Below are 418,389 nucleotides of genomic sequence, written 5' to 3'. Positions count from 1 at the left end.
CGCCGGCTGGTCCCCCGGCTGGTCCCCCGGCTGGTCCCCCGGCTGGTCCCCCGGCTGGTCCCCCGGCTGGTCCCCCGGCTGGTCCCCCGGCTGGTCCCCCGGCTGGTCCGTGGACCGATGCGCAGACGGATCCCCAGATCGATCGGTCGGGCGAGGCTGTTGGGGGGCGGCGTCGGGTCGGCGCGCTGCCTGAACGGGCCGACGTCGGCACCGGACCGAGTCTCGCCCGCGGCGTCGCCCATGCGCTGCTGGTCCGTCCGGAAATGAGCGTGATCGGCGCGCTGCTGTTCCTGCTCGCGGGCCTCACCGGAGCGCAAGGAGCGGTGACCGGCCTGGTCTGGGGCCAGGTCGTAGAAGCTCTACAACACGGGCGAGCGCCGTCGTGGCTCGCCGTCGCCCTGGTGGCGACGCTGCTCGCCGCACCGCTGATGATGGCCGAAGGCCTCCGGCGTTATCCGCGCCGGTGGGTCGAGGTGATGCTGCGGACACGGATGTCGGTGCTCTTCGCCCAGACCAGTCAGCACCGCCTGCCCCGTACGCCGCCGGGCGAGGTGGTCGCCCGCTCCATGGATGCGGGCCGGATCGGCGCCTACGGAGACCGCTGGGTCGACTTCGTCAACGGCCTGGTGATCGCCGTCGTCACCGCCCTGCTCGGGGGTACGTGGCTCGCTGGCGCTGTGCTGCTGGCGGTGATGGTCTCCTCGGCGCTGACCTCGACCGTGGGCCGCCCCGCCGCCGGTCGGTCAGCGGCCGCTGCGTCGGCGGCTCGAGCCCGTTTCGGCCGTGTACTCGTGTCCGCGCTGGACGCGGCCCGGACGATCAAGCTGGCGGCCGCGATGCCGCAGGTGCACACCCATCTGCGGCAGGTCGACCGCGGCCGGGTGGACGCTGCGGTGCGAGAGCACCGAGTGCAAGCCTTCCTGAACGGAGTCCCTGTCGTGATGGTGCAGATCGGCGTCGTGTCGGCCTGGGCGGCGTACATGGGAAACCTCTGGGGCCTGGCCACCGCACTGCTGGTCGCGAATGCCGTCAACGGCTTCGACTACTTCGGACGGGTCGCCAGTTCTGTCGTCACCGACGCGCCTGGTGCCCGGGCCTGGCAGACCGAGACCAGCCGCCTCGCCGGCGGTGCCGACCTGATGGACCTTCCGCCCGGTGTCGACCTGGTCGCCGGCGTCGCTCCCGGACCCGGGCCGGTGCCGCGCACCCGGCTGCACCAGCTGGACCTGGTCGGCCTCAGCGCGATCCACGACGACGGCACGATCGGCGTCTCCGACGTCAACCTGACCGTCGAGGCCGGGGAGCTGGTGCTGTTGGTAGGCCAGGTCGGTTCCGGCAAGTCCAGCCTGCTGGCCGCGCTCGCCGGGCTGATCGATCATCGCGGCCAGATCCGCTGGAACGGCGAACTCGTCGACGACCCGCAACTGTTCCTGCGCCCGGGCCAGGTCGCGCATGTTGCCCAGGTACCCCGGGTGCTGTCCGGCACCTTCGCCGACAACGTGCGGCTCGGGCATGCCCGTGCGTTCGAGGGTCCGGTCGCCGGTGCCCGCCTGGACGCCGATGTCGTTGACGCCGGTGGCGCGGACGCGTTGGTCGGCCATCGCGGCGTACGACTGTCCGGCGGACAGGTGCAACGCCTCGCGCTCGCCCGCGCCCTGGCAACAGATGCGGAGCTGCTGCTCGCCGACGACGTGTCCAGCGCGCTGGATGCCGGCACCGAGATCGAGCTCTGGAGATCCTTGCGGGAGCGCCGCGCGACGGTTATCGGCGCGACCTCGAAAAGGGCTGCGCTGGCGCAGGCAGATCGGGTGGTCGTACTGGTCGACGGTGCGGTCGTGGCGGTCGGTCCTTGGTCCGAGCTCTCCCTGCGTTGGTCCCACCTGGCCGGCTGACCCCGTACCGCTAGTGACCGGGCCGGGGCCGGAGCTTGAAGATCAGGATGCCGAGGTGTTTGTTCATCCACTCCTGCTTGTGCGGGTAACGACGGCGGGCCTCCGCCGGCAGTTGCGGCTCGAGCGCGGTCTCGATCCAGAGTCCGGCGGCACTGAACTCGTTGATCAGGTCAGAGATCGTGTACGCGCGCTTCGTGAGGATGATGTCGTCGTTCCAGCCACTGCGGTACGAGAATTCGTCGGTGGAGAAGTACTCCTCACCTAAGGAGGTCCCGTTCCGTTCGGACCGTTCGACGGCGTATCGGATCGGTTGTGTTCTGGTCAGCAGGATGAATCCGTCGTCGGTGAGCATCGCGCGGGCGGCCTGCAGGGTGCGGACCGGATCTTTCGCATAGCCGAACGACTGCAGGAACAAGATCCGGTCGAACGTGCGGCCGGCGAGTCCGGGGACGGAATCCAGCTCGGACAGATCGCCCTGGATCAACTCCAGGCCGGGTGGCGGAGCGCTCAGGAAGTTGCCGCTGATGTCGACTCCTACCGAAGCGGTCGCACCGTCGCGAACCAGCTCGGCAAGCTTCCCGCCGTTGCCGCAACCGACGTCGAGCACCGACCGTCCGGCGACATCGCCCAGAAGCTCTCGCTGCGCGGGCCATTCGACAAGCCGGTCCAGCGAGTCCTCCTTGGCTCGAGCCCGCTCGTAGTCCGGAGCGAGCTGCAGCCACGGCCGGCTCGGATCGGCCGCGGGAGTCGGTGATTCCTCTGAGTTCGCCACGAGACAGACCATAGTCCGTCCCGCCCCTGCCTCACCGCAGGGTTGAGGGCCTGGAGAGCGAGTCCACAATATTGACGAAGGCGTCGCGGGCCGGGTCTTCGACCTCTTTCAGAGCGGCCAGTGCACAGGTGGACGGTGGCAGGTCGCGGAGCGGGATCGTGAGCACGTCGGGATGCTGGAAGTGTTCTGCGAACGGTGCGACCGTCGGGTGGACGAGGCGGCCACGGGCCAGGAGATACAGAAGCTCGGCATTGTCGTCGACGGCCGCATCGACGAAGCGGATCTTGCGTCCGGACGGTGTGGTGGACGGGCAGGTCGCCTCAGCGGCTTCGGGAGTCAGCCCGTACGGTCGTCGAACCTCATGATCCGCGAGGTCCTCGACGGACAGGTCGGTGCGGCCGGCGAGCGGATGGGTACGGCCGATCATCACGACGCGCTGGTCGTCCGTGCTCAGCACCGGGCCGACGACGATGTCCGGCTGGTCGAGCGGCAGGCGCGTCACGACCAGGTCCACCTCGCGACGACGTAGCGGGCCGAGTCGATCGTTGAACGGTGTGGTGCTCAGCTGCACCGTGGCGCCGGCGTAGGTCGTCTCGAACTGCTCGATCGCGCGACTCAGGACGTCCACGCCCGAGGCGGCGTTCAGCAGTCCCACTCGCACGACACCAGGGCCGGTCCCCCGGAACGTCGCCGTACGCAACACCCGTTCCAGGCCGTTCACCGCAGGACGGAGTTCGGCGTACAGCGCGGATCCAGCTTCGGTCAGTTGGACGACGCGGCTGGTACGGCGGAACAGCTCCTGACCGCCCAGCTTCCGCTCAAGGGCTCGTACGGTCTGGCTGACCCGCGAGGTCGTGAGGCCGAGACGCTGCGCGGTGCGCCCGAAGTGCAGCTCCTCGGCGAGCACCAGGAACACGCGGAGTTCGCGCAACTCGACGTCCGGCATCGTTGAGCGATGCTACACGTTCCGTGCTGCAGATCGGCGTTGATAGCACCCGCCGACGCTGCGAGGGTCAAGGCATGGACTCCGGCAAGGCGATCACGGTTGGCGTACTCACGCCGCACGCAACAACCGGCCCGGACGCGGAACTGCCGGACATGGCACCAGGCCGAGTCCGCGTCGAGGTCTCGAGGATCCCAGCCGGACCAGCGACCGCTCCGGGCAACACACCTGAGGAGCTGCGCGCTCAGGCGCGGGTCGCAGTACTGGACGAGGCCGCGTCCGTGCTGCTACCGGAGGCTGACGTACTCGCGTTCGCATCGACGGGATCGGGGTATGCGCTCGGGTACGACGCGGAGTCCGAGCTCGTGGAGCAGCTCCGGGATCGGTGGAACCGGCCGTTCTATTCCACTTGTTTGTCGGCGGTGGCAGCGCTGCGGTCTCGCAACATCGAGCGAGTCAGCCTTGTTCATCCGCCGTGGTTCGGGTCTTCGCTCAACGACCTAGGTGCCGAGTACTTCCGGAGTCAGCGCTTCGAGGTCGTGGACGCTCGGATGGCGGAGCTTCCCGACGATCCGGACGATGTTCAGCCGGCGATGGTCGTCGACTGGATTGCTCAGAATCTCTCCCCCGACGCTCAAGCCGTATTCCTCGGCGGGAACGGCTTTCGAGCTGCTCGCGCCATTCATCCATTGGAACGCCGGACCGGACGCCTCGTACTGGAAGCGAACCAGGTCCTGCTGTGGTCCATTCTTCGAAACAAAGGAGAAACAGCTCATGCGAGACGTCATTCTCTACATGTCGATGTCGCTCGACGGATTCGTCGGCAGCGATCGTGAACACCCCGGAATGTCGATTCCCGAAGGCGACGAACTGACGCGGTGGAAGCTCGACCGGATCAGGACGGCCGGGGCGCATCTCATGGGCCGTACGACGTACCAGGAGATGGCGTCCTACTGGCCGCAGTCGGACGACGTGTACGCGGCCCCGATGAACGACATACCGAAGATCGTGTTCTCCAAGACGCTGACCGATGCGGAGGCCGCGTGGCCGACGACGCGGGTCGCCCGTGGTGAACTCGGGGCCGAGATCGCGGCGATCAAGGAGGAGCCTGGTGCTGACGTGATCGTGTGGGGCGGCAGGCGGTTGGCCGGTGCGCTGGCTGCGGCGGACCTTATCGACGAGTACCGGCTGCTGATCCAGCCGCTGGTGCTGGGTGCCGGGCAGGCGCTGTTCGATCAACTCCCGGACTCGCGGCACCTGAAACTGGTCGAGGCTCTACCGTTTCCCAGCGGCATCGTTGTACACGTCTACCGGCGCGCAGATCAGCCGAGGCACACGCAGAACGGGTGACCGTGTGACGCCATCACCGGTGTAGGGCTGCATCTTTGGAGGGTAGGCGGAAAGGTGGGCGGGTGGTCCAGGTTGACCAGCGCCAGAGCCATTCGAGGGGGCCTTTGGGGTGGTGGCGGAGCCAGAGGGTGGAGCAGAGGGACTGGGTGGTGAGGATGGCGGCGGCGATCAGGACGACGTCCCGGGTGGAGATGGTGTGCAGGTCGAGGACCCGGATGATCGTGAGGACCAGGATCGTGGCGGAGAGGTAGTTCGTGAGTGCCATTCGGCCCAGGGGGCTGAAGATCGCCTTCAGGACGGGCCGGAGCGGGGTTCGCAGCAGGATCAGCAGCAGACAGATGTAGAACGTCGCGACCACGAGGCCGCCGGCGGCGAGTGCGAGCGAGAACGTGCCGTCCTCCGGCTGTAGTCGCGTTTGCCAGATCAGCAGCGGTACGGCGAGCAGCGCCAGCGTGAGCGTGACCGCCGGCAGGGCCCGGCCGGGCTTCTCCCCCGCGGTGACGCGGTCGACGATGCCGAGGCGGACGAGCGCCGAACCGGTCAGGAACAGGCCGGCAGTGAGTGAGAACCTGCCGTCGCCGGTGATCAGCGAGACGAGAAGCAGGAGCGGTCCGAGGACGGCGACCGCGCGCGGTGGGAGCCAGGTCGACGGCAGGAGGACGAGTAGGCCGATCACGGCGTACGTCGAGAGGATGTCGCCCCACCAGAGCAGCAGGAAATGTGCGGCGCCGATCGCCAGCAGCGTGAGCAGCCGGCGTAACAGCAGCACCCGTGGACGCGGCACCCGGCCGGTGACCGAGCGCAGCAGCAGCGCGAACCCGATCCCGAAGAGCAGCGCGAAGATCGGCATGAACCGCTGTTCGACGAACAAGCCGAGCCAGGTCGCGCCGTCCGACTCCCCCGACGCGGTGATCGTGCGTCCGCCGGAGATCGGCTGGACGTTCGCGAGCAGGATCCCGCACAGCGCGAAGCCGCGGATCACGTCGAGCGCGAGGATCCGCGGCTGTCCGGATGAGGTAGGCATGCCCCAACCCTGGACGGCACGAATCGGCGGCGGCAGCGGCCGGAAGTACGTTCGGACCGTACTTTCGGCCGGTTCTGACCAGAACCGGCCGTTCCGTACGCTGCAGGTGTGCGCTTTGCGAGAACGAGTACGGACGTCGCGCTCGGTGGTGTCGTACTCGCGCTGCTCGGATACTCGGCGTACCAGCTCGCGACGGTCTGGGGGCCGCAGTACTGGATCCTCGACGCGGTGGCGGGAGCTGTTGTCGGGGTGATCGCCCTGGTACGGCGGTTCGACCGGTGGCGCGCGGCGGTCGCGGGCCTGGGGGTCGCGGTCGTCACGATCGTCGTGGCCTGGACGGCTGGGCTGCCCGCTGAGCCGGGGCCTGCGATGGCCGTAGGGCTTGCGGTGCTCGTCGGCTCGGGAGTCGCCGCGCTTCCGGTGGCACAGGCTACTGCCGTGGCAGGGGGTGGGCTGATCGTTGCCGTCGGCAGCTTGTCCATCGGTCACAGCTCGGGGATCGGCACCGTGAACGCCATCGGCTGGCTCGTCGCGGTCCTCGCCGGAGCGGCAACGCGGATCAGGGACGTACGGCGGCGCGCCACCGCCGAGCGGATCCGTCAGGACGAGCGGCTCGAGCTGGCGCGAGAGCTGCACGACGTCGTCGCGCACCACATCTCCGGCATCGTCCTGCAGGCGCAGGGCGCGCGCCTCGTGGGAGGCCGGACGCCCTCGCAGTACGACGAATCACTCGCCGGGATCGAGGTCGCCGGAGCCGAGGCGCTGGCGGCGATGCGGCGGATGGTCGGCCTGCTCCGGAGCGACGACCTCGTCGCCGGCCCGGTCCGTCTCGACGAGCTCCGGGAGCTGGTCGCGCGCTTCGAGGGGCCTGCAGTCGAACTTCACCTTCCGGCAACCGAACCGTCCTGGCCGCCGGAGGTGATGATCACCGTCTGCCGGGTCGTGCAGGAGTCGCTGACGAACGTCGCCCGTCACGCAGCACATGCCGCGACTGTGACGGTCCACGTCACGCAACAGCGCCGCGCGGTGGCTGTCGAGGTGGCGGATGACGCCGAGCCCGCGGGACGGCACCAACGCGCAGGCTACGGACTGATCGGTCTCCGCGAGCGCGTCGAGGCGCTGGGCGGAACGCTCGAAGCCGGCCCCGGGAAAGCCACGGGCTGGGCAGTCTCGGCCTCAGTGCCGCTGGAAGCAGCCCGATGACGATCACCGTGCTGCTCGCCGACGACCAGGCGATGGTCCGCAGCGGTCTGCGGCTGATCCTCGAGAACCAGCCCGACATCCGCGTCGTCGCCGAGGCCGCCGACGGCGTCGAGGCGATCGCCCTCGCTCGCGACCTGCGTCCGGACGTCTGCCTGGTCGACATCCGGATGCCGCGTCTGGACGGCGTCGCGGTCACCCGCGCACTGGCCGGTCCCGACGTACCCGAGCCGCTGAAGGTCGTCGTCGTGACGACGTTCGACCTCGACGAATACGTGTACGGCGCGCTCCGGGGCGGCGCGGCCGGGTTCATCCTGAAGGACGCCGGCCCGGCCATGCTCACCGAGGCGGTCCGGGCCGCGTACGCCGGGGACGCACTCGTCTCCCCCTCCGTCACCGTCCGGCTGCTCCGCCGGCTGACACCTGTCGGTCCGGCGGCCGGCACTCCCCTGTCGGATCGTGAGGTCGACGTGGTCCGCGCGATCGCCCGCGGCCGGACGAACCACGAGATCGCCGCCGAGCTGTTCATCTCGCTGAGCACCGTCAAGGGACACGTCGCAGGCATCCAGAACAAGCTCAAGGCCCGGAACCGAACCGAGGTCGCCGTCTGGGCCTGGCAGTCGGGACTGGTGTAGACCACCCTTTGTGAATGCGATCACGAGCTGCGATGATCTGCGCCATGACCAGCGACGGCGCAGTGCGGCGGGGGCGTGTGCGCGGGTGGCTGGACGGTATGCGCGACACCTGGGAACCGCCGCGGGCAGGGGATCTGGCGAGCCCGTTCCGCTTCCTCATCTGGCTCACGCGAGAACAAAAGCGCCGCGTCGGCTGGGCCGCCGCGCTGGGCAGCAGCTGGATGGTCGGCCTGACCGTACCGCCGTGGGTCCTGTCCAGGACGGTTGACGACGGCCTCGCCGCCCGGGACATCAGCGCGCTGGCCTGGTGGGTCCTGCTGCTGCTCGGTGTCAGCGTGCTCAACGCACTCCTCGGGATCGCACGGCACCGCACCATGACGAAGATCCGCATGGACGCGTCGTTCCGCTCCGTCCGTGCGACCGTCTGGCATACGTCCCGCCTGGGCGCGTCGCTGTCGCGGCGAATGAGCGCGGGCGAGGTGGTGACGGTCGGGATCAGCGACGTGTACACGGTCGCGCAGGCGTTGACGGTCACCGGGCCCGGCGTCGGTGCGGTGATCGCGTACGCCGTGGTCGCGGTCGTGCTGTTCACGATCTCCCCGCTCCTGGCGGCCGTCGTACTCGCAGGCGTGCCGCTGCTCGCGGTCGCGGTCGGCCCGTTCCTGCAGCGGATCGAACGCACGGGCGGGACGTACCGGGTACATCAAGGCCATCTGACGACTCGCCTCGTCGACATCCTCGCGGGCCTGCGAGTACTCAACGGCCTGGGCGGGAAGGCGTTCGTCGCGGAGCGGTACGGACAGGAGTCGCAGCGGCTGATCGGGCACGGGTACCGGGTCGCCGGTCCCGCGAGCTGGGTGGGCGCGTTGTCCACCGGGCTGCCGGCGTTGTTCCTTGCCGCGGTCGTCTGGCTGTCGGCGCGGATGGCTGCCACCGGTGCGATCACCATCGGGGACGTGGTCGCGGTCTACGGGTACGTCGCCGTACTGGTCGTCCCGGTCTCCGCGTTGATCGAGAGCGGCGGAGACATCGCGCGCGCCCGCGTCGCGGGTCAGCGGATCATCGATCTGCTGAATCTGCCGGTGCCGCCCGAGAGCCAGGGCGCGGTCCCGCCCGGATGCGGTCCGTTGGCAGATCCCGAATCCGGGGTCGTGGTTCGGCCGGGTGTGCTGACCGCGTTGGTGTCGGCCCGGCCGGCGGAGGCGGTCGCGGTGATCGAGCGGCTCGGGAGGTTGACGGCCGCGGCGGGTGTCACCTGGGCGGATGTGTCGATCGACGGCGTGGACCGTGCGCAGTTCCGGCGGCGGTTGGTTGTCGCGGACAACGATGCCGAGGTCTTCGCGGGCACCGTGCGTGAGGTGGTCGCTGGGCGGTTGGACGCGGACGACGACCGGATCCGAACGGCGCTACGGGTCGCGGTCGCCGAGGATGTCGTCGAGGCACTGCCCGGTGAGCTGGACGCGCCGATCGCGGCGGGTGGGACCGATCTTTCCGGTGGTCAACGGCAGCGCATCCGCCTCGCCCGTGCGGTGTACTCGGCCCCCGACGTCCTGCTCGCGGTCGAGCCGACCTCGGCGCTCGACGCGAACACCGAGGCGGCGGTCGTCGACCGCATCCGCGAGGCCAGGCGCAACAGGACCACGGTCATCACCACCTCGTCGCCGCTGGTACTCGACCGCGCCGACGAGGTGGTCGTTCTCGCCGACGGCAAACTGTCCGCCGCCGGGACGCACGCGGACCTCCTGCGCGGCGACCCGCACTATCGCGACCTCGTGTCCAGGACAGCCGATGAGTAGACAGTTGCCGGTCGCCGGTCCGGCCGAGGTCCGGGCAGCCGCGCTCCGGGATCTGGGTGCCGATCGTCGTGCGGTTGCCGGGGTCGTGCTCGTCAACGGGCTCGCGTCGGCGGCGGGCCTGGCGGCGCCGTGGTTGCTCGGGCGCATCATCGACACGATCCGCGCGGGCGGCGGGCTCGGCACGGTCGATCGGCTTGCCTTCGCGACGCTGGTGTTCACGGTCGTACAGACCGTTCTGTCGTGGTGGGTGTTGAAGATCGGCTACCGGTTCGGCGAGCGCACGGCGGCCCGGGTGCGGGAACGCTTCCTCTCCCGGGCCCTCGCGCTGCCGCCACGCGAGGCGGATCACCTGCCGGCCGGAGACCTGATCGCCCGTGGCAGCACCGACGCGTCGCTGGTCGCGTCCACCCTGCGATCCGCCGTACCCGAAGTACTCGTAGCTCTCATGCACGCGCTCTTCCTGATCGTCGCGGTGCTCCTCCTGGACCTCCGGCTCGGCCTGTGCGGCCTGATCTGTCTCCTCGGCGCCGGCGCGGCTGTGCGCTGGTACCTGCGCCGCGCGCGACCGGCGTACCTCGCCGTGGCAGCCACCGGAGCGGACCTGGCCGACGCGGTCGTCAGTACGGCGAAGGGCGCCCGTACGGTCGAGCTTCTCGGGCTGGAACGCCGCCGTTCCGAGGTCACCGAGTCCGCCGTTGCCCGCGCAAGGACCGCCCGGCTCGACGCTCTCTGGCTACGGACGGTCTTGTTCCCGTGGGTCGACGTCTCGCTGGCATTGCCCGTGGTCGGCGTACTGCTGGTCGGCGGCGCACTGTACGCCGACAACCTGGTCAGCCTCGGCGTCGTCGTGACCGCGACCGTGTACCTGCGGCAGTTGGTCGGCCCGCTCGACACCCTCATGCTCTGGATCGAACAACTCCAGGGTGCCGGGGCGTCGTACGCGCGGGTCGAGGGTCTCGCGGACGTCCCCGAACCGCAGCCGGCCGTTCCGGCGCGGGAGCTCGGCGACCGGATCCAGGTGCACGACGCGCACTTCAGCTACACCGGCGCCCGGGACGTACTCCGCGGCATCGACCTGCTCGTGCAGCCCGGCGAGCGGCTCGCGATCGTCGGTACGTCGGGCGCCGGGAAGTCGACCCTCGCCCGCCTGCTCGCCGGTCTCGATCGCCCCCGCACCGGGTCGGTGACGATCGGCGGTACGCCGGTCGCGGACCTGCCGCCCGAGCAGCTGCGGGAGCACGTCGTACTGATCACCCAGGACCATCACGTCTTCCACGACACGGTCCGCGACAACCTGCTGATCGCGAAACCCGATGCGACCGACGAGGAGCTGTACGCCGCGCTCGACGCCGTCGGCCGCCGGGGCGAACTGGACACCGAGGTCGGCACGGACCTCGACGACGCCGCCGCGCAGCAACTGTCCCTCGCCCGGGTCGTCCTCGCCGATCCGCACACGCTGATCCTGGACGAGGCGACTGCCCTCCTGGATCCGAAGACGGCACGCCGAACGGAACAGTCGCTGGCAGGTGTACTGCGCGGCCGGACGGTGATCGCGATCGCGCACCGGCTGCAGACCGCACATGATGCCGACCGGATCGCGGTGATGGAGGACGGCAGACTCGTGGAGCTCGGGACCCACGACGAACTCGTCAGCGCCGGCGGCGTCTACGGGCAGCTCTGGCGAGCGTGGCACGGAGACCCTGCCGAGCGGTAGAAGGGTCTATGGACTTCTCGGGCCTGTCTGAACAGATGCAGGACCACGGGCTGCCGGGTATGGCGGTCGGTGTCTGTACGGCGGACTCCGTGCTGTGGTCCGGCGGCTTCGGCGTCACACGAGCCGGCGGGGACAGACCGGTCGGGACCGACACCATGTTCAGCGTCCAGTCGTGCTCGAAGATGTACACCGCGACCGCGGTGCTGCACGCCGTACAGGAAGGACTGGTCGAGCTGGATGTGCCGATCGTCCGGTATCTGCCGGAGTTCCGGGTGCGCAGCCCGTTCGAGGAGCATCCGGAGCGGCGGATGACGCTGCGGCACCTGCTGAGTCATACCGCGGGCTTCACCCACGAGGCGCCGGTCGGGTCGAACTACCTGGTCGGGCGGGAGTCGTTCGAGGCGCACTGCCGGAGCATCTCGGAGACCTGGTTGCGGTTTCCGGTCGGGCGGCACTTCCAGTATTCGAACCTCGGGATCGACCTGGCCGGGTACGTGTTGCAGCGGCGCAGCGGGTTGCCGTTCCACGAGTTCGTCCGGCGGTCGTTGCTCGGCCCGCTCGGGCTGGAGCGGACGTCGTTCGACGCGCGGGTGATCGCCCGCGAGACCGACCGGGCGATCGGGCACTCGACGGGGTACTCGCGGTTGCCGGTCCGGGTGCCGATGGTTGCCGCGGGCGGGTTGTACACGACCGTCACCGACGCGTGCCGGTACCTGCAGTTCCACCTCACGCAGGGCGAGGCGCTGGCCGAGATGTACGAAGGGCGCGGGTACGGGCTGGGGATCGCGCTCACCAAGGCCAACGGTGTTCCGGTGCGCGGGCACGGCGGGGGCGGGTTCGGGTTCCTGTCGGACATGCTCTGGGCCCCGGAGGCGGGAGTCGGGGTCGTTGTGCTGACCAACTCCACGGCTCATCCCTTGCAGTGGAAGCTCGCCACCGACATCTTCCGGGAGCTGGTCGGCGAGAGTTCTCCCCCGCCCGCTCCCACGCGATCGGTGGCGCCCGCCGAGTCGATGGCGGGCAGGTACGACCAGGTGACGGTCGTCGTCGACGGTGAGCAGGCCTTCCTGGTCGAGGGCGGTGAGCGGAAGCCCGCGGTGTTCGTCGGCCCGCGCGAGTTCCGGGTCGGCGACGAGTCGTACCGGCTGCACGACGGGCCTCCGGCGTACCTGGAGGCGGTCGAGGGCCGCTGGGTCTGGTACCGCAACGACGTACCGGAGCCGGCACCCGCCGCGCCCGACGGGCCGTGGAACCGGAACTACGCGATCCACGTTTCCGGGGTCCGGGACGGGACGGCGCGGTTGCGGAAGGAGAACGGCGTCCACTTGTTCGACCATTGGGGCGGCGGGACCTATCGGCTGCGTGAGTACCGCCCTGGGCTCTACCTCTCGTCGCACGGGGAGATGCTCGACCTGACCCGGACGCCGCCGACGTACGCGAACGTGCGGCTGCACGAATTGTCGGATCCGCGTGCTTGAGTTCGTTGTCCAGGTGTGGCCAGGCGAAGGGAGACGACGATGTTCTCGACGAAGCGGTTGACGCGGTTGCGGGCGGTGCTCGAGCGACGGGTCGAGTCCGGTGCGGTCCCGGGCGTCCTGGCGGTGCTCGCGCGTCGCGGTGAGGTGCACGTCGAGTCGGTGGGGACGCTCGCCTTCGACGGCGGCAGCCCGGCGATGGCGACCGACACGATCTTCCGGACGGCGTCGATGTCGAAGCCGATCGTCGCGGCCTGCGCGATGACGCTGATCGAGGACTGCTCGCTGCGCCTCGACGACCCGATCGACGACCTCGTACCCGAGCTGGCGAACCCGCGGGTCCTTGCCGATCCCGCCGGGCCGGTCGACGACACCGTCGCGGCGGCGCGGCCGATCACCGTGCGGGACGTACTGGCGTTCACGCTCGGGACCGGCATGGTTCCCGACGAGGCGCCGGTCGCCGGCGCCCTGAACGCCCTCGGTGCGCCCGCGCTGGACGAGTGGGTGGCGCGGCTCGGCAAGGTCCCGCTCGTCCATCAGCCCGGTGAGCGGTGGCTGTACGACACCGGCTCCGATGTCACCGGCGTACTGATCCAGCGGGCCACCGGTCAGACCTTCGGGACGGCGCTGCGGGAACGGATCCTGGAGCCGCTCGGGATGAAAGACACCGGGTTCAGCGTCGAGCCGGCCAACTTCGGCCGGTTCGCGACGGCGTACGACGTGGAGGACGGTCCGGACGGGGCCGTCGTCGAGGACGTGCCGGAGACCGGGCGCTGGAGTGCCCCGCCGGTGTGCGAGAGCGGCAGCGGCGGGCTGGTGTCGACGGCCGAGGACTACCTCGCGTTCGCGTCGGCGCTGCTCGCGGGCGGCACCTACCACGGCACGCAGGTGCTGTCCCGGGCGGCGGTGACGCTGATGACGAGCGATCAGCTGACGCCGGAGCAGCGGGCGGTGTCCGGGTTCTATCCGGGGTACTTCGCGACCACGAGTTGGGGTCTGGGACTAGGGATCGTCACCGACCGCACCCGGCTTGGGCCGTCGGCCGGGAGTTACGGGTGGAACGGGTTCTACGGCACGAGCTGGTACAACGATCCGGCCGAGGAGCTGACCGCGATCCTGATCCAGCAGCGCGCGCACGCCGGCGATGCGACGCTCGCGTTCCAGCGGGACTTCTGGACCGGTGTGTACCAGTCGCTGACCTAAGGAACGGCAAAACCTGACCTGTCCTGCCGGGTCTCCCCGTTCTTCGGTCGTATCGTCCGAAGGAGTGCCGGCTCACACCGAGCCGGAGATTCACGAACGGGGAACCTGATCCATGCGTAGGTCTGTACTGACTATTGTCCCACTGCTGCTCGTCGCGCTGTTGCTCGGCGGCTGCGGCGGCTCCACGAAGAACAACAGCTCCGCCGCGACCACGCCGTCCGCGGGCGCGAGTGAGCCGACGGCGGGCAGCACGCCCTCGACGTCGACCGCGGCTGACACGTGTCCGGCGAGCAACACCAAGTCGTTCGCGAAGACGAAGTTCGTCGCGCACGTCGGGCTCGCGGCGGGCAGCTTCCACCGCTGGATCTGGAAGCCGTACAAGGCGGGCACGTTCGCGAAGGGCGCCCACGGCCGGCTCAAGGCGACCATCAAGGCAGGCCTGACCGCGGCGTTCATCGCCCACGAGGTCAAGATCGCCAGCGAGGACGTGAACGCGAGCCCGGCGCTCTGCAAGGTGCTGAAGAAGCCGCTGGTCGCCCTGGGCAACCAGTTGGACGGGCTGAAGAGCAAGATCACCGGCGGCGACCTGTCCAGCCTGGACGGCGTCAACACCGCGATCGCCGGCGTCACGACGCTGAGCGACAAGAACGGTGCCCAGATCACCGAAACCTCCCAGAACTGAGGGTCCCCTCCCCCTCGACCGCCGGCCCGGCGGATACTCCGCCGGGCCGGCCGTCACTCTTTTGTCCGCAAGAATGTCGGACTCGGGTGGTGCGGTTCGTTGGGTGGGTGTACGCAGTCTTGTGAAGGGAGATGGGGATGCAGTACCTGATTTCGGTGATCGATCATCGGACCGCGTCGGCGACCGCGGAGGAGATGACGGCGATCGACGCGTTCAACGAGGAGTTGGTGGCGGACGGGCACTGGGTGTTCGCGGGCGGGCTGAGCGCGCCGAGCGACGCCACGGTGATCGACGCGCGGGGTGACGGGCAGCCGATCTTCACCGACGGGCCGTTCCTGGAGTCGAAGGAGTACCTGGCCGGCTTCTGGGTGTTCGAGGCGCCGGACCTGGACGTCGCGCTGAAGCTCGCGACCGCCGCGTCGAAGGCGTGCAACCGGCGGCTCGAGGTGCGGCCGTTCCTGTGAGCGACTGCGAGTGATTGTGAGTGAGATCGAGGAGACGATCACCCGGGCACACCGCGAGGAGTGGGCGCGGGTGGTCGCCTCGCTCGCCAAGCGGTTCGGGGACCTGGACATCGCGGAGGAGTCGGCCGCCGAGGCCTTCGCGACCGCGGTCGAGCGCTGGCCTGTGGACGGCGTACCGCCGAACCCCGGCGCCTGGCTGACCACGACCGCGAACCGCAAGGCGATCGACCGGATCCGCCGCGAGAACAAGCGCGACGACAAGCAGAAGGAGGCTCAGATGTCGTACGACGACCAGCCGGAGCCTCTCGGGGTGATCGACGACGAACGGCTCCGGCTGATCTTCACGTGCTGCCACCCCGCCCTGGCGATGGAGACCCGGGTCGCGCTGACGCTGCGGATGGTCGGCGGGCTGACCGTGCCGGAGATCGCCCGCGCGTTCTTCGTCCAGGAGACCGCGATGGGCCAGCGGATCACCCGGGCGAAGGCGAAGATCAAGGCGGCCCGGATCCCCTATCGGGTGCCGGCCGCGGAGGATCTGCCGACCCGGGTGTCCGGCGTACTCGCGGTGCTGTTCCTGGTGTTCAACGAGGGCTACCTGGCGACGGGACCGGACACCGATCCGGTGCGGGGTGAGCTGACCGGCGAGGCGATCCGGCTGACCCGGCTGATCCGCGCGCTGCTTCCGGCCGACGGCGAGGTCGCCGGCCTGCTGGCGCTGATGCTGCTCACCGAGGCACGCCGTACTGCCCGGGTCTCGCAGACCGGTGAGCTGGTAGCTCTCGACGAGCAGGACCGCGGCGCGTGGGACACCGCGATGATTGCCGAGGGCCATCAACTGGTGCGGGAGCGGATCGCGAGCCGGATCGCACCCGGCAGATACCAGCTCCTCGCGGCGATCAACGCCGTGCACACCTCCGCCCGCGACGTCCGCGACACCGACTGGTCGCAGGTCGTCGCGCTCTACAACCAGCTCACGCGGATCGACCCGTCCCCGATCGTCACGCTGAACCGGGCGATCGCGGTCGCGGAGCTGGACGGTCCCGAGGTCGCGCTGGCGATCGTCGACGGGCTCGCCGACAAGCTGTCCGGATATCACCCCTACCACGCGACCCGTGCGGACCTGCTCCGCCGGCTGGGCCGGAGCCGGGAGTCGCGGGCGGCGTACGACGCGGCGATCGAGCTGTCCGGCAACACCGCCGAGGTGGCCTACCTGACCCGGCGGCGCGATCAGCTGGGCTGAGGGGGTTGCCTCCGCATGCCTTACTATGAGGTAATGGATTACCACATGGTAAGGAGATGGTGATGGCTGATGTGACCCGTGGGATCACGATCCCGCGTCCGCCCAGTGTCGTCTGGCGGCAGTTCGGGACCGAGGAGGCGCTGCGCCGGTGGCTCTCACCCACGCTGACGATCGACCTCCAGGAAGGCGGCGCGTACCGGATGCTCGGCGCCGACGGCGAGACCTGGATCAGCGGCGTCGTCCTCGAACTCGTCCCCGAGGGACGGCTTGTGCTGTCGTGGCTCGAGGAGGACGCGGGCTGGGTACATCCCGGGCGCCTGGTCGTCGAGCTGAGGGCGGCCGGCGACGGTACCGAGGTGGCGCTGACGCACGACGGGTTCGCCGGTATCGGTACGGCGACGTGGCGGCGGACCCGGGACGCGTACGTGCGCGGCATGACCGAGCATCGCGTGCTCGAACAGCTCGCGGACGCGGTGAGCAGCGTTGCCTGACGAGTCCGCAGACCCGTTCCGGGCGATCGCGGACCCGACGCGGCGGCGCATTCTCGAACTGCTGATGGAGCGCCGGTCGCTGACGGTCGGCGAGCTGGCGGCAGAGTTCCCGGAGCTCGTCGCGTCGGGGATCTCGAAGCACCTGATGACGTTGCGCGCGGCGGGACTGGTGGTCGCGGTGAAGGCGGGGCGGCATCAGCACTACCGGATCGACGACAGCGGTCTCGACGCGGCGTTCGGGGCGTGGATCTCGCAGTACGAGTCCTACTGGTCGAACGCGCTGACCAAGCTGCGCGATCTGTCCGTGGACGACTAGACCCGCCCGTAGCGGGCCAGGCAGTGCCAGACGTACTTGATCGCCTGCGGCGGGTGTCCGCGCGCCGCCTCGCCGAGCAGGTACGGCGTCAGCTCGGTGCCGATCTCCCGCGCCAGCGCGACGGTCTCCGGACCGCGGTACGCCGGGTCGAACGTGGCCGGCGTACCGCGGAAACCGGGGTGGTACTCGACCGGGCAGCGGAGCTCCCGAGCGGCCTCCTCGACCGGGGTGCCGATGAACGACGGGTCGAGAACCAGCGCGTCGACGTCGTTGGCGAATTCGACGGGTCCGTGGATGTGGGCCTCGACGTAGTCGTCCAGGTCGTCGGATCCGGCGGCGTCCGCCAGTCCGCACAGGCGGGCCAGAGACTCCCGGCCGCCGTAGTCCTCGGGGTCGCGGGCGGAGTCGGGGAAGCAGAACGTCGCCCGTTCGATCAGCTCGGGCTTCAGTCGCAGGTACGACGACCCGAAACGGATCGCGCCGCCGTAGACATCGTTCCGCCGGTTCCACACGCCGTACACCGGCCGAGCTGCTCCAGGCTCGTCGTCGTACCGTCCGGCGAACAGCCGACTCTCCCACCGCCAGCGATCCCCGCCCGGGAACGCGGTCAGCCCGCCGTTCGAGATCCCGGTGGCGAACTGCGACCGGTAGAACCCGTCCCCCACCATCGACTCGACCACCGTCCCCGAGCCGTGCGGCCAGTTCGGATGAAACTGCACGGCCAGCATCACGCCGGCCCCATCTCGTGTCCTTCCGCGTCGACTGCGACGAAGCGGAGTTTCCGGTCGTGCCGGCCGACGGCCAGCCAGTGCGTGAACGCGACCCTGGCGGTCACCGGCATGTCCAGGCGTGGATCCTCGACCAGGTCGAACCACGCGAGGTCGCCCTCGGAGCATTCCGCCGGCACGACCGCCTCCGCGTCGAGTTCGGCGGTGAAGTAGTACGTCGTGCGGATCTCGGTGCCGGTGTCGCGGACGGCGACGTACCGGAGGGCGAGGTCGGCGAGTTGCTCGGGGGTGATGCCGAGTTCCTCGTGCAGTTCGCGGAGTGCGGCGGCGGTCGGGTCCGTGAGTTCGGCGGGTTCGAGGTGGCCGCCGATGCCGACCCAGGAGTCTGGGATCGCGCGTGAGCCGCGGCGGTACAGGAGCAGGACTCGACGGTCACGCACCAGGTACAGGGACGTCAGGTGGCGGGCGGAGTGCATTTGTCAGACGTTGACGTCGAAGCCGAGGGTCAGGTCGGAGGCGGCTTGGCCGGCGCGGATTCCCCAGTTGGTGGTGGGGAGGTCGCGGACGAGGATCGTGACGTGGTCCGGTGGGATGCCGAACGGCTTGAGGTTGGTGACGATCGCGGTGTAGAGCGCACGTTTGGCGTCGATCGAGCGGCCGGCGAAGCAGTCGATGCTGACGAGCGTGAAGCATTCGGGCTGGGTCAGCCGCGGCGAGCAGGCGAACCGGTGCGGCGCGTGCACCACCAGCCGGACGTCCTTGTCCTGCGGCGGGATCCGGAACGCGGTGACCAGCGCGTTGTGGACCGCGTCGATCAACCCCATCTCGTCCGCTGCGGAGTACTCCCGGCGGACCTCGATCTGTGCACTCGGCATGACTCCAGATCCCACCACGAAGCAGCCTCCCGCGGCGAACGGAATATGTCGGTGCCGCCCAGCACACTCGTTCCCCATGAAGATCCCACGCGGCGCGGCCGTTGTCCTGCGGTCCGGCAAGGTCCTGATCATCAAGCGTTACCTCCGGCAGGAGTCGGCCGCGGAGTGCGTGATGTGCGAGTACGCCGACGCGCCGGGGCCGGAGTGCCGCGGCCATCGGTACGCCGTACTCCCCGGCGGGCACGTCGAGGAAGGTGAGTCGGCTGCCGCGGCCGCGCTCCGAGAGCTGACCGAGGAGACGACCCTCACCGGCACCGTCGACCAGCTGCTCTGGACCGGCACCCACAACGGCCGTCCGGCGTACTACTTCCGGATCAAGGACGTCACCGGCGTAGCCGAGCTCTCCGGCGACGAAGCCGCCGCACACTCACCGACGAACCACTTCGACCTGCACTGGGCCGGCGCCGCCGAACTCCAATCGTCCGGCATCTACCCGCCGGACCTCCTACGGCGGTTGGCCGAGCTCTGTGATTAGCGCAGAAATGTGCGGAGAAGTCTGGACGAATTTCCCTGGAAGATTTATCCTGGCCGAATGCAGAATTCACAAGGAAATGTCTCTCTACAATTAAACCTATCATCGGAAAGTGCGGAAAGCAAGTCCGGGGAATTCTGGCAACTCGGAGCGGATCGGGTCCGCCGGATCGGTTTCGGCGCGAAGCGGCTCGCCGGGTCCGGTCTGCCCGACGGTGCGGACCTGCAGGAGCGGGCGATCGCGCTGCTGCGGCGGGTCGTCGAGCTGGGCGTGAACCACATCGACACCGCCGCGTTCTACCCGAGCCACGGCGCGGCCGGCGAGACCGCGTTCGAGAGCCTGGACTGGGCGAACGACGTGATCCGGCGCGCGCTCGCGCCGTACCCCGACGACCTCGTGATCGCCACCAAGGTCGGCCCCACCAAGAACGGGCTCGCGCGGCCGGACGAGCTGCGCGGGCTCGTCGAGGCCGACCTGCGCGCGCTCGGCGTCGACACCCTCGATCTCGTGTACCTGCGGCAGATGCGGCTGGAATCCATCGCCGAGCATTTCGGCGTACTCGCCGAGCTCCAGGCCAAGGGCATGATCCGGCAGCTGGGAATCTCGAATGTCCGGCTGAAGCATTTGCACGAGGCCCGGGAGATCGCCCCGGTGGTCGCGGTGCAGAATCGGTACAGCGTCGGCTTCGGCCGGGTGAACGACGAAATCCTGCAGCTGTGCGGCGAGCTCGGCATCGCGTTCGTCCCGTTCTTCGCGGTCACGGCGGAGTCGCGCGAGGCAGGCGGCGTACCGACGTCGGACCCGGTGCGGGAGATCGCCGCGCGGCACGGGGCGACCGACGCACAGGTCCGGCTGGCCTGGACGCTCAGCCGCGGTCCCCACGTCCTGGCGATCCCGGGAACATCCAGCGAACGTCACCTCGAGGAGAACCTCCGAGCCGCGGACCTCGACCTGTCGCCGGACGAACTGGCTGCGCTGGATTCGGTGATCGACTGACACGCCGGGTGCCCGGGGAGGACGCTCCCCCGGGCACCTACCATCGTCGGATGCTCAGGACGGTGCTGTTCGATCTTGACGGGACGCTCGTCGATCACGAGTCGGCTGCTGCCGCGGCGGTTGTGGTGTGGGCGGCGGAGTACGGCGTGGTCGGTCCGGAGGTTGCCGCGGAGTGGGCCTCGGTGTCGGACAAGCACTACCGGCGTTATCAGCGGCGGGAGCTGACGTTTCCGGAGCAGCGGCGCTTGCGAGTGCGGGAGTTCCTCGGGCTGGAGGCGAGCGACGCCGAGGCGGACGAGATGTTCGAGAGCTACACACGGCGGTACGAGGCGGGCTGGACCGTGTACGACGACGCCGTACCGGCGTTGCGGGCCGTCCGTGCCGCCGGACTCGGCGCTGTCGTCCTGACGAACGGGAACACGGCGCACCAGACGTTCAAACTCGAGCGGATGGGGCTGACCGCTGAGATCGACGAACTGATCACCGGCGAGCAGTTGCCCGCGACCAAGCCGGACCCGCGGGCGTTCGTCTACGCACTCGAGCGGGTCGGTGCAACGCCGGACGAGGTGGTGATGGTCGGTGACTCGCTCGAGAACGACATCCAGGGGGCGCGGGCAGCCGGGATCCACGCCGTACTGATCGACCGGAAGGACGCACACGCCCACACCGGCATACCGCGGATCCGGCTGCTGACCGAGGTGCTGGAGAGCGTCAAAAGCTGACCTCGTCGGTCTTCTTGACCGCCGCGGTGCGGCCGGGTGCGCGGTGGCCGGACCAGTAGAGGTTGGTGTGGGCGATGACCTTGTCAGGGGTCGGTGCGCCCCACTCGGAGAGATCCTCGGTGGTGTGCGCGTCGCCGACCAGCGTCACGTCGTACCCGCGGACCATCGCGCCGTGGATCGTCGAGCGGATGCATTCGTCGGTCTGCGCGCCACTCACCACCAGGTGACCGATACCGGCGCGCGCCAGCACCTCCTCCAGGTCGGTTGCCTCGAACGAGTCGGCGTAGGTCTTGTGGACAAGCGCCTCCGAATCGTGGCGGGACAGCTCCGGCACGAACTGCCACTCGTCGGTGCCCTTCGCCAGGTTCTCCCCGGAGTGCTGGATCCAGACGACCGGGACTCCCCCGGCCCGGGCCTTCCCGACCAGGGTGGCGACGTTCGCGACCACCCGGTCCCGCTCGAACGCCTCGCCGACGACACCGGTCTGTACGTCGACCACCAACAGCGCCGTGTTCGGCCGATCAGTCAGCGTGGACATGCGCCGCTCCTTCCTCCTGAAGATGTACGACGGAACGCTATCCGCGACCTCCGACAATTCCGGACCGCAACCGCAGCCGGACCGTCGGTACGTCGCCGTCGTCCAGATCCTCCGCCCGCCGCACCGAGGCCTTCACCGGCAGGATGTACCGGCCGTCCTTCGGGAACATCGACGTCGCCCACACGCTCCCGCCGATCTCCGCGGTCACCGGGATCATCCCCCAGCCGTAGGAAACGTGCCCCGCCTCGGCCTCGAAGTACCCGCACTCCTCCTCCGGCACGGTCACGAAGTACCACGGCGCCGGTCCCCGCCAGTACCAGATCTCGCCCGCAAACTCGATCTCGTTCACAGCCACCCGTCCAGTGCTCCGAGGAAATCGTCCACCCGCCCGTACCACACAGAATGCCCTGCCCCGGGGATCCCCCGGACGCAGAAGCCCAGCCCTTCCAATTCCCGGGCGCGCTCCGGCGACACGTAACGGCTCGGGTCCGCCCGCACCACCAACGAGGGCACAGTCGGACGACCAGTCGCCCGACGGGCGTACGAACGCTCCAGAGCGACCGCCGTCTCGACGTCGAACCGCTCCGCCGCCTCAGCCTCTACCCGGCAGTCCTCAGCCGACCAAGCGGGACGGGTGGCCCGCAGATGCGCCTCCGTCCGGGCGGCCCGCGACCGGGCGAAGTGCTCACGCAGCTCCGAGGCCGACCTGCTGGAAGGCTCACCGCCCTCCAGCGGTACGTCGACGTACACCGCCCGCTCAGGCCGCAGCCGCGCCAACGCCTCCCACAGGACGATCGCACCGAGCGAGTGCCCGATCGCCAGTGCGGGACGGCTGCCCGCCGCGACGACGGCATCGACAAAGTCCTCCATGGTCTCGCCCGGAGCCGCTGATCCGTGCCCTGGCAGGTCGACGGCGACCACGCGACAGCCGTGGCCGGCGAGCGCCGGACCGACCTCGTGGTACTGCGTTGCCGCGCCGAGCATGCCGTGGATCAGCACCACAAGCCGATCGCCTGAGCCCCAGGTGAGCATCAGCCGAGAGTGCTGGCGGCGAGGAGGCGTTGGGCGAGGGCGTGCGAGGCAGCCTGGAGTTCAGGGCCGGCGAGGATCCGGTAGGGCGCCTGGATGGCAGTCAGTTGGGTCGCGTACCAGTCCGGGTCGTCGGTGCTGGCGAGCAGGCGGGTGTGCGTGTCGTCGATCGGTTCGAGCCGGCCCATGCTGCGCGCGATCCAGCACGCGGCGTCCTCGCGTGGGGCGTCGATCTCGACCTCGATCGGATACTTCCAGCCCATCGCCAGGTGCTCCTCGACCATCGCCAGCGGATCGAGGTCGACGGGTGCGGTGAAGTCGGCGGGTTGCGGCTCGACGCGGGTGATCTTGTCGACGCGGAGGACCCGCTGCGCGTCCTTGGCGTGCGACCAGCACAGCAGGTACCAGCGCCCGCGACGTACGACGACCGCCCACGGGTCGACCTCCATCGGGAACTCACTCTGGTGGCGCCGGTACTGGATGGTGACCCGCCGGTGCCCGGTGCTGTACGAGACCAGCGCGGCGGTGATCTCCGGATCGGGAGTCCGTACGCCGGGATCGGGGCCGCGGGCGCTGACCCGGCGGACCGCGTCGGTGGCGCGGGCGACGGGCTCGGGCAGCACGCGGACGATCTTGCCGAGCGCGGTCTCGACCGGGTCCGCCGTACCGCGCGGACCTTCGAGCACCGCCATCACGAGGCCGAGCGCCTCGGTGGTGCTGAACATCAGCGGCGGCAGCCGGAGACCGCGGCCGACCCGGTAGCCGCCGTACGGCCCGCGCGTCGACTCGATCGGGATGTCGGCCTCGCGCAGGATCGCGACGTACCGGCGGGCGGCGCGCTCGGAGACGCCGAGCTTGTCGCCGAGTTGCTCCGCGGTGATGCCGGGCCGGTTCTGGATCAGCTCCAGGACCGTCAGGGTGCGCGCGGTCGGGCTCACGTCGTACGCCATCGTCCACCATGTTCCGGAAGAAGTCCGTCCGGTGCCGAGAGTAGCCCAGTCTGGGAGGATCGACGCGTGCGGGCGGATCGGTTGGTGGCGGTGCTGTTGCTGATGCAGGCGCGCGGCCGGGTGACCGCGGCCGAGGTCGCGGCGGAGCTGGAGATCTCGGTGGCGACCGCCCGTCGCGATCTCGAGGCGCTGTCCACCGCCGGCATCCCGGTCTATCCGCAGCCCGGGCGGAACGGCGGCTGGCAGCTCGTCGGCGGCGCCCGTACCGATCTCAGCGGCCTGTCCGCGACCGAGGCGCAGGCGTTGTTCCTGCTCGTCGGGCCGGCGGCGTCGATCGCCCCGGACGCGAAGGCCGCGCTCCGCAAGCTGGTCCGCGCCTTGCCGGACACCTTCCGTGAGCACGCGCAGGCGGCAGCAGAAGCGGTCGTGATCGACTCCGCGCGCTGGGGCGAGCACGTGAAGGAACGCCCGGAGCTGGTACGTCAACTCCAGGACGCCGTCGTACGCCGGGAACGCGTCCGATTGGTCTACTCCGGCCGCGGGCGCGATCCGTCCGAACGCGTCGTCGAACCGCTCGGGCTCGTCGACAAGGACGACGTCTGGTACCTGGTCGCGGGGACGGCCGACGGCCGGCGGACGTTCCGGGTCGACCGGGTCGCGACCGCCGAACCGACCGGTGATTCCTTCGAGCGACCGGACGACTTCGAGCTGTCATCGGCCTGGGCCGAGATCGTCGAACGGATGGAGGAACGCCGATCGGGGCTGACGGCAACAGTGTTGATGGACGAGCGGTTCGTGTGGGTGATGCAGGACCGGCTCGGCCGAAACTGCGAGCTGGACGGGACGGTCGGCGACCGGGCCCGGGTGAAGGTCACCGCGCCGACGCCGTTGATGATCGCGCAGCACCTCGCCGGCTGGGGCGGGTCGATCGAGGTCGTGGATCCGCCGTCGGTGCAGGCGGAGCTGGCACGTCTTGGCCGGGAATTGACGAACCGCTACACCCGGATGGACCACCCGGGTGAGTAAGGTGCCATGGTTCAGCGTGTCCCGATCAAGCCTCAGGAACCATTCGTGACGACATCCCCTCCCCAGCCGCCACCAGGCCCGTACTCAGGTCAGCCGGACGGTTACGGCCCGCCACCGCAGCAGTTCCCGCAGTACGGCGAGCCCCGGCCGCAGGACCACCAGCAGCAGGCTCCCCAGTACGGCCAGCAGCAGTACGCCGGTCAGCCGGGCCAGCAGCAGGCCCCGCAGTACCAGGCCCAGCCCGGCCCGTACCAGCAGCAGTACGCCGGTCAGCCGGGCCAGCAGGCTCCGCAGTACGGCCAGTACCAGCAGCCCGGTCAGCAGGACCAGTCGTTCCCGCAGCCGGGGTACGCCCCGCCGCAGGGACAGACGGTCTGCCGGTTCTGCGGCGGCTACCCCGCCGCGCAGGCCACCGTCCGCGGTCACCAGGGGCTCATCATCCTGATGCGCTTCCTCCGGCTGCAGGGCCCGTTCTGCCGGACGTGCGGTATCGCGTCCGTCCGCGACATGACGTCGAAGAGCCTGTGGCAGGGCTGGTGGGGTATCGGCTCGTCGATCATCAACCCGATCACGATGCTGATGAACATCGGCCCGATGCAGAAGTTCAAGAAGCTCCCGGAGCCGGCTCCCGGTCCGGGTCAGCCGATGAACCCGGGCAAGCCGCTGTTCCAGCGCCCGGCGATCCTGATGCTGCTGTTGCCGGTCGCGTTCGTCGCGCTGCTGATCGTCGGCAACCTGAACTCGGTCGAGAACAAGGCCCAGGTCGGCTCCTGTGTCGTCAACAAGGGCACGTCGAGCAACCCTGACGTGAAGGTCGTCGCCTGCAGTTCGTCCGACGCCGAGTACCGGGTCATCGACAAGCTCGACTCGACGGACGAGAGCCAGTGCGGTGACGACGCCGACGCGACGTACGTCGACGAGAAGTCCGACTACACACTCTGCCTGGCGAAGGTCAAGTGAGCACGGCGGGGTCCCGGCAACGGGACCCCGCTCAGTTCCATCAGTTGTAGTAGCCGTCCACGGGCACCCGCGCCTCGTCGTAGAGCGCAGGGCCTTCCAGCGGCACGCCGGTGAAGCCGCCGGTGGTCTTGAGACCGTTCAGTTGCTCGCCCGACAGGGCGAACACCACGTGGCCCAGTCCGGACCGCGCCAGGGCGCCCGAGCACATCTCGCACGGCTGGCAGCTCGTGTACATCGTCGTGCCGGCTGCTACCTCCGGCGTCAGGTTCTGCGCTGCCCACACCGCCAGCTTCAGCTCCGGGTGGAAGCTGATGTTGCCTTCGGTGATCGTCGTGTTGTGCTCCTCCGCGAGCACGTCGCCGCCCGGTCCGACGAGCAGCGACCCGAACGGCGGGTCGCCGGCCTCCCGCGACTCCGCGGCCAGCGCGATCGCTCGGCGCAGGAATCCTTCTGCTTCAGGTGTCACGTCGTCTCCAGTTCTCCGCAATCATTGCCAATGCCTGCCACGCCGTCTCCGGCCGTTCGGTCTCCGCCGGGTCGCCGACGAACGGGTCCAGCACGACGCTCCCCGCGCCGAGCTCCCGGAGTACGGCGAGGTCCTGGAGCACCTGGTCAATCGATCCTTCGCCCGCGATCCGATCAGCGTCCGGCAGCGGCTCGCCGGTCAGCCGGAGCAGGATGCGCGGTGCGAACCCCGGCACCGGCCGGCCGAGCCCGTCCGCGATCGCCCGCATCCGCGCCAGGCCCGCCCGCAACTCGGCAACAGTCTGCCGCAACGGATGCCACGCGTCGCCGTACCGCACGCTGCGCCGGAGTGCCGGCGTACTGCTGCCGCCTACCCACAGCGGGACCAGGCCCTGCAGCTCCGCCAGCACCTCGTCGGTCAGACGTCCCCGGGCGGCGTGGTCCGCGCCGAGCGCCTCGAACTCCTGCCGCGCCCAGCCGACCCCGACGCCGAGCACGAGCCGGCCGCCGCTGAGCGCCTCCAGGTTCGCGGTCATCCTTGCCGTGAGCAACGGATGCCGGTACGGCGCGATCAGGACCGTGGTGCCGAGCCGGACCCGGTCGGTGATCCCGGCCAGCCAGCTCAGTGTGGTGAACGGCTCGTAGAACGGCTCCGGATACTGCTCGGCGACGTCCGGCGTGATCACGACGTGGTCCGACACCATGAGCAGGTCGTACCCGAGTCCTTCGACGATCCGGGCCCAGTCACGTAGCCGGGCCGGGTTCGTCCCCGGCCCGAAGTTCGGCACATTCACCCCGAGTTCCATGCCGACCAGGCTATCCAGGCAAACACCCGCTCCTGAAGAGACTCCTCCCGGCATATGCCTCTACAGGCCGTGGAATCACCGGTAGATTGGCCGTATGACCGAGAGTCTCGATCTGACCGACTGGACGATCCTCGACGAGCTGCAGTCCGATGCGCGGTTGTCTCTGACCGAACTGGGCCGCCGGGTGAACCTGAGCGCGTCCGCGACCACCGAGCGCGTCCGGCGGCTGGAATCGATCGGCGTGATCACCGGGTACCGCGCCGAGGTCGACCTGACGAAGGTCGGCTACCCGGTGCTGGCCGTCGTCCGGCTGAAGTACCCCGGCAACAAGCACGAGCCACTGCATCGGCTGCTGGCCGAGCGCGGCGAGATCCTCGAATGCCTGCGGACCACCGGCGACGACTGCTACACGCTGAAGGTGGCCGCGGCCTCGATGCCGCACCTGGAGGAGCTCGTCAACGAGCTGACCGCCTTCGGCAGTACGACGACCAACCTCGTCTACTCGCAGACACAGCGGTACCGCGGACCACAAAAGCCGGTGACCGACCACCCCTGAGGATGAGAACGTGAGCCGATGCTGACCGTCCTCGGTATCCGCGTCTCCCCCGATCTGCTCGACCGCTGGGTCGACTGGCTCGCCCCCGACGAGCAGCCGTTCTTCCTCACGCCGAAGCAGGCGAACGCGTGGAAGCTCGGCACCGACGACCGCGAGCCGAGCCGCGAGGACCGCGACACGTACTGGATCTACGCGATCGACCGGAAGGCGACGCGGACCGCCTGGCTGAACGAGGCGGCGTACGGCGAACTGCCGAAGGCGACCCGCGCCGGCCTGGTGCGTGCGCAGGTCGACCACGGGCGTGGGTCCGTACCGACGGTGCTGAGGTGGGCGGGTGTTGTCGGGCACGGGATCAGGCAGCAGGCGGACGGGCATCGGTTCGTGTGGTGGAAGTCGTTGCTGGGCGATCCGAAGGCTGTTCTGCCGCAGATCGTCAGCGATGACCTGGGGCCGAGCCGGCATGCGGAGGTCCGGACGTGGCCGCGCCAGTTGCCGCGGGTGCGGGAGCTTGCCGGCACGTTCGCGGACGGGAGCGGGCCGAACTGTTTCGGGACGGTGATGGCGGGGTGCGGGGTCGAGGGTGCCGAGCACGTGTGGATGGTGCGCGAACCGTTCGAGGAGTGGCTTGCCGCGCACACCGAGCGCGGGGGCAAGGACGACGAACCGGGCACGGTTCTCGTCTGGCGGAACTCCGCCGGGCTCGTGGAGCACGCAGCGCTGACGATCGGCGGCGGCTGGATGTTCCACAAGCCGTCGCAGTCGTGGAAGTCGCCGCGCAAGATCCGGACGGTGGCCGAGGTGAAGCGCGCCACGCGGACCGCCGGCTGGCGGCTCGAACGCCATAGGGTTGTGCTGTGAGGCTGCTTGTCACCGGCGCCGCGGGACTGCTGGGGCGTGAACTCCTGCGTGCCGCGGCACAGCACGACGTCGTCCCGGCGTACCACTCGCAGCCGGTCCAGGGCGGGGTGCAGTTCGACGTACGGCGGCCCGACCAGGTACGCGACGTGATCCGCGAGGTCGCGCCGGACGCGATCGTCCACGCCGCGTACAAGCAGGACGACTGGGCGACCACCGCCACCGGTGCGGCGAACGTCGCGCTCGCGGCCGAGGGTGTGCGGCTCGTGTTCGTCTCGACGGATGTGGTGTTCGGGCCGCGCGGCACGCCCTGGAACGAGTCCGAGCCGCCCTGCCCGACCACGCCGTACGGCGCCGCGAAGGCTGCCGCGGAAACGGCGATCCGCGCACTGCGGCCGGACGCGGTCATCGCCCGTACGTCGCTCATCGTCGGATCGGACGGCGCTTCGGAGGAAGAACGCCGGGTACGGCGCCTTGCGGCGGGCGAACCGGGCGCGTTCTACCGCGCCAACATCCGCTGCCCGATCCACGTCACCGACCTTGCCTCCGCGCTGCTCGAACTACTCCTCCTGGACGTCGCGGGGATCACCCACGTCGCCGGCCCCGAACCGCTCAGCCGCCACGAACTCGGCCGCCTGATCGCCGCGCGGGACAACCTCGACCCCGACGCGCTCCCCTCCGAACCAGGCACCCCGTCCGACATCCGCCTCGACAGCAGCCGTACCCAGGACCTGCTGCGCACCCGCCTGCGAGCCCCGTCGGAATTCCTCAGGACCGCAAGCTAGCCGTCGCCGGCAGGAGTTCCCGGGCGAGTTCTTCGAGCGCCGCGGTGATCGCGGCGAGGCGAGCGGGGTCGTCGGTGCCGAGGGCAGCGGCCAGCGCGGGCCCGATGGTGGTGGCCCGGACCTGGGCGAGCCGGTCGGAGACGGTCGACGCCGGGCTGACCAAAGCACGCCGGCGGTCGGCCGGATCGGTGGTGGTGACGACAGCGCCGGCCTCCTTCAGCCGGGCGACCGCGGTCGAGACCTGGCTCTGCGGCAGGCCCGTCCGCTCGGCGATCTCCCCCACCGCGCTCTCCGGATGCCCGGCGACGTCGCTCGCGACGACCAGCACCGTCCGCGCGCTCCCGGCGTACCGGCCCGCACCGCCCGGCGGCTCCGGCAACGCGTCCTCGCCGATCTTCATCAGCACCCGCCCGAGCAGGAAGAGCTCCACGCCGTTCACGCCCCGCAATCTACATCACATTCGATACATCTTGATAGATGTATCGAGACAGATGTACTTTTCCGGACATGACGACGATCGAGGTTCCCGGCGCACTCCTCCACTACCGGCTCGAAGGCACCGGCCCGCTGCTGCTGATCTCGCAGAGCGGTGAGGGCGACGCCGACCGTACGACCGACCTCGCCCGGCACCTCGTCGACGAGTACACGGTCCTCACCTACGACCGCCGCGGGCTGTCCCGGAGCAGGACGTCCGGCGGCGCCACGATCGCCGACCACGCGAACGACGTTCATCTGCTGCTCGCGCACCTCACCGACGAACCCGTTGCCATGCTGGGCTGCAGCCTCGGGGCCGTCATCGGTCTGCACGTGACCGTCAAGCACCCGGACCAGCTGCACACACTGATCGCGCACGAGCCGATCGCGCCATGGCTCCTGCCCGACCCGGCGCCGCACCGCGACGAACTCGCCGAGTTGCGCGCGCACTACCTGGCCAACGGCCTCCAGGCCACCGTCCCGCGGATCGCGCGCGCACTCGGCATCGACCCGGCGGACGGCGAACCAGGCCGCACCGAATTCCCGATGGACGCGAACCGGATCGCGAACTTCGACTACTTCATCCGGCACGACTTCATCGCCGCCGCCGGCGACGAACTAGACCCTGCCGGGCTCGCAAACGTCCGCGCACGGATCTTCGCGGCCGCCGGTACGACGACGCCGCACACGGTCTTCGACTACCAATGTGCGAACGTCCTGGCCGACCTGCTCGGCCGGCACCTCGAGACCTTCCCCGGCGGCCACAACGGCAACCTGAGCCACCCGAAGGCCTACGCGCAGCGGCTGCGCGACGTGCTCAGTCGTTGACCGTGGTGGTGACCGGGGTGCCGAGCTCGACCGTGCGGCTGACGGTGCACAGGCGGTCGTGGGACATCTTCACCGCGCGCGGGAGCGCCTCGCGGGCCTTGTCGCCGTCCTCGCCCTCGGGGAAGTGCACGGTGAACTCGATCGCGAGGTTCTGCATCCGGTTGCCCTCGTCGGCGTCCCGGATCTTGTCGCCCTTGACCACCGCGCTGAACTCGGTCGGCTCCGCGCGCCGGCTGACCACGACGTCCACGTCGATCGCCGAGCAGGTGCCGATCGCGGCCAGCAGCAGCTCGACCGGGGTGAAGTCGGTGTCCTCGCCGCCGGAGCCGACCCGGATGCTGCCGCCGCGGGCGTTCTTCACCTCGTAGCTGCTGTTCGCCAGGCGTTCGAAGCTGACCTGGCGGAGTGTGTCTGCCATCGTCCCGTCACATTCTGTTGCTTGTGGCAACGTTAGAGGTTCTGCAGGGCATCCCGGACCGGGGTGTCGCCGGCCACGAGTTCGAGGGTCCGGCCGATCGCGGCCGGGGTGTCGCAGAGACCGGCCAGCACCAGCGCGACGTCGTCGCGGCTGATCCGGCCGTTCCCGGTCTTCTCGGCCAGGTACACCGTGCCGGTGCCCGGGTCGTCGGTCAGGCCGCCCGGCCGCAGGATCGTCCAGTCCAGGTCGCGGGCGCGCAGGTCCTCCTCGGCCGCCCACTTCGCCTTCAGGTACACCGTGAACGTCGAGTCGTCGGTGAGCGAGCCGGCCCGGTCCGCGCCCATCGAGCCGACCTGGAGGTGCCGTCGTACGCCGGCCTGCTCGGCGGCGTCCGCGAACAGCGCGGCCGCTCCGCGGTCGACGGTGTCCTTCCGGGCGTCCCCGCTGCCCGGACCGGCGCCCGCCGCGAAGATCGCCACGTCGGCGCCACGCAGTACGCCGGCCACGGCCGCCGCGTCCGCCTGCTCCAGGTCGAGGACGGCGGCCTGTCCGCCGGCTGCCACGACGTCGGGCTCGTGGTCCGGGTTGCGGACGATACCGACCACCTGGTGACCGCCGGCGCTCAGCAGCCGGGTCAGCCGCAGCGCGATCTGTCCGTGTCCACCTGCAATGACGACTCGCATACCTGCACACTATCTCCGTGCCCACCACAGCAACCATCGACGGGACGCGGATCGCCTATCAGGTTCGTGGCGAAGGGCAACCACTTGTGCTACTGGCCGGCCAGTCGAACAACCACACGTGGTGGGACCCGGTCCTCGCGGACTTCCAGGAACACCAGCTGATCACCCTGGACTGGAGAGGCACGGGCGACAGCGACAAACCGGATGAGGTCTACACGACCCGCGGCTTCGCCCAGGACGTCACCGCCGTACTGGACGATCTCGGGCTGAGCACCGCCCACATCTACGGGACCTCGATGGGTGGACGTGTCGCGCAATGGCTCGCCGTCGACGCACCCGAGCGAGTCGACAAGCTGGTCCTCGGGTGCACCTCACCGGGAGCGGCCCACGGGTACGAACGCAGCCAAGAGATCCGCAAGGCACTCGCGAACCCGGCGAAGACAGACAGCGTGCTGCTCGAACTCATGTACACGCCGGCCTGGCTGAAGAACCACCCCGGGCCGTACTACGTCCTGGGCGACAAGACCATGCCGTCGTACGCCAAAGGCCGCCACCTGGTGGCGAGCAACAAGCACGACGCCTGGGACCATCTGCCCGAGATCCAGGCGCCGACGTTGGTCCTGCACGGCACCGACGACGTCTTCAGCCCGGTCGCGAACGCGCAACTCCTCGCCCGCCGGATCCCCAACGCGCGTGCCGAGCTGATCGAGGGCGCCCGGCACGCGTACTTCCACGAGTTCCGCGAGATCGCGAGCCCTGCGGTACTAGCCTTCCTGGCCGCCGCGGAGGACCGGCCGTAGCGCGTCGAGGACTCCGGCGTCCTCGATCGTGGAGGGCACCGGCTCGTCGCGGCCGTCCGCGATCCCGCGCATCGTCCGGCGGAGGATCTTCCCGGACCGGGTCTTCGGCAGCGCCTCCACCACCGACACGTCCCGGAACGCCGCCACCGGCCCGATCTCCCGGCGTACGGCGGCCACCAGTTCGTCCCGCAGTACGTCCTCGGTCACCGTCGCACCCGCCTTCAGTACGACGAACGCCCGCGGCAGCTGTCCCTTCAGCGGGTCGTGCACACCGATCACCGCGCACTCGGCGACGGCCGGGTTGGACGCGACGACCGCCTCGATCGAACCGGTCGACAGCCGGTGGCCGGCGACGTTGATCACGTCGTCGGTGCGGCCCATCACGAAGATGTAGCCGTCGTCGTCGATGTACCCGCCGTCCCCGGTCAGGTAGTACCCGTCGTACTCCTTCAGGTAGCTGTCGACGTAGCGCTGGTCGTCACCCCAGAGCGTCGGCAGCGCTCCCGGCGGCAGCGGCAGCTTGATCGCGATCGCGCCCTCCTCGTGCGGCAGCAACTCCTTGCCGTACATGTCGAGGATCTGCACGTTCCACCCCGGCATCGGCACGGTCGCCGAGCCCGGCTTGGTCGGCAGCGGTTCGAGCCCGCGCGGGTTCGCGGCGATCGGCCAACCGGTCTCGGTCTGCCACCAGTGGTCGACCACCGGTACGTCGAGGTGCTCGTGGGCCCAGTGGTACGTCTCCGGGTCCAGCCGCTCCCCCGCCAGGAACAACGTCCGGAACGTGTCCATCGGGTACTTCGCCAGCTCGGCCGCCTCAGGATCCACCTTCTTGATCGCCCGGATCGCGGTCGGCGCGGTGAACAGCGCCTTCGCGCCGTGCTCGGAGATCACCCGCCAGAACGCGCCGGCGTCCGGCGTACCGACCGGCTTTCCCTCGTACAGGACCGTCGTCGCGCCGACCAGCAGCGGCGCGTAGACGATGTACGAGTGGCCGACCACCCAGCCGACGTCGGAGGCGGTCCACCACACGTCGCCCGGGCCGATGTCGTACACGTTCCGCATCGTCCAGGCGAGCGCGACCGCGTGCCCGCCGTTGTCGCGGACCACGCCTTTCGGGCGCCCCGTCGTACCGGAGGTGTAGAGGATGTACAGCGGGTCGGTCGCGGCGACCTGCACCGGGGCCGCAGGCTCGGCGCCCGCGACCAACGAGGTCCAGTCCAGGTCGCGCTCCCCCAGGTGCGCCTCGGCCTGCGGACGCTGGAAGACGATCGTGTGCTCGGGCCGGTGCGACGAGATGGTCAGTGCCTCGTCGATGATCGGCTTGTACTCGACCACCCGGGACGGCTCGATCCCGCAGGACGCGGCGACGATCACCTTCGGGCCGGCATCCTCGATCCGGGCCGCGAGCTCACGTGGCGCGAAGCCGCCGAACACGACCGAGTGGATGGCGCCGAGGCGGGCGCAGGCGAGCATCGCGACAACCGCTTCCGGGATCATCGGCATGTAGACGATGACCCGGTCGCCTCTGCCGACACCGAGGGAGTGCAGTGCGCCGGCGAACCGCGCGACCTCGTCGCGCAGCTGGGCATAGGTGAAGCTGGTGGAGCCACCGGTCACCGGCGAGTCGTAGATCAGCGCGGTGCGCTCGCCGTCGCCGGCGTCGACATGGCGGTCGAGGGCGTTGTACGACGTGTTCAGCTCGCCGTCCGGGAACCACCGGAAGATCGGAGCGGCACTCGCGTCCAGGGCCCGGGTCGGCGGCCGCGTCCAGGAGATCGCCTCGGCCGCCTCCAGCCAGAACCCGTGCGGGTCGTCCAGACTCCGGCGATAACTCTCGTCGTACGCGCCCATGGGCAGGGCCTCCCAACCGTCGGCTGCTCCCCATCGTGGCAGGGTTGTGGCATGACGGTAAGTGTCGACGACGTCCAGAGGGCCGTACAGCGGATCGCCGGCCGGGTGCGGCGTACCCCGGTGATCGAGGTCGCGCCGGGCGTGACCTTCAAGCTCGAGCTGTTGCAGCACACCGGGTCGTTCAAGCCGCGGGGCGCCTTCAACCGGTTGCTGACCGCAAAGGAGAACGGCGAGCTGGGCGGTCCGGGCATTGTCGCCGCTTCCGGCGGGAACCACGGGCTCGCGGCCGCGTACGCCGCGCGGGAACTCGGCGTGCCGGCCCGGATCTTCGTGCCCGAGACGACACCGGCCGCGAAACTCGGCAAGCTGCAGACGCTCGGCGCGGACATCGTGCAGGTCGGCAACGAGTACGCCGAGGCGTACCAGGCGGCGCTGCAGGCGCAGAGCGAGTCCGGTGCCCTGCTCGTGCACGCGTACGACCAGCCGGAGGTCGTCGCCGGTCAGGGCACGGTCGGTCTGGAGATCCTCGAACAGGTCGGCGACTTCGACACCGTCCTGGTCGCCGTCGGTGGCGGTGGCCTGATCGGCGGCATCGCGACCGCGATCGGCGACAACGCCCAGGTCGTCGGCGTGGAGCCGGCACTGGCCCCCACGATGAACCGCGCCCTGCACGCAGAGCAGCCCACGGACGGACCGGTCGGCGGTGTCGCCGCGGACTCGCTGGGCGCACGCCGCCTGGGCGATCTCGCCTTCCACGCGGTCCAGGCCCATCACGTGCGGTCGGTGCTGGTCGACGACGAGTCGATCGTTGCCGCCCGCAAGCAGCTGTGGACGACGTACCACCTCGCCACCGAGCACGGCGGGGCCGTCGCCTGGGCGGCGCTCGCCTCCGGCGCCTACGAACCGGCCGACGGCGAGCGGGTCGTGGTCGTCGTCTGCGGAGCCAACACCGACCCGGGCACGCTCACTTAGTCCGGGGCTGCTTGTCGTCGGCGAGCACCCACGCCGCGAACAGACCGGCGATGCCGCCGCACAGGTGTCCCTGCCAGGAGATGCCGTCCTGCGGCAGCAGACTGGTCAGCAGGGCGCTCCCCCACACCATGATCACCACGATCCCGATCAGCACCTGACCGAGCCTCCGGTTGAACAGCCCCCGCACGATCAGGTACGCCGCGTACCCGAAGACCAGGCCGCTCGCGCCGATCGTGATCACGTTCGGCGGGGAGATCAGCCAGGTACCGAAACCGCCGAGCACCGTGACGATCGCGGTCACCGCGAACAGCCGGGACGCGCCGCTGACCGCGATCAGCACACCAAGCGTGACCAGCGGCAACGTGTTCGAGATCAGGTGCCCGAACCCCATGTGCAGGAACGGGGAGGTCAGGATCCCGACCAGGCCACGCGGTTGCCGGGAGATGATCCCGTACTGGTTCAGCTCACCGTTCATCCCGGCGTCGACGACCTCGATGAGCCACATCAGCCCGACCAGCACGGCGAGCAGCTTCAGGCCACCGCCGATCTTCGCCGTGTCCACACTCCGCCCGGTCCGCTTCGCCGGCGTCTGGGAGCTCATATGTCTACGATGCCGCATCCGGCCAAGTCTCAGGCCTTGACAGGCGCGGCGACAGCGGAACGTGACGTCTGCGATACTGCGGGTGGCACTCGTCGAGTGAGGGGGAACGATGCCGATCGCTGTCTACGTCCTTGGCCTGAGCATCTTCGCGCAGGGTACGTCGGAGCTTATGCTCGCCGGCCTGCTCCCGGAGCTGGCGGCGGACCTGCACGTCTCGATCCCGCAGGCGGGGCTGCTGATCTCCGCGTTCGCGGCCGGCATGCTGGTGGGCGCCCCGGTGCTCGCGGTCGTCACGCTCACCTGGTCCCGGCGTACGGCGCTGCTCCTCTTCCTCGCGGTCTTCGCGCTCACCCATGTCGCGGGTGCCCTGACCACCAGCTACGCGGTACTGCTCGCGACCCGGATCGCCGGCGCTTTCGTGTACGCCGGGTTCTGGTCGGTCGCCGCGGTCACGGTCGTGGCGCTGGTCCCGTCGAACGCCCGCGCCCGCGCGATGAGCGTCGTCACCGGCGGCCTCACGATCGCGACGATCATCGGCCTGCCGCTCGGCACCGTCCTCGGTCAGCACCTCGGCTGGCAGTCGGCGTTCTGGACCGTCGCGGGCCTGTGCGTCCTGGCGATGGCCGGCGTCGTCACGACGGTTCCCGCCGGCCGCCCCGACCCCGCCACGGCACCGCGCCTCCGCGAGGAGCTCCGGGCCCTCCGCAGCACCCGCCTCTGGCTCGCCTTCACCACCACGGCGCTGGTCACCGCGACGATCCTGATCATCTTCAGCTACCTGGCTCCGCTCCTCACCCAGACCACCCACCTGCCGGCGGCAGCGGTCCCGGGCGTCCTGGCGCTCTACGGCCTGGGGTCCTTCGTCGGGATCACCGCCGGCGGCCGGTTCGCCGACGCCCTCCCCTTCCACACGCTGTTCATCAGCATCACGGGACTCGTCGCCCTGTCCGCCGTACTGGCCCTCACCGCGCACGTCGCCGTCCTCGCGATCGCCGTCGTCGTCTTCCTGGGCGCCTTCGGCTTCGCCGCGAACCCGGCCCTGAACGCCCGCGTCTTCAGCCTCGCCGGAGACGCGCCGACGCTCGCCACCGCGACGAACTTCTCCGCGTTCAACGTCGGCATCACCGCCGGGCCGTGGCTCGGCGCCCTCGCGATCGACGCCGGTGCGGGCTACCCGGCCCTCGGCTGGATCGCGGTCGCCACCGGGCTGGCCGCGCTCGGGACAGTCCTGGTCGCGGCGCTGGTCAGTTCACCGGTCCCTGCGGATCGAGGTGTGTCGGATCGAAGTCGGCGTGCCGCTTGAACACGTACTTGTTCAGCAGCCAGGTCAGCGCCCACAACCCGACGCCGACAAGCATGAGCCAGCCGGCGATCTTGTAGTCCGCCGAGTCCCGCCCGGAGAACGGGCTGGCCAGGTACACGCACAGCACGACGCCCAGCACCGGCAGCGCGGTCGGCGCGTGGAAGTGCTTGTGCTCGACCTTGTCCCGGCGCAGCACCAGCACGGCGACGTTCACGACCGCGAACACGCACAGCAGCAGGAACGCCGTCGTACCACCGAGGGCCGCGAGGTCGGCGTACCCGATCAGGAAGAACGCGAGCAGCGTGGTGAACAGGATCGCGATGTACGGCGTCCGCCGCTTGTGCAGGACCCGCCCGAGCGGGCCGGGCAGCACGCGCTCGTGCGACATCCCGTACAGCAGGCGGCTCGCCATCAGCATGTTGATCAGCGCCGAGTTCGCCACCGCGAACATCGTGATCCACGCGAACACCTCGAGCGGGAAGCCGGGAGCACCCGCCTGGACGACCTTCAGCAGCGGCGTCGCGCCCTTGTTCAGCTCGTCCGGCGCGACCAGCGCGACCGCCGAGATCGCGACCAGTACGTAGATGACGCCGGTGATGCTCAGCCCGATCAGCATCATCCGCGGGAAGATCCGGACCGGGTCCTTGGTCTCCTCGGCCATGTTCACCGAGTCCTCGAACCCGACCATCGCGAAGAACGCGAGCGCCGTCGCCGCGGTCACCGCGCCGAACGGCGACTCGCCCTCCGGCACGTGGAAGTCCGTCAGCCGGGAGGTGTCGCCGTCGCCGCCGAGCAGCGCCCAGGCGCCGACCCCGATCACGATCAGCAGGCCGCTGAGCTCGACGCAGGTCAGCACCACGTTCGCCTTCACGCTCTCGCCGACGCCGCGCAGGTTCACCAGCGCGATCAGCGTCATGAAGCCGAGCGCGGTGATCATCAGCAGCGCGCCACGATCCGGGTCGAGGTGCACGGCGGTGAAGAAGTTCGCCGCGAACGCCTTCGACGCACTGGACGCCGACGTCAGCCCGGAGCACATCACCGCGAACGTCAGCAGGAACGTCAGGAAGTGGATCCCGAACGCCTTGTGCGTGTACACCGCCGCGCCGCCGGCCTTCGGGTACTTCGTGACCAGTTCGAGGTAACTGGTCGCGGTCAGCATCGCGACCACGAACGCGCACAGGAACGGCAGCCAGACCGCGCCGCCGACCTCGCCGGCCACCTTCCCGGTCAGCGCGTACACGCCGGTGCCGAGGATGTCGCCCACCACGAACAACAGCAGCAACCCCGGCCCCATCACCCGCTTGAGCTCAGGCCTCTCAACCACGACAGAGTCACTCATCGCGCCTCCCTGACGTCAGTGCGTCACCCCATCGTCGCATCTGAGAGCCACCTGAGAGTGCTGCCGCGCGCGTTGGCCCCGGTGATCGCCCGACCGCCTGAGAGCATGGCGCCCGTGATGCATCTACGACTGATCGTCCCGCCGGAGCGCAGCGAGCACGTCCTGGACGCGCTCGTCGACGACCCGCGGGTCACCAGCATCGTGCGGCTGCCCGGTGCGGCCCGGCGTCCCGACGGCGACGTGGTCGAGTGCGACGTGACCCGCGAGGCGACCTCCGACATCCTCACGTTCCTGAAGGCCGAGGGCCTGTACGACGAGGGCGCGGTCGCGCTCTCCGCCGTCGACTCGGCCCCGTCCCGGAACGCCCAGGCCGCGGAGAAGGCGGCACCCGGCGCGCCCGACGACGCGGTGATCTGGGACGCCGTCGTCGACCAGGCCTACAACGAGGCCGGCGGCTCGTGGGTGTACTACGCGTTCCTGACGCTGGCGACCATGATCGCGTCGGTCGCCGTGGTCACCGACTCCTCGATCCTGGTCGTCGGCGCGATGGTGGTCGGCCCGGAGTTCGGCGTGGTGGCGGCGCTTGCCGTCGGGTTGTTCCTGCGGAAGGGCGGACTCACCCGGGCGTCGCTCGTACTGCTCGTCAAAGGTTTCCTGCTCGCGATCCTGCTGACCGCGATCGCCGCTCTGCTGGCCCGTGCGGTCGGATGGGTCGACGCGACCGACGTGACGGCCGCGCGCCCGCTGACCGGGTTCATCTGGCGGCCGGACAGGTGGTCGGCGGTGGTCGCCGTACTCGCCGGATGCGCCGGGGTGCTGTCGCAGACGGCGGGCCGGGGGAACGCGCTGGTCGGGGTGTTCATCTCGGTGACCACGGTGCCGGCCGCCGGTGACCTGGCCTTGTCGCTCGCGCTCTGGGCGCCGCACCAGATCGGCGGGTCCGCCGCGCAGCTCGGGATCAACCTGGCCGGTATGACGGTGGCCGGGGTGCTGACGCTGCTGCTGCAGCGGGTCGTGTGGCGGAGTTATCTGCGCGTCAAGCGCAGGACGGGCGCGCGCGTTGAGGCTTGACCGGGCGTCCCCTGTCCGGTCCGCGCGCGCCCGGCACGTCAGATTTACCCCACTCGGGAGGGTGCTGCACCTGTTCGGGTGCTGACGTATCTCGGCCATGACGTGAAGTCGCCAAACCGGTCGAGCCCGTCCGGGGAACGAGATAGCCTGATCGGATGCTGGAGTCCGTGGGGGTGGAACCGCCCGACGAGGAGGCCTACCGGGCGTTGCTGTCGGCGCCCGGGTGCGAGATCCAGCAGCTCGCCGACCGCCTCGGCCGGGACGTCCAGGACGTGGTCGCGACGGTCGGCCGGCTCGAGAAGCTGGGCCTGCTCACGAGTACCGCCGACGACCCGGTCCGGCTGCTGCCGACCCGTCCCGACGTCGCGGTCGACGCGTTGGTCGCCGTACGGCGGGCCGAACTCGACCGCGTCCGCGCCGAGGCCCGGGTGCTGCTGTCCGAGCTGAGCACCCAGGAGCGGTACCGGCCGGAGAACCTCGTCGAGGTGATCGTCGGGCAGGAGGCGATCGCGGCCCGCTTCACGCAGCTGCTCAACGGGACCCGGAACCAGCTGCTCGTCCTCGACCGGCCGCCGTACGCCGCGCAGGCCGAGGAGTCCGACAGTACGGTCCGTGGACTGCTGGGCGAGGGGGTCGTCGTGCACGGCATCTACTCCCCCGACTCGCTCGACATCCCGGGCGGTGTCGACGAGGCGTTCAGCGCGGCCGACGCGGGCGAGACCTCACGGGTGCATCCGCAGGTGCCGATGAAGCTGGCCGTCTTCGACGGGAAGATCGCGCTGCTGCCGTTGTCGGTGGACCAGCTGGTCGACAGCGCTCTCGTCGTCCATCCGTGTGCGCTGCTGGATGCGCTGACCGAGATGTTCTGGCTGCTGTGGGACCAGGCCGTTCCCGTCGTACCGGCGGCCAAGGCGGACCCGACCGACGCGCGCCTGATGACGCTGCTCGCGGCCGGTTTCAAGGACGACGCAATCGCCCGGCAACTCGCGCTGAGCAGCCGCACCGTCGGGCGGCGGGTGGCCGAACTGATGGAGACGCTGGGCGCCCGGACCCGTTTCCAGGCCGGCATCCAGGCCCAGCGCCGCCATCTGCTCGAGGACTAGCCTCCGGGACTAGCAGGTGCCGAGCATCTGCTGCAGGGCGGTCTTCTCGGCCGACTGCAGGGACAGCTTGTAGGTGTACTTCACCCAGATCCACTCGCGGGCGTAGATGCAGTGCACCGACGTGTTCGGCGGCTTCCACGCCGACGGGTCGGAGTCGCCCTTCGACCGGTTGCTCGACGCGGACACCGCGATCAGCTGCGAGATCGTCAGGTTGTTCGCGAACTCCTGGCGCTTGGCCGTGGTCCAGGCGTTGGCGCCGGACTTCCAGGCCTCGGCGAGCGGCACAATGTGGTCGATGTCGATCCCCGACGAGTCGGCGATCCAGGTCGAGTCGTACACGCTGTACCACTTGCCGGCCGTCGGGTGGCAGCTGCTGTCGACGGTGACACCGGTCCCGTCGCGCTTCAGGACCTCTTCGCGGGTGTCGCAGGTCCCGGACTGGATGATCCAGTGCGGGAACAGGTCCCGGCTGTAACCGGTCATCGAGCCTTCCGCCTTGACGGTGAGACTCGCCAGCTCGGTCGCCGCCGTACTCGCCGACGGCGGCGTCGGCGGATAGGCGAGCGCCGGCCCGGCACTCAGGAACCAGGCCGTGGTCGCGGCCACGGCGGTGATCAGGAACGTGCTGATGCGTCGCATTGGTCAGGCCTCCGATGGGTGGGGCGGGTTTCCCCCTGACGTGCTGCCTCAAAGCCTTCCCCGATCACACGCGGTGAGAAACCACTCACCGGTGAAAGCCCCGTGAACTACGGGACCAAGGCCCCTGCACCGCGGCGCGCGGTGATGCGACGTTGAGCCTGGACGAGCGTCGTGCTCGCCCTCGTCGGGATGGAGGGACGGAGCTGTGACAAGAAGCCTTGTCAGCCGCTGGCTGAGGATCTTCGGAGCGGCGGTCCTGGCGATCGCCGGAGCGACCACGTTGACGCCGTCGTCCGCGCAAGCCGTCACCACCGCGTACCGCGTCGAGGCGCGGCTGGCCGCGCTCGGTTACCCGACCGGAACGGTCGACGGCGTCGTCAGCACCCGCACGCGGCAGGCGTTGTGTGCCTGGCGGGAGACGCACGGACTCCCGGTCGGCCGCTACGGCCTGACCAGCCGTGACACGTCGTCGGTGCTCGCGGCAACCAGGCGCCCGTACACCTCACGCACCAACGGCCTGTACGTCAACAAGACCTGCCAGGTCCTGTACCAGGTCGTCAGTCACTACAACCGGCGGATCGTCTGGGTCTCGACCGGCATGCGCGGCTATGACACCCCGAACGGCACCGGGCGGGTCTGGCGCAAGTGGGCCGGGTGGCACGAGAGCAGCCTGTACGGCGGCGCGTGGATGTACGACTCGATCTACTTCCGCCGCGATCACCCGGGGATCGCGATCCACGGGTCGGTCACGAACACGCTGGTGCACTCCTACCCGGCCAGCCACGGCTGCGTGCGCACCTGGCGGCCGACCGTCCACTACATCTTCCGGGAGACACCGATCGGAACGAAGGTCGTGGTCTACGGCCGTTACTGATCTACTACTGGTCCGCTACTGATCTACTAGCCCTGCTCGACCACGGTCAGCGTCCAGCCGCCGGCCGCTCGGTCGAGCTCGGCGTTCCAGCGCTCGTTCACCAGCTTGTGCAGCGACTTCGCGGTCCCCGGATCCTTGCCCGACTCGAGCAGGTGGCGGGCGACCAGGCCGCGGGTGTGCTTGGCGTTGTGCGAGACGACAGTGCGTACGCCGTTCCGCTCGCGGACCACGTTCACCGACACCCACTTGTCCGCCTGCGCGCCGCTCGGCCGCCACGCCGCGACGTACGTCGAGGAACGGCAGTCGACGATCACCCCGTCGACGTCCTTGAGCGCGGCGTTCAGCGGATCGCGCCAGACCGAGGCCAGCGGGCCGTGGCCGGGCAGCGTCGTACCCATCGACAGCCGGTACGGCGGGACGCGGTCGGCCGGGCGGAGCGCGCCCCACGCGGCCGAGATGACGAGCAGCCGGTTCGCGGCGCGGCGCTTCGTGCCGGCGGAGAGCGTGGCGTACCCGAGGGCGTCGTACAGCACGCCGGAATACAGCTCGGAGACCGGGACCGACGGCTCGGTGCGCCAGCGGGTGTTGCGCTCAACCTCGTGCCGCAGCGAGGCGCCGACCTCGAGTACGTCGTGGGCGTCGGCGGAGGCGGACACCTTCGCCAAGGTCTCGAGCACCTGCTCGCGGACCGGGTTCAGCTCCGGAAAGGACAGCGTCGACAGGTCGACCGCGCGACCGCGGGCCCGCCCGGTCTTGCCCTCGGAGGGCGGCAGCAGAATCAGCGTCACGTCAGCTCGTCCAGCGCGGCGAGGTCGGCGGGGGTCGGGTCCCAGGTGCCGGCGGCGACGTTCTGGGCGATCTGCTCGGGCTTGGTCGCTCCGGCGATCACCGACGCGACCGCGGGCTGCGCGGCCAGGCCGCCGATCGCCACGTCGATCATCGTCAGGCCGCGCTCGGCCGCGAACGTGTCCAGCGCCTCGAGCTTGTCGAAGTCCGCCCGCGCCAGCCGCTCCGGCTGCGATGCCAGCCGGGTGCCCTCGGGAGCCGACGTACCGCGCTTGTACTTGCCGGACAGCAGACCGGAGGCGAGCGGGAAGAACGGCAGGATGCCGATCCCGAGGTGCTCGCAGGCCGGCACCAGCTCGTCCTCGACGTCACGCTCGAGCAGCGAGTACTGGTTCTGGGCGCTGATGAAGTGCTCCAGGCCGTTCGACAGCGCCGTCCAGTGCGCGTCCACCACCTGCCAGCCCGCGAACTGCGAGCTGCCGAGATACCGCACCTTGCCCTCGGCAACCAACTCGGAGAGGGCGGCCAGGGTCTCCTCGATCGGCGTCACCGGGTCCGGGAAGTGCAGCTGGTAGAGGTCGATCCAGTCGGTGCCGAGCCGTCGCAGGCTGGACTCGACTGCCTTGCGGATGTACCGCCGGGAGCCGCGGACGCCCCAGTCCGGGCCGTTCACGCCACCCATGTCGCCGCCGAACTTGGTCGCGATCACGACCTCGTCGCGGCGCGGACCGAGCGCCTTGCCGAGCAGCTCCTCGCTGAACCCGTGCTCGCCGCGGTAGATGTCCGCGGTGTCGAAGAGCGTGATGCCGGCGTCGATCGCGGCGTTCACGACGGCCTCGGTCCGGCTGGCGTCCAGGCGCCGCCCGAAGTTGTTGCAGCCGAGTCCGACCACGCTGACGGTCAGTCCCGAGTCACCCAGTTGGCGGTACTCCATATTGCCCATGGGGATCAGCCTAGTCACCGCATACAGTGGCCCTCATGCCGAGTCTCACCGTCGACGGCGCCCGTGCTCGGGCCGCCGCGCTCTCCGTCCAGTCGTACGACGTCGACCTCGACCTCACCCAGGGCGAGCGGACGTTCGGGTCCACCACGACGATCAGGTTCACCGCCACCGAACCCACCAGCTGGGTGGACGTGAAACCCGACGCGCTGACCTCGGTCACCCTCAACGGCTCGGCCGTCGACGTGGCCGGACTGAACGACGGACGGCTCGAACTCACCGGCCTGCAGGACGAGAACGAGCTCGTCGTGGTCGCCACGATGGCGTACTCGCACGACGGCGAGGGCCTGCACCGCGCGGTCGACGCCGCCGACGGGCTCGCCTACACGTACGCGATGTCGTTCCTGGACGCCGGCCCGCGGATCTTCGCCTGCTTCGACCAGCCCGACCTCAAGGCGCCGTACCGGCTGAAGGTCACCGCTCCGGAGGAGTGGATCGTGCTCGGCAACGGCGCCGCCACCCAGGTCTCCCCCGGCCGCTGGGAGCTCGCCGAGACCAAGCCGCTCTCGACGTACTTCGTCACCGTGGTCGCGGGCCCGTACCACCAGGTCACCGACGCGCATGACGGGATCAACCTGAGCGTCGTCTCCCGGCAGTCGCTCAAGGACGCGCTGGACCGCGAGGCCGCGGACATCTTCGAGGTCACCAAGCAGTCCTTCGACGAGTACCACCGGATGTTCGGCTACCGGTACCCGTTCGGTGAGTACCACCAGGCGTTCGTGCCGGAGTTCAACGCCGGCGCGATGGAGAACCCGGGCTGCGTGACCTTCCGCGACCAGATGGTGTTCCGCTCCGCTGTCACCGACGGCGAGCGCAGCCAGCGGGCCCGGACCATCGTGCACGAGATGGCGCACCAGTGGTTCGGCGACACCGTGACGATGAAGTGGTGGAACGACCTCTGGCTGAACGAGTCGTTCGCCGAGTACATGGCGCACCGGGTCTCGACCGCCGCCACCCGGTACAGCGACAACTGGATCGACTTCGCCTACATGCGCAAGTGGTGGGGCCTGCAGGCCGACCAGCGGTCGTCGACGCACCCGGTCGCGGCCGACGCGGTCAAGGACGCCGCCTCGTCGCTCGACGACTTCGACGGCATCTCGTACGCGAAGGGCGCGGCGACCCTCAAGCAGCTCGCGGCGTACCTCGGCGACGACGTGTTCCTGGCCGGCGTCAACGCGCACATCGCGGCCCACGAGTTCGGCAACGCGACCTTCGCGGACCTGGTCGGCAAGTGGACCGAGGCCGGCGCGACCGGGCTCGACGACTGGGCCCAGGCCTGGCTGCGGACCCCGGGCCTCGACACCTTGACCGTCGTGCGTACGGCGGACGGGATCAAGCTGCACCGGAAGGCACCCGAGGCGTACCCGGCCAGGCGGCCGCACAAGCTCGCGGTCGCCGGGTACGACGCGGACGGCCGCCGCACCGATGTCGACGTACTGGTGGATGCCGACGAGGTCGACGTCGACCTGGACCCGTCGGTCGCGGTGGTGATCCCGGATGCCGGCGACGACAGCTGGGCGAAGATCCGGCTCGACGCGGACAGCCTCGCGAACCTCACGGCACTGCTGCCGAAGATCGACGACGGCGTCACGCGGGCCGTCGTACTGAACAGCGTCCGGGACTCGGTCGCCGACGCCGAACTGGACCCGAAGGCCGGGTTCGACGTCGTGCTCGGGATGCTGCCGACGGAGACCAGCGACATCGCGGTCGGGACGCTGCTGAACTGGTCGATCAGCCACCTGCTCGGCGTCTACCTGCCGTACGAGCCCTATCGCGGGCAGCTGGCCGACGTACTGCGCACGCGGCTCGAGACCGTCGAAGCCGGGACGAGCGTGCAGTTGTCGCTGACCCGCGGGTTCGTGCGGTTCACCGACGACGTCGACCGCTTGAAGGGCTGGCTCGCCGGCGACGGCGTACCGGACGGCGTCACGATGGACGCGGACCTGCGCTGGCTGGTCACCTTGCAGCTCGCACGACTCGGGGCGATCGGCGAGCCGGAGATCGACGCCGAGCTGCGGCGCGACTCGTCCTCGGAGGGCGTCGTACACGCGACCCGGTGCCGCGCCGCGCTGCCGACCGCGGAGGCGAAGGAGCGGGCCTGGGCGCAGATCATCACCGACGCCGACCTGCCGAACTACGAGCTGTACGCCGCGTGCGAAGGGTTCTGGCACCCGGCGCAGGCCGAGCTCACCGCGCCGTACGTCGACCGGTACTTCGCCGAGATCGCGGGAACCGAGAAGCTCCGCTCCGGCTGGGTCGTGGCGAGCAGCGCCAAGCTCGCGTTCCCGCGGTACGCGATCGAGCAGCGGGTCGTCGACCTGGCCGGCGGGCTGATCGCGGACGAGTCGGTCGCGGCCGGCATCCGGCGTTCGGTGGCCGACAGCGCGGACGACCTCAAGCGCGCGCTTTCGGTCCGTTCGGCGTACGGCGACTGACCCCGTCGTCAGCCGTCACGCCGTGTTGTGACTAATGTGACTGGTGTGACCAGGAGGACCCTGGTGACCAGGCAAGATGTGTTTTCGTGACCTAACCTCCACAATGACAGGGCGGCACGGCGCGCCGGTCTTGGTCAGGTCCGGCGTCCGGGAGAGACTGTCTAGAACCGCACAGGAGAACAAGGTCAATGCGCGAGGCGAGGCTCGTCGGTCTGAGTCAGGATGGGACCCAACTCATCCTGGCGCTGGCAGAGACCGGCGAGGAGTTCGCCGTTCCGGTCGACGACCGGTTGCGTGCGGCCCTCCGCGGCGACCGTGCCCGACTCGGCCAGCTGGAGATTCAAATGGAGAGCGCGCTGCGCCCACGAGACATCCAGGCTCGTATCCGCGCCGGCGAAAGTCCCGAGGCGGTCGCGGCGGTCGCCCAGATGCCGATGGAACGCGTGATGGCGTTCGCCGGACCGGTCCTGGCCGAGCGGGACCACATCGCTACCCTCGCGCAGCGCGCGTCCGTCCGTCGCCGGGGCGGCGGCGACGCACCCACCCGCAACCTCGGTGCCTGGGTCACCGACCGGCTCCGGCTCCGGCACGTCGACCCCGCGTCGGCCGAGTGGGACGCCTGGCGCCGCGAGGACGGCCGCTGGGCGGTGCGCGTCTCGTACTTCGTCGAGTCCGAGGACACCGACGACTCCGGCGAGGAGCAGAAGGACGAGAAGATCGGGATGTTCGCGTACGACGCTCCCGGTCGGTACGTCGTACCCGATGACGACGAAGCGCGCTGGCTGGTCGGCGAGCAGGCGCAGGTGCTGCCGACGCCGGTCCAGCCGCAGCCTGGGGAGCGGCGGCTGGCCGCGGTCGCCGACATCGACCCGCTGATCGCACCCGACCACGGCGCCGACAGCTACGAGGCAGGCTTCGAGGACACCGTCGCCCTCCGCCGCCGAAACCACCCGGTTTCCCGCGACGACACACGCGGCTTCCCCGCTGACGGCTCGGGCTACAGCTCCCAGCGTGAAGGTTCTCAGGGCTACGGGTCCCAGCGTGACGGCTCTGGCTACGGCTCCCAGCGCGACGGTTCCCAGAGCTACGGCTCGCAGCGTGACGGGCGCGAGGACTACCCGCGTGAGGTCTCCCGCGCGCCCCGCGACCCCGAACGCGGCCCGCGCCGGGTCCACTCGGTCCCCAACCCCGACGAAGAGCCCACGCTGATCGATGTCCCCGTCGACCAGCCCCCAGCTCCCCGTCCCTCGGTCCGCGCCGTCGAACGCCCCACCACACCCCCCACCTACGCCTCCCCCGCCACCGAAGCCGGCGACTACCGCGACGACCCGTCCGCCCGCCACGACCGCGGACACCAGGAACAGACCCCCCACGACTTCCGCGACACCCCCAACTCACGCGGCAACCAGACACCACGCGACTACCGCGACGAGCCCGCCGCACGAACCTCCCGCGACGCCCAGGCCCCACGTGACTTCCGGGACGCCCCGTCGGCCGACACCTCACGTGGCGAGCAGGCGCCGCAGGACTTCCGCGACACCCCGACCGCACGGGACGCTCGCGGCGACCAGACACCACGTGACTTCCGCGACGCCCCGTCGGCACGGGACGCTCGCGGTGAGCAGGCACCACGTGATGACCGGGACGCCCCGTCCGCGCGCAACTCTCGCGGTGAGCAGGGTCCGCGCGACTTCCGGGAGGAGCCGTCCGCGCGGGGTTCCCGCGGTGAGCAGGCGCCGGTGGGGCGGGCTGTTCCGTCGCGGACTGCCGAGCCCCGGCGAGCCGAGCCGAACCGTCCGACCGGGCCGCGTCCGACCGCACCGCGCCCGACGGAGTCGCAAGGCAACCGCCCGCACCCCGCCGAAGACGACCGCCCGGCGACGGCCCGCGCGTCCGACGGCAACCAGCAGCCCGAGCCCGCCCAGGCCCGGCCCGCACAGGCCTCCCCGGCGGCCCCCCAGCCGGCGGCGACCGTCGAGCAGCCCGCACTGCCGGACGGCACCGAGGACGCCCCCGCCGAAACCCCGGCCGAGCCGAAAAAGAAGCCGGCCCGCCGAGGCAAGCGCGCCAGCGTCCCCAGCTGGGACGAAATCATGTTCGGCAAGAAAGCCGACTGACAGCAACGCCCCTCGCCGAACAGGCAACGGGGTCTGGGAACAAGCAATAGCTTGTCTCCGGACCCCAGCTGTTGTTCCTAGACCCTCCTGGTCAACTGCGCTTTCACCGTCCGCCGTGGTCTGCGCGCGGGTCGCCGGCCATCTCGCCGTACGCCGTCGTACCGGAGGTCTCGCGCAGGTCCTGGGCGGTGCGGTCCTCGAAGTCGGTCTTGATGATGCCGAACGGCTCCACCTCCATGCGCAGGGTGTCGGAGTACGCCTCGAGCGCGTGCTTCGTCGCGTAGTACCAGCAGCCGAGCGGCAGGGCGATCTCGCCGCCGACGGAGGAGACGTTCACGATCGTGCCGCTCCCCTGGCCGCCTCGGTCGCGACAGACCCGGGCTGCCGAGCACTGGCGGCACACGTTCAGCACCCAACACCACGGGTGAGCGCGCAAGCACCAGCTGGCTGACACATCACGGACACCTGTCTCGCATTGCGAACAGTGTTTGGCTGATCACTCCTGCTGCTGCCATCATTCTTCGCATGCAGATGCTGTGTTGTTGCTGTTGTCGCTGACGCGCGCCGGCTCCCGGCGCACGAGGCCCTGTCCTTTCCGTGGCCCGCCCGCCGACACAGCACTCACAGGAATCCCGCATGAATCTTCCGGCCCTCGCCGACCTGTTCGCGTCCCATGGCCTCCGGCTGCTGCCCGGCTCGTACCCCGTGCCGGTCGAGCTGCTGGTGCAGTTGCCTGACGCAACGATCGCCCGGTTCAGCGCCCGCGGCACGACGCTGCGGCTGCGCACGTACTCCCCCGACGCGCTCACCACGATCACCATCCCGGCCGAGTGCGGCTGCGGCGACCACCACCCGCAGACCGGCCCCGCCCGCGTCACGCTCAGCCGGTACGCCGTACCTCTCGAGGAGCGCGTGATCGACGGCGAACTCGAGCACGGCTGGCACCACCACGAAGCCGGCCTGCTCCGCCTGGCCGACGCGGTACCGCACTTCTTCACCCTCCTCGACCAGCTCCGCGCCCGCGAACTGGTCGGCGTCGCCTGAGCCCGGCCCGACCCCCGGCCGGATGCTTCAGGGGCGGCGGTGGGCCGGCTCGGTGGCGTCGAAGCGGGCGCGGGCCGCGTCGACCTCGGCGAGGTTGGGCGACCATTCGGCGAGAGAGTGGAAGAGCGGGGCGAGGCTGCGACCGAGCGGGCTGATGTCGTACTCGACGCGCGGTGGGACCTCCGCGTGGTACGTCCGGGTGATCAGGCCGTCGCGTTCGAGCTGCCGGAGGCGCTGGGTGAGGACCTTCGGGGTGATGGCGCCGATCCGGCGGTGCAGCTCGACGAACCGCTGCACGCCGTACTCGTTCAGCGTCCACAGAATCGGTGTCGTCCAGCGGCTGAAGACCAGGTCGACGACGGGTGCGATCGGGCAGGCCTGAACAGGGTCAGCAGTGGTCTCGGTCACAAACCCAATACTATCCTCTAGGTACCTACTATCCCCACGCCACTAGCGTGATGGCCATGATCGTGATCACCGGAGCAACCGGCAACGTAGGCCGTCCCCTCGTCCAGACCCTGACCGCACTCGGCGAGGACGTCGTCCCCGTCTCGCGCACCGGCACCGGCCACCGGGCCGACCTCACCGACCCCGGCACCCTGCGGCCCGTACTCGACGGCGCGAAGGCCGTCTTCCTGCTCACCTCCCCCGACTTCCTTGCCCGCGGCAACCTCCAGTCCGTGGTCGACGTACTGCGGGATTCCGGCGTACCGCGCGTCGTCCTGCTGTCGTCCCAAGGCGTGACCACCCAGCGGCACCCGTCCGTCCACGAGGATGCCGTGACCGGATCCGGGCTCGAGTGGACGATCCTGCGGCCCGGGAACTTCGCCAGCAACGCGTTCGCGTGGGCCGAGTCGATCCGCACGCAGCGGGCGATGTTCGCACCGTTCGCCGACGTCGCGCTGCCGGCCGTCGACCCGCAGGACATCGCCGAGGTTGCCGCGGCCGCTCTCCGCGAGCCGGGTCACGCGGGCGCCGTCTACACGCTCACCGGCCCAGCCGCGATCTCCCCACGCCAGCAGGGGCAGGTGATCGAGGAGGCTCTCGGTACGCCGGTCCGGTTCACCGAGCTCACCCGCGACCAAGCCCGTGCCGGCATGCTCGACTTCATGCCGGAACCAGTCGTCGAGGCCACCCTGGATGTGCTGGGCTCACCGCTTCCCGCTGAGCAGGAGGTCAGCCCTGACGTCGAGAAGGTCCTCGGCCGCCCGCCGCACAGCTTCGCCACCTGGGTCTCGCGAAACCTGCACGCCTTCCGCTGACAGAGCTAGGCAGGCGACTCTTCGGGCGGAGCGGCACCGGCAGCGGGTGGAGCGGAGAGGGTTTGCAGTTGGTGGCGGAGGGTCTCGGTGACCTGTTCGGCTGCGCGTTGGGCGGCGGTCAGGGCGGCGAAGCGGTCCTCGGCGGACTTCTTCACGTCGGACAGCTGCGTCTGATGATCGGCGCGAAGCTGCTCGCGGTCCGCGCGGTGCTCCGCGCGCAGCGCGTCAAGCTCCGCGCGGTGGCGCTCCCGCTCCTCGCGCAGCTCCGCGCCCAACTGTTCAGCAGTGCGCTGCGCGGCCTGACGCTCCGCCTCCGCCGCGGACCGAGCGGTCTGCGCGCTCTCGAGCTCACTCCGCGCTTGACGGAGCTGCTCTTCCGCGACCGTCTGCGCCTCACGAATCCGCTGCTCAGCCTCGGCCCGCACCCGCTCGACCTCAGCTGAGGCCGCTTCACGGGCCGCGGCAAGCTCCTGCCGAGCCTGCTCCACCTCGACGGCGGCCTTCTCGCTGACGGCCGCAGCGTCCTTCCGCGCCTGCTCCGCCGCCTCCTCGGCGACCATCACGTCCACACGAGCCTCGTCGAGCGCCTTGACAGCCTCCTGGGCAGCCTCGTCCGCCTCGTCCCGAGCGTCCTCGGCTTCGGCCGCCTGTTGCTCGGCCTTCCGCCGACGATGCTCTTCCTCACCTCGCTGCCGCTCGACGTCGGCCAGCTCGGCCTTCGACGCCGCCTGCAACTGCTCCACCTCGGCAGCGACCGCCTCCGCGTCGCCGTACGTCCGGATCGCCTCCGCGATCTGTGCGAGATAGCCCTCCAGCTCCCCCACCAGGCGCGGCAGGTTGCCCTTCATCAGCTGCTCGAGCGTCATCCGGGCCGCCGTCACCGGGCCGGTCACCGGCTCGGCCGGCTCGGCACCCGCCACGTCGCGCCGCACCGGTTGCCTGGCCAGCCGGTTCTTCGCGGCCCAGGCGTTCGCCTTGTTGTGCACGACCGGTTTCCCGTCGACGCCGGCGCCTTCCCGGCCGCAGTACTTCGGCGGCCGTCCCGGAGCTCCGGTATCCACCTGCTTCGGGTTCGCGCAGCTCACGCCCGGGAACTCGCACAGCCCCTGCCGAGTCCGCGCCATCGGCTCAGTCGTCATGTCACCACTCTACGGCATTACGTCGATAAAGTTCTGCATTAGGTTTGGTTTGAATCAACTACTTTAGACACAACCAAACTGAACTGAAGTAGCGCATAATCCCCGTTATGCGCTAGCGTGTTTCGCGTGAGCGATCTGCCGGCAGAGCTGCCGAGACCCGACCTGGCAACAGAGGCAGCCGTACGACGCTCTCTCGGCCGTCGCCGCCCGCTCCACGACCCCGCAGCACAGCCGGTCGACCGCCTGGACCTCCTGATCGACGCACTCTCCCCGGAAGTGACAGCCCTGGTCGTGCTCTGGCTGGGCGGGACGCGCCGCGCGAGCCGCGACACCCGGATCGGGTACGCCGACGACCTCCTGCTCTGGGCCGACTGGGCGCGTCGTGAGCTCGGCCGGGAGCGGTTCGCGCTCGACCTGCGGCGCGGCGACATCACGATGTGGCTCACCTACCAGCAAGACGCCGGCGCCGCCGCATCGTCCGTCTCCCGCCGGTTGTCCGCGCTGTCCAGCCTCTACCGGTACGCCGCCGGCTGGGGCCTGCCCGTGGTGTCACCGATCTCCGACGACGACCATCGGCCGAAGTTCCACCGCGGCCGGCGCGCGACCTCGGCGCGAGTCCTGGACGCCGATCAGGTCGGGGATCTGCTCGCGGCAGCAACCGACGTCCGCGACGCCCTGGTCGTCGGCCTGCTCTACACCGCCGCGCTACGGGTCTCCGAGCTCTGCGGCGCCGACGACACCGACCGCCAGGACGAGGGACGGCGTACCTGGCTCGTCGTCACCCGCAAGGGCGGTAAGGCGGTCCGGGTACCGCTCGAGACCACGGTGGCCGAGCTGCTCGACGCCTACCGTGCGACCCGGCCGGCCTGGACCGGCGAGGGACCAGCTCCGCTGCTGGCGGATGCGACCGGCAACAGACTCGACCGTCACGACGTCACCAGGCTGCTCCGCCGGCTCGCGAAGGCCGCCGGGATCCCCCGCCCGGAGACGGTCGGCCCGCACTCGCTGCGCGCCACCGCGATCACCGACCAGAAGCGCCGCGGCCACAGCGCCGAGGACCTTCAGGAGCTGTCCGGTCACGCCGACGTGCGCACAGTCATGGTCTACATCGACGACGACGGCCGCGCCGAACGCGTCGCCGCCCTCACCGACGACCTGGGCCGGGTCATGGCCGCCGTACCCCACCGGCTGACGTCCCCCTGACCAACGGCAGGAACACGTCGTCGACCAGGGCCGTCATGGTCGACGACGACACGGGCGAGTGGCTGAAGAAGATCTCGTGCCGCATCAGGTTCGTGGGGGCGGTGAGGACCGCGGCAGGTACGTCGGCCGTCGCGATCTCGCCGCGCTCCGCGGCCCGCTTGACGAGCGTCGCCATCACGCCGGTCATCCGGCTGTACACCTCCGGGTCGAGGTCCGGCGCCTCGGCCATCAGCCCGTGGATCGTATCCGGACCGAGCTGCGTGAACCTGTCCGCCATCTGGCGCAGTACTCCGAGGACGTCGCCGCGCAGCGACCCGGTGTCCGGCACCTTGTCGACGATCGAGCCGGTGTGGTGCCGCAGCGCCGCGATCACCAGCTCCGCCCGGTTCCGCCAGCGCCGGTACAGCACCTGCTTGCCGGTCTGCGCCCGCGCGGCGACCGACTCCATCGTCAGCTGCGCATAGCCGGACTCCGTCAACTCCGCCCAGGCGGCGTCGAGCAGGACGACCTCCAGTTCGGCACCTCGCCGGCGTTCCATCGAACCTCCAAAGAGACCTTGCGTCTCCTATCGGTGCGAGTCTACCCTGGCAGCTCATAAGAGACACTGCGTCTCTAAGGAGATTCTCGGATGACCACCCAGACAGACCGCCTCGACCGGTCGGTCCTCGAGCTCGCGGCGGTCCTGGTGCTGGGCGCGCTCGCGCCACTGCTCGACAGCACGATCGTCACGGTCGCGATCCACACCCTCGGCGTCGACCTGCACGCCTCGGTCGCCACGGTCCAATGGGTCAGTACGGCGTACCTGCTGGCGCTCGCGACCGCCGTGCCGATCACCGCCTGGTCCGCGAACCGGTACGGCGCCAAGCGGATGTGGATCCTCGCGCTGGCACTGTTCCTGGCCGGCTCGATGCTCTGTGGCGTCGCCTGGAACATCGGCTCGCTGATCGTGTTCCGGGTGATCCAGGGTGCCGGCGGCGGGCTGATGCTGCCGATCCTGCAGACCATCCTGCTGCGTGCCGCCGGCCGCGAGCGGATCGGCTGGCTGATGGCGGTGGTCACGCTGCCCGCGCTGGTCGGCCCCATCCTCGGCCCGGTGATCGGCGGGGTTCTCGTCGGTCACCTCGACTGGCGCTGGATCTTCTACGTCAACGTCCCGATCTGTCTCGTCGCGATCGTGCTCGCCGTACGCACCCTCCCGCCTGACCCCGCACCCACCGGCGCCGCCCTCGACGTCACCGGTCTACTGCTGGTCTCCCCCGCGCTCGCCGGAATCATCTACGGCCTCAGCCGGGTCGGCGAGCACGGTTTCGGGCACGCCGCCGTACTGGTCCCGATCGCGATCGGCGTGATCCTGCTCGCGGCTTTCGTCCTGCGACGCACCGCTGAGCCGCTCATCGACCTCGCGCTGTTCCGCACCAGGTCGTTCGCGGCGTCGACCGCACTGTTGTTCTTCACCGGCTTCGGTCTGTACGGCGCGATGCTGCTGCTGCCGCTGTTCTATCAGCAGGCCCGCGGCGCGACGGTCACCGCGGCCGGTCTGCTGCTCGTACCGCAGGGCATCGGCAGCTTGATCGCGCGCACCGCCGGTGGCCTGGCGGATCGGCACGGGCCGCGACCGGTGGTACTGATCGGCATTGCGCTCACCACGATCGGCACGGTCCCGTTCGCGTTCAGCGACCCGTCGTACTGGCTGCTCGCGATCGCGCTGGTGATCCGCGGCGCCGGTCTGAGTGCGGTCAACCTGGCGGTGATGGTCGGCGCGTTCCGCGATCTGGAGCCGGCGCAGATCCCGCACGCGAGCAGCACCACCCGCATCATGCAGCAGCTCGGCGGCGCCTTCGGAGCGGCGACGCTGGCGGTCGTCCTGCAGAGCCAGCTCACCCGTCACAGCATCCAGCTCGCCTACGCACACAGCTTCGCCTGGGCCATCGGGTTCACCGTGCTTGCCGCCCTCCCCGCGCTGTTCCTGGGGAAGCGGCCCCGTTAGCCCCGCAGCAACCGGTCGACCAGCCCGTCGATGTAGTCCGGGGACAGCGGATCCAAACCGAACAGGACACGGATGTACATCGGGGCCATCACGTGGTCCAGCACGGCCAACGCATCGGGGGCCTGCTCCCCACGTTCGGTGGCGCGGTCAAGCATGGACTGCAGTTGCCGAGCACGTTCAGCGAGAACCTCGTCACGGGCCCGCAGGCCCTGCTCCCCGGTACTCGCCAAGGCGACAGCGAGGCGGAGCAAGGCCAAGCCTTCCGGCCCCGTGATCTCGCGGGCGACCTGGGCCGCGTAGGTGCGAAGGTCGCCGTCGAGGCTCCCGGTGTCGGGCATCGGTGACTGTGCGTCGAGGCGGGTGATCGCCACGTCGGCGAGCAGGGCTTCGAGGCTTCCCCAGCGGCGGTAGATGCTGCTGTCGGCCACCCTCGCCCGAGCGGCGATGTCGCCGACGGTGAAGTTTCCGTAGCCGCGCTCACTGATCAGCTCGGTGACGGCTCGATGTACTTCCGCACCGACGCGGGCGCTGCGTCCGCCGGGTCGCCGGGCGCGCTGTGGCTCGTCCATGCCCCGAGCTTAACGCAGGTGCGACTTGCTTTTGTGGATCGACATCCTTACAGTCGTTAACGCAGTCGCCGACTGCATTAGGATGGAGAGGAACGCCCGTGGCTGATAACAGCCGATCGAACCGTGCCGTGCTGCTCGCAGTGACCTGCCTCGGCCAGTTCATGGTCCTGCTCGACAACACAATCGTCGGAGCGGCACTGCCCGATATGCAGCGCCGGCTGCACACCCAGCTCACCGGCCTGCAATGGATCGTCGACGCGTACGTGCTGCTCGTCGCCATGCTGCTCCTGACCGGCGGTGTCCTGGCCGACCGATTCGGACGAAAGCGGGTGTATCTGACCGGTGTCGTGGTCTTCACCCTCGCGTCGCTGGTGTGCAGTCTCGCCCCGTCGGTCTCCTGGCTGGTCGCCGGCCGGGTACTGCAGGGCATCGGGGCGGCGGCGTTGAGCCCTGCCTCGCTCGCGCTGCTCGCCAGCGCTTATCCAGTGCCACAAGAACGAGTGAAGGCAATCGGTCTGTGGGCAGGCCTCAGCGGAATCGGCCTGGCGGCGGGTCCTGTGGCCGGTGGCGTGCTCGCCCAGGCGTTCGGCTGGTCCGCGATCTTCCTGGTCAACCTGCCGATCGGCGCGATCCTTCTGCTTGTCGGCCTGCGCAGCCTCACCGAGACCCGGAATCCGGATGCTCCGGCGATCGACGTCCCGGGGACCGTGCTGTCCGTGCTCGGGGTCGGGGCGCTGACGTACGGACTCATCGAGGGCGGCGCCCGCGGCTGGACAGCGCCGCTGATCCTCGGCAGTTTTGCCGCCGCCGTTGCTCTGTTCGCGGCCTTCGTCACTGTCGAAGCACGCCGTTCTGCTCCGATGCTGCCGCTGCGGCTGTTCCGCGAGCGACTCTTCGGCGTGTCCAACACGGCCATGGTCGTGGTCGGGTTCGCGCTGATGGGTTCGTCCTTCTTCTTCTCCCAGTTCTTCGTGTACGTCCAGGGCAGTTCGATCCTGCGCGCCGGCCTGCAGACGCTCCCGACCTCTCTCGCCATGGTGATCGCCAGCCCGTACGCCGGCAGACTCGCCGCCAGGTACGGCTTCCGCGTCGTCGTCACCGCCGGTCTCGCCCTGGCCGGTCCGGGTCTGCTGGCACTCGGCATGGTCCACGCCGACACCGGCTACGGCAACGTGTGGTGGCGCCTGGGACTCGTCGGCGTCGGCTTCGCCCTGACCATGTCTCCGCTGACGGGGGCCGCCATCCAGGCAGTCAGCCCGCAGGAAGGCGGTCTGGCATCGGGCATCAGCAGCACGGCCCGCCAGATCGGCGCGGTGCTCGGCGTCGCCGTACTCGGAGCTGTCGTACGCACCCGGCAGTCCGGCGGAGCCTCGTTCGAGGCGGGCCTCAACAGCGCCTTTCTCGCCGCCGGGGCCGTCACGCTGGCCACCGCCATGTTCACCGGTCTGTGCCTCACCAAGTCCAGGACGGTGCAGCCCGTGAAGCACGCCGTCTTGAATTAGTAACACGCTTGGTTTAACTTATCCGCGCAGCTGCACTTCCGGTCCGCCACCTGGGAGGTTCCAGCATGTCCAGACGCCTGCTCGCGCGGGTTCTCCCCACTCTCCTTCTCACCGGCGTGCTCGCCGTACCGACGGCGCACGCCGCAACCATGTATCCGAGCGGGGTCGGCGCCGACCTCGGCCCGACCCCCACCACACTCGGCGTGAAACCGGCCGCCGGCGACGACCCGGCCGGGCTCCGGACGGGCACCGCCCAAGGACGCACGTACTGGCAGACGAACCAGGCGGCCGGCACCGGCTACCTCGAGTTCGACGTCGATCACGACTACGTCGACGAGATCGGCACCGACAACGTCCTGGTGACGGTGACCTATCTCGACAACGGCTCCGGCACACTCGACCTCCAGTACGACGCGAAGGACAACCCGCGGCAGGACGCCACCGGCGTACCGCTCACGAACACGGGCCAGTGGAAGACCGGCGTTTTCGCGCTGACCGGCATCAGCTTCACCAACCGGCTCGGCGACGCCGACCTCAGGGTCTTCGGCGGCAGTGACGACGTCACGATCGCCGGCCTCCGCATCAGTACGGCGGGCGCGTCGGTCCAGCTCGGCGCGACGCCCGTGCAGAACGGGATCAGCCCACGCGCCGGTGACGACGCGTCGCACCTGATCACCGGTGTCCTGGACGGCCGCCCGTACTGGCAGACCGACCGTACGGCGCCGTCGCCGGGGACGAACTTCTTCTATCTGAACGTCGCCGACACCTACCTGTACGACAACCATGGCCTCGTCCTCGTCAGCATCGACTACTTCGACGAGGGCAACGGGCAGTTCGGGCTGCACTACGACTCCCCCGGCGACACGATCCCGGACAAGTTCAAGAACTCCGAGGTCGTCCGGTACGGCGACACCAAGACCTGGAAGACCTACACGTTCGCACTCCCGGACGCGGTGATGACGAACCGGTCGAACGGTGCTGACTTCCGGATCCACAACGGCGACGGCTCCGCGGACCTGAAGGTCGCGGCGGTCCGGGTCGCCAAGGTCGCGGGCACGCTCGACGTCACCGAAGGTCTCGTCGACCTGATCGCACAGGCCACCCGCGCCGAGCAGGCTGCCCGGGAAGGCACCCGGGACGGGCAGTACCCGGCAGGCAGCCGCGCCACCTTGCAGGCCGCGATCGACAAGGCTCAGGCGATCGCGTCCGCCCCGGGCGTCACCGACGTCCAGGTCAAGGAGGCGCTGACCACGCTGCAGGCCGCGCTGGACACGTTCACCGCGTCGGTCATCGACACGAACTTCGCGGCGGACGGTACGGCGTCCGCGAGTGGCGGGACCGGCGCGGCGAACGTGAACGACAACAACCACGACACGTCGTGGACCGGCGGTGCCGACGCGTGGCTGCAGCTCGATCTCGGCAAACCGCGACCGGTGAACGACGTACGGGTCGAATGGGGTGCCGCGTACTCCCCCGACTACACCGTGCAGGTGTCGAACGACGGGACGAAGTTCACCGCCGTCGGCCGGATCGGCTCGCCGGGCGGCAACCAGATCAGCCGGACCCGGTTCGCCACCACCAACGCCCGGTACGTCCGGGTCGCGATGACCGGGGCCGACTCGTTCACCGTCAGGGAGCTCCAACTGAGACTCGCCCCGGTGGTGGTCCCGCAGCCGAAACTGGTGCAGACCGTCAACCCGACCGAGGACGGCGTGATCGCCGACTTCGACGCCACGCGGTACGGCGCTGATCGGACGGGCAAGCGGGACGCGACCAAGGCGATCCAGCAGGCGATCTACGCCTGCCAGGACGCCGGCGGCGGTACGGTCTGGCTGCCGGCGGGTCAGTACAAGGTGACCGACACGATCGAGGTGCACGCGTTCTGCACTCTCCGCGGCGACGGACGAAGCACCGTGATCGTCGCGGAGCTGACCCCCGGTGACGACGGACCGAGCCTGTTCCGGATCGGCGGCAGCGCGGGCGTCGTCGGCGTCACGACGTACTACCCGAACCAGAACGCCGCCGACCCCGTGCCGTACAACTACACGTTCGAGATCCCCGGCGGCGCCTGGATCGGCAACGAGAACTACATGATGTCGACGGTCTCCGACGTCACGATGCTGAACTCGTACCGCGGGATCGGCGTCAGCACGATGCCGAACGACCACGGCAACGCCCCGAGCTCGGGCCAGGTGCACGAGTCGACGACGATCCGCAACGTCAACGGTACGGTGCTGTTCGAAGGCGCCCGCGCCTACAACGGCGCCGACGTCGGCACCTGGGAGAACGTTGCCTTCAGCAACTCGTACTGGTCGTCCGCACCGGCCGTGTTCCACCCGCCGGCCAGGGCGGCCTTGGACGCCTGGACCCGCGCGCACGGCACCGGACTCGTCCTCGGCGACCTCGAGTGGGACCAGTTCTACCGGGTCGCGGTGTCCGACTACGCGGTCGGCATCCACGTCGTCGCCGGGCAGCGCGCGCAGTTCACGGGCAGCTTCCTGCAGCCGGACATCCGCCGTACCGGGACCGGCATCCTGGTCGACGTGATGGACGACCGCTGGGGTCTGACGCTGGCGGGCGGTCACGTGGACGGCGGGATCACGAACAACTCGCACGGGTACGTGAAGCTCACCGGCACGGAGGTCGTCGGCGCGCAGACCGGCACCATCCACCACATGTCCGGCACGGCACCGGCCTACACGCAGAAGCCGTTGCCGAAGCCGGTGCAGAAGCTGTACGTCGTGGACGCGCCGCACGGGGCCGGATACCTGCCGGCCGCGGACGCGACGCGCGACGTACAGAAGGTGCTCGACCGGGCCGGGCGGGACGGCGGCGGGATCGTGTATCTGCCCGCCGGGTGGTACCGGATCGGCACGCACCTGAACGTGCCGGCGAAGGTCGAGTTGCGCGGGGCGTCCGCTGTACCGAACCGCGACGAGGGCGGGCTGAGCGGCGGGACCGTGCTGCAGGCGTTCGAGAAGGACACCGGCACCGCACTCGTCACGCTGGAGAACCGAGCGGGCGTGCGCGGGCTGCGGGTGTTCTACCCGGAGAACAACCCGGCCAACGGCGTGGTGCCCTATCCGTACGCCGTCCGCGGACACGCCGGCGGGAACTACGTGATCAACGCCGGCTTCCCGAACGCGTGGAACGGCATCGACCTCAGCGGCGACGACGTCGTCGTACGGAAGGTCGCGGGCGCGTTCTTCGACCACGCGATCACGATCGGGGCCGGGCGCAACGGCCGGGTCGAGGGCGTGCTGTCGAACGGGAACGCGGTCACCCGGGTCGGTTACCAGCAGCCGTACTGGATGAACGAGGGCAACATCTTCGAGCTCGTCATCGACAAGTACATGCGGAAGACCGCGAAGATCGTCACCGTCGACGGAGCGCGCGGGCTGACGCTGCTCGACGTGTTCGCGTACGGCTTCCACGACGGGCTGGTGGTGAACGACGGCCAGGTCGAGGCGTTCAACCTCGGCACCGACAACCTGGGCGACGACGGTCACACCGTGCAGGTGGTGAAGGGCGACGTCGAGGCGACGAACCTTGCCCGGTACAACGGCGCGACGCTCAGCGGTACGGCGACCTTGCACAACGTGATGGTGATCAACGTGGTGCAACGCAGCGTCGCGGTCCAGGCGAACGGGAACGGCACCGTCGCGATCACCGGCAACGAGTCCGAGCCCGGAACGTACGAAGTCGGCGCGCAGGTCACAGTGACGGCGGCACCCACATCGGATAGCGTTTTCCTGAACTGGACCGTGAACGGGACCGTGGTGGCGACAACGCCGTCGTACACCTTCACCGTCAGCGCGGACCAGATACTGACCGCCAACTTCACGACGAAGTAGGAGCGAGATGGCTGACACACAACAGCAGCAGGTCGCGATCGTCGGCTGCGGCATCATCGGCCGAACGCACGCCAAGGCCGTTGCGGACCGGCCGGACGCGATCGTCACCGCCCTGGTGGACGGTGACGCCGCGGCCCGGGAGGCCCTCCGGGCGCGGCTGGTCGAGCTCGGCCAGCCGGAGCCGAAGGTGTACGACGACCTGCCCGCGGCGCTGAGTGGGTCGGAGGTGTCGCTGGTCGCGATCTGCACCCCGAGCGGGACGCACGCGGCGCTGGCCGAGCAGGCGCTGGACGAGAAGAAGCACGTCGTGATCGAGAAGCCGCTCGACGTGGACCTGGTCCGCGCCCGCCGGCTCGGCGCCGCGGCCGATCGGGCCGGCAACCACGGCGTGGTGTCGTCGGTGATCAGCCAGCACCGGTTCGACGCCGGCAGCGCGGTGGTCAAGCAGGCGATCGACGCCGGCCGGTTCGGGCAGCTGACGTCGTCCGTCGCCACCGTCGCCTGGTGGCGCAGCGACGAGTACTACGCGTCCGCGGGCTGGCGCGGTACCTGGGCGCAGGACGGCGGCGGCGCGCTGATGAACCAGGGCGTGCACACCGTCGACCTGATGCTGTGGTTCATGGGTCGCCCGGTGACGATCCAGGCGCAGGCGCTGCGTGCGGCGCACCACGCGATCGAGGTCGAGGACACGGTCGTCGCGACGCTGACGTTCGAGAACGGCGCGGTCGGCACCCTGCACGCCACCACGGCGGCGTACCCGGGCGGGCGCACGCGCGTCTCGGTCCACGGCACCGCGGGCGGCGCCGAGATCGAGGACGACCGCCTCAGCCGCCTGAACGTCGACGGCACCGAGCCCGACCAGCCGATCGACGTCGGCGATCCCGGTGGCCACACGGCGCAGTACGACGACATCTTCCGGTCGATCGCCGACGGCACCACGCCGGCGATCACCGTCCAGGACGCCATCGACGCCCTGGCGACAGTACGAGCGGTTTACATCGCCTCGACCCTCCAACGCCCGGTCAAGTTCCTGGACGTCCTGGAGGGCCGCTACGACGACGTAGACGTCTCCCGAGGAATCGGGCTTCCGCCCAACTAGCTCACCGCGAACCCGGCGCTGTCAGGCGCCGGGTTCGCGGTTGTTGAGGATGCGTTGGTACAGGTTGCAGTCTTGCCAGTAGCCGTCGATGTGCAGGTACGTCGGCGCCGTGCCGATCTGCTGGAAGCCCGCGCGCGACAACACCCGCTGCGACGCGACGTTCCCCGTCAGCGTGCTGGCTTCGATGCGGTGCAGCTTCAACTCGGCGTCGGCGATCTCGGCGACGGCTTCCACGGCACGGGTGGCCAGGCCCTTGCCGATCGAGTCGGCCGAGACCCAGTAGCCCAGGCTCGCGCTCCGGAAGGGCCCGGGCACCAGATCGCTCAAGGTGATCGCGCCGACGATCCGCCGGCCCGACGCCAGCACCCACGGCACCACCTGGCCGTTCTTGTGCCGCTCGAGCTGGTACTGCAACCGCTCGACCTGCCCCGCGGTCGTGAACCACTTCTCCGTCCGCACGGGCTCCCAGCGCCGCAGATGCTCCCGGCTCAGGGTCTGTGCGTCGGCCAGGGCGGGAGCATCGTCGAGCGTCGGGATCCGGAGCTCGACCTCAGGCGTCAGTAGGCGGGGTTGAATCACTTGGGCAGCCTACGTGCCTGACTCGATCCCGACACCCGAGGGGTGAACGCGTCATGGAAGATCGTCGAGGCCGCCCCGACCGCGGCCGCGTCCTTCTGCAGCATCGACTCCTCGACCGCGACCTCGCGGGTCTCCCGCGCCAGCGGATGCGCGTTCACCGCGCGCCCGATCTCCGCGAGGAAGATCTCCGAGATCTCCTTCCCGAACGCCGGCCCGCCGAGCACCAGCAGATCGATGTCCAGCAGGTCGACGAGCCCGACAGCACCCTGCCCGATCACCCGCGCCACCTGCCGCACCGCCTTGACCGCGGCCTCGTCCCCGGCGGCCGCCGCGTGGCAGACCGCCTTGTACCGCGACGCTTCGTCGGTCGCCGCCGGGTCGGTCTCGACGTACCCGTACTCCGCCGCGATCACCGGCAACGACGCCGTCGGGTTGCACTCGCGGACGAGCCGCGGCCCGTTCTCGCCGTCCCACTCCCCCACCCGTAGCGCCGCGACCTGCCCGAACTCGCCCGCGTTCGACGTACCGCCGCGGTAGATCGCCCCGTTCAGGAACAAGCCGCTGCCGACGCCGGTGCCGAGGTACAGATAGGCGAAGTCCCGCGCCCGCGCCGACCGCCCGATCCAGCGCTCGCCGATCGCCGCCGCCGTACCGTCCTTCTCCACCAGCACCGGATGGTTCAGACGCTCCTGCAGCAACTGCCGGATCTTCAGCCCGCGCCAGGCCGGTTGCAGCGGCAACGCGAGGAACGACCCGTCCGCGTCGATCGGCCCGGGCACCGCGACCCCGACGCCGAGCATCGAGTCCAGGTCCACCTGGCTGATGCTCAACGCCGCGGTGACGGTCGCCGCGGTCAGGTCCACCAGCCTCGCGGCCTCGAGATCCTCCGCCAGGTCGACGGTCTCCCGGCGGACGATCTTCCCGTCCAGGTCGACGACCGCGACGGTCAGCAGCTCGGGGTCGACGTGGATCCCGACCGCGTGCGCCGCGTTCGACCGCAGCCGGACCGGCGTCCGCGGCTTGCCGAGCCGTTCGGCGCGCTCCTGCGCCTCCTCCACCAGCAGGCCCTGCTGGAGCAGGATGCGCAGGATCCGCGACACCGACTGCTGGGTGAGACCGGTCCGGCGGGAGATCTCGGTCCGGCTGATGATGCCGGCCAGCCGGATCGTCTCGATGATCACTGCCTCGTTGAACGAGCCCAGGTCGTACTGGTTCGCGCCCGCGCGCCGCACCAGCCCCTCGAACGATTCACTCATCTCTCCACCTCCCCGTCTCGTCGCCTACTTGGCCGTGATGGTACTGCCGACCTACGGAGCTTCGAGGGCGCCGTCGATCCGCCGTACGCCGGCCGCCCACTCGTCGTGACCGGACAGCTCGGCCGAGTACTGGGCGGCCGCCTCCAGGTCGACGTCGATGCCCCAACCGGGTGCGTCGTTCGGCCGCAGCCAGCCGTCCTCGATCCGCAGCGTCCCGGGGAACACCTCGTACGTCGCGTCGTTGTAGATGTGCCCCTCCTGGATGCCGAAGGCAACCGACGTGACGTCCAGCGCGACGTTCGCGGCGGCGCCGATCGGGGACGTGTCGCCGGGACCGTGCCAGGCCGTCTTCACGCCGCACAGCTCGGCGAGGTCGGCCAGCTTGCGGGCCGGCGTCAGGCCGCCGATGTCCGACACGTGCGACCGGATGAAGTCGACCCCGTGGTCGCGGATCAGCCGTACGGCGTCGTTCATCGACGTGGTCAGTTCGCCGACCGCGAGCGGCACCGGCGAGGCGGCCCGGACCTCGGGCAGCCGGTCCCAGTTCTCCGGCGCGAGGACGTCCTCCAGGAAGAACAGGCCGTACGGCTCGAGCGACCGCGCCAGGATGATCGCTTCCTTCGGCGTCAGCCGCGAGTGCACGTCGTGCAGGAGCTCGACGTTGTCCGGCAGCGCCTGCCGCGCTTCGGCGAACAGCTCCGGCGTGGAGCGCAGGTAGTCGCGCGCGGACCAGCCGTTGCGGTACGGCGCGTCCGGGTAGAGCGTCGGCACCTGCGGAGCGCCGTACCCGCCGCCGCCCGGCGTGGACATCTGCAGCCGGACGTGCCGCCAGCCCTGGCCGACCAGGGACTTCGCGTGCTCGATCGTGTCCTCGATCGTCTTGCCGCTGGCGTGGATGTACGTGTCCGCGGCCGCCCGCACCTTGCCGCCGAGCAGCTCGTACACCGGCATCCCGGCGCGCTTGCCGGCGATGTCCCAGAGCGCCTGGTCGATCCCGGAGATCGCGTTGTTGGTGACGGGTCCGCCGCGCCAGTACCCGGAGTACGACGCGAGCCGGGTCAGGTCGCCGATGTCGCCCGGGTAGCGACCGACGAGCAGCCGGGCGAGGTGCTCGTCGACGAACGTCCGCACCGCCTTCCAGCGCTGCGTGAACGTCGCGCACCCGAGCCCGTACAGGCCCGGCTCGGTGGTTTCGATCTTCACGACCACCAGCGGGATGCCTTGCGGCGCCGTGACGATCGCCTTCACCTCGCGGATCCGCAGGTCGTCGCGGACCGGCCACGGCTGGTCGAAGTTCGTCGGACTGTGCTGAGCCATTCAAAGCTCCAGGGGAAGGGTTGGTAGGTCCAGTTCGTGCCGGGCCTGGAAGCCCAGCATCGTGCGTACTGCGGTCAGGTCCATCGGCACCTCACGCCCGACGAACCGCCGCAGCCGCGGCACCTCGGGTGCGTACGCGTCCAGCAGGTCCTCGGTCGCGTACGGCGCCGTACTGGTGCCGGCGGCAACGAAGAACGTGTGCGCCCCGGACAGCGGCGCGGTCAGCCCGAGCTCGACGGCGTACGCCGCGTCGCGGGTGTCCAGGTACGTCCACGCCTCGCGCAGCCCGCCGGCCGGGTCCTCCTTGACGTGCGCGGCCATCCGCTCCAGGGCGTCGGCCGAGTTCACGTGCGGGAACCGGAACGCGACCACGTCGACACCCCATCGGCGCCACGCCATCCGTGCGGTGTTCTCGTCGTTCTGCTTGGACAGCGAGTACCAGTCGCCGACGTCGCTCGGCGCCTTCTCGTCCCACGGGAAGTACGCCGGCCGGATCTCGTGCGGGTTGAACGGTACGCCGGTGGCGTTGATGCTGCTCGCGATCACCGCCCGGCCGACGCCCAGCGCACCGGCCTGCGCCAGCACGTTGAACGTCGACACCACGTTGATCGTGTAGACGTCGTACGGCGTGCCGGCCGACGGATGCGCGAGCGCCGCCAGGTGGACGACGTACTCCACGCCCTCCAGGGCCCGCGCCACGTCCGCCTCGGACCGGGTGTCGCCGATCAGCACCCGGTCCGCCTTCAGGTCCGGGTGCGGCACGTTCGACAGCGCGGTCACCTTCGCACCCAGCTCGTTGAGGTGCTCGACCGTGACCAGGCCGATCCGCCCGGCAGCCCCCGTGACCAGCACCCGCCGGCCGTTCAGTGGAGTAGTGAGGGAAGAGGTGCTGAGTGAAGTGTGTAGGTCAGGCTGCAGACGATCCACAGGTCCCCCGTTCCGAGATCAGAAACTGTCGGTTCTGACTGATTGGATCCGTGGCATGTCCAGGTTCCGGATGTATCCCAACAGCGTGCAGCACGCTGGGTTGTCCGAGCAGTGCAGGCACGCGCGCTACGTGTGGAACCTGGCGCTCGAGCAGTGGTCTTTGTGGAGACGCGGTCGACGGCCGGCCCCGAACTTCACCCAGCAGTGTCGGCAGTTGACCGAAGCCCGAGCAGCGTGCCAGTGGCTTCGTGCGGGGTCGCAGACCGTCCAGCAACAAGCACTGCGCGACTTCGATCACGCCGTCAGGAACTTCTACGCCGGGACCCGTGGTCGGTCGACGTGGCGCAAAGCCGGGCAGCGCGAAGGATTCCGGGTCGTGGGAGCTCAGGCGACGCGGGTGCTCAAGCTGAGCGGGAGATGGGCGCAGGTGCTGGTACCGAAAGTCGGCTGGGTTCGATTCCGGCTGTCCCGCCCGGTCCCCGCGACTAAGTCGTACCGCATCACCTGCGACCAGCTTGGGCGCTGGCATATCGCGTTCGCCGTGATCCCGCCGCCGATCGCTGCACCTGGTGGTGGTGCAGTCGTAGGCGTGGACCGTGGGGTGACTGTTTCGGCAGCTCTCTCCACTGGGGAACTGCTGTCGTGCCCTCAACTGTCGGAGGCTGAGGAAGCCCGGCTCAGGTGCCTGCAACGCCGCCTCGCCCGCTCCCGCCCCAACTCCAATCGGCGCCGCAGGGTCAAGACCGCGGTCGCCAAATTGCTCGCTCGAGCACGGGACCGGCGCAAGGACTGGGTGGAGAAGACCAGCACCGATCTCGCGCGTCGATTCGACATCATCCGCGTTGAAGACCTTCGCATGGTCCAGATGACCAGACGACCCAAACCTGAACCCAATCCCGAACAGGCAGGTAAATACCTCCCGAACAGACGCCGAGCGAAGGCGGGGCTGAACCGGGCGATCCTGGCGAACAGTTGGGGGGCCCTGGTGCGTCGTCTCGAGGACAAGGCTGCGGGACGAGTCGAGAAGGTGCAGCCGGCGTACACCTCCCAGACCTGCAGCTGCTGCAGGCACCGCGCACCGGAGAATCGCGAGAGCCAAGCGGTCTTCCGGTGCGTGGCCTGCGGGCACCAGGCGAACGCGGATGTGAATGCGGCAATCAACATCGCGGCCGGACGGGCCGTCAGAGCACGCCGAGAGACGCCGGCACGGGTCCCGCTGAAGCGTGAACCTCAACTCGCTACCTCTCCGTAGTAGTAGTTGGAATCCCTGTCTGAGAGACGGGGAGGACGTCAATCTTTGATGCCTCCGGACATTCCGACGCCGCGCAGGAACTGCTTCTGGAACAACAAGAACAGCACCACAGGTATCAGAACCGCGAGGAACAGTGCGCTCATCTGCAGCGAGATCTCTGTGGTCTTCTGCACACGCGGCAGCGCGACCGAGATCGGCTGCAGGCGCGGATCCGGCAGCACCAGCAGTGGCCAGAGGTAATCCTTCCACGACCCGATCACGGTCAGCAGCGCGACCACCCCGACGATCGGCTTCGACAGCGGCAGGATCAGCGACGTGAACAGCCGCAGGTTGCTCGCCCCGTCGATCCGGGCCGCCTCGATCAGCTCGCGCGGGATCGAGTCGAAGTACCGCTTCATCACCAGGATGTTGAAGGCGCCAGCAGCCTGCGGCAGCCAGACCGCCCAGAACGTGTTCTGCAGGCTGATGTGCAGCAGAGGCATGTCCAGCACGGTCAGGTACAGCGGTACCAGCGAGATCACACCGGGCAGGAACAGCGTCGCGAGCACGGCGCCGGTGACGACCGGGCCCCACTTCGGGCGCAGGATGCTCAGCACGAACGCGCCCGTCGTACAGACGAACAGCGTCGAGATCATCGAGCCGATCGCGATGAACGCCGTGTTGCCGAGGTACGCGCCGATCTGCACCCGGTTCCAGGCGTCCGGGATGTTCTTCAGCTGGATGCCCGACGGCCACAGCTGCATCGGCCCGCTGAGGATGTCCTGGCTGGTCGAGACGCCGGACTTCAGCAGCCAGAGCAGCGGACCGACCCCGGCGACCAGCACAGCGACGAAGAGGACCACCTGGACGGCAGGCAGTCCGAACCGGACCGCGGTGCGCTGACGGTCGGCGGTCGAGATGATTCCGCGTTCGTAGCTCATCAGTTGCTCCAGCGGCGGGTGGCGAAGTGGTAGACGACCGACAGCAGGCACAGCACGCCGGCGAGCAGGACGCTCAGCGCGGTCGCGGCACCGAAGTCGCCGTTGATGAACGCGTACCGGTAGATCAGCAGCAGGATCGACAGCGTGGCGTCGTTCGGGCCGCCGCCGGTGAACAGGAACGGCTCGGTGAACACCTGGAACGTGCCGATCAGCTGCAGCAGCATCATGATCAGGATGATGCCGCGGATCTGCGGCAGCGTGACGTGCCAGACCCGGCTCCAGATCCCGGACCCGTCGAGCTCGGCCGCCTCGTACAACTCCGTGCGTACGCCGGTCAGCGCCGCGAGGTAGATGATCGAGGTGGCGCCCGCCCCGGCCCACGTCGCCTCGAGGACGATCGCGGGCATCGCCAGGCTCTGCGAGTTCAGCCAGGCGTACGGGCCGAGGCCGAACCAGCCGAGGACCGCGTTGAACACACCCGATCCGCTCGGGTCGTAGAAGAACTTCCACAACAGGATCGCGGCCACCGGCGGCACTACGGCCGGCAGGTACGAGAGCACGTTGTACAGCCAGCCTGTCTTGCGCAGTTCGCTGACGAACACGGCCAGGAACAACGGCACCGGGAAACCGAAGACCAGTGCCAGGAACGCGAAGTACAGCGTGTTCAGGGCCGCTTGCGGGAGTTGCGGGTCGGTCAGCACGTAGCTGAAGTTCGCCCAGCCGACCCACTCGGCGGGTGCGACCAGGTTGGTCTTCTGGAAACTCAGGACCAGGCCGCGGACGATCGGGCCCCAGGAGAAGTACAGGAAGGTCAGGAGCAGGGGCAGGGCGAAGAGGATCGCGCTCAGCCCGCCGGAGCGGTACCAGGTCACGAGGGACCTGGCACTGCTCCGGTTCTGTTTGGGTGTGCGTAGCTGGAACATGCGGCTACCGGGCCAGACGCGCGTCGACCTTCGAGGCGGCGTCGCTGACCAGCTTGTCGACGTCCGCGTCCTTCTTGGTCAGCACCTGCTGGACCAACGGGTCGAGCAGCGAGTAGACCTCCTGGCCCTTGTTCGGCGGCTCGGGCAGCAGCTTCAGGCTCGTCGTCGAGTCGATGTAGCCCTGGAACTGTTTCACCGGGACGTTCACGTACGGCTGGATCCACTTCTGGTACTGGTCGTAGGTCTGCTGGCTCAGCGGGCTGATCCCAGGCCGGCCGACGAAGCCCTTGTCCGCGATCGCGGTCTTCGCGTCCGCCACTGCGGCGGCCTCGCCGGTGTACTTGTCGAACTGGTCGAACCGGATCCACTTCAGCGCCGCGACGATCTCGTTCTTGGTCGCCTTCGGGCTGATCATCTTCAGCGTGCCGCCGGTCAGCGTGCCGTGCGGCCCGCCGTCCTGCGGCAGCGCGCCCTCGCCGAAGTCGGCGGGCTTCATGCCGAAGTTCTTCACGCTCATGTCGTAGGCGTCCGGCGCCTGCATGACCATGCCGATCTTGCCGGCCGCGAAGTCCTGCCGGATCTCTTCCTGGTTGTAGAGGAACTTGCTGCCCATCGAGTTGTCGGTCCAGCGCATGTCCTTGAGCAGTTGCAGGGCCTTCTTGGTCGGCGCGTCGTTGAACGTGCTCTTCTTGCCGTCCGCGCTCTCGACGCTGCCGCCCATGCTGTAGGTCATCGTGGTGAGCATCCAGCCACCGGTGTTGTTGGTGGTGAGCTGCGCGTATCCGGCCTTGCCGGTCTTCTCGGCGATCTGTTTGGCGTCCGCGCGAACCTCGTCCCAGGTCGTCGGCGGCTTGTCCGGGTCCAGGCCGGCCTGCTTGAACAGGTTCCGGTTGTAGGCCAGGCCGACCGAGAACACGTCGACCGGCACACCGTAGATCCGGCCCTTGTCGTCCTGGACGATCTTCAGCACGTTCGGGTTCAGGTCCTTGGTCATGTCGACCAGCTTCAGCTCGTCGGTGATGTCCGGCAGCTGCTTGTTCGGGATCATGTTGGCCGGCTCGGTGAAGCTGATGCTCATCACGGTCGGCAGCGTGCCGCCGGCGACCTGCGCCTGGAAGGTCTGCGCCTGCCAGTTGGTCTCGGTCGACTTCACCGTGATGTTCGGGTACTTCGCCATGAAGTCCTTGACCTTCTGGTTGAAGGCCTTCAGGTCGTTCGGCTTGTCCGGGGTGGGCCGGTCCCCGATCGTGATCGTGACCGGTGCCTTCTCGTCGATGTCACCGCCACCGCCACCGCCACCGCCGGCCGCGCCGGGCGTCGTGCCCTTCGCACAACCCGCCGCCAGCAACAGCCCAGCCACTCCGAGGGCAGTACCGAACCGGCCCCACCTGCTCGCAAACGTCATCGGAACTCCTCAGGTTTCCGGATGCCGCCGGTGTGCTCTGAGCCACACACCGGCCAGGTCCCGAGTAAGTTAAACCAAGCGTGTTACTAACTCAACCCTTCGATCACCCCAGCTGCGGTAACGCTTTCGCAACGTCCGAAAAGCGGTGGAGGCGACGGGCCGGCAGGCGCCAGGATGGCGCCATGCACCTGCGACCGGCGACCGCTGCCGACTTCCCGTTCCTACTGGAGATGTTGCTCGAGGCCTGCAACTGGGACGGGACTCCCTGGTACGACGAGGCGAAGGTCCGGGCGGACCCGCACGCGTGGAGGTACCTCGCGGGATGGCCGGCCGACGGTGACTTCGGGGTGGTCGCGGAGCTCGACGGCTCCCCCGCCGGCGCGACCTGGGCGCGGTTGCTCACCGCGGACGAGCCCGGCTACGGGTACGTCGCGGACGACGTACCCGAGCTGACCCTCGGCGTGGCGCCCGGGTTCCGGCGGCGCGGGGTGGCTCGGGCCGTGCTGACCGAGGTGATCGCGCAGGCTCGCGCCGCGTCGTACCGGCGGTTGTCGCTCAGCGTCGACCCGGACAACCCCGCGCGGACCCTCTACGCGTCACTCGGCTTCCACAAGGTCGGCGTCGTCGGGACGTCCGACACGATGGTGCTGGATCTCTAGCCGAAACCGCGGACGCGGAACTGCATGACGCGGTACGGCCAGCCGGCGTCGGTGTTCCACTGGCTGACCGACAGGTGCAGGTCCGACAGCGTCGAGCCAGGGATCACGTACCCGCCGTACAACTGGGCGACATGGTTGTCGTCCTCCGAGCCCCAGGCGCCGCCGTAGATCAGGGTCTGGCGGTACGCCGTGTAGAGGTTCGAGGTCGGCGTGTCCATGATCATCCCGTCGATCCGGTAGTCGCCGGCGTCGAACCAGGTCAGCACCCACTTCCCGCCGAGCGGCCGGAGGCTCATCTCGCCGAAGCTGCCGTTCAGGATCGGGGTCGCCGGGTTGCCCCAGGCCCAGGCGCCGTCGCGGTAGCCCCACGGCTCGTAGGCACCCGGGTTCGCGATCTGCTCCTGGCGGACGCGCTTCAGGATGATCGGCTTGTTGCGCTGGAAGCCGGTCGAGTAGACGTACACGTACCCGTCGTTCCCGAGGCCCCAGGTGAGCAGCTGGAACATCCCGCCGTCGATGTTCGGATCGAACTTCGCGCCGGTGTGGTACCAGCTGGCGCCGGAGTCGTCGGAGCGCCAGATCTCCGTCCAGACGACGTTCCCGAGGCCCTTGTTCACCATCGCGTGCAGGTACATCGACCCGCCGATCGTGATCACGTCGGACGGCAGCACGGTGGAGAACGTCGGGTTGTCGTGCGGGTAGTCCCAGAGCTGCTGCGCCGCGTCACCGCCGACCGCTCCGGACCACTTCACGCCGGTGCTCAGGTCGGAGGTGGTGGACCACAGCGCGACCGGCGAACGCCACCAGCCACCGCCGACGTAGGCGTCCTCGAAGGTGTCGCCGAACATGAACAGCAACCGCCCGTCCGGCGTCCGCGCCGGAATCCCGAGGTCGGTCGCGGCCATCCGGAACCGGTCGGTCAACCCCGGTCCGGTCAGATCGGCCACCTTGTTGGTGACCACTGCCTGGGTACTGCCGAAGGCCCTTCCGGGTACAGCGGCCAGCACCCCGGCACCGACCGCGGCCTTGAGGAACGTGGATCTCTTCATCTGATGACTCCCGGCATCACTAGGGGCGGACAATGATGGGAAATCGATTTCTGATTCACCATCCCGCACCTTCACCGGGAAGTCAACGACGACCGGTCCTGTCGACGTGTCGCAGGTCACTCCCGGCGGGCGGTCACGTGCGGGACCGCGGCGGCATCTGATGGCCGAACGAGTTCTCTACAGGAGGTTGTGATGACGGACGCGGTACAGACCACTGTGCTGGTGACGGGCGCGAACAAGGGTCTCGGGCACGAGGCGGCGCGGCGGCTCGGGCTGATGGGCTGGAAGGTCTTCCTGGGCGCGCGCGACGTGGAACGCGGGCGGGTTGCCGCCGAGAAGCTGGCCGCCGAGGGTATCGACGTCGTACCGGTTCAGCTCGACGTCACCTCCGACGAGTCGGTGGCGGGCGCGCTGGAACTCGTCCGGGCGCACACCGATCGGCTCGACGTACTCATCAACAACGCCGGTGCGCCCGGGCACCTCGTCCATCCCCGCGAGGCGACCCTCGAGGAGCTGCACCCGGTGTTCGACACCAACGTCTACGGCATGGTGCGGGTCACGCACGCGTTCCTGCCGTTGCTGCAGGCAGCGGAGAACCCGCGGGTGGTCAACGTGACCAGCGCCGGCGGGGCGTTCAGCGTCGTCCTCGACCCGGACCAGCCGGCCTCGAAGATGTACGAGCTGGCCTACAGCTCGTCCAAGGCGGCCGCGAACATGCTCACCGTCCGCTACGCCCAGGCTCTTCCCGGAATCAAGATCAACGCCGTGACTCCCGGCGAGACCGCGAAGAAGACCTTCGCGGCCACCGACATGAACAACCACAAGGGTCAGCTGACCGTCACTGAAGGCACCGACTCCATCATCCGGATGGCGACCCTCGGCCCGGACGGCCCCACCGGAACCTTCGAAGACCGCGAAGGCCCGCTCAGCTGGTAACCAGGGTCATTCAGTCCCCGCCCGTGGCAACCGGGCGGGCCGGGTCGGTGATCCACTCGGACCAGCTGCCGATGTAGACGGTGACGGGGAGGCCGGCTGATTCCAGGGCCAGGGCTTCGTGGGCCGCTGTGACTCCGGAGCCGCAGTAGACGCCTATCTCGGCGTCGGGGGTGACGCCGAGGCCGGAGAAGCGCGCGTGGAGTTCCGCGGGTGGAAGGAAGTGCCCGGTGTCGTCGAGGTTCGCGGTGGTCGGGGCGTTCACGGCTCCCGGGATGTGACCCGCGACCGGGTCCATCGGCTCCACCTCCCCCGCGAACCGCTCCGGGGCCCGTGCGTCCAGCAGGATGCCCTTGGTGGCTATGGCTGCGGCGCCGTCGGCGTCCAGCACAGGAAGATGTCCTGGGGTCGCGATGAGACCGCCGACGGCCTCGGCTGTGCTCGCGTCGGCACCGGCGGAGTTGGTGTTCAAGCCAGTTGCCCGAGCCAGTGCGGGGTCGGTTGGCGGTGCTGGTGGGAGGTTGGTGGTCAGGTTTTGGCCGGCTGAGTGCCAGGCGGCGAGGCCGCCGTCGAGGACTCGGACGTTGGTGAGGCCGAAGTAGCGGAAGGTCCACCAGGCTCGGGCCGCGGACATGGAGTTGCCGGCGTCGTAGACCACGACCGGGGTGTCGGCCGCGGTGATGCCGAGGCGCGCGAAGGTCGCCGTCACGGTGGTTGCGTCAGGCAACGGGTGACGACCTGGTCCGGGCGGGCCGGCCAGCTCCGTGTCGAGGTCGACGAAGTACGCGCCCGGAAGGTGGCCGGCGTCGTACGCGTCCCGGCCCGGCGGGCCCGCCAGGTTCCACGTGACATCGGCGAGTACCGGAGCGGGGTCCAGCGCGCGCAGTTCCTCGACGGTGATCAACGGGTTCACGATGCGGCTCCTCCGAACGGCAGGACCTCGGGTGACAGGGTGGCGCGGGCACGGGCCTGGGTGAGACGGCGCCGGTGATGCCGGCGGCAGAGGACCTCGTACGCCGGCTCGTGGTCGCGCGTCTCCATGTCGCCCACCACCAGCTGCTCGCCTTCGGTCACCATTTCCCCACCGATCGTACGGGCGTTGTGCGTGGCTCGCTCGCCGCACCAGCAGAGCGCCTCGACCTGGAGCAGTTCCATCCGGTCGGCGAGCTCCACCAGCCGCGCCGACCCGGGGAACAGCGTGGCCCGGAAGTCGGTGAGGATGCCGAAGCAGAACACGTCGATCTGCAGCTCGTCGACGAGCCGCGCGAGCTGCTCGATCTGCAGCGGGCTGTAGAACTGGGCCTCGTCGCAGACCACGTAGTCGATCCGCCCGCCGTGCGTGAGCTCGCCGACCACGTAGTCCCAGAAGTCGAACTCGCCGCGTACCTCGACGGCCTCGGCGGACAGCCCGAGCCGGGACGAGAGCACCGAGTCGCCGGCCCGGTCGTGGCTGGTGAAGATCCGCCCGAGGCGGCCGCGCGCCTTGTGGTTGTGGTCCATCTGCAGCGCCAACGTCGACTTGCCGCAGTCCATGGTGCCGGTGAAGTACAGGAGCTCAGCCACGGGCGAACATCCTGCCAAGTCAACGGGCGACCGCGCACTCCGGGGTGTGTCGGAGGGGTGGGTTGGGTTCTGAGCCCCGGGTCCGTTTGAATGAATCGTGCGCAAACCCCTGCTTCTCGTCCTGGCGGTCTGTCTGCTGGCCGTCTCCGTCGTCCGGCCGGCCGCCGCGGCGCAGGTACGTTCCGAGGCCGGGTTGCGGGCGTACTTCGTGATCACCGCGCCGGGCCAGACCGGCAAGGTCAGCGGCGCGATCACGCAGAACGGCGGCACGGTGTACGCGACGTACGACGCGATCGGGGTGATCGTCGTGCACTCGACGGCGACCGACTTCGCGGACAAGCTGCGCGGCGTCGACGGCGTACAGAAGGCGGGGGCGACCCGGACCACGGACCTGCCGGCCGAGGTCGGGAACCCGGCGATCCCGCAGCAGGTGCCGGAGGTCCCGACCGCCCAGGCGGAGACCGACCGCGCGGACATGACGCAGATCGGCGCCGACCGGGCCTGGACCAAGAACCCGGGGTCGAAGAACGTCACGGTCGGCGTGCTCGACACCGGCGTGGACGACCAGCACCCGGATCTGAAGGCGAACTTCGACGCGAGCAGGTCGGCGTCCTGCGCCTACGGCAAGGTCGACGCCCGCCCCGGTGCCTGGCGGCCGGTCGGCGAGCACGGTACGCACGTCGCGGGCACGATCGCGGCGGCGAAGAACGGCATCGGGATGATCGGCGTCGCGCCGGGTGTGCGGGTGGCGTCGATCCGGATCGCGGAGCCGGGCAGCCAGCTGTTCTTCCCGGAGAACACGGTGTGCGCGTTCATGTACGCCGCCGACAAAGGCGTCTCGGTGACGAACAACAGCTACTACGTCGACCCGTGGCTGTTCAACTGCCCGAGCGACAAGGACCAGGACGCGATCGCCGAGGCCGTCCGGCGGGCCGTCGCCTACTCGGACTCCAAGGGCGTCGTGAACGTCGCCGCCGCCGGCAACGAGGACTACGACCTGGCGAACAAGACCGACGACAACACCAGTCCGGACGACTCGACCGCGACCGACCGGCCGGTCACCGACGACTGCATCAGCCTGCCGACCGAGCTGCCGAACGTCGTCGTGGTCGCGTCCGTCGACCCGACCAGCCTGAAGTCGCCGTTCTCGAACTACGGCGACAACAAGATCAACCTGGCCGCGCCCGGCCAGGCCGTCTACTCGACAGTGCCGGGCGGCGGCTACAAGGTCCTCGAGGGTACGTCGATGGCGTCGCCGCACGTCGCCGGTGTCGCGGCCCTGCTCCGCAGCGTCAACCCGAAGCTCACGCCTGCCCAGGTCCGGGCCGAGCTCGCCCAGCAGGCCAACGACCTCGCCTGCCCGGCCGGCTCCGCGGGTCAGTGCACCGGCTCGACCGCAGACAACTCGTTCTACGGCGAGGGTCTCGTCGACGCGGCCGAGGCGGTCGGCGCCGCGAGCGCACAACCGCGGGGCGCGCTCTCGGTCGAGCGGCCGTCCGAGCAGCTCGGCTTCGGCGGGATCCCGGCGGTCCCGCTGCAACTGCAGGGTGCCGGCGGCACCGGCGAGATCACTTACACCGCGGTCGGCCTGCCGCCGGGCCTCAGCATCGACAAGACCAAGGGCTGGGTCGTCGGCGTGCTCACACCCGGCTCCGGCCGCTACAAGGTGACCGTGACCGCCCGCGACGGCGAGGCGAAGACCGCGACGACGAGCTTCTTCTGGGACGTCTGGAGCTTCTAGTTTCCGGTGTCGACGAGGAGCGGGATCTCCATCTCGTCCGGGGTGAGCGATCCGTGCAGGCCGATCAACGCGGCTTCCTGCGCGTGCCGCCGGCTGGCGACCAGCGCCAGCGGGCCGAGCGCCGCGACGATCACGTCGCCGAGCCGGGGCGACACCCGCTCCTCGACGACCGGACCGAACCACCCCCGGCCGATCGCCTCGTCGCGCGTCAGCACCAGCGCCTTGTCCCCGAGCCGTGCGCGAAAGGTCGCCAGTACGTCGGCCTCCGCGCCGGGCACGCAGTACAGGTGACGAAAACGGGACTCGCCCCCGACCAGGCTGACGCCCTCGGTCAGCGCGGGCTCCGCGTCGAGGTCGACGCGGTCCTCGGGCGCGACGTCGATCATCCCGTGGTCGGCGACCACGACGAGTACGGCGTCGCGCGGCAGCGCGGACCGGACCCGCTGGGCGAACGAGTCCGCCGCCGTCAGTTCCTTCTGCCACTGCCACGAGTCGCAGCCCTGCTGGTGACCGGTGTAGTCGAGTTGCGAGTCGTACACGTACACCAGCGACGACCGGCCTTCGCGGCTGGCGAACCGGGTCGCGTCCAGCCGGTCCTCGATCGTGTCGGCGCCGCGGTGCATGGTCCCCCGGAAGGCGGCCGCGGTCAGGCCTGACTTCTCGAAGCGCACCTTGCTGACGTTGCGGGTGGCAACGCCTGCGGCCATCGCCCGGTCGAACACGGTCCCGTGCGGCTGCCAGCGCCGCGGATCCACCGGCGCGTCCCACTGCAAGGCGTTCAGCAGGGCGCCGCTCTCCGGGACGATCGACGTGTAGCCGACGATGCCATGCGCGCCCGGCGGCAGGCCCGTGCCGAGGCTGGTCAGGCTGACCGCGGTCGTCGACGGCACGCCCGCTGTCAGGCTGCGTCCGGCGAGGGAGGAGAGGTACGGCGCCGCGTCGGCGTACCGCTGCAGCAGGTTCCACCCAAGGCCGTCGAAGAGCAGCACCGCGTAGCGCGACGCGGGCGGCAGGTCGAGGATGTTGGTCTCCCCCGGCACCGACAAGGCACCGGCCACCGACGGCAGCACGTCGGCGAGGGCACCACCGCCGTACTGCGGGGAAACCGGGGCGATCACGGCACTACCTGCTGGTCGCGAACGAGAGCGCCTTGGCGAACTCGAGCACCTGCTGGATCCCTGCCGGGCCGTCCGCCGCGGCGCTGATCCGCAGCGAGATGTCGTCGGCCGCGACCGAGCCGGTGTAGCCGTGGTCGGCCTCGCAGTTCGGGTCGGCGCAGACGGCCGGCTCGAGGTCGATCCGGTTCACCATGCCCCAGCCGATCGTCAGCACGACCTCGCCACTGCCGGCCACCGCCGGGTCGGCCTTGCCGGAGGCGTAGCCCGCCGGATTCGGCACGACCCGGTTCACGACGACGGCGTTCACCCGGTGCAGCGGGATCGCCTCGGTGGAGGTGGACGCGTACGGCGCGCGGATGAGCTCGTCGGCGGCGTGCTCGTCGGTGTGCCCGACGATCAGCCGGGTCGGGGTCAGCGCCAGGATCGTGATGTGCCGCCGGACCTCGTCCCGGTCGAACGTCGGCTCGTGCTGCAGGACATAGGCCCGGATCGGCTCGTCGGCGATCGCCACCGCGAGCGAATCGGTCACCACGTCGGGGTAGTAGCCGCACCGATCGATCGCGTCGCGGAGGTCCGCCGACGCATCCGCGAGCTCCGGTGCATTCAGGTCACGCATGCCCTCATCCTTGCACGATCGGGGCGCGGAGCGTTCGACCCTACACCGGGCTTGTGGACAACCGCGATCAGTTCGCGCTTGCCCTCCGTAACACCGGAGCGCCGGCGGCACCCGCGACCGCGACCAGCACGAGCCCGACGACCACCTGCCCGAGCAGGAGGAACAGGCCTGAACTCCCCTGCGTGATCACCTTGCCGCCGCTCAGCGCCAGTCCGCAGAAGGCTCCGAAACCGACGACAGGCAAGCCGACACCGAGCACAGGCACGACGGCTGCGAGTCGCGCGGCCCGCTCGATCACCTGCAGCGGTACGCCGGACCTCCGCAGGGCGCGGGCCGGTGCCGCCTGGTCGAGCGCCGTACCGACCGCGCCGGCAGCAGTAGAGGCGGCAACGGTCAGGAACACCAGCGACAGCAGGAGTGCGACGCCGATCCGCATGTCCTGGAAGCTCGTGTTGTCGTTGCCGGACGGCATGAACACCGAGACGAACCCTGTCACGAAGCCTGACAGCACCAGCGCGGCAACGGGCCGGAAGGCGCCCTTCGGGTCGTCCACCAGCCGACGACCGGCCAAAAGCGTCACAGGCCGGTTCGCACTGTTGGCCATCGCCTTGCCCACCAACTGCACCGCCCACGGCCCGATCACTCGTACAGCAAGGGCAGCGAAGCCCACACCGAACAGCAACGGCAGGAACGCTCCACGCAACCCGTAGTACCCAAGAATCGCCGGACCGACCACCAAGAGACCAGCACGGAGTGCGGTGACACCCTTGCGAGTCTGACCGCGTACGACGCCCAAGGGCGTGATGCTGACGCGGCCGAGGCCGATGAGCGCGCTCGTGACGGACAGGATCGGTACGGCGACCAGGACGACCAGGACTGTCCACCACTGCACGGTGATGTCGCCTAGGTACCAACGGCCGCCGCCGAGCGGGATCTGCGCGATCAGCGGGCTCAGCGCCGTGTAGCCGATCAGTCCGACCACCGCGCCGGCAAAGCCGAGCACGGCCTGCTCTACGGTACTCAGCCAGAGCACCTGGCCGCGGGTAGCTCCCGCAAGACGTAGCGCGGCGAGCCGGTGCTCGCGGCGCTTGGCCGCGACGCCCGCTGCCTGCCCGACGAGGCTGAGGATCGGGAACAGCACCAGCATGATGCCGAAGGCGACCGCGATGAGCAGGCCGAGCATGCGGCTGTCCCACGCGTTGTCGTTCCAGCTGCTCAGGTACTGCGGGTGTTCGTCCGCGGGGATCGTCCGGACGCCGCGGATGATGACGTACTCCTCGGGCGACGACAGGCCTTTGCTGCTGATGATGCCGGTCGGCTTCTCGCCCCAATGCTTGGCGACCTCCGGCGACACATAGACCTCGCCGGGCTTCGGCGCGTGGTCGAGGCCGGGCGGTGCGGGCTCGTTCGGCTTCAGCACCACGAGGTCGATCACCGTCGTACGGTGCCCGGCGATGCTCTCGTGGTCGTTCACGTCGAGCATGCCGACCGCGGTTGCCGGGTCTGCCTTGTCCGCGCTCCGCCAGCCGATCCGGTCGGACCGGTGCGAGAGCCCGAGCGACCCCGCGATCAGGAACGTCACCAGCAACGCCACCACAGCCGTCGCACCGAACGCGGCCAGGTTCGCGGCCCGTCCCCCAGGCCCCGGTCGTCGTACGAACCGCAGGCCCAGGTCGGTCATCGGGCTCATCGCACGACTCCGACCGACTCGCTGACGCGGCCGTCGACGATGTTGAGCGTCCGGTGGCAACGGGCCGCCACCGCGTTGTCATGCGTCACGACCACCACCGCGGCTCCGCGGTACGTCGCCGCGCCTACCAGCAGCTCGATCACCTGGGAGCCGGTCGCCGCGTCCAGCGCACCTGTCGGCTCGTCGGCGAACACCACCTGTGGTTCGCCGACGAGCGCCCGGGCGATGGCCACGCGCTGTGCCTGGCCGCCGGACAGCTCACCGGGACGGCGGCCGACCTCGGCCGCGAGTCCTACCTGGCCCAGGGTGTTCCGCGCCCGGGCGATCGCGTCCCGGCGGCTCAGCCCGTCGACCATCAACGGCAGCGCCACGTTCTCGTCCGCGGGCAGCTCCGCGAGCAACTGGTTGTCCTGGAACACGAACCCGAGCCGGCGGCGCCGTAGTACCGTCCGGGCCGCGTCGTTCAGCTGGTCGACCCGTTCGCCGCCCAGCCACACCTCGCCCTGGTCCGGCGTGAGGATGCCGGCGAGGACGTGCAGCAGGGTCGTCTTGCCGTTGCCGCTCGGGCCCATGACCGCGAGCGCCTCGCCGGAGCGGACCGCGACGTCCACCCCGGCCAGGCCGACCACGCTGCCGTAGTACTTGACGAGGCCGTGACCGCTCAGCACTACCTGGGGCACAACCTGGGGACTCTGGAGATTCATACCGCAGAGCCTTCCGCGATCACCGCCCGCGAGCGTCGGACCACGGGCCGGTCTTCGGATCGCCTTCGGGTGCCTTTCGGCGATCCGGCGTACGACTCAGGTCGTAGTACGGAACGCCGAAGGGAACGCGTCCCGGTAGCTGGGGATGACGCCGTCCGGCGTCTGCACGGACTCCGCGCTCAGCATCGCGTGCACGATCGCCCGGCTCAGCGTCCGGGCGCCCGCGGCGTACACGGTCTCCAGCCGGCCGAGCGCCGCCGGGTCGGTGACGCTCAGCCGCGGGCCGTCCGTGGCGGTGGACAGCGCGAAGATGCTGTCGCCGTCGACGAGCGTGTGGATCGGGTCGATCGCCCGCGCCAGGCCGTCGTGCGCGATCATCGCCATCCGCTTGGTCGCGGCCTTGTCCAGCGGTACGTCGGTGGCGACGACCGCGATCACGGTGTTCATCGAGGGACCGGGGATCAGGTTCCGGCCGGGCGCCTTGTCCGGCGGTTCCTCGGTCGGCGTGCGCAGTTGCGCGAACTCGTCGCCGAGCCCGAGCCGGGCTCCGTACAGGTTGCCGTCGGCGTCGATCGTCGAGCCGGCCGCGTTCACGATCACCAGAGCGCCGACCGTCGTACCGTCGTCGAAGCGCACGCTGGCCGAGCCGACGCCGCCCTTCAGCGAGCCCGCCCGGGCGCCCGCGCCGGCGCCGTGGTTGCCCAGGGCAACCGGTCCGCCGGTTGCGGCGGCGATCGCGTCGGCGCCCCAGGACGGCTCCGGGCGGGCCTTGAAGTCGCCGCCGCGCGCCAGGTCGAAGATCACCGCGGTCGGCACGATCGGTACCACATCGCGCTCGCCCTGCCCGACACGGACGCCCTCGCCGCGGTCCTCCAGCCAGCGCATCACCGGGCCGGCCGTGTCGAGGCCGAACGCGCTGCCACCGGTCAGCACGATCGCGTTCGCGCCGCCGTTCGAGTTCACCGGCGAGAGCAGGTCGGTCTCGCGGGTCCCGGGCGCGCCGCCACGCACGTCGACCGCCGCGACAGCGCCTCGAGGGAGGTGCACGACGGTCGTACCGGTGAGGTACGGCGGGTCGAGGCGTTCCACCTGACCTACGTGGATTCCGGGGACGTCGGTGATCGCATTGTGCGGGCCGGGCTGCATATGGACGATCCTAAATCCGGTTGCGGTGCTGTTTAGCGTGAAAGGTATGAACGCCGATCAGTTGTGTGGTCTGCTGGCCGAACCGTCGAGGTTGCGGACGTACTCCGCGATCGTCCTCGGCGCCGCCACTCCGGAGCAGGTGGCCGGGAGCACCGGGCTGGACGCGCCGGTCGTGGTGAAGGCGCTGCAGCGGCTGACCAAAGGCGGCCTGATCACGGCGAGCCGCGACGGGTTCACGGCGGACGCCGGGGTGTTCAAGGACGCCGTACGGGAGAACCGGCCGGAGCGGGTGCCGCTCGATCCCGATCCGGCGCGGGACAACATCCTGCACTCCTTCATCCGGGACGGGCGGCTGACGCACTTCCCGACGTACCCGGACAAGTACCAGGTGGTCCTCGAGTACCTCGTGCAGAACTTCGAGGTCGGCCGCGAGTACCCGGAGTCCGAGGTCAACGAGATCCTCAACCGCTGGCACGTGGACCACGCAGCACTTCGTCGAGGGCTGGTGGACGCCCGTCTCCTGGACCGGGCGAACAGCATCTACACCCGTACTACGTAAGCCGGCGGGCCGGTGTGTCCTGGCGGGGCTTCTCGTTCGGGGCGATGCGGACCCGGGTGTCGAGGACCGTCGTGCCCTTGGCGGAGACCAGGACCGAGCGGAGGTCGAGACGGACGACCTCCTCCAGGTCGAGGGTCAGCCGGGAGACCCGGTGCAGGAGGTCCTCGATCGCGGAGATGTCCACCGGGTCCGAGCCGCGGTACCCGTACAGCAGCGGCGCCGCCTTCACCTCACGGACCATCTCGGCCGCGTCCCGGGTGGTCAGCGGCGGCATCCGGTACGAGCGGTCACCGAGCAGATCGGTCGCCACCCCGGACAGCCCGAACGTCACCACCGGCCCGAACGACACGTCCTCGATCGTCGAGATCACCACCGGCACCCCGGGCGGCGCCATCTTCTGTACGACGAACTGCGCCCGCCCCGGATCCGCCGCCACCCCGAACGTCCGGGTCATCTCCGCCCAGGCCGCCCGCATGTCGTCCTCGTCGTGGATGTGCCGCCAGATGTCGGCCAGGTCCGGGCGCATCCGCCACTGCTCCGCGGTCGCCTTCAGGATCACCTCGAACCCGAGGTCCGCGGCCCGCGCGACCGCCTCGTCGGCGCTCAGCACCGGGAACGCCGGCAGCACCGAGATCCCGTAGAAGCTCAGCAGCCGCTGCCGGTCCGCCTCGTCGAGGTCCCGGCCGGAGGGATGCCGCTGCAGGTACTCCGCGACGAAGTCCTCTGCCCCGGCGGTGTCGATGTCCGGCAGGTCCGGGATCCGGCTGTCCGACCGGCGGCGCCACTCGGCGTACTGCGTCGCCTTCGCCAGCGCACCCACGGCGTACTGCGGGTTCAGGAACGACGGGATCGATCCGCGCGCCGCTCCCCCGTCCTCGTCCGGCACCCGCAGCTCTTCGGGCACGCTGCGGGACGCGAGGAACGTCGACACGACCGGCTTGTCCGAGTCGGCGGCCGCGGCCGCGAGGACCTGGGCGATCTCGCCGCCGCTCGACTGCACCGGCGGCGTGTAGATGACCACGACCGAGTGCACCTTCTCGTCGGAGAACACCTCCGACAGCGCCAGCCCGAAGTCCGACGGGGTCGCGTCGGCGCGCAGGTTCCGCGGCTCCCCCGCGACCTCCAGCCCGCAGCTCGCCATCGAGTCCAGCGCGAGCAGGGTCAGGGCGTCCGAGTTCGACACGATCGCGACCCGGCGGCCCTTCGGCAGCGGCTGGTGCGCGAGCAACTGGGCGACGTCGAACAGCTCGCCGGTGGTGTCCACGCCGATCAGCCCGCTCTGCCGGAACATCGCCTCGATGGTTGCTGGCGGCAACTGGCTGCGGCGGATCATCTGCCCGACCGGCACACCCTGCGTGGCGCGCCCGGACTTCAGCGCGACCACCGGCTTGCGGCCGGCCAGCCGGCGCGAGACCCGGCTGAACTTGCGCGGGTTGCCGAGCGACTCGAGGTACAGCAGCACCACCTCGGTGGCCTCGTCGGAGTACCAGTACTGCATCAGGTCGTTGCCAGAGACATCGGCCCGGTTGCCCGCCGACACGAAGCTCGACAGGCCGAGACCACGACCGACCATGTCGGCCAGGATCGGTACGCCGAGCGCACCGGACTGGCAGAAGAACGCGACCCGGCCCTTGCTCGGCATCAACGGCGACAGCGTGGCGTTCAGCGACACCCCGGCCGCGGTGTTGATCAGCCCCAACGCGTTCGGCCCGATCACCCGCATCCCGTACGAACGGGCCAGCCCGACCAGGTACCGCTGCCGCTGCCGGCCCTCGTCGCCGATCTCCGCGAAACCGCTCGACACCACGACCAGCCCGCGCACGCCCTTCGCCGCGCAGTCCAGGACGACGTCCGCGACCATCTCGGCCTTGACCGCGACCACCGCCAGATCGACGGTGTCCTCGACCTCCCGGATCGTCGGGTACGCCGGGACGCCCTCGATCTCGTCCGCCTTCGTGTCGGTGTTCACGGCGTACAGCCGGCCCGGGAAACCGCCGTCGCGGAGGTTCCGCAGCAACGCGTTGCCGATCGTTCCCTCGCGCCGGCTCGCCCCGATCACCGCCACGCTGCCGGGCGTGAGCAACCGTGCGATCGACAGCGCCTCCGAGCGCTGCTCGCGGGCCTGCATCACGCCGAACGAGGTGTCGGTCGGCGCGATGTCGAACTCGACCATGATCACGCCGTCCTCGAACTCCCGGGCGACCTTGTAGCCGGCCTCGGTGAAGACCGTGATCATCTTCCGGTTGTCCGGCAGCACCTCGGCGACGAACCGGTGGATCCCGTTCTCCCGGGCGGCCTGCGCCAGGTGTTCGAGCAGCAGCTGGCCGAGCCCGCGGCCCTGGTGCGCGTCCTCGATCAGGAACGCGACCTCCGCCGTACTCCGGCCGGTGCCCTCGTACCGCCCGACACCGATCATCTCGTCACCGACGGTGACGATCAGCGCCAGCCGCTGGCGGTAGTCAACCTGCGTGAATCGCGCCACGTCCCGCTCGGACAGCTCCGGGTACGGCGCGAAGAAGCGGTAATACTTCGACTGCTCGGACACCCGGGCGTAGAACGCGACCAGCAGGTCGTCGTCGTCCGGCGTGATCGGCCGCAGATGTGCGGTCGCGCCGTCCCGCAGGACGACATCGGCCTCGTAGTCCGCCGGATAGCCGTCCGGGAGCTCGTGGTCATACTGGTCCGGCACCCGAACAGCGTACTCAAAGGGGCACATCGGAGGGCGGGAATTTGGTCGAGCGGATCGCGCCGGTGCTGGTGTTCCTGATCGCGGTGACGGTGATCGCCGAGCTCGCCGACCAGGCGAAGGTGTTCGACGTCGCGGCGCGGGAGGCAGCGCACCTGGCCCGCGGCCGGGTGTGGCGGCTGTGGCTGCTTGTCGTCGCGCTCGCCACCGGCCTCACGATCGTGCTGTCCCTGGACACCTGCGCGGTGCTGCTCACACCCGTGGTGCTCTCGATGGCGCGCCAGCTCGACATCCCACCGAAGCTGTTCGCGTTCACGACCGTCTGGCTGGCCGGTACGGCGTCTCTGCTGCTGCCCGTGTCCAACCTCACGAATCTGCTGGCGGTGCATCCGTTCCGGGAGCTGGGTGTGAGCTACCTGTCGGTCAGCTGGCGCCCGGCGATCGCCTCGATCGTGATCACCGTGGTCGTGCTCGCCGTGCTGTTCCACCGCGACCTGCCACGGAGGTACGACGTACCGCCGACGCCGCACGTCGAGGACAAGGTGCTGTTCTGGGGCGCCACCGCGGTGTGTGTGCTGCTCGGACCAGCCTTCGTGTCCGGGGTCCAGGTGGCGTACCCGGCCACCATCGGCGCGCTCATCCTGGTCGGCCTGTTCGCGGTACGCCGCCGGAGCGCGCTCAGGTGGTCCCTGCTCCCGGTCAAGCTGGTCGTGACGGTCGTGGTGCTGTTCACGGTTGTGGGCTTCCTGAGCTCGCACGGGCTCGAGGACGTTTTACGGCGCGTAGCCGGGACCACGTCCGAGCTGCGGCTGAGTGCGACCGCCGCGGTGGGCGCGAACCTCTTCGACAACCTCCCGGCGTACCTGGCGATGGAACCGGTCGCATCGGACAGCCCGCACCGCATGATGGCGCTGCTGATCGGTGTCAACTGCGGCTGCCTGCTGACGCTCTGGGGCTCGCTCGCCACACTGCTCTGGCGAGCCCGCTGCGACGCGGCCCGAGTCGAGATCTCCTGGTGGTCTTTCCTCTGGCGCGGACTGATTCTCACGCCACTCGTCGTGACAGGCGCCGTACTCGCCCTCAATAGGTAATGTGCGCTGCATGGCGACGGAGCAGAGCACTTCGGAGGTCACCCGGGAGTTCCGGGCGGCGCGGGACTTCCTGGTGGCGCATCGGGACGACTACGAGACGGCGTACCGGGACTTCAACTGGCCGCGGTTCGAGCGGTTCAACTGGGCGCGGGACTGGTTCGACGCGCTCGCGGTCGAGCAGCCGGAGGTCGCCGCGCTGACGATCGTCGAGGAGGACGGCGAGGTCAACTCGCGGACGTACGCCGAGATGGCCGAGCGGTCCCGCAAGGTGGCCGGCTGGCTGACCGCGGCGGGCCTGAAGCCGGGCGACCGGGTGCTGATCGTGCTCGGCAACCAGGTCGAGCTGTGGGAGACCATGCTCGGCTGTATCCGCGCCGGTGCGGTGATGATCCCCGCGACCACGCTGCTCACCGACGCCGACCTGGCCGACCGGATCTCCCGCGGCAACGTGCGCGTCGTCGTCACCAGCGGCGCCGACGCCGCGCGGTACGACGGGATCGCGGACCACTGCCTCCGCGTCGCGGTCGGTGAGCGGGCCGACGGCTGGATGCACTACCCCGACTCCGAGAGCTACGACGGCCCGGTCCCCGACGTGGACACCGCCGCCGGCGACTCACTGCTGCTGTACTTCACCTCGGGTACGACGAGCCAGCCGAAGCTGGTCGAGCACACGCAGGTCAGCTACCCGCTCGGGCACCTGTCGACGATGTACTGGATCGGTCTGCAGCCCGGCGACGTCCACCTGAACGTCTCCTCCCCCGGCTGGGCCAAGCACTCGTGGAGCAACGTGTTCGCCCCTTGGAACGCGGGGGCGACCGTGTTCCTCTACAACTACACGCGCTTCGACGCCTCGAAGATGCTCGACGTGCTGGCGACGTACGGCGTCACCACGTTCTGCGCGCCGCCGACGGTGTGGCGGATGCTGATCCAGGCCGACCTGTCCGCCGTGGACGTGAAGATCCGCGAGTGCATCTCGGCCGGTGAGCCGCTGAATCCCGAGGTGATCGAGCAGGTCCGGAACGCCTGGGACATCACGATCCGGGACGGGTACGGGCAGACCGAGACCACCGCGCAGATCGGGAACCCGCCGGGCCAGCCGGTGAAGCTCGGCTCGATGGGCCGCCCGCTGCCCGGGTACAGCATCGCGCTGATCGACCCGGCCACCGACGAGATCGGCGACGACGGCGAGATCTGCATCGAGCTGGCGCCCGCGCCGGTCCCGTTGATGCGCGGGTACCGGGACGCGGACGAGCTGACCGCCGAGGTGATGCGGAACGGGTACTACCACACCGGCGACGTCGCGAGCCGGGACGCGGACGGGTACATCACGTACGTCGGGCGCTCGGACGACGTGTTCAAGGCCAGCGACTACCGGATCTCGCCGTTCGAGCTGGAGTCGGTCCTGATCGAGCACCCCGCCGTCGCGGAGGCCGCCGTCGTACCGTCGCCGGACCCGGTGCGGCTCGCCGTACCCAAGGCGTACGTCGTGCTCGCGGCCGGACACGAGCCGTCCCGGGAGCTGGCCGGGGAGATCCTGGCCTTCTGCCGGGAGCACCTCGCGCCGTACAAGCGGATCCGGCGGCTCGAGTTCGCGGAGCTGCCGAAGACGATCTCCGGGAAGATCCGGCGGGTCGAGCTGCGTGCGGACGAGGCGGCCAAGGTCGAGAGCGGGAACGCCGGCCAGACCTACGACGAGGCCGACTTCAGGTAAGTGTCCTTCCACACCGGCCTCGGCTGGTCGGCGCTCGTCGTCCTGCCGTTACTGATCGCGATCGGCGTCGCCGCGTCCCGGTACGCCGGGCTGCGCCATGACAAGGGCATCGTCACGGCCGCGCTCCGGGCCGTCCTCCAGCTCGCGGCGATCGGCGTGGTCGTCGGCGTCGCGCTGCAGCACACGCTCGGAGCGATCGCGTTCGTGCTGCTGATGTTCGGGGTCGCGACGTTGACCAGTACCCGGCGGCTGCACAACACCGCGGTGATCCCGCGCCAGTGGCTGTACTGCGCGGCGGCGATCGGCTCGGGCGCCTTCGCCGTACTGCTCCTGCTCATCCTGCCGGGCGTGGTGCCGCGGAACCCGGCGAGCATCCTGCCGATGGGCGGCATCATCGTCGGCGGCGCGATGACCGCGACCACGCTGGCCGGGCGGCGCGTGCTCGGCGAGTACCGCACCCGGTACGGCGAGTTCGAGGCGGGCCTGTCGATCGGGCTGCTGCAACCGGACGCGTTCAAGCTCGTCGTCGGCCCGGTCGCCGGCGACGCCCTGCTCCCGGCGCTCGACCAGACCCGGACGGTCGGGCTGGTCGCGCTTCCCGGCGCCTACGTCGGCATGCTGCTCGGCGGCGCGTCTCCGGTCGAGGCCGCCGCGCTGCAACTCGTCGTCCTGGTCGGTCTCGTCACCGCTGAGGCGATCGCGATCCTGGTCCTGACCGAGTTGCTCTCGCGCGCGCAGCTTCCGGACGGGCGTACGGTTAGCCCATGAGCGACGACAAGGGCATCTTCAGCCGCATCGACGAGTTGGTGGCCGAGGAGCACGAGCTCCGGACCAAGCACGCGTCCGGCCAGATCGGCGACGCCGACGAGCAGTCCCGCCTCAAGGCCCTCGAGGTCGAGCTGGACCAGTGCTGGGACCTGCTCCGCCAGCGCCGCGCCAAGCGCGAGTTCGGCGCCGACCCGGACGACGCCCAGGCCCGCTCCTCCGACACCGTCGAGGGCTACCTCAACTAGCCCGCCACTCGATCGCGGGGCAGCGGTCCATCACCATCGTGAGGCCCGCTGCCGTCGTCCGGCGGTAGGCGTCCTGGTCGATGACACCGAGCTGGAACCAGACCGCCTTCGCGCTGATCGCCACCGCCTGGTCGGCGACGTCGCCGGCCAGCTCGGACCGTACGAACACGTCCACGCAGTCGACCGGGAACGGGATCTCGGCCAGCGTCGCGTAGCCCTGTTCGCCGTGGACGGTCTCCGCGGACGGGTGCACCGGGACGATCCGCTTCCCGCGGTCCTGCAGGAAGCGGGCCACGCCGTACGCCGCGCGGCTGGTGTTGTTCGACAGGCCGACCACGGCCCAGGTGTCGCACTCGGCCAGGATCTTCCGGATCGCCTCGTCCATCGTCAGCCCCTCAGGTAGGTCAGTACCGCGGACACGCGCCGGTCGAGTCCGTCGTCCAGCTGCAGCTTCGCGAAGATGTTGCCGACGTGCTTGCGGACCGCGGCCTCGCTGACCACCAGCTGCTCCGCGATCGACGCGTTCACCCGGCCCTCGGCCATCAGCGCGAGCACCTCCAGCTCCCGCGGCGTGAGCGCCGCCAGCGGCCCGTCGTTCCGGCGCCGGGCGAGCAACTGCCGCACCACCTCGGGATCAACCACGGTACCTCCGCCGGCGACCCGGTCCAGCGATTCCAGGAACTCCGCGACATGCCCGACCCGGTCCTTCAGCAGGTACCCGATCCCGCCGGTCGTCGTCTCCAGCAACGTCGACAGGTACGCGTCCGCGACGTACTGCGAGAGCACCAGGATCCCGATCGTGGGCAGCTCGGCCCGGATCGCGGCGGCCGCGCGCAGCCCCTCGTCGCTGTGTCCGGGCGGCATCCGTACGTCGGTGATCACCACGTCCGGCGGATCCTTGCGGACCACCGCGAGCAGCGTGTCCGCGTCGCCGACGCTGTCCCGGACGTCGTGCCCGGCGCGGTCGAGAATGCTCGCCAGCCCCTCCCGCAGCAGCAGCGAATCCTCCGCCAGCACGATCGTCAGTCGCCGAGTCGGCACGGGCACTCCATCCGCAGTCGGGTCGGCCCACCGTGTGGGCTGTCGACGTCGAGTGTGCCGCCCAACGCGTCCAGCCTCGTCACCAGGCCCGTCAACCCGGTCCCCGCACCAAGCCGTGCACCGCCGATTCCGTCGTCCTGCACGGTGATCACCAGCCGCCCGCGATCCACCCAGCCGGAGACCTCGCAGCTGGTCGCCCGGGCGTGCTTGGCGACGTTCGCGAGCGCCTCGCTGATCACGAAGTACGCCGCTGCCTCGATCGGCGCGGGCAGCCGGTCCGGGAGCGTGATGTTCAGCGTCACCGGCAGCGGCATCCGGTCGGCCACCTCCCGCGCGGCCGCCTGCATACCGTGGTCGACCAGCACCCGCGGATGGATCCCCCGGACCGCGGCCCGCAGATCCGCCAGCGCCGCTTCTGCCTCGGCATGCGCCTTCACCACCAGCCGTCGCCCTTCTCCCTCGGGCAGATCCAGCTCGGCCAGCCCGAGCGTCATCGTCAGCCCGACCAGCCGCTGCTGTACGCCGTCGTGCAGGTGCCGCTCGATCCGCGCGCGCTCGGTCTCGAACGCGTCCACCAGGTCCAGCCGGGACCGCCGCAGCTGGGCCAGGTTCCGCTGCAGTTCCTCCTGGCGCGGTCCGAGCATCGCCTTCGCCAGCGACGCCTCCGCGCCGGCCAGGACGCCGAGCAGGTACGAGCTGACGGCGTAGAACACCGGGCCGAACAGGACCGTGAACAGGAGCCCTTCCCAGAAGGAGTTCAGCTTCCACGACCACATCGCGACGTCCTCGCCGTCGCCCGCGAGGAACGGGGTCGCGAGGGTGATCCCGAGCACCATCGCGGAGATTCCGCCGATCAGCGCGCTCAGCGGCCAGACGAACACGCCGAACACGAACCCGTACCCGAGCGCCCGCATCGACGCCTGCTCCCGGCGTCGGAACGTCAGCCGCGCCCTAGGCGACAGCCCGGGCGGCAGCGCCGCGTGCGGGCTCGGGATCCCGTCGACCAGCATCAGCCCGGCCCGGCGCCGTTCGACGTACCCGATCGCCGCCCCGAGCAGCGGGAACGCCATCAGCATCAGCACGCCGACCAGGATCGGGCTCAGGACGGCACCCAGCCCGGCAATGCCGACCAGCACACCGATCGACAGCACGCCGAGCGGCACTGACGTCAGCAGGTACGCGTACGACCGCCACGGCCACGACGAGATCAGGTAGCGCGGCGACGCGAGCGCTGCCCACACCGTCTTCTCCACAGGTCAACCCTAGGTGGACGGCAGCCGGTTCAGCGGTAGCGCGTGCGCTACTCCAGGTCTCCCCCGCAGGCCAGCGCGCTGCGCGTCGTACGGCGGTTGGCTGGCAGCATGACCGCTACCGCGCCGACGTACCCGACCGTCGCACCGATCGCGCCGCCTGCCCTGCTGCTGGACGGCATCACGAAGACGTACCGCTCCAAGGCCGGAGCCGTCGACGCGCTGCGAGGCGTCACGTACCACTTCGCGCGCGGCTCGTTCACCGCCGTGATGGGGCCGAGCGGCTCCGGCAAGTCGACACTGCTGCAGTGCGCCGCGGGCCTCGACCAGCCGACCACCGGGAACGTTGTGCTGAACGGCGTCCCGTTGCGCGGACTCAACGAAGTACAGCTGACGAAGCTGCGCCGGTCGGAGATGGGGTTCGTGTTCCAGGCGTACAACCTGCTGCCGTCCTTGAGCGTGTACGACAACGTCGCGCTTCCCCTGCGTCTCACGGGCCGCCGCCCGGCGCGCAACGACGTACTGCGTGTCCTCGACCGGGTAGGGCTGGACGGGAAGGCCAAGCGGCGGCCGGCCGAACTGTCCGGCGGGCAGCAGCAGCGGGTGGCGATCGCCCGGGCGCTCATCACCCAGCCGTCGGTGTTCTTCGCCGACGAGCCGACCGGCGCCCTGGACAGCGGCACGAGCCGGCAGGTCCTCGGGCTGTTGCGCGAGGCAACCGACCGCGCCGGGCAGACCGTGGTGATGGTCACCCACGACCCGGTCGCGGCGGCCTACGCCGAGCGAGTCCTGTTCCTGAACGACGGTCTCCTCGCCGGGCATCTCGATCGCGCGACGCCGGCCCGGATCGCGGCCGCGATGAGCGAGCTGGAACGGTGATGTTCCAGCTCAGCCGGCAGACCGTCGGGCGGCATCGGTCGCTGTACGCCGGATCGTTCGTCGCACTCGCGGTCGGGGTGTTCATGCTCGGGCTGGCCGCGACCACGACGGCGGCCACCATCGCGTACCACCTGCCGGCTTCGGCGACGATCGGCGTCACGACGCTCGGTGAGCCCGCAACGCCCCCGCGTCATGTGCGGGTCGCGCTCGCCAATGCGGACGTGTCCGGGTTGCAGACGGTGCTGAGCATGGTCGGGGTGATCTGCGGGTTCATCACTGTCTTCGTGATCGCCAGCACGTTCGCCTTCGCGGTGGCCGCGCGGCGCCGGGAACTCGGCCTGCTGCGGCTGGTCGGGGCGACGCCGCGGCAGCTGCGCCGGATGATCATCGGCGAGGCGTCGGTGGTCGCCTTCGCCGCGTCGGTGACCGGGGCTCTCGGCGCACAACTGGCGACGCCTCTGCTGCTGCGCAAGGCGTCGTACACGTCGCTGGCACCCGTGAAACTCGAGCCGGCGTCACCCTGGGTGCCGCTCGCGATAGCGGTCGGGGCGGGCATGCTGGTGGCGCTGCTCGGCGCTCGCTCGGCGGCTCGCCGCGCCGGGAAGGTGGCGCCGATCGACGCGCTGCGGGAAGCCGCGCTGGAGCCGCCGCGGATCGGGCCGGTCCGGATCGGGTTCGGGCTGCTGTTCCTCGCCGGGGCGATCCTGATGCTGTCGCTGATCCGGCCGTCGTCCGGCGACGGCGCCGTACCGCTGGCGATGTTCACGCCGATGGTGATGGTGATCGCGCTCACGCTGCTCGCGCCGCTCGTCGTCCCCGTGGTCGGGAGGCTGTGGGCGGCGCCGCTGGTCGCTTGGACCCACGTGTCGGGCCGGTTGGCCCGCAGCAACGTGGTCGCCGCCCCGCGCCGCAGCGCATCCCTCGCCGCGCCGATGCTCGCGATCTCCGCGATCGCCGGCTCGATGGTGCTCAGCCTGAGCTTCGCGGCGGACAGTTCGGCGGCGGCGATCCGTGATGCCGTTCGCGCACCGATCGTGGTCACCGGAGCCGCGCCTGTTGCGGACCCAGGAGTGAGAGCCGTGGATGCCGGGCTGCCGACGCAGTTCGTGCGGATTGCGGTGGACGACGCGCAACTGGAGGACGTCGAGGGGATCGACCCGGCGATCGCCTCGCAGACCCGGGACCTCGGCGTACTCGACGGGGACCTGCGCCGGCTGACCGGCCTGACGGTTGCCGTCAGCAAGGAAACGGCGGGGCTCGAGCACTATCGGGTCGGCGACGAGATCCCGGTCGTGTTCGTCGACCGTACGCCGGCCAAGCTCCGGGTGGTGGCGATCGTGAAGGACGCGTTCGGCGTCAACCCGTCGTTCATGATCCCGCTGGACCTCGCCCGCGAGCACGCGCCGGACGCGAAGGTCGAGCGCAGCTTCGTCCTCCCCGCCGACGGCGTCGCGGCCGCCGACCTGGTGAAACAGCTGCCGCACGCCCAACTCGCAGCGGACTGGGAGGCCGGCCAAGCCTCGGGGCTCCGGAAAGGCAACCAGCTCGGCCTGGTCATGCTGCTCGGCCCGGCGGCCCTCTACAGCGCGATCGCGATCGCCAACACCCTCCTGATGAGCAGCCTGCAACGCCGGAACGAGTTCGTCACGGCCCGGCTCCTCGGCGCCACCGACCGGCAGCTGCAGCGGATGGTGCTCTGGGAATCGTCGCTGGTCGGCGCGGTCGCGCTCAGCCTGGGAGGCGCGATCACCCTCACGGTCGGCATCCTGATCCGCCACGCAATGACCTCCGGGCTGTCCGACGTACCGCTGACCATCCCGTGGGGCATCCTGCTGACCGTCGGCGGCCTCTGCCTGACACTGGCCGTGGCCTCCGCCCTCGCCCCGGCCGCCTACCTCCTACGCTCCGTTGCCGTCACTCACGGTCACGCGGCAGGGATTGTCCGGGGTGGGCGGTAGGGTCCGCTCTGGTCCCGGCTGTGCAGGTTCTGCGGGTCGCGGGCCGGAAATGGTGGTTCACCAGGGACAATGGGTACGGCGCCGGCCCGTCGCGGCGCCCGTACTACTTGATCGAGGAGTTCGTAGACCCGTATGGCACGCCGTACCAGCACCGCGGAACCCGAGGACTTCGAGGAGCACATCCTCGACATCGACGTCGCTGACGAGATGCGCACCAGCTACCTGGAGTACGCCTACTCGGTGATCTACTCCCGGGCCTTGCCGGACGCCCGCGACGGACTGAAACCGGTCCAGCGGCGGATCCTGTTCTCGATGGCGGAGAACAACATCCGCCCGGACCGCGGGCACGTGAAATGCGCTCGCGTCGTCGGTGAGGTCATGGGTAAGTACCACCCGCACGGCGACGGCGCGATCTACGACGCGCTGGTGCGGACCGGGCAGCACTGGTCGATGCGCGTTCCGCTGATCGATCCGCACGGCAACTTCGGCTCACTCGACGACGGCCCGGCCGCGATGCGGTACACCGAGTGCCGGATGGCGCCGCCGGCCGTGGCGATGACCGACGGGCTCAACGAGAACGTCGTCGACTTCAAGGCCAACTACGACGGCCAGGAGGAGGAACCGGCGGTCCTGCCGGCCGCCTTCCCGAACCTGCTGGTCAACGGCGCCGCCGGTATCGCGGTCGGTATGGCCACCAACATGGCCCCGCACAACCTGGTCGAGGTGATCCAGGCGCTGCGGCACCTGATCAAGAAGCCCGACGCGGACCTCGACGACCTGATGCGGTTCGTCCCGGGCCCGGACCTGCCGACCGGCGGCAAGATCGTCGGCCTGGACGGCATCAAGGACGCGTACGCGACCGGCCGCGGCAGCTTCAAGATGCGCGCCACCGCCCGGATCGAGAACGTCACCCCGCGCCGCAAGGGCATCGTGGTGACCGAGCTGCCGTACTCGGTCGGCCCGGAGAAGGTGATCGAGAAGATCAAGACCCTGGTGCAGAGCAAGAAGCTCCAGGGCATCGCGGACGTCAAAGACCTGACCGACCGGACGCACGGCACTCAGCTGGTCATCGAGGTGAAGAACGGGTTCGTCCCGGAGGCGCTGCTCGAGCAGCTCTACAAGCTCACCCCGCTCGAGGACGCGTTCCACGTCAACAACGTCTGCCTGGTCGAGGGCCAGCCGCGGACGCTCGGCCTGAAGCAGCTCCTCGAGGTGTACCTCGACCACCGGTACGACGTGGTCCGCCGGCGCAGCGAGTTCCGCCGGAAGAAGGCACAGGACCGGCTGCACATCGTCGACGGCCTGCTGATCGCGATCCTGGACATCGACGAGGTCATCCAGGTGATCCGGAGCAGCGACGACTCGGCCGCGGCGCGGGCCCGGCTGATCGAGATCTACGACCTGTCCGAGGTCCAGGCGAACTACATCCTGGACATGCCGCTGCGCCGGCTGACGAAGTTCTCGAAGCTCGAACTGGAGAGCGAGAAGGGCGAGCTGGAGCGCGAGATCGAGGCGCTGACCGCGATCATCGACGACCCGGCGCTGCTCCGCAAGACGGTCTCCGACGAGCTCGCCGAGGTCGCGAAGACGTACGGAACGCCGCGCCGCACGGTGCTGCTGGAGTCGTCGGGCGCGACCAAGACGGCCGCCGTACCGCTCGAGGTCAGCGACGACCCGTGCTGGATCCTGATGAGCTCCACCGGGCTGCTGGCGCGGATCGACGGCGTCGAGCCGTTCGGTCCCACCGAGTCGCGGGCCAAGCACGACGCGATCGTGTCGGTGATCAAGAGCACCGCCCGCGGGCAGTACGGGCTGATCACGAGCGCGGGCCGGCTGATCCGGCTGGAGTCGCTCGACCTGCCCGCCGTACCGAACACCGCCAACGCGCCGAACCTGCAGGGTGGCGCCCCGGTCGCCGAGTTCGTGTCGCTGGAGCCGGGTGAGAAGGCGCTCGCGCTGACCACGATGGACCCGGAGTCGGTCGGTGTCGCCCTCGGTACGACGGGCGGCGTGGTGAAGCGCGTCGTGCCGGACCACCTGAGCAACCGCGACTCGTGGGAGATCGTCAGCCTGAAGGACGGCGACGAGGTGATCGGCGCGGTCGAGCTGGCCACCGGCGACGAGGAGCTGTGCTTCATCACGTCCGACGCGCAACTGTTGCACTTCCCGGCCTCCGCCGTGCGGCCGCAGGGCCGGACCGCGGGCGGTATGGCCGGTGTCCGGCTGGCCGCCAAGGCGAAGGTGGTCTTCTTCGGCGCCGTGGACACCGCGCGTGACGCCCAGGTCGTCACGATCGCGGGTTCGTCGTCGGCGCTGCCGGGGACCGAGGTCGGCGCGGTGAAGGTGACGCCGTTCAGCGAGTACCCGGGCAAGGGCCGCGGGACCGGCGGTGTCCGCTGCCAGCGGCTGCTCAAGGGTGAGGACGGGCTGCTGCTCGGGTACGTCGGGGTCGCGCCGGTGAAGGCCAGCGCGAACAGCGGCGCACCGGTCGAGCTGCCGCCCGTCGACATGCGGCGCGACGGCTCCGGCATCCCGGTGGCGCAGCCGATCGCTGCGTGCGCTTCCGATCTGGCAGGCTGACGTCCGTGAAGAGAGTCCTCGCGCTGTGCGCCGTCATCGCCCTTGCGCTCACCGGCTGCAGTGGGAAGAAGGACACCGGTAGCGGAAGCAGCGGCGGCGGTGACGACGCGGTCGCGCTGCTGACCGGCGCGAAGAAGCAGATCGACGACGCGGCCAGCGTGCACCTCGTGCTGGCCGGGCGAGACCTGCCCGCCGACGGGCAGGCGCTGGTCAGCGGTGACGGGGTCGCCACGCACGCGCCGGCGTTCAAGGGCAAGCTGACCGTCCGGACGAACGGCTCGAACCTCGACGCCGAGGTGGTCGCGGTCGGCAGCAAGGTGTACGCGAAGGTGTCGTTCGCTCCGGCCTTCATCGAGCTGTCGCCGAGCCAGCTGGCCGGGCTCGGCGCACCCGACCCGGCCGTGCTGCTCGATCCGGCGAAGGGCCTGACTTCCGTCCTGCCGACGCTGAAGGACCCCAAGGTGAAGGGCCAGACGCGGGACGGCTCGAAGGTGCTGACCGAGGTCACCGGATCCGTCGCGGGCAAGTCGCTGCAGGGCATCTTCCCGAAGGCGCCCGCGGACCAGGACTTCCCGAGCACGTTCAAGATCGACAAGTCCTCGCAGCAGCTGGTCTCGGCGACCATCACCGGGCCGTTCTACACCGGCGCGACCAGCAGCTACGACGTCACGTTGGACAAGTACGGCGAGAAGGTCGAGATCACCGCACCGTGACGCCGGGGGCTGAAGGGATGCCTGTCGCTGTCCGGCCCCGCACCCAGCTGACGCTGGCGTCCGTCGCGGTCGCGTTCGCCGCGGCAGACACCTACGTCGTCGTGCTCGCGCTGCCGGACATGATGTCCGGGGTCGGGCTGTCCGCCGACGAGCTGCAGCGGGCCGCGCCGATCATCTCGGGGTTCCTGCTCGGGTACATCGCCGTCCTGCCGTTGATCGGCCGGATCGCGGACGTCGTCGGGCGCACGCCGGTGCTCGTCGGGGCGCTGCTGCTGTTCGCGGTCGGGTCGCTGGTGACGGCCGGCGCCTACGACCTGCCTCTGGTGGTAACCGGTCGGTTTCTCCAAGGGGTCGGTGGTGGCGGGCTGGTGCCGGCCACGTTGGCGTTGGTGGCCGACCTGTGGCCTGCCGAACGGCGCGGGCTGCCGTTGGGCGTGGTCGGCGCGGTCCAGGAGCTGGGATCGGTCCTCGGCCCGCTCCTCGGCGCCGCCGTACTCGCGGTCGCCGACTGGCGGTACATCTTCTGGCTCAATCTCGCCGTCGCGGTCGTACTCGCCCTGCTGCTCCGCGGATGGCGCCGGCCTCCCCCGTCGGCCGTTGTCGGGGTGCTCGCCTGCGTCGCGCTCGGGCTCACGCTGACGGCACCGCAGGCGCTGGCGTCGGGTGTCACGCTCGGGCTGCCTTTCGTGCCTTTCACGGGTACGTCGCGGTTGTTGACGCCGATCGGTGTCGTCACGCTCGTCCTCGGGTTGCTGTGGCTGGCGCTGGTGCTGCGCCGCGCTCGTCTGACCGTCCTGTCGAAGGTCGACCTCGTCGGAGCCCTGCTGCTGGCGCTGGCGCTGGCGGGAGTTGTGCTTGCTTTCGCGACAGCCGATCCCGAGAAGCAGTTGATGTCGCCGGCCGGGCCGTGGCTGCTCGTCGCGGCCGCGGTCTTCGCGGTGGCGTTCGCGTTCTGGCAGCGGCGTACGTCGGCGGCGATCGTGCCGCGCGGTCTGCTCGGTGCACGGGCGGCGTGGGGTTCGTTGGTGGTCAGTTTCCTGATCGGTTGTGCATTGATCGCCGCGCTGGTCGACGTACCGGTGTTCGCGCGCGCGACGCAGGGCGGCGGTCAGTTGGCGGCGGCGCTGGTGTTGCTGCGGTTCCTGATCGCGCTGCCGGTCGGTGCGGTCGCCGGCGGGTGGCTGACGCGGCGGTGCGGACTCGGGCTGATCACCGGCGCCGGGCTCGGCGTGTCCGGGGCGATGTTCACGGTGATGGCGTTCTGGAGCCGTACGGCGCTCGATCACTGGCCGGCGACCGTCGTACTGCTGGTGTGCGGGTTCGGGTTCGGGCTCGCGTTGTCGCCGGTCAACACCGCGATGCTCGGTGCGACACCGGGCGACAGCCACGGGCTGGTGAGCGCGCTCGTGGTCGTCGCGCGGATGGTCGGGATGCTGGTCGGCGTCTCCGCGCTCACCGCGATCGGTCTGCGCCGGTACTACTCGATTGCCGACGGCATCAAATCGCCGAACGAGCTCTGCCCGTCCTCCCCCGCCCGCTGCCGTCCGTACGTCGACGCACTCCTGGACGCGGCCGTTTCACAAGTTCACGCGATCTTCGCCGGGGCCGCGGTCTGCGCGTTCCTGGCGGCGATCGCCGGCGTCCTGGCGCTCGGGCGACGTGGCGCTGAACACACCTGACGCACACATGATGATCATCATGAGGGACAGCCGTCTCGAGTCGCGTACCGTGTGATCCTGTGAGCCCCGCACCTGCCTCCGGCCTGTGCTCGACGTTCTGTCGGGCGCTGCGGGAGCCGTTGGCCGGTACGGCGGTCGTCGCGGCCGGCTGGGTCGTCGTCGAGCAGCCTGGCCCGTGGGGTGCGAAGGCGCCGACGCAGAGTCACCTCGACCCGGCTTTCGGCGGATCGTTCGACGACCGGTGCAAGAAGGTCGACGTACGGTTCGGACTGATCCGCTCCCCCGGCCGGCACGCTGACGCCGTCGAGCGTTCGCACCAGGTGTTCGTCGCGTCGACCAGGCCCGGCCGTAGCTGGCTGCTCGGTGGCCGGGTCGCGGATCCCGCCGACCTGAACACGCTCGATCTCGCCGCGGTGGCCCGCGGCGACCGTACGGCGGTGGCCGCGTCGCTGCCCGGCCTGACGATTGTCGACAATCCGATTGTGCTCGTGTGTACGAACGGCAAGCGCGACGAGTGCTGCGCCCTCCTCGGGCGGCCCCTCGTGTCCGGGCTTGCCGAGCGGGTACCGGGCCGCGTGTGGGAAGCCAACCATCTCGGCGGTCACCGGTTCGCGCCGACCGCGACGTACCTGCCGGCCGGGACCATGCACGGGCACCTGACCGTCGACACGGCGGTCGAGGTGCTCGACGCCGCCGACCGCGGCCAGACCGTGCTGACCGGGCTGCGCGGCCGGTCCACCTGGACCAAGCGCGGTCAGGCGGCCGAGGCCGCCGTACGCGAACTCACCGGAGAGCTCGCGCTCGATGCGTTGCAGGTGGTCGGCGAGGTTGCCGACACCGTGACTGTCCAGCATGCCGACGGCCGATCGTGGATCGTGCCGGTCACCAGTGCACCAGCAGATCCGCCTCGCCCGGACTCCTGCGGAAAGGAACCGTTCGCCATGTCGATCCTGCAAGCCGGTACCCCAGTGCCCGGAGCCCCGCGATGACCGGGGGCTTCGACGACCTGCTCGCGGCCAACGCGGAGTACGCCGCCGACTTCCACTACAGCGGATTCGACGGCATCGCCCACGCCGGCATCGGCGTCGTCACCTGCATGGACTCGCGCATCCCGCCGCTGGAGATGCTCGGCCTGAAGGCCGGCGACGCGAAGGTCCTGCGCTCCGCCGGCGGCCGCGTCACCGAGATGACGATGACCGGCCTGGTCCTCGGCGTCCAGCTCCTCGGCGTCCGCCGCATCATGATCATCCCGCACACCCGCTGCGCGATGGCCGCGATGTCCGAGGACGCACTCCGCGCCAAGGTGGAACTCGCCGCCGGTAAACCGGCCGGCTACCTCCCCATCTCGGTCATCCCCGACCAGCACGAAGCACTCCGCCGCGACGTCGCCGCCGTCCGCGAACACCCCCTGATCGGCGACGACATCCTCGTCGGCGGCTTCATGTACGACGTCGACACCGGCAAACTCACCCAGATCGACTGACCCACCCGAGCCGATAGCCTTGGCCGGCTGCGGCTTCACCCGACCCTGTGACAAGGCGGCGCCGCGGCCTGGGGGCCGTCTTGAAGGGGTGAGGGCGCTGCGGCGGTGGGGGGAGATTGCGCTGCTGGTTGCGGGCGGGGTTGGCCTGCTCGTGTTCGGCTACTGCGAGCTCGGGTTCAACGGCGCGTTACCGCAGGTCGATCCCCGCCGTCACGGGCTGGGTACACAGGCAGGTTCGGGGCTGGACAGGGTGTGGGCGGTCCTGCTCCTGACCACGACCGCGACGGTCGTCCTGGTCGCGGGGCTGCCGACCGGCAGAGGTCGGTGGAGCCGCGGCTCGATGGCTGCCGCGATCGCTCAGGGCATCGGCGGTGCGGTCGTCGCCGGCTGGACCCTTGTCGTCGCGGAGTTCAGCGCCGCCGCGTACTTCACCGGCACCGACGATGCCTGTACCTACCCCGACTGCTGGCCGGTCGACCAGCAGAAGTGGTGCTTCGTCGTACCGGGTGTGCTCACCGGGGTCGTGATGATCGTGATGGCGTTGCTTGTGAACCGGGTCCCGTGGATCGTCCGGTCTCTCGTTCCGGCGGCCGTCTGGGTCGCCGGGCTGCTGCTTCAGTACTGGATCTGGACCACTTACCTGCTGCCCGTGTTCGAAAGCCCACCCGGATGACGGGCGTCTGGGTGCGAAATCTGATAGACACCCCCTTATGAGACTCCGCCCCAGCTCATTTCATCGTTCGTTGGTTGCCGGCGCGTTGGCGTTGACGGCTGTGCTGTCCGGTGCACCTGTCGCTCATGCGGTGCCGGATGCGGCGCCCGTGTTCCGGGGTGGGCCGGTTACCGGGTGTCTGGATCACTCGGTGGTCGGGACGGTCGAGGAGCAGCGACTCGGCCGTCTGCCGGCGGAGATCCTGCGGCGGTCGGGGTTCGACCGGCAGGTGGCAGCGTTCGGACAACTGCTGTGCCGAGTGCCCGATCGCCGGGCGGCCGGAGTGCTGGTGCGTACGCAGGGCGAGGCTCTGTGGCGGGCGGCGACGTACCGGGCGCAGCATGCGCCGACCGACGCCGACGCACTCCCGGCGACCGACGACCGGGGGCTGTACTGGGCACGGATCTCCATGGCGCTGGCACTCCGCCAGTGGCGGCCCGACTTCGGCATCGGTACGGCGGAACGCGCCGAGCTGATGCGCTCCTTCGAGTACGCCTCCCGAGGTATCACCAGCAGCCGCTTCGCCCCGGGCGTGAAGAAGATCCTCGTCACCGGGTTCGACCCGTTCACGTTGGACGCGGACATCCGGATCGGCAACCCGTCCGGGGCGAACGCGCTCACGCTCGACGGTCAGCGCTGGAAGATCGACGGCACGACGTACGAGATCCAGACCGTGGTCTTCCCGGTGCGCTACCTGGACTTCGACCAGAACATGGTCGAGAACGCCCTGGCTCCGCACTACCGCCCGGGACCGCAGCGGGCGGACCTGGTGATGACCGCGAGCCAGGGCCGGGTCGGGATCTTCGACCTGGAGGTGTTCAACGGGAGGCGGCGTTCGGTCAGTTCGATCGGCGACAACAACAACGTCTGGGGCGGCGGCACGATCAGCGCGCCGGTCGTCTCCCCCAGCATGCCGCCCGGCCCGGAGTGGATCACGTCCAGCCTGCCGCTGGCACGGATGGCGCAGGCCGACGTCGGGCCGTTCCGGACCCGCGTGAACACGTCCGTCCTGGAGATCCCGGCCGGCGGGACCACGCCGGTACGGCGGTCCGACGGCCCCACCGCCGGATCAATCGCGTCCGAGGGCACGGGTGGCGGCTACCTGTCGAATGAAGTTGCCTACCGCAACACTCTGCAGCGCGACCTGCTGGACCCGTCGATGCCGGCCGGGCACCTGCACGTCCCGGTACTGACCTTCGACCTGGCGAACAAGACCGCGATCACGGACCCGACGTACGAGGCCAACCGGGAGGCGATCGTCGCGGGCGCACACGCGGTCCTCAGAGCCGCGCTCTGAATGACCAGAATCCTGATCAGCTGATCAGGATTCTGATCACAGCTTCTGGCCGAGCTGCTCGCGAAAATGTCGACTCTTCGACATTCAGCTCAGGCCGGATGACTACTGAAGTGATCACCGTGCGGTGCAGCGGTGGTCAGTATTGTGTTCATCCAGGATGATCTCGAAGGCTTCGAGCACCGAGTCGACCTGGTGGTCGGCGGCAGGCGTGCCGGTCCCGTTGTGCGTGCCGACGCGGATCGTCCCCAACCCGGCGGCGATCCCGCCGGCGATGTCGTACGCCGGGTGATCGCCGACCATCCAGCCGCCCTCCAGCGTCGCACCGGTCCGCTCGGCGGTCAGCTCGAAGATCCGCGGATCAGGCTTCCGTACGCCGACAGCGCCCGAGACGCACGCATAGTCGACGGCCTTGACGAGCTGCGTGTACTCCAGCTTCAGGTCCTGCTGCGCCGGATCCCCGTTCGTCACCACAGCCACCCGCCACCCGGCCGCCCGCAGCGAACCCAACCCGTCCAGGACAGCCGACCGCACCCACGTGAACAACGGATGCTCCTCGTTGTACGCCGCGATCAGCTCGTCCACCGATGCCGCGATCCCGAACACGTCCCGAGCCATCCCGAACAGCTCTTCCCGCGGTCGGAACCCACCGTTGTCATGAGCAACAAACCACTCGAGGGCGCTCTCGTCCAGCTCGTGGATCTCCACCCACCAACGAGCCCATCGCAGAAACGCCCCGTTCCGGTCGATCAACGTGTTGTCGAGATCGAAACAGGCCAGGCGAGGTCTCACGTCAGACGTCGATGCGGTTCTCGTCGAGCTCGTAGGCGCCCTGGACCAGGAACTCCTTGCGGGGAGCGACGTCGTTGCCCATCAGCAGGTCGAAGACCCGGGAGGCGGCCTCGACGTCGTCGACGGTGATCCGGCGCAGCGTACGGTGCCGCGGGTCCATGGTGGTTTCGGCCAGCTGATCGGCGTCCATCTCACCGAGACCCTTGTAGCGCTGCGGGGGCTCCTTCCAGCGGACGCCCTTCTTCATCAGCTCGGCGGTCTTCCGCTGGTACTCCGCGTCGCTGTAGGTGTACAGGTACTTCTCCTGCCCCTTCTTCGGGTTCGTCAGCTCGAAGCGGTGCAGCGGCGGAACGGCGGTGTAGACCCGGCCGGCCTCCACCATCGGGCGCATGTAGCGGAAGAACAGCGTCGCCAGCAGTGTGCGGATGTGCGCGCCGTCGGAGTCGGCGTCGGCCATGAAGATGATCTTCCCGTACCGCGCCTGCTCGAGGTCGAAGGTCCGCCCGGAGCCGGCGCCGACGACCTGGATGATCGACGCGCACTCGACGTTCTTCAGCATGTCGCCGACGGACGCCTTCTGCACGTTCAGGATCTTGCCGCGGATCGGCAGCAGCGCCTGGAACTCCGAGCTCCGCGCGAGCTTCGCCGTACCGAGCGCCGAATCACCCTCGACGATGAACAGCTCGGACCGGTCGACGTCGTTGCTGCGGCAGTCCGCGAGCTTCGCCGGCAGTGCGGACGACTCCAGCGCGGTCTTCCGGCGCTGCAGTTCGCGGTGCTGGCGGGCCGCGACCCGGGTCCGGGACGCGGCGACGACCTTCTCCAGCACGGCCCGCGCCTGCGCCTTGAACTCGCGCTTGGTCGAGGTGAGGAACGACTCCAGCTCGGACTGCACGACCTTCGCGACGATCCGCGACGCGGCCGGCGTCCCGAGCACCTCCTTCGTCTGGCCGTCGAACTGCGGCTCGGCCAGCCGGACCGTGACCACCGCGGTGAGACCTTCGAGGACGTCGTCCTTGATGATCTCCTCGCCGCTCTTCAGCAGCCGGGTGCCGTCGAGCGCGTTCGTGAAGCTCTTCGACAGCGCGCGCTCGAAGCCGGCCACATGCGTGCCGCCCTTCGGCGTCGCGACGATGTTCACGAACGACCGCAGCTCGGTCTCGTACCCGTCGCCCCAGCGCACCGCGATGTCGACGTCCAGGTCCCGCTCGACATCGGTCGGCGTCATGTGGCCGGCTTCGTCCAGCATCGGCACGGTCTCGGTGAAGTGCCCGGTCCCGGCCAGCCGGATCACCTCGGTGACCTTCTGGTCGGTGGCCAGGAACTCGCAGAACTCGCTGATCCCGCCGTCGTGCTTGAAGGTCTCCTCGGTGACCTCCTCGCCGCGCTCGTCGCGGATCACCAGCTCGAGCCCGGGCACCAGGAACGACGTCTGCCGCGCCCGGGTGACCAGCTCGTCGTAGTTGAAGGTCGCGTCCTTGGTGAAGATCTGCCGGTCCGCCCAGTACCGGATCCGGGTGCCGGTCACCCCGCGCTTCGCCCGGCCCGCCTTGCGCAGGCCCTTCGCCGGCGTGAACCCGGCACTGGCGCCCTCGCCGTCGAACTCGCCGGCGACACCGCGCCGGAACGAAGTGGTCCAGACCGTCCCGCCGCGGTCGACCTCGACGTCGAGCCGCGCGGACAGCGCGTTCACCACCGACGCGCCGACGCCGTGCAGACCGCCGGAGGCGTTGTACGACCCGCCGCCGAACTTGCCGCCCGCGTGCAGCTTGGTGAAGACGACCTCGACACCGGTCATCTTGGTCTTCGGCTCGATGTCGACCGGGATGCCGCGGGCGCGGTCCTTCACCTCGACCGAGCCGTCCTTGTGGAGCACGACGTCGATCCGCTCGCCGTGCCCGGCCAGGGCCTCGTCGACGGCGTTGTCGATGATCTCCCACAGGCAGTGCATCAGGCCGCGGCTGTCAGTCGACCCGATGTACATCCCGGGCCGCTTCCGGACCGCCTCGAGTCCTTCGAGGACGAGCAGGTTGCGGGCGTTGTACGTCGGGTCGATCTCGGTACTGCGAGGCGTCGGGGCGGCCACAGGGCTCCTTCACTGGTTCACGCACTTACTCAGGTCAGCTTATGCGGCCGCACCCCCAAAACCGTGCAGGCACGGGCCGCAGCGGACATGCCGACGGGTACCGGAGATACATGTCGCGGCAGGTATCGATCCGGACTCGATTCGAAGTGGTGTACGACACTCCGAATCCGAGCAGACGGTGACGGTTCCATGGCGCACAGTGAGAGTAGAAGCACCCCGCCTCCGTGACTCACCAGAATTCCGCCGTACCACGAAACGATTCCTTGTCAGCAAACGTCATAGGGGAACAGGTGGTTCGTCTCACATACGGACACGTTGTCCCCACCGGGAAGCGATCCGCGTGTCAGGATGTTGCTATCTGGTGAGTACGGAACTAGATGAGATGAGGCCTCAATGACTACAGCACTCGCCCCGAGTTCGGCCCTGTCGGCCGCGGATCGTTGTGACCGCTGCGGTGCGCAGGCCTACGTCCGAGTCACCCTGACCAGCGGTGGGGAGCTGCTCTTCTGCGCCCACCACGGCCGGGAGCACTCGGAGAAACTGCGCGACATCGCGATCACGATCCACGACGAGACCGGTCGGCTCGAAGCCACCCCGACGATCGCGGTGGACGACGAGCGGTAACCACAAGCAGTTTCCAAACGCGCCAACGACGGCGCCAAAGTCATGAAGGCTTCGATGGCGGTTCATCCCGACGGGTGACCGCCATCCTTTCTGTTCACACCACGGGTACGCCGGGCGCGGGTCCGTGCCGGCGCAGCTCCTGCCAGGCACGTGCCAGCCGGGCGACCGCATCGTCGAGTACTTGCTCCGAGTAGGCGAACGGCACCCGTAAGTAGTCGTCGTGGTCGCCGGTCGGATCCATCGCCTGCCCGGCCACCACCTCGACACCGTGCCGCAACGCGACCTGGGCGAACACGCGCGCGTCGGTGCCGGGAAGCCGGATCCACAGCGCGGATCCGCCGACCGGTACAGACCATTCCCACTCCGGCAGTCGTTCGGTCAGCAACTCCCCCATCAGCTTCTTCCGTACCGTCGCCACCCGCGCCCGGGCGGCCGTCAGCTCACCGAGCCGCGGCAGCAGCCGCGCCGTCAGCGCCTGGTCGATCACCGGGCTGCCGAGATCGGCGAGCGCCTTGTGCCGCGCCAGCCGTTCCGCCAACGGGCGCGACGCCCTGATCCAGCCGATCCGCAGCCCGCCCCACACCGCCTTCGACACCGAGCCGATCGTGAGCACCTCCGCGTCCTCCGGCGCGTACGCCGCCAGCGGGGGCGGAATCTCCGGCCCGGACGGATCCCACGCCGAGTACGCGTTGTCCTCGACCACGACGACGCCGTGCCGTGCGGCCAGCTCCGCCACCTGCCGCCGGCGCGCGGCCGACATCAACCGGCCGGTCGGGTTGTGGAAGGTCGGCATTACGAACAGCATCGCCGGCTGGTGCTCCGCGAACGCCGCGTCGAGCAGATCCGGCCGGATGCCCGCGTCGTCCAGCGGTACGCCGACCACCCGCCCGCCGGCCGCGCCGAACAGGTCGAAGCACCCCGGCCAGCTCGGCTGCTCGATCGCGACCGCGGCGCCGTTCCGCAAGTACATCTGCGTGACCAGTGCGATCGCCTGGTGCGCGCCGGTCGTCACGACGATCTCGTCCGCGGACGTCGGCAGCCCGGACCCGGTGAAGTGCTCGGCGATCCGCTCCCGCAGCACCGGCAGGCCGCGCGGGTGGTAACCGACGTGGCCGAGCAGCTCCGGCAGCTCCGTCGACGCCAGCTCGACCAGCTCCGACGAGAGCTCGGGCAGCCCGGGATCCACGGCGTACGTCAGCGAGATCACCTCGCCCGGGCCGACCGTGATCCGGTGGAACAGCGACTCGCCGGACCCGGACGGCATCCGCTTGTCCGCTCGTGAACGCCCGCGGCCGGCGGCGCGCGCGACCGTCGTGCCGCTGCCGCGGCGGCTCTCCACCAGGCCGCGGGCGCGGAGCTCGTCGTACGCCGCGACGACCGTCGAGCGGCTGACCGCGAGAGCCTCGGCGAGGCGGCGTTCGGCGGGGAGCCGGGCGCCGACCGGAAGCTCGGCGGCGCCGATCAACGCGGCGAGCTCGTCGGCCAGCCGCCGGTACAGGCCGCCGCTACGGCCGGTCAGCCGGTGCCCGATCAGATCGGCCAGCGCCGCTGCGTCACCAGAACGGTCCACTTCTCCTCTTATTGGCTCGGGTGGACTGCTTGTCGGGCGGCCAGGCTAGTACAGCCAAGCAGTCCAACAGGAGGTCAAGTGGGGATCGGGCAGGTCGCAGGGTTCGCCGGAGCGACGGTGGTGCTGGTGGGAATGCCGGGGCCGAACAACCTGTACATCTCGCTGCGCAGTCTCACGCAGGGACGGCGCGCCGGCGTGGTGTCGGCGCTCGCCGTCGAGACCGGGACACTCGTCTACATCGTCGTGACGGCGCTCGGCCTGGCGACCTTGGTGCAGGCCTCGCCGAGGTTGTTCACCGCGATCACGATCGCGGGTGCGTGCTACCTGGCGTACCTGGGGATCCGGCTGCTGCTCGCACCGGCCGCGGAGCACACCGCGGGGATCCAGGCGGCGCCGCTCGGCCGGATCTTCCGCGACGGCGTCGTGGTCAACCTGCTGAACCCGAAGGCCGCGCTGTTCTTCCTCGCTTTCCTCCCGCAGTTCACCACCCGCGGCGCCGGACCCGATCAGCTCCGCACCGAGATGCTCCTGCTCGGCACCGGCACACTGCTGATCGGCATCACCCTCGACCTCTGCTACGCCCTCGGCGCCGACGCCATCGGCCGCCGCTTCCGCTCAGCTCGCACGACGACCCGCCGGCGCAACCGCCTCGTCGCGGCCGTCTACCTAACCCTCGCCGTCGCCGCCGTACTCACGGTCTAACCCGCGACGACCTCGGCGCTGTCGCCTTCCAGGCGGATGGTCAGTACGTCGTCGCCGGCGCGCAAACCCTGCAGTTCGAGGCGTTTCCACGGTGCCGTCGCCGCGGGGTTCACGACCAGCGTGCCACCCGGTACGTCGGGCTCGATGCCCAGCGCCGCGACCAGGACGGCGACCGCCGACGCGGCGGCCCACGCCTGCGGGCGGCACGAGAGCGGGTACGGCGTCGGCGTACGCTCCTCGTCGACCCCGCGGCCGCCGTACAGCTCCGGCAGCCGGTAGCCGAACGCCTCCGCGGCGCGGATCAGCCCCTCGGCGTACGACGACGCGACCTCGGGGAAGCCGGCCGCGAACAGGCCCTGGATCGTCATCGCGGTGTCGTGCGGCCAGACGCTGCCGGTGTGGTAGCCGAGCGGGTTGAAGCGGGTCATTGCCGTTGACAACGTTCGGAGCCCGAAGCCGCTGTTCAGGTCGGCACCCGCGAGTACGTCGGCGACGATCTGCTCCTCGTCCGCGTCGAGCAGGCCGGTGCCGAGCAGGTGGCCCATGTTCGAGGCGCGGCCGGCGACCGGGTTCTTCGCTCCGTCGAGCGCGATCGCCGGGTAACCGTCGACCCAGAACGCGGCCCGGAACCGCTCCTGCAACGCCGCGGCCCAGGTGCGCCACTCGTCGCCGGACTCGCCGAACGCCTCGAGCAACTCCGCGCCGTGGACCGCCGCGGCGTAGGCGTAGCCCTGCACCTCGCACAAGGCGATCGGTGCGGTCGCGAGCGTGCCGTCCGGCCACTGCACGGCGTCGGCGGAGTCCTTCCAGCCCTGGTTCGCGAGGCCGTGGCCCGACTCGTCGACGTACTCGAGGAAGCCGTCGCCGTCGGGGTCGGCGTACTCCTTCATCCAGGTCAGCGCGCGCCGCAGGTTCGGCAGCAGGTCGCGGACCTCGTCGCCCGGCATGCCCCAGCGCCAGGCCTTGTGCAGGGTGCTGATCCACAGCTGGGTCGCGTCGTGCGTCCCGTAATACACCGGCGGAAGGACCAGGCCGCCGCCGTGGTCGGCCACCTCGGCGCGCAGCTCGTGCGGGATCTTGCCCGGCTGCTCGGCGGTGTCGCGGTCGACCTTCGTGCCTTGCCGAGCGGCCAGCGCGCGCAAGGTCCCGGCCGCGAGCGTCGGGTCGACGGGGATCAGCATGCCCGACGAGATCAGCGAATCACGACCGAAGAGCGTCAGGTACCACGGCGGGCCGGCGCCGAGGTAGCGGTCGTCGCCGTCGGCGAGCTGCAGCGCGGTCACGTCCTCGAGCGAGCGGTCCAGCCAGCGCACGACCCGCTGGTCGTCGCACTCCAGCGTGACGTCGTACGGCGTACGCCCGGCCGGCGGCTCGATCGCGAAGCCTGTCGTCGACTTCGGGAACTCCGCGGCGACGTGCAGGGTCAGCGTGAACTCCTCCCCCGGCCCGACACGCGGCGTGGCCGACATGCCCGGGTCCGCGGTCACCACGACCAGCGTGTCGTCGCTCTCCCAGCGGATCCGGCCGGGGCCGTCCGGGAGCGGCGCCAGCTCCGGCAGGCGCGCTGCCGCGCCGCTGCGGACCGCCGCCGTACCGGCCAGGTCGGTGCCGAGGGCAACATCCAGGCGGCAGTCGACCGGCGTCCGGGAACGATTCACCAGCGTGATCCGCTCGGTCAGGCCGGCGGATTCGACCGTGCGGGTCCGGTAGAGCATCACGGTGGGGTCGTGCCGGGTGTCGCCGGCTCCTTCGACCATCGCGACGTACTGGTGCGTCGCGGCGTCCTGCTCGTCGACGTGCACCGGGACCGGCTCCCGGCCGTCGACGGTGACGCTCAACCGGGACAGGATCCGCCGGTCCCGGGCGTACACACCCTCCGCGCCGGAGCCGGTGAGCTGACCTGATCGCGGCGACAGCACCACCCACGGGGCGGCCAGGGCGGTGACGAGTTCGTGCAGCTGGGAGGCCATGGCTCCACCCTAAAGGTCCCGTGGTGCGAGAGAGTTGGGGTATGCAGACAGCCGTGACGGTCCTCGCCGGGATCGCGATCTTCGTCGGGATCGCGGGCATCGTGCTGCCGATCCTCCCCGGCGCCCTCCTCAGCCTGGCCGCCGTCCTGGTCTGGGCGATCGTCGAGCGGAGCCTCACCGGCTGGGTGGTGTTCGCGATCTGTGTGGTGCTGATCGGTGCCAGTCAGGTGGTGAAGTACGTCGTACCCGAGCGCCGGCTCCGGGAGGCCGGGGTACCGCGGCGGTCGATGATCTTCGGCGTACTGCTCGGCATCGTCGGGTTCTTCGTGATCCCGCTGGTCGGGATGTTCGTCGGCTTCCCGCTCGGCGTGTACCTGTCCGAGGCGCAGCGGCTCCGCACCCACGGCGCCGCCTGGACCTCGACCAAGCACGCACTCCGCGAGACCGGCGTGTCGATCCTCATCGAACTGCTCGGCACGTCCCTCGCGGCAGCGGTCTGGCTGGTCGCGGTGCTCTTCCTGGTCTGACCCCGCACCAGCTCGGCCCGGTCCCCGCAGACCTGTTCTTAGCCGATTGCCAGCTGGTTCTTAGCTGTCCGCGCGATGCTGGGACGATGAAGCTCTCACAGAAGCGGTGGCGCCTGATCGGTACGGCCGCCGCGGTCGTGGTGACCACCGCCGCCGGCGGGGTCGCCTGGGCGGCCACCAACGCGGACCCGACTCCGTCCGCCTCACCGTCCGCCTCTCCCTCGCAGCCGAACCAGAACCCGAACCAGAAGCCCGGCGGCGGTCCGGGGCGTGGCGGGTTCCGCGGTGAGTTCGGGCTCGGCGGGGCGTTGCACGGTGAGTTCGTCGTACAGAAGGACGGCGGGGGCTACGAGACCGTCGCGGTCCAGCGCGGTCAGGTGACGGCCGTCAGCAACGACTCGCTCACGGTGAAGAGCGCCGACGGGTACAGCCGGACGTACACGCTCACGTCGAACACGATGGTGAACGCGGCCCGCAACGGCATCGGCGACGTGAAGACCGGCAACACCGTGAACGTGCAGGCCGTCGTCACGAACGGTAACGCGACCGCGGTCCGGGTCAACGACGGGACGGTCCGTCAGGCCGCCGGGCAGAGCTGGGGCTTCAAGCACAAGCCGCGCTGACGGGGGGCCGATCGGGCGTACAGGCGGCGTCCCGGCGACTCACAGGCGATTGCCAGGAAACCTCCAGGGTTCGCACGGTCGCCGGCGGCACACTGTCACTATGAGTCCGCATCTGCTGGTTGTCGACGACGAGCCGAACATCGTCGAGCTGCTGTCCGCGAGTCTGCGTTTCGCCGGGTACGACGTGACCACGGCGACCCACGGCGCGGAGGCGCTGCGCAAGGCCCGGGACGTGGAGCCCGACCTCGTCGTCCTCGACGTGATGATGCCCGGGCTGGACGGCTTCGAGGTGGTACGCCGCCTGCGCGGCGAGGACCGGCACGTACCGGTGCTGTTCCTCACCGCCCGGGACGCGGTCGAGGACAAGGTGCTCGGGCTGCAGACCGGCGGCGACGACTACGTCACCAAGCCGTTCAGCCTCGACGAGCTGGTCGCGCGGGTGCGGGCGCTGCTCCGGCGCTCCGGTCACCGCGAGGAGACCACGACCGAGGCCGCCGTCCTGCGGTACGCCGACCTCGAGCTGAACGAGGACAGCTACGAGGTGTTCAAGGCCGGCAAGGCCGTGCAGCTGTCGCTGACCGAGTTCAAGCTGTTGCGCTGCCTGCTGGAGAACGCTGAACGGGTGATGTCGAAGGGGCAGATCCTGTCCGCGGTGTGGAACTATGACTTCGCCGGTGACGCGGGCGTGGTCGAGTCGTACATGTCGTACCTGCGCCGCAAGGTCGACACCGGCGACCAGAAGCTGCTCCACACCGTCCGCGGGGTCGGCTACGTACTGCGCACCCCGCGAGGCCCCAACTGATGCAACTGAGTCACCGGCGGTTCACCGACCGGTACCCGCTGCGCGTCACCATCGTCGTCGTCCTGCTCGCGCTGGTGGTGCTCGCGCTGGCCGCGTCCGGCGTACTGTCGACGACCATCATGCGCGGCTACCTGATCGACCGCGTCGACGAGCAGTTGCAGCAGACCTCGATGCCGTTGATCCGGTTCCGTCCGGACAACCGGCCGCTGCCGCCGGGGCCCAACCGTCCGCGGCAGATCCCCAACCCGGTCGTCGTGCAGTACAGCGACTCGGAGGGACACAGCGACAACGGGCCGATCGGGACCCGGCTCACCGAGTCGGAGCCGCTGCCGACGCTTCCCGTCCTGAATCTCAACCAGGTGCGCGACCTCAACGGAAAGCCTTTCGACGTGAAGGCCGTTTCCGGCGGTGCGACCTGGCGCGTCCTCGCCGTACCGCTCGACGACGGGACCGGATCGGTGATGGTGGCGCAGAGCCTGCGGGACATGGACCACACGATCAACCGGCTCGTCGGGGTCCAGTTGGCCGCCGGTCTGATCGTGCTGATCCTGCTCGCCGGGGTCGGGACGTTCGTCGTACGGCGCAGTCTGCGCGGACTGGAGGACGTGGAGAACACCGCGGTGGCGATCGCGGGCGGGGACCTGGGCCGGCGCGTCCCGCAGCGGGATCCGCGGACCGAGGTGGGACGGCTGTCGCTGGCGCTGAACCAGATGCTCGGGCAGATCGAGACCGCCTTCGCGCAACGTACCGCGTCGGAGGCGGCGGCACGGCGTTCCGAGGACGTGGCGCGCCGGTCGGAGGAGGCGGCGCGGCAGTCCGAGGGCCGGATGCGGCGGTTCGTGGCGGACGCGTCGCACGAGCTGCGTACGCCGTTGACGTCGATCCGCGGGTTCGCGGAACTTTCGCGGCAGCGGGGCGACACGACCGACTCGGACACCATGCGGCGGATCGAGGACGAGGCCAAGCGGATGGGGCTGCTGGTCGACGACCTGTTGCTGCTGGCGCGGCTGGATCAGCAGCGTCCGTTGCGGATGGAGTCGGTCGATCTGCTGCCGATCGCCGCCGACGCACTCCACAACGCCCAGGCGATCCAGCCGGACCGGCCGTTGTCGCTGACCATCCTCCCGGACTCCGAGGCGCCCGTGGTCGAAGGCGACGAGACCCGTCTCCGGCAGGTCCTCGGCAACCTGGTGAGCAACGCCCTCAACTACACCCCGGTCGACGCTCCGATCACGGTGTCGGTCGGCACGCGCGGCTCCGAAGCCATTCTCGAAGTCAGCGACACCGGCCCCGGTCTCTCCGACGAGCAGAAGGCCCGGGTCTTCGAACGCTTCTACCGAGCCGACACCGCCCGCACCCGCACCACCGGCGGCTCCGGCCTCGGCCTCTCGATCGTCGCCGCCCTGGTCGCCGCCCACAACGGCCGGGTGACCACTACCGACACCACTCCCCATGGCGCGACCTTCACGGTCCACCTCCCCCTAGGTCAGCTGAGGGAAAGTACGCGTGGCTGATTCGCCGTGTTCCAGCACCTGTGCGGCCGGCCCCAGGATCTTCGGGTCGGGGCGGCCTACCAGGTCCTCGTCCTTGTCGGTGTAGTCGTACAGGGAGAGGACGTGGCGCATTGCCTCCAGGCGGGCGCGCTTCTTGTCGTTGCTCTTCACCACCGTCCACGGGGCGTGCTCGGTGTCGGTGTAGTGGAACATCGCCTCCTTCGCCTCCGTGTACGCCTGCCACTTGTCCAGCGACGCGAGGTCCGTCGGCGACAGCTTCCACTGCCGCACGGGGTCGATCTGGCGGATCGTGAAGCGGGTCTGCTGCTCCGCCTGCGACACCGAGAACCACAGCTTGACCAGCTTGATCCCGGACCGTACGAGCATCCGCTCGAACTCCGGCGCCTGCCGCATGAACTCCTCGTACTGCTCCTGGTCGCAGTACCCCATCACGTGCTCCACGCACGCGCGGTTGTACCAGGAGCGGTCGAACAGCGTCATCTCCCCCGCGGCCGGCAGGTGGGCGGCGTACCGCTGGAAGTACCACTGCGTCTGCTCGCGCTCGGTCGGCTTCTCCAACGCGACGATGCGCGCCCCGCGCGGGTTCAGGTGCTCCATGAACCGCTTGATCGTGCCGCCCTTGCCGGCCGCGTCCCGCCCTTCGAACACGATCACCAGCCGCTGCTTCGACCGCTTCACCCAGTACTGCAGCTTGAGCAGCTCGATCTGCAGCAGTCGTTTGTCCCGGTCGTAGATCGCCCGCGGCAGCCGCTCGCCGTACGGGTATCCCTCCCGCCACGTGTCCACCGGCGTACCGTCGGCGCGCAGCAGAACCGGGTCGTCGTCCTCCTCGTCCAGCACGCGGAAGCCGAGCTCTTGCACCAGATCAGGCGTGGTCATGACCCCACCATCCGATGCGATGGTGACCTCCAGATGAACAGGCTCAGAGGCGGCGCAGCTTCACCGTGCAGTCCCGGCGGTTGATCGGTACGCCGTCCCGCATCACCTGGGCCCGGTCGTGCGCGCGACTGACCAGCGTCTCCCACTCGCCCTCGGGAAGCGCGAGACTCTCGATCACCTCGTCGGGTTCCGGGAAGTGGATGTCCGGGTGCGGATTGTGCTCGCCCGGCGGGAAGCCGAGGTGCCCTTCGATCAGCAGTACGCCGCCTGGGGCGACGGCGGCCGCCGCGCGCCGGAGGATGCCGTCGCGCGGCAGCTCGGTCCTGGAGTGCAGGAACTGTGCGGACACCAGGTCGAACTCCCCGTCCGGGAACGAGAGGCCCAGCTCGTGCTGCTGCCAGTCGATGCGGTCGGCCACGCCGGCTGCCTTCGCGTGTCCGGCGGCGCGGCCGAGCGCGACCGTCGAGATGTCGACGGCGGTCACTGTCCAGCCCCGCTCCGCGAGCCAGATCGCGTCGGCCCCTTCACCGCAGCCGAGGTCGAGCGCCCGCCCCGGCGCCAGCCCGGCGACCTCGTCGGCGAACGCGGCGTTCGGCCTGCCGCTCCAGATCTGCTCGTGCTCGGAGTAGAACTCGTTCCAGTACTCGTCCGGCAACTGTTCGGTCGTCATACCGCGATCGTCCGGCACCGCACCGGATCCCGCAAACAAACTTGCCGGACCGGCAAACGTCAACGGACCGGCAGCGGTTCGGCCTTCCCGACCACGAACGCGTAGGTCAGCGCCCCGATCACTGCCACCACTCCGGCGACCGCGAACGACGGCAGGTACGAGCCGTGGTACACGTCCAGCAGCAGCCCGAACACGTACGGGCTGATGATGCCGGCGATGTTCGACGCGAAGTTCTGGATGCCGCCGATCGACGCCACGTGCCGCGACGACGGCGCCACGTCCCCCGGAAGGGACCAGATCCCGGTCGCCGCGATCGCCAGGCTCGCGTACGAGATCGCCAGGAACAGCAGCGCGACGTACACCGACTTCGCCGGCGCCGCGAACACGATCGCCGCGCCGCCGAGCAGCCCGCCGACCATCACGGTCTTCCGGACCCGGGTGACGTCGGCACCGGCCCGGATCCGCCGGTCCGCGACGATGCCCGCGATCCAGCCGCCGGCGATCGCGGTGATGCCCGGCAGCGTACCGAGCGTGCCGAGCTCCTTCAGATCGAGTCCACGGGCGTCCTTCAGGTACGACGGGAACCAGGTGAGGAAGAAGTAGATGACGAAGTTCAGGCAGAAGAAGCCGAGCATCATCCCGCGGACGGTCCGGTACCGGAACAGGTCCCGCCAGCGCACCTGGGCGGCGGCCTCGTCGTCATTGTCCTCCAGGCGCGCGCCGTGGGACGCGATGTACGCGCGCTCCTCGGCGTTCGCGTGCCGGTGCTCCATCGGGTCGCGGTAGTACCAGTACCAGACCGCGGCCAGCATGATGCCCAGCACGCCGAGGACGACGAACGAGAAGTGCCAGCTGACCAGCGCGATCAGGCCGGTCACGACCGGCAGCGACAGCACCGTGCCGACCCGCGACCCGGAGTCGATCACCGCACTCGCGAACGCCCGCTCGTGCGCCGGGAACCAGCGCGACGCGGCCTTGGTGGCACTCGGGTACGCCGGTGCCTCGCCCGCGCCGAGCGCGAACCGGAACGCGAACAGCGACCAGAACCCGCGCGCCAGCGGCGTCAGCGCGGTCACGACACTCCACCACAACGCGGCGAACGTGAACGCCTTCCGGGAGCCGACCTTGTCCGCGAACCAGCCCGCGGCCAGCATCGCTCCGTCGTACGCCCAGAAGAACGCGCCGAGGATCAGACCCTTCTCGGCGTTGCTCAGATGCAGCTGCAGATCGTCCTGGATGAACGGCAGCGCGACGCTCAGGTTCGCGCGGTCCAGGTAATTCAGTGAGAGCCCGACGAACGCGAGCCCTAGGATCAGGTATCTCGTGCGGCTTGCTCCGGGTGGAGCTTTCACAGATGTGGCGGTCACTGTGCGCCTCCGATCGATGGCGGATCGTCGCACGCTACCGCGCCGGCACCCCTTGTGTAGACAAACGTTTCAGCTACTGGAATGAGGCATCGGTGATCGAGGACGGCGAGGAGATCCCGCTGGTGGGCGGCGACGTGACCGAGGGTCTGGTCCGGGTCGGCGACACGGTACGGCGGCCACCCGGCGAGCGGCCGCAACTCGTGGAGGACGTACTGCGGCACCTGGAGAAGGCCGGCTTCGAGGGCGCGCCGCGGTTCCTCGGCGTCGACTCGAAAGGCCGGCATGCCCTGTCGTACATCGAGGGCGAGGTGGCCGGCCGGCCGCGGCCGGCGTGGATCGCCGACGAGGAGCGGATGCTGTCGGTCGCGCGACTGCTGCGGGCGTACCACGACGCGATCGAGCCGTTCGGCGTACCCGGCAATCTGCCCGCACCGATCGAACCACCGGGGCTGCCCGCCCTGGACGATCCGCCGGAGCTGGTCGGGCACCAGGACGTGACGCCGGAGAACGTGGTGTTCCGCGAGGGACGCGCGTACGCGCTGATCGACTTCGACCTCGCTCGGCCGGTCAGCCGGGCGTCGGACTTCGTGAACCTGATGCTGTGGTGGGCTCCGCTCGGTGCGGAGGCCGACCTGGACCCGGAGTTCCGCGGTCTCGACCAGCCGCGGCGGGCCCGGTTGCTCGCCGACGCGTACGGGTTGTCCACCGCCGACCGGAAGCGGGCGCTGCCGTTGTCGATCGCCCGCAACGAGCGCGCCTGGCACACGATGAAGTACCGCGCCGAAACGCTCGGCGGAGGCTGGCAGCGGATGTGGAGCGAAGGCGTCGGCGACACGATCCGGCGGCGCCAGACCTGGCTCGAGGAGAACGCCGGCACCCTCACCGGAGCGCTGCTCGACTGACCTCCGGTTGCCCGAGGCAACGAGCCTCGGGCCACCGGGAAGTCGTCAGCGGGAGATCTTCACCTCGGCGCCGAGCTTCGCCGACTCATAGATCGCGGACAGCATCCTGGCCATCTCCAGGCCCTGTTGCGCGGTCGCGTCGGCGGGGATCTCGCCGCGGCAGATCTGCAGGAAGTGGTCGATCTGGTTCGCGAACCCGACCTTGAAGTCGAACCCGAGCGAGTCGATCTGCGGCTGCACGTGCAGCAGCGTGTCGTGCCGCTCGGTGACCATGAGCAGCTCCGGCTCGATCTCCGCGCCGCCCTTGTCGCCGTGGATCCGCACGCTCAGCTCGTTGCGTGCGTGCAGCGAGTACGACGTGTCCACGTCGAGGACCGCCCCGCCCTCGAACCGGATCTGCGCGGTCGCGTAGTCCTCGACCGTGTTCGGCCGCGCCGCCGAGGCGGCCTTGTACCGGGTCAGGTTCTGGATGTTGTCGCGCGCACCCAGCGGGGCGAACGTCGCACCGGACGCGGAGACCGGCTTCGGCATCCCCATCAGGTACCAGCACAGGTCGATGATGTGGACGCCGAGGTCGATCAGCGGGCCGCCGCCGGACAGTTCCACGTCGCCGAACCAGCCGCCGGGGTTGCCGGCCGTCCGCAGCAGCGTCGCCCGGGCCGCGTAGATGGTGCCGAACTCGCCCGCCTCGAGGAACCGCTTGGTGACCAGCGCGTTCGGCGCGTACCGCCGTACGTACCCGATCTGCAGCGCCTTCCCGGTCTCCTCGACCGCCTTCACCAGCGCCTCGGCCTCGGGCACCGTCACGGTCATCGGCTTCTCGACCAGCACGTGCTTGCCGGCCCGCAGCGCCGCCTCGGCGATCGGGGCGTGCAGCGTGTTCGGCACGCAGATGCTCACCGCGTCGACGTTCGGATCCGAGAAGACCTCCTCCGGGTCGCCGGTCACCCGTTCGACCCCGAACTGCTCGCCGCGCGCCTTCGCCCGCTCCAGATCCACGTCGCACACCGCGACGAGCTCTGCCTGCGGGTTCTTCTGGTACGCGCTCAGGTGCTCGACGGCGATCGAGCCCAGCCCGATCACTGCAATCCGCGTCGTCATATCAGGCGTTGCCTTCCGTCAGTCGGAGGATGTTGGCGAGCGAACGCTCGATGGCAGGCAGCGGCGTCTCCATGCCCTCGAACTCCAGGCTCACCGGTACGTCGGGCTTGGTCGCGGCGAGTGCGAGCAGCCCGGCCACGTCCACGTCGCCGTGACCCGTGACCGTGCCGAGCAGGTAGTCGCCGGCCAGCGTCTTCAGCCAGCCTTCACCGGCCGAACGGCGGATGTGGAAGTCCTTCACACCGATCGACGCCGCGACGTCGATCAGCCCGGCGGCCGTCTTGCCGGGGACCTCGCCGACGCACAGGCCGTTGCCGAGGTCGAGCGTGACCCGAAAGTTCGGGCGGTCCACCTCGTACACCAGGCGGGCCAGGCGCTCGCTGCCGTTCATGAAGAAGCCGTGGTTCTCGATCGTGGACACGATGCCGAGCCCGGCCGCATGGTCGGCGACCGCCCGGCAGCCCTCGACGACCTGCGCGAACGTCGTCTCGAACTCGCCCGGGTCCTGCTCCCGCCAGGCCCACGGCGCGACGTCGTGCCGGAAGATCCGCGCGCCGAACGCGTGCGCGACGTCCAGCTGCCGGCGCAGCCGGTCGACCTCGGCGCTGTCCGCGGTCCGCAGGTCGCCGCTGACCAGGTAGTTCACGATCGGTACGCCGATCTCCTCGGCGTGCTTCGCGGTGTCGCGGACGACGTCCTGGTGCTCCAGGTAGTACTCGCCGTCCATCGCGGCCACCTCGATGTGCCCGGCCGGCGAGGCCGCGACCCAGTCCAGGACACCGATCAGGTCCATCTCGCCGCTCGTCATGAGCTGGCGGAAACAGTACGAGCTGACTCCGAGCTTCACCTGGTGGTCCTCTCCAGAGTGTCGGTAAGGGGGTGGGTGATCCGGTTCCAGGGACTGGGGACGTCCTGGATCCCGTAGATGCCTGACTTCACTTGGTCGAACGCGTTGCCGACCGCCCCGAGTACCACCGCTTCCCGCCCCAGCGCCGAGGCGACGAAGGGCGGGCGCTCGGGGAAGACCAGTTGGTTCTCGACCGCGGCGGCGAGCGGCCGGAGCAGCGCGCCGCTGTCCGCCGCCGCTCCCCCGCGGACGACGACCACCTCCGGGTCGACGACCAGCAGAACGGTCGCGATCCGCGGGGCGATCTGGGTGCAGAAGTCCTCCAGCTCGGCCTGGGCGCCGGGGTCGCCGGCCGCGGCCGCGGTCAGGACTTCCGCGCCCGTCGGACGGGCCGACCAGACGAGTTGTCCGCGCTGGGCGTTGCGGGTCCAGCGCATCCCGCGCTGCGCCCCGAGTTCTCCGGCGAGCCGGTGCCGTCCTTGACGGATGACGCCGTTCAGCACGATCGACACCGACAGCCGGTGCCCGATCTGCAGATAGACGACGTCGGAGTACCCGCGCCCCGCCCCACCACGTTGCTCCGCCAGAGCGGCCAACTTGATGTCGTTGTCGACCGCCACCGGCTGCCCGAGCTCCTTCGCCAGCAACTCCCCCACCGGCAGCCCCACCAGGTGCGGCATCGCGAGGCTCGCTCGTAAACGGCCGTCTGCCTCCACTACGCCCGGCAGTCCCACCCCGACCGCCCGCAACCGCCCGAGGTCGAGCGCCTGACGTGAGCCGGCGGGCTCCGGGGTGGCGGCTGCTGCTTCCAGAGCTTGTGGGATCAGTGAGAGGTCGGCCGTGCCATTCGGAGGTACTTCGGCATAGGCGACCCGGTCGCCTGCCAGGTTGCAGATGATGGCGCGGGCGCCGCGAGGGCCGAGATCGACCCCGGCAACCAGGCCGGCGTCGCGAGCGAACTGAAAGGCGCGCGCCGGACGGCCAGGTCCCGCGGTCGCGGGACTGGTGGCCTCCACCAGCCCCGCGTCGAGGAGGTCGTCGAGGACGGCGTGCACGGTGGGTCGCGACAGGCCGGTACCTTCGCTGATCACCCCGACCGTCCGCGCCTCGTCGGCGTCGGCGAGGAATCGCAGGCACGCGACCTGATTGGCCGCTCGCTCCGCCTGCGCGGCTCCGCGTGCAGTCTCCATCGACCCCAACCCATTTAAGGAACCGGCTTTAATAAAGACGGTAGCAGAATAGTCGAGGCGCTGACAACGACCGTTGCCACCAGCAACCACCCGGCACCGCCGGAGCGGGTCCTAGCGGTGCAGAACGGTGCGTTCCACGACGGTCCAGGCCGTCGTCGTCAGCAGGTAGAGGCCGGCTGCCAGGGGGACGAACGCGGCGGTGAGCAGCGTGCCGTACGGCAGGAGCTGGGCCATTCTTCGTGACAGCGTCGTCGCCGACGGATCGAGTTGCCGCAACTGGAGCCGCGCCGAGAAGAAGGCGACCACGCAGAGCAACGCCGCGATCACCATGTACGCCGGAGTGCCGGTGAGGATCGGCCAGTGCGTACCGAGCGGCGCGCCGAGCAGGCTGCCGCTGATCAGCTGGTTCGACTCCCCCGCGACCACCGCACGGGAGAACAGCGTGTACATCAACCAGAAGAACGGCATCTGCGCGAGCAGCGGCAGGAACCCGGCGAACACCGACGTACCGGTTTCGGCCTGCAGCTTCGTCAGCTCACGCTGCAGCCGCTCGGGATCGCCCCGATGCTTCTCGGTGAGCTGCTTGTACTGCGGCATCAGAGCCGCACGGGCCTGCATCCCGCGATGCGCCCGCAGGCTGAGCGGGACCAGGCAAAGCCGGACGAGGAGGGTGCACAGCACGATCGCGATCACGGCGGCGTACGCGCCGGTCAGCGGCTGGAGTGCGGAGACGAGGGACGTGAGCAAGTGATAGGCACCGGCGACCGGTGCCTCCAGGAAAGAAGGCACAGCAGAACTCCACGAGTCAGTAGGAACAGGTAGCGAGGTGGAGCGCTACTGTCCTGGTGCTCGTGGTCGGGGTCGCCCGGCCGCGTCGGGGTCCCGGAGGGAGAGATAGGCGGTACGCCGGGCGTTGGCCCGGGTGGCGCTCGAACGGGCCGGCAGCGGCGAGACCAACGGGTTCCGCGCCGCCTCCTGGGCGATCTGGACCGCCAGGAACAGCAAAGCCGCCGCCGTGAACACGGCGACGGCCAGCAGACCCGTGTCCGGGCCGAGGGCAGGCATCGCCAGCGACCACACGCCGGCGAAGACCTGCCCCATCGTCATCAGTCCAGGTAGTCCCGGAGCACCTGCGACCGCGACGGGTGCCGGAGCTTCGACATGGTCTTGGACTCGATCTGGCGGATCCGCTCGCGGGTCACGCCGTACACCTTGCCGATCTCGTCGAGCGTCTTCGGCTGACCGTCGGTCAGACCGAAGCGCATCGAGACCACCCCGGCCTCGCGCTCGGACAGCGTGTCGAGGACCGCGTGCAGCTGCTCCTGGAGCAGCGTGAACGAGACCGCCTCGGCCGGCACGATCGCCTCGGAGTCCTCGATCAGGTCGCCGAACTCGGAGTCGCCGTCCTCACCCAGCGGGGTGTGCAGCGAAATCGGCTCGCGACCGTACTTCTGCACCTCGATGACCTTCTCCGGGGTCATGTCGAGCTCCTTGGCGAGCTCCTCCGGAGTGGGCTCCCGGCCGAGGTCCTGCAGCATCTGCCGCTGGACACGGGCCAGCTTGTTGATGACCTCGACCATGTGCACCGGGATCCGGATGGTGCGGGCCTGGTCGGCCATCGCCCGGGTGATCGCCTGCCGGATCCACCAGGTCGCGTACGTCGAGAACTTGTAGCCCTTGGTGTAGTCGAACTTCTCGACCGCACGGATCAGACCGAGGTTGCCCTCCTGGATCAGGTCCAGGAACAGCATGCCGCGACCGGTGTAGCGCTTGGCCAACGACACGACCAGGCGCAGGTTGGCCTCGAGCAGGTGGTTCTTGGCGCGCCGGCCGTCCTCGGAGATCCACTCGTACTCGTCGCGGACCTTGTCCTTGAGCTTGGCGGTCTCGTCGGCGGTCTGCTCCTCCGCGAACAGGCCGGCCTCGATCCGCTTGGCGAGCTCGACCTCCTGCTCGGCGTTCAGCAGCGGGACCTTGCCGATCTGCTTCAGGTAGTCCTTGACCGGGTCCGCGGTGGCGCCGGCCACCATCACCTGCTGCTCGGGCTCGTCGGTCTCGTCGGCCTCGGAGACGATGAAGCCCTGGTCCTCGGTGAGCTCCTTCTCCAGCCCCTTGACCGCATCGGGCTGGAAGTCGGACTCGTCCACCTCGTCGAGGGCGCGCGGCTTGCCGGTTTTCGGGTCGATCGCCAGACCCGCCTCGGACACGGCCTTCTTCGCCGGAGCCTTCTTGGCAGCGGCCTTCTTCGCGGGGATACCGTCCTCCTTGGTGCTAGCGGCCTTCACCGCCGCCTTCTTCGCGGCCACCTTCTTGGCGGCCGGCTCGGTCACTCGGGCGCTGGTCCGCGGAGCCGTACTACGGGCGGTGGCGGCCACGGCCCGGGCCGGCTCGGCGGGAAGGTTCTCGGACGAGCTGGACGACACGAATTACCTCTCGTCTGACGCAGGGTTTGTACGACGGTACGACGTTGTGTTTCGGAGACTTTGGGTGCTGCTGTGTGCGGCTGCTCGCTGGTCAGGCGGCGGCAACAGTCCATTGTAATCCGCGAACCAAGGCCACGCGTCGCGCGACCCCCCGGAGGGGTGCTTTTCCAGGGGGTCGTCCGTCGATCTTTGCTCACCCGTTACGTGTCTGCCGGAGCGGCCGCGCGATCACCGGCCGGCGGACCAGCTGCTGCTCCTGCTTGAACTGCCGGACCTTCACCAGCGACGCCACGTCGATGACGTCGGCGACCGACCGGTAGGCGCCGTCCTCGCCGTACGGCTCGGAGGCCTCGCGCCAGCCGCGCGGCCGGACCTTGAGCTGCTTGCCGAGCAGCGCGACGAAGATCTTCGCCTTCTGTGCGCCGAACCCCGGCAGCGCGGACAACCTGGCCAGCAGGTCGTCACCGGACTTCACGTCGGACCACAGGCCGGACGCGTTCCCGGAGTAGTGCTCGTCGAGGTGCTTGGCCAGGGTCTGGATCCGGGCCGCCATCGCGGTCGGGAACCGGTGCACGGCGGGCGGGCCGGCCACCACCTCGACGAACGCGTCCGGGTCGTAGTGCGCGACCGTGGACGGATCGAACGGACCCATCATCCGCTGCGCGATCGCGACCGGGCCGGCGAACGCCCGCTCCATCGGAATCTGCTGGTCGAGCAGCATGCCCACCAGCAGGGCGAACGGATCTCTGCTCAACATCTCGTCGGCGTCGGGCTGCTGGGCCAGGCACAGCTTCCTGCTGCGTGTCGAAGTCACCTCAGTCCTCCCCTTCGTCGGCCTTCACGGCCAGCACCGGACACGGCGCATCCAGCAGCACCCGCTGCGCGTTGCTGCCGAGGATGAGCTTGCCGACCGGGGACCGGCGCCGCAGCCCGATCACGATGAACTCCGCGTGCACCTGCTCGGCGACGGCCACCAGGTCCTCCGCCGGGTCCAGGCCACGGACCAGTTGCCGTACCTCGTACGGCACGCCGGTCGAGTCCAGTTGCTCCCGTACTTCCGTCAGCGCCGCGTCACTTGCCGCGGCTTCGTCGCTGTCGTAGCTGCGCCCGCCCCGATGCGAGTTCACCACCACCAGCTTGGCGTCCCGCAGCGTCGCTTCCTCCGCTGCCCGCCGAAGGGCCGCACGGCCTTCCGCCTTCGGCACATAACCCACGACGATGGTCGTCATCGCCCTGCCTCACCTCCGGGTGTGTGTCGACCCGTCTCGAACGATACTGCTCCCGACCCCGGACGGCATCCGCTGCATTTGCACCTGTTGTGTCGCACCGGTGACGGAGGGCTGCCGGTGCCCGACTACTACCCGCCGCGGGCCTGCCTAACCTTCCGGTGGCCACACCTTTGCAGGGCTGTCACCAAAAGCGCCACCCCTGTAGTCCGGGTCGTTATCGAACTCGTGACAGTTCTGCCTCAGGAGGCAGCCCGGTACGCCGTTGCCCAGGGCAAGAGCGGGCGCCGGTTCCGCCAGGAGGACCGGGGTTCCGGCGGCCGTGTCCCACGTTGTCGGGGAATTCCTAACCGGTTCAGTCCACCGGCCATTCGTGCACGGGCGTGTTGTCGTGCATGTGGTCGCGGTATCGGCGTAACATCCCGCGCAACGCGTCCCGGCGACCGTGCGAGCCCTGTGTATACAGGCGATGGAAGACGTCCGCCTGCCAGGACGCGCCGTTACGGTTCGTGAGGCAACGCTGTTCGACGATCCCGAGCAGCCGGTCGCGCACCGCCACGTCGACACCCCAGGCGTCGAGACCGCGAACCGCCAACGGCAGCAGGCGTCTGAGCACCAGCTCGGTCGCGCGCGCCGTACCGACGCCGGGCCAGAAGACCTCGGCGTCGATGCCGTGGCGCGCCGCGCTGTGGAAGTTCTCCTCGGCCGCGCTGAACGACATCTGCGACCAGATCGGCCGTTCGTCGTCGGCGAGCGCCCGGACCAGCCCGAAGTAGAAGGCGCCGTTGGCAATCGTGTCGACGACCGTCGGGCCGGCCGGCAGCACGCGATTCTCCACGCGCAGATGCGGTTTCTCCCGGACAACGTCGTACACCGGGCGGTTCCAGCGATAGATCGTCCCGTTGTGCAGCCGCAACTCCGAAAGTGCCGGCGTGTCGCCGCGGTCCAGGACGGCGATCGGATCCTCGTCGGAGGTGACCGGCAGCAGCGCCGGGTAGTACCGCGAGTTCTCCTCGAACAGGTCGAAGATCGAGGTGATCCAGCGTTCGCCGAACCAGACCCGCGGACGCACGCCCTGGGTCTTCAGCTCGTGCGTCCGGGTGTCGGCGGCCTGCTCGAACAACGCGATCCGGGTTTCCCGGAGCAGCTCCTTGCCGAACAGGAACGGCGAGTTCGCACCGACCGCGAGCTGGACGCCGGAGATCGCCTGCGCGGCGTTCCAGTACCGCGGGAACGCCTCGGGCGTGACCTGGAGATGGAACTGGGTCGACGTACAGGCGGCCTCCGGGACGATGCTGTCGGCGGTCACCTGGAGGCGTTCGACGCCGTCGATGGAGATCTGCACGTCCTCGCCGCGGGCGGCGAAGATCTGGTCGTTGAGCAACGCGTACCGCGGGTTGGTGCTGAGCGCCTCACGATGGATGTGCTCGGTGAGCAGCGTCGGCAGGATCCCGACCACCACCATCGACGAGCCGGTCCGGGCGGCCTTGTCCTCGGCGGCGTTCAGGCTGTCCCGGATGTTCGCCTCCATCGTGTCCAGGCCGAGTCCGTCGATCTGCCCGGGCGGCACGTTGATCTCGATGTTGAACTGGCCGAGCTCGGTCTGGAACGCGTCGTCCTCGATCGCGCTCAGCACCTCGGCGTTCTTCATCGCCGGGTCGCAGTGCTCGTCGACCAGGTTCAGCTCGATCTCGATACCGGTCATCGGACGCTCGGGCGCGAACCGGTTCTCGCGCAGCATCCGCGCGAAGGCGTCCAGATTGCGGTGCACCTGCTCCCGGAACGCGGTCCGGTCCGCCCGGGTGAACTCGACCCGGTCGACTTCCTCGCCCATCGCGCCTCCCGTGGTGGCTCCTTCGCTCAGTGTGCCTGAAGGTGCCCGGGAGCGCGCGGTTCAATCGCGTCGTGGCAGAGGGTGTCTCAGACCGGGAACACGATGAAGTCGTCGCGCTCGATCCGGACCGGGTCCTCGCCCGCGGCGGCGAGAACGTCGGCCAGTTCGGTGAGTACGCCGGGCCGCAGCTCGAGCGGGTGCTCGTCCGGGTGCCGGTCGGCGCCCATCGCGTAGTCCTTGCCGGGCTCGGCCGTCATCTCGATGTGCGCACCCAGTACCCAGTCCACAGGATTGCCTGCGGCAACGAACTCCCCGAGCCGCGCGACACTCTCCCGGAACGCCGGCCAGTCGAAGACGTACAACCTGCCCGGATACAACGAGTCGCCGCTGAACAGCAGCCGGGTGTCCCGGTCGTACAACGCGATGTGCGACGCGTGATGGCCGGGGATCGCCAGCACGTCGAGCACCCGTCCGCCGAGGTCGACCTGCCGTACGCCGTGCGGCCAGTCCGCGAATCCGAAGTACCGGGCGACGTCCTCGGCCGACCTGCCGACCGCCTCCGGGAACTCCGGATCACCGCCGACGTGGTCGCCGTGGCCGTGGGTGTGCATGACGACCAGCTCCCGCTCCCCCGCGAGCGACTCGACCAGCGGCCGCAGCGGCACGTCGCCGGTGCCGGTGTCGAGGAGCAGTGCACGGTCGTCGCCCAGCAGCAGGTAGAGGAACGGCCCTTCGAAGCTCGTGCGGAGGGACTGGCGGATGATCGCCGTACGGTCGTCGTACCAGTGCACCTGGTGCTCGGGAGTGGACGGGTCGGTGCCGTCGTCCCAGCGGTCGGGGAAGCTCATACCGGAATTGTCGGTGACAACGGCGACAATTGTCCGGTGCGTGATGATCCGTCGGTGCTGCACGTCGACCTGGACGCGTTCTTCGCGGCCGTCGAGCAGCGGGACAAGCCGTCGCTGCGGGGCAAGCCCGTGGTGGTCGGCGGGATCGGCCTGCGTGGGGTGGTGTCGACGGCGTCGTACGAGGCCCGGCGGTACGGCGTACGGTCGGCGATGTCGACGGCCGAAGCACGCTCGCGCTGCCCGCACGCGGCGTACCTCGGTCCGCGGTTCGAGGTGTACCGGGAGACCAGTCGCGCGGTGATGGCCGAGATGCGGGCGCTGTCGCCGCTGGTCGAGCCGCTGTCCGTGGACGAGGCGTTCGTCGATCTGTCCGCGAGCGGTATCAGCGGGCTGACCGTGGACGACGTCCGGGCGATCGCCGACGACCTCAAGGCCGCGATCCGGAAGGTGAGCGGCGGGCTGACCGCGTCGGTCGGCGCGGGGACGTCGAAGCTGATCGCGAAGATCGCCAGCGACCTGGACAAGCCGGACGGTGTGGTCGTGGTGCCACCCGGGACCGAGGCGGAGTTCCTGGCGCCGATGCAGGTGACCGTGATCCCTGGGGTCGGGCCGGCGACCGCGCAGCGTCTCAGCATGGCCGGCGTCCGGACGGTCGCCGACCTGCAGCAGCTCGACGAGGACGAGTTGATCCGCCAGGTCGGTTCGGCGCACGGCAGCAGCCTGCACCGGCTCGCGACCGCGGCCGACGACCGTCCGGTGGTGAGCGACCGGGAGACGAAGTCGGTCAGCGTCGAGGACACGTTCGAGACCGACCTCATCGACCGCGCGCTGCTCACCGCGATCAGCGACCGGATGGCGCACCGGGTCGCGGAGCGGCTGCGGAAGGCGCAGCTGTCCGGCCGGACCGTCACGGTGAAGACGCGGATGCACGACTTCACCACGCACACCCGGTCCTCGACGCTGGCCGGACCGACCGACGACGCCCGGGTGATCGCCCGGGTGGCGCGCCGGCTGCTCGAGGAGAGCGAGATCGGCGGCGGCATCCGGTTGCTCGGCGTAGGCGTCTCGTCACTGGCCGACTGGATCCAGGACGACCTGTTCACCGAGGACGAGCACGCGGCGAACCCGATCGAGGTCGTCGACCTGCCGACCCGGGCCCGCGACCAGCGCGGGTACTACCCCGGGCAGGACGTCGCGCACCCCGATCACGGGCGCGGCTGGGTGTGGGGCTCCGGGCTCGGCCGGGTGACCGTCAGGTTCGAGACCGCGGACACGCCGCCGGGCCCGGTGCGGACGTTCTCGGTCGACGATCCGGCGCTCACCAAGGTGCCGCAGCCGGGTGCGGATGCAGACGGCGAACCCGAAACCGACCACAATGGGTCAGGTGACTGACGAGCGGCGGGGTGTGTACCCGTTCTGCGCGCCGTGTACCGCGGCGTCGGAGGCCTGGCGTGCCGCCGAACTGACGGGCCCGATGGGCGGCCGGTTCTACGGCCATCGCGACGTCTGCGAGAGTTGCGGGTCCTCGGTGCGAACTCTGTACAACACGGTGTTGTGGGTGCCGGTGTCGAAGGCCGGGCGGTACCGGATCATCCCGACCGGCGGCCGTTCGTACGTCGCCCGCAAGGTGGTCGACGCCCCGGTGGCGGCCGTCGTACGCCGGGAGCCGGTGCCGCTCGTGCATCCCGAACTGGATGCGAGTCCGGAGTTCCGGCTGGCCGAGGCGTGCTGGGCGGAGAACGAACCCGGGCACGCGCTGCCGCATTATCAGGCGGCGTTGGCCGAGCGGGAGAACGTGCTCGCCGCGGACGACCCGGCGACGTTGCGGGTCCGGTTGCGGGTCGCGCAAGGGCTGCTCGCGACGTCGAACTACGGACGGGCGATCGCGTGGTTCGAGTTGATCACGCCGCAGCTGGTGGCGGTCTTCGGGCCGCACCACGAGCTGACGCGTGCGGCGACCGAGGCCGTGACCGGTGCGCGGCTGATGGTCGGCGGGCCGCGTTCGGAGGCGCGGCTGCTGACCGACATTGTTGCCGCTGACATCCATCGGCTCACCGCCACGGATCCGCAGCTGCTGCGCGACCGGGCAGCGCTGGGGAAGGCGTTGCTGGCCGCCGGCGACATCTCCGACGCGGTGGAGGCGCTGATCCAGGTGGTGCGCGACGCCGCACCCGGGCATCCTGACACTGCTGTCTATCGCGCGGCACTGACCGAGGCGTGTGAGGTCGCGGAGGCGCGTGGCAAGAAGCGCGACGTACAGCTGGCCGGGGCCGCGCGGCAGTTGCTCGACCGCGCAGACGTACCGACAAGCAGGTAACGCAGCCGTCGAGGGTGCCACGGCATGACCACGGCGTATCGGGGTACTGGCTGGCTCACCGAGAGGAGAGACAACCGATGCCGAAGATCCTTCCGGCCACCGGCGGCGACGTCGTCGAGATCATCCTGGCCGACCATCGCTGGTTCGAGGAGGCGCTGCGGGAGTTGCGCGACGTCCGCAGCGACCGCTCCGCTGTGCTCGCCGACCTGGCCACCGTACTGATCGCGCACGCCGAGGCCGAGGAGACGAAGGTCTACCCCAGCCTGCGGCGCAAGGACGCCATCGACGCCGACGAGGTCGAGCACTCCGAGCACGAACACGCCGAAGGCAACGAGGCACTGCTCGCGCTGATGGAGGTCGACGACACCGGCAGCGAGGACTTCAGCGCGAAGCTGCACGAGCTGTCCGAGGCGCTCACCCACCACCTCGACGAAGAGGAACGTGACGTCCTGAACCCGGCCCGGACCGACGTGACGGACGAGGTACGGCGTGAGCTCGGCGACCGGTTCGCCGCCGAACGTGCCCGGCTGATCGACGCCGGCTGCGGGGACATCGCGAACGTGCGCAAGGTCGTCGCCGCCGAGCAGCAGAACTAGGACAGGTCCTAGCCACTCACAGCTCCAGCGTGAGCCCCTCCTCGGCGGCGATCACCTCGCCGTCGAACACCGCCTCCGCCTCACGCACCGACACCTGACGGTCCGACCCGGGCCAGAAGTGCGTCAGCACCAACCGCCGCGCACCAGCAGCGCCGTGCGCGGCCTCGGCGGCCGTCATCAGGTAGCTGTCCGAGGCGTCGCCTTGGAGCGTGGCGTCCGCAATGAACAGATCGGTCCCCTGAGCGAGCCTTCGCAGATCCGGCGACGGCCCGCTGTCGCCCGTATAGGCAACAGACACCCCGGGCGCGGACAACCGCACCCCGAAGTTCGTCTTGTAATGCGGCAACTCCACCGTCTGTACGTCGAACGGCCCGATCCTCGTGGTCGACGCGAGGTCGTGCACGTCGAACACCTCGGCCGGATCCGGATGCGGCTCGAGCGCCCGCAACACCTCCAACGTGCCCGGAGTGCAGTGCAGTGGGACGGGCGGCGCGTCCGGTGCTTCGTAGTACCGGACACGTGCGAGCGCACTCACGTCGACGCAGTGGTCCGGGTGCTGATGCGTCACCACGACCGCGTCCACCTCGCCCCGCGGGCAGTACTCCAGCAGCCGTGGCAGTGCGGCGTACCCGAGATCGAGCACCACCCGGAACCCGTCGTACTCCAGCAGGAAGCCGGCGCACGCGCGGCCCGGCTCCGGCCAGGCGCCGCAGGAACCGAGGACGGTCAGCGACCTCACGCGAACGGCTGGTTCGACGGCACGATCTCCTTGCCGAGCGGCAGCAGCGAGACCGGGATCAGCTTGAAGTTCGCGATCCCGAGCGGGATGCCGATCACGGTCAGGCAGAGCGCAATCCCGGTGGTTAGGTGGCCGAGCGCCAGCCACCAGCCGGCGAAGACGATCCAGATCAGGTTGCCGAGCAGCGCGCCCGCACCGGCGCTGGGCTTGTCGACGACGGTCCGGCCGAACGGCCACAGGGTGTACCCGGCAATCCGGAACGCGGCGATCCCGAACGGGATCGTGACGATCAGCAGGCAGCAGATGATCCCGGCGACCGCGTACCCGACCGCCAGCCAGAATCCGGCCAGCACCAGCCAGATCAGGTTGAGAAGCGTCTTCATGCCTCCCAGCGTGCCACCTGACGGGTGTGTTCCCGGACGAGTTCGGCCACAAGCCCGGGTTCGTTCCGGGGTATCCAGTGGCCGCCCCTGATCACCTTCACGGTCAGGTTCGGGGCCCAGCGCGCGACGTCGGTCTGCAGTGGCGTGGTAACGAACGGGTCCGCGTCGGGCGAGACGGCCAGCACCGGTACGTCGGTACGCCGTTCAGCTGGTCGCCGGAGGCGCGGGATGACGTTGGCGCGGTACAGCTTCATGCCGTTGAGGTAGTCGCCGAGTGTGCGGTGGTCGTCGGCCGGTTGCCGTTCGAGGCGGTTGAAGGCGCGTTGTGCCCAGCCTTTGCGCCAGGCGAGCTCGGGGAGGTACGGGAGGTGGAAGTAGAAGATGTACCAGGAGTGCAGCAGTTGTCCGACCGCTGCGCGGCCGCCCCGGCGGAGAAAGTAGCCGGCATGATCGAGTGACGGCCCGGAGATGCTGGTGAAGGACGCGATCCGCTGCTGCAGTGCTGGGTCGGTGACGAAGTGCCAGGCCTGGATCGAGCCCCAGTCATGGGCGAGCACATGCGCTACCCGCCCGTCGAGGACAGCCTGGAAGTCTTCTTGCAGGCTGTCCAGGGCATACGCGGAGGTGCTGCTCGGGTGGTCGGAGTCGCCGGCCCCGCGGACGTCGTACGTGACGACTTCGAAGTCCTCCGCGAGCAGCTCGGCGACCGGCTCCCACAACGCGGCGTTGTCCGGGTAGCCGTGCACACAGACGAGGACCGGAGCACCAGGATTCGCGTAGGTGTAGACGGCGATCCTGGTGCCGTCGGCGCTAGTAGCTGTCGACTTCGAGGGTGGCAAAGGTCATCCCCGCTTTCACCAGGCGGTTGCGCAGCGCCGGGCCCATGGCCGCGGCTGTCGTGGTTTGACCAGCAGTTGCGGGAAGGTCGTCGAGCGCAAGACACAGTGTGCTCTCGCCGAGCATCTTCGCGGTCTCGTCGTACCCGGGATCCCGGCCGGCGACCTCGGTGATCACCTGTTTGCCGCCGCCGCGACCGACGAAGCGGACGTTGAACCACGAGCGGGCTCGCGTCTCCGCGCTCGGCCCGTCACCAGGCTGCAGGCGCTTCAGCAGCGCGTTCCGGACCGGCGGCAGCTGCGCGCCGACGGCCAGCAGTCCCACACCACCGATGCCCGCGGCAACAGTCGGGAGCCGCTTCAGCGCGGCGTAGTGCGAGTACCGGAAGTCCGGACCGTAGCGCTCCAGCAGCCGGCCCGAGAAGGCCACGATCTGCGGATCGATCGTCGGCAGCGGCACCGCCCAGAAACCCTGCTGACGGTGGATCGTTCCCGGCACCGCCCGCGCCTTCCGCCCTTGCAGCCGCGGCTCGGCAGCCCGCCGTGCCCGATGCGCCTCGAGGTTCTGCTTCGGCCGCGAGAACGCCGTGACCGCGGTGTGGAAGGTTCCGCCCGAGGGGCGCCCTCCGGCTCGCACCAGCCCGTCGACCTGGATCGGCACGTTCTCGGGCAACTGCTCCACGGTGAACTGCACCCCGAGGTCGTAAGGGACCGAGTCGAACCCGCAGGCGTGCACGATCCGCGCCCCGGTCTCCGTCGCGCGGTCGTGGTACCGCACGTACATCCGGTCCAGGAACTCCGGCTCCCCGGTCAGATCGAGGTACCCCGTCCCCGCCTCGGCACAGGCCGCGACCAGCGGCTCGCCGTACTGCACGTACGGCCCGACCGTGGTGGCGACCACCTTCGTGGACTCGGCCAGCTCCCGCAGCGAGCGCGGATCCGTGACGTCGGCGTACACGATGTCCCGCCCGAACCGCTCCAGCTTCGACTTGTTGCGCCCGGCAACGGCCCAGCGGAACCCCTGCGGCGCGTTCTTCTCCAGGTACTCCGCGGTCAGCGCCCCGGTGAACCCGGACGCGCCCAGCAGTACGGCGTCGTAGGCGCGGCTCATCGTCCGGCGGCCTTCTCCGCGTCGGCCAGACCTCCGGCACCGGTCGGCCGGGACGAGGCCTCGGCGCCGCGGGCCCGGACGTCGGCGAGCGCCGCCGCGTCGGCCTTCGGGACGCTGAACCGGGAGCCGGCCTCGATGATGTGCGGCAGCGCCCAGCGGACCACCTTCAGCGCTCCGATCCAGCCGGGCACGTGCACGGTCCGCGAGCGCCTCGTGATCCCCTCGACGAACTTGCCGACAGCGAAGTCCAGCGGGTACGTCCTGCTCACCATCGGGATTCCGGTCCGGACCTTGCCGAACACCGGGTGCGTGTCGACGCCGCGCACCATGTCGGTGTCGACGAACGTCATGTGCGCGACGCCGACCCGGACTCCGAGGTGCTTCAGCTCCGGCCGCAGCGTGTCGCCCATCGCCTCGACGCCCGCCTTCGCCACGTTGTACGACGCCAGCCCCGGGATGTGCACGATCGCGGCCAGCGACGACACCAGCAGCAGGTACCCCTTGCTCTCCAGCAGGTACGGCAGCGTCAGGTGCACGGTTTTCCACACGCCGAGCAGGTTCACGTCGATGACCCGCTCCCAGGCCTTGGGGTCCATGCTCCGGGTGAAGCCCGGCGCGGCGATGCCGGCGTTCGCCATCACCACGTCGATCCGCCCGTACCGCTCCGCGACCCCCTCGACCGCCGCTCGCAGCGAGTCGGCGTCGGTCACGTCGGCCTCCCACCAGCCGGCGTCCGGACCGCAGTCCTCGGCCACCTTCTTGAGCTCGTCCGGCTCCAGGCCGACCAGGGCGAGCTTGGCGCCGCCCTGCGCGAGTTTCCGGGCGACCGCGGCACCGATCCCCCGGGAGGCTCCGGTGACGAGCACGACTTGACCGGCCAACGGACGCATCGGGACCTCCAACTTGTTGAGTGGATACTCAACAGTAAGTGCTTGTTGACCATTTACTCAATAGACTGGCCCGTATGACCCGGACCACTGCCCGCCTGCGCCCGGACGAACGGCGTACGCAGATCCTCGAGGCCGCCCGCCGGGTGCTGCTCGCGGACCCGCACCGGGAGCTCACCGTCGAACTGGTGGCCGCCGAGGCCGGGGTCTCCCCCGCGCTGCTGTTCCACTACTTCGGCTCGAAGAAGAAGTTCCAGTACGCCGTCATCGAGGAGGCGGCCGCCGAGGTCGTGCTGCGGACCGCCCCGGACCCGTCGCTGCCGCCGGACGAGCAGCTCCGGACCGGCATCCGCGCCTTCGTCCGCGCCGTCCTCGAGGCACCCCAGCTGTATCGCGCGACCCTGCTGATGTCGGCGGCCGGCGACCCGGAGATCCGGGCGCTGCACTCGGACATGCGGCGCGTGTTCAGCCAGTGGGTGATCGGCGCGGTCGCCGAACGGGGTATCGAGATCACCCCCGTCGTCGAGCTCGCCTGCCACGGCTGGCAGGGTTACGTCGAACAGACCCTGCTGGTCTGGATCGACGACCCGACCGTCTCGCCGGAGGCACTCGAGCATCTCTGCGAGCAGTCGCTGGACGCGATTCTCTCGACTACCTGAAGAGTGAGATGAACAAGTTCTTCCTGATCGTCCACATCCTCGCCGCGATCCTCACTGTCGGCCCGATCACGGTCGCAGCCAGCATGTTCCCGCCGATCGCCCGCAAGCTGCTCACGGCCGACTCGCCGCAGGAGCCGGGCGGCCTGCAGGTCCTGCACCGGATCACCACCGTGTACGCGTGGGCGAGCCTCGCGGTGCCGCTGTTCGGGTTCGCGCTCGCCGGCGGCCTGCACGTGATGGGTGAGGCCTGGCTGATCGTCTCGATCGTGCTGACCCTGGCCGCGGCGCTCGTGCTCGCGTACCTCGTCGTACCGGCGCAGTCCGCCGTACTCGCGGCCGCCGGCGGTACCGCGGAGGAGCGCGGCGCCGTCCTGAAGAAGGCGAAGCTGCTCTCGATGACGACCGGGATCTTCGGCCTGCTCTGGCTGGTCGTGTTCGTGCTGATGGTGCTCAAGCCGGGGCACCACGGAGGGTAAGGTTCCAGCCGTGCTGACGGTTGCCACGGTGAACGTGAACGGGATCAGGGCCGCCTTCCGGCGCGGGATGGGGCCCTGGCTGGAGGACGTCGACCCGGACCTGTTGCTGATGCAGGAAGTGCGCGCGCCCGACGACGTACTGCGGGAACTGCTCTGTGGCGACAAGAACGGCGACTGGAACATCGCGCACGCCGAGCCGGCGATCGACGGGCACAAGGGCCGCGCCGGTGTCGCGGTGGCGTCCCGGCGGCCGATCAAGGACGAGCGCGGCGAGATCGGGCCGGCCCGGTTCGACGGCACCGGGCGGTGGGTCGAGGCGGACGTGATCCTCGACGACGGCTCGGTACTGACGGCTGTCAGTACGTACGTGTTCACCGGCGAGTTCGAGACCCCGCCGCGACAGGAGGAGAAGTACGCGTTCCTGGACGCGATCACCGCGCGGCTGTCCGAGCTGCGCGCCGACGGCCGGCACGTGCTGATGTGCGGCGACCTGAACATCGCGCACCGCGAGGAAGACCTGAAGGCCTGGAAGGCGAATCGCAAGAAGAGCGGCTTCCTGCCCGAGGAACGCGCCTGGCTGGACCGCCTGTTCGAGGCCGGCTGGGTCGACCTCGGCCGCAGGTTCGGCGGCGACGGCCCGGGCCCGTACTCGTGGTGGTCCTGGCGGGGCAAGGCCTTCGACAACGACGCCGGCTGGCGCATCGACTACCAGATCGCCTCCCCCGGACTCGCCGCCACCGCCTCGGCCTGTGTCGTCCACCGTGCCCCGACGTACGCCGAGCGCTGGAGCGACCACGCCCCGGTCGTCGCCACGTACGACCTCTAGGCCGCCTAGGGTGGCGCCATGCCATCGGATCCGCCGTTCGTTCTGCCGACCCCGCCTGTCGCCCGGGCGACGCACGAGGGCCTGGACCTCTACCTGCCGGAAAGTTGGGCGCCGGCACCGGCGGTCCTGCTCGTCCACGGAGTTCCGTACCCGGCCGAAGGGCGGGCTCTGCCCAGTGAGTGGGGAGTCTACCGTGGCTACGCGAGCCAGCTCGCCGACCGCGGCAGCGTCGCCACCGTCGTGAACCACAGCCCGGACGGACTGCCGGACGACGACCGTTCCAACGCCGCACTCGCCGCGGCGGCCACGGCCCTGCGCACGCATCCTCGTGTTGACGGTGATCGCGTCGCCCTGTGGTTCTTCTCCGGCGCCGGCCCGCTGGCTTCGCAGTTCCTGCACAGCCCGCCGGAGTGGTTACGTTGTCTCGCACTGACCTATCCGGTGCTGGGCGACTCCGAGCTGGTCACGGTGCGGGGAATGCATCCGGTCGAGGCGGTCGCCGGTGCCGGCGGGCTGCCGGTCGTGATGACGATCGCCGGCCGGGAACTGCCCGACGTGGCGCCGACACAGCCGCCGTTCGTCGAGGCCGCCCGGGCCGCGGGCGTGCAGCTGCAGCTCATCGAGGTACCCGAGGGCCGGCACGGGTTCGACGTACTGGATCACACCGACGAGTCGCGGGCCGCGGTGACCGCCGCACTGGACGCCGTCGTGTCACTGCTCGCTTAGTTCCGCGGTGCGGTCGCGGGTAGTCTCGCGGCATGCCTGAGACATCTTCTGAGACCCCTTCCCCGGTGCCGCCGGTGGCGGCGCGGAAGCCGGTGGAACGGACGCACCACGGCGACACCTTCGTGGACGACTACGAGTGGCTGCGGGACAAGACCGACGACGAGGTGCTGGGATACCTGCGGGCCGAGAACGCCTACACCGAGGCGCGCACCGCGCACCAGGAATCGTTGCGTGAGGCAATCTTCAAGGAGATCTCGGACCGCACGCTGCAGACCGACCTGAGCGTGCCCGCGCGGCGCGGCGGGTACTGGTACTACTCCCGCACGATCGAGGGACAGCAGTACGCGCTGCACTGCCGGGTGAAGGCCGACGGCGACCGGCCGCCCGCGACCGACGGCGAGATCGCCGGCGAAGAGGTGATGCTGGACGGCAACGAGGTCGCCGGCGACAACGAGTTCTTCTCGCTCGGCACCGTCGACGTCTCCCCCGACGGCCGGCTGCTGGCGTACTCGGTGGATCTCAAGGGTGACGAGCGGTTCACGCTGCGGATCAAGGACCTGGGCACCGGCGAGCTGCTGCCGGACGAGCTGCCCGACGTGCACTACGGCTCGGCGTGGTCCGCGGACAACTCGACGCTGTTCTACACGAAGGTCGACGACGCCTGGCGCCCGTACCAGGTCTGGCGGCACACCCTCGGCACGACCGACGACGTACTGGTGATGGAGGAGCCGGACGAGCGGTTCTGGATCGGCGTCGACCTGACCCGCAACGAGCAGGCGATCATGATCGCGCTCGGCAGCAAGCTGACCAGCGAGGTCTGGCTGCTCGACGCACAGGACCCGGCCGGCGAGCCGGTCGTGGTGGCACCGCGCCGCGAGGGCGTCGAGTACGACGTCGAGCACGCCGGCGACCAGCTGCTGATCACGCACAACGCCGACGCCGCGAACTTCTCCCTGGCGTCCGCGCCGCTGGACTCCCCCGGCGACTGGACGACACTGATCGAGGGCGACGAGACCAGCCGGCTGCTCGGAGCCGACGCGTTCGCCGACCACGTCATCCTGTACCGCCGCCGCAACGCGCTGACCGAGCTCGCGATCATGCGGCGGACCGGCGGTACCTTCGGCGCCCCGGAGGCCTTGGAGTTCGACGAGCCGATCTACACCGTGTCGCCCGGGCGCAACGACGAATGGCAGGACACCCGGTACCGGTTCGGCTACACGTCCCTCGTGACGCCCGGTTCGACGTACGACGTGGACGTGGCGACCGGTGAGCGGCGGCTGCTCAAGCAGCAGCCCGTCCTCGGCGGCGTCGACCTGAGCGACTACACGCAGTACCGCGAGTGGGCGACCGCCCCGGACGGGACCGAGGTGCCGATCTCGATGGTCGCGCGCAAGGACGTCGCGAAGGACGGGAACGCGCCGGTCGTCCTGTACGGGTACGGCTCGTACGAGAGCTCGATGGACCCCTGGTTCTCGATCCCGCGGCTGTCGCTGCTGGACCGCGGCGTGGTGTTCGCGATCGCCCATGTGCGCGGCGGCGGCGAGCTCGGCCGGCACTGGTACGACGACGGCAAGATGCTCACCAAGCGGAACACGTTCACCGACTTCGTCGCGGCCGCCGAGCACCTGGTGCGGGCCGGGTGGACCAGGCCGGAGCGGATCGTCGCGCAGGGCGGCAGCGCCGGCGGCCTGCTGATGGGCGCGGTCGCCAACCTGGCCCCGGAGGCATTCGCCGGAATCGTCGCGGAGGTCCCGTTCGTGGACGCACTGACCACGATTCTGGACCCGTCGCTGCCGCTCACCGTGATCGAGTGGGAGGAATGGGGCAATCCGCTCGCGGACCCCGAGGTGTACGCGTACATGAAGTCCTACTCGCCGTACGAAAACGTCAGCGCGCAGCACTATCCGGCGATCCTCGCGATCACCAGCCTGAACGACACCCGGGTGTTGTACGTCGAGCCGGCGAAGTGGGTGGCGAAACTCCGGGCCACCGCGACCGGTGATTCCGACGTACTGCTGAAGACCGAGATGGAGGCCGGGCACGGCGGCCGCAGCGGCCGGTACGACGCCTGGCGCGAGGTCGCGTTCTCGCTCGCCTGGGAGCTGGACACCCTCGGCCTGAGCTGAATTCGGCCCCGGAAAGCAGGAATTTCCGCCCCTCGACGTGTGTCGTGCAACACATCCGGGGGCGGATTTCTGCGTGGTTTCTCAGGTTCGCCGCGGAGTGTTGCGCCGAATAACGCCACCAGGCCTTGGGACACCGGTTTCCAGCGTGGATTCGCTGCCGGGAACTCTCAGGGAACCTTCAGGGTGTTTACACACTGGTACCGGAATCTTGAACCCTACTCGAGCGTTGCTCTCCATGTAACGACGAAGGGAGTTTCGGTGGCTCGCACGACTCGTGTCCGGATGACGGACGACGGTATCGACGGCAAGGACAGTGTAGGTCTCTACCTGGAAGAGATCGCACGTACTCCGCTGCTGACGGCTGAGGAAGAGGTCGAGCTCGCTGAGACGGTCGAAGCAGGACTCCTGGCGGAGCAACTGCTGGCCGAGGGGCGGGTTGGACGGAAGAAGGGCGGAGCGCCCAAATATGCGACGGAGGACGAGCTGGAGTGGCTGGCCGAAGAGGGCCGGCGCGCACAGCAGCGGTTCGTGACCGCCAACCTCCGGCTCGTGGTGTCGATCGCTCGCCGTTACGGGCGGTCCCAGATGCCGCTGCTGGACCTGGTCCAGGAGGGCAACACGGGGCTGATCCGGGCGGTCGAGAAGTTCGACTACCGGAAGGGATTCAAGTTCTCGACGTACGCGACCTGGTGGGTGCGGCAGGCCATCACCCGCGGTATCGCGCAGCAGGCCCGGGTGGTCCGGCTGCCGGTGCACGTGGTGGAGCAGCTGAACCAGATCGGGTCGGCACGGCGCACGCTGGAGCGCAAGCTCGGGCGGGAGCCGGAGATCGACGAGATCGCGGCGGAGCTGGGCCTGGACGAGGAGCGGGTCACCGAACTGATCCGCATCGGCCGGGACCACATCAGCCTGAACAGCCCGGTCGACGACGAGGGTGAGACCTCGCTGGGTGACCTGATCGCGGCCGAGACCGCGCCGGGTCCGGACCAGCTGGTCGCCGACGCGTCGGACCGCTCGGGCCTGTTCAGCCTGGTCGACCAGCTCGACCCGCGGTCGGCGGACGTGATCCGGCGCCGGTACGGCCTGCACGACGGCCGCCAGGCGAAGCTGGCCGACATCGGCGCGGTGCACGGCATCTCGGCGGAGCGGGTGCGCCAGATCGAGCGCGAGGCGCTGGGCCGCCTCCGCCTGCTGGCAGACCCGACTCTGGCCGCGTAACGCAGTACGCGTAAGACACCCGAAACCCCTCAGGACCCCCGGACCACGACCTGGTCCGGGGGTCCTTCGGTGTCAGGCGGCGGCCGAGTTCCAGGAGTCGATCAGGGCCGGCAGCTCGGACAGCCGCTGGACGGTCGCGTCCGGCGTACCCTCCGTGTGGCCGACCTGCTCGCGCGGGATCGCGCTGTGCGGCAGGTGGGCGGCGCGCATGCCGGCGTTCTGCGCGCCCCAGACGTCGTCGAACAGCCGGTCGCCGACGAACAGGCACCGGGACGGATCCGACACCCCGACCGCGTTCATCGCCGCCAGGAAGGCCTCCGGGTGCGGCTTGGTGTGCGCGATCTCGCTCGTGTAGACAGCCCCGTCGAACAGGTCGAGCACGCCGTCCCGCGCGAAGATCTCCTCGTGCCGACGCCGCGGCCAGATCGTGTTCGACAGCACGCCGAGCTTGAGCCCGCGGCCCCGCAGCGCGTGCAACGTCTCGATCGCGTCCGGCTCGAGGACCGTGTGCGGGTCCCACTGGCGCTCGTACACCGCGAGTGCGTCCGGCGTCATCACGATCTCCGCCAGCGCGCACACCTCCTCGATCGTGCTGCTCCGATGCTCGTCCCGGGACCGCCGCCAGACCGATCCCTCGGCGGCGACCAGCCGGGCGGCCAGCTCGTCGGCGTTCGCCTCGTCGAGGACGGTGGTCACCGCCCGCCAGGTGTCGTGCAGGGAGATGTCGTGCCAGGTTGCCAGCGTGCCGCCCCAGTCGAACAGGACGGCCTCGATCTTCACGTTCGTCACCCGGCAAAGCCTGCCAGAGCCGACCGACAGTTCTCGCGCCCTTTTCGGCGGCTTTTCAGCTCAGCCTGGCGACCTCGCGACGCCGCGCCAGCCAGACGACCGCGAACGCGTACGCCGCGAGGCAGATCACGTCGGACGCCAGCAGCGTCCACGGCGCACCGCCCTGCTGGTTCCACTCGCTGCCGTGCCCCATGGCCAGAGGCAACAAGAACGCGACCAGGTTGTTCGTCGCGTGCAGCGCGATCCCGGACTCCAGTCCCCCGGTCCGCACCGTCAGCCAGCCGACCGTCGCCGCGAAGAGGAACACGTCCGCCATCGCCCACCCGGTGTACCCGTGCGCCGACACGAACAGGGCCGCGCCGATCACGATCCCCGGCCACGGCGACCGGAACAGTCGCCGCAACCAGGACGCCCGGCCCTCCACAGTGTCCGGTCCGTATGCCCCGACCGCCTGGATCACCCAGCCTCGGAACACGAACTCCTCTGCCGCCGACTGGAACGGCACCAGAACCAGGATGAGCAACGCCGGTAGGACGAACGCGCCCAGGCCGATCCAGGCCCCGCCCTCGTCGCCGATCGCGTCCTGCGGCGGGAACACCGCGTCGACGACCAGGCCCATCAGGTACGACAGCACGACGTACCCGAGCGCGGGCAGGCAGCACCAGAGCAGCCAGCGCCAACGGATCCTGTTCAGCACCGAGGCGACACTCCAGAACGGCCGTCGCTGGACCGTCCACGCGGCCAGGCCGACGAGCGGCGTCAGGACCGCCAGCAGCACCAGCGAGAGCGCCAGGTTCTCTGTGTCGCTCGGGAAGATGTCCGCGCCCTTGGGCGTCCCGAACGGACCCGCCACCAGTTCGTGCAGGATCACCCACGCGAGCACCACGGACGTCATCGCGAAGAACGCCGTCGCGGCGAGCAGCACCGAGCCGAGGACCGGGCGCCACCAGGTGTGCTTCGGTGTCCGCGCCAGCCGGTGGTACGGCGTACCGGGAGGAGCCGGGACCACGCGCGGCTCGCGGTACGGGTACGGCATGCCCGGCTGACCGTACGGCTGGGAGTACGGCGGCGGGTAAGGCTGCGTGTACGGCGGTGGGTACGCCTGGGGGTACGGCTGCTGGTACGGCCCCGGCGGAGGTGCTGGGTATCCCGGCTGGGAGTATGGGCCCGGTTGCGGAGACGGCCCGGGCTGTTGCGGGTCCATGACTGGACTCTAGAAGATCGGGCCAACTGGACGGAGGGAGAGCACGGTGGTCACGGAACCGGATCGGGAGACGGACGCGCTGCCGCAGTCCGTGCTGATGCCACTGAGCGGCTCGGCCATCTTTCTCGTGGTGGAGATCGAGCCGGACGGCGAGGACCGGGCCCGGGACCTGCTCGAGCGCCTGAGCGGCCTGGTGCGCTCCGTCGGCTTCCGCGTACCCGCGGGAAACCTGTCCTGTGTCACCGGCATCGGATCGGACGCCTGGGACCGGCTGTTCAGCGGTCCCCGACCCGCCGGACTGCACCCGTTCGTCGAACTCAAAGGCCGGACGCACCACGCACCGTCCACGCCCGGCGACCTGCTCTTCCACATCCGGGCCTCGCACCAGGACCAGTGCTTCGAGCTCGCCGCGCAGATCATGAACGTGCTCGACGGCGCCGCGAAGGTCGTCGACGAGGTGCACGGCTTCAAGTACTTCGAGATGCGCGACCTGCTCGGGTTCGTCGACGGCACCGAAAACCCGACCGGCGGCGAGGCCCGGGACGCAGTGCTGGTCGGCGACGAGGACCCGGACTTCCGCGGCGGCAGCTACGTGATCGTGCAGAAGTACCTGCACGACCTGAAGGCGTGGAACGCACTGACCGTCGAGCAGCAGGAGCTCGCGGTCGGCCGGAGCAAGCTCGACGACATCGAGATGGACGACGCCAAGAAGCCCGGCAACGCGCACATCGTGCTCAACGTGGTCGAGGACGAGGACGGCAACGAGCTGCAGATCCTGCGCGACAACATGCCGTTCGGCACGATCGGCACGCAGGAGTTCGGCACGTACTTCATCGGCTACGCGAAGACGCCGGCCGTCACCGAGCTGATGCTGCGGCGGATGTTCATCGGCGTACCGGAGGGCAACCACGACCGGCTGCTCGACTTCTCCACCGCGGTCACCGGCAGCCTGTTCTTCACGCCGCCGGCGGAGTTCCTGGACGAACTTCCGCCGGCGCCGTGAACCTCATTCCCCGAACAACGGCGCGTCGACCACGCTGCGCCAGCTGAAGTCGAGCTTGTCCCCGAAGGTCGCCGGCACCTTGCCGAGCGAGTTGATCACGGTGGTCGTGCCGTTGGCGTGCCCAACGGCGTACAAGTAGCCGGCCTTCGCGTCCTTGTCGATGCCGAGCAGTAGCGTGCCGTAGTTGCCGCAGCGGGCGGTCTCCAGCGTCTCGAAGCCCTGCCAGGTGCGCGTCCGGACCTGCTTCACGACCGGCTTCATCGGATTGCTCAGCGGGATGTGGATCGTGTACAGCGCGCCGCCCCGCGTCGTGGCCAGCAGCGTGTCGTACGTCGCCGTCCGGCTGAGCAAGGTGACCGCCTTGACCGCCGAGAAGCCCGGGTACGAACCGGCGGCCTCCCAGTGCTCGGTGCCGTCGTTCACCGGGTTGAGGTTCCAGCGGAAGAGCACGCCGTCGTTGCGCAGCGCGTACATCCGCGAGTTGGGGTCGTCGAGGGACCACGAGTGCGTCAGGGTCGTGAAGACGCCCCAGCCACCGCCGATCCGGGTCAGGCTGCTGCTCAGGACCTTGCCGCCGGTGCCCTTCTGCACCCACTGGTGCGCCTGGTACATCACGCCGCCGCTGACGACGTGCCCGTCGAGGGACGTCTGGTCGCCGAAGTCGTCGTCCCAGGTCCACTGACTGCTGAGCGAGACGGCCCGGCCGCCGAACGGGTTCTTCGCCATCACGTCGACCGGCTTGACGCTGATCGGCGACGTCGCGTTCACGTACCGGTCGATGGTGTTGTTGTCGGAGGTGATCCCGCCGGACTGCACGTAGCAGGCGTTCGCGGCCGGCGCCGCGGTCGCCGTACCCATGCCGGCCAGCAGCGGGACCGTCAGCGCGAGGCCGGCGGCCAGGGCGGTCGTTCGTCGCATCGTCATTCCCCGTTCAGTGGCGGATCGGCCCAGGCCACGCTGGTCCAGCGGAAGTAGGTCTGGTCGTCGAACGTCGTCGGCACCTTGCCGAGGCTGTTGATCACGGTCGACGTGCCGTTCGCGTGGCCGACGGCGTACAGGTAGCCGGTCTTGGTGTCCTTGTCGATGCCGAGCAGGAGTACGCCGTACTGCCCGCAGCGCTCGGCGACGAGGCTCTCGAAGCCCTGCCAGGTCCGGGTGCGCACCTGCTTCACGATCGGCTTCATCGGCGACGACACCGGGATGCGGATCGTGTAGAGCGCGCCGCCGCGGGTGTTCGCCAGGAAGGTGTCGTACGTCCGGGTCTGGCTGATCAGGGTCATCGTCTTGACCGCGCTGAAGCCCGGGTACGAGCCGTCGGCCTTCCAGCCGTCGCGCCAGCGGAACAGGGTGCCGTCGTTGCGCAGTCCGTAGTAGTGCGTGTGCGCGAAGTTGGCGGCAGCGCCCTCGTCGTACGTCGACTCCTCGAAATACGTGAACTTGTCCCAGCCGCCGCCGACCCGGTGGAACGTGACCTCGTCGGACGGGACCGCGCCCGTCCGGTAGATGGCGGAGTACATGGTCGAGCCGAGCACGACCTCGCCGTAGTGCGCCCAGTCCTCGGGGACCTCGGGCTCGATCACCCAGGTGCTGTGCAGCCGAGTCAGGCCGGGCGCGAAGCGCTTCGCCGCTTCGATCCGTTTCGTGGACGCGGTCGGCGGGGTGCCGGCCGTGATGCCCTGACCGGTGTGATCGCCGCCGGCGTTCACGGAGCCGAGGCTCAGCTGGCACGCGGCTGTGGCCCGCGCGGTGTTCGTCGGTTGTGCGTTGGCGGGTAGAGGCGCCAGCAGGCCGGCTGTCAGCAGCGCGGCTGCGGCGGTACGTCGGTGCATCGTGATCATCCCCTCGGACGGCTACCGCTCTCCTCACCTCGATGCACGCTAGCTGCGGAAAGTTGCGACCCCCGGACTGTCGGTGGATCGAGGGACACTTGGGACATGTTGCTGATCAAGCTGGTGGAGACCTCGGCGGCGCTGGCCGGGACCCGGTCGCGGCTGCAGAAGGCCGGATTCATCGCCGGATTGTTGTCCGAGGCCACCGATCCGGCCGAGATCGAGATCGTCGTGACCTACCTGTCCGGCGAGCTCCGGCAGCGGCGTACCGGGGTGGGCTGGCGGACCTTGACGGACGCTCCGCCGCCCGCCGCGGAGGCTTCTTTGACGGTGACCGAGGTGGACGGGGCGTTCGCGGAGCTGGCCGGGATGTCGGGCGCCGGCGTGCAGGCGCGGCGCCGGGCCGCGGTGGACGCGCTGTTCGGGCGCGCGACGGAGGACGAGCAGCGGTTCCTGCGGCTGCTGGTCGGAGGTGAGCTCCGGCAGGGCGCGCTGGACGGCGTGATGGCCGACGCCGTCGCGCGGGCGACCGGGATTCCGCTGGACAAGATCCGGGCCGCGGCGATGTTGCGCGGGGCGACGGCGCCGGTCGCGGTCGCCGTACTGACCGAGGGCGAGGCGGGACTGGCGCAGTTCGGGCTGGAGGTCGGGCGCGGGGTGCAGCCGATGCTCGCGCAGTCGGCGACCACGGTCGCGGAGGCGTTGCAGAAGACGGGTACGCCGGCGGCGCTCGAGTGGAAGCTCGACGGCATCCGGATCCAGGCGCATCGCGACGGCGATCGCGTCGTCGTCTACACGCGGACGCTGGACGACATCACCGCGCGCGTGCCCGAGGTGGTGACGGCCGTGCTCGCGCTGGACGCGCGCCAGGTCGTGCTCGACGGTGAGCTGATCGCGCTGCGGGCGGACGGGCGGCCGGAGCCGTTCCAGGTCACCGGGTCACGGACCGCCACCCGCGCGGCGACCGGGCCGGAGACCGTGCCGTTGACGCCGTACTTCTTCGACATCCTGCACCTCGACGGTCAGGACCTGCTCGGGCTCGACGGCGCGGCCCGTCACCAGTGGCTGTCGAAGCTGCTGCCCGAGGAGCGCCGGATCCCGCGGCTGGTGACGTCCGACGCGGAGGCGGGGCAGGCGTTCTTCGACGACGCCGTACGGCGGGGGCACGAGGGCGTCGTGGTGAAGTCGTTGACCGTTCCCTACGAGGCGGGCCGACGCGGATCGGGGTGGGTGAAGGTCAAGCAGACGTTCACCCTCGACCTGCTGGTGCTGGCCGCGGAGTGGGGGCACGGGCGGCGGAAGGGGTGGCTGTCCAACCTGCATCTCGCGGCGCGGGACGAGTCGACCGGTGAGTTCGTGATGCTCGGGAAGACGTTCAAGGGGCTGACCGACGAGCTGCTGCGGTGGCAGACCGAGCGGTTCCAGGAGCTCGCCGTCCGGCGGGACGACTGGGTCGTGTACATCAAACCTGAGGTGGTGGTCGAGATCGCGTTCGACGGGGTGCAGACGTCGCCGCGGTATCCGGCCGGGATGGCGCTACGGTTCGCCCGGGTGATCCGGTACCGCGAGGACAAGCGGCCGGACGAGGTCGACACCGTGCAGACCGTACGGTCGATCCACACCGGACCTGAACCTGTAGTAGAGATCGAGGAGCGCGCGGATGACTGAGGACCCCGAGGTCGTGACCAGGAGGATCGCCGGTGAGGCGATCGAGCGAGACGACCCGACCGGCTGGTTCGAGAACCTGTACGCCGCCGCGGCCGACGGCGAGGCAGTCGTGCCGTGGGACCGCGGTACGGCGCATCAACTACTCGCGGACTGGATCGCCGAGGCCGAGCCCGACGGCACCGGCAAGACCGCGGTGATCGTCGGCGCCGGCACCGGCTGGGACGCCGAACTGATCGTCGACCGCGGGTACGACACGACCGCGTTCGACATCTCCCCCAGCGCGATCGAGACCGCCCACCGCAACCACCCCGCCTCGAAGGCGCACTACGTCGTCGCCGATCTCCTCAACCCGCCCGCGGACTGGCACCAGGCCTTCGACCTGGTGGTCGAGATCTACACCGTCCAGGCTCTCCCCATCCCCCTCCAGCCCGCCGCCGTCACCCACGTCTCCGACCTGGTAGCCCCCGGCGGCACGCTCCTGGTCATCGCCGCCGCCCGCCCCGACGACCAACCCGACACCACCCTCCAAGGCCCACCCTGGCCACTGACCCGAGCCACCATCCGCTCCTTCACCACCCCCGACCTCCACCTCATCCAACTCGACCAGGCCCCCAGCCCCACCGACCCCACCCTCCTCCGCTGGCGCGCCGAATACCTCCGCGACTGATGGAGGTGGTCCCGCCGCTCGTGCTCCGTGCGGAACAGGCAGCAGCCGAGGTCGGGATGCCGCTGCGGCGTACCGGCTCCGGTCCGTCGTGCTGCCTCCCCGATGCAGGTCGGTTCCTGGCGATGCTCGCGGCCGGCTGCACTGGCGGGACCATAGGCGAGTCCGGGACGGGCGTCGGGTACGGCGCCGCCTGGATCGCCTCGGCGATGCCCGCCGACTGCCGGCTGATCACCGTCGAGTCGGACGAGAACCGCGCCGCCGCTGCACGATGGGTGCTCGCAGACGATCCACGGGTCGAGGTGATCCACGGGGACGCGTTGCCGGAGCTGACCAGGCGCGCGCCGTACGACCTGTTGTTCGCAGACGGCGGTCAGCAGCCACCGGAGATCGTCGAACTACTGCGGGTCGGCGGTCGGCTGGTGAACGACGACGTCACGCCCGCGGACCTGTTGCCGGTTGATTCGCCGTACCGGCTGCACGATCCGAAGCGAACGTTCTTCTTCGCCGATCCGCGCCTGATCGCGACCGAGGTAGTGCTCCCCGACCGGCACAACTCGCTGCTGGTCGGCACTCGAACAGCTTGACCCGCATGGGAACATCTGTTCGAAAATGATGTAGAGTTGGGGGTATGGCGGGGCGGAGTGTGGTGGGGCCTACTGCGTTGCGGATGTTGCTTGGGGCGCATCTGCGGGAGTTGCGTGAGCGGGCCGGTGTCACACGGACGGATGCGGGGTGGGCGATCCGGGCCTCGGAGTCGAAGATCAGCCGGTTGGAGTTGGGGCGGGTCGGGTTCAAGGAGCGGGACGTCTCGGACCTGCTGACGTTGTACGGCGTCCAGGACGCGCGGGAGCGGGAGCGGCTGCTGGAGCTGGCGCGGGAGGCGAACGATCCGGGGTGGTGGCAGCGGTACGGCGATGTCACCCCGGAGTGGTTCGACGCGTATCTGGGGCTGGAGGCGACCGCGGAGCTGATCCGGACCTACGAGATCCAGTACGTCCCGGGCCTGCTGCAGACCGAGGGGTACGCGCGGGCCGTCGCACAGCTCGACCCGAGCGGCAGCCGGAGCGACGCCGAGATCGAGCGGATCGTCGCGCTCCGGACCCGGCGGCAGCGGGTGCTCGATCGGGAGCCGCCGTTGCGGTTGTGGGCGGTGATCGAGGAGTCCGTCCTGCGCCGGCCGATCGGCGGCGTCGACGTCCTGCGCCGCCAGCTGGAGGCGCTCCGCGAGGCGATCACCCGGCCGAACGTCACCGTCCAGATCGTCCCGCTGCAGAACGTCGGCCATCCCGCCACCGCGGGCGCGTTCACCCTGCTCCGCTTCCCGCAGCGCGATCTGCCCGACATCGTGTACGTCGAGCACCTGACCAGCGCGCTCTACCTCGACAAGCGCGACGACGTCGAGGCTTACACCCAGGCGCTGGAACTGCTCGCCTCCACGAGCCCGCCGCCGCAGAAGACCGACGAGGCACTCGTCCGGCTGATCGATCGGCTCGATTAGGAGACCTGCCCTAAAGGACTTCCCGATGGACGTGTGGCGCGAGTTCGGGATGGTGCAGGTCGAAGGCGGGCGACTCGGAGCGGATCCGCGGCAGTGCGTCGAAGTTGTGCCGCGGCGGCGGGCAGCTCGTCGCCCACTCCAGCGAACGGCCCCAGCCCCACGGATCGTCCACCTGCACCCGCGGGCTGCGTCGCGACTTGTAGATGTTGTAGAAGAACGGCAGCATCGACGCGCCCAGGATGAACGCGCCCACGCTCGACACCTGGTTCAGCGTCGTGAACCCGTCGCTCGCCCGATAGTCGGCGTACCGTCGCGGCATGCCTTCGACACCCAGCCAGTGCTGCACCAGGAACGTCGTGTGGAAGCCGATGAACAGCAGCCAGAAGTGCATCTTCCCGAGCTTCTCGTCGAGCATCCGCCCGGTCATCTTCGGCCACCAGAAGTAGAACCCCGAGAACATCGCGAACACCACGGTGCCGAAGACGACATAGTGGAAGTGCGCGACCACGAAGTACGAATCCTGCAACTGGTAGTCCAGCGCCGGCGACGCGAGGATCACGCCGGTCAGCCCGCCCAGCAGGAACGTGACGAGGAAGCCGACCGACCAGAGCATCGGCGTGTCGAACGACACCGAGCCGCCCCACATCGTGCCGATCCAGTTGAAGAACTTCACCCCGGTCGGCACGGCTATCAGGAACGTCATGAACGAGAAGAACGGCAGCGCCACCGCCCCGGTCGTGAACATGTGATGCGCCCAGACCGCGATCGACAACGCCCCGATTCCCATCGTCGCGGCGACCAGACCGTAGTACCCGAAGATCGGCTTGCGGCTGAAGACCGGCAGCACCTCGGTGACGATGCCGAAGAACGGCAGCGCGATGATGTACACCTCGGGATGCCCGAAGAACCAGAACAGGTGCTGCCACAGGATCGGCCCGCCGTTGGCCGCGTCGAAAACGTGCGCCCCGAGCTTCCGGTCCGCCTCCAGCACCAGCAGCGCCGCCGCGAAGATCGGGAACGCGATCAGCACCAGGATCGACGTCACCAGCACGTTCCAGGTGAAGATCGGCATCCGGAACATCGTCATCCCCGGCGCGCGCATCGTCACGATCGTCGTGACGAAGTTGACGCCACCGAGGATGGTCCCGAGGCCGGCCATCCACAGGCCCATCGTCCACAGGTCGCCGCCGACGCTGGGCGAGCGCACCCCGTTCGACAACGGCGAGTACGCCGTCCAGCCGAAGTCGGCCGCGCCGCCCGGGGTGAAGAAGCCGCTGATCGTGATCAGCCCGCCGAACAGGAACAGCCAGTAGCTGAACATGTTCAGCCGCGGGAACGCGACGTCCGGCGACCCGATCTGCACGGGCATGATCACGTTGGCGAACCCAATGAAGAGCGGCGTCGCGAACAGCAGCAGCATGATCGTGCCGTGCATCGTGAACAGCTGGTTGTACGTCTCTTCGTTGACGAACTGCAGGCCGGGCTCGGCCAGCTCGGCCCGGATCACCAGGGCCATCACGCCGCCGATCAGGAAGAAGCTGAACGACGTGACCAGGTACAGCTGGCCGATCACCTTGTGGTCGGTCGACGAGAGCACCCGGCCGATCACCAGCCCCAGTGGCCGCCGCCCAACCCCAGCCGCAGTCGATCCGGTGCGCTCGGTGATCCCGGCATGCCCGCTGACGCTGGCCATGCCACCTCCCGAACTAACGCATCCCTTCGATTAGACACCTATCGGCACGACAGCAACACCCCCTCAGCCGAGGGCGCCGAGCAGCACCTTGCCGAACGCGGGCAGGTCGTCCGGCTTCCGGCTGGTGATCAGATTCCCGTCGGTCACCACGGTTTCGTCGACCCACTCGGCGCCGGCGTTGCGCAGATCGGTCTGCAGGCTCGGCCACGAGGTCAGCCGGCGACCGCGCACCACGTCCGCCTCGATCAACGTCCACGGCGCATGACAGATCGCCGCCACCGGCTTTCCGGAGGCGACGAACGCCTTGACGAAGGCAACCGCTTTCGCATCGGTCCGCAGCGCGTCCGGGTTCGCCACTCCCCCTGGCAGGACCAGCGCGGCGTAGTCGTCGACCGAGGCGTCGCCGACCTTCTTGTCCACCGGGCGCGACTCGGCAGCGGTCAGATGATCGAAGGTCTGCACGCTCCCGTCGGCCGGGCTGAGGAGCTCGGCCTTGTACCCCGCCTCGGTCAGCGCCTCCCACGGTTCGGTCAGCTCGACCCGCTCGATGCCCTCGGCAGCTACCAGAAATGCAATCTTTTGCTTCGACATTGTTGAGCGGTGCCCGGTTCACCGCTCAACACACGTGCCGAATGGATCAGCTGACCGTCAGGACCTTCGACGCGGTCTGCGTGCCCTGGTGATCAGCGTCCGCCAGCCAGACCACGCGGTACGTGAACGTGCCACGTGCCGTCGGCTTGATGCCGAAGGCGTACTTCCCGTTGGTCGCCAGCTTCCCGGTCGTCACGGCCACCCAGGTCGTACCCGAGCGCCGCTGCAGGTATGCCGTCGTACCGGCGTGCGGCGGGTTCAGGTACCCGTACAGCACCGCCGATCCGCCCAGCCTGATCGCCGACGGCGTCAGGTACCCGGACAGCGCCGGGTGGACCTGCAGCAGCGCGGTCGTGCTGCGCGTGCCGAGCACTCCGGGACCTCCGTTGTAGCCCCACATGTAGTACGTCGACACCGACGGCTTCTGCGTCACCTTGACGATCCCGTTGGCATCGGTCGTGTACGACCCGACCGTCGACCACTTGGTCGCGGTCTTCGCCTTCGAGTACAGCACCAGCGGTACGCCGGGCAGCTTGCCGCCGTCCAGCCGGGACACACCTGCCGACAGCGTGACCGCGCCGGTGTACATGATCGAGGACGCACTCATCCCGAACGTCGCCTTGGACCCGACCAGCCGGACGTCGACGCCCGGGCCGACCTTGCCCGTCGCGTCCTTGGTCCACACCCGGTACGCGTAGCTGGCCGAGTTCGACAACCCGCTCTGCGTGTACATGCTCGCGGCACCGTTGTAGACCGCCGCACCCGAGGTGGTCAGCGGCGGCGGGGTCGAGCCGACCGCGTTGCGCAGCATCACTGTCGTGTTGGTCGGCTTCGTCCAGCGCAGCGCCGCGGCCGCGACGCCACCCGTCACGCTGAAGCTGCTGACCGGCGCCGGCGGAGCCGTCAGGTTCAGGTAGTTCTTGTCGACGGTCATCTGCACGCCGCCGTTGGTCTCACTGACCTCACCCGCGTACTGGTGCACACGCTGATGGTTGGCCCAGTACGCCGCGTTGATGAACCGGCTCGTGCCGACCGCGGAACCCCAGTGCGCGAACCAGATGTTGTCGGGCCGGGTGTACGCCGTACTCGTGTACGCGCTGTTCAGGTCCGCACCACCCGACGCGGCGCCGACGTACGCGCCGCCCTGGTACCCGCGGGCGTTCAGCTCCTGCGTCCAGCCGCTCAGGTACGACAGCACCGCCGCCTTGCAGGCAGTGGTCGTCGTGTACGCCTCGATGTCGCTGTAGATCGCGCTCCGCTGCGCGAACCCGAGTGCTTGCGCCGCCGCGACCGCGTTGATGGCGGCGTTCCGGCCCTGGACCAGCGCGGTCGACGCGACCGACGACATCCGGCTGTTGTACGTCGTGCACGGTGCCTGCAGGCCGACGTCGATCAGCAGAAACTGCCAGCCCTTGCTCGCGTTCGCCGCGACCCAGTCGGCCGTCAGGTTCGGCTGCGCGCACCCCCGCAGTCCCCCGCTGATGTAGATGCCGACGCCCTGGTACGTCGGGCGCCACGCGTTCATCGCGTCCTGCGACGGTGCCGCGCAGGTGTCGAACCCGTACCCGGCGAAGTTGCCGGTAGCAACAACGGTCGGCGCGACCGCGGCCGGCTGCGCCACCCGTGCCGACGACGTCTTCGTGACCACCTTGCCGGTCCCGAGGACGTCGTTCGCCTCCTGCTCGGTGCCCGGCGCGTAGTACGCCGTCGCCAGCACACCCGCGTCCGCGATCGAGCGGCGCAGCATGCCGTCACTCGACGCCTGCGCGGTGGTGAGCGGCTCCAGGATCAGGCCGGAACTGCGGCCGACCAGGTGTGCCGGGCACTTCGCCTGCGCCGTGCTGCGGCCCAGGTACACGGCCGGCTGGTCAAGCCGGACGCACGCGGTCGGGTCGGCCGCCAGGTCGACCACCGGCCAGCTGGACGGGACAGTCACCTGGTAACCGCGATAGGACACGGTCTTCGTGTCCGCCGCGGCCGCCGGGCCGGCGACAGTGACGCCCGCCACCAGGACGAGGGCGAGTGTGAGCCCCCCAGGTCTGAACAACCTCACAATGTTCCCCAGTCTCATCGTCGGATCGTGCCCCCAAGTGAAGGCGAGCGCCTGCTCCCGTGTCGAAGAGCTTCAGGCACTCGCCTCGATGCGCAGATGGTATCGGGCGCCGTTTTGGATCGAGCGATCTAGAATGTGTTAGGCTCGATGACATGGCCAGACCGAGGACCTTCGACGAGGATCGCGCGCTCGATGCCGCGATGCGGGTGTTCTGGACCTCCGGCTACGAGGCGACGTCCACCCAGGATCTCTGCACGGCCACCGGCCTCGGCCGGAGCAGCATCTACAACACCTTCATCAGCAAGCGCGACCTCTTCGACCGTGCGCTCCGCCGGTACGTCGAGGACTTCAGCACCGCCCAGCTCGAGGTGATCCGGGACGAGTCGCTGCCGATCCGCGAGCGGGTCCGGCGGATCCTCTGGACGGCGGTCGAGCCGGAGCCGGAGGACCCGGCCGGCTGCTTCGTGATCAACACGATCGTCGAGCTCGGCCCGAGAGAGCCCGACGTCGTCGACCTCCTCGACCGCGACCACGAGACCAAGGTGGCCGCCCTGACCACCGCGATCCAGGCGGCCCAGGCGGCCGGCGACCTCGACCGGGAGCAGGACCCGGCCGGTCTGGCGACCTACGTCTTCACCCTCCTCGGCGGCCTGCGGGTCGCCGCCCGGCGCGGCGCGTCCCCGGAGAGTCAACGCCTGGTCGTCGAGGCCGCGCTGAGCAACTTCTGATCCCCTCACCTCCTCGGTCAGGTCTGCCCAGATTTTGCACCGATTGATCCAATATGAGAGAGGACATCATGCCCCGAGCCGTCTACCTGCTCGGCCTGGCGATCTTCGCCCAGGGCACGTCCGAGCTGATGCTCGCCGGTCTGCTCCCCGAGATCGCCGCCGACCTGCACGTGTCCATCCCGGCCGCCGGCCTGCTGATCTCCGCGTTCGCGGTCGGCATGCTGGTCGGCGCACCGATCCTCGCCGTCGCCACGCTCCGCTGGCCGCGGCGCCTCGCGATGCTCGCGTTCCTCGCGGTCTTCGCGCTCACCCACGTGGCGGGCGCCCTCACGTCGTCGTACGGGGTCCTGCTGGCCACCCGGGTCGCGGGCGCCTTCGTGTACGCCGGGTTCTGGGCGGTCGCCTCGGTGACCGCGATCGAGCTCGCCGGACCGGCGGCCCGCGCCAAGGCGATGAGCATCCTCGCGGGCGGTCTCACGGTCGCGACCATCGTCGGGCTGCCCGCCGGCACGCTGCTCGGTCAGCACCTCGGCTGGCGCTCGGCGTTCTGGGCGGTCGCCGTACTGTCGGTGGTCGCGATCGCCGGGGTCCTCGCGACGATCCCGCGTGGGCGGTCCGGCGACCACCCGCAACTGCGCGACGAGTTGAGGAGCATGGTGAATCCGCAGCTGTGGCTCGCGTACGGCACGACCGCGCTGTCGACCGGCGCGATCCTCGTCATCTTCAGCTACCTCGCACCACTGCTGACCGAGACGACCAAGCTGTCCGCTGCCTGGGTGCCGGTGATCCTCGCGCTGTACGGCGTCGGTTCGCTGGCCGGGATCACGATCAGCGGGCGCACCGCGGACCGGCGCCCGTTCGGCACGCTCGCGATCAGCCTGACCGGTCTGGGTGCGGCTGCGGTGGTGCTGGCGCTGGCCGCGGGGACGCCGTGGATCGCGGTCCTCGCGATCGTCGCGGTCGGCACGTTCGGGTTCGCCACCAACCCGGCGGTGAACTCACGGGTGTTCAGCGTCGCCGGATCCGCGCCGACGCTGGCGGCCGCGTTCAACATCTCCGCGTTCAACGTCGGGATCACGGTCGGCCCGTGGCTCGGCGGGCTCGCGCTCGACGCAGGTGCCGGCTATCCGTCGGTCGGCTGGATCGGCGCCGGGCTCGCAGTACTTGCCTTCGGCACCATTCCGGTCGCGGCCCGGGCCGCCGCTCAGCCAGCGTACGAAAGGGCGAGCTCGATGACCGGCGCGTAACCGTCCCGCCGGGCCGCCGTCCAGGTGCCGGCGCCGCCGGCCAGGTCGTCGGTGGTCATCCGGTAGATCAGCGCACGGATCAGCATCTGCCCCCACTCCGGCAGGTGCGCCCAGCGCGCGGCGAGGGCCGGCTCCGCGCCGTACCAGCAGAGGGCGTCCGCGACCGCGACGGCGGACGCCCACGCGGTCGGGCGCCAGTACACCGGCCAGTCGATGATCGCCGGCGGCAGCCCGTCGGCGAACATCACGTTCCCGGGCAGGTCGCCGTGCACCACCTGCGACGTCAGGTCCACCGGCCGCCAGGCGTCGACGAGCGGCCCGACGAGTTCGGCGTACGGCGGGGTGCCGTCGAGCGACTGCTCCCGCCAGGCGACACGGTCGCCGTCGCACCACGGATCGCTCCGGGTGTCGATGAAGTCCGGCCGCGGCAGCCCGGCGACTGCCTCGTGAAAGGCGGCGGCCGCAACGAGTACGTCGTCCTGCCGCCGCAGGTCGGTCGCACCGACCAGCAACTCGTTCGCCTCCCACCCGAAGGCAACCCACTCCCCGCCCACGGTCCGCACCGGCCGCGGCACCCGGAATGCCTCCGACTCGGGCAGAACACTCAGCACCTCGGCCCGCCACGCGCTCTCGCCGTCCGCCCGCTTGAGCACGACCTCACCGGACCGCCAGGTCTCCCCCTGGCCACCTTCCAGCCGCACAGGCGGCTCCGAAACCCCGAACGCCGCCAGAACCTTCTCCTCAGGAGCCTCCACGGCGCCACTCTTTCACGCCGGCGACCTCGGCCTTGAGGTCCGCCCAGAAGTTCTTGTCGGCGTTCACCCGGAATGCGAGCCGGTAGACGGTGGTCTTCTCCGGACCGCGGACCCGGAGCTGTACCTCCGACCGGCCGGGGTGCGCGGCGAGGACGTCGCGGAGCTGGTCGACGGTACGTGGGACGACGTTCGCCTGCATCATCTCCAGCACCACGACCCCGACAGCCGCCAGATCGGCCACCGTCACCTCGGACCCGATCAGCCGCGGTACGTCGTCCCGCTTGTCCAGCCGGCCCTTCACGAACACCACCGCGTCCTGCTGCAGACGCCCCGACACCAACTGGTACGTCGCCGGGAAGAACAGGCATTCCACTGCGCCGACCAGGTCCTCGACGGTGGCGGTCGCCCACGGGTCACCCTTCTTCGTCACCCGTCGCTGGAGCCCGGAGATGATGCCTCCGATCGTCACCACCGCGCCGTCCGGCTGCTCGGCCAGTTGCGCGACGCCAACGTCTGCCCGTTCGGCGAGCACGGACTCCAGGCCGAACAGCGGATGGTCCGAGACGTACAGACCGAGCATCTCCCGCTCCCGCGCGAGCAGCACCGGCTTGTCCCACTCGTCGTCCGGGAAGCTCTCGTCCAGCGAGAACACCGGCGACTCCGCCGTACCGAAGAGGTCGAACTGACCCTCGGCCTCCTTCCGCTTGACCGCCAGCGCGTTCTCGACCAGCTCCTCGTGCCGGGACAGTAGTCCCTTCCGTGTGTGACCGAGCGTGTCGAAAGCACCTGCCTGGATCAGCGACTCGACAGCACGCTTGCTACAGGCAACGGCTTCCACCTTGGTGAGGAAGTCCGGGAACGACGTGTACCGGCCGCCCGCCCGACTGCGTACGATCGCGTCGACGACACCGTCGCCGACGTTCCGTACGGCGGACAACCCGAACAGCACCACGTCGTCGCCGTACGCCGCGAAGTTCGGCAGCGATTTGTTCACGTCCGGCGGCAGCACCTTGATCCCCATCCGCCGGCACTCGTTCAAGTACACCGCGGACTTGTCCTTGTCGTCCTTCACAGACGTCAACAGCGCGGCCATGTACTCGGCCGGATGGTTCGCCTTCAGGTAGGCCGTCCAGTAGGACACCAGTGCGTACGCCGCCGCATGCGCCTTGTTGTACGCGTACCCGGCGAACGGCACCAGCACGTCCCACACCGCCTGCGTCGCCGCATCCGAGATCCCGCGCCGGCGGCATCCGTCCCGGAACGGCACGAACTCCTGGTCGAGCACCTCCTTCTTCTTCTTGCCCATCGCCCGCCGCAGCAGGTCCGCCTGCCCGAGGCTGTACCCCGCGAGGATCTGCGCCGCCTTCTGCACCTGCTCCTGGTAGACGACCAGGCCGTACGTGATCCCCAGTACCTCGCGCAGCGGCTCCTCCAGCTCAGGATGGATCGGGGTGATCTCCTGCTGGCCGTTCTTCCGGAGCGCGTAGTTGGTGTGCGAGTTCATCGCCATCGGCCCCGGCCGGTACAGCGCGGTGACCGCGGTGATGTCCTCGAACTGGTCGGGCCGCATCAGCCGGAGCAGCGCCCGCATCGCCGTACCGTCGAACTGGAAGACGCCGAGCGTGTCACCGCGTCCGAGCAGCTGAAAGGTCGGTGCATCGTCGAGCGGCAGTTTGAGCAGGTCGATCTCCAGGCCCGTGGTGCTCCGCACCATCTTGACGGCGTCGTCGATGATCGTCAGGTTGCGCAGCCCGAGGAAGTCCATCTTCAGCAGGCCGAGCGATTCGCAGCTCGGGTAGTCCCACTGGGTGATCGTGACGCCGTCGCTGTGCCGGACCCAGACCGGTACGTGGTCGACGATCGACTCGCTCGACATGATCACGCCGGCCGCGTGCACGCCCATCTGCCGGACGAGCCCCTCCACGCCCTTGGCGGTGTCGATCACGGTCCGTACGTCGGTCTCGTTCTGGTACATGGCCCGCACCTCGGCGGCCTCGTCGTACCGCGGGTGCTTCGGGTCGGTGATGCCGGTCAGGTCGATCCCGGCGCCGCCGACGTCGGCCGGCATCGCCTTGGTGATCCGGTCGCCGGTCGCGTACGGGAAGCCGAGCACCCGCGCCGAGTCCTTGATCGCGTTCTTCGCCTTGATCGTGCCGTAGGTGCCGATCATCGCGACCTTGTCGGCGCCGTACTTCTCGGTCACGTAGCGGATCACCTCGACCCGCCGGCGTTCGTCGAAGTCGATGTCGACGTCCGGCATCGAGACCCGCTCCGGGTTCAGGAACCGCTCGAAGATCAGGCCGTGCTCGATCGGGTCCAGGTCGGTGATGCCGAGCGCGTACGACACCAGCGACCCGGCGGCCGAGCCGCGGCCCGGGCCGACGGCGATACCGTTGTTCTTCGCCCACATGATGAAGTCCGCGACCACCAGGAAGTACCCGGGGAAACCCATCTGGACGATCACGCCGATCTCGTACTCGACCAGCTGCTGGTACCGCTCGTCCCACCCGTCCGGGTACCGCCGGCGCATCCCGCGCAGTACCTCGTCCTGGAACCAGGTGACCTCGGTGAACCCGTCAGGTACGTCGAAGCGCGGCATCAGGTCGCGCTTGCCGAACATCCCCGCGGTGTCGATGCGCTCGGCGATCGTCATGGTGTTCCGGCAGCCGTCCTGCCAGGCGTCCGAGGAGTCGATCGCGTACATCTCGGCGGCCGGCTTCAGGTAGTAGCCGGTGCCGTCGAAGCGGAAGCGGTCCGGGTCGGCCAGTGTCTTGCCGGTCTGGATGCACAGCAGCGCGTCGTGTGCCTTGGCCTCCTCGGCGTAGGTGTAGTGCGAGTCGTTGGTGACCAGCGGCGGGATGTTCAGGTGGCGCCCGAGGTCGAGCAGGCCGTCGCGGGCGCGGCGTTCGATCGCGATGCCGTGGTCCATGAGTTCGAGGAAGTAGTTCTCCTTGCCGAAGATGTCCTGGTACTGCGCAGCCGCCGCCACCGCCTCGTCGTACTGACCGAGCCGCAGGCGGGTCTGCACCTCACCGGACGGGCAACCGGTCGACGCGACCAGCCCGTCGGACCATTGGGCGAGGCTCTCCTTGTCCGTCCGCGGCCACTTCTGCAGCCAGCCCTCCTGGTAGGCGTCGGACGAGAGCCGGAAGAGGTTGTGCAGCCCGGTCGCGTCGCGCGCCCAGATCGTCTTGTGCGCGTAGCCGCCGGACCCTGACACGTCGTCGCGCTTCTGCTGCGGCTGACCCCAGAAGACGCGTTCCTTCGTACGGCGGGACGCGGGCGCGACGTACGCCTCGATGCCGATGATCGGGGTGATCCCGGCCTTCCGCGCCTGGTGGAAGAAGTCGTACGCACCGTGCAGGTTCCCGTGGTCCGAGATCGCGAGGTGGGTCATGCCGTACTCGGCGCAGGCCGCGAACAGTTCCTTCAGCCGTGCGGCGCCGTCGAGTAGCGAGTACTGGGTATGGACATGCAGATGTGTGAACGAAGGCACCCGGTCTCCACAACCGTCAGTTGTCTGGGGCCTCCATCCAAAGCCGCGGCTGTGGGCGCGATCAAACAACCCTTCGGCTACCTCGACAACCAGGAGTTGTACCGTCTGGTCGCGTGAATCTCGACAGCCTGCGCGCGTTCGTCGCCGTCGCCGAGGAAGGTCAGTTCCGGTACGCCGCCGACCGGCTCCGGCTGAGCCAGCAGGCGGTGTCGAAACGGATCGCGGCGCTCGAGTGCTCGCTCGGCGTCACGCTCTTCGACCGCGTCCCCACCGGCGCGACGTTGACGCGGCCGGACGGGCCTTCCTTCCGCACGCCCACGCCGTACTGATCGCCGCCCGGCACGCGGTCGAGTCCGTCCAGCACGAGGCGCGGCCGTTGCGGGTCGACATCCTCGGCTCCCGGGTGCTGCCCGGCGTGCTGATGGTCGACTTCCACCAGCGGAATCCCGACGTCGCACTCAAGACGCTCGTCCTGCGTGGTCTGGCCGCGTCGCTACCTGCCCTGCAGTCGGGCGAGATCGACGCGACGTTCGCGTACCACCCGGATCCGCTGCCGCCCGGCGTCGAGAGCACGGTCGCGTACCTCGAGCCGCACGAGGTGATCGTCGGCGCCGGGCATCCGCTGGCCAACCGGACCGCGGTGCCGGTCGACGAGTTGCGCCGGTACACGTTCTGGATCCCGGGGATCGTCGACGGCAGCGAATGGGGTGCGTTCTACCAGGAGCTGTCCGCCGAGTTCGGGCTGACCATCGACTCGGCCGGGCCGAACTTCGGGTTCGAGGATCTGATCGGGACGATCGCCGAGTCGAAGTCGGTGATCACGTTCTGGGGCGAGCGGACGCGCGAGGTCGGCCCGTGGCCGCGCGGCGTGCGGCGACTGCGGGTCGTGGACCCGACGCCCGTCTACCCGTGGTCGCTGATCTGGCTCAGCTCGAACCGGCATCCGGATCTCGGCACGCTCATCGAGCACGTACGCCGTCAGCCGCAGCCCGACGTCGACGATCTGTGGCTGCCTCGGCGGCTGCGCGGGTCGGTGCCCGATCAGCGGGCGGACGGCCTCTAGGATTTCGCGGTGACTGATCTCGACCTGTTCGGCGACCTCGACACCGGCGCACTCCCGGAACGGCAGCAGCGGATCCTGGGGGTGATCCGGGACTGGGTGACGCGGCACGGGTACCCGCCGAGCAGCCGGCAGATCGGCGACGCGGTCGGTTTGAAGTCCTCGTCGTCGGTGTCGAAGCACCTGGCCGCGCTGGAGGACAAGGGTTTCCTGCGCCGCAGCCCGTCGGTGTCGCGGCCGATCGACGTGCGGATGTTCCTGCAGGAGACCACGAGGCAGACCACCAGCGACGAGAACGTGCCGGTCCCGGTGGTCGGCGACATCGCCGCCGGTACGCCGATCTCGGCCGTCGAACATGTGGACGACGTACTGCAGCTCCCCCGCGGGCTGACCGGCCGCGGGACCGTGTTCGGGCTCCGGGTCCGGGGCGAGTCGATGATCGACGCCGCGATCTGCGACGGCGACATCGTCGTGGTCCGTCAGCAGGCCGAGGCGCACTCCGGGCAGATCGTCGCCGCGATGATCGACGAGGAGGCGACCGTCAAGGTGTACCGCCGCCGCAACGGCCACGTGTACCTCGAGCCCCGGAACCCGGCGTACGAGGTGATCGACGGCGACAACGCGACCGTCCTCGGCGTCGTGGTCTCGGTCCTGCGCAGCGTCTAGCCTTCGAGGTTCGCCTTCACCCGGGCGAGGTTCGCGGGCATCTCCTTGCGGGACTGCGGTACGACGATCAGCGGGACCAGGAGCTTGCCGATCCCGTGGCCCTCGAACCCCACGTCGATGGTCAGCGTGCTCGCCTCCCGGCCGGCGATCGGTTCGACGCTGACGTTGACGGTCGCCCGGATCGGGCCGTCCTCACCGCGGACCGCCCAGGAGCGCGGCGGGTCGAACACGGTCAGCCGCGAGGTCACGTCGCGCTCGCGGCCGCCGATCTTGCGGGTGGTCAGGCATTTCGCGCCGACCACCGGGGCGCCGCCCTCGAGGTGGCCGGCGGTCACGCCGGACTGCCACTCGGGAAAGTGGTTCGGGTCGGTGACGTACGCGAACACCTCGTCCGCGGTCCGCTCGACCTCGACCTTCGTCACGATCGTCGTCATCGGGTTTCTCCCTCCAGGCGTTCTTGGAGCAGGTCCAGCTGGGCTGGGTTGGTGGTGAGTCGGGCGGCGCGCTCGTCGGCCGCGTGGGCTTCGGTACGGCGGTTCAGGTCGCGGAGGAACTGGCCGCGCGTCGCGTGGAAAAGTGGGTAGGTGTCGAGCTCTGCGGCCAGCGCGTCGAGCTCGGTCAACGCGGTGGCGGAGCCCCGGACGTACGACAGCGCGATCGTGCGGTGCAGGCACGTGACCGGGCTCGGTTGCAGGGTCAGCAGCATGTCGTAGAGGACGAGGATCTGCGGCCAGTCGGTGTCGTCCCAGGTGGCTGCCTCGCTGTGGCAGGCGGCGATCGCCGCCTGCAGCTGGTACGGCCCGGGTGCGTGGTGACGACGGGCAGTACGGGTGAGGAGAGCCGTCGCCTCGGTGATCGCGGCGTGGTCCCAGAGGGTGCGGTCCTGGTCCGCGAGCAGGACCAGGTTCGGCGCGAAGCGGGCCGACGTACGCGCGCGATGCAGCCGGATCAGGGCGAGCAGTCCGGCGACCTCGGGTTCGTTCGGGAGCAGGCCGTGCAGCAGTGCGGTCAGCCATTCCGCGTCGTCGACGAGGTCGCGCGAGTGCGCACGGTCCGCCGTACTGGACAGGTAGCCCTCGTTGAAGAGCAGGTAGATGACCGTCAGTACTTCGGACAGCCGCTCGGGCAGCTCGTCGTCGCGCGGGATCCGGTACGGGATGCCGGCATCGGTGATCTTGCGTTTGGCCCGCGTGATCCGCTGCGCCACGGCCGACTCCGACGCCAGGAAGGCCGCCGCGATCTGCCCGGTCGTCAACCCGCACACCACGCGCAGCGTCAGCGCGATCTGCGCCTCCCGTGCGAGGGCCGGGTGGCAGCAGGTGAAGACCAGCCGCAGCCGGTCGTCTGCCGGTGGCGGTTCGTACGGCTCCAGCAACGCGAGCTTGGTGCGGTAGTTCTCCTGCCGCCGCAGTACGTCGAGACCGCGGCGCTTCGCGACCGTGAACAGCCAGGAGTCCGGCCGCTCCGGGATCCCCTCGACCGGCCAGCGTTTCAGCGCGATCTCGACCGCGTCCTGCACCAGGTCCTCGGCCGCGGCGAAGTCGCCCAGCAGCGACACCAACGCACCCGTCAGCCGGCCCGCGTGGTCGCGGACCACGCGGGCCAGTTCGTCCTGACTACTCACATTTCCGCCACCGGGCGGATCTCGATCACCGGGCAGGCGGGCCAGGTCTTCACCATCCGGAGCGCCTCGTCCAGGTCCTCGACGTCGATCTCGGTGAAGCCGGACACGACCTCTTTGCCCTCGATGAACGGCCCGTCGGTGGTCAGCGTGCCGCCGTCGAGCCGGACCGTCGTGGCGGTCTCCCGGCCCTGCAGCTTGCTGCCGCGGTTGGTGATCTTGTCCGCGTGGTCCTCGAACCACTGGTACACCCGCCGGTACGCCGCCTCCTTCTCGGCCGGCGCCAGCGCCTCGAAGTCCTTCGCGAACTCCTCGGTCTCGATGAACATCAGCACGTACTTCACCCGGACACCTCCTTCAGGCCAGTGTGGCGTACAGATCGACGCCGTTGCCGGAAGGATCCGCGACGGTCGCGTAACGCATTCCCCACGGCGCGTCGTACGGCTCCTGCAGGCTCGCCACCCCGGCCGCGACGAGCTCGGCGTACGTCGAGTCGCGTGCCGTACTCGAAGGTGAGGAACGCCCGGCCCGACGTCGGAGGCGTCCAGTGCGCGGTGATCTTGCGGCGCGCCTCGTCGGTGTCGAGCATCAGGTGCAACCCGTTCGGCAGGTCGCAGCCGGCGTGGTCGTCCGGCATGTACTGGTCCCGCACGAACTCCAGCCCGAGCCGGCGATAGAACTCGATCGCGGCGCCGAGGTCGGAGACCACGACATCGATGATCTTGACGGTGTTGACGGGGGTAGCCACTGCACGTCTCCTCTGCTGAACGAACAACTCTCACTCAGCAGACGATCGGCGTACCCGCGGATCCGACACTCTGACAGGGTGGGATCATGAAACGTCCGCTGTTCGCCCGGATGTACGCCCGGCTCCGGCCGACCCTCGACCAGGCCGGCGCTGCCGAGCACCGCCGCCGGCTGCTCGCGGGTGCGGCAGGAAGGGTGATCGAGGTCGGCGCCGGCGACGGCGGGAACTTCGCCCACTACCCGCCCGAGGTCACCCAGGTCCTCGCCGTGGAACCCGAGCCGTTCCTCCGCGCCCAGGCCCACCGCCAGGCATCGACCGCACCCGTCCCGGTCGAGGTCGTCGAGGGTACGGCGGACCACCTGCCGGCTCCCGACGCCGCGGCCGACGTGGTCGTGGTGTCGCTCGTCCTCTGCTCGGTCCCCGACCAGCAGGCCGCCCTCGCCGAGGCCCGGCGGGTACTGCGCCCCGGCGGCGAACTCAGGTTCTACGAACACGTCGCCGCCGAACCAGGCCGCCTGGCCACCGTCCAGCGGATCGCCGACGCCACCCTGTGGCCGTTGTTCGTCGGCGGCTGCCACACCCACCGCGACACGGCGGCCGCGATCACGGCCGCCGGTTTCGCCATCGAGGACCTGGACCGGTTCCAGTTCCCGCCCGATCGGGTGACGCCGGCCGGCCCGCACATCCTGGGCCGCGCCCGGCTCAGGGGGTGAGGTCGGTGGCGGCGCGGCCCTCCGGGAAGTACAGCGGGACCGAGCCATGGTCGTGCACGATCAGCCACTCGCCGTCGATCCGCTGCCACACCGCGGACCAGCGCACCCACATCCCCGCCTCGGTGCCGTTCGTCAGCGTGCCGCTGATCCGGTTCACGGCGTACGTCACCGCGAGACTGCCGTCGACCAGCACGGTCAGGTCGCGGACCTCGTACCCCAGCGGCGGCCGGTAGACCGTGAACACCTTCTCCCAGTTCTCCATCTTCTTCTCCGCGCCGAGATGCCGCAGGGGCGGCTCGACGTCGAACGACACCAGGTCCGGCGCGAAGACCGTCTTCAGCGCGCCCAGGTCACCGTTCCGGATCCCGTCCAGCAACGTCTCGATCCGCTTCCGGATCTCCTCTTCGGATACCGCGTTGTTCGTCATGCCCGGTACGACGGGACAGGCCCGCGTAATGTCAGACCTGACAGTTCACCGGGCCGTTTCGTCGTACCAGGTATGAGGGAGAGGACCGATATGACCGAGCCCGGCCTGGACGTGATCATGAGCGAGCGACGGCAGCTGATCAACCTGGCGTACCGCCTGCTCGGGTCGCTGGCCGACGCCGAGGACGTCGTACAGGAGACCTACGCCCGCTGGTACGCGATGACCGTGGACGAGCGGCACGCGATCGAGAACCCGGCTGCCTGGCTCACCAGGGTCGCGAGCCGGATCTGCCTCGACCAGCTGCGCTCCGCGCGCGCCCGCCGGGAGCGGTACGTCGGCGAGTGGATCCCGGAGCCGCTGCCCGAGGACGTCGACGGCACCGTCGATCCCGCGGACCGGATCACGCTGGACGAGTCGGTGAACATGGCGTTCCTGGTCGTACTGGATGCGATGACACCGGCCGAACGGGTGTCGTTCATCCTGCACGACGTGTTCCGGTACCCGTTCCCGGAGGTCGCCGAGATCGTCGGCCGGACGCCCGCCGCCTGCCGGCAGCTCGCCTCGTCGGCCCGCCGCCGGATCCGCGAGTCGCAGTCCCCCACTCCGCCGTCGGCGCGGAAGGCGGAGCTGGTCCGGGCGTTCAAGGCGGCCTGGGAGGCCACCGACATCCAGGCGATCGTCAACCTGCTCGACCCGGACGCCACCGCGGTCGCGGACGGCGGCGGCCTGGTGAGCGCGTTCCTCGACCCGATCCACGGCAGCACCCAGGTCGCGCGGCGGTTCACCCAGCTCCCGGTGTTCCGGCACGGCCGGACGATCCTGGAGCGCACCGTCAACGGTCAGCCGGGCCTCGTCATCGAGTTCGAGGGCAAGGTCGAGACCGTGCTCGCGTTCGACTTCGCGGGCGACCTCATCACGAACATCTGGACAGTCAGGAACCCGGAGAAGCTGCGCCCCTGGATGCACTGACCAGCGTCGTCACGGTCTCCTGGGCACACGCCTTGTTGACGCCGATCCCACCGCGCGCGCCGCGTTTGATCCAGCCCGCCACGTAGTGGCCGGGCCGGCCGGCGACGGCGCCGCGGACGTTCGGCACGATCCCCCGGCCGGCGTCGAACGGCAGCCCGTCGACCGGCCGGCCCTCGAACCCGATCGCGGTGAACAGGTTGCCCGCGGCAATGACCTCGCCGGTGTCGAGGGTCAGGCCCGCGGACGTCCAGGCGGCCGGCCGGGCGTGGTACCGCAGCTCGGCCCGATCCCCCGCGACCGCGAGCAGCTCCTGCAGGGCCGGCTCCGTGTACGCCGCCTGCTCCGGTCCGCGGCGGCCGAGCAGCACGACCTCCTTGATCCCGCCGGCCGCGAGCGTACGGCGTACCTCCGCGGGCAGGTCCATCGTCCGATCGCTGAGCAGCACCCGGGCGATGTCGATCGCGACGTTCCCGTTGCCGACGACCACCGCCCGCGGTCCGGTCAGCTCGACCGGCAGCGTCGCGCCCGGCCGGCCGTTGTACCAGGCAACGAAGTCTTCCGCCGTGCAGGCGGCGTCCTCGCCGGCGATCCCCAGCCGCCGGCTCTGCCGAGCACCAACCGCGTGCACGACCGCGTCGTACCCATCGGGCAAGTCGTTCGACCAGCCCCGCAGCGTGGCTGCGTCCGTTCCCGGGCGCCAGTGCACGCGCGGATGGCGGACCAACCGCTCGAAGGACTCGATGATCTGCTTCGTCTGCGGATGATCCGGCGCGACCCCGAACCGCACCAGCCCGCCGAGGTGCTCGCTGCGGTCCACGACGGTGATGTCCGCCGTTGTCCGCAGCAACAGCTCGCGGGTGGCGTACATCCCGGCCGGCCCCGCACCGACGACCAGCACCCGCGCCGGGCCGCCGCCCCACACCTGGTAGGAGACCGGCTCCCAGCTGTCCAGATCCGTGGCCTCCAACGGCTCACGATCCGCGAAGTACGCCGCGTTCCGCTCGACGTCGCCGGCCGCCGACTCGTCGGCCGGCTTCGCCGCGTCGACCGGGCAGATGTCCGCGCAGGCCCCGCAGTCGATGCAGGTCCGCGGGTCGATGAACAGGCTCGCTCCGGTCCCGAAGCCCGGCTCACCCGGCGACGGGTGGATGCTGTTCATGGGGCAGACCGCGACGCAGCTCGCATCCGAGCAGCAGTCGCCCGAGATCGCGAAGGTCACAGCAGACCGGTCCGCCGGTACACGCGGGACGCTGCCGGCGTCAGCAGTCCGACCGAGCCGAGGAAGTCCATCAGGTTCGCGCAACTGGTCCGCAGCAGTGACCGGTGGTGCTCGTTCTGCCGCGCCTCGCGGACCGCCCGCTCCGGATCCAGGCCGACGTTCACGTACACCTCGCGCCCGACCATGCTGGACACGATCATGTCCGCGGCGATCGCGATCACCAGCGCGCTCACCCAGCGCCGGCCGCGGCCCGCGCGCGCCAGCCGCTCCCGGGTCTCCTCGCGCGCGAACACCATGTGCCGTGACTCTTCGACCACGTGGATGTGGTTCACGGTCCGCACCAGCGGCTCGACCCGGCTGTCCCGCATCCAGTCCCGCTGCATCACGTCCAGGACCTCCTCGGCGACCAGGATCGCGGCGTACGCCGACTCGCCGGTCGCCACGGTCTTGAACATCCGGCCGAGCTCGCGGGCCAGCAGCCGCGGCCGGTACGCCGGCTCGACCATCCGCTCGGTCGCCCGCGCGAACATGATCGAGTGCCGGCACTCGTCGGCGATCTCGGTCAGCGCCCACTGGAACTCCGGCGTCCGGGCCGGCTTGTCGTAGATGTCGCGCAGGATCAGCTGCTGCAGGATCATCTCGAACCAGATCCCGGTGGTCGCGACCGACGCGGACTCGTGCCGGGTCAGCTCGCGCTGCTGCGCCTCGGTCAGCTCGTCCCAGTACGGCGTGCCGTACAACGTGCTCCATTCCGGCGACATCCCGTACCCGTCGCCGACCGGCGCGTCCCAGTCGATCTCCGTCTCGGGGTCCCGGGACAACCGGCTCGCCGACCCCAGCAACCGCTCAGCGGTCTGGTCCATCGCACACACCTCCGAGGCGATATGACATCGTCTATGTAACATAACTGATGGTCCACGCTTCTGTCGAGATGCGCGCCGATGTAACGCGCGCTACAGTGTCGCCTGTGACGGATCGATGGCTGGTCTTGCTGGTACGGATCCCGGCGGAGCCCTCGCGGCACCGCGTGGCAGTGTGGCGAGAGCTGCGGAAGGCCGGCGCGCTGTCCCTCGGACAGGGCGTCTGGGCCGTCCCGGAGCTCCCGGTCTTCGAGGCGGCACTGCAGCGGACCGCCGAACTGGTCGCCCGCGCCGAGGGCGAGGTGACGACGCTCGAGGCCGCCGGGAAGGACGAGGCGGACGGCGCCCGGCTGCGGGGGCTGTACGACGAGGCCCGGCGGGCGGACTGGACCGAGTTCCTGGCGGACTGCCGGAAGTTCGAGGACGAGATCGCCAAGGAGATCCGGATCGAGAAGTTCACGCTCGCCGAGCTCGAGGAGGAGGAGCAGAGCCTCGAACGGCTCCGCCGCTGGCACCGCGACCTGACCGGCCGCGACGTCTTCGGTACGCCGCAAGCGGCCGAGGCCACCGCCCGGCTCAAGGACTGCGTCGCCCGCTGCGAGGAGTACGGCGAACTGGTGTTCCGTGCGCTGCACCAGCTTCCGGGTGATGCCCGGTGAAGAAGATGTGGCCGCTGTACGCGGCCGGCTTCACCACCGCGTTCGGCGCGCACGCGATCGCGGCGAACCTCGGCGGCCTGTCGTCCGACGCGGTGAGGTCCTTGATGACACTCGGCATCCTGCTCGCGCTGTACGACGGCGCGGAGGTGCTGCTCAAGCCGGTCTTCGGCACGATCTCGGACCGGATCGGCGCGCGCCCCGTGCTGCTGTTCGGCCTGATCGGGTTCGCGGTTGCCTCCGGCACCTATGTGGTCGCGGACCGGCCCGGCTGGCTGTGGGTCGCCCGGCTCGGCCAGGGTGCCGCGGCGTCGGCCTTCTCCCCCGCCGCGTCCGCGCTCGTCGCCCGGCTGAATCCGTCCGCGAAGCACGGGCGGGCCTTCGGCAGCTACGGGTTCTACAAGAGCCTCGGGTACACCGCCGGGCCGTTGCTCGGCGGTGGGATCGTCTGGCTCGGCGGATTCCGCCTGCTGTTCGGGGTGATGACGGTTCTCGCGCTGGCGGTCGCCGCGTGGGCGTTGGCCGCCGTACCGGTCGTGCCTCCGTTGCCGCGGACCCGGCAGACCGTGGTGGATCTCGCCCGGCGGATCACCGACCCGGCGTTCCTCCGGCCGACCGCGGCGCTGGCGGCGGCGACGGCCGCGTTGTCGGTCGGCGTCGGGTTCCTGCCGGTCACCGGCGCGTCGGACGGGCTCGGGACGATCGCCACCGGAGCGGCCGTTTCCTTGCTCGCGGCAACGGCCGCCGTGGTGCAGCCTCGAGCCGGCCGGGCGCTGGACGCCGGCAAGCTGACCACCCGCAAGGGGATCGCGACAGGCCTGGCCCTGGCGGCCGCGGGCTTCGTGTGCGCGGCGTTGCCCGGTGTGGTGTTCCTGCTGATCGCTGCCGCACTCATCGGTGCCGGGACGGGCGTGATCACGCCGCTCGGGTTCGCCGCGCTGGCGGCGAGTACGCCCCCGGAACGGATGGGTCAGACGATGGGCACAGCCGAACTCGGCCGCGAACTCGGCGACGCGGGCGGCCCACTGCTCGTCGCAGCCGTCGCCTCGATCGCCGTCCTGGACACCGGGTACGTCGTACTCGCCGTCCTGCTCGCGCTCGGGCTGCTCACACTCCGCCGGGCACGAAGCTGAACAGACGCTCACCCTTCACCAGAGGTTCAGGTACGCCGGTGAAGCGATGCACGCCGACGCCGAAGCCGGCCTCCTTGTCCGACACCCACACGTCTTCGAAGCCGACGCGCCCGAACCAGTCGCAGATCGACGGCACCAGGTCCGGCTCCTCGCGATGCCGGGTCCAGATCACCGTCGCGCCGGTCCGGCAGAACATCCGGGCGCCCGCGATCGTCCGCTGGATGTCGGTGTTCGTGATGTTCCCGAAGATGCCGGTGAGCAGCAGGAGCTCGGCGGGCACGAACCCGTCGTACTGATCCGTCAGCGACGCGTCACCGGTGACCACCTCGACGTTCTCCGGCGCCTGCTCCCGCGCGGTCGCGGCCAGTTCCGGATCCAGCTCGACGAGCCGCGCCCGTACGTCGGCAGCCCGTGGATGATCCCGCAGTACGCCGAGCAGGTCGCGGCCCTGTCCCGCGCACAGGCTGATCACCGGGATCGGTCCGGCCGGCGCCCGGTCGAGCGCGTCCCGCACCTGTGCCTGCACGGTCAGCAACCGCCGCGCCAGCTCGGATCCGGGGTCGTCGTACCGCTGATGCCACGCACGCCAATCCATGTCAGCACCCTAAGGCCCGCGAGGCACCATTGATCTGTAACCTCACAGTGACCGACAGGCAGGAACTTCCGGGGCGGATGGATAGTTGTTCTTCCGGAGCCCGTGCGCGATCAGAGGAGAGTCATGGCAAGGCGTGTCGAACAGAAGGCTGCGGCCCGGGAGCGGATCGCCGCGCAGCAGGCCGCCCAACGGCGGGCCGAGCAGCGCCGGCGGCTCCTCCTCGCGGTCGGCGCGGTCGTTCTGGTCGTGGTGATCGTGGGCGGGCTGATCACGATCCGGCTGGTCGGCGGCGGCAAGAAGACCGCCCAGGGTGCGAGCGGCGCGCTCGACCCGGCTCTGGTCACCGCGCTCGGCTCGATCCCGGACACCACGTTCTCCACGGTCGGCAGCTCCGGCGTCACGACGGCGCCGTCGGCGATCAACGACCAGCCGGCGCTGACCGCCAACGGCAAGCCGAAGGTGCTCTACATCGGCGCCGAGTACTGCCCGTTCTGCGCCGCCGAGCGCTGGCCGGTCGTGGTCGCGCTGTCCCGCTTCGGCACCTTCAAGGACCTCGGTACGACGCACTCCGCCGCCGCGGACGTGCACCCGAACACGCCGTCGCTGTCGTTCCACGGCTCGACGTACACGAGTCAGTACCTGTCCTTCACCGGCGTCGAGACCACGACCAACGAGGTCCAGGGCAACAGCTACAAGCCGCTCGACACCCCGACGGCCGAGGACCAGGCGACGCTGCAGAAGTACGACAACGTGCCGTACGTCGCCAAGGACAGCGCCGGGTCGATCCCGTTCATCGACATCGGCAACAAGTTCATCGGCTCCGGGGCGACGTACTCCCCCGACGTGCTGGCCGGCAAGACCCAGGCGCAGATCGTCGACGCGCTGAAGGATCCGTCGAGCCCGATCGCCAAGGCGGTCATCGGCTCGGCGAACGTCTACACGGCGGCGATCTGCAAGATCACGAACAACCAGCCGTCGAACGTGTGCACCAGCGCTGCCGTCACCGGCGCCGCCGGCAAGCTCGGCGCTGCGAAGGGCTGACTCATGACTCTGCCTGTGCGCTCCTCGTCCCGGGCCGCGCTGGGCGTGATCCCGTGGGCGACGCTGGCGGTCTCGGTGGCCGGGCTGGCGGTGGCGGCGTACCTCACCTACGAGCACTTCACCGCCGGCACGACGCTCGCCTGCCCGGACACCGGCGTGGTCAACTGCGCGAAGGTCACCAGCAGCCAGTATTCGAAGGTCTTCGGCATCCCGGTCGCGCTGCTCGGCCTGCTGTTCTTCGTCGGCATGACCGCGCTGTCGGTCCCGCCGATGTGGCGGACGTCGTCGCCATGGCCCGGCCGGCTGCGGCTGATCGGCGTACTCACCGGCGTGGTGTTCGTCTGCTACCTGATCTGGGCCGAGCTCTTCCAGATCAACGCGATCTGTCTGTGGTGCACTGTCGTGCACGCACTGACGCTGGTGCTGTTCGGTCTGGTCATCGTTCGCCTGGCTCTCGTCCCGCCCGCTTCATGAAGTGATCCCACTCCGGGTACCGGTAGCGCATGCGATCGCCAGGGGCCGAGGAGTGGGTGCCGCACGGCGGCGGGATGCGGAAGGTGCGCGAGCTGCTCCCGGACTGCCGTGGATGCGAACTGTGGGAGGACGCCGAGCAGGTCGTTCCCGGCGAGGGCCCGGTCCGGGCCCGGATGATGCTGGTCGGCGAGACCCCCGGTGACCACGAGGACAAGGAAGGGCATGTCTTCGTCGGGCCGGCGGGCCATCTGCTCGACAAGGCACTGGTCGAGGCCGGGATCGACCGCTCGGACGTCTATCTGACCAACGCCGTGAAGCACTTCCGCTTCGAGCGACAGGGCAAGCGGCGGATCCACAAGACGCCGAGCGCCGGCCAGATCACGGCCTGCCACCCGTGGCTGGCCCGTGAGCTCGAGATCGTCAAGCCGGAACTGGTGGTCGTGATGGGATCCGTCGCCGCCCGGAGCCTGCTCGGCACCGCGTTCCGGGTCACCAAGGAGCGCGGCAAGCGGGTCGAGCTGCCGGGCGGGCGGCCGGCGGTCGCGACCGTCCACCCGTCCGCCGTCGTCCGGTCCGACGAGTTCCGGCGGGACTTCCGGCGCTTCGTCGACGACCTCCGCGTGGCGGTCGACCTACTGGGCTGACCAGCGCCAGTCGCGGACCTCCGGGAGATCCTCGCCGTACCGCGTGACGTACGCGTGGTGCCGGGTCCGCTGATCGGCGAAGTACTGGCGGGTCGTGGCGGCACGGGTACCGAGCGACGGCACCCGGTCGATGACGTCGATCGCCAGGTGGTACCGGTCGAGGTTGTTGCGGACCACCATGTCGAACGGCGTGGTCGTCGTACCCTCCTCGATGTAGCCGCGGACGTGCAGGTTCGCGTGGCCGCGGCGGCGGTAGGTCAGGCGGTGGATCAGCCACGGGTAGCCGTGGTACGCGAAGATCACCGGCTTGTCGGTGGTGAACAGCGCGTCGTACTCCGCGTCCGGGAGCCCGTGCGGGTGTTCGGTCGCATCCTGCAGGCGCATCAGGTCGACCACGTTCACGACCCGGATCCGCAGCTCCGGAAGATGTTCGCGCAGCAACGAGACCGCGGCCAGCGTCTCCATCGTCGGTACGTCGCCCGCGCAGGCCATCACCACGTCCGGGTCGCCGGCGTCGTTGCTCGCGAAGTCCCAGATCCCGGCTCCGCGCGCACAGTGCAGCGCGGCCGCGTCCCAGTCGAGCCAGTTCGGCTGCGGTTGCTTGCCGGCGACAACCACGTTGATGTAGTTCCGGGTCCGCAGGCAGTGGTCCATCGTGGACAGCAGCGTGTTCGTGTCCGGCGGCAGATACACCCGGACGACCTCGGCCTTCTTGTTCACCACGTGGTCGATGAACCCGGGGTCCTGGTGCGAGAACCCGTTGTGGTCCTGCCGCCACACGTGCGAGGTGAGCAGGTAGTTCAGCGACGGGATCCGGCGCCGCCACTCCAGCCGGTTGATCGTCTTCAGCCACTTGGCGTGCTGGTTCACCATCGAGTCGACGATGTGCACGAACGCCTCGTACGACGAGAACAAGCCGTGCCGCCCGGTGAGCAGGTACCCCTCCAACCAGCCCTGACAGGTGTGCTCGCTCAGGATCTCCATCACGCGCCCGTCGGCGGCGAGGTGGTTGTCCGTGTCCAGCCGCTCCGCGAGCCACCGCTTTCCGGTCTCCTCGTACACCGCGGTCAGCCGGTTCGACTCGGTCTCGTCCGGACCGAACAACCGCAGGTTGTCCGGATTCAGCCGGAACGCGTCGCGCAGGAACGCCCCGAACACCTTCGTCGGCTCCCCGTCCTCGGCACCCGGCTCCTTGACCGGTACGGCGTACTCCTCGACCGCCGGCAGCTCCAGGTCCCGGCTCAGCACGCCGCCGTTCGCGTGCGGGCTCGCGCCCATCCGCCGCTCCGGGACCAGCTCGACCAGGTCCGGCACGGGCCGGCCGGCGTCGTCGAAGAGCTCCTCGGGGCGGTAGCTGCGGAGCCAGTACTCCAGTTGCCGCAGGTGGTCCTCGTTCGTGCGGACGCCGGACAGCGGGACCTGGTGGGCCCGCCAGGTACCTTCGACCAGTTCGCCGTCGACGGTGTGCGGGCCGGTCCAGCCCTTCGGCGTACGGAGCACGATCATCGGCCACGCCGGCCGGACCGTCCCAAGCTTGACCTCCGCCTTGACGTCCGCCTTGACCTCGGCCTTGATCTCGTCGATCCGGTCCACGCACGCGTCGAGGGTCGCGGCCAGCGCCTGGTGCACCTCGGCCGGCTCGGACCCCTCGACCAGGTACGGCTCGTACCCGTACCCGCGCATCAGCGCCGTCAGTTCCTCGTCACCGATCCGCGCGAGCACGGCCGGGTTCGCGATCTTGTAGCCGTTCAGGTGCAGGATCGGCAGCACGGCTCCGTCCTGCGCGGGGTTCAGGAACTTGTTCGAGTGCCACGACGCGGCGAGCGGCCCGGTCTCGGCCTCCCCGTCCCCCACCACGCACGCGACGAGCAGGTCCGGGTTGTCCGCGGCCGCGCCGTACGCGTGACTCAGCGAGTAGCCCAGCTCGCCGCCCTCGTTGATCGACCCCGGTACGTCGGCCGCCACGTGACTCGGTACGCCGCCCGGGAACGAGAACTGCTTGAACAGCCGCGCCATCCCCAGCTCGTCCCGGGTCGTGTTCGGGTACGCGTCCGTCCAGCTCCCCTCCAGCCAGGTGTTCGCGACCAGGGCGGGTCCGCCGTGCCCCGGCCCGGTCACGAACAGGACGTCGCGCTCGCGCCGCCGGATCACTCGGTTGAGGTGTACGTACAGCAGGTTCAGGCCCGGCGTCGTACCCCAGTGGCCCAGCAGCCGCGGTTTGATGTGCTCGGCGCGCAGCGGCTCTCGCAGCAGCGGATTCGCGAGCAGGTAGATCTGCCCGACGGACAGGTAGTTCGCCGCCCGCCAGTACGCGTCGATCCCGCGTAGTTCGTCGTCGCTCAGCGGTGCCCCGTCGAGGCGCTGCACGTCAGCGCCCGACGGCCCGGGCGAGCTGAGCCTTCGTCATCTTCGACCGGCCCTTGATGTTCTTCTCCTTGGCCTCGTTGTACAGCTGGTCCCTCGTACGGCCCTGCGACCCGCTGTGCGAGCGGAGCCCGCCGCGCCGGCTCGACGAGATGTCGTGCGTCGACGTACGGCTCTTCTCCTTGGACTCCCCGGAGCGGGCCCGTTCCTTGTTCACCGTGCGGGCCGCGATCTCCTCCGCGACGTCCTCGCTGCGGCCTCGGTCCTTCAGGCCGGCCTTGATGTGCTGGTACTGGCGTTCGCGCTTGCGGTTCGATCCTGCGGGCATCGGAACAGACCTCCTTCAGAAGAGATCCACCCAGTACCCGGTCCCGGTCTGCAACATTCAGGCCGGGCCAGGTAGCATGGTCTCTCGATCGCGCACACAGGAGCGGTGAATTCTGAAAGCCGTGTTCCTGGGCACTCTCTGGGCGACCCTCTGGACGACACCGGGTGGCGTCTCGTCGGCGGGTCGGTCCCCGCGCGGTCCGGCGTTCCGCCACGGCCCGGTCGTGGCACGACACAGGAGGAAATGTTGGCCCGACGAGGTCAGCGCCAGTCCGGCGCTACCCGTTCCGCACCCCGTCGCCGCCGTCGCGTCCGCGACGGCGAGTCCGACGGTCTGATCCAGGTCCTCGCCCAGGCGGTCCGCGAGGTCGAGAACGCGGTCACCCGCGGGGCGATCAAGCCGTCGACCCGGACGAAGTTCCAGGTCGTCGCGCTGCTGGTCCGCGAGGAGCGCGCCCGGGTGAACGGCGACGCCGCGGCCACCGAGGCGTACCGCACCGAGCAACTCCGGCGGCTCGACGGGATCGCGACGATCCTGGCCAAGACCGCCGCGCTGGAGCCGTCGCTGCTGGTCCTGCTCGCCGAGGACGCGGTGATCTCGGAGGCGGCAGCCGCGCTCAAGCGGCAGATGATCGAGGAAGCCGGCCTGGAGGCGCCCGAGGAGCCGGAGCCTGCCGAGCCGGAGTCCGTCCCGGAGACCCAGACCCGGCGGGTGGTGCCGCAGGCCGTGGTGTCCCGGCAGCTCGCCAACCCGTTCCTCGCCCCGGACTTCTCCGCTCCCCCGTCCCGCCCCGCCGGTCCGAGCCGGCTGGGCGGCTGGGAGCTGATCGGCCCGTTGCTGCGCTCGTTCGAGCACGCGGCCGCCTCAGCGACCATGACGCTGCCGGACCCGACCTCGCTCCGGCTGGCCGGCGGGATCGACGCGCTCCGGCTCCGCGGCCTCGAGCTGATGCCGCACCAGGCCCGGCTGATCGCCGCCGCCGCGGAGGGGCACCGCACCTTCCTGCTCGCCGACGAGCCCGGCCTCGGCAAGACCGCCCAGGCACTGCTCGCCGCGCAGGCCGCGGACGCCTACCCGCTGCTGGCCGTCGTACCGAACGTGGTCAAGACCAACTGGGCCCGCGAGGCCGGCCTCTGGACCCCGCGCAAGACCCCGACCGTGATCCACGGCGACGGCGACTCGATCGACGGCTTCGCGGACATCGTGGTGGTGAACTACGAGGTCCTCGACCGGCACGTCGGCTGGCTCGGCGACCTCGGGTTCCGCGGCATGGTCGTGGACGAGGCGCACTTCATCAAGAACAAGAAGTCGCAGCGTTCCCGCAACGTCCTGGAGCTGTCCGAGCGGATCCGGGCCCGGACGGCCCGCCCGCTGCTGATGGCCCTGACCGGTACGCCGCTGATCAACTCGATCGAGGACTTCACCGCGATCTGGGAGTTCCTCGGCTGGGTCGACGAGAAGGCGCCGCGCGCCGAGCTGATGGAGAAGCTCGACGCCACCGACCTGACCCCGGCCGACCCCGGGTTCGCCGCGGCCGCCCGGGCCAGCGTGATCGACATGGGCATCGTCCGGCGCCGCAAGGTGGACGTCGCCGCGGACATCCCGGCCCGCCGGATCGCGGACCTGCCGGTCGAGCTGGACGGCGCCGTGGGGCGCTCGATCCGGGCCGCCGAGCGGGAGCTGGCCGACCGGCTGGTCGAGCGCTACCGGACCGCGCTGGAGACGCGCCGGGCCGGTGCCGTCGTGGACGGCATCGACTACGACCTGGTCCGCCAGGTGGCCGGCTGGGAGCGGACCGAGATGGCCGCCAAGAAGACCGGCGACAACGTGTTCAGCCTGTTCCGGCGGATCGGTCAGGCGAAGGCCGGCCTGGCCGCGGACTACGCCGCGCAGCTGGCGCAGAACGTCGGCAAGGTGGTCTTCTTCGCCCGGCACATCGAGGTGATGGACACCGCCGAGGAGCTGTTCGCCGAGCGCGGCATCAAGTACTCCTCGATCCGCGGCGACCAGACGTCCCGGACCCGGCAGAAGAACATCGATGCCTTCGTCAACGATCCCGAGGTGTCGATCGCGGTCTGCTCGCTGCTCACCGCGGGCGTCGGGCTGAACCTGCAGGTCTCCTCGAACGTCGTCCTCGCCGAGCTCTCCTGGACGAACGCCGAGCAGACCCAGGCGATCGACCGGGTGCACCGGATCGGCCAGGACGAGCCGGTCACCGCGTGGCGGATCATCGCCGCGCAGACCATCGACACCCGGGTCGCCGACCTGATCGACGCCAAGGCCGGCCTGGCCGCGATGGCGCTCGACGGCTCCGACGAAGAGGTCGGCTCCTCGGCCGACTTCCAGCTCGAGGCCCTGACCGCACTCCTGACCCGCGCCCTAGAGGCCGCCGCCTGACAACTCGCCCACCGGCAACTCGACGTCCGAACTGTTGGTGGCCGGAGCGAGTGGGCAGGTCCAGTCGGGATTGTAGGCGCAGGACGGGTTGTAGGCGAAGTTCAGGTCGACGACGAAGCGGCCGGTGGTCAGGTCGCTGCCGAGGTCGGCGCCTTTGACGGTGTCGATCAGGTAGCGGCCACCGCCGTACGTCGAGCTGCTCGGGTCCTTGACCGGGACGAAGAGGCCGCCGCCGTACGACTCCAGCCACCAGACGTCGAGGTCCCCGACCGGGAGGTGCAGGACGCCGACGCGGGAGAACGGGATCACACCGTCGGTGGCCGACCGGAACTCCCAGTTGTCGGGCTTCACGTCGGTGTCGAGGGTGGTCTCGAAGCGGTACTGCGGGTCGTACGGAGCGACGGGTGCGCCGCGGTACGTCGCGCGGTGTTCGTCCGGGACCGGGGAGGCCGGGTGGTGCATCAGGAGCTGGTCGCGGCCGGCGACCCAGAGGGCATGGGCTGCGGCGGGGTCCGGCTCGGAGCGGACCGCGTCGTACAGGGCGAAGACCTGGCGGCGCCAGTCGGCGACGGCGAGGGCCGGGGCTGGGAAGTGCACGAGTTCTCCTCGTCAGCTCTTGATCGTCAGCTTGTGAGTGCGTCGGCGGACTTGGTCCAGTACTTGTGGATCTTGTCGAGGTACGACTGCGCCTGCGCGCCCGCTTTCCGGCCGCGGGCGAAAATGCGCATGTTGCCGCCGCCGGCGTTGTAGCCGAGGGCAAGCAACTCGTCCTTGGTGTACAGGTCGGCGCGCTTCGCCGGCAGCCGTTTCGCCAGGTCGTGCAGATGCCAGGCCGCGGCCTGGATCGCCAGCGCCGGGTTGTCCGGCAGCTCCTCCCACTTGCGCTTCGCGAAGTCCCGGCCGCGTTTGGTCTCGTCGAAGGCCGGCTTGTGCATGTTCGCGATCCCGAACGCCGGGTTCGAGTCGACCTCCGCCCATTGCCGCTCGAACTTCGGATCGTGCGGTTTGTACGACTCTGCGTACAGGATGGCCATCAGCAGTTGCGGGTTCACCCCCGCCTGCTTGGCGTACCGCCGGACGTCGGACGCGAAGTGCGCCGGGTCGTAGTCGTCGTACCAGGCTTTCGGGGCCGTGGCGGTCGGCTTCGCGGGCTTCGCAGTGGCGCTCGCCTGCACCGTCGGAGCCGGCTTGCTCGCGGTCGTCCGGTCCGAGCACGCCGCCCAGACGCCGACGAGAAGCACACCGATCGCCGCCCAACCCCACCGTTTCGACACGTGCACTCCTCCAACCTAGCCGTACGACGAACCCCGGCTTGTCCAGAGAACGCAGTTCTGTCCGCGACACGAGCAGATCCGGGCGGATTCGAGCGCATTCGGGCATCCAGACCGCATGATTGAGCCAGGCGGCCGGGTGGTCCGGAGGGGGCGCCCAGTTGGCCGAGGAAAGACATGACCTTGATCGAACCGACGAGCGACACCACGGCGTCGGCGTTCGCGAGCCTTGCCGTCGAGCTCCATGACGCGCCCGGTGTCGACGAGACCGTCGACGCCGTCGTCCAGTTCGCACTGCAGGCCCTGAACTGCTCGTATGCCGGGGTCGCGCTGTTCACGCGCGGCGCGGGGGCCGAAATCGCGGCCGTGACCGATCCGGTGGTCGCGGACGTCTACGAACTGCAACTCAGCACCAAGAGTGGGCCCCTGGTGACGGCGCTCGACGAGCGTGCACCGGTCCTGATCCGGGACACCGGCGTGGACGACCGCTGGCCCGAGTGGGCGGAGAAGGTGGCCGCGCTCGGGGTCCGCAGCGTGCTCGACGTACCGCTGACGACCGGTCGGCAGACGAGTCGCACGGTCGGCGTGCTCGGGCTGTACAGCCCCAAGCCGGACGCGTTCGGGCCCGATGACGAGGCGGTGGCGCACATCCTCGCCCGGCACGCGTCGGTCGCGCTGGCGTCCGCCCGGCAGGAGGCGGCGCTCGCGCAGGCGGTCGACGCCCGGAAGCTCGTCGGCCAGGCGATGGGGATCCTGATGGAGCGGTACGACATCGACGCCGACCGCGCGTTCGCCGTACTGCGGCGCTACTCGCAGGACACCAACACGAAGCTCCGGGACGTCGCCCAGCGCCTCATCGACACCCGGCAGCTGCCCTAACGCGCCAGCGTCGTGCTCGGGAGCTCGCCGTACAGCTCCCGGTACGCCGCGGCCATCCGGCCGTGGTGGTGGAAGCCCCAGCGGGTGGCGATCGCGACCACCGTCTGCTCGGACGGACCCGCGGCCAGCAGCTCCGCGCGTACTTCGGCCAGCCGGAGCCGGCGGAGGTGATCCAGCGGCGTGCAGTCGAGGTGCCGCCGGAACGCCGCCTGCAACGCGCGCACGGTGACACCCGCCGCCGTCGCGATGTCGGCGACTCCGATCGGCTGGTCCAGGTTCGACTCCAGGTACACAAGCGCTCGCTTCAGCGACGCGGGCCGCACGTCCGGCCCGTCGTCCTCCGCGGTCGTCGCGGTGTTCGGGAAGGCCGCGAGGACGCTCGACGCGAGCAGCTGCGCGAGCGAGGCGCGGATCAGCGGGGACCCCTGGACGACCGGGTCCGGGAACGCCTGGTCGCCCAGGTAGGCGATCGTCCGGGACAACTGCCGCGCCGCCTGCCGGTCGTGCGGCCGGTGGGCCAGCAGCCGCACCGGGAGGTTGCCCGACCGGCTGACGCCCGCAACCTGGGTCAGCAGCGCCGGGTCGAACATCGTGATCGTGTACGACGACCTGCAGATCCGGCCGGCGTACGGCCGGTCCGGCGGCGCGAACGACACCAGGTCGCCCGGCCGGAACCCGTCCTGCCAGCCGTCGCTGCCGTGGTCCCGAATGCTGCCCGAGTGCACCTCGCACAGGCAGATCTTGCCGAGCGGATCCGCGTCGTAACTCATCTCGAACCCGATCTGGATCCGGTCCACGCTCACCGAGTCGGCGACCTGCCGGGAGATCCGGGTCCGGACGGCCGAGTCGCCGCCGCCGATCTGCATCTTCGTGTACGCCTGGTTGAGGAACTCCTCCGTCTTCCCGAGATCCGTGCTCTCGAACACCAGCGGCTCCATGGGCCCATCTTGCATGGCGCCAGGCACGAATGAGAACGGAAAGCGCTTGCTAGAATCAGGTGATGATCTACGAGCTGAATCACGTCGGTGGGCGGGTGCGGGATCTCCAGGCGAGCCTGGGGTTCTACGGCGAGCTCGGCGCGGAGGTCGTCGACCGGTTGTTCATGAGCGGGTCCCGGGTCAACCGGGTGCACATCCAGCTCGCGACCGGGCTTGTCGAGCTGTTGCACCACGAGGAGTGGGACCCGGGCGCGACGTACGGCTTGAACCATGTCGGCTTCATGACCGACGACCTCGACGGGGACTACGCGCGGTTGATCTCGCTCGGGTACGGCGAACTCTCGTCGCCGCGGGTGGCCGGGAGCGGGCAGGGGCGGTTGGCATTCCTGTCGGACCCGAACGGCGTACGTGTCGAGCTGCTCCAGCGGTCGGAGGAGTTCCGGGTCGCACCGATCACGTCGGGGCCGGTGCGGGCGCTGTCGTACGTCGGCATCGCGGCGCCGGACGCCGATGCCGCGGCCGAGTTCTACGGGACGCACCTCGGGATGGAGCAGGTCGCGGACGACACGTACCGGCTGGGCCCGGACGCCGTCAGACTCTTGCCGTCAGCCACCACCACGATCGATCACCTCGGTCTCAGCGCCGACGCGCCGCAGCCCACCCGCGAGGACCCGGACGGCAACCGCGTGCACTTCGTCTGAACGCACGGTCGGTGGCTTCCCAAAGCTGACCCGCAGCGGCCTACTCGAGGTCACTTTGTGCATGAGGTCCGTGCCGGTCCGGCGCGGCGGCGCGGATCCGGTGCACAAAGACGAGTCGGCGGACCTGCCCGGCCGGGTGCTGGGCTGGTGGACACTAGGCTGGGTCGATGTTCGACTACGACGCGGAGATGCGGTTCTATCAGCCGCGTTTCCGGGCTGCGTGGGGCATCCGGCGGCTCGATCGGGTACTGGACGTCGGGTGTGGTGGCGGGCAGACCACGCGGGACGCCGCGAGGGATGCGGCACCCGGGGTCGTGCTGGGTGTCGATGTCTCGGAGCGGATGCTCGCGCACGCACGCCGGCGTACGGCCGAGGAGAACGTCAGTTACCTGCTCGCGGATGCTTCGGCGTACGAGTTCCAGCGCTACGACGTGGGGATCAGCCGGTTTGGGGTGATGTTCTTCGGGGATCCGGCAGCGGCGTTCGCGAATCTGCGCCGGGCCTGCGCGCGGATCGTCCTGATGGTGTGGCAGCCGCGCGCTGAGAACGAGTGGGCGCGGGCGATCCCGGCGGCGCTCGGCGGGACCTTCCGGGACGACTCGCCCTTCACGCTCGGCGACCGCGAGCGGACCCGGACCATCCTCGCCGGCGCAGGCTTCTCCGAGCCGACCTTCACTGCGGTCCGTGAGCCGATCTACTACGGTCCTGATGTGCAGGCGGCGTACGGCAACGTCCTTCAGCTCCATGAGCCACAGAACCTATTGGCGGCGCTCTCCCCTGCTGATGCTGATCGCGGGCGGGCGGCGCTGCGGGAGACCCTCGCAGCCCACCACACCGGTGCCGGCGTGCTCTTCGACTCGGCAGCGTGGATCATCGAGGCGGAGTGACCGGGGTCACATTCTTGATCTGTCTATTCGGCGGCGGCCTGGTCGACGCACAGGCAACAGCAAACCTGCGAAGGAGTTCCACACCATGCGTAAGCTGATCACCACCGCGTTCATCTCGCTCGACGGCGTCGTGGAGGGCCCCGGCGGCGAGAAGGAGTACCGGAACGCCGGCTGGACGTTCAAAGACATCCCGTTCGACGAGGCGGCGTACGCGCTCAAGGGCGAGGAGCAGGAGGAGGCCGCGGCGCTGCTGCTCGGCCGGGTCAGCTACGAGGCGTTCGCCCCGGTCTGGCCGACGATGCCCGAGTTCCCCGGTTACCTTGCGATGCCGAAGTACGTCGTCTCGACCACGCTCCAGGAGAGCGATCTGGTGACGAACTGGAACGAGATCAACATCCTCCGCTCGATCGACGACGTCGCCGCCCTGAAGCAGACCGAAGGCGGCCCGATCATCGTCAACGGCAGCGCCACCCTGAACCGCAACCTCTCCGACGCGGGCCTCATCGACCAGTACAACCTGCTGGTCTTCCCGGTCCTCCTCGGCGCCGGCAAGCGCCTCTTCAGCGACGCCGACCGCGACAAGATCAACCTCAAGCAGACCTCCAGCGAGTCCTACTCGAACGGCGTCCAGCGGCTCACGTACGACGTACAGCACTGACGTCGGCGTACTACTGTTCCGCCATGGATCTCGACGTCGCGGTGCTCGCGCAGGAGCGCCTCGGGTTCTCGGCATTGCGACCCGGCCAGGAGGCGGCCGTCCGGGCGGTGGCCGGCGGTCGCGACACGCTCGCCGTGCTGGCCACCGGGACCGGGAAGACGGCGATCTACCAGCTGGCCGGATTGGCGCTCGGCGGCGTCACCGTAGTGGTCAGTCCGCTGGTGGCGCTGCAGCGCGATCAGCTCCGGGCGCTGTCGGCCCACCCGGCCGGGGTCGAGGTAGCCGAGCTCAACGCGAGCGACCACGCCGGTGGGCGGATGGCGCGGGAGATGCTGACGCACAACCGGCCGGGGTTCGTGTTGCTGTCGCCGGAGCAGCTGACACACCCCGACGTACTCGAGTTGCTCGCGGCGTCGCGCCCGCGGCTCGTGGCTGTCGACGAGGCGCACCTGGTCAGCGAATGGGGCGAGGACTTCCGCCCCGACTACCTCCGGCTGGCCGCCGCGATCCGCGCGATGGGCCGGCCGCCCGTCCTGGCGCTCACGGCGACCGCCGCACCCCCGGTCCGCAAGCAGATCGTGCACCGGCTGGAGATGCACGACCCGGAGGTCGTCGTCGGCGGATTCGATCGGCCGAACCTGAACCTGGCGGTGTTCGCGTTCGCCGACGACGACACCAAGCAGCGGCGGCTGCTCAGCCACGTCCGCTCGTCGCGCGGCCCCGGCATCGTGTACGTCGGTACGCATCGGCACGCCGAGGAACTCGCGTCCGACCTGCACACCGCGGGCGTGTCCGCGTCGGCGTACCACGCCGGGCTCTCCGCGAAGGAGCGCCGTGCGGTGCAGGACTCGTTCCTCGGCGGCGGCTGCCGGGTGGTGGTCGCGACGATCGCGTTCGGGATGGGGATCGACAAACCGGACATCCGCTGGGTCAGCCATGCCGAGGCACCGTCCTCGGTCGACGCCTACTACCAGGAGATCGGCCGCGCCGGGCGCGACGGCGACGCGGCGGACGTCGAGCTGTTCTTCCGGCACGCCGACCTCGGCCTGAACCGCTTCTTCGCCTCCGGCGGGGTGACCGACGAGGACCTCGTCGCCGTCGCCACGGCGGTCGACGCCCAGCACCCGGCGAGTATCGCCGACCTCGCGAAGGCGGCCGGTCTGAGCGCAGCGCGTGTCGAGCGGGCGCTCGGCCGGTTGACCGACGCCCGGGTGGTTGCCGTCGGCCACCAGTTCCGCCTGACCACGGGCGTCGACGAGGCGGTGACCGCCGCGGCGGCCGTCGAGCACGACCGGCGGGAGGTCGCCCGGTCCCGGGTCGAGATGATGGCGGCGTACGCGGAGTACGGCGGCTGCCGACGCGAGTGGCTGCTCAGCTACTTCGGCGAACAGTACGACGGGCCGTGCGGGAACTGCGACAACGATCTGGCCGGCCGGACGGCGGCACCGGTCGAGGAGGAGCCGTTCCCGATCGGCAGCCGCGTCACGCACCGCACCTTCGGCCCGGGCCTCGTCGAGCATTACGACGGCACGACGATGACCGTCCTGTTCGATCGCGTTGGTTACAAGGAGCTGCGGACCGCGTTCATGATCCACAACCAGCTCCTGCAACCGGAGGCTTCCGCCTGATCGCGGTACCGCCGGCCGCGGTCAGCGGGTGCTGAGCCAGCGTGCCGCCGCGTTGTAGGTGTCGTCCGGTGTGCGGTTGAAGGCGATCGCCGCGTCCGGTGCGTGCCGGCGGACCAGGTTGATGATCGTCTCGAAGAGGCCGGACTCCTCGTCCGCCCGCCGGATGCCGCCGCCGACGACCACGCACTCCCACGGGCGTGCGGTGAGTGCGGCCGTCACCACCGCCTCGATGTCGTCGCTGCCGTCCAGGCCGACCAGGCACGTCTCCGCGCCGACACCGTGCGCGGCGAAGTCCGCCATCCCGGCCTGGATCCCGGTGGCGACCGGCTCAGGGTCCCACGGACCGGGCACGCGATACGGATCCAGCCCGAGCACCAGCACCCGCGCCTTGCTGTCCATCTGACGAGACTAGCGCTCGAAGGAGAGCAGGGTGATGCTGTGCGGCGGGAACTCGTAGCTTCCGTCGAACTCGACCGTGCCGAGGTCGCGGAGCGCCACCGTGTCCGGCGCGCTCAACGTGTTGGCGGCGAGTACGTCGTCCGCGCTCAGCCGCTTGACCGTGCAGCGAGCGGGCAACGCCTCACCCCGGCCGTCGAGCGTCAGCCCGGCGCGGATCGTGTCCTCGCGATGCCGGTTGATCACCGCGACCCGGATCGCCCGCCCGTCCGTCGTCGCGGACACGTCCAGATCAGGCACCGTCGCCGGCACGCTCCGGAACTCGCCTCGGTGGTCCCGCTCGTCCCCCTGCCGTACGGCGGCCAGCCGACCGGGCGACCGTACGTCGGCAGCGAGCGCGATCGGGCCCAGGTGGTTCTGGTACAGGTCCCACACGTGGTACGTCGCCGCCCGGACCGCGCCGTCGGGCCGCGCAACGATCACGCCGTTCGCGTTCAGCAGGTTCACCGTGTTCGCCATCGTGACCGGAACCTCACGTCCGCCCGCGCGGTGCAGGGCGTGGAAGACGCCGGCATAGAACAGCGCGTCGGCGAGCGTGCGCGGACTCCACCGGTTGACCCGGTGCGCGGGATGCGTGGGCAGCCCGTCCACCACACGAGCGACCGTACCGCCGTCGGCCGACGGTTGCGGCTCCGGCCAGCTCGCGGGCTCGACGTGCCGGATGTTCCACTCGTCCAGCGCGAGGCCGAGCGGACGGTCCACCCCGGCGCGGGCGGCGACGGCGCCGACCAGGTCGGAGTACTCGACGATCTGCTGCTCGAAGTACAGCGACTGGGCCACGATCGCGTCGTACTCCGACGCGCCGTCGACCAGCTGCGTCGTGGAGCCGTACAGGTGGAACGACAGGTAGTCGATCTGGTTGCCGACGGCCCGCAGTACGGCGTCCGTCCAGCCGTCCCGGTCGTCGGTCATGCCGACCGCGACGAACTTCAGCGACGGGTCGACCGCGCGCATGAAGCGGGCGTGCTCGGCCGCGTCGGCTGCGTACGCGGCGGCGGGGCGATGGCCCATCTGCCAGTCGCCGTACACCTCGTTCCCGAGGCCCCAGTACTTGACGCCGTACGGCGGACGGCCGCGGCGGCGGGTGTACTCCGTGTCGCCGGCGTAGTTCGTGTACTCGACCCAGCGGACCGCCTCGTCGACGTCGCGGCAACTGTGCGCGAGGTACGGCTCGGTCCCGACCTCGGCGCACCAGGCGAGGAACTCGTCGGTGCCGAAGTGGTTGTCCTCCTCGGAGCCCCAGGCCGGCTCGAGCCGGCGCGGGCGGGCGGCCCGCGGGCCGATGCCGTCCTCCCAGTGGTACGCCGACGTGAAGTTGCCGCCGGGCCAGCGCACGATCGGGAGGCCGAGCTCCGTGCAGAGCTTGATCACGTCCGTCCGGAGACCGCTGCGGACGTCGTCACCGCCGTACGCCAGCGGTGAGCCCTCGTCGAAGACGCCACCGTCGATGTTGCCGAAGAACGCGGACTCCAGGAAGTGCCCGTAGATCATCGGATCGATGGCGTGTTGCCGGTCGGTGTGGATGTCGATCGTGGCGGCGAAAGTCACAGGACTCAACTATAGACTGCTGCGCATGCCGCCGAACGTCCTGCTCATCTGCACCGACCAGCAGCGCTTCTCCGCATTAGGTGCCGCAGGCAACGAAGAGATCGACACGCCGAACCTGGACCGGCTCGCAAGTCAGGGCGTGTTGTTCGAGAACTGCTACGTCCAGAGCCCCGTCTGCGCACCGTCGCGAGCCAGCCTGATGACCGGCCGTTACGTGCACCAGCACGGCCTTTGGGCGAACGGCGTCGGGCTGCCGGACCACGAGCGGTTGTTCAGCAAGGACCTCGCCGATGCCGGGTACGACTGCGGCCTGGTCGGCAAGTTCCACCTGAACGCGTGCTTCGGCGGGCGGTCCGAGGTGCGGCACGACGACGGGTTCCGGGTGTTCCGCTGGGCGCACGACCCGTACCCGGGGTCGTCCGAGAACGAGTACCACCGGTGGCTGTACACGGTGCGGCCGGACCTGGCCGGCGCCGACCTGGACTACGACTCGCTGCCCGCGGAGATCCACTACAGCCGGTGGATCGGCGAGCAGACGATCGACTTCCTCACCCGCTCCCGCGACCGGTCCAAGCCGTTCTTCTTCGTGGCGAACTTCTTCGACCCGCACCACGGCTTCGGCGCGCCGGAGGAGTACGTACGCCGGTACCGCGAGCGCGAGCTGAGCCGCCCGATCCCGGACGACCTGTCCGGCAAGCCCCCGATCCAGACCGAGGCGTCGTACGAGTCGTACGCCGGGCACGCGCGCGGGTTCACGACGTACAGCCCGGACGAGCTGCAGGAGGTCAAGGCGGCGTACTACGCGATGGTGACGCTGGTGGACGACGAGGTCGGACGGATCCTCGACGCGCTGGACGCGGAAGGGCTGGCCGAGGACACGCTGGTCGTGTTCACCAGCGACCACGGGGAGATGCTCGGCGACCACGAGCTGATGCTCAAGGGCCCGATGCTGTACGAACAGGCCGTCCGGGTCCCGCTCCTGCTGCGCTGGCCGTCGACCATCCCCGCCGGCACCCGCCGCACCGACCTGGTCCAGTGGATCGACCTCTCGGCGACCATCCTCACCGCCGCCGGTCTCACACGTCACGGTGAAGGCCAGGACCTGCTCCAGCCGTCCAGCCGAGGCTGGGCCCTGTGCGAGTACCGCAACAGCGGCCACCCGTACGCCGACCCCGTGCACCTCACCATGCTCCGCCGCGACCGCTGGAAACTGATCGTCCAGCACGCGAGCCGCACCCGCCCCCGCACCGGCGAGCTCTACGACCTGACCGCCGACCCCAGCGAACTACACAACCTCTGGGACGACCCGCTCCACCGCGACATCCGCACAGACCTCCAGGAATCCCTCCTCGACACCCTCGTCGCCACCGAGAACCGCACCCAACCCCGCCTCGCGGACTGGTGATCCCATGCCACTCCTCGTGGACCCGGCCCTGCCGGAAGGCACGCTCCGTAGCATCTCTCAACCGCCGCTGGCCGCCGACCACCTGACGCTGCGCCCCTGGCGAGCGGCCGACGCCGACGCGGTGCGCAGCGCCTTCGGCTGCCCCGATATCCAGCGCTGGCACGTCCGTCGCCTCGACGATCGGGCCGAGACCGCCGAGTGGATCGACCAATGGGCGGCTCGCTGGACCGCGGAGACCGCCGCGAGTTGGGCGGTGACCGACGAAGCCGACCAGGTCCTCGGCCAGGTCGGCCTCCGCACCATCTCCCTGCCCGAGTCAACAGCCTCCGTCTCGTACTGGGTGGTCCCCGGAGCCCGGGGTCGATCGGTCGCCGCGCGTGCGGCGGATGCACTGACCAGGTGGGCCTTCGGGGAGATCGGCTTCCACCGGCTGGCGATCCAGCACTCGACCGCGAACACGGCGTCGTGCCGGGTCGCCGTACGTGCCGGGTATTCGCTCGAAGGGACGCTGCGGCAGGCGATCAAGCACGCCGACGGTTGGCACGACTGGCACCTGCACGGGCGGCTGCGCACGGACTGATCACGCGTCGCTCCCCCGTCAGCTGGTTGTGAAGCGTTGCTCGACGGTGTCCAGGAAGCCCTGGACCTGGCGGTAGGTCTCGGAGCTGTAGGCGCCGACGCTGCGCTCCGTCGAGAGGGCCTCGCGCATCGCGTCGAGGTAGCGGCGCTGGATGACGTCCATCTGTTCGCGGGTGTCGGGTTTGGTGTCGCGGAGCTGGCGGGTGCCGGCGACCAGGCGCGGGACGATGCGGTCCTTGAGGGTGTGCACCACCTCGGGGTCGAGCGGCGAGCCGTCGACGGTCTGCTCGTCCAGCGGGCCGACGGCGTCGATCGCCGACTCGCCGATCCGGCGCATCAGCTCCTGGACCGAGTCCCGCTTGTCCTCGGCGCTCTCGGGGCGGAACCGCATCTTCGCGATCACCGCCGGCAGTGAGATCCCGAACAGCACCAGCGTGATCAGCGCGACGATGAACGCCGCCAGTACGACGGTCGCGCGGTGCGGCGTACCGACGGGGATCGTTTGCGCGGCGGCGACCGTGACGACGCCGCGCATCCCGGCCCAGGCGAGCACCAGCAGTCCGCGCCCGGTGATCGGCTCGCGCTCCTCGAAGTCCGCGTCGGCGCGCCCGCGGGCCAGCCGTTTCCGCGCCCACGCGACCCGGTTCTCCTCGCGCTCGGTCGACGGCTCCATCGCCTCCAGCCGCTCCTCGAACTGGTCCAGCTGCGCATGTGTCTGCTCGTGCCGGTCGCCCGGCCCGAAGCGACTCTGCAACGCCGGCCACGCGAGACCCAGGAACCGCAGCGCGACCAGCAGCCCGACCACCAGCAGCACCAGCACCGTGATCTCGCCCAGCGTGGTCTCGGCGCGCGCGTCGTTGACCAGCTCCGGCAGCTCGTACCCCATCGCCAGGAAGACGCCGCTCTCCAGGATGAAGCTGATCGTGGTCCAGGTGGTCGACTGTGTCTGCCGGTCCCGGGCGCTGAACCGCCGGTTCCCGAGCGCGCCGGTGAGCAACCCGGCGATCACCACGGCGAGTACGCCGGACGCGTACGCCTCCTCAGCCGGGAAGTACGCCAGGAACGGCACCGCGAACGAGATCGTCGTGTTCAGCACCGGGTCGTCCAGCCGCTGCCGCAGTACGACGGTCAGGAACCCGACCGCGCCGCCGATCAGGATCGCCCCGACGACTGCCCACACGAAGTCGAGCACGGTGTCCCCGAGGCTGAAGTGTGTCGTCACGGCCAGCGCGGCCACCGCCGTCCGCAGCACCACCAGCGCCGACGCGTCGTTCACGAGGCTCTCGCCCTCGAGCACGGTCATCAGCCGTGGCGGCAGCCCGACCCGGTGCCCGATCGCGGTCGCCGCGACCGCGTCCGTCGGGCTGACGACCGCTCCGAGCGCGACCGCCAGCGCGAACGAGATACTCGGGAACGCCGCGTGCACCAGCGCGCCGATCACCAGCGCCGACACGATCACCATCACGACCGACAGCCACGAGATCAGCCCGAAGTTCCGCCGTACGTCGATCACCGGGAGCTTCACCGCCGACGTGTAGAGCAGTGGCGGCAGCACGCCCGCGAGGATGATCTCCGGCTCGATGTGGATGGCCGGCGTAGCCGGCAGGTAGCTGGCGCCGATGCCGAGCGCGACCAGCAGCAACGGCGCCGCGACGCCGGTCCGCCGCGCGAACACCGACGCCGCGATCATGATCGCAAGGCCCGCACCGGCAATCAGCACGATCTGGTGGTCCACGCGACGACACTCTAGGCCCGGGCGCCTGTCGCCCAGGGTAATGACCAGTGATTCACCCTGGTGTCACGCGGGTCGCGGAGCGGCAGAGTCGGGGTCAACGCAAGATGCTGATCCCAGGAGGAAGTCATGAGCACCGACCTGAAGTTCGAAGCCGTCGTCATCCCGGTCGCCGACGCCGACCGCTCGAAGGAGTTCTACGCCGGCCTCGGCTGGCGGCTGGACGCGGACTTCGCGTTCGACAACGGCTTCCGGGTCGTCCAGTTCACCCCGCCGGGCTCCCCCGCCTCGGTCCAGTTCGGCAGCAACATCACCACTGCCGAGCCGGGTACGGCGCAGGGCCTGTACCTGGTCGTCGCCGACATCGAGGCGGCCCGCTCCGAGCTGCTCGCCGCCGGCGCAAAGGTCGGCGAGGTGTTCCACCCGAGCGCACCGGGGGCCCAGTTCGAGCCTGCCGCCGACGGTCGCGTGGCCGGAACGGCTGACGGTCGGTCGAGCTACGGCTCGTTCGCCACATTCAGCGACCCCGACGGCAACACGTGGCTGCTCCAGGAAGTCACCGCGCGGATCCCCGGCCGGGTCAGCGAGGCGACGTACGGCACGGTCGCGGAGCTCGAGGAAGCGCTCCGGCGCGCGGCGAAGGCGCACGGCGAGCACGAGGCCCGCACCGGCCAGGCCGACGAGAACTGGCCGGCCTGGTACGCCGCTTACCTGCTCGCCGAGCGCACCGGTTCCGAACTTCCGCAGTAACAGCGGTAACAGATGTGTAGAGAACGCCGCCGCGGCTCCGTCCTCCGGGCAAGAACCACTACCGGAGGAGAATCACGAAGATGGCAGTCAAGCGCATGGACCACATCGGCGTCGTGGTCGAGGATCTCGCGGCGGCGAAGGCGTTCTTCCTGGAGCTCGGGATGGAGCTCGTCGGCGAGACGACGGTCTCCGGGCCGTGGGTGGAGGGCGTATCAGCTCTGCCCGGGGTGGTCGCGGACATCTCGTTCCTGCGGACACCCGACGGGCACGGGCAGCTCGAGCTGACGACGTACCGGACGCCGGTCGCCACGACACTCGAGCCGTCGGCGCCGCCGAACACGCTCGGGATCCGGAACCTGATGTTCGCGGTGGACGACGTACACGACACCGTCGAGCGGCTGAAGGCGCACGGTGGCGAGCTGGTCGGGACGATCGAGGAGTACACGCCGTCCAAGTACTTCTGCTACCTGCGCGGGCCGCAGGGCGTGATCATCGCGCTCGCCGAGGACTAATTGTCCATGGCACCGTCTAGCGTGCGAGCCATGAACCGGATCGATCGGCTGTACGCGCTCGCGGAGGAGCTGCGCGCGGCGGGCCCGCGCGGGCGTACGGCGCGGCAACTGGCGGCGCGCTTCGAGGTGAGCGTGCGGACCATCGAGCGCGACCTGAGCGCACTCGGGCAGGCCGGCGTACCGCTGGCGACCAAGCAGGGGCGCACCGGCGGGTACTCCGTGGATCGCGCGATGAGCCTCCCGCCGCTGAACTTCACGCCGCGAGAGGCGATGGCGGTCGCGGTGGCGCTCAGCCGCAGCGACCATGTGCTGTTCGCGCGCGACTCGCGGACCGCGCTGCAGAAGATCGTCGCCGCGATGCCTCAGCGGGACCTCGACGAGGCGCGGACGGCGGCCGCCAAGGTGCGGTTGCTGGTGCAGCCGACGCCGGATCCCGACGGCGAGATCGCGGAGCAGATCTGGCGCGCGGTCCGCGACAACCAGGTGCTGCGGGTCCAGTACACCGACGTCGGCGGCGTCGAGACGGTCCGCGAGATCGAGCCGCAGCACGTGGTCGTCGGACCGAACGGGTCGTACCTGACCGCCTGGTGCCACCTGCGGCAGGACGACCGCGTGTTCCGGATGGACCGGATCACCAAGGCCGAGCGGACCGCGACGCTGCCGCAGCGCCCGCCGGCGCCGGACGAGTTGCACGTCGACGGGTACGAGACCAAGCTGCCGGACGCCGCACTGCGTCCGGAGGATCTTTTTCCAACTCCGACATAGGGCTGTCGCGAACCGCTGGAACCGTGGTTCTCACACAACACCTGAGTTGAAGGAGAAAGTTCCATGAGTACTCCCGCACCCGGCACGCTGGCCTGGTTCGAGGTCGCGACCGACAACCCGGAAGACGCGGAGAAGTTCTACGGCAGCCTGTTCGACTGGTCGTTCGAGTCGTCCGGCAGCCTGACCTCCGGCGGTCTCGACTACCGCAACATCACCGCCTCCGGCGCGCAGCAGCCGATGGGCGGGCTGTTCGCGACCAAGGGCGAGCTGCCGAACCACGCCGTCTTCTACATCCTGGTCGCCGACATCGAGGCAACCTGCGCGGATGCCGAGCAACTCGGCGGCACGGTGGTCAACAAGCGGGTCGGCATCGGCGGCGGCACGCCGGACTTCGCCTACCTGCGCGACCCGGCCGGCAACCAGTTCGCGGTCTTCACCCCGCGCCCCGAGTGATGTCACCCACCAGCCCCGCGTCCCCGCCGGCCGACACCGGCGGGGCGCAGGCCCTGTACGACGAACTCACCGACGACCTGCTGTACGACCCGGCGATCGGGCACGGCACGATCATGGGCCACCCGTGCATCCGGCTGGCCGGCCGGTTCGTCACCTGCCTGGAACGCAACGGCACCGGCCTGATCCTCAAACTCCCCGGCGACCGGGTGAGCGCGCTGATTGCCGAAGGCACCGGCGTCCCCTTCACCGCCAACCGCGCCCCGATGCGCGAATGGGTAACGATCCCGGCCGCCGACCGCGCGGTCTGGCGCTCGCTCATCGCCGAGGCTGTCGCGTTCGCCCGCAGCACGCTCTGACGACGCTGCGGGCCGGTCCGTGGCCGCTCACACCGCGAGCCGACCGCCGTCGACCGGAAGCGTCGCGCCATGGATCAGCGAGGCGGTGTCGGAGGCGAGGAACACGATGCCCGCGGCAACTTCGTCCGGAGTCCCGACCCGCTGCAACGGCGTCGTACCGGCGAGGTGGTCGAGGTTCTCCCCCATCACCGCCGTCCCCTCGGTCCGCGTCGGGCCCGGGCTGACCGCGTTCACCCGCACGCCCGCCGGCCCGTACTCGGCCGCCCAGGAGCGGGTCAGCAGCTCGACGGCCGCCTTGCTCGAGCCGTACGCGGCCATGCCCGCCATCCCGACGTACGCCACCATCGTGGTCACGTTCACGATCGCGCCGGAGCCCCGGGCGGCCATCAGCGGCGCGAGCTCCGCGACCAGGTAGAACGGGGCCCGGACGTTCACGGCGTACACCGCGTCGAAGTCGCTGTCCGGGACCTCGGCCGTCGGGCCGAACGGGAAGATCCCGGCGTTGTTGACGAGTACGTCGACGTGCCCGCCGCCGAGGTCGATCGCCTGCTCGGCCAGCGCGCGCACGGCGGCCAGGTCGGCCAGGTCGGCGGCCACGAAGTCCGCCGTACCTCCGGCGGCCCGGATCGCGTCCACCACCGCGGCGCCGCGGGCGGCGTCCCGGCCGCTGATCACCACGTGTGCGCCGCGAGCCGCAAGTTGCCCGGCCACCGAGCGCCCGATCCCACTGTTGCCACCGGTCACGAGTGCGGTCCGGCCGGCGAAGTCCTGTGTCATATCGGTTCCGTTCCCTGGTTTGGAGTGATTGCTCCGATAGTTCTCCGGCAAAATTGGAGTATCAACTCCAGAATCCGTACTGTGGGGGGCATGCCTGACACCAGACGACTGACCCGGAAGGGCCAGGCGACCCGGGACCGGATCGTGGTGGCCGCGGCTCGGCTGATGCTCGAGCAGGGCGTCGCGAGGACCACGATCGAGGACATCCAGGCCGCCGCGGGGGTGAGCCCCTCGCAGCTGTACCACTACTTTCCGGGCAAGGACGCGCTGGTGTCGGCCGTCATCGACCACCAGGCGGAGCAGGCACTCGACGTCCAGCAGGGCTGCCTCGAGCGGCTCGACACGATCGATTCGCTCGGCCGGTGGCGCGACGTGATGGTCAACATCGTCACCGAGATGCAGTGTGTCGGCGGGTGCCCGCTCGGTTCGCTCGCCAGCGATCTGTCCGACAGCGACCCGGTCGCCCGGACACAGCTCGCCGGGGCGTTCGCGCGCTGGCAGCAGCTGATCCGCGACGGCCTGGCCGAGATGCAGTCCCGCGGTGAGCTGGCCGCCGACGCGGATCCGGGCGAGCTCGCGGTGGCGATGCTGGCCGCGGTCCAGGGCGGGTTGCTGCTCAGCCAGGTGAACCGCGACCCGGAGCCGCTGCGGATCGCGGTCGACACGATGATCGATCACCTGCACCGGCTGACGCGATCGGTCGTTCCGTAGGGTTCGGGGTATGGGTAGCAGTGTCTACGTTGCTTCGGTGGAGGGGACGACCGGGAAGTCGACGGTGGCTCTCGGTGTGCTGCATCAGTTGTCGCGGCGGGTGCGGCGGGTGGCGGTGTTCCGGCCGATCGTGCGGGCCGACACCGCGACGCACGGCGGACGGGACTACGTGCTCGACCTGCTGACCTCGCAGGACGCGGTCGAGCAGTCGTACGAGGACGGGGTCGGGGTCACGTACGACGCCGTCCACGCGGACCCGGACGCGGCGCTGGACACGATCGTTCAGCGGTACCACGCGGTCGCCGAGCGGGCCGATGCGGTGGTGATCGTCGGCAGCGACTACACGGATGTGGGTACGCCGACCGAGTTCTCGTTCAACGCGAAGATCGCGGCGAACCTGGGCGCACCGGTGCTGCTCGTGCTGAACGGCTTCGACCGCACGCCGCACGACGTCCGCGCGATCGCCGACATGGCCGCCGCCGAGCTGGCGGCCCACCACGGCTCGCTGTTCGCGGTGATCGCGAACCGTGTCGGCAGCACCCCGGCCGACGACGCCGGCGCCCAGGCGCACGCCGGCGCGGACGGGTCCCCGGACGTGAACCGCGACGTGAGCCCGGACGTGAGCCCGGACGTACCTGCCGACGGCGGCGCGGTGGCGGCGTTGGTGGCGGCGCTGGACGGGATCGGCGCACCGGCGTTCGCGGTTCCGGAGGAGCCGTTGCTGAATCAGCCGATGGTCGGCGACCTGCTCGCGCCGATCGGCGGGCGGCTGTTGAGCGGCGACCCGCAACTGCTGACCCGCGAGGTCACCGGGCTGATGATCGCCGGCATGACCATGCCGAACGTTCTCGACCGGTTGTTCGAGGGAGCAGCGGTAGTGACGGCCGGCGACCGTCCGGAGGTCGTGCTCGGCGTCGTGATGGCCCACGCGTCCCGCACCTTCCCGCAGATCGCCGCGATCATCCTGAACGGCGGGTTCGAGCTGCCGGGTCAGGTGCAGCGGCTGATCGAGGGCCTCGGCGTGACGCTGCCGATCATCGCGACGGACCTCGGCACCCAGGCCACCTCCAGCAAGCTCACCGCGGTCCGCGGCCGCCTCACGAAGGACGCCCCGCGCAAGATCGACACCGCGCTCGCGTTGTTCGACCAGTACGTCGACGGCCCGGCGCTTCTCGACCAGCTCGCCCTGGCCCGGAGCAGCGCGGTCACTCCGCTGATGTTCGAGCACCGGCTGATCGACCGCGCCGTCTCCGACCGCCGCCACATCGTCCTGCCGGAGGGCGGCGAGGAGCGGATCCTGCGCGCGGCCGACGTACTGCTCCGGCGTGGTGTCGCGGACCTGACGCTGCTCGGCGACCCGACCGTGATCAGCCGGCAGGCCGCGACGCTCGGCGTCGACGTCAGCGCGGCGAACGTCGTCCATCCCGAGCACAGCGAGCTGACCGAGCGGTTCGCGGCGGAGTACCACCGGCTGCGCCGGCACCGCGGGGTCGACCTCGACCGGGCGCGTGAACTGGTCCGGGACGTCTCGTACTTCGGCACGATGATGGTCCAGCTCGGCCTCGCGGACGGCATGGTGTCAGGCGCCGTGCACACCACCGCGCACACGATCCGTCCCGCGCTCGAGGTCGTGAAGACCGTGCCGGACGTCTCGGTCGTCTCGTCGGTGTTCTTCATGTGCCTGGAGAACCAGGTCCTGGTGTACGGCGACTGCGCGGTGAACCCGGACCCGACCGTGGAGCAGCTCGCGGACATCGCGATCTCCTCGGCCGCGACCGCCGCCGCGTTCGGGGTCGAGCCGCGGATCGCGATGCTGTCGTACTCGACCGGCACGTCCGGCGCCGGCACCGACGTCGAAAAGGTGTCCAAGGCAACGGCCATCGTCCGCGAGCGTGCCCCCGAGCTGCCGGTCGAGGGCCCGATCCAGTACGACGCCGCGATCGACGCCGCCGTCGCCCGGACCAAGCTCCCGGACTCCCCCGTCGCCGGGAAGGCCACCGTGTTCGTGTTTCCGGATCTCAACACCGGCAACAACACGTACAAGGCGGTGCAGCGTTCCGCCAACGCGGTCGCGGTCGGCCCGGTGCTGCAGGGGCTCCGGAAGCCGGTCAACGACCTGTCCCGCGGCGCCACGGTCCGGGACATCGTCAACACGGTCGCGATCACCGCGATCCAGGCCCAGCAAGGTGGCACGAATGAGTGAACACGTCCTGGTGATCAACGCCGGATCGTCCTCGCTGAAGTACAGCCTGGTCGACGCCGCGTCCGGTACGGCGGCCGCGACCGGTCTCGTGGAGCGGATCGGCGAGGAGCAGAGCCACCACGTGCACCATGGCCCGTCCGGTGACGTCGACGACGACCGGCCGATCGCGGACCACGAGGCCGCGCTGGAGGCCGCAGTACGGGCGTTCGACAAGCACGGCCCGTCGTTGTCCGAGGTCGACATCGTCGCGGTCGGGCATCGCGTCGTGCACGGCGGCGACCGGTTCGCGGCGCCCGCGCTCGTGGACGACGAACTGATCGCGGCGGTCACCGACCTGGTGCCGCTGGCCCCGCTGCACAACCCTGCGAACCTCGAAGGCATCGAGGTCGCGCGGCGGCTGTTCCCGGACCTGCCGCACGTCGCGGTCTTCGACACCGCGTTCCACCAGACGCTGCCGCCGTACGCCTACACGTACGCCGTACCGTCGTCGTGGCTGGACGACTACGGCATCCGGCGGTACGGCTTCCATGGGACGTCGCACGCGTTCGTGTCGGAGCAGGCGGCCCGGCTGCTCGGCCGCGAACCGGCCGAGCTGAACGTGATCGTCCTGCACCTCGGCAACGGCTGCTCCGCGGCGGCCGTCCGCGGCGGGAAGTCCGTCGACACGTCGATGGGGCTGACACCGCTGGAGGGTCTGGTGATGGGCACGCGCTCGGGCGATCTCGACCCGGCGATCCACGGGCACCTCGCTCGGGTCGCGGGACAGTCGGCCGAGGAGACCGACCGGGTGCTGAACTCCGCGTCCGGGCTCAAGGGCCTGACCGGCGCGAACGACTTCCGCGAGGTGCTGCGGCGGCGCGCGGCCGGCGACGAACAGGCGCAGCTCGCGTTCGACATCTACTGCTACCGGCTGAAGAAGTACGTCGGCGCCTACTACGCCGTGCTCGGGACCGTCGACGCGATCGTGTTCACCGCCGGCGTCGGCCAGCACTCCGCCGAGGCGCGCGCCGCCGCACTCGAGGGACTGGAGCCGCTCGGAATCCAGCTGGACCCGGTCCGCAACGCGGACCCGAGCGAAAACCTCGTCAGCAGGGACGACAGCCCGGTCAAGGTGTTGGTCATCCCGACGAACGAGGAGTGGGAGATCGCCCGTCAGTCCGTGGACGTGCTCACCGGCCGGTGACGGGCCTGCCGTCCCTCGGCGGTCGCGGCCAGCACGATCACGTAGCCGACGGCCAGCAACCACAGACCCCCGGGGTCCTTGGTGATCAGCTCCGCGACGCCGGCCAACGCCACCAGGACACCGACGGCCTGACCCGCGACCGCCGCGACAGCCGTCGCCTTGCGAGGGTCGCCGTACCGGTGCCACAGCAGTGCACGCAGTACCCGTCCGCCGTCCAGCGGTACGCCAGGCAGCAGGTTGAAGACGCACAGCGCGAGGTTCATCACTGCGAGCCACAGGACGGACATCTCCAGCAGACTGTGCTCCCTTGCCCTGAGCAACAGTCCGCCGCCGACGCCGAGGCCGCCGAGCCCGAGGCTGGCCGCGGGACCGGCGGCCGCGATCAGGAACGCGCCGCGCGGAGTCTCCGGATCGCCGTCGAGAACACTCACTCCGCCGAGCATCCACAGCGTGATCCGCTGCACCGGCACCCGGAACCGCAGCGCGGTCAGCGCGTGCGCCAGTTCATGGACGAGCAGCGACGCCACGAAGACGACGGCGACCAGGACGCCGGTGATCCAGTACTCCGCCGCACTGCGGCCGGGCACCAGGTACGGCAGGGTCGTCCAGGCGAGCGTGCCGCTGACGACCAGCACCATCCCCAGCACCGACCAGTGTGTGCCGATCGGAATGCCGGCGATGCGGCCGAAGCGGAACGTTTCCTTCATCCGTGGTACCTCACTCTGCCGCGCGCCAGGCTTGCCCGATCCGGAGACGCGTCCCGTGGTGCAGGACCGCGCCTTGGTAGAGCCGGCCGCCGATACGCAGGACGACGGCGGTGGCGGCGACGACCAGGACGGCGGCCAGCACGCCCTGCCAGAGCGGTACATGAACCAGGGCGGACCGCAGCGGCAGGTACATCGGGGCGGTGGGCGGGAAGAACGAGAGCACGGTGACCCACCCGGCGTGCGGGCTCCGCAGCGCGAGGAAGCCGCCGAGGTACGCCAGCGTGAGCATGCCGGTGAGCGGTGCGGCGGCGGCCTGGGCGTCCTCGATACGGGACGCGAGCGAGCCGAGCGCGCCGTACAGCACGCTGTAGAAGCTGTAGCCGAGGACGAACCACAAGACGTCGCCCGCGATCTGCGGCAGCGTCCCGCTCGGGAGGTTCGGCGGCTTCACGGCGTGCAGCGTGACGGCGGCGGCGATCGCGAGCACGGCGAACTGGGCGACGCCGAGCAGACCGATGCCGATCACCTTGCCGGCCAGGAGCTGGACCGGACGGACACGGGCCAGCAGGACCTCGACGACCCGGCTGGACTTCTCGGCGACGACGCCGGTGAGGACGTAGCTGCCGTAGATGTTCAGCGCGACGAACAGCAGGATCACCCCGACCAGGGCGACGATCACACGGCTGGTGCTGTCCGCGTTCGGGTTCAGGACGGTGACGGCCGGTCTGACCGGCGACAGGAGTCCGGTGACTTCGGCCGGCGTGAGGCCGAGTGCGTCGGCACGCTCTGCGAGGACGTACCGGCTGGCCGCGCTGGTGATGACCGGGGCGAGGGTGACATCCGCCTCGCCCGACCAGATGATCTCGACCTTGTCGCCGGCCGCGATCACCGCAGCGGTCGCCGTACCGGAGCTGACCTGGTCCGCGGCGGCCTTGCGGGTGTCGGCGATCTCCGTCCGTACGTCGAGCCCGGTCGCGGTGAGCGCAGTCGTCATCAGCTGCGGTTGGGTGGCGACGATGGCGACCGTGTACGTGTGCTGGCGCTGCGCGACGCGCACCGGGATCACGATGACCAGCACGACCGCGAGGAGCATCATCGCAGCCGAGATTCGGAACGCCGTACTGCGGACGCGCGTACGGATCTCGCGGACGGCGACGATCCAGACAACGCGGATACCGGGCGTCATCGGCCGACCGCTTCCCGGAAGAGCTCCTCCAGCGACGGGGGCTCGTAGTCGAAGCGGAGGACGGACCCGGCCGTGCGGGCGGCCTGGAGTACGTCGTCCGGATCGCTGCCGGCGTCCAGTCGCAGCTGTGCGTGACGGTCGTCGGCCCGCTCGACCGTGATGCCGTCCAGGTCGTCTGCCCAGCCGGTGCTCGCGGGCGCGGCGAACACCACCGTGACGCGGCGGTAGGCGGTGGCGCGCTGGAGTTCCTCGAGCTCGCCGGCGAGGACGACGCGGCCGCGGTGGATCGTCACGATGTCCTGGCAGAGGTGCTGGACGAGGTCCAGCTGATGGCTGGAGAACAGCACCGTCGTACCGTCGGCGGCGAGGTCGAGGAGCAAGGCGCCGAACTGGTCGACGCCGAGCGGGTCGAGGCCGGCGAACGGCTCGTCCAGGACAAGGATCTCCGGGTCGTGTACCAGCGCGACGGCCAGCTGGATCCGCTGCTGGTTGCCGTGCGACAGCTCCTCGAGGCGGCGTTCGGCGAGGTCGGCGGCGCCGATTCGCTGCAGTACGTCGGTGGTCGCACGCGCGGCGGCCGCGGACGACAGGCCGGAGAGCATCGCGAAGTACCGCACCTGCTCGGCGACGCGCATCGACGGGTAGAGGCCGCGTTCCTCGGGCATGTACCCGAACCGGCGGCCGCGGTCGCCGTCCAGCGGCTCCCCGGACCAGCGGATCTCCCCGCCGTCCGGCACCACCAGGCCGAGCAGGCAGCGCATCAGCGTGGTCTTGCCCGCACCGTTCGGCCCGAGCAGCCCGACCAGTCGCTTGGGTGCGACCGCGAACGTGCAACCGTCCAGCGCCACGGTCCCGCCGTACCGCTTCCGCAACCCCTCGATCTCCAGCACCACCCGGCCCACCTCCACTCAGCCGGCGCCCCTCAGCCAGTGTAGGTATCCCCGGAAACCCGGGCTCAGCTCGACCACGGAGGGCGTGCACACTGGAGACCGGGAGGGAGCGACCGATGGCCACTGCGACCAGGACCCGGCCGGCCTGGTACCACCGGGTCTGGTCCGCGGTCTCCCTCGTTGTGCTGGTCGCGATCGTCGAGTACGTCGTACTTCCCAAGCTCTCGGTGGCCCGCGAGTCGCTGGAACGGGTCTCCCGGTTGAACCCGGCCTGGCTGATCACCGCGATCGTCCTCGAAGCCGGAGCCCTCGTCTGCTACTCGCTGTTCACCCGAGCGCTGCTGAACGGCAGCACCGTCCGGTTCTCGTGGATCCTGCGCTCCGACCTCACCGGCTACGGCGTCAGCCACGTCGTGCCCGGTGGTGCGGCCACGGCCACCGCGGTCCGGTTCCGCCTGCTGGTCAGCGGCGGCGCGAAACCGTCCGACGTGACCGCGACCGTCACCGCCGAGGCGATCGGATCGCCGCTCGCGCTGGTCCTGATCGCCTGGCTGTCCACGATCCCCGCGGTCGTCCTCCGCGACGCGACCCCGGCGTACCTGACGCTGTTCCTCGTCGGTCTCGTCGTGCTCGCCTCCGGTCTGCTGGCCGTCCGCGAGCGGTCCCGGGTCGACCGGCTCGCCGCCCGCCTGCTCCGCGCGACCGTCCGCCGGCTCCCGGAGCGCATCGGCCCGTGGATCGAGTCCGTCGCACTCCGGTTCCGCGACCTGCTCGCCGACCCCGAGGTCCGGAAGGCGTTCCTGCTGTGGGCCACCCTGAACTGGCTCCTGGACGCCGCCGTCCTGTGGACGTTCCTGGCGGCGTTCGGCTCCCCGATCAGCCCGGTCCCGGTCCTGCTCGCGTACTCCGCCGCGAACCTGGCCGCCGTCATACCTCTCACACCCGGCGGGATCGCGGTCGTCGAGGGCATCGCGATCTCCAGCCTGCTCGGCTTCGACGTACCCGGGGACACGGCGGTCCTCGCCGTACTGTCGTGGCGGCTGCTCCAGTTCTGGGCGCCGGTGCCGCTGGCGGGCCTGTGTTACCTGAGCCTGCGCGTCAAGACTCGTTGAGGGGAGGTCAGATCACGCGGGGTGGAGCAGTCGTTCTGTCGTTGCGAGCGACGCGGAGACGGACGCGATGCCGCAGACGGGGCAGACCGAGCACTGCGTGGAGATCGGTGGCGGCCTTGGTGACCGCCGCATGCACCTTCTCCAGCTCCGCACCTGGCTCGAGCGTGCACTGCAGGTCGGCGACAAGTTCGCCCCGGTCGGCAACCACCCGGCCCGAGGCGTCGCGGATCTCCGGGAGGGACGAGAGATCCGTCGCCGCGGCCGCCACCGCGGCGTGCGCGTCCGCGAACAACCGCCCGTCCTGGTGGTCACCGGACAGGTTGAAACGGCCGTTCACACGGCGGGGCAGGTGGGCGGTCAACCACCAGAGACCGAGCAGTACGGCGAGCACGCCGGCGCCACCGGTTGCCCAGGGCCACCAAGTGGCGTCGGTGCGGTCGGGCAGCGTGAGCTGATGCCGTGCACCCTCGTGCCACCAACTGAGGGCGATGGCGCCGGCTGCGATCAAGGCCAGCGAGACGACGATGCCCACAATGCGGTCAAGGGCGATGACTCCGCGGCGCATGTCAGTCCTCTCTCAGGTCGACTCGGATGCGCGGCGTCGGTGTGACGGTGCTCAAGCGGTCGGCGATCGCCGTACGGACCTCGTCGTGCACCCTGGACGGGTCGCCGAACGTGGTCACGGTCGCGTGGAGGCGTCGTCGTTTGGCGTCCGCTGATGCGGCGGTCACGGAGTCCACGCGTGCGGCGCTGTCGGCCGCCAAGCGCGCCGCGGCCGGCGGCCGGATCCACACGAGTTCCCCCGCCGCCAGATGGGTACGTCGTCGCGGCTTCACTGCTGCCACCAGCAAGATCAGGCCGACAACGATGGCCGCGATCCCGGCCGGCCGCAGCCATCCGGCCGGCGCGACGACCATCGTCCGGCCGAACCAGCCCTGCGGGATCACCTGCCCGCGCAGCAGTCCCGTCGACCGCAGCATCTCCGCGATCCCGACTGCCCCGAGCGCAATCAGCACCAGCCCGCCGGCAAGCCCGAACCCCCGGGCAGCCGGCCCCGCCACCGGCGCCTTCGCAGCCAGCCGCTCCACACCGTCCGCCCCGACCCCACCAGCCTCCCCCGTCGCCGCACGCGGCTCGACGGCGGTGATGTCGACGTCCACGCGGTCCACGCCCAGGCCGGTGAACCGTTCCACGTCCTCGGTGACGGCCTGCCGGACCTCGGCGGCCACCTGCTCCAGCGGACGTCCCCACGCCGCCGCGACCTCCACCTCGATCCGGGTACGACGGCCCGCGACGACGGCCCGCGCCTTCGGCAGACCGCGCCCGAGCACGCCGTCCCGGCGGACCACCGCACCGTGCCGGCGTGCGGTGATCTCCGCGATCCGCTCCACCGCCCGCTGCGCGATCACGAGCCGCCCTCGATCACCCCCGTGCGGGACCGAGGACGGCTCAGTCACCGGCGCGACCGTGGCGGTGTCAGCCACGGCCACGACGCGAGATCAGGTCGTCGATGCCCTTCGTCCCGTCGGACAGGAAGCGGCCGACGACGAGCCCGACCGCGCCCAGGACGAGCGCGAGCAGGAAGCCGGGGAACCCGCCGGCCGCGGCGGCGATGGCGATCAGCAGACCGGCGAACAGACCGATGGTCGACGTGCTCACGTACTCTCCTCAGGGCTGGGGTTGGCTACTGGGGTGGCTACTGGACCCGGCGCTCGGCCGGCGCTTCGGCGGTGTCGTCGTCGTCCTCGTCGTCGCCCTCGAGGTGTACGTCGCTGACCGCGACGTTCACCTCGGTGACCTCGAGACCGGTCATCCGCTCGACCGCGGAGATCACGTTCCGGCGGATCGCGTCCGCGAGGTCGGCGATGCTCACGCCGTACTCCGCGACCAGCTCGATGTCGACGGCGGCCTGCTTCTCGCCGACCTCCACCGACACGCCCTGGGACAGGTTCGTGCGGGAGCCGGGGATCCGCTCGCGGAGCATCCCGACCGCTCGGGCGGCGCCGCCGCCGAGCGCGTGCACACCCTCGATCTCGCGGGTCGCGATACCGGCGATCTTCGACACCACGATGTCCGCGATGGTCGTCTTCCCGGTCGCCTCCGCTCCGGTGCCGGTGGCAACGATGTCCTCGGTCGCCGGGCTACGTCGTGCGGTGTTCTTGCCGGCAGTCACGGTCTCGGTCATCGGACAGTGCCTTTCTGGTCAGCGGTTGTGCCGTACGCCGGTTGGACGACAGCTCGCGCCGATTCGTCACGCGCCGGACCAGCGTGACATGTCTCACGGCGTCGATCCGGGAGGTTACCGTGACAGGTGTGCCATCGGTGTCGTCCTCACTACATGAACCACCTGGAGCCGCGATGACGGGCGGGCCAGCACCGACCGGGGCGCTGATCGAGCTGGACGAGGCCACGCTGGTCGCGCGCGCCCGCGATCGTGACGCGGGCTCGTTCGAGTTGCTGGTGCGCCGGTACCAGCGGCGGATCTACACGCTCTGCCTGCGGATGCTGGACGGCGCCAGCGGCGAGGCGGAGGACATCGTGCAGGAAACCTTCGTCACCGCGTGGCGGCGGCTGCCGGAGATCCAGAACGACGCGGCGTTCGGCGGCTGGCTCTACCGGACCGCGACGAACAAGTGCCTGACCGTCCTGCAGCGCCGGCGGCCGACCGTGGACCTCGACGACCAGCACCCGGCGACGGACCACGACCCGGCCCGCACGGCGGGCACGAGCGCCGCGATGGACGCGCTCTCCCAGGCGCTCCGGCAGTTGCCGCCGCAGCAACGCGCGTGCTGGTTGCTGCGTGAGGTCCACGGGCGTTCGTACCAGGAGATCGCCGAGCTGGTCGGTACGACGCCGACCGCCGTCCGCGGACGGATAGCCAGAGCCCGCGCCGAGCTCGCGGAGGTGATGAAGCCATGGAGGTGACCGATCTCCACCCACTGGCCTGCGGCCGCACGGTCGAGGACGTGTGGGACGAGCTCGACAGCGGTGCGCCGAGCGTGCACCTGGCCGAGTGCCCGCACTGCCGGACCGCCCGCGCGAGTCTGGAACAGCTGGCCGCGGCGACCCAGGTCCTGATCGACGACCCGGTCGACGTACCGACCGGGTTGCTGGACCGGATCATGTCCGCGGTCCGCGCGGACGTGAACCTGGGCCGGACCCTTCCGCTCGGGTCCGCGGACGTCGAGCTGTCGGTGCCGGCGCTGGCCGCCGTACTGCGGTACGCCGTCGACGCCGTGCCCGGAATCCGCGCCCGGCAGTGCCGGATCGAGCTGGTCGACGACCGGCCGGACACGGTCCGGGTGTCGATGACGGTCGCGCTGAAGTTCGGGGCCGGTCAGGTCACCGCTCTCGAGCAAGCCCGGGAGCGGGCGGCCACCGCGCTGCAGGCGCGGATCGGCTACCTCGTCGAAAGCCTCGACTTCGAGGTCGTCGACGTCTGGACGGATCCGCGATGACGTCGGACGACCTGTCCGACGCCGTGGCACTCGCGGAGGTAGCGGCTGTCGCCGCTCGCGGGGTCGCCGGAGTGGTGCGGCTGCAGCCCGGACTGGTCGGGTTGTTGAAGCAACTCGCGGCGCAGGCGTGGGAACGGGCGAGCGGCCGGCCGGTGCCCGACATCGCGGGTGTCGACGTCGACCTGCACGCCGACGGGAGTGTTCAGATCGGCGCCCGCATCGTGACCGCCGCCACCCACCGCGCCGTCGAGGTGGGCGCCGCGGTCCACGGGGCGATCTGCGCCGCGATCGAGGCAGTCACCGGCAGCGTGCCGCAGGTCCGCGTCCGCATCGTCGAGATCGAGCTCGAACCTCAGCGCTGAGCGTCCAGGCACAGCTCCTCGGCGATCCGGTTGCCGATCACCAGGCTGGCGGTGGCGGCCGGTGACGGGGCGTTGAGGACGTGCAGCGCGCGGCCGTCGCGGAGGAACAGGAAGTCGTCGACGAGCTTGCCCTCGCGCGTCACGGCCTGGGCGCGGACGCCGGCACCGGACCGCCGTACGTCGGACACCTGAAGCTCCGGGAGCATGCGCCGGGCTTCCTTCACCAGAGCGCGTCCGGTCAGGGACCGCGCGATCTCCTGCACGCCCGTGCGCGCGTAGCGGCGGCCGAGCCGCCAGGAACCGCGGTACGTCACCGATTCCCAGACGTCGCGCGGCACGATCGTGCCCCAGGAGTAGCCCTCGCGGGCCAACGCAGGGACGGCGTTCGGGCCGAGGTGGACGGTGCCGTCGAGGCCGCGGGTCAGGTGCACGCCGAGGAAAGGGAGGTCCGGATCGGGCACCGGGTAGACAAGGCCCTTCACGAGGTGTTCGCGCTCGGGGACGAGTTCGCTGTATTCGCCACGGAACGGGAGGATGCGCACGCCCGGTTCCAGGCCGGACGCCCGCGCGATCCGGTCGCTGTGCAGTCCGGCGCACACCGCAACGCGGTCGGCCATGATGACGTCGTCCGTCGTACGGACGCGGATCGTCCCGGCGTTCTCGACCGCGGTGACGGTGACGCCGGTACGGATCTCACCGCCCGCCGCGCGCACGTCGTCCGCCAGCGCGGCGGCGACCAGTTTGAAGTCGACGCGGCCGGTGGAGTCGACCGCGAGCGCGCCCTTCACGCGCAGGTGCGGTTCGCGTTCGGCGACCTCGGCGAGCGTCAGGTGACGGACCGGTACACCGTTCTCGCGGCCGTTCCTGTACAGCCGGTCGAGCTGCGGCAGCTCGGCCTCGGTGGTGGCGACGACGAGCTTCCCCGGTACGTCGAGCGGGATGCCCTTCTCCGCGCAGTACTCGCGCAGCGCCGTACCGCCCTCAACCGCGAACCGGGCCTTGAGCGAGCCCGGCCGGTAGTACAGCCCGGAATGCACGACCCCGGAGTTGTGACCGGACTGGTGCGCGCCGACAGTTGGCTCTTTCTCGAGCACGACGACCGGCGTGCCGGGATCGCGCCGCTGCACGCTGCGTGCCACAGCCAGGCCAACGATTCCACCGCCGACAACCACCGCAGTCCTCGTCACCTCCGATCAGAGGCGTCACAGGTGCTCAGAAATACATCGATAGGGTCGAGGTATGGACGAGTGGCGGTTCGGGCGGCTGACCGACGAGGCTGCGGTGACACCGGCGTACGACGACAGTGGGTTCGAGGCGGTCACGTTGCCGCACACCGTCGTACCGCTGTCCTGGCGGGACTGGGAGGCCGACTCGTGGGAGGGCCGGTGGTGCTACCGACGGTGGGTCGACGTACCGGATGATGCGCGGCGGGTGTTCGTCGATGTCGATGGGGCCTTGCACGCGGCCTCGGTATACGTCAACGGGCAGCTCGCGGGATCGCAGCAGGGTGGGTATCTCGCACACGCCCACGAGGTGACGTCGCTCGTGCGGCCGGGCGGGAACCTGATCGCCGTCGTGCTCGACACCCGCTGGCTGCCGATCCCGCCGAACGGGCACCCGGACGGGCACGGCGCCGTCGACTACTACCAGCCGGGCGGCCTCTCGCGATCCGTCAACCTCCGGTTCGAGCCGGACACGTTCATCTCGGACCTGTACGCCCGTCCGGTCGACGTCCTCGACCCGGCCGCCCGGCGCCTGGAGGTGACCTGCAGCCTCGACGGCGAGCCCCAGCAGGTGAACGTCGAGCTCCGGACAGCGGACGGCCGGTCCATCGCTGCCGGATCGGGGAGTCGGCTGACGCTGCGGGACCTCGACGTACAGCTCTGGTCGCCCGACTTCCCCACGCTGTACGACGTGGTCGCCCGGCTCGGCAACGGGAGCGAGCGGACCGTACGGATCGGGTTCCGCGAGGCCCGCTTCGAGGTCGACGGGTTCTACCTCAACGGCGAGCGGGTCGAACTGTTCGGGCTGAACCGGCACCAGATCTTCCCGTGGACCGGGATGGCGATGCCGGATCGGGTGCAGCGCCGCGACGCCGAGATCCTCCGCAACGAGCTGAACTGCACGATGGTCCGCTGCGCGCACTACCCGCAGTCCCCCGCGTTCCTGGACGCCTGCGACGAGCTCGGGCTGCTCGTGTTCGAGGAAATTCCCGGCTGGCAGTACGTCGGCGACGCCGCCTGGCAGGAGCTGGTCGTCGCGGACGTCGAGCGGATGATCCGCCGCGACCGCAACCGCCCGTCGGTGGTCGTCTGGGGCGTCCGCGTGAACGAGTCGGCGAACTACCCAGACCTGTACCGGCGTACCCAGGAGGCCGCCAAGGCACTCGACCCCGACCGCGCGACGAGCGGCGCGATGCTGGCGTCGGAGTACTCGACGGACGACTTCCACCAGGACGTGTTCGCGTACAACGACTACGCCCACGACGAGGCCGGCGCGACGCTCCTCGAACCGCTGCCGGGCATCCCGTACCTGGTCACCGAGGCGATCGGCTCACTGGCCGGGCCGCACTTCTACCGGCGGACCGATCCGCAGGAGGTGCAGGCGCGGCAGGCCTTCCTGCACGCCCAAGTGCACCGCCAAGCGGCCGTCGACGACCGGTATCTCGGGGTGGTCGCCTGGCAGGCGTTCGACTACGACTCCGAGAACGGCTGGGTCGACCATCGGCTGAAGTGCAACGGTGTCGCCGACACGTTCCGGATCCCCAAACTCGGTGCCGCGATCTACCAGGCACAGGTCGCGCCGTCGCGGCGGCCGGTCGTCGCGCCCGCGTTCTACTGGGACGACGCGGCGCCGGACGAGCTGATGATCTGCTCGAACTGCGAGGCGCTCGAGGTGTTCCTCGACGGCGAGCGGGTGGCGACGGTACTCCCCGACACAGAAGGTTTCGGTGGTTTACCGTACCCGCCGTCCTTCCTGACGCATCCCGGGCCCGGGGAGCTTCGGGTCGACGGGTACGTCGCCGGGCACCTGGTGATCAGCCGCAGCTTCTCCTCCACGCCCGATCACCTGCAACTCGTTGCCGACGACGCCGAAATCGTGGCCGACGGCACCGACCTGACACGGGTGGTGCTGCAGGCAACAGATGCCCACGGCAACCTCCTGCCCGCGACAGGCGCGGTTGCCTTCGATCTCGACGGCCCGGGTCAGCTCGTCGGCGAAACGACGTTCCCGCTGGAGTCCAACGGCGGCGCGGTCGCGGTGTGGGTGCGCGCGAGCCGTCCTGGGCTCCTCACTCTCACCGCCACGCACTCGGCGCTCGGCAGTGCGGCGGTCACCGTCACGGCCGTCTGAGCCAGGTACTGACGGCGTTCGCCAGCGCGACCGGAGCGTCGTACTGGATCAGGTGTCCCGCGTCCGGGATCTCGGCGTACGACGCCCCCCGGATCAGGCCGGCCAGCCGGCGGCCCGTCTCGGTCGGGATCCAGGCGTCGTCGCATCCCCACACGACCTGCACCGGGATAGCCAGCTCCCCCAGCAGCTGCTCGTTCGTGACCAGGAACTCCTCGTCGTACTGGGCGATCTGCCGGTAGAAGGCCGACTGCCCGACGTCCGTGCACCACGGACCGATCAGTTCCACCAGGTCCTCGTCCCGCAGCCCGCGATGACTCGCCGCACTCACGTATGCCCGCAGGATCGCCTCGTGAATGTACGCCGGCAGCTCGCCCAGCGTCTCCGGGTGCCGCTTCACGAACCGGAAGAACGGCGACCCGCTCGGCGGGATCGCCACGACGTCGACGAGCATCAACGACGCGTAGGCAGCCTTCTCCACGAGGGTTGCGCGCAACGAGACCGCGCCGCCGAAGTCGTGCGCGACGACGTGCGGCCGGTCCAGCTCCCAGTACTCCAGCAACGCCGCGAAGGCACGGGCCTGAGCGTCGAAGTCCACCGGATGGGCCGGGTCCTTCGACGACTCGCCGTACCCGGGCATGTCCCACAGGTACACGGTGAAGTCGGTGCTCAGCGCGGCGGCGTACCGCGACCAGACCCGCGACGAGAACGGCGTCCCGTGGCAGAAGACCACCGGCGGCCCGCTGCCGGACCGTTCCCAGGCGATCGATCGTCCGTCCCATGCGAAGCGTTCGTCCATGGCTCCACCTAACCATAATGAAAGCTCACACCGGTTAGGCGAGGTGCGCGATCCGCTCCTGGATCCGGAACTCGAGGCCGTCCGCGACCGCCAGGTAGACGTCCTGGTCGACCAAGTTGCCGTCGAGGCGGAGCAGCCCGCGCGGGCTGTCGTAGAAGTGGCCCGTCGGCAGCCCCGCCGACACCGCGACCGTGCCGCTGATCTCGCCCAGCCGCGCGAGGAAGCGGATCGCCTCGTAGCAGGACTCGCCGACCGCGTTCAGCGCCGGGGCGTACGGCCCGAAGCGGGCGTAGTACTCCCGGGCGAACTCGCTGCTCTCCACCGTCGGCAGCCCGTCGAAGTACGCCGCGGCCGCATACACGCCGTCGTTCGCGCCCGGTCCGGCGCCGAGCAGCGTGTTCTCCTCGACGGCGGGACTCAGCCGGAGCATCCGCTCGCTCAGGCCGCCGGCGGCGAACTGGCGGTTGAAGTGCACCGCGTCCTGGCCCATCAGCAACATGATCACACCGTCGGCCTCGGTCGTCCGCAGTCCGTCGATCACGTCCCGGAAGTCCGACGTACCGAGTGGCACGTACGCCGAGTGCACGATCTCGGAACCCGTGCCCTGCAAGGCCTCCCGCGCCACCGAGCCGGTCACCCGGGGATAGACGTAGTCGTTGCCGACGACAACCCATCGGCGAGCCCCGAGCTGCTCCCGCAACCAGTGCGTTGCCGGCAGCAACTGGTTCACCGGGCGCTCACCGAGCATGAACACTCCGGGCGTGTCGTCGCCGCCCTCGTGCATCGCGGCGAACGCGTACACCACTCGCCCGCCGATCCTCCGCGTCAGAGCCACCCGTACGGCGGAGATGTGCCAACCGGCCACCGCCTCCACCTGCCCTGTGTCGACCAGCCGCCCGACCTCCTCCGCGACCACCTCGGGCGCCCGGCCCGCGTCGACCTGGACGAGCTCGACGCGCCGGCCTGCGATCCCGTTCGCGGCGTTCAGGTGCTCCACGGCGAGCTGCCCGCAGGCCAGGCAGGACGGTCCGTAGATGCCGGTCGGACCCTGCCGCGGAACGACGAAGGCGATCGGCAGTACGTCGGTACGCCGCACGTCCACCTCCTCCGGGTCGCCGTTCAGTGTGACCGAACAGGAGGCGGAAGTTCGAGTGCAGCGGCTATATTTCCCAGCACCTGAACTGGAAGGGGGCCGGCGTGCTGCTCTTGCTGAAGCGGATCGAGCGACAACTCGAGCTCGGGCTGCAGCCGCTGCTCGACGAGTTCGGACTGACGATCGAGCAGTGGCGGATCATGGCCGCGCTGCGCGCAGAGCCCGGCCGGCCGATGTCCGCGCTGGCGGAGTCCGCCGTACTGCCGGCCGCGAGTCTCACCCGGCACGTCGACAAGCTGGTCGAGCGCGGGCTGGTGCTGCGCCGCATCCACCCGGACGACAAGCGACGGATCGTCGCGGCGCTCTCCCCCGTCGGCGGCACCGTCGCCGAGCGGGTCAGCGGCGTACAGCGGGAGCTCGAGGCGGAGCTGGCGAAGTACTTCCAGCTGGAAATACGTGAACGTAGCAGCTCGGCAACACAGCGGTAACACGGCGTTCCTAGGTTCCTTCCATTCGGGTGCATCCCCCGCCGGCAGCGTCGCCGGCTGGCCGGAGCACCGCTCGCCCGAAGGTGCCGCAGGAGTTCCGCCATGACTGTTGAACCCTCGCTCGACGACCGTGCTGTCTCATCCGCACCGACCACCGCGACCCGCGAGACGCTGGAGGACTACACGCTGCGGTTCGCGCCGCGCAGCTACCGGAAGTGGTCGACCGGCGTCGTCGCCGTCTCGGCCCTCGGCGGGATCGCGTACCTCGCCGACTTCGCGATCGGCGCGAACATCGGGATCTCGTACGGCACCACGAACGCGCTCTGGGGGATCGCGATCTTCGCGGTGGTGATCTTCGCGACCGGCCTGCCGCTCGCGTACTACGCCGCGCGGTACAACATCGACCTCGACCTGATCACCCGCGGCAGCGGCTTCGGGTACTACGGCTCGGTGGTCACCAACGTGATCTTCGCGTCGTTCACGTTCATCTTCTTCGCGCTCGAAGGCTCGATCATGGCGCAGGGCCTGCACCTCGGGCTGCACGTGCCGCTGTGGCTCGGGTACGCCGTGTCCACGCTGGTGATCTTCCCGCTGGTGATCTACGGGATGAAGGTGCTGTCGACGCTGCAGGTGTGGACGACGCCGCTGTGGCTGATCCTGATGGTGCTGCCGTTCTGCTACCTGCTGGTCTCGCATCCGTCCTCGGTGTCGACGTTCTTCTCGTACGGCCCGCACGCCGACTTCGGCTCGATGCTCCTGGCCGCCGGTGTGTGTCTGTCGCTGATCGCGCAGATCGCCGAGCAGATCGACTACCTCCGGTTCATGCCGCCGAAGACCCCGGAGAACTCACGCCGCTGGTGGACCGCCGTGCTGCTCGCCGGTCCGGGCTGGGTGATCTTCGGGGCTCTGAAGCAGGTGATCGGCCTGTTCCTCGCGGTCTACATCATCGCCCAGGTCGACGGCGGTACGGCGATCGCGAACCAGCCGGTGCACCAGTTCCTGGAGATCTACCGCGGCTTCCTGCCCGGGTGGCTCGCGATGACGCTGGCCGTCGTACTAGTGGTCATCAGCCAGGTGAAGATCAACGTCACCAACGCGTACTCCGGTTCGCTGGCCTGGACGAACTCGTACACCCGGCTGACCCGGCACTACCCCGGCCGGCTGGTGTTCCTCGGGTTCAACCTGGTGATCGCGCTGGTGCTGATGGAGGCGAACATGTTCGACTTCCTGAACACGATCCTCGGGTTCTACGCGAACTGCGGGATGGCGTGGATCGTGGTGGTCGCCTCGGACATCGTGTTCAACAAGTACCTGCTGCGGTTGTCGCCCAAGGCTCCGGAGTTCCGCCGCGGGATGCTGTACGCGGTGAACCCGGTCGGCTTCGTCTCGATGGCGCTGGCCGCGGGCGTGTCGATCGTGGTGTTCTTCGGCGGCCTCGGATCCGGGATCAAGCCGTACTCCCCGCTCGTCGCGATCGGCCTGGCACTCGTACTACCGCCGGTGATCGCGGTCGTCACCCGCGGGAAGTACTACCTGCGCCGGGTGGACGACGGGCTGGACCTGCCGATGTACGACTCGTACGGCAACCCGAGTGGTGAGGTGTTGACGTGTCACGTGTGCCGGCAGGAGTACGAACGCCCCGACATGACCGCCTGCGAAACCCACGACGCCGCGGTGTGTTCCCTCTGCCTCAGCACGGACAAGGTCGCCGACCACGTCCTACCGTTGCGGTCATGAACTTCACCCCCGCCGACGTCGAGAAGCTGCTGCTCTCCGTGGCCGGCATGGTCGCCCGCGACCGGCTGGCCCGCGGAGTGCTGCTCAACCATCCCGAGGCCGTCGCCCTCCTCAGCACCTGGGTCGTCGAACGCGCCCGGGAAGGCGCCCGGGTGGCCGACCTGATGGAAACCGGCCGCACGGTCCTCACCCGCGACCAGGTCATGCCCGGCGTCGCCGAACTCCTCCACGACGTACAGGTCGAGGCGACTTTCCCGGACGGGCGGAAGCTCGTCACCATCCACAACCCGATCATCTGAGGAGTCCTGATGGATGCTCCAGGAGCAGTTCGAGTGCGGCCGGGAACGATTCAGCTGAATGCGGACCGGTCGGACCACGAGCGTCTGCGGCTGGTGATCGTGAACGCGGGTGATCGGCCGATCCAGGTCGGGTCGCATCTGCATCTGCCGGATGCGAACTCCGCGCTGGAGTTCGATCGGGAGGCGGCGCGGGGATTCCGGCTGGACATCCCGTCGGGTACGTCGCAGCGGTTCGAGCCGGGGGCCTCGCGGGAGGTCGCGCTGGTCGCGCTGCGTGGGAACCGGCGCGTGCCGGGCATCCAGGTGAAGACGACGGCGGACGCCGAGCTCGGTCCGGTGCGCCGTGGTTGAGATCTCGCGGGCCGCGTACGCCGCGTTGTACGGGCCGACGGTCGGCGACCAGGTGCGGCTCGGGGACACCGACCTGTGGATCGAGGTGGAGCGGGACCTGACCGTCGGCGGCGAGGAGGTGGTGTTCGGCGGCGGGAAGTCGATCCGTGAGTCGATGGCGCAGGGTACTGCGACCCGCGCGGACGGGGCGCCGGACACCGTGATCACCAACGTGCTCGTGGTCGACTGGTGGGGCATCGTCCGGGCCGACGTCGGGATCCGGGACGGGCGGATCGTCGCGCTCGGCCGGGCCGGCAACCCGGACATCGCGGACGGCGTGCACCCGGACCTGCGGATCGGCCCGTCCACCGACGTCATCGCCGGCGAGGGCCGGATCCTGACCGCGGGCGCGATCGACTCGCACGTCCACCTGCTCTCCCCCTCGCAGCTGCACGAGGCGCTCGCCACCGGGATCACCACGATCGTCGGCGGCGGGACCGGCCCGAGCGAAGGGTCGAAGGCCACCACGGTGACCCCGGGCGCCTGGCACCTCGAGAAGATGCACCGCGCGCTGGACGCCGTACCGCTGAACGTGCTGCTGCTCGGCAAGGGCAACACCGTCAGCGCCGAGGCGCTGGCCGAGCAGGCGCTCGCGGGTGCCGCCGGATACAAGGTCCACGAGGACTGGGGCTCGACGCCCGCGGCGATCGACTCCGCTCTGCGCGCCGCGGACGAGTGGGGTCTCCAGGTCGCCCTGCACGCGGACAGCCTGAACGAGGCCGGGTACGTCGAGTCGACGCTGAACGCGATCGCCGGGCGCGGCATCCACGCGTTCCACGTCGAGGGCGCGGGCGGAGGGCACGCGCCGGACATCCTGTCGATCGCGTCCTACCCGCACGTCGTCCCGGGCTCGACCAACCCGACGCTGCCGCACACCGTCAACACCGTCGCCGAGCATCTCGACATGCTGATGGTCTGCCACCACCTCAGCCCGGACGTCCCGGAGGACCTCGCGTTCGCCGAGTCCCGGATCCGCGCCACCACGATCGCCGCCGAGGACGTGCTGCACGACCTCGGCGCGCTCTCGGTCACGTCCTCGGACGCGCAGGCGATGGGCCGGATCGGCGAGGTGATCACCCGGACCTGGCAGGTCGCGCACGTGATGAAGCACCGCCGCGGGGCGCTCGGCACGGTCGCGGACAACGAGCGGGTTCGGCGGTACGTCGCGAAGTACACGATCAACCCGGCCGTCGCGCACGGTATCGACCACATCGTCGGATCCGTCGAGGAAGGCAAGCTCGCCGACCTGACGCTCTGGGATCCGGCGTACTTCGGGGTCCGCCCGAACCTGGTGATCAAGGGCGGGGCGATCGTCTGGGCGGCGCTCGGCGATCCGAACGCGTCGATCCCGACGCCGCAGCCGGTGCTGATGCGGCCCGCGTTCGGGGACGCGATCGGGGCGGACGTCGCGTACACGTTCGTGTCGCCGGCGGCGCTGGAGGACGGGCTCGCGGAGCGGCTGGGGTTGCGGCGGCAGCTGCTCGGCGTACGGCCGACGCGCGACGTCACGAAGGCGGATCTGAAGAACAACGACGCGTTGCCGGCGATCGACATCGATCCGGAGACGTTCGCGATCCAGGTCGACGGCGAGCTGATCGAGCCGGCGCCCGCGGAGGTGCTGCCGCTCGCCCAGCTGTACGCGATGTTCTGATGAGCGCATCCGAGGTGGTCGCGCTGATGCTGGCCGACGGCCGGCTGCCGACCGGCGGGCACACCCAGTCCGGCGGGCTCGAGCCCGCCGTCCGCGCGGGCCTGAAGGTCAACCAGGTAGCCGAATATGCCCGCGACCGCCTGTACACGGTCACCCGAGTAGAAGCAGCAGTTGCTGTGGTAGCCCGCTCCAACACAGATCAATTGCAGGCTGTTGAACAGGCGTGGGCAGCTCGGATGTCTAGTCAGGTGCTGCGCGGGGTGTCTCGGCGGCAGGGGCGGTTGCTGTTGCGGCTGGCCCAGCGGGTGTGGCCCGAGGTCGGCCGGTTCCTGCCGGCGGACGGGGAGGTGCCGCGGCCGATCGTGCTCGGGGTGGTTGCCGCGGTCAACGGACTGTCCGCGGAGCAGGTCGCGCGGGTCGTCGCGTACGAGGACGTGCAGACCGTCGTTTCCGCCTCGCTGAAGCTCCTTCCCGTCGATCCGGCGGACGCGGCGACCTGGCTGGCCGGTCTGCACGACGACATCGAGCGGCTCGTCAAGGACGTCGCGCCGCTCACCGACCCGGACACCGTTCCCGCCGACGGCGCACCGCTGATCGACCTGTTCGCCCACCAGCACGCGACCGAAAGAATGAGGCTGTTCCATGCCTGACACCCGCTCCTTCCGCCTCGGCGTCGCCGGACCGGTCGGCACCGGCAAGAGCTCGCTCATCGCCACCGTCTGCCGCGAACTCTCCGCGGAGCTCCGGCTCGGCGTGATCACCAACGACATCTACACGGACGAGGACGCCCGCCTGCTGAAGGCCGCGGGCGTCCTCGACCCTGAACGGATCCGCGCCGTCGAAACCGGCGCCTGCCCGCACACCGCGATCCGCGACGACGTCACCCCGAACCTGATCGCGGTCGAGGACCTCGAACGCGACTTCGCTCCGCTCGACGTGGTGCTGGTCGAGTCCGGTGGCGACAACCTGACCGCGACGTTCTCCCCCGCCCTGGTCGACGCGCAGATCTTCGTACTGGACGTGGCCGGAGGCGGCGACGTCGCCCGCAAGGGCGGCCCGGGGATCGCGCGCGCGGACCTGCTGATCGTCAACAAGACCGACCTCGCGCCGTACGTCGAGGTCGACGTCGAGCAGATGGTGAAGGACGCCACGGCCGCCCGCGACGGGAAACCGGTCATCGCGCTGTCCCGGAAGGACCCCGCCTCGGTCGCCCGCCTCACGGACTGGGTCCGCTCGATGCGGTACGCCGTACACGCCGGGAACCACACGCCCGTCGACCCCGGTCCGATGGCGCCGCACTCCCACACCGGCGAGGACGGCGAGGTCATTGTCCACACGCATTGAGGTCACCGCCGACCCGATCCGCGACCGGTGCCTGCTGTCGACCGGCCACCTGTCGCCACGGCAGCTCCCGGGCCGCCCCGGTGTGGTGCGGGTCGCGTTGCTCGCGGCCGGGGCGTTGCTGCTCGCCGGTGACGAGGTACGCATCGACGTCGCCGTCTCCGGGGCCGTCCGGCTGGAGATCGTCGAGATCGCCGGAACCGTTGCCTACGGCATGCGTGGCGGCCGCGCCCGCTGGGACGTCGCGATCGAACTCCGCGACGGCGCGAACCTGCAGTGGTACGCCGAACCGTTCGTCGTGTCGGCCGACGCCGACGTCAGACGGACGACGACCGTGCACCTCTCCACCGGCTGCACGGCCGACCTCCGCGAGACCCTCGTGCTGGGCCGCCAAGGCGAGACCGGCGGCGCACTGCACACTACGACCCGCGCGTGGCTCGACGACGAACCGCTGCTCGCCGAAGACCTCCAGTTCCGCAACAGCTGGGCAGTCCTGGGCACGGCCCGCTGCCTCGACACCGTCACCACCCTCGGCTTCCGCCTACCCGCGGCCCCGGAGACCATGCAACTCGAAGGCCCCGGCTCCATCGCCCGCCAACTGGTGCACGAACAGCACCTCAGCACCCTCAACCATCGGATCCCCGCAGCTCACTGACTGGCAGCGCCGTACAGAGCAGCCAGCTCTGCGCGGGTGGAGATGCCGAGCTTCGCGTAGATGCGGGTCAGGTGGTACTGGACGGTCTTCGTCGACAGGAAGAGCTGGGCGGCGACCTCGCGGTTGGACAGGCCGGTGGCCACCAGTTCGGTGATCGCCTGCTCCTGCGGCGTCAGGTCCTCCGTGCCGCGGGCGGACCGCGCGGCGCCGGCGTTCAGTTCACGATCGCACCGGGCGAGATAGGTTTCGGCGCGCAAGGCCGCGAAGACCTCACGGGCCGCGGACAGATAGGCGGCCGCCTGCCGTCGCTTGCCCGCCCGGCGGAGCGCCTGCCCGTAGGCGAACTCGACCCGGGCACGATCGAAGCGCAGCGGCGAGTCGACCAGCGCGGCGAGCCCGCGGTCGAACGACTTCCAGGCCGCGTCGACGTCACCGACCGCGGCCTGAAGACGGCCGCGGGTCCGCGCGAGCCTGGCGATCGCCGAGCGATGGTTCATCGCGATGGCACGGTCCTCGTGCGGACTCAGGACCGTCTCGGCGTCGTCGTACCGGTTGAGGGCGATCAGCGCGGTGGCATAGGTGTCGGCCCAGGGCCAGAACCCTGGCTCGAACACCGCGTCACGTAGTCGCGGACCGGTCAGCGGCTGCAGCGCCCGGACTACGCCGGCGTGGTCGGCTCGCGCTTCCGCGAACGCTGCTCGGGCGAGCAACGTGGGGATACGCATCACCTCGTAGTCCTGCGGTGCGTTCTCGGCGTCTCGCAGCGCCGTCTGCGCAGCCGTCCACTCGCCGCGCAGGACATGGATCTGGACCCCGGTCCACGCCATGATCGGACCGGCCAGCTCGATCTCGCTCCGGCGGAGCAACGGCTCGGCCGCCGCGCAGGTCTCGAGCGCGCGATCCCACTCGCCGAGCAGGAACTGGGTCCGGCCGAGCCAGGCGCTGGCCCACAACGAGATCCGCGCCGACCCGCCGAGGACTCCCGTTGGCACCGCGCTCTCCAGTTCGGCCCGGGCGGTCTCCACCTCGTCGAGCGCCAACTGCAGCCAGCCGGTCCCGAGCCGCACCCGCTGGACCTGCGCACCGCGCCGCACCTGCTCGGTCAGGCCGATGTACGTCGCCCTCGCCGCCTCCGCCTCGCCGCCGGCGGCCAGGCCCAGCCCACGGATCGCGGCCGCCTCGATCCCGGCCGGCTCGCTCAGATCGGCCAGCTCGAGCGCCCGGTCCGCCCACCGGACGATCTCTTGCCAGTGGCAACGAGCCAGTGAGTGCAGGACGTAGCGCTGGGCGATCGCGGCCGCGACCTCGGGTTCCCGGTCGGCGTTGACGAGTTCCCAGGCCCGCGCCAGCCAGACCTCCGCCTCGGCGCCCCGGCCGCGCAGAATCGCCAGATAGCCGAGGACGGCGTTCCGCAACGGAGTCTCGCGCAGCGCCTCGACCTCCGGAATCAGCGCCCGCGCGCCAGGACCGTCGCCCGCGCCGACCAGCGCGTCGACGGCGCTGGTCAGCCGCGCCTCCCGGAGCAGGCGGTCCTCGGTCAACCGCCCGGCCGCGGTCAGCAGCGACGCGACCTTCGCCCACTCCCCGTGCGCCGCACACTCCTCCGCGAGCGCGGCCAGGTCGGCGGCCAGGACCGGGTCGGGACCGTCGGCAGCCGCGACGAGGTGCCGAAGCCGGGCGGCCGGATCGCTTGCCAGCGCGGCGGCCGAGCGATGAATCCCGACCGCGCGACGGCGGCCCAGCTCCGACCGGACCGCCGCGGCCACCATCGGATCGGCCGGCCCGATCACCCGCGCACCCTCGGCGCCGGACACCCGGACCAGCGCCAGGCGCTCGGCCGCGTCGACGTCGCCCCAGATGTCTTCGGCGCCGACCAGCGTCGAGACCAGGCTCAGTGGTTCCGGACCGCCCAGGACAGCGACCGCCTCGACGAGCCGCCGGGAACCCTTCGGCAACGCGTCCAGCTGACTTCGAACCCTGGTCGTGACGGCGTGTGACGCGGGCAGCTCCGCGTCCACCTGGGTCCAGAGCGAGGCAGGCAGCTCGTCCAGCAGCGCAGCGACCGCGCCGGGCCGGCCGCCGGTCAGCGCGCGCAAACGATCGGCCTGGCGCGTCGGCAGCGCGACACCGTGCGACTCGGCGAGTTCGACCACCTCTGCTGTCGTCAGTGGCTCGAGCCGGAAGACATGCTCGGCTTCACGGAGCAGCAGTTCCGACGTCGCTCCGGACGCTGCCGGCGACGTTCCGTCCGGCGCCGAGGTCCCGAGGACCACGACCAGACGCGCGTCGCGGAACCCGCGCACCGCCGACGACAACACCTGCAGCGAGAACGGATCGGCGTACTGCGCGTCGTCGATCGCCAGTACCGTCGGCGTGCCACCGAGGCCGTCGATCAGCTGCCCGGCCGCCGCGACCGGGTCGTCGCCCCAGGCAACAGCGGTCAGCAGCTGACGCAGTACTGCTCCCGGCGTGCCTGCCTCCCACGGAACCGCCCGGGCGTACCGGTCCGCGACGGCCCGGAGGATCGAGGTCAGACCGCTCCAGCGCTCGCCGACGACGAGCACGCCGGCCGACGCCTGCGCACCGAGCGCCCGCAGCTCCGCCGGCAACCCGGTGCGGCCGACGAGCGGGGTGGTCATCTCCTCAGGCTAGGGGATCATCCGAGGTCTCCACCTGCGACCGGCAGGACGGTGCCGGTGATGTACGACGCCTCCGGGGAGGCGAGGAAGGTGATCGCGGCCGCCTGCTCGTCGACGGTTCCGTACCGCTTCAGCAGCGACGACTCGACGGTCTGGTCGACGATGGCGCGGTACCAGTCCTGTTCCTGGGCGGACTCGGGCGCCGGGCCGCGCGGGATCCGGCGCGGCGGCGCGTCGGTCCCACCCGGTGCGGTCGCGACCACGCGGACGCCGTACGGCGCGGCCTCCGTCGCGAGCGCTGTCGTGATCGCGTTGACCCCGCCCTTCGCCGCCGCGTACGGAACGCGGTTGAGACCGCGGGTGGCGACGCTCGAGACGTTCACGATCGTGCCCTGGCCACGTTCGATCATGTGCGGTACGACGGCACGGCACGACCACAGCGCCGGGTACAGCGAGCGGTTGATCTCGGCCTCGATCTGCTCGGCCGGGTAGTGCCAGAACGGTTTCGCCCAGATCGTGCCGCCGACGGTGTGGATCGCGACGTCGACGCGTCCGAAGCGGGTGACCGCTGCCGCCACGGCGGCTTCGGCGCCCGGCCAGGTCTCGAGATCCGCGACGGTCGCCAGCGCGTCACGGCCGGCACCTGTCAGCTCGTCCGCCAGCTCGTGCACCAGGTCGGAGCGGTCGGCGAGCACCACCGCGCCACCTTCCGCGCTGATCCGGCGAGCGGTCGCGGCGCCGATGCCCTGGGCGGCGCCGGTGATCAGGACGACCAGGTCGTCGAACCTTCCCGGGCTGATGTGCGGCGGCCGGAGGCGTTGCCGGGTGTCGGCCATCGCCCGGCGCATCGTGGTCTTCGAGCGATCCGCGTGCTCGGCGACCAGCCGGCGGGCAGTGTCACGGTCGGCCGCCTCGAACGCCGCGACAATCTCGACGTGGTCCGAGGCGCAGCGCGGGTGACACCAGGTCGCGTTCCGCAGTACCTCGGTCATCCGGCCCTTCACGCCCAGCGCGTGGTAGGCCTTCAGCAGGTGCTCGTTGCCTGTGAGAGTGAACAGGTAGTCGTGGAAGGCCGCGTTGCTCTCGGTGTACGCCGCCGCGTCGACGAAGCGATCGCCGTGCACGTAAGGCAGTGTCGACTCGGCCAGCAGTCGATACCCGGCGAGCTGCTGCGAGGACAACCTGCCCAGTGTCAGCTCGACGGCGCCGAGCTCCAGCGCCTGCCGGGCCTCGAACAGGGCATCCGACTCCTGCACCGACGGATGCTCCTCGCCGATCTCGTATCCGTCGTCCGGCGGCTCCTGAACAGGCCGGTCGGGGAACAGTTCCTGCCCGGCGACCGATCGGCCGGCTCGGGCGATCACCAGGTCGCCGGTCGGCTCGTTCAGTACGCCGGACTCGCCGGTGAGTGACGCCGCGAAGACCGGCTGACCCGCGACCTTGCGCACGGTCGACGGGTCGGACGGCCGTGGCCGCACCGCGGCGACCCGCTCCGCCGGCGGGCGAGCTTCGAAGAGTCGCTGCCCGGCGACCAGCCGGGTGCTGTCGTCACCGGCCGGTGTCGCGAGTTCGGCCGGGGCGGCCGGCTCCACCGGACCCGACGCCGAGGCCGGGGCCGAAGCGGACCCAGCGGCAGGCGCCGCCAGTGCGAACTTCTCGTAGTAGAACCCCGTCGGAGTGATCCCGACCGTCGTGAAGTGCTGACGGACCGACTCGACCATCGCCGGCGGCCCACACAGGTACACGGCCACATCCCCGTCGTGGAGATGCTCGGGACGCAGGTGATCGGTGACGTACCCCTGGTTGCGGGCCGCACTGCCGGGAGACGAGACGCAATAGTCCCAGGTGAACGACGGCAGCGCCACGCCGAGCTCGGCCAGTGAGTCCAGTTCGACCAGGTCGTCGTCGGTCGAGACGCCGTAGAGCAGGTGCACCGGCCGCGTGCTCCCCTCGGAGCGGAGCTTGCGCAGGATCGAGAGGATCGGCGCCAGACCGGTGCCTCCGGCAAGCAGCAGGACCGGACGTTCGGTCTCACGGAGGAAGAAGCTGCCCAACGGCCCGGTGAACGTCACCGGCTCGCCGGCCACGGCCCGCTCGGTCAGGTACGTCGACATCAGGCCGCCGGGGCTGATCTTGACCAAGAAGGTCAGGTCCTTCTCGTCCGGCGCGCTGCTGAACGAGTACGACCGTGTCTGCCCCGATCCCGGTACGGCGAGGTTCACGTACTGCCCGGGCAGGAACGCCAGCCGGTCCCGCTCCGGCGTCCGCACCGTCAGCCTGATCGTTGTCGGCGACAACCTTTCCAGGCCGGCGATCGTCCCGCTGTAGGTCGCCGCTTGCGTTTTCGCCACCGCCGACGTACTCGCGATCCGCAGTACCAGGTCCGAGGTCGGCCGCATGCTGCACGGCAGCACATAACCCGCGCCGGCCTCACCGGGACTCAGCGCGTCGTCGAGGTAGTTCCCGCCGTCGTACGTCCCGGACTCGCAGAACGCCTTGCACGTCCCGCACGCACCGTCACGGCAGTCCAGCGGGATGTTGATCCGGGACCGGTACGAGGCGTCGGCGACAGTCTGGTCCGCGGCACAGGTGACGAAGCGGGTGACGCCGTCCTCGAAGGTCAACGCGACCTGATGGCTCATGACAGCTCCCCACGTCAGAAGTGGTAGACGTCCACCACGTGGTGGATGTAGTCGTTCTTCAGGACGACCGTCTTGCGCCGGATCAGCGGGGCGTCGCCGGCGAAGTCGATGGTGTAGAACGACGTGCCGTAGTACGGGTCGACGGTCTTGTAGCGGAAGTACATCGTGTGCCAGTTGAACCGCACGTCGACCTGGTCGCCGCGGCGCTCGATCACCTCGACGTTGCCGATGTTGTGGCTGGTCCGAGGCTCCGGGAGCGACGTCGCGCTCGAGCGCTCGGTGCGGATCCGGAAGACCCGGTCCTCCAGGCCGCCCTTGTTCGGGTAGTAGATCAGCGAGATCTCGGTCCGCGGGTTCTCGACCAGCCGGTCGTCGTCGTCCCACGACGGCATCCAGTACTCGCAGTCGTCGGCGTAGCAGTCCAGCCACTGCTCGAACTCACGGTCGTCCAGGTACCGCGCCTCGCGGTACAGGAACTGCTCGATGTCGTTCTGGGTGATCAGCTTGCTCATCGCGCGCTCCGTTCCCGCGCGACGGCCTCGCGCATCACCGTCAGCCAGTAGCCGTGCTGAACCGGATACAGCCCTTCGTCCTCGTTCTTCAGGCCGGCCGAGACCACACCGTGCATGTCCAGCGCCTCCGCGACCGGATCGGGCCCCTTCAGCCAGTGCTGCGCGCCCCGGCTCATGTCGTTCCACGGCGCGGCCGATGCCTGGAACGTCAACTGACAGGAGCGGAACTCCTCGAGATCGTCCGGTGTGGCCATTCCGGAGGCGTTGAAGAAGTCCTCGTACTGCCGGATCCGGTGCGCCCGTGCCTCCGCGCTCTCGCCCTTCGGCGCGATGCAGTGGATCGTCACCTCGGTCTTGTCCGGAGCGATCGGCCGGAAGTGCCGGATCTGGGTGCTGAACTGGTCCATCACGTACACGTTCGGGTAGAGGCACAGGTTGCGGCTGCCCTTGACCATGAACTCGCCCTTGGCTTCGCCGTACAGCGCCTTCAGCTCGTCCATCCGGTCCCACAGCGGACGGTCCTGCGGGTTCGCCGCCCAGGTCCACAGGCACAGGTGCCCGTTCGGGTAGGACCAGTACCCGCCACCGGACTTGCCCCAGCCGCCGGCGTCCAGGGCCTTCACGTCGTTCTTCGACTCGCCGGTACCGCGGCGCGCGGTGGTGGCCGCGTAGTTCCAGTGGGTTGCGGTCACGTGGTACCCGTCGGCGCCGTTCTCGGCCTGCACCTTCCAGTTGCCGTCGTACGTGTACGTCGACGACCCCCGCAGTACCTCCAGGCCCTCGGGCGACTGGTCGACCAGCATGTCGATCACCTTGGTGGTGTCGCCGAGGTGCTCCTCGAGCGGAAGGACGTCCGGGTTCAGGCTGCCGAACAGGAAGCCGCGGTAGTTGCCGAACCGCGCCACCTTGGTCAGGTCGTGCGACCCGTCGGTGTCGAACGAGTCCGGGTACCCGGCCCCGTCCGGGTCCTTCACCTTGAGCAGCTTGCCGTCGTTACGGAAGGTCCACCCGTGGAACGGGCACGTCAGGGTCGGCCGGTTGTCGGTCCGGCGCCGGCAGATCATCGCGCCGCGATGCGCGCACGCGTTGATCAGGCAGTGCAGCTCGCCGTCGCGGTCCCGGGTGATGACGATCGGTTGACGGCCGATGTACGCGGTCAGGTAGTCGCCCGGGTCCGGCAGCTGGCTCTCGTGCCCGAGGTAGATCCAGTTGCCCTCGAAGATGTACTTCAGCTCCAGCTCGAACAGCTGCTCGTCGGTGAAGATCCGCCGGTTCGCGCGGTAGATGCCGGCCGCCGCGTCGTCGATCACCGCGTCGGCGAGCACGCTCTCCAGGTCTTCCAGCATGTCGGTCATGTGTCCTCCAGGTGGACCTGCGTGATGCGGGCCACCGTGGCACCGCCGCGGCCGCGGCGGCACCAGGGCACTGCCTAGTCCTGACCCAGGGCGGTATTGATACGTGTGATCAATGGATCGAGCGGAACTGAGTACTTGTTCTGACTCAATATTCGTACGTACCGTGAATCAATCCACCCGATCGGAGCCGGAGGGCAACCGATGGAGCTGCGGCATCTGCGGTACTTCGCGACCGTGGCCGAGACCTGTCATTTCGGGCAGGCGGCCGAGCGGTTGCACATGGCGCAGCCCGCGCTGTCGCAGTCGATCCGGCAGCTGGAGGCCGAGCTGGGCGCGGTGCTCCTGACCAGGACGACCCGGCAGGTCCGGTTGACCCCCGCGGGTGAGTTCTTCTACGACGAGGCGCGCCGCATCCTGCACCAGCTCGACGGCGCGATCAGCGGCGTCCGGCGGGTCGCCGACGGGCACCGCGGCCTGGTCCGGATCGGCTTCACCGGTACGGCGGCATTCACCCAGCTACCCCGCTTCGCTCGGATCCTGCAGAGCCGGCTGCCGGACGTCGCACTCGAGGTGCATGCCGACATGCTCACCCCCGCGCAGACCGAAGGACTGCTGGACGGCAGCCTGGACCTCGGCGTCCTGCGCCCGCCCGCGTCCGGTGACCTGGAGGTGCGGACGATCGAGAGCGAGCCGCTGGTCCTGGCGATCTCCGCCGACCACCGACTCGCCGACGGGCCCGAGATCGCGCTCACCGACCTCGCGACCGAGGCGTTCGTGCTGTATTCGCGGAACTCCGCCGTCAACGACGCCGTCCAGCGCGTCTGCCAGGAGGCCGGGTTCACGCCGCGCCGCGAACACGAGGCGCCCGGTACGGCGGTCCTGCTGCCGCTGGTCGCCGCCGGTCTCGGTGTCGCGCTCGTCCCCGGGTCCGTCCGGGCCGTTCCGCTCGACGGGGTCGTGTTCCGCGAGGTGCGCGACGCCGGATCGATCGACCTGGCCCTGGCCTGGCGCCGCGACGAGTCGTCGCCCCTGGTCGGCTCGGTGCTCGCCGAGCTCGACGCCGCCGGCATCTTCCGTCCCGCCCACCCGACGGCTGAGGAGCCCACCCGATGAAGATCACCGAGATCGAGGCCATCCCGTTCGCGATCCCGTACCGCAAGCCGCTGTACTTCGCCAGCGGATCCGTCGAGGTCGCGCAGCACGTCCTGGTCCGGGTGCACACCGACGACGGGATCGTCGGCATCGCGGAGGCGCCGCCGCGGCCGTTCACGTACGGCGAGACCCAGGCAAGTGTCGTTGCCGTCGTCAACCAGCTGTTCGGGCCCGCGATCGTCGGCACCAGCCTGCTCGAACGCGAGCTGATCATGGCCCGGCTGAACCGTACGGTCGGTAACCCGGTGGCCAAGTCCGCCGTCGACATGGCCGTCTGGGACGCGCTCGGGCGCACCCTCGACCTGCCGGTGACCGATCTGCTCGGCGGGTACTCCGACCGGATGCGGGTCTCCCACATGCTCGGCTTCGACGAACCGGCCGCGATGGTCGCCGAGGCCGAGCGGATCCGCGACCGGTACGGCGTCCGGACCTTCAAGGTGAAGGTCGGGCGGACGCCGTACCAGCTGGACACCGCGGTCGTGCGGGCGTTGCGGGAGGGGCTCGGCGACGACGTCGAGTTGTACGTCGACGGCAACCGCGGCTGGTCCGCCTCGATCGCGGCCCGGGCGATGCACGAGATGAAGGACCTCGGGCTGCTGTTCGCCGAGGAACTCTGCCCCGCGGACGACGTCCTCGGGCGGCGCTGGCTGGTCGGGCAGTGCGACGTACCGTTCATCGCGGACGAGTCCGCGGTCACGCCGGCCGACGTGACCCGGGAGATCCTCGGCGGGGCGGCGACCGCCGTCAGCATCAAGACCGCGCGCACCGGGTTCACGTACTCGCAGCGCGTGCATCACCTGGCCGAGGGGCTCGGGGTGGAAGTGGTGATGGGCAACCAGATCGACGGGCAGCTCGGCACCATGTGCACGGTCGTCTTCGGGTCGGCGTTCCGGCTCACCACACAGCGTGCCGGTGAGCTGTCGAACTTCCTGGACATGAGCGACGACCTGCTCACCGAACCTCTCCAGATCACCGACGGCACCCTCGCCGTCCGCCCCGGCGCCGGACTCGGCGTCGACATCGACCCGGACAAGCTGGCGCACTACCGCCAGGACAGGAGCTGATCATGACCCAGACCGCCCACGACACAGGCACCGACACAAGCAACGACACAAGCAAGGACACAAGCAACGACAAGGCCACCGCGGCCGCGTCCGGCATGTCCGCCACCGAGCGGTTCAAGACCGACAAGCGCGCCGGTTCCGGCGTACCCAAGGAGCGCGTCGACCTGCTGGCCCGCGAGGTGCTGGACGGGATCCACGCCACGATCCGCCGGCACAAGGTCACCTACGACGAATACAACGCGCTCAAGGCGTGGCTGATCAAGGTCGGCGACGACGGCGAGTGGCCGCTGTTCCTCGACGTCTGGGTGGAGCACGTGATCGAGGAGGTGGCGACCGAGCACCGGGAAGGCAGCAAAGGCACCATCGAAGGCCCGTACTACGTGCCCGACGCGCCCGAGCAGGGAGCGAACGGATCGGTCCCGATGCGTCCGGACGAAGGCGGCGTACAGCTGACCTGGACGGGCCAGGTCACGTCGACCGACGGTTCACCGCTGGGCGGCGCGAAGGTGGAGCTGTGGCACGCCGACAACGACGGGTTCTACTCACAGTTCGCACCCGGGCTGCCGGAGTGGAACCTCCGGGCGACCTTCACCACCGACGACCAGGGCCGCTTCGAGATCCACACGGTACGGCCGGCGCCGTACCAGATCCCGACCGAGGGCGCGTGCGGCCGGCTGATCGACGCGGCCGGGTGGCATGCCTGGCGTCCGGCGCACCTGCACGTCAAGGTGTCCGCTCCGGGGCACGAGCTCCTGACCGCCCAGCTGTACTTCCCGGGCGACGAGCACAACGACGACGACATCGCGTCCGCCGTCAAGCCGGAGTTGCTGCTCGCGCCGCAGCCCACCGAGTCGGGTGAGTCGGTGAGCTACGGCTTCGTCCTCGACCCGTCACAAGAACGTTGACAGCAGCAACGTCATCAGCAGACCCATCACCGAGATGACGGTCTCCATCACCGACCAGGTCTTGATGGTCTCGCCAACGGTCATTCCGAAGTACTCCTTGACCAGCCAGAACCCGGCGTCGTTGACGTGCGAGAAGAACAGCGACCCGGCACCGATCGCGAGCACCACCAGCGCGATGTGAGTCGTACTCAGGCCACCCGCCAGCGGTGCGACGATCCCGGCGGCCGTCACGGTGGCGACCGTCGCCGAGCCCGTGGCGAGGCGGATCAGGACGGCGACGATCCAGCCGAGGAGCAGCGCCGACAGGTTCGCGGCGATCGCGATCTTCGCGATCGCCGTACCGGTGCCGCCGTCGACCAGGACCTGCTTGAACCCACCGCCGGCGCCGACGATCAGCATCACGCCGGAGATCGGCAGCAGGCTCTCGCCGATCTTCTTGCTCAGCTCGGGAATGCCGAAGCCGACCGCGGTGCCGAAGGTGTACATCGCGACCAGTACGGCGATCAGCAGCGCGACCACCGGATCACCGATGAACTGCAGCACCGGATAGATCGCGTTGTCCTTGCTCATCCAGACGTCCGACGCGGCCTTGATCAGCATCAGCACGACCGGCAGCAGGACGGTGGTCAGCGTCGCGGCGAAGCTCGGCGTCCCGGTCCGGACGGTGCCCGGCGCGGTCCCCTGGCTTGTCCCCTGGGTCGTCCCTTGGGCCGCCCCCTGGATCGTGCCCTGCGGAGCGGCGTGCTGCGGGTTGTGCGGTGCGGCCGACGTTCCGTCCTGCGGCCGTTCGGGCTCGGAGTCGTGGTGGCCGGAGCCGACCTCGAGCGCGGCGCCCGCGGCACCGATCGGGACCCACTTCGCGGCCAGCCGGCCGAACAGCGGACCGGCGACGATCACGGTCGGGATCGCGACCAGCAGACCGAGCGCCAGCGTGATGCCGACGTTGCCCTTCAGGACGCCGATCGCGGCCAGCGGACCGGGGTGCGGCGGCACGAACCCGTGCAGTACGGACAGGCCCGCCAGCGCCGGGATGCCGAGGAGCATCGCGCGCGCACCGGTACGCCGTACCGCGAGAACGACCACCGGGATCAGCAGCACGAGGCCGATCTCGAAGAACATCGGGATGCCGATGATGAACGCGATCAGCGCCATCTTCCACGGCAGCCCACCCGATCGACCACGCAGCAGCGTGTCGACGACCTGGTCGGCACCACCGGAGTCGGCCAGTAGCTTGCCGACCATCGCGCCGAGCGCGATCAGCACGCCGACGTACCCGAGGACGCTGCCGACCCCGTTCTCGTAGGACTTCGTGACGTCACCGGCCGCGATCCCGGACGCGACGCCGACGAACAGCGCGCCGATCGTCAGCGACAGGAACGCGTGCACCTTGAGGGCCACGATCAGTACGACGATGATCGCGATACCCAGCACCGCCATGATCAGCACCCGGGTGTCGTGCCCGTTCCAGGGCGCGTGCACGTCCGCCTCAGCCACCAGCGGAAGACCGACTTCGTAAGCGAGACTCATAGCTCTCCTCCGGTCGCAACCCCCTCTCCGCAGTTTGCCACCAACACCCGGATTCCGCCGGACGGCGCGACGCATTACTCGCGTCGGCTCGTGTAAACCAGTGACATGTCTCTTCCTGCGGAAGTCGTCCCACCGGTCCGGATCGAGGTCGGCCCGGGTCACCACCTGGCAGTCCGGCGGCGGGGAGCGGGCGGCGTACCGCTGCTGCTTGTGCACGGATTCCCTTGCACGAGCCGGATCTGGTCGCACAACGTCGTGCCGCTCGCCGAGGCCGGGTTCGACGTGGTCGCGCCGGACCTGCGCGGGTACGGCGAGTCGGACTTCGCACCGGACGGGTTCTACGACCTCAACGCCTTCAACACCGACCTGATCGGGTTGCTCGACCGGCTCGGGTGGGAGCGGGCGGTGGTCGCCGGGCACGACCTCGGCGCGATGATCTCGGTCGACCTCGCGAACCGGCACCCCGAGCGGGTCGACCGGCTGGTGATCCTGGACGACTCGATGCCCGACCTTCCCGCGGAGTTCGCGGCCGCGGGCATCCCGCCGAGCCGGCCGAAGCCCGCGGTTCACGACTACCAGCGCCGGCAGGGGCGCGAACCCGAGCAACTGATCGCCGAACTGGCCACGCCCGAGCAGCGCCGCCGCTACGTCGCCGAGTTCTACGGCCACCGGATGTGGTGCCCGCCGGACGCGTTCGACGACGCGGACCTGGAGTTCCTCACCGAGCCGTACGCCGACGCCGAGCGGCTGCGCGCCTCCTTCGCCGACTACGAGGTCTTGATGGGCACCCGTGCGCTGTCCGCGCCCGAGCTGCTCGACCGCCCGGTCGAGCAACTCACGCTGCTGCTGATCGGCGCCGACCAGGTCACGCTCGGCGAGCATGTGGACGAACGTGCCGCGATCGCGCTGCCGAACGCCGTCGGCCCGTTCTGGATCAAGGGCGCCGGCCACTTCCTCCCGTGGGAACGCCCGAGGACGGTCAACCGCGCGATCCGGTCCTTCTGCGGCGACCTCCTCGGCCCTCCGGCGTCTCAACCGGCGTCTTCCGTGACGGCCTGATCGGCCGGACCAGCCGGTGTGGTTCGAGGTCTTGCGGTCGAATTATCGATCACTTACTGTCTGAGCCAACGGCCGAAATGTGATCGATAACTTTCTTCCGGACCTGCACGTCGCGCGACCTCCCCGCCCATGTGAGGACCATCGTCATGCCTCGAACCCGCTTCTTCCGACCCTTGCTCGCCGGCCTGGTGGCGGCGACCGCGACCGTCGCCGGACTGCCGTCCGTCGGCGCCCCGCCCAGCGCACCGACGTACACGAACCCACTGATGAGCGACATCGCCCAGGCGTTCTCCGACGCCGGGCTGATCCGCGCCAAGGACGGCGCCTGGTACGCGTACGCGACCAACACCAGCCTGACCCGCGAGAACGCCCAGAACGGCGGACCGCAACACCTGATCCCGATGGTCCGCTCCACCGACCTAGTGCACTGGACGTTCCTCGGCGACGCGTTCAGCCAGGCCAACCACCCGCAGTGGGCCGGCTGGCCGCAGAAGGGGTACTGGGCGCCCGACGTCCGGTACGTCGACGGCGAGTACTACATGTACTACTCCGCCCCGGGCTCCACCTCGCTCGACGCCGCGATCGGCCTGGCCACCGCGCCGACACCGGCCGGCCCGTGGACCGACATCGGCCACCCGGTCGTGAACTTCGTGAAGGACAGCGAGGTGATGGAGATCGACCCGATGATGTTCATCGACTCCGACGGCACGAAGTACCTGTACTACGGCTCGTTCCGCAAGGGCGGCATCCACGTCGTCAAGCTCACGGCCGACGGCCGCAACACGGACGGCGAGTCCACGCAGGTGGTCTCCGGCGAACGCGGTGAAGGCACGTGGGTCCAGAAGCGCGGGCCGTGGTACTACCTGTTCTACTCCGGCTACGGCTGCTGCATGGGCAGCGACGGCGGTGGCGGCTACCCGGTGCTCGCCGGGCGTTCCACCTCCCCCACCGGTCCCTTCGTCGACGAGAACGGCCGGTCGCTGACCTCGAACCAGCCGGGCGGTTCGATCGTGAACTCGTTCAACGGCAATTCGCTGAACGCCACCGGCCACAACGCGATCACCGTCGACCGCTCCGGCCAGGAGTGGAACATCGTGAACTCCGACATCCGTGCCGACCGCAGCTGGGGCGGACGCCCGCAGTCGATGGACCGCCTCGACTGGGTCGGCGGCTGGCCCACGGTCCGTGCCGGGCAGTGGACGTCCGACACACCGCAACCCGCCCCTGACACGACCGCGACCGTCGGCAGCACGTTCGACTCGTCCGATCTGACCGGCTGGCGTTCGGTCTCCGGCGATTGGACCGGCAACGACGGGTACGCCGCCTCCACGTCGGCGTCCGGGCTGCTCGTCAGCCAGAAGAGCGGAACGGCCGACTACCGCGTCGAGGCGGACCTGCGGACGTCGTCCGGACCGGCCGGTGTCGTGTTCGGGTACCACTCGTCGCGCAACTACGCCGTTGCCTGGCTCGACCCGCAGCGCGGTGTGCTCCGCGTCGAGCAGCGCGTCGGCGGCAGGGTCGTCGGTACGACGGAACGCCCGCTGTACCAGGGATTCCGGTACGACACCTGGCACTCGGTCACCGTCGAGGTCCGGAACGGCCGCGCCGTGGTGCAGGTCGCCCCGTCGATCGGCGACAACTCGCTCGGCGAGATCGACGTCCAGCTCGCACCCGGGCTGAGCGGGCCCGTACAGTTCGGGCTCACCGGTACCGCGCAGGGCGACAACCTCGCGATGACCAAGCTGTACCAGCCGGTGACCCACAAGATCGCCGATCCGAAGGCCGGTCCGCTGCTCCCGGCGTACAGCGACGAATTCACCGGGACGGACACCGGCTGGCACTGGACCGGCGCGAACCAGGGCCAGGTCGCGAACGGTCAGCTGAACTGGGACACGCAGGCAACGAACCTCAGCACGGACGCCACCGTCGCGCTCCGCGATGCGCCGGAGGGCGACTTCACCGTGGAGACCAAGCTGACGCTGCCGTTCGCCAGTACGACGGGCAACGGCCGGGCCGGACTGATCGCGTGGACCTCGCGGACCAGCTCGTTGCAGCTGGCACCTACGCGGACGAACGCCGTACAGCAGGCGTTCCTGTGGCCGGGCGCCGACCCGAGCCCGTGGCCGGAGGCGATCCAGCTCGGGCCGAGCGCGGACACGATGTGGCTGCGGCTGCGGCACACCACGCGGGACGGGCAGCACCTGTTCCAGGCGGCGACCAGTCTGGACGGGAAGCACTGGCAGTGGGGCAGCTACTGGTACCTGCCGGCCGGGCCGCTGAAGTTCGGGCTGATCTCGATGGGCGGCGCCGGGTCTACCGCACACTTCGACTACGTGCGGACGTACGGAGCAGCCTCATGACCATCACGCGCCGTACCTTGCTCGCCGGTGGTGCGGCCGGCGTGTTCGCCGCGGGGTTGTTGCCGGGTCTGCCGGCCTTCGCGGCGCCGGCCGACGAGGACGGCTATGACCTCTGGCTCCGCTACCGGCCGCTACCCGACCGCGACGACCTCGCCCGGCAGCTCTCCCATATCGTTGTCGTCGGCAACCATGCGGTACTGCGTTCCGCCGGCGCCGAGTTGTCCCGCGGGCTGTCGGCGATGCTCGGCCGGCCGGTGCCGGTGCAGGACGGCGCCGGCAAGAACGCGGTCGTCGTACAGGTGGGTGATCTCGCGGCGGAAGGCTTCACGATCAAGCGCCGGGCGGACCGGGTGGAGATCACCGGCGGTGACGAACGGGGCGCGCTGTACGGCGCGTTCCGGTTCCTCCAGCACCTGCAACGTCAACGACCGCTGCAGGGCCTCGACCTCGCCGACCGGCCCGCGTCGCCGCTGCGGATGCTCAACCACTGGGACAACCTCAACGGCAGCATCGAGCGCGGGTACGCCGGCAAGTCCATCTTCGCCTGGGACGAGCTCCCGGGGCTCCGCGAGCGGTACGTCGACTACGCGCGGGCCATCGCGTCCGTCGGCGTCAACAACACCGTTGTCAACAATGTGAACGCCAGCGCGGACTTCCTCCGCAGCGAGCGGCTGACCGGGCTCGCGGCACTGGCCGGTGTGCTCCGGCAATGGGGCGTGCGGCTGTGGCTGTCGGCGAACTACGCCGCGCCGATCACGCTCACGGCCGGACAGGTCCCTGTGGCCGACCCCTTCGATCCGGGTGTGCAGAAGTGGTGGCAGGACAAGATCGACGAGATCTACCGGCTCATCCCGGACTTCGGCGGGTTCCTTGTCAAGGCCAACTCCGAAGGCCAGCCGGGGCCGCTCGACTACGGACGGACCCACGCCGACGGCGCGAACATGCTCGCCGACCGGTTGGCGCCGTACGGCGGCAAACTGGTGTGGAGGTCGTTCGTCCACGAGGGGTTCTCGGACTGGGCGCAGTACCAGTACAACGTGTTCCATCCACTCGACGGGCAGTTCCACGAGAACGCTGTCGTCCAGACCAAGAACGGACCGATCGACTTCCAGGTCCGGGAGCCGGTGAATCCGTTGTTCGGCGGATTGCCGCGGACGAACCAGATGGTCGAGCTGGAGATCACGCAGGAGTACACGGGGCATGCGACGCATCTGTGTTACCTGGTGCCGGAGTGGAAGACGGTTCTCGGATTCCCGACGTACCAAGGTCCCGGCAGCGGGCCGACGGTGGCGGAGGTCGTCACCGGGATGGCCGGTGTCGTCAACATCGGCGACGACCGCGACTGGACCGGGTACCAGCTGGGCGCCGCGAACACGCACGGATTCGCGCGGCTGGCGTGGAACCCGCGGCTGTCCGCGGACGAGATCGTGACCGAGTGGATCGAGCTCACCTTCGGGCTCGACAGGCAGGTCGGTTCGGTGCTGAAGGCCATCATGCTGCAGTCGTGGGAGACCTACGAAAGCTACACGTCGCCGCTCGGCATGGGCTATCTGACGTATCCGCTCGGCGCGCACTTCCTCCCTGATCCCGCGTCTACTCACAATCTGTCGCACTACACCACGTCGGAAGGCACCGGGTTCGACCGCACGGCGGTGTTCCCGAAGTTGTACGCCGACCATTGGCGGGACATCTACGGGTCGCTGGAGAACTGCCCGGACGAGTTGTTGCTGTTCATGCACTGGGTTCCCTATACGCATCGGCTGAAGTCCGGCAAGACAGTTGTCCAGCACATCTACGACAGTCATTTCGACGGGTACGAGCGGGTGCTGGAGTTCCGGCGGGCCTGGGGACGGCTGGCGGGGCGGGTCGACGCGGCCCGGCACGCCGATATCGCGGCGACGTTCGACGCGCACGTCGTCGAGGCGGAGCGCTGGCGGGACACGATCGTGTCGTACTTCTACGGGTACTCGCGGATCCTGTCGACGGGGACCGAGTGGCTGCAGGTCGAGTACCCGAACCGCGGGCTGCTGATCGGTGGGGCGGCCAACGATCTGCCGCTGGTCCTCACGAACGCGTTCCGAACCGCGCAGACCGTCACGGCGTCGGTCCGGCCGGTGGACTCGTCGTGGAAGGTCGGGACGACGACGGTGGCGATCGAGTCGGGTGCGTCGGCGAGCATCACGGTGCCGGTCACTCCCCCGTTGCTGACGGACCTGGTGGACCTGGCGATCGACACCGGGCGGACCGCGCTGGGTGCGGAGCATCAGACGTTCGTGGTCACGCCGGACGCGGCGCAGTGCCGGCTGGCGCTGGACATCGGGACCGCCGACAGCCCTCTGGTGCCGGGGTACGCGCGGGTGTCTCCCGGTACGACCTGGGACGTCACGCGCGGGTACGGCTGGGTGGGTACGGCGCCGCAGCCGCGCGACCGTGGCGCCGCCTGGGACGCGCTCCGGCGGGACTTCGTCGGCGATTACCCGGCGCGGACGTTGCGGATCACGCTGCCGCCCGGGAAGGTCCGGCTGTCCGCGCTTGTCGGCGACGGCGGACCCGACTGCCCGCCGACGATCATCTCCGAAGCCGGCACGGTGCTTGCCGCGTCGACCGATCTCCCCGGCGGCGTCTTCACCTGGATCCACGCCGACCTAGACGGCGGCCCCGCGGGTCGCACCGCCGACCTCGTCCTGGACAGCGAACCCGACCGCTTCTGGCACCTGGGCGCGCTGGTCCTCACCTAGAACCGACCGGGCCCGTGGTCTCCCGGAAGATGATCTCGGTGGGGGCCGCGGGCAACGGTTCTGGTTCGGGTTCGTTGCGGAGGGCGGCGATCAGCCGGCGCATCCCGTGGCGGCCGGAGGACTCCCGGTCGACCCGCACGGTGGAGAGTGCCGGCGTACCGTAGCGGACCAGCGTGAGGTCGTCCCAGCCGGTCACGCTGAGGTCCCCCGGCACCCGCCACCCGCGCTCGAGCGCCGCCCGCAGCACCCCGGCCCCGATGTGATCGCTCGCAGCGACAATCGCCGTCACCGGCGTATCCTCCGGCAACGACCGCACCGCCGCCGCCCCGGTCTCCGGATGCCACGGCCCGTCGTACACACCGTGCGACCGCAACCCCAGCCGCTCACACGCCTTCAGATATCCCGACCGCCGCAGCTGCGCCGACTTCCAGTCCTGCGGACCCGCTACATGGAACAGCTCCCGATGCCCGAGCGCGGCCAGCCGCTCGACCAGCTCCTCCATCGTCGACTCGTCCGCCGCCACCGCCTCGACCGCCCGCAACCGGTGGTCGAACTCGTCGGTCTGTACGACGACCCCGCCGGTCTTCACGGTCAACGGCGTCACCGACAGCACGCCGTCCACCTGCCCGCGGCCCAGGATGTCGTCCGCGAGCCGGCTCAGCGCGGCCGGGTCCTCGTCCACGCCGATCACGATCTCCACCTGGTACCCGAGCCGCTGCGCCTCCTCGCACGCCGCCTCGACGGTCCGCTCCGGCCCGGTCCACCCCGGCAGGATGATCGCCACCACCCCGGTACTGCGGGTCCGCATCGCCCGCGCCGTCAGGTTCGGCCGGTACCCGAGCTCGTCGACCGCCGCCTTGATCCGCGACGAGGAGTCCGCCCCGACGGTCGGATCCGCCCGCAGGTACCGCGACACCGTCTGGTGCGAAACCCCCGCCAGCGCGGCCACGTCGTACATCGTCGGCCGCCGCTGCGCACTCATGCCCGCAACGATACTGGCGCAGGGCGGGGGTGGTGTCAGTCAGGCGGGGCCAGCAACCGATCGAGCACCTCGCCCGCCTCGTCGTACCCGGCGTCGGCGATCCGCTGCAGTTCCCGGAGATCGCGGGCGGCCGCCGCGCGCCTGGTCAGCAACTCACCGGCGTGCAGGCACCCCTCGTCCAGTAGGTCGCTCAGCTCCTGGACGTCGTCGCGCGCCTCGGCCAGGTCGGCGAGCCGGTCCAGCGCACGCTCGTTGCCGTCGTCGGCGAGGGCGCGGAGAGTTTCACGGTCGAAGCTGTTCATCCGGCGAGCCTGTGGCCTTGCCCCAGGGGAAGGTCAAGCTGGTGCCGTGATCACGATCGGCCAGTTGGCGCAGTACGTCGGTGTCTCGACCAAGACGATCCGGGTCTACCACGCGAAGGGCCTGCTCCCGGAGCCGCCACGGGACGCGTCCGGGTACCGCCGGTACACCGCCCAGGATCTCGTCGAGGTGATCAAGATCCGTACCCTGGCCGAGTCCGGCATGCCGCTCGCCAGGATCGCCCGGCTCACCGCCGGCTCGCCCGGCGACCTCCGGTCCGCGGCAGGCGCGGCGGAGGCCGAGCTGTCGGCCCGCATCGACCGCCTGGTCGAGACCCGCGGCAGACTCCGTGAGCTTGCCGCCGGCAACAACCCGTTCCTGCCCGGCGAGGTGGAGCAGCAGCTGCGGCGCCTGCACGACCTCGGTTTCTCGGACCGCTGGATCGCCCTGGAACGCGACCTGTGGATCCTGGCGTTCGCGACCGACCCGGAGACCGCGCACCGCTACTTCGCCGACCAGGCCGAGGCGCAGGCCGATCCGGTGCTCGGCCGGCTGTACCTCGACTGCGACCGTGCCCATGACCTCTCGCCGGACGACCCCGAACTCGACGACCTCGCCGCACGGATCGTCGACGCATCACTCGCCCGCTACCCCGCCGACGAGCTGCGCGAACAGCTCGCCGGCGCCGCGCTCCCTCAGCTCGTCCAGTCCTCGGTCAACGCGTCCTCGCCGGCCTGGGAGCGCCTCGACGCACTGATCCGCAGCGGCCTCCGCCGAGCCGTCAGCTGAGGTGGTGCACCTCCTGGAGGGAGTAGACCGGGGTGGGGAGGTTCTCGTAGCGGGCCTTGAGCTGGAGGGAGAGGTAGAGCGAGTAGTGCCGGGACTGGTGCAGGTTGCCGCCGTGGAACCACAGGGCTTCCTGCTGGGTCGGTTTCCACATGTTGCGTTGCTCGCCCTCCCACGGGCCGGGGTCCTTGGTGGTGTCGGAGCCGAGGCCCCAGCACTTGCCCACGGCATCGGCCACCTCTGGTGAGATGAGGTCCGCGGCCCAGCCGTTCATCGAGCCGTAGCCGGTCGCGTAGACGACGAGGTCGGCCTGCAGTGTCGTACCGTCCTCGAGGACGACGGCGTCCTCGGTCAGGTGCGAGACCTGGCCGTGGGCGAGCTTGACGTCGCCGTTCGCCACCAGGTCCGCGGCGCCGACGTCGATGTAGTACCCCGAGCCGCGCCGCAGGTACTTCATGAACAGGCCCGATCCGTCGTCGCCCCAGTCGTGCCGGAAGCCGGATGCCTCCAGGCGGGCGTAGAAGTCCTTGTCCTTCTCGGCCATCGCCTGGTACGCCGGGATCTGGAACTCGTGCAGGATCCGGTACGGGATCGACGCGAAGATCAGGTCCGCCTTCTCGGTGGTCACACCGGCGGCGAGCGCGCGCTCGGAGTACAGGTCACCGAGGCCGTACTCCATCAGCGAGTCGCTCTTCACGATGTGCGTGCTCGACCGCTGCACCATCGTCACGTCGGCGTCGTGTTCCCACAGCGCGCCGCAGATGTCGAAGGCGCTGTTGTTGGAGCCGATCACCACGCACCGCTTCCCGGCGTACGCGTCCGGACCGGGGTGCGCCGACGAATGGTGCTGATCGCCGCGGAACACGTCCTGGCCGGGCAGGTCCGGGACGTTCGGCTTCCCGGACATGCCGGTCGCGAGCACCAACTGCTTCGGGCGCAGCGTCAACTCCTGGCCGTCCCGTTCGACCACGACCGTCCACTCACCGTCGGCGTACGACGCGGACTTCGCGACCGTGTTCGACCAGTACGGGACCTCCATCGTCTTCACGTACGACTCGAGCCAGTCGCCGATCTTGTCCTTCGGCGCGAACACGGGCCAGTTGTCCGGGAACTTCAGGTACGGCAGGTGGTCGTACCAGACCGGATCGTGCAGGCACAGCGACTTGTACCGGTTCCGCCACTGGTCCCCTGGACGCGGGTGCTTGTCGATCACCAGCGCCGGTACGCCGAGTTGCCGCATGCGTGCGCCGAGCGCGATCCCGCCCTGCCCGCCGCCGACCACCAGGACGTACGGCTGCTCGGCCGACCCGAGCGTCTCCGCCTCCGCCTGACGCCTCTCCTTCCACGTCTGCCGGTTCTTGTCGGCACCGTGCTGCGCGCCCATCGGCCGCCGTACGCCGCGCGGTTCCTCGAACCCCTTGAGCTCCCGCAGCGTGGTCAGCAACGTCCACGCCTTGTCCTGCCCGTCCTCCTCCACGAGCCGGAGCAGCCCGGCACCGCGCCCGACGCCGGTCTCGAACTCGAACCACGCGGTGACCACCCCATCCGCGGCATCGGCCGGCTCCGTCAGCCGGAACCCGCTCGGATCGGTGTTCTCCACCGTGTTCGTCAACAGGTCCGCGACCCCGTCGGGGTTCTCGACGGTCTTCAGGTTCCACGTGAACGCGACCAGGTCGCGCCAGAAACTGGTGGTCGCGAACAGGCCCGCCGCCCGAGGGACGTCGCGCTCCCGCAGCGCGTCCTCGAACGCGGTCAACCAGTTCGTGGCCCGGTCGTCTGCCGGCTGCCGGCTGGTCGGCTTCTCCTCGGTCTGGGTCATGCGCACAGGACACCGCTCGCCGCCCACCCGCGACCAGGGTTGCATCATGTTGCAGCGTGGCGACCGTCACAGTCCCGGCCTACGATGATCCGCAAGGCGGGAGGTGCGATGACGACAGCGAGTTCGGCGTACGGCGCGATCCCGCCGGGCACGGACCTCACGCTGCGTGCCCGGGAGCTGGTCCGGATCCACGACGCAGTGCTGAGCGGCGTACGGCCTCCGCAGCGGCCGCGGGCGCTGGTCGCGCGGTCGTGGTCGCGGGTGATGAACCTCGGGCTGGCGGCGGACCACGTCAACGCGCGCCGCCCGCTGAGCCAGGAGGAGCTGGTACGCCGTCGCAGTACGTCACGGCTCTCGCTCGTGATCGACGAGCTGCGGCGGGTGCTGACCAGCGTCGCGGACGCCTCGCTGTTCCTGATGGTGGTGTGCGACGCGGACGGTGTCGTGCTCTGGCGGGAGGGTGCGCCGCGGGTGCAGCTGACCGCGGACCGGCTCGGCTTCCTCGAAGGGATGCTGTGGACCGAGCAGGTCGTCGGCACCAACGCGATCGGTACGGCACTGGCCGAGGCGGCACCGGTGCAGTTGTTCTCGGCCGAGCACTACGAGAGCCACCAGCACCCCTGGTACTGCACCGCCTGGCCGATCCACGACCCGCGGGACGGCGCGCTGCTCGGCGTCGTCGACGTGAGCGGGCCCGCGCTGACGCTGCACCCGGCGATCGCGGCGCTGGTGGAGAGCGCGGTCCGGCTGTCCGAGGCGGCGCTGTGGCGGCACCACCAGGAGCGGCTCGAGATCCTCCGCCGGTCGACCGAGGCGGTGGTGAGTTCCACCAACGGTCCGCTGCTGGTCGTCGACGACCACGGGTGGGTCGCGCACCACGCCGGAATCGCGGCGCGCGACCGGATCGACGTACCGCGGGCCGACCGGGCGGTCGCCGTACCAGGGCTCGGGCTGTGCCTGCCCGAACGCCTCGGCGACGGCTGGCTGATCCGCCCGCGCGAGGCCGGCGCCACTGTGCGGGCCCGGCTGTACCCAGGACCGGAGCCACGCCTCGAAGTACTCCGGGACGGCGAGCCGTGGCGTACGTCGCTCACGCCACGGCACGCCGAGATCCTGGGCGCCCTTGTCACCGCCGGACCCGACGGGCTGACCGCCGCCGATCTCAGCACCCGCCTCTACGGCGACGCCCACCACGAGGTCACCATCCGCGCCGAAATCTCCCGCCTCCGCCGCGTCGCCGGCGCCCTCGTCTCGACCCACCCCTACCGGATCAGCCGCGGTGTCGAGCTAGCCGTTCACATGTCGACGCACGCAAGCCCGACAGACTGGTAGCTGTTGTCCGGCCGACGGTGCCAACCCTGTGCACAGACGTTGCCGGACCCGGTACCGGAGAAGGTGATCGACGCCTCCTGAGCACCCCACGGACGATCGCCGCCCGAGTGGTGGGTCCGATGGTCCGGTCCGAACACGTCCAGGTGCCCGTAGCTCTCGTGCGCCACGAATGTCCCGAACGCGTCCCAGCCGTGGCCGTTGTACCTCGCGTACACACAGACGGTGCTGGTGCAGCCGCGCTTCCATCCAGTGCTGTCCGGCGAGTACGACTGCGGCGCGGCGACAGCGGTGCCGGCCTGGGTGAACGCCGCACCGACGAGCATGGCGGACGCTACGAGCTTGTTGATTCGCATGTCGTCTTCCCTCTCGGTAGGGCGTTCAGAGCTCGACGCAGGCGAGACCCTGCGAGACGTAGTGGTTGTCCGGGTAGCGGTACCAGCCCTGGGCGCAGATCCGCCCCAGGCCTGTTCCGTGGAACGTCGTCGAGGCGTCCCCCGGCTGCCAGGACCGGTCGCCGCCCGAATGGTGCGTGACGTGGTCCGGACCGAACACGTCCAGGTGCCCGTACGAGATCGGCGCTCGCACTCCACCGAACGCGTCCCAGCCGTGGCCGTTGTACCTGGCGTACACGCAGGTCTTGAAGTTGCATCCAGACTTCCAGCCCGAGCTCAGCATCGTCTGGACCGACTGGACCGTCGGCTGGGCCGCTGGGCGGCTCGGAGTGGCCGCCGCCCCGGCCGCACCGGTCGGCAGGATCGCCGCGGCACCAAGCACGACCGCGGCCGTCAGAAACTTACGCATTGTCGCTCCTCAGGATCTTGGTCCGGCCCCCTGCCGGACCACATACCTAGAAGCTAGAAACACGCGCTGACGACCCGCTTACTATCCGCTTACGACCCGCTCCGGGTCGTAGACGCTCACCCGGCGCGGGCCGGCCTTCGGCCAGGTCATGGACCCGGGGTTGCGGGCCTCGCGGCGGATGCGGCTGTCGACAACGAAACGGCAGGTCTTCTCCTTCACCCTGGCACCGAGGCGGCCGGGGATGAACAGGTTGACCGCTGTGTCGTCCTTGCGGGCGAGCTGGCGGATTCCGGCCTCGCGGCCGAGGCTGATGCAGGCCCCGCTGAAGCGGAGTTCGAGTGGTGCGGGCTCGGTGCCGGCGATCCTGCTCAGGACGGTGTCTGCGGCCTGCGCGCCGAGCGGACCGGCTGCATACGTACTCATCCGCAGCGGCTGCCCGGACGGCGCGACCGCGTCGCCGGCGGCCAGGATCCGGTCGTCGTCCACCGAGGTCAGCGTCTCGTCGGTGAGCAGCCGGCCGGCCCGGTCCGTGCGCAGGCCGCTCGCCGCGGCGAGTTGCGGCACGCCGAACCCGGCGGTCCAGATCGTCAGCGCGCTGCCCTGGACGATGCCGTTCTCCAGCGCGATCTGGTCGGCGCGGACCTTCGTCACCGGCTGGTGTTCGAGTACGTCGACGTCGTGCTCGGCGAGCCACCTCGCGACGTACCGACGGCCCTTGGTGCTGAGCGTCGGAGCGAGGGACCCGCCGCAGATCAGCCTGACCGTGCGCCCGCGGCCGGCGAGCTCGGCGGCCGTTTCGATGCCGGTGAAGCCGCCGCCGACGACAATGATCGGGGCGTCGCGCGGAAGGTCGTCGAGCCTGGCACGCACGCGTTCCGCCGTTTCGTACTCGGCGATGTCGAACGCGTGCTCGCTGACCGGGGTCGTCGCCCTGCTGCCGACGGCGTAGATCAGGTAGTCGTAATCGAGCGTCGCACCGGACGCCAGCTCGACGGCGCGGGCGCCGGCGTCGATCCGGGTGGCGCTGTCGACGACCAGGTCGATGCCGTGGCCGAGCAGCGTGCCGTAGTCGATCGTCACGTCCCCGGTGCGGGCGACGTACTGGTGCAGCCGGATCCGCTCGACGAACCGAGGGCGCGGGTTGACCAGCGTGACGTCGACATCCGTGCGCGACCGGAGGCGGTTCGCGGCCAACGTGCCGGCGTATCCGCCGCCGAGGACGACGACCTTGTGGTGTTCGGACATCCTGAGAGTTCCTTCCGTGACGTGTCGTGTACACGTCCGACCACACAGGCCGCCGGAAAGTGAGGTCACCATCCGGCAACGGGTAAGTAGAACGGCTCAGAGAGCCGCGGCGCCGAGGACCCAGGGGGTGTTCTGGGTGATGAAGTCCGACGGGAATCCGGCGGTGAAGCCGGTCGCGGCCTCCAGCCGGGAGAGCGCCTCCGGCGGCAGGGTGAGGTCGAGGCAGGCGAGGTTGTCGTCGAGCTGGGCGACGGTACGGGCGCCGATCAGAGGGAGGACGTCCGCGTGCTGCCGTACCCAGGCGAGCGCCACCCGGGCCGGGGTGGCGCCCAGTTCGTCGGCCACTTCCTGTAGGACGGTTGCCACCGCCAGATCGTGCTCCGTGAGGTTGTCTCGCTGCAGCCGGGCGCGGGACGGTTGGCCGGCGGTGTACTTCCCGGACAGGACTCCCCCGCCCAGCGGACCCCACGCGGTGACGGTCAGGCCGTAGGCGGTTGCCATGGGCAAGAGTTCGCGTTCGGCGTCGCGGTTCAGCAGGCTGTACGGGACCTGCAGGCCGGCGAACGGCGTCCAGCCACGCCACTCGGCCAGCGTGTTCGCGCGGGACACCACCCACGCCGGCGCGTCGGACACGCCGACGTACAGCACCTGGCCCGCGGTCACGGCGTCGTCGAGAGCGCGCATGGTCTCCTCGATCGGCGTGTGCTCGTCCCAGAGGTGTACCCAGTACACGTCGATGTGGTCCGACCGCAGCCTGCGCAGGCTGGTCTCGAGGGACAGCCTCAGGTTCTTCCGATGGTTGCCGCCGCCGTTCGGGTCGGTCGCGTCCCGGGTCACCGTGTACTTCGTACCCACCACGAACCGGTCCCGGCGCCCGGCCAGCAGCTCGCCGACGAACTCCTCGCTGGCGCCGCCGCGGTAGTTGATCGCGGTGTCGACGAAGTTGCCGCCGGCCGCGGCGTACCTGTCCAGGATGCGCCGGCACTCGTCGAGCGGCGCGCCGACGCCGCCCTGCTCGCCGAAGGTCATCGCGCCGAGGACGAGCTCCGAGACCCGCAGGCCGGTGCGGCCGAACGTCGTGTATTTCATGAGTTGGACCATACACCGTGTCTGGTCACCTCGTGTAGACGATATGTTTGCTATTGTCTGCGGGGTGATGGCCCGACGCGACGACCCCCAGCAGAACGGCGCCGAGCTCCGCGACCGCATCCTCGCCGCGCTCCGCGAACTCCTGCGCGAGCGGACGTTCGAGACGCTCAGCGTGGCCGAGATCATCACCGCGGCCGGTGTGTCACGAGCGAGCTTCTACTTCTACTTCGCCGGCAAGCAGGCAGTCCTCGCCGAGCTGGTGCGACAGGCGGTCGGCGCCGGTCACCAGGCCGCACAGCCGTGGGTGCGCGCCCAGGCGGGTCCGCGTCAGACGCTACGCGCGGGCATCGAGGCCGGTGCGGACCTCTGGCTGTCCAATGCCGCCGTACTGCGGGCCATCGTCGAGAGCTGGGCGTCCGACCCGCAGCTCCGCGAGCTCTGGCTGGCCCAGATGGCGACGTTCACCGAAGCCACCATCGCCCGCATCGACGCCGACCGCGCGTCCGACCCGGCGGTCGCCGCCAAACTCGAAGGCGTCGACGTACCCGCACTCGCCGCCACCCTCACCTGGACCGGCGAACGCCTCTACTACCTGGCCGCCTGCGGCATCCCCCCGTTCGACGACCGCACCGTACTGATCGACACTCTCACCCACCTCTGGCTCTCATCCCTCTACGAGTAGCGCGGCCAGGTAGCGGCGCCGGTAGACGCGCTGCGCCACCAAAGCTGCCGGATAGGCGAGTCGCCAGAGGCCCGCCGCGGGGTGGGTCTGCGAACGGACCGTGAGCCACACCGAGTCGTCCGTACGACGTTCCGCGAGGAAGGTCTCCTCGCCACGGACCGGATGGCCTGCCAGCGTGCCGTAGGCGAACCCCGCCCGGCGAGGCTCGTCGACGACCGCCATCACCTGCACCGGTTCGCGGATCCGGAACGGTCCGACCTGCGCCAATACCCAGAACCGACGACCGGCCACCACCTGCGGATCACCCTCGACCGAGAAGCCGCTGCGGGTCTTCACGCCCCACCGGAGCAGTTCGGCAGACACGAAGGTCCAGCACTTCTCGCCGGAGCCCAGGCGGACGCTTTGCTCGAAGGACCAGGAGTCGCCGGTCAGCGTCGTACCCGCGGCGGTGTCCGTGAGTGCGAGCCGAGACAGGTCCGTTGACATGGGTTCATTGTCCAGTTGCTGACAGGGTGCTGGTGTCGAGGCGGCGGGGCGGGGAAGGGTGGGTCGGTATGACGGACAAGGTGCGTGAGGCGACCGGATTTCAGGAGCAGGCGGGATACGACGAGTCCATCGATCTGCGGACGGACTTCGTCATGGTGTACGGGTTGAACGACACGACCGCGGAGCGGATCGGGCGGTGGCGGGAGGCCGGGTATCGGGTGCACCTGATGACCGGGATCTCGTGGGGGACGTACCAGGACTACCTGGACGGCCGGTGGGACGGCGCCGGGCACTGGGACGACGCCCAGACGACCGCGGACGGCAAGCCGATCCTGCACGGGGAGAGCACCGACATCCCGTACATGGTGCCGACGTTCGGTTTCACCGAGTACCTCGTGCAGAAGCTGCGGCCGATCATCGGGCTCGGGGTGGAGGGCATCCATCTCGAGGAGCCGGAGTTCTGGGCGCGGGCCGGATACTCGGAGTCCTTCAAGCGCGAGTGGCAGGCGTTCTTCAAGGAGCCGTGGCAACCGCCGCACAGCACCCCGGAGGCGCACTTCCGCTCGGGTCAGCTCAAGCAGCACCTGCTGTCCCGCAGCCTCGACCGGGTGACGTCCGTGCTGCGTGACGAAGCGCTCGGCCAGGGACGCGAAGTGCACTTCTACGTCCCGACGCACAGCCTGCTCAACTACACCCAATGGCAGATCATCAGCCCGGAGTCACGCCTCCGCACGCTCCCCTCGATCGACGGCGCGATCGCCCAGGTGTGGACCGGTACGTCGCGCACCCCGAACGTGTACGACGGGAAGGTCGCCGAGCGCACCTTCGAGACGGCGTACCTCGAGTACGGCATCGCGCAGGACCTGACCCGCGGCACCGACCGGCGGATGTGGTTCCTGCACGACCCGATCGAGGACCACCCGGACCGGACCTGGGAGGACTACCTGGCCAACTACCGGCGCACCCTGGTCGCGTCGCTCCTGCACCCGGGCGTCTCGCGGTACGAGGTCGCACCCTGGCCGCACCGGATCTTCAACCGCCCGTATCTCCGCGAAGGCAGCACCGAACGCGAGCTGATCCCGCCGGACACCGCGACCAGCTACCTGATCGCGATGAACAGCCTCCGCGACCTGGACCAGCCCGACGTACGGTGGGCACACGAAGGCCCGCGGGTCGGCATCGCGCTGTCCGACACCGCGATGTTCCAGCGCTGGTCCCCCGGCGGCGGTGAGGGCGGGCACTACGACGGCCTGCAGGACGCGCTCGCGCTCGAGGGCCGTAAGCAACTACATTTCTCGGACTTCTACGGCCTTGCGTTACCCCCGCTGTACGAAGGCCAACGCGTCGCCCCGGTGCAGCTCGAGAACGTCATCGACACCCCCGACGCGCTCGACGACGTCGACGTACTCGTGCTCAGCTACGAGTTCCAGAAGCCGCTCGCGCCGAGCATCCACTACGCACTGGCGGGCTGGGTGAACCGTGGCGGCAGTCTGCTGTACGTCGGCAACGGGGCGGACCCGTACCACGAGATCCGCTCCTGGTGGACCGGCCGCTACGACACCTGTGCCGACCACCTGGCCGAGGCCCTCGGCGCGGACTCCACCCGCGACGACGTCCAGCCGGTCGGCCGCGGTCGGGTCCGCTTTCTCGCGGCCCGCCCGGCGGACTTCACCGAGAAGCCGGCCGAGCTGGTCGCCGCGCTCCGCGAACTCGCCGAGGCCGGCGGCCACACCTGGCAGCCCACGAACTGGCTCGCCGTGCAGCGCGGCCCGTACCTGATCGGCGCCGTCCTCCACGGCACGCATGTTGTCGAAGGCACCTATCTCGACCTGCTCGACCCGCGGCTGGGTGTCGTCCACCGCCGCGAACTCGGCCCCGGCGACCTCACCTGGCTCCGCGACCTCAGCTACGACGACGCCACCCTCCTGGCCTCCGCCGGCCGCATCGTCAACTGGCACCAGGACTCCGCAAGCATCACCTACACCTGCGAAGCCCCCCGAGGCATCACAGTCACCACCGCCCTCCGCCTCCCCACAGCCCCGACCACCGTCACCGTCGACTCCCACTACGACCCGGAAACCCACCTCCTCCACCTCACCCACCCGTCCTCGCCCACCGGCACCCCCGTCACCATCACCCTCTGACTTCGCCGGCCCCCACCACCAACCCCGCACCCGCCGAAGGCGGCAACACAACAGCCGCCGCGCAGCGGTGTCCTTCGGGGTGTTTACGTGGGGAGTTCCACCGTCACCCGTAGGCCGCCTTCGGGGCGGGGGGTGACGGTGAGGGTGCCGTCGTGGGCGCGGGTGATGCTCTTGACGATCGCCAGGCCGAGGCCGACGCCGGAGTGCTGGTCGGTGCGGATGCGTTCGCTGCCGCGCTGGAACGGCTCCACGAGGGTGGCGATCAGGTGCGGCGCCAGTTGCTCACCGGTGTTCTCGACGGTCAGCACGACCGTCGGCGTGTCCACCCGGGTGGTGACCCAGACCGAGCCGTGGTCGGGCAGATTGTGGACGATCGCATTGTGGACGAGGTTCGTCGTCAGCTGCAGCAGCAGCGCGGGCGAGCCGACCGTCGGTGCCTGGTCCCCGCCGGTCTCGATCGTGATCCCCTTCTTCTCCGCCAGCGGCAGCAGCGTCTCGGTCGCCTCTTCGGCGATCAGCGACAGGTCGACGCGCTCGCGGCTGAACGACCGCTGGTTCGCCCGGCTGAGCACGAGCAGCGCCTCGGTCAGGTCGATCGCCCGCGCGTTGACCGCGTGCAGACGATCCACGAGTACGCCGTTGTCGTGCGTCATGTCGTTGCGCGCCACGTCGAGCAGCGTCTGCGTGATCGCCAGCGGCGTACGCAGTTCGTGGGAGGCGTTCGCGGCGAACCGCTGCTGTTCGGCGACGTGCGCCTCGAGCTGCGCGAGCATCGTGTCGAACGCGTCGGCCAGCTCCCGGAACTCGTCGCTCGGCCCCGGCAGCCGGATCCGGTGCGACAGCGACCCGGTCGCGGCGACCCGGGTGGCGTCGGTGATCTTCGTCAACGGCGCCAGCATCCGCCCGGCCAGGATCCATCCGCCGACCATCCCGAACACCAGCAGGAACGCCATCACCACCGCCGCCACCGGCGCGAACGAGCGCCACAACAGATGCGGGAAGGTGTACGTCGTGGTCATGATGATCACGCCGCCGGACTTGAACTGCATCAGCCCGAACCAGCCCGCGACCAGCAGCAGCAGGCCCGCGACCATCACGAACCCCGCGTAGCTGATCGCGAGCTTGAGCCGGACGCTCAGCCCGGGTTCCCTATCCATGCCCGGTGTCCGCGGTGTCCCCCGTGTCCCGGATGTCGCCGGTGTCGATCCGGTACCCCGCCCCGGCCACGGTCGCGATCACCCACGGTTCGCCGAGCCGCTTCCGCAGCGCCGACACCGTGATCCGTACGGCGTTCGTGAACGGGTCGGCGTTCTCGTCCCAGGCCCGCGCGAGCAGGTCCTCCGCGCTGACGATCCCGCCCTCGGCCGCGACCAGCACCTCGAGTACGGCGAACTGCTTCCGGGTGAGCGCGACGTACCGCCCGTCCCGGTACACCTCGCGGCGGAACGGGTCGAGCCGCAGGCCGGCGATCTCCCGCACCGGCGGCCGGTTGTACGCGCGCCGCCGGTCCAGCGCGCGCAGCCGCAGCACCAGCTCCTGGAACTCGAACGGCTTGGTCAGGTAGTCGTCGGCGCCGAGCTCGAACCCGGACGCCTTGTCGTCCAGCCGGGACGCCGCCGTCAGCATCAGGATCGGCGTACCGCTGCCGGAGGCAACGATCCGTTTCGCGATCTCGTCGCCGGACGGGCCGGGGATGTCCCGGTCCAGCACCGCGATGTCGTAGGTGTTCAGGTCGAGCAGCTCCAGCGCCGCATGACCGTCGCCGGCGATGTCGGCCGCGATCGCTTCCAGCCGCAGGCCGTCGCGGATGGCACCCGCCATCTCCGGCTCGTCCTCGACGATCAACACCCGCATACCAAGGATGCTACGTGCCGGGTCATATCGTCCGCGTATCCAAAAGCCGATACCGGCTGACAACACCGGCGCGCCTTCACTGGGTGCTATGACCGTCAGCCGACCGACCCGGCGCGCCAGATCGACGATCCGGGCCGCCTTCCTGCTCGCCAACGTGGCAATCATCAGCGTCTTCGTCCACCAGTCGCTCGCGACCTCGCTGCCGACAGTCGGCCATGCCGGATCCGGCCGGCTCGGCGAGGCGGACGGCGCGGTGCCGGACGGCGTCACGGTGTTCGACGACAAGGTTCCCGGGGTCGTCAACCTCGATCCGGAGCTGCTCGGCGCGCTCCGCCGGGCCGCGACGGCCGCCGCCCGGGACGGTGTCGTCTTCTACGTCAACAGCGGATGGCGTTCCCCGGCGTACCAGGAGAAGCTGCTCCAGGACGCGATCGAGCGGTACGGCTCGAAGGATGAGGCGGCCCGCTGGGTGGCGACGCCGCAGAACTCGCCGCACGTGAAGGGGCAGGCGATCGACATCGGGCGCTCGGACGCGACGTCCTGGCTGTCCGAGCACGGGTCCGCGTACGGGCTGTGCCAGATCTACGACAACGAGCCGTGGCACTACGAGCTGCGACCGGAGGCGGTCCAGCACGGCTGCCCGCCGCGGTACGCCGACCCGACGCATGATCCGAGGATGCAGGGGTGACGCTCTCCGTCGCATCGATCGGCGCCGCCGAGCACCTCGCGTTCGTCCGGGCGCAGCGATCGGTCAGCTTCCTGCAGACGCCGGCCTGGGCACGGGTGAAGACCGAGTGGCGCAGCGAGTCGCTCGGCTGGTACGACGGCGAGCGGCTCGCCGGCGCCGGGCTCGTCCTGCACCGCCCGGTCCCCCGGCTGGACCGCTACACGCTCGCGTACCTCGCCGAGGGGCCGGTCATCGACTGGACCGGCCGCCTTGAGGACTGGCTCCGCCCGCTGGCGGCGTACCTCAAGGCGAACGGCGCGTTCGCGATCCGGCTCGGCCCGCCCGTCCGCACCGACACCTGGACAGCCGGGCAGGTCAAGGAAGGCATCGCCGACCCCGGGATCCGGCGGCTCACCGAGCTGCCGAGCGTCGAAGCCCCCGGCCGCCGGGTGACCGAACAGCTCGAGGCGGCCGGCTGGCTCCCACAGAACCCGGTCGACGGGTTCGGCACCGGGCATCCGCAGTACACGTTCGAGCTCCCGCTCGGCGGCACCGAGGACGACGTACTGCGGGGCATGAACCAGCAGTGGCGGCGCAACATCAAGAAGGCGATCAAGGCCGGCGTCGAGGTCACGGTCGGCGACGACCTGAAGGCGTTCCACGACCTGTACGTCCACACGGCCGAGCGCGACCACTTCACGCCGCGGCCGCTGCGGTACTTCGAGACCATGTTCGCCGCGCTCCGCGCCGAGGACCCGGACCGGATCCGGCTGTACCTCGCGCACCACGAAGGTGAGCTGGTCGCCGCCGCGATCATGATCCGGGTCGGCACCCAGGCCTGGTACTCGTACGGCGCCTCGGCCACCGAGAAGCGCGAGGTCCGCGGCTCGAACGCCTGTCAGTGGGCGATGATCCGCGACGCCCTGGCGGCCGGCTGCGACGTCTACAGCCTGCGCGGGATCACTCCGACGCTCGACGCCGACGACCCGCACGTCGGGCTGATCCAGTTCAAGGTCGGCACCGGCGGACAGGCCGTCCGGTACGTCGGCGAGTGGGACCTGCCGCTGCGGCCGGTGATGTACCGCGGGTTCGACCTGTACATGCGCCGGCGCCGCTGACATATCGTCCGCATATCGAAAAACCGATACATCGGCGCAACATGGCGGCTGGTTTACTGACCCGATGTCCCCGACCAGCGCCAACTTCTGGTTGGGCACGTTCACCGGTGTCGTTCTGCTGACCATGCTGCTGTTCCCCGTCGCCGCCGTCGCGGTCTGGCTGCGCGCGCGGCGGCGGAGGCTGCGCGACGCGCTCGCCGAGGTCGCGATCGTGTACTGGACGCTGCCGCTGGTCTGGATGACGCTGCTCCCGGGCAGCCACGCCTTCGGAGCGCCCGGCCGGGTCAGCCTGGTCCCGTTCCGCGACCTGCTCAGCGACTCCCCGCCGCAGATCGTCGGCAACCTCCTGCTGTTCGCGGTCCTCGGCTTCTTCCTCCCGATCCGGTTCTCCATCGGCTTACGGCGGGTGCTGGCGATCGCGGCCGGCTGCTCGCTGGCGATCGAGGTGTCCCAGTACGTGTTCCTGCTCGACCGGGTCTCCTCGGTGGACGACGTCCTGCTGAACACGGTCGGCGCCGGCCTGGCCGCGCTCGCGTCGTACCGCTGGTGGACATGTCGTGCGCATATGAAAAACCGGATACGCGCTCGCAACGCCGTCCATTCTTGACTTGGAGGCATGAAACCGGGAATCACCGCCTTCGGCTGCGCGCCGGACGAGGCGATCCTGTTCGGCGAACTCGCACCGCGGCTCGGCGTCCTGCCGACCGTCACCGCGGCCGCGCTCACTGAGGAAACCGCCGAACTCGCCTCCGGGAATCGCTGCGTCAGCATCGGCCACAAGACCCGGGTGACGAACGAGGCATTGCGTGCGCTCAGCATCACCGGTGTCGAATACGTGTCCACCCGCAGCATCGGCTACAACCACCTCGACCTGCAGTACGCCGAAAGCGTCGGGCTGACGGTGGAAAATGTCGCCTACTCCCCCGACAGCGTCGCCGACTACACGTTGATGCTGATGCTGATGGCGATCCGGAACGCGAAGTCCGTCGTCCGGCGGACCGACCTCCACGACTACCGCCTGCACCCCGTCCGTGGGCGGGAACTGCGCGATCTCACCGTCGGCGTCGTCGGCACCGGCCGGATCGGCGCGGCGGTGCTGGACCGGCTGCGTGGTTTCGGATGCCGCGTGCTGGCCTTCGACACCCGGCCGAAGACATCCGCCGATTACGTGCAACTCGACGAACTGCTCGAGCAGAGCGACATCGTCACGTTGCACACGCCGTTGACCTCCGAAACGCATCACCTCCTGGACAAGGAACGCCTCGGGCAATTGCCGTCCGGAGCCTTTGTGGTGAACACCGGGCGGGGCGCCCTGATCGACACGGAGGCACTCGCCACCGCTTTGGAGGAAGGCCGGCTCGGCGGCGCCGCACTGGATGTTCTCGAAGGCGAGGAAGGAATCTTCTACGCCGATCACAGCAATCGCCCGATCACGAGCTCGCTGTTGCTGAGACTGCAGGCCTTGCCAACGGTCCTGATCAGTCCGCACACCGCGTATTACACCGACCGCGCCCTCCAGGACATGGTCGAGAACTCCCTTGTCAATTGCCTGAACTTCGAAAGCAGGAAGCACCATGGGTAAGTTGAAGGTCGGAATCCTGTTCGGCGGCGTGTCCGAGGAACACGGCGTCTCGGTCAAGTCCGCCCGCCAGGTCGCGCAGCACCTCGACACCGAGAAGTACGAGCCGTACTACATCGGCATCTCGCAGAGCGGCGCCTGGAAACTGTGCGACGGCCCGGACACCGACTGGGAGCACGGCAACTCCAGCCCGGTCGTCCTGTCGCCGGACAGCAGCGTGCGCGGCTTGCTGGTACTGGAGGCCGACCGGCTCGGCTCCCGGATCCGGCAGGGCCAGTACCGGACCGTCAACCTGGACGTGATCCTGCCGGTCCTGCACGGCAAGCGCGGCGAGGACGGCGCGATCCAGGGCCTGCTCGAGCTCTCCGGCATCCCGTACGCCGGCTGCGACATCCAGAGCTCTGTCCTGTGCATGGACAAGACCCTGACGTACCTCGTCGTGCGCAGAGCGGGCATCCCGACGCCGGACTTCTGGATCGTCGGCGCGAAGGAGACCGTCGACCCGGACCAGTTCAGCTACCCGGTCTTCGTCAAGCCTGCCCGCTCTGGCTCGTCGTTCGGCGTCAGCAAGGTGAACAGCAAGGACGAGCTCGCCGGCGCGATCGAGACGGCCGCGCAGTACGACGGGAAGATCCTGATCGAGGAGGCTGTCGTCGCGAGCGAGGTCGGCTGCGCGATTCTGGGGAACGACCCGGAGCTCACCGTCGGCGAGGTCGACCACATCGCGCTGTCGCACGGGTTCTTCAAGATCCACCAGGAGAGCGCGCCGGAGAGCGGTTCGGAGAACTCGACGCCGATCGTCCCGGCCGACATCCCGGCGGAGGCGCGGTCGCTGGTCCAGGAGACCGCGAAGGCGATCTACCGCGCGCTCGGCTGCACCGGCCTGGCCCGCGTCGACCTGTTCCTCAAGGAAGACGGTTCGGTGGTCCTGAACGAGGTCAACACGTTCCCAGGGCTCACGTCGTACAGCCGGTACCCGCGGATGATGACGGCCGCCGGGCTGCCGCTCGGCCAGGTGATCGACCGGCTGGTGTCGGCCACATTGTCGGGGAGTCCACGGTGAAGGCCGACCTGGTCTACGTGGACGAGTTCGCGGCCGGGATCCGGTGGGACGCGAAGTACGCGACCTGGGACAACTTCACCGGGAAGCCCGTGGACGGGTACCACGCCAACCGGATCGTCGGCACCCGCGCGCTGTGCGCCGCGCTCGAACGCGCGCAGCGGCAGGCCGAGCCGCGTGGGTTCGGCCTGCTGCTCTGGGACGGGTACCGCCCGCAGCGCGCCGTCGACAACTTCCTGCGCTGGTCCGAGCTCCCCGAGGACGGCCGCACCAAGCCGCGGCACTACCCGAACATCGAGCGCGCCGACATGTTCACCCGCGGGTACGTCGCGACCCGGTCCGGCCACAGCCGCGGCAGCGCGGTCGACCTCACGCTCTACCACCTCGCCACCGGCGAACTGGCCCGGATGGGCGGCGACCACGACCTGATGGACTCGATCTCGCACCACGGCGCGCCCGGCATCACCGAGACCGAGGCGCAGAACCGGGAAACCCTGGCGGCGGTGATGGAGAGCGCCGGATTCCGGCGCTACGCCTACGAATGGTGGCACTACACGCTCCGGGACGAGCCGTATCCGGACACCTACTTCGATTGCCCGATCGCGTGATCCGGCCGGCCCGTCCCACCGACAGCGCGGCCGTCAACAACTTGCTGGCGCAGCTCGGCTACCCCCAGGACGACCTTGCCGCGACCGCCGCCCGGATCCGGTTCTGGGCCGACGACCCGACCAGCGCCGCCTTCGTGGCCGATGCCAACGGCAACCTTCTCGGCCTGGTCGCGGTACACGCCGAGCCGTTCTTCCAGCTGCCCGGCTTCTCGGGCCGGATCGTCGCCCTGGTCGTCTCCGAACACGCCCGCCGCCAGGGCGTCGCGGGCGAACTCATGACGGCCGCCGAGTCGTTCGCGGTCCGGCACGGCTGCGTCCGGTTCGAGGTCACCAGCGCCGACCACCGCGCCGAGGCGCACGAGTTCTACCAGCGCCGCGGCTACGTCAACCAGGCCGGGCGGTCGTCGCGATTCATCCTCTCGGCGGGCTGACGTTGAACCACGCCCGCAGTCCCGCCACCCGCCGAAGGACCAACTGGTCGAGTAACAGAACGGCGGCCAGCGTCAGACCGAAGAGCGGCAAGAAGAGGCCAAGGGCAACGACCAGCACGGCCAGCCCGGGGGTCGCCCGCAACGGCAACCGCCCCCGCGGAGCGCCAAGGGCCTTGCTCTTCGGCCGCCGGCGCCACCACATCAGCGGCCCGGTGACACACATGAAGATCACGCCCAGGCAGAACGCCGCGGTCACCCAGAAGTTCAGCACGCTCACCCGGCGCCCCTCGTGCAGCGCGATCCCCTGCGCCACCACCTTCGCCAGCATGGGGTAGTCGCGATACCCGTACGTCGACACCACGCGTCCGCCGTACTGGTCGACGTGCAGCGTCCGCTCCTGCCCGGGGTCGTGGAACGCGTAGCCGATCGCCGAGAACACACCCTTGCTGTCCGTGGGCAGTGCGATCGTCATCGGGCTCCGCAGTCCGTTGCGGTGGCCGACCTCGATCGCGGTGTCGACGGTCGCGACCGACCCGGTCCGGTCGGCCGGATCGGAGCGGGGTACTTCGCTCTTGCCCAGCGCCCACGGCACGTTGTGGCTGTGCGGCAGCGACTCGTCGAGCTTCGACGTCGGGTTCGACAACGCACCGGGATCCTCGGCCCAGAACGACGTACCGTGGCTGGTCGCGAGCTCCTGGGTCTTCGCACCCCAGACACCGGTCCACGGCAGTCCCGACACGACCAGGAACAGCAGCCCGACGCCGAGCACGGCACCGGTCCGGCCGTGCCGCGAGCGCAGTACGGCGCCTGCCGCCCCGGCCGCGCGACGACGCGCTCGCGCGACCCGGCCGCGGAGGAACAGGTAGTAGCCCGTCAGCGCCATCACGATCGCCCAGCAGGCGGCGATCTCGATCACCGCGTCGCCCCAGCGGCCCGCCATCAGCTCGCCGTGCAGCAGGATCGCAACGCCGGAAAGCGTACGGTCCGGGTTCAGCGCACCGAGCACCTTGCCCTCGTACGGGTCCACGAAGACGTCCCGGGCGCCCGCGGGAGTGTCGACCGAGAACACCGTCGACCGGTTCGGCGCCGACGGCTCGGTCATCGACACCACCCGATCGCCGGGATACGCCGCCCGGACCTCTTCCAGCTGTGACTCGTACGGCTGGGCCACCAGCCCCGCGGGCCGGTCGACCTTCATCAGATCGGCGTGCAGCATCGGCTCGAGCTGGAACCGGAACAGGTAGATCAGCCCGGTGGTCGCCAGGACCAGTAACACCGGGACGACCAGGAAGCTCGCGTAGAAGTGCCACCGCCAGAACGCCCGGAACAGACCGGCGCCGCGCTTCCGCGTCTCCTGGTCCACGGCCGGCGGTGCTTCCAGTACTGCGCTCACGTCCGCTCCTTAGCTGCCCGAATCCGTTGTAGGAGTCGTTTCCGGTGTGCCGGCGGTTCCCGGCGCCAGGTGTGGTGTGGCCCACAGGAAGGCCGGATGCGAGGATGGTCCGGCCATGGACCAGAGCCGGGGGTTCCGCGCCGCGCGCGCCGCGATGTTCGCGGCCGTCTGCGTGCTGCTCGCCGGTCTCGGGCACGTGCTGATGTCCGGAACGATGCTCCCGTGGTGGGCATTGCCGATGGCCTTCGGCTGGATGGCCGTCACCGCGTGGATCCTCGCCGACCGGGAGCGCGGCGTACCGTTCGTCGTCGTCAGCACGCTGGTGGCGCAAGGCGCGCTGCACGTCGTGTTCACGCTCGCGCAGACGATGGCGCCGATGGGCCACATGCACGGCGGGACGTCGTTCGGCATGTTCGGCGCGCACCTGGCTGCCGCGTCGGCCTGCGGTCTGTGGCTCGCGTACGGCGAGCGGGCGGTCTTCTCGGTTGTGCGATCACTCGCCGTCCGGGTCCTTCTGACGCTGCGGCTGGTCACCTACCGGCACGTCACGCCGCCCCGGATCGCCCCGGCGCACTCCCCCGCACCGTTGCGGGAGCTGCTCCTCGTCCACGCGATCACTTCGAGAGGTCCGCCGAGCGGCGTCGCTGTGTAGACCCACCGCTCACCGGCGTATCGCGGGACGTCCGCGCCGCCGGTTCTTGGACTTTCCGAAGGACGTACAAACATGGCTACTGCCCTGTTCCACGATCCGGACGAGACGTCGACCCGGCTCGCCCTGGCCGCCCGTTCCGGCGACCTCGATGCCCTCGACGACTTCGTCCGCGCCCTGCACCGCGACGTACGCCGGTACGTCGTGCACCTGTCGGCGGATCCGCAGACCGCCGACGACCTCACCCAGGAGACGTTCCTGCGGGCGCTGAAGAGCCTGCACCGGTTCGAGGGCCGCTCGTCGGCGCGGACCTGGCTGCTCGCGATCGCCCGCCGTACCGTCGCCGACGACCTGCGCCGGAAGGCCGCCAGGCCGCGGATCGCCCAGCAGGACTGGCAGTTCGCGGCCGAGCAGGCGCAGCCGCGGAACCTGCCGGGCTTCGAGGACCGGATCGCGCTTGCCGAACTGCTCGACACGCTGCCCGGCGACCGCCGCGAGGTCTTCGTCCTCACCCAGCTGGCCGGGATCCCGTACGCCCAGACCGCCGCCCGCCTCGGCTGCCCGATCGGCACCGTCCGCTCGCGAGTGGCCCGGGCCCGGACGGACCTCGCGAACCTACTGAGTACCGCCTGACCACTTCTCCTCGATGCGGGCGTACTTCCAGATCGCGTGCGCGCCCAGCCAGGTGAGGAGGAACAGCGCCACGATCGCGTAGCCGACGTTGTTCAGGTCCACGGCGGCGACCGCCGCCAGTGGACCGTGGTCGATGTGCAGTTTCTCGGTCAGGATCGAGATCAGCTCGATGCTGCCGATCACCAGCGCGACCGCGACCGACAGCCCGGTGATCGTGATGTTGTAGTAGACCTTGCGCACCGGCTTCGCGAACGCCCACCCGTAGACGAAGTTCATCAGGCAGCCATCGATGGTGTCGAGCAGGCTCATCCCCGCCGCGAACAGGATCGGCAGCGTGAGTACGGCGTACCAGGGAAGACTGAACGCCGCGGCACCACCGGCGAGCACCAGCAGGCTGACCTCGGTCGCGGTGTCGAACCCGAGGCCGAACAGGAAGCCGATCGGGTACATCTGCCACGGCCGGGTCACCGCCTTGGTGACGCCGGACAGGATCCTGTTCAGGAAGCCGCGGTTGTTCAGGTGCTGCTCGAGCGTCGCCTCGTCGTACGCGCCGGTGCGCATCCGCCGGAAGACCCTGACCACACCGACGAGTACGGCGAGGTTGAGCGCGGCGATCAGGTACAGGAACACGCCGGACACCGCCGTACCGACGACGCCGGCGACCTGCTGCAGGCGCGACGACCCGTCCGCGACCTGACCGGCCAGCGCACGGACGCCGATGCCGAACAGGAAGCACAACGTGAACACCACGGTCGAGTGGCCGAGCGAGAACCAGAACCCGACCGACAACGGCCGCCGCCCGTCGGCCATCAGCTTCCGGGTGGTGTTGTCGATCGCGGCGATGTGATCCGCGTCGAACGCGTGCCGCATCCCGAGCGTGTACGCCGTGACACCGAGCCCGACCCCGAACACCCCGGCCGACCCGAGCGCGTAGTGCCGCGGCGCCACCACCAGCGCCAGCACGCCCCAACCGGCCAGGTGCAAGAGCAGCACGAACCCCACCATCGCGCCGACCGCGGTCCACTCCCGCCCGGTCACACCCATTCGCCTCACGAACCGTCAGTTAACGCCTTTCGCCCTCCAGATGCAACCAAGTCGCAGGAGCGGATTGCTGCTTGATTCCTTTTGCCGCGGCACCGGACCGTGTGGGCACGTGCCGTATCCGGAGAGAGGACCCACCGTGCAGAGACCGAATCTGTTGTTCGTGCTGGCCGATCAGTGGCGCAGCAGCGCGTTCGGGTTCCGCGGGCAGGACCCCGTGCGAACGCCGAACCTCGACGCGCTCGCCGCCGACTCGGCGGTGCTCACGAACGCGGTCAGCAACTACCCGGTGTGCAGTCCGTATCGCGCGATGCTGATGTCCGGGCAGTACCCGTTCCGCAACGGCGTACCGCTGAACGTCAACTCGCTGACCGCGCCGCTCGGGGTCGGGCTACGGTCCGATCTCACGTGCTGGTCGGACGTGCTGCACGCCGACGGGTATTACCTGGGGTACGTCGGGAAATGGCATCTGGATCCGCCTACCGACGACGATGCGATCTACGGCGAAGGCGTGCGGGAGGGGTGCGTGTGGGACGCGTACACGCCGCCGGAGCGCCGGCATGGGTTCGACTTCTGGTACTCCCACGGTTGCTGCGACGACCACCTGCATCCGCACTACTGGGCGGACGCGGCGCCGCGTGAGGCGCCGACGCGCGTCGACGCCTGGTCGCCGGAGCACGAGACCGACGTCGCGCTCGGGTTCCTGCGGGACGCGGCGCGGCGGTACCACGAGGACGGCGCGCCGTTCGCGCTGACGATGTCGTACAACCCGCCGCATCAGCCGTTCGACACCGTGCCGTCCCGTTACCTGGACGAGTATCTGGACCGCGACCTGCTGGTCCGTCCGAACGTGCCCGCCGGATCCGACGAGGCGGCAACCGTCGCGGCGCAGTACTTCGCCGCGATGACCGGGGTCGACGAGCAGATCGGGCGGCTGCTCGACGCGCTCAGCACGGAGGGGCTGGACGACAACACGATTGTCGTCTTCACGTCCGACCACGGAATGCAGCTCGGCAGCCACGCGCTGATGTTCAAGAACGTCTGGTACGACGAGTCGCTGCTCGTGCCGTTCATTCTGCGGTGGCCCGGACGGGTGCCGGCCGGCGCAGACGACCTGCTGCTCAGCGCACCGGATGTCGGACCGACTCTCCTCGGGCTGCTGGGTTCGGACGTCCCGGCGGAGATGCAGGGGCGGAACCTGTCCGCCGCCCTGCGCGGCGAGGCCGCCGACCGCCCCACCCGTGCTCTGTACCTACGCCCGGCTGGCGGCTTCGAGGACACCACTGAGGACACCCGCGGGCTCCGCACCCACGACCGTACCTTCGTTGTGCAGCGCACAGGGGACGGCGAGCGCGTCTACCTGTACGACCTGACCGAAGACCCGTACCAGCAGACGAATGTAGCCGCCGACCGGCCCGACGAGGTCGCCGCGCTGACGGCCGAGCTCCACGAAGAACTGACCCGCTGCGCCGACCCGTGGAAGTAGCAGGAGGCGCCGGCCGGTGGATGCCGGTCGGCGCCTGTGTGGGTCAGTTCTGGGTGAAGGTTGCTCGGTGGCTCGAGCCGTGGGCGTCCGTTGTGCTGACGGTCAGGCGGAGCTCGTCCTTTCGGGGTCCGCCGACGGTGATGGTCGGGTCCTTGGTCACCACCGACCAGCCGGCCTGGCCGAGAGTGACCTGGAGCTCGGAGGCATGTTGCGTCGGGTCGGCCACCGACACCTCCAACGTGCCGCGCGACCAGCGGAGCACCACGGCGCACGGATTGTCGACAGTCAACGACACCTTCTGGCCGTCGGGCAGCCGGAAGGTGGTCGAGCCGGCGGCCCAGAAGTTGGCCCCGGCAAGGCTTCCGAGGAGGACGGCCTGGACGACATTCGTATTGTTGACAATCTGCAGCTCCGCCGACTGCGCGAGCTGAGCAGTCTGCGCGGCACTCGCCCCGGGCGCGAGCACATAGGCGTACTGCGATCCGGCGGTCACACCGTGGTCGAGCCACAGAGTGAGGAAGCGGCGGCTGATGAGGTCCGTCGTACCGCCCGTGTTCACTTCACGCCAGCTCCCGGTCCGGTCCTCGCGCTTGACGTTCAGCGTCGTACCGCCGGGGAAGACGTAGCCGCCGACGCCCTCGAGATATGCCCAGCGGGCCGGTACGCTCGCCGACGACCCGACGTCCGCGACCGTCGTACGGCCGTCGACAAGCAGGCCTGCGGTTCCGTCCGCGTGCAGGTTCCGGTTCTCGACGACGGTCTCGACCCGGTTCCCGCTGGTGCTGCGAATATCCGTGCCCAGGGCAACGATCAGGTCACCGAAGCAGAACCAGGACTTGAGCGCGCTCAGCCCCGTACCGCCAGGCCCGAGCAGGTGCTGACCGATCGCGGCGTCCGCGCCCAGCACGGCGCCGCCGACCCACCCCGACGCCGGCAGCCCGGCGCCCCACTCCCCCGCGACCTTGTCCGGCAGCGGCGTCGTGTCGACCGTCGTCCCGGGCAACCGGTACCGGTCGACCGTCGGCCAGAAGTTGTCGTCGAACTGGCCGTTGTCCCGGTCGTACAGATAGGTCATGCCGTTGCCGGTGAAGTACCCGCGGTTGTTCTCGCCGTTCCCGCACTCGTACCAGGTGATCCGCTCGCCGGCCATCGAGATCGCCAGCGCCCAGCCGTTCCGCCGATGCACGGCCCGGTCCATGCTCGCGAACAGCTTGTGCCCCACCGGTTCGGCGGCCGGCGCGACGCCGGACAGGTCCTTCAGCAGCGCGAGCCGGGCCAGGCTCGCGGACGTCCGGATGCTTCCGTACGTATCCCGCGCGATCCACCCCGCGCACAGCCCGCGCCACCGCGCGGCGGTCGCGGCGTCGACGCCCTGCGCGAGCGTCAACATCGACTCGATGATGATGTACGCGTCGTCATGGCTGCGTTCCTGGGTCCGCGACACCGCCCGTCCGCGGACCGAGTCGAGCATCTGGCAGTCGTAGATCACCGGCGCGAACGACTCGTCCACCGTCGCGTACAGCACGTCCCGCGTCGAGTCGATGTCCACACTGCTCCCGGCGAGCAGCGCGAACAGCAGGCTGAGCCCCTTCAGCAGCACACCGCCGTACGTCCCGGTGTACGCGATCGTTCCGTGCTGGATGAACGACCCGTCCCGGTAGAACCCGTCCCCGGACGTCACGTACTGCCAGGTCTCCGACAGCCCGTCCCGCGCATGCGTCAGCCGGGTCTCGTCCGGCTCCGCGATCGCCCGGACGATGACGGCCTGGCACTGGTCGACCCGGTTCGCCCCGGTCGAGATCACCTGGTTCGCCTGCCCCGGGCGCGACGACCACGGATCTGGCACGAAGTGGTCGATCGCCGCCGCGTACCGGCTCAACCGGTCGATGCCGAGCTCGGAGTTCAGGAGCACCATGCTGTTGGCCAGCGACTTGGACGCGCCGATCTCCCAGTCCCACCAGTTGCCGAACTCGGCCATCTGGTCGTTGTAGAAGATCCGGTTCGCGTCGTCCAGCCCGGCGACGGCGTCGGCGAGCACGCCCGCGTCGCCGTACCAGGCCGATCCCGGTGTCATGTACGCCGTCGCGAACTGCTCGAGTTGCCGGTACGTCGTGGTCAGGTTCGGGCTCGTCCCGAACGGCACGTTGGTGAACACGGTCGACCGGGTTCCGACCGGGCTGGCCAGCTTCGCCCGGTTTGCGGCGACCGCACTGTCCATCGCGGCCAGCCGCTTGCCGAAGTCAGGGTCGGCCGGGTCGATGCCGCGGCGTCCGGTGATCAGGTCGATCCACCGTTCACGCAGCGTCGCGTAGTCGGGCTGGTCGACGGCCATCGCCGGCAATGTCCGGCTGACGGCCGCGGCCAGGCCCAGCGCGCCCAGCCCACCAAGCACGGATCGGCGGGAAATCGTCATGGTGCACTCCTTTGGTCAGGCGATGTGCTGAAGGTCCCCCGCGGTGATCCGGCCGGCCAGCGGCTTGCCGCGGACGAGGCGTTCGGCCTCGGCCACGACGTACTCCCCCAGCAACCGGATCTCGCTGCCCATCGCGCCGGCCACGTGCGGCGTGACCTGGACGTTCGGCAGGGTGAGCAGCGGATGTCCGAGCGGCAGTGGCTCCGGGTCGGTCACGTCGAGGACGGCGTCGAGGCGCCCGCGGGCACACTCCTCGACCAGCGCCTCCGTGTCGACGAGCGAGCCGCGTGCGGTGTTCACGACGACGGCGCCGTCAGCCAGCAGCGCCAACCGCCGTACGTCCAGCAGGTGCCGGGTCTCCGGCAACGCGGGCGCATGCAGCGACACGATGTCGCTGGCCCGCAACAGGGTGTCCAGGTCGACCAACTCCGCCCCCAGGGCGGCCGCGTCCGCCGGCTTCAGGAACGGGTCACTGACGAGCAGCCGGTAGGGCGAACCGGCCAGCATCCGCAGCACCAGCCGCCCGATCCGGGACGCGCCGACGACGCCGACGGTCCGCGCGGCGTTGCCCATCGACGGGTCGAGCGTGTGGTCCTCGTGCCCGCTGTCGCGATACCGCGCGGCCAGCCGGAACGCCTTCTTCCCGGCCAGCCGGATCGCACCGACGGTGAACTCGGCAACGGGTACGGCGTTCGCACCGGCCGCTGACGACACCGCGATCCCCCGCTCCCACACCTCCGGCCCGAGGTGCCCCTTCACACTTCCGGCCGCGTGCAGCACCGCCGCGAGCCGGGGCGCGTCGGCGAGTACGGCGGCGTCGACGCGCGGGCAGCCCCAACCGGTGATCAGGATGTCGGTGTCCGCCAACGCCTTGCGTACCCGGGGATCGCCGAAGTCGGTCGCGACCAGGTCCTGGACGTCGACGGCTCGCCGCAGCCGGTCGAGCAGGTCGGGCGGGAAGGCGAGCGCACGGACCTCGGGTTTCATCGAGATCAGCGCCGTTCTGCGTGCAGGCAAGGTCGAGCCCTTCTACTTGTCCGAGCCGAGCGTCATGCCCTCGATGATCCGGCGACCGAGCCACAGGTAGAGCCCGACCAGCGGCAGGACGACGATCGCGATCCCGGCGAACATGCCGCCCCAGTCCGCGCCGTTGTACTGCATCTGCTGCAGGAACCCGAGCATCGCCAGCGGCAACGTCTGCAGCTGCTGGTCGTGGATGAACACCAGCGCGAAGAACGTCTCGCCCCAGTGCCCGATCACGTTCAGCAGCACCAGCGTGACAATGCCGCTGCGGCACACCGGCAGCATGATCCGCGCGAAGGTGTACAGCGGGCTCGCGCCGTCGAGTGCGGCCGCCTCCTCGAGCTCGATCGGCAACGACCGGAAGAATCCGGTCAGGAAGAACACCGCGAACGGCATCGACGTCGCGGTGTAGAGCAACCACAGGCCCCAGAGACTGTTCACCAGCCCGAGGTGGCTCATCACGGCGTACAGCGGGAGGAAGATCGCCTGCGCCGGGACGCCGAGGCCGATCGCGAACAGCGAGGTCGTGGCACCCGCGCTCCGGGCGCCGAACCGGCTCAACGCGTAGCCGGCCGGGGCCGCGAGCAGCACGGTGGCCGCGGCGGTACCGGCGACCAGGACGACGGAGTTCACCGCCGCCGGGCCGAAGTTGCCGGTGGACCACGCGCGGCCGAAGTTCGCCCAGTGAAGTGCCTTGGGCAACGACCACGGCGCGTCCAGCAGTTCGCGGGTCGACTTCACCGAGTTGAGCAGGATCCAGACCAGTACGGCGAGGTCGAACGCCACCAGTGCCCAGGCCAACGGGGCACCGAGGAAGCGCTGGATCGCACCTGCCCGGGCCGGGCGGGGCGGACGTCGCAGGAGGTCGGTCAGAGTACTCATGGCGGTCCGTTCTCAGAACTGGATGGCGTCGCGGCGCATCACGCGCCGGATCAGGACGACGAGCACGGCCACCAGGCCGAGGGTGAAGATCGCGTCGGCGGCGGCGAGCCCGTAGCTCGGTACGCCGTCCGCCGCGAATGCGGTCGCGTACGCGTACAGCGACACCGTCCACGTCCGCGTGCTCGGCAGACCGCTCGCGGAGCCGGCCATCGCGAGGATGAACTCGAACGTCTTGATCGAGTTGATCGTCCACAACACCGAGCAGACCCCGATCACGTCCCACGACAGCGGCAGCGTGACGTGCCGGAACCGCTGCCACGAGTTCGCCCCGGCCAGCAGGCAGTCCTCGTAGAGGTACGGCGGGATCCGGTCGACCGCGGCCATGATCACCGTGGTGTAGAAGCCGGTGCTGATCCACACCAGGCCGAGCAGGATCATCGCGTACTGGTGGTCCTGCGACAGCCACGCCGGCGGATGCTGGACGCCGATCGCCCGCAGTAGCTTGTTGACCAGACCGTCCGCCTGGAACAGGAAGCCCCACAGGATCGACAGCACCAGTGCCGGCACGATGTTCGGGAAGAAGATCACCGACCGCACCGTCGACCGCCCGGCCAGGTCGCGGAGCAGCATCGTCAGCCCGAAGCTGATCGCGAATGTCGCGACACCGCCGCCGATCAGCAACAGCAGCGTGTTCTCGAACGCCTGCTGGAAGACCGGGTCGCCGAACATGTAGCGGTAGTTCTTCACCCCGGCCCATTCCATCGCGCCGTACCCCGGCCACTTGTGCAGGCTGATCCACACGGTCGCGGCGACCGGTACCAGCAGGAAAATCGCGTACAGCGCAAGAGCCGGAGCCACGAACGGCACGTACAGCCGTCGGCGCCCGCGCTGCAGCGCGCTGCCTTTCCGGCTCCGCGCGGCGCGGGTCACCACTGCCGTACCCGCGCCGGCGACGGCCGTCACTGGCCGCGCTTCCAGTAGTCGGCGCTCTGCGACTTCAGCTTGCCGATGAAGTCTGCCGCCGAGAGCTTGCCGGTCACCAGTTGGTCGTCGAGCGGCAGGAACACCTTGGTCCACCAGTCCGAGAAGTCGGCGGTCACACCGTCGGCGTTCATGTAGGTGCCGTTCTTCTTGACCAGCGCGGCGATGTCCGCGGCGGCCGGCGCCACGCTGACGTCCTGCCGCGCCATCAGCGACGCGGTCGCGTCCTCGTACGACTGCATCTGCTTCTTCCCGTACAGGAACGCGATCAGCTGCTCGGCGGCCGGCTTGTGCTCGGCCTTCGCGGGCACGACCCATCCCGACGGCTGGCACGCCACCGGCGTACTCGGGGAGCCGTCGGCCGGGAAGTTGAACGTGCGGTACTGGAAGCCCTCGGCGGCGTACGTCTTCGCCTCGCTCGGCAGCCACGAGCCCATCAGGATGAAGTCGGCGTTGTTCGTCGCCCATTTCTGCTGCATCGCGGGGAACTTGCTCGCGTTGTACCCGTCCGCGAAGTACCGACCCTTCGCCAGCTGCTCGACCTGCGCGGCGGCAGCGGCGTACTGCGGCTTGTCCCAGGTCGCGCCGGTCTTGTCCGCCGCGGCCTGGTGGAACGAACCGACGCCGAGCTTCGCGATCACCAAGCTGATGTACCAGGAAGCGTTGTACCCCGGGATGTCCGCGTCGAGCGCCAGCTTCTGCTTGCCGACCAGTTGCTGGAACGCCTGCCAAGTCGCCGGCGGGTTCTTCGCCAGCTGCGGGAACCGCGCGCCGTTGTACCAGATGCTGTTGCAGGTGATCACGTACGGCAGCATCGGGTGCTTGCCGTCGACCGCAGCGAGCTTCTGCAGGTCCTCCGGGATCACCTCGCCGACGGTCTTGTCCTCGCCGGACACCTTCTGGCCGAGGACGCCGCCCAGGTCCTCGGCGCCGCCGGCCGGAATCTTGGACTTCACGTTGTTGTAGGGGTTGTCGATCAGGTCCGCGGCCGGACTGTTCATCAGCGTCGGCTGCAGCTTGGTCAGGACGTCGCGCCCCTGCCACTGCACGTTCACCTTGATCCCGGTCTGCTGGGTGAACTCGGCGATCGACGCCTTCAGCGCGGTCTGTTGCGGCTCGCCGTCCTTCCACATCGACCAGTAGGTGAGTTCCTTCCCGGCGCTCGACCCAGCTCCCGAACCCGAGCCGCAGCCCGCGAGCGCGGTCGCCGCGAGTGCCGCAGCCGTACAGGTCGCGGTGATCCGGCCGGCGATTGGTGATTTCATGAGTGGTCCTCTCCCGTCGGGTGATCGACTTGGAGAGACCGTGCGGCGGTCCCGGAAGAGGAATCAAGACTGATTCCGGCGCTGTTGCCGCGCCGAGATCGATTCCTCCTTCATTCCTCTCTTTCCGGCGTGTGATCATGAGGCGGTGCAGCCAGTCCCCCAGTCGTCGCGCGAGCTGAAGTTCCGCCGGCTCGCCCGGGAGCTGCGGCACCGGATCCTCGACAACACCTACCCGCCGGACAGCAAGCTCCCGACCGAGGACGCGCTGGCCGCCGAGACCGGGCTGTCGCTCACCACGATCCGGCACGCGTACCAGGAGCTCGCGGCCGACGGTCTCGTCGTACGCCGGCAGGGCGCGGGCACTTTCGTCGCGCCGACCAGCCACCGGGCGCAACCACGGCAGCAGGTCATCGGCGTGCTGGTGCCGGACACCGCGCTGTACTACCCGCGCGTGCTGCAGGGCATCGAGAAGGCGTTGTTCCAGGCCGACGCGCGGCTGGTGCTCGCGTGTTCGCACTACGACCCGGACGCCGAGGACACCGCGATCAACGGCCTGCTCGACGCCGGTGTGGACGGCCTGCTGCTCGTGCCGACGCTGCACGCCCTCGCCGACCCCCGCGCCCGGGTGGCCGAACTGCTCGAGCTACCGGTGCCGGTGGTGTTCGTCGAACGCCGGCTGGCCGCACTAGGTCCCGGCGACGCGATGGAGCACGTCTGCACGGATCACGAGGGCGGGGCATACGACGCCGTACGACATCTGCACGACCTCGGTCATCGCGACATCGGCCTCGCCGTCCGCGCCGAGGCGCCGACCACGCCGCCGATCAGTTCCGGTTTCGAGCGGGCGATCGCGGACTTCGGGCTGACCCGGCACGAGCCGCAGCGGATCCTCGACTGGACCGTACGGCGCGCCGACGAGACCGTCGCGCTGTTCCGGGCCCGCCGGATCACCGCCGCGCTCTGCTTCGGCGACCGGGAGGCATCGCTGATCCTCGGCGCCGCCCGCCGGGCCGGCCTCACGGTGCCGGACGACTTCGCCATCATTGCCTACGACAACGAGTTCGTCGACGTCGCCGAGGTGCCGATGACCGCAGTGTCCCCGCCCCGCTACCAGCTCGGGCAGCTCGCCGTCCAGGTACTTCTCCAGCGCCTCAGCCTGGGCGACGCACTGCCGATCCACCAGATCCACCTCCGGCCCCGGCTGGTGGTCCGCGCCTCCTGCGGCGCCCGGCCCGTGACTGAAGAAGGCTGACCTAGAGCGCCGGGACCATCAGGGCGAGCATCGCGGCCATGCCGCCGGTGGCTAGGGCGTGGCAGCAGCACAGGATGCGGTGGCTGCGGGACCGGAGTGCCCGGGCGAACCACCACGCCGCCGAGAGCAGCAGCAGGCCGGCCACGGACCAGCTCAGCAGGCCGGTCCAGGTCTGCTGAGCTCCGCCGTGGTCCATGCCCGCCATGTGGCCCATACCCGACATACTCGCCATCCCAGACATGCCGGTCAGGCCGACGGCGAGCATCCACACCATGCCCAGGTTCATCCCGCCGTGGAGCAGCGCGCCCGTCCGCGCGGTGACGCCGTCCGAGGTGGAGAGGTGCCGGAAGAACACCAGCGCCAACCCCGAGAACAGCGCGATCTGCACCCAGGTGATGCCTGGTGCCGGCGGCAACCACAGCATCAGCAGCATCGCCGGGCTCATCAGGATGTGGTTCACGTCCACGACCGTCTCGATCCCGCGTCCGCGGCCGGACGCCACCCGCCACAGGCAGTACAGCCCGGACACCGCGAACACGACCGTCAGCGCGACCGACGGACCGTCCGGGAGCATTCCGTGCGACATCGAGGCGGGACCTTCCTCGCGAGGGGCGACCGTACTGTCCAACTCCGGCGAACGGCCCGAAGTTCCGGGAACTGTTCGGCGCGGTCCTTCGTACTCATGTGTTGGGGGCTCAAGGCAATCGCAGCAGATCAGGAGAGACGTGGCACCGACACGCCACCGGCCGTGGCTGATCCGGTACGTCGTTCTGCTCGGCGTGCTGGCGGTCGTCGTACCGCTGGTCGCGACCGGCGTGATGGGTCCGGCGAGCTACCTGCCGATCGCCCGCGACGACCCCGGCCGCGCGACCGGGCTGATCGCGACATTCGTCCGGGCCGTGGCGGATCTCTCGTCGCTCGTCACGGTCGGCGCGCTGGCGTCGGCGCTGTTCGCGGGCAAGGCGCGCCCGGTCCAGGACAAGACCTCGCGCCGCCAGCTCGAGGTCGCGGAATGGTTCGAGCCGGTCGTCGTACGCCGGGCCGCGACCGTCTGGGTGATCAGCTCGGGACTCCTGATCGCGTTCGACTCGGCCGACTCGAACGGGTACCCGCTCGGGAAGCTCGCCGATCCGCGCGCGCTCTGGTTCGCGCTGTTCTCAGGTGATGCCGGGCGGTCGTGGATGGTGACGTTCGTCGCCGCGGTCGTGGTGCTGGTCACGTGTCTGCTGAGCGCGCGCTGGATCGGGTACGCCGTCGCACTCTGGGCCGCGCTGGTGGGTTCGCTGGCGCCGGTCGTGGTCGGGCAGATCCTGGTCGGTCCACGGCACGACTTCGGGAGTGACGCGGGCATCTTCCAGACCCTCGCGGGGCAGATCCTGCTCGGGTCGGTTGTGGTCCAGGTGCTGCGGGTCGCGACCGGGCGTCGGGTGCGGGCGCTGGAGCGGGCGCACTGGTGGAGTACGGCGTGGGTGCTGCTCGGCGTCCTCGTGGTGACCGAGGGAATCCTGCTCTGGTTCAAGCTCGCCGGATCGTCTCCGCTCGGTAGTGCGACCGGGTGGTTGAGTCTGGCGCGGTTCGTAGGCCTCGGGGTTGTCGGGGGCGGTCTCGTCGCGGCGCACCGAGGCCGGATCACGGCCGGCGCTGTGCTGCTGGCCGGTGGTGCGGCGGGGTTCGCCGCGGCCGGGTCGGCGATGCTACGGATCCCGCCGCCGCAGTTCTTCGTGCCGGCGTCGATCAGTCAGATCTTCTTCGGGTTCGACCTGAAGGTTGCGCCCGGGTTCGGTTCGCTGGCCGCGCAATGGCGGCCGAATCTGTTGTTCGTGACCGCCGCGGTCGTCGCGATCGCTGGTTACCTCCTGGGTGTCCGGCGGCTGGCGCGGCAGGGCGAGCGGTGGCCCGTCGCGCGGACGATCGCCTGGACGCTCGGCTGGGTGCTCATCATCGTGGTGACCAGCTCCGGCCTCGGGAAGTACTCCGGCGCCGACTTCGCCGTACACATGGCTGTGCACATGGCGCTGAGCATGCTGGCGCCGGTCCCGCTGGTGCTCGGCGGCCCGGTCACGCTCGCCCTGCGGGCGCTGCCGGCCAACGAGCCGCCGCACGAGTGGATTCTCGCTGCGTTGCACTCGCGGCCGCTGCAGGCGTTGTACCACCCGTTGTTCGTCTTCGTCGTCTACATCGGTTCGTACTATGCGTTGTACCTGACCAACGCCTTCGGGACCCTGATGAGGTTCCATTGGGCCCACCAACTCATGAACCTGCACTTCCTGGTCGTCGGCTGCCTGTACTTCGGTCTCGTGATCGGGGTCGACCGGACCCCGCACCAGCTCCCGTCGCTGGCGAAACTCGCCGTACTGCTCGGGGCGATGCCGTTCCACGCGTTCTTCGGCGTGATCCTGATGTCCGACGGCGCGGTCATCGGCCAGTCGTTCTACGACCATCTCGAGGTCCCCTGGGCGCGTGACCTCGCCGCGACCCAGCACGTCGCGGGCGGGATCGCCTGGGCCGGCAGCGAGATCCCGTTGCTGATCGTGGTCGTCGTACTGGCCCTGCAGTGGGCGATCCAGGACGGCCGGGCCGCCCGCCGGATCGACCGGCACCTGGACAACGGCCTCGACGACTCGTACGACGCCTACAACGCGATGCTCCAGCGGCTCGCCCGGCGTACCGAATCGACCCAGGAGCGCCGGTGACGCTGACCGATCAGGAACCACGCACCGCGACCGTCGAGCTGCTCGTCGGCGGGATGACGTGCGCCGCCTGCGCCAACCGGGTCGAGCGGGCGCTGAACAAGCTGGACGGCGTGACGGCGACCGTCAACTACGCGACCGAGCGGGCGATCGTCACCGGTTCCGGCGGCGACCTCACCGCACGTGCCACGGCCGCGGTCGACCGGGCGGGGTACCAAGCCACGCTGCGGGATCCCGAGTCGGGTGATGAGCTTGCCGAGCAGCTGACCGCCCGGCGGATCAGCTCACTGCGACGGCGGCTGGTGCTCGCGACGCTGCTCGCGATTCCGTTGATGGATGCAACGATCGTGCTGGCCGCCGTCCCGTCGCTGCGCTTTCCCGGGTGGGACCTCACCTGTTTGCTGGTGGCGGCGCCGATCGTCACGTGGGCGGCGTACCCGTTCCATCGCGCGACCGTGCGGAACCTGCGGCATCGCGCCGTCAGCATGGACACGCTGGTGTCGCTCGGGATCGCGGTGTCGTTCGGGTGGGCGGCGGTGTCGGTGCTGTGGCCCGGGACAGCCGGTACGTCGCGGTGGCTGTCGCTCGACACCGGGAGCCTGTATCTCGATGTCGCGGCCGGGATGACCGTGTTCCAGCTGGCCGGGCGGTACTTCGAGACGCGGTCGCGGCGGCGTGCTGCCGACGTGTTCGGCGCCATCGGCCGGCTGGCCACGCCGGTCGCGCGGGTGGTCCGGGACTCGACCGAGGTCGACGTACCGACGGGTGAGGTGGTGAAGGGCGACACCGTCGTGGTCCGCGCCGGGGAGATCGTTCCGGTGGACGGGACGGTCGTCGAGGGAGCGGCAGCGGTCGATACCAGCGTGGTGACCGGGGAGCCGGTGCCGCGCGCGGTCGGGGTCGGCGGCCAGGTTGTCGGCGGGACCATCAGTACGGACGGGCGGTTGGTGCTCACCGCGACAGCAGTCGGCGTCCATACCCAGCTCGCGCAGATGGCGGCGATCGCGGAACAGGCCCAGGAGCGGAAGGCGCGGATCCAGCACACGGTCGACCGGATCATCGTGTGGTTCGTGCCGTCGGTGATCGTGCTCGCCGTCGCGGTCGCCGGCGGATGGATGCTGTCCGGTGCGCCGGTCGCGCAGGCGGTCGGTACCGGGATCGCCGTACTCGTCGTCGCCTGCCCGTGTGCGCTGGGCCTCGCGACTCCGACCGCTCTGATGGTCGGCATCGGCCGGGGCGCGACACTCGGCATCCTGATCAAGGGGCAGGATGCCCTCGAGGCCAGCGGCGTGATCGACACGATCGTCCTCGACAAGACCGGCACGCTGACCACCGGCGACCTCACCGTCACCACGGTCGGACTCACCGCGGACCTCACCCGCGAGGAGGTCCTCGGCTACGCGGCCTCCGTGGAACGAGGCTCGGAGCACCCCGTCGCCCGGGCCGTGGAAGACCTGGCCGCCGGCGAACAGGTCGCCACCCACCCGATCACGAACTTCACGACCCACCCGGGACAGGGCGCGACCGCCACCGTCACGGGTAAACAGGTGGCCGTAGGCAACCACACTCTCGTGGACGTCGGTGATCACGTTGTCGCTGGGCCGGCCGTCTGGGTGGCGGTCGACGGGCAGGTCGTCGGACGGCTGGACGTTGCTGACCGGCTGCGGAGTACCGCGGGAGACGCGGTGCGGGAGTTGCACGCGGCGGGGCTTCGGACAGTCCTGCTGACGGGAGATTCCGAGGCGGCCGCGCGGGAGGTCGCCGGGGAGTTGGGGATCGACGACGTACGGGCCGGGGTGCTGCCGGCCGACAAGGCCGGAGTGATCGCGGAGCTGCAGGCTGACGGGCACCGGGTGGCGATGGTCGGCGACGGGATCAACGACGCGGCCGCGTTGGCGACCGCCGATCTCGGGCTGGCGGTCGTCTCGGGGACCGACATCGCGCTGAAGTCCGCGGACATCGTGCTGGTCCGGGAGGACCTCGGCGTGATCCCGGACGCGATCGGGCTCGCGCGGCGGACCCGGCGTACCGTCCACCGCAATCTGGTCTGGGCGTTCGCCTACAACCTGGCGGCGGTGCCGATCGCGGCCGCCGGCCTGCTCAACCCGCTTGTTGCTTCGGCAGCTATGTCGCTGTCCTCGTTGTTCGTCACCTACAACAGCCTTCGCCTCCGCAATTTCGGGGACCCGGACGCCTGATGCCGCCGGACACGCGGCTCCGGCCGCGCCGTCGCTGGATCCCGGGAACAATTGTCGGTGCCGGTGTGGCGCGGCCTCGGAGTTGTTCTCGTGCGAGCGGGAGGTACGGCGTGGGTCAACCGGACGGCGGTTACGACCGCCAGGCGGCAGCACAGGTCCTGGCCAGAGTGGCAGGCGAACTACCGGCAGCAGAGCAGCTCCCGCCACCCTTCGAGCTCGCGGTCGGCCTCACACCACTCGCCCCTTCCCCCGGCAGTCACCTCACCCCGGCCCAACTGCGCTACCTCAACGCCTTGGAGCCCTGCGAACCTGGCCAGGTCACCAGCGCCACCCACCGCGTCCAATGGCGCGACAGCGCAGGCACGACCAACGTCGGCCACTGCACTCCCACCACACACGGAGCAGGTGGACAGAGCTGGGGCGTGCTCGTGCCAGTTGCTGCCCGGGAGACGGTGCTCGGGTTGCGGAGGATGCTTGGCGCGGACGTGGGGGTGCGTGGACGAGCCGCTGCTCTCTCGGAGTGGGAGCGCGAGGTGCTCGCCGCTACGACGACCGACCAGGATCCGGTCGAGATTCTGCACGTCGGCTTCGAGACCACGGCGCGGGCGCTGGTGCAGCACTCGTGGCTGGCCGGGCAGACGGCGTATCGGACGCCGGGTGAGCTTGCACGCGGGTTGCAGGAGTCCGGGATCTTCGGGGTCGTGGCGAACACCTGGCACTGGGGCCTGCAGTCCGAAACCTACCGGCGCGGGATGATCCCCGTCTCGCTCGAAGCACGCGCGGACGGCGGTGTCGCGTACACGGGCACCTCTCGAACCCTGCTGCGCGCGATGAAGGACGCCAAGCTGGCCCAGCCCGACCAGGAAGACGCAGGGCTCGCTCGGCAGTACAGACCGCTCAGGTACGCCGAGGTGCCGCGGTGTCTCGCGAACATGCCGGTGTCCGTCGACGGGCGACGGCACACGCTGCTCCCCGCCGCCGTGGAAGTCTTCGTCGAGACGTTCGTCCGAATGCTCGACGTCGTCCGGATCACTGGAAGCCCTCAGGAGGAAACCACCATGTCCGAGGTGTTCGAAGTACCCGATATGACCTGTTCGCACTGCACGAACACGATCAGCGGCCTGCTCGAGTCGCACGGTGCCACCGTGGACCGGATCGACCTCGACTCGAAGCAGGTCGTGGCTGCCTTCCCGTCCGCGGAGGTGCGCGAGCAGGCGTTCGAGGCGATCCGGGACCAGGGCTACACCGTCGTACCACCGGCCGGCTGAGCCTCTCCCCGGCCGGCCTTGGCCTTGCGGGCCCGGGGTTTCCGGGCGGGCGTGGGATCCGCGGCGAAGGGTATGAACGGCATGCTCAGCGGCAGCGCCGCGAGCTGCATCAACGCGAGCGCGTTGTCGTCGCCCGCGGTCTTGTTGAGCCGCAGTCGGCCGCAGTTGGTGCAGCGGTGGATGAGCACCCAGCGGCCTTCGCCGCGGACGGTGACCGCGATCGGCTCCATGCCTCCGGAGCAGTCCGCCTTGCGGTCGCCCGGGACGTTGCGGTCGAGGTGCCGTGACCAGAGACAGCTCGGACAGTGATTGCGATGGGTGGTGCCGGGGGCGTCGAGGGAGACCTCTACGCCGCAGTGTTCACAACTGAACGAACGTGCGAATGCCAAACCGATGAACCTTTCAGAGCGAAGCTGCAGGACAGGACAGACATCGGCTTCCTCCTTCCGGTCCGCACCGGCCGGTCCGGCGCACCTCCGCCCAGCAGATCAGCCCGCCGACAGCACGTCAATCGATTAAGACACCTTCGCGGCTGCGTGCAGGGCCAGGCCGTCGGTGGCGGCGAGGTCGGCGCGGAACCAGCCCGACGAGTCCACGGCGTACGTCGGCCCGCTGCAGTGGCCTGGTGTGTAGTCGCCGTGGAAGACATCGCAGTACGTGCCGGCCGGCAGGTCCGTGTGGAAGCTCCGCCCGGCCAGGGCGGTGCTCTCGTCGTTCAGGACGAGGTAGCCCTTCGAGCCGCGGCCGAACGCGATCGCGTCGTTGCCGTTGTCCCACCATTCGGTGACGCCGGTGCCGCGGACGGCGTTGTGGAAGCCGACCATGTTCGCGATCACCCGCCACTCGTGCTCGCACCGCCAGCGGTTGCTGAAGCACGTCGTGTCGACGGTCTGACCGGTGCTCGTCGACGGCGGGCCCTCGTCGTTCGAGCTGTACTCGTAGCTCGACATCACCTTCGGCGTGCCGTACGTCCAGGCGAGCATGAACGCGTTCGCCATCGCGTACCGCCCGTTGTCCCGGAACGTCAGCACGCCGCTCCCCCGCTGCGTGTCGTGGTTGTCCGTGAACACCACCGCATGGTCCGACGCCAGCGGCTCGGCGAACGTCCGCAGGTACGCGAGCTTCTCGGTGTCGAAGATCTTCGCCAGGTCCTTCCCGTACCGGAACTCCAGCACGTCCCCGTTCCCGGTGTACTCGTCCGGCGTGATCGGCTCCCCCGCGCCGTAGATCACCTCCTGATAGACGTACGCCGGACGCGACAACCGGGAGGTGATCGCCGCGATGTCCGTCGCCGGGATGTGCTTCGCCGCGTCCAGCCGGAACCCGTCGACGCCGATCGACAGCAGGTCGTTCAGGTACGCCGCGATCCGGCCGCGCACGTAGTCCGACTCGGTCGCCAGATCCGCGAGGTCGACGAGCTCACAGTTCTGCACCTCCCACCGGTCGTCGTAGTTGACGATGTCGTCGTTCCCGTTCCGCCCGCAGTGGTGGAAGTCCTGCGCCTGGTACGTCCCGGGGTAGTCGTAGTGGCTGTACGCCGACCCCGCACTGCCGGTGCCGCCCGACGACCCGCCGGTCATGTGGTTGATCACGGCATCGACGTACACCTTGACGCCGGCCGCGTGACAACTGTTGACCATGGCAACGAACTCGCTGCGGGTCCCGCGCCGGGTGCTGTCGATCTTGTAGCTGACCGGCTGGTAGTCCTGCCACCACGGGTACCCGGACCCGGGCAGTACGACGTGCTCCTGCGGCGGCGAGACCTGCACCGCGCCGTACCCCTTCGGCCCCAGCACCTGACCGCACTCGCGCGCGACCGAGTTCCAGTTCCACTCGAAGAGCTGGACGATCACGTCCCGGTCCCCGCTGGGCGCCGCCTGCGCCACGGGACCGCTCAGACCGACCAGCGACAGGCTCAGCAGCACGATCAGTAGACGACGCATCGGCACAACTCCCTCGGGGGCGGTGGAGGTCACTCCATGAAATCACACCGCTACGGGCATATCGCGGAACCCGGACGCGTTCACATCACACATGAGTGACTGGAATCAGCAGACCATCGACGAGTTCCGCGCGAACGAGGGCCGGGTGGGCGGCCCGTTCGAGGGCGCGCCGCTCCTTCTTCTGCACCACCACGGGCGGAAGAGCGGCAAGGAGTACGTCGCGCCGATGATGTACCTCGCGGACGAGACCGATCCGAAGACCGTCTACGTCTTCGCCAGCAAGGCCGGCGCACCGACCAACCCCGACTGGTACACCAACCTCACCGCGGCCGGCACCGCGAGCGTGGAGGTCGGCACCGAGACCCACGACGTCACCGTCCACGAGGTCAAGGGCGCGGACCGCGACCGGATCTACGCGGAGCAGGCCAGGCGCTACCCCGGCTTCGCCGAGTACGAGGTCAAGACGGCCGGCATCCGAACGATCCCGGTGCTCGCACTGACGCGGAGCTAGTCGTGGCTTAGTATCTACGTATGCGCGCAGATACTAAGCAACCGCGACGAGATCCGGGCGAAGAGCACGTGGCGCTCGCGGTCGAGGTGTTCCGGATGCTGTCCGACGCCACGCGGGTGCGGCTGCTGTGGGCGCTGCTGGACGGTGAGAAACCGGTCAACGAACTGGCCGAAGCCGTCGGCAAGTCGCCCGCCGGCGTGTCCCAGCACCTGGCGAAGCTGCGGATGGCCCGGCTCGTGCGGACCCGTAAGCAGGGCAACCAGGTCTTCTACCGGATCGAGAACTCGCATGCCAGTCAGCTGGTCGAGGACGCGATCTACCACGCCGAGCACTCGAGCGGCGGCTTTCCGGAGCATCACCGCGCGGCCGGCGCGGTGGCTCACGTCGAGCCACGGACAGCCCGATGAGCACGCACGGCCACGGGCATGGGCATGGGCACGGCCACGGGCATGAGCACCGTGAAGGGTTTCTGGGAAAGGTCAAGGAGATCTTCGTCCCGCACTCGCACGACAGTGCGGACAAGGTCGACACGGCGCTCGAGGCGAGCCAGGAAGGCATCCGCTGCCTGAAGATCAGCTTCGCCGGCCTGATCGTCACCGCGATGATCCAGACCGTGATCGTGATCTACACGAACTCGGTCGCCCTGCTCGGCGACACCCTGCACAACTACGCCGACGCCCTCACCGCGATCCCACTCGCGATCGCCTTCCTCGTCGGCCGCCGGCTCGCGACCCGCGCGTACACCTACGGCTTCGGCCGCGCCGAGGACCTGGCCGGCATCATCGTCGTGATCCTGATCGCGCTGTCGTCGGCGTACGCCGGCTACGAGGCGGTCACGCGGTTCGTCCACCCGTCCGACGTCCGGCACGTCGGCGTACTGATCATCGCCGGTGTTGCCGGGTTCCTCGGCAACGAGATCGTCGCGCAGTACCGCATCCGCACCGGCAAGCGGATCGGCTCGGCCGCGCTGGTCGCCGACGGGCTGCACGCCCGCACCGACGGTTTCACCAGCCTGGCCGTCGTGCTCAGCGCGGTCGGTGCCTGGCTCGGGTTCCCGCCGGCCGACCCGATCATCGGCCTGCTGATCACGCTCGCGATCTTGTTCGTACTGCGGGACGCGGCCCGTGAGGTCTACCGCCGGCTGATGGACGCGGTCGACCCGGCGCTCGTCGACCAGGCGGAAGCGGTCATCCGCGCCACACCGGGCGTCATCGACGTCCAGGGTGTCCAGCTCCGGTGGCTCGGGCACCGCTTGCGCGCCGAGGCACGGATCAGCGTCGACACGAACACCTCGCTCGTCGACGCCCACCACCTCAGCCACGAGGTCGAGCACAACCTCGTGCACGGCGTACGGCGGCTGACCTCGGCGACCATCCACGCCGAACCGCTCGACCCGGAGGCATCCGCGGCGCACGAACTGGTTGCCCACCACCACTGATTATGAGTACCCCGTACGCTCGGTCCGTGTGGACCTGAGAGGCAGTCGGCTCGTGCTCGGGTTCGGCGTGTTCGTGTTCGTCGCGACACTGCTGGACCTGCTCACGATCGGCGTCCTGCGATCCTGGGACCACCACGTCATCCCGGTCGCCCGCCCGGCCGGGGAGCCGTCGTCGACGTGGTGGCAGGCGCTCGCGGACCTCGGCGGCTTCGCGGTACTGACGGCGGTCCTGGCCGGGACCGCGTTGCTGCACCTGTACCGGCGGCGCCCGGTCCGGCAGTTGGTCCGGGCGGCGGTCTGGATCGCGATCATCGAGGCGGCGATCTGGCTGACGAAGCTCGCCGTCGGCCGGACGCCGCCGCGCTCGCACGTCGACCGCCTCGGGGACAGCGGCATGTCGTGGCCGTCGGGCCACACCGCCGACAGCCTCGCGCTGCTCCTGATCGCGGTCACGCTGCTCACCACCGCCGGCACCCGCCTCGACCGGCTCACCGTCTGGGCCGTGCCCGTGATCTCCGCGGGCGTGGCCGTGGCCACGGTCCATCTCCACTACCACTGGCCGACCGACACTCTCGGCGGCTGGTCGCTCGGCCTCGTACTCGGCCTGCTCGCCCGCCGATCCCTGCGAAACCACACCCCGGACGCTCATTGACTTGCGCGTGCCGCAACACTCAAGGCGTGGCAACGACGACCCACACGCAGACCCGGCCCGCCAGTGAGCGCTTCGCAGCAGCCATGACCGCGGTCACCCGCAGGCTCCCCGGGAAGCTCTCGACGATCGTCCCACCCAGCCTGATCGGCTTCGCGCTCATCAACGGCTTCACGTTCGGGCTCGACCTCGCGCTGCTCACCGCGCTCCGGTCCTGGGCCAGGCTTCCGCTGTGGCTGGCGATCACGATCGCGTACTGCTCGGCATTCACCGTGAGCTACGTTCTCAATCGCGCCTTCAACTTCCGTTCCCACGCACCAGTCGGCCCGCAGCTCACGACCTACGCGATCGTTGTCGCAGTCAACTATTTCGCGCTGATCCTCGGCCTCACCACGGCGCTGGCCGCCGTCGGCGTCGAGTACCACCTCTCCCGGATCACCGCGGGCCTCTGCGAGGGCGTCTTCATGTACTGCGCACTGCGCTGGGTCGTGTTTCGCCATCCGGCATAGCACCGTCGCGGAAGAGCGGCTTCCCACTCTGGACCAGCGGGAAGGATCGGCGATAACAGCGCCGTATGGCGATGGATGTGGGTGACCTGGTCGACGAGGCTGCGGCGTTGTCCGCCGCGGCCTGTTTGTTCCATGGGTTCAGTGATGCGTCGCGGCTCGCGATCGTCCGGCATCTCGCGCTGGGCGAGCATCGGGTGGTGGAGCTGACCGAGCACCTCGGGCTGGCGCAGTCGACGGTCTCCAAGCATCTGGCGTGCCTGCGGGACTGTGGGTTGGTGGACTCCCGGCCGCAGGGCCGGGCTTCGCTGTTCCGGCTGACGCATCCGGAAGCGACCCTCGAACTGTTGACGGCCGCGGAGCGGCTGCTAGGGCTGACCGGTGATGCAGTCGCACTCTGCCCTGTCTACGGAGCGGCCGCCAAAGGAGGCCCCCGGTGAGCGAGCCACTGCGGATCACCCCGCGGCCGAGCACCTGGGTCGCCGACCAGGAACAGCGCCGCAAGCTCAGTCGCCGCGCCCAACTGCTGGCGGCGGCGTCGGTCGCCTACAACGTCGTCGAGGCCATCGTCGCGATCTCCGCCGGTGCCGCGGCGGGATCGGTCGCCTTGGTCGGCTTCGGACTCGACTCGGTCGTCGAGGTGTCCAGCGGGCTGATCATCCTGTGGCAGTTCCGCCACCGCCTGCCCGAGACACGTGAACGCCAGGCGCTGCGCCTGCTCGCGTTCTCCTTCTTCGGCCTGGCCGCCTACGTGACGTTCGAGTCCCTGCGTTCCCTCGTCGGCGGCAGCCACTCCGACTCGTCGCCGGTGGGCATCGGCATCGCGATCGCGTCCCTGATCGTCATGCCGTTCCTGTCCTGGGCCCAACGCCGTACCGGCAAGGCCCTCGGCTCCAACGCGGTCGTTGCCGACAGCACCCAAACCTTGTTGTGCACGTACCTGTCCGCGATCCTGCTTGTCGGCCTGCTGCTGAACGCGACCCTCGGCTGGTCCTGGGCCGACCCGATCGCCGGCCTGGTGATCGCCGCCGTCGCCGTCCGCGAGGGCATCGAGGCCTGGCAGGGCAAGGGCTGCTGCGCGCCCGTCGCCACCGGAGACGGCAAGAGCACCTGCGGGTGCGGCGACGGCACGTGCACCGACTCATGCTGCGCCGGCTGACCCATGTCACGGAAGGGCTTGTCGGCCTGGCGGTTCATCATGGCGTTCGGCGTCGTCAGCCTGCTGATGGACTTCGTCTACGAGGGCGCGCGGTCGATCACAGGTCCGCTCCTGGGCGCCCTCGGTGCCTCGGGCGCCGTGGTCGGCGTCGTCACCGGGGTCGGTGAGGCAGCGGCGTTCGGGCTGCGCCTCGTCTCCGGCCCGCTCGCCGATCGCACGCGGCGGTTCTGGACCTGGACGATCTTGGGGTACGTCGTGACCGCGGTCGCGGTCCCGTTCCTCGGCCTCGCCGGAGTGTTGTGGGTGGCCTCGGCGCTGGTGATCGCCGAACGGGTCGGCAAGGCCGTGCGCTCACCGGCCAAGGACACGCTCGTCTCGCACGCCACCGCGGTCACCGGCCGTGGCAAGGGGTTCGCGGTCCACGAGGCGATGGACCAGGTCGGTGCCGTCATCGGCCCGCTGACCGTCGCGGGCATCCTCGCCGTGACGGGCGACGACTATGCGCCGGCGCTCGGTGTTCTCGCGATCCCCGGCGCGGCGGCGATCGTGTTGCTGTTCTGGCTGCGCGCACGGGTACCCGACCCCGCCGGCTACGAGACGACGCCGACGGCCGGCGAGACCGTCGTACCCGGACAATCCCGTCGGCTGCCGCGAGCGTTCTGGGTGTACGCCGCCTTCACCGCGGCGACCTTGTCCGGCTTCGCGACGTTCGGCGTGCTCTCGTTCCACCTGGTCCGGGAACACCTGCTGCCTGTCGCCGCCGTACCGGTGGTCTATGCCGCGGCCATGGGGGTCGACGCGCTCGCCGCGCTCGCGACCGGGTGGCTCTACGACAGGACCGGGACCACGACGCTCGCCGTTCTGCCCCTCTTCGCGGCCGCCACTCCCCTGCTCGCGTTCACCCGCACATCCTGGCTCGCCGTCGCCGGAGCGCTGCTGTGGGGCGCAGCTGTCGGAATCCAGGAATCCACGCTGCGCGCCACCGTCGCGGACCTCGTCCCGGTCGGCCGACGCGCCACCGCCTACGGCATCTTCGCGGGCATCATGGGCGCGGCCACCCTCCTCGGAGGTGCCCTGACGGGAGTGTTGTACGACGTCTCCGTCCCCCTCCTGATCACCGTCGTCATCACGATCCAGGCACTCGCCCTAGCACTCCTCCTGATCACCAGAACGCGCGCCGTCCATCCGGCTGGAGCCTGACCAGACCACCGTCCAGTCCCGCCGATCCCATGGGCATGGGCGCCATGCAGTACGTCACCGGCGTCCTTCCGTAGAAATACGAGGGACACGAAAGGATTGCGGGTGTAGCGTCACCGAACCATGGAGCCGAACGACGTCACGCGTGCGATTGCCGCCGCAACTTCGATCGCCGCGTCGCTCGGTCTGCGGGCCGACGACGGGACGGTGCTCCACAACTCGAACAAGCTCGCCGTACGGTTGACACCGTGCGACGCCTTTGCCCGGGTGGCGCCGGTCGGGCAAGAGGTCGCCGAGTTCGAGGTCGAGCTCGCGCAACGTCTCGCCGAGGTCGGGAGCCCTGTTGCCTCGTTGGATCCTCGGGTGGAGCCGCGGGTGCACGTCCGGGACGGCTTCGCGGTGACGCTGTGGACGTACTACGAGCCCGCGACGCCTGACCTCTCACCGTCGGAGTACGCCGACGCGATGGGGCGCCTGCACGCCGGCATGCGGAAGGTGGACCTGCCGAGCCCGCGGTTCACGGACCGAATCGCCGAAGCACAAGAGATCATCCGCACCCCGGACCTCTCGCCGAGCCTCCCGGACGCGGAGCGGGTCTTCCTCAGCACCAGGCTGGAGTCCCTGCGCCAAGCGGTCGAGGACCGCGACGAGCAGCTTCTGCACGGCGAGCCGCACCCGGGCAACCTGCTCAGCACCCGCGAGGGCCCGCTGTTCATCGACCTCGAGACCTGCTGCCGCGGCCCGGTGGAATTCGACCTCGCCCACGTCCCCGAGGCGGTCTGCGAGCACTACCCGAACGTCGACGAAGACCTGCTCTCCACCTGCCGCGAACTCGTCCTCGCGATCGTCTCCGCCTGGCGGTGGGACATCGGCGACCAGTTCCCCAACGGCAGGCGATTCGGCGACGAACTCCTCCGGGCACTCCACGACGGCCCACCCTGGCCGACCCTCGACGCCATCGTCGAGCGCGTACTGTAGTCAGCCCGGCTGGATCTCCCGAGGTAAGCAGTCGGTGGCACCGCGACCTCGGCGTCGGCGAATTCGCGGAGGTCCCCGGCCCACCACACGCCGCGTCGCGGGGACCCTAGACTGAACCACCGACTCGCCCGAAGCCCAGGCGGCGCCCGACCCGCGACGTCCGCCGCGGAAGGAGCATCGCCGCATGAACGGCTCGTCCTCGACCCTGCCTCGACCCGTTCGCGAGCGACGCCGCTGGACCTGGCTCTTCCGTCCCAATCCCCTGCGCCGCCGGACCGACAAGCTCCAGGCCGCGGCGCTCGCATTCTGCGCGCTGGTGGGCGCGGCCGCCGTTCCGCTGGTCACGCTCCTCGCCCTACACGTTCACCGTACGACGGACGCGGACCTTCACGCCGCCCAGCAAGGCGCCACGCAGACCATCGCGACGACGACCGGCACCGGCCGGTCCCCACTCGGGTCCTCCGGACCGGCATCCCCCACCGTCGCGGCTCCGGCCCGCTGGACGACCACGACAGGCGACCTCCGCACCGGGATGATCCAGGTCCCCGCGGACACCCCGCCAGGCACCAACCAGCAGATCACCATCACCAGCGACGGCCGCTACCTCTCCAAAGCCCCTGCCCACGGCAGCACCGTCGTGATCCCGATCGTCCTCGGCGTGACCATGCTGTCGGTCGCCCTCCTCACCTGCACCCTGATCTACGGCGCCATCACCAGCCTCCTGAATCGCCACCGCGCCGCCGCCTGGGACACAGCGTGGGAAGACCTCGCCCGCACCTCAGCCAACTGAGCCCCTGACGAACAGGCTCGCGGTCGTTCGTCGTACTACTGGCGCGGGCGGCCGCACCGGGCTACTTCAGGTCCTTGGCGATGGTGCCTTGTTTCATGATCAGGGGGAAGGAGGTGTCGGGGGTGGCGACCAGCTGGAGGTTTTCGAGGGGGTTGCCGTTGACGAGGATCAGGTCGGCGAGGGCGCCTTCCTCGACGACGCCGAGGGTGCCGGGGTACGGGTTGCGTTCGCCTGACAGTCCCAGCAGTTCGGCGTTCGTGACGGTTGCCATCGTCAACACCTCGGCCGGCGTGAACCACCGCGTCATCTTCGCCAATTGCTTGCCCTGCTTGGCCGCCAGCCCCGGATCGAACAACGTGTCCGTCCCCCAAGCCAGCCGTACGTCGTGCTTCCGCGCCAGCTCGTACGCCGTATCCGTCCCGCGCGCCATCTGATCGAACTTCGACTGGTTCCCCGGCGGCACCGGCGGCGCGTCCTCGTCGTCCAGGAACGGCTGCAGCGACCACCACACCCCGTTCTCCGCCATCAACGCGGCGGTCGCGTCGTCAAGCAGTTGCCCGTGTTCGATACACCGAACCCCGGCCCGCACCGACTGCCGTACGGCGCGCGGCGTGTAGGCGTGCACCATCACGTAAGTCCCCCAGTTCTCGGCCGCCTCGACGGCTGCCCGGAGCTCGGCCTCCGTGTACTGGGTGACGTCCAGCGGATCGTACGGCGACGCAACGCCTCCGCCGGCCATCAACTTCAGCTGCGACGCACCGAGCATCAACTGCTCCCGCGCAGCCTCGAACACGGCGCTCACACCGTCGGCGATCCGCACGGCCCCCACCAGCTCTGCGTGACTCAGGTGTCCGGTCCGGCCGCGTGGGACCTCGTGCCGGGTCCGGAAGTCCCCGTGTCCGCCGGTCTGCGAGATCATCGCCCCGGACGGGTAGATCCGCGGCCCGGGCACCACGCCGGCGTCGATCGCCTGTTTCAGCCCGAGCGAGGGACCGCCGGCGTCCCGGACCGTGGTGAACCCGCGGAGCAAGGTCTCCCGCGCGGTCGCGGCGGCGACGACGTGCAGGTACCCGACGTCGCCCATCATCGCGGTCATCAACGGCACGGCCGCGAACAACGAGTGCCAGTGGGCGTCGATCAGCCCGGGCATCAGCGTCCGGCCGTCCCCCGGTACGACGCGTGCGCCGGGCGGCTCCGAGACGGTCGGCGCGATCTCGGTGACGACGCCGTCGCGCACCGCGACCTGTACGGGATCGCCGACGCTGCCCCGGCGTACGTCCAGCACGCGCACGTCATGAAAGACGATCGGCTCGGTCACGGTGGCACCTCTCCGCAGTGGTTCTCGCAGCGTAAGGCCGCGCGCGACACGACTGCTCACCCGAACTGGAGGAGGAAACCGGCGCGCCGACCGGTCACGCTCCTGGTGACGCCGGAGGCAGTCCATGGAGGACACACACAAGGTCAGGACCGTGCTGGCGGTCGTCCTGATCGTGGCCGGGTGCCTCCTGGCCCCGGTCGCGGTCACCGCGGCCTGGGCGCGGACCCACGTCACGAACACCGAGCGGTACGTCGACACCGTCGCACCTCTGGCCGCCGACTCCGACGTCCGGAACGCGGTCGCCGACCAGGTCACCGAGGTGATCCTGCGCAACCTGCCGGACCGGATCGCGAGCACCGCCCGCGGCGTCGTGCGCGGTCAGGTCGGTCAGCTGGTCGAGAGCGACACGTTCCAGAGCCTGTGGCGCAGAGCCAACCAGGCGGCGCACGGTCAACTGATCGACCTGCTGACCGGGCGCGGTCCCGCGAACCTCAACGGCGACACGGTCAGCATCGACCTCGGCCCGTTCGTCGCGGCGGCCAGAGACCGTCTGGTCGCGTCGGGATTCGCCGCCGCGCAACGGATCCCGGACATCCAGCAGAGCTTCGACGTCTTCTCCTCGGCGGATCTGCCCAAAGCCCAACAGGCCTACCGCTTGCTGGACCGGTACGGCGCGGTCCTGCCGTTCGTCGCCGCCGGGCTGCTCGTCCTCGGGCTGGGCGTCGCCGTACGCCGCCGCCGGACGCTGATCGGGATCGGGCTCGGCACGGCCGCGTCGATGGTTGTCCTGGGCATCGTTCTGCTGATCGGCCGGCAGGTCGCGCCGGACCGGTTGCCCGACGGCTTCCCGGCGACCGCGGTGTTCGACGTCGTGACCCGGTCCCTGTGGACGACGCTGGTGGTGATCTTCGTGATCGGCGCGGTCGTGGCCGGTGCGGCGCTGGTCGCGACCCGGCTCAGTCGGCCGGACCGAACGGCGGGATCTGCAGTACCTCCAGGATGTTGACGCCGAGCATGTCGAGGTGGTTGAGGATGCCGGCCAGCGCGGCCTGGTCGGCCAGGTCTCCGTGCAGCACGGTCTGCACCGGTTCGGACTCCACCGCCAGTGCCGGAAACGCGTCGGTGAGTTCGTGCGACAACGCCCCCTGCACCCGGATCACGTAGTGGCCCATGACAACGCCCCTTTCGTGGCCACTCTGCCCACCCCGCGGCGGCGGGGCATCACCCTTCCCGGGCGATAGCCGGCGACTCCCCCGGATCGTGGGAGGCAGGCACGCCGTGAAGACGGCATGGTGGTGAGGTGGCAGACCAGGTGCCCAGACCGGCCGCGACCCGGCGCCGAATACCGCGGGCGGTGGTGCGCGTCGGCCGGGTCCTGGTCGTCGCCGTCGTCGCCTGGCTGCTGCTCCGGCTGCTGCGGGCGATCCACTGGAGCCAGGTCGCTTACGCCGTCACGCACCTGGGTCTGTGGCAGGTCGTGGTGATCCTGCTCGTGCTGCCGGTCCGGCGGTTCGTGCTCGCGGCTCCGCTGGCACTGTTCGTCACCGGGCTCGACGTCCCGCGCGCGATGGTCAACGACGTCGCGGCGGCCTCCGTGGCCACGATCGCACCGTCGCCGGGCGATGTCGTCGTACGGCTGGCCATGCTCAGGTCGTGGGGTATCGACGCGAAGGCTGCCGCGTCCGGGCTGACGCTCAGCACGGTGATGTTCTACGTGGCGCGGCTGGCCGCGCCGATCCTCGGGTTCGTCGTGTTCTGGGCGACCGGGACGTTCTACGCACGGTTCGGCTTGGCGGCGCTCGTGTTCGGCGCGGGTGCGGCTGCGCTGCTGGGCGGTCTGGTGTACGCCGTACGGGCCGAGCGGTCTGCCGCGGCGCTCGGGCGGTTGCTCGGCACGGTGATCCGAAAGGTACGGCCGTCGGCCACCGGGCCGGACGACTGGGCCGATCGGCTGGTCGACTTCCAGGCCCACAGCGCGCGGCTCCTGAAGGCGCATGGCCGGCCGGCGGTCGTCAGTCTGTGCGCCCTGGTCGTGGTGGAGGCCGGCGTACTCGTCCTGTGCCTCGGGTTTGTCGGCGTCCCGATGAGCACCTCGACCATTCTCCTGCTCGCCTGCACCTTTCTCGTCATCTACCCGTTGACGGGCCTGCCGCTGATGGGTGCCGGCGTGTTCGACGCGAGCTACACCGCACTGGTGTCGTCGCACAGCGAGTTGGAGACGACGACGCTGGTCGCCGGGCTGCTCGTCTGGCGGGTTGCGATCCAGGTCGTACCGGTCGTCGTAGGCCTGCTGGCGCTCGCCCGTTGGCGCCACGTGCAGCGGGGAGCGACCAACAGTGCGGCGTAGGCTCGTTCTCCTGCTCCTGTCATCGGCGCTGCTCGTCGTGGGCGTCGAACCGGCCGCGACCGCGACGTCGCCCGAGGACACGACGGCGCAGCAGTTGGCCGAGCGCTACGCACCTGTCATCAAGCTGCAAGACAGCGCCGCAAACTGCTCCGAAGGCGAACACTTCCGGCCGATCGACGTCCAGGCTGTGCTCGGCAACCAGCAGGTCGCTCTGCGCGGCCCGTGGCAGCCGCCCGACCTGATCAAGACGCAGCCACTGGGCAAGGACCTCGGGCTCCGGTACCCGGGCCACTTCCTCGATTTCCCGGGCGATCCGCTGCGCCCCGGCTGCGACTACGCCAACTGGTCGGCACAGCTCAACTCCCAGTACGCCGCGACTGTCTACGCGCACGTCGCCGGCGACCCGAAGTACCCGGGCCAGCTCTCCCTGGAGTACTGGTTCTTCTACATCTTCAACGACTACAACAACACCCACGAAGGCGACTGGGAATCGATCCAGCTGATCTTCGACGCCCCTACCCCGGCCGGCGCGCTGGCCACGGCACCGGCCGCGGTCGGGTACAGCCAGCACGGCGGCGCCGAACGCGCGAAATGGGGCGACGCGAAGCTCGAGCTTGTCGACGGCACCCATCCGGTCGTGTACCCGGCGGCAGGCTCGCACGCCAACAAGTACGGGCAACGTCTGTACCTCGGCCGCGGATCGGAGGGGCTCGGCTGCGACGACACGACCCGGCCGGAGCCGGCGATCAGCCCGAAGGTCGCCTACGTTCCGATGAACCGGGCCGACTACCTCGCGCAGTACCCCTGGCTGGGGTTCGAAGGACGGTGGGGCGAGCGGCAGCGATCGTTCTTCGACGGACCGACCGGGCCGAACATGAAGCCGTCCTGGACGGCGCCGATCCAGGACGCCGAGTCGACCTGGCGCGACGACAGCACCGTCGTACCCGCCGGAGCGCTGCTCGGCCCCAGCAGTACGAGCGTCTTCTGCGCCGCCGTGCGTACCGGGTCGAACCTGCTGCGCGAGACCCTCGACCGGACCTGGCTGCTCGGACTCCTGCTCGCCCTGCTGGTCGCGGTGGTGTGGTTCGCCGCGAGCCGGACCCGGTGGACCGATGCCGACCCGCTTCCCGCCCGGCGGCCGCGGGCCTGGGGCCAGGCGGTGGTTTCCGCGATCCAGCTGTTCCGTCGGCAACCGGGCCTGTTCGCCGGGTTCGCCGCCGCGTTGGGCGTCCTGAGCGTGGTCACCGTGACCCTCGCCAGGCTCCAGGCAGCCAGGCGGGACGCACCGACCGACCTCGGAGCGCCGACCGAGAACGCAACCGGCTTCTGGGCGACGCTCCTCGCGCTGGCCGTCACCCTGCTGACGATCGCGACGTACGTCGTCCTGCTCGCGGCCGTGATGCGGACGCTCGACCAGCTCGACCGCGGTCTGCCGGTGACAACCACGGCGGCGCTCCGCGCCGTGGCCCGCCGGCCGCTCGCCCGCGCGGCCACGCAGTACGTCGTCGTCCTGTTCGTGCTGACGATCTTCGTCGCGACCATCCCGCTGGCCGTGTACTACGCGGTCAGCCGGGCGTTCGTCGTCCAGGTGCTGGTCGCCGAGCAATGCTCCGGCGGCGCGGCGTTGCGAGGTAGCCGTCGCCTGGTCGCCCGCCGCTGGTGGCGGACCGCCGTACCGCTGGCCCTCGTGGTCGGCGCCGGGCTCGCCGTCGGGCCGATCGCCGGCATCGTCCTGCTGCTGGCGACGGACTGGTCGCCGATCCTGATCGACGTCGTGTCGTCGATCCTGTTCGCGCTCGCGATGCCGATCGCCGCGGCGGCTGTCGCCTACCTGTACTTCGACCGCGCGTTCTCGACGAGGTCCGTCAGGACTGCAGCGCCTGGATGAGTTCCTCCTCGCGCTCGCGGGTCAGGTTGGTTTGCAGGATGGTCGGGCTGTACGGCTTCAGCGCCTCGATCACCCGGTCCACGGTGGCCGACCGCGCCAGCAGGAACACCGCCGCGTGTCCCTCCTGCAACTCCTGGCCGATCTCCTTGATCAGCTGGTCGCTGACGCCGATGTCGGTGAGCTTGCCGCTGATCGCACCGGTGGCGGCGCCAACGACCATGCCCGCCAACGGGTTCAGGAAGATCAGCCCGATCAACGTGCCCCAGAGCGCCCCGCCGGCCGCGCCGGCCGCGGTCAGGTTCATCGTCTGCTGGATGCGTACCTTGCCCTTGGCGTCCTTGTAGGCGATCGCCGCGTCCTCACGCTGCAGCAGTTGCTGCTTGGCCAGCTCGTCCGTGAGCTGTACGACGCGCTCGGCGTCCTCACGGCTGTCCAGGCCGAGTACCACGAGATGAGTCATGTCAGGTTTCCTCCGATATGGGGTGACTTTCAGTGCGACGGTTCGTCCGGCTCGCGCCGTACGGTCGGCACCCGGGAGCCGATCCACACCGCGACCGCGACCAGGAGCCCGATCCCGATGATCCAGCCCCACAGGCCCTCGGACACCGGGCCGAGCCGCCCGAGGCCGAGGCCGCCGGGGTCCTTCGACTGCTGCAGCGCCACGATGTACGCGATGATGTCCCGCTTGTCCTCCGGCCGCATGACCTGGTCGGAGAACACCGGCATCTGCTGCGGGCCGGTCAGCATCGCCTGGTAGATGTTCCGCGGCGTCGTCGCCATCAGGGACGGCGCGTACTTGCCGTTCGGCAGCGCGCCGCCGCTCCCGGCGAAGTTGTGGCAGGCCGTGCAGTTGGTCCGGAACAGCAGGCCGCCCCGGGTGACCTCCTCCTGCGTCGCCTTGCTCACGTCGTACGACGACGCCGGCGGGATCGCGGGACCCGGCGCGAGCGAGGCGACGTACGCCGCCAGCGCCGCGATCTCGTCCTGCGAGTAGACGGGCGTCTTCTGCGGGATCTGCGCGCCCGGCTGCTGCGCGGGCATCCGGCCGGTGCTGACCTGGAAGTCGACCGCGGCCGCTCCGACACCGATCAGCGACGGCGCGGTGAACGCACCCCCGCCGTTGGTCCCGCCTTGGGCGTGCAGGCCGTGGCAGCTGGCACAGCCGACCGCGAAAAGCTTCCGGCCCTCCTCGATCTGCTGGGACTGCGGACCGTCCGCTCCGGCGGCGCCGTTCGGGACCAGTACGGCGTACGCCAGACCGAGAAGGACCAGCGCGGCACCGATGACCGGCAGTCTGAGCCGGGACCTGAATCGGGCACTGGGTCTGGCACTGGGTCTGGCACTGGGTCGGACACTGTGCATCGTGGCACCTCCGCGGTGTCCAGCAGAACCCGAACCGGCGCCGCTTGTGATCACCCGAATCGGGCGAGTCAGCGAGAGTCGCGCTTGGCCTGCCGACGGCTGCCCAGCGCCCGCGTGGACGCGTCCTTCTTCAGCCCTCCGGTGGTCTTGGTCGCCCGCGGCGGCGGGCTCGTCGCCGGCGCGGGCGGCTTGGCGGCCGGCCGCTTGGCGGTGCTGAGCACCGGTTTGGCCGCCCGGCCGGCCTCGATCCGTTCGGCGCGCAGTTCCTGCGCCGCGCGACGCGCCGCCGCCGCGACCTCCCGGCTCACGGTGGCCAGCACCGACTCGAACAGCTCGGCCTTGTCCCGGTCGCGCTGGTTCCGTGCGTACGACAGGCCCCGGCCGCCCACCTCGGCAACGGCGGCGGCCGCGCCGCGCCGGTAGTTCTTCACGTACTTGGTCCGCGCCCGCCGTACGCGTTGATGCAGGTCCAGCAGATCGTCCTCGTCCAGCTGCTTCAACGCGTCCCGCTCGGTCTCGGCCACCAGCAACCGCTCGGCCTCGGTCAGCGAGTTCAGCAGGCTCTGATTCATCGCAGTCTCCCTTGTCCGTCGAATGCCCCCGGCGAGGATCCTTGCGCCGCCGGCAGTCCCGTCTCCACCGCCGGTGCCGGACGGAGCAGTCCGACGCCGCGGGCCACCCGGAGCGCCGCGGACCGCTTCTCGACACCGAGCTTTCGGTACAGCGCCATCAGGTGCGTCTTCACCGTGTTCTCGGTGATGAACAGCGCCTTCGCGGTCTCGGTGTACGAGTTCCCGAGCGCGAGCTGGTCCAGCACGTCGGCCTCCCGGCCGGTGAGCCGGATCTGCGCGCCGTTCACGACCGCGCTCAGCCGGCGATCCGGTACGGCGTCGGTGTCCGGCCTGGTCCGGGCGAGCAGGGTCACGCCGCCCTTGCTCCGATAGCCGTCCAGCCGCTCGAGCGCGATCGCGGCGAAGGGATGCGGGTTCGGGGACCGGGCGTAGGCGCGGAGCTGGTCGAGGAAGACCGGCTCGCCGCCGGCCGGGATCAGCGCGTGCACGATGCGCTGCGGGGCGACGCGGTTCAGGGTGTCCACCAGGGAGGCCTCGGCGGCGGCCGGATCGGCCGCGCGGGTCAGCAGGACGGTACGGAACGACGCGGCCGCCGACGCGACCGGCGGGTAGATCCCGGGATGCGCGAGCACCTCGTCGATCATCCGCACCGTCGCCCGGAGATCGCCCTCGCCGATCGAGAGCATCGCCTGCAGCAGCTCGGCCTCAGGACCGCTTCCGACCCGGTCGAGCTCCGCGAGCTGCCCGGCGGCACCGTCCTCGTCGCCGATCAGCACGGCCAGCCGGAAGCGCAGCAGCGCGAGGTCGCGGGCGAGGAACGACGGCAGCGGACCGGCTGCGGCGGGGTCCGCGGACAGCTCGGACAACGCCTCGTCGAGACGGCCGTCCTCGATCAGCAGGACGCCGCGGAGCGTAGCCCGCAGCGCGCCGATCACCGTGTCCGACTCGGCGGACGCGGTCATCGCGACGAGCTCGTACCAGCGCCACGCCTCGTCTCGGCGCAGATCGCCGAGCGCCGCGAACCCCAGCACGACATACGCCCGTACGGCGTACTCCGGCGGAAGGTCGTCACCGCCGATGTCGAGCGCCTCTCGGGCCGACCTCGCGGCGTTCCGCAGCTGGCCGCGGGCGTACTGCACGACCGCACGATGCACCAGTCCCCCGGCGATCAGCCGGGAGTGCGCTGCCATCCGGGCCGACACCAGCGCCTCGCCGAGGTGTGCGGACGCCCTGTCCAGGTCGTCGGCCCAGGTCTCCGCCGCGGCCAGCTCGATCAGCAGCCACGCCAGCCGCTCCGGCCCGAGCACGGCGTCGCTGCTGCCGCTGTCCGGGGACAGCAACGACCGCGCGCCGTCGATGGCGGACCGGACGTCGTGCCATCCGTAGCGCGACTTCCAGAGGCGGAGCAGCACCGCATCGGCCTCCAGCGCGTCGTCCTCGGGTGTCGGCGCGTCCCGCTCGCCGGTCAACCGATCGGCCGCGGCCGCGTCCATGACCGCGCCGGCCACATCGCCGGAGGCCCGGCGGAGCAGGCCCCGGACCCCGAGCAGGTGCGGGAAGTCCTCGACCGGCACCACTCCGAGCGCCACCGCGACCAGTTCCAGCTCGCCCGCCGCGAGCAGCTCCGGCCCGCGACTCAGCACGATCCGCGCCACCAGCGCCGGATCGTCCGCGCCCAGCGCACTGCGCAGCGCGCCGACGCTGTCGCCGCGGTTCTCGTAGTACAGCGCGGACCGGTGCTGCGCGGCAGCGACGATCCGGGCGCGCTCCGCGTTCGCGGCAACGCGCCTCCGCAGCAGCTCGACGAGCAACGGGTGATAGCGGTACGACGGCTCGGCACCCGGCCCGTCGACGTACGCCGTGACGAGCAACCCGTTGCCGGCGAGCTCCGCGAGCATCGCGCCCGCGTCCGGGTCGTCGCTCAACGCCGCCGCCAGCTCCGCGGTCACCGACGGTACGCCGAACGTGCTCAGCAGCATCGCCTGAACCCGCTCGTCCAGAGTGCTGACCGTCTCTCCGAGGAACAGGTCGAGCACCGGGCCCTGGTTGACCAGCGACCACCTCACCTCGCCCGACGCCGCGAACGTCCGGGCCGCGAGGACCAGCGCGGCGGCCCAGCCGGCCGTGTTCGCCTGGAACAAGCGAATGTCCTCGGCGGTCGCGCTGCCCGCATGCGCCTTCACCAGCTCGGTCGCCTCGGCGTCGGTGAACCGCAGGTCCCGCGAGCGCAACGTCAGCGTCAGGCCGCGAAGCTCCAACTCCGGTACCGGCAACGGCAGGTCGTACCGGCTAGCCAGCACGATCCGCAGCGCATGCGGCGACTTCCGCAGCACCAGCGCCAGCTCCGCGAGAACGGTTGCCGACAGCAAGTGCCCGTCGTCGACCACGACCAGCTCCGGGTCCGACGGGTCGCGGTCCACCGCCTGCTCGAGCATTCGCCCGAACGATCCGGCCGCATGCCCGCTGATCCACGTCACCGCCGTACCATCGTCACGCCGCCGCCGGACCCAGTCCGACAGCAGCACCGTCTTACCGGTCCCCGGCGGCGCGATCAGCAAGGTGAGCGGCGCCCGGACCCCGACGTCGAGAGCCGCATGCAAGCGCTCCCGAACCACCAACGTCGCCGGCGGCCGTGGAATCCCGCCGGCTGTTCGCGGATCGACTGTCCGGTGCTCCCGATCGATCGAGGCGCACACCTCGTGGCCCTCCCCCTGGCCGACGTGCTCCTACCCAGAGTTGCCAATCCCGAGACTAACCGTTCCAACTGCGTCGCGGCAGCCCTGAGCCCAGGTCGAGAATCGGACCACGGTCCGATACGCCGCGAAGTCAGGCGGCCTTCTTCGGCTTCTTCGAGGCACGTTTCCTGGCGGGGGTCTTCTTCTTCGCACTGCGGGCCTTGCGAGCCTCCTCCACGCTGGCCCGGAGGGCGGCGACCAGATCGGTCGGGTTGGTGGCCTGCGGCTCCTCCTCGGAGTACACGACCTCCTTTCCGGCGTGCTTGGCCTTGACCAGGTCCTTGACCCGCTCGGTGTAGGTGTCCTTGTACGCGGACGGCTTCCACTCACCCGACATCGCCTCGATCAGGTCGACAGCCATCGAGAGCTGTTTCCCCGCGCCCGCCTTGCGTGGTAGCTCGCCCAGCTCGGCGTCCGGGTCGCGGATCTCGTCGGCGAAGTACATCGTCTCCAGCACCAGGACCTTGCCGTCGGCACGGATCGTTGCCAGGTACTCCTTGCCGCGCATCACGAACTTCGCGATGCCGGCCCGGTTCGTCTTCGCCAGCGCGTCGCGGAGGAGCGCGTACGACGACGCGTTCTCGGGGTCGGACGGACCCAGGTAGTAGCTCTTCTGGAAGTGCATCGGGTCGATGTCGTCCAGGTCGACGAAGGTGTCGATCTCCAGCGACCGGGACTTGCCCGGCGCGATGTCGTCCAGTTCCTCCGGCTCGACGATCACGTACTCGCCGCCGCCGACGTCGTGTCCCTTGACGATCTTGTCGTACGGGACCTCCCGGCCGGTACGTTCGTTCACCCGCTTGTACCGGATCCTGTCCGACGTCCCCTTCTGGAACTGGTGGAAGTCGATCTCGTGCTCCTGCGTGGCGCTGTACATCCCGACCGGCACCGACACCAGCCCGAAGTTGATGTACCCGCTCCAGATCGCCCGCGCCATCCCCGCTCCTCTCGCCTTTCCCCAGCCGGTACCCAGCCGGACGCTCCGCGATCGTGACAGGGTGCCGCTACCGCGTGCGGTCCGGCGTACCGGCGCGGGACGGGTGCCAGCGGACCGGGCCGAAGCGAATGGGTGCCGGGTCGTCATCCGGTACCACCACGCCGGCCGTCCCGGCGCGGTCCCGGTCGTAGGCGGCACGGCGGATGGGGTCGCGCAAGGTGGCGTAGGCATTGAGAAGGTCCTGCAGACGCGCGTCGGCGTCCGGCTCGACCGACCTTCGGGTGTCGGGGTGCAGCCGGCGGACGAGACGCCGGAAGGCCTGGTCGAGCTCGTCGTCGGAGGCCTGTGCGGTCACCCCGAGAACCGCGTACGGATCACTGCACGGCAAGCTCATCTACGACCTCCCTCAAGGACTCGGTGTCACCGGACGAGCGGCGCGCCGGGGCGCCGGAGGGCGCGGAGGGGCGCGGCTCCGGCCCTCCGGCCGGCGTACCGGGTCTCGCCGGCTGCGGCGGGCGGCGAGTGGGCGCGGCCACCACGGCTGCGGCCGCGCCCATGCCCCGGCCGGCGGAGCGGGCTTGTCGAGTGGCGGCTCGCACGGCGACTCCCAGCCGGCCGCGATCAGTGCGTCGAATTCGGCCCGCACCAGTTCGTCGTCGCTCAACGTGAGGTCGACGAAGATCTCGGCCTCGGCGCGTAACTGTTCGGTCGTCGGCATCGATGTCACCCCCTCGACACGCCCGCGGGTCCGGCCCGGCCGGTCAGGCGTCGATCTGTTTGCGATCGCCCTCGGTGTTCGCGATGGCGATCTTGCGCGGCTTCGCCTGCTCCGCGATCGGGATCGTCAACGTCAGTACGCCGGCCTCGTAGCTGGCCTCGATCCGGTCGGCGGCCAGGGTGTCGCCCAGGAACAGCTGCCGGGAGAACACCCCGAGCGGACGCTCCGAGACCTGCATCTCGGCGCCTTCGGCGAGCTCCACCGGACGGCGCTCGGCCTTGACCGTCAGTACGTTGCGTTCGACGTCCAGATCGATCGCGTCCGGCGAGATCCCCGGCAGGTCGAACGCGACCACGTACTGATCGCCGTCGCGGTAGGCGTCCATCGGCATCGGGGACGGCCGCGACCACGTGCCAGGTGTCTGGCTCCCGAAGAACTGCTGTGCAAGCCGGTCGAACTCCCGGAAGGGGTCGGTGCGTATCAACATCGTCCCTGCACCTCCTCTGATCCTTGACTCATCGGTGGTGTCAACACGCACTTCTGATATAGCATGTCATCGAAGCGATGACAAGACAGAAATGTCATCCAATCGCTGACATGGTCGATCATCGGACAGAGAGGTGGGAGATGTCTGGGGACCCCGCCGGTCAGGCGCAGGCCGCGTTCACCGCGATCGAGCAGGCCGTCCGCCACGTCGCCGCCGGCCGCCGGACCCCGGACGGGCAGCTCCCGCCAGAGGCGGAGACGGTCAGCTCCGCGGACCTGCTCGAGGCACTGTCGGGCCTGAGGATCCTGCAGGAGCAGCTTGCAGCGTGGGAGCCGCTCCTGATCGGCGCCGCCCGCGACCGCGGCACGAGCTGGGCCGCGATCGCCCCGGCCCTCGGGCTCGCCAGCCGCCAGGCCGCGGAGCGCCGCTACCTGCGGCTCAACCAGCACACCACCGATCCTGAGGGAATGACCGGCGAGCAGCGTGTGCAGGCCGCGCGGGACCGCCGAGCCGGTGACCGCGCGGTCACTCGGTGGGCCCGTGACAACGCAGGCATGCTGCGCAGGCTCGCCGCGCAGATCACCGCACTCGACGACCTCGAACCAGCCACCCAGGCATCCGCCGACCGGCTCCTGCAGGCGCTCGGCGGCGACGACACCGCGACCCTCCTGGCTCCCCTCGCCGAGGCCGGCGCCAAACTCGAGGACAGCCACCCGAAGCTCGCCGGACAGGTCTCCGACATCAACGTCACCACCGACCAGCTACGGGCGGAACACGCCGCACGACCGCAACAGCCGAGCCCGCCTACGGCCAGGTGACCTGGTCGAGTTGTTCGCTCTCGATCCGGATCTGCAGTTCGGCGCGGATCTTCGGGTCCAGTCCGCCGACGTCGACGAGGACGTCCTCGGGTGAACAGTCGGCGAGTCGTACGACGCACTCCGCGACCAGCGCCGGCCACAGGATGTCGCGGCGCGGCTCGTCCGTGCCGACCAGGCCGCTGACCAGCGCGTCGATCGGATCGAGGTCCAGCCATCGGCCGCGCGTCTCCGGGGAGGCCGCGCGATCGATCCAGCGGACCGTACAGGTGTTCGGCTCGTCGTCCGTCGGTCGTACGTCGGCGGACCGTTGCTCCTGATGGACGGCGGGGCCGGAGTCCAGCGACAGCGTGAGCGGCGTACGGCGAGTGCTGCCGGTGAGTTGCAGCTTCGCCTCGGTCTGGACGATCGGGGTGAGCGCGTCGAGCGAGTGCGCGACGAAGTACCCGTCGGGTTCCAGCGCGACGATCCGGGCCAGCGGACCGGCGTAACTGATGCCGCGCTCGTCGTCCTGCAGTTCGGTGTACAGGATGCGCGCCTGCGGGAACATGCCGCGCAGAATGCCGAGCGCGTTCCCGCTCACGACCGGTGTGAGCACGATGTTCGCCGTCGGGGGCGCGGACCTGATGTCCACCACCGTGTACCCCGGCCCGAGCATGTCGCTCAGCTCCGCCCGCGCGGTCTTGGACAACGGCATCGTCGTCACCACCAGCACAGCCGACTCCGCCGTACCCATCAGCAAACCGCCCCGCACAGTTTGGTCATCGTCAGAAACTACACAACGACGGGTGCGCCGTCTCGCCGGTCGACTACGGGATCGGAGCTCCTTCGGGGGTGTAGGTGGCGAGCTCCACCTGATAGCCGTCGGGGTCCGCGATCGTCAGGGCCTGCGCGGGCGCCGTCGCCGCCGTCCGCGGATGGACGTCCCCGTGGACGGCGTGCAGTTCCTCGGCCCGTTGGTGAAGCTCGTCGATCGACGCGTCGGCCATCAGACACACGCTGATCGACCCACCCGGCGCCGGCACCCCTTGCCGCAGCCGGATCGCCTGCGCACCGATCACGAACGACACCTCACCCTCGTGGTCCCTGGTCGCGCGCACCCCGGTCAACGTGGACCACCACCGACGACTCGCGTCGAGATCGGAAACGTTCAGCACAACGTGGTCGAGACAGCTCGCGTGGATCCTCATGGCTCAACTCCTTCCACTACCACCGACTGTCCACCGCCCGCCCTCATCCGTCCAGCCCGGCCCCAGGCCGAGATCAGCGGCGCGAGGGTCAGGTCGAGCCTGCCCGCGCCGATGGCGGCCAGGTGCGCGTCGAGCTCGGCGTCGTCGGCGAGCCCGGCCGCGATCAACTCACGGCGTACGTGCCGGATGGTCGACGCCTCCAGCCGGTCGCACGCCACACCGCCCACTGGAAAGGAGCCGCTCGCCGCGACATCCGCCAAGCCTGCAGCACGCAACGCGGCCGGCAAGGTCCTGCCGTAGCGCAGCTCCGCACCACGGCCCGCCAGCAGCTCCCGGATCGCGTTGCGAATCCGGTTGGCCCGTCGCTGCTCAGGACCACTGTCGTCCAAGCAGGCCAGCGGCTGCAGCGCAGTGTCGGCGTCCTCGATCAGCAACCACCCGCCGGGCCGCAGCGCTGCCGCCATCGTGGCCAATGCCCGCGCCCGGTCGGGCACGTGGACCAGCACCAGCCGGGCGTGCACCAGATCGAAGCTCCCGGGCTCCGGCGGCGGATCCGCGGCAACGTCATGCCGACGTACGTCGTACCCGTCGTTCTCCTGCAACCACGACGTGTCGAGGTCCGTGGCCAGCACATACCCGGTCGGACCGGCCATCGCCGCGAGCGCCGCCGGAATGCTGGTGCCTCCGCCCCCCACTTCCCAGCACCGCGAACCGGGCCCGACCCCGAGGCGCTCGAAGTGCCCACGGGTCACCCCGTCGAACAGCTCGGCCAGCCAGACGAATCGCTCACCCGCCTCGGCACGCGCGTTGTCCAGCAGATACCCGCCAGTGGCACCGCTGTCGGTCGGATCCGTCGGCGACGAGGTCATGACCACATGGTCCACCCTTCCACGCCGCCGGCGCCACGATCTGCTGAGATCTGGCGCGTGCCCGCACCGAGTGGTCACATGGAGTGTGGACCGGATGCCGGGACATGTTGCCAACGGCAAGGGAACGGGACCTCCTGGAGGACGCGATGAGACTCACCGGGACGGCGGTGCGGTTGACGATCATGGTCGGTGAGACGGATCGGTGGCACCACAAGCCGCTCTACGCCGAGATCGTCCACCGGGCTCACCAGGCCGGTCTGGCCGGAGCAACGGTGCTGCGCGGCATCGAGGGGTACGGCGCGTCGAACCTCATCCACACCGCTCGCCTGCTGAGCATGTCCGACGACCTGCCGATGGTGATCCTGATCGTCGACACCCACGAACGGGTGAACGCGTTCCTCCCGCAGCTCGACGAGCTCGTCCACGAGGGCCTGGTCATCCTCGACGACTGCGAAGTCATCCGGTACGTCGGCCGCGGCGCCGAGCGGTCCGCGCAGCCGTAACGCCGGCCGGCGCGGTGCCGCGAGATCGGGACTTTCGCCCCTGGCCGACGGGACCCCGTCTGACGACGGTGGTAGTGCCATTCGGTCCCACTCTGGGGGTTCTCATGAAACCACGCTTCGGCCGTGCGCGCCTCGCACTGATCGCCATCGTCCTCGGCCTGATCGCGTCGCTCGGGCTGACCGCCGCCTCCGCGGCACCTGCCAGTACCTCGGCGGCCACCCAGTCGGCAACGACCGCGACAACCGCGACAACGAAGTACGTGTATCTGACGTTCGACGACGGGCCCTGGTACCCGTACACAGGTCAGATCCTCAACATCCTGCGCCAGTACAACGTCCACGCCACCTTCTTCGAGGTCGGCCGTCAGGTGGCCCGGTACCCGTGGCTGACCCGGGGGGCCTACCTGCGCGGCATGAGCGTTCAGAACCACACCTGGTCCCACCCCGACCTGCGGTACGTGTCCTGGACAACGTTCAAGTACCAGGTCCTCACCACCGACCGGTACATCCGGAACCAGACCGGCTACACCCCACGCTGCCTGCGACCGCCCTACGGCGCGGTCAACACCACCGTTCGCAACCGCGCAGCCGCCCTCGGCAAGAAGATCCGGCTCTGGACGGTCGACCCGCGCGACTGGTCCCGGCCCGGCACCTCGGCGATCGTCTCGCGCGTGCTCAACAACGTGCACAGCGGATCGGTCATCCTCATGCACGACGGCGGCGGCAACCGCAGCCAGACCGTCGCCGCCCTCCCGACCATCCTCCGCACCTTGAAGGCCCGCGGGTACGTCTTCTACCGCATGTGGTGCGCATGAAGTGGACGGCCAGCCGTACGTGGTAAGTCTGAGCGGCCTGATGGACACTCAGACGAACGGCCGGCCGTCAGTCACAGCCTCTCGACCAGCCAGGACGGCACGCAGGGCGTGGGGTAGTTGCTGCAAAGCGTGGGTCAGGTGACCGGGCGAGCTGAGCTTGTCGATGGCACGGGTCACGGCCACGGCGACCTTTGGTACGTCGTCCTGTGAGACCACAGCTTCCCGCGCGAATCGGCGTTCGAACTCCGCCGCCCCGGTCTTCTGCGGGACCCGGCTGGGATTCCAGCCGTCGTAGTACACGCCGCGCAGCAACTCCGGCAGTTGCGCGGCGAAATGCGCAGTCTCCTCGACGCCGAGGCGGTCGCGCAGGCCGTGCAGCCACGCCCGGAGGACTCGGTAGGCGAACTGCCGGTCGTCGGTGCCGAGTTCGATCGCGACACCCGTGACCCACAAACTGGCGGTCCGCTCCGCGTGATCGATCGCTTCGACCCTGATGGCGCTCATCATCAGATCCCCCTGGAAGTCCACGGCGACCACGCCGGCCGCCGACGTCTGCAAGCCTGCCGCTCCGGACGTCAGCTGAGCCAGGCGCACAAGACCCCAATCCGCTGGCCGACCGCCCGTCCCGGCGGGACCTTCGACCCTGCGCTCATCGGGCCTCATCGGGCCGGGGCACGACCCCGGCAGCCGGCTCGACGCCCTGTGTCACCCACGGCCCTGGCCGACGGTGAAGGTTCCGTGGGCGCCTCGTTCGGCATCGATCATCACGTGGGACACGAACGGGTAGCGGCCCGGCTCCGGGAAGGTCAGCTCCACGAATCCACCCTGACTGGGGCCGAGGGCAAGCGTCTGGCTTCCGCCCGTGCCTCCCCGCAGCAGCCAGGTCCCTTCGGCGTACGTCGTACTGAACTGGCCGCCGACGACATGGAACGCCGTGGGACGATCCGGTCCCGCGTCGAGGACCCAGACCCGGATACGCTCGCCGGCACGGGCCTGCAACGGCTGATGGTCGTACTGGTCGGCGTAGCCGTTGAACACGACAAGGTCCGGTCGCTCCGCCATCAGCTTGCCGGTGTCGACCTCGCCGCCGTTCGCGCCGAGGTACAGCTCGGACTGCAGGAGCACGTAGCTCTTGCCGACCGGGGCGAGACCTGGCGGATCGATGACGACCGCCCCGAACAGTCCGTTCGCGATGTGCGTGGACATCGGCATGGTCGAGCAGTGGTACATCCAGATGCCGGCGCGGGTGGCGGTGAAGCGGTACACAAGGCGGCCGCCGGGCGGGATCGTCCGCATCACCTGGCCGGGCGCGCGGGAGCCGGCGTGGAAGTCGATCGAGTGGCCCATGCCGGTGTCGTTGACCACGGTGATCTCGAACCGGTCGCCGATCCGCCCGTGCAGGGTAGGTCCCGGCATGGTTCCGTCGTACGTCCACAGCTTCTGCGCGACGCCAGGAGCGACCTCGCGCCGCACTTCGCGAATGTGCAGTGTGCGGCGGTACACGCGGCTCGGCGCGAGTGCAGGCAGCCGCGGGTCGTAGGCGGTGAAGCCCGTTCCCGGCGACTTGGACAGATCGACCGAGTCGTGCCGAGGACCGATGGCGACTCCGGCCGTGTGGATCGACAGCGTCATGCCCATCTGCCGATGACCTACCACCGCACACCAGCCCTGCAGATCGCGCGTGATCACCCCGACGTCCATCCGCGTCGACGTACCGGGCCGAAGTCGCCCGCTGTCGTGGCCGTCGTCGAGGACCAGATCGTGGACCTCGTCGCTGTCGGTGTTGCTGAGCTCGATGACGAGACGGTCGCCGGCCGGGACGCTGATCGTGTCCGGATGGAAACGCATGTCGTACGTCGCCACGCGCGCAACCGTCGTACGGCCGGTGGGCTTGTCAGCACTCGAGACGGCCCGGTCGATCACCGCGCCGCCGAGAACCGCGACCGTCACGACCGCCAGCCCGATCACGCCCAACTGCCGAGGCCGGAGGCGCATCCTCGGCTCGGGCCGCGGCACGCCCCGCTTGACGCCCACAGATGCCCGGATCGCCAGCACCAGCAGCGGAAGGATCGACGCGAACGCGACCAGCACAACGACCGCGCAGAGCTCCCGGACGGGGGCCGGCACGGGAAGCGCACACATCGCCAACGCCCCATTCGCCGCGACGACACGCAGCACCCCAGCACGATCGAGCACCTCGCCGGCCGCACGTACCGGGCCCGGCCCGCCGCCCAACGCCACCGGGATCAGGTACGACATCGACCCGAAGAGGAGCTGGGCGCCGAAGCCCACCGCCAGCAGCGGCGTGAACCAGGTGATGCTCCAGGTCCTGGCGACGTCTATCACGAGCGCCACCAGACAGCCGACCAGCCAGATCATTGCAGCACCGACGGAGTACGTCGTGAACGCCGCCGGCGGACGCGCTCGAGCAGCTCCCACGAACGACTTGGCCAGCAGACCAAGCCCGACGAGATAGACGACGAAACCCAACGCGGCCAACAGTCGTACGTCGGCCAACGCACCGCCGGCGGCCAGCGTGATTCCGGCCAGCAGAACCGGCAGCGCCCGGCGTGCCGCACGCTCGGCTCCCGGGGCGATGCGGGTCCGCAACATGGTCGGCCACAAGGTGACGAGTGTGCCCAGCGCCGTCAGCCCGATCCAGCCCAGCAGGTTGATCGAGGCATGCGCGACCAGCAGTCGCGCGTGCCACGGATCGGCCTGCACCCTGGCCAGCACGACACCGATCGTCGCCCCGACCGGCAACAGCCCTGCGGCCGCGATGTAGTAGCGAACCGTCACCCGGAACCGCCCCGGCAAGGCGATCCGCAACTGCATCACCAAGCCCGCGCCATGCCAGCCGACAGCAACGACCAGCGCAACAGCACCGGACATCGTCAACAACCAGTGGCCGGCGCTGACGCCGACAAGGACGCACAACACGCCGACGTTCAGCATCAGCAACCGTAGGCTCTGCTCTCGGCGATCCGTCGGCTGGATCGGCGTCCGCAACAAGGCATCCGCGAAGTGCCGGCTCCAGACCAGGATGGAGTGACTGACCGCACCGAGAAGCAACAGGTGGATCAACAGCCAGCGCGGCGCCGGGACCACCGGACGCGCAACAGCCACCACGACCGCGGACAACAGCCAGAACACCACCGGCACGTCGCGCAGCGGCCAGAAGCCACGCGAAGGTCTCATGGCTCGGTCCCGTCGAGTGGCGGCACGACCAGCCGGCAGGCACCCGGTTCCGCGAACGGTACCAGTTCAGCGCCAGTCGGATCCGCGCCGTACTCGTCGAGTGCACCGCGGACGATGCCGAGGTGGACGGCACACACGACCTCCGGGTGCCGTTGCGCTGCCTCGAGGAGGGGGCATCGGGTGAGCCGTACCTGCGCGCCGCTGTCCTGCTGGTCCGGTGCGAATCCGAGTTCGTCCAGCAGGTGAACCACCTGTCTGCGGGCGGTCTCCGGGCTCACCGGCAGCGCGCCCCGGTCGCGCGCCAACTCGTGGCCCCAATCCTCGCCGGCCGTCGCCCCGGCTTCCTCCGGCGCGTCGCTGGTACGGGCGATGGTCGCGGCGAGGACGGACGCCAGACCGGCGTAGTCCGAACCGGTGGACTGGTCGCCGGTCGCCTCATAGAGCCACGCGGGACGTCCCCGCCCGGACGGCTCGGCCCGCAGCCGCCGCACAAGACCACGCCGCCGCAGGCCGTCGAGGTGCTCCCGGATCGTGTTCGCATGCAGCCCCGTGGCCTCGGCGATCGCCGCCTGCGAGAGCGGCTCGGGCCGGCCGCTGAGCATCTCCAGCACGGCCGCGCGCGCCGGTGAGAGCTGCCGAGACGGCCGCGCGCCGCTGAGGGGCCCAAAACCGAACTGGTGAGTCTGGACACTCTCACTATTTTCCACGGTGATAAGTGTAGTAAAAATACTAGGAGTCCAGAAGGAGGAACGAACATGAACGACGTCACCATCGCCTCGAGCGATGCGGAGGCAGCAGCCGGTCTGGCGGTTGAGCGGCACCACGCGCAACTGGCCGGGGCGCTGGCACTGCGGGCGGAGACGCTGTCGGCCACGGCGGCCGCCCACCGATGGTCCGCGGCCGACCAGGCGCGCCTGGAGCTGGCGAACTGGTGCCGCGGCGAGCTCGTCCCGCACGCGCTGGCCGAGGAGCAGACGCTGTACGCCGAAGCTGCCAGGCGGCCCGAAGCGCGACTGCTCGTCGATGCGATGCTCGCCGAGCACAAGGTGATCGTCGGGCTCGTCAACGACATCGCCGAGACGACCGACGTGACACGGGCCGCCGAGCTCACGCGAGCCCTCAGCGTGCTCTTCGGCGTCCACCTGGCCAAAGAGAACGAACAACTCCTACCGCACCTGCTGTCGGCACCTGACGTATCCGTCGCGGACCTGCTCGCCGGGATGCACGATCTGATCGGTGCGACTGAGGAGCCACGTGAGATTCGCGCCGGCGAGGACCGTGCCCGTAGGATCTGACAGGCTGGTCCGGGGTCCCGGCGGTTCGGGACTTTGTGCTCTGCAGCGATGCCGGGAGGACCTGTTTCATGGCCTCTGTGCAGACTGATTCGAACCCGTTGACCGCCTTGGTCGCGAGAGCCGCACTGCGGCAGCTCGCCGAGCAGTTGTCCCTCGAGTACGCCGGAGCTGTCGCTCCCGGACGAGTCCTTCGACTGGTGCTCGCCACCGGCCACCGGCTGCGCAGACAGGGATACACCGCTGATCAAGTGCTGAGCGTGACCAAGTCCGCGGTCCGCGCCGACCTCACCACTCTGATCGGGGCATCGTTGTCGTCCGGCAGCCTCACGCCGGCGGCCGGCTGATTCACCCACGAGGCGTCCCGGTCGAGGGCATCTGATTGGCACTCAGGTGCGCGCCCGCAGCCCCGTGCCGGTTGACGACGCCGCTCCGTTCCAGCTTGTTCCAGCGCGCGGTGGTGCCCCGGATCTCGAGCACCAGCGCCCACACCGTGACCACCGTCATCATCAGCGAGTAGAACGACCACAGCGGTACGACGGACAGCAGCCGAAGGTCACGCCACGCGCGATCCAGGCCGACCGAGAGTGTCGCGGCGACAAGGGCAAGCACCAGGCCGAGCCAGCCCAAGAGGCTCATCGTGTCGAGATCTACCGGTGACTGCCCCTCGCCGACCAGCACCAGGAGCGTGACGGCCGAGGCCAGTTGCAGGACCGGCAGCAGCAGCATCGAGGCGAGGTTGAAGGGCAGGAACAGTCCGAACACGCCGAACCGCGGGCTCCCGATCATCGTGCTGTGCAGTCTGGCGGTCTGAATCAGCCCTCGGGCCCAGCGGACGCGCTGCTTCCAGAGCGCCCGCAAGGTCGCCGGAACCTCGGCGTACACCTTGGCGCGCGGGCAGAACGCGACCCGATAGCCGGCCCGGTGCACCCGCCAGGTCAGTTCGAGATCCTCGCCGACGAAGCCCTCGGCGAACGGCCCGATCTCCTCGACGACGGAGCGCCGGAACGCGCCCAGGTTCCCGGAGACGATCGGGAGGCAGTTGATCAGCGCCAGGGCCCGGCGGACGAATCCCGTGCCGACGTGGGTCAGCAGTGCCAAGAGCCGGGTTTGAAGACCTACCAGGTTGGCCGGTTCGTCGTTGCCGCAGACGGCGCCGACACGGCGGCTGTCGAAGCCGGCCAGCAGCTCTGGGATCGTGTCGGCGGTGAACACGCCATCCGCGTCGCAGAAGCAGAGGATCTCACCGGTTGCGACCTCAATGCCGGCGTTCAGTGCGGACGCCTTGCCACCGTTCGGCTTCGCGATGACGGTGACCGCCGGATGGTCCTCGAAGCGGCGCAGCACCGACAGTGTCCCGTCGGTCGAGCCGTCGTCGACCAGGATCACCTGGAGCCGGGGGTAGCCGCTCGCCAGGAGCGAGGAGACACAGTTGCCTACAACAACTTCCTCGTCGAAGGCCGGGACGATCACCGAGACCAGCGGCTCGGGATCGTCGAACACCGCGGGTCGGCGCCGACGCAGCTCGTGAGCCAGTGCGAGCGGATAGTAGACGAGCTTCAGCGTTCCGAGTACGACGATCGGAGCGCTCAGCAGGAAGAAGACCAGGGTCAGTACGGACATCACGCGACCGCCGAGCCAGGCACCTCGTACTGCCGGAGCAAAGCGTCCAGTACCTCGGGAGCGTACCGGCTGTTCGCTCCGAACCGTGCGTTGATCTCGAGGACCACGGGAGTACCGTCGGCGCGGCGGCGGATGTCCACGTCCACCGGTCCGCGCAGCCCTACCGCACGGGCCGCCGCCTGCGCCACGGCCGCTACGTCCACGGCTCGCACCCGGTCGACGGCGACGGCGTTGCCGGTCAGCCCGTCACGTAGTTCCGATTTCCGCAGTACGACGACCACGTCGTCGGCGGGATCCTCGGCGAGATAGAGGTTCGGCGCGTACTCCGTTCCGGGGACGAACTCCTGCAGGAGCAGCGAACTGTCAGTCGTCACGGCGGCAGCGGGGTCGTAGTGCAGCGACACTCCACGGCCGCCACGCCCGACCCGGGGCTTACTGAGGAACGGCAGCCCGAGGTGCGGCTCGCGCTGTCCGGCGGGTACGGCGTACCGAGGCACCGGGACGCCCGCCCGGGCAAGCGCGTCGCAGGTCATCAGCTTGTCGTTCGCGATCCGCACCGCCTGCGCGGACGCGACCACGACCCGCGGCCCGCCGGCCCGCTCGGCCGTCCCGGCCAGCACCACCAGCTCCTCGGTCACGGTGGGTACGACGACGTCCGCGGCCGACTCGGCAGCCAGCGTGAGGAGTGCGTCGCAGAAGCCGGGATCCGTTGCTGCGGGCAACCGGCGGACAGGTACCGACGGCAGCTCCACCGACGCCATGTCGGCCGCCACCACCGGTACACCTCGCCGTACGAGCTGCTCGACCAGGCTGCGGCCGGCCGGGCCGCCCGCCCCGGTCACCAGGAAACGCCGCGCGCTCACAGGTCGCCTACCGCGCTGCTCAACAGACGCACCGGCTCATAGCCCTCCGCGAACCGGGCCTTGGCCTGCGCGCCCCGGAAGCTCGCCAGTCCACGGATACGCTCGGCGGTCATGTACGGCTTCCCGGCCTGGTCGCGGAACGCCGCGACCGCCGCCACCTTGGCCTCGACGTACTGGTCGATTCCGACGAACACGCTGGGCCGGAAGTCCGACGTCGCCGACGGGCTCTCGTAACAGAGGATGGCGGGATGCTGCCGGGCCGCGCGCAAGGTCGCGAGATGGACGGCGTTGTGGTCCTGGTGCTGGTCATTGCCCGAGTGGGTCAGCACGATGTCCGGCTCGACCTGCACCATCGCGGACTCGATCGCCGACACCAGTGCTGCTGCCTGCTCGTTCAATCTCGTGTCGGGGAAGTCGAACACCGTCACCGATGCGGCCCCCAGCAACTTCCCGGCTCGCTTGGCCTCCAGCGGACGCACCGCGTTGTCGCCTCCCCGGGCGCCGTGCGACATCACCAGCATGTGCACCTCGTGACCGGAATCGACGAGCTTCGCAAGCGTCCCGCCGCAGGCGAGTTCCAGGTCGTCGGGATGCGCCCCGACGGCAAGCACCCGACGCCGTACCGCTGCCGGCTTCGAGGCGATCCGCAGCGTTCCGAGCAGCACCGCGAGCGTTCCGAGAAGTACGAGACCGAGGATCCCCGCAGCCACCGACGTGCCGGGGCCGGTCAGGCCGGTCGCCGACGGCAGTACGGCCGGCAACAGCGCGGCCGTCCCCCCGACGGCCACGATCCGCAACAGCTGCGGATACCTGAACCGGCGACGGATCCAGCCGCCGACCAGAAAGCTGAGTAGTGCTGCCAGGGCCAGGATCGGCTCAACGAGCCACAGAACCCACACGGACGTTCCCCCCATGGATGAGACACACGATCGGCATGTCGACCTGGGGACCCCTCCGACCCCAGGTCGCACCTAGGATCAAACAGTTGATGTGCACCGCTGCCAGAGAGCCAAAGGTCCCGACCGCCACGGACTGTAGACCCGTTCCGCGCCAGGCGTCGGCTTTGACTACTCTCAGCTACGACTCTCGCCGACACGAGCTACCGCAGCTACTGGCTCTTGATGAATCTGCCGGGATCGCCGGCGGCGCTGGCTGCGGACGAGAGCCAGGCTTCGAGGCCTTCCGGGTCGCGGCGGCCCAGTTCGTCGAGGCAGTGCTGGCGCTCCATGACGATGCGGAGGCGCTGCCGGTCGGTCTTCGCCTGCCGCAGGGCTTCGTAGCTGTCGCGCCACTGCCGGCACAGGTCCGCAGTACTGCCTGTAGGAGCGTCGACACGTCGAGGCGCCGCACTCCACCCGAGCCGTTCGCCGTACCACTGCACCGCCCGCGGTGAGCCGGCAGTCAGCAGTACGACCATCCACACCACGCTCAAGCCGAGAACGCCGGCGAGGCCGATCGCCAACGTGGCCACCGCACAGGACGAGGTCACAGCCGTGACGACCTGCCGTCTCGTCCAGCGACGGCTGATGACGCCGTTGCCGTCACCGCTGCTGTACATGCTCGCAGCCGTCGTACCGGCCACGAGAGCGACCAGCACCGCCAGCAGGAGAATCTCACCGGACAGCAAGAGCAGAGCGGCAACAGCGGCCAAGGCGGCGAACGCACCGCAGAACACGCGCCAAACAGCTCGGTAGACCGCCAGTCGCGCGCCTACCGCCCCCACACCATCGACTGCGCCCATGCCGTGCCTCCGTGATCCGGGCCGTTCCCCTCAGTCCACGGTCGGCCACGGCCTCCGCCCTTGCCAGGGCCGGAAGACCCGGCGACCGAGGTCCGGACGTCACTTCAGCTGGACGGGCATCGTGGTGAGAGGGCACTCGACCCAGGTCGTGCCCGGCGTGAGCAGGAGGGGCTTCCCGTCCGTGGTGCTGAACTTGAACGGGTCGTTCGCGCCGGCCTTGCTCCACTTCCCTGTGATCACCTTGTCGCCGGTGAGGAGCTTCAGGGTCCCGGAGGCGTTGAAGACGTCGATGACCGTCATCGACGGCTTCGCTCTCGGGAAGCTGGTGTCGCGGTTCATGGTCAGCACCATGACGTTGTCGGCGGTCGCCTGTACGACGCGCGGCGCCCACTGCTCCGTGCGGGCCCAGCGATGGGACGTCTGCTGGTAGGTCCAGGTCGCCGTCGAGGTGTCGCCGTACCCGATCGTCACCGCGGACGCGGGCCGGCCACTGAGCTGCGCGGTCGACCTGGCGAGGCCGGACGCGTAGCCGAAGTACGGCGCAGGCGCTGCCTTGCGATGACTCAGGGCCAGCAACTTCTGGGGCCTGGCGAAGACGTGGTTCGGCGCGCGCCGCGTGGAGTCGATGTGATAGGTACCCGCCGGCACGGTCAACGTGCCGAGGTCGTCCAGGTCGGCGACGCGGTGGATGTAGTCCAGGACCCACTGCTCGGCCATCGCGTCGGCAAGGATGCCCTTCGTCGGGCCGATCAGCCCCGCGTCCATCAGGCGGAGCGATCGCACCGGCCCGGCCTCGGCCGGCAGCTTCGACTGGAAGATCGCGGCCAGCCGCGTGGTGCCGGTGGTGATCGGCTCGACGAACACGATGTCGGCGTCCGCGACCCCACGCTGCGGATGCGCATCCGGCGTGTTCGAGATCTTCACCGCGATCGCCGGCCGGTCGAGTGGGCCGGCGGCGGGCAGACCCGTGAGCGGCGCACGACCGGCCATGTTCACCGGCCCCTCGGTCGTCGGCGCCGGTGTCGGCGTCGCGGCCGGAGCACCGGGCTCGGCGCCGCGTCGCGAGGCCACGATTCCGACGACGGCGCCCACCAGGGCGACCAGAACGACCACGACGGCGACAATCCGTCCACGACGACTCGAAAGGTTCATACCCCGAGCGTGTCGGCCCACGGCCGATCGTGGCACGGCCCAAGGTCCCGTCGGTCTGGTCCGACCGACCCGGGATCGGGACTTTCGGCCCTGGGACCGCACGCCCGGGCGCAGCACGATGGCCGGAAGGAGGTAGTGAGATGACCACCACTGCCGGTACGCCCGGGATGCTTCGGCCCTTCCCGGAGTTCGCCAACTGTCCGACTCACCACTGTGTGACCGGATCGCTCAGGCACATCTACAACTTCCACGGGTACCGCATCAGTGAGGAACTCCTGTTCGGCTTGGGTTCGGGACTCGGGTTCGCGTACTTCCACCTCAAGGACACCGATCCCTTCTTCGGTGGACGGGCGAACAAGGACGGCCTGGAGAAGACAGCCGGCCGCCGTACGGGGGTCGCCGTCACCTCCCATGCCACCTCCAGCGCCCGCGTCGCACAGCACGAGCTCCGGCAACTCCTGGTCGCCGGCGAGCCTGTGCTCGTCTACCTCGACATGGGATTCCTGCCGTACTTCGATCTTCCGCCTGACTACCACTTCGGCGGCCATGTGGTCGTCGTGGCCGGCTACGAACCGCAGACGGGGCAGGTCCTGGTCGCGGACCGGGACGAGCAGCTGCATCCGGTCGACTGGGACGTCCTCGAACGCGCCCGCGGATCGACGTACCGGCCGTTCCCGCCCCGGCACACCTGGTACACGTTCGACTTCAGCCATGCCCGCGACCCCGAGCCTGACGACGTCCGCGCCGCGATCGCCGACGTCTGCGACGGCATGCTGCACCCGCCGATCGCGAACCTCGGCGTCCGCGGGATCCGCAAGGCGGCGCACGAGACGCTGCGGTGGCCGCAGGTGCTCGACGCCGGCGCGCTCCGCCGTACGTGCTTCACCACCTCGCTGATGATCGACGCCCGTGGCGGCACCGGCGGTGGCATCTTCCGCTACCTGTACGCACGGTTCCTGGACGAGGCCGCGATCATCACCGGCGACGTGCACCTCGCCGAACTCGGCTACGAGCTGACCGCGATCGGCGACCTCTGGGAGGACGTGGCCGCCACCTTCGCCGCGGCCGCCGAGCTCGACGACCCCGCCGAGCTCCTGGCGCCGGCCACCACCCCGATGTACGACATCGCCGACCGCGAAGAGCTCGTCTGGCAGCGTCTGAAGGCACTGGTGTGAGCGCGATCGTCGTCGCGGGGCTGACGAAGACGTTCGGTCCGGTCCGCGCCGTCCACAACCTCAGCTTCACCGTCGAACCCGGCACGATCAGCGGGTTCCTCGGCCCTAACGGCGCGGGCAAGACGACAACCCTGCGCTGCCTGCTCGGCCTGGTCACGCCGACCACCGGCACCGCGACGATCGGCGGCGTGCGGTACGCCGATCTGCCGCATCCCTCGTCCACGGTCGGCGCGGTACTGGAGTCGTCCAGCTTCCACCCGGCCCGTTCGGCCAGGAACCACCTGCGGGTCCTGTGCACGGTGAACGGCTATCCGGCGGCCCGCGCCGACGAAGTACTCGCCCTGGTCGGACTCACGCCGGTCGCGAACCGCGCCGTACGAGGTTTCTCCACCGGGATGCGGCAACGGCTCGGACTGGCCGCGGCGCTCCTCGGCGACCCTGGAGTCCTGGTCCTGGACGAGCCGGCGAACGGCCTCGATCCCGAGGGCATCGCCTGGTTGCGTGCGTTCCTCCGCCGGCTCGCCTCCGAGGGCCGCACGATCCTGATCTCCAGCCACGTTCTCAGCGAGGTCGAGCAGACCGTCGACGACATCGTCGTCATCGACAAGGGAACGCTGGTCCGGCAAGGCAGCCTGGCCGAGCTCGCTCGCCAGCAGGGCAGCACTGTCGTGGTTCGTGCTCCCGACCTGGACCGGCTCGCCACTGCGCTCGGCGAGCTCGGACCCGACCTGCAGCGAAGAGACGGCGCACTGATCGTCAAAGGGCTGCAGCCGGCGCAGATCGGTCATCTTGCCTTCCGCGAAGGGATCGAGCTGCACGAGCTCGCGGCCGAGCGCAGCGACCTCGAAGACATCTTCTTCGCACTCACCGGAGAGCACGATGACCAGATTGCTCAGAGCTGAATTCACCAAGCTGTTCACGACGAGACTCTGGCTGTGGCTGCTGCTCGGCGCGCTCGGGATGACGATCCTGATCGTTGGGCTCACCATCGGCCTGTCCGGCTCCCCCGGAAACCCGAACCCACCGCTGACCTCGCCGGAGGGACAACGCAACCTGTTCGCGACCGCCACGGCGTCGTCGCCGCTGGCCGTCGTCCTCGGCATCGTCGCGATGACCGGCGAGTACCGCTACGAGACCGTGACGCCGACCTTCCTGGCCACCCCACGACGCAGCCGGGTGGTGGTGGCGAAGCTGATCGCCTACGCCATCGCCGGCCTCGGCTTCGGCGCCGTCAACGTCCTCGCCGCGACGGCGTTGGCCCTTCCGTGGTTGTCCGCCAAGCACATCGACGTCTCGCTCACGGCCAACGGGATACCGCGCACGCTGATCGGTGTCGTCCTGGGGCTCGCGATCTACACCGTTGTCGGAGTCGGCGTCGGTGCGCTGCTCCGTAACCAGGTCGGCGCGATCGTCGGTGCGCTGGTCTACCTGTTCGTGGTCGAGGGGCTGGTGTCCGCACTGCCCTACATCCGGGACTACTACAAGTACCTGCCCGGTGGGGCCTTCAACGGACTGGTCAACAACTACCAGACGAACGTCCACTACCTCGCCGGCTGGGCGGCCGGCCTGCTGCTGGTCGGGTACGGCGCCGCATTCGCCGTACTCGGAACAGCGCTGGCCGTCCGCCGCGACGTCACCTGACCCGCTCGACGGTATGACGTGACGCCGTCATGGCGGCGGGGTTGCGGGCCGGGGCCTCACTCACAAGATTCGTGGGTTACCGAGTAGGGGCTGTCTGCTCGGCCTATCCGACATGTGTGGGAGGGCCCGGCGTTTGTCGAGCGTACGAGTGGGGCTGGATGTGCACGCCCGGTCGGTCGTCGCGTTGTCGGTCCCGACCGTGGAACAAGAGACCGCCAGGGATCTGGTCCGGGCCCGAGAAGACGCCCGCGGTGACCTCATGCGGGCCCGGCACAGGCTGTCGAAACTCCTGCTGCGGCGGGGATCGTCTACTCCGGCGGGCAGGCGTGGACCGGAGCGCATGACGCGTGGCCGCGTCGGATCGGGCGGCAGCGGTTCGACTCACCTGTGTTGCGGACAACGTTCGAGTCCGACTACTACGCCGTACTGGCAGTCCAGGCCCGCCGCGACCGGCTCGACACCGCCATCATCCAGATCGCGGCCGACTCGTCAATCACGCCGCTCGTGCGGCGGCTGGGATGTCTACGCGGGATCGGCACCCTGACCGGGTTCGCCCTCGCGGTCGAGATCGGCGACTGGCACCGGTTCACCGGCAACACCATCGGCGCGTTCGTCGGCCTGGTGCCCTCGGAGCAACCGGACACTATCCGGCGACGCTTGACCCTAGACGCACGCCCAGCTCCTGCCGAACGCCCGTCCTGCGGTAACCAACCCGCGCATATCGGTCTGACCGCGCGTCGCCAACGACACGCTCACCACCAGACGTCGACAAGCCAGAGGCGCCCGTCCACCACGGACGGGCGCCTCACCCTGCCCATTGACAGGAACCCGCTACATATCAGTCGTCCTTGTCGGTCGCGATCGCCTGTTTGGGTACGCCGACGCGGAGCGCCGCGGCCCCGGTGTCTGTCGGCAGCTGGATCGTTCCGCGGCCGACCCAGTCGGTGATGTTGCCCAGCATGAGGGTCACCACCTGCTGGGAGGCCGCCGCCGGCGTCGGGATGTTCCAGTTCGCCGGGCATCGGCGTACCAGGAAGCAGCCGTAGGCGAACGACGAACCGTTGAACACGCGGGCTCCCGAGGGTGCGGTGAACGCGGTCGCGTGCACCGGGGACGCTCGTCCGCTGGTCCGGCAGGTACCGGTGCCGCCGGCAACGATATCCAGCCCCGGCTGCCGGTACAGCCCCGGCCAGACGTAGTCGATCTCCCCCGCCAGGAACCCTGGTACGGCGGTACCGGCCGGGATCCCGCGGAACAGCCAACTGCTCCCGGTGCTCAGCGTGTTGCCCAGGTCGGCGCAGGCGTACTCCGCGCCCAGCAGCGGCTGCGATGCATAGCCGTCACCCAAGTAGCGCCAGATCGTCGAGTCGTACCCAGCCGTGTAGCGGTCGATGTCCCAGTACCGGCGAGTGCTGTCCGTGAACGTGATCCGCCGGTACGCCGCGTTGGCGCCGAGGTTGGCGACGTTGACGCCCTTCGTGATCGCCTGGCTGAGCGCGGCCCGCATCGGCAGCGAGTAGTACTCGTCATGACCGGGCAGGTAGATCGTCCCGGCCCGCTCGGGCAACTGCCCACCGAACTGGTCCAGGTCGTTGTCGGTCCAGTACGTCACGTCCAGCCCCTTGGACTCCGCCCAGAACACGAGTCCCTGCTCCAGCGGCAGGAACTGGCCGGAGCCCTGGCCCTCGCCGTACGGACGGTCGAACGTCAGCCGGCCGGACCCGGTGTCCACGCCGCTGTAGAAGCTCACACCACCCCAGCTGTTGTAGGCCTCCCACGTCGTGTTGGCCTGCTGGATGAGCAGAGCGTGCTTGGTCCCGGTGTCGTCCCGGACGGTCAGCGGCGCGTACGACGCGTACGTGCCGTCGCTGACCTTGACGAGATACGTACCGGGGATCCAGTCCTTGGTCACCGGGATGTTCAACGTCGTCGACCAGCTGGCCGCCGACGTCATCCGCAGCGGGTGACCGTCAGCCGTACCGCCGGTGGTCGGAGCAGGCTGCACCACGGTCGGCACGCCGTCCTGGCGCCAGATCTCACGTGCACCGAGACCCTGGTAGTAGCCCATCCGGTACGCGACGACACTGACCGGCTTGCCGGACGTCACCTTGAGGCCGACGGTGTCGCCGCAGGTCGCCGACACCTTCGTCAGGTACGCCGACAGCGGGCCGTCCATCGTGCTCGGGATGACCCACTGGCCGGTTCCGGGCTTCGCGTTCTCGGCCACCGTCGACGGCCAGGCGGACGGGCAGCCCGTGCGGATCGGGGCGAACGCCGCGACCGGTACCGGCGGCATCGGCGCGGGCGGCGCGATCAGCGCCAAGGTCCCGGTGCCGGACATCAGGAGCGGACTCGCCGACATCGCGAGGCTCAGAATGCCGCCGTACCTCGACAACAGCACTCCGTAGATCGGGATCGACAGCCGGGCACCGGCACGGACGCTCAACGGAGCGCGTGGTTGCCAGATCGCGTAACCGTTCGACGTCGACAACGTCCCGTTGACGCTCGTCACCCGTCCGGTGGCTCCCGCGGGCAGTTGCATCCGCACCGAGGTCAGAACGCCCGTACTCGTGACCGTGCCGGCGTAATACAGCACGGTCTGTTGTCCCGGGATCGGGTTGGAGGCCGTGATCCGCACGTTCGCGGAGACCGGGCGGCTGAGGACCGCCGTACCGTACGACAGGAGCGCTCCGGTCGTGCCGGTCGCCTTGAAGCCCACGGACCACGGCCCGCCGCTCGGTAGTCCTACGCCGTAGAACGGGATCGCGAAGCGGAATCCCACCCCGACGGTGACGACCTTGGCCGGCGCCCAGCGCAGGACCCCCGGCGAAACGGTGCGGACCGTACCGTTCACGGACGTGATCCGTCCGGTCGAGCCCGGCGGAATCGACACCAGGATGTCGCGCAGTCTCCCGGCGCGGGTCGCCGTAGCGCGATAGGTCACGGTCGCGGTACTGCCGGTGGCGACTGCCACCGCCGTGACGTTCGCGGCGACCGCGCTCGCCGGTGTGACGGCAAGACTCCCCGAGACCAGCAGGACTGCCACAGCCAGGCCGGAGACCCGGCGCCGGGCAGCATTGGTGATGATATTCATGGTTGTTTCCCCCCAGACAGCACGATCACTCACCGAGACGGGCCGGGACAGGGACCAACGGCCTGCCGGGATGGCCCGAGAGTCCCTAGCTCGACGGGCGCGGTGTGCGGGGATGATGCAGAGTGGGCGAACAAACACCGAAGCCGCGAGTGCACGTCGACGCCGCGTGGTGGCGGCTGGTGGAAACGGCCCGCTGATGTTCCACTGCGGGCGCGGGATCGCGGACATCACCGGCGAGCCGGCCGACACCGGCATGCTCGGCTACGGCAAGTCCTCGCAACGCAGCGACGGCATCCACCTGCGGCTGCGATCCCGTGCGTTCGTCATCGCCTCCGGCGATCGCCGGATCCTGCTCGTGGTGAACGACCTTCCGATGGTCTTCGACAGCGTCCGCCGTGCACTGCTCGAGCGACTGGAACTCCTGTACCCGGGGCTCTACACCGAGCAGAACACCATGGTCACCGCGACGCACACGCACTGCGCGCCCGGCGGCTACTCGCACCACCGCCTGTACCACTCGAACACCGGCGGCTTCCGCCCGAAGACGTTCGGTGTGATCGTCGACGGGATGACCGAGGCCGTCGTCCGGGCGCACGACGACCTCGCCCCCACCGTACTGACGCTGAACCACGGAGAACTGCGCGACGCGAGCGCGAACCGGTCAAAAGTTGCCTTCGACAACGACCCGGTCGTCGACCGGGAGCGGTTCCCGGAAGCGATCGATCCGCAGACCACCCTGCTCCGGATCGACCGTGACGGCACGCCGGTCGCGGCGATCAACTGGTTCCCGGTCCACAACACCAGCATGACCAACGCCAACACCCTGATCAGCGGTGACAACAAGGGGTACGCCGCGTACCACTGGGAGCGCCTCGTCGCCGGTGCCGACTACCGCGACCGCCGCCCGGGCGACTTCATCGCCGCCTTCGCCCAGACCAACGCGGGCGACCTCACGCCGAACCTCGACCTGCGGCCCGGCCACGGCCCGACCGGCGACGACGTCGAGAACACCCGGATCATCGGCCTGCGCCAGTACGAGGCCGCGGCGCGCCTGATGACCCGGCCGGGCACGGTACTCACCGGCGACGTCGACTACCGGCTGACCCATGTCGACCTGAGCGCCGCCGTCGTTCGGCCCGAGTTCACCGGTGACGGCCGCGAGCACCGCACCGGTCCCCCGGTCGGCGGCGCCTCCGCGCTGGCCGGCAGCGAGGAGGACGGTCCGGCTTTCCGTGGGTTCCACGAGGGCCGGAATCCCTTCTGGGACAGGGTTTCCCAGCTCGTCTACAGGCGGCTGCCGGCCCTGCGCGACGTACAGTCGCCGAAGGCACTCGTGGTCGGAGGTCTCCGCGGACACTACGTGGCGCGCAGCGCTCCCGTGCAGCTCCTCCGCATCGGTCACCTGTACCTGCTCGGCATCCCGGCCGAGGTCACGATCGTCGCGGGGCTCCGGCTGCGCCGTACGATCGCCTCGATCGTGGACGCGGATCTCGCGGACGTCCTCGTCGCCGGGTACAGCAACGGCTACCTGCACTACGTCACGACACCGGAGGAGTACGACACGCAGCAGTACGAGGGCGGCAGCACCTTGTTCGGCCGCTGGACCCTGCCCGCGCTGCAACAGACCGCGAGCGAGCTCGCCACCGCCCTCCGGGACGGGAAGCCGATCCGGTACGGCGACCCGGAGCCGGAGGTCGCCCCGGTGCGGATCGCCCGGCCGCGGATCCCGCGCGACAAGCCACCGGACGGACACGCGTTCGGCGACGTGCTGCTCGAACCACGGCGCAGGTACCGGCCGGGCGACACGGTGACCGCGATCTTCGTGGCGGCGTACCCGAACAACGATCTGCGCCGCAACGGCAGCTACCTGGAGGTCGAGCGGCGGCTCCCGGACGGCTGGCAGACCGTCGCCGACGACGGCGACTGGTCCACGACGTTCCGCTGGCGCCGGACGCGGTCCGGGCAGGTCGCGGTCGTCACCTGGACGGTGCCCGGCGATGCCGCCGGCGAGTACCGGATCCGCTGTCACGGGAAGGCTCACCAGCAGGTCCTTCGGCCCTACTCGGGCTCCTCGCGGGTGTTCACCATCGAGGGCAGAGGAGGACCCCATGCGCACCAGACATGACGCCCGGCTGGTCACCGACCTGCCGGACGAGCGGGCCATCATGCCGTTCATCATGCGCCGTCGCAGCGAGTCGGCGGTGTACTTCGAGCAGCTCGTCGACATCGCCGCCGCCCAGGACTGGGTCGAACGCTGGAACGCCGCCGGCGGACCGCGGTTGAGCCTGTTCGTGCTGGTGCTCCACGAGTTCGCCGGCCTGCTGCACGCGCGGCCCCGGATGAACAGGTTCGTCTCCGGCCGCCGGCTGTACGAGCGGGACGGCGTCTACCTGTCCTTCGGCGCGATGAAGGAGTTCTCCGACAACGCGCCGCTGGAGATGATCAAGCGGCGCTTCGAGCCGGACGAGTCACTCGCCGCGGTGATCCGCAGCCTCGGCACCGCGGTGCACGAAGCACGCGCAGGCGGCATCGCGGACCTCGACAACGAAGTCAAGCACTTCCTGAATCTGCCGACGCCGGTGCTCGACGTCGCGGTCTCCCTGTTCCACTGGCTCGACGCGCGCGGCGTGCTGCCGTCCGGACTGACCCGCTCGGATCCGATGTACTCGTCGGCCGTGGTGTCGAACCTCGGCAGCCTGAAGACCGACGCGGCCTTCCATCACCTGTACGAGCACGGCAACTGCCCGCTGTTCCTGGTCGTCGGCAGGGTCCGGCCGACGCCGGTGGTCCACGACGGCCGGATCGAGGCGCGCCGGCTCCTTCCCCTGCGCTGGACGTTCGACGAGCGGATCGAGGACGGCCTGTACGCCGCTCGCTCCGCGGAACTGCTCCGCGACCGGCTGGAGGATCCGATCCGGTACCTGGGCCTTCCGGAGGACGCCGTACGGGAGGAGTCATGACGATCGAGCAGGTCGACGACCTCGGCGCGATGTACCTGGCGGCGGAGAACGACCACGTACGCACGCACACGGCGGCGCTGATGACGATCGATCCGGCCGGCCGCACGCTGACGATCCGTCGACTCCGCGAACTCGTGCGCGAGCGGCTCGACCTGGTGCCGGTCTTCCGGCGGCGGCTGGCCGCGGTTCCGTTCGGGCTGGACCGGCCGTACTGGGTCGAGACCGACGTCGACCTGGAATTCCACGTCCGGGAGATCGCGCTGCCCGCTCCGGGCGACGACGAAGTGCTCCGCCGGCAGGTGGCACGAATCTTCGCGCGCCCGCTGGATCGCTCGCGCCCGCTCTGGGAGATGTATCTGATCCAGGGCCTCCGCGGCGGTCGCGCCGCCGTACTGACCAAGATCCACCACGCAGCCGCCGACGCCGAGTCGGCCCTGCAGATCGTCGCCGCGCTCACGAACACCACGGCGCATCCACGCCGTCGCCGCACGTCCTCCACAGCGGACGAGCCGGTGCGGCCGCCGGGCACCGCTGCGATGCTGCTGCGCGGGCTGGGGGCCGCCGTACGGCAACCGGTCCGGGCGGTGGCCGGGCTGCCCGCGGCGTTGTCCGGCGTGGACGAGCTACCGGTGTTCGGCACGCTGCCCGGAGTCCGGCTGATCGGCGCGACCACCGCACTCCTGACGCGCCGCCGTCGGCACACGCCGATGGCACGGTCGCCGCGGACGTCGTTCAATCGGCAGATCTCCCCGCATCGCCGGATCGGCATCGCCGACGTGCCGCTCGAGGACGTCAAGCTCGTGAAGCAGCACTTCGCGGTCAGCGTCAACGACGTCGTGATGGCACTCGCCGCCGGCGCGCTCCGCCGCTGGCTGCTCGAGCACGCGGAGCTCCCTGAGCGAGCCCTCACCGCGATCGTGCCCGTCTCCCTCCGCGACCCAGGCTCGACGTACGACGGAAACCGGCTCACGGCGATCGTCGTACCGATCCCGACCGACGTCGAGGATCCCGCCGCCCGCCTCGGTGCCGCCCACCGCGCGATGCTGTCCGCCCTGCGTGACCTCGGCACGACCGCACCGGACGCGCTGACCGACACGATCCGGATGGTGCCGCCGCCGTTCCTCGTCCGGACCGTCCAATACCTGACCCGCCTGAACAGCTGGGCACCGCTGACGCCCGCGATGAACGTCAACATCTCGAACGTCCGTGGACCGCAGCAACAGCTCTACCTGGCTGGTGCGAAGGTCGAGTCGATCGTCCCGCTGGCCGGCATCACCGACGGCCTCGGCCTGAACCTCACCGTGCTGAGCTACCACGGCCGACTCTCGATCGGCATCGTCACCGACCGACACCAAGTGCCCGACGTCCAGCGCATCGCCGACTGGATGGGCGACGAACTCGCGGCACTGATCAGGTTCGCCAGCTCTTCAGCGTCGCCGTGAGCAGCCGCTGGACGTGCCGGTCGGTGCCCATCCCGTTGTGGGTGCTGCCGACCTCGATGTGCTCCGCGGCCGGGTCCAGGCACGCATGCCAGTCCACGACGGCGTCCTGACGCGAGTACATGGACACGAACGGCAGATCCGCCGGCCACGGCGATCCGAGCAGCGCGCTCGTCCGCTCCGCGCAGCCGCCGGTCAGGCAGTCGGGCGTCAGCAGCCACGGCCAGCCGCAGACGTTCAGCCTGGCCATCAGCTGCACCTGCTTCAGCAGGGCTTGAGTCGTCGGGAGCTGATGCAGCAACGGTGACGCCAGCGTGACCACACCGGCCAGCAGCTCCGGCCGCCGGACCGCCACCATCCTGCAGAGCGTGCCGCCGCGGCTCTGCCCGACCAGCGCCACTGGCCGGCCGGCCTCCTCCACGACCTCCTCGAGACGTCGCTCGAGCAGCTCCACGAGCATCTCCGTACACCCGGAGTTCAGCGCCATACCGCTGGTGAACGTCGCGTGCCCGGCCCGCCGCAGGTGCCGCGCGAGCGGGATCATCGACCAGTCACCGGTGAGAAAGCCCGGCACCGTTAGCACCGGCACGTGCCCGGACCGCGCATCCACCGCCGGAACCCGCGGACCGACGGCCTGGACATAGCCCAGCCAACCGAGCGCCTCGCGCCGCCGAAGTGCGGCCGGCGGGGTGAACGGTTCCCAGAGACCGGCAGCGACCATAGAACTCACACTCCTTCTCGAAGTGTAGATCTCACGGTCCCCAAAAACAGTGACCACCGGCCCTGGCCACGCAGCAGGAGCCCCTCGATCCTGACCTCATGCAAGACTCATCGGACCCATGGCGCCCGCTCTACCGAGCCGGAGCGGTGGCGGCGGCCTGCGCGGTCGTGCTGTACGTAACAGCCCTGGTCATCTTCGCCACCACAACCGCACCGCCGGACTCCGGCGGTGCGGCGATCCTCGAGTACGTCGGCGCACACCGGACCGGGTACATCGTCCGGCAGCTGCTCTGGCTGACGCCGAGCCTCTTCCTCATGGTGGTCTTCCTCGCCCTGACGGTGGCGCTCCGGCTGCACGGCAGGAGCTTCGCGGCCGTAGCAGGGCTGATCGCCGTGGTGTCGTGGGCCGTGTCGTTCGCCTGGCCGACAACCGGCGACGGTTCGCTCGCCATGGTCGTCCTGAGTGACCGGTACGCGGCGGCCGGCACGCCCGCCGACAGAGCGCCGTACGTCGCCGGCGCCGAGTTGCTGTCGGCGCTCAACGACGTACCGGCCGTGATCGGCGTACTGCAGACCCTGGGCATCTTCCTGGTCGCGATCCTGATGCTCCGCGGCGTCTTCGCGAAGCCGCTCGCCTGGACCGGTGTGGCCACCGGCGCGATCGGCGTGATCTCGGAGATCCTCCGGCCCGTCCTCGGCTGGGCCTACGCGCTGTACGGCGTACTGCTCTTCGTCTGGCTCGCCTGGACCGCCCTCGCACTCTGGCGTCTCAGCCCGTCGGCCGGACGACCCCTCCGTCGGCGCAGCTGACCTACGCTGCGCCGACGTGGTGCGGCACGTTCGGTGTGAGCTGGTTGACGAACCACGGGAACGCCTGGCCGAAGGCAGGCGCCGCGAACTGCCAGACGTGGCTGCCGGGTGACACGACGAGCCGCGTACCGATACCCACACGCGCCGCGGCACGGGACAGCTCGCCGGCCTCGCGGATGTGGATCGTCTCGGTGTTGCTGACCAGGAACAGGCCTGACACGGCGGTGTACGGCCCGTGCGTCCGCATCACCGTCATCGGGTCGTGCAGAGCACGGTCCTTGGTCGACCCGCCGTACAGGTCTGCCAGCGTCCGTTGCGGATTGCCGCTGTTCGGCGCCAGGTCACCGGAGATGTCCACGAAGTGCCGGAACACGTCCGGATGCTCGACGACCAGGCCGAACGCACAGGTACCGCCCATCGAGAACCCGGCGACACCCCAGCGGTTCGGGTCGGCGGACGCGCCGAAGGTCGTCACGACGTACCGCGGAACGTCGCGGACGAGGTGGTCCTCCGCCCGGCCACGCGGACCGTTCACGCACTCGGTGTCGTTCGAGAACCCGCCGGTCGCGTCGACGAACACCAGAATCGGCGCGTACCCGCCATGTGCCGCGGCGTACGAGTTCGCGATCTGTACCGCGTTTCCGAGCCGGACCCAGTCCGCCGGACCACCGCGCTCCCCGCCGACGAGCTCTACGATCGGCACCGTCCGCCGGTACGCCGGGCCCCGGAACCACGTCGGCGGCAGGTACACGTACTCCTCGCGATGCTTGAACCCCGAGTACGTCGGCGGAATCGTGACTCCGACCAGCTTGCCCTCCGCGAGGACATGCCCGTCGGTCGGCGGATGCGCGCGGACACTGCCGATCGAGGTCACGCCCGGCAGCGGCGCATGTGTCCAGTCGTTCCAGACCGCGCCGACCGTCGGGTAGTAGCCGACGAACTGGTTCACCTGGTTCGCGCACACGAACGCGGCGAGGACGACGGCAAGGACAGCGCCACCCCGCCGCCACCACGTCGCCGAGCGCCACCCCACGACCAGCACGAGAACGGCACCGATCGCGGCGCCCAGCCAGATCCACACGGCCGCCGGCAACGGATCCGTGATCCCGAGCAGGGTCGCGCTCTCGCGCTCCAGAACCAGCGTCACCACCACCGCGAGCACACCGGCGAGCGGCAGCCACCGCAACCGCCACTGCCGGTCACGCCAGCCGATCGCGAGCAACAGAGCCACTCCCGCGAGGACCTCCGCCCCAACCGGCAGCCAGCCGCCCAACAGCGAAACCCCTAGCATCAGCGATCCTCCCTCGGCACTTCCACGAGCACCCGAGCACACGCTGCGCCGCCCTGGCGCACGGCTCTAGGGCCGAACGGCCCTGCCGGTCCGGAACTCAGGCACCAACGCTGAGGGTGTCCACACCTTCGAAGGGACCTGAAAGGACCATCGCGGCCGCCCGCCCTGCGGTGGACGCGTTCGACGGTCCGTGTTGCTCCGCCCAGGAGCCGAACGGCCCACCGTGGGCGGGACGTTGGTCACTGCTCTCCGGAGCGCCACCGGCACACGCTGGGACCGAGCGCTTCCCACCCGCGAGGAGGTCCGCGATGACCATCACGACTCCACTGCCACTGCCACTGCACGCCGGCAACGAAATGCGGCGCCTCGCGCGCTTCCACCGCGACGTCCGCTGGACGGGCACCGTCCAGCCCGGCGGCATGGGTCCCGGCAGCTCCGCAATGACAGCCGTCGGCGAAGGCCGGCACTACGCCATCCAGGACGGTCTGTGGATCGTCGGTGACTACCAGCAGGACCAGTACTTCCCCGACGGCACGTTCGCTCTGCACTGGCAACTGCACTGGGTCGCCGGCTGGGATCCCCAGGTCGGCATGTACCGCGCGTCGGCGGCCGACAACTACGGCCACCTCGAACTGCTCTCCGGCCGCATCGAAGGCAAGCTCCTCACGTTCCGGAGCATCGGCAACCCGCCCGTCCGCATCCAGCTCTCCTGGAACATCGTCGACGACGACACCATGACCTGGCGCAACGAAGTCTCCGTGAACGGCGCCCCCTTCGAACTCGTCGAACGCTACGTCTGCACAACAATCCGCTGACCTCGGGCGGGATCCGGATCACGGCCGTTCGCAGAAGCTGATGCGCATCAGCCGACTGTCGGCCCAGTCTTCGAGTCGAGTTGGCCGGATGGTGCCGGGGTCGTGGGGCTGATTGAGATCGGCCACGATCTCCGCCAGCACGGCCTGACGTTCAGCTGGGTCGGTCACAGGAGTGGCCCGTGCAGGCAGATCTGCACGGATCCCGTTCTTGAGGTGGAAGGTGAAGTCGGGATTGGCCAGAAGGTTCGCATGCCAGTCGGTCGCGGCACCGCCGGCGCCGCTGCACAGGTACGTGGCGCCCGCGGCTCGGTAGAAGAAGATCTCGATGCGGCGTGCTCGGCCGGTACGGCGCCCCAGCGTCGTGATGTCGATGATCCGTTCACTGGTGCCCGCGGCGGGAGTGATCTCGATGGCTCGTCGGATGTGGTGGGGCAGGTGGGACAACGACGGATCTCGTGCGGAGTCGTCGGACCCGGTCGTGTCCGGAGTGCTCATACGGTCTCGGCCTGCAGAGCGGGGCCGAGGAGGAGTCCACCGTCGATGACGTACTCCGAACCCGTGATGAACAAGGCATCCGACGACGTGAGGAACAGGACAAGGCGGGTGACGTCGGTCGGCTCCCCGAGCCGAGGGATGGCGAACGGCTCGGGCGAGTAGAAGTCTCCGATCGCGGCGTCTGCGCCGGCTGCCGGCTCGTGGATGAAAGGGGTCGCGATCACGCCGGGGTGGATGGTGTTCACCCGGATGTGGTCGCGGCCGAGCTCGAGTGCTGCCGTTCGGGTCAGGCCTCGCACGGCCCACTTGCTGGCGACGTACGGCGCGTAGTGAGCCGTGCCGCCCAGCCCCATGGTCGAGGCGACGTTGACGATGGCTCCCCCTGTCGCGCGGCGCAGTGCGGGGGCTGCGACCTTGATGCCGAGGAAGGTCCCTGTGAGGTTGACGTCGAGGATGCGCGACCACGTGGCCTGATCCGTGTCTTCGATTGTCGCAGGCGGATTCTGCACGCCCGCGTTGTTGACGAGCACGTTCAGGGCGCCGAAGGCGCTCTCGGCAGCCAGCACAGCGGCGGACCACGAGCTCTCGTCGGTAACGTCAAGGCGGGCGAAGCGAGCGCGGGTCCCGAGCTCGTCGGCGAGAGCCGCGCCGCGTTCCGCATCGATGTCGCCGATCACCACGTTCGCTCCCTCCGCGTGAAAGGCGCGCACGTGGCTCGAGCCCTGGCCGCCGGTCCCACCGGTCACGAGCACGGTCTGGTTGGCGAAGCGAGGCATCGGATCTTCCTTCGGTAGGTGGGTGAATGACCGGGATCACCAGTGATGAACGGCGGCCAGTAGTGAGCCGAGCGACTCACCATCACCTCGACAGTAGGTCGGTGGCAGTGGTGAGTCAAGCCACTCACCTCGTATGCTCGACCCATGAGCAGGGTCGTGACGACGTATCACCAGCGAGTCGCCCAGGAGAAGCGCGCGCAGATCGTGACGGCCGCGACCGCACTGTTTCTCGAGTTGGGCTACGACCGGACGTCGCTGGCGCGGATCGCAGAGTGCTCGGGCGTTTCGCGGGCCACTTTGTTCAAGCAGTTTCCGAGCAAAGCCGCGCTGTTCGACGCCATCGTGACCGAGTCCTGGTCGACCGCCGACGAGGAGGATCCTCCGCCGGCAGGCAACGTCGTTGCCGGGCTCAGCATCATCGGTCGCCGTTACGCCGAGCTGCTGGGCCGTGCCCAGATGACCGACCTCTTCAGGATCGTCATCGCCGAGCTGCCGCGGTTCCCTGAGCTGGCCCATGCGCAGTTCTCGCACGGGAAGATGCCCTACTTCGAGTCCGTACGCAGCTACCTCCTGGCCGAACACGAGGCGGGAACGGTGCGGATCGAGGACGTGGACCTCGCAGCCACCCAGTTCCTGGGCATGATCTCCAACTACGTCTTCTGGCCGACGCTCCTGGTGCCAGGCTGGGAGGTGAGCGCCGAACGCGTCGCTCAGGTAGTTGACGAGGCCGTCCGCACCGTCGCCGCCCGGTACGCCGCGACCGGACGGTGACCGCCGTTCGCGGGTAGGTGAGCGGGCAGGACGGGACTTTCGGCCCTTCGGTGGAGGTGTACCGGGATGGACTCTGGGCACATGTTGTTCTCGATCTGGCCGTCGGCCGCCGCGCCGCGCGATCCGTGGTTCCGGCGGCGTCCGGGAGTGGCGCTGGCGGTCGCGGGCGTGCTGTTCGGGGCGATCCTGGTGCTCCGGATGCTCGTCGGCGGCGCGACGGACGCGTACTCGATGCTGTACGCCCTGCCGGTTGCCCTGGTCGCGATCACGCTCGGGATGCGGTCGGGTCTCGCCGCGGGTCTGCTCGCGGTCGGCCTCATCGCGGTCTGGGTCGTCGTACGCGACGTACCGCTGTCCCCGATGGGATGGGCATCCAGGGTCGTACCGATGCTGCTGCTCGGTGCGTTGCTCGGTGACGCGTCGGACCGGTTGCGCCGCGCCGACGCCGAGCGGCGCGAGCTGGAGGCTGCCGCGCTGTTGCAGCGCGAGGCGATCGAGATCAACGACTCACTGTTGCAGGGCATGGTCGCTGCGAAATGGTCGCTGGAGGCAACCAACCTGGCCGCCGGCCTCAAGATCCTCGACGACACGATCGGTGAGGCCCAGACCCTGGTCTCCAGCCTGGTCCGCCGAGCCGGGCACGGGACCCGGGTCGCACCGCACGGAACCCACCCCGGCGAAGACGGCTGAGCGGCCCGCTCCGAAGGAACGAAGGTCCCACCGCACAGAGGTTGAACGGCCCTGTTTCCGGCACTCGACGCTCCATATGGTCGAAGGGTAAGACCGAATGACAAGGAGCTGGGACGATGAGACTAGGGCAGAAGGAGTTCCTGACCCGTGCGGGTCAAGAGACCGAAGACATCATCGGATGGCCTGTGCGGGCCTGCTGCTGCTCGGCCGCACCGGCGGTCAAGGTCCTGCTGCAGAACCCGCAGCACAGTGGCCACCTCGTCGACCTGTATTTGTGCGGGCACCACTACCGCCAGTCGTTCGGTGCACTGGTGCAGACCGGCGCCACCACGGTCACCAGGCAGCGCTGAGGGGTTTTCCGGTGCTGCGCCGTTCGTGCACGACGGCGATCGGGACCGTCGCATGGTGCAGTACGCCGCGGGCAACCGAGCCGATCATCAGCCTGGGCATCCGGTGATGACGGCCGCCGACCACGATCAGCTGCGCATCGGTCGACTCCGCCGCGTCGAGCAGCGCGACAACCGGATAGGACTGCCGCAGCTCCTGCCGCAGCTCGACGTCCGGGTGCTTGCGATGCCACTGCTCGGCGACTGTGTCCAGCCACTCCCGGGACGCCCGCTCCCATTGGTCACGAATTCCGCTCGCCGACGGCGGATCCCACGTGTACGGCGCAGGCACGTCCCACGCGTGCACCAACCACAGCGGGACATCGTGCACGGCCGCCATCTCGAACGCGAACTCCAGCGCCGCTTCGTTCTGGTCGTGCCGGTCCACTCCCACGACGATCGGGGCGGTCGCGTGTTTCGCCCGCTGCCACCTCTTCGGTACGACGACCACCGGTCCCTCGGCGTGGACGGCGACCGACTCGGACGTCGATCCGATCACCAACCGGGAGAAGCCACCGGTACCGCGCCGCCCGACGACTGTCAGGTCCGCGGACGCACTCCGTTCGGCAAGCCGGTGATCCGCCGCTCCGACCATCACGTCGGCCTCCAGATCGAGCGCCGAGTGCAGGCCGGCGAGATACTGCTCGAGCTCGTCGACCATTCGGCGGTCAGGCCGCGGTATCGGCGCCGGCCTGATCACCTGACCGTCCACCTTGACCGGTGCGATGTCCTCGAGCCGCGGTGACTCGTCCACGACGTGCACCGCGCGCAGCGGCAGCCTGCGCAGTTCGGCCTCGTGCAAGGCCCAGTCCAACGCTCCGGACCGCCGCCAAGCGGCGTCCACACCGACAACAATCTTGTCCGGCATCACGATCAGCTCCGTCTCGGCTCGGCAGGGAGACGTTCGACCCCGCGGCGCTGCCGCCCTCGGCGCACGCGAGGCCGAACCATCCCCCTGTGTCCTCAGGACATCGCATCCGGCAGCGCGGCTACAGGGACGAAGGTCCCGGAGCCTGGGCCCGAAAGCCCTACCGCGGGCCTGACCACCGGTTCGAGTGCGCTCCCGACCGCAGGCCGTCCGAGCGCCTGGTTGACCAGCGCCAGCACGTCCGACGTGGCCTTGCGCAGCTCAGACGTCTGTGGGCCGGACAGAACGTCGCAGATCCAGTTCCAATGCAGCGAGACCACGTCACCGGGCTGTACGTCGCGCGTCAGCCGGTAGCCGCGCGATCCGGTCAGCATCCACCGTACGACGGGATCTCCCAGCCGGAGCCTGCCGGCGACGTACTGCAACGGGCGTGTGCTCACATCGGCTGCCTCGCCGTGGACCGCCGTGACGGTCCCCCAGGAGATCCGGCAACTGTCCAGCACCCCCAACGGCTCGGCCGCGGGTCCCGCACGCAGCAACCCGGTCCACGGGTACACCGCGAAGACGTGGAAGTTGTGATGCGGCCTGCCGCCCAGGAGCGCCAACTGTGCCGGGTCGGTCAGCCCGAGGCCGAACCGGTCCGTCAGATGGGCCGCGAACAAGGAGCCAGGCACGTTGCGAAGAAGACGGTTGCCGATCCAGTACGCCTCGACCACGTCCGCATCGAGCGGCTCGCGCCTTGACGCGGAGGCGATCAGCGCGAGGTACGGCCAGGCACCCAGGAACCGGTGGGCGATCGCGGCGAGACCACGATCGACGACACCCAGACCGGCGTACTCCAACAACTCGGCGGAGTCCCCCGGCCCGCAGTAGCCGAGCGCGTTCGGCGGATACGCGTAGCGGGCGAACAGCAACGGCCCCGGGATCGTCAGGCTCAGGCCGGCGTCGGAGGCGGTCACGCGGCCGACACCGGCGTACGACGGGACCGGGCAACCGTGACCAGGCCCGCTCCTGCTGCGAGGAGCAGGATGCCCGCGGCGGTCTGTGGCGTGAGGTCCTTGCCGTTGACGATCGCGTCGAGGGCGGCCGTGATCACCGCGGCGACCACGAGTACGGCGGTCACGTCCACCGCGGGTGCCAGCGCCAGCGCGCGGTACCACGTCGCGACGTACCCACCCAGCAGGAGCCCGGTGAGCACGGCCCAGCGCCAGCCCTCCCCGGTCAGCCCGATCAACGCCGACCAGTGACCGCTCACCGCCACCCAGCCGATCAGCAGCACGACGCCGAGACCCATCCGCGCCACCGCGAGCACATCCGGCGGAATCGCCCCGACCAGCCGTTTGACCAGGATCACCTCGACGGCCCACAGCAGCGTCGCGGCCAGGATCATCCACTCGCCGGCGCCGAAGCGGAACCCGGCCAGCCCGCCGCCGAGCGCCGCCTGCCCGGCAAGCAGGAGCCCGATCGCGGCGTAGTGCAGGATCCCGAGTCGCTCACCCAGAATCGGCACGGCGAGCAACGCCACCCAGATCACCAGCGTCTTCTGCACGAACGCCGCATGCACCGACGACGCCCGTGCCAGACCGCTGAAGAACAACACGAACGGCACCGATCCACCGACAACGGCCACCACGAGCAACCCCAGCCACTGCCGCCGCGGCAACCGCAGCGCCGGCACCGATCGGCGGGTGCCGATCATCAGGAACACCAGTACGACGGCAGCGACCAGGTTCTTCGCCGTCGTGTACACGGTGGCGTCCCGCACGACGCGAACGCCGTACGAGTTGACGAAAACCGACACGCCGCTGATCAGCGCCGTGCCGAACGCAAGAGCAATTCCCCGTCCTCTAGACCCTGTCATCACTGTCCTCGAGTCGGTTGAGTGCGTATCCGGCATGTACCAGCACCACGTCGCCGACCACGGCGTCAGGCAAGAACGCGAAACAGACCTGCCGGCGTCCCTCCGCGGTCTGCACCGTGCCGGTCGGCGCCACCGGCGGCGCATCGGCGTCGAGCTCGACCACCCGCCCCACGAGTCCCACGCACATGTCAGGGAACCGGGACGCGGGCACGGGACGCGCGCGGGTCGCGCATCCGCCGGAGCGGTACGCCGATGCCGTAGGTCAGGAAGTGGTCCTCGGGGAAGATCTCGATGATCCGGCAACTCGACAGCCGCTCGGCAGGCACCAGGCCGGCCAACTGCGTCGACAGCGCATCGATGGTCGGCGCACCGGCCTGATGCACGACTGCTCGCGCATGGAAGCTGATCGTCGCCGGAGGAATCGGGAAGACCAACGACAACAGGCCACCGCGCCGGACGAGGACGGTCACCGCGACCTGATCGGTCGCCGGGATATGCACGGCCTTCCAGCTGTCCGGGGCCACCGCGACGTACAGCTGCCGCGGCCCGGCCGCGTAGACGACCCCACTCGACCGCGGCTGGCCGGTCGGGGTGACATAGCTCAGCACGGCGAACGACTGCTTGGTGATCGCCCGCCAGACCCGCTCGCCCGTCACCTTCGACGCTGCGCCCTCGACAACGGCTTCGGTCAGTCCAGTCATCGGAAGCCCCTTCCTGCCTGCCGAAAGTCAAACAAGCGGCGCCGGACCCCGGAAGGGCCGAAAGTCCTGACCCCTGCCCGGCAGGTCGACCGCGTATACCGCGGCCTCGATTCCCTGCCGAACGGCCTGGACAGGTCGGGACTGTTGCCCGCGGCGCAGGCACCCTCGCGGCGCCGATGGTGGAGGCAGGCGAACTAGTGGGAGGAGCCCCCGGTGTCCGATGTACTGCCGGCTGCGCACGTCGACTTCCTGCTTGCCGCGGCCGTCGCCGCGCCGAGCATGCACAACACCCAGCCCTGGCGGTTCCGGGTCGACGGGCACGTTATCGACGTCTGCCTCGACGGCTCCCGGACGCTGCCGGCCGAGGACCCGACCGGACGGGCGATGCGGATCGCCGCCGGGGCCGCGACCTTCAACCTGCGCTGCGCGGCCGAGTCCCTCGGCTACAGCACCTGGTTCGGGCTCGCGCCGTACCCGGAGGACGAGCCGGACCTGCTCGCCCGGGTCGTGCTCGAGCCCTCGGACACCCGCGACGACGAACTCTGCTCGCTCGCGGACCAGATCCCGCACCGCCACACCGACCGCAACCCGTCCGGCACCACACCGCTGACCGAGGACGTCAAGGTCTCCCTGCTGCAGGCCGCGTACGCGGAAGGCGCCCAACTCACCTGGCTGGGCGAGCCGGAGATCCGCGCCGTACGCGACATGATGCTGGACACCGACCTGCGCGAGATCAGCGACTGGCACCGCAGCGCCGAGCGTGCCCGCTGGGTCGGCGGAGCCCGGCCCGCCGAAGGGGTCCCCAGCTCCGCGCTCGGACCGCGATCGGCCGGCTATCCCGGGGCCACCCGCGACCTCGGCGCCCGGCCGCTCGACAAGCTGCGGACGGCATCCGCGTTCGAGGAGCACCTGGACCTCGCCGTACTGTCCACCGACTACGACGAGCCCCGCGACCAGGTCGCCGCCGGCGCGGCGCTCGAGCGCGTGCTGCTCGTCGCCGCCCGGGTGGACGTCAGCGCGTCGTTCCTCAACCAGATCCTCGAGTACGACGACCTGCGCCGCAAGGTCCAGCTCCTCACCCAGCACTCCGGCCACGCCGACATGATCATCCGGTTCACCCGCACCCACGCCGGCACCGGGACGTCCCGCCGCCCCCTCGCGGACTTCCGCGATCAGTGAGTCGTCCTTACCGGGTAGGGACTTTCGGCCCTACGGTCCGGGACCCGCCGGCTGAAAAACTGGCTGATACACGATCGCCCAGGAACGGACCGAGATGACCGCCGACCACTCCGCGCCCAGGGCCACGATCGCGCGCCGCCTGGAGAGCCTCGACGCGGCCACCTCTCTGGCGCTGCTCGCCGGTGTCGACTTCGGACGCGTCGTGTTCACCCGGGACGCCCTTCCTGCCGTCCGTCCCGTCAACCACTGCCTCGACGAGGGACAGATCATCGTCCGGACGAGACTCTCCGCCGCGGTCACCCGCGCCACCGGGGAGGTCGTCGCCTACGAGGCAGACGACCTCGACCCGGTACGCCGCCTCGGCTGGAGCGTCGTCGTCACCGGAACTGCGCGAACCGTGGACGACCCGGAGCGCATCGCCCGCCTCGAGCAAGTCCTTCATCCGTGGGTCGACCAGCCGATGAACCTCGTCATCGCGATCGACGCCCAACTCGTCACCGGCTACCGCTTCGTCGAGGACTCGCAGGCATGAACGTGCCGTGCGGCGTGTGAGGCTCAGCCGCACGGCACTCGGTGGTCGGAAGCATGCCCCTCAACACGCTCTCCGGCTGCAACCGCTACACGACAGTCCAGCACCCTCACGAGCACGCGCCCAGGGCCGAAGGTCCTGTCTTCACGCCAAGGACAGAAAGAGCTTCTCCATCTTCTTGGTGTCGACGCTGTCGGGGCCGTCGCCGTTCACGATGCACTGGCGTAGCCCGGTGGCGACGACCGCGAACCCGGCCCGATCGAGCGCGCGGGAGACCGCGGCCAACTGGGTGACGACGTCCTCGCAGTCCCGGCCGTCCTCCAGCATCCGCAGCACCCCGGCCAGCTGCCCTTGGGCACGCTTGATCCGGTTGACGACCGGACCGAGCTCACTCGAGTCGAGCGTTGTCATGCCTTCTCCTCATTGAGTGCCGCAAGCACGGCTTCCAGACGCTCCTTCGCTTCCTGCGCGACCGACCGTAGCTCAGGCGCGTCGTTCAGGCCGAGCATCACTTCCGGGTCGAACGCCTCGACCGCGCAGCTCGTCGCGTCGAGCGCCCGGACGACGACGTTGCACGGCAACATCGCGGCGATCGACGGATCCGCCTGCAGTGCCCGATACGCCAGCGGCGGACGACAGGCACCCAGGATCACCTGCTCTGGTACGTCGACCCCGAGTTTGGCGGCCAGCGTCGCCCTCAGGTCGATCTCGGTCAGCACTCCGAACCCCTGCTCGGCGAGCGCGGAGCGGACCGCCTCGACGGTCTCGCCGTACGGCCGGCCGACCTTCGTGTCCAGTGTGTAGCCGGGCATCACGCGCTCCGGGCGTCTTCGCGCGCCTTCGCCAGGTCCAGTCCGCGGACTGCCTCGATGACCTGCTCCAGCGCCTGCGCCGGCAGCGCGCCGGGCTGCGAGAAGACCAGCGAGCCTCCCTTGAAGGCCATCAGCGTCGGGATCGACGTGATCCGGGCCGCCGCGGCGAGCTCCTGCTCGGCCTCGGTGTCGACCTTGGCGAAGACAATGTCGGTGTGCTGGTCCGACGCGGCCGCGAAGATCGGCGCGAACATCCGGCACGGCCCGCACCACGACGCCCAGAAGTCGACCAGGACCATCTCGTTCCCGGTGATCGTCTGCTCGAAGTCGGCGGCCGACAGCTCGACGGTACTCATGTGCTCTCCTCCCGCCCCGGCCGGCGTCCGCGTCTCTCGCGATACCCCCGGGGGTGTTTCTACCAACAACCGTACATACCCCCGGAGGTATTCCCCAGAGGACTTTCGATCAACCTCCGCTGAGCGGGACCTGCCAGGTCAGGTGCGTGCCGCCGTCGGACGGGCTGGTCAGTTCGAAGTGGCCGCCGAGCGCGGTGGCGCGCTCCCGGAGGTTACGTAGGCCACTGCGGCGGGTCACGTCACCGACGCCACACCCGTTGTCGCGTAGCTGGACGACCAGATCGTCCGCCGCCTCCACGACCAGCTCGGCCGCCGATGCTCGTGCGTGCCGGACCAGGTTCGACAATCCCTCCCGGATCACAGCCAGCGCGTTGGCCGCGACGACCCCGCCGACCGACATGTCGACCGGGCCGGTGATCCGTACTCGCAGCTCGAACCCCAGCGCTTCTCCGGCCTGCCCGGCAAGCGTGCGGATCTCCTCGCTCACCGTGGCGGTACGCCGCGCCCGGGGACGATTCAGGGCGAAGACCGTGGCACGGATCTCGGCGGTGATGTCGTCGATCTCGGCGGTCACGGCGTCGAGGCGCTGCTTCACGTCGGGCCGCGCGACGGTGGCCGCGCCCTGGACCGACATCCCGAGGCCGATCACCCGATGGATGACGTGCTCGTGCAGGTCCCGCGCAATCCGGTCCTGCTCGGCGTACACCTCCTGTTGCGCCCGGGCGGCGGCCAGGTCCTCCTCGGCCTCGAGCCGCGCCCTGATGTCGCGCAGTACGACGGCGTAGCCGGTGACCGTGCCGTCGGTCCCCCGGATCGCCGCCACGGTGGCGGACACGTCGATCAGTGTTCCGTCCTCGCACTGCACGCGCGTGTCGAAAGGACCAGGCTGTTCGTCGGCATCGAACTGCTTGAACGCGGCGGCGACATCCTCGCGGGCTTCGATCGGCACCAGTACGTCGACCCGCCGGCCGACGATCTCCGTGGCCGGGTAGCCGAGCAGCCGCTCGGCACTCGCGTTCCAGGTCTGGACTACCCGGTCGGCACTCAGCGAGTACATCGTGTCGCTCGACGACTGCACGATCGCCGCCAGCCGCGCCTCGGCCTCCCGGGCCTGCTCCAGCTCGGCATACAACGCGATCAGGCCGCGGCTCGTCGCGTCCAGCTCTGCTCGCAGTTCGGCGATCTCGCGGTGGGCTGCTTCCAGGTCGGCCTCTACCGTCATCACTCCCCCTGAGCGCGCGGGTCCAGCCCGATGACAACGGTCGAGTCGTCGGTGTCACGCCCGCAATCTCGTTGCAGGACCGCGGCCATCACCGCCGGATCATGACCGGCGAGCCCCGGATAGCTGCCAAGGTCCCAGTGGCTACGTATTCCGTCGGTGGCGAGCACCAGCATAGCCCCGGCCGCCCACGGGTAGCGCTCCTCGTGCAGTCGCGGCAACGCCGCTTGGCCGCCCAGCGTTCCGTCCCGGGTGACCAGGTGCCGGCTCGCCTGAGCGAGCAGGACCCGTCCGGTCACGTTTCCCACCGCTGCCCAGACGAGCGTGTCCCGGCCTACGTCGATCGTCGCGGCGCCGGCCGCACCGCCGCGGGTATGACGCATGGCTTCGTGCGCCCGGCGGAGTACCTCTCCGGGGTCAGGTGCCGGGTCGTCGGTGAACGTTTCAAGCGCGGCGCGGGCTGCGTCGGCGGCCAGGTCGCCGTGGCCAAGTCCGTCGACGATCAGAGCGGTCACCATGCGGTGTCCGGTCGTCGCTACGGCCCATCCGTCGCCGGACGACGGGCCGTCGCGGTACGGCACGTTGACGCCGCCCCACCTGCCGATCAATGACGGATCGCCGCCGATGCGGGACAGCACCGCCGTCCCCCCAGGTCCCGAGTACGCGTCGAAGGCCGACGACTTCCGGGCGACACCGGCCAGCCCGGCCCCCAGTCCGCGGTACGGAGGCAGGCTCCAGGCCGCGGTTCCCCCAGTGCTGCTTCCGCCGGGATCGACGGCGAGCACCTCCAGCCCGGCCGGCGCGGTGTTCACCAGCAGGTAGCCGGGAGCGGAGGCGTGCCGGAGGATGTTGGTGGCCAGCTCGGTCACGATCAGCTCGACCTCACCGCGCCGTACCCCGGCGATCCGGTCCACGAGGTCCCCGACGGTACGGCGGGCCGCGCCGACGTCCTCCTCGAACTGGATCGACAGCCTGCGGCTGGGTGCTAGCGGGCCCATTTCACGATCACGACCGTTGTACCGGTGGGGTCGGAGTCAACTGTCATCTCGTCAGCCAGCCGCTTACTGCCCGGCAGCCCGAGCCCCAGGCCGCTGCCGCTCGAGAACCCGTCGGTGAGCGCCGCGTCGACGTCGTCGATGCCGGGTCCTTGGTCGGCGAACGTCGCTCGCACCCCTCGGCGCCGAAGGTTCACGACCTGCTCGACCTGGAGCGTGCCACGGCCACCGGTGGCGTAGATCAGGATGTTTCGCGCGAGCTCGCTGCCCGCGGTCACCAGTTTGGTCTGGTCGACCAGCCCTAGCCCCGCGTTGTCCGCGGCGGTGCGCAGCGCCTGCCGTACCCGGATCAGGTCGCTCTCGTCCTCGATCCTGAAGGCGACCCGGACGCCCTCATCCGGCTCGATCGCCATGGCCGCCCCCAGCCCGTAGCTTGCGCAGCAACACCAGCCCCTGCTCGGCGTTCAGGGCAGTGTCCAGCTGCCCCATCGGTACGCCGAGCTCGACCAGCGTGATGGCCACGGCCGGCTGGATACCGACCACGACGACTTCGGCACCCAGGAGCCGGACCATGCCGACGATCCGGGCGATCGCGCGGGCGATGAACGTGTCGACCACGATCAGCCCGCTGACGTCGATCAGCGCTCCCTTGGCATGCGTCCGCGCCACCTCGTCGGTGATCCGGCTCTCGATCCGCACCACGCTCGAGTCATCGAGGTCACCCTGCAGGCTGAGCAGTAGGGTGTCCCCGATCCGAAGTACCGGAATCGCTTCGCTCATGGGGTATCGGTGCGCTCGTGCACGATCCGGATCGCCAGTTGCAACGCGTCGCGCAGGGTGTTCCGGCTGCGTAGCTGACCGAGCTCGATCCCCAGGTGCACCATCGCCTGGGCCGTCTCCGGACGTACGCCGGACAGCACGCTCGCCGCGCCCATCAGGGTCGCCGCCTGGACCGTCTTCAGCAGGTGCTGGGCCACCAGCGTGTCGATGCTCGGCACGCCGCTGATGTCGAGGATCACCACCTCGGCCTGGCTGGCGGCGATCTTCTCCAGCAACCCCTCGGTCAGCCGCGCGGCCCGGACCGAGTCCAGCGTGCCGATGATGGGCAGCGCCAGGACCTTGTCCCAGACCTCGATGACCGGCGTGGAGAGCTCGAGGATCTCGTCGCGCTGGCGTTCGAGCCGCTGCTGGTACTCGCGCCGCTCGGTGACGTCACGGATCGCCGCCGACACCAGGGTGCCGTCCGCGGTCTGCAGCGGGCTGAGGCTGATCTCCGCCGGGAACTCGGTACCGTCGCGGCGCAGCGCGAACAGTTCCAGGCCCACCCCCATCGGCCGGGTCCGCGGATCCTCGAAGAACCGGCCGCGGTGACCGGGGTGCCGCCGGCGGAACCGCTCCGGGACCAGCATCTCCATCTCCTGGCCGACCAGGTCGTCCCGGGAGTACCCGAACAACTGCTCGGTCTGGCGGTTCACCCGCGCGATCCGGCCGTCGGCCTCGACGATCAGGATCGCGTCCGGTGCCACCTCGAGCAGATCACGGAACAAGAGGCCTGCCGCGTCCATCGGTTCGTCCCGAAGTATCGCCATCGATCCTCCATCTCACGAAGGACCGAGCATATCGCCGAGTCAGGACCAAAGCCCCTGGGCACACACGGCGCGGGCCGAATAGCGTCGACGACATGTGTGAACACTGCGGATGCCGTGCTGTCGAGCCGATCGCTCAGCTGATGGAGGAACACTACGAAATGCTCGATCTCTCCGGCCGGATCCGGACGCTACTCGTCGCGGGCGATCTCGCCGGTGCCAGTACGACCCTCGCCGACCTCGGCCGGCGGCTGACTCCGCACGCCCTCCGGGAGGAACGCGGGGTCTTCGCGGCGCTCCGGGAACAGGGCGACTTCGCCGCCGAAGTGCTGGATCTGGAGGCGGATCACCGGGCCTTCGACGAAATCCTCGCCGGACTCGACCCCACCGCGCCCGAATTCGAGCAGCGGGTCCGGACGTTCCTCGCCAACCTTTCACTGCACATCGATCGCGAGAACCTGGGCGTCTTCCCGGTCACTGTCGTCACGTTGGACGACGACGGCTGGGAGACCGTTGCCCGCGCGCACGCCGACGACCCGGCGGACACGCCGGTGACCCGCTAGGCGGACGGGTCGAAAGCCCTTGCGGATCGGGACTCTTGCCGCTGGCCGTGCGTGCTCCCGCGGCGGGACGCTGCAACCATGAGCGCGACGCAGTACTTGACCGAGGACGAGGTGGGCATCCTGCTCACCGCGGCATCGCATGCCCCGTCGATGCACAACACCCAGCCCTGGAAGTTCGAGATCCACGGACCGGTGATCGACGTACTGCGCGACTCCGAACGCGCACTGCCGGCGGCGGACCGCGGCGGACGGATGAGCCGCATCGGCCTCGGCGCAGCCGCCTTCAACCTGCGCGTGGCAGCGGCCCTACTCGGCCACGAGACCACGCTCGCCCTCGAACCCGATCCGGCTCGCCCCGACGTCGCACTCCGGATCTTCCTGGCCGCACGCAACGTACCTGTGCCCGGTCTGAGCTCGCTGTACGGCGAGATCACCCGGCGGCACACGTACCGCGGCCCGATGGCCGGCGTACCGATGCCGCCCGAACTGCGGCACAAACTCGCCGTGGCGGCCGGGAGCGAAGGCGCCGAACTGGACTGGCTGGACAGCAGCCAACGGACACGACTCGCCCACATCATCCAGACCGCCGACGAGCGCGACCTCCACGACGAGGACCGATTGCACGAACGCCTGCGGTGGATCGGCGACCGGCGCGAGGGAGACGGCGTACCCGGGGCCGCGCTCGGTCCGCTCCCCCAAGGACCCGCGATGGTCCGGGATCTGGCGGCGGGCTTCGACACCCCGGACCGCGAGCACGCGATCTTCGAGAGCACAGCGGCCGTCGCGGTGCTCTGCACGCCGTCCGAGGACACCCACGCCTGGCTCCGGGCGGGTATGGCTCTCCAGCGGCTGTTGCTGACAGCAACTTCCCACGATGTCGCCGCGTCGTTCCTGAACCAGCCGCTGGAGTACGCCGATCTCCGTGACGAGGTCCGCACTGTCGCCGGACGTCAGGCCTGGCCGCAGGTAATCCTCCGCTGCGGCTATCCGGCGCACAGCACAGGACACGCACCACGGCGGCACTGGAACGACACCCTGAGCGAATGGCACTGACATGGCGACTGTGGTCATCGGGTACGACAACTCGACGGGCGGTCAGGCCGCCCTGCAGTGGGCCGCCGCTGAAGCCCAGCGCCTGCACGCCCGGTTGCGGATCGTCCAGGTGTTCGAGCTGATCATCGCCACCCGTCCCTCGCCGGGCAAGATCGTCCCGCTCGCCGGGCTGCGGACCGCTCGGGAGCGCGGCCTGCACGCGCTCGCCGACGGGATCCGCGCCCAGCACCCGGACCTCGTGGTGCAGACCGTCCTGGTGGACGGTTCGCCGGCGGAGGTGCTGCTCGGGGAGAGCGCGCAGGCGACGATGATCGTGCTCGGATCGCGGGGGCTGGGCGGCTGGAGCGGCCTGCTGGTCGGCTCGGTGGCGGTCCAGGTCAGTACGCACGCGCAGTGCCCGGTAGTCGTCGTACGGCCCGAGCAGTTCCCTCGCCCGCACGAGAGGCCGGCTGTCGTGGTCGGCGTCGACGGTTCCAAGACGTCCGCCAAGGCGATCGACTTCGCCTTCGACCAGGCGGAGGCACGCGGCGCCGAACTGGTCGCCGTTCATGCCTGGACCAGGCCGTCGCCGACCGACGACGGCGGCGAACCGAGGCGCGACCTCAACGAGCAGGACGCGCTGGAATCCGGCCGGCTGCTCGTCGCCGAGTCGATCGCCGGCGCGCTCGCGGACCACCCGGACGTCCAGTGCGACACCAGGCTGGTCGTCGGCCATCCCGCCCACGCGTTGGTGCTGGCCGGCGAATCCGCCGAACTGGTGGTTGTCGGCTCCCGCGGTCGCGGCGGCTTCACCGGCCTCCTGCTCGGCTCCACCAGCCAGAACGTCCTGCACCACGCACCCTGCCCGGTCGCGATCGTGCGCTGACAGACCAGGAGGCGGAGATGCGTACCGAATCGCGAATCATCCCGACGCAGGACACGGCAGTCATCAGGGCCGTCCCCGTTCGCCCCTGCCACCTCCGCCCGGACCACAAGTTCGACGCGGTGACAGTCATCCCGGCCGCGCAACCCGACGTACTCGATCGGTCGGCTGCCGCGCTGCGCGACCGCCGCCGGCTACCCACGCTTCTTCCCTGAGCTCTCATGACCGCCATTCGTGTCTCCGGAGTCGTGAAGGACTTCGGCACGACCCGGGCTCTCGATCACTTGGACCTGACGGTGTCGGACGGCGAGGTGCACGGGTTCCTCGGTCCGAACGGGTCGGGGAAGACCACCACGATCCGCATCCTGCTCGGGCTGCTGCGTCGCGACGCCGGCGAGGTCGACCTGCTGGGTGGCGATCCATGGCGAGACGCGGCCGCGTTGCATCGGCGGCTGGCCTACGTTCCGGGCGAGGTCGACCTCTGGCCGAATCTCACCGGCGGGGAGGTCATCGACCTGCTGGGCAGGCTGCGCGGCGGCCTGAACGAGACCCGTCGCAAGGACCTCCTGGAACGGTTCGACCTGGACCCGACGAAGCGGTGCCACACGTATTCCAAGGGCAATCGGCAGAAGGTGGCAGTGGTCGCGGCGTTCGCGTCCGACGTCGAGTTGTACCTGCTCGACGAGCCCACGTCCGGTCTGGACCCGCTGATGGAGACCGTGTTCCAGGACGTCGTCCGCGAGCTCCGCACGGAGGGTCGCACCATCCTGTTGTCCAGCCACATCCTGTCCGAGGCAGAGGCCCTGTGCGACCGGATCACGATCATCAGGTCGGGCCGCGCGGTCGAGACGGGCAGCTTCGACGAGATGCGGCACCTGACCCGGACGACGGTCACGGCGGTCACCAGTCACTCCGTGGACGGCCTCGCCGGGCTGCCCGGCGTACACGACCTGTCGCAGGACGGTCAGGAGATTCGTTTCACGGTCGACCAGGCCGAGCTCAACCACGCCCTCCAGCGGCTGGTGGCGCTCGACGTCCAGTCGATCACCAGTACGCCGCCGACGCTGGAGGAGCTGTTCTTGCGTCACTACAACGGCTCCGAGCCGGTGGACTGACGGTGATCCGCCGGAGTACGAAGAGGTGAGAAGCATGACGACATCACGGAACTGCCGGCCGGCGTGCTGCCGATCGCATCGGTGTACTTCGATCCGCGGTCGGCCCCCGACGTCGTTCGTCTGAGGAGACGAGATCGTGCTCGCCCGTACCCTTCGGCGCGCGCCGGCGCCCCTGCAGATTCACGCCCTGACGACCCATGCCGGTCCGCGCCACCTTGGTGACGCGGACCGGTCGCGATGTCAGGCAGTGATCGCGGTCATGCTGTTCCAGCCGGTGCCGACGAGCACCGGCGGCAGGATCCATCCGCCGGTACCGTTGCCGCGGTACATGTACAGCTGACCGGAGGCGTTGCGGACCAGCAGGTCCACCTTCTTGTCGCCGTTGAAGTCCCACGGCGTCACGATCGCCGTCAGGTTCTGCCAACTGCTTCCGATCTGCGTACGGCCCGCCAGCCAGCCGCCCTTGCCGTCACCGCGGTAGAGCCACAGGTTGCCGCTCCCGTCGCGTGCGGTCACGTCGACGAAGCCGTCACCGTCGAAGTCGCCCGGTCCCCGCACCGAGGTCATCGCGTTCCAGCCGTACCCGTACCCGACCCGGGGCAGCCAGCCGCCCTTGCCGTCGCCCGGGTAGAGCCACAACTGGCCGGTGTTCTGCCGCGCCAGCAGGTCCATGTGGCCGTCACCGTTGAAGTCGCCCGGTCCGAAGACCGAGGTCATCGTGTTCCAGCCGCTGCCGAAGCGTTTCCAGCTGAGCCAACCTCCCTTGCCGTCACTGGAGTACAGCCGCAGGTACCCCGACCCGTCGACCGACATCAGGTCGGCGTGCCCGTCGCCGTCCCAGTCCCCCGGCGCGAGGATCGCGGTCATCGCGTCCCAGCCGTAGCTGTACCCGATACGGGACTTCCAGCCTCCGATGCCGTTGCCCGGGTAGAGCCAGAGCCGCCCGGCGGTGTCGACGGACAGCACGTCCGAGTTGCCGTCACCGTTGAAGTCGTTGTTCTTGACGACCACGGCGGCCGACGTGGCCGTCTTCGTCGCCGTCTGCCCGGCTGCGGAGGAGATCGACGCACCGGCCAGCAGCAGGCTCACGCCGGCCAGCAGTACCAGTCCCGCTCGTCCTCCGAGGCGCAAGCGTTCACGCATGAGAATTCCCCCTCGTCCCTCGGTTCGGTGGCAGCCCACCAGCGGCTGCCCTTCGGCCACACCAAACCGGACTAGCGCAGATTTCTCCAGGGCCAAAGGTCCCGACTTCGTCACCGGCCGGGGACGGGGACCAACAGGGCCGGCCCGAGGGACCTTCGGCTCTACGCGGGTTCTCGAGGGCGGCGCACAGTCGGGACATGAACGCCCTGCCCGAGTGGATCCTCGCGTTCAGCGGGTACGACCCGGCCGACGAGCGCCGGCGCGAGGCGCTGTGCACGACCGGGAACGGGTACTTCGCGACCCGCGGAGCGTGGGCAGGATCGATGGCGGGTGAGCATCACTATCCGGGGACCTATCTGGCCGGCTACTACAACCGGCTGACCGACACGATCGGCGACGCCCGCGTCGAGAACGAGAGTCTGGTCAACCTGCCCGACTGGCTGCCGCTCACGGTCGCCGTCGACGACGGGGAGTGGTGGACGCCCGACAACAGCGAGGTCCTCCAGCACGATCTCGAGCTGAACGTACGGCGTGGTGTGGTGACCCGCCGGTTCGCGCTCCGGGACCCGGCCGGCCGGGAACTGCGCGGGGTCGAGCGCCGCTTCGCGAGCATGGCCGATCCGCATCTCGCCGGGCAGACCCTCGCCGTCACCGTCGTGAACTGGTCCGGCCGGCTCCGGATCGGGTCGGCCGTCCACGGCGACGTCACGAACTCCGGCGTCGACCGGTACCGCAAGCTCGCGGCCCGCCACCTGACCGATCTCCGCCCGGAGGCCGATCGCGATCTGCTGGTCACGGCGACCCTGAGCCAGTCCCGCCACCGCGTCACGGTCGGCACCCGCACCGTTGCCACGCACCGCGGATCGCCGCTCGAGGGATGGACGACGTCCAGCGACAGCGACTCGGCGTACGCCGAACTCTCCGTCGACGTCACGGCGGGAGACGTCGTCGGCATCGAGAAGATCGTCGCGCTGCACGGCTCCCGCGATGTGGGGATCTCCGAACCGCGCCTGGCCACCCGGCTCGCGCTCGACAACGCGCCACGTTTCGCGGACCTCCTGGACGCGCATGTGCTCGCATGGTCGCAGCTGTGGCGCCGGTTCGCGGTGGATCTCGAGGAGACGTACGACGGCACGCTCGGCGCGCTCCGGTTGAACATCTTCCACCTGCTGCAGTCGGTCTCGCCGCACAGCGTGGACGCGGACACCGGCGTACCGGCGCGCGGCCTGCACGGCGAGGCGTACCGCGGGCACGTCTTCTGGGACGAGCTCTTCGTCTTCCCGGTGCTCACGCTGCGGATGCCGGAACTCAGCCGCGCCCTGCTGCGCTACCGGTACCGCCGGCTGCCCGCCGCCCGGCTGGCGGCGCGGAGGCTCGGTCTTCCCGGCGCGATGTTCCCCTGGCAGTCGGGCAGCGACGGACGCGAGGAGAGCCCGCGGATCCACCTGAACCCGTTGTCGGGGCACTGGACCGAGGATGGATCGTACCGGCAGCGGCACGTCGGCCTGGCGGTCGCCTACACGATGTGGCAGTACGTCGAGGTCACCGGCGACCTGGACTTCCTCGCCGACCACGGCGCCGAGGTGATCGTCGAGATCGCCCGGTTCTTCGCCGGCCTCACCGAGTACGACACCGGTCGCGACCGGTACGTGATCCGGGACGTGGTCGGCCCCGACGAGTTCCACACCTGCGTCGACAACAACGCCTACACCAACGTCATGGCCGTCTGGCTGTTCGGCGCCGCGGCCCGCGCGCTGGACCGGCTGCCGTCCTGGCGGCGTACCGAACTCGTCGACTCGCTCGGTCTGCGGCAGGAGGAGCGCAACCACTGGGACGAGCTCACCCGCCGCATGTACGTACCGTTCCACGACGGCGTGATCAGCCAGTTCGAGGGCTACGAGCAGCTCGCCGAGCTCGACTGGGCGCGGTACCGGCAGGAGTACGGCGACATCCGCCGGCTGGACCGGATCCTCGAGGCCGAGGGCCGGGACGTGGCGTCCTACCAGGTTTCCAAACAGGCCGACGTGCTGATGCTTCTCTACCTGCTGCCGAGCAACGACTTGCATGCCCTGCTGGAGCGGCTCGGCTATCGGTTGTCCGGCGCCGTCATCCGCCGGACCGTCGAGTACTATCTCGCCCGCACCTGCCACGGCTCGACGCTCAGCGCGATCGTCCACGCCTGGGGCCTGGCCACCCTCGACCCGGACCGCGCGCTCGCGTTCCTCGAGCAGGCACTGCACAGTGACGCCGGCGAGGCGTTGCGCACCGGCACCACCGCCGAAGGCGTCCATCTCGGGGCGATGGCCGGTAGCGCCGACCTGATCCAGCGCTGCTTCACCGGGCTCACGACGGCCAACGACGTACTCCGTTTCCGCCCCCGCTGGCCGGCCAAGCTCGGGACCTTCGAGATGGCGCTGCGGTACCACGGCCACCGCCTGGTCGCGCAGATCTCGAGCACGGCCGTCACGCTCACGGTCGACGCCGGGCCGGGCCCTGCCATCGAAGCCCGCTGTTACGGACACTCCCGGCAACTGAAGCCGGGCGACAGCCACACCTGGATGTCCACACGCTGAGGAGGGTCTCGACTTCCTCGCTTTCGTCGAATTCCTCAGCGCCTGACGGACGCGACGACCCTGCCGTGAGGTGACCTTCGGCCCTTCGGCGCGGCGCCGGGGCGGGTTTCACTGAAGGTAGGCGAGGGAAGCCAGGCGAAAGGGTACGGAGTAGCGGTTACCCCAGGCCGTTCACCGTACATCTCGGCCCGCTGCAGTAGCGGCGGTTGGCTTCCCCCGCTCGTCGACATTGTGGCGCTTTACGGGAGCCGGTGGTTCGGTCGTCGTTGGAGGTTCGACATGGCAAGGATCAAGGGTGAGATCACGGTCGGTCGTCCCGTCGAGGTGGTGTTCGACTATGTCGCCGACCAGACGAACGAGCCGCACTACAACCCGAGCATGGTTCGCGCCGAGATGGTGACCGCCGGACCGATCGGCAAGGGGACCCGATTCCGGTCCGCGGTGCGGTCCGGAGGGCGGACCGCGGAGATGCTCATCGAGTACACCAGCTTCGAGCGACCGCGACTGCTCGCCTCCGTCACGACGATGGAGCAGGCCGAGATCGAGTACACGCTGACGTTCGAACGGTCCCCGCGGGGGACCTGCATGCGCTGGTCCGGACAGGTGTTGCCGAAGGGCGCGTTCCGGCTGCTGGGGCCGTTGATCACCTGGATGGGAGTGCGCCAGGAGCAGCGGATCTGGGACGGGATGAAGAGGCGCCTGGAAGCCGGACCCACCACGGACTAGCGCAGGCCGGCATTCCTTACCCGATGCCTGGTCAATCCTCTGGTCAGCCGTGGCGCACTGGAATGGTCGCTCCGGTCATCGCGCCACCGTCCGTGCAGACTTCAGCTCGGCCAGTACTGCGTCGACGAGTCTGGGCAGGGCGTCCGCAACCGGGGCCGAGAAATCGGTGCCGAAGGAGACGTCGGCGGCTTCGACTGCGTAGACGACCAGCCGCTGCGGGAGATGATCGAGCGCTTCGCCGAGGCGGAGCGCGTCCGGGATACCGAGGCTGTGCGAGCCCGCCGAATGCGTGTGCACCTCGGCAGCCGGCTCGGCGCTGCCGGCCGCCGTGTGCTGGTGTAAGGGAACCTCGGTGCGGTAGAACTCGCCCGGGTCGGATGGTTCGCAGAGTACGGCGTCGACGACGATCGCCAGCGGTACGCCGGACCAGTCGTCGATGAGCCGCGCAGGTTCGCCGTCCGACACGAGCAGCCGGACCCCGGGCAGCCACCGGTCCTCGAGCGCCGCGATCAGGGCGGGTCCGATGCCGTCGTCGCGGCGGTACTCGTTGCCGACGCCGATCACCACCACCGCCGCCGTCACTGCCGCTCCACGGTGAGGTCGAGGAAGTGCGTCGAGCAGGAGATGCAGGGGTCGTAGTTGCGGATCGTCTGCTCGCACAACCCGGTCAGCCGCTCGTCGCCGAGGTGCAGGTTGGCCGCGACCAGCCGCCGCAGATCCTCCTCGATCGCGGCCTGGTTCTGCGCCGTCGGCGGCACGATCGTCGCCGACCGGACCAGCCCGTCGGCACCGATCCCGTACCGGTGGTACAGCAGTCCCCGCGGCGCCTCACTCAGGCCGTGCCCCACCCCGTCGCGCGCCGGTACGACGACGTACGACGGCTCCGGCGGTTCGTACGACTCGATCAGTCGCAGCGCCTCCTCGACGGCGTACACGACCTCGATCGCCCGGACCACGATGCTCCGGAACGGGTTGCGGCACTCGCTCCCGAGGCCGACGTCGGCCGCGAGCCCGAGCGCCAGCGGCGACAGGTGTTCGTGGTTGAGGGTGTACCGCGCCAACGGACCGGTGAGGTACCGGCCCCCGTCGAGGGAGGCGTGCAGGGCGGTCGAGTGCGGCACCTGCTCCTCGACCACATGATTGCTGAAGGCATCGACTTCGAAGGCGGGGCCGTTGCTCCGGCGCAGCGTCGTTCCACTCTCGATCGCGTACTGCGCCGGGTCGTAGACGGCGAGGAGCTCGTGGTCGAGCTCCAGGTCGGGGAAGTCGAACCCGGCGACCCACCGCACTGTCGCGATCGCGGCGTCCAGCGCCGGCCGCAACTGCTCGGCGAGCCGGTCCAGCTGCGCGCGGCCCGGTGCCGCGTAGAAGCCGCCGACCCGGACGTTGATCGGGTGGATCGCGCGGCCGCCGACGAGTTCCAGGATCGCGTTGCCGGACTTCTTCAGCATCAGCCCGCGTTCGACGATCTCCCGGTGATCCGCGGCCAGCGCGATCGCGTCCGGGTAGCCGAGGAAGTCCGGGGCGTGCAGCAGGTAGATGTGCAGCGCGTGGCTCGAGATCCACTCACCGCAGTACAGCAGTCGCCGCAGCTCCCGGATCGGTCCGCCGACCCGGACCCCGCAGGCGTCCTCGATCGCGTTGCACGCACTGGTCTGGTAGGCGACCGGGCAGATACCGCAGATCCGCGCGGTGATGTCCGGCGGCTCGGTGTAACCGCGGCCGCGCAGCAACGCCTCGAAGAACCGCGGCGGTTCGTAGATCTGCAGGTCCGCGCGCTCCACTTCGCCGTCCCGGACGGTGACGTGGAGTGCGCCCTCCCCCTCCACCCTGGCGAGTGAGCTGACCTTCAGCTGCCGCGCACGGTGACTCACGACGACCATCCTCCGGATGCTGCGTTGAACGTACGGAACACCCGGTCCACGTCACCGTCCGACATCCCCGCCGCTCGCAACCGCGGAATGAGGGCGGCCACGTTCGGCTTCGTCATCGGCCCGAAGCAGCCGAAGCACCCCCGCCGGTACGCCGGGCACAGCGCGCCGCATCCGGCGTGCGTGACCGGTCCGAGGCACGGCGTACCCTCGGCGACCATCACACAGGTCAGCCCGCGGCGCTTGCACTCGGTGCAGACCGAGGTGTCGGGCAGGTCCGGCTTGCGGCCCGCCAGGAACGCCGTCAGGACCTCGAGCAGCTGCCGCCGGTCGATCGGGCAGCCGCGCAGCTCGAAGTCCACCGCGACATGGTCGGCGATCGCCGTCGAGGTGGCCAGGGTCTCGATGTAGTCCGGCCGGGCGTACACCACCGACGCGAACTCGGCCACGTCGCCGAAGTTCCGCAACGCCTGGATCCCGCCGGCCGTGGCGCACGCGCCGATCGCCACCAGCACCTTCGACTCGGCCCGGATCTGCCGGATCCGGTCGGCGTCCCCAGGCGTGGTGATCGACCCCTCGACCAGCGTCACGTCGTACGGCCCGGGCCGGACCGCACTGGAAGCCTCCAGGAAATGGGCGATCCGGACGCGGCCGGCCAGCGCGAGCAGCTCGTCCTCGCAGTCCAGCACCGTCAGCTGGCAACCGTCACACGAGGCGAGCTTGAACACCGCAAGCGTCGGAGTATCCATCGTCTGCGAGCACACCAGACCGTACTGCGATCCACCAGGGACGGACGACCGCCGCGACCGGGACCTTAGGCCCTTGGACCGTACGGCGGTCCTCGGGACGATCACGCTTATGAACCAGGCGATCATCGACGACCTCGGCGCCCTCGTCGAGGAGCTGATCGCGGACGGGTACCGGGTCGTCGGGCCGACCGTCTCCGGCAGCGCGATCCAGCTCGCCGAACTCACCAGCGCGGGCCAACTGCCGGCCGGCTGGGGTGTCGAGACGGGCCCCGGGCACTACCGGCTGCGGCGGCGCGAGGACGACGCTTTGTTCGGCCATTCCGCCGGGCCGCAGTCCTGGAAGACCTTCCTGCACCCTCCGCACCGCAAGCTGTGGTCCACCGGCCCGGACGGGTCGTTCCAGGCAGCCGAGGAGGAAACGCCGCGGTACGCACTGCTCGGCGTCCGCGGGTGTGACCTGGCCGCGATCGGAAAGCTCCGCGACGTGCTGCGGCTCGACGGATCGTTCGCCGCCCGTCACCAGGCGTTGTTCGTCGTCGCGGTGAACTGCACCGAGCCGGGCGAGGTGTGCTTCTGCGCTTCGATGGGCACGGGACCCGCCGCCGGACCGGGAGCGGACCTGACGCTCACCGAGATGACCGGCCACTTCGTCGTCGAGGCCGGCACCGAGGCGGGACTCGAGCTGCTCGACCGGCTCGACCATCGCGACGCGACTGCCGACGAGACCGGCGGTGCGGCCGCGGCGGTCGCGGCCGCCGCGCAGCACATGGGCCGCGCGATGCCCGAGGTGGACCTGCGGGCCCTGCTGGTCGGCAGTCGTGAGTCGTCGCACTGGGAGGACGTCGCCGAGTGGTGCCTGACCTGCGGCAACTGCACGATGGTCTGCCCGACCTGCTTCTGCACCACGACCGAGGACGTCACGGACCTGACCGGCGACCACGCCGAGCGCCGGCAGCGTTGGTCGTCGTGCTTCGAGCTCGACTTCTCGTACGTGCACGGCGGCAGTGTCCGCACCTCCGGCGAGAGCCGCTACCGGCAGTGGATCACCCACAAACTCGGCACCTGGCACGACCAGTTCGGCGGGTCCGGCTGCGTCGGCTGCGGTCGCTGCATCGCCTGGTGCCCCGTCGGTATCGATCTCACCGAGGAAGTCGGAAGGCTCGCTCATGCCTGACCTGTTCGACGGTCTGACCGCCCACGAACGCGAGGCCCTCCTGCGCACGTCGCACGAAGAGTTCTACGACGACGGCGAGCGGATCTTCGACGAAGGCGGCCGGGCCGGCTACTGCTGGTGGATCCGGCACGGCCGCGTGGCGCTCGACACCGCCGTACCAGGTCGGGGCCATGTCGTGATCGAGACCCTCGGCCCCGATGACGTGCTCGGGTGGTCCTGGCTGGTTCCGCCGTTCCGCTGGCATTTCGGTGCGCGCGCGATCGGAACCGTCGAGGCGACAGCGTTCGCCGCGGAGCAGTTACGGGTCCTCGCGGACCAGGACCCGCGGCTCGGGTACCTTCTGACCCGGCAGCTGATGGGCGTCCTGCTCGACCGGCTGCAGTCGACCCGGGCGCGCTTGCTGGATCTGTATGCCTGAGCCGATGCTGCCCTCGAGGTACCGCGTGGCCGGTCGCACGACCGAGACCCGCGACTCGGCCACGCTCCGGCTGGAGCCGCTCGACGATCGGCTCGCCCCGTTCCACGCGGGCCAGTTCGCGATGCTCTACGCGTACGGCGTCGGCGAGGTCGCGATCTCGATCAGCGGCATGGAGGACGCGACCCTGCTCCACACCGTGCGGTCCGTCGGCGCGGTCAGCCGGGCGCTGCACGACTCGACCACCGGAACCGTCATCGGCGTCCGCGGCCCGTTCGGTACGACGTGGGCACCGGAAGGTGCCGCCGGCAACGATCTGGTCGTGGTGGCCGGCGGTGTCGGACTGGCGCCGCTGCGTCCGGTCGTGCTGGCCGCGCTGGCCGATCGGGCGGCGTACCGCAAGGTCGTCGTGATCGCCGGCGCGCGGACCCCGGCCGAGTTCCTGTTCCGTGCCGAGCTGGAGGCCTGGGCCGCACGCGACGACCTGGATGTCGAGCTCACCGTCGACGGCCCTGCGGCCGGCTGGGACGGGACGGTCGGATTCGTCACCGGGCCACTGGCCCGGCTACGGCTCGACCCGGAACGGACCGTCGCGTTCCTCTGCGGCCCGGAGCCGATGATGCGTTTCAGCGCCCAGGTCCTGCTCCGCGCAGGGGTCCCGGCCGAGCGGATCCGGGTCTCGCTCGAACGCTCGATGAAATGCGGGATCGCCCTGTGCGGGCACTGTCAGCTCGGCCCGTTGCTGGTCTGCCGCGACGGGCCTGTGGTGACGTACGCCGTTGCCCAACCCCTGCTCGCCGTACCGGAGCTGTGAACCGCCGAAGGTCCGCCGGAACCGGTGACATTGGTCCCTACGGAAACACCACCGGCGGAGAAACGATCACGGTGAGGGAGCTGATCGACCCGGTCAGCCGAACAGGGAAGAGAGGGAGATGAGCGACATGGCAGACATCCAGTCGACTGCCTGGACGCGCCCGCAGGACTGGTTGAGCCTGCTCGCGGGCCTGTACCTGGCCCTGTCGCCGCTGTGGGTCACCGTCGACACCACAGGGACCTGGGCGATGTCCGTGATCGGAGGGGTGGTCGCAGTGCTGGCGCTGATCGCGCTTGCGATGCCGGGCGCCTACTTCGACGAAGGCGTCACCGCGCTCGGTGGGGTCGCGGCGTTCATCGCGCCGTGGGTCTTCACCTACACCGACACGAACGCGGCCGCGTGGACCTCGTGGATCGCAGGTGGTGTGGTCATCCTCGCCGCGCTGGCGGCGATGCCCGCGAGCCGGTCGGTCTACCGCCACGAGCACCACATGGCCTGACCGCAATCCGGCGGATGCGCCGGCGAGCCCGGCGCATCCGCCCCGTCCTGGAGGTGACAGCACATGCTGACGATCAAGCAGGCGGCCGCTGACTTCCTGGCGCACCACCGGATCGCCGTGACCGGCGTGTCCCGGAACCCGCTGGGGCACGGCGCGAACGTCGTGTACCGGCGGCTTCGCGACCGTGGGTACGAGGTGTTCGCGATCAATCCGAACGCCGACGAGGCCGAGGGCGATCCGTGTTACCCCGACCTCGCGTCCGTTCCCGGCGGCGTCGAGGCGGTGGTTATCGCGACTCGGCCGGAGACCGCCGAGGAGACGATGCGCGAATGCGTCGCGCTCGGCATCGACCAGGTCTGGATGCATCGCGGGTACGGCGACGGCAGCGTGTCGCAGCCGGCTCTGGTGTACGGCGTACAGCACGGCGTCACGGTGATCGCGGGCGGTTGCCCGCTGATGTTCGGCACGACCTCCGACACCGGCCACAAGGTCATGCGCCTGGTCGAGACCGCGACCGGCAAAGTACCGCGGCGGGTGTGAACCATGCGATGGCTGCACGGACTCGACCGGTGGATGTACCGCGGCGGCCGGCTCAACCGGGCGGCGCGGTTCCTGAACCGGCTCAGCGCGATCCAGTACGCCAGCGGGTTCGCCGCGCCCGCGCGGGCGGTCACGCTCGAGGTGGTCGGCCGGAAGAGCGGCCGGGTGATCGCGTTCCCGTTGGTACTCACGCAGTACCACGGTGAGCGGTACCTGGTCGCGATGCTCGGCGACGGGACCAACTGGGTCCACAACATCCACGCGGCGCAAGGGCATGCCGTACTGCGGCACGGCTACCGCGAGGAAGTGCTCCTCGAGGAGGTCGCCCCGGATGCGCGTGCACCGATCCTCCGCCACTACCTTGAGCTCGCTCCGGGTGCCCGAGGGCACTTCCCCGTCGAGCGCGACGCACCACTGAGGGAGTTCGAGCGCATCGCACCGCAGTACCCCGTCTTCCGCGTCACCCATGCCCCACGACTCGCCACACTCGGTGGAACGCCATGACCAATTCGTCTCCAGGACCAGCCAATCGTCGCAGCCGGGTGGCGCTTGTCGTCGTCTCGGTCGTCGCCACCCTGGCACTGGCCGTCGCCGCGACCGCGATCATCACCCGCCGCTCGAACACCGGCGGCCCGGCGGCACCTGCCGTACCGACGACCACCGTCACGGCGACGCCGGGAACGACGTCGCTGTCGCCCGGTACGCGCACCCCGCTGTCCCCCACACAAACGCCGACGCGAACCCACAGCGCCGCCGATGCCCTCGCCGCGTTCTTCGCAGCTGCCGGCGCTCTCGACCGGCAACTGAGCACCGCGGCGTCCGCGATCAACGCGGCAGGCCCACCGTGGGCCGCCGTCACCCCGAGGATCGCTCACCTTGTGAGCGCCGCGGACCTCCGTCCGGTCGCGCGGACGATCCCGGCCGGCCTGCCGGCCGATCTCCGCACCGCGGTGATCCTGACCTACAGCGACCTCGCCTCCCGTCGCGACTCGATGGGATCGTTCGCGTTCGCCGGATCGACCGAGCCGCGGACCTCCGCGGAGCTCCTGCGCGAGCTCGGAAACGGCCACCCGGCGGCCGCCCGCTTCGCTCGCGACCTCGCCGCAGCCAGGTCGCTGGCGAGCGAGTCCCCCGAGATCGGCGCCGTACCCAAGAGCTCGCGGCAGACCGCCGAGGTGCTGCTGCTCGTCCAGTACGTCGACGGCCTCAACGGCGGCTGCGAAAGCCGCGGCGGCGCCGTACTCACCGAACTTCCCCCGATCACCTGGCACCACGAGGAAGCCGAACCTCATCGCGACGGAACGATCGGCGGCGTCTGGTTCACCGCACACCTCACGTCGAACGGCGACTGGCAAACCGCCCTGTCTGCCTGCTGATCCCCGGACGCCCCGCAGGAAAGGACCCAAGGTCCCGGCAAGGTCAGGACTTTGGGTCCTTCACATCGCCGGTGCCGCACGGAAGCGTTGCCTCCGGTACGACCGTGGTTCGCCCGACGGGCGGCGGCTGGAGGGCAGATGAGGCAGACGATTCGGTTCGGCCGGGGCTTCGGTATCGAGGTCGGTGCGAACTGGTCGCTGCTCGTAGTCGTCCTGCTGGTCGCCGGCGGGCTCGCCACAGTCGGCCTGCCCGGGCGCGCATCCGGGTACGGCGCCACCGCGTACTGGGTGACAGGGGGCGTATGCGGGGTGCTGGTCGCCGGCTCGCTGTTCTTGCACGAGCTCGCGCATTGCAGGGTTGCGCTGCGGGTAGGGGTGCCCGTGGAACGCATCACCCTGTGGATGCTGGGAGGGGCGAGGGTGCTGAGCAGCGAGCCGGTGTCCGTCCGTACGGCGTTCCGGAGCGCGATCGCCGGTCCGCTGGCCGGCGCCGGGCTCGGCGTGCTGGCCGGTGGCGGGTCCGCGGTGCTGAGTGTCGCCGGGGGCCCGCCGCTGATCGTCGGTGCCCTGTGGTGGCTGGGAGCGATCAACGTGTTCATCGCCGTCGTCAACCTGCTCCCGGGCGATCCGCTGGACGGCGGCCAGCTTCTCCACGCAGCCCTGCGGTCGCGACACGGTGACCCGCTGCGCGCAGCCCTCGAGGTGGCTCGCGCCGGCAGCGCCCTCGGCGTACTCGTCACTGCGCTCGGGGCCGGACTCTGCGTCAACGGCCGATTCGCCGGGCTCTGGCTGATCCTGACCGGGGTCGCGATCGGTACGGCGGCCAGGCGGGACGCACGCACCGCCCGGATGCGGATCGCGCTCGGGGACAGGCACGTCGACGACGTGATGTGCCCGCCCCAGGTCCTCGCCTTCGACACCACCACGGTCGACGACTTCCTCGCCGGCATCCTGCCCGGAACTCCTGAGGTCGCCTACCCGGTGCTCGACATCGACGGCCGCGCCGCCGGCACAGTCCTGCTGCACGACCTGGTGCGACTCCCCCGGAGCTGGTGGCCGTCGACGCGGGTCCGCGACGTACGACGGCCGCTGACCGGCGTACCGGTCGGACGTCCGAACGACCTCCTCGCCGACCTCGCCGTCCGGATGGGCGCCAGCGAGCTCGCACTGGTCGTCCAGCCCGACCATCAGTTGCTGGGCGTGGTCCGCCGGCACGATCTCAATCGCCTGGTACGACCAGGACCGGGCGGTCGGTGAACTCCAGCAGGTGCGGGACGTTCACCGGCGACGGGTCCTGGCCGATGACGATCAGGTCGGCGGCGCACTCGGCGGCGGCCGCCAGGACCCGCTCGACTCCGGGACCGCTGAGGATCTGCTGATGCGTCCGGAGGCCGTGCAGCACGGCACGCGCGGTCATCCGGGACAGCATCGTCGTCGCCCCCTGGAGACGTCGCTCGGCGGCCTCCGGGATCGCGGCCGCCCGCAACCGTGCGTCGAGCACGTGGTCCTCGACCACTGTGACGAGGGTCAGACCGGAACCGAGCGCCGCCGCCAGGTCGATCGCCAGCTGCGCGGCCCGGAGTGCCGCGGCCGAGTCGTCCAGAACCACCAGGATCTGCTTCATGATTCCTCCCCGCGCCCGGCTGCCCAGCGCAGCCTGACGTTCTCCTCACGTTCGGATTCGTCGAGGCGCTGGACCAGGACGGTCAGCTGCTGCTCGAGCTTCGGGATCCAGCGCAGCTCGAGCGCGCGCTGCTGCTGCCGGGTCAGCGCAAGTTCCTCCGACACCAGTACGACGGAACGCCGGGCTGCGGCGAGCTGCACTGCCGCGGTGAGCGCCGTACGGTGCGCCCGCAACGCGTGGACCAGTGCGGAGCTGCCGGCCACCGACTGCTCCGGGCCGAACGCGACCACGGCGCTGGTCGGGTGCCGCACGCCCATCGTCACCTCGTACCCGATCCGCACCTCAACGGTTGCTTCCGGCATCGAGTTCAGCAGGGTCCGCTCACCGTCCAGGGCAGCACTCCGGCGCAGCCACTCCGTCGCCGTCCGTGCCTTGCGGCCGAAGTCCTCGGCGGCACGTCCCGCGATCAGCTCGAGCCGCTCGCACTCGACCGCGAGCGCCCGCTGCTTGCGATCGAGCAGTTGCACGGCCCGCCGCGCGGTGGCGAGCCGGGCGGTGAGCGCCAGCCGTCCTGCCCGGCCGGTGGCCGGCCCGCGGGTCATCTCCGCCCCAGATGCTCGTCCAGCAGGGCCTTCGACACCATCGTCAGCTCCCGTGCGGGCAGCACCGACAGCGCCTGCCACACACGGTCGAGCGTCTCGTCGAACCCGCGGGCCTCGTCCGAGCGCTGGCGCAGCAGTGCGTCCTCGACCGCGGTCGCGTACGCGAGATAGCCGCGATCGGTGTCGCTCAGCGCGCCGGCACCGATCAGGTCGGCCAGCTCGGCCGCCTGCCGCGCCCGGGCCAGCGCCGCCACGGCCTGCGCCGCGACCTCGAGGTGATCGTCCCGGGTACGCCCCGGGCCGGCGCCGTGCCGCATCAGCCGGGACAGCGATCCGAGGACGTCGAGCGGCGGGTACAGACCGCGCGCGTTCAGGTCCTGGGCCAGCACTATCTGGCCCTCGGTGATGTACCCGGTGAGGTCGGGCACCGGGTGGGTGATGTCACCCGCGGGCATCGTGAGGACCGGCATGATCGTCACGGATCCCGGGCGCCCGCGGATCCGTCCGCACCGTTCGTAGAGCGATGCCAGGTCGCTGTACAGGTACCCCGGATACGCCCGCCGTGCCGGGATCTCCTGCCGTGCCGCCGCGACCTCGCGAACAGCCTCGCAGTAGCTGGTCATGTCCGACATCACCACCAGCACGTGGCTGCCACCGGTGAACGCGAGATGCTCGGCGATCGTCAACGCGACCCGCGGCGCCAGCAACCGTTCGATCACCGGGTCGTCGGCGCGGTTCAGCACCATCACCAGCTCCCCCGCGGCGGCCCGCGGTTCCAGCGCCGTCCGGACGAAGTCGATGTCCGCATGCGGTAGCCCCATCGCCGCGAACACCACGACGAACGGGTCACCGCCCGCCGACGCCTGTGCCGCGATCTGGGTGGCCAGCTCGAGGTGCGGCAGCCCCGGGACGGAGAAGATCGGCAGCTTCTGCCCCCGGACGACGGTGGTCAGGGCGTCGATCCCGGAGACCCCGGTCAGCACCGGCTCGCGCGGCGAATCCCGTTCGACCGGGTTGAGCGGCCAGCCGTTGACCGCGGCCGTCGTCGCACCGACGACCGGAGGGCCACCGTCGAGCGGCTCGCCCCGCCCGTCGCACGTCCGGCCGAGCCAGCCGCCGAGCGGGATCCGGAACGGGCTCCCGCTGAACCGCACCCCGACTCCCCCGCGCCGCATCCCGACGGTGCCTTCCAGCACCTGCACGACGGCGAGGTCGTCAGCCACCTCGAGCACCACGCCATGACGTTCGCTCCCGTCGTCGACCCTGATCACGGCGGACTCGTCCCAGCCGACGCCACGAACCCCTCGTACCACCAGGAGCGATCCCTCCAGCGACCGCACGTCGCCGTACTCGATGTCTGTCATGGCAACGCCTCGAGCGCGGCCATCAGCGCGATGCGGCACGCGGAGAGGTCCGGGGCTTCCTCGCGGGCCCGCACCAGCGTGCCGAAGTCGAACTCTTCGAGCTCCGTCGCTGCGACGCCTCGGTCGATCAGGGTCATGCAGCGGTCGACGACGTCGAGCACGAGTTGCAGTAGGGCTGCGCCGCGCTCCGCGGAGCAGGTCGCGTCCACCGGGCTCAGGGCGCTCTGCGCGAGTACAGCGTCGCGGAGCAGGCGCCCGCCCAGGATCGTCATGCGTTCCCGGCCGGGCAGGGTGCGAGTTCCCACGATCTCGGCGAGCTCGCTGAGCCGCGCGGCCTCGGCGAGCACGTCCATCGCCCGGGCCCGGCGTGCGGCCCAGCCGGCGTTGCCGTGGCCGGCTTGCCAAGCAGCGACCGCATCGGCGTCGTGCGAGTACGACGTCGACCAACTGACCGCCGGGTAGTGCCGCGCGTACGCGAGATCGCGGTCCAGGCACCACACCCCGCGGACGAACCGCTCGGTGGCCGTGGTGACCGGCTCGGTCAGGTCCCCGCCGGGTGGCGACACCGCACCGACCACGGTGACCGCTCCGGTCCGGCCGCCGGACGTACGGACCCGGCCGGCGCGTTCGTAGAACGCCGCGAGCGACGAGGACAGATCCGCCGGGTATCCCTCCTCCGCGGGCAGCGCGCCGGTCCGGGAGGCGAACTCGCGCAGCGCCTCGGCCCACCGCGAGGTCGAGTCGGCGACCACGACCGCGTGGTAGCCCATGTCGCGGTAGTACTCCGCCACCGTGATCGCGGTGAAGACGCCGGCCTCGCGGGCCATCATCGGCATGTTCGACGTGTTCGCCAGGATCACCGTGCGGTCGATCATCCGGCCGCCGGTGCGCGGGTCGGTCAGCTCGGCCAGTTCGCCCAGCACGTCGGCCATCTCGTTGCCCCGCTCGCCGCAGCCGACGTACACGATCACGTCCGCGTCGCACCACTTCGCGAGCTGCTGCAGCAGTACGGTCTTCCCGGTGCCGAACCCACCGGGTACGGCGGTGCTCGACCCGGCGCCGATCGGGAACAGCAGATCCAGCACCCGCTGCCCGGTCTGCAGCGGTACGAACGTCTCCTCCCGCGCCGCGAACGGCCGTGGCCGCCGCACCGGCCACTGCTCGAACAGCCCGATCTCGGTCGCACCCACCCGGGCGACGACGTCGTCGTCGGCCACCTTGCCCGAACCCGCCAGGAACCGCAGCTCGCCGCTCACCCCCGGCGGCACCAGTACGCGATGCTCGATCGACCCGGCATCGGCGACGGTGCCCAGTACAGCGCCGTTCTCGACCTGCCGGCCGACTACCGCGCTCGGCACGAAGTGCCATCGGGCTCCTTCACCCGGGCCCAGGGTCTGCGGAGACAGCCAGGTCGGTGCCGACGACAACGGACGTAGCAGGCCGTCGAAGACGCGTCCCAGCAACCCCGGCCCCAACCGCGCGGCCAGCGGTCGCCCGGTGCGGCGTACCGCATCGTCCGCCATCAGCCCGCCGGTGTACTCGAACGCCTGCAGCGTGGCCGTCTCCCCGTCGATCGCGACCACCTCGGCCGGAATCCGCAATGTGCCCAGCTCCACCACCTCGTACATCGCCACGTCCGGCACGGCGGTCACCTCGACGAGCGGCCCGTTCACCCGCCGAACCCGCCCCGCGTGCCTCACGGCGTCCACAGGCCGGCCACCTCCGGCGCCGAGCGGTCCAACGCACGATCTGCCAGCGTCGGCAGGCTCAGGTCGACCCGCTCCGCCCCTGCGGATGCCACGATGCCGCCGGCCGGGCTCTCCGCGATCACTGTTTCGGGGCCGAGCTGCCGGCGAGCCTCCTCGATCAGCTGTCGTCGAAGCCCCTCGTACTCAGGCGTCGTGGCCAACGCTGAGGCGGCCGCGCGGCAGCGGTGGCAGAGTTCCTCGTACAGCTCACGCTGTGCGGACAGCGCCGATCGCCGGGCCTCCCGGCGACTTTGTGCCAAGCGAATCGCGACGCTCGCGGTCGCATCGGCCTCCCCCTCCGCACGGGCATCCGCCACGATCTGTTCCGCAGTACGGCGTGCCTGCTCGAGCAGCTCATCCCGCTGCGACTCAGCATCCCGCAGTACGACGGCAGCGTCCGCGCGAGCCGCGGCCAGCAACGCCGACCGGACCGTGCCGAGCGCCGCGTCGGCCGCAGCAGGCAACTGATTCCTCATGCCGGTAGCACCACCGTCAGCGGGGCTGCTGCGTCAAGGCGCTCCGGGCCGAGTGCGTCGGCCGCCGCGGCCGTCAGCAGGACGACGCCCACATCCGCGGACAGCTCCGACCACTGCCGCCGTACCTCGTCGGCTGTGGTTGCCATCAGCAACCTGGCGCCCGCCAGCCCGTAGCCGGCCGTGCGGATCGGGTCGCCGAGCACCACCACCTGGGTCATCAGGCCTTCCCCACCAGGATGATCGCGACGATCAGACCGTAGATCGCGATCCCCTCGGCCAGGCCGACCACCACCATCGCGCGGCCGAACAGTTCCGGCCGCTCGCTCATCGCGGCCAGCGCGGCCGCGCCGGTGTACGCGACCGCCACTCCGGCTCCGACGGCCGAACCGGCCATCGCGATCGCCGCGCCGAGCAGGGCCGAGCCGTTCACCTGCCCGGCCGCCTGCACGACCTGAACCGCTGCCGCCGCGGCATCCGGCCGGGCAGCCGCAGCTCCCCGGTCCGCCGTGACGATCACGATCAGCACCGCAAGCGCTCCGGTGAGCAGCACGACATTCACCATGGCCAGCAAGAGCGCCGCCCACCGATGCCGGGTCAGGAATTCCTTCACGATGTCACCTCCAGTTCGTCCGCAGGCAGTTCATCCGCGGGCAGGCGCCAAGGCCGGAACGGTCGCCCGTCCGTCTCGAACACCCGCGAGAAGAGTTCGTAGTACTCCAGCCGCAGCGCCTGGATCCCTGCCACCAACGCCTCCAGCGCGAACGCGACACTCGTCCCCACGATCAGCACCAGCACGGCGCCCAGCCGACCCGGCACCGAACCGCCGCTCCACAACGCGACGGTCCCGCTCCAGACGATCGCCCCCAGCGCCGCATGGGTCAGGCCGAACGCCGCCAGCCGGGCAAACGAGACGACGTTCGATCCGAGCCGGACCACGACGTCGAACAGCTCGACGATCGCCTGCAGTACGCCGGCGCCGCCACCGTCCGAAGCGGCCAGCAGTCCGACGAACGTCAGTACCACGCCCGCGATGCCGAGCAGGACCGCCCCGATCAGCAACCCGCCGCTGTCGAAGTAGATGCCTGCGGCAACACCGCCCAAGGCCAGGAACAGCAACGCCCCGGCGATGCCGGTCCGCGCGTAGAGCGCGTACCCCCACCCGCCTTCGCGGTACCGGTTGACGATGCCCAGCGCGTACGCACCGGCGAGCAGCACCGCCCCGGCGCCGATCGCGGTCAGCAGCAGGGTGACGGCGCTGTCCACCGGCGAGAGCCACACGACCGGTACCAGGCCGGTCGGGCCGAACATGTCGCCGTACAGCACACCGAACACGACGCTCGCCGCGCCCGCGCCGGCGAGGAAAGGCCAGGCCGGCCCGAGTTTCGCGAGCCGGGCGAAGCGACGGCTCCGGACGATCGCGGCACCGAGCAGCAGCAACAGTCCGTGGCCGACGTCGCCGAACATCATCCCGAACATCGCCACGTAGGCCAGACCGGCTAGCAGCGCGGGATCGACATCGGCGTACGGAACCGTCGTGTAGGTCTGCACGAGCACCTCGAACGACTGCCCGCGGCCGCGTTGCCGCAACAGGGTCGGCGGCTGGACGCCGGGCGGCGACGGCAAGGGTACGGCGGCACCGCCGACCGGCGTCAACTCGTCGGTCAGCTCACCCAGCGTCGCCGCGGGTGTCCATCCGAGCAGCGCGGCCACGGGCCCGTGCGGGACCGCCTGTGCGGTCCGCCGGCGCAGCTCCAGTTCGCGGTCCGACCACTCCGGCCGACGGTCCGCGACGACCGCGAGTTCGACGTCGGACCGTGGCGGATCCAGCTCGACAACTCCCGCCGTACTCACCCGGTCAAGCAAATCCCGCTGCTGGGCACTCGGCACCACCAGTGCGATCCGCTGCATCCGAACCGGCCGGACAGCATCACGCCAGGACATCGAGCACCTCGCCCGGACCTGTGCCGTACGCCGCGTCCGCGAGCGCGGCCCGCACTCGCCGCCCGTCGACCGCCAGCACCGCCACGGCCCCCAGCACGGGATCCACACCGGGCGTTCCCTGCCGCAGCAGCCGGAACCCGTCCGACTCGATCCGGGCGGCCAGCCCTGCCTCCGCTCGCCAGATCTCGGCGGGCGAGCCGATGCCGTCCAAGACCCAGCGCCCGGCGGACGGCGCGGCCGTTCGCAGACCCGGAACCGAACGCGTCCGCACCCAGTCCGACCCGATCAGCGGTGCGAGTGCCCGCGCGACGCTCTCGGCCGGACCTCTCGTGGCTACCAGCAACTGCTTCGCGGCGATGAGGACCGCCGCCCCTGACACCCACTCGCCGGCCCGCGGTGCCTCGGCCGCGAGCATCCGCAGCCAGCGGATCAGCAGGAGGTCATGCAGTGTCTCGGCCCACTCGTCGCCCGGATCGCCCCACGGCGAGGCAGCGAGCGCCACCCGCAACTCCGCGACCGAGGTGGTCGCCGCGATCCTCGGCCAGGACAGCGCCAAACTACCCAGTTCGTGGTAGGTCGACCGTCGGCGCGGATCGCCCAGCGCCAGGGCGTGCGCTTCGATGTTCAGGAGTTCGTAGCGCGCCCCGAGGGCCCGGGCCAGGCCGACGGCTGACCTCGGCAGCCAACCCGCGAGGACGCGCAACTGCCACAGCTCAGCCGCCGCCACCAACTGCTCCGCCTCCGGCAGCGTGGCCCCGGAAGCACCTGGCATCGCGGCTCGTGCATATGCCGTGCCGTCGAGCATGCCCAGCGCATCGGCAAGGCTCGGGGCCGAGGCGAGCCGATGCGCAGCGCCCGCTCCCAGGCGACGGCGGGCCATCGCCTTCGCGCGGACGGTCGCCGCCACCCAGCCGGGGCTCACGTGCCGGTCCTCTGAATGTCCGCGCGGAGCCGGTCCAGCACCGCCGCAACCAGGATGTCCAGCCGCTGCAGGCCCGCCTGCCGTACGTCGCTCGCATCGGCTCGCGCCCCGGCCCGGGTCCGCTCCACCTCGGCGTCACCACGGGCCTGGAGCGCGGCGGCGATCTCCGCTCGCTCACCGGTCGCACGGGTACGGGCGTCGGACACCAGTCCGGCCGCCTCGGTCCGGGCCGCGGCGATCAGGTCCGCGGCCTGCTGTCCGGAGCGGGTGCGCACCTCCTCGCACTCCGCGATCGTGGCGTCGAGCGCCGCGAAGACCGCGACGAGCTCCGCCGGTACGCCGGCGCGGCTGTCCTCGGGTACGCCGACAGGTCCGGCGCCACCCGGCGTACCGACGGGACGGAGCCGCCGCAACCGATCCAGCATCATGCTCATCGGCGGACGCCTCCGCGGAGGAGTTTGGCTGCGGTGTCGACGAGGAGCAGCACGATCGCGGCGCTGCCGGCGTACAGCCAGCCCTGGTACGACGGCCAGCCGCCGCCCAGCAGGTGCGCCACCGGTGGAACGCCGAGGAAGATCATCAGCAGGACGACCTCGATCGACAGCGCCAGCAAGAGCGGACGGTTGGTCGTGAACCCGACCTTGAAGACGGTGCTCCGCTCACTGCGGCACGCGAACACATTCGCGTACTGCGTCAACGCGATCACCGCGAACGCCGTACCAGAAGCAACCGCAAGCGCGGCGCCGGACGGCTGGGCACCGAAGTGCCACCCGTGCCCGGACAGGATCAGCAGGAACGCCACCATCGCGAGCACCGCCTCCGTCAACCCGAGCAGCCCGAACGCTCTGAACAGCAGGCCGCGATCGACCAACCGGTGATGCCGCGCCGGGCCGTCCAGGACGCGTGGCCCCGGACGCTCGATGCCGAGGGCCAGGGCAGGCAGTACGTCGGTGCCGATGTCCAGCGCGAGGACCTGCAGGACGCCGATCGCGAGCGGGATCGATCCGCCGGAGAGCGCCCAGGCCACGAACGGCGCGAGCTCGGCGACGTTGTCGGCGAGGTGGTAGGTGAGGAAACGCCGTACGTTGGAGAACGTGGCCCGGCCGAGCCGGATCGCGGTCACGATGCTGGCGAAGTGGTCGTCGAGCAGGACCAGGTCGGCGGTGGCGCGGGCGACATCGCTGCCCGAGGCGCCCATCGCGACGCCGACATCCGCTTCCCGGAGTGCCGGGGCGTCGTTGACGCCGTCGCCGGTCATCGCGACCACATGGCCGCGGGCGCGCAACGCCCGCGCGATCCGGAGCTTGTCCGCCGGGGTCACCCGGGCGACCACCACACCGTCGTCGCGGTCGAGCAGCTCGCCCAGATGCTCGTCGTCCGCGGGCAGCTCGTTGCCTGTGACAACCAGTCCGCCAGGCCCGAGCAGGCCGACCTCCCGGGCGATCACCTCGGCGGTCGCCGCGTGATCCCCGGTCACCACCGCGATCCGGACACCGGCCTCGCGACACGTGGTCAACGCGGCGTGCACGTCCGTCCGCGGCGGATCCTCCAGCCCGACCACGCCGAGCAGGTTCAGCCGGTTCGGGGCCAGCTCCAGCAGTCCGTCGTGTACGAGCACTCCGGGGGCCGCTGCCACCGCGAGTACCCGCCGGCCGCGTCCCGCCAGATCCACGACCGCGGCAGCGGCCGCGCCGTCGGTATCGCAGTACTGGAGCAGCGCGTCCGGCGCCCCGATCACCAGTGTGTTGCCTCCGGCAACCACCGCGCTGTACCGGGTCTCGCTGGTGAACGTCACCCGGTGCGTGATCGTGTCCGGATCCACCGCAGGCACCCCGAGCCGCCGCGCGAGCACGTCGAGCGCGACCTCCATCGGATCGCCCTCCGCGACCCACCGGTCCTTGGAGCGCACGGCCCGGCCCCTGATACAGGCGATCGCCGCAGCCGCGGCCCGAGCCGCGGCCTCGATCGCCACCGGTTCGCCGTCGGCGCTACCCTGCGGATCGTAGCCGTGGCCGTTCATCGTGACCGGCCCGCGCGGCGTCCAGATCTCCTGGACCTCCATCTGGTTCATCGTCAGCGTTCCGGTCTTGTCGGTGCAGACGTATGTCGTCGCGCCGAGCGTCTCGACCGCGTCCAGCCGTCGGACCAGGGCGTTGCCGTGCGCCATCCGCTGGGCGCCACGGGCCAGGGACAAGGTCACCGTCGGCAGCAGGCCCTCCGGAACCAGGGCCACCATCACGCCGACGCCGAACAGGAACGCCTCGGTGAGGCGGAGGCCGAGCAGCAGCGAGACCACCGTCAACGACACGCCGACCGCCACCGCGATCGCCGCGATCACCCGGATCAGCCGATGCAGCTCGAGGGTCAACGGACTGGCCGGCCGCTGCGCGCTCTCGGTCAGCGACTGGATCCCCGCCAACCGGGTCCCTCCGGCCACCGCGATCACGATCGCCTCGGCCTCACCCTGAACCACGAACGTCCCGGCGTACACCTGATCGCCGGCGGCCGGGCGGACCGGGACCGACTCACCGGTCAGCATCGACTCGTCCACCGCGAGGGCGTGCACCGTGTCCAGGCGCAGGTCGGCCGACACCCGATCGCCCGCGCACAGCAGGACGAGATCGTCCCGGACCAACTGCGTCGCGTCGACACTGCTCACGAGGCCGTCCCGGATCACCTGCACCTTGGCCGGCAGCAGGTCCCGCAACCGCTCGGCGGCGCGGTCCGCGCGGTACTCCTGCGCGAACGCGAAGACGCCGTTCAGGACGATGATCACCACGATCGCGACGGCCAGTGGTGCGAGCCCACCGGCGAACGCCAGCACCGCCGCCACCCACAGCATCAGCGCGAACAGATGCGTCATCTGCCCGGCGAGCAGTTTCCAGGGCGCGGCCCGGCGGGGTGCGGGGAGTTCGTTCGGGCCTTCGGCGGCAAGTCGCCGTACCGCATCCGCCGCCGAGAGACCGCGAACGCTCGCTGACTGAACGCTGGCCATGCTCCGAGGTTCCCGGCGGGGGCCTCCGCCCGGCAGGGCCTAACGTCCCGACCTCCTGGCCCAACGGACCATGCCGGACGGGAGTCAGTTCAGGTCGTGGACCACCGCGAGCGGGCGGTCGCCCTGTTCAAGCAGGCCGCGGGTGACGGAGCCCGGAAGCTTCGCCGGCCAGCGGCGGTTCCGGCCGCCGATCACCAGGAGTTGTGCGTCGGCGTCCGTCGCTGCGGCCACCACCTCGGGCACCGGGCGGCCGCTGCGGATCTCCGTCTCCACAGGGAGGTCGGGGTACGCCACGCGCAACTCGTCCGCGAGACATTCCAGGCGATGCTTCGCCGTCTGCCACCACTCCTCGCCGATGCTCGGCAGATCTCCGCTGTAGATGGCCGGCTGGTACCAGACGTGCACGAGCCTCAGCGGCTGCTTTCGCACGGCCGCTGCCTCCGCCGCGAAGGCGAGCGCCGCCGAGTCGCGGTCCGTACCGTCGACCCCGACGATGACCGGACCGAGATGGTCGCCCGGAGTCCACCGCTCGGGTACGACGACCACCGGCACCGTGGCGGTGATCGCCACCGCTTCGCACATCGACCCGATCAGCAACTGCCGCAACCCGTCCCCGCGCCGCCCGACCACGAGCATCCGGCTGTCCGCGGCCGACCTGGCCAACGTCGCCGCCGGCGGCCCGACCAGGATCGACGCACTGTGCTCGACGCCTTCCAGCCGCTCGGCCAGGTACTCCGCAGCCTCCTCGACGATCGCGTTCGCGTCCGGTCCGGGCTGCTCCTGGTCTTCGATGACATGCACCACATACAGTGATTCGCCGCGTAGCCGCGCCTCCTGCACAGCCCACTCGACGGCGCCCGTCGCCCGCCAGGAGTCGTCGATTCCGACGTGGATCATGGATCTACTTCTGCTTGTTCGGACACAGCAGTCATGCTGCGTTCCGCAGTGCGACTCCCGGTAGGGCCGAACGGCCCTTGGTGTGCTTCGGTTCCCAGCCGCTGTGACTTTCCGTATTGTGTGATGGGTGGCTGATGGCACACGCTCGGGCGCCGGGGGCTGGGACGAGGGCGCGCTGGAGTTCGGCAGTCTGTCCCGTGTACGCCTTGACGCCCTCTTGCGGGAGCTGCTCGACCGGGTCGACGACATCATGGCGTACCAGGAACGGCTGCGCGCCCTCCTCGACGCGGTGGTCGGAATCGGGGCGGATCTCGATCTCACCAGCACGCTGGACCGGATCATCGCGGCGGCGTGCGAACTGGCGGACGCGCAGTACGGCGCCCTGGGGGTGCTCGCCCCGGACGGACGACGGCTGATGAGGTTCCTGACGCGCGGCGTGACCGACGAGCAGATCGCCGCGATCGGCCCCTACCCCGAGGGCCACGGCATTCTCGGCCTGCTGATCGAGCACCCGGAGCCGATCCGGCTGCACGACCTCGCGGAGCACCCGCAGTCCTACGGCTTCCCGGCGAACCACCCCCCGATGAAGAGCTTCCTCGGCGTACCGGTCCGCACCCGGGACCACGTGTACGGCAACCTGTACCTGACCGAGAAGGCGGACGGCGCCGACTTCACCGAGGACGACGAGCGTACGGTCGTGGCATTGGCCGCGGCGGCGGGCGTGGTGATCGACAACGCCCGGCTGTACGCCGACACCGAGCAGCGCCGCCGCTGGCACGAGGTCACCGCGGAGATCACCCAGCTGATGCTCGGCGAGTTCGACCCGGACGACGTACTGCAGCTGATCGCGCGGCGGTCCCGCGAGGTGTCGGGTACGGACGTCGCCGCGATCCTGATCGCGGAAGAGACCGAGCTGGTCGTGCGCGCGGTCGACGGACCGGCAGAGTTCCGGCGGTTCGTCGGCCGGCGGATCCCGGCGGATCTTCCGGTCGTGGGGCGGGCGCTGGCCGGCGACCAGAAGGTCGTGGTCGAGGACCTGGCCGAGCTGCTGAAGGACTCCGGAGGGGTCGGCGAGTTCCCCGAGGGCGAGGGGCTCGGCCGGACGACGATTGCGCCGCTGCCGAGCGGGACGACGGGCACCGGGGGTCTCCTCGCGATGGCATCGCTGCAAGGAACGAGCGACCGGCTGACCGACGGTGCCGACCTCGTCCGGATGTTCGCCGGCCAGGCGACGCTCGCCCTCGAACGCGCTCAGGCGCAGCGCGACCGCGACCTGCTCGCCGTCCTCGGGGACCGCGACCGGATCGCCCGGGATCTGCACGATCTGGTCATCCAGCGGCTGTTCGCCACCGGTCTGCAACTGCAGGGCATGCACCGGCTGGTCCGGCCCGAGCATCAGCCGCGCCTCGCGCAGGCCGTCGAGGACATCGACACCACCATCCACGACCTCCGCGCCGCGATCTTCGAACTTCAGCGACCCCCGGAAGCCAGCTCGCTGCGCGCCGACGTCCAGGCACTCGTCGCGGAGTACACCGAGCCGCTCGGGTTCCGGGCCCAGCTGACCTGTACCGGACCGATCGACACCATGGTGACGGCCGCCGTACGCCCGCAGATCCTGGCCGCGATCCGCGAGTCGCTGTCGAACATCGTCCGGCACGCCCGGGCGACCGAGGTGACGGTCGAGGTCGTGGTCGGTGACGGGCAGATCGTCGCCCGGATCTCCGACAACGGCGTCGGCATCGGTGCCACCAGCCGCCGCAGCGGACTCCGCAACCTGACCGAGCGCGCCGAATCCCTCGGCGGCACCGTCGAGATCACCGGCAACGTCCCGCACGGCACGATCGTCGAGCTCCGCGCGCCGACGGACTGACTCCCCGCCCGTCCTACCTCGCGTGCCCTGGCACGGTCGGCGCGAGACGTCCTTCCACCGGGCCCACGCCGTCGTGCGGGACGATCGCGACCGGGCAGTCCATCGCAGCGACCGAGCGACGCGCGACCGGGTCGGCCGCGTCCGCGCCGGCGTGCGCACCGACGACGACCAGGCCGACGGCACCGCTTTCCCGGACCAATGCGGCCGCCGGCAGCCGGCTGCTCAGGAAGCGCGTCACCTTCACCGTCGGGAACCGGCTCGTCCACGGCGCCAGCGACTCCGACAGCACGTACTCCGCCCGGTTGATCCACGAGCACTCCGGGTCCGTCTCGGCGCCTAGGTGCCCGCCGGAATGCACCACGATCAGGTCCGCGTCCCGCCCGGCGGCGATCATGAACCCGAACTCCAGCGCCTCCGCGGACAACGCCGTACCGTCGACGCCGACGGCGACCTTCCGCTCGACCAGCGACGGCCGCCACGACGCCGGGACGACGACCACTGGGCATCCGGCCCGCGCCGCCAGCGTCAGGTTGCCCTGGGCCTGCACCAGCCGGTCCGGCCCGCGGCTGCGCGACCGGCCGACCACCAGCATCCTGGCCCCTCGGGCCGCATCGGCAAGGACCCGGAGCCGGGCACCTTCCTCGGTGACCACGGTCGCCTGCGCACCCCGCCGCCGCACCCGATCCATGGCCGCCTGTACGGCGGCATCAGCCGGCTCCGGATCGCTCCGCGAGTACGGGGCGACCAGCACCAGCTCCGCGCCGATCCGTTGGGCTTCCGTACAGGCGAAGTCCACGACGCACGGCGTCGCATCGACCTCGACCACCACCGGCCCGTGCCGGTTCCAGGCAGTCATCCTGCTCCTCCACGAACGATCGCGACCGGCGACTGCGCGTGATGCAGCAGACTCTGGCTGACGGATCCGAGGAGCAGACCGGCGACGCCACCGCGGCCGCGAGACCCCACGACCACCAGCGACGCGCTCGCCGACATGTCGGTAAGCACCACGCTCGGACGATCGCCGACCACATACGCCCGCGCTCTGACGGCCGGGTACTTCTCCTCGTACGGCGCGAGGCTGTCCGCGAGCCACACCTCCCGCAGCTGCCTGGTGGCCGGCGCTCCGGCCTCCTCCGCAGGCTGCCAGCAGTGGACGGCCTTCACGGGCTGCCCGGTCCGTTCCGCCTCCTCGAACGCGAACGCCAGGGCGTCCTCCGAGAGTTCGGAGCCGTCCACGCCCACCACGATCGATCCGGTACGACGTGGATGCCGTACGACGACGACCGGGCACGGCGCCTTCGCCGCGACCGCCGTCGCCACCGATCCGAGGAACGCGGCCGACAGCTTGTTCGGTGACCGGCTGCCCAGCACGACCAGCTCCGCGGCCGGCGCCTCGGTCAGGATCGCGGTCGCCGGATCCTCCTGGGCCAGCCACCCGGAGGCACCGTCGTACCCGAGCCGGTCCCGCGCGTACTCCACCGCCTCGTCGAGCTGCCGCTGGAACTTCTTCCGCGGCACCTCCGGCGGAACGTATCCCTCGAGCGCCGTCCCCGGCCACCGCTGGAGCTCGTTCAGGAAGGCCCTGATCACCCGGACGGGAAGCCCGCGCCCCTGCGCCGCGCCGACCGCCCAGTGCAGGGCGACCTGGCTCTCGGGTGTCTCGTCGATTCCCACGAGAATGTGCTTGCGCATCGCTCCGCTTCCTTTCAGCCGGTACGCCGTCAATGCCAGCGTCGGCCACCCCCGGCCGCGTCAGCAGGGGCGAAGGTCCCGCGCGGATCCGTCCAGAGACCTGCTTCTACGGCTCGCCCACCGGCTCTGACCGGCCGCTCATTCCAGCTCGCCGGATGAGGTCCGAGACCAGCTCGTGGGCCTGGCCCAGGGTCTCGTCGAGGATCTTGAGGCCTGCCTCGAGTTGACCGGCCTGCAGAGACCATCGAGCGGCGGCCATACCCTGCACCAGCGAATCGTTGATCTCGATCGCCTCGCGGTGCAGCAGCGCCCCGGCCTCCAACTGCCGGCGCTCCACCTCGGCCCGGCGCAACCGGTCCGACGCCCTGCCCAGCACCAGGCCGAGCACCAGCATCGACGCACCGCGCGCGGCCCAGCCACTCGTCGTCAGCGAGACGTCGCGCGCGGCCACCCAGACGACGATGAGCGCCACGGCGGCCGCACCGGCAGCCGCACCGGCACGCAGGCCGAACGTGACCGCGATCAGCGCGACCGGGAAGACGTACAGCAGGAAGTAGTCGTCGCCCGGCTTCCCGGTGAACACAGTGAGCATCAGCACCGACGCATAGAGGACGGCGGCCACCACGAGCGCCGTGACCGGATGCTGCCGGAACCACGGATCTCGAGGGCCCGACTGTTGCGAGGTCCGGGCAGAGTCGGTCATACGCCAAGCTGTAGCCCGAACCCGCCGTCCCTGCACAGTGCCAAAGGTCCCGGGCTACCGCGACGAGTCCGGGGACCCGGCGGGGAGGGGACCTTCGGCCCTGCTCGGATCCGCGGGCCCGGAGCTGTACTGAAGGTGGGCGGAGGAAGCCAGGGCAAAGGGTACGGGGAAACGGACCCCAAGCCGTGCACCGTACAACTCGGCCCGCTGCATCAGCGGCGGTTGACTTCCTCCGTCTCCCGGGGCACCGGCAGGAGGGCAGATGAAGCAGACGATTCGGTTCGGCCGGATTTCGGGCGTGGAGGCCGGAGCGAACTGGTCGCTGCTCGTGCTCATCCTGCTGGTCGCCTACGGGTTGGCGACCGCGGTCCTGCCGCAGCTGGCACCCGGACACTCGTCCGGCGTCTACTGGACGGCCGGCGTGGTGTGCGGGCTCCTGATCGCCGGCTCGCTGTTGCTGCACGAGCTCGCGCACTCGGTGGTTGCGGTGCGGGCGGGTATTCCCGTTCAGCGCATCACCTTGTGGATGCTGGGGGGAGCGACTGTGCTGGACGGCGAGCCGGCTTCACCGCGGACCGCGTTCTGGGTCGCCGCGTCCGGACCGTTGACCAGTCTCGGACTCGGCGTCGGGTCGGGGGCAATCGCAGTACTGCTGAACCTCGCCGGAACACCACGGCTGTTCGTGATGGCGCTGTGGTGGCTGGGCATCATGAACGTCTTCCTCGCCGTGTTCAACCTGCTGCCCGGCCTGCCGCTCGACGGCGGCCGGATCCTGCGTGCCGTGCTCTGGTGGCGCTCGGGCGACCGCGACCGCGCCGCACTCTCCGCGGGCCGTGCGGGCCAGGTGATCGGCTATCTGCTCGCCGGGCTCGGTTTCGCCGAGTGGCTGAGCGGTCAGCTCACCGGTCTGTGGCTGCTGATGATCGGCTTCGTGATCGTCATGTCGGTCGGCACGGAGTCCCGGATGACGCGGTTGCGGATCGGTCTGGGACGAACGACGGTCGCCGAGGTGATGTCGCGGCCGGCGGTGACGGCGTACGTCGCGATGCCGGTCGAGCGGTTCGTCACCGAGGTGGCGCCGCGTACGCCGGAGACCGTCTTCCCGGTCGTCGACCTCGACGGCGCCCCGACCGGGACCGTTTCGCTGCGGAGGCTCGCGCAGGTTCCTGCTGCGCGTCGAGGGGACGTCAGGATCGCGGACGTCCAGCGGCCGTTGGCCGACGTACCGCTTGCCCGTCCGGAGGAGCTGCTCGCCGACCTGGTCACGCGGATGCCGCCGGCCACGGACGAACTGGCGCTCGTCACCGAGCACGGCCGCCTGGTCGGCGTCGTACGCGGGCAGGACATCGACCGAGTGGTCCAGCTGAACGCGTTCCGCCCTCTAGGCCAGGCCGCCTGAGTTCGGGTGCCGGCGGACTTCGGGGGACGGGAGCGGGTGCGGGGAGGCCGCTGTGTCGTCGTACGCCCAGACCAGGTTGTCGACGACCTCGACGACACCGTCGATGTCGCGGGTGAGCTTCGCGGCGACCTCCGCCGTACTGCGATTGCCGACCTCGCCGGACAACGTCACGACACCGTCCTGCACGGTGATGCCGATCGCGCGCGGATCGTCCCACAGCGCGTGCACGACGACGTCCCGGCGGATCCGCTGCAGGATCCGGTCGTCCGGCTCCAGGAACGCCTTCAGCAGGTCCGACCTGGTGACGATGCCGGCCAGCACCTCGTCGTCCGCGGTGGTGACGACCAGCCGGGTGATCCCGTGCGCCGCCATCGACCGGGCCGCCTCGGGAATCGTCGCCGTCTGCACGATCGTCACCGCGGGATGCGACATGACGTCACCGGCCCGCACCCCCGCTGCCCTGGACCGGGCGTCGGAACTCCACCAGCGCAGCAGCCACGGCGAGTGCCGCCGCTGGAACTCCTCCTTCCGGAGCAGATCCGTCTCCGACACGACGCCACCAATACCGCCGTACCGGTTCACCACCGGGACCGCGCTGATGTGGTGCTGCGCGAGCAGCGACACGACTTCCTTGTACGGCGTGTCCTCGGCCACCGTGATCACGTCCCGCGTCATCACGTCCGACACCTTCAACGGATGCCTCATCTCGATCCTCCTCCTCACCTCCAGCGAACAGCGCAGCACGTCGCCGGGACAGGGCCGAAGGTCCTCAGCCTGCCGAACGGCCCGCCAGGTCGGGACTCTTGCCCGCAGCGCGCGCCAGGTCCCGCGGGCGACGCTGGGGATGACCGAAGGAGCCAGCCATGACCACGCAACTGCAGCAGGAGATCGACCGCTGGGAAGCCCAGCTCGAGGACATCGCCGAGACCGGCCGGTCCGACAACTGGTTCCTCGAGGAGCGCCGGCTGACCGAGGCGCAGCAGACCATCATCACCTACCGCAGCCGTATCCTGCCGCTGCTCGCCAAGCCCGACGACCGGTTCATCGCGACCGAGATCGAGCACCTCGTCGACCGCCTCGAGGACCTCCGCAACGACCTCTTCCGGACGGTTCACCCGGTCACCTCGCACGAGGAGATCGCCGAGACCATCGCCGCGCTCCGCGCTCTCGTCCAGGTCGCCCTGCACCTCGAACCCGCCTCATGAGCACGCTCACCTTCCTGGGCGCCGCGGGCACGGTCACCGGCAGCAAGTTCCTGGTCGAGCACGAACGGCAGCGGATCCTGATCGACTGCGGCATGTTCCAGGGCGAGGCGCAGTGGCGCCGGCGGAACTGGGACCCGTTCCCGATCGACCCGGCGACGCTCGACGCCGTCGTCGTCACGCACGCGCACCTCGACCACTGCGGCTACCTGCCCAGCCTGGTCCGGGAAGGCTTCCGCGGGCCCGTGATCAGCACCCCGGGCACCGCGGAGGTCGCGGCGATCGTGCTGCGCGACGCTGCCCACCTGCAGATGGAAGACGCCCAGCACGCCCGCGCCGGCGGCTACTCGCGGCACGATCCGCCGCAGCCCTTGTTCGACGCCGAGGATGCCGAGGCCGCGATCCGCCTGTTCCGTCCGTCCGACGGCCGCGTCGGTCTCGGGGACGCAGAGGTCACGCTGTACCGGGCCGGTCACATCCTCGGCTCCGCGTTCGCCGTACTCGAAGTGGACGGCCGACGGCTCCTGGTCAGCGGCGACCTCGGCCGCCGGCAGCACCCGCTGCTGCGCCCGCCGGAGCTTCCGCCGGCCGTCGACACGGTCCTCGTCGAGTCGACGTACGGCGACCGCCACCACCAGCCGGTCGACCACGCCCAGCTCGCCAGGCTGATCACCACGACCGCGGAACGCGGCGGCGTTGTCCTGATGCCGGCGTTCGCGATCGACCGTACGGCGGTCCTGTTGCACGAGCTCGCCGGTCTGATGCGCGACGGGCTCATCCCCGGGCTGCCGGTGTACGTCAACAGCCCGATGGCGCTCGCCGCGCTGAACGTGTACCGCGCGGCCGTCACGAACAAGTCCGCCGAACTCCGCCCCGAGGTCGTCGGCGGCCCGGACCCGTTCGATCCCGGTACGTTGCGCCTGGTCCACTCCGTCGAGGAGTCCATGCGGATCAGCGACCCTGGTCGCCCGTCGATCGTCATCTCGGCGTCCGGCATGGCCACCGGCGGACGCGTCCTGTACCACCTGGCGCGGCTCCTTCCCGGCAAGCGCAACACCGTCGTGCTGCCCGGCTTCCAGGTCCCCGGCACCCGTGGGCGCGCCCTGCTCGACGGCGCCCGCGCTCTGAAGATCCACGGCCGCTACGTCCCGGTCCGCGCCCAGATCGTCGGCCTGTCCGAGTTCTCCGCGCACGCCGACTCCGACGAACTGATCAGCTGGCTCTCCTCGGCACCACGACCGCCGGAGACGGTGTACGTCGTCCACGGCGAGGACCACGCCCGCGCCGTCCTCGCCCGCCGCATCCAGGACGACCTCGACTGGACCGCCGTCACCCCGCACCACCTGGAACGCGTACGCCTCTGATCACGAGGCATATCCCGTCGTGTGTCCGGCGCCGAGTTCGGGTCAGGGCTGGTCCGGGCGGAGACGGCGGGCGTGCCAGTCGGGCTCGGGGATCGTGGGGGTCAGGCGGGCGCGGATATCCACGGCGACGGCGCCTGACGGTGCTGCGATCAGCGGGTTGATGTCGAGTTCGGCCAGTTCGGGCACGGTCGCGGCCAGCCAGGCGATGCGGTGGACGACGTCCAGTACGGCGTCCTGGTCCGCGGCTCGGGCGCCTCGGTAGCCGGCCAGGAGCGGGGCGCAGCGGAGGGAGTGGAGCATGTCGCGGGCGTCCAGGTCGGTGAGCGGGAGACCTCGCCACTGACGGTCCGCCAGAACGTCGGTCAGTACGCCGCCGCTGCCCGCCATCAGCAGCGGGCCGAAGCGCGGGTCGCGGACCACGCCGATCACGAGCTCGGTCCCGCTCGGCGCCATCGCCTGCACGAGCACATGCGGATCGCCGGTGGCCTTGGTGATCTCGTCGTACGCCGTGCCCAGCTGTACGGCGTTCGCCAGGCCGACCCGCACCCCGCCGATGTCGGTCTTGTGCACCACACCGGGTGCGCCCGTCTTCAGGGCGACGGGATAGCCGGCCGCCTCCGCGGCCACCAGTGCCGCCGAGCGTGTCGCCGCGATCCGGATCCGGAGGACCGGTACGCCGGCCCGCCGCAGAAGCCGACCCGACTCCCCCGGATCCAGCCAGCCGCCCTCGGGTGATCGCCGCAAGAACCGTTGGACGACCCTACGAGCACCGGCCGCGTCGACCCGGGCGAGCTCCGGTACGACGCCCTGCGGCCGGGCGCGCCACTCGGCGTACCGGACGGCGTGCGCGAGCGCGCGCACCGCGCTCTCCGGGAACGGGAACACCGGCAGCCGCCGCCCGTCCGCCAGCGCGATCTCCGGTCCGGCGTGCGCCGATCCCACACAGTTCACGACGATCGGCAGCTCCGCCTGGATTCCGGCGGCGGCGATCGCGGCGTAGACGTCCTGGACGTTGCCGGCCCGGGTCGCGGCGTAGTTCACCACGAGACAGTCGATCTCGCCGCTTCCGGCGATGACCTTCAGGGCCTGCTCGAGGCTGGCCGGCGACGCCGCCGCGCCGAGGTCGACGGGGTTCCCGGTGCCCACGGCACCGGTCTCGCCGAGCTGCTGCTGGATCGCCGTACTCAGCTCCGGGAGCTCGAGCCCCAGCCGCGCGGCGGTGTCCGCGGCGAGGATCCCCGCGCCGCCGGCGTTCCCGACGACCGCGAGCCGACGGCCCTGCGGCAGCGGCGGTACGGCGAGCACCCGGGCGGTCTCCACGAGTTCTTCGACGGTGTCCATCCGCAGGACGCCGGACTGGGCGAACAGCGCGTCGACGGCGGTCTCCGGTGTGGCGGCGGCCGCGGTGTGCGACGCACCCGCCCGCTGCCCGCCGGCCGAGCGGCCGCCCTTGACGACCAGGATCGGCTTGGTCCGCCCGATCATCCGGGCCAGACCGCCGAACTTGCGCGGGTTCCCGAACGACTCGAGGTACAGCCCGATCACCGCGGTCCGCGGGTCGCCCCACCAGTGCAGCAGGATGTCGTTGCCGCTGACATCCACCTTGTTGCCCAGGGAAACGAACTCGGAGATACCCAGGCCGGTGCGCCCGGCGTGCTCCAGTACGGCGATCCCGACCGCACCTGACTGCGCCGCGATCGCGAGCGTTCCCGGGGTCGGTGCGACCTCGGCGAAGGTCGCGTTCAGGCGTACGTCCGGTGCGGTGTTGACCAGCCCGAGACAGTTCGGTCCGATCAGCCGGACGCTGTGCCGGCGCGCGATCGCCAACAGCTCCCGCTGCAGCTCGTGTCCTTCCGCGCCCAGCTCGGAGAACCCGGACGTCAGCACCACCGCACCGCCGACGCCGCACCTCCCGCACTCCTCGACCACCTCCAGCACACCCTCCGCCGGCACAGCGACAACCGCGAGATCGACCACCCCCGGCACCGCAGAGATCGACGGGTATGCCCGGACACCCGCGATCAGCCCGCCGTCCGTGGCGTTCGGGTTCACGGCGTACGTCGAGCCGGTGAAACCGCCGTTGACGATGTTGCGGAGCAGTTCGTGGCCGATGCTTCCCGGCTTGCGGCCGGCGCCGACCACCGCGACCGTCCGGGGCGCGAACAACCGCCGGAACGAGCGGTTCTCGGCCGCCCGCTCACGATCGGCCATCTTCTCCAGGGTCGCCGGGTGGTACGCCGTGTCCAGGACGAGCTCGACCACCCCGCTGCCGAGCTTGCGGACCTGCTCGAACCCGGAATCGGCGAGCACCCGCAGCATCTTCGCGTTCTCTCCGAGGGTGTCGGCCCGGAGCCGCTCGATACCGTGCTCCCGGGCCGTCGCGGCCAGCTGCTCCAGCAGCAACGTACCGATCCCCCGCCCCTGGACCGAGTCCTGCAGCAGGAACGCCATCTCGGCCTCGCCGGGCCGCAAGGCCTCGTAGCTGGCGATGCCGACCACCTGCTCGCCGTACTCCGCGACCAGCGCGAGATGATCGTCCTGCTCGGCCGCCAGATGATGGGTGTAGTCGGTGGCCATGTTCCGGCTGATGCCGAAGAAGCGCAGGTACATCGACTCGTCCGAGACCCGGTCGTTCATCGCGTCCAGCGCCGGCTCGTCGTCCGCGCGCAGCGGGCGGATCCGGACGATCGACCCGTCCGACGCCAGCACGTCCCAGCCTGTCTCGGGCCGCGTTCCCACCTTCTCCATCACCGCTCCCTCCGCCACCGCACCCACCTCACCGCGCGGGACCGCCGGGGGCCAGTGCCGTTGGGTCCCGGCGGCCCGGGACCTTTGCCTCTAGGACGTCACCCGCCGTGACCAGGACGCTGATCACCATGGATGCGATCGACCTGGCACGGTGGCAGTTCGGGATCACCACCGTCTACCACTTCCTCTTCGTACCGATCACGATCGGCCTGGCGTCGCTGGTCGCCGGCCTGCACACGGCCTGGTACCGGACCGGGAAGCTGAAGTACCGGCAGCTCACGCAGTTCTGGGGCAAGCTGTTCCTGATCAACTTCGCGATGGGTGTCGTCACCGGCATCGTGCAGGAGTTCCAGTTCGGGATGAACTGGAGCGCCTACTCGAAGTTCGTCGGCGACATCTTCGGCGCCCCGCTGGCGATCGAAGGGCTGCTCGCGTTCTTCCTCGAGTCCACGTTCCTCGGACTGTGGATCTTCGGCTGGGACCGGCTGCCGAAGAAGGTGCACCTGGCGAGCATCTGGCTCGTTGCCATCGGCACCATGCTGTCGGCGTACTTCATCCTGGCCGCGAACTCCTGGATGCAATGGCCGGTCGGCTACACCTACAACCAGGCCGCCGGCCGGGCAGAGCTGCACGACTTCGGTGCCGTGCTCACCAACAAGGTCGCGCTGGTGACCTTCCCGCACACCCTCGCCGCCAGTTTTCTGACCGGCGGCGCTTTCATGCTCGGCATCGCTTTGTGGCACTTGCTCCGCGGCGGCAAGGAACGGCAGGACCTGTTCCGGCCGGCCGTGAAGCTCGGTGCGGTCACCGTCCTGGTCGCCGCCGTCGCGGTGCTGGTCACCGGCGACATCCAGGGCAGGATCATGACCGAGACCCAGCCGATGAAGATGGCCGCGGCCGAGGCGCTGTACGAGACATCTCAGCCGGCCGGCTTCTCGCTGCTCACGATCGGGTCGCTCGACGGTCAGCGTGAGATGTGGTCGCTGACCGTGCCGCACGGCCTGTCCTTCCTGGCGACCGGCAGCTGGAACGGCAAGGTCCAGGGAATCAACGACCTCCAGCAGGCGTACGAGCAACGCTTCGGCCCGGGCAGCTACAAGCCCAACATCCCGGTGACGTACTGGACGTTCCGTCTGATGATCCTGTTCGGCGCCTTGGCCGCGCTCGTGGCCCTGCTATCGCTGTGGTACCTCCGCCGGCAAGGCAGATCCCCGTCGAAGTGGCTGGTGCGGGCCGCCATCGTGCTCCCCCTACTACCGCTGGCCGCGAACAGCTTCGGCTGGATCTTCACCGAGATGGGCCGGCAGCCGTGGATCGTGTTCGGCCTGATGCAGACCCGCGACGGCGTCTCCCCGACCGTCGGCGCCGGCAGCGTTCTCACCTCGATGATCACCTTCACGGTCCTGTACGCCGTACTCGCGGTGATCGAGGTCGCCCTGCTGCTCCGGTTCGCGAAGGCCGCACCGGTGGCGCCCGCCGGGGCTGAGTCCGAGTCCGGTCCCGAGCTCGCCGAACCCGACGCCGCGTTCCTGTACTGAGGAGTTTCCCGTGCATCTCACCGATATCTGGTTCCTGCTGATCGCGGTCCTGTGGACCGGCTACCTCGTCCTCGAGGGCTTCGACTTCGGCGTCGGCATGCTGCTGCAGGCCGTCGCGAAGGACCCCGTCGACCGTCAGGTCACACTTCGCACCATCGGCCCGGTCTGGGACGGCAACGAAGTGTGGCTGCTGGTCGCCGGCGGCGCCACCTTCGCGGCCTTCCCGTTCTGGTACGCGAGCCTGTTCTCCGGCTTCTACCTGGCTCTCCTGGTGATCCTGGTCGCGCTGATCGTGCGCGGTATCGCGCTGGAGTACCGCAACAAGCTCCACGACCCCCAGAAGCATGCCGCGTGGCACCGGCGCTGGGATCTCGCGATCGTGATCAGCAGCGCCGTACCCGCGCTCCTCTGGGGCGTCGCGCTGGCGAACATCGTGCGCGGCGTCCCACTGGACGCGGAGCACAACTTCACCGGCAACTTCTTCACGTTGCTCAACCCGTACGCACTGCTCGGCGGGCTGACCACCTTGGCGCTTTTCGCACTGCACGGCGCGATCTTCATCGCACTGAAGACCCACGGCCCGGTCCGCGACCGGGCGCGCGCACTGGTCCTGCCACTCGCCGGACTCGCCGTCCCGTTGGCGGCCGCCTTCCTGCTCTGGACTCAGACGTACGACGGCTCGTGGATCACCTGGGTCCTCGCGGTCCTCGCTGCCGGCTCCCTGATCACCGGCGTGGCCGCCTCCCGGATGGGCCGCGACGGCCTCGGGTTCCTCGGTACGGCGGCCACCATCGTGTTCGCGTCCGCGACGCTGTTCGTCACGCTCTACCCGAACGTGCTGCCGTCGACGACCGACCCGGCCTTCAGCCTGACCACGACGAACGCCTCGTCGACCCACTACACACTGACGATCATGACCTGGGTGGCCGTCGTCTTCACGCCGATCGTGCTCCTCTACCAGAGCTACACCTACTGGGTGTTCCGCCGTCGGCTCACGCGCGACGACATCCCGCAGCGCGGCACGCCGGCCAGGCCCGCACCGGCCGAGACCGCCTGATGCCGGCCGTCGACCGGCGCCTCCTCCGGTACACCCGCGGCACCAGGATCTTCCTGGTGCTGTCGGGTGTGATCGGCACCGTGCAGGCCGCGCTGATCCTGTTCCAGGCGTGGTTGCTGGCGAGCATCATCGCGGACGCCTTCCTCGGCGGCCTCGATCTCGGGCGGCTCCGCGACCGGGTGATCGCCCTCGCGGCCGTCCTGCTCGGCCGGGCCGTCCTGTCCTGGGCCGCCGAGGTCGTCGCGCAGCGCTGCTCGGCGACGGTCAAGTCCGAGTTGCGGCTGCGGTTCCTCGAGCAGATCGTTGCCCTGGGCCCTCGATGGCTGACCGGCGAGCGCAGCGGGGAGCTGACCACGCTCGCGACCCGTGGCGTCGACGCGCTCGACGACTACTTCTCGCGGTATCTGCCGCAGCTCGTGCTGGTGGCCGTCGTACCGCTGGTGGTCGCCGCCCGGATGCTCACGGCGGACTGGCTGAGCGCGCTGATCGTCGTCGTCACGCTCCCGCTGATCCCGGTCTTCATGGTGCTGGTCGGCCTGACGACGAAGGCAGCGACCGCGCGGCAGTGGGAGACCCTGCAGACCCTCGCCCATCATTTCCTGGACGTGCTCGCGGGGATCGGCACGCTGAAGGTGTTCGGCCGCTCGCGGGCGCAGGTCGCGACGATCCGGCGGTTGACCGAGCGGCAGCGGCGTACGACGCTCGCGACGTTGCGGATCGCCTTCCTCTCGTCCTTGGTGCTCGAACTGGTCGCGACGTTGTCGGTCGCGCTGGTCGCGGTGTCCGTCGGTCTTCGGCTGGTCGACGGCCGGCTGTCGTTGGAGACCGCGCTGCTGGTCCTGATCCTCGCCCCCGAGGCGTACCTGCCGCTCCGCCAATTGGGCGCCCACTACCACGCGAGCGCCGAAGGGCTGGCCGCGGCGGACCAGCTGTTCGAAGTCATCGAACAGCCCGTCCCGAAGCCCGGTACCCGAGTCGCCGACCCGGCAGCCGGCATCGTGCTGCGCGACGTCACCATTCACAGCCGAGGAGACGCCGAGGTGCTCGACCAGGTGTCGATGGTGATTCCGGCCGGGCAGGTGACCGGTGTCGTCGGCCCGAGCGGGGGCGGGAAGTCCACGCTGCTCGGGCTGTTGCTCGGGACGATCCGCCCGGACCGCGGCCAGATACTTGCCGGCGGCACCGACCTGGCCGAGGCGGACCTGGAGCGGTGGCGCCGCGGCATCGCCTGGATGGGCCAGGACCCGGTCCTGTTCGCCGGATCCGTCGCGGACAACATCAAGCTCGGCGAGGCCGATGAGCTTGCCGTCCGGCGGGCTGCGCGCGCGGCACGGGTCGACGTACCGCTGGACCTTGTGCTCGGCGAGCGGGGTGCCGGCGTGTCGGCCGGGCAGCGGCGTCGGATCGCGCTCGCCCGGGCGATCCTGCGGGACGCGACGCTGATGCTGCTCGACGAGCCGACCGAGAGCGTCGACCCGCAGACCGAGCAGGCACTCCTCGCGTCGCTCCCGGCCGCGTTCGCGGGCCGCACCGTCGTCCTCGTCACGCACCGCCCGGCACTGCTCGACCTCTGCGACCACGTGATCCACCTCGACCGTACGGCGGTGCCGGCATGACGACGTTCCGGTGGCTGGCGTCCGTCGCACGGCCGGAGCTCAACAGACTGGTCGCCGCGGCGGTGCTCGGCATGCTCGCGACGGGATGTGCGATCGGGCTGATGGCGACCTCGGCGTGGCTGATCTCCCGCGCCGCCGAGCATCCACCGGTGCTGTACCTGACCGTGGCGATCGTCGCGGTCCGCGCGTTCGGCATCGGACGGGGCGTCCTGCGGTACGCCGAACGGCTCGTCGGCCACGATGCGGTGTTCCGGGTCCTCGGCCGGACCCGTGTGCGGGCGTGGATCGATCTCGACCGCGCCGCCCCCGCCGGGCTCGGCGGTACGCGCGCCGGTGACCTGCTCACCCGGGTCACCCGGGACGTCGACGCGATCCAGGACCTGCTCGTCCGTGGGCTGCTGCCGATCGCCGTCAGCCTGCTCACCGGGATCGCCACGGTCGCCGTGCTGACCGCGATCCTGCCGGCTGCCGGTGCAGTCCTGCTGATCGGGCTGTCCACCGCCGGTCTGGGCGCTCCCGCGGCCTCACTGGTCCTGTCCGCACGGGCCGAACGACGCTTCGCGCCGGCCAGGTCGGCTCTGACCACAGAGGTTCACGAACTCCTCACCGGCCTGGCGGATCTGACGGCGTACCGCGCGACCGACGAGCGGCTGCACCGGATCAGGCAGCAAGACGGACGGCTGACCGGAATCCTTCGCCGCTCGGCGTTCTCGACCGGCGTCGGCGCGGCCGTGGCGAACGCCGCCCTCGCCTGCACCGTGACGGGCGAGATCCTGGTCGGCGTCCCAGCCGTCCGCGACGGGCGGCTCGCCGGCGTGGTACTCGCCGTACTGGTCCTCACTCCGCTGGCGGCCTTCGAACTCGTCACACCGCTCCCGGCCGCCGCCCGTCACCTCGTCCGCGGCCGGCAGGCCGCGACCCGCCTCCGCGCGCTCGCCGATCTGCCGTCCCCGTCGGTCTGTTGGGGCTCCGAGAGTGCCGACTCCGGCACGCTGTCCGCACAGCACTTGACGGTCCGGTGGCCCGGCGCCTCCGCTCCGGTCCTGACCGGCGTCGACCTCGACCTCCGTCCTGGACGCAGGGTCGGGCTGATCGGGCCGAGCGGCTCCGGGAAGAGCACGCTGGCCGCGGCCCTGATCGGATTCCTCGCGCCCGAGGCCGGGCGGGTCACGTTCGGCGGGACGGAGCTGGCATCGCTCGAGGAGGCGTCATACCGTCGGCAGGTCGTGCTCTGCGGGCAGGACGACCACGTCTTCGACGCCACCGTCCGCGAGAACCTGCTGATCGGCAAACCGGACGCCACCGACGACCAACTGTTCGACGCGCTCGACCGCGTCCGTCTCGGCGCCTGGGTACGACGGCAACCGAACGGTCTCGGCACCGCCGTCGGGGAACGCGGCGCGCGCATCTCCGGCGGCGAGCGACAACGCCTGGTCCTGGCCCGCGCGCTGCTGGCGGACCCCGCCGTCCTCGTCCTGGACGAACCCACCGCGCACCTCGACGGGCCGACCGCCGACGCCCTGATCCACGACATCACCGACGCCACCGAGGGACGCACCACGCTCCTCATCACCCATCGCCACCGCGATCTCGACGCGGTCGACGACATCCTGGAGATCTCATGCACGAACTCACCGGAAAACCCCTCTCCGACGAGGAAATCGCCGATCTGGACGCCTACTGGCGCGCGGCCAACTACCTCGCCGTCGGCCAGATCTATCTCCTCGGCAACCCGCTCCTGACCGAGCCGCTCCGTCCTGACCACATCAAGCCGCGGCTGCTCGGTCACTGGGGTACGACGCCCGGCCTGAACATGCTCTACACCCACCTCAACCGGGTCATCCGCCGCCGCGACCTGAACATGATGTACGTCATCGGCCCCGGCCACGGCGGACCGGCCATCGCGGCCAACACCTGGCTCGAAGGCAGCTACAGCGACCTCTACCCGGCCGTGTCGCGCGACACTGCCGGCATGGCTCGGCTGTTCCGCCAGTTCTCGTTCCCCGGCGGCATTCCCAGCCACGTCGCGCCGGAGCTGCCGGGCTCGATCCACGAAGGCGGTGAGCTCGGTTACTCGCTCAGCCATGCGTACGGCGCAGTCCTCGACAACCCGGACCTGGTCGTCGCGTGTGTGATCGGCGACGGCGAGGCGGAGACCGGTCCGCTGGCGACCTCGTGGCACTCGAACAAGTTCCTCGATCCGGCGACCGACGGCGCGGTGCTGCCGATCCTGCACCTGAACGGCTACAAGATCGCGAACCCGGCGGTCCTGGCCCGGATCGGCGACGACGAGCTGACCCAGCTGCTCGAGGGGTACGGGTACCGGCAGTACCTGGTCGACGGCGCCGAGCCCGAGCACGTCCATCAGGCGCTCGCACTCACGCTCGACCGGGTCCTCGACGACATCACCGCGATCCAGACCGAGGCCCGTGCGGGTCATGCCGTACCGCGGCGGCCGTGGCCGATGATCGTCCTGCGGACGCCGAAGGGCTGGACGGGACCGCGCGAGGTCGGCGGCGTACCGGTCGAGGGCACGTGGCGCGCGCACCAGGTGCCGCTCGCCGGTGTCCGTACGTCGCCGGAACACCTGCGGATGCTCGAGGACTGGCTGCGGAGCTATCACCCGGAGGAGCTGTTCGACGCCGAGGGCCGCCCGGTGGCACGCCTCCTGCAGCAGGTGCCCGCGCGCCGGATGGGCTCGAATCCGCACAGCAACGGCGGCCTGCTGCGGCGCGACCTCGAGCTGCCGGCGGTCGCGGAGTACGCCGTACCGGTCGAGGGCCCGGGTCTTTCCGAACACGAGCCGACGCGGGTGCTCGGGTATTACCTGCGGGACGTGATGCGCGCCGCCGCGCCGTACCGGAACTTCCGGGTCTTCGGGCCGGACGAGACCGCCTCGAACCGGCTGGACGCGCTGTACGACGTGACCGGCAAGGCGTGGAACGCCGAGGTGCTGCCGACCGACGAGCACCTCGCGATCGACGGCCGGGTGATGGAGATCCTCAGCGAGCACACCTGCCAGGGCTGGCTCGAGGGGTACCTCCTCACCGGACGCCACGGCTGGTTCTCGTGCTACGAGGCGTTCGTGCACATCGTCGACTCGATGGTCAACCAGCACGCGAAATGGCTGAAGGTCACCCGGGCACTCCCCTGGCGACGGCCGATCGCGTCCCTCAACTACCTGCTCACGTCACACGTCTGGCGGCAGGACCACAACGGCTTCTCGCACCAGGACCCCGGGTTCATCGACCACGTCGTGAACAAGAAGGCCGAGGTCATCCGCGTCTACCTTCCGCCGGACACGAACACGCTCCTAGCGACCGCGGATCACTGCCTGCGCAGCACGGACTACATCAACGTCATCGTGGCCGGGAAGCAGCCGCAGGCCGACTGGCTCGCGCCGGAGGAGGCCGCGCTGCACTGCGCCCGTGGCATCGGGGTGTGGGAGTTCGCGAGCAACGACGGCGGCGTACCCGATGTGGTGATGGGGTGCGCGGGCGACGTACCGACACTGGAAACGCTCGCTGCCGTCAGTCTGCTGCGCGAGCACCTGCCGACGTTGAAGATCCGCGTCGTCAACGTCGTCGACCTGATGCGGCTGCAGCCGGCGAGCGAGCACCCGCACGGACTGCCCGACGCGGACTTCGACGCGCTGTTCACGACGGACAGGCCGGTGATCTTCGCGTACCACGGCTATCCGTGGCTGATTCACCGGCTCACGTACCGGCGGGCCAACCACGACAACCTGCACGTCCGCGGGTACAAGGAGGAGGGCACCACGACGACGCCGTTCGACATGGTGGTGCGCAACGACCTCGACAGGTACCACCTGGCGCTGGACGTCATCGACCGGGTCCCGGGGCTCGCACAACGCGCAGCCGACGTACGGCAGTGGCTGGTCGACCAACGAGCCCGGCACCACGAATACATCCTCGAGCACGGCGAGGACCTCCCCGAGGTCCGGAACTGGCAGTGGAGGGCATCATGAAGGTTGTCATAGGCATCGACGGCAGACCCGACTGCGAGAACGCGATCCGCTGGGGTGCCGCCGAGGCCGCTGCCCGCGGCGCCGAACTGCACCTGGTGCATGCGTTCGTCTGGGCCGAGTTCCGGGTTCCGCTCGGCCCGAGCGACGTGGCACCGGGGCTCCGCGCGCAGGCCGACGGGATCGTCGCGGACGCGGTCGAGCTGGCACGGAGGTACGAACCCGGTGTGCGGGTGTCGGGCCGCCGGGTCGACGGCTTCCCGTCCGCCGTCCTGCTCGCCGAGTCCCGGACCGCGGATCTGATCGTGATCGGCAGCCGGGTCAGCGGACGGCTGCTCGGCCTGATCGTCAGCTCGGCCGGCCTCGAGTTGTCCACCCACGCGCTGTGTCCGGTGGTCGTCGTCCGGCCGGGCGACGACGCGCTCTCCGGCAGCCGGGTCGTCATCGGGTACGACGGCTCGCGCGCCGCGGACGCCGCCGTCGAGTTCGGGCTCGACCACGCCCGCCGGCACGGGTTGCCCGCCCGGATCGTCACGGTTCTGGACGACGAGGACGACGACCACGACGTACTGGCGGCGATCCGCACGCACGCACCGGCCCACGAGGCCGAGATCGTCGAGGTCGAGGGGAATCCGTCCGAGTTGCTGCTCGAATGGTCCGCCGACGCACAACTGCTCGTCGTCGGGTCCCGCGGCCGGGGTGGTTTCGCCGGGCTGCTGCTCGGGTCGGTCAGCCAGACCATGCTCCACCAGTCACCCTGCCCGGTCGCAGTGATTCCTCAGGGTGCGCTCGAAGGTCCCGCGTAGCGCGGGCCGTTCGGCTCTGCCGCCGTACGGCGGCGGGTGATGTGCTTGAAGTGACCAGAAGGAGGTCGCGATGTCGAAGAAGGTACTGGTCGCCTACGCCAGCAAGACGGGCGCAACCGCCGGCATCGCCGAGGCCGTCGGCGATGAGCTCCGCGCGCACGGGCACGACGTCGACGTGCTGGACGTCGCCCGCGTCAAGGACCTCACGCCGTACGACGCGGTCGTCCTGGGCAGCGCGATCTACACGAGGCGGTGGCGGCACGAGGCCGTGCACTTCCTGCGGCACCACGTCGACGAGCTCCGGCAGCGGCAGGTCTGGCTGTTCCACAGCGGCCCGGTCGGTCCCGACAAGGACCAGGACCAGGAGATGCCCTCCACCGTCCGTCATCTCGCTCACGAGATCGGCGCGACCCCCGCGGTCACGTTCGCCGGCCGGCTGGAGCCGGAGACCGCCACCGGCTTCCTCGCCCGCCGGCTCGCCGCCGGGAACCTGGCCGGCGACGCCCGCGACTGGGACAAGGTCCGCCGGTGGTCGGCCGACATCAGCGCGGCCATCGAGGCCACCCAGCGCAGCACCTGGCACCGCCCGCCGGCCGGGCACTTCCTCGGCTGAGTACGTGCCCGGTTCAGGCGCGACCCTGACGCTTCTGGTGTTCGATGGCGAAAACCGCTGCCTCGGTGCGGCGTTCGACGTTCAGCTTGCGGAGCAGTGAGGACACGTAGTTCTTGACGGTCTTCTCGGCCAGGTACAGCGACTGGGCGATCTGGCGGTTGGTCTTGCCCTCGGCGATCTCGGCCAGGATGCGGCGTTCCTGCTCCGTCAGCGAGGCGTACCGCGGGTCCTCGGCCTCGGCCGGGTGCCGGAGACGTTCCAGGACCCTGGCCGTCATCGACGGGTCGAGGAGCGACTCGCCGGCCGCGAGGCGACGTACGGCGTCCACCAGGGCCTGGCCGTTGATCTGCTTCAGCAGGTACCCGGCCGCGCCGGCCATGATCGCGGTGAACAGCGCCTCGTCGTCGGAGAACGACGTCAGCATCAGGCACGCCGGCGGGTCCTCCATGCCCGAGCGGACCTCCCGGCACACGCTCACCCCGTCCCCGTCGGGCAACCGGACGTCCAGCACCGCGACGTCCGGCCGGACGGCGGGAATCCGCGCGATCGCCTCGGCCGCGGTTCCCGCGTCCCCGACCACCTCGATGTCCGGTTCGGCGTCGAGCAGCTGGTGCAGCCCCAGCCGCACCACCTCGTGGTCGTCGAGCAGGAACACCTTGATCGTCATGACGGTCTCCTTCTGCCCGGATCCGCACCGGGTCTCGGTCCAGCTTCCCGTCTCCACCACGCTACTCGCCAGGGACCTCGGTCCCGAGCCGCCCGGGACCTTCGGCGGGACCACCCGCCCGGCCCGTACCGCGAGGACGGTGCCGTCCGGCCTGTTCGGAGGTGACCTCGGACCCTGCCCACGGCGCCGTCCGGCTGAAAGTCTGGACGTGATCGATGGGAGACCGTGATGGACACACAGACGAGCGGGTCGAGCGACCTCGGCACCCGGATCCGGCACCGCCGGCAGGCCCTGGGTCTCAGTACGGCGGAAGTCGCCGAACGCTCGGGGCTGGCCACGGACCGCATCGAGTACATCGAGACCCGTCCCGCCGCCCTCACCGGCGCCGAACTCGTCCGGCTGTCGCACGCCCTCGACCTCAGCGTCCAGGACCTGACCGCAGCGGACCGGCCACGGACCCCTCGCCGCCCGCCGGTCGCACCCGCCCTCGAGCCGATGCGCAAGGTCGAGTGCAGGCGGCTGATCGAGGCCGGCAGCGTCGGCCGGATCGCCTACCAGGGCTCGGACGGGCTGGTCGTGATCCCGGTGAACTACTGCACGCTGGGCGACCTCGTCATCTTCCGGACGGCGTCCGACAGCACGGTCGCGCAGTACGACCTGGCGCCGATCGTGTTCCAGCTCGACGCCTTCGACGAGGGGATGCACGACGGCTGGAGCGTGCTGGTCGACGGTACGGTCCGCCCGGCCGTCGCGGCCGAGATCGAGGCCGTCCACGACAACGTCGAGCCGTGGGCCGGCGGAACCCGTGACACCTACCTGGCCATCGAGCCCCGCCGGATCACCGGCCGCCGCATCCGGTCCTGGTAGCCCCGGCCCCCGCTCAGAGGTCGAGCTGGTGCTCGCGCAACCGGGCGCGGGCGTCGTCGAACTCTTCCTGGGTGATCTCACCCGCGGCGAACCGGCGTTCGAGGATGTCCAGGGGCGAGGGCAGCTGCGGGCGCGGCTGCCGGCGTGGATGCCGGATCAGCCAGACCGTCACCCAGGCCGCACCGCCGACGATCGCCACCCAGAGCACCAGCATCAGCACGGACCAGAACGCCGCGCCTCCTGTCGAGTTCATCATCGTCCGTCCACTCCCCTCACGCGGTCTTCGCCGCGTCGGTCAGCAGGCGTCCGAGATCCCGGCCCCAGCGCTCCGCGCGCTTGATCTCGACGTCCTGGATCGGCCCGGTCGTCTCGTTCACGAAGAAGCTCTCGGACGTGCTCAGCAGCCGGTAGCCCAGCCGGCGCAGCAGCTTGGCCGCGGAGCGCGCGGCGGAGCCGGGCAACCGGCGGACGCGCGCGATCCGGGTGTCGAACGTCGCCACCCGCGGAGCCTTCGTCCCGGCCGGTGGCTTCAGCGCCGCCAGCCACTCGCGGATGCCGACCTCGACCGGTGTCACCAGGTCGTCCTGCTTCCCGGCCTCCTGCCGTGTCGACAGCCGGCTCATCGAGAAGGCGTGCGTCGGTCCCCCGACCACCACCAGCCGGACGTCGGCGGGTACGACGTCCGGCGCGCGGTTCACCGGCACGGTCTCGGTCTCGACGTACTCCTGCAACCCGTCGCGGACCGCCCGCGCGATCCGCTCGGTGTTCCCGAACATCGACTCGTAGACGATCAGTGCACGTGCAGACATCGTTGACTCCCTTCAGTGCGTTCGGACAGCCGCTCTGCCATGCCGGACGATCTGCAGCCGTTCGTCGTCGGTCAGGTGATGCGGCACGACCGCGATCGGGCAGGTCATCGCCGCGAGCGAGCGCCGCGCCACCGGGTCCATCGGCAACGGGCCGCTGTGCGCGCCGACGACGATCAGGCCGACCGCGCTGCTCTCGTGTACGAGTGCCGCGGCCGGCGGCCGGCTGCTGAGGTACCGGGTCACCTTCACGTCCGGGAACCGGCTGGTCCACGGCGCGAGCGTCTCCGACAGCACGTAGTCGGCCCGGCTGATCCACGAGCACTCCGGATCCTCGTCCGCGAACGGCCGTTCGGCGGGGACACCGGCGTGGACGACGGTCAGATCCCCCTCCCGCCCGGCCGTCTCGGCGAACGCGAACTCCAGCGCCTCGGCGGACAACGGCGTACCGTCGATGCCGACGGCAACCTTCCGGTCGAGCAGCGACGGCTTCCAGGACAACGGCACGACGACCGTCGGGCAGCCGGCCCGTGCCGCCAGCGTCAGGTTCGCCTGGGTGTGCAGCAACCGCTGCGGTCCGCGGCTGCGGGACCGCCCGATCACCAGCGCCCGTGCCGTCCGCGCCGCATGCGCGAGCACCCGGATCCGCGGGCCCTCCTCCGCGAGCGCGGCCAGTTCGGTCGCGTACCCCTCGCGGTGCCGGACATGGGCCACCGCCGCCCGGAGTGCCGCGTCCGCCAGCTCAGCCGGCGGTGCAGGCGTGTACTGCGGTGTCATCGGCGAGTACGAACTGTGCGCGGCGTACGGCGCGACAAGCACCAGCTTGGCGCCTTCGCGCAACGCCTCGGCGCACGCGTAGTCCACGACGCGGAGGTTCTCCGCGGTCCCGTCGACCTCGACCACGACCGGTCCGGTCCGGTTCCAGGTACTCATCGTTCTCCCTTACACAGGTACGACGGCCAGCGGGCACGCCGCGTGATGCAGGACGCCCCGGGTCACGGTGCCGAGGAAGACGGCCGCGGCCCGGGCATGGTGATGGGCGCCGACGACCAGCAGCTGGGCGTCGGCCTTCGCGGCACCGTTCAGCACACCGTCGACCCGGTGCCCACGCCGTACGTCGACCTCGAAGGTGACGTCCGGATACTTCTGGTGCCATTCGGCGGTCACGTTCTCGAAGTGCCGTTCGGCCTGCTCCCGCAGATCGGCGCTGACGCCCTCCGCGTTCACCGCCTCCCAGCCGTACAGGCCGGGCAGGTCGAAGACGTACACGATCCGGACCGGCACCTTCCGCTCCCGCGCGGCGGTGATCGCGAACTCCAGTACCGCGGCGTCGCCGTCGCCCTGGTCCAGGGCCACCACCACAGGTCCGGCGTGGTCGGACGGCTTCCAGCGGTCCGGCACGACCACGACCGGTACCGCGGTCCGGGACACGACCGCCTCGGACGTCGATCCGATCAGCAGCCGTTTGAACGTCCCCATCCCGCGGCGGCCGACGACCAGCATCCGGCTTTCCGCGGCCGCCTCGGTGAGGGTCCGGGCCGGCGGCCCGACCAGCAACCCGGCTTCGTGGTCGGATCCGCCCGACTGCTCGTCCAGGTAACCCTGCACGGAGTTGACGAGCTCGGTCGCCTGGTCGTCGACCAGGTCCGGAGGGATCCCGGCAACGGTCCGGATCCGCTCGTCGATGACGTGTACCGCCTGAAGGGGCTCCCGCCGGAGCAACGACTCCTGCAGGGCCCACTCCAGTGCACCGGTGTCACGCCACGAGTCGTCGACTCCTACGTGAATGACCGGCTTGGTCATCGGGCTCACCGCAACCACGGGTACTTGCGGACGAAGTCCAGGCTGCTCCACCACTTGCCGAAGCCCCACACGTTGCCGGCGGCCACCAGTGCGAGGACGACGACCGTGACGGCGCCGAGGATGTGGTCGTCCAGCACGGGGTTGGTCGTCGGCGGCAGGTTCGCGGACCACATCATCAGGTACAGCAGCACTCCGCCGACCGCCGCGACGCGCAGGCCGATCCCCAGGGTCAGCGCCAGCCCGAGGCCGGCGAGTGCGACCATGAACAGCGGCGTGACCCACCAGTCACCGGCCAGCGACTGGTAGAAGCCCTTCATCGGACCGCTCGAGCCCTTGAGGAACCCGGCGGTCACGTCGGCGCCGTCGATCCAGGCCTTGCCCGACTTGGTCGCGTACCCGAAGCCGAACAGCTTGTCGAAGAACGCCCACAGGAACGTGAGTCCGTAGGCGATCCGCAGTACGGCCATTGCCCGCCCGGCCGCGGTGGTGATGATCGGCCGCCGATCACCGTCCGGCTCCATCACAGGAGCGGGGAGGTGCTGCTGCCGATGCGACGTTGTGGTCATGATCTGTCCTTCCCTTTCATCCGACACCTTCATCCTGGAAGCTCCCGGCCGCGACGGTCAGAGCCCTTCTCACCCCATCCGCGTGCCGAACGGCCCTCCCTGCCCGGGACGTATGCCGCTGGCCGGGCATCCGGGCCCGGCAGACGCTGAAGTCAGGCCGGCGCCGTCCCGCGTCGGCGGCCGAACCCCAGGAGGCAGACCATGACGACACACCCCGCACCGATCGTGATCGGGTACGACGGCTCGCCGGGCAGCGTGTCCGCGCTGGACTGGGCCGCGGCCGCGGCCGACCGCGCGATGGCACCCTTGCGGATCGTCGAGGCCTTCGAGATCGTGATCGTCACCCGCCCGTCGCCCGGGCACGTCGTACCGCTCGAAGCGGTCCGGACGGCGCGCCGGAAGCGGCTCGACGAGGTCTCCGCGAAGCTCCGGGTGGAGCACCCCGGCCTGCGGATCGAGACCAGCCTGATCGGCGGCGCCGCCGCCAAGACCCTGGTCGACGCCGCCCAGGACGCCCGGCTGGTGGTTCTCGGATCCCGCGGTCTCGGTGGCTGGAGCGGCCTGATGGTCGGCTCTGTCGCCGTCCAGGTCACCACCCACGCGACCTGCCCGGTCGTGGTGATCCCGCACGACTTCCAGCCGCACCCGCAGCCGGAGCCGACCGTGGTCGTCGGGGTCGACGGCTCCAAGTTCTCGGCGAGGGCCATCGAGTTCGCCTTCGACCAGGCCGAGTCGATGCACGCCCGGGTGGTCGCCGTCCACGCGTGGACCAGCCCGTACCTCACCTACCTGAACGGCGAGTCGATGCTGGAGTTCGACGAGGACAAGGTCCGCGAGGAGGCCGGGCTGCTGGTCGCCGAGTCGGTGGCCGGTGCCGCCGAGGACCACCCGGACGTGCCGTGGACGAGCGAGCTGCCGACAGGGTCGGCGGGGCAGGCCCTGGTCCGGCACTCGGAGTCCGCGGACCTGGTGGTCGTCGGAACCCGCGGCCACGGCGGATTCACCGGCCTGCTCCTCGGATCGGTCGGCCAGAGCGTTCTGCACCACACGCACTGCCCGATCGCGGTGGTCCACTGATCATGACGCCTCAGGTCAGGTTCCACTACCAACAAGCGACCGCCGTACGGCGTACCCAGGTGATCCCCGAGCAGCTGCCGGACTGGGTTCCGTCGGCCTGCGCGGTGGTCGCCGAGCACCTGCGGCACCACGGCATCGCATCGGCCGGCTATCCGTTCGCGCGATGCCACCCGCTTCCGGACGGTCTGGTCGAGGTCGAGGCAGGTTTCCCGGTCGCCGCCCCCATCGCCGACAACGGCCTCGTCGAACCGTCCACGCTCCCCGCCGGCCCGGTGCTCGCCGTCTGGCACACCGACCCGGACCAGAAGCTGGCCGAGACGTACGCGATTGCCGAGGAGTGGATGGAGACCGAGGGCGCCACCCCGACCGGCGACAGCTGGGAGGTCTACCACGACCTTCCCACCTGCGACCGTCTCGGGACCCGCATCGAGATCGTCCAGCCGATCACGTTCGTCAACGCCTGAACAGAGCCGCGGTCCCCGTCACCTGGGGGACCGCGGCTCTTCGCGGTGCGCTAGAACCCCTGCTCGCCGAACAGGGCGACCTTCAGTGCTCCGGTGGTGGCCGGCGAGCTGAACACGTCGTACGCGTCCTGCATCTCGTCGAGACCGAAGCGGTGCGTGATCAGGCCCGGCATCTGCAGCCGGCCGGCGGCCAGCATCGACAGCAGCCGCGGGGTGGAGAAGGTGTCGACCAGTCCGGTCGTGATCGTGACGTTCTTGATCCACAGGTCTTCGAGGTGCAGCGTCGCCGGTGCGCCGTGCACACCGACGTTCGCGACCGTGCCACCGGGCCGGACCAACCGGGTGCAGAGCTCGAAGGTGGCCGGTACGCCGACCGCCTCGATCGCCACGTCCGCGCCGAGTCCGCCGGTCAGCTCGCGGACCTTCGCCTCGACGTCCTCGTCGGGGCCGAGAGCCAGATCCGCACCACGCTCGAGCGCGGCCTTGCGGCGCGAGTCGGCGGCGTCGACGACCACGACCCGGGCAGGCGTGAACAGCTTGCTCGTCGCCAGCGCGGCCAGCCCGATCGGCCCGGCGCCGACGATCACCACGGTGTCGCCGGGCGAGACCTTGCCGTTGAGTACGCCGACCTCGTACGACGTCGGCAGGATGTCGGCGAGCAGGACGGCGTCCTCGTTGCTGACGTTGTCCGGCAGCTTGTACACCGAGCGGTCGGCGTACGGGACCCGGACCTGTTCGGCCTGGGTGCCGTCGATCAGGTGGCCGAGGATCCAGCCGCCGCCACCGAGGCACTGCCCGTAACGCCCCTGCCGGCAGTACTCGCACCGTCCGCACGACGTGATGCACGAGACCAGGACCCGGTCCCCGACCGCCACGCCGCGGACACCGGTGCCGACCGCGGTGACCGTGCCGACCGCCTCGTGCCCGAGGATCCGCCCCGGCTGCACGGCCGGCACGTCACCCTTCAGGATGTGCAGATCGGTGCCGCAGATCGTCACCGCGTCGACGCGGACGATCGCGTCCTCCGGATCCTGGAGCACCGGGTCGGGCACCTCGTGCCAACTCCGCTGCCCGGGACCGTTGTAGACCAATGCCTTCATCTCCGAACCTCCCTGAACGAGACTTCCCACCTCGACTCTCGGCCGTCCGGCCGGCGCCGGCAGCGGCCGAAGAACTCCTGTCCACCGGGACCTTCAGCGCCGCCGGCCGGGACCTTCCGCCCTGCCCCCGCGCGTGCTGCGGGACTTGACTGGAAGCGCCCCGAGGAGGCGCCATGACCAACGAACTGCCGGTGCTGGTCGGGATCGACGGATCCCGGGACGGCCTGATCGCGCTGACCTGGGCAGCGTCCTACGCCACGCTCCGGAAAGCGCCGCTGCACGCGGTGTACGTCGTCGACCGCCAGCGGGAGCTGCCGGCCGGCGTACCGTCGGACAAGCCGGACGACGGCACCGAGGTCCTCGGCGACGCGCTCGACGAGCTCGACCGGCTCGGCTTCCGGAACGCGTCGCTCGAGGTCCGGCACGGCCACCCCGCCCAGATCCTGCTCGACCTCTCCGAACGTTCACAGGCCCTGGTCATCGGCCGCCGCGGGATGGGCGGGTTCGCCGAACTGGTCCTCGGCTCCACCTCCCAGGTGTGTACGGCGCTCGCCACCAAGGTGCCGCTGGTCGTCGTACCGGACACCTGGGACCCGGCGGCACCGGCGTACCACCGGATCGTGGTCGGCATCGACGGGTCCGTCGAAGGACAGGACGCGCTCCGGTTCGGCTTCGAGCTCGCCGAGGCGAACGGCGCCGAACTGCTCGGCGTGCACGCGATCGAGGTACGGCAGACGTACCCGGACCCGAACAGCTGGTTCGACCCGGCCCGGCCGTGGATCGAGACCGCCGACGAGCTGCTCGCGCAGACCCTCGACGGCTGGACCGCGAAGTACCCGGACGTCCACGTCGACAGCCACGGGGTCGTCGACCATCCCGTTCTCGTCCTGGCCCGCGAGTCCCGGGACGCGGACCTGGTGGTGGTCGGCGGCCTCGGCCGCACGGCGTTCTCCGAACTCCGGATGGGCTCCGTCGCCCGCGGCCTCCTGCACCACTCACACTGCCCGGTCGCGGTCGTCCACCACCCGGAGACCTGACATGGACCACGTCGTCCGGACCCGCAACCTGACCAAGCGGTTCGGCCGGCGGACCGCGCTCGACGGCCTCGACCTCGACGTACCGCCGGGCGAGGTGCTCGGGTACCTCGGCCCGAACGGCGCCGGCAAGACCACCACGATCCGGCTGCTCGCGGGGCTGATCCGCCCGACCGCGGGATCGGCGGTCGTCTTCGGCTTCGACGCCGCCGACCAGTACGACGCACTGCAACGGCGGATCGGGTACCTTCCCGGGGACTTCGTCGCCTACCCCGACCTCACCGGCACGCAGTACCTCGACTACTTCGCGCACCTGTACGGCGGCGTCGAGCGGTCCCGGATCGACCTGCTCGCGAAGCGTTTCGACCTCGACCTCGGGGTCCGGATCGGCACGCTGTCGCGGGGCAACCGGCAGAAGGTCGGCATCGTGCAGGCGTTCATGCACGACCCGGACCTGCTGATCCTGGACGAGCGGACGACCGGGCTGGACCCGTTGATGCAGCGCGAGTTCCGTGAGCTGCTGCGGGAGACCCGGGACGCCGGGCGGACCGTGTTCCTGTCCTCGCACGTCCTGTCCGAGGTCGACGCGGTCGCGGACCGGGTCGCGATCCTGCGCGCCGGCCGGCTGGTCACGGTCCAGTCCGTGCAGGCGTTGCGGGCCACCGCCCGTCGCCGGCTCGACCTGACGTTCGCCGGTGCGCCGCCCGTCGACCGGATGCGCGCCGTACCGGGCGTCCAGGAGCTGTCGGTCGACGGTCACACCGCCCACCTCGTGATCAGCGGGTCGACGGCCGGGCTGCTCAGGGCGGCCGCGCCGTACGAGGTCACGAACGTCCTCAGCCACGAGGCCGACCTCGAAACCGTGTTCCTCGACTACTACAACGGGTGAGCGCCATGTTTCGCACCATCTACCTGAAGTCGCTGTACGACGCCCGCCGCGGCCTGCTCGGGTGGTCGATCGCCATCGCGGTGCTGGTCCTGCTGGAGTCCGCGCTCTGGCCGTCGATCCGCGACATGCCGAACCTGCAACAGCTGTACCAGTCGTTGCCCGCCGAGTTGCGGAAGTTCTTCAACCTCGACGCGATGACCACCGGCGCCGGTTTCCTCAATGCCGAGCTCTTCACACTGCTGCTGCCCGCCTTGTTCCTCGTCTACGCCGTCGGGCACGGTGCCCGGGCGATCGCCGGCGAGGAAGAACGCGGCACGCTCGAACTGTTGCTCGTCACCCCGGTCTCCGGGTCCCGGGTCGTCGTCGAGAAGGCGCTCGCCCTCGCGTCGTCGGTAGCCGTGCTCGGACTCGCCCTGTTCGCCGCCACCGCGCTCGGCAGCCAGATCTTCGGGCTCGGGATCAGCGTCTCCGCCGCGGCGAGTGGCGCGCTCGCGATGACGTTGCTGGGCCTCGAGTTCGGCGTACTCGCCCTGGCCGTCGGCGCACTGACCGGCCGGCGTACCACCGCCGTCGCCGTCTCGGCGACCGCCGCCATTGCGGGGTACGTCGTCTACGCGGCCGGGCTGATGGTTCCGCGCTTCGCGTCCTGGCAGCCCTACTCCCCCATCCACCAGGCGTTCCACGGCGGCCCGCTCGGCGCCGGCCTGGAACTCAGCTATCTCTGGCTCCTCGCGGGCACGACCCTGCTCGTGGCCCTCGCACTCCCCGCCCTGGACGGCCGCGACATCTCCACCGCGAGGTGAGCATGGCCACAGTTCCCCGCCGCGACCTCGCCGCCACGATTCCCGTGGCAGCTCTGGTCGCTGCCTACCTGGTGTTTCTTGCCGACAGCAACTTCATCTCCGGGCGCGGGATCAGTGCCGTCGCCCTCATCCTCACCGGCGCGACCGTCCTACTGCTCACCGACGACAGCACGACCTGGCTCACGCCGGTACTCGCCGTCCCGGCGGTCGTGTGTGCCGCGTTCCCGGTCATCCTGCTGCTCACGATCTCGATCGCCACCACCGTCACCCTGTGGACGATCGAACTCGCCGAGCGCAGCACGTTCGCACCGGACCGCCGAGGTGCTACGAGGATGACGCCGACGGGACCGGGCCGTCGGCACTAGTAGAAGACCCCTCCGGGGGTGCGGGTGGTGTCGTCGGTCATCCAGGTCAGTTCGTTGCGTACGGCCACGACACCGTCCACGCCGCGGACGAGCTGGTCGGCGAACGCGACCGTGCTCCGTCGCTCCACCTGCCCCGTCAGCGTCACCACGCCTTCCTGTACGGCGACCTGAACGGCCTGCGGGTCGTCCCACAGGTGGCGGTCGACGACGTCGCGGTGCACGCGGGCCAGGATCTCCTGGTCGGAGGCGACGTACGCGCTGAGCAGATCGGAGCGGGTCACGATGCCGGCGAGCTTGTCGCCGTCCATCACGACCAGCCGGGTGAGGCCGCGGGCCGCCATCAGCCGGGCGGCCTCGTCCAGCGTGCAGCCGCCCTCGATCGTGACCGCGGGACTCGTCATCAGCTGCCCGGCAGTCAGCGCGTCTGCCTTGGCGCGTGCCTTGCGGTGCAACCGGCCCGGACGCTGCTTCTTCTCCTTGTACAGCAGGTCCGTCTCGGACACCACGCCGGCGATCCAGCCGTGCGTACCGCGGACCGGTACCGCGCTGATGTGATGCTCGGCGAGAACTGCGGCGACGGCCTTGAACGGCGTGTCCTCGGCGACTGTGACGACGTCCTTCGTCATCACGTCGGAAACCACCAGGAAGTGGCGCATCATGACTCCTTGTGTCGGCAAACGATCACTACAGGTGAATCCGCGTGGTGCAGCAGGCTCTGGCTGACAGAGCCGAGCAGCAGACCCTTGACGCCGCCGCGGCCACGCGACCCGACAACCGTCAACGAGGCCGTCTCCGAGAGCTTGATCAACTGCGCACGGGCCCGGCCCTCCCGGACCTCCGCACGCACCCGCACCGTCGGGTGCTTGTCCCGGTACGGCGCGAGGCTCTCGGCCAGCCAGTTCTCCAGCAACTGCCCGGTGGTGGCGACCGACGCCGCGTACTCCGGCTGCGGCTGCCAGCAGTACACGACCTGGAGCGGGTCGCCGGTGCGCTCGGCCTGCTCGAACGCGAAGTCCACCGCGTCCTCGGAGTCCGGTGAACCGTCGGTCCCCACCACGATCGGGCCGGTCCGGAGTTCACCGCGCACCACGGCCACCGGGCAGGGTGCCTTGGCCGTGACCGCGGTGGCCACGGAGCCGAGCAGCGCCGCCGACATCTTGTTCGGCGACCTGGTCCCGACCACCACCAGCTCGGCGTCGGCGGCCTCCTTCAGGATCGCGCGGGCCGGGTCCATGTCCACCAGCACGCCGCACACCCGGCCGTCTCCGAGCCGGTCCCGGGCCACCTGCTCCGACTCGTCCAGCTCCTCCTGGAACTTGTCCAGCACCATCGGGGGCGGCACGTACCCGGCCATCCCGATCGCCGGCCACCGGTCCAGATCGTTCTGGTAGGCCCGCACCACCCGAACCGCGAGCCCCCGTCGCTCAGCGACGTGCACGGCCCAGCGCAAGGCGGTCCGGCTCTCCGGCGAGCCGTCGACACCGACGAGGATGTGTTCCTTCATCACCGGTAGGTTCCCTTCAGTCGCTGGGATGCTGGACGAGGATCTCCTTCAGGCCGTCGACGAACGCGAGCGACTCGTCGTACCCGCGCTGCCAGACGTTGCGGCCGAAGATCAGGCCCAGGCCGCCGGCGTCCATCGCCTGCTCGGCCTTGCGGTACATCGCGTCGTCACCGGCCCGCTCGCCACCGGACACCAGCACGAGCGTGCGGTTCGCCGACCGGACGACGCCGTCGATCGCCTGCTGCGGGGAGAAGATCTCCTCGTACGGCGGTTTGACGTTGTCCCGTTTCGCCGGCTGCGGGAAGTTCACCTTCACCACGTCCGCGCCCAGCTCACTGGCCACCCGGGCCGCGTAGTCGACGGCGTAGAACGAGTCCTTCCCGCCCTTCGCCTCGATCGCCGAGCCGCGCGGGTAGGCCCACACGATCAACGGCATCCCGAGCCGCTCCGCGTCCGCGCGGATCGTCCGGTACTGCGTGAAGTCCGTCTCCTGCGCGGGCGATCCGACGTACAGCGTGTAGCCGACCGCGTCGGCGCCCAGCCGTACGGCGTCCTCGACGCTCGCGTGCACCGGCGACAACGCCGCGGCGTCCGGCGGGATGTCGGTCTTGCCGTTCAGCTTCAGGATCAGCGGGATCTCACCGGCGTACTCCCAGAAGAACTTCTCGGCCAGCCCGATCTGTAGGACCACGCCGTTGAACTCGCCGGCTTTGGCGAGCGACATGATGTACCGCGGGTCCGAGGACGCCGGGTTCGCGAAGAAGTCCCGCGGCCCGTGCTCGAGTCCCTGGTCGTACGGCAGGAACAATGCCGTCCCGTTCCTGAGCCCGTGGTCGAACAGGATCCGGCGCAGCCGGGCCTTCTTGCCCACACTCAGGCCGAGCTCGTTCAGTGCTGCTCTCTTCTGCATGATCGTCATCTCCCTACTGCCAAATCCGGACCTGTCAGCCAGACGGTCCTCAGTTAGCGTTCGCCTGGTTCTGGATCGCCGTGACCGCGAAGGCCTCGACGCCCTGGTAGTGCCCGCCGGTCGAGGCGACGACCGTGAGCGCCGGGTCCGTCGCGGCGGTGAACGTCACCTGCGCCGACCACGGCTGTCCCGCACCGCCCGCGGCGACACAGCAGAAGGTTCCGAGCCGCGCACCGGTGGAGGTCTGCCGTACGTCGACCCGCACGGCCTCGTCGACACCGGTGATCCGCCCGCCGACGGTCAGCGGCGACCGTGCGACGGCGCCGTACCGCGGCTGCGTCACCGTGAGTCTGCTGTCCCGCGTCCCCACGACCTCCCACGGCGCGTCGCTGCCCTGTCCCAGCCGGGCGAGGTGAACGACCGCGGCGACCGCAGGTTGGTTGTGCTCGGGGCGGTACCCCACCGACACGTAGGCGTCATCACCCTGGACGGAGTGCGACACGATCAGATCGATCTCGTGGAACTGCAGGAACCCGGTGGTGAACGACAGGGCTGTCTGCCCCGCGTCCAGGTGCCAGGGCTGCTTGCCGCCGCTGCGATAGGCCTGCTGCCAGCCGGCCGCGTCGGCCTCGGAGGTGAACGGCCAGAGCGGCTGGTACGGGAACGTGCGATGGGCCGGGGTACTCGTGGTCGGCTTCGGGTTCGTCGTGACCGTGACTGTCGGGCCGGGTTGCGTGACCGTGGCGCCGGGTGTCGGCGACGTACCGGACGGCTGACCGGAGTCGTTGACCAGGACAACCATCGTCACCGCCAGCGCGATGATCGCCAGCACGGCGATCGCGATCGCCCACCGGGCCCGCACGTCGGCGACATGCCGCTCCGGGGGCCGTCCGGAGCTGTTCTCAGTCATCTTCCTGCTCCTCCTCCGATGCGGTGACAACGGCGACCTTCGCGTGCCGCCGGGACCGCGGGCGTTCGCGGAGATCGGTCAGCCGGCGACGGAGACGGTCGGCGGCGTCGTCGACGGCCGCGGTCAGTGACGCGGCGGCAGCGTGCACGTGAACGGGCGCGCCGGCGACCTCAGCCTCGGCCTCGATCACGGCCGGTTCCTCGTTGGCCGGATTGCCGACGACGGTCAGTACGACGTGGATCTGGTCGACGGCAGGTGTCCGGCTGACGGCGTGCCGGATCTTCTCCAGCGCGTAACCGGCAGCCTCTTCGGGAACCTCACCTCGCACCGTGACCTGAACGTTCGTCATGTCTTCCCCTCCCCTTCGCTACGTAGACCGCGGCGGTCACCAGCAACGCGCCCACCGCCAGCAGCACCAGCGGTGCCGCCAACCTCCCCGGGAACCACTCAGTGACCACCGTGGGCAGGATGTTCAGCGCGCCGAGCGCACCGACCCCGAGCAGCAGCAAGTCACGAATGACCACGGCGACCACGACGACCGCTACGAGAGTGCAGATCGCGAGCACGTTGCCGGCGTCGGCAGGCAGCATCATCAGCGTCCCGATCAAGGCCACAGCCGCCGCGAGAGCCAGTACCGGGCGTCGCGGTGTGACGATCGCTCGCCAGCCGAGGGCGAACCAGACGACGCCGGTTCCCCAGACAGCCAGCCCGGGTAGTTGCGGGCGGTCGGTCAACTGGGCGACCGCCGTACTCGCGACCAACGATGTCAAGATCACGAACGCTGCCTGCTGCGCAAGCACCGGTAACCGCCACCAGAGCACAGCTGCCAGGACAGCAGCTCCCGAACTCGCCACCAACCCGACCGCGGGTCCGTCGAGCTTCAGCGGCCGGTCGGCAAACAGTGCGAAGAACGCGCCGGTGCCCGCCGTGGCGAGCAGCCAAAGAACGGACCGCAACCGGGCCCTGCGCGCGGTGTGAGGTCCGGGAACGCCGAAACCCGCCAGAACCAAGGCAACAGCGGCCCCGCCGACCACGCCCAGCTGGGCGCCCGTCGACAGCGACTGCCAGTTCCGCGCAGCGATCAGCCCGACGGCGACCAGGACGATCACTCCACCGAGGTACGCAAGCGCCTCCGCGACCACCGGCGTACGCCGGGGTCCTCTGGGTTCCTCCGGGGACCCGGTCAGGCCGAGGTAGGCGCGCATCCGGTCGGCCTGCTCAGCGGTGATCAGACCGTCGGCCACCCAGCCGTCGATCAATTGCGGCAGCGCCGGCCGCTCATCGGTGGAGACCCTCATACCTCCACGGTCGGCCGCCGCCCGGACCCCCGGCAGGGCCGAACGTCCTGTCCCCACCAGGGCCGACCGGCTCAGCGCACTACGGCGACCGGGCAGGTGGCGTGGCGGAGGATCGCGCGGCTGACCGAGCCGAGCAGCAGGCTCCGGAGCAGGCCGAGCCCGTGGGAGCCTACGACCAGCAGGGAAGCGTCGCGCGACTCGTCCACCAGGACCTTCGCGGCGAGGCCGTGGACGAGCTTCTCGGTGGTCTTCACGTCGGGATGATCGACGGCCTGGCCCGCGACCGCCGCACCGAGAACGGCGCCACTGTCCTCTTCCAGGGCGTCCAGGTCGGACACCGGGAAGAGCATGTCGCCAGGCCCCGTGCTCTGCGGGTCGTGCCACGCGAGCACGGCTCTGACCCCCACTCCCGCGGCCTCGGCCAGCCGGAACCCGAACTCGACCGCGCTGCTGCTGTACGCCGATCCGTCGACGCCGACGACGACGTCGCCGGGGCGCGCCGACCAGCCCGTCGGTACGACGACGACCGGGCACGCCGCGTGGGTCGCGAGGTGCGTCATCACCGAGCCCGCGATTTCCTCGCGCACCTCCCCCAGTCCTCGCGACCCGAGGACCAGCATCAGCGCCCCGGCGCCTTCCCGTGACAGGATCGGCACCGGATCGCCGATCGCCACATCGGCCTCGATCGCCACCTCCGGGTAGTCCGCCCGGAGATGCCGGCAAGCCTTCTCCAGCAGCCGCTCGGCGGCATGACCGAGCACGTCCCGTCCGACCAGCACCGAGGTGCCGCTCGTACTGCGCATCACCGGCCACGGCATCACGTGAACCATCCGGACGCGCCGCCCGAGGCGCTGCGCCGTACCTGCGGCCCAGCGCGCCGCGGCGTCGCTCGCGGACGAACCGTCGTACCCGACCACGATCGGTGGACGGTCCAACGGCCGTACCGTGCCGGGCTCGTCCACGGCGGCTCCCCTTGGCTGCGTGTATTCCGTTTCGATCGTGCGACTCGTACCGTGGAGTGCAGCAGGGACCAACGGCCCTGTTTCAGGGCCCAACGGACCTGCCCCCCGCCCGTGGCCAGCTGTCAGCCTGAGGCTTGCTAGTCCCAAGGGGGGATCATGAACGCAACATTCGAGTTCGCGCTGCCGCTGCGGCCGGGCACTCCGATTCCGGTCCGTACGTCGGGGATCGTGCCGACCGACGCAGCGGCGGTGATCCACGACCATCTGGCGCCGATTCTCGGGGCGCTGGGGCCGCACAGCCGGGTGCGGCTCACCCGGCTGCCGGAACCCGGCCTGCGGAGACCGCTCGTAGCCCAGGTCGACGTACAGCTGCCCGCCGGCCGGCGCGTCCGCGCACAGGTGGCCGCCGCGACGATGTCCGGCCTGGTCGAACTGCTCGCGGCCCGCACGATCGCCCAGTTGCAGCTGTTTCCGGACGCCCTGGCCGAGTGCCTGCGGGACCGGTTCACCGAGTTCCCACCGGTACCGCCGGAGCTGTTGCCGCCCGAGCGGCGCAAGGTCGCCCGTCAGAAGGCCTGTGTTCCGGCCGCGATGACCGTGGCGGAGGCGATCGTGGTGCTCGAGGCGATGGACTACCGCTTCCACCTGTTCCAGGAGCGGTACAGCCGCCAGGACAGCATCGTGCTCCGGACCGGGCCACGCCGGTACCGGGTCGTCCAGACCCGCCCGAACCCGATCGGCCTCGAGGTCACCACGCCTCCGATCACGCTGACCGCCGCCGACCGCTGCAGCCTCGCGATCGCGGCCGGACACCTCGACCTGACCGGAGTCCCGTTCGTACTCTTCAGCAACAAGCAGGTCAACCGGCTGCAAGCCCTCTACACCCGGTACGACGGCCACTACGGCCTGCTCGGCCGCGCCTGAGTGCTCACGAGCGTTCGCGGATCATCGTGATGGCTCCGCTCGGGCACTCCGCGGCGCAGAGCCCGCAGCCCTTGCAGAAGTCCAGGTCGATCTCGTAGCCCTGTCCTGGCCCGAGCTTGATGATCGCGTTGTCGGGGCACACGCCGAAGCAGTTGTCGCACTCGAGGCAGTTGCCGCAGGACATGCAGCGCCGCGCCTCGAACAGCGCGTTCTCCGCGGTCAGCCCACCGGTCACCTCGTCGAACGTCGTGATCCGGCGCGCGACGTCGAGTTGCGGCCGGAGCGTGGCCGGCGCGTCCGCGTAGTACCAGGTGTTCAGACGGTCGTACGACGCGGGCTCGGGCCGGTCCGGGTGGACGTACGCCGTACCGCGCAGCCAGGCGTCGATGTTCCGGGCGGCCTGTTTGCCGTGGCCGACCGCGACCGTGACCGTGCGCTCACCCGGGACCATGTCGCCGCCGGCGAACAGTCCGGCGTAGCCGGTCATCATCGCGCCGTCGACCTGCACCACCCCGTCGGCGACCTCCACGCCGGGCAGCCCGTCCACCAGCGCGAGGTCCGCCTGCTGGCCTAGCGCGAGCACCACCGCGTCGGCGTCGAGGTCCTCGAACTCGCCGGTCGGCTGCGGGAACCCGGTCTCGTCCAGCCGCATCTTCTCGATCCGCACCCGGTCCTCGCCGGCGTACACGATCGTCGACAGCCAGCGCATCCGGACGCCCTCGTCCAGCGCTTCGCGGACCTCGATCTCGTGCGCCGGCATCCGCTCCCGGGTCCGCCGGTACACCACGACCGCGTCCGAGGCCCCGAGCCGGCGCGCGGTCCGGGCGACGTCCATCGCGGTGTTGCCGCCGCCGTACACCGCGACCCGGCGGCCGAGCAGCGGCTGCTCGCCCTTCTCCAGGCCGGCCAGCAGCGAGACCGCGTCCACGATCCGCGCCGAGTCCCCGGCCGGGATGTCCGCCCGGCGTCCCACGTGCGCACCGACGGCGAGGAAGACCGCGTCGAACTCCGCGAGCGCAGTGTCGAGCGACCTGACCGGCGTACCGAGTTCCAGCCGGACACCGAGGTCGGCGATCCGCCGGATCTCGGCGTCGACCACGTCCCGCGGCAGCCGGTACGACGGGATGCCGTAGCGCATCATGCCGCCGGCCAGCGGCGAGTCGTCCCGGACCGTCACCCGATGCCCGCGGAGCGCCAGGTGGTACGCCGCCGACAGTCCGGACGGGCCGGCGCCGACGATCAGCACGCTCTTGCCGCTCGGCTCCGCCTCGACAGTCACCGACCAGCCCTGCTTGATCGCCTCGTCGCCCAGGAACCGCTCGACCGAGTTGATCCCGACCGGTTCGTCCAGGGTCGCCCGGTTGCAGGCGGTCTCGCACGGCCGGTAACAGGCCCGGCCCATGATCGCCGGGAACGGGTTGTCGGCCATGATCTGCCGCCAGGCCGCCTCGTAGTCGCCTTCCTCGGCGCGGGCCAGCCACTCCTGGACGTTCTCGCCGGCCGGGCAGGCGTCGTTGCACGGCGGCATCCGGTCCAGGTAGACGGGACGCTCGGTCCGCCACGATCCGGTCTTGTTCGCCAGGCTGGACCCGACGTCCAGCGTGATCGCGTAGGGGTGCTTCTCGGGCATCTAGCTCACCGTCAATCCGAAGGTTCGTATGTTGCGGTCCGCCTCGGCCTGGAGTCTGCTGACCACGTCCGCGCGCGGAGTGGCACCGAAACGTCCCTGCATGCTCAGGTAGTCGGCCACCGGGTGCAGCCGGCGAATCGGCGTCACATCGGTCACCTCACCGTCGATCGCCTCGAAGACCGGGAAGATGCCGCTCTCCGTGGCCATCCGGGCCACCTGGATCGTCTTGTCCGACGCCGTACGCCACCCCAGCGGGCACGGCACCAGGACGTGCAGGTACCGCGCGCCGTGGAACTCCATCGCCCGGCCGGCCTTGTACTCCAGGTCCCGCAGGTCGGCGACCGTCGCGGTGGCGACGTACGGGATCCGGTGTGCCATCGCGATCAGCGGCAGGCTCTTGCCCTGCCCGAACGAGTTTCCCGCCGGCGTGGTCGTGGTCACGGCACCGTGCGGTGTCGCCCCGGACCGCTGTACGCCGGTGTTCATGTAGCCGCCGTTGTCGTAGCAGACGTACAGCACGTCGTCGTTGCGCTCGAACATCCCCGACAGGCAGGCCAGGCCGATGTCGACGGTGCCGCCGTCACCGCCCTGCCCGACCACCCGGACGTCGGTCCGTCCTTTCGCCTTGAGCGCGGCGGCGACACCGGTGGCCACCGCCGGAGCGTTGCCGAACAACGAGTGCAGCCACGGCACCCGCCACGACGATTCCGGGAACGGCGTCGAGAAGACCTCCAGGCAACCGGTCGCGTTCACGGTCACCGCTTTGTTGCCGGTGGCACGCATCACCGTGTCGAGAACGTACCTGGCCCCGAGCGCCTCCCCGCAGCCCTGGCAGGCCCGGTGTCCCGTCGTCAATGAGTTCGTCCGGCCGGCGTCCGCCTGGACGGCTCGCTGAGCGGGGTCGAGCAGCCGATTGCCGACCGCGAAGCTCCCGGTCTGGTAGAACTTGATCCGTTGTACTGGCATGTCTACGTCATCTCCCGCTCGACGACATCGCGCTTGAGGTCCAGGAAGGTCAACGGCTCCAGCCGATCCACCCCGGCGAGCAGCTCGCGCAACGACTTCTTCGTGACCGGACGACCGCCCAGACCGGCAACCACCGTGGAGATCCGCGCGCCGGGAACACTCCCCCGGACGTCGGCCGTGACGATCCCGCCCATGCCGGCCGCGACAGCCCGCTCCAGCACGACCACATGGCGCGCGTCGCGGAGCGCCGCCCGCACCGCGTCGTACGGGAACGGACGGAACGTGGTCAGCCCGAGCACTCCGAGGCGCGGGTCCGCCAACTCGTCGACAGTGTCCTTCAGCGTGCCGAGGACCGAGCCGAGGGCGATGACGACGGTCTCCGCACCCTCGCACCCGTACGGCCGGACCAGTCCGCCGGCGCTCCGCGAGAACGACCGCGCGAAGTCGTCCGCCACCCGTGGAATCACGTCGAGGGCGCGCAGATGTTTGGCATGCGCGAGGTAGCGGACCTCCGTGAAAGCATCGGGCCCGACCATCGCGCCGATCGTGACCGGCGCGTCCGGATCGAGCAGCTGCCGCGGCTGGTACGGCGGGAGGAACGCGTCCACCTGCTCCTGCGACGGTACGTCGATCCCCTCGACGGCGTGGGTCAGGACGAACCCGTCCATGCACACCATCACCGGCACCGACAGCTCCTCGGCGATCCGAAACGCCTGGACGTGCAGGTCGGCCGCCTCCTGGTTGCTCTCGGCGTACAGCTGGATCCAGCCGGAGTCGCGCTGCGACATCGAATCGCTCTGGTCGTTCCAGATGTTGATCGGAGCACCGATCGCACGGTTCGCGACCGTCATCACGATCGGCAGTCCGAGCCCGGACGCGTTGTACAGGGCCTCGGCCATGTACAGCAGTCCCTGGCTGGCGGTTGCGGTGTACGCCCGCGCGCCGGCCGCCGACGCGCCGATCGCGACCGACATCGCGCCGAACTCCGACTCGACGTTGACGAACTCGCACGGCGCCAGCTCGCCGGACGCGACCAGCACGCTCAGCGCCTCGACGATGTGCGTCTGCGGCGAGATCGGGTACGCACACACGACCTCCGGCCGGCAGTGCGCCACCGTCTGCGCGACCGCCCGCGAACCCTCAATCTGCGAACGCATGCCGAGCCTCCTCATAGGCATGGCGAACGGCTGCAACGTTGCCATCAGCAACAGCTCCGGCGAACCGCTCCCGGACAGCCGCGACCACGGACTCGAGTCCCACCTGACCGGTGAACGCGGCGAACGCACCCAGCAGTACGGCGCCCGGCAACGCCCGGCCCAGATGCGTCAAGGCCAACTCCGTCGCCGGAACACACAGCACCCGGCCGGACACTTCCAGCCCGAGCTCACCCAGCGGCCGCGAGGTGTTGACGAGCAGGTACCCATCCGCGGCCAGGCCCGCGAGGACGTCGGGCTGGTGGAGCAGAGTGGAGTCCTGGACGATCACCGCGTCCGGTGCGGCGACCGGTTCGTGGGAGCGGATCGGGTGGTCGTCGATCCGGCAGAACCCCACCACCGGGGCGCCAGTCCGCTCCGAGCCGAACGTCGGGAACGCCTGCGCGTGCCGTCCCTCGCTGAACGCCGCGACCGAGAGCAGCTCGGCCGTGGTGACCACGCCCTGGCCACCGCGGCCGTGGATCCGGATCTCGAACATCAGCCGTACTGCGGTTCCGGGACGGCGCGTCCGCGGACGCGCAGCACTGTCTCGGACGCAACGGCCGGGCGCACCTCCAGGACGTACAGCCGGCCGGACAGGCCGTCCTTCGCCCACTCCAGTGTCGTCGGGCGGCGGAAGTGCCGGTCCGCCGCCACCGACCAAGAGGCAAGCTCCCGAAGATCGTCGTCGGTCAGCACCCAGCCGGCGCGTTCGTCCGCGGTCGTCGGAACCTCGAGGGTCCCTCGCGGGTCGGCGTACACGGTCTTGAGCTGTTTGGCGCCGCGGTGCCGCACGACCAGCGGGCGGTCGCCGGGATGCACCGAGTACAGGTCGGCGTCCGCGTGGTCGGCCAGACCCCATGAGGCGCGCACCCGGACGAACGTGCTCTCGCGGCGCGCGGTACCGGAGCCGGCCAGGTCGGCGCGCACCATCGGCTGCACGACCACCGGCATCGCGACCCGGAGCTGGTCGATCGCCAGCGCCTCGCGGTTGCCGACCGCAACGGTTCCGTAGAGCGACGCGAAGCATCGCCGGCAGGCCGCCAGGACATCCTGGACGTTGCTCAGATGCAGGAACACGTCGTCCTGCAGGCCGTCCGCGGCCACCCGCGGGCTGCACCGGACCGCGACGTCCGTCCCGTCGCCGCCCAGCTCGGCGTACGCCGCGACGATCTCGTCCACCACCGCGGGCGGCAGCCACGCGTCCCGGAACGCGGAACGGATCTCGGCCGCGGCCACCACCAGGTCCCGGCCGGCGCGGAACCGCCGGAGCGCCTGCGCGATCGTCGGCCCCAGCCGGGAGTCACAGACGAACTCCCGGTACGCCGACGCCGTCACCGCGAACCCCTCCGGCACCCGGATCCCCTGCTGCGCCAGCTCCGCCAGCCGGGACACCTTCAGGCCGACCTGCGACGGATCGAGCGCTGCCTTGGCCTCGTCCGGATCCACCTCACCGTTCAGCCGGACGACGTACTCGCTGTTCATGGTTCCTCCTAGTGCAGCGATGCCGCGACGAGCTCGGTGAGGTCGACCAGCCGGCTCGTGTAGCCCCACTCGTTGTCGTACCAACCGAAGACCTTGACCAGATGGTTCTGGACCTGGGTGAGGGGCGCGTCGAAGATGCACGACGACGGGTCGCCGACGATGTCGCGGGACACGATCGGATCGGTCGTGTAGCGCAGGATGCCCTTCAACGGCCCGGCCGCGGCCTCGGCGAACGCCTCGTTCACGAGCTCGACCGTGACGGCCTCGTGCAGCTGCACCGACAGGTCGGTGAGCGATCCGTCCTCGACCGGAACCCGGACCGCGACCCCGTCGATCCTCCCGGCGAGCTCGGGGATCACCTGGCCGACCGCGCGGGCCGCGCCCGTGCTCGTCGGAATCAGGTTCGCCGCGCCGGAACGTCCGCGGCGCAGGTCCTTGTGCGGTGAGTCCAGCAGCACCTGGTCGTTCGTGTAGCTGTGGATCGTGGTCATCAGGCCGTGTTCGATCCCGAACGCCCGGTGCAGCACCGACACCATCGGCGCGACGCAGTTCGTCGTGCACGAGGCGTTCGAGATCACGTCGTGGACCGCCGGGTCGTAGGCGTCCTCGTTCACGCCGAGGACGATCGTCGCGTCGACGCCCTTGCCCGGTACGGACAGGATCACCTTGCGGGCGCCCGCCGTCAGGTGCGCGCCGGCCGCCTCCCGGGTACGGAACTTGCCGGTCGACTCGATCACGACGTCCGCGCCGACCGCGCCCCAGTCCAGCTTCGCCGGGTCGCGTTCGGCCGTCGCGCGGAGCGTCTGCCCGGCCACCTTGATCGTGTCGCCGGTGTGCTCGACCTCTTCCTTCAGCGGTCCGTACGTCGAGTCGTAGCGAAGCAGGTGGGCGAGTGTCTCCGGCGGCGCGACGTCGTTGATCGCGACCACCTCGATATCACCGGGTCCGCGTCCGAGCACACACCGCAGATAGTCCCGCCCGATCCGCCCGAACCCGTTGATCCCAACCCGTACGCTCATGATCCGTCCCTCATGTCGGTGATGTCCCTCGTAGTCATTCCATCCGCGCGGGTGGTGCTGGTTGCAGGGTCGAAGGTCCCGGCTTCGGCCGCCGGACGACCGCCAGTACCACGAGCAGCGCGCCCAGCAGCAAGGTCACGGCCGCGCTGACCAGGACCGCGATCCAGGCCCACTCGAGAGCCGGTGCCGACGCGCCGACATCCGCGCGTACGTTGACGTTCCGGCTGCCGTCCGCGGCCATCACCACGAGCGTCCAGTCGCCGTTCCGCACCGGCCAGGTGATCGTCTGGTCGCCCGGTCCGGACGCCTGGGTCTCCCAGATCTTCAGGGTGGCGGGCAGCACCGACGGCGCTCCGCCGGCGTGGTCGGCGTACGTCGTCCGGTCCGGCCCGATCGCCTTGACGGTCGTGTAGCCGACGCCGGCCAGGTACCTGTTCACGTCGGCCGATCGGGCGAGGCCGACGAACACCGGCGTACCGTCAGTGCTCGCGACTCGCACCCGGACGTCGCCGAACCAGCTGCGGGGAAGACCCGTGGAGCCGGTGTTGACGGTGAAGTTCTCGGTGGTCATCGCGTACCCGGTGCTGCTCAGCGCCACCTGGCCAGAGGTGACGAAGCCCGCCGAGTCCCGGCGTCCCTCGTCCAGCCAGGCGAGCGCACCGCCGACGGCCAGGCCGGCCAGGGACGCCAGCGCGACGACCACGCCCACGACGAGCGTGACGATCCGACCGGCGGACATCCGCGCCTCCGGCTCCTGGTGCGCAGGACCCGTGGCGGGCGGACCGGCGAAGCGCGGACCGGTGGGCGGCGGCTCGTGGAGTTTCGTCGTACCGGGGTCGTCACCGCCCATGTCCAGGCGGAACGGCGGGTACTGGTCGACCATCAGGCCCGCGTACGCCGCCACCCGCAACGCCCAGCGGTTCATCCCGAGGACGAGGTCGAAGACCGATCGCGGATAGCGTCCGGTGAACAGCAGCACGATCGCCGCGACCAGGACGAGCAGCCCGACCAGCCCGCCGCTCCAGGTCCAGGCGCGATCGTCGGCACGCGACGCGAACCAGGTCCCGGTGCCGACGAAGAACCCGACCACGATGTAGTGCGGGATCGCGAGCAGCCACCACTTCACCAGCACCAGCCCGCGGGACAGGTGCTCCGGATACCTCACCTCGAGATGTGCCGGGTACGACGGCACGTCGCGCAACGTGAAGGGCGGATACTTGTCCGTCCCCAAGGCGCCGTACGCGTAGAACTGCACCCGCCACCACCAGCGCAGTACGCCGACGTTGAAGTCGAAGATCCCGCGCGGATACCGGCCGGTGAACAGGATCGCGAAGAACGCCACGAAACTCAGCACCGCGAACGCGATCCACAACCCGAACAACACCAGCAGGTGCGGAATCACCAGCACCCACTTCACCAGCCACAACCACCGATTCAGTCCCTCGTCGAGCGCCCCGTCCACCCGAACCGGATACGTCGCCGTACTCATCTCGCTCGCTCCTCCGTCACTCGTTGGTCGCCCCCACCGTGCGCCGCACGCCGCCGTACCAGCAGAGCCAAAGGTCCCGCCCAAGCCACGTCTTGCTGCCCTGACCGGCTGTGCGGTCCCGGCAGACAGTGGAAGTGAGCAAGGAGGCAGTCATGGACGACAAGACACTCTTGGTCCGCACGACCCCGCCGCCGACCGACGAGGAACTGCGGGAGCAAGCGGTGACCGAGCTGCGCAAACGGCGTGAACTCGCGGGTCACCTGACGGCGTACGTCCTGGTGAACACCTTCCTGGTGGTCATCTGGTACGTCAGCGGAGCCGGCTTCTTCTGGCCGGTCTTCCCGATCTTCGGCTGGGGCATCGGCATCGTCTTCCACACCTGGGACGTGCTGTGGCCGCAACCCACGGAAGCCTCGATCCGAACCACGATGGACCGCATCTCCCGTCGCAGGTGACTCCAGGTCGACTCAGCGCGCTACTTCTGGCCGCGGAGCCAGCGGGGGGCGACGGTGAGCCAGTCGGCGTCCCAGTCGCGGGCGCGCTCACGGTTCAGCGGGATGCGCGCCAGGCAGAACAGGCCCCAGAGCAGCAGCCATGAAGCGAAGGCGATGAGGACACCTGCTGTGCCGCCGAACGCCTGGCTGTCGGAGCGGGAGCGCGGTGCGGTCACGATGTTGCCGGCGTGATCCAGCCAGATCGTCATCGACGTACCGGCCGGGGTGCCGATCACGACACTCGCGAGACCCTGCCGTTCGACGCCTTGCGGGTCGACGTACGACACCTGCGTCAGCGACAGCGGGCTTCCGGGCGTGTCGGAGACCGCGCTCTCGGTGCCTTGCAGCGTGTGTGCCGGCACCTGCACCAGGGCTGCGCGCCGCTGCGCGGCCGACGCCTCCAGAGAGTGCGAGATACCCGTGCCGACCGCTGCGGATGCCGGGATCACGACCAGCGCCGCGACCAGCACACACCACAGAAGTACCGTTTCGATGCGGTCCGACCGCCGGCGCAACGGATTGCGCCCGACGCCCAGCCGACGAGCCTGCATGAGCACCCACAGTTCCCCGGAGCGTTGCTTCCTGGTGCTCATCACGATCTCCCCTGCGTCCGCCCGCTTGGCCGCAGGGGACCGGCTCTCCGGAGCGTTTCCGTCTTGACGACGGTGGGTCTCGTGGCCTTCGCCACCTCTTGTGGTTCGCTTCCGGCGAGCCGGTCTCTCCCCTGCCTCTTCAGACTCTCGCGGCTGTCCGCGGCCGGTCAGGGTCCAAAGTCCTGTCCTCGCCGGACCACCGTCAGTCCCGGATCAGGACTTCGGCGATCGGGCGCCGCGGCGTCGGCGGAACCGGCGGGCCGTACCCGAACCGGATCACCGCCTGCGGACGCTGCCACGGCTCGAGCGGATCGTTGATCTGGCCGCGGAGCTCCGCGTGCTCGAGTGCCTGGTTCAGCAACGAGGTCGAGACCCCACGCGAGGTCGCCTCGAGCAGTACGTGCTCGAGTGCCTGTCCGGCCCGGAGCCATTCGATCGGGCCGTCGTACCGGGTCGCCAGTACGGCGAGCTGCGGCTCCTTCTCGAAGTCGGCCACCGGACGTCCCAGGTCGACGTCGGTCGCGGCCAGCTCTCGCACCACCGGGTTGCCTCCCGCGATCCGCGATCCCAGCGCGCTGGACGGCACCCCGTCGTACTGCCGATCACCACCGACCCATTGCCGGCGCTCGGCCGTCCGGGCCGGGTCCTCGTCGTCCGCGGTGGCGGCCTCGTTCGTCGCGATCCGGATCCACCACTGCCTGGACTTCGTGTCGAGCCATTGCAGTACGGCGCCCTCGACCCGCGCACACAGGTCGAGCTCGACCCGGAGCTGCGCCGGCAGCCGGTCGGCGCTGAACGGCTCGCGGTTGGTACGGCGTTGCGTCAGGTACGGCGCGAGCCGGGCCATCGCCTCGTTGGGCGGTCCTTCCAGTTCGACCACGGCGACCAGATCCGGCCGCTGTTGATCGACCAGGTGCCGCACGACCGAGCCGGTCCCCCGGGCCGCCGCCTCGACCCGCAGGTTGAAGATCGCCGCGCCGATCGACACGAACAGCATCCGCCGTGACGGGTCCTCGGCGGGCAGCTCCCGCGTCCGGTCCCGATAGACCTCGACCGTCTCCCCGACGAAGCGGAACCGCCACGGTTGGGTGTTGTGCATCGACGGCGCCAGCACCGCGGCACCCAGTAGAGCGTCTCTGTCCATCGCCCCTCACCTCACATAGGCCTGTAGCTCACTGATCAGCGCCGACAGCACGGCCTTCGCGTCGCCGAAGAGCATCGCGGTGCGCGGGTTGGTGTACAGCTCGTTGTCGACCCCGGCGTACCCGTGACCGAGCGAGCGTTTGACCACGATCACGCTGCGGGCCTTGTCGACGTCGAGGATCGGCATCCCGGACACCGCGTTCCCCGGCCTGCGGGCCGCCGGGTTGGTGACGTCGTTGGCGCCGACGACGAGTACGACGTCGGTGGCGGCGAACTGCGGGTTGATCTCGTCGAGGTCCTTCAGCTGCGTGTACGGCGCGTTGGCCTCCGCCAGCAGCACGTTCATGTGCCCGGGCATCCGGCCCGCGACCGGGTGGATGCCGTAGCTGACGTCGACACCGTGTTCGGTCAGCGCCTGGGCGAGCTCGACCATCTCGTGCTGCGCCTGGGCTGCCGCGAGCCCGTAGCCGGGCACGATCACGACCTTGCCGGCGTACGCCAGCTGAAGCGCCGCGTCGTCGGCGGTCACCGTCCGGACCGTGCCGGTCGCCGCGACGGCGGGCGTGCTCTGCTCGTCACCGGTACCGAAGCCGCCGGCGACGATGCTCAGCAGCGAGCGATTCATCGCGACGGCCATCAGCTTGGTGAGGATGCCACCGGCCGCGCCGACCAGTGCGCCGGCGATGATCAGGGGCGTACTCCCGATCACGAAACCGGCCATCGCCACCGCGGTACCTGTGCAGGCGTTCAGCAGCGAGATCACCACCGGCATGTCGGCACCGCCGATCGGCAGCGTCATCAGTACGCCGACCCCGAGCGCGGCACCGGCCAGGACGCCGAGCGCCCCCAGCTCACCTGTGTGGGCCGTGTAGAGGACTCCGGCGGTCAGTGCGGTCACGGCGAGCAACAGGTTCAGCATTCGCCCGCCGGTAAAGGTCAGCGGCCTTCCCGGCACCACACCCGCCAGCTTTCCCGCCGCGACCAGCGAACCGGAGAACGTCACCGCTCCGATCAACACGTCGAGGAAGGTCGTGAGCGTCGTACTGATCGGCTGGTTCGCCGAGCCCGGCAGGGCGTCGCTGAACGCGATCAGCGCCGCCGCCCCGCCGCCGACCGCGTTGAACAGACTCACCAGTTGCGGCATCGCGGTCATCTTCACCCGCCGCGCCGCAACCAGACCGGCGGCCGATCCGGCCGCCACACCGACGGCCAGGACAACGGCCGCCGTGAGGGTGATGACCCGGTCGTCGATCAGGACGGCGATCGTGAGCAGGACGGCCACGGCCATCCCGAACGCGGACAGCTGGTTGCCCCGGCGCGCGGTCGCGGGCGAGTTCATCAGGTGCAGCCCGAGCACGAAACAGACCGCCGTACCCAGATAGAGCAGATGGGTCGTGGTGTTCATCGGAACATCCCCAGCATCCGGTCGGTGACGACGTACCCGCCGACCACGTTGGCGGCGGCGAACGCGGCCGCGACGAACAACAGCAGGTAGCCGGCCGTCGTATCGATGCCGGCGGCAATGATCATCACGCCGACCACGACGACGCCGTGGATCGCGTTCGCACCGGACATCAGCGGGGTGTGCAGAGTGGCCGGCACCTTCGAGATGACCTCGAAGCCGACCAGCACGCTCAGCACGAACACCGTGATGTCGGCGAGCAGTACGGCGTTCATGAGACTCTCTCCTTCGCACGCACCAGCAGGCCGGCCGTGATGTCGTCCTCGGGATCGACGACGACAGAGCCGTCCCGGGTCAGGTGTTCGAGCAGGGCGGCAACGTTGCGCGCCCAGGCGGACGACGCGGCCCGCGGCACCTGCGCCGGAAGGTTCCCCGCCCCGACAACGACGACGCCGTTCTCCGTCACGGTCTGCCCGTCCGGCACCGACCCCGCAACGTTGCCTCCGAAGGGACCCGCGCCCAGATCGACGACCACCGAGCCCGGAGCCATCACTGCCAGGGCCTCGGCCGGCACCAACTCGGGTGGCCGATGCCCCGGCACCTGGGCCGTCGTGATGACCACGTCGAAGGACCCGATCGCGTCCACGAGCGCTCGTCGCTGCGCCGCCTGCTCCGCGGCTGTCAACGCCCGCGCGTAACCGCCCTCCCCCTCCGCGGTCACGCCCAGATCCAGTACGGCGGCACCCGTCGACGCGATGTCCGCCCGCGCCGCCGTGCGTACGTCGTACCCGGTGACAAGCGCGCCCAGGCGCCGCGCCGTACCCATCGCCTGGAGGCCTGCCACTCCCCCGCCGAGCACGAGAACCTTGGCGGGACGGACCGTTCCGGCCGCGGTCATCATCATCGGGAAGAAGCCGCCGAACGTGTCGGCGGCCAGGACCGCGGACTTGTAGCCGGCCACGTTGGCCTGCGAGCTGAGCACGTCCATCGACTGCGCCCTGCTGAGCGTCCGCGGAAGGCCCTCGAAGGCGAGCGCCGTGACCGCCGCCAGCTCCTCGGGCGCGTCGTACGGCTGCAGCAGGCCGATGACGATCTGCCCGGCACGTAGCCGTGCACAGTCGGGGCGGCGGATGACCGCCAGGACGTCAGCCTCCGCGAAGACCTCCGACCGTTCGGCAACGCGTGCCCCGGCGGCCACGTACGCCTCGTCGGGGAAGGAGGCGTGACGGCCCGCTCCGGCCTCGACGATCACGTCGAGGCCGGACCTGCGCAGCCGCGCCACTACCTCGGGCGTGACCGCCACCCGGTTCTCGTGCCACTCGGTCTCCGCCGGGCAGCCCACCAACATGTTCATCAGAACTCGAAGACGATCCGGGCCGGGATGTCACCGGCCAGTACGTCGGCGATCGACTCGTTGACGTCGTCGAGCTTGCGGTCGACGGCGACGACCTCGGTCCGGCCGGCGGCGTGCAGTGCGAAGACGTCCGCGAGATCGTTGCGCGTGCCGACGATCGATCCGATCACGGTCTTGCCGTTCAGAACGGTATCGAAGATCGGCAGGCTCAGCGCGGCGTCGTCGGCGGGCAGCGCCACGCAGACCAGCCGGCCACCGCGGCGCAGCGACTGGAACGCCTGGTCGAACACCTGCGGATTCGCCGCCAGTACGACGGCGACGTCCGCGCCGCCGAGTGCCTGGATCGCCGCGACCGGATCGGTCTTCGCGGCGTTCACCACGTGGTCCGCACCGAGCACCGTGGCCATGTCCAGCTTCTTCTCCTCGATGTCGACGCCGACGGTGATGCCGCCGACGATCCGGGCGTACTGCAGCGCCAGGTGGCCGAGCCCGCCGACACCGAAGATCGCCACGGTCTCGGTCGGCTGCACGTGCGCCACCTTGATCGCCTTGTACGTCGTCACGCCCGCGCAGGTCAGCGGCGCAGCGTCCCGCGACGAGACACCGTCCGGTACCGGCGTTGCGAAGGCAGCGGGGACGACCGCGTACTCGGCGAAGCTCCCGTTCACGGAGTAGCCCGAGTTCCGCTGCTCCAGGCAGAGCGTCTCCCAGCCGCCGATGCAGTAGCGGCACTTGCCACAGGCGTACCCGAGCCAGGCGATCGCCACCCGGTCGCCGAGCGCCCGCTCGGTCACGCCGTCGCCCAGCTTCTCGACGATCCCGATGCCCTCGTGGCCAGGGACGAACGGCGGCACCGGCTTCACCGGCCAGTCACCGTGGGCGGCATGGATGTCGGTGTGACACAACCCGCTGGCCTCCATCCGGACCAGCACCTCACCCGGCCCGGGCTCGGGTACCGGCAGGTCCTGGAGCTCGAGCGGCTTGTGGAAGTCGGTGACGACTGCGGCTTTCATCGTGGTCCTTTCAACAGCACAGGTTGTGGATCTGGTGACGAATCGGAGGCCGGGCCCGGCGCCGAGGGAGAAGCCCTCGGGGTCACCGGGCGCGACGTCGAGCAGGAAAGTGGTCTCACCCCAGGCCTGGTCGAGGCGGCTGTCGATCACGAACGGGCAGCCCTCGGGCTCGCCGAGCAGCACGTCGCCCGGCCCGACCAGGAAGTCGTCGATCGGGTAGCACATCGGCGTACTACCGGCGCAACAGCCGCCGGACTGCACGAACATGACCGGCCCGCGGTCCGCGACCAGGCGACGGATCGCCTGGAGCGCGGGCGCGGTGGCCGTGACCCGGTCGGGCATCAGAACAGTCCGAGCGGCTCGTCGCTGTAGCTGACGAGCAGGTTCTTGGTCTGGCTGTAGTGGTCGAGCATCATCCGGTGGTTCTCGCGGCCGATGCCGGAGATCTTGTAACCGCCGAACGCCGCGCCCGCCGGGTACTGGTGGTAGCAGTTCGTCCACACCCGGCCGGCCTTGATGCCGCGGCCCATCCGGTACGCGCGGCTGCCGTCGCGGGTCCACACGCCGGCGCCCAGTCCGTACAGGGTGTCGTTGGCGATCGCCAGCGCCTCGGCCTCGTCCTTGAAGGTCGTGACCGCGAGCACCGGGCCGAAGATCTCCTCCTGGAAGACCCGCATCTTGTTGTGCCCGCGCAGTACGGTCGGCTGGAAGTAGTAGCCCTCGGCGAAGTCGCCGTCGATCTTCGCGCGCTCACCGCCGATCAGGACCTCGGCGCCTTCCTCGCGGCCGATCCCGACGTACGACGTGATCTTGTCCAGCTGCGCCTGTGACACCTGGGCGCCGACCTGGGTCCCGGTGTCGAGCGGGTTGCCCTGCTTGATCGATGCGATCCGGTCCAGGCACCGCTCGATGAACGCGTCGTAGATGTCCTCCTGGATCAGCGCCCGGGACGGACAGGTGCAGACCTCGCCCTTGTTGAACGCGTACAGCACGAGGCCTTCGACGGCCTTGTCCAGGAACTTGTCGTCGTGCGCCATCACGTCGCCGAAGAAGATGTTCGGGCTCTTGCCACCGAGTTCGACCGTCGACGGGATCAGGTTCTGGGCGGCGTACTGCATGATCAGCCGGCCGGTGACGGTCTCCCCGGTGAAGCCGATCTTGGCGATCCGCGGGCTGGTGGCCAGCGCCTTGCCGATCTCGGCGCCCGGGCCGGTGACGATGTTGAACACGCCGGGCGGTACGACGTCGCCGATCACCTCGGCCAGCTTGAGGATCGACCACGGCGTCGGCGAGGCCGGCTTCATCACCGAGCAGTTGCCGGCCGCCCACGCCGGGGCGAGCTTCCAGGCCGCCATCAGCAGCGGGAAGTTGAACGGGATGATCTGCCCGACAACGCCGAGCGGCTCCCGGAAGTGGTACGCGACCAGGTCCTTGTCGATCTCGGTCGTCCGGCCTTCCTCGGCCCGTACGGCGCCGGCGAAGTACCGGAAGTGGTCGACGACCAGCGGGATGTCGGCGTTCAGGGTCTCGCGGACCGGCTTGCCGTTCTCCCAGCTCTCGGCGACGGCCAGCATCTCCTTGTTCGCCTCGACCGCGTCGGCGACCGCGTTCAGGACCTCGGCCCGCTCGGCCGCGGACTTCTCGGCCCAGGCGTCCTTCGCGGCGTGTGCGGCGTCCAGCGCCAGCTCCACGTCGGCCGGGGTCGAGTCCGCGACCTCCGTGATCGGCTCGGCCGTGGCCGGGCTGAGGTCGACCCGGTGCCGCCCCTCCGTCGGCGCCACCCAGTGACCGCCGATGTAGTTCTCGTACCGCGGCTCGACCTCGACCGGACTGCCCTGCTTTCCAGGTGCGACGTACTGCATGATGCGTTCTCCTTCGGCTCGATGGTTCGAGCCAACTCCGGGCCTCGCGACGCTCGTAGGGCCGAAAGTCCCCTCCCGCGGTGACCCGGTGTGCGAGATGGTTCACACATGAAGCGATTGCCGAAGAAGGTCTACGAGCGCGAACTGCTGCGGCTGCAGGCCGAGCTCGTGAAACTGCAGGAGTGGGTACGGGTCGAGAAGGCGCGGGTCGTGGTGGTGTTCGAGGGCCGCGACGCCGCCGGCAAGGGCAGCACGATCAAACGGGTCACGGAGTACCTGAACCCGCGCGTCGCCCGGATCGCCGCGCTCCCCGCGCCGACCGAGCGCGAGCGCACCCAGTGGTACTTCCAGCGGTACGTCGAACACCTGCCGGCCGCCGGCGAGATCGTGCTGTTCGACCGCAGCTGGTACAACCGCGCCGGCGTCGAACGCGTGATGGGGTTCTGCACCAACCAGGAGTACGCCCGGTTCCTGCACCAGTGCCCGATCTTCGAGCGGCTGCTCGTCGAGGACGGCATCCTGCTGCGCAAGTACTGGTTCTCGGTCAGCGACGGCGAGCAGGAGAAGCGCTTCCGCAGCCGCCTCGAGGACCCGATGCGGCGCTGGAAGCTGTCCCCGATGGACCTGGAGTCGATCAGCCGCTGGGAGGACTACTCGCGGGCCAAGGACGAGATGTTCGTCCACACCGACATCCCCGAGGCACCGTGGTACGTCGTGGAGAGCGAGGACAAGCGCTCCGCCCGGATCAACATGATCGCCCACCTGCTGTCCACGATGCCGTACCACGAGGTCCAGCGGCTCCCGCTCGAGCTGCCGCCGCGCCCGCCGTCGAAGGGTTACGAACGTCCGCCCCGCGACATGCAGACCCAGATCCCCGACCACGCGCGGCAACTCGGCGGCTGAGGGCCGAAGGTCCCGCGGGCCGTGGACCGATCGGCCGGTGCGGGACACCGCCCAGGCGGCTGATGCTGAGACCCGGGAGGTGGACCGTGGGCGTACAGATCAGGGCCGTGCCGTGGGTCCGGCAGCTGGTGATCGACACCGGCCGCGCCGCCCGACGGAGGCATGCCATCCACGGCCTGTTCGAGGTTGACGTCACGTCAGCCCGGTCGGCGCTCCGCCGGCACGGGAACGAAGGGTTCTTCACCGCCTTCGTGATCCACTGCGTCGCCGCCGCGGTGGCCGCGGATCCCACGGTCCAGGCGTACCGCGACCTGCGCGGCCGGGAGGTCGTCTTCGACCAGGTCGACGTCGGACTGCCCATCGAGGTCGAGGTGGACGGGAAACCGTTCGCCTTCACGCACGTGCTCCGGGACGCGGGCCGCCGTACCGTCGTAGAGCTGCACGACGAGATCCACGGGGTCAAGGCCGATCCGTACCTGAGCCCGTCGGTCCGGAAGGAGCCGTGGGTGCATGCGTACCT

The 418,389-nt window shown here is 70.0% G+C and carries 427 protein-coding genes and 1 pseudogene (1 of these 428 only partly in view); 210 read left to right on the top strand and 218 right to left on the bottom strand.

Annotated elements, in window-relative coordinates; translation table 11 throughout:
* Nucleotides 1–263 precede the first annotated feature (263 nt).
* The gene (locus AB0M51_RS23460; RefSeq protein ID WP_363750387.1) at nucleotides 264–1,892 is read left to right on the top strand and encodes an ABC transporter ATP-binding protein; all 1,629 of its coding nucleotides are present in this window, start codon (nucleotides 264–266) and stop codon (nucleotides 1,890–1,892) included.
* A gap of 10 nt (nucleotides 1,893–1,902) precedes the next feature.
* On the opposite strand, the gene AB0M51_RS23455 is transcribed toward AB0M51_RS23460, so the two are convergent.
* Nucleotides 1,903–2,664 (bottom strand): class I SAM-dependent methyltransferase, encoded by a 762-nt coding sequence (locus AB0M51_RS23455; RefSeq protein WP_344195437.1) that lies wholly within the window; start codon nucleotides 2,662–2,664, stop codon nucleotides 1,903–1,905.
* Nucleotides 2,665–2,695: 31 nt separating this feature from the next.
* The gene (locus AB0M51_RS23450) at nucleotides 2,696–3,610 is read right to left on the bottom strand and encodes a LysR family transcriptional regulator (protein ID WP_344195439.1); all 915 of its coding nucleotides are present in this window, start codon (nucleotides 3,608–3,610) and stop codon (nucleotides 2,696–2,698) included.
* A gap of 74 nt (nucleotides 3,611–3,684) precedes the next feature.
* Here AB0M51_RS23450 and AB0M51_RS23445 point away from each other — a divergent pair, with 74 nt between their 5' ends.
* Both AB0M51_RS23445 and AB0M51_RS23440 read left to right on the top strand, forming a co-directional pair.
* Nucleotides 3,685–4,443, top strand: coding sequence for a hypothetical protein (locus AB0M51_RS23445; RefSeq protein WP_363750384.1), 759 nt, complete (start codon nucleotides 3,685–3,687; stop codon nucleotides 4,441–4,443).
* Nucleotides 4,382–4,957 carry a dihydrofolate reductase family protein gene (locus AB0M51_RS23440; RefSeq protein WP_344195443.1) on the top strand — a complete coding sequence of 192 codons (576 nt, stop codon included), beginning with the start codon at nucleotides 4,382–4,384 and terminating at the stop codon, nucleotides 4,955–4,957. Before AB0M51_RS23445 ends, AB0M51_RS23440 begins: the two co-directional genes overlap by 62 nt.
* Nucleotides 4,958–4,970: 13 nt before the next feature.
* Here the strand turns inward: AB0M51_RS23440 and AB0M51_RS23435 are convergent, their stop codons facing one another.
* Nucleotides 4,971–5,981, bottom strand: coding sequence for a DUF418 domain-containing protein (locus AB0M51_RS23435; protein WP_344195445.1), 1,011 nt, complete (start codon nucleotides 5,979–5,981; stop codon nucleotides 4,971–4,973).
* 108 nt (nucleotides 5,982–6,089) lie between these two features.
* Between AB0M51_RS23435 and AB0M51_RS23430 the strand changes: the two genes are divergently transcribed.
* The 11 genes from AB0M51_RS23430 to AB0M51_RS23380 all read left to right on the top strand — a co-directional run bounded on the left by AB0M51_RS23430 (nucleotide 6,090) and on the right by AB0M51_RS23380 (nucleotide 17,197).
* A complete protein-coding gene (locus tag AB0M51_RS23430; RefSeq protein ID WP_344195447.1) occupies nucleotides 6,090–7,184 on the top strand; it encodes a histidine kinase in 1,095 nt (364 codons plus the stop codon).
* Nucleotides 7,181–7,816: a response regulator transcription factor gene (locus tag AB0M51_RS23425; RefSeq protein ID WP_344195449.1), complete on the top strand. Its 636-nt coding sequence runs from the start codon at nucleotides 7,181–7,183 to the stop codon at nucleotides 7,814–7,816. The genes AB0M51_RS23430 and AB0M51_RS23425 overlap by 4 nt, the downstream gene beginning before the upstream one ends.
* Before the next feature lie 14 nt (nucleotides 7,817–7,830).
* The gene (locus AB0M51_RS23420; RefSeq protein WP_344195451.1) at nucleotides 7,831–9,612 is read left to right on the top strand and encodes an ABC transporter ATP-binding protein; all 1,782 of its coding nucleotides are present in this window, start codon (nucleotides 7,831–7,833) and stop codon (nucleotides 9,610–9,612) included.
* Entirely contained in the window at nucleotides 9,605–11,326 is a 1,722-nt protein-coding gene (locus tag AB0M51_RS23415; protein WP_344195453.1) for an ABC transporter ATP-binding protein, read from the top strand. The genes AB0M51_RS23420 and AB0M51_RS23415 overlap by 8 nt, the downstream gene beginning before the upstream one ends.
* A gap of 8 nt (nucleotides 11,327–11,334) precedes the next feature.
* Nucleotides 11,335–12,804 carry a serine hydrolase domain-containing protein gene (locus AB0M51_RS23410; protein ID WP_363750379.1) on the top strand — a complete coding sequence of 490 codons (1,470 nt, stop codon included), beginning with the start codon at nucleotides 11,335–11,337 and terminating at the stop codon, nucleotides 12,802–12,804.
* A gap of 39 nt (nucleotides 12,805–12,843) precedes the next feature.
* Nucleotides 12,844–14,004, top strand: a complete 1,161-nt coding sequence (locus AB0M51_RS23405; protein ID WP_363750377.1) for a serine hydrolase domain-containing protein — start codon at nucleotides 12,844–12,846, stop codon at nucleotides 14,002–14,004.
* Between the two features lie 112 nt (nucleotides 14,005–14,116).
* Nucleotides 14,117–14,686, top strand: a complete 570-nt coding sequence (locus AB0M51_RS23400) for a hypothetical protein (protein WP_344195458.1) — start codon at nucleotides 14,117–14,119, stop codon at nucleotides 14,684–14,686.
* Nucleotides 14,687–14,823: 137 nt separating this feature from the next.
* The gene (locus AB0M51_RS23395; RefSeq protein ID WP_344195460.1) at nucleotides 14,824–15,150 is read left to right on the top strand and encodes a YciI family protein; all 327 of its coding nucleotides are present in this window, start codon (nucleotides 14,824–14,826) and stop codon (nucleotides 15,148–15,150) included.
* A gap of 16 nt (nucleotides 15,151–15,166) precedes the next feature.
* Entirely contained in the window at nucleotides 15,167–16,390 is a 1,224-nt protein-coding gene (locus tag AB0M51_RS23390; RefSeq protein ID WP_344195462.1) for an RNA polymerase sigma factor, read from the top strand.
* 62 nt (nucleotides 16,391–16,452) lie between these two features.
* On the top strand, nucleotides 16,453–16,881 hold the full coding sequence (locus AB0M51_RS23385; protein WP_344195464.1) for an SRPBCC domain-containing protein: 429 nt from the start codon (nucleotides 16,453–16,455) through the stop codon (nucleotides 16,879–16,881).
* Nucleotides 16,874–17,197 carry a metalloregulator ArsR/SmtB family transcription factor gene (locus AB0M51_RS23380; RefSeq protein ID WP_344195466.1) on the top strand — a complete coding sequence of 108 codons (324 nt, stop codon included), beginning with the start codon at nucleotides 16,874–16,876 and terminating at the stop codon, nucleotides 17,195–17,197. Before AB0M51_RS23385 ends, AB0M51_RS23380 begins: the two co-directional genes overlap by 8 nt.
* On the opposite strand, the gene AB0M51_RS23375 is transcribed toward AB0M51_RS23380, so the two are convergent.
* The 3 genes from AB0M51_RS23375 to AB0M51_RS23365 are packed head-to-tail and all read right to left on the bottom strand — an operon-like array spanning nucleotide 17,194 to nucleotide 18,800.
* Nucleotides 17,194–17,925 (bottom strand): DUF3626 domain-containing protein, encoded by a 732-nt coding sequence (locus tag AB0M51_RS23375; RefSeq protein ID WP_344195468.1) that lies wholly within the window; start codon nucleotides 17,923–17,925, stop codon nucleotides 17,194–17,196. The genes AB0M51_RS23380 and AB0M51_RS23375 overlap by 4 nt on opposite strands.
* Nucleotides 17,925–18,401 (bottom strand): NUDIX domain-containing protein, encoded by a 477-nt coding sequence (locus AB0M51_RS23370; protein WP_344195470.1) that lies wholly within the window; start codon nucleotides 18,399–18,401, stop codon nucleotides 17,925–17,927. The genes AB0M51_RS23375 and AB0M51_RS23370 overlap by 1 nt, the downstream gene beginning before the upstream one ends.
* 3 nt (nucleotides 18,402–18,404) lie before the next feature.
* The gene (locus AB0M51_RS23365; RefSeq protein ID WP_344195472.1) at nucleotides 18,405–18,800 is read right to left on the bottom strand and encodes a tautomerase family protein; all 396 of its coding nucleotides are present in this window, start codon (nucleotides 18,798–18,800) and stop codon (nucleotides 18,405–18,407) included.
* Between the two features lie 76 nt (nucleotides 18,801–18,876).
* On the opposite strand from AB0M51_RS23365, the gene AB0M51_RS23360 reads away from it, so the two are divergent.
* Genes AB0M51_RS23360 through AB0M51_RS23350 form a run of 3 tightly spaced genes read left to right on the top strand, consistent with a single transcriptional unit; the run spans nucleotide 18,877 to nucleotide 21,050 of the window.
* Entirely contained in the window at nucleotides 18,877–19,335 is a 459-nt protein-coding gene (locus tag AB0M51_RS23360) for an NUDIX domain-containing protein (RefSeq protein WP_344195474.1), read from the top strand.
* Nucleotides 19,336–19,392: 57 nt separating this feature from the next.
* Nucleotides 19,393–20,328 carry an aldo/keto reductase gene (locus AB0M51_RS23355; protein WP_344195477.1) on the top strand — a complete coding sequence of 312 codons (936 nt, stop codon included), beginning with the start codon at nucleotides 19,393–19,395 and terminating at the stop codon, nucleotides 20,326–20,328.
* Nucleotides 20,329–20,378: 50 nt separating this feature from the next.
* Nucleotides 20,379–21,050, top strand: a complete 672-nt coding sequence (locus tag AB0M51_RS23350) for an HAD family hydrolase (protein WP_344195479.1) — start codon at nucleotides 20,379–20,381, stop codon at nucleotides 21,048–21,050.
* On the opposite strand, the gene AB0M51_RS23345 is transcribed toward AB0M51_RS23350, so the two are convergent.
* From AB0M51_RS23345 to AB0M51_RS23330, 4 genes are read right to left on the bottom strand one after another with little or no spacing between them, the layout of a single operon-like run.
* On the bottom strand, nucleotides 21,040–21,588 hold the full coding sequence (locus AB0M51_RS23345) for an isochorismatase family protein (RefSeq protein WP_344195481.1): 549 nt from the start codon (nucleotides 21,586–21,588) through the stop codon (nucleotides 21,040–21,042). The two genes, AB0M51_RS23350 and AB0M51_RS23345, sit on opposite strands and share 11 nt — an antisense overlap.
* A 37-nt stretch (nucleotides 21,589–21,625) precedes the next feature.
* Nucleotides 21,626–21,937, bottom strand: coding sequence for a DUF1905 domain-containing protein (locus AB0M51_RS23340; RefSeq protein WP_344195483.1), 312 nt, complete (start codon nucleotides 21,935–21,937; stop codon nucleotides 21,626–21,628).
* Nucleotides 21,934–22,620: an alpha/beta fold hydrolase gene (locus tag AB0M51_RS23335; RefSeq protein ID WP_344195485.1), complete on the bottom strand. Its 687-nt coding sequence runs from the start codon at nucleotides 22,618–22,620 to the stop codon at nucleotides 21,934–21,936. The genes AB0M51_RS23340 and AB0M51_RS23335 overlap by 4 nt, the downstream gene beginning before the upstream one ends.
* Entirely contained in the window at nucleotides 22,620–23,567 is a 948-nt protein-coding gene (locus AB0M51_RS23330; RefSeq protein WP_344195487.1) for a WYL domain-containing protein, read from the bottom strand. The genes AB0M51_RS23335 and AB0M51_RS23330 overlap by 1 nt, the downstream gene beginning before the upstream one ends.
* A gap of 66 nt (nucleotides 23,568–23,633) precedes the next feature.
* On the opposite strand from AB0M51_RS23330, the gene AB0M51_RS23325 reads away from it, so the two are divergent.
* Nucleotides 23,634–24,593 carry a WYL domain-containing protein gene (locus AB0M51_RS23325; protein WP_344195489.1) on the top strand — a complete coding sequence of 320 codons (960 nt, stop codon included), beginning with the start codon at nucleotides 23,634–23,636 and terminating at the stop codon, nucleotides 24,591–24,593.
* A gap of 84 nt (nucleotides 24,594–24,677) precedes the next feature.
* Here the strand turns inward: AB0M51_RS23325 and AB0M51_RS23320 are convergent, their stop codons facing one another.
* The gene (locus tag AB0M51_RS23320) at nucleotides 24,678–25,019 is read right to left on the bottom strand and encodes a hypothetical protein (protein WP_363750369.1); all 342 of its coding nucleotides are present in this window, start codon (nucleotides 25,017–25,019) and stop codon (nucleotides 24,678–24,680) included.
* 18 nt (nucleotides 25,020–25,037) lie between these two features.
* Here AB0M51_RS23320 and AB0M51_RS23315 point away from each other — a divergent pair, with 18 nt between their 5' ends.
* On the top strand, nucleotides 25,038–25,553 hold the full coding sequence (locus AB0M51_RS23315; RefSeq protein WP_363750367.1) for a hypothetical protein: 516 nt from the start codon (nucleotides 25,038–25,040) through the stop codon (nucleotides 25,551–25,553).
* A 40-nt stretch (nucleotides 25,554–25,593) separates the two neighbouring features.
* Here AB0M51_RS23315 and AB0M51_RS23310 read toward each other — a convergent pair whose 3' ends face one another.
* Nucleotides 25,594–26,019 carry a nucleoside deaminase gene (locus AB0M51_RS23310; protein ID WP_344195495.1) on the bottom strand — a complete coding sequence of 142 codons (426 nt, stop codon included), beginning with the start codon at nucleotides 26,017–26,019 and terminating at the stop codon, nucleotides 25,594–25,596.
* Nucleotides 26,009–26,824: an LLM class flavin-dependent oxidoreductase gene (locus tag AB0M51_RS23305; protein WP_344195497.1), complete on the bottom strand. Its 816-nt coding sequence runs from the start codon at nucleotides 26,822–26,824 to the stop codon at nucleotides 26,009–26,011. The genes AB0M51_RS23310 and AB0M51_RS23305 overlap by 11 nt, the downstream gene beginning before the upstream one ends.
* A 94-nt stretch (nucleotides 26,825–26,918) precedes the next feature.
* Between AB0M51_RS23305 and AB0M51_RS23300 the strand changes: the two genes are divergently transcribed.
* The 3 genes from AB0M51_RS23300 to AB0M51_RS23290 are packed head-to-tail and all read left to right on the top strand — an operon-like array spanning nucleotide 26,919 to nucleotide 29,020.
* Nucleotides 26,919–27,380 (top strand): Lrp/AsnC family transcriptional regulator, encoded by a 462-nt coding sequence (locus tag AB0M51_RS23300; protein ID WP_344195499.1) that lies wholly within the window; start codon nucleotides 26,919–26,921, stop codon nucleotides 27,378–27,380.
* An 18-nt stretch (nucleotides 27,381–27,398) separates the two neighbouring features.
* Complete coding sequence (locus tag AB0M51_RS23295; protein WP_344195501.1) at nucleotides 27,399–28,238, top strand: hypothetical protein; 840 nt, start codon at nucleotides 27,399–27,401, stop codon at nucleotides 28,236–28,238.
* Entirely contained in the window at nucleotides 28,235–29,020 is a 786-nt protein-coding gene (locus AB0M51_RS23290) for a sugar nucleotide-binding protein (protein ID WP_363750364.1), read from the top strand. The genes AB0M51_RS23295 and AB0M51_RS23290 overlap by 4 nt, the downstream gene beginning before the upstream one ends.
* Here AB0M51_RS23290 and AB0M51_RS23285 read toward each other — a convergent pair.
* Nucleotides 29,004–29,459, bottom strand: coding sequence for a MarR family transcriptional regulator (locus tag AB0M51_RS23285; RefSeq protein WP_363750362.1), 456 nt, complete (start codon nucleotides 29,457–29,459; stop codon nucleotides 29,004–29,006). The two genes, AB0M51_RS23290 and AB0M51_RS23285, sit on opposite strands and share 17 nt — an antisense overlap.
* Nucleotides 29,460–29,527: 68 nt before the next feature.
* On the opposite strand from AB0M51_RS23285, the gene AB0M51_RS23280 reads away from it, so the two are divergent.
* Nucleotides 29,528–30,322: an alpha/beta hydrolase gene (locus tag AB0M51_RS23280; protein ID WP_363750360.1), complete on the top strand. Its 795-nt coding sequence runs from the start codon at nucleotides 29,528–29,530 to the stop codon at nucleotides 30,320–30,322.
* Here AB0M51_RS23280 and AB0M51_RS23275 read toward each other — a convergent pair.
* Together AB0M51_RS23275 and AB0M51_RS23270 are read right to left on the bottom strand one after the other, a co-directional pair.
* On the bottom strand, nucleotides 30,312–30,740 hold the full coding sequence (locus AB0M51_RS23275; RefSeq protein WP_344195505.1) for an OsmC family protein: 429 nt from the start codon (nucleotides 30,738–30,740) through the stop codon (nucleotides 30,312–30,314). The genes AB0M51_RS23280 and AB0M51_RS23275 overlap by 11 nt on opposite strands.
* Before the next feature lie 32 nt (nucleotides 30,741–30,772).
* Nucleotides 30,773–31,423 carry an SDR family oxidoreductase gene (locus AB0M51_RS23270; RefSeq protein ID WP_344195507.1) on the bottom strand — a complete coding sequence of 217 codons (651 nt, stop codon included), beginning with the start codon at nucleotides 31,421–31,423 and terminating at the stop codon, nucleotides 30,773–30,775.
* A gap of 17 nt (nucleotides 31,424–31,440) precedes the next feature.
* Here AB0M51_RS23270 and AB0M51_RS23265 point away from each other — a divergent pair, with 17 nt between their 5' ends.
* Nucleotides 31,441–32,223: an alpha/beta hydrolase gene (locus tag AB0M51_RS23265; protein WP_363750357.1), complete on the top strand. Its 783-nt coding sequence runs from the start codon at nucleotides 31,441–31,443 to the stop codon at nucleotides 32,221–32,223.
* Here the strand turns inward: AB0M51_RS23265 and AB0M51_RS23260 are convergent.
* Nucleotides 32,188–34,074 carry a propionyl-CoA synthetase gene (locus AB0M51_RS23260; RefSeq protein ID WP_344195511.1) on the bottom strand — a complete coding sequence of 629 codons (1,887 nt, stop codon included), beginning with the start codon at nucleotides 34,072–34,074 and terminating at the stop codon, nucleotides 32,188–32,190. The genes AB0M51_RS23265 and AB0M51_RS23260 overlap by 36 nt on opposite strands.
* Nucleotides 34,075–34,125: 51 nt before the next feature.
* Between AB0M51_RS23260 and AB0M51_RS23255 the strand changes: the two genes are divergently transcribed.
* Entirely contained in the window at nucleotides 34,126–35,046 is a 921-nt protein-coding gene (locus tag AB0M51_RS23255; RefSeq protein WP_344195513.1) for a threonine/serine dehydratase, read from the top strand.
* Here the strand turns inward: AB0M51_RS23255 and AB0M51_RS23250 are convergent.
* Entirely contained in the window at nucleotides 35,039–35,647 is a 609-nt protein-coding gene (locus AB0M51_RS23250) for a rhomboid family intramembrane serine protease (protein WP_344195515.1), read from the bottom strand. The two genes, AB0M51_RS23255 and AB0M51_RS23250, sit on opposite strands and share 8 nt — an antisense overlap.
* Before the next feature lie 109 nt (nucleotides 35,648–35,756).
* Between AB0M51_RS23250 and AB0M51_RS23245 the strand changes: the two genes are divergently transcribed.
* Nucleotides 35,757–36,950, top strand: coding sequence for a Cmx/CmrA family chloramphenicol efflux MFS transporter (locus AB0M51_RS23245; RefSeq protein WP_363750354.1), 1,194 nt, complete (start codon nucleotides 35,757–35,759; stop codon nucleotides 36,948–36,950).
* Here the strand turns inward: AB0M51_RS23245 and AB0M51_RS23240 are convergent.
* A complete protein-coding gene (locus AB0M51_RS23240; RefSeq protein ID WP_363750352.1) occupies nucleotides 36,892–38,289 on the bottom strand; it encodes an APC family permease in 1,398 nt (465 codons plus the stop codon). The genes AB0M51_RS23245 and AB0M51_RS23240 overlap by 59 nt on opposite strands.
* Before the next feature lie 117 nt (nucleotides 38,290–38,406).
* Here AB0M51_RS23240 and AB0M51_RS23235 point away from each other — a divergent pair, with 117 nt between their 5' ends.
* Together AB0M51_RS23235 and AB0M51_RS23230 are read left to right on the top strand one after the other, a co-directional pair.
* Entirely contained in the window at nucleotides 38,407–39,360 is a 954-nt protein-coding gene (locus tag AB0M51_RS23235) for a DUF389 domain-containing protein (RefSeq protein ID WP_363750819.1), read from the top strand.
* A 155-nt stretch (nucleotides 39,361–39,515) separates the two neighbouring features.
* On the top strand, nucleotides 39,516–40,463 hold the full coding sequence (locus AB0M51_RS23230; RefSeq protein ID WP_363750350.1) for a MarR family transcriptional regulator: 948 nt from the start codon (nucleotides 39,516–39,518) through the stop codon (nucleotides 40,461–40,463).
* A 9-nt stretch (nucleotides 40,464–40,472) separates the two neighbouring features.
* Here AB0M51_RS23230 and AB0M51_RS23225 read toward each other — a convergent pair whose 3' ends face one another.
* The gene (locus tag AB0M51_RS23225) at nucleotides 40,473–41,102 is read right to left on the bottom strand and encodes an HNH endonuclease family protein (RefSeq protein WP_363750349.1); all 630 of its coding nucleotides are present in this window, start codon (nucleotides 41,100–41,102) and stop codon (nucleotides 40,473–40,475) included.
* A gap of 205 nt (nucleotides 41,103–41,307) precedes the next feature.
* On the opposite strand from AB0M51_RS23225, the gene AB0M51_RS23220 reads away from it, so the two are divergent.
* Nucleotides 41,308–41,976, top strand: coding sequence for a L,D-transpeptidase family protein (locus AB0M51_RS23220; RefSeq protein ID WP_363750347.1), 669 nt, complete (start codon nucleotides 41,308–41,310; stop codon nucleotides 41,974–41,976).
* 26 nt (nucleotides 41,977–42,002) lie between these two features.
* On the opposite strand, the gene AB0M51_RS23215 is transcribed toward AB0M51_RS23220, so the two are convergent.
* Both AB0M51_RS23215 and AB0M51_RS23210 read right to left on the bottom strand, forming a co-directional pair.
* The gene (locus AB0M51_RS23215; protein WP_363750345.1) at nucleotides 42,003–42,764 is read right to left on the bottom strand and encodes a peroxide stress protein YaaA; all 762 of its coding nucleotides are present in this window, start codon (nucleotides 42,762–42,764) and stop codon (nucleotides 42,003–42,005) included.
* Nucleotides 42,761–43,705 (bottom strand): aldo/keto reductase, encoded by a 945-nt coding sequence (locus AB0M51_RS23210; RefSeq protein WP_363750343.1) that lies wholly within the window; start codon nucleotides 43,703–43,705, stop codon nucleotides 42,761–42,763. Before AB0M51_RS23210 ends, AB0M51_RS23215 begins: the two co-directional genes overlap by 4 nt.
* Before the next feature lie 35 nt (nucleotides 43,706–43,740).
* Here AB0M51_RS23210 and pepN point away from each other — a divergent pair, with 35 nt between their 5' ends.
* Nucleotides 43,741–46,197 carry an aminopeptidase N gene (pepN, locus tag AB0M51_RS23205; protein WP_363750341.1) on the top strand — a complete coding sequence of 819 codons (2,457 nt, stop codon included), beginning with the start codon at nucleotides 43,741–43,743 and terminating at the stop codon, nucleotides 46,195–46,197.
* Nucleotides 46,198–46,385: 188 nt separating this feature from the next.
* On the top strand, nucleotides 46,386–48,314 hold the full coding sequence (gene sepH, locus AB0M51_RS23200) for a septation protein SepH (RefSeq protein ID WP_363750339.1): 1,929 nt from the start codon (nucleotides 46,386–46,388) through the stop codon (nucleotides 48,312–48,314).
* A 103-nt stretch (nucleotides 48,315–48,417) separates the two neighbouring features.
* Here sepH and AB0M51_RS23195 read toward each other — a convergent pair whose 3' ends face one another.
* A complete protein-coding gene (locus AB0M51_RS23195; RefSeq protein WP_363750817.1) occupies nucleotides 48,418–48,717 on the bottom strand; it encodes an SDR family NAD(P)-dependent oxidoreductase in 300 nt (99 codons plus the stop codon).
* A 233-nt stretch (nucleotides 48,718–48,950) separates the two neighbouring features.
* Between AB0M51_RS23195 and AB0M51_RS23190 the strand changes: the two genes are divergently transcribed.
* Complete coding sequence (locus AB0M51_RS23190) at nucleotides 48,951–49,358, top strand: hypothetical protein (protein WP_363750337.1); 408 nt, start codon at nucleotides 48,951–48,953, stop codon at nucleotides 49,356–49,358.
* 27 nt (nucleotides 49,359–49,385) lie between these two features.
* Here AB0M51_RS23190 and AB0M51_RS23185 read toward each other — a convergent pair whose 3' ends face one another.
* Complete coding sequence (locus AB0M51_RS23185) at nucleotides 49,386–49,766, bottom strand: helix-turn-helix domain-containing protein (protein WP_363750335.1); 381 nt, start codon at nucleotides 49,764–49,766, stop codon at nucleotides 49,386–49,388.
* Nucleotides 49,767–49,822: 56 nt separating this feature from the next.
* Between AB0M51_RS23185 and AB0M51_RS23180 the strand changes: the two genes are divergently transcribed.
* Complete coding sequence (locus AB0M51_RS23180) at nucleotides 49,823–50,620, top strand: NAD(P)H-binding protein (RefSeq protein ID WP_363750333.1); 798 nt, start codon at nucleotides 49,823–49,825, stop codon at nucleotides 50,618–50,620.
* A gap of 5 nt (nucleotides 50,621–50,625) precedes the next feature.
* Here the strand turns inward: AB0M51_RS23180 and AB0M51_RS23175 are convergent, their stop codons facing one another.
* Nucleotides 50,626–51,759 carry a hypothetical protein gene (locus AB0M51_RS23175; RefSeq protein ID WP_363750331.1) on the bottom strand — a complete coding sequence of 378 codons (1,134 nt, stop codon included), beginning with the start codon at nucleotides 51,757–51,759 and terminating at the stop codon, nucleotides 50,626–50,628.
* Between the two features lie 126 nt (nucleotides 51,760–51,885).
* On the opposite strand from AB0M51_RS23175, the gene AB0M51_RS23170 reads away from it, so the two are divergent.
* Nucleotides 51,886–52,962: a tyrosine-type recombinase/integrase gene (locus AB0M51_RS23170; RefSeq protein WP_363750329.1), complete on the top strand. Its 1,077-nt coding sequence runs from the start codon at nucleotides 51,886–51,888 to the stop codon at nucleotides 52,960–52,962.
* Here AB0M51_RS23170 and AB0M51_RS23165 read toward each other — a convergent pair.
* The gene (locus AB0M51_RS23165) at nucleotides 52,925–53,500 is read right to left on the bottom strand and encodes a TetR/AcrR family transcriptional regulator (RefSeq protein ID WP_363750327.1); all 576 of its coding nucleotides are present in this window, start codon (nucleotides 53,498–53,500) and stop codon (nucleotides 52,925–52,927) included. The two genes, AB0M51_RS23170 and AB0M51_RS23165, sit on opposite strands and share 38 nt — an antisense overlap.
* A gap of 90 nt (nucleotides 53,501–53,590) precedes the next feature.
* Here AB0M51_RS23165 and AB0M51_RS23160 point away from each other — a divergent pair, with 90 nt between their 5' ends.
* Entirely contained in the window at nucleotides 53,591–54,949 is a 1,359-nt protein-coding gene (locus AB0M51_RS23160; protein WP_363750325.1) for an MDR family MFS transporter, read from the top strand.
* On the opposite strand, the gene AB0M51_RS23155 is transcribed toward AB0M51_RS23160, so the two are convergent.
* Nucleotides 54,946–55,518 (bottom strand): TetR/AcrR family transcriptional regulator, encoded by a 573-nt coding sequence (locus AB0M51_RS23155; RefSeq protein ID WP_344195547.1) that lies wholly within the window; start codon nucleotides 55,516–55,518, stop codon nucleotides 54,946–54,948. The two genes, AB0M51_RS23160 and AB0M51_RS23155, sit on opposite strands and share 4 nt — an antisense overlap.
* 98 nt (nucleotides 55,519–55,616) lie before the next feature.
* Between AB0M51_RS23155 and AB0M51_RS23150 the strand changes: the two genes are divergently transcribed.
* The 3 genes from AB0M51_RS23150 to AB0M51_RS23140 all read left to right on the top strand — a co-directional run bounded on the left by AB0M51_RS23150 (nucleotide 55,617) and on the right by AB0M51_RS23140 (nucleotide 61,973).
* Complete coding sequence (locus tag AB0M51_RS23150; protein ID WP_344195549.1) at nucleotides 55,617–57,020, top strand: MFS transporter; 1,404 nt, start codon at nucleotides 55,617–55,619, stop codon at nucleotides 57,018–57,020.
* A 65-nt stretch (nucleotides 57,021–57,085) separates the two neighbouring features.
* Complete coding sequence (locus AB0M51_RS23145) at nucleotides 57,086–60,874, top strand: discoidin domain-containing protein (RefSeq protein WP_344195551.1); 3,789 nt, start codon at nucleotides 57,086–57,088, stop codon at nucleotides 60,872–60,874.
* Between the two features lie 7 nt (nucleotides 60,875–60,881).
* Nucleotides 60,882–61,973 carry a Gfo/Idh/MocA family oxidoreductase gene (locus AB0M51_RS23140; RefSeq protein ID WP_344195553.1) on the top strand — a complete coding sequence of 364 codons (1,092 nt, stop codon included), beginning with the start codon at nucleotides 60,882–60,884 and terminating at the stop codon, nucleotides 61,971–61,973.
* Between the two features lie 21 nt (nucleotides 61,974–61,994).
* Here AB0M51_RS23140 and AB0M51_RS23135 read toward each other — a convergent pair whose 3' ends face one another.
* From AB0M51_RS23135 to AB0M51_RS23120, 4 genes are read right to left on the bottom strand one after another with little or no spacing between them, the layout of a single operon-like run.
* Nucleotides 61,995–62,552 carry a GNAT family protein gene (locus tag AB0M51_RS23135; protein WP_344195555.1) on the bottom strand — a complete coding sequence of 186 codons (558 nt, stop codon included), beginning with the start codon at nucleotides 62,550–62,552 and terminating at the stop codon, nucleotides 61,995–61,997.
* Complete coding sequence (locus tag AB0M51_RS23130; protein WP_344195557.1) at nucleotides 62,549–63,808, bottom strand: ROK family transcriptional regulator; 1,260 nt, start codon at nucleotides 63,806–63,808, stop codon at nucleotides 62,549–62,551. Before AB0M51_RS23130 ends, AB0M51_RS23135 begins: the two co-directional genes overlap by 4 nt.
* Nucleotides 63,809–63,859: 51 nt before the next feature.
* Nucleotides 63,860–65,125 carry an enolase C-terminal domain-like protein gene (locus AB0M51_RS23125; RefSeq protein WP_363750321.1) on the bottom strand — a complete coding sequence of 422 codons (1,266 nt, stop codon included), beginning with the start codon at nucleotides 65,123–65,125 and terminating at the stop codon, nucleotides 63,860–63,862.
* The gene (locus AB0M51_RS23120; RefSeq protein WP_363750319.1) at nucleotides 65,126–65,977 is read right to left on the bottom strand and encodes an NAD(P)-dependent oxidoreductase; all 852 of its coding nucleotides are present in this window, start codon (nucleotides 65,975–65,977) and stop codon (nucleotides 65,126–65,128) included.
* A gap of 130 nt (nucleotides 65,978–66,107) precedes the next feature.
* Between AB0M51_RS23120 and AB0M51_RS23115 the strand changes: the two genes are divergently transcribed.
* On the top strand, nucleotides 66,108–67,304 hold the full coding sequence (locus AB0M51_RS23115) for a transposase (RefSeq protein WP_363750317.1): 1,197 nt from the start codon (nucleotides 66,108–66,110) through the stop codon (nucleotides 67,302–67,304).
* Nucleotides 67,305–67,342: 38 nt separating this feature from the next.
* Here the strand turns inward: AB0M51_RS23115 and AB0M51_RS23110 are convergent, their stop codons facing one another.
* The 3 genes from AB0M51_RS23110 to AB0M51_RS23100 are packed head-to-tail and all read right to left on the bottom strand — an operon-like array spanning nucleotide 67,343 to nucleotide 70,552.
* Entirely contained in the window at nucleotides 67,343–68,224 is an 882-nt protein-coding gene (locus AB0M51_RS23110) for a carbohydrate ABC transporter permease (protein ID WP_363750315.1), read from the bottom strand.
* Nucleotides 68,224–69,096, bottom strand: coding sequence for a sugar ABC transporter permease (locus AB0M51_RS23105; protein WP_344195565.1), 873 nt, complete (start codon nucleotides 69,094–69,096; stop codon nucleotides 68,224–68,226). The genes AB0M51_RS23110 and AB0M51_RS23105 overlap by 1 nt, the downstream gene beginning before the upstream one ends.
* 55 nt (nucleotides 69,097–69,151) lie before the next feature.
* A complete protein-coding gene (locus tag AB0M51_RS23100; RefSeq protein ID WP_344195567.1) occupies nucleotides 69,152–70,552 on the bottom strand; it encodes an extracellular solute-binding protein in 1,401 nt (466 codons plus the stop codon).
* A gap of 182 nt (nucleotides 70,553–70,734) precedes the next feature.
* Here AB0M51_RS23100 and AB0M51_RS23095 point away from each other — a divergent pair, with 182 nt between their 5' ends.
* Nucleotides 70,735–71,211: a GNAT family N-acetyltransferase gene (locus AB0M51_RS23095; protein WP_344195569.1), complete on the top strand. Its 477-nt coding sequence runs from the start codon at nucleotides 70,735–70,737 to the stop codon at nucleotides 71,209–71,211.
* On the opposite strand, the gene AB0M51_RS23090 is transcribed toward AB0M51_RS23095, so the two are convergent.
* The gene (locus AB0M51_RS23090) at nucleotides 71,208–72,260 is read right to left on the bottom strand and encodes a DUF4185 domain-containing protein (RefSeq protein ID WP_344195571.1); all 1,053 of its coding nucleotides are present in this window, start codon (nucleotides 72,258–72,260) and stop codon (nucleotides 71,208–71,210) included. The genes AB0M51_RS23095 and AB0M51_RS23090 overlap by 4 nt on opposite strands.
* A 192-nt stretch (nucleotides 72,261–72,452) precedes the next feature.
* On the opposite strand from AB0M51_RS23090, the gene AB0M51_RS23085 reads away from it, so the two are divergent.
* Nucleotides 72,453–73,196 (top strand): SDR family NAD(P)-dependent oxidoreductase, encoded by a 744-nt coding sequence (locus tag AB0M51_RS23085; protein WP_344195573.1) that lies wholly within the window; start codon nucleotides 72,453–72,455, stop codon nucleotides 73,194–73,196.
* 10 nt (nucleotides 73,197–73,206) lie between these two features.
* On the opposite strand, the gene AB0M51_RS23080 is transcribed toward AB0M51_RS23085, so the two are convergent.
* Both AB0M51_RS23080 and AB0M51_RS23075 read right to left on the bottom strand, forming a co-directional pair.
* Nucleotides 73,207–74,106, bottom strand: coding sequence for a sulfurtransferase (locus tag AB0M51_RS23080; RefSeq protein ID WP_344195575.1), 900 nt, complete (start codon nucleotides 74,104–74,106; stop codon nucleotides 73,207–73,209).
* Nucleotides 74,103–74,756 (bottom strand): thymidine kinase, encoded by a 654-nt coding sequence (locus AB0M51_RS23075; RefSeq protein WP_344195577.1) that lies wholly within the window; start codon nucleotides 74,754–74,756, stop codon nucleotides 74,103–74,105. The genes AB0M51_RS23080 and AB0M51_RS23075 overlap by 4 nt, the downstream gene beginning before the upstream one ends.
* Before the next feature lie 97 nt (nucleotides 74,757–74,853).
* On the opposite strand from AB0M51_RS23075, the gene AB0M51_RS23070 reads away from it, so the two are divergent.
* Nucleotides 74,854–76,497: a S8 family serine peptidase gene (locus AB0M51_RS23070; protein WP_344195579.1), complete on the top strand. Its 1,644-nt coding sequence runs from the start codon at nucleotides 74,854–74,856 to the stop codon at nucleotides 76,495–76,497.
* On the opposite strand, the gene AB0M51_RS23065 is transcribed toward AB0M51_RS23070, so the two are convergent.
* The 5 genes from AB0M51_RS23065 to AB0M51_RS23045 all read right to left on the bottom strand — a co-directional run bounded on the left by AB0M51_RS23065 (nucleotide 76,494) and on the right by AB0M51_RS23045 (nucleotide 81,771).
* Nucleotides 76,494–77,615: a nucleotide pyrophosphatase/phosphodiesterase family protein gene (locus AB0M51_RS23065; protein WP_344195581.1), complete on the bottom strand. Its 1,122-nt coding sequence runs from the start codon at nucleotides 77,613–77,615 to the stop codon at nucleotides 76,494–76,496. The genes AB0M51_RS23070 and AB0M51_RS23065 overlap by 4 nt on opposite strands.
* A 4-nt stretch (nucleotides 77,616–77,619) precedes the next feature.
* The gene (locus tag AB0M51_RS23060; RefSeq protein ID WP_344195583.1) at nucleotides 77,620–78,231 is read right to left on the bottom strand and encodes a DUF5998 family protein; all 612 of its coding nucleotides are present in this window, start codon (nucleotides 78,229–78,231) and stop codon (nucleotides 77,620–77,622) included.
* A 67-nt stretch (nucleotides 78,232–78,298) separates the two neighbouring features.
* Nucleotides 78,299–79,921, bottom strand: a complete 1,623-nt coding sequence (locus AB0M51_RS23055) for an FtsX-like permease family protein (RefSeq protein ID WP_344195585.1) — start codon at nucleotides 79,919–79,921, stop codon at nucleotides 78,299–78,301.
* Nucleotides 79,918–80,601 carry an ABC transporter ATP-binding protein gene (locus AB0M51_RS23050; protein ID WP_363750307.1) on the bottom strand — a complete coding sequence of 228 codons (684 nt, stop codon included), beginning with the start codon at nucleotides 80,599–80,601 and terminating at the stop codon, nucleotides 79,918–79,920. The genes AB0M51_RS23055 and AB0M51_RS23050 overlap by 4 nt, the downstream gene beginning before the upstream one ends.
* Nucleotides 80,602–80,721: 120 nt before the next feature.
* Nucleotides 80,722–81,771, bottom strand: coding sequence for a P1 family peptidase (locus tag AB0M51_RS23045; protein ID WP_344195589.1), 1,050 nt, complete (start codon nucleotides 81,769–81,771; stop codon nucleotides 80,722–80,724).
* Nucleotides 81,772–81,817: 46 nt separating this feature from the next.
* Between AB0M51_RS23045 and AB0M51_RS23040 the strand changes: the two genes are divergently transcribed.
* Nucleotides 81,818–82,330, top strand: a complete 513-nt coding sequence (locus tag AB0M51_RS23040; RefSeq protein ID WP_344195591.1) for a DUF2087 domain-containing protein — start codon at nucleotides 81,818–81,820, stop codon at nucleotides 82,328–82,330.
* Here the strand turns inward: AB0M51_RS23040 and AB0M51_RS23035 are convergent.
* Nucleotides 82,323–85,019: a GNAT family N-acetyltransferase gene (locus AB0M51_RS23035; protein WP_344195593.1), complete on the bottom strand. Its 2,697-nt coding sequence runs from the start codon at nucleotides 85,017–85,019 to the stop codon at nucleotides 82,323–82,325. The genes AB0M51_RS23040 and AB0M51_RS23035 overlap by 8 nt on opposite strands.
* Before the next feature lie 41 nt (nucleotides 85,020–85,060).
* On the opposite strand from AB0M51_RS23035, the gene AB0M51_RS23030 reads away from it, so the two are divergent.
* From AB0M51_RS23030 to AB0M51_RS23015, 4 genes are read left to right on the top strand one after another with little or no spacing between them, the layout of a single operon-like run.
* Entirely contained in the window at nucleotides 85,061–86,107 is a 1,047-nt protein-coding gene (locus tag AB0M51_RS23030; RefSeq protein WP_344195595.1) for an SLC13 family permease, read from the top strand.
* 10 nt (nucleotides 86,108–86,117) lie between these two features.
* On the top strand, nucleotides 86,118–87,818 hold the full coding sequence (locus tag AB0M51_RS23025) for an AMP-binding protein (protein ID WP_344195597.1): 1,701 nt from the start codon (nucleotides 86,118–86,120) through the stop codon (nucleotides 87,816–87,818).
* The gene (locus AB0M51_RS23020; protein WP_344195599.1) at nucleotides 87,819–88,586 is read left to right on the top strand and encodes an ABC transporter permease; all 768 of its coding nucleotides are present in this window, start codon (nucleotides 87,819–87,821) and stop codon (nucleotides 88,584–88,586) included. It abuts the gene before it with no gap.
* Nucleotides 88,583–88,831, top strand: a complete 249-nt coding sequence (locus AB0M51_RS23015; RefSeq protein WP_344195601.1) for a DUF2630 family protein — start codon at nucleotides 88,583–88,585, stop codon at nucleotides 88,829–88,831. Before AB0M51_RS23020 ends, AB0M51_RS23015 begins: the two co-directional genes overlap by 4 nt.
* On the opposite strand, the gene AB0M51_RS23010 is transcribed toward AB0M51_RS23015, so the two are convergent.
* The 3 genes from AB0M51_RS23010 to AB0M51_RS23000 are packed head-to-tail and all read right to left on the bottom strand — an operon-like array spanning nucleotide 88,824 to nucleotide 91,125.
* On the bottom strand, nucleotides 88,824–89,216 hold the full coding sequence (locus AB0M51_RS23010; protein WP_344195603.1) for a CoA-binding protein: 393 nt from the start codon (nucleotides 89,214–89,216) through the stop codon (nucleotides 88,824–88,826). The two genes, AB0M51_RS23015 and AB0M51_RS23010, sit on opposite strands and share 8 nt — an antisense overlap.
* A gap of 2 nt (nucleotides 89,217–89,218) precedes the next feature.
* On the bottom strand, nucleotides 89,219–89,872 hold the full coding sequence (locus AB0M51_RS23005) for a response regulator transcription factor (protein ID WP_344195605.1): 654 nt from the start codon (nucleotides 89,870–89,872) through the stop codon (nucleotides 89,219–89,221).
* Complete coding sequence (locus tag AB0M51_RS23000) at nucleotides 89,854–91,125, bottom strand: sensor domain-containing protein (RefSeq protein WP_363750302.1); 1,272 nt, start codon at nucleotides 91,123–91,125, stop codon at nucleotides 89,854–89,856. The genes AB0M51_RS23005 and AB0M51_RS23000 overlap by 19 nt, the downstream gene beginning before the upstream one ends.
* 108 nt (nucleotides 91,126–91,233) lie before the next feature.
* Here AB0M51_RS23000 and AB0M51_RS22995 point away from each other — a divergent pair, with 108 nt between their 5' ends.
* The 9 genes from AB0M51_RS22995 to AB0M51_RS22955 all read left to right on the top strand — a co-directional run bounded on the left by AB0M51_RS22995 (nucleotide 91,234) and on the right by AB0M51_RS22955 (nucleotide 102,423).
* Nucleotides 91,234–92,001 carry an ABC transporter ATP-binding protein gene (locus tag AB0M51_RS22995; RefSeq protein WP_344195609.1) on the top strand — a complete coding sequence of 256 codons (768 nt, stop codon included), beginning with the start codon at nucleotides 91,234–91,236 and terminating at the stop codon, nucleotides 91,999–92,001.
* Nucleotides 92,001–93,959: an FtsX-like permease family protein gene (locus AB0M51_RS22990; RefSeq protein WP_344195611.1), complete on the top strand. Its 1,959-nt coding sequence runs from the start codon at nucleotides 92,001–92,003 to the stop codon at nucleotides 93,957–93,959. Before AB0M51_RS22995 ends, AB0M51_RS22990 begins: the two co-directional genes overlap by 1 nt.
* Nucleotides 93,960–94,091: 132 nt before the next feature.
* A complete protein-coding gene (locus AB0M51_RS22985; protein ID WP_344195613.1) occupies nucleotides 94,092–96,539 on the top strand; it encodes a DNA topoisomerase IV subunit A in 2,448 nt (815 codons plus the stop codon).
* A gap of 5 nt (nucleotides 96,540–96,544) precedes the next feature.
* Nucleotides 96,545–97,252, top strand: a complete 708-nt coding sequence (locus AB0M51_RS22980; protein ID WP_344195615.1) for an LppX_LprAFG lipoprotein — start codon at nucleotides 96,545–96,547, stop codon at nucleotides 97,250–97,252.
* A 17-nt stretch (nucleotides 97,253–97,269) separates the two neighbouring features.
* Nucleotides 97,270–98,931 carry an MFS transporter gene (locus AB0M51_RS22975; RefSeq protein ID WP_344195617.1) on the top strand — a complete coding sequence of 554 codons (1,662 nt, stop codon included), beginning with the start codon at nucleotides 97,270–97,272 and terminating at the stop codon, nucleotides 98,929–98,931.
* A 59-nt stretch (nucleotides 98,932–98,990) separates the two neighbouring features.
* Nucleotides 98,991–99,920, top strand: coding sequence for a sucrase ferredoxin (locus AB0M51_RS22970; RefSeq protein WP_363750298.1), 930 nt, complete (start codon nucleotides 98,991–98,993; stop codon nucleotides 99,918–99,920).
* Complete coding sequence (locus AB0M51_RS22965; RefSeq protein ID WP_344195621.1) at nucleotides 99,917–100,414, top strand: carbonic anhydrase; 498 nt, start codon at nucleotides 99,917–99,919, stop codon at nucleotides 100,412–100,414. Before AB0M51_RS22970 ends, AB0M51_RS22965 begins: the two co-directional genes overlap by 4 nt.
* Before the next feature lie 88 nt (nucleotides 100,415–100,502).
* Complete coding sequence (locus tag AB0M51_RS22960; protein WP_363750296.1) at nucleotides 100,503–101,087, top strand: hypothetical protein; 585 nt, start codon at nucleotides 100,503–100,505, stop codon at nucleotides 101,085–101,087.
* A gap of 190 nt (nucleotides 101,088–101,277) precedes the next feature.
* Nucleotides 101,278–102,423 carry a hypothetical protein gene (locus AB0M51_RS22955; RefSeq protein WP_363750294.1) on the top strand — a complete coding sequence of 382 codons (1,146 nt, stop codon included), beginning with the start codon at nucleotides 101,278–101,280 and terminating at the stop codon, nucleotides 102,421–102,423.
* A 114-nt stretch (nucleotides 102,424–102,537) separates the two neighbouring features.
* On the opposite strand, the gene AB0M51_RS22950 is transcribed toward AB0M51_RS22955, so the two are convergent.
* The gene (locus AB0M51_RS22950; protein WP_363750292.1) at nucleotides 102,538–103,212 is read right to left on the bottom strand and encodes an HAD family hydrolase; all 675 of its coding nucleotides are present in this window, start codon (nucleotides 103,210–103,212) and stop codon (nucleotides 102,538–102,540) included.
* Between the two features lies 1 nt (nucleotide 103,213).
* On the bottom strand, nucleotides 103,214–105,298 hold the full coding sequence (locus AB0M51_RS22945; RefSeq protein WP_344195629.1) for a DNA topoisomerase IV subunit B: 2,085 nt from the start codon (nucleotides 105,296–105,298) through the stop codon (nucleotides 103,214–103,216).
* Between the two features lie 393 nt (nucleotides 105,299–105,691).
* Between AB0M51_RS22945 and AB0M51_RS22940 the strand changes: the two genes are divergently transcribed.
* Nucleotides 105,692–105,922, top strand: coding sequence for a hypothetical protein (locus AB0M51_RS22940; RefSeq protein ID WP_344195631.1), 231 nt, complete (start codon nucleotides 105,692–105,694; stop codon nucleotides 105,920–105,922).
* Nucleotides 105,923–106,016: 94 nt separating this feature from the next.
* Here the strand turns inward: AB0M51_RS22940 and AB0M51_RS22935 are convergent, their stop codons facing one another.
* A complete protein-coding gene (locus AB0M51_RS22935; RefSeq protein WP_363750289.1) occupies nucleotides 106,017–107,492 on the bottom strand; it encodes a PLP-dependent aminotransferase family protein in 1,476 nt (491 codons plus the stop codon).
* 78 nt (nucleotides 107,493–107,570) lie between these two features.
* Between AB0M51_RS22935 and AB0M51_RS22930 the strand changes: the two genes are divergently transcribed.
* On the top strand, nucleotides 107,571–108,194 hold the full coding sequence (locus AB0M51_RS22930) for a LysE family translocator (protein WP_363750287.1): 624 nt from the start codon (nucleotides 107,571–107,573) through the stop codon (nucleotides 108,192–108,194).
* Here AB0M51_RS22930 and AB0M51_RS22925 read toward each other — a convergent pair.
* Complete coding sequence (locus AB0M51_RS22925; RefSeq protein ID WP_363750285.1) at nucleotides 108,191–110,164, bottom strand: glycogen debranching N-terminal domain-containing protein; 1,974 nt, start codon at nucleotides 110,162–110,164, stop codon at nucleotides 108,191–108,193. The genes AB0M51_RS22930 and AB0M51_RS22925 overlap by 4 nt on opposite strands.
* Before the next feature lie 41 nt (nucleotides 110,165–110,205).
* On the opposite strand from AB0M51_RS22925, the gene AB0M51_RS22920 reads away from it, so the two are divergent.
* From AB0M51_RS22920 to AB0M51_RS22905, 4 genes are all read left to right on the top strand, one after another.
* Nucleotides 110,206–110,691: a DUF456 domain-containing protein gene (locus AB0M51_RS22920; protein WP_344195639.1), complete on the top strand. Its 486-nt coding sequence runs from the start codon at nucleotides 110,206–110,208 to the stop codon at nucleotides 110,689–110,691.
* A gap of 86 nt (nucleotides 110,692–110,777) precedes the next feature.
* Entirely contained in the window at nucleotides 110,778–111,314 is a 537-nt protein-coding gene (locus AB0M51_RS22915; RefSeq protein WP_363750283.1) for a hypothetical protein, read from the top strand.
* 100 nt (nucleotides 111,315–111,414) lie between these two features.
* Nucleotides 111,415–112,116, top strand: coding sequence for a response regulator transcription factor (locus AB0M51_RS22910; RefSeq protein WP_344195643.1), 702 nt, complete (start codon nucleotides 111,415–111,417; stop codon nucleotides 112,114–112,116).
* On the top strand, nucleotides 112,116–113,630 hold the full coding sequence (locus tag AB0M51_RS22905; RefSeq protein WP_363750281.1) for a HAMP domain-containing sensor histidine kinase: 1,515 nt from the start codon (nucleotides 112,116–112,118) through the stop codon (nucleotides 113,628–113,630). The genes AB0M51_RS22910 and AB0M51_RS22905 overlap by 1 nt, the downstream gene beginning before the upstream one ends.
* Here the strand turns inward: AB0M51_RS22905 and ppk2 (AB0M51_RS22900) are convergent.
* From ppk2 (AB0M51_RS22900) to AB0M51_RS22890, 3 genes are read right to left on the bottom strand one after another with little or no spacing between them, the layout of a single operon-like run.
* Nucleotides 113,598–114,509 (bottom strand): polyphosphate kinase 2, encoded by a 912-nt coding sequence (gene ppk2, locus AB0M51_RS22900; protein WP_363750279.1) that lies wholly within the window; start codon nucleotides 114,507–114,509, stop codon nucleotides 113,598–113,600. The two genes, AB0M51_RS22905 and ppk2 (AB0M51_RS22900), sit on opposite strands and share 33 nt — an antisense overlap.
* Nucleotides 114,510–114,552: 43 nt before the next feature.
* Nucleotides 114,553–115,179: a class I SAM-dependent methyltransferase gene (locus AB0M51_RS22895; RefSeq protein ID WP_363750277.1), complete on the bottom strand. Its 627-nt coding sequence runs from the start codon at nucleotides 115,177–115,179 to the stop codon at nucleotides 114,553–114,555.
* 59 nt (nucleotides 115,180–115,238) lie between these two features.
* Nucleotides 115,239–116,546, bottom strand: coding sequence for an MFS transporter (locus AB0M51_RS22890; protein WP_344195651.1), 1,308 nt, complete (start codon nucleotides 116,544–116,546; stop codon nucleotides 115,239–115,241).
* 92 nt (nucleotides 116,547–116,638) lie between these two features.
* Between AB0M51_RS22890 and AB0M51_RS22885 the strand changes: the two genes are divergently transcribed.
* On the top strand, nucleotides 116,639–117,448 hold the full coding sequence (locus tag AB0M51_RS22885; RefSeq protein WP_344195653.1) for a phosphotransferase: 810 nt from the start codon (nucleotides 116,639–116,641) through the stop codon (nucleotides 117,446–117,448).
* 45 nt (nucleotides 117,449–117,493) lie between these two features.
* Here AB0M51_RS22885 and AB0M51_RS22880 read toward each other — a convergent pair whose 3' ends face one another.
* The 10 genes from AB0M51_RS22880 to AB0M51_RS22835 all read right to left on the bottom strand — a co-directional run bounded on the left by AB0M51_RS22880 (nucleotide 117,494) and on the right by AB0M51_RS22835 (nucleotide 126,917).
* The gene (locus AB0M51_RS22880) at nucleotides 117,494–118,549 is read right to left on the bottom strand and encodes a Gfo/Idh/MocA family oxidoreductase (RefSeq protein WP_344195655.1); all 1,056 of its coding nucleotides are present in this window, start codon (nucleotides 118,547–118,549) and stop codon (nucleotides 117,494–117,496) included.
* Nucleotide 118,550: 1 nt separating this feature from the next.
* The gene (locus AB0M51_RS22875; RefSeq protein ID WP_344195657.1) at nucleotides 118,551–119,396 is read right to left on the bottom strand and encodes a TIM barrel protein; all 846 of its coding nucleotides are present in this window, start codon (nucleotides 119,394–119,396) and stop codon (nucleotides 118,551–118,553) included.
* Nucleotides 119,393–120,586: an ROK family transcriptional regulator gene (locus AB0M51_RS22870; RefSeq protein WP_363750273.1), complete on the bottom strand. Its 1,194-nt coding sequence runs from the start codon at nucleotides 120,584–120,586 to the stop codon at nucleotides 119,393–119,395. Before AB0M51_RS22870 ends, AB0M51_RS22875 begins: the two co-directional genes overlap by 4 nt.
* 111 nt (nucleotides 120,587–120,697) lie before the next feature.
* Nucleotides 120,698–121,375: a membrane protein insertase YidC gene (yidC, locus tag AB0M51_RS22865; RefSeq protein WP_363750271.1), complete on the bottom strand. Its 678-nt coding sequence runs from the start codon at nucleotides 121,373–121,375 to the stop codon at nucleotides 120,698–120,700.
* Nucleotides 121,376–121,420: 45 nt separating this feature from the next.
* Nucleotides 121,421–121,693 (bottom strand): DUF6412 domain-containing protein, encoded by a 273-nt coding sequence (locus tag AB0M51_RS22860; RefSeq protein ID WP_344195663.1) that lies wholly within the window; start codon nucleotides 121,691–121,693, stop codon nucleotides 121,421–121,423.
* Nucleotides 121,693–123,009, bottom strand: coding sequence for an RNA polymerase sigma factor (locus tag AB0M51_RS22855; protein ID WP_344195665.1), 1,317 nt, complete (start codon nucleotides 123,007–123,009; stop codon nucleotides 121,693–121,695). The genes AB0M51_RS22860 and AB0M51_RS22855 overlap by 1 nt, the downstream gene beginning before the upstream one ends.
* Before the next feature lie 193 nt (nucleotides 123,010–123,202).
* Nucleotides 123,203–123,823 carry an HhH-GPD-type base excision DNA repair protein gene (locus tag AB0M51_RS22850; protein WP_344195668.1) on the bottom strand — a complete coding sequence of 207 codons (621 nt, stop codon included), beginning with the start codon at nucleotides 123,821–123,823 and terminating at the stop codon, nucleotides 123,203–123,205.
* 1 nt (nucleotide 123,824) lies between these two features.
* Nucleotides 123,825–124,238 carry a universal stress protein gene (locus AB0M51_RS22845; protein WP_325041924.1) on the bottom strand — a complete coding sequence of 138 codons (414 nt, stop codon included), beginning with the start codon at nucleotides 124,236–124,238 and terminating at the stop codon, nucleotides 123,825–123,827.
* Nucleotides 124,239–124,590: 352 nt separating this feature from the next.
* Nucleotides 124,591–126,069, bottom strand: coding sequence for a glutamate--cysteine ligase (locus tag AB0M51_RS22840; RefSeq protein ID WP_363750268.1), 1,479 nt, complete (start codon nucleotides 126,067–126,069; stop codon nucleotides 124,591–124,593).
* A gap of 86 nt (nucleotides 126,070–126,155) precedes the next feature.
* A complete protein-coding gene (locus AB0M51_RS22835) occupies nucleotides 126,156–126,917 on the bottom strand; it encodes an MBL fold metallo-hydrolase (protein WP_363750266.1) in 762 nt (253 codons plus the stop codon).
* A gap of 36 nt (nucleotides 126,918–126,953) precedes the next feature.
* Between AB0M51_RS22835 and AB0M51_RS22830 the strand changes: the two genes are divergently transcribed.
* The 3 genes from AB0M51_RS22830 (at nucleotide 126,954) to AB0M51_RS22820 (ending at nucleotide 129,830) form a co-directional block, all read left to right on the top strand.
* A complete protein-coding gene (locus AB0M51_RS22830; protein WP_363750264.1) occupies nucleotides 126,954–128,309 on the top strand; it encodes a DNA polymerase IV in 1,356 nt (451 codons plus the stop codon).
* Entirely contained in the window at nucleotides 128,302–129,234 is a 933-nt protein-coding gene (locus AB0M51_RS22825; RefSeq protein ID WP_363750262.1) for a tetratricopeptide repeat protein, read from the top strand. Before AB0M51_RS22830 ends, AB0M51_RS22825 begins: the two co-directional genes overlap by 8 nt.
* Nucleotides 129,235–129,311: 77 nt before the next feature.
* Nucleotides 129,312–129,830, top strand: a complete 519-nt coding sequence (locus AB0M51_RS22820) for a hemerythrin domain-containing protein (protein WP_363750260.1) — start codon at nucleotides 129,312–129,314, stop codon at nucleotides 129,828–129,830.
* Nucleotides 129,831–129,846: 16 nt separating this feature from the next.
* Here the strand turns inward: AB0M51_RS22820 and AB0M51_RS22815 are convergent, their stop codons facing one another.
* From AB0M51_RS22815 to AB0M51_RS22795, 5 genes are read right to left on the bottom strand one after another with little or no spacing between them, the layout of a single operon-like run.
* On the bottom strand, nucleotides 129,847–130,569 hold the full coding sequence (locus AB0M51_RS22815; protein WP_344195682.1) for an MBL fold metallo-hydrolase: 723 nt from the start codon (nucleotides 130,567–130,569) through the stop codon (nucleotides 129,847–129,849).
* Nucleotides 130,566–130,952, bottom strand: coding sequence for a YccF domain-containing protein (locus AB0M51_RS22810; protein WP_363750257.1), 387 nt, complete (start codon nucleotides 130,950–130,952; stop codon nucleotides 130,566–130,568). The genes AB0M51_RS22815 and AB0M51_RS22810 overlap by 4 nt, the downstream gene beginning before the upstream one ends.
* Complete coding sequence (locus AB0M51_RS22805) at nucleotides 130,949–131,791, bottom strand: alpha/beta fold hydrolase (protein ID WP_363750255.1); 843 nt, start codon at nucleotides 131,789–131,791, stop codon at nucleotides 130,949–130,951. The genes AB0M51_RS22810 and AB0M51_RS22805 overlap by 4 nt, the downstream gene beginning before the upstream one ends.
* Nucleotides 131,763–132,899 carry a saccharopine dehydrogenase NADP-binding domain-containing protein gene (locus tag AB0M51_RS22800; protein WP_363750253.1) on the bottom strand — a complete coding sequence of 379 codons (1,137 nt, stop codon included), beginning with the start codon at nucleotides 132,897–132,899 and terminating at the stop codon, nucleotides 131,763–131,765. The genes AB0M51_RS22805 and AB0M51_RS22800 overlap by 29 nt, the downstream gene beginning before the upstream one ends.
* Nucleotides 132,896–133,789 (bottom strand): SDR family oxidoreductase, encoded by an 894-nt coding sequence (locus AB0M51_RS22795; protein ID WP_344195690.1) that lies wholly within the window; start codon nucleotides 133,787–133,789, stop codon nucleotides 132,896–132,898. Before AB0M51_RS22795 ends, AB0M51_RS22800 begins: the two co-directional genes overlap by 4 nt.
* Nucleotides 133,790–133,863: 74 nt before the next feature.
* Between AB0M51_RS22795 and AB0M51_RS22790 the strand changes: the two genes are divergently transcribed.
* From AB0M51_RS22790 to AB0M51_RS22765, 6 genes are all read left to right on the top strand, one after another.
* Complete coding sequence (locus AB0M51_RS22790) at nucleotides 133,864–134,445, top strand: TetR/AcrR family transcriptional regulator (protein WP_344195692.1); 582 nt, start codon at nucleotides 133,864–133,866, stop codon at nucleotides 134,443–134,445.
* Nucleotides 134,446–134,453: 8 nt separating this feature from the next.
* On the top strand, nucleotides 134,454–134,921 hold the full coding sequence (locus AB0M51_RS22785) for a hypothetical protein (protein WP_363750250.1): 468 nt from the start codon (nucleotides 134,454–134,456) through the stop codon (nucleotides 134,919–134,921).
* A gap of 10 nt (nucleotides 134,922–134,931) precedes the next feature.
* Entirely contained in the window at nucleotides 134,932–135,747 is an 816-nt protein-coding gene (locus AB0M51_RS22780; RefSeq protein WP_344195696.1) for an exodeoxyribonuclease III, read from the top strand.
* A gap of 18 nt (nucleotides 135,748–135,765) precedes the next feature.
* Nucleotides 135,766–136,473, top strand: coding sequence for a hypothetical protein (locus AB0M51_RS22775; protein WP_363750248.1), 708 nt, complete (start codon nucleotides 135,766–135,768; stop codon nucleotides 136,471–136,473).
* 32 nt (nucleotides 136,474–136,505) lie between these two features.
* Nucleotides 136,506–138,599: a S9 family peptidase gene (locus AB0M51_RS22770; protein WP_344195700.1), complete on the top strand. Its 2,094-nt coding sequence runs from the start codon at nucleotides 136,506–136,508 to the stop codon at nucleotides 138,597–138,599.
* Nucleotides 138,600–138,857: 258 nt separating this feature from the next.
* On the top strand, nucleotides 138,858–139,817 hold the full coding sequence (locus tag AB0M51_RS22765; protein WP_344195702.1) for a sigma-70 family RNA polymerase sigma factor: 960 nt from the start codon (nucleotides 138,858–138,860) through the stop codon (nucleotides 139,815–139,817).
* A gap of 72 nt (nucleotides 139,818–139,889) precedes the next feature.
* Here AB0M51_RS22765 and AB0M51_RS22760 read toward each other — a convergent pair whose 3' ends face one another.
* Nucleotides 139,890–140,606, bottom strand: a complete 717-nt coding sequence (locus AB0M51_RS22760) for an HAD family hydrolase (protein WP_363750245.1) — start codon at nucleotides 140,604–140,606, stop codon at nucleotides 139,890–139,892.
* A gap of 55 nt (nucleotides 140,607–140,661) precedes the next feature.
* A complete protein-coding gene (locus AB0M51_RS22755) occupies nucleotides 140,662–141,810 on the bottom strand; it encodes a CPBP family intramembrane glutamic endopeptidase (protein ID WP_344195706.1) in 1,149 nt (382 codons plus the stop codon).
* Between the two features lie 46 nt (nucleotides 141,811–141,856).
* On the opposite strand from AB0M51_RS22755, the gene AB0M51_RS22750 reads away from it, so the two are divergent.
* Nucleotides 141,857–142,813, top strand: coding sequence for a Dyp-type peroxidase (locus AB0M51_RS22750; protein WP_344195709.1), 957 nt, complete (start codon nucleotides 141,857–141,859; stop codon nucleotides 142,811–142,813).
* A 3-nt stretch (nucleotides 142,814–142,816) separates the two neighbouring features.
* Here the strand turns inward: AB0M51_RS22750 and AB0M51_RS22745 are convergent, their stop codons facing one another.
* On the bottom strand, nucleotides 142,817–143,731 hold the full coding sequence (locus AB0M51_RS22745; protein WP_344195711.1) for a hypothetical protein: 915 nt from the start codon (nucleotides 143,729–143,731) through the stop codon (nucleotides 142,817–142,819).
* Nucleotides 143,732–143,733: 2 nt separating this feature from the next.
* Nucleotides 143,734–144,642, bottom strand: coding sequence for a hypothetical protein (locus AB0M51_RS22740; RefSeq protein ID WP_344195713.1), 909 nt, complete (start codon nucleotides 144,640–144,642; stop codon nucleotides 143,734–143,736).
* Nucleotides 144,643–144,747: 105 nt separating this feature from the next.
* Here AB0M51_RS22740 and AB0M51_RS22735 point away from each other — a divergent pair, with 105 nt between their 5' ends.
* Genes AB0M51_RS22735 through AB0M51_RS22720 form a run of 4 tightly spaced genes read left to right on the top strand, consistent with a single transcriptional unit; the run spans nucleotide 144,748 to nucleotide 148,475 of the window.
* Nucleotides 144,748–146,310 (top strand): ATP-dependent DNA ligase, encoded by a 1,563-nt coding sequence (locus AB0M51_RS22735; protein WP_344195715.1) that lies wholly within the window; start codon nucleotides 144,748–144,750, stop codon nucleotides 146,308–146,310.
* On the top strand, nucleotides 146,303–146,977 hold the full coding sequence (locus AB0M51_RS22730) for a methyltransferase domain-containing protein (RefSeq protein ID WP_344195717.1): 675 nt from the start codon (nucleotides 146,303–146,305) through the stop codon (nucleotides 146,975–146,977). The genes AB0M51_RS22735 and AB0M51_RS22730 overlap by 8 nt, the downstream gene beginning before the upstream one ends.
* Nucleotides 146,977–147,561 (top strand): class I SAM-dependent methyltransferase, encoded by a 585-nt coding sequence (locus AB0M51_RS22725; protein ID WP_344195719.1) that lies wholly within the window; start codon nucleotides 146,977–146,979, stop codon nucleotides 147,559–147,561. The genes AB0M51_RS22730 and AB0M51_RS22725 overlap by 1 nt, the downstream gene beginning before the upstream one ends.
* A 44-nt stretch (nucleotides 147,562–147,605) precedes the next feature.
* Nucleotides 147,606–148,475, top strand: a complete 870-nt coding sequence (locus AB0M51_RS22720) for a helix-turn-helix transcriptional regulator (RefSeq protein WP_344195721.1) — start codon at nucleotides 147,606–147,608, stop codon at nucleotides 148,473–148,475.
* A 10-nt stretch (nucleotides 148,476–148,485) separates the two neighbouring features.
* Here the strand turns inward: AB0M51_RS22720 and ctaD are convergent, their stop codons facing one another.
* The 3 genes from ctaD to AB0M51_RS22705 form a co-directional block, all read right to left on the bottom strand.
* A complete protein-coding gene (gene ctaD, locus AB0M51_RS22715) occupies nucleotides 148,486–150,168 on the bottom strand; it encodes a cytochrome c oxidase subunit I (protein WP_344195723.1) in 1,683 nt (560 codons plus the stop codon).
* A 63-nt stretch (nucleotides 150,169–150,231) separates the two neighbouring features.
* Entirely contained in the window at nucleotides 150,232–150,759 is a 528-nt protein-coding gene (locus tag AB0M51_RS22710) for a type 1 glutamine amidotransferase domain-containing protein (RefSeq protein ID WP_344195725.1), read from the bottom strand.
* 46 nt (nucleotides 150,760–150,805) lie between these two features.
* Nucleotides 150,806–152,806, bottom strand: coding sequence for a DUF1906 domain-containing protein (locus AB0M51_RS22705; protein WP_344195727.1), 2,001 nt, complete (start codon nucleotides 152,804–152,806; stop codon nucleotides 150,806–150,808).
* A gap of 158 nt (nucleotides 152,807–152,964) precedes the next feature.
* Between AB0M51_RS22705 and AB0M51_RS22700 the strand changes: the two genes are divergently transcribed.
* Together AB0M51_RS22700 and AB0M51_RS22695 are read left to right on the top strand one after the other, a co-directional pair.
* Nucleotides 152,965–153,540 (top strand): TetR/AcrR family transcriptional regulator, encoded by a 576-nt coding sequence (locus AB0M51_RS22700; RefSeq protein WP_344195729.1) that lies wholly within the window; start codon nucleotides 152,965–152,967, stop codon nucleotides 153,538–153,540.
* 68 nt (nucleotides 153,541–153,608) lie between these two features.
* Nucleotides 153,609–154,787: a Cmx/CmrA family chloramphenicol efflux MFS transporter gene (locus AB0M51_RS22695; protein ID WP_344195731.1), complete on the top strand. Its 1,179-nt coding sequence runs from the start codon at nucleotides 153,609–153,611 to the stop codon at nucleotides 154,785–154,787.
* Here the strand turns inward: AB0M51_RS22695 and AB0M51_RS22690 are convergent.
* Together AB0M51_RS22690 and dnaE are read right to left on the bottom strand one after the other, a co-directional pair.
* Complete coding sequence (locus AB0M51_RS22690; protein ID WP_344195733.1) at nucleotides 154,745–155,542, bottom strand: TIGR02569 family protein; 798 nt, start codon at nucleotides 155,540–155,542, stop codon at nucleotides 154,745–154,747. The genes AB0M51_RS22695 and AB0M51_RS22690 overlap by 43 nt on opposite strands.
* Nucleotides 155,529–159,038: a DNA polymerase III subunit alpha gene (gene dnaE, locus AB0M51_RS22685; RefSeq protein WP_363750238.1), complete on the bottom strand. Its 3,510-nt coding sequence runs from the start codon at nucleotides 159,036–159,038 to the stop codon at nucleotides 155,529–155,531. The genes AB0M51_RS22690 and dnaE overlap by 14 nt, the downstream gene beginning before the upstream one ends.
* 113 nt (nucleotides 159,039–159,151) lie before the next feature.
* On the opposite strand from dnaE, the gene AB0M51_RS22680 reads away from it, so the two are divergent.
* From AB0M51_RS22680 to lexA, 3 genes are read left to right on the top strand one after another with little or no spacing between them, the layout of a single operon-like run.
* On the top strand, nucleotides 159,152–159,367 hold the full coding sequence (locus tag AB0M51_RS22680; RefSeq protein WP_363750236.1) for a LysR family transcriptional regulator: 216 nt from the start codon (nucleotides 159,152–159,154) through the stop codon (nucleotides 159,365–159,367).
* 47 nt (nucleotides 159,368–159,414) lie between these two features.
* Nucleotides 159,415–160,101, top strand: a complete 687-nt coding sequence (locus AB0M51_RS22675; RefSeq protein WP_363750234.1) for a LysR family transcriptional regulator substrate-binding protein — start codon at nucleotides 159,415–159,417, stop codon at nucleotides 160,099–160,101.
* Nucleotides 160,102–160,110: 9 nt separating this feature from the next.
* Complete coding sequence (lexA, locus tag AB0M51_RS22670; RefSeq protein WP_363750232.1) at nucleotides 160,111–160,764, top strand: transcriptional repressor LexA; 654 nt, start codon at nucleotides 160,111–160,113, stop codon at nucleotides 160,762–160,764.
* Here lexA and AB0M51_RS22665 read toward each other — a convergent pair.
* The 5 genes and pseudogenes from AB0M51_RS22665 to AB0M51_RS22645 form a co-directional block, all read right to left on the bottom strand.
* Nucleotides 160,761–161,198, bottom strand: coding sequence for an SRPBCC family protein (locus AB0M51_RS22665; protein WP_344195739.1), 438 nt, complete (start codon nucleotides 161,196–161,198; stop codon nucleotides 160,761–160,763). The two genes, lexA and AB0M51_RS22665, sit on opposite strands and share 4 nt — an antisense overlap.
* The gene (locus tag AB0M51_RS22660; RefSeq protein WP_363750229.1) at nucleotides 161,195–162,388 is read right to left on the bottom strand and encodes a DUF6596 domain-containing protein; all 1,194 of its coding nucleotides are present in this window, start codon (nucleotides 162,386–162,388) and stop codon (nucleotides 161,195–161,197) included. The genes AB0M51_RS22665 and AB0M51_RS22660 overlap by 4 nt, the downstream gene beginning before the upstream one ends.
* Nucleotides 162,385–162,729, bottom strand: coding sequence for a YciI family protein (locus tag AB0M51_RS22655; protein ID WP_363750227.1), 345 nt, complete (start codon nucleotides 162,727–162,729; stop codon nucleotides 162,385–162,387). Before AB0M51_RS22655 ends, AB0M51_RS22660 begins: the two co-directional genes overlap by 4 nt.
* A 13-nt stretch (nucleotides 162,730–162,742) precedes the next feature.
* Nucleotides 162,743–162,847: a hypothetical protein gene (locus AB0M51_RS22650; RefSeq protein WP_363750815.1), complete on the bottom strand. Its 105-nt coding sequence runs from the start codon at nucleotides 162,845–162,847 to the stop codon at nucleotides 162,743–162,745.
* Between the two features lie 58 nt (nucleotides 162,848–162,905).
* Nucleotides 162,906–163,094: pseudogene (locus AB0M51_RS22645) on the bottom strand (hypothetical protein); the annotation flags it as partial.
* Between the two features lie 125 nt (nucleotides 163,095–163,219).
* Here AB0M51_RS22645 and AB0M51_RS22640 point away from each other — a divergent pair.
* Nucleotides 163,220–163,846, top strand: a complete 627-nt coding sequence (locus AB0M51_RS22640; protein WP_363750225.1) for a class I SAM-dependent methyltransferase — start codon at nucleotides 163,220–163,222, stop codon at nucleotides 163,844–163,846.
* Here AB0M51_RS22640 and AB0M51_RS22635 read toward each other — a convergent pair.
* Nucleotides 163,836–164,273 (bottom strand): nuclear transport factor 2 family protein, encoded by a 438-nt coding sequence (locus AB0M51_RS22635; protein ID WP_344195749.1) that lies wholly within the window; start codon nucleotides 164,271–164,273, stop codon nucleotides 163,836–163,838. The genes AB0M51_RS22640 and AB0M51_RS22635 overlap by 11 nt on opposite strands.
* A gap of 90 nt (nucleotides 164,274–164,363) precedes the next feature.
* Here AB0M51_RS22635 and sigJ point away from each other — a divergent pair, with 90 nt between their 5' ends.
* Nucleotides 164,364–165,242, top strand: a complete 879-nt coding sequence (sigJ, locus tag AB0M51_RS22630; protein ID WP_344195751.1) for an RNA polymerase sigma factor SigJ — start codon at nucleotides 164,364–164,366, stop codon at nucleotides 165,240–165,242.
* Here sigJ and AB0M51_RS22625 read toward each other — a convergent pair.
* Together AB0M51_RS22625 and AB0M51_RS22620 are read right to left on the bottom strand one after the other, a co-directional pair.
* Entirely contained in the window at nucleotides 165,205–166,461 is a 1,257-nt protein-coding gene (locus AB0M51_RS22625; RefSeq protein ID WP_344195753.1) for an FAD-dependent oxidoreductase, read from the bottom strand. The two genes, sigJ and AB0M51_RS22625, sit on opposite strands and share 38 nt — an antisense overlap.
* Nucleotides 166,458–167,324 (bottom strand): diiron oxygenase, encoded by an 867-nt coding sequence (locus AB0M51_RS22620; RefSeq protein ID WP_344195755.1) that lies wholly within the window; start codon nucleotides 167,322–167,324, stop codon nucleotides 166,458–166,460. Before AB0M51_RS22620 ends, AB0M51_RS22625 begins: the two co-directional genes overlap by 4 nt.
* A gap of 104 nt (nucleotides 167,325–167,428) precedes the next feature.
* Between AB0M51_RS22620 and AB0M51_RS22615 the strand changes: the two genes are divergently transcribed.
* Together AB0M51_RS22615 and AB0M51_RS22610 are read left to right on the top strand one after the other, a co-directional pair.
* Complete coding sequence (locus AB0M51_RS22615) at nucleotides 167,429–167,980, top strand: Chromate resistance protein ChrB (RefSeq protein ID WP_344195757.1); 552 nt, start codon at nucleotides 167,429–167,431, stop codon at nucleotides 167,978–167,980.
* Nucleotides 167,981–167,985: 5 nt separating this feature from the next.
* Nucleotides 167,986–169,110, top strand: coding sequence for an MFS transporter (locus AB0M51_RS22610; RefSeq protein ID WP_344197123.1), 1,125 nt, complete (start codon nucleotides 167,986–167,988; stop codon nucleotides 169,108–169,110).
* Here AB0M51_RS22610 and AB0M51_RS22605 read toward each other — a convergent pair.
* Nucleotides 169,085–169,705 (bottom strand): SAM-dependent methyltransferase, encoded by a 621-nt coding sequence (locus AB0M51_RS22605; RefSeq protein ID WP_344195760.1) that lies wholly within the window; start codon nucleotides 169,703–169,705, stop codon nucleotides 169,085–169,087. The genes AB0M51_RS22610 and AB0M51_RS22605 overlap by 26 nt on opposite strands.
* Before the next feature lie 123 nt (nucleotides 169,706–169,828).
* Between AB0M51_RS22605 and AB0M51_RS22600 the strand changes: the two genes are divergently transcribed.
* Genes AB0M51_RS22600 through AB0M51_RS22590 form a run of 3 tightly spaced genes read left to right on the top strand, consistent with a single transcriptional unit; the run spans nucleotide 169,829 to nucleotide 171,864 of the window.
* Entirely contained in the window at nucleotides 169,829–170,746 is a 918-nt protein-coding gene (locus AB0M51_RS22600; protein ID WP_344195762.1) for a DUF929 family protein, read from the top strand.
* A gap of 3 nt (nucleotides 170,747–170,749) precedes the next feature.
* Nucleotides 170,750–171,220, top strand: a complete 471-nt coding sequence (locus AB0M51_RS22595; protein ID WP_344195764.1) for a vitamin K epoxide reductase family protein — start codon at nucleotides 170,750–170,752, stop codon at nucleotides 171,218–171,220.
* A gap of 29 nt (nucleotides 171,221–171,249) precedes the next feature.
* Entirely contained in the window at nucleotides 171,250–171,864 is a 615-nt protein-coding gene (locus tag AB0M51_RS22590) for a UdgX family uracil-DNA binding protein (RefSeq protein WP_344195766.1), read from the top strand.
* Here AB0M51_RS22590 and AB0M51_RS22585 read toward each other — a convergent pair.
* Together AB0M51_RS22585 and AB0M51_RS22580 are read right to left on the bottom strand one after the other, a co-directional pair.
* Nucleotides 171,853–174,231 carry a phosphoketolase family protein gene (locus AB0M51_RS22585; RefSeq protein ID WP_344195768.1) on the bottom strand — a complete coding sequence of 793 codons (2,379 nt, stop codon included), beginning with the start codon at nucleotides 174,229–174,231 and terminating at the stop codon, nucleotides 171,853–171,855. The two genes, AB0M51_RS22590 and AB0M51_RS22585, sit on opposite strands and share 12 nt — an antisense overlap.
* 1 nt (nucleotide 174,232) lies before the next feature.
* The gene (locus tag AB0M51_RS22580; RefSeq protein ID WP_344195770.1) at nucleotides 174,233–174,556 is read right to left on the bottom strand and encodes a plasmid stabilization protein; all 324 of its coding nucleotides are present in this window, start codon (nucleotides 174,554–174,556) and stop codon (nucleotides 174,233–174,235) included.
* A 243-nt stretch (nucleotides 174,557–174,799) separates the two neighbouring features.
* Between AB0M51_RS22580 and AB0M51_RS22575 the strand changes: the two genes are divergently transcribed.
* Nucleotides 174,800–176,953, top strand: a complete 2,154-nt coding sequence (locus AB0M51_RS22575) for a DEAD/DEAH box helicase (RefSeq protein ID WP_344195772.1) — start codon at nucleotides 174,800–174,802, stop codon at nucleotides 176,951–176,953.
* On the opposite strand, the gene AB0M51_RS22570 is transcribed toward AB0M51_RS22575, so the two are convergent.
* Together AB0M51_RS22570 and AB0M51_RS22565 are read right to left on the bottom strand one after the other, a co-directional pair.
* On the bottom strand, nucleotides 176,936–177,550 hold the full coding sequence (locus AB0M51_RS22570; protein WP_344195774.1) for a DUF1684 domain-containing protein: 615 nt from the start codon (nucleotides 177,548–177,550) through the stop codon (nucleotides 176,936–176,938). The two genes, AB0M51_RS22575 and AB0M51_RS22570, sit on opposite strands and share 18 nt — an antisense overlap.
* 26 nt (nucleotides 177,551–177,576) lie before the next feature.
* The gene (locus tag AB0M51_RS22565) at nucleotides 177,577–178,227 is read right to left on the bottom strand and encodes a transglycosylase SLT domain-containing protein (RefSeq protein WP_344195775.1); all 651 of its coding nucleotides are present in this window, start codon (nucleotides 178,225–178,227) and stop codon (nucleotides 177,577–177,579) included.
* 174 nt (nucleotides 178,228–178,401) lie between these two features.
* Here AB0M51_RS22565 and AB0M51_RS22560 point away from each other — a divergent pair, with 174 nt between their 5' ends.
* A complete protein-coding gene (locus AB0M51_RS22560) occupies nucleotides 178,402–179,103 on the top strand; it encodes a GAF and ANTAR domain-containing protein (protein WP_344195777.1) in 702 nt (233 codons plus the stop codon).
* Here AB0M51_RS22560 and AB0M51_RS22555 read toward each other — a convergent pair.
* Nucleotides 179,100–180,041, bottom strand: a complete 942-nt coding sequence (locus tag AB0M51_RS22555) for a helix-turn-helix domain-containing protein (RefSeq protein ID WP_344195779.1) — start codon at nucleotides 180,039–180,041, stop codon at nucleotides 179,100–179,102. The two genes, AB0M51_RS22560 and AB0M51_RS22555, sit on opposite strands and share 4 nt — an antisense overlap.
* Nucleotides 180,042–180,103: 62 nt before the next feature.
* Between AB0M51_RS22555 and AB0M51_RS22550 the strand changes: the two genes are divergently transcribed.
* From AB0M51_RS22550 to AB0M51_RS22535, 4 genes are all read left to right on the top strand, one after another.
* Nucleotides 180,104–180,742, top strand: coding sequence for a VOC family protein (locus AB0M51_RS22550; protein WP_344195782.1), 639 nt, complete (start codon nucleotides 180,104–180,106; stop codon nucleotides 180,740–180,742).
* A gap of 167 nt (nucleotides 180,743–180,909) precedes the next feature.
* Nucleotides 180,910–181,629 (top strand): class I SAM-dependent methyltransferase, encoded by a 720-nt coding sequence (locus AB0M51_RS22545; protein WP_344195784.1) that lies wholly within the window; start codon nucleotides 180,910–180,912, stop codon nucleotides 181,627–181,629.
* Between the two features lie 85 nt (nucleotides 181,630–181,714).
* Nucleotides 181,715–182,287: a dihydrofolate reductase family protein gene (locus AB0M51_RS22540; protein WP_344195786.1), complete on the top strand. Its 573-nt coding sequence runs from the start codon at nucleotides 181,715–181,717 to the stop codon at nucleotides 182,285–182,287.
* Between the two features lie 23 nt (nucleotides 182,288–182,310).
* Complete coding sequence (locus tag AB0M51_RS22535; RefSeq protein WP_344195788.1) at nucleotides 182,311–183,915, top strand: RecQ family ATP-dependent DNA helicase; 1,605 nt, start codon at nucleotides 182,311–182,313, stop codon at nucleotides 183,913–183,915.
* A gap of 21 nt (nucleotides 183,916–183,936) precedes the next feature.
* Here AB0M51_RS22535 and AB0M51_RS22530 read toward each other — a convergent pair whose 3' ends face one another.
* Together AB0M51_RS22530 and AB0M51_RS22525 are read right to left on the bottom strand one after the other, a co-directional pair.
* Complete coding sequence (locus AB0M51_RS22530) at nucleotides 183,937–184,314, bottom strand: hypothetical protein (protein WP_344195790.1); 378 nt, start codon at nucleotides 184,312–184,314, stop codon at nucleotides 183,937–183,939.
* Nucleotides 184,315–184,323: 9 nt separating this feature from the next.
* Nucleotides 184,324–185,919, bottom strand: a complete 1,596-nt coding sequence (locus AB0M51_RS22525; protein ID WP_344195792.1) for an alpha-L-arabinofuranosidase C-terminal domain-containing protein — start codon at nucleotides 185,917–185,919, stop codon at nucleotides 184,324–184,326.
* 25 nt (nucleotides 185,920–185,944) lie between these two features.
* Here AB0M51_RS22525 and AB0M51_RS22520 point away from each other — a divergent pair, with 25 nt between their 5' ends.
* Nucleotides 185,945–187,324 (top strand): sulfatase-like hydrolase/transferase, encoded by a 1,380-nt coding sequence (locus tag AB0M51_RS22520; RefSeq protein ID WP_363750215.1) that lies wholly within the window; start codon nucleotides 185,945–185,947, stop codon nucleotides 187,322–187,324.
* A 4-nt stretch (nucleotides 187,325–187,328) separates the two neighbouring features.
* Nucleotides 187,329–187,904 (top strand): GNAT family N-acetyltransferase, encoded by a 576-nt coding sequence (locus tag AB0M51_RS22515; protein ID WP_363750213.1) that lies wholly within the window; start codon nucleotides 187,329–187,331, stop codon nucleotides 187,902–187,904.
* A gap of 18 nt (nucleotides 187,905–187,922) precedes the next feature.
* Here AB0M51_RS22515 and AB0M51_RS22510 read toward each other — a convergent pair whose 3' ends face one another.
* On the bottom strand, nucleotides 187,923–189,638 hold the full coding sequence (locus AB0M51_RS22510; RefSeq protein ID WP_344195798.1) for a sodium:proton antiporter: 1,716 nt from the start codon (nucleotides 189,636–189,638) through the stop codon (nucleotides 187,923–187,925).
* Nucleotides 189,639–189,764: 126 nt separating this feature from the next.
* Here AB0M51_RS22510 and AB0M51_RS22505 point away from each other — a divergent pair, with 126 nt between their 5' ends.
* From AB0M51_RS22505 to AB0M51_RS22485, 5 genes are all read left to right on the top strand, one after another.
* Complete coding sequence (locus AB0M51_RS22505; RefSeq protein WP_344195800.1) at nucleotides 189,765–190,385, top strand: VOC family protein; 621 nt, start codon at nucleotides 189,765–189,767, stop codon at nucleotides 190,383–190,385.
* 80 nt (nucleotides 190,386–190,465) lie between these two features.
* A complete protein-coding gene (locus AB0M51_RS22500; RefSeq protein WP_344195802.1) occupies nucleotides 190,466–190,897 on the top strand; it encodes a VOC family protein in 432 nt (143 codons plus the stop codon).
* Nucleotides 190,898–190,927: 30 nt separating this feature from the next.
* Nucleotides 190,928–191,662: a YafY family protein gene (locus AB0M51_RS22495; protein ID WP_344195804.1), complete on the top strand. Its 735-nt coding sequence runs from the start codon at nucleotides 190,928–190,930 to the stop codon at nucleotides 191,660–191,662.
* 63 nt (nucleotides 191,663–191,725) lie between these two features.
* Nucleotides 191,726–192,115, top strand: coding sequence for a VOC family protein (locus tag AB0M51_RS22490; protein ID WP_344195806.1), 390 nt, complete (start codon nucleotides 191,726–191,728; stop codon nucleotides 192,113–192,115).
* Nucleotides 192,115–192,471: a hypothetical protein gene (locus AB0M51_RS22485; protein ID WP_344195808.1), complete on the top strand. Its 357-nt coding sequence runs from the start codon at nucleotides 192,115–192,117 to the stop codon at nucleotides 192,469–192,471. The genes AB0M51_RS22490 and AB0M51_RS22485 overlap by 1 nt, the downstream gene beginning before the upstream one ends.
* Before the next feature lie 27 nt (nucleotides 192,472–192,498).
* Here the strand turns inward: AB0M51_RS22485 and AB0M51_RS22480 are convergent, their stop codons facing one another.
* Complete coding sequence (locus AB0M51_RS22480) at nucleotides 192,499–193,248, bottom strand: SDR family oxidoreductase (protein WP_344195810.1); 750 nt, start codon at nucleotides 193,246–193,248, stop codon at nucleotides 192,499–192,501.
* A gap of 90 nt (nucleotides 193,249–193,338) precedes the next feature.
* Here AB0M51_RS22480 and AB0M51_RS22475 point away from each other — a divergent pair, with 90 nt between their 5' ends.
* The 3 genes from AB0M51_RS22475 to AB0M51_RS22465 are packed head-to-tail and all read left to right on the top strand — an operon-like array spanning nucleotide 193,339 to nucleotide 197,345.
* Nucleotides 193,339–193,959, top strand: coding sequence for a TetR/AcrR family transcriptional regulator (locus AB0M51_RS22475; RefSeq protein WP_344195812.1), 621 nt, complete (start codon nucleotides 193,339–193,341; stop codon nucleotides 193,957–193,959).
* Nucleotides 193,960–193,969: 10 nt separating this feature from the next.
* Nucleotides 193,970–196,162: a phosphate acetyltransferase gene (pta, locus tag AB0M51_RS22470; RefSeq protein WP_344195814.1), complete on the top strand. Its 2,193-nt coding sequence runs from the start codon at nucleotides 193,970–193,972 to the stop codon at nucleotides 196,160–196,162.
* Nucleotides 196,155–197,345 (top strand): acetate kinase, encoded by a 1,191-nt coding sequence (locus AB0M51_RS22465; protein ID WP_344195816.1) that lies wholly within the window; start codon nucleotides 196,155–196,157, stop codon nucleotides 197,343–197,345. Before pta ends, AB0M51_RS22465 begins: the two co-directional genes overlap by 8 nt.
* Here AB0M51_RS22465 and AB0M51_RS22460 read toward each other — a convergent pair.
* Genes AB0M51_RS22460 through AB0M51_RS22450 form a run of 3 tightly spaced genes read right to left on the bottom strand, consistent with a single transcriptional unit; the run spans nucleotide 197,315 to nucleotide 200,131 of the window.
* Entirely contained in the window at nucleotides 197,315–198,052 is a 738-nt protein-coding gene (locus AB0M51_RS22460; RefSeq protein ID WP_344195818.1) for a site-2 protease family protein, read from the bottom strand. The two genes, AB0M51_RS22465 and AB0M51_RS22460, sit on opposite strands and share 31 nt — an antisense overlap.
* A gap of 10 nt (nucleotides 198,053–198,062) precedes the next feature.
* Nucleotides 198,063–199,238: an ABC transporter permease gene (locus AB0M51_RS22455; protein WP_344195820.1), complete on the bottom strand. Its 1,176-nt coding sequence runs from the start codon at nucleotides 199,236–199,238 to the stop codon at nucleotides 198,063–198,065.
* Nucleotides 199,235–200,131: an ATP-binding cassette domain-containing protein gene (locus AB0M51_RS22450; protein WP_344195822.1), complete on the bottom strand. Its 897-nt coding sequence runs from the start codon at nucleotides 200,129–200,131 to the stop codon at nucleotides 199,235–199,237. Before AB0M51_RS22450 ends, AB0M51_RS22455 begins: the two co-directional genes overlap by 4 nt.
* Before the next feature lie 113 nt (nucleotides 200,132–200,244).
* Between AB0M51_RS22450 and AB0M51_RS22445 the strand changes: the two genes are divergently transcribed.
* Nucleotides 200,245–201,240 (top strand): YbhN family protein, encoded by a 996-nt coding sequence (locus AB0M51_RS22445; RefSeq protein ID WP_344195824.1) that lies wholly within the window; start codon nucleotides 200,245–200,247, stop codon nucleotides 201,238–201,240.
* Between the two features lie 7 nt (nucleotides 201,241–201,247).
* On the opposite strand, the gene AB0M51_RS22440 is transcribed toward AB0M51_RS22445, so the two are convergent.
* Genes AB0M51_RS22440 through AB0M51_RS22425 form a run of 4 tightly spaced genes read right to left on the bottom strand, consistent with a single transcriptional unit; the run spans nucleotide 201,248 to nucleotide 203,425 of the window.
* Nucleotides 201,248–201,805, bottom strand: a complete 558-nt coding sequence (locus AB0M51_RS22440; protein ID WP_344195826.1) for a hypothetical protein — start codon at nucleotides 201,803–201,805, stop codon at nucleotides 201,248–201,250.
* A 1-nt stretch (nucleotide 201,806) separates the two neighbouring features.
* Nucleotides 201,807–202,697: a DUF6286 domain-containing protein gene (locus AB0M51_RS22435; RefSeq protein ID WP_344195828.1), complete on the bottom strand. Its 891-nt coding sequence runs from the start codon at nucleotides 202,695–202,697 to the stop codon at nucleotides 201,807–201,809.
* A gap of 19 nt (nucleotides 202,698–202,716) precedes the next feature.
* Complete coding sequence (locus AB0M51_RS22430) at nucleotides 202,717–202,899, bottom strand: hypothetical protein (RefSeq protein WP_209695774.1); 183 nt, start codon at nucleotides 202,897–202,899, stop codon at nucleotides 202,717–202,719.
* Between the two features lie 37 nt (nucleotides 202,900–202,936).
* Nucleotides 202,937–203,425: an Asp23/Gls24 family envelope stress response protein gene (locus tag AB0M51_RS22425; protein WP_344195831.1), complete on the bottom strand. Its 489-nt coding sequence runs from the start codon at nucleotides 203,423–203,425 to the stop codon at nucleotides 202,937–202,939.
* A gap of 173 nt (nucleotides 203,426–203,598) precedes the next feature.
* Here AB0M51_RS22425 and AB0M51_RS22420 point away from each other — a divergent pair, with 173 nt between their 5' ends.
* From AB0M51_RS22420 to AB0M51_RS22410, 3 genes are read left to right on the top strand one after another with little or no spacing between them, the layout of a single operon-like run.
* Nucleotides 203,599–204,165 (top strand): sigma-70 family RNA polymerase sigma factor, encoded by a 567-nt coding sequence (locus AB0M51_RS22420; protein ID WP_344195833.1) that lies wholly within the window; start codon nucleotides 203,599–203,601, stop codon nucleotides 204,163–204,165.
* The gene (locus AB0M51_RS22415; protein ID WP_344195835.1) at nucleotides 204,156–204,698 is read left to right on the top strand and encodes an Asp23/Gls24 family envelope stress response protein; all 543 of its coding nucleotides are present in this window, start codon (nucleotides 204,156–204,158) and stop codon (nucleotides 204,696–204,698) included. The genes AB0M51_RS22420 and AB0M51_RS22415 overlap by 10 nt, the downstream gene beginning before the upstream one ends.
* On the top strand, nucleotides 204,695–205,060 hold the full coding sequence (locus tag AB0M51_RS22410; RefSeq protein WP_344195837.1) for a hypothetical protein: 366 nt from the start codon (nucleotides 204,695–204,697) through the stop codon (nucleotides 205,058–205,060). The genes AB0M51_RS22415 and AB0M51_RS22410 overlap by 4 nt, the downstream gene beginning before the upstream one ends.
* On the opposite strand, the gene lhgO is transcribed toward AB0M51_RS22410, so the two are convergent.
* Nucleotides 205,051–206,232, bottom strand: a complete 1,182-nt coding sequence (gene lhgO, locus AB0M51_RS22405) for an L-2-hydroxyglutarate oxidase (protein WP_363750812.1) — start codon at nucleotides 206,230–206,232, stop codon at nucleotides 205,051–205,053. The genes AB0M51_RS22410 and lhgO overlap by 10 nt on opposite strands.
* A 67-nt stretch (nucleotides 206,233–206,299) precedes the next feature.
* Between lhgO and AB0M51_RS22400 the strand changes: the two genes are divergently transcribed.
* Nucleotides 206,300–208,414: a glycoside hydrolase family 2 TIM barrel-domain containing protein gene (locus AB0M51_RS22400; protein ID WP_344195841.1), complete on the top strand. Its 2,115-nt coding sequence runs from the start codon at nucleotides 206,300–206,302 to the stop codon at nucleotides 208,412–208,414.
* On the opposite strand, the gene AB0M51_RS22395 is transcribed toward AB0M51_RS22400, so the two are convergent.
* Complete coding sequence (locus AB0M51_RS22395; protein WP_344195843.1) at nucleotides 208,401–209,210, bottom strand: alpha/beta hydrolase; 810 nt, start codon at nucleotides 209,208–209,210, stop codon at nucleotides 208,401–208,403. The two genes, AB0M51_RS22400 and AB0M51_RS22395, sit on opposite strands and share 14 nt — an antisense overlap.
* Nucleotides 209,211–209,244: 34 nt before the next feature.
* Nucleotides 209,245–210,306 (bottom strand): substrate-binding domain-containing protein, encoded by a 1,062-nt coding sequence (locus AB0M51_RS22390; RefSeq protein WP_344195845.1) that lies wholly within the window; start codon nucleotides 210,304–210,306, stop codon nucleotides 209,245–209,247.
* 101 nt (nucleotides 210,307–210,407) lie between these two features.
* Here AB0M51_RS22390 and AB0M51_RS22385 point away from each other — a divergent pair, with 101 nt between their 5' ends.
* The 8 genes from AB0M51_RS22385 to AB0M51_RS22350 all read left to right on the top strand — a co-directional run bounded on the left by AB0M51_RS22385 (nucleotide 210,408) and on the right by AB0M51_RS22350 (nucleotide 216,864).
* On the top strand, nucleotides 210,408–210,791 hold the full coding sequence (locus tag AB0M51_RS22385) for a MarR family transcriptional regulator (protein WP_344195848.1): 384 nt from the start codon (nucleotides 210,408–210,410) through the stop codon (nucleotides 210,789–210,791).
* 102 nt (nucleotides 210,792–210,893) lie between these two features.
* Entirely contained in the window at nucleotides 210,894–212,528 is a 1,635-nt protein-coding gene (locus AB0M51_RS22380; RefSeq protein ID WP_344195850.1) for a hypothetical protein, read from the top strand.
* Complete coding sequence (locus AB0M51_RS22375; RefSeq protein WP_344195852.1) at nucleotides 212,525–212,827, top strand: urease subunit gamma; 303 nt, start codon at nucleotides 212,525–212,527, stop codon at nucleotides 212,825–212,827. The genes AB0M51_RS22380 and AB0M51_RS22375 overlap by 4 nt, the downstream gene beginning before the upstream one ends.
* Before the next feature lie 9 nt (nucleotides 212,828–212,836).
* Nucleotides 212,837–213,178, top strand: a complete 342-nt coding sequence (gene ureB / locus AB0M51_RS22370; RefSeq protein WP_344195854.1) for an urease subunit beta — start codon at nucleotides 212,837–212,839, stop codon at nucleotides 213,176–213,178.
* Nucleotides 213,171–214,868: an urease subunit alpha gene (locus AB0M51_RS22365; RefSeq protein ID WP_344195856.1), complete on the top strand. Its 1,698-nt coding sequence runs from the start codon at nucleotides 213,171–213,173 to the stop codon at nucleotides 214,866–214,868. The genes ureB and AB0M51_RS22365 overlap by 8 nt, the downstream gene beginning before the upstream one ends.
* On the top strand, nucleotides 214,868–215,518 hold the full coding sequence (locus AB0M51_RS22360) for an urease accessory UreF family protein (RefSeq protein ID WP_344195858.1): 651 nt from the start codon (nucleotides 214,868–214,870) through the stop codon (nucleotides 215,516–215,518). The genes AB0M51_RS22365 and AB0M51_RS22360 overlap by 1 nt, the downstream gene beginning before the upstream one ends.
* Nucleotides 215,511–216,212 (top strand): urease accessory protein UreG, encoded by a 702-nt coding sequence (gene ureG, locus AB0M51_RS22355; protein WP_344195860.1) that lies wholly within the window; start codon nucleotides 215,511–215,513, stop codon nucleotides 216,210–216,212. Before AB0M51_RS22360 ends, ureG begins: the two co-directional genes overlap by 8 nt.
* Entirely contained in the window at nucleotides 216,196–216,864 is a 669-nt protein-coding gene (locus AB0M51_RS22350; RefSeq protein ID WP_344195862.1) for an urease accessory protein UreD, read from the top strand. Before ureG ends, AB0M51_RS22350 begins: the two co-directional genes overlap by 17 nt.
* Here AB0M51_RS22350 and AB0M51_RS22345 read toward each other — a convergent pair.
* Genes AB0M51_RS22345 through benA form a run of 4 tightly spaced genes read right to left on the bottom strand, consistent with a single transcriptional unit; the run spans nucleotide 216,858 to nucleotide 224,012 of the window.
* Nucleotides 216,858–219,503 carry a LuxR C-terminal-related transcriptional regulator gene (locus tag AB0M51_RS22345; RefSeq protein WP_344195864.1) on the bottom strand — a complete coding sequence of 882 codons (2,646 nt, stop codon included), beginning with the start codon at nucleotides 219,501–219,503 and terminating at the stop codon, nucleotides 216,858–216,860. The genes AB0M51_RS22350 and AB0M51_RS22345 overlap by 7 nt on opposite strands.
* Nucleotides 219,504–219,520: 17 nt before the next feature.
* Entirely contained in the window at nucleotides 219,521–222,145 is a 2,625-nt protein-coding gene (benC, locus tag AB0M51_RS22340; RefSeq protein WP_363750200.1) for a benzoate 1,2-dioxygenase electron transfer component BenC, read from the bottom strand.
* Nucleotides 222,146–222,159: 14 nt separating this feature from the next.
* Nucleotides 222,160–222,657 carry a benzoate 1,2-dioxygenase small subunit gene (gene benB / locus AB0M51_RS22335; protein ID WP_344195868.1) on the bottom strand — a complete coding sequence of 166 codons (498 nt, stop codon included), beginning with the start codon at nucleotides 222,655–222,657 and terminating at the stop codon, nucleotides 222,160–222,162.
* A complete protein-coding gene (gene benA / locus AB0M51_RS22330) occupies nucleotides 222,654–224,012 on the bottom strand; it encodes a benzoate 1,2-dioxygenase large subunit (RefSeq protein ID WP_363750197.1) in 1,359 nt (452 codons plus the stop codon). The genes benB and benA overlap by 4 nt, the downstream gene beginning before the upstream one ends.
* 201 nt (nucleotides 224,013–224,213) lie before the next feature.
* Here benA and AB0M51_RS22325 point away from each other — a divergent pair, with 201 nt between their 5' ends.
* From AB0M51_RS22325 to catA, 3 genes are read left to right on the top strand one after another with little or no spacing between them, the layout of a single operon-like run.
* Nucleotides 224,214–225,125 carry a LysR substrate-binding domain-containing protein gene (locus AB0M51_RS22325; RefSeq protein WP_344195872.1) on the top strand — a complete coding sequence of 304 codons (912 nt, stop codon included), beginning with the start codon at nucleotides 224,214–224,216 and terminating at the stop codon, nucleotides 225,123–225,125.
* Nucleotides 225,122–226,228, top strand: coding sequence for an enolase C-terminal domain-like protein (locus AB0M51_RS22320; RefSeq protein ID WP_363750195.1), 1,107 nt, complete (start codon nucleotides 225,122–225,124; stop codon nucleotides 226,226–226,228). The genes AB0M51_RS22325 and AB0M51_RS22320 overlap by 4 nt, the downstream gene beginning before the upstream one ends.
* 2 nt (nucleotides 226,229–226,230) lie before the next feature.
* Nucleotides 226,231–227,133 carry a catechol 1,2-dioxygenase gene (gene catA, locus AB0M51_RS22315; RefSeq protein ID WP_363750193.1) on the top strand — a complete coding sequence of 301 codons (903 nt, stop codon included), beginning with the start codon at nucleotides 226,231–226,233 and terminating at the stop codon, nucleotides 227,131–227,133.
* Here catA and AB0M51_RS22310 read toward each other — a convergent pair.
* Nucleotides 227,119–228,570, bottom strand: coding sequence for an SLC13 family permease (locus AB0M51_RS22310; RefSeq protein ID WP_363750810.1), 1,452 nt, complete (start codon nucleotides 228,568–228,570; stop codon nucleotides 227,119–227,121). The genes catA and AB0M51_RS22310 overlap by 15 nt on opposite strands.
* A 195-nt stretch (nucleotides 228,571–228,765) precedes the next feature.
* Between AB0M51_RS22310 and AB0M51_RS22305 the strand changes: the two genes are divergently transcribed.
* The 3 genes from AB0M51_RS22305 to AB0M51_RS22295 all read left to right on the top strand — a co-directional run bounded on the left by AB0M51_RS22305 (nucleotide 228,766) and on the right by AB0M51_RS22295 (nucleotide 234,817).
* Nucleotides 228,766–229,719 (top strand): alpha/beta hydrolase, encoded by a 954-nt coding sequence (locus tag AB0M51_RS22305; protein ID WP_363750191.1) that lies wholly within the window; start codon nucleotides 228,766–228,768, stop codon nucleotides 229,717–229,719.
* A gap of 146 nt (nucleotides 229,720–229,865) precedes the next feature.
* Complete coding sequence (locus AB0M51_RS22300) at nucleotides 229,866–232,079, top strand: family 43 glycosylhydrolase (RefSeq protein WP_363750189.1); 2,214 nt, start codon at nucleotides 229,866–229,868, stop codon at nucleotides 232,077–232,079.
* Entirely contained in the window at nucleotides 232,076–234,817 is a 2,742-nt protein-coding gene (locus AB0M51_RS22295) for an alpha-glucuronidase family glycosyl hydrolase (RefSeq protein WP_363750187.1), read from the top strand. The genes AB0M51_RS22300 and AB0M51_RS22295 overlap by 4 nt, the downstream gene beginning before the upstream one ends.
* Here AB0M51_RS22295 and AB0M51_RS22290 read toward each other — a convergent pair.
* A complete protein-coding gene (locus AB0M51_RS22290; RefSeq protein WP_363750185.1) occupies nucleotides 234,810–235,799 on the bottom strand; it encodes a LacI family DNA-binding transcriptional regulator in 990 nt (329 codons plus the stop codon). The genes AB0M51_RS22295 and AB0M51_RS22290 overlap by 8 nt on opposite strands.
* A gap of 35 nt (nucleotides 235,800–235,834) precedes the next feature.
* A complete protein-coding gene (locus AB0M51_RS22285) occupies nucleotides 235,835–236,101 on the bottom strand; it encodes a hypothetical protein (RefSeq protein WP_344195887.1) in 267 nt (88 codons plus the stop codon).
* A gap of 46 nt (nucleotides 236,102–236,147) precedes the next feature.
* On the opposite strand from AB0M51_RS22285, the gene AB0M51_RS22280 reads away from it, so the two are divergent.
* Nucleotides 236,148–236,888 (top strand): MerR family transcriptional regulator, encoded by a 741-nt coding sequence (locus tag AB0M51_RS22280; protein ID WP_344195889.1) that lies wholly within the window; start codon nucleotides 236,148–236,150, stop codon nucleotides 236,886–236,888.
* Here AB0M51_RS22280 and AB0M51_RS22275 read toward each other — a convergent pair.
* A complete protein-coding gene (locus AB0M51_RS22275; RefSeq protein WP_363750182.1) occupies nucleotides 236,881–238,704 on the bottom strand; it encodes an NAD(P)/FAD-dependent oxidoreductase in 1,824 nt (607 codons plus the stop codon). The two genes, AB0M51_RS22280 and AB0M51_RS22275, sit on opposite strands and share 8 nt — an antisense overlap.
* A 108-nt stretch (nucleotides 238,705–238,812) precedes the next feature.
* On the opposite strand from AB0M51_RS22275, the gene AB0M51_RS22270 reads away from it, so the two are divergent.
* A complete protein-coding gene (locus tag AB0M51_RS22270) occupies nucleotides 238,813–240,036 on the top strand; it encodes a GAF domain-containing protein (RefSeq protein WP_344195893.1) in 1,224 nt (407 codons plus the stop codon).
* Here AB0M51_RS22270 and AB0M51_RS22265 read toward each other — a convergent pair.
* The 4 genes from AB0M51_RS22265 to AB0M51_RS22250 all read right to left on the bottom strand — a co-directional run bounded on the left by AB0M51_RS22265 (nucleotide 240,000) and on the right by AB0M51_RS22250 (nucleotide 243,171).
* Nucleotides 240,000–240,389 (bottom strand): hypothetical protein, encoded by a 390-nt coding sequence (locus AB0M51_RS22265; protein ID WP_344195895.1) that lies wholly within the window; start codon nucleotides 240,387–240,389, stop codon nucleotides 240,000–240,002. The genes AB0M51_RS22270 and AB0M51_RS22265 overlap by 37 nt on opposite strands.
* A 25-nt stretch (nucleotides 240,390–240,414) precedes the next feature.
* The gene (locus AB0M51_RS22260; protein WP_344195897.1) at nucleotides 240,415–240,837 is read right to left on the bottom strand and encodes a hypothetical protein; all 423 of its coding nucleotides are present in this window, start codon (nucleotides 240,835–240,837) and stop codon (nucleotides 240,415–240,417) included.
* Nucleotides 240,838–240,918: 81 nt separating this feature from the next.
* Nucleotides 240,919–242,082 carry an FAD-dependent oxidoreductase gene (locus AB0M51_RS22255; RefSeq protein WP_363750179.1) on the bottom strand — a complete coding sequence of 388 codons (1,164 nt, stop codon included), beginning with the start codon at nucleotides 242,080–242,082 and terminating at the stop codon, nucleotides 240,919–240,921.
* A gap of 96 nt (nucleotides 242,083–242,178) precedes the next feature.
* A complete protein-coding gene (locus tag AB0M51_RS22250; protein WP_363750177.1) occupies nucleotides 242,179–243,171 on the bottom strand; it encodes an aldo/keto reductase in 993 nt (330 codons plus the stop codon).
* 67 nt (nucleotides 243,172–243,238) lie between these two features.
* Between AB0M51_RS22250 and AB0M51_RS22245 the strand changes: the two genes are divergently transcribed.
* Entirely contained in the window at nucleotides 243,239–243,853 is a 615-nt protein-coding gene (locus AB0M51_RS22245) for a TetR family transcriptional regulator (protein ID WP_344197125.1), read from the top strand.
* Here AB0M51_RS22245 and AB0M51_RS22240 read toward each other — a convergent pair.
* On the bottom strand, nucleotides 243,836–244,339 hold the full coding sequence (locus tag AB0M51_RS22240; RefSeq protein WP_363750175.1) for a DUF1990 domain-containing protein: 504 nt from the start codon (nucleotides 244,337–244,339) through the stop codon (nucleotides 243,836–243,838). The genes AB0M51_RS22245 and AB0M51_RS22240 overlap by 18 nt on opposite strands.
* A 68-nt stretch (nucleotides 244,340–244,407) precedes the next feature.
* On the opposite strand from AB0M51_RS22240, the gene AB0M51_RS22235 reads away from it, so the two are divergent.
* Nucleotides 244,408–246,483: a hypothetical protein gene (locus AB0M51_RS22235; RefSeq protein WP_363750173.1), complete on the top strand. Its 2,076-nt coding sequence runs from the start codon at nucleotides 244,408–244,410 to the stop codon at nucleotides 246,481–246,483.
* A gap of 83 nt (nucleotides 246,484–246,566) precedes the next feature.
* Here AB0M51_RS22235 and AB0M51_RS22230 read toward each other — a convergent pair whose 3' ends face one another.
* Nucleotides 246,567–247,640, bottom strand: coding sequence for a HAMP domain-containing sensor histidine kinase (locus AB0M51_RS22230; protein ID WP_344195907.1), 1,074 nt, complete (start codon nucleotides 247,638–247,640; stop codon nucleotides 246,567–246,569).
* Nucleotides 247,633–248,337, bottom strand: a complete 705-nt coding sequence (locus tag AB0M51_RS22225) for a response regulator transcription factor (protein ID WP_363750171.1) — start codon at nucleotides 248,335–248,337, stop codon at nucleotides 247,633–247,635. The genes AB0M51_RS22230 and AB0M51_RS22225 overlap by 8 nt, the downstream gene beginning before the upstream one ends.
* A gap of 88 nt (nucleotides 248,338–248,425) precedes the next feature.
* On the opposite strand from AB0M51_RS22225, the gene AB0M51_RS22220 reads away from it, so the two are divergent.
* From AB0M51_RS22220 to AB0M51_RS22190, 7 genes are all read left to right on the top strand, one after another.
* Nucleotides 248,426–249,025: a M15 family metallopeptidase gene (locus AB0M51_RS22220; RefSeq protein ID WP_363750169.1), complete on the top strand. Its 600-nt coding sequence runs from the start codon at nucleotides 248,426–248,428 to the stop codon at nucleotides 249,023–249,025.
* Nucleotides 249,022–250,122 (top strand): peptidoglycan bridge formation glycyltransferase FemA/FemB family protein, encoded by a 1,101-nt coding sequence (locus AB0M51_RS22215; RefSeq protein WP_363750167.1) that lies wholly within the window; start codon nucleotides 249,022–249,024, stop codon nucleotides 250,120–250,122. Before AB0M51_RS22220 ends, AB0M51_RS22215 begins: the two co-directional genes overlap by 4 nt.
* 64 nt (nucleotides 250,123–250,186) lie before the next feature.
* Nucleotides 250,187–250,729 carry a VanZ family protein gene (locus AB0M51_RS22210; protein WP_344195915.1) on the top strand — a complete coding sequence of 181 codons (543 nt, stop codon included), beginning with the start codon at nucleotides 250,187–250,189 and terminating at the stop codon, nucleotides 250,727–250,729.
* A 9-nt stretch (nucleotides 250,730–250,738) separates the two neighbouring features.
* Entirely contained in the window at nucleotides 250,739–251,704 is a 966-nt protein-coding gene (locus AB0M51_RS22205; RefSeq protein WP_363750165.1) for a D-isomer specific 2-hydroxyacid dehydrogenase family protein, read from the top strand.
* Nucleotides 251,697–252,764: a D-alanine--(R)-lactate ligase gene (gene vanA, locus AB0M51_RS22200; RefSeq protein ID WP_363750163.1), complete on the top strand. Its 1,068-nt coding sequence runs from the start codon at nucleotides 251,697–251,699 to the stop codon at nucleotides 252,762–252,764. Before AB0M51_RS22205 ends, vanA begins: the two co-directional genes overlap by 8 nt.
* Nucleotides 252,761–253,369 carry a D-Ala-D-Ala dipeptidase VanX gene (gene vanX, locus AB0M51_RS22195; RefSeq protein ID WP_363750161.1) on the top strand — a complete coding sequence of 203 codons (609 nt, stop codon included), beginning with the start codon at nucleotides 252,761–252,763 and terminating at the stop codon, nucleotides 253,367–253,369. The genes vanA and vanX overlap by 4 nt, the downstream gene beginning before the upstream one ends.
* On the top strand, nucleotides 253,354–253,800 hold the full coding sequence (locus AB0M51_RS22190; RefSeq protein WP_363750159.1) for a GNAT family N-acetyltransferase: 447 nt from the start codon (nucleotides 253,354–253,356) through the stop codon (nucleotides 253,798–253,800). Before vanX ends, AB0M51_RS22190 begins: the two co-directional genes overlap by 16 nt.
* Here the strand turns inward: AB0M51_RS22190 and AB0M51_RS22185 are convergent.
* Nucleotides 253,781–255,193 carry a PepSY domain-containing protein gene (locus tag AB0M51_RS22185; RefSeq protein ID WP_344195926.1) on the bottom strand — a complete coding sequence of 471 codons (1,413 nt, stop codon included), beginning with the start codon at nucleotides 255,191–255,193 and terminating at the stop codon, nucleotides 253,781–253,783. The genes AB0M51_RS22190 and AB0M51_RS22185 overlap by 20 nt on opposite strands.
* Nucleotides 255,194–255,308: 115 nt before the next feature.
* Between AB0M51_RS22185 and AB0M51_RS22180 the strand changes: the two genes are divergently transcribed.
* Together AB0M51_RS22180 and AB0M51_RS22175 are read left to right on the top strand one after the other, a co-directional pair.
* Nucleotides 255,309–255,845 carry a hypothetical protein gene (locus AB0M51_RS22180; RefSeq protein WP_363750156.1) on the top strand — a complete coding sequence of 179 codons (537 nt, stop codon included), beginning with the start codon at nucleotides 255,309–255,311 and terminating at the stop codon, nucleotides 255,843–255,845.
* 72 nt (nucleotides 255,846–255,917) lie between these two features.
* Entirely contained in the window at nucleotides 255,918–256,475 is a 558-nt protein-coding gene (locus AB0M51_RS22175; RefSeq protein WP_363750154.1) for a sigma-70 family RNA polymerase sigma factor, read from the top strand.
* Here the strand turns inward: AB0M51_RS22175 and AB0M51_RS22170 are convergent.
* Nucleotides 256,458–257,519, bottom strand: a complete 1,062-nt coding sequence (locus AB0M51_RS22170; protein WP_363750807.1) for a HoxN/HupN/NixA family nickel/cobalt transporter — start codon at nucleotides 257,517–257,519, stop codon at nucleotides 256,458–256,460. The genes AB0M51_RS22175 and AB0M51_RS22170 overlap by 18 nt on opposite strands.
* A 136-nt stretch (nucleotides 257,520–257,655) precedes the next feature.
* Here AB0M51_RS22170 and AB0M51_RS22165 point away from each other — a divergent pair, with 136 nt between their 5' ends.
* Nucleotides 257,656–259,002 carry a sulfatase-like hydrolase/transferase gene (locus tag AB0M51_RS22165; RefSeq protein ID WP_363750152.1) on the top strand — a complete coding sequence of 449 codons (1,347 nt, stop codon included), beginning with the start codon at nucleotides 257,656–257,658 and terminating at the stop codon, nucleotides 259,000–259,002.
* Between the two features lie 43 nt (nucleotides 259,003–259,045).
* Here AB0M51_RS22165 and AB0M51_RS22160 read toward each other — a convergent pair whose 3' ends face one another.
* Genes AB0M51_RS22160 through AB0M51_RS22140 form a run of 5 tightly spaced genes read right to left on the bottom strand, consistent with a single transcriptional unit; the run spans nucleotide 259,046 to nucleotide 265,566 of the window.
* Nucleotides 259,046–261,415, bottom strand: coding sequence for a polysaccharide lyase 8 family protein (locus tag AB0M51_RS22160; protein WP_363750150.1), 2,370 nt, complete (start codon nucleotides 261,413–261,415; stop codon nucleotides 259,046–259,048).
* Between the two features lie 15 nt (nucleotides 261,416–261,430).
* On the bottom strand, nucleotides 261,431–262,432 hold the full coding sequence (locus tag AB0M51_RS22155) for a hydroxyacid dehydrogenase (protein WP_363750148.1): 1,002 nt from the start codon (nucleotides 262,430–262,432) through the stop codon (nucleotides 261,431–261,433).
* Nucleotides 262,433–262,444: 12 nt separating this feature from the next.
* Nucleotides 262,445–263,320 carry a carbohydrate ABC transporter permease gene (locus tag AB0M51_RS22150; protein WP_363750146.1) on the bottom strand — a complete coding sequence of 292 codons (876 nt, stop codon included), beginning with the start codon at nucleotides 263,318–263,320 and terminating at the stop codon, nucleotides 262,445–262,447.
* A gap of 12 nt (nucleotides 263,321–263,332) precedes the next feature.
* On the bottom strand, nucleotides 263,333–264,283 hold the full coding sequence (locus AB0M51_RS22145; protein WP_363750144.1) for a sugar ABC transporter permease: 951 nt from the start codon (nucleotides 264,281–264,283) through the stop codon (nucleotides 263,333–263,335).
* The gene (locus AB0M51_RS22140; RefSeq protein WP_363750142.1) at nucleotides 264,280–265,566 is read right to left on the bottom strand and encodes an extracellular solute-binding protein; all 1,287 of its coding nucleotides are present in this window, start codon (nucleotides 265,564–265,566) and stop codon (nucleotides 264,280–264,282) included. The genes AB0M51_RS22145 and AB0M51_RS22140 overlap by 4 nt, the downstream gene beginning before the upstream one ends.
* 145 nt (nucleotides 265,567–265,711) lie before the next feature.
* On the opposite strand from AB0M51_RS22140, the gene AB0M51_RS22135 reads away from it, so the two are divergent.
* Entirely contained in the window at nucleotides 265,712–266,818 is a 1,107-nt protein-coding gene (locus tag AB0M51_RS22135; RefSeq protein ID WP_344195944.1) for a substrate-binding domain-containing protein, read from the top strand.
* 1 nt (nucleotide 266,819) lies between these two features.
* Here AB0M51_RS22135 and AB0M51_RS22130 read toward each other — a convergent pair whose 3' ends face one another.
* A complete protein-coding gene (locus AB0M51_RS22130; protein ID WP_363750139.1) occupies nucleotides 266,820–267,404 on the bottom strand; it encodes a DUF5134 domain-containing protein in 585 nt (194 codons plus the stop codon).
* A 139-nt stretch (nucleotides 267,405–267,543) separates the two neighbouring features.
* Between AB0M51_RS22130 and AB0M51_RS22125 the strand changes: the two genes are divergently transcribed.
* The 3 genes from AB0M51_RS22125 to AB0M51_RS22115 all read left to right on the top strand — a co-directional run bounded on the left by AB0M51_RS22125 (nucleotide 267,544) and on the right by AB0M51_RS22115 (nucleotide 272,974).
* On the top strand, nucleotides 267,544–269,511 hold the full coding sequence (locus AB0M51_RS22125) for a cytochrome c oxidase assembly protein (protein ID WP_363750137.1): 1,968 nt from the start codon (nucleotides 267,544–267,546) through the stop codon (nucleotides 269,509–269,511).
* A 53-nt stretch (nucleotides 269,512–269,564) separates the two neighbouring features.
* Nucleotides 269,565–271,706: a heavy metal translocating P-type ATPase gene (locus AB0M51_RS22120; protein ID WP_363750805.1), complete on the top strand. Its 2,142-nt coding sequence runs from the start codon at nucleotides 269,565–269,567 to the stop codon at nucleotides 271,704–271,706.
* 110 nt (nucleotides 271,707–271,816) lie between these two features.
* Nucleotides 271,817–272,974 (top strand): heavy-metal-associated domain-containing protein, encoded by a 1,158-nt coding sequence (locus AB0M51_RS22115; protein WP_363750135.1) that lies wholly within the window; start codon nucleotides 271,817–271,819, stop codon nucleotides 272,972–272,974.
* Here the strand turns inward: AB0M51_RS22115 and AB0M51_RS22110 are convergent.
* Both AB0M51_RS22110 and AB0M51_RS22105 read right to left on the bottom strand, forming a co-directional pair.
* The gene (locus tag AB0M51_RS22110; RefSeq protein ID WP_344195952.1) at nucleotides 272,947–273,363 is read right to left on the bottom strand and encodes an RNHCP domain-containing protein; all 417 of its coding nucleotides are present in this window, start codon (nucleotides 273,361–273,363) and stop codon (nucleotides 272,947–272,949) included. The two genes, AB0M51_RS22115 and AB0M51_RS22110, sit on opposite strands and share 28 nt — an antisense overlap.
* A 126-nt stretch (nucleotides 273,364–273,489) precedes the next feature.
* Nucleotides 273,490–274,917 carry an alpha-amylase family protein gene (locus AB0M51_RS22105; RefSeq protein ID WP_363750133.1) on the bottom strand — a complete coding sequence of 476 codons (1,428 nt, stop codon included), beginning with the start codon at nucleotides 274,915–274,917 and terminating at the stop codon, nucleotides 273,490–273,492.
* Between the two features lie 91 nt (nucleotides 274,918–275,008).
* Here AB0M51_RS22105 and AB0M51_RS22100 point away from each other — a divergent pair, with 91 nt between their 5' ends.
* The 10 genes from AB0M51_RS22100 to AB0M51_RS22055 all read left to right on the top strand — a co-directional run bounded on the left by AB0M51_RS22100 (nucleotide 275,009) and on the right by AB0M51_RS22055 (nucleotide 282,145).
* Complete coding sequence (locus tag AB0M51_RS22100; RefSeq protein WP_344195956.1) at nucleotides 275,009–275,428, top strand: nitroreductase family deazaflavin-dependent oxidoreductase; 420 nt, start codon at nucleotides 275,009–275,011, stop codon at nucleotides 275,426–275,428.
* A gap of 20 nt (nucleotides 275,429–275,448) precedes the next feature.
* Entirely contained in the window at nucleotides 275,449–275,835 is a 387-nt protein-coding gene (locus tag AB0M51_RS22095) for a metalloregulator ArsR/SmtB family transcription factor (protein WP_344195958.1), read from the top strand.
* Complete coding sequence (locus AB0M51_RS22090; RefSeq protein WP_363750130.1) at nucleotides 275,832–276,866, top strand: cation diffusion facilitator family transporter; 1,035 nt, start codon at nucleotides 275,832–275,834, stop codon at nucleotides 276,864–276,866. The genes AB0M51_RS22095 and AB0M51_RS22090 overlap by 4 nt, the downstream gene beginning before the upstream one ends.
* Before the next feature lie 28 nt (nucleotides 276,867–276,894).
* Nucleotides 276,895–277,518, top strand: coding sequence for a phosphatase PAP2 family protein (locus tag AB0M51_RS22085; RefSeq protein ID WP_363750128.1), 624 nt, complete (start codon nucleotides 276,895–276,897; stop codon nucleotides 277,516–277,518).
* 26 nt (nucleotides 277,519–277,544) lie between these two features.
* Complete coding sequence (locus tag AB0M51_RS22080; RefSeq protein WP_363750126.1) at nucleotides 277,545–278,024, top strand: GtrA family protein; 480 nt, start codon at nucleotides 277,545–277,547, stop codon at nucleotides 278,022–278,024.
* 65 nt (nucleotides 278,025–278,089) lie between these two features.
* On the top strand, nucleotides 278,090–278,461 hold the full coding sequence (locus AB0M51_RS22075) for a metalloregulator ArsR/SmtB family transcription factor (RefSeq protein WP_363750124.1): 372 nt from the start codon (nucleotides 278,090–278,092) through the stop codon (nucleotides 278,459–278,461).
* Nucleotides 278,458–279,180: a cation transporter gene (locus tag AB0M51_RS22070; protein WP_363750122.1), complete on the top strand. Its 723-nt coding sequence runs from the start codon at nucleotides 278,458–278,460 to the stop codon at nucleotides 279,178–279,180. The genes AB0M51_RS22075 and AB0M51_RS22070 overlap by 4 nt, the downstream gene beginning before the upstream one ends.
* A gap of 3 nt (nucleotides 279,181–279,183) precedes the next feature.
* Nucleotides 279,184–280,380 carry an MFS transporter gene (locus AB0M51_RS22065; RefSeq protein ID WP_363750120.1) on the top strand — a complete coding sequence of 399 codons (1,197 nt, stop codon included), beginning with the start codon at nucleotides 279,184–279,186 and terminating at the stop codon, nucleotides 280,378–280,380.
* Between the two features lie 120 nt (nucleotides 280,381–280,500).
* Nucleotides 280,501–281,355, top strand: coding sequence for an aminoglycoside phosphotransferase family protein (locus AB0M51_RS22060; protein WP_363750118.1), 855 nt, complete (start codon nucleotides 280,501–280,503; stop codon nucleotides 281,353–281,355).
* A gap of 184 nt (nucleotides 281,356–281,539) precedes the next feature.
* Nucleotides 281,540–282,145: a hypothetical protein gene (locus tag AB0M51_RS22055; protein ID WP_363750116.1), complete on the top strand. Its 606-nt coding sequence runs from the start codon at nucleotides 281,540–281,542 to the stop codon at nucleotides 282,143–282,145.
* A 61-nt stretch (nucleotides 282,146–282,206) separates the two neighbouring features.
* On the opposite strand, the gene AB0M51_RS22050 is transcribed toward AB0M51_RS22055, so the two are convergent.
* Nucleotides 282,207–283,463, bottom strand: a complete 1,257-nt coding sequence (locus tag AB0M51_RS22050) for an amidohydrolase family protein (protein WP_363750114.1) — start codon at nucleotides 283,461–283,463, stop codon at nucleotides 282,207–282,209.
* Nucleotides 283,464–283,587: 124 nt separating this feature from the next.
* On the opposite strand from AB0M51_RS22050, the gene AB0M51_RS22045 reads away from it, so the two are divergent.
* Nucleotides 283,588–284,469, top strand: coding sequence for a hypothetical protein (locus tag AB0M51_RS22045; RefSeq protein ID WP_363750112.1), 882 nt, complete (start codon nucleotides 283,588–283,590; stop codon nucleotides 284,467–284,469).
* Here AB0M51_RS22045 and AB0M51_RS22040 read toward each other — a convergent pair.
* A complete protein-coding gene (locus AB0M51_RS22040; protein WP_344195980.1) occupies nucleotides 284,420–284,635 on the bottom strand; it encodes a hypothetical protein in 216 nt (71 codons plus the stop codon). The two genes, AB0M51_RS22045 and AB0M51_RS22040, sit on opposite strands and share 50 nt — an antisense overlap.
* 128 nt (nucleotides 284,636–284,763) lie before the next feature.
* Between AB0M51_RS22040 and AB0M51_RS22035 the strand changes: the two genes are divergently transcribed.
* The gene (locus AB0M51_RS22035; protein WP_363750110.1) at nucleotides 284,764–285,810 is read left to right on the top strand and encodes a hypothetical protein; all 1,047 of its coding nucleotides are present in this window, start codon (nucleotides 284,764–284,766) and stop codon (nucleotides 285,808–285,810) included.
* Nucleotides 285,811–285,847: 37 nt separating this feature from the next.
* On the top strand, nucleotides 285,848–287,698 hold the full coding sequence (locus AB0M51_RS22030) for a hypothetical protein (RefSeq protein WP_363750108.1): 1,851 nt from the start codon (nucleotides 285,848–285,850) through the stop codon (nucleotides 287,696–287,698).
* Here AB0M51_RS22030 and AB0M51_RS22025 read toward each other — a convergent pair.
* From AB0M51_RS22025 to AB0M51_RS21990, 8 genes are all read right to left on the bottom strand, one after another.
* Entirely contained in the window at nucleotides 287,676–288,158 is a 483-nt protein-coding gene (locus AB0M51_RS22025) for a DUF1269 domain-containing protein (protein WP_344195986.1), read from the bottom strand. The genes AB0M51_RS22030 and AB0M51_RS22025 overlap by 23 nt on opposite strands.
* A gap of 29 nt (nucleotides 288,159–288,187) precedes the next feature.
* Nucleotides 288,188–289,060 carry a c-type cytochrome gene (locus AB0M51_RS22020; RefSeq protein WP_363750105.1) on the bottom strand — a complete coding sequence of 291 codons (873 nt, stop codon included), beginning with the start codon at nucleotides 289,058–289,060 and terminating at the stop codon, nucleotides 288,188–288,190.
* 68 nt (nucleotides 289,061–289,128) lie between these two features.
* Nucleotides 289,129–289,632: a hypothetical protein gene (locus tag AB0M51_RS22015; protein WP_363750103.1), complete on the bottom strand. Its 504-nt coding sequence runs from the start codon at nucleotides 289,630–289,632 to the stop codon at nucleotides 289,129–289,131.
* Nucleotides 289,629–292,232 carry a LuxR C-terminal-related transcriptional regulator gene (locus AB0M51_RS22010; RefSeq protein ID WP_363750101.1) on the bottom strand — a complete coding sequence of 868 codons (2,604 nt, stop codon included), beginning with the start codon at nucleotides 292,230–292,232 and terminating at the stop codon, nucleotides 289,629–289,631. The genes AB0M51_RS22015 and AB0M51_RS22010 overlap by 4 nt, the downstream gene beginning before the upstream one ends.
* Nucleotides 292,233–292,458: 226 nt before the next feature.
* Nucleotides 292,459–293,304 (bottom strand): Ku protein, encoded by an 846-nt coding sequence (locus AB0M51_RS22005; protein WP_363750099.1) that lies wholly within the window; start codon nucleotides 293,302–293,304, stop codon nucleotides 292,459–292,461.
* A gap of 67 nt (nucleotides 293,305–293,371) precedes the next feature.
* A complete protein-coding gene (locus AB0M51_RS22000; protein ID WP_363750097.1) occupies nucleotides 293,372–293,698 on the bottom strand; it encodes a J domain-containing protein in 327 nt (108 codons plus the stop codon).
* Between the two features lie 12 nt (nucleotides 293,699–293,710).
* Nucleotides 293,711–294,022: a hypothetical protein gene (locus tag AB0M51_RS21995; protein ID WP_363750095.1), complete on the bottom strand. Its 312-nt coding sequence runs from the start codon at nucleotides 294,020–294,022 to the stop codon at nucleotides 293,711–293,713.
* Nucleotides 294,023–294,065: 43 nt separating this feature from the next.
* A complete protein-coding gene (locus AB0M51_RS21990; RefSeq protein ID WP_344195999.1) occupies nucleotides 294,066–294,509 on the bottom strand; it encodes an Hsp20/alpha crystallin family protein in 444 nt (147 codons plus the stop codon).
* Between the two features lie 140 nt (nucleotides 294,510–294,649).
* Between AB0M51_RS21990 and AB0M51_RS21985 the strand changes: the two genes are divergently transcribed.
* Entirely contained in the window at nucleotides 294,650–295,327 is a 678-nt protein-coding gene (locus AB0M51_RS21985) for a hypothetical protein (RefSeq protein ID WP_363750092.1), read from the top strand.
* On the opposite strand, the gene AB0M51_RS21980 is transcribed toward AB0M51_RS21985, so the two are convergent.
* From AB0M51_RS21980 to AB0M51_RS21970, 3 genes are all read right to left on the bottom strand, one after another.
* Nucleotides 295,314–296,060: a hypothetical protein gene (locus AB0M51_RS21980; RefSeq protein ID WP_363750090.1), complete on the bottom strand. Its 747-nt coding sequence runs from the start codon at nucleotides 296,058–296,060 to the stop codon at nucleotides 295,314–295,316. The two genes, AB0M51_RS21985 and AB0M51_RS21980, sit on opposite strands and share 14 nt — an antisense overlap.
* A gap of 73 nt (nucleotides 296,061–296,133) precedes the next feature.
* Nucleotides 296,134–296,514 carry a VOC family protein gene (locus AB0M51_RS21975; protein WP_344196005.1) on the bottom strand — a complete coding sequence of 127 codons (381 nt, stop codon included), beginning with the start codon at nucleotides 296,512–296,514 and terminating at the stop codon, nucleotides 296,134–296,136.
* Nucleotides 296,511–297,383 carry a methyltransferase domain-containing protein gene (locus AB0M51_RS21970; RefSeq protein ID WP_363750088.1) on the bottom strand — a complete coding sequence of 291 codons (873 nt, stop codon included), beginning with the start codon at nucleotides 297,381–297,383 and terminating at the stop codon, nucleotides 296,511–296,513. Before AB0M51_RS21970 ends, AB0M51_RS21975 begins: the two co-directional genes overlap by 4 nt.
* Before the next feature lie 146 nt (nucleotides 297,384–297,529).
* On the opposite strand from AB0M51_RS21970, the gene AB0M51_RS21965 reads away from it, so the two are divergent.
* Both AB0M51_RS21965 and AB0M51_RS21960 read left to right on the top strand, forming a co-directional pair.
* The gene (locus AB0M51_RS21965; RefSeq protein WP_363750086.1) at nucleotides 297,530–297,886 is read left to right on the top strand and encodes a DUF190 domain-containing protein; all 357 of its coding nucleotides are present in this window, start codon (nucleotides 297,530–297,532) and stop codon (nucleotides 297,884–297,886) included.
* A gap of 104 nt (nucleotides 297,887–297,990) precedes the next feature.
* Entirely contained in the window at nucleotides 297,991–298,701 is a 711-nt protein-coding gene (locus AB0M51_RS21960; RefSeq protein WP_363750083.1) for a polysaccharide deacetylase family protein, read from the top strand.
* Nucleotides 298,702–298,749: 48 nt separating this feature from the next.
* Here AB0M51_RS21960 and AB0M51_RS21955 read toward each other — a convergent pair whose 3' ends face one another.
* From AB0M51_RS21955 to AB0M51_RS21945, 3 genes are all read right to left on the bottom strand, one after another.
* On the bottom strand, nucleotides 298,750–299,205 hold the full coding sequence (locus tag AB0M51_RS21955; RefSeq protein WP_363750081.1) for a DUF2267 domain-containing protein: 456 nt from the start codon (nucleotides 299,203–299,205) through the stop codon (nucleotides 298,750–298,752).
* A 201-nt stretch (nucleotides 299,206–299,406) separates the two neighbouring features.
* Entirely contained in the window at nucleotides 299,407–301,899 is a 2,493-nt protein-coding gene (locus tag AB0M51_RS21950; RefSeq protein ID WP_363750079.1) for a multicopper oxidase domain-containing protein, read from the bottom strand.
* Nucleotides 301,896–302,606, bottom strand: a complete 711-nt coding sequence (locus AB0M51_RS21945) for a helix-turn-helix domain-containing protein (RefSeq protein ID WP_363750077.1) — start codon at nucleotides 302,604–302,606, stop codon at nucleotides 301,896–301,898. The genes AB0M51_RS21950 and AB0M51_RS21945 overlap by 4 nt, the downstream gene beginning before the upstream one ends.
* A gap of 48 nt (nucleotides 302,607–302,654) precedes the next feature.
* Between AB0M51_RS21945 and AB0M51_RS21940 the strand changes: the two genes are divergently transcribed.
* Nucleotides 302,655–303,194 (top strand): hemerythrin domain-containing protein, encoded by a 540-nt coding sequence (locus AB0M51_RS21940; RefSeq protein ID WP_363750075.1) that lies wholly within the window; start codon nucleotides 302,655–302,657, stop codon nucleotides 303,192–303,194.
* Nucleotides 303,195–303,262: 68 nt separating this feature from the next.
* A complete protein-coding gene (locus tag AB0M51_RS21935; protein WP_363750073.1) occupies nucleotides 303,263–303,538 on the top strand; it encodes a hypothetical protein in 276 nt (91 codons plus the stop codon).
* A gap of 1 nt (nucleotide 303,539) precedes the next feature.
* On the opposite strand, the gene AB0M51_RS21930 is transcribed toward AB0M51_RS21935, so the two are convergent.
* From AB0M51_RS21930 to AB0M51_RS21910, 5 genes are all read right to left on the bottom strand, one after another.
* A complete protein-coding gene (locus AB0M51_RS21930) occupies nucleotides 303,540–304,814 on the bottom strand; it encodes a glycosyltransferase family 2 protein (RefSeq protein WP_363750071.1) in 1,275 nt (424 codons plus the stop codon).
* Nucleotides 304,814–305,677: an ATP-grasp domain-containing protein gene (locus tag AB0M51_RS21925; RefSeq protein ID WP_363750069.1), complete on the bottom strand. Its 864-nt coding sequence runs from the start codon at nucleotides 305,675–305,677 to the stop codon at nucleotides 304,814–304,816. Before AB0M51_RS21925 ends, AB0M51_RS21930 begins: the two co-directional genes overlap by 1 nt.
* Complete coding sequence (locus tag AB0M51_RS21920; RefSeq protein WP_363750067.1) at nucleotides 305,674–306,576, bottom strand: PIG-L deacetylase family protein; 903 nt, start codon at nucleotides 306,574–306,576, stop codon at nucleotides 305,674–305,676. Before AB0M51_RS21920 ends, AB0M51_RS21925 begins: the two co-directional genes overlap by 4 nt.
* A gap of 209 nt (nucleotides 306,577–306,785) precedes the next feature.
* A complete protein-coding gene (locus tag AB0M51_RS21915) occupies nucleotides 306,786–307,418 on the bottom strand; it encodes a hypothetical protein (RefSeq protein ID WP_363750065.1) in 633 nt (210 codons plus the stop codon).
* A gap of 99 nt (nucleotides 307,419–307,517) precedes the next feature.
* A complete protein-coding gene (locus AB0M51_RS21910) occupies nucleotides 307,518–308,570 on the bottom strand; it encodes a DUF3048 domain-containing protein (protein WP_363750063.1) in 1,053 nt (350 codons plus the stop codon).
* A gap of 140 nt (nucleotides 308,571–308,710) precedes the next feature.
* Between AB0M51_RS21910 and AB0M51_RS21905 the strand changes: the two genes are divergently transcribed.
* Genes AB0M51_RS21905 through AB0M51_RS21895 form a run of 3 tightly spaced genes read left to right on the top strand, consistent with a single transcriptional unit; the run spans nucleotide 308,711 to nucleotide 311,386 of the window.
* Nucleotides 308,711–309,745 carry a BtrH N-terminal domain-containing protein gene (locus AB0M51_RS21905; RefSeq protein ID WP_363750061.1) on the top strand — a complete coding sequence of 345 codons (1,035 nt, stop codon included), beginning with the start codon at nucleotides 308,711–308,713 and terminating at the stop codon, nucleotides 309,743–309,745.
* Nucleotides 309,742–310,647, top strand: coding sequence for an ABC transporter ATP-binding protein (locus tag AB0M51_RS21900; RefSeq protein WP_344196023.1), 906 nt, complete (start codon nucleotides 309,742–309,744; stop codon nucleotides 310,645–310,647). The genes AB0M51_RS21905 and AB0M51_RS21900 overlap by 4 nt, the downstream gene beginning before the upstream one ends.
* The gene (locus AB0M51_RS21895; RefSeq protein ID WP_363750059.1) at nucleotides 310,625–311,386 is read left to right on the top strand and encodes an ABC transporter permease; all 762 of its coding nucleotides are present in this window, start codon (nucleotides 310,625–310,627) and stop codon (nucleotides 311,384–311,386) included. The genes AB0M51_RS21900 and AB0M51_RS21895 overlap by 23 nt, the downstream gene beginning before the upstream one ends.
* Before the next feature lie 838 nt (nucleotides 311,387–312,224).
* Here the strand turns inward: AB0M51_RS21895 and AB0M51_RS21890 are convergent.
* Nucleotides 312,225–314,480, bottom strand: a complete 2,256-nt coding sequence (locus AB0M51_RS21890) for a N,N-dimethylformamidase beta subunit family domain-containing protein (RefSeq protein WP_363750057.1) — start codon at nucleotides 314,478–314,480, stop codon at nucleotides 312,225–312,227.
* 169 nt (nucleotides 314,481–314,649) lie between these two features.
* On the opposite strand from AB0M51_RS21890, the gene AB0M51_RS21885 reads away from it, so the two are divergent.
* The 3 genes from AB0M51_RS21885 to AB0M51_RS21875 are packed head-to-tail and all read left to right on the top strand — an operon-like array spanning nucleotide 314,650 to nucleotide 318,882.
* The gene (locus tag AB0M51_RS21885; RefSeq protein ID WP_363750055.1) at nucleotides 314,650–316,605 is read left to right on the top strand and encodes a neutral/alkaline non-lysosomal ceramidase N-terminal domain-containing protein; all 1,956 of its coding nucleotides are present in this window, start codon (nucleotides 314,650–314,652) and stop codon (nucleotides 316,603–316,605) included.
* Nucleotides 316,589–317,440 carry a 2-oxo acid dehydrogenase subunit E2 gene (locus AB0M51_RS21880; protein WP_363750053.1) on the top strand — a complete coding sequence of 284 codons (852 nt, stop codon included), beginning with the start codon at nucleotides 316,589–316,591 and terminating at the stop codon, nucleotides 317,438–317,440. Before AB0M51_RS21885 ends, AB0M51_RS21880 begins: the two co-directional genes overlap by 17 nt.
* Entirely contained in the window at nucleotides 317,437–318,882 is a 1,446-nt protein-coding gene (locus AB0M51_RS21875; RefSeq protein ID WP_363750051.1) for a wax ester/triacylglycerol synthase family O-acyltransferase, read from the top strand. Before AB0M51_RS21880 ends, AB0M51_RS21875 begins: the two co-directional genes overlap by 4 nt.
* Here the strand turns inward: AB0M51_RS21875 and AB0M51_RS21870 are convergent.
* Nucleotides 318,851–319,600 carry a hypothetical protein gene (locus AB0M51_RS21870; protein WP_363750049.1) on the bottom strand — a complete coding sequence of 250 codons (750 nt, stop codon included), beginning with the start codon at nucleotides 319,598–319,600 and terminating at the stop codon, nucleotides 318,851–318,853. The two genes, AB0M51_RS21875 and AB0M51_RS21870, sit on opposite strands and share 32 nt — an antisense overlap.
* A 98-nt stretch (nucleotides 319,601–319,698) precedes the next feature.
* On the opposite strand from AB0M51_RS21870, the gene AB0M51_RS21865 reads away from it, so the two are divergent.
* A complete protein-coding gene (locus tag AB0M51_RS21865) occupies nucleotides 319,699–320,409 on the top strand; it encodes a hypothetical protein (protein WP_363750047.1) in 711 nt (236 codons plus the stop codon).
* Nucleotide 320,410: 1 nt separating this feature from the next.
* On the opposite strand, the gene AB0M51_RS21860 is transcribed toward AB0M51_RS21865, so the two are convergent.
* Entirely contained in the window at nucleotides 320,411–321,700 is a 1,290-nt protein-coding gene (locus AB0M51_RS21860) for an alpha/beta hydrolase-fold protein (RefSeq protein WP_363750045.1), read from the bottom strand.
* Nucleotides 321,701–322,008: 308 nt separating this feature from the next.
* Between AB0M51_RS21860 and AB0M51_RS21855 the strand changes: the two genes are divergently transcribed.
* Nucleotides 322,009–322,515: a hypothetical protein gene (locus AB0M51_RS21855; RefSeq protein WP_363750043.1), complete on the top strand. Its 507-nt coding sequence runs from the start codon at nucleotides 322,009–322,011 to the stop codon at nucleotides 322,513–322,515.
* An 18-nt stretch (nucleotides 322,516–322,533) separates the two neighbouring features.
* Here the strand turns inward: AB0M51_RS21855 and AB0M51_RS21850 are convergent, their stop codons facing one another.
* Entirely contained in the window at nucleotides 322,534–323,010 is a 477-nt protein-coding gene (locus AB0M51_RS21850; RefSeq protein ID WP_344196043.1) for a nitroreductase/quinone reductase family protein, read from the bottom strand.
* Nucleotides 323,007–323,786: a glucose 1-dehydrogenase gene (locus AB0M51_RS21845; RefSeq protein ID WP_363750041.1), complete on the bottom strand. Its 780-nt coding sequence runs from the start codon at nucleotides 323,784–323,786 to the stop codon at nucleotides 323,007–323,009. The genes AB0M51_RS21850 and AB0M51_RS21845 overlap by 4 nt, the downstream gene beginning before the upstream one ends.
* Nucleotides 323,787–323,930: 144 nt before the next feature.
* On the opposite strand from AB0M51_RS21845, the gene AB0M51_RS21840 reads away from it, so the two are divergent.
* The 3 genes from AB0M51_RS21840 (at nucleotide 323,931) to AB0M51_RS21830 (ending at nucleotide 325,597) form a co-directional block, all read left to right on the top strand.
* Nucleotides 323,931–324,557 (top strand): TetR/AcrR family transcriptional regulator, encoded by a 627-nt coding sequence (locus AB0M51_RS21840; RefSeq protein WP_344196047.1) that lies wholly within the window; start codon nucleotides 323,931–323,933, stop codon nucleotides 324,555–324,557.
* Nucleotides 324,558–324,623: 66 nt separating this feature from the next.
* Nucleotides 324,624–325,247 carry a hypothetical protein gene (locus AB0M51_RS21835; protein WP_363750039.1) on the top strand — a complete coding sequence of 208 codons (624 nt, stop codon included), beginning with the start codon at nucleotides 324,624–324,626 and terminating at the stop codon, nucleotides 325,245–325,247.
* 116 nt (nucleotides 325,248–325,363) lie between these two features.
* On the top strand, nucleotides 325,364–325,597 hold the full coding sequence (locus AB0M51_RS21830; RefSeq protein WP_363750037.1) for a hypothetical protein: 234 nt from the start codon (nucleotides 325,364–325,366) through the stop codon (nucleotides 325,595–325,597).
* On the opposite strand, the gene AB0M51_RS21825 is transcribed toward AB0M51_RS21830, so the two are convergent.
* The 5 genes from AB0M51_RS21825 to AB0M51_RS21805 form a co-directional block, all read right to left on the bottom strand.
* A complete protein-coding gene (locus tag AB0M51_RS21825) occupies nucleotides 325,581–326,501 on the bottom strand; it encodes a universal stress protein (protein ID WP_363750035.1) in 921 nt (306 codons plus the stop codon). The two genes, AB0M51_RS21830 and AB0M51_RS21825, sit on opposite strands and share 17 nt — an antisense overlap.
* A gap of 95 nt (nucleotides 326,502–326,596) precedes the next feature.
* Nucleotides 326,597–327,460 (bottom strand): DUF6390 family protein, encoded by an 864-nt coding sequence (locus AB0M51_RS21820; protein ID WP_363750033.1) that lies wholly within the window; start codon nucleotides 327,458–327,460, stop codon nucleotides 326,597–326,599.
* Nucleotides 327,457–328,362, bottom strand: coding sequence for a DMT family transporter (locus AB0M51_RS21815; RefSeq protein ID WP_363750031.1), 906 nt, complete (start codon nucleotides 328,360–328,362; stop codon nucleotides 327,457–327,459). The genes AB0M51_RS21820 and AB0M51_RS21815 overlap by 4 nt, the downstream gene beginning before the upstream one ends.
* Complete coding sequence (locus AB0M51_RS21810; RefSeq protein ID WP_344196059.1) at nucleotides 328,349–328,543, bottom strand: HypC/HybG/HupF family hydrogenase formation chaperone; 195 nt, start codon at nucleotides 328,541–328,543, stop codon at nucleotides 328,349–328,351. The genes AB0M51_RS21815 and AB0M51_RS21810 overlap by 14 nt, the downstream gene beginning before the upstream one ends.
* A 7-nt stretch (nucleotides 328,544–328,550) precedes the next feature.
* Nucleotides 328,551–329,063: a pyridoxamine 5'-phosphate oxidase family protein gene (locus AB0M51_RS21805; protein ID WP_363750028.1), complete on the bottom strand. Its 513-nt coding sequence runs from the start codon at nucleotides 329,061–329,063 to the stop codon at nucleotides 328,551–328,553.
* A 213-nt stretch (nucleotides 329,064–329,276) separates the two neighbouring features.
* Between AB0M51_RS21805 and AB0M51_RS21800 the strand changes: the two genes are divergently transcribed.
* Both AB0M51_RS21800 and AB0M51_RS21795 read left to right on the top strand, forming a co-directional pair.
* On the top strand, nucleotides 329,277–330,242 hold the full coding sequence (locus AB0M51_RS21800) for a hypothetical protein (RefSeq protein ID WP_363750026.1): 966 nt from the start codon (nucleotides 329,277–329,279) through the stop codon (nucleotides 330,240–330,242).
* A gap of 94 nt (nucleotides 330,243–330,336) precedes the next feature.
* Entirely contained in the window at nucleotides 330,337–330,774 is a 438-nt protein-coding gene (locus AB0M51_RS21795; RefSeq protein ID WP_363750024.1) for a pyridoxamine 5'-phosphate oxidase family protein, read from the top strand.
* Between the two features lie 141 nt (nucleotides 330,775–330,915).
* On the opposite strand, the gene AB0M51_RS21790 is transcribed toward AB0M51_RS21795, so the two are convergent.
* The 8 genes from AB0M51_RS21790 to AB0M51_RS21755 all read right to left on the bottom strand — a co-directional run bounded on the left by AB0M51_RS21790 (nucleotide 330,916) and on the right by AB0M51_RS21755 (nucleotide 335,742).
* Nucleotides 330,916–331,182, bottom strand: coding sequence for a metal-sensitive transcriptional regulator (locus AB0M51_RS21790; RefSeq protein WP_344196067.1), 267 nt, complete (start codon nucleotides 331,180–331,182; stop codon nucleotides 330,916–330,918).
* Nucleotides 331,179–331,583, bottom strand: a complete 405-nt coding sequence (locus tag AB0M51_RS21785; protein WP_363750022.1) for a DUF302 domain-containing protein — start codon at nucleotides 331,581–331,583, stop codon at nucleotides 331,179–331,181. Before AB0M51_RS21785 ends, AB0M51_RS21790 begins: the two co-directional genes overlap by 4 nt.
* On the bottom strand, nucleotides 331,583–331,939 hold the full coding sequence (gene trxA / locus AB0M51_RS21780) for a thioredoxin (RefSeq protein ID WP_344196071.1): 357 nt from the start codon (nucleotides 331,937–331,939) through the stop codon (nucleotides 331,583–331,585). The genes AB0M51_RS21785 and trxA overlap by 1 nt, the downstream gene beginning before the upstream one ends.
* Before the next feature lie 109 nt (nucleotides 331,940–332,048).
* Complete coding sequence (locus AB0M51_RS21775) at nucleotides 332,049–333,161, bottom strand: PAS domain S-box protein (RefSeq protein WP_344196073.1); 1,113 nt, start codon at nucleotides 333,159–333,161, stop codon at nucleotides 332,049–332,051.
* Nucleotides 333,161–334,156 (bottom strand): SpoIIE family protein phosphatase, encoded by a 996-nt coding sequence (locus AB0M51_RS21770; protein ID WP_363750019.1) that lies wholly within the window; start codon nucleotides 334,154–334,156, stop codon nucleotides 333,161–333,163. The genes AB0M51_RS21775 and AB0M51_RS21770 overlap by 1 nt, the downstream gene beginning before the upstream one ends.
* Nucleotides 334,144–334,566 carry an ATP-binding protein gene (locus AB0M51_RS21765; protein ID WP_344196077.1) on the bottom strand — a complete coding sequence of 141 codons (423 nt, stop codon included), beginning with the start codon at nucleotides 334,564–334,566 and terminating at the stop codon, nucleotides 334,144–334,146. Before AB0M51_RS21765 ends, AB0M51_RS21770 begins: the two co-directional genes overlap by 13 nt.
* Nucleotides 334,547–334,933, bottom strand: coding sequence for an STAS domain-containing protein (locus AB0M51_RS21760; RefSeq protein WP_344196079.1), 387 nt, complete (start codon nucleotides 334,931–334,933; stop codon nucleotides 334,547–334,549). The genes AB0M51_RS21765 and AB0M51_RS21760 overlap by 20 nt, the downstream gene beginning before the upstream one ends.
* Nucleotides 334,930–335,742, bottom strand: coding sequence for a PAS domain S-box protein (locus AB0M51_RS21755; protein ID WP_344196081.1), 813 nt, complete (start codon nucleotides 335,740–335,742; stop codon nucleotides 334,930–334,932). Before AB0M51_RS21755 ends, AB0M51_RS21760 begins: the two co-directional genes overlap by 4 nt.
* 92 nt (nucleotides 335,743–335,834) lie before the next feature.
* Here AB0M51_RS21755 and AB0M51_RS21750 point away from each other — a divergent pair, with 92 nt between their 5' ends.
* From AB0M51_RS21750 to AB0M51_RS21730, 5 genes are all read left to right on the top strand, one after another.
* Nucleotides 335,835–336,302 (top strand): hemerythrin domain-containing protein, encoded by a 468-nt coding sequence (locus AB0M51_RS21750; protein ID WP_363750016.1) that lies wholly within the window; start codon nucleotides 335,835–335,837, stop codon nucleotides 336,300–336,302.
* Nucleotides 336,303–336,380: 78 nt separating this feature from the next.
* Complete coding sequence (locus AB0M51_RS21745) at nucleotides 336,381–337,355, top strand: hypothetical protein (RefSeq protein ID WP_344196085.1); 975 nt, start codon at nucleotides 336,381–336,383, stop codon at nucleotides 337,353–337,355.
* Nucleotide 337,356: 1 nt separating this feature from the next.
* On the top strand, nucleotides 337,357–338,220 hold the full coding sequence (locus tag AB0M51_RS21740) for a universal stress protein (RefSeq protein ID WP_363750014.1): 864 nt from the start codon (nucleotides 337,357–337,359) through the stop codon (nucleotides 338,218–338,220).
* 17 nt (nucleotides 338,221–338,237) lie between these two features.
* Complete coding sequence (locus tag AB0M51_RS21735; RefSeq protein WP_363750012.1) at nucleotides 338,238–338,432, top strand: hypothetical protein; 195 nt, start codon at nucleotides 338,238–338,240, stop codon at nucleotides 338,430–338,432.
* A gap of 6 nt (nucleotides 338,433–338,438) precedes the next feature.
* Nucleotides 338,439–339,332, top strand: a complete 894-nt coding sequence (locus AB0M51_RS21730) for an ABC transporter ATP-binding protein (RefSeq protein ID WP_344196091.1) — start codon at nucleotides 338,439–338,441, stop codon at nucleotides 339,330–339,332.
* Between the two features lie 240 nt (nucleotides 339,333–339,572).
* On the opposite strand, the gene AB0M51_RS21725 is transcribed toward AB0M51_RS21730, so the two are convergent.
* Nucleotides 339,573–340,475 carry a VCBS repeat-containing protein gene (locus tag AB0M51_RS21725; protein ID WP_344196093.1) on the bottom strand — a complete coding sequence of 301 codons (903 nt, stop codon included), beginning with the start codon at nucleotides 340,473–340,475 and terminating at the stop codon, nucleotides 339,573–339,575.
* Between the two features lie 197 nt (nucleotides 340,476–340,672).
* Here AB0M51_RS21725 and AB0M51_RS21720 point away from each other — a divergent pair, with 197 nt between their 5' ends.
* Nucleotides 340,673–343,048 carry a glycosyl hydrolase family 65 protein gene (locus AB0M51_RS21720; RefSeq protein WP_344196095.1) on the top strand — a complete coding sequence of 792 codons (2,376 nt, stop codon included), beginning with the start codon at nucleotides 340,673–340,675 and terminating at the stop codon, nucleotides 343,046–343,048.
* A 279-nt stretch (nucleotides 343,049–343,327) separates the two neighbouring features.
* Nucleotides 343,328–343,774, top strand: a complete 447-nt coding sequence (locus AB0M51_RS21715) for an SRPBCC family protein (RefSeq protein ID WP_344196097.1) — start codon at nucleotides 343,328–343,330, stop codon at nucleotides 343,772–343,774.
* Between the two features lie 75 nt (nucleotides 343,775–343,849).
* On the opposite strand, the gene AB0M51_RS21710 is transcribed toward AB0M51_RS21715, so the two are convergent.
* Genes AB0M51_RS21710 through AB0M51_RS21700 form a run of 3 tightly spaced genes read right to left on the bottom strand, consistent with a single transcriptional unit; the run spans nucleotide 343,850 to nucleotide 346,394 of the window.
* Nucleotides 343,850–344,356, bottom strand: coding sequence for a hydrogenase maturation protease (locus AB0M51_RS21710; protein ID WP_344196099.1), 507 nt, complete (start codon nucleotides 344,354–344,356; stop codon nucleotides 343,850–343,852).
* Nucleotides 344,353–345,648, bottom strand: a complete 1,296-nt coding sequence (locus AB0M51_RS21705) for a Ni/Fe hydrogenase subunit alpha (protein WP_344196101.1) — start codon at nucleotides 345,646–345,648, stop codon at nucleotides 344,353–344,355. The genes AB0M51_RS21710 and AB0M51_RS21705 overlap by 4 nt, the downstream gene beginning before the upstream one ends.
* Nucleotides 345,645–346,394, bottom strand: a complete 750-nt coding sequence (locus tag AB0M51_RS21700; protein WP_344196103.1) for a hypothetical protein — start codon at nucleotides 346,392–346,394, stop codon at nucleotides 345,645–345,647. The genes AB0M51_RS21705 and AB0M51_RS21700 overlap by 4 nt, the downstream gene beginning before the upstream one ends.
* Nucleotides 346,395–346,503: 109 nt before the next feature.
* On the opposite strand from AB0M51_RS21700, the gene AB0M51_RS21695 reads away from it, so the two are divergent.
* The 8 genes from AB0M51_RS21695 to AB0M51_RS21660 all read left to right on the top strand — a co-directional run bounded on the left by AB0M51_RS21695 (nucleotide 346,504) and on the right by AB0M51_RS21660 (nucleotide 352,469).
* Entirely contained in the window at nucleotides 346,504–347,568 is a 1,065-nt protein-coding gene (locus tag AB0M51_RS21695) for a 4Fe-4S dicluster domain-containing protein (protein WP_344196105.1), read from the top strand.
* On the top strand, nucleotides 347,561–347,986 hold the full coding sequence (locus AB0M51_RS21690) for a cyclic nucleotide-binding domain-containing protein (RefSeq protein WP_344196107.1): 426 nt from the start codon (nucleotides 347,561–347,563) through the stop codon (nucleotides 347,984–347,986). Before AB0M51_RS21695 ends, AB0M51_RS21690 begins: the two co-directional genes overlap by 8 nt.
* A gap of 4 nt (nucleotides 347,987–347,990) precedes the next feature.
* Nucleotides 347,991–348,797 carry an FAD/NAD(P)-binding protein gene (locus AB0M51_RS21685; protein WP_344196109.1) on the top strand — a complete coding sequence of 269 codons (807 nt, stop codon included), beginning with the start codon at nucleotides 347,991–347,993 and terminating at the stop codon, nucleotides 348,795–348,797.
* A gap of 118 nt (nucleotides 348,798–348,915) precedes the next feature.
* A complete protein-coding gene (locus AB0M51_RS21680) occupies nucleotides 348,916–349,296 on the top strand; it encodes an SPW repeat protein (protein ID WP_344196111.1) in 381 nt (126 codons plus the stop codon).
* Between the two features lie 63 nt (nucleotides 349,297–349,359).
* Complete coding sequence (locus AB0M51_RS21675; protein WP_344196113.1) at nucleotides 349,360–349,836, top strand: CoA-binding protein; 477 nt, start codon at nucleotides 349,360–349,362, stop codon at nucleotides 349,834–349,836.
* A 3-nt stretch (nucleotides 349,837–349,839) separates the two neighbouring features.
* Entirely contained in the window at nucleotides 349,840–350,340 is a 501-nt protein-coding gene (locus AB0M51_RS21670; protein WP_363750007.1) for a nitroreductase/quinone reductase family protein, read from the top strand.
* A 38-nt stretch (nucleotides 350,341–350,378) separates the two neighbouring features.
* On the top strand, nucleotides 350,379–351,212 hold the full coding sequence (locus AB0M51_RS21665) for a hypothetical protein (protein WP_344196117.1): 834 nt from the start codon (nucleotides 350,379–350,381) through the stop codon (nucleotides 351,210–351,212).
* A gap of 138 nt (nucleotides 351,213–351,350) precedes the next feature.
* Nucleotides 351,351–352,469 carry a site-2 protease family protein gene (locus AB0M51_RS21660; RefSeq protein ID WP_344196119.1) on the top strand — a complete coding sequence of 373 codons (1,119 nt, stop codon included), beginning with the start codon at nucleotides 351,351–351,353 and terminating at the stop codon, nucleotides 352,467–352,469.
* Here AB0M51_RS21660 and AB0M51_RS21655 read toward each other — a convergent pair.
* The 12 genes from AB0M51_RS21655 to AB0M51_RS21600 form a co-directional block, all read right to left on the bottom strand.
* Nucleotides 352,432–352,836 carry a universal stress protein gene (locus AB0M51_RS21655; protein ID WP_344196121.1) on the bottom strand — a complete coding sequence of 135 codons (405 nt, stop codon included), beginning with the start codon at nucleotides 352,834–352,836 and terminating at the stop codon, nucleotides 352,432–352,434. The genes AB0M51_RS21660 and AB0M51_RS21655 overlap by 38 nt on opposite strands.
* On the bottom strand, nucleotides 352,833–353,438 hold the full coding sequence (locus AB0M51_RS21650; RefSeq protein ID WP_344196123.1) for a V-type ATP synthase subunit D: 606 nt from the start codon (nucleotides 353,436–353,438) through the stop codon (nucleotides 352,833–352,835). The genes AB0M51_RS21655 and AB0M51_RS21650 overlap by 4 nt, the downstream gene beginning before the upstream one ends.
* Nucleotides 353,435–354,802 carry a V-type ATP synthase subunit B gene (locus AB0M51_RS21645; RefSeq protein ID WP_344196125.1) on the bottom strand — a complete coding sequence of 456 codons (1,368 nt, stop codon included), beginning with the start codon at nucleotides 354,800–354,802 and terminating at the stop codon, nucleotides 353,435–353,437. Before AB0M51_RS21645 ends, AB0M51_RS21650 begins: the two co-directional genes overlap by 4 nt.
* On the bottom strand, nucleotides 354,799–356,511 hold the full coding sequence (locus AB0M51_RS21640; RefSeq protein ID WP_344196127.1) for a V-type ATP synthase subunit A: 1,713 nt from the start codon (nucleotides 356,509–356,511) through the stop codon (nucleotides 354,799–354,801). The genes AB0M51_RS21645 and AB0M51_RS21640 overlap by 4 nt, the downstream gene beginning before the upstream one ends.
* Complete coding sequence (locus AB0M51_RS21635; RefSeq protein WP_344196129.1) at nucleotides 356,499–357,026, bottom strand: V-type ATP synthase subunit E family protein; 528 nt, start codon at nucleotides 357,024–357,026, stop codon at nucleotides 356,499–356,501. Before AB0M51_RS21635 ends, AB0M51_RS21640 begins: the two co-directional genes overlap by 13 nt.
* Nucleotides 357,023–357,244 carry a V-type ATP synthase subunit F gene (locus tag AB0M51_RS21630; RefSeq protein ID WP_344196131.1) on the bottom strand — a complete coding sequence of 74 codons (222 nt, stop codon included), beginning with the start codon at nucleotides 357,242–357,244 and terminating at the stop codon, nucleotides 357,023–357,025. The genes AB0M51_RS21635 and AB0M51_RS21630 overlap by 4 nt, the downstream gene beginning before the upstream one ends.
* Nucleotides 357,244–357,636: an ATP synthase subunit C gene (locus tag AB0M51_RS21625; RefSeq protein ID WP_344196133.1), complete on the bottom strand. Its 393-nt coding sequence runs from the start codon at nucleotides 357,634–357,636 to the stop codon at nucleotides 357,244–357,246. Before AB0M51_RS21625 ends, AB0M51_RS21630 begins: the two co-directional genes overlap by 1 nt.
* Nucleotides 357,633–358,967, bottom strand: a complete 1,335-nt coding sequence (locus AB0M51_RS21620; protein ID WP_344196135.1) for a V-type ATPase 116kDa subunit family protein — start codon at nucleotides 358,965–358,967, stop codon at nucleotides 357,633–357,635. Before AB0M51_RS21620 ends, AB0M51_RS21625 begins: the two co-directional genes overlap by 4 nt.
* Entirely contained in the window at nucleotides 358,954–359,889 is a 936-nt protein-coding gene (locus tag AB0M51_RS21615; protein WP_344196137.1) for a hypothetical protein, read from the bottom strand. Before AB0M51_RS21615 ends, AB0M51_RS21620 begins: the two co-directional genes overlap by 14 nt.
* On the bottom strand, nucleotides 359,886–360,323 hold the full coding sequence (locus tag AB0M51_RS21610; RefSeq protein WP_344196139.1) for a hypothetical protein: 438 nt from the start codon (nucleotides 360,321–360,323) through the stop codon (nucleotides 359,886–359,888). Before AB0M51_RS21610 ends, AB0M51_RS21615 begins: the two co-directional genes overlap by 4 nt.
* Complete coding sequence (locus AB0M51_RS21605) at nucleotides 360,320–362,884, bottom strand: cation-transporting P-type ATPase (RefSeq protein WP_344196141.1); 2,565 nt, start codon at nucleotides 362,882–362,884, stop codon at nucleotides 360,320–360,322. The genes AB0M51_RS21610 and AB0M51_RS21605 overlap by 4 nt, the downstream gene beginning before the upstream one ends.
* Before the next feature lie 84 nt (nucleotides 362,885–362,968).
* Complete coding sequence (locus AB0M51_RS21600) at nucleotides 362,969–363,781, bottom strand: universal stress protein (RefSeq protein WP_344196142.1); 813 nt, start codon at nucleotides 363,779–363,781, stop codon at nucleotides 362,969–362,971.
* Nucleotides 363,782–363,908: 127 nt separating this feature from the next.
* Here AB0M51_RS21600 and AB0M51_RS21595 point away from each other — a divergent pair, with 127 nt between their 5' ends.
* Nucleotides 363,909–365,651 carry a GAF domain-containing protein gene (locus AB0M51_RS21595; protein ID WP_344196144.1) on the top strand — a complete coding sequence of 581 codons (1,743 nt, stop codon included), beginning with the start codon at nucleotides 363,909–363,911 and terminating at the stop codon, nucleotides 365,649–365,651.
* Between the two features lie 13 nt (nucleotides 365,652–365,664).
* On the opposite strand, the gene AB0M51_RS21590 is transcribed toward AB0M51_RS21595, so the two are convergent.
* From AB0M51_RS21590 to AB0M51_RS21580, 3 genes are all read right to left on the bottom strand, one after another.
* Entirely contained in the window at nucleotides 365,665–366,507 is an 843-nt protein-coding gene (locus tag AB0M51_RS21590; protein WP_344196146.1) for a universal stress protein, read from the bottom strand.
* A complete protein-coding gene (locus AB0M51_RS21585; RefSeq protein ID WP_344196148.1) occupies nucleotides 366,504–367,343 on the bottom strand; it encodes a universal stress protein in 840 nt (279 codons plus the stop codon). The genes AB0M51_RS21590 and AB0M51_RS21585 overlap by 4 nt, the downstream gene beginning before the upstream one ends.
* A gap of 106 nt (nucleotides 367,344–367,449) precedes the next feature.
* The gene (locus AB0M51_RS21580; RefSeq protein WP_344196150.1) at nucleotides 367,450–368,046 is read right to left on the bottom strand and encodes a hypothetical protein; all 597 of its coding nucleotides are present in this window, start codon (nucleotides 368,044–368,046) and stop codon (nucleotides 367,450–367,452) included.
* 262 nt (nucleotides 368,047–368,308) lie between these two features.
* Between AB0M51_RS21580 and AB0M51_RS21575 the strand changes: the two genes are divergently transcribed.
* Nucleotides 368,309–369,445: a site-2 protease family protein gene (locus tag AB0M51_RS21575; protein ID WP_344196152.1), complete on the top strand. Its 1,137-nt coding sequence runs from the start codon at nucleotides 368,309–368,311 to the stop codon at nucleotides 369,443–369,445.
* Here the strand turns inward: AB0M51_RS21575 and AB0M51_RS21570 are convergent.
* Nucleotides 369,428–370,150, bottom strand: a complete 723-nt coding sequence (locus AB0M51_RS21570; RefSeq protein WP_344196154.1) for a CBS domain-containing protein — start codon at nucleotides 370,148–370,150, stop codon at nucleotides 369,428–369,430. The genes AB0M51_RS21575 and AB0M51_RS21570 overlap by 18 nt on opposite strands.
* 158 nt (nucleotides 370,151–370,308) lie before the next feature.
* Here AB0M51_RS21570 and AB0M51_RS21565 point away from each other — a divergent pair, with 158 nt between their 5' ends.
* Together AB0M51_RS21565 and AB0M51_RS21560 are read left to right on the top strand one after the other, a co-directional pair.
* Nucleotides 370,309–370,650: a hypothetical protein gene (locus tag AB0M51_RS21565; protein ID WP_344196156.1), complete on the top strand. Its 342-nt coding sequence runs from the start codon at nucleotides 370,309–370,311 to the stop codon at nucleotides 370,648–370,650.
* Nucleotides 370,647–372,011, top strand: coding sequence for an MBL fold metallo-hydrolase (locus AB0M51_RS21560; RefSeq protein WP_344196158.1), 1,365 nt, complete (start codon nucleotides 370,647–370,649; stop codon nucleotides 372,009–372,011). The genes AB0M51_RS21565 and AB0M51_RS21560 overlap by 4 nt, the downstream gene beginning before the upstream one ends.
* 42 nt (nucleotides 372,012–372,053) lie before the next feature.
* On the opposite strand, the gene AB0M51_RS21555 is transcribed toward AB0M51_RS21560, so the two are convergent.
* The gene (locus AB0M51_RS21555; protein WP_344196160.1) at nucleotides 372,054–374,759 is read right to left on the bottom strand and encodes a GNAT family N-acetyltransferase; all 2,706 of its coding nucleotides are present in this window, start codon (nucleotides 374,757–374,759) and stop codon (nucleotides 372,054–372,056) included.
* A gap of 128 nt (nucleotides 374,760–374,887) precedes the next feature.
* Between AB0M51_RS21555 and AB0M51_RS21550 the strand changes: the two genes are divergently transcribed.
* The 7 genes from AB0M51_RS21550 (at nucleotide 374,888) to AB0M51_RS21520 (ending at nucleotide 384,374) form a co-directional block, all read left to right on the top strand.
* Nucleotides 374,888–376,297 carry a cytochrome ubiquinol oxidase subunit I gene (locus tag AB0M51_RS21550; protein WP_363749997.1) on the top strand — a complete coding sequence of 470 codons (1,410 nt, stop codon included), beginning with the start codon at nucleotides 374,888–374,890 and terminating at the stop codon, nucleotides 376,295–376,297.
* A 10-nt stretch (nucleotides 376,298–376,307) separates the two neighbouring features.
* Complete coding sequence (gene cydB, locus AB0M51_RS21545) at nucleotides 376,308–377,354, top strand: cytochrome d ubiquinol oxidase subunit II (protein ID WP_344196164.1); 1,047 nt, start codon at nucleotides 376,308–376,310, stop codon at nucleotides 377,352–377,354.
* Entirely contained in the window at nucleotides 377,354–378,970 is a 1,617-nt protein-coding gene (gene cydD / locus AB0M51_RS21540) for a thiol reductant ABC exporter subunit CydD (protein ID WP_344196166.1), read from the top strand. The genes cydB and cydD overlap by 1 nt, the downstream gene beginning before the upstream one ends.
* Nucleotides 378,967–380,712 (top strand): thiol reductant ABC exporter subunit CydC, encoded by a 1,746-nt coding sequence (gene cydC, locus AB0M51_RS21535; RefSeq protein WP_344196168.1) that lies wholly within the window; start codon nucleotides 378,967–378,969, stop codon nucleotides 380,710–380,712. Before cydD ends, cydC begins: the two co-directional genes overlap by 4 nt.
* A complete protein-coding gene (locus AB0M51_RS21530) occupies nucleotides 380,631–382,958 on the top strand; it encodes a phosphoketolase family protein (protein WP_363750803.1) in 2,328 nt (775 codons plus the stop codon). The genes cydC and AB0M51_RS21530 overlap by 82 nt, the downstream gene beginning before the upstream one ends.
* Nucleotides 382,955–383,761 (top strand): universal stress protein, encoded by an 807-nt coding sequence (locus tag AB0M51_RS21525; RefSeq protein ID WP_344196170.1) that lies wholly within the window; start codon nucleotides 382,955–382,957, stop codon nucleotides 383,759–383,761. Before AB0M51_RS21530 ends, AB0M51_RS21525 begins: the two co-directional genes overlap by 4 nt.
* A gap of 70 nt (nucleotides 383,762–383,831) precedes the next feature.
* On the top strand, nucleotides 383,832–384,374 hold the full coding sequence (locus AB0M51_RS21520; protein ID WP_344196172.1) for a flavodoxin domain-containing protein: 543 nt from the start codon (nucleotides 383,832–383,834) through the stop codon (nucleotides 384,372–384,374).
* A gap of 13 nt (nucleotides 384,375–384,387) precedes the next feature.
* Here the strand turns inward: AB0M51_RS21520 and AB0M51_RS21515 are convergent, their stop codons facing one another.
* Nucleotides 384,388–385,041, bottom strand: coding sequence for a response regulator transcription factor (locus tag AB0M51_RS21515; protein ID WP_344196174.1), 654 nt, complete (start codon nucleotides 385,039–385,041; stop codon nucleotides 384,388–384,390).
* Between the two features lie 228 nt (nucleotides 385,042–385,269).
* Between AB0M51_RS21515 and AB0M51_RS21510 the strand changes: the two genes are divergently transcribed.
* Entirely contained in the window at nucleotides 385,270–385,908 is a 639-nt protein-coding gene (locus AB0M51_RS21510) for a pyridoxamine 5'-phosphate oxidase family protein (RefSeq protein WP_344196176.1), read from the top strand.
* A 13-nt stretch (nucleotides 385,909–385,921) separates the two neighbouring features.
* Here the strand turns inward: AB0M51_RS21510 and AB0M51_RS21505 are convergent, their stop codons facing one another.
* The 5 genes from AB0M51_RS21505 to AB0M51_RS21485 are packed head-to-tail and all read right to left on the bottom strand — an operon-like array spanning nucleotide 385,922 to nucleotide 389,083.
* Entirely contained in the window at nucleotides 385,922–386,164 is a 243-nt protein-coding gene (locus tag AB0M51_RS21505; protein WP_363749993.1) for an SHOCT domain-containing protein, read from the bottom strand.
* A 16-nt stretch (nucleotides 386,165–386,180) separates the two neighbouring features.
* Nucleotides 386,181–386,717, bottom strand: coding sequence for a hypothetical protein (locus tag AB0M51_RS21500; protein ID WP_344196180.1), 537 nt, complete (start codon nucleotides 386,715–386,717; stop codon nucleotides 386,181–386,183).
* 12 nt (nucleotides 386,718–386,729) lie between these two features.
* Nucleotides 386,730–387,647 (bottom strand): universal stress protein, encoded by a 918-nt coding sequence (locus AB0M51_RS21495; RefSeq protein WP_344196182.1) that lies wholly within the window; start codon nucleotides 387,645–387,647, stop codon nucleotides 386,730–386,732.
* 9 nt (nucleotides 387,648–387,656) lie between these two features.
* Nucleotides 387,657–388,517, bottom strand: a complete 861-nt coding sequence (locus AB0M51_RS21490; RefSeq protein ID WP_344196184.1) for a universal stress protein — start codon at nucleotides 388,515–388,517, stop codon at nucleotides 387,657–387,659.
* 5 nt (nucleotides 388,518–388,522) lie between these two features.
* The gene (locus AB0M51_RS21485) at nucleotides 388,523–389,083 is read right to left on the bottom strand and encodes a hypothetical protein (RefSeq protein ID WP_344196186.1); all 561 of its coding nucleotides are present in this window, start codon (nucleotides 389,081–389,083) and stop codon (nucleotides 388,523–388,525) included.
* 201 nt (nucleotides 389,084–389,284) lie between these two features.
* On the opposite strand from AB0M51_RS21485, the gene AB0M51_RS21480 reads away from it, so the two are divergent.
* Both AB0M51_RS21480 and AB0M51_RS21475 read left to right on the top strand, forming a co-directional pair.
* On the top strand, nucleotides 389,285–390,160 hold the full coding sequence (locus AB0M51_RS21480; protein ID WP_344196188.1) for a universal stress protein: 876 nt from the start codon (nucleotides 389,285–389,287) through the stop codon (nucleotides 390,158–390,160).
* A 2-nt stretch (nucleotides 390,161–390,162) separates the two neighbouring features.
* On the top strand, nucleotides 390,163–390,624 hold the full coding sequence (locus AB0M51_RS21475; RefSeq protein ID WP_344196190.1) for a GyrI-like domain-containing protein: 462 nt from the start codon (nucleotides 390,163–390,165) through the stop codon (nucleotides 390,622–390,624).
* Between the two features lie 50 nt (nucleotides 390,625–390,674).
* Here AB0M51_RS21475 and AB0M51_RS21470 read toward each other — a convergent pair whose 3' ends face one another.
* Nucleotides 390,675–391,724 (bottom strand): zinc-dependent alcohol dehydrogenase family protein, encoded by a 1,050-nt coding sequence (locus AB0M51_RS21470; protein WP_344196192.1) that lies wholly within the window; start codon nucleotides 391,722–391,724, stop codon nucleotides 390,675–390,677.
* A gap of 173 nt (nucleotides 391,725–391,897) precedes the next feature.
* Between AB0M51_RS21470 and AB0M51_RS21465 the strand changes: the two genes are divergently transcribed.
* From AB0M51_RS21465 to AB0M51_RS21450, 4 genes are read left to right on the top strand one after another with little or no spacing between them, the layout of a single operon-like run.
* The gene (locus tag AB0M51_RS21465; protein WP_344196194.1) at nucleotides 391,898–392,761 is read left to right on the top strand and encodes a universal stress protein; all 864 of its coding nucleotides are present in this window, start codon (nucleotides 391,898–391,900) and stop codon (nucleotides 392,759–392,761) included.
* A 1-nt stretch (nucleotide 392,762) separates the two neighbouring features.
* Nucleotides 392,763–393,647, top strand: a complete 885-nt coding sequence (locus AB0M51_RS21460; protein WP_363749989.1) for an ABC transporter ATP-binding protein — start codon at nucleotides 392,763–392,765, stop codon at nucleotides 393,645–393,647.
* Between the two features lie 5 nt (nucleotides 393,648–393,652).
* The gene (locus AB0M51_RS21455; protein WP_344196198.1) at nucleotides 393,653–394,450 is read left to right on the top strand and encodes an ABC transporter permease subunit; all 798 of its coding nucleotides are present in this window, start codon (nucleotides 393,653–393,655) and stop codon (nucleotides 394,448–394,450) included.
* Between the two features lie 2 nt (nucleotides 394,451–394,452).
* On the top strand, nucleotides 394,453–394,815 hold the full coding sequence (locus AB0M51_RS21450) for a hypothetical protein (RefSeq protein ID WP_344196200.1): 363 nt from the start codon (nucleotides 394,453–394,455) through the stop codon (nucleotides 394,813–394,815).
* Here the strand turns inward: AB0M51_RS21450 and AB0M51_RS21445 are convergent.
* The 7 genes from AB0M51_RS21445 to AB0M51_RS21415 form a co-directional block, all read right to left on the bottom strand.
* Nucleotides 394,812–395,471 (bottom strand): CBS domain-containing protein, encoded by a 660-nt coding sequence (locus tag AB0M51_RS21445; RefSeq protein ID WP_344196202.1) that lies wholly within the window; start codon nucleotides 395,469–395,471, stop codon nucleotides 394,812–394,814. The genes AB0M51_RS21450 and AB0M51_RS21445 overlap by 4 nt on opposite strands.
* Complete coding sequence (locus tag AB0M51_RS21440; RefSeq protein WP_344196204.1) at nucleotides 395,471–396,319, bottom strand: universal stress protein; 849 nt, start codon at nucleotides 396,317–396,319, stop codon at nucleotides 395,471–395,473. Before AB0M51_RS21440 ends, AB0M51_RS21445 begins: the two co-directional genes overlap by 1 nt.
* A gap of 16 nt (nucleotides 396,320–396,335) precedes the next feature.
* Nucleotides 396,336–397,229 carry a fructose-bisphosphate aldolase gene (locus AB0M51_RS21435; protein ID WP_344196206.1) on the bottom strand — a complete coding sequence of 298 codons (894 nt, stop codon included), beginning with the start codon at nucleotides 397,227–397,229 and terminating at the stop codon, nucleotides 396,336–396,338.
* Nucleotides 397,230–397,278: 49 nt separating this feature from the next.
* Nucleotides 397,279–398,139, bottom strand: coding sequence for a hypothetical protein (locus tag AB0M51_RS21430; protein ID WP_344196208.1), 861 nt, complete (start codon nucleotides 398,137–398,139; stop codon nucleotides 397,279–397,281).
* Nucleotides 398,132–398,488: an HPF/RaiA family ribosome-associated protein gene (locus AB0M51_RS21425; protein ID WP_344196210.1), complete on the bottom strand. Its 357-nt coding sequence runs from the start codon at nucleotides 398,486–398,488 to the stop codon at nucleotides 398,132–398,134. Before AB0M51_RS21425 ends, AB0M51_RS21430 begins: the two co-directional genes overlap by 8 nt.
* Complete coding sequence (locus tag AB0M51_RS21420; RefSeq protein WP_344196212.1) at nucleotides 398,457–399,437, bottom strand: DUF2157 domain-containing protein; 981 nt, start codon at nucleotides 399,435–399,437, stop codon at nucleotides 398,457–398,459. The genes AB0M51_RS21425 and AB0M51_RS21420 overlap by 32 nt, the downstream gene beginning before the upstream one ends.
* Before the next feature lie 71 nt (nucleotides 399,438–399,508).
* Nucleotides 399,509–400,399: a universal stress protein gene (locus AB0M51_RS21415; RefSeq protein WP_344196214.1), complete on the bottom strand. Its 891-nt coding sequence runs from the start codon at nucleotides 400,397–400,399 to the stop codon at nucleotides 399,509–399,511.
* A gap of 156 nt (nucleotides 400,400–400,555) precedes the next feature.
* Here AB0M51_RS21415 and AB0M51_RS21410 point away from each other — a divergent pair, with 156 nt between their 5' ends.
* Nucleotides 400,556–401,323, top strand: a complete 768-nt coding sequence (locus AB0M51_RS21410; RefSeq protein ID WP_344196216.1) for a sigma 54 modulation/S30EA ribosomal C-terminal domain-containing protein — start codon at nucleotides 400,556–400,558, stop codon at nucleotides 401,321–401,323.
* 4 nt (nucleotides 401,324–401,327) lie between these two features.
* Here AB0M51_RS21410 and AB0M51_RS21405 read toward each other — a convergent pair whose 3' ends face one another.
* The 7 genes from AB0M51_RS21405 to AB0M51_RS21375 are packed head-to-tail and all read right to left on the bottom strand — an operon-like array spanning nucleotide 401,328 to nucleotide 409,105.
* Nucleotides 401,328–402,953 carry an NAD(P)-binding protein gene (locus tag AB0M51_RS21405; RefSeq protein WP_344196218.1) on the bottom strand — a complete coding sequence of 542 codons (1,626 nt, stop codon included), beginning with the start codon at nucleotides 402,951–402,953 and terminating at the stop codon, nucleotides 401,328–401,330.
* Nucleotides 402,954–403,919, bottom strand: coding sequence for a thiamine pyrophosphate-dependent enzyme (locus tag AB0M51_RS21400; protein WP_344196220.1), 966 nt, complete (start codon nucleotides 403,917–403,919; stop codon nucleotides 402,954–402,956).
* Nucleotides 403,920–403,921: 2 nt separating this feature from the next.
* A complete protein-coding gene (porA, locus tag AB0M51_RS21395) occupies nucleotides 403,922–405,076 on the bottom strand; it encodes a pyruvate ferredoxin oxidoreductase (RefSeq protein WP_344196222.1) in 1,155 nt (384 codons plus the stop codon).
* On the bottom strand, nucleotides 405,060–405,611 hold the full coding sequence (locus AB0M51_RS21390; RefSeq protein ID WP_344196224.1) for a 2-oxoacid:acceptor oxidoreductase family protein: 552 nt from the start codon (nucleotides 405,609–405,611) through the stop codon (nucleotides 405,060–405,062). The genes porA and AB0M51_RS21390 overlap by 17 nt, the downstream gene beginning before the upstream one ends.
* Nucleotides 405,611–406,597 (bottom strand): PEP/pyruvate-binding domain-containing protein, encoded by a 987-nt coding sequence (locus AB0M51_RS21385; protein ID WP_344196226.1) that lies wholly within the window; start codon nucleotides 406,595–406,597, stop codon nucleotides 405,611–405,613. The genes AB0M51_RS21390 and AB0M51_RS21385 overlap by 1 nt, the downstream gene beginning before the upstream one ends.
* A gap of 8 nt (nucleotides 406,598–406,605) precedes the next feature.
* A complete protein-coding gene (gene gap, locus AB0M51_RS21380) occupies nucleotides 406,606–407,616 on the bottom strand; it encodes a type I glyceraldehyde-3-phosphate dehydrogenase (protein ID WP_344196228.1) in 1,011 nt (336 codons plus the stop codon).
* A 34-nt stretch (nucleotides 407,617–407,650) separates the two neighbouring features.
* The gene (locus tag AB0M51_RS21375; protein WP_344196230.1) at nucleotides 407,651–409,105 is read right to left on the bottom strand and encodes a DUF4389 domain-containing protein; all 1,455 of its coding nucleotides are present in this window, start codon (nucleotides 409,103–409,105) and stop codon (nucleotides 407,651–407,653) included.
* 152 nt (nucleotides 409,106–409,257) lie between these two features.
* Between AB0M51_RS21375 and AB0M51_RS21370 the strand changes: the two genes are divergently transcribed.
* A complete protein-coding gene (locus AB0M51_RS21370; protein ID WP_344196232.1) occupies nucleotides 409,258–409,560 on the top strand; it encodes a 2TM domain-containing protein in 303 nt (100 codons plus the stop codon).
* A gap of 20 nt (nucleotides 409,561–409,580) precedes the next feature.
* Here AB0M51_RS21370 and AB0M51_RS21365 read toward each other — a convergent pair whose 3' ends face one another.
* The 7 genes from AB0M51_RS21365 to AB0M51_RS21335 form a co-directional block, all read right to left on the bottom strand.
* Nucleotides 409,581–410,192: a hypothetical protein gene (locus AB0M51_RS21365; protein ID WP_344196234.1), complete on the bottom strand. Its 612-nt coding sequence runs from the start codon at nucleotides 410,190–410,192 to the stop codon at nucleotides 409,581–409,583.
* A gap of 202 nt (nucleotides 410,193–410,394) precedes the next feature.
* Nucleotides 410,395–411,336 (bottom strand): hypothetical protein, encoded by a 942-nt coding sequence (locus AB0M51_RS21360; RefSeq protein WP_344196236.1) that lies wholly within the window; start codon nucleotides 411,334–411,336, stop codon nucleotides 410,395–410,397.
* 6 nt (nucleotides 411,337–411,342) lie between these two features.
* A complete protein-coding gene (locus AB0M51_RS21355; protein WP_344196238.1) occupies nucleotides 411,343–412,740 on the bottom strand; it encodes an NAD(P)(+) transhydrogenase (Re/Si-specific) subunit beta in 1,398 nt (465 codons plus the stop codon).
* Nucleotides 412,737–413,012, bottom strand: coding sequence for a proton-translocating transhydrogenase family protein (locus tag AB0M51_RS21350; protein ID WP_344196240.1), 276 nt, complete (start codon nucleotides 413,010–413,012; stop codon nucleotides 412,737–412,739). The genes AB0M51_RS21355 and AB0M51_RS21350 overlap by 4 nt, the downstream gene beginning before the upstream one ends.
* On the bottom strand, nucleotides 413,009–414,091 hold the full coding sequence (locus tag AB0M51_RS21345) for an NAD(P) transhydrogenase subunit alpha (RefSeq protein ID WP_344196242.1): 1,083 nt from the start codon (nucleotides 414,089–414,091) through the stop codon (nucleotides 413,009–413,011). Before AB0M51_RS21345 ends, AB0M51_RS21350 begins: the two co-directional genes overlap by 4 nt.
* On the bottom strand, nucleotides 414,091–415,446 hold the full coding sequence (locus AB0M51_RS21340; RefSeq protein WP_363749980.1) for a DUF779 domain-containing protein: 1,356 nt from the start codon (nucleotides 415,444–415,446) through the stop codon (nucleotides 414,091–414,093). Before AB0M51_RS21340 ends, AB0M51_RS21345 begins: the two co-directional genes overlap by 1 nt.
* Nucleotides 415,446–416,966 carry an aldehyde dehydrogenase family protein gene (locus tag AB0M51_RS21335; protein ID WP_363749978.1) on the bottom strand — a complete coding sequence of 507 codons (1,521 nt, stop codon included), beginning with the start codon at nucleotides 416,964–416,966 and terminating at the stop codon, nucleotides 415,446–415,448. The genes AB0M51_RS21340 and AB0M51_RS21335 overlap by 1 nt, the downstream gene beginning before the upstream one ends.
* A 108-nt stretch (nucleotides 416,967–417,074) precedes the next feature.
* On the opposite strand from AB0M51_RS21335, the gene ppk2 (AB0M51_RS21330) reads away from it, so the two are divergent.
* Nucleotides 417,075–417,869, top strand: a complete 795-nt coding sequence (gene ppk2 / locus AB0M51_RS21330) for a polyphosphate kinase 2 (protein WP_363749976.1) — start codon at nucleotides 417,075–417,077, stop codon at nucleotides 417,867–417,869.
* An 86-nt stretch (nucleotides 417,870–417,955) separates the two neighbouring features.
* Nucleotides 417,956–418,389, top strand: partial view of a 2-oxo acid dehydrogenase subunit E2 gene (locus AB0M51_RS21325; RefSeq protein ID WP_344196250.1) — the 5' portion only. Its footprint extends 352 nt past the window's final position; only the first 434 of its 786 coding nucleotides appear in the window; the start codon lies at nucleotides 417,956–417,958; its stop codon lies off the right edge, out of view.

The organism is Kribbella sp. NPDC051137, from assembly GCF_040682535.1.
Classification (GTDB): domain Bacteria; phylum Actinomycetota; class Actinomycetes; order Propionibacteriales; family Kribbellaceae; genus Kribbella; species Kribbella karoonensis.
Note: the sequence above shows the minus strand (reverse complement) of the source record. Positions and strands in the feature narration are given on the sequence as shown.

Coding starts and splice junctions, on each gene's coding strand:
- AB0M51_RS23460 (WP_363750387.1), top strand. CDS start 264: ATGAGCGTGATCGGCGCGCTGCTGTTCCTGCTCGCGGGCCTCACCGGA.
- AB0M51_RS23450 (WP_344195439.1), bottom strand. CDS start 3,610: ATGCCGGACGTCGAGTTGCGCGAACTCCGCGTGTTCCTGGTGCTCGCC.
- AB0M51_RS23445 (WP_363750384.1), top strand. CDS start 3,685: ATGGACTCCGGCAAGGCGATCACGGTTGGCGTACTCACGCCGCACGCA.
- AB0M51_RS23440 (WP_344195443.1), top strand. CDS start 4,382: ATGCGAGACGTCATTCTCTACATGTCGATGTCGCTCGACGGATTCGTC.
- AB0M51_RS23435 (WP_344195445.1), bottom strand. CDS start 5,981: ATGCCTACCTCATCCGGACAGCCGCGGATCCTCGCGCTCGACGTGATC.
- AB0M51_RS23425 (WP_344195449.1), top strand. CDS start 7,181: ATGACGATCACCGTGCTGCTCGCCGACGACCAGGCGATGGTCCGCAGC.
- AB0M51_RS23420 (WP_344195451.1), top strand. CDS start 7,831: ATGCGATCACGAGCTGCGATGATCTGCGCCATGACCAGCGACGGCGCA.
- AB0M51_RS23415 (WP_344195453.1), top strand. CDS start 9,605: ATGAGTAGACAGTTGCCGGTCGCCGGTCCGGCCGAGGTCCGGGCAGCC.
- AB0M51_RS23410 (WP_363750379.1), top strand. CDS start 11,335: ATGGACTTCTCGGGCCTGTCTGAACAGATGCAGGACCACGGGCTGCCG.
- AB0M51_RS23405 (WP_363750377.1), top strand. CDS start 12,844: ATGTTCTCGACGAAGCGGTTGACGCGGTTGCGGGCGGTGCTCGAGCGA.
- AB0M51_RS23400 (WP_344195458.1), top strand. CDS start 14,117: ATGCGTAGGTCTGTACTGACTATTGTCCCACTGCTGCTCGTCGCGCTG.
- AB0M51_RS23395 (WP_344195460.1), top strand. CDS start 14,824: ATGCAGTACCTGATTTCGGTGATCGATCATCGGACCGCGTCGGCGACC.
- AB0M51_RS23385 (WP_344195464.1), top strand. CDS start 16,453: ATGGCTGATGTGACCCGTGGGATCACGATCCCGCGTCCGCCCAGTGTC.
- AB0M51_RS23375 (WP_344195468.1), bottom strand. CDS start 17,925: ATGCTGGCCGTGCAGTTTCATCCGAACTGGCCGCACGGCTCGGGGACG.
- AB0M51_RS23370 (WP_344195470.1), bottom strand. CDS start 18,401: ATGCACTCCGCCCGCCACCTGACGTCCCTGTACCTGGTGCGTGACCGT.
- AB0M51_RS23365 (WP_344195472.1), bottom strand. CDS start 18,800: ATGCCGAGTGCACAGATCGAGGTCCGCCGGGAGTACTCCGCAGCGGAC.
- AB0M51_RS23360 (WP_344195474.1), top strand. CDS start 18,877: ATGAAGATCCCACGCGGCGCGGCCGTTGTCCTGCGGTCCGGCAAGGTC.
- AB0M51_RS23355 (WP_344195477.1), top strand. CDS start 19,393: ATGCAGAATTCACAAGGAAATGTCTCTCTACAATTAAACCTATCATCG.
- AB0M51_RS23350 (WP_344195479.1), top strand. CDS start 20,379: ATGCTCAGGACGGTGCTGTTCGATCTTGACGGGACGCTCGTCGATCAC.
- AB0M51_RS23345 (WP_344195481.1), bottom strand. CDS start 21,588: ATGTCCACGCTGACTGATCGGCCGAACACGGCGCTGTTGGTGGTCGAC.
- AB0M51_RS23335 (WP_344195485.1), bottom strand. CDS start 22,620: ATGCTCACCTGGGGCTCAGGCGATCGGCTTGTGGTGCTGATCCACGGC.
- AB0M51_RS23330 (WP_344195487.1), bottom strand. CDS start 23,567: ATGGCGTACGACGTGAGCCCGACCGCGCGCACCCTGACGGTCCTGGAG.
- AB0M51_RS23315 (WP_363750367.1), top strand. CDS start 25,038: ATGCGCTTCCTCCGGCTGCAGGGCCCGTTCTGCCGGACGTGCGGTATC.
- AB0M51_RS23305 (WP_344195497.1), bottom strand. CDS start 26,824: ATGGAACTCGGGGTGAATGTGCCGAACTTCGGGCCGGGGACGAACCCG.
- AB0M51_RS23300 (WP_344195499.1), top strand. CDS start 26,919: ATGACCGAGAGTCTCGATCTGACCGACTGGACGATCCTCGACGAGCTG.
- AB0M51_RS23295 (WP_344195501.1), top strand. CDS start 27,399: ATGCTGACCGTCCTCGGTATCCGCGTCTCCCCCGATCTGCTCGACCGC.
- AB0M51_RS23280 (WP_363750360.1), top strand. CDS start 29,528: ATGACGACGATCGAGGTTCCCGGCGCACTCCTCCACTACCGGCTCGAA.
- AB0M51_RS23275 (WP_344195505.1), bottom strand. CDS start 30,740: ATGGCAGACACACTCCGCCAGGTCAGCTTCGAACGCCTGGCGAACAGC.
- AB0M51_RS23270 (WP_344195507.1), bottom strand. CDS start 31,423: ATGCGAGTCGTCATTGCAGGTGGACACGGACAGATCGCGCTGCGGCTG.
- AB0M51_RS23260 (WP_344195511.1), bottom strand. CDS start 34,074: ATGGGCGCGTACGACGAGAGTTATCGCCGGAGTCTGGACGACCCGCAC.
- AB0M51_RS23255 (WP_344195513.1), top strand. CDS start 34,126: ATGACGGTAAGTGTCGACGACGTCCAGAGGGCCGTACAGCGGATCGCC.
- AB0M51_RS23250 (WP_344195515.1), bottom strand. CDS start 35,647: ATGAGCTCCCAGACGCCGGCGAAGCGGACCGGGCGGAGTGTGGACACG.
- AB0M51_RS23245 (WP_363750354.1), top strand. CDS start 35,757: ATGCCGATCGCTGTCTACGTCCTTGGCCTGAGCATCTTCGCGCAGGGT.
- AB0M51_RS23240 (WP_363750352.1), bottom strand. CDS start 38,289: ATGAGTGACTCTGTCGTGGTTGAGAGGCCTGAGCTCAAGCGGGTGATG.
- AB0M51_RS23235 (WP_363750819.1), top strand. CDS start 38,407: ATGCATCTACGACTGATCGTCCCGCCGGAGCGCAGCGAGCACGTCCTG.
- AB0M51_RS23230 (WP_363750350.1), top strand. CDS start 39,516: ATGCTGGAGTCCGTGGGGGTGGAACCGCCCGACGAGGAGGCCTACCGG.
- AB0M51_RS23225 (WP_363750349.1), bottom strand. CDS start 41,102: ATGCGACGCATCAGCACGTTCCTGATCACCGCCGTGGCCGCGACCACG.
- AB0M51_RS23210 (WP_363750343.1), bottom strand. CDS start 43,705: ATGGGCAATATGGAGTACCGCCAACTGGGTGACTCGGGACTGACCGTC.
- pepN (WP_363750341.1), top strand. CDS start 43,741: ATGCCGAGTCTCACCGTCGACGGCGCCCGTGCTCGGGCCGCCGCGCTC.
- sepH (WP_363750339.1), top strand. CDS start 46,386: ATGCGCGAGGCGAGGCTCGTCGGTCTGAGTCAGGATGGGACCCAACTC.
- AB0M51_RS23190 (WP_363750337.1), top strand. CDS start 48,951: ATGAATCTTCCGGCCCTCGCCGACCTGTTCGCGTCCCATGGCCTCCGG.
- AB0M51_RS23180 (WP_363750333.1), top strand. CDS start 49,823: ATGATCGTGATCACCGGAGCAACCGGCAACGTAGGCCGTCCCCTCGTC.
- AB0M51_RS23175 (WP_363750331.1), bottom strand. CDS start 51,759: ATGACGACTGAGCCGATGGCGCGGACTCGGCAGGGGCTGTGCGAGTTC.
- AB0M51_RS23165 (WP_363750327.1), bottom strand. CDS start 53,500: ATGGAACGCCGGCGAGGTGCCGAACTGGAGGTCGTCCTGCTCGACGCC.
- AB0M51_RS23160 (WP_363750325.1), top strand. CDS start 53,591: ATGACCACCCAGACAGACCGCCTCGACCGGTCGGTCCTCGAGCTCGCG.
- AB0M51_RS23155 (WP_344195547.1), bottom strand. CDS start 55,518: ATGGACGAGCCACAGCGCGCCCGGCGACCCGGCGGACGCAGCGCCCGC.
- AB0M51_RS23145 (WP_344195551.1), top strand. CDS start 57,086: ATGTCCAGACGCCTGCTCGCGCGGGTTCTCCCCACTCTCCTTCTCACC.
- AB0M51_RS23140 (WP_344195553.1), top strand. CDS start 60,882: ATGGCTGACACACAACAGCAGCAGGTCGCGATCGTCGGCTGCGGCATC.
- AB0M51_RS23130 (WP_344195557.1), bottom strand. CDS start 63,808: ATGAGTGAATCGTTCGAGGGGCTGGTGCGGCGCGCGGGCGCGAACCAG.
- AB0M51_RS23125 (WP_363750321.1), bottom strand. CDS start 65,125: ATGGCTCAGCACAGTCCGACGAACTTCGACCAGCCGTGGCCGGTCCGC.
- AB0M51_RS23115 (WP_363750317.1), top strand. CDS start 66,108: ATGTCCAGGTTCCGGATGTATCCCAACAGCGTGCAGCACGCTGGGTTG.
- AB0M51_RS23110 (WP_363750315.1), bottom strand. CDS start 68,224: ATGAGCTACGAACGCGGAATCATCTCGACCGCCGACCGTCAGCGCACC.
- AB0M51_RS23100 (WP_344195567.1), bottom strand. CDS start 70,552: ATGACGTTTGCGAGCAGGTGGGGCCGGTTCGGTACTGCCCTCGGAGTG.
- AB0M51_RS23095 (WP_344195569.1), top strand. CDS start 70,735: ATGCACCTGCGACCGGCGACCGCTGCCGACTTCCCGTTCCTACTGGAG.
- AB0M51_RS23090 (WP_344195571.1), bottom strand. CDS start 72,260: ATGAAGAGATCCACGTTCCTCAAGGCCGCGGTCGGTGCCGGGGTGCTG.
- AB0M51_RS23085 (WP_344195573.1), top strand. CDS start 72,453: ATGACGGACGCGGTACAGACCACTGTGCTGGTGACGGGCGCGAACAAG.
- AB0M51_RS23060 (WP_344195583.1), bottom strand. CDS start 78,231: ATGCGTGACCTGAATGCACCGGAGCTCGCGGATGCGTCGGCGGACCTC.
- AB0M51_RS23055 (WP_344195585.1), bottom strand. CDS start 79,921: ATGAGCCCGATGACCGACCTGGGCCTGCGGTTCGTACGACGACCGGGG.
- AB0M51_RS23045 (WP_344195589.1), bottom strand. CDS start 81,771: ATGCAGCCCGGCCCGCACAATGCGATCACCGACGTCCCCGGAATCCAC.
- AB0M51_RS23040 (WP_344195591.1), top strand. CDS start 81,818: ATGAACGCCGATCAGTTGTGTGGTCTGCTGGCCGAACCGTCGAGGTTG.
- AB0M51_RS23025 (WP_344195597.1), top strand. CDS start 86,118: ATGGCGACGGAGCAGAGCACTTCGGAGGTCACCCGGGAGTTCCGGGCG.
- AB0M51_RS23015 (WP_344195601.1), top strand. CDS start 88,583: ATGAGCGACGACAAGGGCATCTTCAGCCGCATCGACGAGTTGGTGGCC.
- AB0M51_RS23010 (WP_344195603.1), bottom strand. CDS start 89,216: ATGGACGAGGCGATCCGGAAGATCCTGGCCGAGTGCGACACCTGGGCC.
- AB0M51_RS22995 (WP_344195609.1), top strand. CDS start 91,234: ATGACCGCTACCGCGCCGACGTACCCGACCGTCGCACCGATCGCGCCG.
- AB0M51_RS22990 (WP_344195611.1), top strand. CDS start 92,001: ATGTTCCAGCTCAGCCGGCAGACCGTCGGGCGGCATCGGTCGCTGTAC.
- AB0M51_RS22985 (WP_344195613.1), top strand. CDS start 94,092: ATGGCACGCCGTACCAGCACCGCGGAACCCGAGGACTTCGAGGAGCAC.
- AB0M51_RS22975 (WP_344195617.1), top strand. CDS start 97,270: ATGCCTGTCGCTGTCCGGCCCCGCACCCAGCTGACGCTGGCGTCCGTC.
- AB0M51_RS22965 (WP_344195621.1), top strand. CDS start 99,917: ATGACCGGGGGCTTCGACGACCTGCTCGCGGCCAACGCGGAGTACGCC.
- AB0M51_RS22940 (WP_344195631.1), top strand. CDS start 105,692: ATGACTACAGCACTCGCCCCGAGTTCGGCCCTGTCGGCCGCGGATCGT.
- AB0M51_RS22925 (WP_363750285.1), bottom strand. CDS start 110,164: ATGGCCTCCCAGCTGCACGAACTCGTCACCGCCCTGGCCGCCCCGTGG.
- AB0M51_RS22920 (WP_344195639.1), top strand. CDS start 110,206: ATGCAGACAGCCGTGACGGTCCTCGCCGGGATCGCGATCTTCGTCGGG.
- AB0M51_RS22915 (WP_363750283.1), top strand. CDS start 110,778: ATGAAGCTCTCACAGAAGCGGTGGCGCCTGATCGGTACGGCCGCCGCG.
- AB0M51_RS22910 (WP_344195643.1), top strand. CDS start 111,415: ATGAGTCCGCATCTGCTGGTTGTCGACGACGAGCCGAACATCGTCGAG.
- AB0M51_RS22905 (WP_363750281.1), top strand. CDS start 112,116: ATGCAACTGAGTCACCGGCGGTTCACCGACCGGTACCCGCTGCGCGTC.
- ppk2 (WP_363750279.1), bottom strand. CDS start 114,509: ATGACCACGCCTGATCTGGTGCAAGAGCTCGGCTTCCGCGTGCTGGAC.
- AB0M51_RS22895 (WP_363750277.1), bottom strand. CDS start 115,179: ATGACGACCGAACAGTTGCCGGACGAGTACTGGAACGAGTTCTACTCC.
- AB0M51_RS22880 (WP_344195655.1), bottom strand. CDS start 118,549: ATGACGACGCGGATTGCAGTGATCGGGCTGGGCTCGATCGCCGTCGAG.
- AB0M51_RS22870 (WP_363750273.1), bottom strand. CDS start 120,586: ATGGAGACTGCACGCGGAGCCGCGCAGGCGGAGCGAGCGGCCAATCAG.
- AB0M51_RS22860 (WP_344195663.1), bottom strand. CDS start 121,693: ATGACGATGGGGCAGGTCTTCGCCGGCGTGTGGTCGCTGGCGATGCCT.
- AB0M51_RS22845 (WP_325041924.1), bottom strand. CDS start 124,238: ATGACGACCATCGTCGTGGGTTATGTGCCGAAGGCGGAAGGCCGTGCG.
- AB0M51_RS22840 (WP_363750268.1), bottom strand. CDS start 126,069: ATGGGCGAGGAAGTCGACCGGGTCGAGTTCACCCGGGCGGACCGGACC.
- AB0M51_RS22835 (WP_363750266.1), bottom strand. CDS start 126,917: ATGAGCTTCCCCGACCGCTGGGACGACGGCACCGACCCGTCCACTCCC.
- AB0M51_RS22820 (WP_363750260.1), top strand. CDS start 129,312: ATGCCGAAGATCCTTCCGGCCACCGGCGGCGACGTCGTCGAGATCATC.
- AB0M51_RS22810 (WP_363750257.1), bottom strand. CDS start 130,952: ATGAAGACGCTTCTCAACCTGATCTGGCTGGTGCTGGCCGGATTCTGG.
- AB0M51_RS22800 (WP_363750253.1), bottom strand. CDS start 132,899: ATGAGCCGCGCCTACGACGCCGTACTGCTGGGCGCGTCCGGGTTCACC.
- AB0M51_RS22795 (WP_344195690.1), bottom strand. CDS start 133,789: ATGCGTCCGTTGGCCGGTCAAGTCGTGCTCGTCACCGGAGCCTCCCGG.
- AB0M51_RS22790 (WP_344195692.1), top strand. CDS start 133,864: ATGACCCGGACCACTGCCCGCCTGCGCCCGGACGAACGGCGTACGCAG.
- AB0M51_RS22785 (WP_363750250.1), top strand. CDS start 134,454: ATGAACAAGTTCTTCCTGATCGTCCACATCCTCGCCGCGATCCTCACT.
- AB0M51_RS22775 (WP_363750248.1), top strand. CDS start 135,766: ATGCCATCGGATCCGCCGTTCGTTCTGCCGACCCCGCCTGTCGCCCGG.
- AB0M51_RS22770 (WP_344195700.1), top strand. CDS start 136,506: ATGCCTGAGACATCTTCTGAGACCCCTTCCCCGGTGCCGCCGGTGGCG.
- AB0M51_RS22755 (WP_344195706.1), bottom strand. CDS start 141,810: ATGGACCCGCAACAGCCCGGGCCGTCTCCGCAACCGGGCCCATACTCC.
- AB0M51_RS22745 (WP_344195711.1), bottom strand. CDS start 143,731: ATGCGACGAACGACCGCCCTGGCCGCCGGCCTCGCGCTGACGGTCCCG.
- AB0M51_RS22740 (WP_344195713.1), bottom strand. CDS start 144,642: ATGCACCGACGTACCGCCGCAGCCGCGCTGCTGACAGCCGGCCTGCTG.
- AB0M51_RS22735 (WP_344195715.1), top strand. CDS start 144,748: ATGTTGCTGATCAAGCTGGTGGAGACCTCGGCGGCGCTGGCCGGGACC.
- AB0M51_RS22730 (WP_344195717.1), top strand. CDS start 146,303: ATGACTGAGGACCCCGAGGTCGTGACCAGGAGGATCGCCGGTGAGGCG.
- AB0M51_RS22725 (WP_344195719.1), top strand. CDS start 146,977: ATGGAGGTGGTCCCGCCGCTCGTGCTCCGTGCGGAACAGGCAGCAGCC.
- AB0M51_RS22720 (WP_344195721.1), top strand. CDS start 147,606: ATGGCGGGGCGGAGTGTGGTGGGGCCTACTGCGTTGCGGATGTTGCTT.
- ctaD (WP_344195723.1), bottom strand. CDS start 150,168: ATGGCCAGCGTCAGCGGGCATGCCGGGATCACCGAGCGCACCGGATCG.
- AB0M51_RS22710 (WP_344195725.1), bottom strand. CDS start 150,759: ATGTCGAAGCAAAAGATTGCATTTCTGGTAGCTGCCGAGGGCATCGAG.
- AB0M51_RS22700 (WP_344195729.1), top strand. CDS start 152,965: ATGGCCAGACCGAGGACCTTCGACGAGGATCGCGCGCTCGATGCCGCG.
- AB0M51_RS22695 (WP_344195731.1), top strand. CDS start 153,609: ATGCCCCGAGCCGTCTACCTGCTCGGCCTGGCGATCTTCGCCCAGGGC.
- AB0M51_RS22665 (WP_344195739.1), bottom strand. CDS start 161,198: ATGACGACGATCGTGACGAAGGTCGAGGTCGAGCGGACCGCGGACGAG.
- AB0M51_RS22640 (WP_363750225.1), top strand. CDS start 163,220: ATGAAACGTCCGCTGTTCGCCCGGATGTACGCCCGGCTCCGGCCGACC.
- AB0M51_RS22635 (WP_344195749.1), bottom strand. CDS start 164,273: ATGACGAACAACGCGGTATCCGAAGAGGAGATCCGGAAGCGGATCGAG.
- sigJ (WP_344195751.1), top strand. CDS start 164,364: ATGACCGAGCCCGGCCTGGACGTGATCATGAGCGAGCGACGGCAGCTG.
- AB0M51_RS22620 (WP_344195755.1), bottom strand. CDS start 167,324: ATGGACCAGACCGCTGAGCGGTTGCTGGGGTCGGCGAGCCGGTTGTCC.
- AB0M51_RS22610 (WP_344197123.1), top strand. CDS start 167,986: ATGTGGCCGCTGTACGCGGCCGGCTTCACCACCGCGTTCGGCGCGCAC.
- AB0M51_RS22605 (WP_344195760.1), bottom strand. CDS start 169,705: ATGGATTGGCGTGCGTGGCATCAGCGGTACGACGACCCCGGATCCGAG.
- AB0M51_RS22600 (WP_344195762.1), top strand. CDS start 169,829: ATGGCAAGGCGTGTCGAACAGAAGGCTGCGGCCCGGGAGCGGATCGCC.
- AB0M51_RS22595 (WP_344195764.1), top strand. CDS start 170,750: ATGACTCTGCCTGTGCGCTCCTCGTCCCGGGCCGCGCTGGGCGTGATC.
- AB0M51_RS22590 (WP_344195766.1), top strand. CDS start 171,250: ATGCGATCGCCAGGGGCCGAGGAGTGGGTGCCGCACGGCGGCGGGATG.
- AB0M51_RS22580 (WP_344195770.1), bottom strand. CDS start 174,556: ATGCCCGCAGGATCGAACCGCAAGCGCGAACGCCAGTACCAGCACATC.
- AB0M51_RS22575 (WP_344195772.1), top strand. CDS start 174,800: ATGTTGGCCCGACGAGGTCAGCGCCAGTCCGGCGCTACCCGTTCCGCA.
- AB0M51_RS22560 (WP_344195777.1), top strand. CDS start 178,402: ATGACCTTGATCGAACCGACGAGCGACACCACGGCGTCGGCGTTCGCG.
- AB0M51_RS22555 (WP_344195779.1), bottom strand. CDS start 180,041: ATGGAGCCGCTGGTGTTCGAGAGCACGGATCTCGGGAAGACGGAGGAG.
- AB0M51_RS22550 (WP_344195782.1), top strand. CDS start 180,104: ATGATCTACGAGCTGAATCACGTCGGTGGGCGGGTGCGGGATCTCCAG.
- AB0M51_RS22545 (WP_344195784.1), top strand. CDS start 180,910: ATGTTCGACTACGACGCGGAGATGCGGTTCTATCAGCCGCGTTTCCGG.
- AB0M51_RS22540 (WP_344195786.1), top strand. CDS start 181,715: ATGCGTAAGCTGATCACCACCGCGTTCATCTCGCTCGACGGCGTCGTG.
- AB0M51_RS22535 (WP_344195788.1), top strand. CDS start 182,311: ATGGATCTCGACGTCGCGGTGCTCGCGCAGGAGCGCCTCGGGTTCTCG.
- AB0M51_RS22530 (WP_344195790.1), bottom strand. CDS start 184,314: ATGGACAGCAAGGCGCGGGTGCTGGTGCTCGGGCTGGATCCGTATCGC.
- AB0M51_RS22520 (WP_363750215.1), top strand. CDS start 185,945: ATGCCGCCGAACGTCCTGCTCATCTGCACCGACCAGCAGCGCTTCTCC.
- AB0M51_RS22515 (WP_363750213.1), top strand. CDS start 187,329: ATGCCACTCCTCGTGGACCCGGCCCTGCCGGAAGGCACGCTCCGTAGC.
- AB0M51_RS22505 (WP_344195800.1), top strand. CDS start 189,765: ATGAGCACCGACCTGAAGTTCGAAGCCGTCGTCATCCCGGTCGCCGAC.
- AB0M51_RS22500 (WP_344195802.1), top strand. CDS start 190,466: ATGGCAGTCAAGCGCATGGACCACATCGGCGTCGTGGTCGAGGATCTC.
- AB0M51_RS22495 (WP_344195804.1), top strand. CDS start 190,928: ATGAACCGGATCGATCGGCTGTACGCGCTCGCGGAGGAGCTGCGCGCG.
- AB0M51_RS22490 (WP_344195806.1), top strand. CDS start 191,726: ATGAGTACTCCCGCACCCGGCACGCTGGCCTGGTTCGAGGTCGCGACC.
- AB0M51_RS22485 (WP_344195808.1), top strand. CDS start 192,115: ATGTCACCCACCAGCCCCGCGTCCCCGCCGGCCGACACCGGCGGGGCG.
- AB0M51_RS22480 (WP_344195810.1), bottom strand. CDS start 193,248: ATGACACAGGACTTCGCCGGCCGGACCGCACTCGTGACCGGTGGCAAC.
- AB0M51_RS22475 (WP_344195812.1), top strand. CDS start 193,339: ATGCCTGACACCAGACGACTGACCCGGAAGGGCCAGGCGACCCGGGAC.
- pta (WP_344195814.1), top strand. CDS start 193,970: ATGGGTAGCAGTGTCTACGTTGCTTCGGTGGAGGGGACGACCGGGAAG.
- AB0M51_RS22465 (WP_344195816.1), top strand. CDS start 196,155: ATGAGTGAACACGTCCTGGTGATCAACGCCGGATCGTCCTCGCTGAAG.
- AB0M51_RS22460 (WP_344195818.1), bottom strand. CDS start 198,052: ATGAAGGAAACGTTCCGCTTCGGCCGCATCGCCGGCATTCCGATCGGC.
- AB0M51_RS22455 (WP_344195820.1), bottom strand. CDS start 199,238: ATGACGCCCGGTATCCGCGTTGTCTGGATCGTCGCCGTCCGCGAGATC.
- AB0M51_RS22445 (WP_344195824.1), top strand. CDS start 200,245: ATGGCCACTGCGACCAGGACCCGGCCGGCCTGGTACCACCGGGTCTGG.
- AB0M51_RS22440 (WP_344195826.1), bottom strand. CDS start 201,805: ATGCGCCGCGGAGTCATCGCCCTTGACCGCATTGTGGGCATCGTCGTC.
- AB0M51_RS22425 (WP_344195831.1), bottom strand. CDS start 203,425: ATGACCGAGACCGTGACTGCCGGCAAGAACACCGCACGACGTAGCCCG.
- AB0M51_RS22420 (WP_344195833.1), top strand. CDS start 203,599: ATGACGGGCGGGCCAGCACCGACCGGGGCGCTGATCGAGCTGGACGAG.
- AB0M51_RS22415 (WP_344195835.1), top strand. CDS start 204,156: ATGGAGGTGACCGATCTCCACCCACTGGCCTGCGGCCGCACGGTCGAG.
- AB0M51_RS22410 (WP_344195837.1), top strand. CDS start 204,695: ATGACGTCGGACGACCTGTCCGACGCCGTGGCACTCGCGGAGGTAGCG.
- AB0M51_RS22400 (WP_344195841.1), top strand. CDS start 206,300: ATGGACGAGTGGCGGTTCGGGCGGCTGACCGACGAGGCTGCGGTGACA.
- AB0M51_RS22395 (WP_344195843.1), bottom strand. CDS start 209,210: ATGGACGAACGCTTCGCATGGGACGGACGATCGATCGCCTGGGAACGG.
- AB0M51_RS22380 (WP_344195850.1), top strand. CDS start 210,894: ATGACTGTTGAACCCTCGCTCGACGACCGTGCTGTCTCATCCGCACCG.
- AB0M51_RS22375 (WP_344195852.1), top strand. CDS start 212,525: ATGAACTTCACCCCCGCCGACGTCGAGAAGCTGCTGCTCTCCGTGGCC.
- ureB (WP_344195854.1), top strand. CDS start 212,837: ATGGATGCTCCAGGAGCAGTTCGAGTGCGGCCGGGAACGATTCAGCTG.
- AB0M51_RS22360 (WP_344195858.1), top strand. CDS start 214,868: ATGAGCGCATCCGAGGTGGTCGCGCTGATGCTGGCCGACGGCCGGCTG.
- ureG (WP_344195860.1), top strand. CDS start 215,511: ATGCCTGACACCCGCTCCTTCCGCCTCGGCGTCGCCGGACCGGTCGGC.
- AB0M51_RS22345 (WP_344195864.1), bottom strand. CDS start 219,503: ATGACCACCCCGCTCGTCGGCCGCACCGGGTTGCCGGCGGAGCTGCGG.
- benC (WP_363750200.1), bottom strand. CDS start 222,145: ATGAGCCATCAGGTCGCGTTGACCTTCGAGGACGGCGTCACCCGCTTC.
- benB (WP_344195868.1), bottom strand. CDS start 222,657: ATGAGCAAGCTGATCACCCAGAACGACATCGAGCAGTTCCTGTACCGC.
- benA (WP_363750197.1), bottom strand. CDS start 224,012: ATGACCGACATGCTGGAAGACCTGGAGAGCGTGCTCGCCGACGCGGTG.
- AB0M51_RS22325 (WP_344195872.1), top strand. CDS start 224,214: ATGGAGCTGCGGCATCTGCGGTACTTCGCGACCGTGGCCGAGACCTGT.
- AB0M51_RS22320 (WP_363750195.1), top strand. CDS start 225,122: ATGAAGATCACCGAGATCGAGGCCATCCCGTTCGCGATCCCGTACCGC.
- catA (WP_363750193.1), top strand. CDS start 226,231: ATGACCCAGACCGCCCACGACACAGGCACCGACACAAGCAACGACACA.
- AB0M51_RS22310 (WP_363750810.1), bottom strand. CDS start 228,570: ATGGCGGTGCTGGGTATCGCGATCATCGTCGTACTGATCGTGGCCCTC.
- AB0M51_RS22305 (WP_363750191.1), top strand. CDS start 228,766: ATGTCTCTTCCTGCGGAAGTCGTCCCACCGGTCCGGATCGAGGTCGGC.
- AB0M51_RS22300 (WP_363750189.1), top strand. CDS start 229,866: ATGCCTCGAACCCGCTTCTTCCGACCCTTGCTCGCCGGCCTGGTGGCG.
- AB0M51_RS22295 (WP_363750187.1), top strand. CDS start 232,076: ATGACCATCACGCGCCGTACCTTGCTCGCCGGTGGTGCGGCCGGCGTG.
- AB0M51_RS22290 (WP_363750185.1), bottom strand. CDS start 235,799: ATGAGTGCGCAGCGGCGGCCGACGATGTACGACGTGGCCGCGCTGGCG.
- AB0M51_RS22285 (WP_344195887.1), bottom strand. CDS start 236,101: ATGAACAGCTTCGACCGTGAAACTCTCCGCGCCCTCGCCGACGACGGC.
- AB0M51_RS22275 (WP_363750182.1), bottom strand. CDS start 238,704: ATGACCCAGACCGAGGAGAAGCCGACCAGCCGGCAGCCGGCAGACGAC.
- AB0M51_RS22270 (WP_344195893.1), top strand. CDS start 238,813: ATGACGACAGCGAGTTCGGCGTACGGCGCGATCCCGCCGGGCACGGAC.
- AB0M51_RS22265 (WP_344195895.1), bottom strand. CDS start 240,389: ATGCGAATCAACAAGCTCGTAGCGTCCGCCATGCTCGTCGGTGCGGCG.
- AB0M51_RS22260 (WP_344195897.1), bottom strand. CDS start 240,837: ATGCGTAAGTTTCTGACGGCCGCGGTCGTGCTTGGTGCCGCGGCGATC.
- AB0M51_RS22255 (WP_363750179.1), bottom strand. CDS start 242,082: ATGTCCGAACACCACAAGGTCGTCGTCCTCGGCGGCGGATACGCCGGC.
- AB0M51_RS22250 (WP_363750177.1), bottom strand. CDS start 243,171: ATGAAATACACGACGTTCGGCCGCACCGGCCTGCGGGTCTCGGAGCTC.
- AB0M51_RS22245 (WP_344197125.1), top strand. CDS start 243,239: ATGGCCCGACGCGACGACCCCCAGCAGAACGGCGCCGAGCTCCGCGAC.
- AB0M51_RS22240 (WP_363750175.1), bottom strand. CDS start 244,339: ATGTCAACGGACCTGTCTCGGCTCGCACTCACGGACACCGCCGCGGGT.
- AB0M51_RS22235 (WP_363750173.1), top strand. CDS start 244,408: ATGACGGACAAGGTGCGTGAGGCGACCGGATTTCAGGAGCAGGCGGGA.
- AB0M51_RS22230 (WP_344195907.1), bottom strand. CDS start 247,640: ATGGATAGGGAACCCGGGCTGAGCGTCCGGCTCAAGCTCGCGATCAGC.
- AB0M51_RS22225 (WP_363750171.1), bottom strand. CDS start 248,337: ATGCGGGTGTTGATCGTCGAGGACGAGCCGGAGATGGCGGGTGCCATC.
- AB0M51_RS22220 (WP_363750169.1), top strand. CDS start 248,426: ATGACCGTCAGCCGACCGACCCGGCGCGCCAGATCGACGATCCGGGCC.
- AB0M51_RS22210 (WP_344195915.1), top strand. CDS start 250,187: ATGTCCCCGACCAGCGCCAACTTCTGGTTGGGCACGTTCACCGGTGTC.
- AB0M51_RS22205 (WP_363750165.1), top strand. CDS start 250,739: ATGAAACCGGGAATCACCGCCTTCGGCTGCGCGCCGGACGAGGCGATC.
- vanA (WP_363750163.1), top strand. CDS start 251,697: ATGGGTAAGTTGAAGGTCGGAATCCTGTTCGGCGGCGTGTCCGAGGAA.
- AB0M51_RS22180 (WP_363750156.1), top strand. CDS start 255,309: ATGGACCAGAGCCGGGGGTTCCGCGCCGCGCGCGCCGCGATGTTCGCG.
- AB0M51_RS22175 (WP_363750154.1), top strand. CDS start 255,918: ATGGCTACTGCCCTGTTCCACGATCCGGACGAGACGTCGACCCGGCTC.
- AB0M51_RS22170 (WP_363750807.1), bottom strand. CDS start 257,519: ATGGGTGTGACCGGGCGGGAGTGGACCGCGGTCGGCGCGATGGTGGGG.
- AB0M51_RS22160 (WP_363750150.1), bottom strand. CDS start 261,415: ATGACGATTTCCCGCCGATCCGTGCTTGGTGGGCTGGGCGCGCTGGGC.
- AB0M51_RS22150 (WP_363750146.1), bottom strand. CDS start 263,320: ATGAGTACTCTGACCGACCTCCTGCGACGTCCGCCCCGCCCGGCCCGG.
- AB0M51_RS22140 (WP_363750142.1), bottom strand. CDS start 265,566: ATGAAATCACCAATCGCCGGCCGGATCACCGCGACCTGTACGGCTGCG.
- AB0M51_RS22130 (WP_363750139.1), bottom strand. CDS start 267,404: ATGTCGCACGGAATGCTCCCGGACGGTCCGTCGGTCGCGCTGACGGTC.
- AB0M51_RS22120 (WP_363750805.1), top strand. CDS start 269,565: ATGACGTGCGCCGCCTGCGCCAACCGGGTCGAGCGGGCGCTGAACAAG.
- AB0M51_RS22105 (WP_363750133.1), bottom strand. CDS start 274,917: ATGCGTCGTCTACTGATCGTGCTGCTGAGCCTGTCGCTGGTCGGTCTG.
- AB0M51_RS22100 (WP_344195956.1), top strand. CDS start 275,009: ATGAGTGACTGGAATCAGCAGACCATCGACGAGTTCCGCGCGAACGAG.
- AB0M51_RS22095 (WP_344195958.1), top strand. CDS start 275,449: ATGCGCGCAGATACTAAGCAACCGCGACGAGATCCGGGCGAAGAGCAC.
- AB0M51_RS22090 (WP_363750130.1), top strand. CDS start 275,832: ATGAGCACGCACGGCCACGGGCATGGGCATGGGCACGGCCACGGGCAT.
- AB0M51_RS22075 (WP_363750124.1), top strand. CDS start 278,090: ATGGCGATGGATGTGGGTGACCTGGTCGACGAGGCTGCGGCGTTGTCC.
- AB0M51_RS22065 (WP_363750120.1), top strand. CDS start 279,184: ATGTCACGGAAGGGCTTGTCGGCCTGGCGGTTCATCATGGCGTTCGGC.
- AB0M51_RS22060 (WP_363750118.1), top strand. CDS start 280,501: ATGGAGCCGAACGACGTCACGCGTGCGATTGCCGCCGCAACTTCGATC.
- AB0M51_RS22055 (WP_363750116.1), top strand. CDS start 281,540: ATGAACGGCTCGTCCTCGACCCTGCCTCGACCCGTTCGCGAGCGACGC.
- AB0M51_RS22045 (WP_363750112.1), top strand. CDS start 283,588: ATGGAGGACACACACAAGGTCAGGACCGTGCTGGCGGTCGTCCTGATC.
- AB0M51_RS22040 (WP_344195980.1), bottom strand. CDS start 284,635: ATGGGCCACTACGTGATCCGGGTGCAGGGGGCGTTGTCGCACGAACTC.
- AB0M51_RS22025 (WP_344195986.1), bottom strand. CDS start 288,158: ATGACTCATCTCGTGGTACTCGGCCTGGACAGCCGTGAGGACGCCGAG.
- AB0M51_RS22020 (WP_363750105.1), bottom strand. CDS start 289,060: ATGCACAGTGTCCGACCCAGTGCCAGACCCAGTGCCAGACCCAGTGCC.
- AB0M51_RS22015 (WP_363750103.1), bottom strand. CDS start 289,632: ATGAATCAGAGCCTGCTGAACTCGCTGACCGAGGCCGAGCGGTTGCTG.
- AB0M51_RS22005 (WP_363750099.1), bottom strand. CDS start 293,304: ATGGCGCGGGCGATCTGGAGCGGGTACATCAACTTCGGGCTGGTGTCG.
- AB0M51_RS22000 (WP_363750097.1), bottom strand. CDS start 293,698: ATGAGCTTGCCGTGCAGTGATCCGTACGCGGTTCTCGGGGTGACCGCA.
- AB0M51_RS21995 (WP_363750095.1), bottom strand. CDS start 294,022: ATGCCGACGACCGAACAGTTACGCGCCGAGGCCGAGATCTTCGTCGAC.
- AB0M51_RS21990 (WP_344195999.1), bottom strand. CDS start 294,509: ATGTTGATACGCACCGACCCCTTCCGGGAGTTCGACCGGCTTGCACAG.
- AB0M51_RS21985 (WP_363750092.1), top strand. CDS start 294,650: ATGTCTGGGGACCCCGCCGGTCAGGCGCAGGCCGCGTTCACCGCGATC.
- AB0M51_RS21980 (WP_363750090.1), bottom strand. CDS start 296,060: ATGGGTACGGCGGAGTCGGCTGTGCTGGTGGTGACGACGATGCCGTTG.
- AB0M51_RS21975 (WP_344196005.1), bottom strand. CDS start 296,514: ATGAGGATCCACGCGAGCTGTCTCGACCACGTTGTGCTGAACGTTTCC.
- AB0M51_RS21970 (WP_363750088.1), bottom strand. CDS start 297,383: ATGACCTCGTCGCCGACGGATCCGACCGACAGCGGTGCCACTGGCGGG.
- AB0M51_RS21965 (WP_363750086.1), top strand. CDS start 297,530: ATGAGACTCACCGGGACGGCGGTGCGGTTGACGATCATGGTCGGTGAG.
- AB0M51_RS21960 (WP_363750083.1), top strand. CDS start 297,991: ATGAAACCACGCTTCGGCCGTGCGCGCCTCGCACTGATCGCCATCGTC.
- AB0M51_RS21955 (WP_363750081.1), bottom strand. CDS start 299,205: ATGAGCGCCATCAGGGTCGAAGCGATCGATCACGCGGAGCGGACCGCC.
- AB0M51_RS21950 (WP_363750079.1), bottom strand. CDS start 301,899: ATGAGACCTTCGCGTGGCTTCTGGCCGCTGCGCGACGTGCCGGTGGTG.
- AB0M51_RS21940 (WP_363750075.1), top strand. CDS start 302,655: ATGAACGACGTCACCATCGCCTCGAGCGATGCGGAGGCAGCAGCCGGT.
- AB0M51_RS21935 (WP_363750073.1), top strand. CDS start 303,263: ATGGCCTCTGTGCAGACTGATTCGAACCCGTTGACCGCCTTGGTCGCG.
- AB0M51_RS21930 (WP_363750071.1), bottom strand. CDS start 304,814: ATGTCCGTACTGACCCTGGTCTTCTTCCTGCTGAGCGCTCCGATCGTC.
- AB0M51_RS21915 (WP_363750065.1), bottom strand. CDS start 307,418: ATGGGCGCAGTCGATGGTGTGGGGGCGGTAGGCGCGCGACTGGCGGTC.
- AB0M51_RS21910 (WP_363750063.1), bottom strand. CDS start 308,570: ATGAACCTTTCGAGTCGTCGTGGACGGATTGTCGCCGTCGTGGTCGTT.
- AB0M51_RS21905 (WP_363750061.1), top strand. CDS start 308,711: ATGACCACCACTGCCGGTACGCCCGGGATGCTTCGGCCCTTCCCGGAG.
- AB0M51_RS21895 (WP_363750059.1), top strand. CDS start 310,625: ATGACCAGATTGCTCAGAGCTGAATTCACCAAGCTGTTCACGACGAGA.
- AB0M51_RS21890 (WP_363750057.1), bottom strand. CDS start 314,480: ATGAATATCATCACCAATGCTGCCCGGCGCCGGGTCTCCGGCCTGGCT.
- AB0M51_RS21880 (WP_363750053.1), top strand. CDS start 316,589: ATGCGCACCAGACATGACGCCCGGCTGGTCACCGACCTGCCGGACGAG.
- AB0M51_RS21875 (WP_363750051.1), top strand. CDS start 317,437: ATGACGATCGAGCAGGTCGACGACCTCGGCGCGATGTACCTGGCGGCG.
- AB0M51_RS21870 (WP_363750049.1), bottom strand. CDS start 319,600: ATGGTCGCTGCCGGTCTCTGGGAACCGTTCACCCCGCCGGCCGCACTT.
- AB0M51_RS21865 (WP_363750047.1), top strand. CDS start 319,699: ATGCAAGACTCATCGGACCCATGGCGCCCGCTCTACCGAGCCGGAGCG.
- AB0M51_RS21860 (WP_363750045.1), bottom strand. CDS start 321,700: ATGCTAGGGGTTTCGCTGTTGGGCGGCTGGCTGCCGGTTGGGGCGGAG.
- AB0M51_RS21855 (WP_363750043.1), top strand. CDS start 322,009: ATGACCATCACGACTCCACTGCCACTGCCACTGCACGCCGGCAACGAA.
- AB0M51_RS21850 (WP_344196043.1), bottom strand. CDS start 323,010: ATGAGCACTCCGGACACGACCGGGTCCGACGACTCCGCACGAGATCCG.
- AB0M51_RS21845 (WP_363750041.1), bottom strand. CDS start 323,786: ATGCCTCGCTTCGCCAACCAGACCGTGCTCGTGACCGGTGGGACCGGC.
- AB0M51_RS21840 (WP_344196047.1), top strand. CDS start 323,931: ATGAGCAGGGTCGTGACGACGTATCACCAGCGAGTCGCCCAGGAGAAG.
- AB0M51_RS21835 (WP_363750039.1), top strand. CDS start 324,624: ATGGACTCTGGGCACATGTTGTTCTCGATCTGGCCGTCGGCCGCCGCG.
- AB0M51_RS21830 (WP_363750037.1), top strand. CDS start 325,364: ATGAGACTAGGGCAGAAGGAGTTCCTGACCCGTGCGGGTCAAGAGACC.
- AB0M51_RS21825 (WP_363750035.1), bottom strand. CDS start 326,501: ATGCCGGACAAGATTGTTGTCGGTGTGGACGCCGCTTGGCGGCGGTCC.
- AB0M51_RS21815 (WP_363750031.1), bottom strand. CDS start 328,362: ATGACAGGGTCTAGAGGACGGGGAATTGCTCTTGCGTTCGGCACGGCG.
- AB0M51_RS21805 (WP_363750028.1), bottom strand. CDS start 329,063: ATGACTGGACTGACCGAAGCCGTTGTCGAGGGCGCAGCGTCGAAGGTG.
- AB0M51_RS21795 (WP_363750024.1), top strand. CDS start 330,337: ATGACCGCCGACCACTCCGCGCCCAGGGCCACGATCGCGCGCCGCCTG.
- AB0M51_RS21790 (WP_344196067.1), bottom strand. CDS start 331,182: ATGACAACGCTCGACTCGAGTGAGCTCGGTCCGGTCGTCAACCGGATC.
- AB0M51_RS21785 (WP_363750022.1), bottom strand. CDS start 331,583: ATGCCCGGCTACACACTGGACACGAAGGTCGGCCGGCCGTACGGCGAG.
- trxA (WP_344196071.1), bottom strand. CDS start 331,939: ATGAGTACCGTCGAGCTGTCGGCCGCCGACTTCGAGCAGACGATCACC.
- AB0M51_RS21775 (WP_344196073.1), bottom strand. CDS start 333,161: ATGACGGTAGAGGCCGACCTGGAAGCAGCCCACCGCGAGATCGCCGAA.
- AB0M51_RS21770 (WP_363750019.1), bottom strand. CDS start 334,156: ATGGGCCCGCTAGCACCCAGCCGCAGGCTGTCGATCCAGTTCGAGGAG.
- AB0M51_RS21765 (WP_344196077.1), bottom strand. CDS start 334,566: ATGGCGATCGAGCCGGATGAGGGCGTCCGGGTCGCCTTCAGGATCGAG.
- AB0M51_RS21760 (WP_344196079.1), bottom strand. CDS start 334,933: ATGAGCGAAGCGATTCCGGTACTTCGGATCGGGGACACCCTACTGCTC.
- AB0M51_RS21755 (WP_344196081.1), bottom strand. CDS start 335,742: ATGGCGATACTTCGGGACGAACCGATGGACGCGGCAGGCCTCTTGTTC.
- AB0M51_RS21750 (WP_363750016.1), top strand. CDS start 335,835: ATGTGTGAACACTGCGGATGCCGTGCTGTCGAGCCGATCGCTCAGCTG.
- AB0M51_RS21745 (WP_344196085.1), top strand. CDS start 336,381: ATGAGCGCGACGCAGTACTTGACCGAGGACGAGGTGGGCATCCTGCTC.
- AB0M51_RS21740 (WP_363750014.1), top strand. CDS start 337,357: ATGGCGACTGTGGTCATCGGGTACGACAACTCGACGGGCGGTCAGGCC.
- AB0M51_RS21735 (WP_363750012.1), top strand. CDS start 338,238: ATGCGTACCGAATCGCGAATCATCCCGACGCAGGACACGGCAGTCATC.
- AB0M51_RS21730 (WP_344196091.1), top strand. CDS start 338,439: ATGACCGCCATTCGTGTCTCCGGAGTCGTGAAGGACTTCGGCACGACC.
- AB0M51_RS21725 (WP_344196093.1), bottom strand. CDS start 340,475: ATGCGTGAACGCTTGCGCCTCGGAGGACGAGCGGGACTGGTACTGCTG.
- AB0M51_RS21720 (WP_344196095.1), top strand. CDS start 340,673: ATGAACGCCCTGCCCGAGTGGATCCTCGCGTTCAGCGGGTACGACCCG.
- AB0M51_RS21715 (WP_344196097.1), top strand. CDS start 343,328: ATGGCAAGGATCAAGGGTGAGATCACGGTCGGTCGTCCCGTCGAGGTG.
- AB0M51_RS21700 (WP_344196103.1), bottom strand. CDS start 346,394: ATGGATACTCCGACGCTTGCGGTGTTCAAGCTCGCCTCGTGTGACGGT.
- AB0M51_RS21695 (WP_344196105.1), top strand. CDS start 346,504: ATGAACCAGGCGATCATCGACGACCTCGGCGCCCTCGTCGAGGAGCTG.
- AB0M51_RS21690 (WP_344196107.1), top strand. CDS start 347,561: ATGCCTGACCTGTTCGACGGTCTGACCGCCCACGAACGCGAGGCCCTC.
- AB0M51_RS21685 (WP_344196109.1), top strand. CDS start 347,991: ATGCTGCCCTCGAGGTACCGCGTGGCCGGTCGCACGACCGAGACCCGC.
- AB0M51_RS21680 (WP_344196111.1), top strand. CDS start 348,916: ATGAGCGACATGGCAGACATCCAGTCGACTGCCTGGACGCGCCCGCAG.
- AB0M51_RS21675 (WP_344196113.1), top strand. CDS start 349,360: ATGCTGACGATCAAGCAGGCGGCCGCTGACTTCCTGGCGCACCACCGG.
- AB0M51_RS21670 (WP_363750007.1), top strand. CDS start 349,840: ATGCGATGGCTGCACGGACTCGACCGGTGGATGTACCGCGGCGGCCGG.
- AB0M51_RS21660 (WP_344196119.1), top strand. CDS start 351,351: ATGAGGCAGACGATTCGGTTCGGCCGGGGCTTCGGTATCGAGGTCGGT.
- AB0M51_RS21655 (WP_344196121.1), bottom strand. CDS start 352,836: ATGAAGCAGATCCTGGTGGTTCTGGACGACTCGGCCGCGGCACTCCGG.
- AB0M51_RS21650 (WP_344196123.1), bottom strand. CDS start 353,438: ATGACCCGCGGGCCGGCCACCGGCCGGGCAGGACGGCTGGCGCTCACC.
- AB0M51_RS21645 (WP_344196125.1), bottom strand. CDS start 354,802: ATGACAGACATCGAGTACGGCGACGTGCGGTCGCTGGAGGGATCGCTC.
- AB0M51_RS21635 (WP_344196129.1), bottom strand. CDS start 357,026: ATGAGGAATCAGTTGCCTGCTGCGGCCGACGCGGCGCTCGGCACGGTC.
- AB0M51_RS21630 (WP_344196131.1), bottom strand. CDS start 357,244: ATGACCCAGGTGGTGGTGCTCGGCGACCCGATCCGCACGGCCGGCTAC.
- AB0M51_RS21620 (WP_344196135.1), bottom strand. CDS start 358,967: ATGTCCTGGCGTGATGCTGTCCGGCCGGTTCGGATGCAGCGGATCGCA.
- AB0M51_RS21610 (WP_344196139.1), bottom strand. CDS start 360,323: ATGAGCATGATGCTGGATCGGTTGCGGCGGCTCCGTCCCGTCGGTACG.
- AB0M51_RS21605 (WP_344196141.1), bottom strand. CDS start 362,884: ATGGCCAGCGTTCAGTCAGCGAGCGTTCGCGGTCTCTCGGCGGCGGAT.
- AB0M51_RS21600 (WP_344196142.1), bottom strand. CDS start 363,781: ATGATCCACGTCGGAATCGACGACTCCTGGCGGGCGACGGGCGCCGTC.
- AB0M51_RS21590 (WP_344196146.1), bottom strand. CDS start 366,507: ATGACTGCCTGGAACCGGCACGGGCCGGTGGTGGTCGAGGTCGATGCG.
- AB0M51_RS21585 (WP_344196148.1), bottom strand. CDS start 367,343: ATGCGCAAGCACATTCTCGTGGGAATCGACGAGACACCCGAGAGCCAG.
- AB0M51_RS21580 (WP_344196150.1), bottom strand. CDS start 368,046: ATGACCGACTCTGCCCGGACCTCGCAACAGTCGGGCCCTCGAGATCCG.
- AB0M51_RS21575 (WP_344196152.1), top strand. CDS start 368,309: ATGAAGCAGACGATTCGGTTCGGCCGGATTTCGGGCGTGGAGGCCGGA.
- AB0M51_RS21570 (WP_344196154.1), bottom strand. CDS start 370,150: ATGAGGCATCCGTTGAAGGTGTCGGACGTGATGACGCGGGACGTGATC.
- AB0M51_RS21565 (WP_344196156.1), top strand. CDS start 370,309: ATGACCACGCAACTGCAGCAGGAGATCGACCGCTGGGAAGCCCAGCTC.
- AB0M51_RS21560 (WP_344196158.1), top strand. CDS start 370,647: ATGAGCACGCTCACCTTCCTGGGCGCCGCGGGCACGGTCACCGGCAGC.
- AB0M51_RS21555 (WP_344196160.1), bottom strand. CDS start 374,759: ATGGAGAAGGTGGGAACGCGGCCCGAGACAGGCTGGGACGTGCTGGCG.
- AB0M51_RS21550 (WP_363749997.1), top strand. CDS start 374,888: ATGGATGCGATCGACCTGGCACGGTGGCAGTTCGGGATCACCACCGTC.
- cydD (WP_344196166.1), top strand. CDS start 377,354: ATGCCGGCCGTCGACCGGCGCCTCCTCCGGTACACCCGCGGCACCAGG.
- cydC (WP_344196168.1), top strand. CDS start 378,967: ATGACGACGTTCCGGTGGCTGGCGTCCGTCGCACGGCCGGAGCTCAAC.
- AB0M51_RS21525 (WP_344196170.1), top strand. CDS start 382,955: ATGAAGGTTGTCATAGGCATCGACGGCAGACCCGACTGCGAGAACGCG.
- AB0M51_RS21520 (WP_344196172.1), top strand. CDS start 383,832: ATGTCGAAGAAGGTACTGGTCGCCTACGCCAGCAAGACGGGCGCAACC.
- AB0M51_RS21515 (WP_344196174.1), bottom strand. CDS start 385,041: ATGACGATCAAGGTGTTCCTGCTCGACGACCACGAGGTGGTGCGGCTG.
- AB0M51_RS21510 (WP_344196176.1), top strand. CDS start 385,270: ATGGACACACAGACGAGCGGGTCGAGCGACCTCGGCACCCGGATCCGG.
- AB0M51_RS21505 (WP_363749993.1), bottom strand. CDS start 386,164: ATGATGAACTCGACAGGAGGCGCGGCGTTCTGGTCCGTGCTGATGCTG.
- AB0M51_RS21500 (WP_344196180.1), bottom strand. CDS start 386,717: ATGTCTGCACGTGCACTGATCGTCTACGAGTCGATGTTCGGGAACACC.
- AB0M51_RS21495 (WP_344196182.1), bottom strand. CDS start 387,647: ATGAGTACCTGGAACCGGACCGGACCGGTCGTGGTCGAGGTCGACGGG.
- AB0M51_RS21490 (WP_344196184.1), bottom strand. CDS start 388,517: ATGACCAAGCCGGTCATTCACGTAGGAGTCGACGACTCGTGGCGTGAC.
- AB0M51_RS21485 (WP_344196186.1), bottom strand. CDS start 389,083: ATGACCACAACGTCGCATCGGCAGCAGCACCTCCCCGCTCCTGTGATG.
- AB0M51_RS21480 (WP_344196188.1), top strand. CDS start 389,285: ATGACGACACACCCCGCACCGATCGTGATCGGGTACGACGGCTCGCCG.
- AB0M51_RS21475 (WP_344196190.1), top strand. CDS start 390,163: ATGACGCCTCAGGTCAGGTTCCACTACCAACAAGCGACCGCCGTACGG.
- AB0M51_RS21470 (WP_344196192.1), bottom strand. CDS start 391,724: ATGAAGGCATTGGTCTACAACGGTCCCGGGCAGCGGAGTTGGCACGAG.
- AB0M51_RS21465 (WP_344196194.1), top strand. CDS start 391,898: ATGACCAACGAACTGCCGGTGCTGGTCGGGATCGACGGATCCCGGGAC.
- AB0M51_RS21460 (WP_363749989.1), top strand. CDS start 392,763: ATGGACCACGTCGTCCGGACCCGCAACCTGACCAAGCGGTTCGGCCGG.
- AB0M51_RS21455 (WP_344196198.1), top strand. CDS start 393,653: ATGTTTCGCACCATCTACCTGAAGTCGCTGTACGACGCCCGCCGCGGC.
- AB0M51_RS21450 (WP_344196200.1), top strand. CDS start 394,453: ATGGCCACAGTTCCCCGCCGCGACCTCGCCGCCACGATTCCCGTGGCA.
- AB0M51_RS21445 (WP_344196202.1), bottom strand. CDS start 395,471: ATGCGCCACTTCCTGGTGGTTTCCGACGTGATGACGAAGGACGTCGTC.
- AB0M51_RS21440 (WP_344196204.1), bottom strand. CDS start 396,319: ATGAAGGAACACATCCTCGTCGGTGTCGACGGCTCGCCGGAGAGCCGG.
- AB0M51_RS21435 (WP_344196206.1), bottom strand. CDS start 397,229: ATGCAGAAGAGAGCAGCACTGAACGAGCTCGGCCTGAGTGTGGGCAAG.
- AB0M51_RS21430 (WP_344196208.1), bottom strand. CDS start 398,139: ATGACTGAGAACAGCTCCGGACGGCCCCCGGAGCGGCATGTCGCCGAC.
- AB0M51_RS21425 (WP_344196210.1), bottom strand. CDS start 398,488: ATGACGAACGTTCAGGTCACGGTGCGAGGTGAGGTTCCCGAAGAGGCT.
- AB0M51_RS21420 (WP_344196212.1), bottom strand. CDS start 399,437: ATGAGGGTCTCCACCGATGAGCGGCCGGCGCTGCCGCAATTGATCGAC.
- AB0M51_RS21410 (WP_344196216.1), top strand. CDS start 400,556: ATGAACGCAACATTCGAGTTCGCGCTGCCGCTGCGGCCGGGCACTCCG.
- AB0M51_RS21405 (WP_344196218.1), bottom strand. CDS start 402,953: ATGCCCGAGAAGCACCCCTACGCGATCACGCTGGACGTCGGGTCCAGC.
- AB0M51_RS21400 (WP_344196220.1), bottom strand. CDS start 403,919: ATGCCAGTACAACGGATCAAGTTCTACCAGACCGGGAGCTTCGCGGTC.
- porA (WP_344196222.1), bottom strand. CDS start 405,076: ATGCGTTCGCAGATTGAGGGTTCGCGGGCGGTCGCGCAGACGGTGGCG.
- AB0M51_RS21390 (WP_344196224.1), bottom strand. CDS start 405,611: ATGTTCGAGATCCGGATCCACGGCCGCGGTGGCCAGGGCGTGGTCACC.
- AB0M51_RS21385 (WP_344196226.1), bottom strand. CDS start 406,597: ATGAACAGCGAGTACGTCGTCCGGCTGAACGGTGAGGTGGATCCGGAC.
- gap (WP_344196228.1), bottom strand. CDS start 407,616: ATGAGCGTACGGGTTGGGATCAACGGGTTCGGGCGGATCGGGCGGGAC.
- AB0M51_RS21375 (WP_344196230.1), bottom strand. CDS start 409,105: ATGAGTACGGCGACGTATCCGGTTCGGGTGGACGGGGCGCTCGACGAG.
- AB0M51_RS21370 (WP_344196232.1), top strand. CDS start 409,258: ATGGACGACAAGACACTCTTGGTCCGCACGACCCCGCCGCCGACCGAC.
- AB0M51_RS21365 (WP_344196234.1), bottom strand. CDS start 410,192: ATGAGCACCAGGAAGCAACGCTCCGGGGAACTGTGGGTGCTCATGCAG.
- AB0M51_RS21360 (WP_344196236.1), bottom strand. CDS start 411,336: ATGGACAGAGACGCTCTACTGGGTGCCGCGGTGCTGGCGCCGTCGATG.
- AB0M51_RS21355 (WP_344196238.1), bottom strand. CDS start 412,740: ATGAACACCACGACCCATCTGCTCTATCTGGGTACGGCGGTCTGTTTC.
- AB0M51_RS21350 (WP_344196240.1), bottom strand. CDS start 413,012: ATGAACGCCGTACTGCTCGCCGACATCACGGTGTTCGTGCTGAGCGTG.
- AB0M51_RS21345 (WP_344196242.1), bottom strand. CDS start 414,091: ATGAACATGTTGGTGGGCTGCCCGGCGGAGACCGAGTGGCACGAGAAC.
- AB0M51_RS21340 (WP_363749980.1), bottom strand. CDS start 415,446: ATGCCCGACCGGGTCACGGCCACCGCGCCCGCGCTCCAGGCGATCCGT.
- AB0M51_RS21335 (WP_363749978.1), bottom strand. CDS start 416,966: ATGCAGTACGTCGCACCTGGAAAGCAGGGCAGTCCGGTCGAGGTCGAG.
- ppk2 (WP_363749976.1), top strand. CDS start 417,075: ATGAAGCGATTGCCGAAGAAGGTCTACGAGCGCGAACTGCTGCGGCTG.